Annotated in this window: 383 protein-coding genes, 8 tRNA genes, 6 pseudogenes and 2 riboswitches (1 of these 399 cut by a window edge); of the genes and pseudogenes, 96 read left to right on the forward strand and 301 right to left on the reverse strand. The window is 50.4% G+C overall.

The annotated features are described in order from the left end of the window. On the forward strand, positions 1-1035 hold the 3' portion of the coding sequence (locus AC0YNW_RS18650) for a hypothetical protein (protein ID WP_475833222.1). It extends 1101 nt beyond the left edge of the window; only the last 1035 of its 2136 coding nucleotides appear in the window; the start codon falls outside the window, past its left edge; it ends in the stop codon at positions 1033-1035. Positions 1036-1057: 22 nt separating this feature from the next. Here AC0YNW_RS18650 and AC0YNW_RS18655 read toward each other — a convergent pair whose 3' ends face one another. Then, positions 1058-1837: an alpha/beta hydrolase gene (locus AC0YNW_RS18655; RefSeq protein ID WP_475833223.1), complete on the reverse strand. Its 780-nt coding sequence runs from the start codon at positions 1835-1837 to the stop codon at positions 1058-1060. Between the two features lie 198 nt (positions 1838-2035). On the opposite strand from AC0YNW_RS18655, the gene AC0YNW_RS18660 reads away from it, so the two are divergent. After that, complete coding sequence (locus AC0YNW_RS18660; RefSeq protein ID WP_475833224.1) at positions 2036-2518, forward strand: C40 family peptidase; 483 nt, start codon at positions 2036-2038, stop codon at positions 2516-2518. Positions 2519-2612: 94 nt separating this feature from the next. Here the strand turns inward: AC0YNW_RS18660 and AC0YNW_RS18665 are convergent, their stop codons facing one another. After that, entirely contained in the window at positions 2613-3197 is a 585-nt protein-coding gene (locus AC0YNW_RS18665) for an ATP-dependent DNA ligase (protein ID WP_475833225.1), read from the reverse strand. Positions 3198-3368: 171 nt separating this feature from the next. Between AC0YNW_RS18665 and AC0YNW_RS18670 the strand changes: the two genes are divergently transcribed. The 3 genes from AC0YNW_RS18670 to AC0YNW_RS18680 all read left to right on the forward strand — a co-directional run bounded on the left by AC0YNW_RS18670 (position 3369) and on the right by AC0YNW_RS18680 (position 6047). After that, positions 3369-3584 carry an alpha/beta-type small acid-soluble spore protein gene (locus tag AC0YNW_RS18670; RefSeq protein ID WP_387476084.1) on the forward strand — a complete coding sequence of 72 codons (216 nt, stop codon included), beginning with the start codon at positions 3369-3371 and terminating at the stop codon, positions 3582-3584. Between the two features lie 245 nt (positions 3585-3829). Next, entirely contained in the window at positions 3830-5020 is a 1191-nt protein-coding gene (gene fabV / locus AC0YNW_RS18675; protein ID WP_387476082.1) for an enoyl-ACP reductase FabV, read from the forward strand. A gap of 88 nt (positions 5021-5108) precedes the next feature. After that, positions 5109-6047: a ribose-phosphate diphosphokinase gene (locus AC0YNW_RS18680; RefSeq protein ID WP_387476080.1), complete on the forward strand. Its 939-nt coding sequence runs from the start codon at positions 5109-5111 to the stop codon at positions 6045-6047. 73 nt (positions 6048-6120) lie between these two features. On the opposite strand, the gene AC0YNW_RS18685 is transcribed toward AC0YNW_RS18680, so the two are convergent. Continuing rightward, a complete protein-coding gene (locus tag AC0YNW_RS18685) occupies positions 6121-7071 on the reverse strand; it encodes an NAD-dependent epimerase/dehydratase family protein (protein WP_475833226.1) in 951 nt (316 codons plus the stop codon). Continuing rightward, the gene (locus AC0YNW_RS18690; RefSeq protein ID WP_475833227.1) at positions 7068-8351 is read right to left on the reverse strand and encodes a UDP-glucose dehydrogenase family protein; all 1284 of its coding nucleotides are present in this window, start codon (positions 8349-8351) and stop codon (positions 7068-7070) included. Before AC0YNW_RS18690 ends, AC0YNW_RS18685 begins: the two co-directional genes overlap by 4 nt. Before the next feature lie 410 nt (positions 8352-8761). Between AC0YNW_RS18690 and nagZ the strand changes: the two genes are divergently transcribed. Then, positions 8762-10060, forward strand: coding sequence for a beta-N-acetylhexosaminidase (gene nagZ, locus AC0YNW_RS18695; protein ID WP_475833228.1), 1299 nt, complete (start codon positions 8762-8764; stop codon positions 10058-10060). A gap of 914 nt (positions 10061-10974) precedes the next feature. Here nagZ and AC0YNW_RS18700 read toward each other — a convergent pair. The 3 genes from AC0YNW_RS18700 to AC0YNW_RS18710 form a co-directional block, all read right to left on the reverse strand. After that, positions 10975-11868, reverse strand: a complete 894-nt coding sequence (locus AC0YNW_RS18700; protein WP_475833229.1) for an IS1595 family transposase — start codon at positions 11866-11868, stop codon at positions 10975-10977. 241 nt (positions 11869-12109) lie between these two features. After that, on the reverse strand, positions 12110-12772 hold the full coding sequence (locus AC0YNW_RS18705; RefSeq protein ID WP_387476072.1) for a potassium channel family protein: 663 nt from the start codon (positions 12770-12772) through the stop codon (positions 12110-12112). A gap of 99 nt (positions 12773-12871) precedes the next feature. Further along, a riboswitch (cyclic di-AMP (ydaO/yuaA leader) is annotated at positions 12872-13017 on the reverse strand. Positions 13018-13221: 204 nt separating this feature from the next. Next, positions 13222-14106, reverse strand: coding sequence for a helix-turn-helix domain-containing protein (locus tag AC0YNW_RS18710; RefSeq protein ID WP_475833230.1), 885 nt, complete (start codon positions 14104-14106; stop codon positions 13222-13224). Positions 14107-14238: 132 nt separating this feature from the next. Here AC0YNW_RS18710 and AC0YNW_RS18715 point away from each other — a divergent pair, with 132 nt between their 5' ends. Further along, the gene (locus AC0YNW_RS18715; protein WP_475833231.1) at positions 14239-15225 is read left to right on the forward strand and encodes a Gfo/Idh/MocA family protein; all 987 of its coding nucleotides are present in this window, start codon (positions 14239-14241) and stop codon (positions 15223-15225) included. Continuing rightward, positions 15222-16214 (forward strand): Gfo/Idh/MocA family protein, encoded by a 993-nt coding sequence (locus AC0YNW_RS18720; protein WP_475833232.1) that lies wholly within the window; start codon positions 15222-15224, stop codon positions 16212-16214. Before AC0YNW_RS18715 ends, AC0YNW_RS18720 begins: the two co-directional genes overlap by 4 nt. Positions 16215-16372: 158 nt before the next feature. Here AC0YNW_RS18720 and AC0YNW_RS18725 read toward each other — a convergent pair whose 3' ends face one another. The 6 genes from AC0YNW_RS18725 to AC0YNW_RS18750 form a co-directional block, all read right to left on the reverse strand. Next, positions 16373-18391, reverse strand: coding sequence for a methyl-accepting chemotaxis protein (locus AC0YNW_RS18725; protein WP_475833233.1), 2019 nt, complete (start codon positions 18389-18391; stop codon positions 16373-16375). Between the two features lie 109 nt (positions 18392-18500). Next, positions 18501-19625: a Ger(x)C family spore germination protein gene (locus tag AC0YNW_RS18730; protein WP_475833234.1), complete on the reverse strand. Its 1125-nt coding sequence runs from the start codon at positions 19623-19625 to the stop codon at positions 18501-18503. Next, positions 19618-20697, reverse strand: a complete 1080-nt coding sequence (locus tag AC0YNW_RS18735; RefSeq protein ID WP_475833235.1) for a GerAB/ArcD/ProY family transporter — start codon at positions 20695-20697, stop codon at positions 19618-19620. The genes AC0YNW_RS18730 and AC0YNW_RS18735 overlap by 8 nt, the downstream gene beginning before the upstream one ends. A gap of 13 nt (positions 20698-20710) precedes the next feature. Then, positions 20711-22165 carry a spore germination protein gene (locus AC0YNW_RS18740; RefSeq protein WP_475833236.1) on the reverse strand — a complete coding sequence of 485 codons (1455 nt, stop codon included), beginning with the start codon at positions 22163-22165 and terminating at the stop codon, positions 20711-20713. A gap of 145 nt (positions 22166-22310) precedes the next feature. Next, positions 22311-23699 carry a (Fe-S)-binding protein gene (locus tag AC0YNW_RS18745; RefSeq protein ID WP_475833237.1) on the reverse strand — a complete coding sequence of 463 codons (1389 nt, stop codon included), beginning with the start codon at positions 23697-23699 and terminating at the stop codon, positions 22311-22313. Beyond that, the gene (locus AC0YNW_RS18750; protein WP_475833238.1) at positions 23692-25107 is read right to left on the reverse strand and encodes an FAD-binding oxidoreductase; all 1416 of its coding nucleotides are present in this window, start codon (positions 25105-25107) and stop codon (positions 23692-23694) included. The genes AC0YNW_RS18745 and AC0YNW_RS18750 overlap by 8 nt, the downstream gene beginning before the upstream one ends. Before the next feature lie 124 nt (positions 25108-25231). Between AC0YNW_RS18750 and AC0YNW_RS18755 the strand changes: the two genes are divergently transcribed. Continuing rightward, positions 25232-25954 (forward strand): FadR/GntR family transcriptional regulator, encoded by a 723-nt coding sequence (locus AC0YNW_RS18755; protein ID WP_475833239.1) that lies wholly within the window; start codon positions 25232-25234, stop codon positions 25952-25954. A 67-nt stretch (positions 25955-26021) separates the two neighbouring features. On the opposite strand, the gene AC0YNW_RS18760 is transcribed toward AC0YNW_RS18755, so the two are convergent. From AC0YNW_RS18760 to AC0YNW_RS18800, 9 genes are all read right to left on the reverse strand, one after another. Next, positions 26022-26444 (reverse strand): VOC family protein, encoded by a 423-nt coding sequence (locus AC0YNW_RS18760; protein ID WP_475833240.1) that lies wholly within the window; start codon positions 26442-26444, stop codon positions 26022-26024. Positions 26445-26548: 104 nt separating this feature from the next. Continuing rightward, entirely contained in the window at positions 26549-27139 is a 591-nt protein-coding gene (locus tag AC0YNW_RS18765) for a TetR family transcriptional regulator (RefSeq protein ID WP_475833241.1), read from the reverse strand. Positions 27140-27160: 21 nt separating this feature from the next. Beyond that, entirely contained in the window at positions 27161-27586 is a 426-nt protein-coding gene (locus AC0YNW_RS18770; RefSeq protein ID WP_475833242.1) for a VOC family protein, read from the reverse strand. Positions 27587-28578: 992 nt separating this feature from the next. Next, positions 28579-29799, reverse strand: a complete 1221-nt coding sequence (locus AC0YNW_RS18775) for an MFS transporter (RefSeq protein ID WP_475833243.1) — start codon at positions 29797-29799, stop codon at positions 28579-28581. A 42-nt stretch (positions 29800-29841) separates the two neighbouring features. Continuing rightward, positions 29842-30411 (reverse strand): MarR family winged helix-turn-helix transcriptional regulator, encoded by a 570-nt coding sequence (locus tag AC0YNW_RS18780; protein WP_475833244.1) that lies wholly within the window; start codon positions 30409-30411, stop codon positions 29842-29844. Positions 30412-30891: 480 nt separating this feature from the next. Further along, on the reverse strand, positions 30892-33387 hold the full coding sequence (uvrA, locus tag AC0YNW_RS18785; protein ID WP_475833245.1) for an excinuclease ABC subunit UvrA: 2496 nt from the start codon (positions 33385-33387) through the stop codon (positions 30892-30894). Between the two features lie 177 nt (positions 33388-33564). Then, a complete protein-coding gene (locus AC0YNW_RS18790; RefSeq protein WP_475833246.1) occupies positions 33565-36177 on the reverse strand; it encodes a winged helix-turn-helix domain-containing protein in 2613 nt (870 codons plus the stop codon). Between the two features lie 106 nt (positions 36178-36283). After that, positions 36284-37639, reverse strand: coding sequence for a sensor histidine kinase (locus tag AC0YNW_RS18795; RefSeq protein WP_475833247.1), 1356 nt, complete (start codon positions 37637-37639; stop codon positions 36284-36286). Continuing rightward, positions 37636-38349 carry a response regulator transcription factor gene (locus AC0YNW_RS18800; RefSeq protein ID WP_475833248.1) on the reverse strand — a complete coding sequence of 238 codons (714 nt, stop codon included), beginning with the start codon at positions 38347-38349 and terminating at the stop codon, positions 37636-37638. Before AC0YNW_RS18800 ends, AC0YNW_RS18795 begins: the two co-directional genes overlap by 4 nt. A gap of 160 nt (positions 38350-38509) precedes the next feature. On the opposite strand from AC0YNW_RS18800, the gene AC0YNW_RS18805 reads away from it, so the two are divergent. After that, positions 38510-39205: a hypothetical protein gene (locus AC0YNW_RS18805; protein ID WP_475833249.1), complete on the forward strand. Its 696-nt coding sequence runs from the start codon at positions 38510-38512 to the stop codon at positions 39203-39205. A 173-nt stretch (positions 39206-39378) separates the two neighbouring features. Here AC0YNW_RS18805 and bioB read toward each other — a convergent pair whose 3' ends face one another. Then, on the reverse strand, positions 39379-40371 hold the full coding sequence (bioB, locus tag AC0YNW_RS18810; RefSeq protein WP_475833250.1) for a biotin synthase BioB: 993 nt from the start codon (positions 40369-40371) through the stop codon (positions 39379-39381). A gap of 240 nt (positions 40372-40611) precedes the next feature. Here bioB and AC0YNW_RS18815 point away from each other — a divergent pair, with 240 nt between their 5' ends. The 4 genes from AC0YNW_RS18815 to AC0YNW_RS18830 all read left to right on the forward strand — a co-directional run bounded on the left by AC0YNW_RS18815 (position 40612) and on the right by AC0YNW_RS18830 (position 49545). Beyond that, positions 40612-41580 carry an iron-hydroxamate ABC transporter substrate-binding protein gene (locus AC0YNW_RS18815; RefSeq protein ID WP_475833251.1) on the forward strand — a complete coding sequence of 323 codons (969 nt, stop codon included), beginning with the start codon at positions 40612-40614 and terminating at the stop codon, positions 41578-41580. A 24-nt stretch (positions 41581-41604) separates the two neighbouring features. Continuing rightward, positions 41605-42609, forward strand: coding sequence for a FecCD family ABC transporter permease (locus AC0YNW_RS18820; RefSeq protein WP_387476026.1), 1005 nt, complete (start codon positions 41605-41607; stop codon positions 42607-42609). After that, positions 42606-43616, forward strand: a complete 1011-nt coding sequence (locus AC0YNW_RS18825; protein WP_475833252.1) for a FecCD family ABC transporter permease — start codon at positions 42606-42608, stop codon at positions 43614-43616. Before AC0YNW_RS18820 ends, AC0YNW_RS18825 begins: the two co-directional genes overlap by 4 nt. A gap of 421 nt (positions 43617-44037) precedes the next feature. Continuing rightward, positions 44038-49545, forward strand: a complete 5508-nt coding sequence (locus AC0YNW_RS18830; RefSeq protein WP_475833253.1) for a family 10 glycosylhydrolase — start codon at positions 44038-44040, stop codon at positions 49543-49545. Between the two features lie 58 nt (positions 49546-49603). On the opposite strand, the gene AC0YNW_RS18835 is transcribed toward AC0YNW_RS18830, so the two are convergent. The 4 genes from AC0YNW_RS18835 to AC0YNW_RS18850 all read right to left on the reverse strand — a co-directional run bounded on the left by AC0YNW_RS18835 (position 49604) and on the right by AC0YNW_RS18850 (position 53741). Then, on the reverse strand, positions 49604-50770 hold the full coding sequence (locus tag AC0YNW_RS18835; RefSeq protein WP_475833254.1) for a Ger(x)C family spore germination protein: 1167 nt from the start codon (positions 50768-50770) through the stop codon (positions 49604-49606). Then, complete coding sequence (locus AC0YNW_RS18840) at positions 50760-52247, reverse strand: spore germination protein (RefSeq protein ID WP_475833255.1); 1488 nt, start codon at positions 52245-52247, stop codon at positions 50760-50762. Before AC0YNW_RS18840 ends, AC0YNW_RS18835 begins: the two co-directional genes overlap by 11 nt. Then, positions 52244-53329, reverse strand: a complete 1086-nt coding sequence (locus tag AC0YNW_RS18845) for an endospore germination permease (protein WP_475833256.1) — start codon at positions 53327-53329, stop codon at positions 52244-52246. Before AC0YNW_RS18845 ends, AC0YNW_RS18840 begins: the two co-directional genes overlap by 4 nt. A gap of 76 nt (positions 53330-53405) precedes the next feature. Then, positions 53406-53741, reverse strand: a complete 336-nt coding sequence (locus tag AC0YNW_RS18850; RefSeq protein WP_475833257.1) for a winged helix-turn-helix transcriptional regulator — start codon at positions 53739-53741, stop codon at positions 53406-53408. Between the two features lie 136 nt (positions 53742-53877). On the opposite strand from AC0YNW_RS18850, the gene AC0YNW_RS18855 reads away from it, so the two are divergent. Both AC0YNW_RS18855 and AC0YNW_RS18860 read left to right on the forward strand, forming a co-directional pair. After that, entirely contained in the window at positions 53878-55056 is a 1179-nt protein-coding gene (locus AC0YNW_RS18855) for an MFS transporter (RefSeq protein WP_475833258.1), read from the forward strand. A 431-nt stretch (positions 55057-55487) separates the two neighbouring features. After that, a complete protein-coding gene (locus AC0YNW_RS18860) occupies positions 55488-56801 on the forward strand; it encodes a lytic polysaccharide monooxygenase (protein WP_475833548.1) in 1314 nt (437 codons plus the stop codon). Positions 56802-57087: 286 nt separating this feature from the next. Here the strand turns inward: AC0YNW_RS18860 and AC0YNW_RS18865 are convergent, their stop codons facing one another. The 6 genes from AC0YNW_RS18865 to AC0YNW_RS18890 form a co-directional block, all read right to left on the reverse strand. Further along, positions 57088-57546, reverse strand: a complete 459-nt coding sequence (locus tag AC0YNW_RS18865; protein WP_475833259.1) for a VOC family protein — start codon at positions 57544-57546, stop codon at positions 57088-57090. 105 nt (positions 57547-57651) lie between these two features. Beyond that, positions 57652-58257 (reverse strand): class I SAM-dependent methyltransferase, encoded by a 606-nt coding sequence (locus AC0YNW_RS18870; RefSeq protein ID WP_475833260.1) that lies wholly within the window; start codon positions 58255-58257, stop codon positions 57652-57654. A 29-nt stretch (positions 58258-58286) separates the two neighbouring features. Next, positions 58287-59333: an alpha/beta fold hydrolase gene (locus AC0YNW_RS18875; RefSeq protein WP_475833261.1), complete on the reverse strand. Its 1047-nt coding sequence runs from the start codon at positions 59331-59333 to the stop codon at positions 58287-58289. A 125-nt stretch (positions 59334-59458) separates the two neighbouring features. After that, entirely contained in the window at positions 59459-60856 is a 1398-nt protein-coding gene (locus AC0YNW_RS18880) for an MFS transporter (RefSeq protein WP_475833262.1), read from the reverse strand. An 88-nt stretch (positions 60857-60944) separates the two neighbouring features. Then, positions 60945-61568, reverse strand: a complete 624-nt coding sequence (locus tag AC0YNW_RS18885) for a TetR/AcrR family transcriptional regulator (RefSeq protein ID WP_475833263.1) — start codon at positions 61566-61568, stop codon at positions 60945-60947. Between the two features lie 60 nt (positions 61569-61628). Then, on the reverse strand, positions 61629-62303 hold the full coding sequence (locus AC0YNW_RS18890) for an O-methyltransferase (RefSeq protein ID WP_475833264.1): 675 nt from the start codon (positions 62301-62303) through the stop codon (positions 61629-61631). Positions 62304-62428: 125 nt separating this feature from the next. Here AC0YNW_RS18890 and AC0YNW_RS18895 point away from each other — a divergent pair, with 125 nt between their 5' ends. Together AC0YNW_RS18895 and shc are read left to right on the forward strand one after the other, a co-directional pair. After that, entirely contained in the window at positions 62429-63328 is a 900-nt protein-coding gene (locus AC0YNW_RS18895; RefSeq protein WP_475833265.1) for a LysR family transcriptional regulator, read from the forward strand. A gap of 162 nt (positions 63329-63490) precedes the next feature. Continuing rightward, a complete protein-coding gene (gene shc / locus AC0YNW_RS18900; RefSeq protein ID WP_475833266.1) occupies positions 63491-65377 on the forward strand; it encodes a squalene--hopene cyclase in 1887 nt (628 codons plus the stop codon). Here the strand turns inward: shc and AC0YNW_RS18905 are convergent. Next, complete coding sequence (locus tag AC0YNW_RS18905; protein ID WP_475833267.1) at positions 65374-65727, reverse strand: VOC family protein; 354 nt, start codon at positions 65725-65727, stop codon at positions 65374-65376. The two genes, shc and AC0YNW_RS18905, sit on opposite strands and share 4 nt — an antisense overlap. A gap of 42 nt (positions 65728-65769) precedes the next feature. Then, on the reverse strand, positions 65770-66162 hold the full coding sequence (locus tag AC0YNW_RS18910) for a MerR family transcriptional regulator (protein ID WP_387475993.1): 393 nt from the start codon (positions 66160-66162) through the stop codon (positions 65770-65772). A 166-nt stretch (positions 66163-66328) separates the two neighbouring features. Between AC0YNW_RS18910 and AC0YNW_RS18915 the strand changes: the two genes are divergently transcribed. After that, on the forward strand, positions 66329-67249 hold the full coding sequence (locus AC0YNW_RS18915) for an aldo/keto reductase (protein ID WP_387475991.1): 921 nt from the start codon (positions 66329-66331) through the stop codon (positions 67247-67249). Positions 67250-67268: 19 nt separating this feature from the next. Here AC0YNW_RS18915 and AC0YNW_RS18920 read toward each other — a convergent pair whose 3' ends face one another. Then, a complete protein-coding gene (locus tag AC0YNW_RS18920) occupies positions 67269-67682 on the reverse strand; it encodes a VOC family protein (RefSeq protein WP_475833268.1) in 414 nt (137 codons plus the stop codon). A gap of 35 nt (positions 67683-67717) precedes the next feature. Further along, positions 67718-68374 carry a TetR/AcrR family transcriptional regulator gene (locus AC0YNW_RS18925; RefSeq protein ID WP_475833269.1) on the reverse strand — a complete coding sequence of 219 codons (657 nt, stop codon included), beginning with the start codon at positions 68372-68374 and terminating at the stop codon, positions 67718-67720. 192 nt (positions 68375-68566) lie between these two features. Between AC0YNW_RS18925 and AC0YNW_RS18930 the strand changes: the two genes are divergently transcribed. After that, a complete protein-coding gene (locus tag AC0YNW_RS18930) occupies positions 68567-69319 on the forward strand; it encodes an SDR family NAD(P)-dependent oxidoreductase (protein WP_475833270.1) in 753 nt (250 codons plus the stop codon). 185 nt (positions 69320-69504) lie between these two features. Here the strand turns inward: AC0YNW_RS18930 and AC0YNW_RS18935 are convergent, their stop codons facing one another. Further along, positions 69505-70749 (reverse strand): MFS transporter, encoded by a 1245-nt coding sequence (locus AC0YNW_RS18935; protein ID WP_475833549.1) that lies wholly within the window; start codon positions 70747-70749, stop codon positions 69505-69507. A gap of 175 nt (positions 70750-70924) precedes the next feature. Between AC0YNW_RS18935 and AC0YNW_RS18940 the strand changes: the two genes are divergently transcribed. Then, on the forward strand, positions 70925-71377 hold the full coding sequence (locus tag AC0YNW_RS18940; RefSeq protein ID WP_475833271.1) for a MarR family winged helix-turn-helix transcriptional regulator: 453 nt from the start codon (positions 70925-70927) through the stop codon (positions 71375-71377). Positions 71378-71459: 82 nt separating this feature from the next. Here AC0YNW_RS18940 and AC0YNW_RS18945 read toward each other — a convergent pair whose 3' ends face one another. Further along, the gene (locus AC0YNW_RS18945; protein ID WP_475833272.1) at positions 71460-72599 is read right to left on the reverse strand and encodes a DUF4825 domain-containing protein; all 1140 of its coding nucleotides are present in this window, start codon (positions 72597-72599) and stop codon (positions 71460-71462) included. Positions 72600-72726: 127 nt separating this feature from the next. Here AC0YNW_RS18945 and AC0YNW_RS18950 point away from each other — a divergent pair, with 127 nt between their 5' ends. After that, the gene (locus AC0YNW_RS18950; RefSeq protein WP_475833273.1) at positions 72727-73257 is read left to right on the forward strand and encodes a hypothetical protein; all 531 of its coding nucleotides are present in this window, start codon (positions 72727-72729) and stop codon (positions 73255-73257) included. Positions 73258-73597: 340 nt separating this feature from the next. Beyond that, a complete protein-coding gene (locus AC0YNW_RS18955) occupies positions 73598-74146 on the forward strand; it encodes an HXXEE domain-containing protein (RefSeq protein ID WP_475833274.1) in 549 nt (182 codons plus the stop codon). A gap of 14 nt (positions 74147-74160) precedes the next feature. Here the strand turns inward: AC0YNW_RS18955 and AC0YNW_RS18960 are convergent, their stop codons facing one another. Continuing rightward, complete coding sequence (locus AC0YNW_RS18960) at positions 74161-75177, reverse strand: AraC family transcriptional regulator (RefSeq protein WP_475833275.1); 1017 nt, start codon at positions 75175-75177, stop codon at positions 74161-74163. Positions 75178-75300: 123 nt separating this feature from the next. Between AC0YNW_RS18960 and AC0YNW_RS18965 the strand changes: the two genes are divergently transcribed. Beyond that, positions 75301-75882, forward strand: coding sequence for an NAD(P)H-dependent oxidoreductase (locus AC0YNW_RS18965; RefSeq protein WP_475833276.1), 582 nt, complete (start codon positions 75301-75303; stop codon positions 75880-75882). An 89-nt stretch (positions 75883-75971) separates the two neighbouring features. Here the strand turns inward: AC0YNW_RS18965 and AC0YNW_RS18970 are convergent, their stop codons facing one another. The 5 genes and pseudogenes from AC0YNW_RS18970 to AC0YNW_RS18990 all read right to left on the reverse strand — a co-directional run bounded on the left by AC0YNW_RS18970 (position 75972) and on the right by AC0YNW_RS18990 (position 80670). Continuing rightward, positions 75972-76544, reverse strand: a complete 573-nt coding sequence (locus tag AC0YNW_RS18970; protein ID WP_475833277.1) for a DUF1697 domain-containing protein — start codon at positions 76542-76544, stop codon at positions 75972-75974. A gap of 57 nt (positions 76545-76601) precedes the next feature. Next, positions 76602-78551, reverse strand: a complete 1950-nt coding sequence (gene abc-f / locus AC0YNW_RS18975) for a ribosomal protection-like ABC-F family protein (protein ID WP_475833278.1) — start codon at positions 78549-78551, stop codon at positions 76602-76604. Positions 78552-78655: 104 nt separating this feature from the next. Then, on the reverse strand, positions 78656-78799 hold the full coding sequence (locus tag AC0YNW_RS18980; RefSeq protein ID WP_475833279.1) for an RAxF-45 family protein: 144 nt from the start codon (positions 78797-78799) through the stop codon (positions 78656-78658). A 70-nt stretch (positions 78800-78869) separates the two neighbouring features. Further along, positions 78870-79745 (reverse strand): AraC family transcriptional regulator, encoded by an 876-nt coding sequence (locus tag AC0YNW_RS18985; protein ID WP_475833280.1) that lies wholly within the window; start codon positions 79743-79745, stop codon positions 78870-78872. A gap of 161 nt (positions 79746-79906) precedes the next feature. Then, a pseudogene (locus AC0YNW_RS18990) lies at positions 79907-80670 on the reverse strand (SDR family oxidoreductase). A 168-nt stretch (positions 80671-80838) separates the two neighbouring features. Here AC0YNW_RS18990 and AC0YNW_RS18995 point away from each other — a divergent pair. From AC0YNW_RS18995 to AC0YNW_RS19015, 5 genes are all read left to right on the forward strand, one after another. Continuing rightward, entirely contained in the window at positions 80839-81312 is a 474-nt protein-coding gene (locus tag AC0YNW_RS18995; RefSeq protein WP_475833281.1) for a MarR family winged helix-turn-helix transcriptional regulator, read from the forward strand. A gap of 13 nt (positions 81313-81325) precedes the next feature. After that, positions 81326-83062: an ABC transporter ATP-binding protein gene (locus AC0YNW_RS19000; RefSeq protein WP_475833282.1), complete on the forward strand. Its 1737-nt coding sequence runs from the start codon at positions 81326-81328 to the stop codon at positions 83060-83062. Continuing rightward, complete coding sequence (locus tag AC0YNW_RS19005; RefSeq protein ID WP_475833283.1) at positions 83055-84899, forward strand: ABC transporter ATP-binding protein; 1845 nt, start codon at positions 83055-83057, stop codon at positions 84897-84899. The genes AC0YNW_RS19000 and AC0YNW_RS19005 overlap by 8 nt, the downstream gene beginning before the upstream one ends. A gap of 117 nt (positions 84900-85016) precedes the next feature. Continuing rightward, positions 85017-85229 carry a helix-hairpin-helix domain-containing protein gene (locus AC0YNW_RS19010; protein WP_475833284.1) on the forward strand — a complete coding sequence of 71 codons (213 nt, stop codon included), beginning with the start codon at positions 85017-85019 and terminating at the stop codon, positions 85227-85229. A 26-nt stretch (positions 85230-85255) separates the two neighbouring features. After that, on the forward strand, positions 85256-85900 hold the full coding sequence (locus AC0YNW_RS19015; protein ID WP_475833285.1) for a ThuA domain-containing protein: 645 nt from the start codon (positions 85256-85258) through the stop codon (positions 85898-85900). A 92-nt stretch (positions 85901-85992) separates the two neighbouring features. Here AC0YNW_RS19015 and AC0YNW_RS19020 read toward each other — a convergent pair whose 3' ends face one another. The 13 genes from AC0YNW_RS19020 to AC0YNW_RS19080 form a co-directional block, all read right to left on the reverse strand. Continuing rightward, a complete protein-coding gene (locus AC0YNW_RS19020) occupies positions 85993-86607 on the reverse strand; it encodes a TetR/AcrR family transcriptional regulator (RefSeq protein ID WP_475833286.1) in 615 nt (204 codons plus the stop codon). Then, the gene (locus AC0YNW_RS19025; RefSeq protein ID WP_475833287.1) at positions 86608-87957 is read right to left on the reverse strand and encodes an MATE family efflux transporter; all 1350 of its coding nucleotides are present in this window, start codon (positions 87955-87957) and stop codon (positions 86608-86610) included. It abuts the gene before it with no gap. A 240-nt stretch (positions 87958-88197) separates the two neighbouring features. After that, positions 88198-88965 carry an ABC transporter ATP-binding protein gene (locus AC0YNW_RS19030; RefSeq protein ID WP_475833288.1) on the reverse strand — a complete coding sequence of 256 codons (768 nt, stop codon included), beginning with the start codon at positions 88963-88965 and terminating at the stop codon, positions 88198-88200. A gap of 16 nt (positions 88966-88981) precedes the next feature. Beyond that, positions 88982-91321 carry an ABC transporter permease gene (locus AC0YNW_RS19035; protein WP_475833289.1) on the reverse strand — a complete coding sequence of 780 codons (2340 nt, stop codon included), beginning with the start codon at positions 91319-91321 and terminating at the stop codon, positions 88982-88984. A 43-nt stretch (positions 91322-91364) separates the two neighbouring features. Further along, positions 91365-92201: an ABC transporter permease gene (locus AC0YNW_RS19040; RefSeq protein ID WP_475833290.1), complete on the reverse strand. Its 837-nt coding sequence runs from the start codon at positions 92199-92201 to the stop codon at positions 91365-91367. A 4-nt stretch (positions 92202-92205) separates the two neighbouring features. Further along, positions 92206-93153: an ABC transporter ATP-binding protein gene (locus AC0YNW_RS19045; RefSeq protein ID WP_475833291.1), complete on the reverse strand. Its 948-nt coding sequence runs from the start codon at positions 93151-93153 to the stop codon at positions 92206-92208. Positions 93154-93179: 26 nt separating this feature from the next. Next, entirely contained in the window at positions 93180-93812 is a 633-nt protein-coding gene (locus AC0YNW_RS19050) for a TetR/AcrR family transcriptional regulator (RefSeq protein WP_475833292.1), read from the reverse strand. 170 nt (positions 93813-93982) lie between these two features. Next, positions 93983-94336 (reverse strand): VOC family protein, encoded by a 354-nt coding sequence (locus AC0YNW_RS19055; RefSeq protein WP_475833293.1) that lies wholly within the window; start codon positions 94334-94336, stop codon positions 93983-93985. A 13-nt stretch (positions 94337-94349) separates the two neighbouring features. Further along, positions 94350-94775 (reverse strand): hypothetical protein, encoded by a 426-nt coding sequence (locus AC0YNW_RS19060; protein WP_475833294.1) that lies wholly within the window; start codon positions 94773-94775, stop codon positions 94350-94352. A gap of 505 nt (positions 94776-95280) precedes the next feature. Then, on the reverse strand, positions 95281-95556 hold the full coding sequence (locus tag AC0YNW_RS19065; RefSeq protein WP_475833295.1) for a hypothetical protein: 276 nt from the start codon (positions 95554-95556) through the stop codon (positions 95281-95283). 33 nt (positions 95557-95589) lie between these two features. Beyond that, positions 95590-95859: a hypothetical protein gene (locus AC0YNW_RS19070; RefSeq protein WP_475833296.1), complete on the reverse strand. Its 270-nt coding sequence runs from the start codon at positions 95857-95859 to the stop codon at positions 95590-95592. Between the two features lie 219 nt (positions 95860-96078). Next, on the reverse strand, positions 96079-96540 hold the full coding sequence (locus tag AC0YNW_RS19075) for a RidA family protein (protein WP_475833297.1): 462 nt from the start codon (positions 96538-96540) through the stop codon (positions 96079-96081). Positions 96541-96577: 37 nt separating this feature from the next. Next, a complete protein-coding gene (locus AC0YNW_RS19080; RefSeq protein ID WP_475833298.1) occupies positions 96578-97861 on the reverse strand; it encodes an adenylosuccinate synthase in 1284 nt (427 codons plus the stop codon). Between the two features lie 111 nt (positions 97862-97972). On the opposite strand from AC0YNW_RS19080, the gene AC0YNW_RS19085 reads away from it, so the two are divergent. Next, positions 97973-98851: a LysR family transcriptional regulator gene (locus AC0YNW_RS19085; protein ID WP_475833299.1), complete on the forward strand. Its 879-nt coding sequence runs from the start codon at positions 97973-97975 to the stop codon at positions 98849-98851. Positions 98852-98866: 15 nt separating this feature from the next. Here the strand turns inward: AC0YNW_RS19085 and AC0YNW_RS19090 are convergent, their stop codons facing one another. Beyond that, positions 98867-100321, reverse strand: a complete 1455-nt coding sequence (locus AC0YNW_RS19090; RefSeq protein WP_475833300.1) for an aminotransferase-like domain-containing protein — start codon at positions 100319-100321, stop codon at positions 98867-98869. Between the two features lie 127 nt (positions 100322-100448). Between AC0YNW_RS19090 and AC0YNW_RS19095 the strand changes: the two genes are divergently transcribed. Beyond that, positions 100449-101072, forward strand: coding sequence for a LysE/ArgO family amino acid transporter (locus AC0YNW_RS19095; protein WP_475833301.1), 624 nt, complete (start codon positions 100449-100451; stop codon positions 101070-101072). A gap of 8 nt (positions 101073-101080) precedes the next feature. Here the strand turns inward: AC0YNW_RS19095 and AC0YNW_RS19100 are convergent, their stop codons facing one another. Then, on the reverse strand, positions 101081-102034 hold the full coding sequence (locus AC0YNW_RS19100; RefSeq protein WP_475833302.1) for an SDR family NAD(P)-dependent oxidoreductase: 954 nt from the start codon (positions 102032-102034) through the stop codon (positions 101081-101083). A 294-nt stretch (positions 102035-102328) separates the two neighbouring features. On the opposite strand from AC0YNW_RS19100, the gene AC0YNW_RS19105 reads away from it, so the two are divergent. Both AC0YNW_RS19105 and AC0YNW_RS19110 read left to right on the forward strand, forming a co-directional pair. Beyond that, entirely contained in the window at positions 102329-102853 is a 525-nt protein-coding gene (locus AC0YNW_RS19105) for an RNA polymerase sigma factor (RefSeq protein ID WP_475833303.1), read from the forward strand. Positions 102854-102960: 107 nt separating this feature from the next. Further along, positions 102961-103998: a hypothetical protein gene (locus AC0YNW_RS19110; protein ID WP_475833304.1), complete on the forward strand. Its 1038-nt coding sequence runs from the start codon at positions 102961-102963 to the stop codon at positions 103996-103998. 133 nt (positions 103999-104131) lie between these two features. Here AC0YNW_RS19110 and AC0YNW_RS19115 read toward each other — a convergent pair whose 3' ends face one another. The 5 genes from AC0YNW_RS19115 to AC0YNW_RS19135 all read right to left on the reverse strand — a co-directional run bounded on the left by AC0YNW_RS19115 (position 104132) and on the right by AC0YNW_RS19135 (position 110140). Next, on the reverse strand, positions 104132-105454 hold the full coding sequence (locus AC0YNW_RS19115) for an MATE family efflux transporter (protein ID WP_475833550.1): 1323 nt from the start codon (positions 105452-105454) through the stop codon (positions 104132-104134). A 276-nt stretch (positions 105455-105730) separates the two neighbouring features. Then, complete coding sequence (locus tag AC0YNW_RS19120; RefSeq protein ID WP_475833305.1) at positions 105731-108820, reverse strand: peptidase domain-containing ABC transporter; 3090 nt, start codon at positions 108818-108820, stop codon at positions 105731-105733. Between the two features lie 30 nt (positions 108821-108850). Next, positions 108851-109612: a peptidylprolyl isomerase gene (locus AC0YNW_RS19125; protein WP_475833306.1), complete on the reverse strand. Its 762-nt coding sequence runs from the start codon at positions 109610-109612 to the stop codon at positions 108851-108853. 94 nt (positions 109613-109706) lie between these two features. Beyond that, positions 109707-109925, reverse strand: a complete 219-nt coding sequence (locus AC0YNW_RS19130; RefSeq protein ID WP_475833307.1) for a hypothetical protein — start codon at positions 109923-109925, stop codon at positions 109707-109709. A 14-nt stretch (positions 109926-109939) separates the two neighbouring features. Further along, positions 109940-110140, reverse strand: coding sequence for a hypothetical protein (locus AC0YNW_RS19135; protein WP_475833308.1), 201 nt, complete (start codon positions 110138-110140; stop codon positions 109940-109942). A gap of 144 nt (positions 110141-110284) precedes the next feature. Between AC0YNW_RS19135 and AC0YNW_RS19140 the strand changes: the two genes are divergently transcribed. After that, positions 110285-110830, forward strand: coding sequence for a GNAT family N-acetyltransferase (locus tag AC0YNW_RS19140; RefSeq protein ID WP_475833309.1), 546 nt, complete (start codon positions 110285-110287; stop codon positions 110828-110830). A gap of 32 nt (positions 110831-110862) precedes the next feature. Here the strand turns inward: AC0YNW_RS19140 and AC0YNW_RS19145 are convergent, their stop codons facing one another. Beyond that, a complete protein-coding gene (locus AC0YNW_RS19145) occupies positions 110863-112401 on the reverse strand; it encodes an AMP-binding protein (protein WP_475833310.1) in 1539 nt (512 codons plus the stop codon). Further along, the gene (locus AC0YNW_RS19150) at positions 112388-113248 is read right to left on the reverse strand and encodes an SDR family NAD(P)-dependent oxidoreductase (protein ID WP_475833311.1); all 861 of its coding nucleotides are present in this window, start codon (positions 113246-113248) and stop codon (positions 112388-112390) included. Before AC0YNW_RS19150 ends, AC0YNW_RS19145 begins: the two co-directional genes overlap by 14 nt. Positions 113249-113599: 351 nt before the next feature. Here AC0YNW_RS19150 and AC0YNW_RS19155 point away from each other — a divergent pair, with 351 nt between their 5' ends. From AC0YNW_RS19155 to AC0YNW_RS19165, 3 genes are all read left to right on the forward strand, one after another. Next, the gene (locus tag AC0YNW_RS19155; RefSeq protein WP_475833312.1) at positions 113600-114394 is read left to right on the forward strand and encodes a hypothetical protein; all 795 of its coding nucleotides are present in this window, start codon (positions 113600-113602) and stop codon (positions 114392-114394) included. A gap of 5 nt (positions 114395-114399) precedes the next feature. Further along, entirely contained in the window at positions 114400-115101 is a 702-nt protein-coding gene (locus AC0YNW_RS19160) for a hypothetical protein (RefSeq protein ID WP_475833313.1), read from the forward strand. Between the two features lie 372 nt (positions 115102-115473). After that, on the forward strand, positions 115474-116652 hold the full coding sequence (locus AC0YNW_RS19165; RefSeq protein WP_475833314.1) for a WD40/YVTN/BNR-like repeat-containing protein: 1179 nt from the start codon (positions 115474-115476) through the stop codon (positions 116650-116652). A 115-nt stretch (positions 116653-116767) separates the two neighbouring features. Here AC0YNW_RS19165 and AC0YNW_RS19170 read toward each other — a convergent pair whose 3' ends face one another. From AC0YNW_RS19170 to AC0YNW_RS19225, 12 genes are all read right to left on the reverse strand, one after another. After that, positions 116768-118186 (reverse strand): glycosyltransferase family 2 protein, encoded by a 1419-nt coding sequence (locus AC0YNW_RS19170; protein WP_475833315.1) that lies wholly within the window; start codon positions 118184-118186, stop codon positions 116768-116770. A 68-nt stretch (positions 118187-118254) separates the two neighbouring features. After that, positions 118255-119382: a hypothetical protein gene (locus tag AC0YNW_RS19175; RefSeq protein WP_475833316.1), complete on the reverse strand. Its 1128-nt coding sequence runs from the start codon at positions 119380-119382 to the stop codon at positions 118255-118257. Positions 119383-119401: 19 nt separating this feature from the next. Continuing rightward, positions 119402-120544: a radical SAM protein gene (locus tag AC0YNW_RS19180; protein ID WP_387475897.1), complete on the reverse strand. Its 1143-nt coding sequence runs from the start codon at positions 120542-120544 to the stop codon at positions 119402-119404. Positions 120545-120568: 24 nt separating this feature from the next. Further along, positions 120569-120832, reverse strand: coding sequence for an acyl carrier protein (locus tag AC0YNW_RS19185; protein ID WP_387475894.1), 264 nt, complete (start codon positions 120830-120832; stop codon positions 120569-120571). 11 nt (positions 120833-120843) lie between these two features. After that, positions 120844-124251: a beta-ketoacyl synthase N-terminal-like domain-containing protein gene (locus AC0YNW_RS19190; RefSeq protein ID WP_475833317.1), complete on the reverse strand. Its 3408-nt coding sequence runs from the start codon at positions 124249-124251 to the stop codon at positions 120844-120846. Next, a complete protein-coding gene (locus AC0YNW_RS19195) occupies positions 124244-128143 on the reverse strand; it encodes an SDR family NAD(P)-dependent oxidoreductase (RefSeq protein ID WP_475833318.1) in 3900 nt (1299 codons plus the stop codon). The genes AC0YNW_RS19190 and AC0YNW_RS19195 overlap by 8 nt, the downstream gene beginning before the upstream one ends. A 37-nt stretch (positions 128144-128180) precedes the next feature. Next, a complete protein-coding gene (gene fabD, locus AC0YNW_RS19200; protein WP_475833319.1) occupies positions 128181-129455 on the reverse strand; it encodes an ACP S-malonyltransferase in 1275 nt (424 codons plus the stop codon). A gap of 15 nt (positions 129456-129470) precedes the next feature. Then, positions 129471-133211 (reverse strand): non-ribosomal peptide synthetase, encoded by a 3741-nt coding sequence (locus tag AC0YNW_RS19205; RefSeq protein WP_475833320.1) that lies wholly within the window; start codon positions 133209-133211, stop codon positions 129471-129473. Between the two features lie 38 nt (positions 133212-133249). Continuing rightward, complete coding sequence (locus tag AC0YNW_RS19210) at positions 133250-136348, reverse strand: cyclic peptide export ABC transporter (RefSeq protein WP_475833321.1); 3099 nt, start codon at positions 136346-136348, stop codon at positions 133250-133252. Beyond that, positions 136335-137585, reverse strand: coding sequence for a macrolide family glycosyltransferase (locus tag AC0YNW_RS19215; protein ID WP_475833322.1), 1251 nt, complete (start codon positions 137583-137585; stop codon positions 136335-136337). The genes AC0YNW_RS19210 and AC0YNW_RS19215 overlap by 14 nt, the downstream gene beginning before the upstream one ends. Before the next feature lie 27 nt (positions 137586-137612). Beyond that, positions 137613-142127: an amino acid adenylation domain-containing protein gene (locus AC0YNW_RS19220; protein WP_475833323.1), complete on the reverse strand. Its 4515-nt coding sequence runs from the start codon at positions 142125-142127 to the stop codon at positions 137613-137615. A 588-nt stretch (positions 142128-142715) separates the two neighbouring features. Beyond that, positions 142716-142934 (reverse strand): VOC family protein, encoded by a 219-nt coding sequence (locus AC0YNW_RS19225; RefSeq protein WP_475833551.1) that lies wholly within the window; start codon positions 142932-142934, stop codon positions 142716-142718. 62 nt (positions 142935-142996) lie between these two features. Here AC0YNW_RS19225 and AC0YNW_RS19230 point away from each other — a divergent pair, with 62 nt between their 5' ends. Continuing rightward, positions 142997-143896, forward strand: coding sequence for an SDR family oxidoreductase (locus tag AC0YNW_RS19230; protein ID WP_475833324.1), 900 nt, complete (start codon positions 142997-142999; stop codon positions 143894-143896). Positions 143897-144257: 361 nt separating this feature from the next. Continuing rightward, on the forward strand, positions 144258-144764 hold the full coding sequence (locus AC0YNW_RS19235; protein ID WP_387475872.1) for a metallophosphoesterase family protein: 507 nt from the start codon (positions 144258-144260) through the stop codon (positions 144762-144764). 79 nt (positions 144765-144843) lie between these two features. On the opposite strand, the gene AC0YNW_RS19240 is transcribed toward AC0YNW_RS19235, so the two are convergent. Continuing rightward, complete coding sequence (locus AC0YNW_RS19240) at positions 144844-145248, reverse strand: VOC family protein (RefSeq protein ID WP_387475869.1); 405 nt, start codon at positions 145246-145248, stop codon at positions 144844-144846. A gap of 69 nt (positions 145249-145317) precedes the next feature. Continuing rightward, complete coding sequence (locus AC0YNW_RS19245; protein WP_475833325.1) at positions 145318-146931, reverse strand: alkaline phosphatase family protein; 1614 nt, start codon at positions 146929-146931, stop codon at positions 145318-145320. A gap of 200 nt (positions 146932-147131) precedes the next feature. Between AC0YNW_RS19245 and AC0YNW_RS19250 the strand changes: the two genes are divergently transcribed. Continuing rightward, complete coding sequence (locus AC0YNW_RS19250) at positions 147132-148052, forward strand: ABC transporter ATP-binding protein (RefSeq protein ID WP_475833326.1); 921 nt, start codon at positions 147132-147134, stop codon at positions 148050-148052. Beyond that, positions 148045-148998 (forward strand): ABC transporter permease, encoded by a 954-nt coding sequence (locus AC0YNW_RS19255; protein WP_387475861.1) that lies wholly within the window; start codon positions 148045-148047, stop codon positions 148996-148998. The genes AC0YNW_RS19250 and AC0YNW_RS19255 overlap by 8 nt, the downstream gene beginning before the upstream one ends. Positions 148999-149109: 111 nt before the next feature. Here AC0YNW_RS19255 and AC0YNW_RS19260 read toward each other — a convergent pair whose 3' ends face one another. The 7 genes from AC0YNW_RS19260 to AC0YNW_RS19290 form a co-directional block, all read right to left on the reverse strand. Beyond that, a complete protein-coding gene (locus tag AC0YNW_RS19260) occupies positions 149110-152040 on the reverse strand; it encodes a GAP1-N2 domain-containing protein (RefSeq protein ID WP_475833327.1) in 2931 nt (976 codons plus the stop codon). After that, on the reverse strand, positions 152040-153299 hold the full coding sequence (locus AC0YNW_RS19265) for a TRAFAC clade GTPase domain-containing protein (RefSeq protein WP_387475856.1): 1260 nt from the start codon (positions 153297-153299) through the stop codon (positions 152040-152042). Before AC0YNW_RS19265 ends, AC0YNW_RS19260 begins: the two co-directional genes overlap by 1 nt. A gap of 110 nt (positions 153300-153409) precedes the next feature. Continuing rightward, the gene (locus AC0YNW_RS19270) at positions 153410-154051 is read right to left on the reverse strand and encodes a beta-mannanase (RefSeq protein ID WP_475833328.1); all 642 of its coding nucleotides are present in this window, start codon (positions 154049-154051) and stop codon (positions 153410-153412) included. 22 nt (positions 154052-154073) lie between these two features. After that, positions 154074-155333, reverse strand: coding sequence for a vWA domain-containing protein (locus AC0YNW_RS19275; protein WP_475833329.1), 1260 nt, complete (start codon positions 155331-155333; stop codon positions 154074-154076). Positions 155334-155382: 49 nt separating this feature from the next. Beyond that, positions 155383-157746: a transcription initiation factor TFIID gene (locus AC0YNW_RS19280; RefSeq protein WP_475833330.1), complete on the reverse strand. Its 2364-nt coding sequence runs from the start codon at positions 157744-157746 to the stop codon at positions 155383-155385. Between the two features lie 11 nt (positions 157747-157757). Further along, positions 157758-161147: a tubulin-like doman-containing protein gene (locus AC0YNW_RS19285; RefSeq protein ID WP_475833331.1), complete on the reverse strand. Its 3390-nt coding sequence runs from the start codon at positions 161145-161147 to the stop codon at positions 157758-157760. Positions 161148-161166: 19 nt separating this feature from the next. Continuing rightward, complete coding sequence (locus AC0YNW_RS19290; protein WP_475833332.1) at positions 161167-162954, reverse strand: vWA domain-containing protein; 1788 nt, start codon at positions 162952-162954, stop codon at positions 161167-161169. A 156-nt stretch (positions 162955-163110) separates the two neighbouring features. On the opposite strand from AC0YNW_RS19290, the gene AC0YNW_RS19295 reads away from it, so the two are divergent. Further along, the gene (locus AC0YNW_RS19295; RefSeq protein WP_475833333.1) at positions 163111-163263 is read left to right on the forward strand and encodes a hypothetical protein; all 153 of its coding nucleotides are present in this window, start codon (positions 163111-163113) and stop codon (positions 163261-163263) included. Next, entirely contained in the window at positions 163260-164189 is a 930-nt protein-coding gene (locus AC0YNW_RS19300) for a hypothetical protein (protein WP_475833334.1), read from the forward strand. The genes AC0YNW_RS19295 and AC0YNW_RS19300 overlap by 4 nt, the downstream gene beginning before the upstream one ends. Before the next feature lie 510 nt (positions 164190-164699). On the opposite strand, the gene AC0YNW_RS19305 is transcribed toward AC0YNW_RS19300, so the two are convergent. The 9 genes from AC0YNW_RS19305 to AC0YNW_RS19345 form a co-directional block, all read right to left on the reverse strand. Beyond that, positions 164700-166757 carry a S8 family serine peptidase gene (locus tag AC0YNW_RS19305; RefSeq protein WP_475833335.1) on the reverse strand — a complete coding sequence of 686 codons (2058 nt, stop codon included), beginning with the start codon at positions 166755-166757 and terminating at the stop codon, positions 164700-164702. Between the two features lie 241 nt (positions 166758-166998). Then, positions 166999-167349, reverse strand: coding sequence for a hypothetical protein (locus AC0YNW_RS19310; protein WP_475833336.1), 351 nt, complete (start codon positions 167347-167349; stop codon positions 166999-167001). 72 nt (positions 167350-167421) lie between these two features. Continuing rightward, positions 167422-168252 carry an alpha/beta fold hydrolase gene (locus AC0YNW_RS19315; protein WP_475833337.1) on the reverse strand — a complete coding sequence of 277 codons (831 nt, stop codon included), beginning with the start codon at positions 168250-168252 and terminating at the stop codon, positions 167422-167424. A gap of 102 nt (positions 168253-168354) precedes the next feature. Continuing rightward, on the reverse strand, positions 168355-168945 hold the full coding sequence (locus AC0YNW_RS19320) for a TetR/AcrR family transcriptional regulator (protein ID WP_475833338.1): 591 nt from the start codon (positions 168943-168945) through the stop codon (positions 168355-168357). Positions 168946-169099: 154 nt separating this feature from the next. Further along, the gene (locus tag AC0YNW_RS19325; RefSeq protein WP_475833339.1) at positions 169100-169927 is read right to left on the reverse strand and encodes a hypothetical protein; all 828 of its coding nucleotides are present in this window, start codon (positions 169925-169927) and stop codon (positions 169100-169102) included. Between the two features lie 721 nt (positions 169928-170648). Further along, entirely contained in the window at positions 170649-171296 is a 648-nt protein-coding gene (locus tag AC0YNW_RS19330) for a FusB/FusC family EF-G-binding protein (RefSeq protein WP_387475826.1), read from the reverse strand. 291 nt (positions 171297-171587) lie between these two features. Continuing rightward, the gene (locus AC0YNW_RS19335) at positions 171588-172499 is read right to left on the reverse strand and encodes an NAD(P)-dependent alcohol dehydrogenase (RefSeq protein ID WP_475833340.1); all 912 of its coding nucleotides are present in this window, start codon (positions 172497-172499) and stop codon (positions 171588-171590) included. A 117-nt stretch (positions 172500-172616) separates the two neighbouring features. Then, positions 172617-175349, reverse strand: coding sequence for a winged helix-turn-helix domain-containing protein (locus tag AC0YNW_RS19340; protein ID WP_475833341.1), 2733 nt, complete (start codon positions 175347-175349; stop codon positions 172617-172619). 25 nt (positions 175350-175374) lie between these two features. Next, a complete protein-coding gene (locus tag AC0YNW_RS19345) occupies positions 175375-175938 on the reverse strand; it encodes a DUF6022 family protein (protein ID WP_475833342.1) in 564 nt (187 codons plus the stop codon). Positions 175939-176250: 312 nt separating this feature from the next. Here AC0YNW_RS19345 and AC0YNW_RS19350 point away from each other — a divergent pair, with 312 nt between their 5' ends. Further along, positions 176251-176562: a YbjQ family protein gene (locus AC0YNW_RS19350; protein ID WP_387475814.1), complete on the forward strand. Its 312-nt coding sequence runs from the start codon at positions 176251-176253 to the stop codon at positions 176560-176562. Between the two features lie 180 nt (positions 176563-176742). On the opposite strand, the gene AC0YNW_RS19355 is transcribed toward AC0YNW_RS19350, so the two are convergent. From AC0YNW_RS19355 to AC0YNW_RS19380, 6 genes are all read right to left on the reverse strand, one after another. Next, complete coding sequence (locus tag AC0YNW_RS19355) at positions 176743-177123, reverse strand: VOC family protein (protein ID WP_475833343.1); 381 nt, start codon at positions 177121-177123, stop codon at positions 176743-176745. Position 177124: 1 nt separating this feature from the next. Continuing rightward, on the reverse strand, positions 177125-177724 hold the full coding sequence (locus tag AC0YNW_RS19360) for an SRPBCC family protein (protein ID WP_475833344.1): 600 nt from the start codon (positions 177722-177724) through the stop codon (positions 177125-177127). Positions 177725-177797: 73 nt separating this feature from the next. Continuing rightward, on the reverse strand, positions 177798-178772 hold the full coding sequence (locus AC0YNW_RS19365) for a helix-turn-helix transcriptional regulator (RefSeq protein ID WP_475833345.1): 975 nt from the start codon (positions 178770-178772) through the stop codon (positions 177798-177800). A 108-nt stretch (positions 178773-178880) separates the two neighbouring features. Next, the gene (locus AC0YNW_RS19370; protein ID WP_475833346.1) at positions 178881-179918 is read right to left on the reverse strand and encodes a FecCD family ABC transporter permease; all 1038 of its coding nucleotides are present in this window, start codon (positions 179916-179918) and stop codon (positions 178881-178883) included. Next, a complete protein-coding gene (locus tag AC0YNW_RS19375) occupies positions 179905-180921 on the reverse strand; it encodes a FecCD family ABC transporter permease (RefSeq protein ID WP_475833347.1) in 1017 nt (338 codons plus the stop codon). Before AC0YNW_RS19375 ends, AC0YNW_RS19370 begins: the two co-directional genes overlap by 14 nt. Positions 180922-180957: 36 nt before the next feature. Continuing rightward, on the reverse strand, positions 180958-181956 hold the full coding sequence (locus tag AC0YNW_RS19380; protein ID WP_475833348.1) for an ABC transporter substrate-binding protein: 999 nt from the start codon (positions 181954-181956) through the stop codon (positions 180958-180960). Between the two features lie 154 nt (positions 181957-182110). Between AC0YNW_RS19380 and AC0YNW_RS19385 the strand changes: the two genes are divergently transcribed. Then, positions 182111-182719, forward strand: coding sequence for a TetR/AcrR family transcriptional regulator (locus AC0YNW_RS19385; protein ID WP_475833349.1), 609 nt, complete (start codon positions 182111-182113; stop codon positions 182717-182719). Between the two features lie 20 nt (positions 182720-182739). Here AC0YNW_RS19385 and AC0YNW_RS19390 read toward each other — a convergent pair whose 3' ends face one another. The 3 genes from AC0YNW_RS19390 to AC0YNW_RS19400 all read right to left on the reverse strand — a co-directional run bounded on the left by AC0YNW_RS19390 (position 182740) and on the right by AC0YNW_RS19400 (position 185868). Further along, positions 182740-183555, reverse strand: a complete 816-nt coding sequence (locus tag AC0YNW_RS19390) for an ABC transporter permease (protein WP_475833350.1) — start codon at positions 183553-183555, stop codon at positions 182740-182742. Further along, positions 183552-184559, reverse strand: coding sequence for an ATP-binding cassette domain-containing protein (locus AC0YNW_RS19395; protein ID WP_475833351.1), 1008 nt, complete (start codon positions 184557-184559; stop codon positions 183552-183554). Before AC0YNW_RS19395 ends, AC0YNW_RS19390 begins: the two co-directional genes overlap by 4 nt. Positions 184560-184695: 136 nt before the next feature. Further along, positions 184696-185868 (reverse strand): MFS transporter, encoded by a 1173-nt coding sequence (locus AC0YNW_RS19400; protein WP_475833352.1) that lies wholly within the window; start codon positions 185866-185868, stop codon positions 184696-184698. A 116-nt stretch (positions 185869-185984) separates the two neighbouring features. Between AC0YNW_RS19400 and AC0YNW_RS19405 the strand changes: the two genes are divergently transcribed. Next, positions 185985-186872: a LysR family transcriptional regulator gene (locus AC0YNW_RS19405; RefSeq protein WP_475833353.1), complete on the forward strand. Its 888-nt coding sequence runs from the start codon at positions 185985-185987 to the stop codon at positions 186870-186872. 103 nt (positions 186873-186975) lie between these two features. On the opposite strand, the gene AC0YNW_RS19410 is transcribed toward AC0YNW_RS19405, so the two are convergent. The 3 genes from AC0YNW_RS19410 to AC0YNW_RS19420 are packed head-to-tail and all read right to left on the reverse strand — an operon-like array spanning position 186976 to position 189477. Then, complete coding sequence (locus AC0YNW_RS19410) at positions 186976-188010, reverse strand: stalk domain-containing protein (protein ID WP_475833354.1); 1035 nt, start codon at positions 188008-188010, stop codon at positions 186976-186978. Positions 188011-188024: 14 nt separating this feature from the next. Further along, positions 188025-188987, reverse strand: coding sequence for a hypothetical protein (locus AC0YNW_RS19415; RefSeq protein ID WP_475833355.1), 963 nt, complete (start codon positions 188985-188987; stop codon positions 188025-188027). After that, on the reverse strand, positions 188980-189477 hold the full coding sequence (locus tag AC0YNW_RS19420) for an RNA polymerase sigma factor (RefSeq protein ID WP_475833356.1): 498 nt from the start codon (positions 189475-189477) through the stop codon (positions 188980-188982). Before AC0YNW_RS19420 ends, AC0YNW_RS19415 begins: the two co-directional genes overlap by 8 nt. 259 nt (positions 189478-189736) lie before the next feature. Here AC0YNW_RS19420 and AC0YNW_RS19425 point away from each other — a divergent pair, with 259 nt between their 5' ends. Beyond that, on the forward strand, positions 189737-191191 hold the full coding sequence (locus AC0YNW_RS19425) for an MFS transporter (RefSeq protein WP_475833357.1): 1455 nt from the start codon (positions 189737-189739) through the stop codon (positions 191189-191191). A 70-nt stretch (positions 191192-191261) separates the two neighbouring features. Here AC0YNW_RS19425 and AC0YNW_RS19430 read toward each other — a convergent pair whose 3' ends face one another. The 5 genes from AC0YNW_RS19430 to secA2 form a co-directional block, all read right to left on the reverse strand. Next, positions 191262-192368, reverse strand: a complete 1107-nt coding sequence (locus AC0YNW_RS19430) for a BTAD domain-containing putative transcriptional regulator (protein ID WP_475833358.1) — start codon at positions 192366-192368, stop codon at positions 191262-191264. Next, positions 192361-195558 carry an ATP-binding protein gene (locus tag AC0YNW_RS19435; protein ID WP_475833359.1) on the reverse strand — a complete coding sequence of 1066 codons (3198 nt, stop codon included), beginning with the start codon at positions 195556-195558 and terminating at the stop codon, positions 192361-192363. Before AC0YNW_RS19435 ends, AC0YNW_RS19430 begins: the two co-directional genes overlap by 8 nt. Before the next feature lie 385 nt (positions 195559-195943). After that, positions 195944-197206, reverse strand: a complete 1263-nt coding sequence (tyrS, locus tag AC0YNW_RS19440; RefSeq protein WP_475833360.1) for a tyrosine--tRNA ligase — start codon at positions 197204-197206, stop codon at positions 195944-195946. A 407-nt stretch (positions 197207-197613) separates the two neighbouring features. Next, complete coding sequence (locus AC0YNW_RS19445) at positions 197614-198138, reverse strand: mycothiol transferase (RefSeq protein WP_475833361.1); 525 nt, start codon at positions 198136-198138, stop codon at positions 197614-197616. A 71-nt stretch (positions 198139-198209) separates the two neighbouring features. Further along, complete coding sequence (secA2, locus tag AC0YNW_RS19450) at positions 198210-200501, reverse strand: accessory Sec system translocase SecA2 (RefSeq protein WP_475833362.1); 2292 nt, start codon at positions 200499-200501, stop codon at positions 198210-198212. Between the two features lie 464 nt (positions 200502-200965). Between secA2 and AC0YNW_RS19455 the strand changes: the two genes are divergently transcribed. After that, positions 200966-201394 (forward strand): SRPBCC family protein, encoded by a 429-nt coding sequence (locus AC0YNW_RS19455; protein WP_475833363.1) that lies wholly within the window; start codon positions 200966-200968, stop codon positions 201392-201394. Between the two features lie 72 nt (positions 201395-201466). Here AC0YNW_RS19455 and ahpF read toward each other — a convergent pair whose 3' ends face one another. Further along, positions 201467-202996 carry an alkyl hydroperoxide reductase subunit F gene (gene ahpF / locus AC0YNW_RS19460; protein ID WP_475833364.1) on the reverse strand — a complete coding sequence of 510 codons (1530 nt, stop codon included), beginning with the start codon at positions 202994-202996 and terminating at the stop codon, positions 201467-201469. A 12-nt stretch (positions 202997-203008) separates the two neighbouring features. Beyond that, positions 203009-203572: an alkyl hydroperoxide reductase subunit C gene (gene ahpC / locus AC0YNW_RS19465; protein ID WP_119799024.1), complete on the reverse strand. Its 564-nt coding sequence runs from the start codon at positions 203570-203572 to the stop codon at positions 203009-203011. Positions 203573-203925: 353 nt separating this feature from the next. Between ahpC and AC0YNW_RS19470 the strand changes: the two genes are divergently transcribed. Continuing rightward, positions 203926-204288 (forward strand): c-type cytochrome, encoded by a 363-nt coding sequence (locus tag AC0YNW_RS19470; protein WP_475833365.1) that lies wholly within the window; start codon positions 203926-203928, stop codon positions 204286-204288. Between the two features lie 53 nt (positions 204289-204341). Here the strand turns inward: AC0YNW_RS19470 and AC0YNW_RS19475 are convergent, their stop codons facing one another. From AC0YNW_RS19475 to AC0YNW_RS19515, 9 genes are all read right to left on the reverse strand, one after another. Further along, positions 204342-204929: a LuxR C-terminal-related transcriptional regulator gene (locus AC0YNW_RS19475; RefSeq protein WP_475833366.1), complete on the reverse strand. Its 588-nt coding sequence runs from the start codon at positions 204927-204929 to the stop codon at positions 204342-204344. A gap of 31 nt (positions 204930-204960) precedes the next feature. After that, entirely contained in the window at positions 204961-205815 is an 855-nt protein-coding gene (locus tag AC0YNW_RS19480) for a sensor histidine kinase (protein WP_475833367.1), read from the reverse strand. A gap of 36 nt (positions 205816-205851) precedes the next feature. After that, on the reverse strand, positions 205852-206373 hold the full coding sequence (locus AC0YNW_RS19485; protein ID WP_475833368.1) for a redoxin domain-containing protein: 522 nt from the start codon (positions 206371-206373) through the stop codon (positions 205852-205854). Positions 206374-206375: 2 nt separating this feature from the next. After that, a complete protein-coding gene (locus tag AC0YNW_RS19490; protein ID WP_475833369.1) occupies positions 206376-207116 on the reverse strand; it encodes an ABC transporter ATP-binding protein in 741 nt (246 codons plus the stop codon). After that, on the reverse strand, positions 207109-207930 hold the full coding sequence (locus AC0YNW_RS19495; RefSeq protein ID WP_475833370.1) for an ABC transporter permease: 822 nt from the start codon (positions 207928-207930) through the stop codon (positions 207109-207111). Before AC0YNW_RS19495 ends, AC0YNW_RS19490 begins: the two co-directional genes overlap by 8 nt. Beyond that, a complete protein-coding gene (locus AC0YNW_RS19500) occupies positions 207927-208535 on the reverse strand; it encodes a nitrous oxide reductase accessory protein NosL (protein WP_475833371.1) in 609 nt (202 codons plus the stop codon). Before AC0YNW_RS19500 ends, AC0YNW_RS19495 begins: the two co-directional genes overlap by 4 nt. Next, entirely contained in the window at positions 208532-209848 is a 1317-nt protein-coding gene (locus AC0YNW_RS19505) for a right-handed parallel beta-helix repeat-containing protein (protein WP_475833372.1), read from the reverse strand. Before AC0YNW_RS19505 ends, AC0YNW_RS19500 begins: the two co-directional genes overlap by 4 nt. After that, positions 209845-210219 carry a hypothetical protein gene (locus AC0YNW_RS19510; protein ID WP_475833373.1) on the reverse strand — a complete coding sequence of 125 codons (375 nt, stop codon included), beginning with the start codon at positions 210217-210219 and terminating at the stop codon, positions 209845-209847. Before AC0YNW_RS19510 ends, AC0YNW_RS19505 begins: the two co-directional genes overlap by 4 nt. Positions 210220-210465: 246 nt before the next feature. Then, positions 210466-212862: a glycoside hydrolase family 9 protein gene (locus tag AC0YNW_RS19515; RefSeq protein ID WP_475833374.1), complete on the reverse strand. Its 2397-nt coding sequence runs from the start codon at positions 212860-212862 to the stop codon at positions 210466-210468. Positions 212863-213290: 428 nt separating this feature from the next. Here AC0YNW_RS19515 and AC0YNW_RS19520 point away from each other — a divergent pair, with 428 nt between their 5' ends. Together AC0YNW_RS19520 and AC0YNW_RS19525 are read left to right on the forward strand one after the other, a co-directional pair. Further along, positions 213291-213737, forward strand: a complete 447-nt coding sequence (locus tag AC0YNW_RS19520) for a MarR family winged helix-turn-helix transcriptional regulator (RefSeq protein WP_475833375.1) — start codon at positions 213291-213293, stop codon at positions 213735-213737. A 74-nt stretch (positions 213738-213811) separates the two neighbouring features. Beyond that, complete coding sequence (locus AC0YNW_RS19525; RefSeq protein WP_475833376.1) at positions 213812-214627, forward strand: SDR family oxidoreductase; 816 nt, start codon at positions 213812-213814, stop codon at positions 214625-214627. 4 nt (positions 214628-214631) lie between these two features. Here AC0YNW_RS19525 and AC0YNW_RS19530 read toward each other — a convergent pair whose 3' ends face one another. The 5 genes from AC0YNW_RS19530 to AC0YNW_RS19550 all read right to left on the reverse strand — a co-directional run bounded on the left by AC0YNW_RS19530 (position 214632) and on the right by AC0YNW_RS19550 (position 218144). Further along, positions 214632-214973 carry a DUF1801 domain-containing protein gene (locus AC0YNW_RS19530; RefSeq protein ID WP_475833377.1) on the reverse strand — a complete coding sequence of 114 codons (342 nt, stop codon included), beginning with the start codon at positions 214971-214973 and terminating at the stop codon, positions 214632-214634. A 17-nt stretch (positions 214974-214990) separates the two neighbouring features. Beyond that, positions 214991-215422: a YciI family protein gene (locus AC0YNW_RS19535; RefSeq protein ID WP_475833378.1), complete on the reverse strand. Its 432-nt coding sequence runs from the start codon at positions 215420-215422 to the stop codon at positions 214991-214993. Then, positions 215422-216708, reverse strand: coding sequence for an RNA polymerase sigma factor (locus tag AC0YNW_RS19540; RefSeq protein WP_475833379.1), 1287 nt, complete (start codon positions 216706-216708; stop codon positions 215422-215424). The genes AC0YNW_RS19535 and AC0YNW_RS19540 overlap by 1 nt, the downstream gene beginning before the upstream one ends. Next, positions 216705-217139, reverse strand: a complete 435-nt coding sequence (locus AC0YNW_RS19545) for a YciI family protein (RefSeq protein WP_475833380.1) — start codon at positions 217137-217139, stop codon at positions 216705-216707. The genes AC0YNW_RS19540 and AC0YNW_RS19545 overlap by 4 nt, the downstream gene beginning before the upstream one ends. 198 nt (positions 217140-217337) lie before the next feature. Next, a complete protein-coding gene (locus tag AC0YNW_RS19550) occupies positions 217338-218144 on the reverse strand; it encodes an alpha/beta fold hydrolase (protein WP_475833381.1) in 807 nt (268 codons plus the stop codon). 190 nt (positions 218145-218334) lie between these two features. On the opposite strand from AC0YNW_RS19550, the gene AC0YNW_RS19555 reads away from it, so the two are divergent. Both AC0YNW_RS19555 and AC0YNW_RS19560 read left to right on the forward strand, forming a co-directional pair. Further along, positions 218335-218490, forward strand: coding sequence for a transposase (locus AC0YNW_RS19555; RefSeq protein WP_475833382.1), 156 nt, complete (start codon positions 218335-218337; stop codon positions 218488-218490). Positions 218491-218533: 43 nt separating this feature from the next. After that, positions 218534-218638, forward strand: a pseudogene (locus AC0YNW_RS19560) (IS3 family transposase); the annotation flags it as partial. A 57-nt stretch (positions 218639-218695) separates the two neighbouring features. On the opposite strand, the gene AC0YNW_RS19565 reads toward AC0YNW_RS19560, so the two are convergent. The 22 genes and pseudogenes from AC0YNW_RS19565 to AC0YNW_RS19670 all read right to left on the reverse strand — a co-directional run bounded on the left by AC0YNW_RS19565 (position 218696) and on the right by AC0YNW_RS19670 (position 239552). Further along, on the reverse strand, positions 218696-219130 hold the full coding sequence (locus AC0YNW_RS19565; protein ID WP_475833383.1) for a GNAT family N-acetyltransferase: 435 nt from the start codon (positions 219128-219130) through the stop codon (positions 218696-218698). Positions 219131-219219: 89 nt separating this feature from the next. Then, a pseudogene (locus AC0YNW_RS19570) lies at positions 219220-220129 on the reverse strand (IS1595 family transposase); the annotation flags it as partial. Between the two features lie 212 nt (positions 220130-220341). Continuing rightward, positions 220342-221541, reverse strand: coding sequence for a staphylopine family metallophore export MFS transporter CntE (cntE, locus tag AC0YNW_RS19575; protein ID WP_475833384.1), 1200 nt, complete (start codon positions 221539-221541; stop codon positions 220342-220344). Positions 221542-221596: 55 nt separating this feature from the next. Then, entirely contained in the window at positions 221597-222322 is a 726-nt protein-coding gene (locus AC0YNW_RS19580; protein ID WP_475833385.1) for an ABC transporter ATP-binding protein, read from the reverse strand. Beyond that, entirely contained in the window at positions 222309-223136 is an 828-nt protein-coding gene (gene cntD / locus AC0YNW_RS19585) for a staphylopine uptake ABC transporter ATP-binding protein CntD (RefSeq protein ID WP_475833386.1), read from the reverse strand. Before cntD ends, AC0YNW_RS19580 begins: the two co-directional genes overlap by 14 nt. Position 223137: 1 nt before the next feature. Further along, positions 223138-224034: a staphylopine uptake ABC transporter permease subunit CntC gene (cntC, locus tag AC0YNW_RS19590; protein ID WP_475833387.1), complete on the reverse strand. Its 897-nt coding sequence runs from the start codon at positions 224032-224034 to the stop codon at positions 223138-223140. After that, a complete protein-coding gene (opp1B, locus tag AC0YNW_RS19595; protein WP_475833388.1) occupies positions 224031-224966 on the reverse strand; it encodes a nickel/cobalt ABC transporter permease in 936 nt (311 codons plus the stop codon). The genes cntC and opp1B overlap by 4 nt, the downstream gene beginning before the upstream one ends. Positions 224967-224984: 18 nt before the next feature. After that, positions 224985-226580 carry a staphylopine-dependent metal ABC transporter substrate-binding lipoprotein gene (cntA, locus tag AC0YNW_RS19600; RefSeq protein ID WP_475833389.1) on the reverse strand — a complete coding sequence of 532 codons (1596 nt, stop codon included), beginning with the start codon at positions 226578-226580 and terminating at the stop codon, positions 224985-224987. Between the two features lie 171 nt (positions 226581-226751). Next, positions 226752-226955 (reverse strand): hypothetical protein, encoded by a 204-nt coding sequence (locus AC0YNW_RS19605; protein ID WP_475833390.1) that lies wholly within the window; start codon positions 226953-226955, stop codon positions 226752-226754. 57 nt (positions 226956-227012) lie between these two features. Then, positions 227013-227153 (reverse strand): hypothetical protein, encoded by a 141-nt coding sequence (locus AC0YNW_RS19610; RefSeq protein WP_475833391.1) that lies wholly within the window; start codon positions 227151-227153, stop codon positions 227013-227015. Positions 227154-227187: 34 nt separating this feature from the next. Next, positions 227188-227622, reverse strand: coding sequence for a DUF1801 domain-containing protein (locus AC0YNW_RS19615; protein WP_475833392.1), 435 nt, complete (start codon positions 227620-227622; stop codon positions 227188-227190). Between the two features lie 52 nt (positions 227623-227674). Then, positions 227675-227875 (reverse strand): annotated as a pseudogene (locus AC0YNW_RS19620) (hypothetical protein); the annotation flags it as partial. Positions 227876-227994: 119 nt separating this feature from the next. Continuing rightward, positions 227995-228489, reverse strand: a complete 495-nt coding sequence (locus tag AC0YNW_RS19625; protein ID WP_475833393.1) for a P-loop NTPase family protein — start codon at positions 228487-228489, stop codon at positions 227995-227997. Positions 228490-228513: 24 nt separating this feature from the next. Beyond that, positions 228514-229155 (reverse strand): formylglycine-generating enzyme family protein, encoded by a 642-nt coding sequence (locus AC0YNW_RS19630; protein ID WP_475833552.1) that lies wholly within the window; start codon positions 229153-229155, stop codon positions 228514-228516. Between the two features lie 690 nt (positions 229156-229845). Beyond that, positions 229846-230460, reverse strand: a complete 615-nt coding sequence (locus AC0YNW_RS19635; RefSeq protein ID WP_475833394.1) for an RNA polymerase sigma factor — start codon at positions 230458-230460, stop codon at positions 229846-229848. Between the two features lie 15 nt (positions 230461-230475). Further along, positions 230476-231333 carry an ABC transporter ATP-binding protein gene (locus AC0YNW_RS19640; protein WP_475833395.1) on the reverse strand — a complete coding sequence of 286 codons (858 nt, stop codon included), beginning with the start codon at positions 231331-231333 and terminating at the stop codon, positions 230476-230478. Positions 231334-231340: 7 nt separating this feature from the next. Further along, positions 231341-234148, reverse strand: coding sequence for an ABC transporter permease (locus AC0YNW_RS19645; protein WP_475833396.1), 2808 nt, complete (start codon positions 234146-234148; stop codon positions 231341-231343). Then, positions 234145-235185, reverse strand: coding sequence for an efflux RND transporter periplasmic adaptor subunit (locus AC0YNW_RS19650; protein WP_475833397.1), 1041 nt, complete (start codon positions 235183-235185; stop codon positions 234145-234147). The genes AC0YNW_RS19645 and AC0YNW_RS19650 overlap by 4 nt, the downstream gene beginning before the upstream one ends. After that, a complete protein-coding gene (locus AC0YNW_RS19655; RefSeq protein ID WP_475833398.1) occupies positions 235151-235900 on the reverse strand; it encodes an ABC transporter ATP-binding protein in 750 nt (249 codons plus the stop codon). The genes AC0YNW_RS19650 and AC0YNW_RS19655 overlap by 35 nt, the downstream gene beginning before the upstream one ends. Then, entirely contained in the window at positions 235863-237317 is a 1455-nt protein-coding gene (locus tag AC0YNW_RS19660; protein ID WP_475833399.1) for an ABC transporter substrate-binding protein, read from the reverse strand. The genes AC0YNW_RS19655 and AC0YNW_RS19660 overlap by 38 nt, the downstream gene beginning before the upstream one ends. Before the next feature lie 248 nt (positions 237318-237565). Beyond that, positions 237566-238876: a sensor histidine kinase gene (locus AC0YNW_RS19665; RefSeq protein WP_475833400.1), complete on the reverse strand. Its 1311-nt coding sequence runs from the start codon at positions 238874-238876 to the stop codon at positions 237566-237568. Then, on the reverse strand, positions 238854-239552 hold the full coding sequence (locus AC0YNW_RS19670; protein WP_475833401.1) for a response regulator transcription factor: 699 nt from the start codon (positions 239550-239552) through the stop codon (positions 238854-238856). Before AC0YNW_RS19670 ends, AC0YNW_RS19665 begins: the two co-directional genes overlap by 23 nt. 212 nt (positions 239553-239764) lie before the next feature. Here AC0YNW_RS19670 and AC0YNW_RS19675 point away from each other — a divergent pair, with 212 nt between their 5' ends. Next, the gene (locus AC0YNW_RS19675) at positions 239765-240571 is read left to right on the forward strand and encodes an alpha/beta fold hydrolase (RefSeq protein ID WP_475833402.1); all 807 of its coding nucleotides are present in this window, start codon (positions 239765-239767) and stop codon (positions 240569-240571) included. Positions 240572-240599: 28 nt separating this feature from the next. Further along, a complete protein-coding gene (locus AC0YNW_RS19680) occupies positions 240600-241583 on the forward strand; it encodes a sensor domain-containing diguanylate cyclase (protein ID WP_475833403.1) in 984 nt (327 codons plus the stop codon). A 101-nt stretch (positions 241584-241684) separates the two neighbouring features. Here the strand turns inward: AC0YNW_RS19680 and AC0YNW_RS19685 are convergent, their stop codons facing one another. From AC0YNW_RS19685 to AC0YNW_RS19705, 5 genes are all read right to left on the reverse strand, one after another. Then, a complete protein-coding gene (locus AC0YNW_RS19685) occupies positions 241685-242896 on the reverse strand; it encodes an MFS transporter (RefSeq protein ID WP_475833404.1) in 1212 nt (403 codons plus the stop codon). A gap of 25 nt (positions 242897-242921) precedes the next feature. After that, positions 242922-243467 (reverse strand): NADPH-dependent FMN reductase, encoded by a 546-nt coding sequence (locus AC0YNW_RS19690; protein ID WP_475833405.1) that lies wholly within the window; start codon positions 243465-243467, stop codon positions 242922-242924. 16 nt (positions 243468-243483) lie between these two features. Continuing rightward, positions 243484-244305, reverse strand: a complete 822-nt coding sequence (locus AC0YNW_RS19695) for an NmrA family NAD(P)-binding protein (RefSeq protein WP_475833406.1) — start codon at positions 244303-244305, stop codon at positions 243484-243486. A 149-nt stretch (positions 244306-244454) separates the two neighbouring features. Further along, a complete protein-coding gene (locus tag AC0YNW_RS19700; RefSeq protein WP_475833407.1) occupies positions 244455-245096 on the reverse strand; it encodes a response regulator in 642 nt (213 codons plus the stop codon). 1 nt (position 245097) lies between these two features. Further along, positions 245098-246777 (reverse strand): GAF domain-containing sensor histidine kinase, encoded by a 1680-nt coding sequence (locus AC0YNW_RS19705; protein ID WP_475833408.1) that lies wholly within the window; start codon positions 246775-246777, stop codon positions 245098-245100. A gap of 199 nt (positions 246778-246976) precedes the next feature. Between AC0YNW_RS19705 and AC0YNW_RS19710 the strand changes: the two genes are divergently transcribed. Further along, complete coding sequence (locus tag AC0YNW_RS19710; RefSeq protein WP_475833409.1) at positions 246977-247552, forward strand: LysE family translocator; 576 nt, start codon at positions 246977-246979, stop codon at positions 247550-247552. Between the two features lie 33 nt (positions 247553-247585). Continuing rightward, positions 247586-248362: a helix-turn-helix domain-containing protein gene (locus AC0YNW_RS19715; protein WP_475833553.1), complete on the forward strand. Its 777-nt coding sequence runs from the start codon at positions 247586-247588 to the stop codon at positions 248360-248362. A 115-nt stretch (positions 248363-248477) separates the two neighbouring features. Here AC0YNW_RS19715 and AC0YNW_RS19720 read toward each other — a convergent pair whose 3' ends face one another. From AC0YNW_RS19720 to AC0YNW_RS19740, 5 genes are all read right to left on the reverse strand, one after another. Next, positions 248478-248870, reverse strand: a complete 393-nt coding sequence (locus tag AC0YNW_RS19720; protein ID WP_475833410.1) for a RidA family protein — start codon at positions 248868-248870, stop codon at positions 248478-248480. 314 nt (positions 248871-249184) lie between these two features. After that, positions 249185-250120 (reverse strand): alpha/beta hydrolase, encoded by a 936-nt coding sequence (locus AC0YNW_RS19725; RefSeq protein ID WP_475833411.1) that lies wholly within the window; start codon positions 250118-250120, stop codon positions 249185-249187. Positions 250121-250252: 132 nt separating this feature from the next. Continuing rightward, complete coding sequence (locus AC0YNW_RS19730; protein WP_475833412.1) at positions 250253-251608, reverse strand: sensor histidine kinase; 1356 nt, start codon at positions 251606-251608, stop codon at positions 250253-250255. Continuing rightward, positions 251605-252279 carry a response regulator transcription factor gene (locus AC0YNW_RS19735; RefSeq protein ID WP_475833413.1) on the reverse strand — a complete coding sequence of 225 codons (675 nt, stop codon included), beginning with the start codon at positions 252277-252279 and terminating at the stop codon, positions 251605-251607. The genes AC0YNW_RS19730 and AC0YNW_RS19735 overlap by 4 nt, the downstream gene beginning before the upstream one ends. A 133-nt stretch (positions 252280-252412) precedes the next feature. Then, entirely contained in the window at positions 252413-252640 is a 228-nt protein-coding gene (locus tag AC0YNW_RS19740; protein WP_475833414.1) for a helix-turn-helix domain-containing protein, read from the reverse strand. Between the two features lie 117 nt (positions 252641-252757). On the opposite strand from AC0YNW_RS19740, the gene AC0YNW_RS19745 reads away from it, so the two are divergent. After that, positions 252758-252892: a hypothetical protein gene (locus AC0YNW_RS19745; protein WP_475833415.1), complete on the forward strand. Its 135-nt coding sequence runs from the start codon at positions 252758-252760 to the stop codon at positions 252890-252892. A 96-nt stretch (positions 252893-252988) separates the two neighbouring features. On the opposite strand, the gene AC0YNW_RS19750 is transcribed toward AC0YNW_RS19745, so the two are convergent. From AC0YNW_RS19750 to AC0YNW_RS19765, 4 genes are all read right to left on the reverse strand, one after another. Beyond that, positions 252989-254335, reverse strand: a complete 1347-nt coding sequence (locus tag AC0YNW_RS19750) for an FAD-binding oxidoreductase (RefSeq protein ID WP_475833554.1) — start codon at positions 254333-254335, stop codon at positions 252989-252991. Between the two features lie 140 nt (positions 254336-254475). Continuing rightward, a complete protein-coding gene (locus tag AC0YNW_RS19755) occupies positions 254476-255213 on the reverse strand; it encodes a hypothetical protein (protein ID WP_475833416.1) in 738 nt (245 codons plus the stop codon). Next, on the reverse strand, positions 255125-255766 hold the full coding sequence (locus AC0YNW_RS19760; RefSeq protein ID WP_475833417.1) for a serine hydrolase domain-containing protein: 642 nt from the start codon (positions 255764-255766) through the stop codon (positions 255125-255127). The genes AC0YNW_RS19755 and AC0YNW_RS19760 overlap by 89 nt, the downstream gene beginning before the upstream one ends. Positions 255767-256044: 278 nt before the next feature. Next, positions 256045-256524: a nucleoside deaminase gene (locus AC0YNW_RS19765; protein WP_475833418.1), complete on the reverse strand. Its 480-nt coding sequence runs from the start codon at positions 256522-256524 to the stop codon at positions 256045-256047. Positions 256525-256639: 115 nt separating this feature from the next. Here AC0YNW_RS19765 and AC0YNW_RS19770 point away from each other — a divergent pair, with 115 nt between their 5' ends. From AC0YNW_RS19770 to AC0YNW_RS19785, 4 genes are all read left to right on the forward strand, one after another. Then, the gene (locus AC0YNW_RS19770) at positions 256640-257521 is read left to right on the forward strand and encodes a LysR family transcriptional regulator (RefSeq protein WP_475833555.1); all 882 of its coding nucleotides are present in this window, start codon (positions 256640-256642) and stop codon (positions 257519-257521) included. A 667-nt stretch (positions 257522-258188) separates the two neighbouring features. Then, a complete protein-coding gene (locus tag AC0YNW_RS19775; RefSeq protein ID WP_475833419.1) occupies positions 258189-258662 on the forward strand; it encodes a hypothetical protein in 474 nt (157 codons plus the stop codon). Continuing rightward, complete coding sequence (locus AC0YNW_RS19780; RefSeq protein WP_475833420.1) at positions 258652-260463, forward strand: ATP-binding cassette domain-containing protein; 1812 nt, start codon at positions 258652-258654, stop codon at positions 260461-260463. The genes AC0YNW_RS19775 and AC0YNW_RS19780 overlap by 11 nt, the downstream gene beginning before the upstream one ends. Continuing rightward, the gene (locus tag AC0YNW_RS19785) at positions 260411-260842 is read left to right on the forward strand and encodes a hypothetical protein (RefSeq protein WP_475833421.1); all 432 of its coding nucleotides are present in this window, start codon (positions 260411-260413) and stop codon (positions 260840-260842) included. Before AC0YNW_RS19780 ends, AC0YNW_RS19785 begins: the two co-directional genes overlap by 53 nt. Before the next feature lie 318 nt (positions 260843-261160). On the opposite strand, the gene AC0YNW_RS19790 is transcribed toward AC0YNW_RS19785, so the two are convergent. Beyond that, on the reverse strand, positions 261161-263557 hold the full coding sequence (locus AC0YNW_RS19790; protein ID WP_475833422.1) for an S-layer homology domain-containing protein: 2397 nt from the start codon (positions 263555-263557) through the stop codon (positions 261161-261163). Between the two features lie 394 nt (positions 263558-263951). Here AC0YNW_RS19790 and AC0YNW_RS19795 point away from each other — a divergent pair, with 394 nt between their 5' ends. Genes AC0YNW_RS19795 through AC0YNW_RS19805 form a run of 3 tightly spaced genes read left to right on the forward strand, consistent with a single transcriptional unit; the run spans position 263952 to position 265820 of the window. Continuing rightward, complete coding sequence (locus tag AC0YNW_RS19795) at positions 263952-264809, forward strand: ABC transporter ATP-binding protein (protein WP_475833423.1); 858 nt, start codon at positions 263952-263954, stop codon at positions 264807-264809. Then, positions 264802-265455, forward strand: a complete 654-nt coding sequence (locus tag AC0YNW_RS19800; RefSeq protein WP_475833424.1) for an ABC-2 transporter permease — start codon at positions 264802-264804, stop codon at positions 265453-265455. The genes AC0YNW_RS19795 and AC0YNW_RS19800 overlap by 8 nt, the downstream gene beginning before the upstream one ends. After that, entirely contained in the window at positions 265455-265820 is a 366-nt protein-coding gene (locus AC0YNW_RS19805) for a GntR family transcriptional regulator (RefSeq protein ID WP_387475646.1), read from the forward strand. Before AC0YNW_RS19800 ends, AC0YNW_RS19805 begins: the two co-directional genes overlap by 1 nt. Positions 265821-265860: 40 nt before the next feature. On the opposite strand, the gene AC0YNW_RS19810 is transcribed toward AC0YNW_RS19805, so the two are convergent. Beyond that, complete coding sequence (locus AC0YNW_RS19810; RefSeq protein ID WP_475833425.1) at positions 265861-267543, reverse strand: helix-turn-helix domain-containing protein; 1683 nt, start codon at positions 267541-267543, stop codon at positions 265861-265863. A gap of 196 nt (positions 267544-267739) precedes the next feature. Then, positions 267740-268750, reverse strand: coding sequence for an ABC transporter substrate-binding protein (locus AC0YNW_RS19815; RefSeq protein WP_475833426.1), 1011 nt, complete (start codon positions 268748-268750; stop codon positions 267740-267742). Positions 268751-269044: 294 nt separating this feature from the next. On the opposite strand from AC0YNW_RS19815, the gene AC0YNW_RS19820 reads away from it, so the two are divergent. Further along, positions 269045-269614 (forward strand): guanylate kinase, encoded by a 570-nt coding sequence (locus tag AC0YNW_RS19820; RefSeq protein WP_475833427.1) that lies wholly within the window; start codon positions 269045-269047, stop codon positions 269612-269614. A 152-nt stretch (positions 269615-269766) separates the two neighbouring features. Here AC0YNW_RS19820 and AC0YNW_RS19825 read toward each other — a convergent pair whose 3' ends face one another. After that, entirely contained in the window at positions 269767-270096 is a 330-nt protein-coding gene (locus tag AC0YNW_RS19825) for a winged helix-turn-helix transcriptional regulator (protein ID WP_475833428.1), read from the reverse strand. Between the two features lie 170 nt (positions 270097-270266). Between AC0YNW_RS19825 and AC0YNW_RS19830 the strand changes: the two genes are divergently transcribed. Then, positions 270267-270857, forward strand: coding sequence for an NAD(P)H oxidoreductase (locus tag AC0YNW_RS19830; protein ID WP_475833429.1), 591 nt, complete (start codon positions 270267-270269; stop codon positions 270855-270857). Between the two features lie 114 nt (positions 270858-270971). Here the strand turns inward: AC0YNW_RS19830 and AC0YNW_RS19835 are convergent, their stop codons facing one another. The 14 genes from AC0YNW_RS19835 to AC0YNW_RS19900 form a co-directional block, all read right to left on the reverse strand. Then, a complete protein-coding gene (locus AC0YNW_RS19835) occupies positions 270972-271565 on the reverse strand; it encodes a GNAT family N-acetyltransferase (RefSeq protein WP_475833430.1) in 594 nt (197 codons plus the stop codon). 6 nt (positions 271566-271571) lie between these two features. Continuing rightward, a complete protein-coding gene (locus AC0YNW_RS19840) occupies positions 271572-272180 on the reverse strand; it encodes a TetR/AcrR family transcriptional regulator (protein ID WP_475833431.1) in 609 nt (202 codons plus the stop codon). A 253-nt stretch (positions 272181-272433) separates the two neighbouring features. Further along, positions 272434-273051, reverse strand: coding sequence for an acetate uptake transporter (locus AC0YNW_RS19845; protein WP_475833432.1), 618 nt, complete (start codon positions 273049-273051; stop codon positions 272434-272436). 188 nt (positions 273052-273239) lie between these two features. Next, positions 273240-273833, reverse strand: coding sequence for a YdeI/OmpD-associated family protein (locus tag AC0YNW_RS19850; protein ID WP_475833433.1), 594 nt, complete (start codon positions 273831-273833; stop codon positions 273240-273242). 74 nt (positions 273834-273907) lie between these two features. Next, positions 273908-274327 (reverse strand): SRPBCC family protein, encoded by a 420-nt coding sequence (locus AC0YNW_RS19855; RefSeq protein ID WP_475833434.1) that lies wholly within the window; start codon positions 274325-274327, stop codon positions 273908-273910. Beyond that, a complete protein-coding gene (locus AC0YNW_RS19860) occupies positions 274324-274653 on the reverse strand; it encodes an ArsR/SmtB family transcription factor (protein ID WP_475833435.1) in 330 nt (109 codons plus the stop codon). The genes AC0YNW_RS19855 and AC0YNW_RS19860 overlap by 4 nt, the downstream gene beginning before the upstream one ends. Positions 274654-274704: 51 nt before the next feature. After that, positions 274705-275127, reverse strand: coding sequence for a DoxX family protein (locus AC0YNW_RS19865; protein ID WP_475833436.1), 423 nt, complete (start codon positions 275125-275127; stop codon positions 274705-274707). A gap of 307 nt (positions 275128-275434) precedes the next feature. Continuing rightward, entirely contained in the window at positions 275435-275701 is a 267-nt protein-coding gene (locus tag AC0YNW_RS19870; RefSeq protein WP_475833437.1) for a hypothetical protein, read from the reverse strand. Positions 275702-275712: 11 nt separating this feature from the next. Then, a complete protein-coding gene (locus AC0YNW_RS19875) occupies positions 275713-275949 on the reverse strand; it encodes an SRPBCC family protein (protein WP_475833556.1) in 237 nt (78 codons plus the stop codon). Between the two features lie 670 nt (positions 275950-276619). Next, a complete protein-coding gene (locus AC0YNW_RS19880; RefSeq protein WP_475833438.1) occupies positions 276620-277060 on the reverse strand; it encodes a hypothetical protein in 441 nt (146 codons plus the stop codon). A gap of 65 nt (positions 277061-277125) precedes the next feature. Next, positions 277126-277461: a hypothetical protein gene (locus tag AC0YNW_RS19885; RefSeq protein ID WP_475833439.1), complete on the reverse strand. Its 336-nt coding sequence runs from the start codon at positions 277459-277461 to the stop codon at positions 277126-277128. Positions 277462-278109: 648 nt separating this feature from the next. Next, on the reverse strand, positions 278110-278859 hold the full coding sequence (locus tag AC0YNW_RS19890; protein WP_475833440.1) for a metal-binding protein ZinT: 750 nt from the start codon (positions 278857-278859) through the stop codon (positions 278110-278112). Positions 278860-279131: 272 nt separating this feature from the next. Continuing rightward, on the reverse strand, positions 279132-281381 hold the full coding sequence (locus AC0YNW_RS19895; RefSeq protein ID WP_475833441.1) for a 5'-nucleotidase C-terminal domain-containing protein: 2250 nt from the start codon (positions 281379-281381) through the stop codon (positions 279132-279134). Positions 281382-281768: 387 nt separating this feature from the next. Beyond that, positions 281769-282776, reverse strand: coding sequence for an alpha/beta fold hydrolase (locus tag AC0YNW_RS19900; RefSeq protein WP_475833442.1), 1008 nt, complete (start codon positions 282774-282776; stop codon positions 281769-281771). 440 nt (positions 282777-283216) lie between these two features. On the opposite strand from AC0YNW_RS19900, the gene AC0YNW_RS19905 reads away from it, so the two are divergent. Beyond that, entirely contained in the window at positions 283217-283972 is a 756-nt protein-coding gene (locus AC0YNW_RS19905) for an SDR family oxidoreductase (RefSeq protein ID WP_475833443.1), read from the forward strand. A gap of 52 nt (positions 283973-284024) precedes the next feature. Here the strand turns inward: AC0YNW_RS19905 and AC0YNW_RS19910 are convergent, their stop codons facing one another. Further along, entirely contained in the window at positions 284025-284405 is a 381-nt protein-coding gene (locus tag AC0YNW_RS19910; RefSeq protein WP_387475600.1) for a MerR family transcriptional regulator, read from the reverse strand. An 89-nt stretch (positions 284406-284494) separates the two neighbouring features. Here AC0YNW_RS19910 and AC0YNW_RS19915 point away from each other — a divergent pair, with 89 nt between their 5' ends. Continuing rightward, the gene (locus AC0YNW_RS19915; protein WP_475833444.1) at positions 284495-285400 is read left to right on the forward strand and encodes an NAD(P)-dependent oxidoreductase; all 906 of its coding nucleotides are present in this window, start codon (positions 284495-284497) and stop codon (positions 285398-285400) included. A gap of 436 nt (positions 285401-285836) precedes the next feature. On the opposite strand, the gene AC0YNW_RS19920 is transcribed toward AC0YNW_RS19915, so the two are convergent. The 5 genes from AC0YNW_RS19920 to AC0YNW_RS19940 all read right to left on the reverse strand — a co-directional run bounded on the left by AC0YNW_RS19920 (position 285837) and on the right by AC0YNW_RS19940 (position 291966). Continuing rightward, entirely contained in the window at positions 285837-287753 is a 1917-nt protein-coding gene (locus AC0YNW_RS19920) for an LTA synthase family protein (protein WP_475833445.1), read from the reverse strand. A gap of 23 nt (positions 287754-287776) precedes the next feature. Then, complete coding sequence (locus AC0YNW_RS19925) at positions 287777-288646, reverse strand: polysaccharide deacetylase family protein (protein ID WP_475833446.1); 870 nt, start codon at positions 288644-288646, stop codon at positions 287777-287779. Between the two features lie 349 nt (positions 288647-288995). Then, complete coding sequence (locus tag AC0YNW_RS19930; RefSeq protein ID WP_475833447.1) at positions 288996-290186, reverse strand: ABC transporter substrate-binding protein; 1191 nt, start codon at positions 290184-290186, stop codon at positions 288996-288998. 322 nt (positions 290187-290508) lie between these two features. After that, positions 290509-291078 carry an SF0329 family protein gene (locus AC0YNW_RS19935; protein ID WP_475833448.1) on the reverse strand — a complete coding sequence of 190 codons (570 nt, stop codon included), beginning with the start codon at positions 291076-291078 and terminating at the stop codon, positions 290509-290511. A 33-nt stretch (positions 291079-291111) separates the two neighbouring features. After that, positions 291112-291966 (reverse strand): helix-turn-helix domain-containing protein, encoded by an 855-nt coding sequence (locus AC0YNW_RS19940; RefSeq protein WP_475833449.1) that lies wholly within the window; start codon positions 291964-291966, stop codon positions 291112-291114. 106 nt (positions 291967-292072) lie between these two features. Between AC0YNW_RS19940 and AC0YNW_RS19945 the strand changes: the two genes are divergently transcribed. Then, a complete protein-coding gene (locus tag AC0YNW_RS19945; protein ID WP_475833450.1) occupies positions 292073-293218 on the forward strand; it encodes an epoxide hydrolase family protein in 1146 nt (381 codons plus the stop codon). A 32-nt stretch (positions 293219-293250) separates the two neighbouring features. Here AC0YNW_RS19945 and AC0YNW_RS19950 read toward each other — a convergent pair whose 3' ends face one another. From AC0YNW_RS19950 to AC0YNW_RS19970, 5 genes are read right to left on the reverse strand one after another with little or no spacing between them, the layout of a single operon-like run. Next, complete coding sequence (locus tag AC0YNW_RS19950) at positions 293251-294021, reverse strand: ABC transporter permease (RefSeq protein WP_475833451.1); 771 nt, start codon at positions 294019-294021, stop codon at positions 293251-293253. A 12-nt stretch (positions 294022-294033) separates the two neighbouring features. Then, a complete protein-coding gene (locus AC0YNW_RS19955) occupies positions 294034-294780 on the reverse strand; it encodes an ABC transporter ATP-binding protein (RefSeq protein ID WP_475833452.1) in 747 nt (248 codons plus the stop codon). 11 nt (positions 294781-294791) lie between these two features. Continuing rightward, a complete protein-coding gene (locus AC0YNW_RS19960) occupies positions 294792-295142 on the reverse strand; it encodes a DUF1048 domain-containing protein (protein ID WP_387475584.1) in 351 nt (116 codons plus the stop codon). Between the two features lie 12 nt (positions 295143-295154). Further along, complete coding sequence (locus tag AC0YNW_RS19965) at positions 295155-295502, reverse strand: DUF1048 domain-containing protein (RefSeq protein ID WP_475833453.1); 348 nt, start codon at positions 295500-295502, stop codon at positions 295155-295157. After that, the gene (locus tag AC0YNW_RS19970; RefSeq protein WP_475833557.1) at positions 295499-295807 is read right to left on the reverse strand and encodes a PadR family transcriptional regulator; all 309 of its coding nucleotides are present in this window, start codon (positions 295805-295807) and stop codon (positions 295499-295501) included. Before AC0YNW_RS19970 ends, AC0YNW_RS19965 begins: the two co-directional genes overlap by 4 nt. 334 nt (positions 295808-296141) lie before the next feature. On the opposite strand from AC0YNW_RS19970, the gene AC0YNW_RS19975 reads away from it, so the two are divergent. Further along, positions 296142-297215, forward strand: coding sequence for a phosphotransferase enzyme family protein (locus tag AC0YNW_RS19975; RefSeq protein ID WP_475833558.1), 1074 nt, complete (start codon positions 296142-296144; stop codon positions 297213-297215). A gap of 96 nt (positions 297216-297311) precedes the next feature. Here AC0YNW_RS19975 and AC0YNW_RS19980 read toward each other — a convergent pair whose 3' ends face one another. Then, positions 297312-297779 carry a DinB family protein gene (locus AC0YNW_RS19980; RefSeq protein WP_475833454.1) on the reverse strand — a complete coding sequence of 156 codons (468 nt, stop codon included), beginning with the start codon at positions 297777-297779 and terminating at the stop codon, positions 297312-297314. A gap of 1 nt (position 297780) precedes the next feature. Next, complete coding sequence (locus AC0YNW_RS19985) at positions 297781-298080, reverse strand: hypothetical protein (RefSeq protein WP_475833455.1); 300 nt, start codon at positions 298078-298080, stop codon at positions 297781-297783. Positions 298081-298162: 82 nt separating this feature from the next. Here AC0YNW_RS19985 and AC0YNW_RS19990 point away from each other — a divergent pair, with 82 nt between their 5' ends. Further along, the gene (locus AC0YNW_RS19990; protein WP_475833456.1) at positions 298163-298642 is read left to right on the forward strand and encodes a winged helix-turn-helix transcriptional regulator; all 480 of its coding nucleotides are present in this window, start codon (positions 298163-298165) and stop codon (positions 298640-298642) included. 210 nt (positions 298643-298852) lie between these two features. On the opposite strand, the gene AC0YNW_RS19995 is transcribed toward AC0YNW_RS19990, so the two are convergent. The 25 genes and pseudogenes from AC0YNW_RS19995 to AC0YNW_RS20115 form a co-directional block, all read right to left on the reverse strand. Next, complete coding sequence (locus AC0YNW_RS19995) at positions 298853-299617, reverse strand: ABC transporter permease (RefSeq protein WP_475833457.1); 765 nt, start codon at positions 299615-299617, stop codon at positions 298853-298855. Then, on the reverse strand, positions 299614-300378 hold the full coding sequence (locus tag AC0YNW_RS20000) for an ABC transporter permease (protein WP_475833458.1): 765 nt from the start codon (positions 300376-300378) through the stop codon (positions 299614-299616). Before AC0YNW_RS20000 ends, AC0YNW_RS19995 begins: the two co-directional genes overlap by 4 nt. Further along, on the reverse strand, positions 300375-301091 hold the full coding sequence (locus tag AC0YNW_RS20005) for an ABC transporter ATP-binding protein (protein WP_475833459.1): 717 nt from the start codon (positions 301089-301091) through the stop codon (positions 300375-300377). The genes AC0YNW_RS20000 and AC0YNW_RS20005 overlap by 4 nt, the downstream gene beginning before the upstream one ends. 75 nt (positions 301092-301166) lie before the next feature. Beyond that, on the reverse strand, positions 301167-302162 hold the full coding sequence (locus AC0YNW_RS20010) for a sensor histidine kinase (RefSeq protein ID WP_475833460.1): 996 nt from the start codon (positions 302160-302162) through the stop codon (positions 301167-301169). Further along, on the reverse strand, positions 302159-302839 hold the full coding sequence (locus tag AC0YNW_RS20015; RefSeq protein ID WP_475833461.1) for a response regulator transcription factor: 681 nt from the start codon (positions 302837-302839) through the stop codon (positions 302159-302161). The genes AC0YNW_RS20010 and AC0YNW_RS20015 overlap by 4 nt, the downstream gene beginning before the upstream one ends. 258 nt (positions 302840-303097) lie before the next feature. Then, positions 303098-304026 (reverse strand): annotated as a pseudogene (locus AC0YNW_RS20020) (MFS transporter); the annotation flags it as partial. Positions 304027-304473: 447 nt separating this feature from the next. Next, complete coding sequence (locus AC0YNW_RS20025) at positions 304474-304743, reverse strand: DUF3732 domain-containing protein (RefSeq protein WP_475833559.1); 270 nt, start codon at positions 304741-304743, stop codon at positions 304474-304476. Further along, positions 304719-305338: pseudogene (locus tag AC0YNW_RS20030) on the reverse strand (transposase); the annotation flags it as partial. The pseudogene AC0YNW_RS20030 and the gene AC0YNW_RS20025, both read right to left, overlap by 25 nt. A gap of 195 nt (positions 305339-305533) precedes the next feature. Beyond that, entirely contained in the window at positions 305534-306298 is a 765-nt protein-coding gene (locus AC0YNW_RS20035) for an ABC transporter permease (RefSeq protein WP_475833462.1), read from the reverse strand. Further along, positions 306291-307217 carry an ABC transporter ATP-binding protein gene (locus AC0YNW_RS20040; protein WP_475833463.1) on the reverse strand — a complete coding sequence of 309 codons (927 nt, stop codon included), beginning with the start codon at positions 307215-307217 and terminating at the stop codon, positions 306291-306293. Before AC0YNW_RS20040 ends, AC0YNW_RS20035 begins: the two co-directional genes overlap by 8 nt. A gap of 79 nt (positions 307218-307296) precedes the next feature. Next, positions 307297-307986: a response regulator transcription factor gene (locus AC0YNW_RS20045; protein ID WP_475833464.1), complete on the reverse strand. Its 690-nt coding sequence runs from the start codon at positions 307984-307986 to the stop codon at positions 307297-307299. Then, a complete protein-coding gene (locus tag AC0YNW_RS20050; RefSeq protein ID WP_475833560.1) occupies positions 307946-308959 on the reverse strand; it encodes a sensor histidine kinase in 1014 nt (337 codons plus the stop codon). Before AC0YNW_RS20050 ends, AC0YNW_RS20045 begins: the two co-directional genes overlap by 41 nt. A 245-nt stretch (positions 308960-309204) precedes the next feature. After that, positions 309205-309897, reverse strand: coding sequence for a DUF4367 domain-containing protein (locus AC0YNW_RS20055; RefSeq protein ID WP_475833465.1), 693 nt, complete (start codon positions 309895-309897; stop codon positions 309205-309207). Continuing rightward, complete coding sequence (locus AC0YNW_RS20060; protein WP_475833466.1) at positions 309881-310441, reverse strand: RNA polymerase sigma factor; 561 nt, start codon at positions 310439-310441, stop codon at positions 309881-309883. The genes AC0YNW_RS20055 and AC0YNW_RS20060 overlap by 17 nt, the downstream gene beginning before the upstream one ends. Before the next feature lie 250 nt (positions 310442-310691). Continuing rightward, the gene (locus tag AC0YNW_RS20065; RefSeq protein WP_475833561.1) at positions 310692-311816 is read right to left on the reverse strand and encodes an NAD(P)/FAD-dependent oxidoreductase; all 1125 of its coding nucleotides are present in this window, start codon (positions 311814-311816) and stop codon (positions 310692-310694) included. Positions 311817-311994: 178 nt separating this feature from the next. Continuing rightward, positions 311995-312732 carry a MerR family transcriptional regulator gene (locus AC0YNW_RS20070; protein ID WP_475833467.1) on the reverse strand — a complete coding sequence of 246 codons (738 nt, stop codon included), beginning with the start codon at positions 312730-312732 and terminating at the stop codon, positions 311995-311997. 11 nt (positions 312733-312743) lie between these two features. After that, complete coding sequence (locus tag AC0YNW_RS20075) at positions 312744-313736, reverse strand: alpha/beta fold hydrolase (protein WP_475833468.1); 993 nt, start codon at positions 313734-313736, stop codon at positions 312744-312746. A 593-nt stretch (positions 313737-314329) separates the two neighbouring features. Beyond that, on the reverse strand, positions 314330-315688 hold the full coding sequence (gene glmM / locus AC0YNW_RS20080) for a phosphoglucosamine mutase (RefSeq protein WP_475833469.1): 1359 nt from the start codon (positions 315686-315688) through the stop codon (positions 314330-314332). Positions 315689-315704: 16 nt separating this feature from the next. After that, entirely contained in the window at positions 315705-316529 is an 825-nt protein-coding gene (locus AC0YNW_RS20085; RefSeq protein ID WP_475833470.1) for a hypothetical protein, read from the reverse strand. Positions 316530-316611: 82 nt separating this feature from the next. Further along, the gene (locus tag AC0YNW_RS20090; RefSeq protein ID WP_475833471.1) at positions 316612-317964 is read right to left on the reverse strand and encodes a nucleotide sugar dehydrogenase; all 1353 of its coding nucleotides are present in this window, start codon (positions 317962-317964) and stop codon (positions 316612-316614) included. A gap of 30 nt (positions 317965-317994) precedes the next feature. Next, complete coding sequence (locus AC0YNW_RS20095) at positions 317995-318798, reverse strand: response regulator (protein ID WP_475833472.1); 804 nt, start codon at positions 318796-318798, stop codon at positions 317995-317997. A gap of 32 nt (positions 318799-318830) precedes the next feature. Continuing rightward, positions 318831-320231 (reverse strand): glycosyltransferase family 2 protein, encoded by a 1401-nt coding sequence (locus tag AC0YNW_RS20100; protein WP_475833562.1) that lies wholly within the window; start codon positions 320229-320231, stop codon positions 318831-318833. A 68-nt stretch (positions 320232-320299) separates the two neighbouring features. Next, complete coding sequence (locus tag AC0YNW_RS20105) at positions 320300-321469, reverse strand: hypothetical protein (RefSeq protein WP_475833473.1); 1170 nt, start codon at positions 321467-321469, stop codon at positions 320300-320302. 16 nt (positions 321470-321485) lie between these two features. After that, positions 321486-323723, reverse strand: coding sequence for a hypothetical protein (locus AC0YNW_RS20110; protein WP_475833474.1), 2238 nt, complete (start codon positions 323721-323723; stop codon positions 321486-321488). Between the two features lie 439 nt (positions 323724-324162). After that, positions 324163-325137: a hypothetical protein gene (locus tag AC0YNW_RS20115; protein ID WP_475833475.1), complete on the reverse strand. Its 975-nt coding sequence runs from the start codon at positions 325135-325137 to the stop codon at positions 324163-324165. 596 nt (positions 325138-325733) lie between these two features. On the opposite strand from AC0YNW_RS20115, the gene AC0YNW_RS20120 reads away from it, so the two are divergent. Next, positions 325734-327488, forward strand: coding sequence for a WG repeat-containing protein (locus AC0YNW_RS20120; RefSeq protein ID WP_475833476.1), 1755 nt, complete (start codon positions 325734-325736; stop codon positions 327486-327488). A 423-nt stretch (positions 327489-327911) separates the two neighbouring features. Here the strand turns inward: AC0YNW_RS20120 and AC0YNW_RS20125 are convergent, their stop codons facing one another. From AC0YNW_RS20125 to nrdR, 3 genes are all read right to left on the reverse strand, one after another. After that, positions 327912-336533, reverse strand: coding sequence for a family 10 glycosylhydrolase (locus AC0YNW_RS20125; RefSeq protein WP_475833477.1), 8622 nt, complete (start codon positions 336531-336533; stop codon positions 327912-327914). Between the two features lie 768 nt (positions 336534-337301). Continuing rightward, positions 337302-337375, reverse strand: a tRNA-Ala gene (locus AC0YNW_RS20130). A gap of 282 nt (positions 337376-337657) precedes the next feature. Next, entirely contained in the window at positions 337658-338137 is a 480-nt protein-coding gene (gene nrdR / locus AC0YNW_RS20135; RefSeq protein ID WP_119802497.1) for a transcriptional regulator NrdR, read from the reverse strand. A 144-nt stretch (positions 338138-338281) separates the two neighbouring features. On the opposite strand from nrdR, the gene AC0YNW_RS20140 reads away from it, so the two are divergent. After that, the gene (locus AC0YNW_RS20140) at positions 338282-338497 is read left to right on the forward strand and encodes an alpha/beta-type small acid-soluble spore protein (protein ID WP_119802496.1); all 216 of its coding nucleotides are present in this window, start codon (positions 338282-338284) and stop codon (positions 338495-338497) included. 96 nt (positions 338498-338593) lie between these two features. Here the strand turns inward: AC0YNW_RS20140 and AC0YNW_RS20145 are convergent, their stop codons facing one another. From AC0YNW_RS20145 to AC0YNW_RS20195, 11 genes are all read right to left on the reverse strand, one after another. Beyond that, entirely contained in the window at positions 338594-339190 is a 597-nt protein-coding gene (locus tag AC0YNW_RS20145; RefSeq protein ID WP_475833478.1) for a lytic transglycosylase domain-containing protein, read from the reverse strand. Then, positions 339160-339762, reverse strand: a complete 603-nt coding sequence (gene coaE / locus AC0YNW_RS20150) for a dephospho-CoA kinase (protein WP_475833479.1) — start codon at positions 339760-339762, stop codon at positions 339160-339162. The genes AC0YNW_RS20145 and coaE overlap by 31 nt, the downstream gene beginning before the upstream one ends. A gap of 15 nt (positions 339763-339777) precedes the next feature. Continuing rightward, positions 339778-340473 carry a sporulation membrane protein YtaF gene (ytaF, locus tag AC0YNW_RS20155; RefSeq protein WP_475833480.1) on the reverse strand — a complete coding sequence of 232 codons (696 nt, stop codon included), beginning with the start codon at positions 340471-340473 and terminating at the stop codon, positions 339778-339780. A gap of 144 nt (positions 340474-340617) precedes the next feature. Continuing rightward, positions 340618-341469, reverse strand: a complete 852-nt coding sequence (gene mutM / locus AC0YNW_RS20160) for a DNA-formamidopyrimidine glycosylase (protein ID WP_475833481.1) — start codon at positions 341467-341469, stop codon at positions 340618-340620. 59 nt (positions 341470-341528) lie between these two features. Beyond that, positions 341529-344204, reverse strand: a complete 2676-nt coding sequence (gene polA, locus AC0YNW_RS20165) for a DNA polymerase I (protein ID WP_475833482.1) — start codon at positions 344202-344204, stop codon at positions 341529-341531. A gap of 114 nt (positions 344205-344318) precedes the next feature. Further along, positions 344319-345524, reverse strand: a complete 1206-nt coding sequence (locus AC0YNW_RS20170; protein WP_475833483.1) for an EAL domain-containing protein — start codon at positions 345522-345524, stop codon at positions 344319-344321. A 30-nt stretch (positions 345525-345554) separates the two neighbouring features. After that, positions 345555-347027 carry a GGDEF domain-containing protein gene (locus AC0YNW_RS20175; protein WP_475833484.1) on the reverse strand — a complete coding sequence of 491 codons (1473 nt, stop codon included), beginning with the start codon at positions 347025-347027 and terminating at the stop codon, positions 345555-345557. A 239-nt stretch (positions 347028-347266) separates the two neighbouring features. Then, positions 347267-348025 (reverse strand): phosphate ABC transporter ATP-binding protein PstB, encoded by a 759-nt coding sequence (gene pstB / locus AC0YNW_RS20180; RefSeq protein ID WP_387475510.1) that lies wholly within the window; start codon positions 348023-348025, stop codon positions 347267-347269. Positions 348026-348037: 12 nt separating this feature from the next. Continuing rightward, positions 348038-348925, reverse strand: coding sequence for a phosphate ABC transporter permease PstA (pstA, locus tag AC0YNW_RS20185; RefSeq protein WP_475833563.1), 888 nt, complete (start codon positions 348923-348925; stop codon positions 348038-348040). Further along, on the reverse strand, positions 348925-349833 hold the full coding sequence (gene pstC, locus AC0YNW_RS20190) for a phosphate ABC transporter permease subunit PstC (protein ID WP_387475508.1): 909 nt from the start codon (positions 349831-349833) through the stop codon (positions 348925-348927). Before pstC ends, pstA begins: the two co-directional genes overlap by 1 nt. Positions 349834-349908: 75 nt before the next feature. Continuing rightward, positions 349909-350865 carry a phosphate ABC transporter substrate-binding protein PstS family protein gene (locus AC0YNW_RS20195; RefSeq protein WP_475833485.1) on the reverse strand — a complete coding sequence of 319 codons (957 nt, stop codon included), beginning with the start codon at positions 350863-350865 and terminating at the stop codon, positions 349909-349911. Positions 350866-351035: 170 nt separating this feature from the next. Between AC0YNW_RS20195 and AC0YNW_RS20200 the strand changes: the two genes are divergently transcribed. From AC0YNW_RS20200 to AC0YNW_RS20210, 3 genes are all read left to right on the forward strand, one after another. Continuing rightward, positions 351036-351932, forward strand: a complete 897-nt coding sequence (locus AC0YNW_RS20200; RefSeq protein ID WP_475833486.1) for a LysR family transcriptional regulator — start codon at positions 351036-351038, stop codon at positions 351930-351932. A gap of 210 nt (positions 351933-352142) precedes the next feature. After that, positions 352143-352526: a hypothetical protein gene (locus AC0YNW_RS20205; protein WP_387475502.1), complete on the forward strand. Its 384-nt coding sequence runs from the start codon at positions 352143-352145 to the stop codon at positions 352524-352526. A 166-nt stretch (positions 352527-352692) separates the two neighbouring features. Then, complete coding sequence (locus tag AC0YNW_RS20210) at positions 352693-353058, forward strand: hypothetical protein (RefSeq protein ID WP_387475500.1); 366 nt, start codon at positions 352693-352695, stop codon at positions 353056-353058. A 254-nt stretch (positions 353059-353312) separates the two neighbouring features. Here the strand turns inward: AC0YNW_RS20210 and phoU are convergent, their stop codons facing one another. The 3 genes from phoU to AC0YNW_RS20225 form a co-directional block, all read right to left on the reverse strand. Next, on the reverse strand, positions 353313-353972 hold the full coding sequence (phoU, locus tag AC0YNW_RS20215; protein ID WP_119802681.1) for a phosphate signaling complex protein PhoU: 660 nt from the start codon (positions 353970-353972) through the stop codon (positions 353313-353315). A gap of 45 nt (positions 353973-354017) precedes the next feature. Continuing rightward, the gene (gene pstB, locus AC0YNW_RS20220; protein ID WP_475833487.1) at positions 354018-354773 is read right to left on the reverse strand and encodes a phosphate ABC transporter ATP-binding protein PstB; all 756 of its coding nucleotides are present in this window, start codon (positions 354771-354773) and stop codon (positions 354018-354020) included. 162 nt (positions 354774-354935) lie between these two features. Then, on the reverse strand, positions 354936-356183 hold the full coding sequence (locus AC0YNW_RS20225; RefSeq protein WP_475833488.1) for a methyl-accepting chemotaxis protein: 1248 nt from the start codon (positions 356181-356183) through the stop codon (positions 354936-354938). A gap of 201 nt (positions 356184-356384) precedes the next feature. Between AC0YNW_RS20225 and AC0YNW_RS20230 the strand changes: the two genes are divergently transcribed. The 4 genes from AC0YNW_RS20230 to AC0YNW_RS20245 are packed head-to-tail and all read left to right on the forward strand — an operon-like array spanning position 356385 to position 359752. Beyond that, entirely contained in the window at positions 356385-357560 is a 1176-nt protein-coding gene (locus AC0YNW_RS20230; protein ID WP_475833564.1) for a M20 family metallopeptidase, read from the forward strand. A 45-nt stretch (positions 357561-357605) separates the two neighbouring features. Next, the gene (locus AC0YNW_RS20235; protein WP_475833489.1) at positions 357606-358406 is read left to right on the forward strand and encodes a threonine/serine exporter family protein; all 801 of its coding nucleotides are present in this window, start codon (positions 357606-357608) and stop codon (positions 358404-358406) included. A gap of 31 nt (positions 358407-358437) precedes the next feature. Next, positions 358438-358869, forward strand: coding sequence for a threonine/serine exporter family protein (locus AC0YNW_RS20240; protein WP_387475494.1), 432 nt, complete (start codon positions 358438-358440; stop codon positions 358867-358869). A 16-nt stretch (positions 358870-358885) separates the two neighbouring features. Continuing rightward, entirely contained in the window at positions 358886-359752 is an 867-nt protein-coding gene (locus AC0YNW_RS20245) for an AraC family transcriptional regulator (protein ID WP_387475492.1), read from the forward strand. 33 nt (positions 359753-359785) lie between these two features. Here AC0YNW_RS20245 and AC0YNW_RS20250 read toward each other — a convergent pair whose 3' ends face one another. From AC0YNW_RS20250 to AC0YNW_RS20260, 3 genes are all read right to left on the reverse strand, one after another. Then, complete coding sequence (locus AC0YNW_RS20250) at positions 359786-360508, reverse strand: response regulator transcription factor (RefSeq protein WP_387475490.1); 723 nt, start codon at positions 360506-360508, stop codon at positions 359786-359788. Positions 360509-360611: 103 nt separating this feature from the next. Continuing rightward, positions 360612-362393 carry a two-component system histidine kinase PnpS gene (gene pnpS, locus AC0YNW_RS20255; RefSeq protein WP_387475488.1) on the reverse strand — a complete coding sequence of 594 codons (1782 nt, stop codon included), beginning with the start codon at positions 362391-362393 and terminating at the stop codon, positions 360612-360614. Positions 362394-362429: 36 nt separating this feature from the next. Continuing rightward, positions 362430-363407, reverse strand: coding sequence for a bile acid:sodium symporter family protein (locus AC0YNW_RS20260; protein ID WP_475833565.1), 978 nt, complete (start codon positions 363405-363407; stop codon positions 362430-362432). A 108-nt stretch (positions 363408-363515) separates the two neighbouring features. Between AC0YNW_RS20260 and AC0YNW_RS20265 the strand changes: the two genes are divergently transcribed. Beyond that, positions 363516-364655, forward strand: a complete 1140-nt coding sequence (locus AC0YNW_RS20265) for a YfbR-like 5'-deoxynucleotidase (RefSeq protein ID WP_475833490.1) — start codon at positions 363516-363518, stop codon at positions 364653-364655. Positions 364656-365321: 666 nt separating this feature from the next. Here AC0YNW_RS20265 and AC0YNW_RS20270 read toward each other — a convergent pair. The 9 genes from AC0YNW_RS20270 to AC0YNW_RS20310 all read right to left on the reverse strand — a co-directional run bounded on the left by AC0YNW_RS20270 (position 365322) and on the right by AC0YNW_RS20310 (position 379147). Beyond that, the gene (locus AC0YNW_RS20270) at positions 365322-366932 is read right to left on the reverse strand and encodes a glycoside hydrolase family 3 protein (protein WP_475833491.1); all 1611 of its coding nucleotides are present in this window, start codon (positions 366930-366932) and stop codon (positions 365322-365324) included. A 33-nt stretch (positions 366933-366965) separates the two neighbouring features. Beyond that, entirely contained in the window at positions 366966-368612 is a 1647-nt protein-coding gene (locus tag AC0YNW_RS20275) for a response regulator transcription factor (protein ID WP_387475480.1), read from the reverse strand. Beyond that, on the reverse strand, positions 368609-370420 hold the full coding sequence (locus AC0YNW_RS20280; protein WP_475833492.1) for a cache domain-containing sensor histidine kinase: 1812 nt from the start codon (positions 370418-370420) through the stop codon (positions 368609-368611). The genes AC0YNW_RS20275 and AC0YNW_RS20280 overlap by 4 nt, the downstream gene beginning before the upstream one ends. Positions 370421-370434: 14 nt before the next feature. Then, positions 370435-371799 carry an extracellular solute-binding protein gene (locus AC0YNW_RS20285; RefSeq protein WP_475833493.1) on the reverse strand — a complete coding sequence of 455 codons (1365 nt, stop codon included), beginning with the start codon at positions 371797-371799 and terminating at the stop codon, positions 370435-370437. A gap of 116 nt (positions 371800-371915) precedes the next feature. Then, a complete protein-coding gene (locus tag AC0YNW_RS20290) occupies positions 371916-372107 on the reverse strand; it encodes a hypothetical protein (RefSeq protein WP_475833494.1) in 192 nt (63 codons plus the stop codon). Positions 372108-372116: 9 nt separating this feature from the next. Further along, positions 372117-374996: a DEAD/DEAH box helicase gene (locus tag AC0YNW_RS20295; protein ID WP_475833495.1), complete on the reverse strand. Its 2880-nt coding sequence runs from the start codon at positions 374994-374996 to the stop codon at positions 372117-372119. Next, a complete protein-coding gene (locus AC0YNW_RS20300; RefSeq protein ID WP_475833496.1) occupies positions 374993-376582 on the reverse strand; it encodes an SWIM zinc finger family protein in 1590 nt (529 codons plus the stop codon). The genes AC0YNW_RS20295 and AC0YNW_RS20300 overlap by 4 nt, the downstream gene beginning before the upstream one ends. Positions 376583-376705: 123 nt before the next feature. Beyond that, positions 376706-378454 (reverse strand): sensor histidine kinase, encoded by a 1749-nt coding sequence (locus AC0YNW_RS20305; protein ID WP_475833497.1) that lies wholly within the window; start codon positions 378452-378454, stop codon positions 376706-376708. A 24-nt stretch (positions 378455-378478) separates the two neighbouring features. Continuing rightward, the gene (locus AC0YNW_RS20310; RefSeq protein WP_475833498.1) at positions 378479-379147 is read right to left on the reverse strand and encodes a tetratricopeptide repeat protein; all 669 of its coding nucleotides are present in this window, start codon (positions 379145-379147) and stop codon (positions 378479-378481) included. A 181-nt stretch (positions 379148-379328) separates the two neighbouring features. Between AC0YNW_RS20310 and AC0YNW_RS20315 the strand changes: the two genes are divergently transcribed. Further along, positions 379329-380942: a catalase gene (locus AC0YNW_RS20315; protein WP_475833499.1), complete on the forward strand. Its 1614-nt coding sequence runs from the start codon at positions 379329-379331 to the stop codon at positions 380940-380942. A 348-nt stretch (positions 380943-381290) separates the two neighbouring features. On the opposite strand, the gene AC0YNW_RS20320 is transcribed toward AC0YNW_RS20315, so the two are convergent. The 6 genes from AC0YNW_RS20320 to AC0YNW_RS20345 all read right to left on the reverse strand — a co-directional run bounded on the left by AC0YNW_RS20320 (position 381291) and on the right by AC0YNW_RS20345 (position 390200). Further along, positions 381291-383132 (reverse strand): sensor histidine kinase, encoded by a 1842-nt coding sequence (locus AC0YNW_RS20320; RefSeq protein WP_475833500.1) that lies wholly within the window; start codon positions 383130-383132, stop codon positions 381291-381293. A 15-nt stretch (positions 383133-383147) separates the two neighbouring features. Further along, positions 383148-384722, reverse strand: a complete 1575-nt coding sequence (locus AC0YNW_RS20325) for a response regulator (protein WP_475833501.1) — start codon at positions 384720-384722, stop codon at positions 383148-383150. Between the two features lie 42 nt (positions 384723-384764). After that, complete coding sequence (locus tag AC0YNW_RS20330) at positions 384765-386432, reverse strand: extracellular solute-binding protein (protein ID WP_475833502.1); 1668 nt, start codon at positions 386430-386432, stop codon at positions 384765-384767. A 163-nt stretch (positions 386433-386595) separates the two neighbouring features. Then, the gene (locus AC0YNW_RS20335) at positions 386596-388278 is read right to left on the reverse strand and encodes an extracellular solute-binding protein (RefSeq protein WP_475833503.1); all 1683 of its coding nucleotides are present in this window, start codon (positions 388276-388278) and stop codon (positions 386596-386598) included. A 76-nt stretch (positions 388279-388354) separates the two neighbouring features. Next, positions 388355-389251 (reverse strand): carbohydrate ABC transporter permease, encoded by an 897-nt coding sequence (locus tag AC0YNW_RS20340; protein WP_475833504.1) that lies wholly within the window; start codon positions 389249-389251, stop codon positions 388355-388357. A 34-nt stretch (positions 389252-389285) separates the two neighbouring features. Next, positions 389286-390200: an ABC transporter permease gene (locus AC0YNW_RS20345; RefSeq protein ID WP_475833566.1), complete on the reverse strand. Its 915-nt coding sequence runs from the start codon at positions 390198-390200 to the stop codon at positions 389286-389288. A gap of 450 nt (positions 390201-390650) precedes the next feature. Between AC0YNW_RS20345 and AC0YNW_RS20350 the strand changes: the two genes are divergently transcribed. Beyond that, positions 390651-390911, forward strand: a complete 261-nt coding sequence (locus tag AC0YNW_RS20350; protein WP_475833505.1) for a hypothetical protein — start codon at positions 390651-390653, stop codon at positions 390909-390911. Continuing rightward, positions 390908-391096 carry a hypothetical protein gene (locus AC0YNW_RS20355; protein WP_475833506.1) on the forward strand — a complete coding sequence of 63 codons (189 nt, stop codon included), beginning with the start codon at positions 390908-390910 and terminating at the stop codon, positions 391094-391096. Before AC0YNW_RS20350 ends, AC0YNW_RS20355 begins: the two co-directional genes overlap by 4 nt. 354 nt (positions 391097-391450) lie before the next feature. Here the strand turns inward: AC0YNW_RS20355 and AC0YNW_RS20360 are convergent, their stop codons facing one another. The 5 genes from AC0YNW_RS20360 to AC0YNW_RS20380 form a co-directional block, all read right to left on the reverse strand. Next, positions 391451-391675, reverse strand: a complete 225-nt coding sequence (locus AC0YNW_RS20360; RefSeq protein ID WP_006040330.1) for a helix-turn-helix domain-containing protein — start codon at positions 391673-391675, stop codon at positions 391451-391453. Between the two features lie 130 nt (positions 391676-391805). Next, positions 391806-392480 (reverse strand): class D sortase, encoded by a 675-nt coding sequence (locus tag AC0YNW_RS20365; RefSeq protein ID WP_475833507.1) that lies wholly within the window; start codon positions 392478-392480, stop codon positions 391806-391808. Further along, positions 392477-392929 carry a GtrA family protein gene (locus AC0YNW_RS20370; RefSeq protein WP_475833508.1) on the reverse strand — a complete coding sequence of 151 codons (453 nt, stop codon included), beginning with the start codon at positions 392927-392929 and terminating at the stop codon, positions 392477-392479. Before AC0YNW_RS20370 ends, AC0YNW_RS20365 begins: the two co-directional genes overlap by 4 nt. Beyond that, positions 392910-393908, reverse strand: a complete 999-nt coding sequence (locus AC0YNW_RS20375; RefSeq protein WP_475833509.1) for a glycosyltransferase family 2 protein — start codon at positions 393906-393908, stop codon at positions 392910-392912. Before AC0YNW_RS20375 ends, AC0YNW_RS20370 begins: the two co-directional genes overlap by 20 nt. A 27-nt stretch (positions 393909-393935) precedes the next feature. After that, the gene (locus tag AC0YNW_RS20380; protein ID WP_475833510.1) at positions 393936-397742 is read right to left on the reverse strand and encodes a glycosyltransferase family 39 protein; all 3807 of its coding nucleotides are present in this window, start codon (positions 397740-397742) and stop codon (positions 393936-393938) included. A 218-nt stretch (positions 397743-397960) separates the two neighbouring features. On the opposite strand from AC0YNW_RS20380, the gene AC0YNW_RS20385 reads away from it, so the two are divergent. Next, the gene (locus tag AC0YNW_RS20385; RefSeq protein WP_475833511.1) at positions 397961-398761 is read left to right on the forward strand and encodes an FkbM family methyltransferase; all 801 of its coding nucleotides are present in this window, start codon (positions 397961-397963) and stop codon (positions 398759-398761) included. 70 nt (positions 398762-398831) lie between these two features. On the opposite strand, the gene AC0YNW_RS20390 is transcribed toward AC0YNW_RS20385, so the two are convergent. From AC0YNW_RS20390 to AC0YNW_RS20430, 9 genes are all read right to left on the reverse strand, one after another. Further along, positions 398832-399761 carry a glycosyltransferase family protein gene (locus AC0YNW_RS20390; RefSeq protein ID WP_475833512.1) on the reverse strand — a complete coding sequence of 310 codons (930 nt, stop codon included), beginning with the start codon at positions 399759-399761 and terminating at the stop codon, positions 398832-398834. A 19-nt stretch (positions 399762-399780) separates the two neighbouring features. Further along, complete coding sequence (locus tag AC0YNW_RS20395) at positions 399781-400494, reverse strand: acyltransferase (RefSeq protein WP_475833513.1); 714 nt, start codon at positions 400492-400494, stop codon at positions 399781-399783. Between the two features lie 7 nt (positions 400495-400501). After that, entirely contained in the window at positions 400502-401605 is a 1104-nt protein-coding gene (locus AC0YNW_RS20400) for a DegT/DnrJ/EryC1/StrS family aminotransferase (protein WP_475833514.1), read from the reverse strand. After that, a complete protein-coding gene (locus tag AC0YNW_RS20405) occupies positions 401602-402678 on the reverse strand; it encodes a Gfo/Idh/MocA family protein (RefSeq protein ID WP_475833515.1) in 1077 nt (358 codons plus the stop codon). The genes AC0YNW_RS20400 and AC0YNW_RS20405 overlap by 4 nt, the downstream gene beginning before the upstream one ends. 105 nt (positions 402679-402783) lie before the next feature. Further along, positions 402784-403653 carry a dTDP-4-dehydrorhamnose reductase family protein gene (locus AC0YNW_RS20410; RefSeq protein ID WP_475833516.1) on the reverse strand — a complete coding sequence of 290 codons (870 nt, stop codon included), beginning with the start codon at positions 403651-403653 and terminating at the stop codon, positions 402784-402786. Between the two features lie 26 nt (positions 403654-403679). After that, positions 403680-404366 (reverse strand): glycosyltransferase, encoded by a 687-nt coding sequence (locus tag AC0YNW_RS20415; protein WP_475833517.1) that lies wholly within the window; start codon positions 404364-404366, stop codon positions 403680-403682. Between the two features lie 2 nt (positions 404367-404368). Then, entirely contained in the window at positions 404369-405352 is a 984-nt protein-coding gene (locus AC0YNW_RS20420; protein WP_475833518.1) for a polysaccharide biosynthesis protein, read from the reverse strand. A 54-nt stretch (positions 405353-405406) separates the two neighbouring features. Next, a complete protein-coding gene (locus AC0YNW_RS20425; RefSeq protein WP_475833519.1) occupies positions 405407-406717 on the reverse strand; it encodes a nucleotide sugar dehydrogenase in 1311 nt (436 codons plus the stop codon). A gap of 149 nt (positions 406718-406866) precedes the next feature. Continuing rightward, complete coding sequence (locus AC0YNW_RS20430; RefSeq protein WP_475833520.1) at positions 406867-407613, reverse strand: YhcN/YlaJ family sporulation lipoprotein; 747 nt, start codon at positions 407611-407613, stop codon at positions 406867-406869. A gap of 168 nt (positions 407614-407781) precedes the next feature. On the opposite strand from AC0YNW_RS20430, the gene AC0YNW_RS20435 reads away from it, so the two are divergent. Next, complete coding sequence (locus AC0YNW_RS20435) at positions 407782-408801, forward strand: beta-ketoacyl-ACP synthase 3 (RefSeq protein WP_475833521.1); 1020 nt, start codon at positions 407782-407784, stop codon at positions 408799-408801. A 48-nt stretch (positions 408802-408849) separates the two neighbouring features. On the opposite strand, the gene AC0YNW_RS20440 is transcribed toward AC0YNW_RS20435, so the two are convergent. The 11 genes from AC0YNW_RS20440 to moaA all read right to left on the reverse strand — a co-directional run bounded on the left by AC0YNW_RS20440 (position 408850) and on the right by moaA (position 421964). Further along, entirely contained in the window at positions 408850-409578 is a 729-nt protein-coding gene (locus AC0YNW_RS20440; protein ID WP_475833522.1) for a GT-D fold domain-containing glycosyltransferase, read from the reverse strand. A 115-nt stretch (positions 409579-409693) separates the two neighbouring features. Beyond that, positions 409694-410821: a glycine oxidase ThiO gene (gene thiO, locus AC0YNW_RS20445; protein WP_475833523.1), complete on the reverse strand. Its 1128-nt coding sequence runs from the start codon at positions 410819-410821 to the stop codon at positions 409694-409696. Further along, entirely contained in the window at positions 410821-411645 is an 825-nt protein-coding gene (locus AC0YNW_RS20450) for a thiazole synthase (RefSeq protein ID WP_475833524.1), read from the reverse strand. The genes thiO and AC0YNW_RS20450 overlap by 1 nt, the downstream gene beginning before the upstream one ends. 4 nt (positions 411646-411649) lie before the next feature. Then, complete coding sequence (thiE, locus tag AC0YNW_RS20455; RefSeq protein WP_475833525.1) at positions 411650-412501, reverse strand: thiamine phosphate synthase; 852 nt, start codon at positions 412499-412501, stop codon at positions 411650-411652. Continuing rightward, entirely contained in the window at positions 412498-413652 is a 1155-nt protein-coding gene (locus tag AC0YNW_RS20460) for a ThiF family adenylyltransferase (RefSeq protein ID WP_475833526.1), read from the reverse strand. The genes thiE and AC0YNW_RS20460 overlap by 4 nt, the downstream gene beginning before the upstream one ends. Beyond that, positions 413645-415402 carry a phosphomethylpyrimidine synthase ThiC gene (gene thiC / locus AC0YNW_RS20465; RefSeq protein WP_475833527.1) on the reverse strand — a complete coding sequence of 586 codons (1758 nt, stop codon included), beginning with the start codon at positions 415400-415402 and terminating at the stop codon, positions 413645-413647. Before thiC ends, AC0YNW_RS20460 begins: the two co-directional genes overlap by 8 nt. Before the next feature lie 191 nt (positions 415403-415593). Beyond that, positions 415594-415696: riboswitch (TPP riboswitch) on the reverse strand. Positions 415697-415741: 45 nt separating this feature from the next. After that, positions 415742-416773, reverse strand: coding sequence for a sporulation integral membrane protein YtvI (gene ytvI / locus AC0YNW_RS20470; protein WP_387475413.1), 1032 nt, complete (start codon positions 416771-416773; stop codon positions 415742-415744). Between the two features lie 25 nt (positions 416774-416798). Continuing rightward, a complete protein-coding gene (gene yfkAB, locus AC0YNW_RS20475; protein WP_475833528.1) occupies positions 416799-417956 on the reverse strand; it encodes a radical SAM/CxCxxxxC motif protein YfkAB in 1158 nt (385 codons plus the stop codon). A 203-nt stretch (positions 417957-418159) separates the two neighbouring features. Continuing rightward, entirely contained in the window at positions 418160-419278 is a 1119-nt protein-coding gene (locus tag AC0YNW_RS20480; RefSeq protein ID WP_475833529.1) for an HD-GYP domain-containing protein, read from the reverse strand. Between the two features lie 152 nt (positions 419279-419430). After that, a complete protein-coding gene (locus tag AC0YNW_RS20485) occupies positions 419431-420870 on the reverse strand; it encodes a bifunctional metallophosphatase/5'-nucleotidase (RefSeq protein ID WP_475833530.1) in 1440 nt (479 codons plus the stop codon). A gap of 95 nt (positions 420871-420965) precedes the next feature. After that, positions 420966-421964, reverse strand: a complete 999-nt coding sequence (gene moaA, locus AC0YNW_RS20490) for a GTP 3',8-cyclase MoaA (RefSeq protein WP_387475405.1) — start codon at positions 421962-421964, stop codon at positions 420966-420968. A gap of 102 nt (positions 421965-422066) precedes the next feature. Here moaA and AC0YNW_RS20495 point away from each other — a divergent pair, with 102 nt between their 5' ends. The 3 genes from AC0YNW_RS20495 (at position 422067) to AC0YNW_RS20505 (ending at position 425112) form a co-directional block, all read left to right on the forward strand. Next, entirely contained in the window at positions 422067-422804 is a 738-nt protein-coding gene (locus tag AC0YNW_RS20495) for a molybdenum cofactor biosynthesis protein (RefSeq protein WP_475833531.1), read from the forward strand. A gap of 12 nt (positions 422805-422816) precedes the next feature. Further along, positions 422817-423908, forward strand: coding sequence for a ThiF family adenylyltransferase (locus AC0YNW_RS20500; RefSeq protein WP_475833532.1), 1092 nt, complete (start codon positions 422817-422819; stop codon positions 423906-423908). A 121-nt stretch (positions 423909-424029) separates the two neighbouring features. After that, complete coding sequence (locus AC0YNW_RS20505) at positions 424030-425112, forward strand: HD-GYP domain-containing protein (RefSeq protein WP_475833533.1); 1083 nt, start codon at positions 424030-424032, stop codon at positions 425110-425112. Positions 425113-425222: 110 nt separating this feature from the next. Here the strand turns inward: AC0YNW_RS20505 and sufB are convergent, their stop codons facing one another. The 6 genes from sufB to AC0YNW_RS20535 form a co-directional block, all read right to left on the reverse strand. Beyond that, complete coding sequence (gene sufB, locus AC0YNW_RS20510; RefSeq protein ID WP_387475397.1) at positions 425223-426620, reverse strand: Fe-S cluster assembly protein SufB; 1398 nt, start codon at positions 426618-426620, stop codon at positions 425223-425225. Positions 426621-426625: 5 nt separating this feature from the next. Next, positions 426626-427054, reverse strand: a complete 429-nt coding sequence (gene sufU, locus AC0YNW_RS20515) for a Fe-S cluster assembly sulfur transfer protein SufU (protein WP_387475395.1) — start codon at positions 427052-427054, stop codon at positions 426626-426628. Then, complete coding sequence (locus AC0YNW_RS20520) at positions 427041-428267, reverse strand: cysteine desulfurase (RefSeq protein ID WP_475833534.1); 1227 nt, start codon at positions 428265-428267, stop codon at positions 427041-427043. The genes sufU and AC0YNW_RS20520 overlap by 14 nt, the downstream gene beginning before the upstream one ends. Further along, entirely contained in the window at positions 428264-429571 is a 1308-nt protein-coding gene (gene sufD / locus AC0YNW_RS20525) for a Fe-S cluster assembly protein SufD (RefSeq protein WP_387475391.1), read from the reverse strand. The genes AC0YNW_RS20520 and sufD overlap by 4 nt, the downstream gene beginning before the upstream one ends. A 27-nt stretch (positions 429572-429598) precedes the next feature. Then, positions 429599-430378, reverse strand: a complete 780-nt coding sequence (gene sufC, locus AC0YNW_RS20530; protein ID WP_387475389.1) for a Fe-S cluster assembly ATPase SufC — start codon at positions 430376-430378, stop codon at positions 429599-429601. Positions 430379-430522: 144 nt separating this feature from the next. After that, positions 430523-431107 (reverse strand): DUF1802 family protein, encoded by a 585-nt coding sequence (locus AC0YNW_RS20535; protein ID WP_475833535.1) that lies wholly within the window; start codon positions 431105-431107, stop codon positions 430523-430525. Between the two features lie 180 nt (positions 431108-431287). Between AC0YNW_RS20535 and mtnK the strand changes: the two genes are divergently transcribed. Together mtnK and mtnA are read left to right on the forward strand one after the other, a co-directional pair. Next, positions 431288-432499: an S-methyl-5-thioribose kinase gene (mtnK, locus tag AC0YNW_RS20540; protein WP_475833567.1), complete on the forward strand. Its 1212-nt coding sequence runs from the start codon at positions 431288-431290 to the stop codon at positions 432497-432499. Between the two features lie 41 nt (positions 432500-432540). Further along, positions 432541-433596, forward strand: a complete 1056-nt coding sequence (gene mtnA, locus AC0YNW_RS20545) for an S-methyl-5-thioribose-1-phosphate isomerase (RefSeq protein WP_475833536.1) — start codon at positions 432541-432543, stop codon at positions 433594-433596. Positions 433597-433647: 51 nt separating this feature from the next. On the opposite strand, the gene AC0YNW_RS20550 is transcribed toward mtnA, so the two are convergent. Continuing rightward, positions 433648-433953: a YunC family protein gene (locus AC0YNW_RS20550; protein WP_387475383.1), complete on the reverse strand. Its 306-nt coding sequence runs from the start codon at positions 433951-433953 to the stop codon at positions 433648-433650. A 165-nt stretch (positions 433954-434118) separates the two neighbouring features. Here AC0YNW_RS20550 and AC0YNW_RS20555 point away from each other — a divergent pair, with 165 nt between their 5' ends. Continuing rightward, positions 434119-434592, forward strand: a complete 474-nt coding sequence (locus AC0YNW_RS20555; protein ID WP_475833537.1) for a hypothetical protein — start codon at positions 434119-434121, stop codon at positions 434590-434592. Between the two features lie 149 nt (positions 434593-434741). On the opposite strand, the gene AC0YNW_RS20560 is transcribed toward AC0YNW_RS20555, so the two are convergent. Next, on the reverse strand, positions 434742-436640 hold the full coding sequence (locus AC0YNW_RS20560; protein ID WP_387475379.1) for a putative bifunctional diguanylate cyclase/phosphodiesterase: 1899 nt from the start codon (positions 436638-436640) through the stop codon (positions 434742-434744). A gap of 158 nt (positions 436641-436798) precedes the next feature. Next, positions 436799-437179, reverse strand: a complete 381-nt coding sequence (locus tag AC0YNW_RS20565; RefSeq protein ID WP_475833538.1) for a DUF423 domain-containing protein — start codon at positions 437177-437179, stop codon at positions 436799-436801. A 65-nt stretch (positions 437180-437244) separates the two neighbouring features. Here AC0YNW_RS20565 and AC0YNW_RS20570 point away from each other — a divergent pair, with 65 nt between their 5' ends. Beyond that, the gene (locus AC0YNW_RS20570) at positions 437245-437724 is read left to right on the forward strand and encodes a hypothetical protein (protein ID WP_475833539.1); all 480 of its coding nucleotides are present in this window, start codon (positions 437245-437247) and stop codon (positions 437722-437724) included. A gap of 71 nt (positions 437725-437795) precedes the next feature. Here the strand turns inward: AC0YNW_RS20570 and AC0YNW_RS20575 are convergent, their stop codons facing one another. Together AC0YNW_RS20575 and AC0YNW_RS20580 are read right to left on the reverse strand one after the other, a co-directional pair. Continuing rightward, positions 437796-440924 carry an AAA family ATPase gene (locus AC0YNW_RS20575; protein WP_475833540.1) on the reverse strand — a complete coding sequence of 1043 codons (3129 nt, stop codon included), beginning with the start codon at positions 440922-440924 and terminating at the stop codon, positions 437796-437798. Then, positions 440921-442096 (reverse strand): exonuclease SbcCD subunit D, encoded by a 1176-nt coding sequence (locus tag AC0YNW_RS20580; RefSeq protein WP_475833541.1) that lies wholly within the window; start codon positions 442094-442096, stop codon positions 440921-440923. Before AC0YNW_RS20580 ends, AC0YNW_RS20575 begins: the two co-directional genes overlap by 4 nt. A 206-nt stretch (positions 442097-442302) precedes the next feature. On the opposite strand from AC0YNW_RS20580, the gene yhbH reads away from it, so the two are divergent. Further along, positions 442303-443466 carry a sporulation protein YhbH gene (gene yhbH / locus AC0YNW_RS20585; protein WP_475833542.1) on the forward strand — a complete coding sequence of 388 codons (1164 nt, stop codon included), beginning with the start codon at positions 442303-442305 and terminating at the stop codon, positions 443464-443466. A gap of 77 nt (positions 443467-443543) precedes the next feature. Here the strand turns inward: yhbH and pdaA are convergent, their stop codons facing one another. After that, positions 443544-444362 carry a delta-lactam-biosynthetic de-N-acetylase gene (pdaA, locus tag AC0YNW_RS20590; protein WP_475833543.1) on the reverse strand — a complete coding sequence of 273 codons (819 nt, stop codon included), beginning with the start codon at positions 444360-444362 and terminating at the stop codon, positions 443544-443546. 272 nt (positions 444363-444634) lie between these two features. Here pdaA and AC0YNW_RS20595 point away from each other — a divergent pair, with 272 nt between their 5' ends. Beyond that, positions 444635-445096, forward strand: coding sequence for a GreA/GreB family elongation factor (locus AC0YNW_RS20595; RefSeq protein WP_475833544.1), 462 nt, complete (start codon positions 444635-444637; stop codon positions 445094-445096). Between the two features lie 256 nt (positions 445097-445352). On the opposite strand, the gene AC0YNW_RS20600 is transcribed toward AC0YNW_RS20595, so the two are convergent. From AC0YNW_RS20600 to AC0YNW_RS20630, 7 genes are all read right to left on the reverse strand, one after another. Next, a tRNA-Pro gene (locus tag AC0YNW_RS20600) sits at positions 445353-445429 on the reverse strand. Between the two features lie 6 nt (positions 445430-445435). Beyond that, positions 445436-445510 (reverse strand) — tRNA-Gly (locus AC0YNW_RS20605). Between the two features lie 7 nt (positions 445511-445517). Beyond that, positions 445518-445593: transfer RNA gene (locus AC0YNW_RS20610), tRNA-Thr, on the reverse strand. Positions 445594-445627: 34 nt separating this feature from the next. Further along, positions 445628-445704, reverse strand: a tRNA-Met gene (locus AC0YNW_RS20615). 14 nt (positions 445705-445718) lie between these two features. Further along, a tRNA-Glu gene (locus AC0YNW_RS20620) sits at positions 445719-445793 on the reverse strand. Positions 445794-445817: 24 nt separating this feature from the next. Beyond that, positions 445818-445905 (reverse strand) — tRNA-Ser (locus AC0YNW_RS20625). Positions 445906-445911: 6 nt separating this feature from the next. Further along, positions 445912-445987, reverse strand: a tRNA-Asn gene (locus tag AC0YNW_RS20630). Positions 445988-446178: the final 191 nt, after the last annotated feature.

A 446178-nucleotide genomic window follows, 5' to 3' on the forward strand; every position in this document is an offset into this window, starting at 1 on the left:
TCCCGCAACCGCATGCGCAAGGCGCTGGATTTGCTGGATGCGCTAGACCAGTATCTCATGCTGAATACACTTCCGATTGAAGAAGTTCAGCCCCTTCGGAATAAACAGACTGTCGAGCCAATCGTCTGCGAGGAGCTGGAACCAGAGGTGCAAGCGGAGGATTCCCATCCGCTGTTGCATGTGCAGCCTTCGCCGAACTCGTTGTACGGCACCTTCTTCCGCCGCGATCATGGCGGGTTTATTCGACTGGAAAGCGGCGAATCGTTCAACATTACGGAATCGCTTGTCCAGCAGCATGAGCTCCAGCACGAGGCCGAGATGCTGTGTACGCCGGTCAAGCAGGATGGCAAGTCGCTGTATTACGATTTGCAGCTGCTTTTTCAAGGAGACGATGCGTTCTCCCCCATCCATCAATTTGACGGCTATATCGAGACGGGCGAAGGCCATCTCTGGTTCTGCGTCGATATGAACGATCCGTCCAACCGCTATCAAATTCATTACAAAGATATCGAAATTCAGAAGCCTGCGCATGGCGATCCCTGCTCCTTCAACGTTGCTGAGGGCAGCCATATCGCGCGTTTGACTAAGCTTTACCGCCTGCAGGGCGAAGTCCTGACAGCCGACGCAGGCAAAACAAAGCCTGTGCACCCGGCACAGGCTGAGCAATCCGCATCGAAGAAAAACAAAGAAAAAAGAAAATCGCTTATGTCCAAGGAGCAGCCGACGCCTTTCCTGCAAGACTGCCTCATTACCATCGTCGGAGGCGTCCGCAAGTGGTTCGAGCATGTCGTTCACGAAAGCGGCGCCGAGCTGGCGCATGATACCGGCGACCATCCGGAGCGTGTCGCGGCAGAATTGCGCCGCTCGCAAGCGCTATTCCTGCTCATCACCTCCACATCCCATCGGGCGACGTGGGACGGTATCGACATTGCGAAGATGTATGGCATTCCACACTTTGTCATACAGGGCTCCAAGTCCAATCTGCGGTCCTTGCTATGGGACCATCGCGAGATGATCAGCAAAGCCAACCGCTAGGCATGTAGCCGCTTCCAGTAGGCTACATGCCTAGCGGAAGCCATTTCAGAAACTGCTGAATATGTTCGTCCCAATAGGCCCAGCTATGTCCGCCCGGCCCATCCTTGTAAGTCAGCTTGTAATCGGTCTTCTCGCATGCATCGCGGAAGGCCTTGTTGCCGTTGTATAAGAAATCCTCGGTGCCGCAGCATTGGTATAGAAGCGGATTTGGCCCATTCTGTCCGGAAGCAGACTGCCCCAGCAGCGCAAGCAAGTCATCATCCGTCCCCTGAACCTCCTTGTCACCGAAGATCAGCTTGAAGATGCGGTTAAAGTCCCCAACTTCCCTCACATGCGCCGCAATATCAAGCGCTCCGGAGAAGCTTCCCGCCGCAGCAAACCGGTCAGGATGGCGCAGCGCCCACTTGAATGCGCCGTAGCCGCCCATCGATAGACCCGCCACAAAGTTATCTTCCCTTGCTTCAGAGAGCGGAAAGAAGGAGCGCGCCACAGCCGGCAGTTCTTCCGTCAAGAATGTCCAGTAAGCCTCCCCATATTCCATATCCGTATAAAAGCTGCGATGCACATTAGGCATTACAACCGCTAGTCCATGCTCAGCCACATACCGTTCGATCGAAGTCCGTCTGACCCAGATGGAATCATCATCTGATAAGCCATGCAACAGAAACAATGTCTTGTGCTTCCCGGCAGCAGCGGTATTGTCCATTCCGATCTGCGACCTTGTAGCCTGGGGCAGAATAACAGTCATAGACGTGCTCATGCCTAGCGTTTCCGAATAAAATCGACAAGTAAGAAGAGCCATTTGTATCCCCCTCGAAAGTGTTATCAATGGAGCTAATCGTAATGTAGCATAAGATTAATAAATTTTCATGTTTTTCTCATAAACGCTCATAATCGCAGAATGACGCTGGATTATCATTCTCATACAGGAAAATAGGCCCTGTTTCACTATGCTATAGTGTGGATACATCACGAAACAAGAAGGGATTAACTGAACAACATGAGAAACAGCAATCTGCTTAAAACCATCGTAAAAATCGGAACATGCGGAGCCATCGCCTGGTCTGCTCTCACCTTTGGAACAGCTGGCGACAAAGCTCATGCAGCTACACCGACTTCGACCGAACTCATCGCATCGAGCAAGGAATTCATAGGTACCCCTTACAAATTCGGGGCAAAAGCCGGAAGCACCGCTTCCTTCGACTGCTCCTCCTTTACGCAATACATATTCAAGTCCTTTAAAGTGTGGCTGCCGCGCACATCCGCCGCACAAGCAAGCATGGGCACCAAAGTAGACAAAGCCTCCCTGAGCATGGGCGACCTTATCTTCTACAAGACAAACGGCAAATCCATCAGCCATGTCGCCATCTATGCGGGCAACAACAAAATCATTCATAGCTCCAGCAGCCAAGGTGTGACGATCACCAACATGAACTCCAGCTACTGGAAAGGCAAATATGTAACAGCAAGACGCGTGCTTTAATAGACCCATCACCTAAAAAAGCCTTCATCCCGCTAGCGCCAGCGGGTTGAAGGCTCTTTCTATAATTACACTAATGACGAATTATCACTGTCCATTACAGGCTGATGCGCAGCCAGCTGTCGCTTCTTCCCTCGACGTAGCGGCTGTACTTATGCTTGCCCGCGATCCCTTCCAGTCCCAGCTTCCCGGCAGCTTCGTATACGGCAAAGCCGTCCCGCTCCCAATGCCTCATTTTGACATAATAATGATTGTCCTCAAGCAGCGAATCCAGCAGATTCCTGCGGCTTATAAGCGGCAAGTTGCGCAGATCGACGCCATTGTACATGAGGATATCAAATACGAAATAAATAACCGGCAGCGTCTTACGGGCTTCCCTGATCCGGGGAATGCCCTTCATGCGAAATCTCTCTTGCAGCCGGGCAAAATCTGTGCGCCCTGTCTCCGGGTCCAGACAGGCGACTTCTCCGTCCAGCACGACGTCCGCAGGCCTGTTGAGCGGCACATTATGTAGCTCCGGATATTGAGCTGTTGTATCGTTGCCGTGCCGGGTCAACAGCGTTACTTTTCCTGCCGTCATATGAAGCTGCAGCCGCTGGCCGTCAACGATTGGCTCGAACCAGTAATGGCGATCCTCAAACGGCTCCATTTTCTCCGTCATCAACATCGGTTGTATGAACATAGCCTCTTCCTCCCGTATTCCCCATCTTATCATGAATCTATACGTGAATTCGTCGGTAAATACAGGTGGGATTAGCGAATAATCCTTTTTTGGATGCGCATAATAGCTTCAGAGCGAATGCTAGCAAAGAAGCTTAGTCTTCGCCACACGATTGAAGGAGGCTGAATTAAGATGGCAAACCAAAGCAGCAGCAACAACCTGGTCGTTCCCCAAGCGCGTGCCGCGCTGGAGCAAATGAAATATGAAGTAGCGCAAGAGCTGGGTATCCAGCTTCCGCAAGACGGCTACTATGGCAATATGACGACCCGCGACATGGGCTCCATCGGCGGTTACATCACACGACGTCTCGTGCAAATTGCCGAGCAACAGCTCGCAGGCCGCCGCTAGACCGGCAGCTCGATGCAATCGGCACGAACTGCTCACTGGCGGACATATCCGGCAGAGCGTCTACATATAAGACCAGTATCCGATCAACCGTATACTTGCTTATAGTTGCCTGGATCAGAGAGCGCCGCTGCGCTCTCTTTTTTCATTTCTCCTTTCCTTTGTGTGCAAAAATCGGTAAAATGGGATAGAGTTGTCCTTGCTACATACGAACCTTGTTATTTTATAAGAGAAAGGAATATCCCAATATGATCATTCAACCGAAAACGCGCGGCTTTATTTGCACAACAGCGCATCCGCAAGGCTGTGCTGCCCAAGTTCAGCGTCAAATCGATTACGTAAAGGGTAAACCAACTATTCAAGGCCCACGCAACGTTCTAGTCGTGGGCGCATCCACTGGCTATGGACTGGCTTCCCGTATCGTTGCAGCATTCGGCTCCGGCGCGAACACCGTTGGCGTATACTTTGACAAAGCGGCGGAAGGCGCGCGCACCGCTAGCGCAGGCTGGTACAATTCCGCAGCTTTCGAGGAAGCCGCAAGCGAGCAAGGAACGAAATCATACAGCATCGTAGGCGACGCATTCTCCGACGAGATTAAAGCCAAAACCATCGACCTGATCCGCACAGAGCTAGGCCAGATCGATCTGGTTGTGTACAGCGTTGCATCTCCGCGCCGCACGCATCCCAAGACAGGAGAAGTATTCTCCTCCGTCATCAAGCCGCTAGGCGAGACGTATACGAACAAAACCGTCAACTTCCACAGCGGCGAAGTGTCACAGGCGACGATTGAGCCGGCTACAGAAGATGAGCTTCGCCAGACGATTGCCGTTATGGGCGGCGAGGACTGGCAGATGTGGATCGACGAGCTTCAGGCTGCTGGCGTTCTGGCAGAAGACGCTACAACGGTCGCATATTCCTATATCGGACCTGAAATAACGCATGCCGTCTATCGCGAAGGAACCATTGGCGCAGCGAAAAACGACCTGGAAGCAACAGCACACAACCTGAACAAGCAGCTTGGCGAATCCGGCGGACGCGCATTCGTATCCGTGAACAAAGCGCTTGTCACGCAGTCCAGCTCCGCGATCCCTGTCGTGCCGTTGTACATCTCCGCATTGTACAAAGTCATGAAAGAAAAGGGACTGCATGAAGGCTGTATCGAGCAAATGTACCGTCTATTCTCCGAGCGGTTGTACGGCGAAGGCAAGACGCTTGTCGACGATAAAGGGCTAATCCGTGTTGACGACTGGGAGATGCGCCCGGAAATTCAACAGGAAGTGGCTAGACTATGGACCGATCTGACTACTGAGAATGTATATGATCTGTCTGATCTTAAAGGCTACCGCCGCGAATTCTTCCAGCTGTTCGGCTTCGAGACGGACGGCATCAACTACGAAGCGGACGCCAATCCTGATGTAGCCATTAAGAACTTGAAATAAAACACATAGACAGCGAAGGCGCTGAGAGCGGAACCTTGTGGTCCGCGCTCAGCGCTTTGATATGACTGATTAATTGGAGGACAGAACGTTGAAAAACATCAAAATTTTCTCAGGTTCATCGAACCCTGAGCTTGCACGCAAAGTATGCGAACAACTAGACCTGCCACTTGGCAAATCCGCCATCTCCCGGCTGCAAAGCGGAGAGATTCATGTATCCTATGAAGAGTCGCTGCGCAACCATCATGTATTCCTGATTCAATCGCTTTCGCATCCGGTCAACGAGAATCTCGTTGAACTGCTTGTTATGATTGACGCAGCCAAGCGCGCGTCGGCGAAATCAATCAATATCGTGATGCCGTACTACGGCTATGCGCGTCAGGAACGGAAATCCGCTCCACGTGAACCAATCTCGGCCAAAATGGTTGCCGATGTACTGACAACCGTTGGCGCTGACCGCATCATTACCGTAGATTTGCATGCCGATCCGATCCAAGGCTTCTTCAAGATTACGGTCGACCATCTGACCGCTCTGGATATGATCATCGATTACTTGCGTGAGAAATCGATCAAAAATCCCGTTGTCGTCTCCCCGGATGCCGGACGCGCGACAACAGCTGAGAAGCTGGCGGGCTTGCTCGATTGCCCATTTGCGATCATGATCAAAAACCGACCTGCGCACAACCAATCCGAAATTACCCATATTATCGGTGAAGTTGAAGGCATGACGCCGATCATTATCGAGGATTTGATCGATACCGGCAGCACGATCGTCAACGTTGTCGAGGCGCTCAAAAAACGCGGCGCCGAAGACGCGTTCATCTGCGCAACGCATGGCCTGTTCTCCGAAAATGCGGTCGATAAGCTCAGTCACCCGAACATTCAGGAAGTCGTCATTACCGATACGATCGCGCTGGAGCGTGAGCGTCCGGACAACTTTATCATCCTGCCGATGGCTCCATTGCTCGGCACCGCCATTCGAATCATTACAGAGGGCGGCTCCATCGCCACACTGTTCAAGTCCGAATAACCCAAAGAACCTTCGCGCCGAACGAAAGTTGCGGTACGAAGGTTCTTTTTATGAGCTGCGCCCGACTGTCCGCCTAATCTGACTGAAGATGCTTTTTCGCAAATGCGACTTCCCGGCGCAGTCCTTCCGCCAGCCCGATCTTCGGTGAATAGCCAAGCAGCCGCTCTGCTTTCGATATATCCGCCCACGTATGCAGTGGCTCCCCGACAAGCCCGCCCGCATGAATGATCTGCGTCGGCTTCCCTGTCATCCACTCCAGCATCTCGATAATTTCATTAATAGATGCCCGCTCTTTGCCTCCGATATTAATCGTCTCGCCGATCACACCGCCTGCTTCCGCAACGGCGGCAGTCGCTTCTGCACAATCACCCACATACGTGAAATCACGCGTTTGCGTCCCGTCTCCGTATAAAGTGATCGGCTGGTTGTTCAAGATCTGACGGATAAAGCGATGAAAGGCCATATCCGACCGCTGGCGAGGCCCATATACCGTAAAATAACGCAAAATTACAACCGGAACGCCTTCATTTCGCCAGTAAACCCGGCATAGGTGCTCGCCTGTCAGCTTGGAAACACCGTAAGGAGATAACGGCGAAGGCATGGCATCTTCGGATACCTTGCCCGTCACCTCCCCATAGACCGAAGAGGTAGAGATATAGACAAACTTTTTCAGCGGCTTTCCTTTGCAAGCTTCCAGCAGCCGCTGCGTCACATTAATATTGTTCGTCACATAATGTCCGAAATCCGCTCCCCAGCTATTGCGCACGCCAGGTATCCCTGCCAGATGGTAGACAATGTCCACATCTTTCAATACTTCATCCCAATCGATATCAAGAAGATTTTCCCCTCGGAAGGTAAACCTCGAATGATCTATAATCTCATCCAAATTCCGACTCCCAATCACCTTCAGCTCATCGCGCAGCAATGCGTCAATGCCGATAACCTCATGCTCTTCCCGCTCCAGCAGCTTCTCGCATAAATGAGACCCGACGAAGCCCGCCGCACCCGTAACTACAATTTTCATAGCCGTCCAACCCCCACATAGCGAAGTCCGGCCTCTTCAACTGCTTTTCTGTTTAGTACATTGCGCCCATCCAGCACCACAGATCCCCTCATTCGCTTCACGACTTGCTCCCAGTCCGCTCGAATGAATTCCTCCCAGCCAGTAGCAATAATGACCGCATCAGCGCCTTCAACCGCCGCCAAAGCGCTCTCCTTCCACTCGACGCCGGTTATAGGCGGTGCCGCAAGCGGATCATAGGCTGTCAGCACGCAGTCCTTCTTCGCCAAACCTTCCATCAAAGCTACCGCCCGAGAGTAACGCAAATCATCTGTGTTTTCTTTAAAAGTCGCGCCCCATACAGCAATATGCCTGGTCCCGTCTAATCCGCCCAGAATCTTCTCAAGCTTGCGTATATACACGTCCAGCTGCGTGTCATTCACTTCCGCGACAGCCCGCAGCAGCTTAAGCGGCTCGTTTTGGGAAGCTGCTGCCGCCATCAGCGCTTGCACATCCTTGGGCAGGCATGAGCCGCCGTAGCCAATGCCTGCCTGCAGGAACTTTTCCCCGATTCGGCTATCCTTGCCGATACCCTTTGCAACGTCCATAATATCCGCGCCAAATGCGTCGCACACTCGTGCCAGCTCATTAATAAAGGACAATTTTGTGGCCAGAAATGCATTGGAGCCGTACTTAATCAACTCGGCTTCCGTTCTGCCTGTAATGATCGTCTTTGCTTCAATTCCGCTATATAGCGACTGAACAATTCCCGCTGCCGCTTCATTTTGCGTTCCGATTACAATCCGATCGGGATGGAACGTATCGTAGATAGCCGTCCCCTCGCGCAAAAACTCCGGATTCGAGACTACTTCAAATTGCTCTCTAGATACGCCTTTTTCGATCAAGAATGACTCCGCCCACTCTCCCGTTCCAGGTGGAACTGTGCTTTTCATAATAATAATTTTAGGATCGCTGAGCGCGCCTGCAATATCGTTCAACACGCTTCTGACGAAGACGAGATCGGCTGAGCCATCCGTCGCGGATGGCGTCCCTACTGCAATCATAATGACTTCATTACGCCTCACCGTTTCCTCCACATCATCGCGGAAGAACAACCGATTGCCGGCTCGGTGACGATCCACCAATTCCTCCAGCCCTGGCTCGTAAATCGGAATGATGCCGTTATTCAGTCGTTCAACCTTCTCTTTGTCGCGATCCACGCAATAGACCACATGCCCAAGCTCCGCCAACACGGCTGCCGTCGTCAGCCCGACATAACCGGCGCCGATAATTCCAATGTTCATGAAGCTGCATCCTCTCTTCGCAACCTTAACTGTACAGTATCATGTGCATCAGAGAGTTCAAGTGAAACGGCGTTTAACAGGGCTGATTTACAAAACTTTTGGGAACATGCTTAAGAACAAGCTGCATCCATGTCCATATATGAATATATACAGCGCCAAAACAAGCTGCATCGGGGATCCATACAAATACAGCATTACCACGACAAAACTTCATCCAGAATGATGCATACCCTATTCATACATAGGGTTTCAATGAAGTTTCAATCGTCTATACGATTGTATATACTACGCAAGCAAAGTCGTATACATATTCTATACGGCAAGCATGCCGGAGAGTGTATGCCGTTTGACCTTCACCCTCTCCAGCACGTACAATAAGGGGTATTCCTGCAAAATGAGGTGTGTTACAAATGCGAAAATCAGCTTACAAATGGTTTGTTCTCATGTTGCTTCCAGCCTTGCTGCTAGCTGGCTGCGGTTCATCCAACCAGGGTTCGAACAGCATAGATCCTACCCCGGAGCAGACAAACTCAAGCTCGCCTATCCATACAGAAAGCCCAAAACCTGATCCTTCTAACGAGACGTCAGCAACACCTACTCCTGATCCGCAACTGGATATGATTCAGGAGCAGATGAAGCACATGAGCTTGGATGAAAAAATCGGACAGCTCGTCATCGTCGGCTTAGATGGAACCGAAATGAACGGCTTCACCCAAAAGATGATCCAGGACTATAAAGTCGGCGGATTCATCTTATTCAAAGACAACATCAAAAACGCACAGCAGACGCTGGCGCTTTTGAACGATTTGAAACAGACCAATACCAGCAACGACATTCCGCTATGGCTTAGCGTCGATCAGGAAGGCGGCAGAGTGAGCCGTATGTCTTCCGAATTCGTAAAAATCCCGGCTGCGGGCCATGTGGCGGCAGCCAACAACTTGCCGTATACGAACGGAATCGGAAAGGCGCTGGGCACCGAGCTAAAGGCGCTGGGCTTCAATCTAGATTTTGCTCCTGTCCTGGACATTAACAGCAACCCTAAAAACCCAGTCATCGGCGACCGCTCCTACGGCTCGACACCAGACAAAGTAACAGCACATGGCCTGGAAGCACTGGACGGCATCACATCGGAAGGCGTAGCTGCGGTCGTCAAGCATTTTCCGGGACATGGCGATACATCCGTAGACTCGCATTATGATTTGCCTCTCGTTCATAAGTCGCTCGAGGAGCTGGAGAAATTCGAGCTCATTCCTTTCAAAGAGGCCATTGAACAGGAGGTTGACGCCATCATGGTCGCGCATCTGCTCATGATGGATCTGGACACTAAACACCCTGCTTCTATATCCGAGGCTGTAATCAACGACTTGCTGCGTGAGAAGCTGGGATATGAGGGCGTCGTGATAACGGATGATATGACAATGGGCGGCTTGCTGAACGGCAACAAAATCGGGGACGCATCCGTAACCGCCGTCCAGGCGGGCGCAGACATCGTGCTCGTAAGCCATGAAGAGAAGCTGCGAATCGAAGCTCTGGATGCCCTTAGACAAGCTGTTCACTCCGGTGAGATAAGTGAGGAACGGCTGGACGAAAGCGTCTATCGTGTGCTTAGCCTGAAGCAAAAGTACAAGCTCTCCGACGAGTCAACTCCTGATATAGACGTCTCCGCTGTCAACGAAGTCATCAATAACGCACTACAAGCCCGGCCATAATGGCCCGGGCTTTTTTATTTCCTTTTCCTATCAATCGCAACAAACTATATTTCGAGTTCCTTCTAAACGAAATTCAAACCAAAGACCGACCTCTCAACAAAATAAAGATCTCTCCAAGACCCTTCACTTTCCCAAACCTGCTCACTATCCCATCAACTCAGGGCAAAAACAAAATAATTTAGAGAGTAAGATTGTAAGACTTATAAGGGCTACGGGTTATCGGTTATGGGTTATCAGTTATGGGTTATGGGTTATTGATTCGCGTGATGGATTACACGTTATGGGCTACGTGTTTTGGGTTATTGATTCACGGGATTGGATTCGCGAGATGAGTCATACACTACGTGTTAACCGTTAAGGAACTCGTATGATGGGATTCGCGTTAAAAGTTACACGTGATAGGCTACGTACGGGTTATGGGTTATTGATTCACGTGATGCGTTATGAGTCATACACTACGTATTAAGCGTTAAGGGGCTCGTATGATGGGATTCGCGTTAAAAGTTATGCGTGATAGGGCTCGCGTGATGGGTTACATGTTATGGGCTACATACGTATTATGGGTTATTGATTCACGGGATGAGGGATGAGGTACGCGTTACGAGACATACATTACGGGTTACGCATTAAGGGGCTCGCATGATGGGACTCGCGTTAAAAGTTACACGTGATGGGCTACGTGTTTTGGGTTATTGATTCACGGGATGGGGTACGTGTTATAGGGTTCGCGTGATGAGTAATACGATACGGGTTACGCATTATGGGGGTACACGGCTTTTACATGGGTTTAGACAAGTTCAAACACAGTTAGGCAAAGTCAAGCAAAGTTAGGCAAAGTCAAGCAGATATTGATACATACTCAAACTCAAATAGCTCATAGGTTTGAAAGCTAATGCGTCTTCGTTGCAGTACAATCAATGCTTCATTTGCAGTGATAGGCTTGCTGTGTGTTCAAATGCGCATTTAATAGCGCCAGTGGAGGCGTTCAGCCTTAAGCAATATTCGTCCATGTACTGCTGGGCATACTTATCCCCGATTCCGTGAAACTTGTCCTTCATCCAACTAAACGCATTACTGGCAATCACGGATAACGGGTGGCAAGTACGCTTGCCAGAATTGACTAAATCTCCTGCAGTATTTCGTTTTTGAAACTGCTGAAACCTCGGATTCATCTCCAGGCTGTCATGCCCGCCTAGGTTTAATCGAATTAATATCTCGGCTTGTTCGGAATGCTCGAGGTCTTCCCTAGCCTGCTTGCGCCTGCTCAATAATTGAAATGTAAAAAAGCTGCTACTGCAATTATTCTCGTCTCGTTTTACCGACTTAATGATTGCGACAGACCTCTCCTTCTGTAACCTGTCATCGGATAAAAGAGCCTGCTGATTAAAAATCTCATGTTTAACTTCTATATATTCGCCCCATATTTGCTGCGACTCCATGGACAATACGGAACGAATTTTATTCAACATGCGCCAAGCCGTCTTATAGGTAATGTCCAGAAGCGCAGATAATTGCACGGCATTAACGCTATGCTCGAACTTTCCAACTAAATACATAACAAACAACCACTTCCGTATAGAAGTGCGACTTTTATGTAAAATGGTATGGGAGGTTAGCGACTGCTGATATTTGCACTTCGTGCATTCATAAAGAGGCAGACTTCTCGTAACGATCTTATATGCAGAGCGATGTCCACAACAATAGCACTTAAAGCCTGATGGCCACTTCAAACGTTCAAGAAGAGGAAGAAAATCCTCATCCCTCCGATATTGTGCATTAAACTCTTGCCAAGCTAATAATATTCCCACATCACTCACCCCCCCCAAAAAAAGAACATATGTTCTGTTTTTAGTATAACAAAATACCCAACCTTTTACAAGAGTTGGATAGATGGTTTTATCTTATATACCTGTTCCTGAGCAGATGGGAGAGTGAGCCCTTTTCCAAAGAAGAACACCCTCAGAAAGGGGGTACTGAATGATTTCTGTATACGTACATGTTATCGGGCAAAAAGTATACTGTCCTTCTGCAAGCATCCAGACTTCACACTTAGTCTGCGAATGTCCGCTCGAACCTTGTAATATCGCTGTTTTTGCCGATGATAACTAACATGTCGCCTTCAAATATACGATCGTCCGCGTGCGGAGATACAACCAAGTCATTGTCTTTTCTGCGTATGGCCATGACGCTGCAGCCGAATTTGGCTCTGAAGTCCAATGTTTTTAATGTTTTGCCGCAGAAGATTGGCGGGGCAATCATTTCGACGAGACTATGTTGGGGGGATAACTCCAAGTATTCAATCATGTTTTTGGAGGTGACCTGATGGGCTACCCGCACTCCTGTATCGCGCTCCGGGTGAACGATATGGTCCGCACCGACGCCTTCAAGCACCCGCTGATGATAATCGCTTGTTGCCTTGGCTGTTACGAATTTGACGCCAATATCCTTCAGAATCAATGTAGTTAATATACTGGACTGAAGGTTTTCGCCTATGGCTACAATCGCATGATCCAGATTGCGCACACCGAGCTCCCGCATGACCTGATCATCAGTCGAATCTGCTTGATAGACATGGGACAAGATAGGCGCGTATTCCTGTACTCTCTTCTCATCCTTGTCGATTCCCATAACTTCGTAGCCAAGCGATAGCAATGTTCGCGTCACACTTCCCCCGAATCTCCCTAACCCAATGACTACAAATTGTTTTCCCATCTGACGAGCCTCTCTTCTACTATTCATTGTTGATTGGACACAGCAAAAACCACAGAGAAACAAGCTCTCTGTGGTCATGACGAACACAAGCGCGCGCACTTATCTCCCGAACAACGCTTACGAGGTTAGCTGACGGATTCGGAAGTCGAGAGCTCCCTACCATAACATGGATTCACCCCTGCGACCCATTACGATCGCTTTGGTTCCCCCGCTGGTCTTAACGGACCATTGAGCGTTACGCATATTCATTTATGAGCCTAATGCTACTCCTTTCCGAATGTTTTGTAAAAGCGCATTCCAGACATGTTTCGGCGGAAAAAGCTTAAAAATCCCGATAGAAGCGCTTACATGCATTGCGCTATCAGCCGATCGCGAATTATATGCGTTTATTGATGCTTTTCTCAACTAGACCATCTCCTCCTGCGCTAGTTGGAAATAAGGGGAAGAATCTATTCCGGTTCTGCTGACAACGTCATTTTCAGTTTAAACTGCTTTGGCGTACAGCCGTTGAAGCGTTTGAACAATTCATAAAAATGCGCCATATTCTCCAGTCCTACGGAATGTGCGATGTCCGTTATTTTTCGGTCGGTCAGGGCAAGCAGGCGCGTAGCCTTAGCAATACGTCGCCGATTGACATACTCGGTAAACGGCAGTCCCATATGCGTTTTGAAATACTTGGAAAAATAGACATAGCTCATTCCGGCTAAAGCGCTCAGTTCAGACATATGTATCTTTTCGCCCAGTCGCTCATCTATAAAGGCAATGACAGGCTTCAGTACGTGAGCGTCCAGCTTTCCGCCCGGTGATAATATGCCGTTTGCGTCATGCCTTAGCATGGCAAGCATCAGCGCTTTGATATGCATGCTGACCGCTACCTCGTAGCCATGACGTCTGGCCATGACTTCCTCATGAATGCTGAAGATCGCACGGCCCACCTCCTCCCTTGCATCTGGGTTGGACGCGAACAGATCATTCAGTCCGTCAAGCGGCTGAAGCACCTCCATGAAACAGCTTAAATAGTTAATCGTCGCCGGATCGAAGTACGGCTCCAGATCGACGTGAAGTACAATATATTCTACTTCGTGCCCTGCATGACCTACTGCTCGATGAAGCTGATTGGAGCCAATCACCATCACATCGCCCTGCTCCAGGCGATAGGTTCTGTCTAAGGTATGCATCTCATGAATTCCGTCTAATACGAGAATAAACTCTACTTCCTTATGATAGTGCCAGCTAGGCAGCTCTGCGCCAGCGAAGCCTTCAAGAAAAAATGTCCATACTTTCAGGCATAGCTGCTGATTCTGGTAATGTATAGGCTCTTTTATAATATCCAAGGCTATCTCTCTCCCGAATGTTAAAATGTTGAAAATGGATATAAAACCATTAAATTATTGCATATACGGCTGCAGCTACTCCCTTGTATGATTAGTACAAAGCTAACCACGAATAAAGGAAGGTGACCCTCTATGAAAGTGGCAGTCCTAGGTTGCGGAGGCATGGGTGCTATTCATGCCGGTATATACGCCAGTCTTGCAAACGTTCAATTAACAGGTGTTTGCGATGCAAATCGTCAATTGGCCGATACATTGGCTGGGCAGACAGGAGCAACCGCATATTACTCGTTCGACGACATGCTGGCAAATGCGGATTTTGAAGCGGTAAGCATCGCGCTGCCTACCTATTTACACAAAGAATATACGCTTAAAGCTGCGAAAGCAAGAAAGCATATTATTTGCGAAAAACCTATCGCCCTTTCACTGGAAGACGCACGGGAGATGATGACGGTCTGTGAAGAGAACGGCGTCCGTCTGTTTGTTGGACATGTTGTTCGCTTCTTCCCTGATTACAACAATCTCAAACAAACGCTGGACAGCGGAAAGCTGGGGCGTCCTGCGGTCGCTCATACCAGCCGGATCGGCGGGCATCCGGGCAACTGGTTTGCGGATGAAGGCTTAAGCGGGGGCGTCATCGTTGATCTGATGATCCATGATCTGGACTTCCTGCGCTCCTGCTTCGGCGAGGTCGAAAGCATATACGCCCTGAACGCGAAACAAGAGGGACTCGATTATGCTCTGGTCACTTTACGCTTCGAAAACGGTACGATTGCAAATGTGGAAGCCAATTGGGGTTATCCAGGGCCGTTCCATACGAAAGCTGAAATCGCCGGCAGCACCGGTATCGTTCGGGCCAATAGCCTGAAAAGCAGCTCCATCCAAATCGTCAAGCAGGGGACAAGCAGCGATACGACTGGAGCCGTCGTCATACCGGGCAGCCCAGGACACAGAAACCCGTATGAGCTGCAATTAGAGCACTTTATTCGCTGTATTGAAGATGGGAGCGAGTCGATCGTTACGGCAGCAGATGCCTACAAAGCGCTTGAGTTGGCCCTATACGCCAGAGAGAGCGCGGTTACTGGCAAAGCCGTTTATTTGAAAGGAGGCCACGCGAAATGAGCAACCTAAAGGTTGGTATGATCAGCTTTGCCCATGAGCATGCCTTTTCTTATCTGGATGCTTTGCTGTCCATCCAAGAAGTTGATATCGTTGGCATTGCGGATCCCGTAGCCGAAAGAGTGGCGGAGGCAACAGCCAAGCATAACATAACCTACTATAATGACTACCTTGCGCTGTTGGAGCAGCCGCTAGATGCAGTTGTCGTCTGCTCTGAAAACGCGCTGCATGCCGAGATTGTAATCGCTGCCGCGGGCAAAGGCGTCCATGTGCTGTGCGAGAAGCCGCTCGGCATATCAATCGATGAGATGAGTCAAATGCTTGAAGTCTGCAAGGACAACCATGTCCAGCTCATGACAGCATTTCCTTGTCGCTATCTTGCAGCGGTCGTAGAAGCCAAGCAGGCAGTAGAACGTGGCGAGATCGGAGAGATCGTGGCGATCAAAGGAACGAATCGCGGCACTGCTCCATCCGGCTGGTTCGTTGATCGCAGCTTGTCCGGGGGAGGCGCCCTGCTCGACCATACAGTGCATGTTATGGATCTCATGCGCTGGTTCACCGGCTCCGAACCAACTGAAGTGTACGCATATGCCGCCACTTTGTTCAATGAGCAGCTTGAGGTAGACGATGCCGGGATGATCCATGTGAAATTCGACAATGGCGCATTCGGAGTTGTCGATACAAGCTGGTCCCGCAAGCCTCCATTCCCGACATGGGGAGACGTCACCATGGAGATTATCGGTACTAAAGGGGTATTATCCGTTGATTCCTTGGCTCAAGTGAATGAAGTATACAGCCAGCAAGACGGACTTGGCCAATGGAATTATTGGGGGGATAATATGGATCTATATCTGATTCGTTCCTTCGTCGAAGCCATCCGCAGCGGTCAACAGGTTCCGATAACAGGAGTTGACGGCATGCGTTCCGCTGCTGTTGCTCTTGCAGGCTACCAATCGATTCAAGAAGGCCAGCCCGTTAAGCTGCACTCCTAAACCTATTACGGACCGTAACCATTACGTGTACGCTCCGAGCAGAAACATCCTCATATAAGTGCAAAAGGACCTCAAAGCCCACATGTCGGCGGGCTTGAGGTCCCTTTTTTCATAAGCACAACTAAGATATCTGTCGAAACTATACCAGCCTGATGATATTACTTCAATTTGAATAAAGCAACAAGCTCTTGGAGCTCAGTAGCCATTCGGCTAAGAGATTCCGATGACGCGGATATTTCCTTCATAGAATCACGCTGCCGATTCGTATCCTCCGAGATCCCGTCCAGCTCTTGTAGAGCATGTTCAGAAATGCCAACAATCTCCTGCATGGATGCGGACACTTCCTCCGTGCTGGCGGACAACTCCTCCGTCGCCGCGGATACCTCCTGGATTTGAGCGGAAACGCCATTCACTGTTGTCATAATACTTTCGAAGGCCTGCCCAACCTGATCGAATTGGTCCACGCTCTTATGAACCTCGCCGATGCCTTCTGCAATGGCGGTTGACGTTGATGCCGTCGACCTCTGAATCTCATGCAAGATTGAGCCGATGGATACTGTCGCCTCGGTCGTCTGTACAGCCAGCTTCTTCACTTCCCCGGCAACGACAGCAAATCCTCTGCCATGCTCGCCTGCGCGCGCAGCTTCGATTGAAGCATTAAGCGCGAGCAAATTCGTCTGACTCGCAATCTCCGAAATGTAGCCTACAATTCCGTTAATCTCCGCCGTCTTCGCTTCCAGCTCCCGCACCATCTCAGCCGATCGGCCAACAGCGCCGCTCGCCTGCTTAATTTGGCCGACAGCCAGTTGTACAACACGATCGCCAGCCATCACATCGTCATGCATCATCATGGCATGCTCGCTTACGACCCCGGAAGACTCGGCAATCTTCTGAATGCCGATTGCCATCTCTTCCATCGCTACGGCGGATTGCTCCGACCCATGATGCTGTGATTTGGCCCCTGTGGCAACCCGTTCGACTGCTACTGCCATCTGCTCTGCTGCTGTAGCCGAATCAACCGATATGGCTGTCAATTGCTCAGTCGAAACCGCAGTATGCTCTATAGCTTCCGTCAGCTTCACCAGCGTCATCTTGAAGGAATTCAGCATTTCGTTCATATTCGCCCTTAGCTGAGCGAGCTCGTCTTCACCATTAACCTGCAGCCTTTCGGTTAGATCACCCGCTGCTACTTTCGTCATCAGCTTGGACATCGCAAATATCGGACGCAGAATGAAGCCAGCTACGATATAGGAGATGACCGCTACAACCAGCGAGCAAATAATAATGACAATAATTCCTGTATTCATCGCCTCATTTACGCTGGTCAGAAGCTCCTCCTCATCACCCGATACGATGACTCGCCACCCCGTCATCTCAATCGCAGCATATGAAGCCAGCTTATTGAATCCGTCAAGCTCTGTATAGGAGACAGTACCGGTTGCCCGAGTAAGAACCTGTTCCGTGTAAATCTTGATTTTGGCCTCGTCAGCATGTTCCCTGAAATCCTTGCCAATTTTCTCTTCGGAAGGATGGGCCAAATAAGTGCCGTCCTTAGCCAGGACATACGAATAGCTGGAATCGCTCATTTTATTGCGGTTAAGGTTGTCCAGGATGTGGCTCGGATTGACGATCATTTGAACCAAACCGCGGAATTGCTGCTGATCGTCAATGATCGGCACGTCGATAATAATGATGTTTTCGTCGGTAATCCCGTCATGAATAATGTCCGAAATGCCTACATTCTTCTCTTCTTTTATCCGGATAAAGTTGTCAAACTTTGATAAATCCAATGCTTCCTTCTTATCGCTGATAGACATTCCCGACGCCGAAGCATACGAATAGGAACTAACGTCAGGATTCATCGCCTTCATGGACTGGAGCAAGGGAACTACGTTTCGTTCATCACCTTGTAGAAATTGCTCCTTATAGGCATCCACCATGCCTTCCACAGCTGATACATTACTCACCAGAAAATCGTTAAGCGCTGTCGCATTTGATGTAGCTACAATGATTTGCTGCTGCTTGAGATCCTTCTCTACGATGTCGGTAAACAAGCTTGTTAATATCCAGGCGACGATCAAAACCGGAATAACGGTTAAGCACAACAACAAAACAATAAATTTGAAACGAACCGAACCCCTCAAACTCTTCATCCATTTCCAATTAGAAATCTTCATTCAAGTCCCCCCAATGATGCCATTCATACTTCATTCATCGGAGAATTTCGACAAAATAATAAATAATTCGACACAAATTCATGAACATTTTCAAAGTGCCCTGAACCGATTATCTCTCGAACTTGCCGTAGTCTTTTATCGTAACTTCGACGGTCGGCCTGATTTGAACTTGAGGATATACAAGATCCCAGTCCAGCTTTGACCAATCCGCAAAACTCATGCTGTTGCGTACATGCTTGCCGATTCCAATGCTGTCCACATTATTTTTTTGCATTTTTTTGATGATCGCATCAAGCTTACGGCTAATGTGCTGTGATACCAGCTTTTCCAGCTTCCCTCTTTCATTCTGATCGCTGAGCTTAAAATCTCCGGTATATTCCAGAACCGAACCTCTAATTTGAACAGCTATCTCCACTTCATAAGTGTCCGAACTGCCCTGAGATACACTCACCTTTCTTTTGTTGCTCAAAGTGCTGAAGACATACTCTCCCCCTAATCCGACTTCCCCCAAATCAATGCTTATTTCTCCACGCTTAAAGGAGTCCCTTAGAAAGGCGAAGTAAATCGCTTGATCGGCATCCAGCTTGGTCTTGTACTGATCTCCGTCGAATAATGCAATGCCATCAATGGCAACATCCTCTCCCACATCCTTAATGACGGGAGCAATTGCATCAATTCCATCGTCAAAGTAATCCCTTGTAAATTCGTACAGAGTAATTTCCGGGACGTTATTGGAGCGCGCTTCCTTCTCAAGCATCCGATCGATATACTGACCCGTTGAGGGATGCGAAGGAAATTTCTTTTGCAATAGCTCGCTGGCGTTGCCGTTCACTACGGTGATCTTAATACGTTGAGAGATCGCAGGATCTCTTACCAACGTATCGATATAGCTCCACAGCCCTTTCCTCGACAAGCTTAATCCGTATAACGTACTGCGCATCTGTCCACTAACCAATCTCAATTCACTTTTCCTAGCGATCTTCATTTTAGCTTCCTTGCCTGTCTTTGCTACCGCGCTAAAAACTTCATATCTGACCTTCCTTAATTGAGCATCAATAATCGGATAAGTAACTGAAAACAGTAATTGATCCTTCGCATGCTCATTCTCCGCCGGGATCAAATCAAAGCTTGCTGTATGGAGAAAGCCAAGCCTCTCAATGATGCGTTGATCACCACAGCCGCTAAGCAAGACAGCCATGAATATGGCAGCGAGAACCATTATTAACTTATTCACGGTTCATCGCTCCCTTTTTCGCCAATAACACGACAATCAACAAAAGCGGCAAAACGAATGTAACCGATATTTCCACATAGCTGAGATATTGCAGCCATTGCTCCACTTCTCCAATAACATCCGGTATCCAGGACACGGCGTAAAGAAGTCCGAATATGACGACCGCATGCCATTTAGCGTTTACCTTTGGAACCATTCGTTTCGCAACCTCCACAGCTGCCCACATGTACATCACAATGGTGATTAAAGCAGGGAACAAAAAGAACCCAAACAACAAGTTTTCAATTCGTTCAACGAATGGCAACCGAATAAATGAAAGCAATTCCAGAAGCGGATACTTCATTTTCGTTAATTGTCCGAAGCTGTAAAAACCGAAACAAATGAAGGAGAAAAAAAGATAGGTCAATGATGTGATGATGTTTCCTGCATAAACGGCTTTCATGAACTTCCCTTTTTTCTCTACATACGGAAATAACAACAAGGCAAGCTCGAACCCCAAAAAAGCAGTGTAAATGTCAAGACTCCCCATGACCATGTCCGTATCGCCCCGAAAGAAAAAGGTGGTAAGCCTTGCCCACTCAAAATCCTCGAAGTAAAAAAACAACAGGAGCGTCATCCATATGATCATCCAAAAAAAGCTTGTTGAAGCTTTGGCAATCGTATATACGCCGCCAACCACTAATATGAAAGATAAAATATCAATCAAAGCTTTGAAAAACATGGGATGGGTCGAAGGAAAAGCAATCATTTGAAAAATAATGACATATTGCTTGGCGACCATACAGCCTAGAAGCGACCATAACGCTACCAGGAAGATATAGATTGGATACAGTATAAACTTGGGGATCGCTTGCTCGAGAATTTCAAATATGGATCTTCCTTGGCCCAAACGATATACTCGTGAAATGAGATAGATCGCAAATGAGGAAATACCTAAAAAAATGATGACAGAGGCCCAGCCATTGTAGCCAAAGCTCTGAGCCAGCAAGCGCGGAATGCTAAATATGACAACCCCGGATTGAATCATGTAGATTAGCAATGCGATATGAAAAGGAAACAGTTTCTCCTTCACTTTTTTCCCTCACTTACTTTCTGATTCTATTTTTCACCTTGTTTGGAGAAGCCGATTGCGAAGGTCGTTCCTTCAGCGCCCAGAATGGAGCGCGAATAAACACGTCACGCCAATCCTTCGGCTTAAACGGAGCAACCGGGGTAACATACGACGTATTGAGGCTTGTCAGTCCCGATAAATGAATGATGATCAGGGCAAACCCCATCATAAGCCCCAAATTCCCCATCATTCCCGCTAAAATAATTAATCCAAAGCGGATGAGACGAATCGATGCGCTCATCACATAACTCGGGATAACGAATGAAGCAATCGCGGAGGAAGCGACCGCAATAATTAAAATATTGCTGGTCAGGCCTGCCTGGACTGCTGCTTGCCCGATCACGATACCGCCTACGATACCAATGGTTTGCCCGATCTTCGTCGGCAGCCTGGCTCCCGCTTCCCTAAGCAGCTCGATCGTAACCTCCATGAGCAAAGCTTCGTACAGTGGCGGGAAGGGCACCCGCGCCCTGGATTCCGTAATCGTAATTAACAAATCCTCAGGGATCATCTCATAATGAAAAGTCGTTACTGATACATACATAGCGGTAAACGTAACCGTGATCAGAAAGGCAATGAGCCTTAAAATACGAATGGCAGAGCCCAGCGCCCAGCGCTGATAATAGTCGTCGGGAGACGAAAAAAATTCGAAGAAGGAAGCCGGCGCCGAGAAGACAGACGGACTTCCGTCCAGTACACCCAGTATTCTGCCGCCGACCAGCTTGGATACAGCGGCATCCGTACGTTCCGTTGTTGGGAATAGAGGAAAGATCGAATTGGGAAAATCGTCGATATATTGAATAAGCATATTGCCATCGTGTACAGCATCGATCTCGATGTTTTTTATGCGATGAACCAGCTCATTGACGTTTTCCATATTCGCTATGCCGTCAATATACAAGATATACACATCGGACTTGGTCACTTCACCGACCTGAAGCTTGATGACTTTCAAGTGCGAGCTTCTTACTCTTCTTCGGATGAGCGATAAATTTTGACTCGCCGATTCCACGAAGGAATCATGCGGGCCATTGATCACCGTTTCCGTCTCTGACTGGGATATCGACCTTGATTCAGGTCTGTACATATTAATCAGATATACATCGTCTTCATGAAAAAGAGAAACCTTCCCCTCCAATATCCCTTTTATTACGGTTTTGGAATCGGTGGTTAAATGAAACTGGGAGCGTTCAAATAGCGTCTTCACTTCATCAGAATTAACTTTGTTCAGTGGAATAATGACATCCCTGGTAAACTCCTCGCTGCCCAGCAAATACCCGAAATACACCAAATCTACACCGATCTCTGGAATGGTTCGATGAGTAAGATCGCAGCAATCCGAAAAGTTGTCCAATACATGCTGCAGGGTTGGGAGCGAGGAAGGCTCCGATTGATCCTGGTGCTGCTCATCAGATTCATTGCGCTTCATGATCTTCTCGCTCCTTCATCAGGGATGATCATACTATTCGCCATTTCAGCTCCATCCATACCAGCATTATCCTATTTAGAGAATTGGTTTTCGGCAATAAAAAGAAGCCGCCGTAATTAGGCGACTTCAGGAAAGAACATTATGATTATGACTTGTTGTGCACTCCAGCCTGAGCTGGAACTAATCTTTCATGCAAGTAATCTACAATATGCATCGCTTCCATCTTGAATGGAGGCTTATGCTTCTCGATGCCCAGCTTCATCTGCAGCAAGCAGCCCGGGTTGCTCGTCAGCATATAGCGCGCATTCGTAGTTACCGCATGCTCCATCTTATGCTCAAGCAGTTGACCAGCCATCTCTGGCTGCGTCACATTGTAGATGCCCGCTGATCCGCAGCAGCGGTCCGATTCCTTCATCTCGACGAAACACGCGCCTTCCACGCTGCGCATCAGCTGACGAGGCGCTCCGGAGCTCTTCATGACGTTGCGAAGATGACAGGAATCCTGGTACGTAACGGTTACTTGATTCTGTTCATTCAAATGCTCTGCAAACTTGGGAATTCTCCCCTTCTCAACGACAAGCTGGCTGATGTCAATAACACGCTCCGCAAACCACCTTGCGTCCTCGCGAACTTGAGAGTTGCTATCCTCGTGCATGAGGTGATCGTACTCGACAAGCAGCGCGCCGCAGCCACCGGCATTGGACACGATGTAGTCGATTCCCGCTTCCTTGAATACGGCAATATTGACTTTCGCCAGCGATCTCGCCTGATCCATCTCGCCGCTATGCGCATGCAGCGCGCCGCAGCAAACCTGTTCCTTCGGAATAACGACCTCGAAGCCGGCTTCCGACAAAAGCTCAACTGTGTTCACGTTAGTCCCGGCGAACATCACATCCATAATGCAGCCGCGGAATAAGGCGACGCGGGCAATCGGAATACCCTTGGCGGGATAGAACGTTCCGATCTGCTCAATGACGCCTTTTGAAGTCGAATCCGGCAGGATAGATTCCATCTCGCGGAGATGGTCCGGGAACATGCGCATAATCCCCGTTCCTCTAGCCAGCTTGCGAAGGCCCGACTTCTGATAGAAAGCAAGCGATCCGCCCAGCAGCTTCAAGCTGCCCCTATTTGGAAAGACGCCCTTGAACATCAGCTTCCGTAATCCTTTGACCGGAACGCTGTGCGAGGCATGATCCTCGATCGCATCTCGCGCCTGCTCGATTAATTGACCGTACTTCACGTCCGCCGGACAGACCGGCTCGCATGCTCTGCAGCCCAGACAATGATTCATTTGATCCTGAAACATCTGATCCGGATCCATAAGTCCGTCAGCGACCGCCTTCATCAGGGCGATTCGGCCGCGCGGCGACTCCGGCTCTACGCCCGTTTCCCGGAACGTGGGGCAAGCAGGCAGACAGAAGCCGCAGCGCATGCAATTGGTAAGCTGGTCATAATCCAGCTTGTTCAATAGTGTCTGCGCAAGCGGATTCGTATGCTTGATGTCTGGTTTCTTCATCACGTTAGTCTCACCCATGCTGCAGAACCACCCTTTTTCTTGATTCTTTGGCGAATACTTTGCCTGGATTGAGCAAGTTATGCGGATCGAAGGCTGCCTTAATGCCGCGCATCACTTCAATTCCCGGAGCGCCCACCTTCCATTCCAAATACGGCGCCTTGACCATGCCTACGCCATGTTCGCCCGTAATGGTACCGCCAAGCTCGATCGACGCCTCGAAAATTTCTGCGAACGCCTCTTCGACACGATGCACTTCTTCCTTGTCCCGGGCATCTGTCGTTGCGGTCGGATGCAAGTTCCCGTCTCCGGCATGTCCGAATGTTGCGATCGTGACGTTGTACTTCTTGGCGATTTCGTTAATGCGAAGCACCATATCGGCAATCTTCGAACGCGGCACCGTCGCGTCCTCCAGCATCGTAGTAGGACGCAGACGCGCAAGCGCCGTGAATGCGCTACGGCGCGCAGTAAGCAGCCGATCCGCTTCCTCCCGACTCTCCGCCACTTCCAGACGGTCGGCCTTCTCCAGCTCGCAAATTTCCCGGATGCGGGCAATATCGCGCTCCACTGTCTCGGGATCGCCATCCTGCTCAATCAGCAATACCGCTTCCATATCGAGCGGAAGCCCCAGCTTCGCAAAGTCGTCCACCACCCTGATGGTCGGGTTGTCCATAAATTCAAGCGTAGCCGGTATAATCTTCGACTCAATAATTTTGGATACCGTGCGCGCAGCTCCATATATATCCTTATACATCGCCAGCATTGTTTTCTTCGCCTTCGGCGGCGGAATCAGCTTCAAGATGGCTTCCGTAATAATCGCCAGCGTTCCCTCCGAGCCGACCAGCAGCTTGGTCAAATCATAACCCGCTACGTCCTTCATCAGCTTACCGCCCGTCCGAATAATGCTGCCATTCGCCAGTACGGCTTCCAGACCAATCACATAGTCTTTGGTCGTACCGTACTTGAGGCCGCGCAAGCCGCCGGAGCATTCGGCGATATTGCCGCCGATGGTGCTGATCTTCATGCTGCTCGGGTCCGGCGGATAGAATAAACCCAAGCTTTCAATATGGGCGATCATCTCCGCTGTAATAAGTCCCGGCTGGACGGTAGCGGTCAAGTTCTCCATATCTACCTCAAGGATGCGGTTCATTCTATGCATGACCATAACTATTCCGCCTTCGAAAGGAACCGTCCCTCCACAGAGGTTCGAGCCCGATCCTCTGCTCACAAGCGGAATTCGGTATTCGCTCAGCACTTTCATAATTTGAGACACTTCTTCAGTAGAAGCAGGGTAAATAACGCCGTCCGGCAGCGATTGCAGCATTGGCGTTCCGTCATAGGAATGGGCAACCAACGCCTCCTGATCATCGCGATAATGCTTCTCCCCTACGATGGCGCGAAGCTTAGCTGTAATTTCGGATTTTAGCATATGAACCTCCTGATTCATGGTCAATAAAATAATTGATCAGGTCATCTGATGACTTTTCTTTCATTATAGCTTATGCTTAGATAGAAATATAGTCAATTCGTAATATTTCATGGAGGATTCGGGAATGCGCAATATGAAGATTGAAACAGAGAAAGGGCATGAAATTGTCAGCCGTCTAATTCTAGAGAGAATTTCGAGCGGCGAGTGGGAGCCGGGGGCGAAGCTGCCTTCAGTCGTGGAGCTGTCGCAGCAGTTCGGCGTAGGACGCTCCACACTTCGCGAGGCGTTAAGCGCGCTCAAAGCAACAGGCTGGCTAGACATACGCCATGGTGGCGGAACGTTCGTGAAGAAAGTTTTGCCCAGTGACAATACGCAGGGTAGCACCCTATTCCAGGAAGCAAGCTCCATTCTGGAAATTCTCGAGGTGCGCAAGCTGCTGGAGGCCGGCACTTCCTCCTACGCGGCCGAACGCCGTACCGAAGAGGACTTGGCCAAGCTGCAAGCGATTCTGGACAAGATGGAGCATGCTCTTCTGCAAGGCGACACTGTTGAGGGCGAAAGAGCCGATGTAGAGTTTCATACCGCAATAGCAGCCGCTTCCCGCAACTCCCTGCTTATTCAGCTAATGGAATCGCTGACGCAGCGGCTGAGCGAGACGATCGGCAAAACACGAGAGCTCTGGTTTTACCAGGAGAAATCAACGGCTGAACGACTACTTGACGAGCACAGATCGATCTACGAAGCCATTAAATCCGGCGATGCACATTTGGCGAATCAACTAATCGGCGAACATTTGACGAAAGTAGAGACCGTACTGAAAGCAACAATTAAAAGCGCCAAACCCTAAAAGAACCGCTGTAAGAGTCAGTTTCCTGATCTCCTGCAGCGGCTCATATACCATTATACGCAATTCATTATTCAGCTGGCTCCTCCAAAACGGTCGGATCCATATAAATGATTTCCCACATATGCCCGTCTATGTCTTGGAAGCCCGCTTGGTACATAAAGCCGTGGTCCACCGGATCGATGCTAGGCTTTGCCCCCGCAGCAAAAGCCCGATCGACGATAGCCTGCACCTCTTCCTTGCTATCAGCCGATAATCCTACCAGCACCTCAGTCGTAGCAGACGTATTCGCAATGTCTTTAGTAGTGAGCCCTTTGAAAAACTCCTCTTGAAGCAGCATCACGAAGATGTTCTCCCCAACGATCATGCAAGCTGCCTTATCATCCGTAAAATTAAGATTAAATTCGAAACCGATCTTGCCAAAAAACGTTTTCGACGCTTCCAAATCCTTCACCGGTAAATTTACGAATATTTGCTTGGACACTAATGCCATATACAATCCCTCCGCCGTCTATAGGTTGCATTTCCAATAAGCTATGGTTATTATAACCTGAAAAATCGGTTTTTGTTTCTTATAGATTGCGAATCTCACTTATGTTACGACCGCTGATCCCAAGCACCCACCAAATAGGACAATAGCTTCATTGTTTGCTCCATCGCAGCAGATGTGTCCGGCAGCTCCGCCATTCGGAGTGCAGATTCGTTCAATCCGCCGGAGATGAAAGAAGCAAGCGCGTCTACGGATGCCTCTGCAAACATGCCTTGCACCTGCATCAGCGTCAACTGTTCGCGCAAGTGGCTCATCGAATTTTGCTCATCGAGCATTCGCCATGTATCCCAGCCCAGAACGGAAGGGCCGTCAATCAACATAATCCTCTTGTTCGCCGGCTCTACCGCCGCAGTCAAAAAGGCACGGCAGCCAAGCAGCAGCTGCTCCCTCAGATCGTCGCTGCGGGAAGCTTCTTGCTCTACCCGCTCCCCTACCTCATGCTGAACCGACTCCAGCACAGAGTGGAACAATCCGTGTTTATTGCGAAAGTGATGGTACAGCGCACCGCGGGTCACTTCCGCTTCAGCTGCGATGGCCTCCAATGCCGCACCTGCGTAACCATGCTCAGCAAAGTGTCTTTTCGCAACTCCGATCAGCCTCTGCAGCGTTTCGTTCGCGTCCTCCTTCGTCCTTCTCATAACCTGACCCATACCCTTTCCTTACCACACCTGCTCCTGATACAAACCGCTTTGCTCTTCAGAAGGCGGGATAATCTTAATCATATCTATTAGAATACCATTGGGATCGCTGATGATAAAATGCCTTTGTCCAAAATCCTCATCCCGCAGCTCTCGTTCAAGAGGCAGCTTACCCTGTACGATTAGACGCTCGTACTCACTGTCGACATCCTCTACTTCAAAATTCAAAATCATGCCGACAGCCGGACGCCGGAATCCTTCAGGAATAGTCTCATGCGAGTGATCCAGAAGCGCAAGCTCAAACGGCAAGCTGCCCTCCTCCAGCTTTAAGCTGGCGTACCAGTCCGATTCAAAAACGATTTGAAATCCAAAGTAGTCACGGTAAAAACGGATACTTTCCTGAAGCTTTTCTGTTTGAATAACGGCATACATACTGTTGACACGCATAATTGGCCACACTCCTTATTGGTTGTAGGTTGCTGTCTTCTTTCTGTAATTTAACATACATACAGTATGTATGTAAATGGGGTGGGCACAACTATTTTATTTGCGGATGGGCTCACTATCCCCTAAGCTCAGAATGAATGCAGCATTTTAGATCAACACAGACTTTGAATCTTCTCCAATTTTTAATCTTCTCAAACTTTGGGTGGGCGTTAATGGTCGCTATTTTTGAGTCGTAACAGACTTTGAATCACCACAAACTTCCAGCAGTTGCGGATCCTTAGTAGTAGCTGACTTTGAGCCGTAACAGACTTTGAATCTCCACAGACTACTAGCTGTTGCCCACCTTTAGAGATCGCTAACATTGAGACGTAACAGACTTTGAATCTTCACAGACCTCCAGCAGTTGCGGACCTGTAGGGAGCTCTAACATTGAGACGTAACAGACTTTGAACCACAACAAACCTCCAGCAGTTGCGGACCTGTAGGGAGCGCTAACTTTGAGCCGTATCGGACTTTAATCACTACAAACTTTCAGCAGTTGTTGACCTGTAGTGATCACTAGTTTTGAGCCGTATCTGACTTTGAATCACCACAGACCACTAGCAGTTGCGGATCTTTAGTGGTCGCTGACTTTTAGCCGTATCTGACTTTGAATCGCCACAGACCTCCAGCAGTTGCGGGCCTGTAGGGAGCGCTAACTTTGAGTCGTCTCAGGCATTAATCACCACAAACTTCCAGCAGTTGCGGACTTTTAGTGGTCTTTGGCTTTGAATTCCGCATCTATACTTCAATAAATACAAAAAGACTTATCTTCTCTATCGCTAGAGAAGGATAAGTCCGCACAGTTGATCTGATGTAATTGATGCAAATGAAGTATTTGAAGTATTTGAAGCATTTGAAGTTTTCAAAGTAATTGAAGCTTTTTAGTGCTACCAGAACTAAGCTCCTGAGCAAAGGGGATAGTGAACCCTTCGAGCAAACCCTGCTCATTCCTATGAAGAAGTCTGATTATTGCGCGGCATGGACGTTCGTGTACTCGCGTAAATGATTAAAAACAAAACAACGAATAAGACCATTACTCCCGCCGAATACCGGTACATAGATGCGTAATCGGTCATCGTAGCGATCGCTCCCAAGAGCAGAGCACCAACCGCAACCCCAAAGTCAGTCGAGTTGTAGAACATACTGTTCGCCGCGCCATATTGCTCTTTGGAAGAAGTGCGCAGCATCCAAGCCTGCAAAGTAGGCTGAATAGCCCCGAAGCCAAGCCCATACAGCAGCGCAGCTATAATAAGCATGCTCATAGTATGGGTATAAGACAACAGCAACATGCTGGCCGCGACGAACAGACCAGCCGGGATAAGCACTGTTGCCGGACCTTTGCGGTCGAATAGACGGCCCGATATTGGCCGAATAATTACAATTGTAATTGCGTTAAACAGGAAGAACATCCCCACCTGCTTCAAGCCTGCGAACTCTCCAAATAACACGATAAAGCTTAACAGACCACTGTAGGTTATAGATAACATCATGTTCAGCACAGCCGGCATCCAGAGCTTATGGTTAAAGCCCGTTTTGCCTGCGACACCGGATACAGCAGCCGCATTAAGAGATGTCTGGTGAGCGCCTCCCTTCATACGCACAATGCCAGAGAGCAGCAATATTGGAAGGATCAATAGTACAACTGCCGTCCCTACTGACGCCAGCGTACTAAAGCCAAAACCCGACATCACATTCATGCCAATCATAGGCCCTATGGACATAGCCAAGCTAGTCGATAAGCCGAAGTATCCAATCCCTTCCCCCATTCTGCGGGCAGGAATAAGCTGAGATACCAGGGTTGGCAATATTGTGCTCGCCATGCCGAAACCAACACCGTAGCCAATCCGCATGATCAATAACGAGCCAACCGTATGCGCAAATGGATACAGCAGTGTCGTAATGGCTGCAAGAAGCAAGCCTGCCATCAATAAATAATCTTTGGACACCCGCTTCATAAAAGCCGCGGTCATAAAACGCGCTGCGATCGCTGTCAAAGCAAATACGCTGGTTACTAGACTTACGGCGACATTGCCGGCATGAAGATCATTTTGCACATAGGCCGGAAACGAAGATAGCAGCATTTGCAAATTCAAAAACAATAAGAAGGAACAAACGGTAATTGACAAAAAGGACTTGGTCCATAACGGTTCTTGTTGCGATTCTTGCTGCATGTTAAAACTCCATTCCTTGTTTTTCAGCTGTTCATTGGCAACTTATTCACCGGATTCCTGTTCCAGCATATGGCTGGCATGCGCTTGAATCCGCAGCAGAATATCCATCACCTGGGCAAGCTCGGCTTCCGACACAACAGATTTTACGATGTCTGTCATCCCCGCTTCAATCGGGATCGTCTGCTCGATTACCTTACGCCCCTTCTCCGTACTGTATACGAGAAAAGAGCGCCGATCCTGCTTGCCGACTTGCTTGAAGATGAACCCTTTGCCTTCCAAATGATCGAGGATGCGCGTCGTAGCAGGCTTGTCCTTATGTGTCCGATCAGCAATCTCCTTCTGAATCAGCCCTTGCGAGCGAACAATCGTATATAATACTGACCATTGCTCAGGTGTTACTTCATATTCCTTCAATCGCTGCTGCAGCAGCGCAGTAAGCTTCCGGTATGTCACTCCCATTATGAACCCGATGGATCCGATAGGCATTTCCTGTTCCAGTTGTTGTTGGTGGTGCTGTTGTTGCTGTTGGGGCTGCTGTTGTTGGTCGTGCTGTTGCTGTTGCTGTGCCTGCTCCTTCTCTTTCTCTTTCTCTTTCTCTTTCTCTTGCTCCATACTGCTCACCTCCATTCGTTTATCGCTATCTTTATTCTTGCTCCGAATCAATTAGTTGCATAAACAATTATATATCAAACAACTATTAACCGGCAATGGAAATTCATCCATCATACTTACGAGCAGCCACAGCTTCCTAATTTGCCCAAACCTATTATGGTCGTTAATGATTCCGCCTATGTTACAAAACAAGGCCCCAAGCCTCTCAAGCACTATGGCATGGATTATGCCAAGCATGACTTGAAAGGTTGGGGCAGACATGTTGTAGCTTATTTCATTGGCGCCAGACTTCTCGCCGACGTATCTATATGATTAATGATGATGCGCAAACAGAAGCGCTAACTGGTGTCTTACAGCTTTGGGAGCTTATTCTTGAAATCAATCTGGTTCATACCCTTACCACTTTTATCTGGCCCAAACAAGCCCCTTCGGCGAAAAACGAGCGTGGTTGACCAAAGGTGAGCTCGTTACAGCAGCTCGTTACAGCAACTCCTTCAAGTACCGGCCGGTATGCGATCGGCTGCACGCTGCAACCTGCTCTGGTGTTCCTTCGGCAACCAGCTCTCCGCCGCCTTCGCCGCCTTCCGGCCCGATATCGATAATCCAGTCGGAATCGCTGATAAGCTCCAGATTATGCTCTACAACAATCACGGTATTGCCTGCATCCACCAGCTTGTTCAGCAGCACCTTCAGCTGCTCCACATCACCCGGATGCAATCCAGTGGACGGTTCATCAAGCAAGTAGACCGTATGCTGCGCTGTTTTTTTGCTCAGCTGCTTCGCCAGCTTGATTCGCTGTCCTTCACCCCCGGACAAGGTGCTGAGGGATTGGCCCCATTGCAAGTAGCCAAGGCCTACCTCCGACAGCAGCTGGAGCGTCTCTTTTATTTTTTTCTGACCGCCCAGCAGCGGCAGGCTCTCCTCAATCGACATATCCAGCAAGTCGGAGATGCTGTAGCCCTCATACGTGACCGCGAGCACCTCATCCTTGAATCGTCTGCCTCGGCATGACGGACAACGAACCTCGATTTCCGGCAGGAAGTGCATATGGATCGGTACAACGCCAAGTCCTTGGCATTCTTCGCAGCGGCCGCCGGCCGTATTGAAGGAGAAGTGTTTTGCCGTCAGTCCTGCAGCCTTCGCCTCAGGGAAGCTCGCATACCAATTTCGCAGATGCGTATACACGTCCGTATACGTTGCAATATTGGAACGCTGCATACGGGATAGCGGGGATTGATCAACCATAATGAGCGAACCCGCTTCTTCCCAGCCTGTAATCTGATCGCAGCCCTCCGGCGTCGGCTGATCCGGTCCCGAGGCGGCAAGCAAGTCGAACAACAGAGTGGATTTGCCGGAGCCGGAGACGCCCGTCACAGCTATGAGGCAACCCAGCGGGAACGCTGCGGTAAAACCTTTCAGGTTGCGCAAATGAGCATGATGAATCGTTAGATGGTGACCGTTGCCGCTGCGTCTTTTTGACCTCGTCTCTCGTTCGTTTCTTTCCCGGAAGATTGCTCCTGTCACGGAAGCCGGTTGGCCGATCAATTCCTCCAGGCTGCCTTGTCCGATCACCTGACCTCCTTGCGTCCCTGCACCGGGACCGATGTCGATAATATGGTCGGCAGCCTTCATCACATCCTCATCATGCTCGATGATCAGCACGGTATTGCCCAGATCGCGAAGCTGCTTCATGACTTCGATCAAGCCGCTAGTATCCCGGGCATGCAGACCAGCCGTAGGCTCGTCCAGGATATAGAGCACCCCAGTCAAGCCCGAGCCCAGGATGGAAGCGAGACGAAGCCGCTGCGCCTCTCCGCCGGACAACGTGACGATCGGACGATCCAGCGACATGTACGTAAGCCCTGTATCGATAATCCGTTTCAAACGGATGGACATATCGTAGACAAGCGGACCTACCAGCTGCTCTTCATCCTCCGACAGACCTGCCTTAACCGATTCAAGCCAGTCCAGCGTATCGCCAAGCGCCCGCGCAGACGCTTCGTGAATGGCCATTCCATTCACAGTTACTTGTCGGCTTTCCTTCTTCAGCTTCGCTCCGTGGCAGCTGCCGCAGCTATTTTGCCGGAATAAGGCCGCCTCTCCAGATTCGCCGCCCTTTTCGTTGTATCGTCTCCAGATGCCGGTTACAACGCCCTCGAATTTGCCTTGCGTGACAGACTTCGGCGGCTTCACATCCGGCATCCGGTTCGTGAAAGCCTCGCTTTCCGCGCCGTAGTAAAGTAGATCTAGCATGGCTGCATCATAGCTTGCAAGAGGGGCATTCTCATCGAATGGCAACCGGTAATGGGAGGCAGCGGCTTTCAGAATACTCAGGTTGTAATCAATATACATGCCCGACCAGAATCGAACCCCGCCGTCTCGTGCACTCTTTTCCAGATCGAATACGGCTCCCGTGTTCAACGTAGCGACATGACCGAGTCCGCTGCATTCCTCGCAAGCCCCTTCAGGTTTGTTGAAGGAGAAATGGGACATGGTCAGCTTATCCAGCTGATGTCCGCATGAAGGACAAGCAACCTTCTCGTTGTACCCGGTATCTTCTTCATCCGACACGAGCTTCGCAGGCTCATCTCCAGCGGTGTGACCTACTGTAGCACCGCATGCCGGGCAAGGCCGCTCGCCCAGCTTGGCGTACAGAATCCGCATTAATGTATAGATGTCGGTTACCGTTCCAATCGTAGAGCGCGGATTGCGGTTGGTCAGATGCTGACCTACACTAATGGAGGGAGACAATCCTTGAATGGAATCCACTTTGGGCTTGCTTACGCTATCCGATACCATCCCCATCGATTCCATGTATTGCCGTTGGCATTCCCGTTGCAGCGTATCCATCGCAAGCGTAGACTTACCTGAGCCTGACGGACCTGTGACTACAACCAGCTTATGCTTTGGAATGTCGAGCGAGATGTTCTTCAGATTGTTTTCCCTTGCGCCTCGAATTTGAATCGTTCCGTTCATTGTATTACCCCTCTCCGAACTTTCTTCTAGCTAATCCCCTCCATTCTACAACATTGATGCAAGTCTAAAGGTTGAATGAAATGATGCCGATCTTATCAGCATTAACCCTATCATGGTGCTTTAATCTTTCACACGAAACTCGCAAGTCCGGTTGAACGGTCCTCGTATATCTCAAATCTAGATCAAACGCTGTCCTTTTGCTTTCGTGATGGCCTGTACTCTGTTCTTCACATTCAGCTTCTGGTAGATATGATGGCTGTACCGCTTCACCGTACCCAGTGAAAGGAACAAATGTGAGGCTATCTCCGAATTACTGAGGCCATCTGCCATGCATTTCAGGATATCCAGTTCACGCGAGGTAAGCGAATCCACTTCAGCTCTTAAGTCAGCACGGCTTTCTGCCGCATGTGTGCCCAGCTCCGCTTCAAATACAGTCAGCAGCTTCCCCACATACTGGCGAATACCGCTTGCAAGGCCGGTCGCCAATCGATCCGTCAGCAGTCTGCGCACCCCTTGCCCCTCATCCAAAAAGAGACGGACATAACCTTCTGGCTCTGCAAGCCGCAATACCTGATCAAGCGCTTCGGTCGAACTGGACGGCTTACCCTGCAGGTCATAAGCGATTGCAAGCAGCAAGCCAATCTCAATTCGGCTTCCTAGCCGATCTGCACGGAATGCAGCCTTCTCCGCTTGTCTAAGCTTGCGGATCGCGATATCCGTCTTCCCTTGCATCAGCCAAATTCGGGCCAGCGTCACATGCGCGTATTCCCGATCGACCGACGCCGTTTCATGCGCTAGAACGGGATATCGGTCTGCCCAGCCAGTTCCTTCATCCGCCTTACTCTGAGACAGCTTCAGCCTAACCATCTGTGCCTCCAGCAACATGCGCCAATGAGAGACATGAAGCAGGTCCAGCTCCTTCATCGCATTTTGCAGGCTGTGCTCCGCTCCCTGCATATCCCCTCTGGCTGCAAGCAGCTTGGATTGCAGAATGATAGCTGGCACCCATACGCCAAGGCCGGACGGCGTCGCCTGCGCTGACAAGGCTATCTCAAGCAGCGGCGTCACCTTGTCCAGCGCGTTTCTTTCATAATACAGATCAGCCAAGAACACGAGGCCATGCCCCTGCAAGGCGTAATGAATCGCTTCTCTTCGCTCCTCTGAATCCGACACCTTGGCAGAGAGAGCGGCCATCTTGTTCAGCCTGCCTCCGAATCCGATCGGTCCGCGGTACAGCAGCGCTTCGCCCAGATTGACAACCTTCACAATCGAAGCAAACAATCTCAGCCCCTCGCGATGGCGGTCAAGCAGCTCTACAAAAGCGTCGATATCGCCTTTGTAGAAGGCTATGGACGCCCGGTACATCCCCATGCGCATCGTCATTTCTTGAGATGCTTCGACGGATAAGTCCCGCTGTTGTTCTCCCAGCGCAGCGAGCGCATCGTTCAGGAGAGAATCCGCCTCTTGCACCCGGCCTGTCAACGCCAGAGTCCCCGCCTGGTAGTAAAATAAATCAGGACGCGCAACAACATAGACTAGCGGAATTTGGGCCAGCCATGCCATCATTTCAGATTCATGTCCGTTCTTGACGAGCATGGGCAGATGCCGCTCTATACGTTCTGCCGCCCAATTAAAGTCCCCTGCTTGCAGCGCATGGCGAATCGCTTCTTCATACGCCTGATTCTGATCAAACCAGCGAGCAGCTCGGAGATGGAGCTCGCTTAGGGTCCCGGCATCTTTATTAACTTGCAAGCGGCTCCTTAATGCTTCCATAAATAAGTGATGGTATCTATACCATACGCGGCTATCGTCCAGCGGGATAAGAAAGAGATGGCTCTTCTCCAGTCTATCCAGCAGCGCATGCGCATCTTGATTCGCCGTAATTGCATTCGCCAGCTCGGCCGTGAATCGGTCAGCAATAGAAGTTAACAGCAGGAAATCAAGCAGCCTCTCATCCAGCCTGCCTAATACCTCATCAGCCAAGTAATCAAAGATGTACCGATGGCTGCCGGAGAATGCTTGTATATAAGCGGCAGCGTCCTGGCGGTGCTGCAGCGACATAAAAGCAAGAAAAAGTCCCGCAGCCCAGCCTTCCGTCTTCTCTCCAAGCAAAGCGAGCTCCTCCGCAGCAAGCGGATTCATAAGCGTTAATCGTTGAAGCTCCTCCGTTTCTTCTATGGTGAAGCGCAAGTCCTCGGTGTGAAATTGGGACAGCTGCTTGCTAACACGCAGCCGGGATAAAGGCAACGGCGGAATCGTACGGCTAATCAGAATGACGCGAACAGAAGAGGAAGCATGCTCCATGAAAGCAGACATGCTGTCATGAATAAGGGGATTGGCTACGAGGTGATAATCGTCCAGGACAAGCACACAGGGCTCGGATAGCATGGACACCAGCTCCAAGATTACGGAAATCAGAGTGTCAATATTGGATTCCCCTGGCGGCATGCGGTCTTGCATCGTCTTGCTTATAGCCGGATACTCCACAAGCAAAGCGGCTGCTACCATCGTCCAAAAGCGGCTGGCACTCCTATCGCCTGAATCCAGCGAAACCCATGCAGCCTTCGTGCTGCGTGTATGGACCCAGGTGCGTACCAGCGTGGACTTTCCATATCCTGCCGGAGCAGAAATAAGCGTCAGCTTGCGGCTAACGCTTTCATCCAATCGTCCAAGCAGCCGCTCCCTGATCGTATCGCCCGAGGATGCGGGCGGCACGACAATGCTCGTCTTCGAGACGAGAGAAGCGGCTTTTAAATGGTCTGTTTCGGTTTGGGTATATTTTCTCAGCATAGGATCACTTCTTATGTCGAATTTGTTACTTTCAACATAAGAATGATAGCGGCGTCTGTCAATACTTTAGCCCCATATTTCTTATATGTTTCACGTATCTTCCGATTTATGCCGCTGATGGCAGTTGGATCGAGATGACCGCCCCGCCTGTCTGGGCATTGCCTGCCGCGATCGAGCCGCCGCAGCGCTCCACTATTGCACGCGATATGGCAAGTCCAAGCCCCGTATCGCCATCCTTCCCTCTTACGAATCGATGGAAGAGCTGCGGAATCAAGGACTCCGCAATACCGCTGCCGTCATCCTCTATGCGGATGCTTATTCGCTCCTCTGCTACGGTTACTTTTATGCTTATGGTCGTCCGGGCATGCCGGGCCGCATTGGACACGACATTAAGCAGCGCCTGCAGCAGTTTATCCTTATCCGCTACCGTGCGCAGCCCGGTCATTTTATCCTCTGCATAATCAACCTTCAGCTTAATATCTCTGGCCAACAGCAGCGGGTTAATCCGCTCGACGGTCTCTGTCACAATTTCTTCCACGGTTACCGGCTCTGCCTTGAATATATCCTCTTCACTGTCGAGCTTAGCCAGCAAGGTCATCTCCGTCACGATTTTCGACAGCCTGCCGCTCTCGCTCATAATGACCTCAAGCCCCTTGCGCGCGCCTTCTCCTTCAAAAACGCCGTCCTTAATCCCTTCGGCGTAGCCCGCAATCGACATCAGCGGCGTTTTGAGCTCATGGGAGGCATTCTGGATAAATTGCTTTTGCACGCGGTTGTAACGGTCAAGCTCTACCGCAAGATCATGGACGGTCTCCGCCACGGCGCCGATTTCGCCTCCGGCTTTAATTCGCTTGACGTCGGAAAATTGGCGGCTTTTCACTTTTTTCAGCTCGCCTTTCAGCTTCATCAGCGGTTCGATCAGCTTCTTGGTAATGAACAGGCTTGCCGCATAGACCAATATGCCGGCAGCACACAGAACGAGGAGAAATCGCTCAAGCAGCGCGCGCTCGATCTCTTTGATTTGACTCATCGGAGTGATAAGCGTCAGCTTGCCTTGGGGTAGCGGCTGGATATCGACCAGGAATCTGCCGTCACTTTCATTCCATATTTCTTGCAGCGACGTTGCGCTCGTCATGCTTCCAACCTCCGTCAAAGCGCTTGAAGTCGTCGCGTAGCCCGTGCCGTAGCCCGGCAATACATTGCCTTCAGCATCGGAGATGAACGCTTCCACTCCGCTTACAGGGAGCGCTACGCCCGATGCGATAGCTACGCTGCTAGATAGCGTATAGGGGGGGGCGGCACTTATTGTATTCTGAATCGCAACACCCAATGCTTGCATATCATCCTTCTGCTTACCTACAAAATGATCCATCAACACATAATGAATGATTACACCGGTTAGCGACAGCACAATAACCAGCAGCGCGCCAAATGCCAGATTAATTTGGTGGATCAGCCTCATCCCCGCTCACCTCCCTCATGTCTAAGCCTGTAGCCATGGCCCCATACGGCTTCTATCGGTAGCTGCATTATTTTTTTGCGGACGCGCTTCACCAGATGGTCTACCGCCCTGTCGCTGCCGTAATAATCATCCCCCCATACGATCGCGAGCAGATCGTCACGAGAGAAAGCGCGGTTCGGATGCTGGGACAACGTATGAAGCAATGCAAACTCCTTCAGCGTCATCTCGACCTCCTCGCCATCCCAAAACACTCGCCTCTCATCCATAGACAGCCGCAGCTCTCCAATGACAATATCGCCGGAAGATTGAACGGATGCCGGTCCCTCCTCGCCCGGCCTTGCGGCATACCAGCGATGGAGCTGTCGCTTGACCCTCGCTACCAGCTCTCTGGGACTAAAAGGCTTGACCATATAATCGTCGCCGCCAAGCTCCAGCCCCATGATTTTATCCACTTCATTGTCGCGAGCGGAGATCATAATAATCGGCACCTCAGCCTCGCGCCGGATTGTACGGCAAAACTCATACCCGTCCATCCCGGGCAGCATTATATCGAGCACCCACATATCCGGGGGATCATTCCGCCATAGCTCCAGCGCTTCCTCGGCGCTCCCCAGTCCGATCGTTTCGAAATTTTCGCGTACCAGATATGCCTCAACCAGGTTTCTTATATGGAGATCGTCATCGACGACCGCAATTCGATATGAATTCATCTTTAATTGCCTCCCTGCCTTATCTTCCACCATTATAGCAAGGCTGCTATTCCGCTGGCGACTTGCCATCGTTTTTCCACAATTCCACCAATGAACTGCCACTTCTCGCCTATACACTTGGACATGTAAGACAAAACAAACAACCGAGGAGAGTGTAACCATGAACAAAATAAAACTATTCAAAAGCGTAGCAGCATCCACGCTGCTCCTATCCGCATTTGCCAGCACATCTGTATTTGCGAATCCGAAAACGGTTGATTTGCTGTCGACTGGAACTGCAGTCAAAGTAGAAGGCAAACTCATCAAGGGCGAGGAGCTTCCAGCGTTACAAGCTGTCATGCTTCCTGACCCGGTTGAACTTGCTCGCGAATATGCGCCGGATACGGCTGAGGACTGGGAAGCTACCTTGAAGCAGTACCATGAGCTGCTGAAAGATAAATTCAGTATTATGATTCTAAACGAGGATGGCGTTCATCTTCCGGAGGGAGAAGCGACCGTGATGGCACTTCAAGCAATTTCAGGGGAAAACGTTGACGCCTCCATGTTCATAAAAGACGAGGCTATCGAGCTGAAAGCAGCAGGCGCCCTTCAATTCAATGCCGCTACGACAAAGTCTGCCGCAACCGTAAGCGACACCGCTGCTGCGGACATCAAGTTCGATGTAGTGAAGGATCTTGATGCAAGCCAGTTTACTGCCACAGCTGTTGCAACTAAACCATCTCCGCTGTTCGAGACACACAGCAAGCTCGCCAAGGCAGCAGAAGATAAAGATGCAGCTGGCATTCGGGAAACGCTCTCCGATTTGCTGGCGGAGTATAAAGAAGAAATTCAACAATTGCAAGCTGAGGACAAGTAAATTCAAAAGCATTAGACAGAGAGAAATTCCAAACAGGTTAGAGACGGAACATAGAGAAAGCATGGCGGGCATCCGCCATGCTTTCTCTTGCCTTATACAATATCTCCGGCGACAAGCCGCTAAGCGATCCTGCGGCTTACGCCCCCCTTAATACTGTTCCGTTCAAGGGCGTCTTACACCGGAACCGCATACCGTTCAATCTCGAAGCCCAGATCCTCGATCATCCGATGATCGGCTGTCACATCCTGTCCTTCAGTCGTCAAGTAATCTCCGACGAACAAGGAGTTGACCGCATACAGCGCCAGCGGTTGCAGCGCGCGCAGCCGGATCTCGCGTCCTCCCGCCGCCCGCAACTCCTTCGAGGGACAGATCAGGCGAAATAAGGCAAGCGTCCTCAGCGCCCTAAGCGGAGCAATCGGCGCCGTATGCTCCAGCGGCGTGCCGGGTATCGCATTCAGAAAGTTGATCGGTATGGAATCCGCATCAAGTTCGCGAAGCGTCATAGCCATCTCTACAATATCCTCATCCGTTTCCCCCATCCCAATAATAACGCCCGAGCATGGAGACATGCCGCTTTGCTTAGCTTTTTGGACGGTGCCGATACGATCCTCGAAGGTATGTGTTTTGGTAATGGATGAATAATGGCTGCTGCTTGTATTCAAATTATGATTATATCGATGGACGCCAGCTTGCGCGAGACGCTCTGCCTGACGTTCCTTAAGCAAGCCAAGACAAGCGCAAATCTTGAGCGGCATTGTCGCTCGGATTTCCTCAACAGCTTCGATGACCTGCCCGAGCTCCCGTTCCGTCGGCCCCCGACCAGCCGCTACAATGCAATAAGTGCCGGCTTGACGGGCCAGCGCCTCGCGCGCACCCGCAACCAGTGTCTCCTTGTCCAGCATGACGTATTTTTCAATAGGTGCAGTCGATACAATAGATTGCGAGCAATACCCGCAATCCTCCGGGCACAGGCCGCTTTTGGCATTCATGATCATATTCAGCTTCACTTTTTTACCATAATAATGTCTTCTCACTTTGAAGGCAGCTTGCATCAGCGGCAGCAGCTCATCATCATCCGCACGCAGCACCGATAATGCCTCCTCCGTTGTCAGGCATTCTCCTACGAGCGCTTTGTCGGCCAGCTCGTCCCATTTCAATCTCCCCATAAGTATACCGGTCTCCTCATTATGTTATAAATAGTCATTCTTTATTGTTAACTATATAATATATAATTTAAGTTAACAATAGAGCTTTATTGTATCAAACGCGTACATCATTTTCCATATGCAAAGCAAATCGAACAGGATTGAAGAAATGGTTTGACAATCGTTATCACTTGCCATTAAAATGTGCAAGTGACGTTGATAATCATAATCATTATCGATTAGAAAAGGGAGAGAAGCACCATGAAAAAAACATTATTACCCCTCGCTATTATGATGATGCTGCTAGTCAGCGCTTGCGGAGGGAACAATAACGCACCTGGCAATTCAGGTAATGCCAGCTCGAAGCCTTCCTCGTCTCCTACCGCTGATGCAAGCGAAAATGAGGGCGGCGCAACAGGCACCATCAACTATCAATCCGAGAACGGTGAAGTGGAAGTACCGGCTAACCCGCAGCGCGTAATCGTTCTTTCTTCTTTTGCAGGCAACGTAATGGCGCTTGGCGTCAACCTGGTAGGCGTAGACTCCTGGTCGAAGCTGAACCCGCGTTACGACGAATACATCAAAGACGTTGCTGAAGTATCCGACGAAAGCCTGGAGAAAATTATCGAGCTTGAGCCAGACCTGATTATCGGCCTGTCCAATATCAAGAACGTCGACAAGCTGAAGGAAATCGCTCCAACCGTTACTTACACGTACGGCAAAGTAGACTACCTGACACAGCATTTGGAGATTGGCAAGCTGCTGAACAAAGAGAAAGAAGCTAAAGAATGGATCGACGGCTTCAAAGCTCGTGCAGGCCAAGCCGGCGTTGACATTAAAGCGAAGATCGGCGAAAATGCAACTGTATCCGTCGTCGAAAGCTTCGACAAGCAGCTGTATGTATACGGCGACAATTGGGGCCGCGGCACCGAGATTTTGTACCAGGAGATGAAGCTTGCGATGCCTGAGAAGGTTATACAAGACGCGCTGAAGGACGGCTACTATGCCATCTCCACCGAAGTATTGCCGGATTACATGGGCGACTACGTCATCTTCAGCAAATTCGCAGACGCAGACGTTTCGTTCCAGTCGACAGAATCGTACAAAAACATTCCAGCCGTCAAAAACAATCAAGTCTTCGAAGTCGACGGCAACCAATTCTACTTCAATGATCCGCTGACGCTTGAAGACCAGTTGACCTTCTTTAAACAAAAGTTCCTTGGCGAATAATCTAAGTATAGAGAGATCACAACCATGACCAAAAAAACAGCTATTCCAATGGTATATAAATGGATTGCCGGCATTGTTCTACTTGCCGGCATGTTTGTTCTTTCCATCACGCTCGGAGCAGCCAATATCAGCATCCTGGATGTATGGCGCGCCATTACCTTTACGGATCTGAACAAGGACATCCTGATCATCCAGGAAATCCGCTTGCCCAGAGAACTCGGAGCGGCGCTAGTTGGCGCCGCTTTCGGAGTATCCGGGGCCGTCATGCAAGGCGTGACTCGCAACCCGCTCGCCGATCCGGGACTGCTTGGCCTAACGTCAGGCGCGACGGCTGCGCTTGCCATTGCTCTTGCCTTCGTACCTAACCTGAACTACATTGGCATGATGATCGCCTGCTTTATCGGTGCCGCGTTCGGCTCGATTCTCGTCATCGTACTAAGCGCTTCCGGCAAAGGCAAGCTTTCACCGCTTCGCGTCGTACTTGCCGGCGCAGCAATATCAACCTTCCTGATCGCTTTGACTGAAGGTGTCGCTCTCACCTTCAAGCTTTCCAAAAACGTGTCCATGTGGACAGCCGGCGGCTTAATCGGCACGAACTGGAAACAGCTCGCATTAATCAGCCCCGTTGTTGGCCTCGGCGTCCTGATTGCCATTATTTTATCGAAGCAGCTCACCATTCTAAGCTTGAGCGAGGAAGTGGCTGTCGGTCTGGGCCAGAAGCTGACGCAAATTAGATTCCTCATGTTCTTTACCGTCATATTGCTTACAGGCGCTTCGGTCGCACTGGTCGGCAATCTGGCGTTCATTGGCCTTATGATTCCGCATATCGTCCGCCGGGTAGTCGGTACTGACTACCGTTATATCGTACCGATGTCTGCGATCTTCGGCGCTTCGTTCATGATGTTGGCTGACACGTTCGGACGGCTGATTAATGCTCCGTATGAGACGCCTGTCGTTGCCATCGTTGCCGTGCTTGGACTGCCCTTCTTCCTGTTCGTTGTACATAAAGGAGGGAGATCGATCTCATGATCCAGCAAGCTGTTATTCGCAAAACCATTATAATCATCGCTGTCACATTTGCGCTTATTCTGGTGACAGGTTTTATCGGACTGGGTCTCGGTTATTCCTCGGTCACCTACGATCGGATACTGCCTACATTGCTAGGCGACGGCTCGTTCAAAGAGAAATTCGTTCTGTTCGATATTCGAATGCCAAGAATAATCATTACGGTGCTTGCAGGCATGGCGCTAGCGCTGTCCGGCTCTATTCTGCAATCCATTACGAGAAACGATCTCGCCGATCCCGGTATTATCGGCATTAATTCCGGCGCAGGTGTAGCGGTAGCGCTATTCTTCCTGTTCGTCCCTATCGATCCAGGCAATTTCGTCTATATGCTGCCGATCGCAGCGTTCGTTGGTGCGCTCTTGACTGCTACGCTGATCTATCTGTTCTCCTTCCGCAAATCGGAAGGCCTCAACCCGATCCGGCTCATTCTCGTAGGCGTCGGCTTCTCGACGGCACTGTCGGGCGTGATGATCGTGCTGATCTCTTCCGCAGAACGCGAAAAGGTCGATTTCATCGCCAAGTGGATCGCGGGCAATATATGGGGCACCGACTGGCCGTTCATCTGGGCGCTTCTCCCTTGGCTGATTGTGCTCATACCCTTTACGCTATACAAAGCGTACCGGCTGAACCTGCTTAGCCTCAGCGAGCAAGTATCCATCGGCGTTGGACTCTCGGTAGAGAAGGAACGCATTATGCTGCTGCTTGCTGCCGTAGGGCTTGCGGCTTCCGCCGTCTCCGTGACGGGCGGCATCGCCTTCGTCGGGCTGATGGCTCCGCATATCGCAAAGGCGCTTGTCGGCCCGCGCAACCAATTATTTATTCCCATCTCCATCCTGATGGGCGGGCTGCTGCTTCTTATCGCAGATACGATAGGCCGTAATCTGATCGACCCGGACGGCATTCCGGCCGGTGTCGTCGTATCGCTGATCGGCGTACCGTATTTCGCCTATCTGCTGCTAAAGAAACCATGATTTTTTCCACAGCTAGCTAGCTGCGGTCCAGACCTTCAAAGCCACTGAACAAGTGAGCTTTGGAGGTTTTTTTCGTATCCGGCTATAAAATTCGCCTTGCCCCTTCATACTCCTCCTCCCTTCTAGTTCGAATCTCTCAGGTTTTATTGTTGGAATTTGTAGATTCGTTCTTACAGCTAAGCCCAAAGAACCTCGTTAAAACGGGCCTTTTTGCATGATGTACATTTATTTTCGGAAATTTTATACTAAAAATAAAATATATTTTGAAATTTTATTTCGAAAGATGTATTCTATTACCTAGAAAGGGGGCCCATGGTTCATCCTGGTTTTTGCTTGGATAAAAATATGAATCTAACGATTTATGTAAGTGGCTTCATGAACAGCTTGACGTTATCCACATTGAGAGAAAGGAAGTGTTGGCTTGTACCTTCACAGGAAAACCAACCGAAACGTAGCCATTCTGATTGTCATGATGATGCTTTGGGGAAGCTTGTTCTCCGGCATGGCTTATGCCGCCGAGGAGCAATCGCCTGCTGATCCGGACATCGCATCCGAAACCGCACCAGATGAAGGAGAAGAGGCTTCCGAGCCCGCAGCTGTACTTCCGCTAGCCGCAGCTGCTGCCGATCACATCGTGATTGAAGATTTTGAAGATATATCCGATTTGTATGTGGCCGAGGTGCGCACCATACCGGGTTCCACAAAGATTGAACAAAGCACCCGTCCAGGGCCCGTCATGTACGGCCAGGCTTCGGGTAAATTTGATTACGATTTCACAGGAAATGAAGGCACTTCAGCTGCCTACCTGCACTTTAACAAAAACGAGGACCGGGTGCTTGAAGGTTATCCGGTACGAATTGGCGCCTGGGTATACGGCGATGGAGGCAAGCATTGGCTCCGAGCGCAATTCGAGGATGCCAACGGCGTGAGACATACGTCAGACTTTACTTCGACCGGCGGTTTTAGCTGGACTGGGTGGCAATATGTAACCGCTTCCGTTCCGCAAGGGCTTCCGCAGCCAATCGAACTGCGGCAGATTTATATCGCGGAAACAAACAACCTGAACAAAAACAAAGGCACGGTCTACTTCGACCAAGTATCCGCTATCTATACCAGCGGCAATCCTGCCTTTATCGAGCTGTCGGGTCTAATCGAGATGAAGCCTGGCGATAGCATGCAGGCCTCCGTTCTTGCAACTTCCAACGGAAGCAGCACGCGTGCTGATGCAACAAACGGCTCGGCATTCAGCAGCAGCTCTCCTGAAGTAGCGACGGTTACGGCAGGCGGACTGGTTCAAGCCGTTGCCAATGGCACGACGACCATTACGGCAACGAACGGCTCGAACAAAGCTACATATGAGCTGATCGTATCGGATAGTGGCGCTGTACTCGCAGGCCTTGAGCTGGAAGGCCGCTCAGCTCTCAACACTGGCGAGACAGAGCAGCTTCGCGCATACGCATTCTATAGCGGCCAGACAGAACCTGTACGCCTATCTGAGCATGTAACGTACACAAGCAGCGATGAGGCGATTGCAGAAGTGTCCGCTACAGGATTGCTTACTGCCAAAAATGAAGGCGCTGTCACGATTACGGCAGAGCTTGAAGGACTTACTGTAATTATCGATGTCGTCATTACAAAACCGGTGCCTGCGCTCCAAATCATCCGCATTGCAGGACTCATTCCTCTTACCGAAGGCGACAAAGCACAAGCGAATGTACTGGCAACTTACACCCTACTGAATGAAGAGGTGAACGTAACGGATAACGCCGTCTTTACAAGCAGCGACCCTACCATTGCCGTTGTGGATGCGGACGGTGGGGTCACTGCCAAAAAAGCGGGAACGACCCGTATTCGCGCCACATTCGAAGATAAACTGACCGAACATCTGCTGATCGTCCACGCTCCGCAGCAATTGCAGAAGCGCGAGCTGCGCGCTGCCTGGATCGCATCTGTGGAGAACATCGACTGGCCAAGCAAGGGCGTAACGACGGAAGCGCAGCAGAAGAGCGACTTCATAGCGCTGCTGGATGAGCTTGCGGCGACCGGCATCAATGCCGTCATTGTACAGATTAAGCCGACAGCGGATGCCTTCTACCCTTCGAAGTACGCGCCTTGGTCCGAGTGGCTGACCGGCCAGCAAGGCAAAGACCCGGGCTATGACCCGCTCTCCTTCATGCTGGAGGAAGCGCATAAGCGGAACATGGAGTTCCATGCCTGGTTCAACCCTTACCGCATCAGCATGCACGATGATATCAACAAGCTGGTAGAGGATCATCCGGCGAAAAAAAATCCGGACTGGGTCGTATCGTACGGCGGCAAGCTGTACTTCAACCCGGGCGTGCCTGAAGCGAAGCAATTCGTCATCGACAGCGTCATGGAAGTCGTCGACAACTACGATATTGACGCCGTTCACTTCGACGATTACTTCTACCCGTACCCGGTTACAGGAGTCGACTTCCCGGATGCCGCCCAGTACGCAGCCTACGGCAAAGACTTCGCCGACAAAGCCGCATGGCGCAGAAACAATGTCGATACCCTGATCCAGGGCCTTGCCAACGCAATCAAAAGAAGCAAGCCTTATGTCCAATTCGGCATTAGCCCGTTCGGCATCTGGCGCAACAAATCGACTGACCCTGCCGGCTCCGATACGAACGGCCTGCAAAGCTATGACGCGCTTTATGCCGATACAAAGGGCTGGGTAGACAAAGGCTGGCTCGATTACATCGCGCCGCAGGATTACTGGCACTTCGGCAACGGACCTGCCGCTTATGAGAAAGTCGTAGAATGGTGGCGCGGCGTAACGGCTGATGCCGACGCTCATCTGTACATTGGCCACGCCATCTATCGCGTGCCGACTTGGGATGATCCGCTGGAAATGGTCAATCAAATCAAGTTCAACCGCAGCTTTGCGGAAGACATACAGGGCAGCATGTTCTTCAGCGCGAAGGATGTTATCGCCAACCATCTCGGCATGCAGGATACGATGATGAATGACCTGTACCGCTACCCTGCACTGGCGCCGACGATGCCTTGGCTGGATGACACCGCTCCGGCTGCACCGAAGCTGAATGCCGCCGAGCTGTCGGAGGAAGGCCTTGCCGAGCTTCGTTTCACGGATGCCGCAGGCAGCCAGGATACAACGTATTATGCGATCTACAGACAAGAGGGTACTGCCGCACCGGATATCCATGACCCGACCCAATTGATCGGAACATTCCGCAAGCAACCCGGGGCAGCCGAGCAATTGTATGTCGACGGCAACATGGATGAGTACAAAACCTATACGTACGCCATTACTGCACTGGACCGTCTGCATAATGAAAGTACAGGAAGCAACGCAGTGACATTGGCTTACGCGCCGGGCGACACGCTGAAAGAGAAAGTTATGGCCAAGGATTCGAAAAATGGCACGATTGAGCTGGAGCGCTCCGGCATACTGAAGCTTGCCGCCAATGTCATCATTGAACAGAAGTTCCCGGCACGCACCGTTACCCGCTTGCTGAGTGAGGTACTCGTCGGCGCCGAGAACGCAGTTTTCACCCTAAACGATAAGGGCGAAATCAGCAAAATCACATTGAACGGCGAGACGCCAAGAGATACGATGCGCGTCGGTATCCGTAACAGCATCGCCGATATTACGGATATGACGCAGTTGAATCATACCCGGATCGAAATGCTGGCGACAGCGTCCGTCTCCATCTCGGACAAAATTGGCGGAAATAGCGTAAAAGCGGAAGCAAACGCCCCGATCGTCTTCACGATCGCAGACGGTAAAACGGTTGTTGAGCAAAAGGGCAAAACTTTGTTGTCCACCGAGAACCGCATCTACATGTTGCCGCCAGCTGACGGCTCCCTGGTTGAGATCTCATCCTTGACGAGAGCACAGGGCAAGCCGAAATACCGCGGCGTACTGGAAGTATTCCAATCGCCTGAAGGCGACAAGCTGAGAATCGTCAACGAGCTGAACATGGAGCAATACCTGTATCAGGTCGTGCCAAGCGAGATGCCGGCATCGTTCGGCCTGGAGGCGCTGAAGGCGCAATCTATCGCTGCAAGAACTTACGCGCTGACGGACTACATGGTAAGCCGTTTTGCAGATCAAGGCTTCCATATCGACGACAGTACGCTGAGCCAAGTATTCAACAACAGCGCGGAGAACGAGCTGACTCGCCAAGCGGTTGACGCTACAGCAGGCTTGATCATGCTGAGCGACGGCATGCTGGTCGATGCCCGCTTCTACTCCACTTCCGGCGGATATGGCGCATCGAAGCATGAGGTTTGGGCGGATACCGGAACAAACAAGTTCCCTGGTACAGCCATTCCTTACCTCACTGCCAGAAGCTATACATTTGACCCGGACAGCGATAATATGCTGAACATCGATACATCGGACGAAGCAGCAGTCCATGCGTTCTACAAGGACCTGTCGCTTACCGGCTACGACTCGGAGTCGCTCTTCTTCCGATGGAAGGTAGCTCTGACAGCTGATGAGCTGGCCGCAACGATTAACAAGAACATCAAGCTTCGCCATGCGGCTGATCCGCTCTTCATCCTGACGAAGACGTCAAACGGCAGCTTCGCAAGCCTGCCGATCTCTGAAGACGGCATCGGAGAATTGCTGGGCATGTCCGTAGCAAAACGCGGCGCTGGCGGCAATATTACGGAACTGATCATTGAAGGCACAACTGGCACTTATAAGATTATTAAAGAATACAACATCCGCTTCACGATCCGACCGACCAAAGCCGATACAGGCAGCGCGGAAGACATTCTGGCCTACAGAGCCAAGGGCGGTTCGACAGATTATGATCCGGCGGGAACGGTCAAAAACCCTAGCATTCTGTATTCCGCTTTCTTCACCTTTGATATCAAAGCCGCAGAAAAAGGAGATATCGAAATCGTCACCTTCTACGGCGGCGGCAACGGACATGGCGTCGGCATGAGCCAATACGGCGCGCAAATGCTGGGCAAGGAAGGCTGGACGTATACGCAAATTTTGAATGCATATTATGCGAATATGAACATCGTCTCGCTGAACGATCCGCTTATCACTAGCCTGGAAGCTGTCCATCCGGCTAGACTGAGCATTGGCGCTACAGGCAAGCTGACGGTCAACGGACTGTTCAGCAACGGAGAGAAGTCAGCGCTGACAGCCGGCATTGACTATCAAAGCAGCGACAGCTCTATCGTATCGATAGATGCAAGCGGCAATCTGAAGGCGCTGAAGGCTGGCGAAGCAACCATTACAATTACGGTAGGCGCATTGTCGACCACTGCAAAGGTTCAGGCTTACCGAAGCTCGGTTGATCCGGGCAATCCAGGAGAGCCTGGCGGCGATGGCGACGGAGGCGGCACAGATCCGGAGCCGAAGCCGGAACCAAGCATCGACTTTAGCGATATTGGCAGCCACTGGGCTAAAGCTTCCATCGAAGAAGCGGTCAAACGCGGAATCGTCATGGGTTATGAGGACGGGACCTTCCGTCCGCAAGCGCAAGTAACCAGAGCGCAATTCATTACGCTTCTGATACGCGCATTTGACGGAGAAATCTCCGCCTCCGCTGCTCCGGCATTCAAGGACAGCAGCGACATTCCAGACTGGGCGATGGATTCCGTGAAGAAGGCAGTTGCCGCAGGCCTCATCACAGGCTATGACGACGGCACCTTCCGTCCTGGCAAAGCGATCTCCCGCTCCGAGATGACAGCATTGATCGTACGCATTGCGGGTCTTACGCCGATCGAAGACGCCAGCCTGTCCTTCTCCGACAGCGACAGCATCCAGGATTGGGCGCGCGGCTACATCGCAGCAGCGGTAGAAGCCGGCCTGATGCAGGGCAAAGGCAACAACCGCTTCGCCCCCAATGATATGACTACCCGTGCGGAGGCAGTTGTACTGCTTCTGGCATGGCTGAATGAAAACGATAGCGAATAGCAAAAACAACGCCCCGGCCCGCTTATTGCAGGCCGGGGCGTTGCTATTTCCCTGGCGTCTACTCTTTTCTCCGGTTTTTCACCGCGCTTGCATGCTTGATCGCAATATCGACATTAATCTGCCCGATCGCTTCTCCGTTCAACAATCTCGATTCCCAGTTATCCGCGGCGAGCCAATCTCCATAGTGATGTCGGAATAGCTGGTATTCCAAATTCATAATATCCAGCTTCCTCTTCACGCTTATTTCATAGAGATCCTGAATCTCCTTCCTGATGGCGCTCTCAGTAGCTTCGGTCAGTTGCGGATAGACGGTTAACGTATTGTCCACCCGGTTGACGACATAGCCCTTGCCGCGAACTGAAATATTGAATTTCGGATAAGCCCCGCCTTGCATCCGAGTAAGCTTGGACTTTGGATGATTGACTATTACTTGGACGGAAGGCTCCTTAGGACTCGGTACGGACACTCCCGCGCGAATCGTTTCCTTTTGCAACCAACGAAGGCCAGTCAAATCCTTAATCGGCACAAAACCCTTCAGCTCACCGTCCTTATAGAATTCCGCTCCGTCAATTATCAGCATATTCTTTTTCTGGTCATTCTGGGACCAATGTCGTTTATTCAAAGCTAATGTAGGAATACAGGATGTATACCCGGGCTCTCTAAGTTCCCTTACAAACCGGTGAAGCTTGATGGATTCAATAATGGATGTCTGGGAATAGATGCCTTCGGGCACATGCAGAATCGTATTGAGCGGAGACTGGTCATAGAACCCCTTTGTCTGCAATATCGCTTTTACAGACCCCCTTGTGCTGTACACCCATGGCGTATACCGAAACTCAGAATACCTCGTAATGCTGTCATACACCGCTTCAACCCCATGCTTTAACAGCGATTCACTGAACACTAATGCCGTCGTATGGCCCCAATATATTCTCTCCTGGGCACTTTGATAGATCTGGAACACCGCCTCTTCGAAATTGCGTCCAGATCCCTCTCCAATCCATACTCTCGCCCCCTCCTTCCTTCCTTCGGAGGTCTTCGCTTCGGACTGCATATCGATAAATTGAATATAAGTATAGATTTTCCCGTCCTGATAATCCACGCCAATCGCCGTTACATAATTTAAGTGCTCAATATTTTTTACGTCGGTATCACAGCCGGAGGCAAGCAGCAGCAACGCCAGCATGACTTTAACGAGCCAAGTTCGCCTCATGCTACTCTTCATCCTTCCTGATCTCCTTGAGCATGTCCGACGAGAAGTCGCGCCGTTTGAATGGATTGATCGTGAGCGCTGACAACCATTCCCGGAATCTAAGCGTCGCAATCGGCTCCATGAATGGAAGCCCGAACGACTCCAGCCTGCAGAAGTAGATGAAAATCGCAAAGATGGACAGAAAGAAGCCGTAAACGCCCAAATAAGCGGATACGAACAATATCCCTCCCCTGAACACACTGACGCTCCCCGACAGCGACTGGTTGACCAGCGAATAGGTTGCAACCGACGAAATGGCGATGACCACCAGCAGCGTAGGTGAAGCGAGTCCTGCCCGGATTAAGGAGTCCCCGATAATCAAACCCCCGACGATGCCGATCGTCTGTCCTACCGCCTTCGGCAGCCGGACTCCCGCTTCCCTGAGCAGCTCGAATAGAAACAGGAGCAGGAAGGTTTCCAAAAACATCGGCATCGGAACGCCTTCGCGGGAGGTCACTACGGTAGAAACGAGGGAAAACGGCATCTGATCCACATTGACCGAAGCAATCGCGATCCAGAAGCCGGGCAGGCATATGCTGAGCGCAATGCCGATAATGCGCAGGAAGCGTTGGACTACCACATTATAGAATGGAAAATGAACATCCTCCGGCGTCTTCAACAGCTCGAAAAAGTTGGCTGGACCAATCAGCACCATTGGAGATCCATCTACGATGATCGCAATCCGTCCTCTCAGCAATGCCTCGGTTACAAAATCAGGACGCCCGATGTAATCGATAAGCGGGACAAGAGAAAATGTCCGATCCGACAGCCACTGCTCCAATTGCCCGCTGCTGACAACGCTCTCCGTCCGGAACGTCTGAAGTCGCTTGCGCGCTTCGTCCACCACATTGCGGTTGGCCCTATGGTCCAAATAAATCAAGGCAACCCGCGTCTTGCTCAGACTGCCAATTACGAATTCCTCGGTAAATAGCAGACCGGTGTGCATCCGCTTGCGAATGAGCGATATATTGGTAAACAGCTCTTCTGTGAACGCGTCCTTCGGGCCTTTAATCGATATTTCGGTGTTGGATTCCTGAAGCTGGCGATGTGGCACGCTGGACAGGTGGACAAGCCAGAAATAGCGTTCTCCCTTTTTATAAATCACCAGGCTGCCCGAAAACAATCCTTCCACCATCATCGTCATCGACTGTTCCTTGTCCATCAGCGGTAATTCCCGAATGTCGCCATGATCCGCCAGATCCTCGATCGACCCCCGGCTCACAAAGTGGCACACACTCGAAAAGTATTGATTCAATTGATGTTTATCGGTCATTCCTTCGCAGTACAAGGCAACAATATCCGACTCTTCCCCAGCGCCGGGAATTTCGGGGTAATAGATGTCCATATATCGGGAGAACGCTTGCTTAAGTCCCTCCGCACTTAGCGTTCCTTGCTTGAGAGCGGCATCATATTCTGCAAACAGCTCCTTCTCCTTCCGTTCGCTGATCATGACGGCCGCCCTGCTTTCGTACGGGTGATATAAGTTAAGACGAACAGGATGAATGTAACCGCCATCCCCCAGATCAGAGCATAGTTGTAGAAGTAGTCGTGGATGACTTGCTGCATCCAAATGTCGCTGACTTGAAGCAGCGCCGGCAAGGACATAAGCAGCGCGCCGATGAACAGGATCATTTGGCGGGGCTTAGGCTTGCGGACCACCACCACTTCCGACAGCACATAGATACATACCCCCGCCCGGATAACACTGCCTGATAGCAATTGGAATGCAGCCAGAAAATCGACGTGTGAAATATATTCACCCAGCATGACGAGTCTCCATTGCTCAAAAGCCGGAAATCTCAAGTTGCTCGCCTCAATCGGACCGAAGGCCGTGATAGAGCCAATGGTTGGCCCCAGAATCAAGCCGATCAATAACGTAAGCAGAATGAAAATGGTCAAAAAGTTCAAAGGTTTATTCATTCTGTGCTGAAGCAGCAGCAGAATAATGAGGTCAAAACTGCCCCCGACGACAATCGCCCCGCCCCCGAGCTGGGCTGACAAGCCCTCCACCATAAACGGTTGCAAAATGCCGTAGTCCTTGCTGCTCATCGTCATCCAGGAGACGCCCATTCCAAGCAGCCATACAATAGGCAGCAGCATGGCGGACAGGTAGATCAGCGTTCTTAAGCCCGTTCTGGCGGCGCTGAAGGCAATGAAGATAAAGCAGACAATAATGACGATGCTTGGCGTGCTGGGCAAAAAATAAATGCTGACGTTTTTGGTCGTGTCATAAATAATCATCATGCCGGCAATGAGGAAATAAAGCAGCATGCTGCCGCCGATCAGCGCATAGCCGAACATGCCGATCTTCTTTTTCAGCCAAACGGAGAATGAATCTTGCCGCATTGACTTTAATATACGGTACAGCATGGCACTCCACGCGATCAGCACTCCATAGCCTATTGCAATGCTGACCCATGCGTCGCGCCCCGCCGTTTGAACCAGATGCGGAATAATGAGAACATGATTGGAGATGCCAACTGTCAATATCATCAAAAATACGATTTGCGTTCTTGAGAAGGAAAAGTCCATCACACATACCTCCGGCCATCATGAGTCGCACTTGGTATATTTTCCTAATCAAGTCTTTCTTATGCAGATGTTGGAATCAGTCCGCCTTCTTGTAATCCTGCCAGCGTTCTGCCCAGCGCTCCATCTCCTTCAACGCGTTCTGAAAGTCCCGCCCCTTCTCTGTTAAAGAATAATGGACCGATACCGGCACTGTCGGAATGACCTCGCGGTGCACAATTCCGCTTTGCTCCAGATGGCGAAGCACATTCGTCAACGATTGGGTCCGCACGACCGCTACCTCGCGGTGCAACTGCTGGAATCTCATTGTGCCTTTGGATAAAGCCGCAATGACGAGAAATGACCATTTTGCCCCCAGTATTTCGAGCACGGAGCAAATGCTGGGGTAGCTCTCCTCGCGCTTCGTTTCGTTCATATTCCGCGTATCCCTCACTTTACTTATGGTTAGTAAGTCTATTTCTTTGGATAATGTCCAATTCATTTGCGTACTTACATTTTTAAAGTTGACTTATTATACTACATTCAATGAGAGATGAAAGGATGAATATTCCATGAAAAAACAAACCCTTATCATTTATGTGCTTGCCCTTGGTGTGTTTCTGACCGCTACCTCCGAGCTTGTCATCTCCGGCATCTTGCCCCGAATCGCTCAAGATACACAAGTGTCTCTTGCTATAGCCGGACAGTTGATTACAGTCTACTCCTTCTCCTTCGCCATCAGCACGCCAATCCTGATCGCGCTTACGGCGCGCATGAATCGCAGAACCGTCATGGCTGGCTCGCTGGCAGCATTTGTTGCAGGCTCGCTCCTATCCGCTATGAGCTCAAGCATGATTGCAATTATGGCTGCACGCATTCTGCTTGGAGCAAGCTCGGGTGTCTATCTGGTATTAGCGCTTGGAGTCGTATCCAAGCTTGTTCCACCTGACCGGATCGGCCGTGCGGTCAGCACCATCATTCTCGGCTTCAGCAGCGCTCTTATCTTGGGCGTACCGATCGGCATTACGATTGCGGATTGGTGGAGCTGGCAAATGATATTTGTGCTGCTCGGCTTGGTCAGCCTCTTAGTTGGATTTGTTATCCTTCGACTGCTGCCCAATATCGAAGGGGATGACGCGATCCCGTTCAAGCAGCAGCTCAAGCTGCTGGGCAGCGCTGTAATTGCAACGGCCTTTCTAATCTCCTTGTTCCGTGAATTTGGCGGTTCGGTGTGGATGACTTATCTCACACCTTACCTCCAGGAACTAATGGGCCTTCGAATGGCGGATATCGCCATCGTCATGCTGGTGCTTGGAATTATAGGCGCTATCGGCTCGCGTCTCAGCGGAAGCGCCGTTGACCGATGGGGTACGAAAGCGGTTCTGAGGCTCGTTCTCGTGGCGAATGCAGCCGCACTTGCCTTGCTCCCGCTCGCTGTTTATCATCCCGTTCCCGCCTTCATGCTAATCGGAATCTTCATTATCACGCTGTTCGCCTCAGGTCCTGCTATCCAGAGTCATATGATTCAGCTCGCGCCGGGCTCCGCCAACTTGGTGCTTAGCCTGAATACTTCTATCGTACATCTCGGTCTGGCGGGCGGAGCAAGCGCCGGCGGCTTGCTGGCGAGCGAAGCAGCTACCTTCCGCTACCATCCCTGGCTCGCCTCCCTCCTCACCCTCCTCGGCCTTACAGCCGCGCTGATCAGCTTCGATTACAGCCGAAAAAAGGCCGTTCGAGCACTCACCGCCTAAGCCGGCGTTGGAGTTCGAAGCTGCAAACCGAGTTTCTCGGCTTGCAGCTTCAACTTCCGCTCGCGCACGCTCTCCAAGCCGAATTTCTCGGCTTAGAAATGTAGGCGCTGCGGGCTGCCGCTCATTCCATATCTGCACGATTCGCCCGACCCACAAAACTAACTATTAATTGTCATTTCATACATAATTAATAATTTTAGACAAATAAGAACCATTTCTGTGTGAATATTTAGTTATCATGCACATTTGTGACGGTTCCTTGCATTTTGGGTTCAAGCTTTTGACTTATTTATTCAAATGGCCCTCATATTCTTTAAAATTCCTCAATAGAATGATTCAGACGAAAGGAGGCCCTATCAAAAAGAAAGAAGCCCACCCATCTAAAGGAGGTAGTTCTATTGGTCAAAACCTTAAGATTGAACAGCTTCACTATGAAAGGCCTGATTTTGGCTGGCGGTATGATGCTGGCAGCGGTACTAAGCTTTCTCCTGTTTTCCCAGCAAGTATCCGCACACGGGTATATCGACGGGCCCGCAAGCCGCGGATATCTATGCAAAACCGGGCAGAACACAGACTGCGGCGCAATCGTGTACGAGCCGCAAAGCCTTGAAGCGCCAAAAGGCTTCCCGGCAGCCGGACCTGCAGACGGCAAAATAGCCAGTGCTGGCGGGGCTTTCCCTAAGCTTGATGAGCAATCTGCCACTCGTTGGTCGAAGGTCAACATGAATTCCGGCTCCGTCACCTTCCACTGGACGCTGACTGCCGCTCACTCGACTAGCAGCTGGAAATATTATATTACGAAAACAAACTGGAACCCGAACGCAGCATTGTCCCGCAACCAATTCGACCTGACTCCGTTCTGCTCGGTTCCTTACAGCGGTCAGCCGCCTTACTCGTATTCCAATACGTGCACCGTACCGCCTCGCACAGGTTACCATGTCATCCTGGCTGTATGGGAAGTTGCCGACACCGGTAATGCCTTCTACAACGTCATTGACGCCAACTTCGGCGGCAACCCAGGCGACACACAAGCGCCTACTGCGCCAGCCAACCTGGCTTCTCCATCCAAAACAGCAACAAGCGTGTCGCTATCCTGGAGCGCATCGACCGATAATGTCGGCGTAACAGGCTACCGCATCTACCGCGGCTCCACGCTGGCCGGCTCGGTATCCGGCTCGACCTTAAGCTACACCGCCACCGGCTTAACGGCCAATACGGCGTATACCTTCACCATTAAGGCAGTGGATGCCGCAGGCAATGAATCCGCTGCCAGCAATGCCGTCACCGTGACGACCAATACGAATACAGGTCCCGATACGCAGGCGCCGACAGCGCCGTCCGGGCTGCATGTCATGGGCAGTGCGACTTCCACGACCGTGCCTCTCATGTGGAGCGCCTCCACCGATAATGTCGGCGTAACGGGCTATCAAGTCTTCCGCGGCTCGACGCTGGTGACGACGGTGTCCGGCTCGACACTGGCCTACACGGTAACAGGCCTAAGCGCCAATACGGCTTACACCTTTACCGTCAAAGCCATCGACGGTGCCGGTAACGTCTCGGCTGCCAGCAATGCCGTATCCGTCACAACGCCGTCTGCTCCAACCACGTACCCGGCATGGAGCTCGACGGCCGTCTACTGGGGCGGAGACAAAGTAACGCATAACGGCGTCAACTACGAAGCCAAGTGGTGGACATTAGGCCAGACGCCAAGCGCAACTTCCGATGTCTGGAAGATCATTCCTTAAGCGGCTGCACTTATCACCCTAGAGCAATCCAATAAGAACAGCCCGCTCGGGCAACCCAAACAAAGACCAGCAGGGCGCTGCTTGCCCCTGCTGGTCTTTTTCAGCTTGTCTCCAAGCACACGTCATTCTCTTATCCCAAAGTTTCGCTTTATGTTGTGCTGCCATACGGCAGCTTCTCGCAGCATTCAGTTCTTTCTTTCGAGCCACGCTTTAAATCTTCATTATAATAATGCCACACACGCACTACCCGCAGCGCCCTTGCTGCATCTCGGCGCTATCCCATCCGTCAGCTTTCCCCGTCATATGCCCGCTTCAGATCTTCAATTATGATCCGGTTCATGTCAAGCATCGCATTCATTACCCGCTGCGCTCTGGCCGCATCTCCACCGCCATGCATCAGCTCGCCCAGCGACTTCGGAATGATCTGCCATGATAGTCCAAAGCGATCCTTCAGCCAGCCGCAGCGGGATTCCTCGCCGCCCTCGACCAGCTTGTCCCACAGCTCGTCAACCTCCTCCTGGGATTCACAGCTGACGAATAACGAGATAGCAGGCGTGAAGGAATAATGTGGACCTCCGTTCAAGGCCATGAACGACTGGCCTTCCAGCTGGAAGGTGCCGGTTACGACCTGATCCCCGTTGCGCACAAGCGACAGAATGGCTGAATTGGGGAATATCGATGTATAGAAGTTTATCGCTTCCTCCGCCTCTTGATTAAACCATAGAAAAGTCGTGATCTTTTGCACCAGAAACTCCTCCTCATTAATGAGCTGTAATCCATTACTTCCAAGTCTAGCACAACGGAAATTTCATGATTTCTTCTCTATTGCGAACATAAAATTATAACATAATTACCCAGATGGTTGCGCCCGTATGATATAGAGCATGCTCAGCCAATGTCTCTCCATATGTACGATCTGAAGGCCCGCTCCCTCCACCAGCTTCTCCATATTGCGTGTAAAATGACAGCCGTTCATCCGGTACAACAGCGGATTCAGTGTTTTCTGGAGCGCCGAGATGATGCCGTTGCTGCTGATGCCATGCTCCATAAGCAAAATTTGTCCGTCTCGCTTGCACCATCGCTTCATATTTTCAACAACCTGCTGAGGATTGTCATAGCTGCATAGAGACAATGTGGAGATGACCGTATCGAAGGCATGCTCTGGAAATTGAAGGCTCTCGATATCCGCTTGCAGAAAAGAAGCATCGACACGATAACGTCCCGCCGCTTCCTTCGCCTTCTCCAGCATCTTGCCGCTGAAGTCGGCAGCCGTCACCCGCACATGCGGAGGATAATAGGGAAAGTTCGCTCCCGCTCCGACCGCAAGCTCCAGCACGTCTCCCTTCGCCTGCCGAAGCAGCCCGCGCCGGAACCGCTCCTGGCTCGCATCCCCTCTTCTTCTGTCGTACATATCCGCCTGCTTGTCGAATATCCGAACGCGACGCTCCTTGTCCATTCCTCGTCATCCCCCGCCTCTTCATGCTCTTATAACTCTTCTATACGTTCCTTCTCCAAAAAAGTGTCCGCCATCCACTCTGCGAACCGCTCTTTCTCTTCGAATTGCGGATAATGGGCCGATTGTTCGAACACGATAAATTGTTTATTCGGAGCATCAAGAAGGTCGAAGTACGACTGAGCCGCATCCACGGAAGTCATATAATCATAAGCGCCCATTACAAAGTAACAAGGAATAGCAAGCTCACGCACAACTTCCGGCAAAGGATGAGCCGACTCTTCCGCCAACAGGCGGGACTGCGTCTCGGCAATACCTCTCACATAACGAAGCACATCCAGTCCGTTGTACTCCGGGTTCAGCAGAAAACCCTCGTAATAATCCCGATTGTCGTCGATCAGCCTTGCCGCTCCTCCGTACTTTCGGATCAAGCTGCGCGGCGTCATTTGCTCTCCACTCTCTATAAGCGGCCGGAGCTGCTCCAGCTTGCCGATTTCGGCTTCAGCATCAGCAGCCTTTGCCTGTTCCAGCACATAGGCGAAGCTGTCCAGCTCGCTGGCATGATGGTCTCCGACCTGGCCGATCCCGATGTAGGCGGAGAAGGACTCCGGCGATTTCGCAGCCGCCTTCATGCCAATATAAGTGCCGAAGGAATGTCCCGCCAAAATGACTCTCTCTTGGTTTAGCCGCGCCTTTACCTTCTCCGTCAGCGCAAGCAAGTCGTCCACAAGAAGATCCGTCTCCAGATCCGTAAAATCCTCAAAAAAACGATAAGACTTGCCGCTTCCACGCTGGTCATAATGGACAATGGTGAAATCCTTCTCCAGCATGTCCTGATATTTTCGCACATAGGGAATTTCCGAGCTGCCCGGACCGCCATGAACGAATATCAGAATGGGATTGTCGCGATTCTCGCCGCGAATCATGACCGTGTGCTCTGCCCCATTCACGACCATACGCTCCAGCACGCTAATGCTGTTATCGCCTTTCAATGAAGGCGTCCATGTAGGATGGAATAGGACGGCAGCAACCATGATGACCGCAATTGCCGCCCATAGCCATCGTTTCTTTAATTTCATGCTCTTCCCTGTCATCCTCAAATGCTCTCCCAGTCATGGTACAAGTGATCGTTATACTTTATTCCCCACGTTATACCAAGAGCACAGGAGCGTCAATGCAGATATGCTGCATTTTTACACTGCCCTTACGGTTTTGCACCGTTTCCCGGACTGGCCGCGATCGTCTGATGCTTGCGGCTTGATCCGAATTGAGCAAGGTAGAAGACGAGTACACCAATATGCAGCAAGGCCAATACCAAGTAGAGATTGCTGAACACCGCACTGCCGCTATCCTGATGAATGGGGTTGACCGAAGTCGTCGCCGTCCATTCCGCAATGATGCCGTACAGCCCGGAAGCCATGCCATGCGTAATGAAGCCGCACATGGAGAACAAGCCCATGCCGATCCCAGCCTGCTCCTTCGGCAGTGTGCGTGATACGGTGTTCGACATCGTAATCATCATAAAGGACTGTCCGACATTGCCCAATATAAGAATGGCAGCAATCCACCAGCCCGGAGCAGCCGCGAAGGACGACAATAAGAACAAGCAGATCATAATGAAACTGGAAGCTATCGCGTATAGAAACGCATTGCCCCTCCGGTCTGCGAGCTTGCCCGCCTTCCTGCCCAGAATGGCGGAGACGATTGCCGCAGGCACCATCACCATGCCGATCCAATAAGGAGGCAGCTCCTGAACGCGGGATAGCAGCACTGGCGTCAGGAAGTAGAACGACACGCCAATTCCGTTCACCATTACGGCCACGAGAATCATAAATGAATATTTGCGATTACGAAAAAGCTCCGGTCGGACGAACGGCTCTGCCGCGCTGCGGATTCGCCAGATGAACAGCGCGAGGAAGATAAGCCCCAGTCCAAGGAAGAACCAAGAGACATTCGTGAAACCAAATAATACAAGTCCGGCAGCCGCACCGAGCAATACGCCGCCAAGCCAGTCGAACGCCGATTTCGCACCGGTATCATCCGGCAGATAGGAACGATAAAACGGGATAAGGGCGAGCAGCGCGATCGGGAAGCTGAACAGCCATCTCCAATCCGCAAAGCTCGTCAGCAGTGCCGACAATACCGGTCCAAGCGCACTTCCCAGTGCCAGTCCCGCCGCCGCCATACCTAGAGCAGCGCCTCTTCTCTCTTGTGCAATATAGCGGATCGGGATGAGCATGGATACAGCGGGAATGGCCGCCGCGCCAACCGATTGCAGGCATCTGGCAAGCAGAGCCATGCCGAAGCTTTGAGACAGCAGGCCGATTATAGAGCCAACCGCAAATACGAGAAGCCCGAATGTGAGAATATTTTTCAGCTTGAACCTGTCCGCAAGCTTGCCATACGTTACGGTACCCACCGCATAGATCAACGAATAAGCGGCTGACATCCAGCTTACTTGCGCCAGACTCAGATTGAACTCCAGACTTAATTCAGGAAGCACGATATTGAACATCATTGCGCTCATAGACGACAGCATGAGCGTAACGAGCATCACTCGAAGCAGCTTTGCCGTATGTGCGGGGTTGATTGCAGAACTCATTGTACACCTCTCCTTAATCGAATCAGGATTTTAAACAAACTCAGCATATTGAATGCAAGTACTTACTTACATTACTTTCATAAAAAAACTAGGGAGTTAAAGCCCTAGTAAAGGTATTGACGCTTTCATCGATAAATGCATCCACTGATGACAAGCCTAGCGAGGAGCCGTCTCCTTGCAGCAAACTCATAAAAGCTCCGTGATTCATCCACATGAACGCTTTGGCCTGCAGCTCGGAATTGCAATCGGCCAGCTGACCTCGGCGCTTCATTTCATTGAAATAGTCGATTAGCAGCTCTTGCAGCTTCTGCGGGTGCTTATGCGTCGATTCCTGGAATTGCTTGATAATCGGCCTCTCCTTGAAGGCAATCTGCATCACCTTCCGATTGCGGATCATGAGCTCGTGGTATCTGCTGCTGATCGTCATTAGATCATCACGCAGACTGTACGTCAGCTTCTGCTGGAACAGCTTCTCCATCTCTTCCGCATAGTGATAATGATGGAACGCCTTCTCAAGCAAATTCAGCTTGCTGCCAAAGTGGCGGAACAGCGTCACTTCGTTCACGCCTGCGCATGCTGCGATTTCCTTGGTCGATACGCCGTTATAGCCTTGCTCCGCTACGAGGTCGATAACCGCCTTCATCAGCTTCTCTGCGGTGCTTAGTTTGCCATTAACGATAAGAACCCTCCTTCCTGCAAGAACGAAATGCAAGTGATCACTTTCATTTAACGTTATTCTACTTCCATATCCCATCATTTGCAAGCCTAAAAATCATTTGTCCACGATCCCGATCATAAAGCCGTCATAGCCTTTGCTGCCTACTGTCTGTATGGCGGTGCAAGTCATTCTCGGCTCTGACGCCAGCTTATCGAAAAACTGCCGTGTGCCGATAATCCTCGCATCCTCGTTATTCGCGTCAATCACATCGCCGTTCCGAATCACATTGTCGCCTATAATGACCGTTCCTGGACGGGAGAAGCGAAGCGCCCAATCCAGATAATGCGGGTTGTTCGGCTTATCCGCATCAATAAAGATCAGATCGAAGGGCTCCGCTTCTTCCTCCGCCAGCGCTCCCAGCTGGTCCAGCGCAAGTCCTACACGAATCTCCACGCGGTCCGCGAGTCCCGCACGCTCAATATTTCGCTTCGCTACGCTGGCATGGTGCGCTTCGTATTCCAGCGTAACCAGCTTGCCGCCTGCCGGCAGCGCTCCGGCCAGCCAGATCGTGCTGTACCCGCCAAGCGTCCCAATCTCCAGTATCCGCCTTGCTCTTTTCATTATCGCCAGCACTTGCAGCAGCTTCCCCTGCGCCGGCGATACATCGATTGCCGGCAATCCCGCTTCACGGTTGGCGGCAAGCGCTGTATCGAGCGCCTCGTCTGACGGAATCAGCTTCTCCTCCACATACTGATCGACCTTCGTCCATAACGCCTGATGATTGCTCATTCTCCCAGCTCCCTTTTACTTGAATGTCCTTCTGGCTTTATTGTAAAAGGTTTATTATCATAAATATAATATATGTTTCTGATATACTTATATATTTTGTATATGATTTTAAAGGAGAATAGCTTATGAACTTGCATGCGCTGCGCCTTTTTCACCTTATCGCCTCTACCGGGAGCGTAACCCGCGCCTCGGAGCAGCTTAGTATCAGCCAGCCCGCCATTACATCACAGGTGAAGAAGTTCGAGAAGGAGCTCTCGCTCCAGCTGCTAAGACCAGAAGGACGGGGCATCGCTTTGACCGAAGCCGGAGAGCAACTGTCCGTGCTGGCAAGCAGACTGTTTGCGGTGGAAACCCAAATCGAGCAATTCGCGCATGATTACCGCGAAGGCGCAATCGGAAGGATACGGGTTGCCGCTACCTATCTGCCCGCACACTTCCTGCTTCCAGCCTGGATCGCCAAGTACAAGCAGTCGTACGAAGGCGTCGAGATGACGATTCATACGACCGATTCCGGCGGGGCTCTCCACAGGCTGCAGCAGATGGAAGCCGATATTGCCATCTACGGCGGCATCCCGGAGGAATATCCCGATACGATTGCCACAGAGCAATTGTTCGAGGACGAGCTGTGGTTTGTAGTCGCTCCAGGGCATCGGTACGCGGAGCAGCATATCACATTAACGGAGATGATGAGAGAACCCTTCGTCATGCGCGAGACCGGGAGCTCTACACGGGAGAGACTGTTCGCTCTGTGCCGGACGCACAACGCGCCCTCGCCCAAAATCACACTGCAATTCAATGGACTTCATGAGGCGATTACAGCTGTACTTGCGGGCTATGGCGCGAACTTCGTATCCTCTCTCGTCGTTCGGGATAAGGTAGAGCGCGGGGAGCTGTGCCGGGTATATGTAGATGGCGTGCAGCCCATCAATTCCATTGCCGTATGCACCCGCCAAAACGAACCTTTATCAGCCGCAGCCTCCCGTTTTGTAGACTTGATTCGCAGCCACCCGATTCGCTCTCAGTAACACCGCTTCCGATACAGGCAACCGCTGGCTGTATCTATGCTGCGGTTTACGTCACTCCTCAGCCGCTGCCGCAAGAATAGATGAAGCAGATTACCTGCCTTTCCGCCACATTTCCGCCCTCCGCCGCTCATAGAATGATAAAAACAGCGGGAGGTACAGACTGTGAATGATCCGCGCAACAAAATCGAGCAAAGCATCGGCCAACTCGTTGATTGGCTGATTGAAGAGCAGAAGCCGGACGGTTCCTGGCGCTTCTGCTTCGAGAACGGCATTATTATGGATGCCTATGTCCTTATCCTCTTACGGCTGCTTGAATATGAAGACGAAGACTTGCTGCGCAAGCTGCATGACCGGATCGCCGGAAGCCAGCAGCCCGACGGCTGCTGGCGATTGTACCATGACGAAGAGGAAGGCAATCTCTCCGCTTCGGTCGAAGCTTATTATGCGATGCTCATATCCGGGCATAGCCATGCGAATGAGGAGCATATGCAGCGAGCCGAAGCTTATATTCTATCGCGCGGCGGCATCGGCATGGTCAAGAGCACACTCACAAAGGCCATTCTGGCGATGACGGGACAGCGGGAATGGCCGCTCTCCATCGCAACCATACCAATGGAGATCATGCTCGTCCCAAGCGAGCTGCCGCTTAGCCTCTTCTCCTTTTCCGGCTATGCCCGCGTCCACCTCGTTCCCATGCTCGTCATGGGCTCCCGGAAATTCTCGCTTCGCACCGATCGCACACCCGATTTATCGCCGCTCTATGCCCATCGAGATGCGCCGGATGAGGCTGATCTGCCCTCTCACATCGAGATGAGGAGTCAAATCCAGGCCGGCATGGGAAAGCTGATCGGGTCAGAGCGTTCCCTGCGCGATGCCGCAACCGACAAGGCGGAGGCGTTCATGCTGGAGCGGATCGAAGGCGACGGCACTCTATATAGCTACGCCACCAGCACAATTCTGATGATCTTCGCCCTGCTGGCATTGGGCTACAGCAAGGATCATCCCGTCGTAAGCAAGGCTTGCCGCGGCCTCGCCAACATGCGCTTCAATACAGAAGGCATCACAACCATTCAGAATTCTCCCTCTGAAATCTGGGACACCGCTCTGATCAGCTATGCGCTCCAGGAAGCAGGCGTCTCCCATCGTCACGATGCCATTCTGAACGCAAGCGCCTACCTGCTGTCGAAGCAGCATACGCGCAAAGGAGATTGGAGCAAGCGTAACCCGAACACGCCGCCCGGCGGCTGGGGCTTCTCCGAGACGAATACGATGAATCCGGATGTAGATGATACGACAGCTGTTCTGCGGGCCATCCAGCGGCTTGCAGTCGACGAACCCATATATGCCGAAGCGTGGCATCGCGGCTTGAAGTGGGTAACCTCCATGCAGAACAGGGATGGCGGGTGGCCCGCCTTCGAGAAGGAAACGAATAACCAGATGCTGACCTGGCTTGCTATCGAAGGGGCCAAGTCGGCGGCGATCGATCCGTCCGAAGCGGATCTGACAGGCAGGGCACTGGAATACTTAGGGAATTTTGCACAGTTTCACACGAATGAACGATGGATAAAGCGGGGGAAGGATTGGTTAATTCGGAATCAGGGGAGAAACGGCTCGTGGTACGGCAGATGGGGCGTTTGCTATCTCTACGGAACATGGTCGGCGCTCACAGGGCTGGCAGCTGCCGGTGTGCCGTCCAGCCATGAGGCCATAAAAAATGGAGCCGAGTGGCTCCTCCGCATGCAGCAATCCGATGGCGGCTGGGGCGAATCCTGCCGCAGCGACTCCAAGTCCCATTATGTCTCGATCGGCGCCAGCACCCCATCCCAGACCGCCTGGGCACTGGATGCGCTTATCGCCGTTTCGCCGGAAGCGACTCCCGCCATTAATCGCGGCATTGATCGGCTGATCGGCTTTTTGCATGAAAACAACTGGAAGACCCACTATCCGACCGGTGCCGCTTTGCCTGGCTATTTCTATGTGCGATACCATAGCTACCGGTACATCTGGCCGCTTGTTGCCCTGGCACATTATCGAAACAAATTCAGCTAATGGCCATGCGCCAGCACATTGACGAGCTTTCCGAAGGGATCGCGCACGTAGAACCGCCTGACACCCCAAGGCTCGTCAGCCGGACCGTATTCAACCGCATACCCGGCATGAACACAACGGGAATAGGCTTCGTCCACGTCATCCACTTCAATGGACAGATCAGGAACCGCCGTTCCGCTGCCTCCTTCGATGGCTACACTAATCTGAACTTGCATCTGATCTTCCGATCCATAGGTTGCAATCCACCCGTGGTCCATCAGCAGCTCAAGACCTAATACATCCCGATAGAAGCGCTGTCCGGCTTCCATTTCCGCCGTCGCTATATTCGCTACAATTCGTTTTACCTTCACATTAACACCTCAATTTTAGAAAGTACTGGTTCAGCACTCCGCTTAACCTTGCGGTTCCGCAGCCTCGGAAGAAAATTTCTCCTGGAACATCCGGGGCAAATGCTTAATTTTGTAATCGATTGTAGCCAGACTGCGCTGCATCTCCTTCAGCTGGGCTTCTACTTTGTGCCGATGCTGAACCAAGATGTCTACGCCCTTCTCCAGCACTGCGTCATTGTCCATGCAATGCTGGATGAGAGTGCGAATGTCCTTGATCGGCATGCCCGTATTTTTCAGGCAGCAGAGCAGATCAAGCCAGTCGATATCTTGTTCGTGGAACACCCGCGTGCCGTTCTGACGGTCCACGAAGGGCAGCAAGCCCTCTTTGTCGTAATAACGTATCGTGTGGATGGACAGATTGGTTTTCTGTGCGACTTGCGAGATGGTATAACTCATAGCCATCTTCTCCGTTTCGTTTAGTCATTGATGACATTATTGTTGATGCGCGGTTCCTTCGCCTTTATTTGAGACATCCTAATCGAAGGCTGTTGACATAGAGTCCACTCTAGCGTTTATCGTAGGGTTATATTCTATTATACTCAACTTTGGGAGGAATCAAGATATGAAGTACATAGACATCGCCGGAACGGATCTTCACGTATCCAACATCATTATGGGCAATATGCGGCTTAAGCAGCTTTCTGTGACAGAAGCGGAGAAGCTGATCCGCACTGCAATGGAGCAAGGAGTCAACCTGTTCGACCATGCCGATATCTACGGCGCCGGATCTTGCGAAGAGCATTTCTCCGAAGCTATCGGCATGAACGCTTCCCTGCGCGAGGGAATGGTGCTGCAGAGCAAATGCGGCATCCGCAAAGGCTTCTTCGACTTCTCCAAGGAACATATCATCGCTTCGACCGAAGGCATCTTGAAGCGGCTGAATACTGATTATCTGGACATTCTGCTGCTGCATCGTCCCGATACACTGGTCGAGCCTGAGGAAGTGGCAGAAGCATTCAACGAGCTTCACGCCAGCGGCAAGGTCCGTTACTTCGGCGTCTCCAACCATACGCCTATGCAAATTGAGCTGTTGCAGAAGCACCTGTCCCACAAGCTCATTGTGAATCAGATGCAGCTTAGCGCTACGCATACGCCGATGATTGACTCCGGCATTGCGCTGAACATGAATATCGACCAATCGGTCAACCGCGACAGCGGCGTACTGGATTATTGCCGTCTGAACGACATTACGATCCAGGCTTGGTCTCCATTCCAGAAAGCCTTCTTCGACGGCCCGTTCCTTGGCGACCTTGAGAACTATCCGGAGCTGAATCAATTGATTGATAGCCTGGCGGCCAAATACGGTGTATCCAGTACCGCCATTGCCGTCGCTTGGATCACCAGACATCCGGCCAACATTCAAGTCGTGCTGGGCACCACGAATGTTGACCGCCTGAAGGACGGCTGCCAAGGCTCCGACATTAAGCTGACCCGCGAGGAATGGTACGGCATCTATACCGCAGCTGGGCATATCCTGCCTTAATCAATACTCGATCTCTGCGCTATTCCCAGGCGGGATTCCATACCACTTCCCACAGATGGCCGTCCGGGTCCATGAAATGGCCGGAGTATCCGCCCCAGAAGGCATCATGAGCCGGGTCCGTAATCGCGGCCCCGGCATTCTCCGCTTGCTCCATGATGCGATCCACTTCTTCCCTGCTGTCTACATTATGTCCGATCGTAAGCTCGGTCGAGCTCGCTGGCGCGAGCGGCACCTTGGCTTCGTGTGCCAGCGACTTTCGCTCCCATATCGCCAGCCTTAGCCTGCCCTCCAATTCGAAAAACGCGACAGCGCCATGCTCAAATTCCGTTCCTATGATGCCTTCCGTCGGAAAGCCGAGCCCGTCTCTGTAGAATTCCAGCGAACGCTGCAAGTCATCCACACCTAATGTCAACACTGTAATCTTTGGCTTCATTCTTGACTCGACTCCTACGGGACATCTCCGTCCGCTTAAGATTTGGCCTTCATAAATTCCATCATCATCTCTTTCACCAGCAGAAGCTGCCGCTCCGGCTCAACATCCGAAGGCAGCATTAATACGTTCTTCTGATAGGCCAGCTTGCTCGCGAACAGTCCAAACGCATTCACCAGCGTAATCAGCATTTCTTCGGGAGGCAGATCGGAGCGAAGCGAGCCGTCCTGCCCGCCATCCTCGATCATCGCGGTGAAAATTGCAAAAATCTCCCTGCCCGCTATACCGTGTTTGCTGACATCGCCATACAACCCTCTTGCATGCGCCACACTCAGATGCAGATCCTCCAAAAACTTGATAAAGGAGCTTCTTCTTTCCTCCAACAGCGAAATAAAGTAGTCGAACAAGAGGCCGATTTTCTCCAGACACGTCACATCTTGCTCCGCAATACCGGCAAAGGTAATCCGAATCTCTTCCATAACGCCGTCCGCCAGAACAGTCACAAGCTGCTCCTTCGTCGGGAAATACCGGAACACCGTAGCGACGCCAATGCCCGCTTCCTTGGCGATATCGTTCATCGTAGCCCCTTCAATGCCTTTCCGAAAAAATACCGACTCCGCCGCTTGTACGATTTGCTGGTGACGGGCTTTTTTGCTTTCGTCCCTTTCTTGCTTATATCGATCCTGAGGCTTCATTGCACGTATGATCCCTTCTAACCTTGTATGTCAAAATTATAACCTCTGTGCGCCTGCGATCACAAGGAATGCAACGGGCGGCGGCGGGGAATTGTATAACGAAACGGAAAATGATATAATCGCTATCATGGTGATAGTTACTACTATCATCATTAAACTATTCTTTTGAACCATAGAGGAGGCAAACATAAAATGACTCGAATGAATGGAAAAGTAGCCATCGTAACCGGAGCAGGAAGCGGCATGGGACTGGAAGAAGCGCGCTTGCTCGCGCAAGAAGGCGCAAAGGTAGTCTTGACGGACATCAATTTTGACGCGGTACAAGCCGTGGCGAAGGGTATTCAAGAAGACGGCGGCGATGCGATTGCCATTAAGCATGATGTCGCATCAGAAGACAACTGGGTCGAAGTCGTCGCAGAGGCGGTCAGCAAGTACGGCAAAATCGATGTGCTTGTGAACAATGCAGGCATCTCCATGGCCGTCGGCCTGCTGGATACCTCCATGGATCAATGGAACAGAGTGATGAATATTAATGTGACAAGCGTATTTCTCGGCATGAAGCATGTCATTCCTCATATGATTTCAGTCGGAGGCGGTTCCATTATTAACATCTCCTCCATCGCAGGCTTGACCGGCAGCAGCGGCGCAGGGGCGTACACGGCATCCAAAGGCGCGGTGCGTATGCTGAGCAAAGCGGCGGCAGTCGATTACGGCAGCCAAAACATTCGCGTCAACTCGGTGCACCCTGGCTTTATTGCCACGCCAATGAGCAACCAATTCGTCGAAGATCCGCAAATGCTGCAATTTTTCCTGTCGCAGACAGCGCTGCCGCGTGTCGGGGAAGCTTCGGAAGTGGCGCGCGCCGTTCTCTTCCTGGCATCGAATGACGCTTCCTATGTGACAGGTGTAGAATTGCCTGTAGACGGCGGCGTAACGGCAAAGTAATTTAAGCAGACTGCCGGGCTCTTAGCCCTTGTTCATTCTAACCCTTACATCTTGCCGGCGTCAGTCTGGCTTGCAACACACAATCGCCCTCCTCTCGCATCATGCGAAAGGAGGGCGATTGTGCTGTCACGTTTATTATGTCTATGGCTATTCCGACTTTCGACGCAATCAAATGGTCAAGTCGCTTAATGGGCAGGCTTGGCCTGATCGATCCGTTTGAGATGCTTTCTGTTCAGCCCGATAAACAACACAGACAGCAGCACAAATCCGGCGCCTACAAAAAACGGAAGGCGTACGTTGAAATGCTCCGCGAGCTTGTTCGCCATGAAAGGCGATATGGCCGCTCCGATAAAACGCAAGAAGCTGTAGGCAGCCGATGAGGTGGATCGCGCTACGGGCGCGGCATCCATGACCGCTGTCGTAATGAGCGTATTGCTATTGCCCAGTATGGCTCCCGCAAAGATGACAGCCGCAATAACGACTTCCTTCGTTGAAGTATATAGTCCCATGACGGCAAGATCCAGTACAAACAGCAGCAGCATGAGGCTCATCGCTTTTATCGTACCGAGCCGTCTCTGCAGCTTGGGCGCCATGAATACGGACGTCAGGGCCAGCAGCACGCCCCAGCCCAAAAACACAAATCCCATCTCCTGCGGCTTCAACCCCATTACGAACGGCGCATATGCCATAATCGTGAAAAAGCCGACATTATAAAGAGCCGCCACAATGCCAAGCACAAGCAGCGAACGATGCTTCATCGCACGAAACGGCTCTAGCAGTGAAGCTGGCGCTGGCGGCGCTCCCGACGCAAGCGGCTTCGGCTTCGGCATCGAAGCCGTCAGCACGAGAAAGCCAAGCACCATAAGGATCGAGACACCGAAGAACGGCACTCTCCAGGAAATGGACCCAAGCGTCCCGCCCAGCAGCGGACCGACCGACAAGCCTATGCCGACTGCCGCCTCGTACAGAATGATCGCTTTGGCGGTTCCAGTGCTGGACAAGGATACCATCGCTGACAGCGCGGTAGCGACGAACAGCGCATTGCCAAGCCCCCATCCTGCGCGCAATCCGACCAGCGTCCATATATCGCCAGCGAATCCGCCCAGCACCGAGACCAAAGCGATGATCCCGATTCCCGCCAGCAGTGTCCGCTTCATGCCGAATCGTGTGGAAACGACGCCGGTAATGAGCATAGCCACAGCCATGACCGCATTGTAGCTGGTATACAGCAGGCTGACCTCGCTCGGTGAAGCCATTAGCTTCTCCGACAGCTCACGCAGAATCGGATTGACAAGACCCATCCCCATAAACGCAATAATGCTCGTAAAAAAAACAGCCCACACCGCTATCGGCTGGCCGAGAAAGCCGCTCTTCACCAAAGTGGCGTTCAGCTCCGCCGGAGCAGCTGATGATTTCGCTAATGATGACATCATTCTATCCCCTTCTAAATATAATCCGACTCATAAACTTGTATCATACAACTATTTGATTGTATAATACAATTATATGACTGTCAATGCTCGCAAGTAGCGATCCTCCCTGTTGACAATCCCCCCGTATCTATTATGATGTTCATGAACAGCAGGAAAAAGAAGGAGGCGATTTATGGTGAGCGACCGCTCATTGGAGACGATTGAATTCGAGCTGGCGGTGCTGATCCGCCGGGTCATGTCGATCAGCGCGAACAAAAAAGGAGCCAAGCTCGACAGGGCCGCCTACTTGCTTCTGCATCAAGTCTCGGCGCAAGGCTCAGCCGGCGTAAAGGCTTTGGGCGAAGAGCTTCAACTGGATATATCTACCGTCAGCCGGCAAGCCGCCGTGCTGGAGCAGAAGGGATATGTACGGAAAGTACCCGATGCACAGGACGGGAGAGCTTACTTTTATCAAATCACGGAGCTTGGCGAAGCGGATCTGCAAGACTATAGACAATCCAGACTGGCCAGCATTAACCGGCTGGTCGAGGGCTGGAATGAAGAGGAGCGGGAGCAATTCGGCCAGCTGCTCATGAAGTTCAACCAATCGCTGAAGCACCGCACCCGGCCGGATAACCATGCATAAATACGGCAAAGGCTTCCGAACTCACATTCGGAAGCCTATTTAGGTCTCTAGCTTATCCCCTAGAGGCGACTCTTGCTTATGCCTACGCCCCGAATTCTCTCAGGTTCAGCTCCACAATCTTTTGGTCCGACATGCTGTAGACGAGCTCTCCCGCGTACTCCGCAGATTCACCTTCCCACTGAATCCGCAAGCGCAGCCGATCCGAATCTACCCACTCCAATGCTTCCACATAAGAATCAGGACGCCTTCCGTCGACTGTTGTTTCTCCATCCCAAAATGCGCGAATCGCCTCTACATCCGGCACGGCAAGCTCGGCGACACGCTCAGTATCCACAACAACTGTGCCCCCACCGGTTCTCGCTTGGAAGGACACAGCGGCATATCGGTTATCCGGCGACCATAGAAAAGACTGCTGGTAATAGCCCGGGAAGAGCTGCCAAAGTACTTCACCATCTTCAGCCTTCAAAAGCCGGATGCCCTCCGCTGCCATCATGCCTCCCGACGTGACATGCTCTGCCTGGCCGTAGACCTCGAAGATATACTCCCCGTTCGGCGATTCAGACAGATAAGTAGCCGGATACGCTGCCTCTTGGAAAGCTGTTACGACGTTCGGCTCTGATTGCGCTTGCTCCAAATATCGGCCCAGCTGTTCCACATGATTTTGCTTATCCGCAAAATCGGCTTCAAAGGAGAAGTCGGAACGATTGTATTCAAGCAGAGGAACATAGTCGGACGGAATAAGCTCATCTGGCGCTCCCGTAGTGCGGTAAGCGAATGTCAGGCGGTCTACATTGCCGATCATCGCGAACAAGACAATGGCATTGCTCCGGCTTTGCTCCGCAAACTCCGCATCCCTCGCTGCATCCGGAAGCTCTCCATAGCCAGCCGGGTCAAGCGGTTCATAGAATAACGTTAATCCATAAGGTTGCTCTGAGCTTGCAATTGCCATATATCTTTGCATATAACGGGGATCGGGAGACGGAAGCCAGCTGGCAATTCCGGATACCTTCGAATTGTCGCCGACATACGGCGTCATATTCTCGGCGATCCGCTCCAGGTCATAACCCGCGTACAATACGGAAGCCTCGGTCGCTTGCGTCGCAGATTTGCCCAGCGGCTCGGCAGCCCATACGAACAATGCTCCCCATAGAAGCGCTGCCGCGCCTCCGAGAGCTGCGATCATTAACATTTTTTTAGGCGCATTATTTTTATTTATAATCATGAGTCCTTGCCCTCCGCATCTGCTGCATCAACATATTTCCAATTCATTATCGTACATTTCATCTTATCCATGATATAGTAAAATCGCATCTACTTCAAAAGTCAGGTTATGACATAGGAGGAGTTCCATGGACTACATACGGGATTATGCCATGTATGCGTCTATCTTCGGCATGTTCAGCTTTGTCTGGTTCGGCTGGGCGCAGGAGCGTCCGCGCAGCAGCTGGCGCCCCTATCTCGGCATTGCGTCCGGCATTGCGCTGCTGGTCTGCTTGTTCGGCGTATATTTGAGCATTAAGAATTGGAGCGAGCCGTCCGCCCTGAATGACGGCGCTACATTCACAACGTACCTGATCACCGTCTACATCGAGTTTTTCCTCGCGGGGCTTGGCGCTTTTCTGCTCATCCGCAAAAAACAAAGCGACTTCGTGGCGCCCTGGATCGCTTTTATCGTCGGCATTCATTTTGTCGGTCTCGTCAGCGTATTCGACGACCCCGCTTTGTATGTGTTGGCAGCGCTGCTGGTTGCGGCAGCAATCATAGCGGTGTATCTCGCACCGAGGCTGCAAGTCGCCCGAAGCGCCGTGACTGGCATCGGTTCCGGCACCATCTTGTTTTGCTTTGCGATTCTTGGCCTTATTCGATTCTTCTCGGTATAAAAGTTGTGAAGCAGCTTGTGGCATATATCAATCTTTTCAATAAAAGGAGACCATGTCTCCTTTTTTTTGTTGGTCATGCGGATTGACAATGCATCCCAGGTGAAGATGAAGCTTATATCCGCAAGGCTGTTCAATTGCTGCTTCACGGTTTGTTGAATGAGCAACTCACCTAACTTTCGCAGTGATTTGTTGTCAGCCAGACTGTAAGATGACACATGTATGCGCAGGTGTCAGATTACAGTCCTTTTTTCACCCTTATTTTGAGTGATCACTCAATCAACAACTATTGTTAACAATTTTAAGTTCGTATCCAAATTTATTGAAAGAGGAGGCTGTCCGTATGTGGCTGGACGCAACTGTTGATTTGGAGTTCCTGATGTGGCTTTTCGTTGTCGTATTCTTCCTTCACGACGGAGAAGAGATCGTGACGATGGAGAGATGGGTACGGAAGCATCACGAAAAAGCGAAGCTCGCATTCGATCTTCGCTTGGTTGATTTAAACAAAAATTTGACGGTGCAATTCGCTATAGGCGTGCTCACCATCGGAATTGCACTCGTGCTTACGACGTACGGGGCGGTGCCGCTTGCCGGGGGCAAGCATGTCATCTATGCGCTGTTCACCGGATTTGTAGCCGTCTTTCTGCTGGACGGGCTGAAGCATATCGGCATATCGCTTATGCTGAAGACGTATACGCCCGGCGTAGTGACAGCCGCTGTTCTTGAAGTTCCGTACGGCGCTTATACATTATACCGTCTGTTTAATAAAGGCATGCTGGATGCTATTACCTTGCTTAAGGGCACCGCAATGGCGTTGCCGCTTGTTCTGTTGCTGGTCGCAGCGGGACTCATGCTAGGAGGCCGGATTGCTCCCCGCAGCACTCGAAGCTGAAGGATAGGCGCGTCCTACGCATTCACTTGTTCGGGATTCGCCCGATATTGCCCGGGCGTCATACCCGTCCACTTCTTGAAGGCGCTCTGGAAAGCGCTTGGCTCAGAGAAGTGAAGGGCGTAAGCAATATCGCCGACAGAAGCGTTCCGATTGCGCAAATACCCCATTGCCAGCTCCTTTCGTACATGAACGGATAAACCATTAAAGGTCGTGTTTTCGGACTTTAGCTTATGCTGAAGCGTTCTGACGCTCATGCCGAACTGCTCGGCCGCCTGCTGCAAGGTGGGATAGCGGGTCGGAAGCGTCTTTTTGATCCAAAGCATCATTTGCTCCTGAAGTCCTGCGGCTTCCGCCATCCCATCCTTTGTTTCCTGGGCAATCGACTCGAAGAGAGACAGCAGCCTGGGATCGGAATAAATAACGGGATAATCCAGTGTTTCCTTGCTCATGCGCAGGCTGTTGGCCTTACAGCCAAAGGAAGGCGGCCGTCCGAATACAGACAGATACGGCCCCAGATCGGACGGCGCCTCATGCGAGAATTGAAGCTCATGCAGCGGGATGCTCCGATTGCTTAGCTTGCCGATCATGCGGTAGAGCGAGCTGGCCATATCCTCCATGCAGTGGCGCGAATCTCCGCTGCCCTCCTGCAGCCTCATCGTCAGCAGGAAGTCGTCGCCTTGCGTCTCCCATGCCAGAGTAAATCCGCTGCACAGAATCACATTGTACCGCTGGTACGCGGCTAAAGCATCGCCAATGGTACGGGAATGCATCATGACATAGCCGAGCAAGCCCATATCGGCGAATTCCATAATCAGCCCTTGATGCAAGCCAAAATGCTCGTCTCCGGTATAAGCCGCCGCCGCCATCATAAGCCGCTTCAGCTCCGAGCCCGGAATACGAGCCTCCACATCCTGCAGCAAAGCAGAGTCAAAGGACGCATATCGGCAAAATTCCTCCGCCTCGTATCCTTTATGCACAATCGTCTTCATGACGGGAAAAACCATCGAGATGGCTACGCTTGGATCGCTCATATCTTTCACCTCCTACTGCGCAAATCAGCACTTCCGATTGCGCATTCGATCATAGTGTTGCACATAGATTCCTTATATTCTTGTAATAGTCCTAAACCACTATCATATAGGAGGAACATCCCCATGAAAACGAATATTCTGGTTATAAACGGTCATCCCGATCCAAAAAGCTTCTGCTCCGCATTGTCTGAAGCTTATATTGCAGGCGCTGAAGGAAACGGGGCTCAGGTCCGTTATCTCGATTTGAGCAAGCTCAGCTTCAATCCGATACTTCAATACGGCTATCGCCAAAGAACGGAGCTGGAGCCGGAGCTTATCGAAGCGCAAGAGCTTATCCGCTGGGCGCATCACCTCGTGTTCGTCTATCCGACCTGGTGGGGCGCCATGCCAGCTCTGCTCAAAGGATTTATCGACCGCGTCTTCTTGCCCGGCTTCGCCTTCAAATACCGCCAAAACTCCCAGCTATGGGATAAGCTGCTGTCCGGACGCACAGCGCATCTGATCGTTACGATGGACACTCCGTCCTGGTATAACCGGTGGATCTATCGGCATGCCGGCCATAATGTCATGAAGCGCAACATCTTGGAGTTCTGCGGCATTAAGCCTGTGCGCATCACCGAGATAACGCCAATCAAGCCGTCCACTCCCGAACAGCGGGCGAAATGGCTGGATCAGGCGCAGCGGCTAGGAGCGAAGCGAGCATAATAGGCATGGGCAGCAGCATCCGGTGCAAGAGCGTTCTTCAGCCTGGGTTGAACCTCTGGTGAATGAAGCGCGCGAGACCGCACTCTGTTCTAAGAGAGCGCAGCGGCTTCCATCTCGCTGCCCAGCGCAATTAGCTTGTTGATCGTATTCCAGTTCCGTACGGTAGACGGCACGCCCAGCTTCTCCACTTGCGCGGACAGCTTGGAGTTGCGAACGCTAAGGCTGTACAGCAGGTACAGATTATTCCCGTCCAGCACATACCGGTCCTCTCCGGTGTCGATGCTCGCAAGCTTATCCAGCTTATCCGGCTGCGGCTGCTCCAGCAGCATCGACACATACAGTACTTCTCCTTCTGCGGAAGCTTTGGCTTGTGCAACTTGCGCTTCGGAGAATGGCAAATTCCGATGGATAATTCTCAGATCCTCAAGCGTCCGCATGACAACCTTGATCGCCAGTCCAAAGTCGGCTTCGATCTGCCGTTCAATGCGCTCCCGAAGCGGCAGCTCCTCTTCGGCAGATTCGAACAGGATGTTGCCGCTCTGGATATAAGTTTGCACGCGCTGCAAGCCGATTGAGCCAAGCGACTCCCGCAGCTCCGCCATCTTGATTTTATTTTTCCCGCCTACGTTAATGCCGCGAAGCAATGCGATATAGATGGTCATCGGACGGATCACCGCTTTCAATAAAATAGTCTATTGCTATAGTAGCGCACATTCCGGTTAACTGGAAACCTCCATCCACTCCTCCATCAGGTCGGACAGCTTCGCCTCCAGCGATTCGCGTTCTCTCCAGACCTGCGCAAGCAGCTCCGTATCGCCGCTATCGGACCGTTCCATCAGTTCGCTGTCCAGCACTTTCAGCTGCTGCTCCAGATCGGCAATCTCGCTCTCTAACTGCTCGCCGCTCTTGCTCCGTCCGTCTTGGCCGGATAGCTTCTGCGACTGCCTTTCCGCTGTCGATTGCGCCTCCGGTCCGTCCGGCTTTCGGGATAAAGCCATCCCTCCCGCTTTATCTCCAGACGACAGTTCAATCATCGTCCGTTCCATACGCTTCTCCTTGTAGCGATTGTAATCGCCAAGATAAGAGACGATCCTGCCTTGATCCATCTCCCAGATTCGCTTGGCAAGCCGGTTCATGAAGTAGCGGTCATGAGAAATAGCCAGAATAGTACCGGGGAATTCCTCTAATGCTTCCTCCAGCGCTTCGCGCGAATCGATATCAAGATGGTTGGTCGGTTCATCCAGCAGAAGAAGATTGGGCTTACGCCTTACGAGGAGCGCAAGTCTCAGCCGGGACCACTCTCCCCCGGACAGCGAAGCCAGCGGTTTGAATACATCAGTGCCATAGAACAGGTAATGGGCCAGCACATTACGGGCCTCCCCTTCCTCCAGGCCATCCTCGATGCGGAAGTAATCCAGCACCGTCTGCTTCGGATTTGCGATAGCCTCTTGTTGGGCCAAATAGCCGATATCCACACGGGAGCCAACTGCCATTTCGCCCGCATCCGGGCTTTCTGTGCCGAGCAGAAGCTTCAGCAGCGTCGTCTTCCCGGCGCCATTGTCGCCCAGAAGAGCGACCTTTTCTCCGTAGAGCAGGTTGCCTTCGGCCTCTCTTAAGATGACCCGATCGCCGTATTGCTTGCGCACACCGGAGAACTCCAGCACTCTGCGCGCGGAGCGATCCTGCGGAGAAAGCTCGAACTCAGCCGACTTCCGCTCCAGCACCGGACGCTTAATCTTCTCCATGCGTTCAAGCGCCTTGCGGATGGAAGCGGCTCGCTTGAAGAACTTCCCGTTATCGCCGATTCTGCCCCACTCCTCCAGCTGGCGAATCGTTTCTCTCATTTTTTTGATTACCTTCTGTTGCTCCTGGAATTGCGCAAATTGCTGAAGCAGCCGTGCTTCCTTCTCTTTCATATACCCGCTGTAGGAGGCCAAATATAACTGGGCTTCGCCGTCCTCCACCTCAATCGTCTCGGTCGTAACGGCATCCAGGAAGTAACGGTCATGAGATACGATCACGTACGCCCCTTCATACCGGTTAAGAAATTGCTCCAGCCACTCGACTCCTTTGAGGTCCAGATGATTCGTCGGTTCATCGAGCAGCAGCAAATCCGGTCTAACAACAAGCTGTGAGGCCAGCACAATACGCGTCTTCTCTCCGCCGGACAAACTGCCGAAGGTGCGAGCATCCTGGCTCCGGTCGATCTGTAAGCCGGCCGCGACCTGATCGATGTTCGTCTCCATCTCATAGCCGCCGCCCTGCTCGAATTTCTCCTGCAGCTTCGCATATGCCTCCAGCAGCCGCTCCAGCTTCCCGGGCTGCTCCTGCGCCTTGGGCGAGGACATCGCATTCTCCAGCTCCGCCATCTCTCCCCGAATGACCTGCAGCTCCCTGTAGCCGAAAGCCAGCACTTCATAAACCGTCAACTGCTCGAACTCCGCCGGAATTTGCGGCAGATAGCCGATCCGCAGGCCGCGTTTGATCGTCAATGTGCCTTCATCAGCCCCGTCATGACCGGCGATGAGGCGAAGTAGTGTCGATTTGCCGCTGCCATTGCGCCCGATCAGAGCAACTTTGCCGCCTTCTTTCAATTGTAAGGTTATATTCTCCAGCACCAGATTGGCGGCATGGTATTTTTTCACGTTCTGTACTTGTACAATAATCATATTAAGATCCTCCTATAGATGAAGACCCTGACCCGCGCGCACAAAAAAAGAGGGCCGCGGCAACAAGCCCGCGACCCTCCGGATGGTAGAACAATCCGTAGCGGTTATGGTAGGCGTCTTCTCGCGAATGGTATAATCGTATGGTTGAAATTGGACAGACTGCTCCCGTTAACGGATACAGCATGAACAATTCCAGACATTGCCACTGGCAGCTGGCTAATACGATTGTTCGCCATTTCGAGATTCACCTACCTCACCTCCTTCGTCATAATGAACTCACTATACCATAATCCAACTAGCATTGGCAATTGCGATCCGCTAGCCTCCCTGCCTCCGAATGACCGGAATCCAAATCTCGCTCCGGTAGGCGGGAGATGAGGTATCCTTCGATTCGTTCCATAGCAGCTCGGGACCTTCCGCAATCTCATAGCCGGAGGACGGGAACCACTCGGCATAAATTCTGCCCCAAACCTCCTGCAGCGCCGCTGGAAAGGCGCCTAACGCCTCGAATACCGCCCATGTCCCCGCCTGTACCTCCAGCTTCGCCAGATGCTCCGGTGCAGGCTCAGTTGTGGCAACACCGATATAATGATCCAGCGTTCCCTGCTCCTCCATTCTGCCCTCCGAGAAATGCGTTGAAGCGCTAATCATGCCTCTTGGCTCGATATTCGACAGACTCTTAAGCAAAGTGATCATGACCCCATCGAGACTCTTCCACATGTCGGCAATCTCCGGGTTGACCCCATGAAACTGGATGCTGACGGTTTTCATCAGCCCGACAATTTGGAACGCTTCTTTTTCAATGATTCGAAAGTTCATTTCCATGCCTCCTTGAATGGTTAGTCGGAAGGCCAAGCGCGGATAGGCTTTCAGCTGCTGGCCCGGAAGCCTCGCTTCCGTAGGCGTCACGCCATGAAGCTGCTGGAACGCTCTCGTGAAGGCATCCGGGGAGCTGTAGCCGTATTTCAGGGCAATATCGATGACGCGCTCTTCCGTGCCCTGCAGCTCCATGGCTGCCAGCGTCAGCCGCCTGCGCCGGACATACTCTGATAAAGTCACCCCTGCCAAAAACGAAAACATTCGTTTGAAATGATGCTCCGAGCATAAGGCAATCCGGGCAATCTCCTTCATGTCCAGCTCCTCGTCCAATTGCTCTTCCATATAAGCTATTGCGCGGTTCAGATGCTCCAGCATATCCGCTCACCGCCTCCTTTCATTCTCAGATTAGCATGCGCCGCCCCTGCCGGCCCGACGTTTCAGGGTCAGGTTCAGCAGGGTAGCCTCACACGGTATTTGTCTTTCCTTTATATTGGCCGGCTATCCTCATAACTCCTGCCCGCTCAGCCAACTTTCGCTTACAGGCGCGAACCTCCGCTGGCGTCCAGCAGCTGGCCGGTTACCCACCGGCTGTCCGGCGAAGCAAGGAATGCGGCCATAGCTGCAATCTCCTCCGGCTGGCCCCATCTTCCGAATGCAGATAAGCCCGCAGCGAATTCACGGCCTTCTGTTGTCCCAAGCGTATCGGCATTCATATCCGTTTCCACAATTCCGGGCAATAACGCTTTGGCCCTAATCCCACGAGCTCCCAAATGCTGAGCCAGCACCTGAGTCAATGTATTGACTGCGCCCATGGACACACTGTAGCCCAGCACATTCGGCAAGCGATTCGCGTAACCGCCGAGGAAAGGTTGATGATGCTCCCGCCTTCTCGAAGCCGGGGCAGTGCTTGCTGTATAATGAGAATCGGCGCTTTGACATGCAAGTCCAATACCTCGTCAAGCGACTCGGACGTAATATCCTCAATCGTTCGATATTGCCCTCTTCCCGCATTGTTGACCAATATATCCAATTGATCTCCACCGGTCCGAACCGTCAATGCGGCATCCATCCCTGAAAATAATTGATGGATGCCGTCCTGCTCCAGCAAGTCGGCGCCAACTGCAAAAGCGTCGCCGTCGCTGCGTCTGATCCCCTGCACGACCTCATCCGCCAGCTCCGCGTTGCTTGCGTAATGAACGGCAACCATTGCTCCTTCCTACGCCAATCGCAACGCGATGGCTCTGCCGATTCCTCTGCTCGCCCCCGTCACCAAGGCTATCTTTCCTGTCAGCTGTTTCATTGATGATCATCTCCTCTTCGTTTTCTCATGTCAGTTATAGCACGAGCCCGATATCGCAATGTTGCTCTCCTATTTTAAGTGCCGTCTCGCAACTATCTTTTGACAAGAAACGGATGCCCGGCTATGCTATTCATTAGCCGACTAACTAATTGATCGGAGGCGCTGTCATTGACTTCTCCCCATCGCAACAAACCGATTACGCGGATGATGTCCCATATCGTCAGGAGACATCACCACCACGTTCACATGGAACTGAACGAGTATGAGGTATATCCCGGGCAGCCTCCGCTTATGCTGGCGCTGGCCCGGGAAGGCGGACAAAGCCAGAACGAGCTTGCGCGCAAGCTGGAGATCAAGCCCGCAACGCTAACCGTCATGCTGAACCGCATGGAGAAGAACCGCTTGGTCCGGCGCGAAGCAGATCCTTACGACCTGCGGGTATCCCGTATTTATTTGACCGAAAAGGGCTTTGAGACGGTATCGCTCGTACGGGAGACGCTCGATCGGCTGGAGCATCAGGCGCTGCAGCAGTTTACCGCCGAGGAAGAAGTTTTATTCCGCAGCTTTCTGATGCGGGTGAGGGACAATATTGCCTCCCTGCCGCAGGATACTCCATTGAATTCAACAGATAAAGAAGACTGACAGAGGTGTCACCATGATTAAGTTATTTTCCTATTTGCGCGCGCACTGGATCTATGTCCTGCTGGCGCCGCTGCTGATGCTGCTTGAGGTATGTATGGACCTGCTGCAGCCGTTCCTGATGGCAAGCATTGTCGATAAAGGCGTGATGCAAGGCGATCTGAACCATATTCGCGATACCGGCCTCATTATGCTTGGCGCCGCTCTGGTTGGCCTTATCGGAGGCTTCGGCTGCACCGTATTCTCTTCGATTGCCGCGCAGCGCTTCGGGGCCGATCTGCGGCAGGATGTGTTCCGCAAGGTACAGACCTTCTCCTTCCGCAATCTGGACGAGCTTGGGACCGGATCGCTCATTACAAGGCTGACCGGGGATATCGTGCAGCTGCAGACGATGGTTCAGATGCTGCTGCGTATCTTTGTGCGCTCCCCGCTGCTGGCGATTGGCAGTATCGTAATGGCCGTCATGATCAGCCCGAAGCTGGCCCTTATATTAGCGATTGCCGTGCCACTTCTGTTCATCGTCATGTTCCTGCTGATCCGCGCGACGCTGCCGCTGTTCTCCAAGGTCCAACGGATGATGGACAAGCTCAATACGGTGCTGCAAGAGAACTTTGCCGGCATTCGGGTATCGAAGGCTTTTGTCCGCAAGGATTACGAGAACAAGCGCTTTGACCGGGCAAATGAGGATTACACGCAAGTCGGCATGAAAGCACAGCGGCTCGTTGCAGTCAACATGCCGATCCTGACCATGATTCTGAACGTATCCATCGTTGCCGTTCTTATGCTGGGCGGAAAGGATGTCATTGGCGGATCATTCGAGGTTGGCCAGCTTGTGGCGTTTATCAACTACGTCACCCAAGTGCTGTTCGCCGTCTCCTCCGTCGCGATGATGTTAGTCCGGTTCTCCAGCGCCAAAGTATCCGCCGATCGCATTCAAGAAGTTATGGCGACGGAATCGGATATTCGAAGCGCAGATCATCCCAAGGAGGCCCGAAGCTGGCGAGGCGAAGTCTTCTTCGATCGCGTCACATTTGCTTATGGGCAGGTACCCGGACAAGAGGTTCTTCGGGACATAAGCTTCACGGTCCGCCCGGGACAAAAGGTCGCCATCATTGGCGCGACCGGATCGGGCAAGTCATCGCTCGTCAACTTGATCCCTCGCCTGTACGATGCGACGCAAGGACGCGTGCTGGTCGATGGGACCGATGTGAGAGATTACGAGCTTGGTTCGCTCCGCCAGCGCATCGGTATCGTCCTGCAGGAATCCATCCTGTTCAGCGGCACAATTCGGGACAATATCCGCTTTGCCAAGCCGGACGCCTCTGACGAAGAAGTAATAGCTGCGGCTCAGGCGGCCCAGGCGCATGAATTTATCGCCGCCATGAAGGATGGCTACGATACGTTGCTGGGACAGCGCGGCATTAATCTGTCCGGCGGCCAGAAGCAGCGGCTGTCCATCGCGCGCGCCCTCATCCAGCAGCCTGGCATTCTTATCCTCGACGACAGCACCAGCGCCATTGATACGGGTACAGAATCACGCCTTCAAGCGGCACTGGCGCAGCTGATGAACGGACGTACGACGATGATGATCGCCCAGCGCATCTCCTCCGTCATGGATGCCGATAACATTCTTGTTATGGATGAAGGACGACTGATCGCCCAAGGCACCCATGAACAGCTGCTGGCGGACTGCGAGCTCTATCAGGATATTTACCGGTCGCAGCATGGAAAGGAGGAGCATGTCTATGGCTAACCCGAACGGCGGCGCCAAATCCACGAACGTAGAAGCGCCCGATCTCTCCATGCGAAGTGGCGGCGCGCGCGGAAGCATGCCTGCTCCGAAAGCAAGGCCGAAGCATGCCATGGAGACGATTCGCCGCATTTGGACTTATATTCGTGTCTATCGGCGTGGCCTTATCGCCGTACTGCTGCTCACATTCATCACAACACTATTGTCGTTAATCGCACCTTATTTGCTGGGACATGCCGTCGACGCTTATATCATTCCCGGCCACTATGACGGCCTGCTCCGTCTTGGCGCTGCGCTGCTAGCCATCTATGCTGGGGCTGTATTGTCCTCCTGGCTGCAGCAGCATGTGATGGTGAAAGTATCGCAGCAATCGGTTCAGGCGATGAGGCGCGATCTGTTCGCCCGGCTCCAGCTCCTGCCGCTCCGGTTTTTCGACGGGAAAACCCACGGCGAGCTGATGAGCCGAACGACCAATGATATCGAGAACGTATCCGGCACCTTGAACCAAAGCGTCACGCAGCTGATTGCAAGCGTCTTGTCGCTGATCGGATCGCTCGCCATTATGCTCTATCTGAATGTGTGGCTGACGCTGCTTGGCATGGTCACGATTCCGCTCGTGATTTTATTTACGAAAACGGTCGCTTCCCGCACAAGGAAACACTTCAGCAAGCAGCAAGCCAGCCTGGGCGAGCTGAACGGCTTTATCGAAGAGACGGTTTCCGGGCAAAAGGTCATCCAGATCTACCGCCGGGAACCATATGCCGAAGCGCAATTCGGAGCGATTAACCGCAAGCTGACATCAGCCAGCATACGGGCTCAGATCTATTCCGGTACGGTAGGCCCGGTCATGAACATGCTGAATAATACCAGCTTTGCGCTAATTGCGGCGGTAGGCGGCTGGATGGCGTTCCGCGACTGGACGACAGTCGGCGTCGTCGTGGCATTTTTGAACTATTCCAAGCAATTCCAGCGTCCGCTCAGCGATCTGGCCAACCAGTTCAATCTCGTCCAGTCAGCCGTAGCCGGTGCCGAACGCGTCTTCGAGACAATCGACACTGCCACCGAATATGAAGGAACGCCGTCATCGAAGTCATTGGGCGCACTAAAAGGCGAAGTCGTGTTCCATAACGTGGCGTTCAGCTATAAAGCAGACTCTCCTATTCTGAGCAATGTCTCCTTGACAGCAAAGCCGGGTGAGATGATTGCGCTAGTCGGTCCTACAGGTGCTGGCAAGACGACGATCATCAACCTGTTGACCCGCTTCTATGACATCGATTCGGGCCACATCACGATCGACGGTATCGATATTAACGAACTCGACAAGGACAACCTGCGCAGCAAGCTCGGAATTGTACTGCAAGACGCTTATGTGTTCTCCGATACGATTCGGGAGAATCTTCGCTACGGCAGGCTGGATGCGACCGATGCAGAGATTGAAGCGGCTGCAAGATTGGCCAATGCACACAGCTTCATCCGAAAGCTGCCGCAAGGCTACGATACGGTGCTGGCCTCCGGCGGAACCAATCTCAGTCAAGGACAGCGTCAGCTGCTTACGATCGCCCGCGCCGTGCTTGCCGATCCCGCCATTCTCATTCTGGATGAAGCGACGAGCAGCATCGATACGCGTACGGAGATGCATATTCAATCTGCCATGCGCAAGCTGATGGAGGGCAGAACCAGCTTTGTGATTGCGCACCGGCTCAGCACGATCCGGGAGGCGGATCGGATTCTCGTCATCCGCGACGGCGGCATTGCCGAGCATGGCTCGCATGACGAGCTGCTGGAGCACCAAGGCTACTATTATGAGCTGCATAACAGCCAGTTCAAACGCTCCGGCTAACGGCTAGATACAAAAAACACGCCAACCGGGCGTGTTTTTTGTATGTTCGGGAAGAACGCAGGCAGGTTATACTTAGAATGATTGTACATGGATCTATCGGAAGGAGGCGTTATGATCATGTCCGCGAATGCCAAACCTGAAAGCGAACTGCCCAAGATCAGCAAGCCCGCTAATCAAGCTCTTGATTTGGCCGGGTATTATAAGCTGGAGCAATTTACTAAGGTGACCGAAGCAGAATTACTAAAGCTGCATGGCATGGGACCCAAAGGCATTCGAATGCTGAAGGAAGCGCTGCAGGAGAGAGGATTGTCATTTGCCAAAAAATCATAAGCACGTATAAAAAAGGAGCTTTCCATATGACAACGCCATCCAAGCTATTGTTGATCGGAGACAATGTCCACAGCACTTGGCATCCGCTGGAGCCTGCGCGCCAGCAGCTTCAAGCCATTGCATCGGACGGAATCGAGCTGGTTTCAACTGAGGAGTACGATACGCTGGAGACCCTGGAGCAGGATGGATACGCGGCCGTTATCTCTTATACGGATTGCTGGAACAGGCCGCTTAATGCCAGGCAAGTTGCGGGTCTGCTCCGATTCGTTGCGGGCGGCGGCGGGCTCCTCGTCATCCATAACGGCATCTCGCTACAGGCGAGCCATGAGCTTGCGGGGCTGATCGGAGCGCGCTTTACGGGCCATCCTCCTTATCAGCCGCTAACCTACCTGCCCGTGCAAGAAGATCATCCTTTGCTTGAAGGCGTCCCCTCCTTCACGGTGAAGGAAGAACCCTATATGTTCAAATTCGATGCGTCTTCTCCTCGCAATGTATTCCTTGAGTATGAATTTGAGGGCAGCCGCTATCCCGCTGGCTGGGAGCATCGCTACGGCCTGGGCAAGCTGGTCTATTTGCAGCCGGGACATTGCGCACCATCCTTTTTACCGGACTCGTACCGGCAACTAATCTTGAACAGCATGAGGTGGGTGGCTAGGCCACAAGCGCTATAACACCAAGAAAAAGCACCTGCCGGAGAATTGCCCTTTTCTGTATACGCAAAAGGGCAGAATCGGTTATGTATAACCGTCTGCCCTTTCTCATTCTATGATCGCTTCTCGGAAGATCCGGCTGTCGTGCCATTCAGAAAAACGTTCATCGCGTTGCGATAAATATCGATTGTAGCCTCACGATCCGGCATCCGCTTGGACACTTCCGCCAGTCCCATAAACAGCGCCTCCAGGACGTATGCAATTGACTTTGCGTCGCCTTGCGCCAGCTCTCCCTTGTCCATGGCCTGTTGCAGCAGCTGCTGGTTGAATTCGACATGCTGGTTCATATGGCTGGACAGATCGTCCTGAACATCGCTCCGCTCCCACTCGCTCGTCAGAAATTCATCCATCGCCCTGGTGAGCGGATGATTCAGATCGTTGACGACAAGGTGCTCGGCAAGTCCATGCAGCTTGTCGTTGACCGTGGCATAGTCCCTCTCCAGCTCAGACCATTGATCCTTCCATTCATTATCCCACTCGCTAAGCAAATATTGGAACAAGCCCTCTTTGCTCTGAAAGTGGTAATAGATATTCCCTTTGCTGCTGCCCGTCGCGGCGACGATATCCTCAATCGAAGTCGCCTTATACCCCTTCTGAGCGAATAACGCCCGTGCCGCTTCGGCTACCTTCTTTTTGGTTTGTTCGCTTTGCAGCTTCTTTTTGTTCATTCAACCGGTCCCCTTATCACGGATTAATCCATACCTCTTATAATAGAAATAAATCGTAATGAGTACAATACATTCCGACAAAGGCACGGCCAGCCATACCCCTGCAATGCCGAGCAGCTTCGGCAGCACCGTAATAAAAATCAGCATCAATATAATTTCTCTGGCTGCAGTAATCCATGTCGCCAGCTTCAGCCGTCCGGTCGTCTGACTGAATGTCATCATGACAAAGTTGATGCCCATGAACAGATAAGCCAGGACAAACAGATGAAGGCCCTTCGTAGCAAGCTCTACAATCTCTGTTGAGAAGTCTCCAAAAATCCCGATAATGCCTGAAGTCATCCACAGCATAAGCAGCATGAGTACTGTACCTGCCCCAAGGGCTGTCCAGATTGCGATACGTACGGTCTGCCTTATTTTCTCAGCGTAGTTCCCTCCATAATAATAACTGATCATCGGTTGAATGGCCGCGCCTAACCCGAGGAACGTCAGCAATACAATGCTGTGAATATAGTTCAGGATGGAGAACGCCGCCACGCCGCTTGTTCCCGCCACTCCCTCCAGCACAACATTATGGGAGATCGTAAATACCGATAATCCTACTTCCGCCAAAAAGCTCGGGAAGCCGATGACGATTACGGAGAGGAGCGATGCCTTGTTCCAGCGGAATTTCCCCAGCTTCAGCCGATTGTCGGCCCTCAGGAAGTGCAAGAACAACACAAGCATGCCCAGAAACGCTGCAATAATCGAGCCGTAGGCGACAGCTTGAACACCTAGCTCCAGCACGTACAGAACCGTATAGTTGATCACGATATTCGATAGCGCAAATGTAATCTGCGCAGCCATCGACAAGTTCGGGTTACCGTCATTGCGGACGAAGATGCTAAGCGCGTTTTCCACTGTGAATACAAAGCCGAACAACAGCATCACGTTCAAATAATCCGAAGCATGCGGGTATGTCTCCGCATTTGCGCCAAGCGCATAAACAAGCGGCTCACGGAAGAAGAACGCCGTCACGCCGATCACCAATGTTGCGGCAGCAATAAGAACAACAGACTGCGTAAATATACGCTGCGCTTTGTCCGGCTCTCTCGCCCCCATGGCCTGGGAATACATCGTTGCGCCGCCAATGCCAATCCATAGCGACATCGCGACAAACAAGGTGTAGACGGGACTTGCGATACCTACGCCCGCCAGTGCTTCCGCCCCCAGCTTATTGCCAACCATCACTCCGTCTACGACAATATTGACTGCAACAAGCAGCATGCCGAGCAGAGATGGAATCAAATAACGAAAAAATGTGCGAACGACCGATTGGGACTCCAATAGCTGCAAATTTTGATGTTTACTCATAGATAGCGACCTGCCTTATTCTTTTTATACTGAACGTTCATTCTATATTATGGTTCGGATGATATTTATACTGAACGTTCGTTCTGTATCTTATCACATCCGGAATTTGCAATGCAATGCACCACAGTAAAGACCACCTCCGTTTATCGCCTCCAACTAAAAAACGGACCGGATGATGCCCTTCATAGCTGCCTTACGCAGCCCAGGCCCATCCGATCAGTCGATTGGAATTGCTCTATGCTAGAAGCCCAGGCCCGCAAGCCAGCTCGACAGCCTCTCTTCCCTTGCCTTAATATCTTCAAGCTCCTTACAGTATTTCCCCAGCTCTTTCTCTGCTACCAGACTTCCGTCCATCATGAATAAAATGCGGTCCGTCTTCGCCGCGACCTTCACATCATGCGTCACCAGCAGAATCGTCGTGCCTGAGCGGTTAATATCCGCGAGCAGCTCCATAATTTCGCCTGCCGACTTCGAGTTGAGCGCGCCCGTCGGCTCATCGCCGAAGATCATGTCGGGCTGATTAATGAGCGCCCTGCATATCGCGACGCGCTGCAGCTGTCCTCCCGACGCCTGGGTAATATCATGAGCCGCCAACTGGTCGATGCCGGACTTCTTCATTAACGACAATGCTCTGTCGTTCAGCTGCTTTCTGCCCTGTCTCTTGGCCATATAAGCGGTCAGTATAATGTTGTCCAATATCGTCAAATTTTTGAGCAAATGAATCTGTTGAAAGATAAATCCCATACGAGTGAGTCGGAGATCGGACAGCTCTTGCTCGGACATGCCCGTTAATTCCTTGCCGCCGAACGTAACGCTCCCTCCGCTCGCTTGGTCCATCCCGCTCATATTGTACAGGAGTGTAGACTTGCCCGATCCCGACGGTCCCATTACTGCCACGAATTCGCCTTTTCGAATTTGCAAATCGATATCCTTGAGCACTTGATGCTCCTGCGCATTCCCCGATGTGAAGATTTTATTAAGCGCTCTGGATTCCAATAAGACTTCCATGCAGATTCTCCCCTCTCTATCCCGCATTCCATTCCGTTATATTCGTCTTTTTAATTGAGGCGATGCTTAGCAGTGTCGTGATTGCTACAACTGCCATGAGAATGATCGGGAAGCCGGCATAGGCTTGCACCGGATTGATGACAAACTGAATACTCGAAGCTCCCATAAAGGACAAGATCACGCTTGCCAGACTTTGCCCTACCGTGTTGGACACGATCGTGCCGAGAATAATACCGATACCGAGTACGAGCAGCGCTCTCGTCAAGTATTGAATGCGAATGGCTGGCAGCGAGAAGCCGATGCTTCGCATAATAGCGATCTGAGCGGCGTCCTTGGCGACCGCCATATGGAGGAACAGCGCTGTAATCAAGATCGCGATCAGCATCGCGATTGTGACGGCAACAGCCGTCAGCAGCCCCAGTTGATCAATGGTATTGCCCAGCGTCTGAGACAGGTAACCCGCCAGATCGGTCACTTTTGCCGGGTAGAAGGACTTGGCGTATTGCTCCTGCTTGTCACTGACCGGGACGCCCTCCTTCAGGTCTACGCTCACCTCGTAGCGGATCACATCCTTCGGCAAGAACGGAAGTGCAGCTTTCGCTGTGCGACCGCCGTTGGTTACATCCTGATAGATGCCGCTGACAGTCATCTCTCTTTCTATTCCGTCTACGAATAATGGAATGCGGTCCCCTACTTTTTTGCCCAAATCCTTGCCGTTCAAATAGGATAGCGCAATCTCGTTCTCTCTAACCGGTGCGGCACCTTGCGCATATTCCAGCGGGAATATGGAGAAATCGCCGGTCTCGACCGTCATCTCCTCCAGTACGCCGTCGCTGTTGACATAGTGGAACGCGCTTACGAAGATCGGGGAGAATCGCGCCACATCAGCATCTTCTTTCAGAGCGTTCGATACCCGTCCGAACTCTTCAGCAATCCCGTCCGAATATTGCATGTCGATGCGCAGATCGCTGCGCTCGATGCCCATATACGTATTGAAGCTTGGCGATTTGAACGTATTAAGCAGATTGACCGGAATAATCATGATGCATGTACTGATGATGAAGACCGCGAGCAGCAGCCGGTACATCTTGAAGCGCGACAACACATCCCTCATACCGAGAAAGATCGGCACAGATAGCCATCTGTTGCGATGGAGCACTGGCGCCTTCCTATGATGGCGCGTTTCTCCGAGTGTCCCTGCTCTGAGCGCCTCTACAGCGCTAATCCGGTCAAAGGATCTCAGCGTCAGCTTGCAGCAGCCGATGACGATGGCGCAGATCAGCGCAGATGCGGCGAGCGGAACGGCATACAGCAGCAGAGACTTCGGCGCTGACCCGAGGTACAACGCAATATTGGAGGTGAAAAGCGCATTTACTCCCCATGATGCGACATAGCCGACTATCGTTGCCAAGACAGCCATTGCGGCATATTTCAGCATATACATCCTTTTAATTGCGCGAGAACGGATTCCGATTGCTTTCATAATGCCGATCTCCCGGTAGTCCTCCTCCATCGACGCAAGAAGGGTATATCGGAGACATAAGATCGCGACCAAGCTGAGCAGGAGGCTTACTAAAATAATGACCGCCGCCAAGATACCATCCGTTAGCGCGTTCAGCGTCTTGAACAGGGAATAGTCCACACTTGGACCTTTACTTGGCATCAAAGCCGCTTGATAGTCATTGCGGAACTGCTGCAGCATCCCCTGGTCTTTCAGCCGGAACTCGATCAAATATTCCATCTCCCCCGTGCGCTGTCCAAGCGCATCCCAATCCGACGGGTGCACGACAAAACGTTTGGAATGAACGATCGACGCATTCATTTGCGCATCACGGACAAAACCGGCAACGGTCCATTCCGTCTCATAGCCGCCATCGGATAGTTTGATTTTATCGCCGATGTTGACATCCCTTTGCTGCTTATAATAGACGGGCACGGCAATTTCGCCTTTTGCCACCTGAACGGGCTCGTTGTTGACATTCAGCAGCAGGTCGAACGACTGGTTCTGCTTGACGAAATAATGGTCCATGACGCTTTTTTCTTCCGAGCTCCCGCCATGATCGATGTAGAGATGGCTGCCGTCGACGTTTACCATCGCCGCGATCTGATGCTCCTCGACGAGGTCATTAGCGGATGCAAATCGATGAACCTCGGCTTCATCCAGGCTGCCTGCATGCATCTGGACAAAATGCGGAGCCTTCGATTGCTTGAATAGAGCGTTCAGCGATTGTGTCAATTCCATCAGCATATTGGAGCCGCTGGCGACCAGCAATGCGGAGATGGAGATAAAAATAAATAGCGCGATGGATATACTCTTTTTCCTGCGAAAATCTCTCCGCAGCATCTGGATCAGCATCTTTGGGTATAGCTCCTTTCGTTAGGACTGGCGCTCCGTTATCTTATTGCTGAAATACGTCCTTTTGCATGGCAGAACGGTTCATAGCAGAGAAGTCCGCTCTGGCAAAAGCAGCCGCCGACATCAGGACGCATACGATTCCGAAAGCGGCCAGAATGACGAGGCCGGTCACAGGCGTTATCAGCACATCATGAAATCGGAACGCAAGCTGCTCAGCGACTAGTTCATCGGCCGGCAGCGACAGCTTCTCCAGGCTAAGCGCCCGGAAGAAGGCTGCGGCATACGTCATCGGATTAAGCAAGGCGGCGATCTGCAAGCCTTCCGGCAGCAGGCTAAGCGGTACATATACGCCGCACAGGAACGTAATCGGCGTCGTGACCGCTACCGATACGATCTGGAACGTTTGCGAGTTTTTCACCGAAGCCGCCAGCCATAATCCGAAGGAAGAGAAGACGAGACCGACAAGCACAACAAACCCAATGATTGCAATTGGCGTCACAATGGACGTATAGGTCAATCCTAGCGCATAACCGACAGCGAGAATCATACACGCCTGGAAGACGGCAACGGTTGTCGAGGACAAGATCTGTCCGATCACGATCGCTATGCGGCGGACAGGGCTTACGAGCACTTCCTTCATATAGCCGGATACGATATCCTCAATGGTCGACGTTGCGATATTCAGCGAGGTCTGAAAAACAACGATAATAACAATCCCTGCGAGCACATACGGAATCGGCTGGCTGACGGAGGTGCTTTCGAAAATGGCGCTTAACAAATAGAGATAAAAAAACGGCATAATGAATAACAACAAAAGCTGAACGCGGTTCCGGGCAAATAATCGTACATTGCGTAGCCATAGCGCTCCAATTACGCGCATCGCCTTACCCCCTTATGTCCTTACCAGTTATTTCGAGGTACACGTCGTTCAGTGTCCCCCTGCTCACTTCCATCCGTTCGATCGAGGTCCGATGCTCGCTAATCAGCTCCATGAGGCTGGAGGCATCCGCTACTTGAATGAGGTAATCCTCCCCTGCTCGCGTATAATTCAACCCGTGCCGCTCCAGGAGCTTCTCCAGCGCATCCGGATTGCGGCTGGCAATTCTCGCTTTGTCCGTCACGTAAAGGTTTTTGAGCGAGGTTGGGCTGTCGATCGCAACAATCTTGCCCTTATCGATGATGGCAACCCGGTTGCATATCTCAGCCTCATCCATATAGTGGGTCGTTAGAAACACGGTAATGCCCCGCTCCCGCCGCAGCTTGTCGATGTATGACCACATGCCCGCCCTGGTGCGCGGATCTAGTCCAGTTGTAGGTTCATCCAGGAAGAGGACCTGAGGCATATGCAGCAAGCTTCTGGCAATCTCCACCCGCCGCTTCATTCCGCCAGACAGGCCGCCGGCCATCGCCTGCCTCCAATCGGTCATGTCTACAAGCTCCAGGACAAACCGTGTCCGCTCGCGAATCAAGCGTTTGGGCATGCCGTAAAAGCAGCCGTGCATATACAAGTTTTCCTCTACCGTCATCTTGGGATCGAGCGTGCATTCCTGGAATACGACGCCAATACGGCTCCTGGCTCTATTCTGATCCCGGCTGACGTCTATGCCGTCGATAAACAACGCACCTGACGTAAAGCCGCTAATCGTGCAAAGCGCATGGATAGTCGAGCTTTTGCCCGCTCCGTTCGGTCCCAGAAAGCCGAAAATGCTGCCGCGTTCCACTTCGAACGAGACTTGGTCCACCGCTGTAAACGTGCCGTACCGCTTCACCAAATCTTTGACGACAATAATGGGATCAGTCACCCCGGCCTCTCCGTTCCATTCGCTCTTCATGCAGATTCCCCCGCTTCTTCATCGGTTCAAGATCCTTGACCAATCACGCCAAGAATGTAGCTGAAGCTTCCTTCCTCGGCTCCCAGCGTCTTCTCCATAATGGATGTGAACGCAGCCGCCTTCCGCATCAATTCATGAGGCTCCCATTCAAAGATGCCCTCGTCGAACAGAAATTGGGAGGAAACTAGCAGAAACTCGATTGTCTCTCTCGGGTATGCCGTGTGGAATACCCCCTCCTCGATCCCCTGCTCGATCACTTCCGTCAGCACAGGCGTGAGCTGAAGGATCGTCTCAACAAGGCTCTTCTGGTGCATCTCGGCATTGTTGATCTGGTGCAGCTGGTCGATCATCTGCTCCTTGCGGTCTGTATCGGGCTTCTGCGCCATCAGAATGCCAAGCAGCTTCTCATGAGCCGTAAGCCCCGGCGCGGACACAACAGCCTTGGCGGCTTCTACTCCAGCCTCGATATAGCGGCCGACAATCGCATCCATCATTTCCTCTTTCGATTGAAAGTAGTAATAGAACGTTCCCTTGGCAATGCCTACTTCATTCAAAATGTCATTAATCGTCGTCTTGGCATACCCCTTGGTGCCAAAAAGCATCTCGGCTGCGTCCAATATTTCATTTTTTCGTTCATCCGGTTTTTTTGAGATTCTCATTTCGGTCACCCTCCATTATTATCGACCGACGGTCGGTCGATGAATGCATCGTAGCATTTTACCAATTGCACCGTCAACAGCTAATCGTGGACACAACAAAAAAACGCTTGGATGTCCAAGCGTTGAATACTGCGGCTTTTGCCTCTCCCGGGGAATGGGGCTTCCGCAGGTTATTGGCAAATCATCAGCACATTGCCGTCCGGGTCTCTAATATTGAACCAATGCCCGTTTTCGATATTCGTCAGGAGCTCCACATTATGCTCTTTCATATAGGCATAAGAGGCTTCAATATCCGCTGTCACAAGCTGGATGAACGGTACCTGAATCACTTTCTCCGGCGAATAGATCTTGCTGTCCAATACGATATTGGAAGGGCCTTGCATCGGCAAAATATACAAATGTCCATAAAGGATATCGCCATCAGTCGGCAAATCCAACAACTTGCAATACCAATCCCTTGCCTTCTCCAGATTGCTCACCGGAATAAAAACACAACCGAGTTTGTTCTGAACCGGATTTGTCATAGCTTGCACGCTCCTATTTAACAACAGTATTCTTCCAATATTCAACATCGCCAAACTCGTATAGTACTTCGCCTTCCGCATTCCTCGCCTGAATCGTAATCGGATCATGAATCATGGTATCGAGTGTCAAAAACCAAATTTTTGCGCCCGATCCTTCCACGATGGAAGCAGCCCTGCTTCCTTCGCTTATTACGATTACTTGCGTAACATCCGGACTGAGCACTGCACCGCCTAATAGATTAAACTCACCGTCAGGCGAGCCAAATCCGGACCATGTTATTGCACTTACTGGGTCGTGCAACCCCATTGAACCCCCGGATTTAATCAATTCCTTGCCGAAACCGAATCGGTTGTCACGGAACAACCCGTAATACATACGCTGATCCTTCGTCCGATAGAAGACTAGCAGTTGCTCCCCTACCAATTGGGTATAGACCATATCTTGAACATTCTCGTTATGATCCTTCAAAGCGTTTATTAATTGATCTTGAAAGCTCTTTTAGTTTGATAGAACGGTGAAAACACCCAAGATCAGAATTGATAATACGCACAATACAACTATCATTCTCTTCATTTCATAGACCCCTACGATAAATAGTGAAGTTTCTCTTCATTCCGCTTCCAACTGCTCATAGCAAATGTCAGGCCTAATAATAGATAACCTACGAACCAAATCATACACCTCATCCAAAAGTCGGACCAACGCCCGGCATACATGGCTTGTTGAAATTCTGACATGCTAATTTCAATCCAAGTTATGATAAACCATAAGCCAAATAGTAGTATAGTATAGCCAATCCCCCTAGTTGCTACATATTTGGATTTCCCCATTTGTCGAATAACCGTCCACTTGCTGAAGAATGCTTCTTCCTTTGCCGACCTTACGCCTTGTTGATCGATCGTCATCACTCCTTTTCGAATTTCATCTATTTGTGAATAGACTATTACTGTGACGTCTCTGCCTGATTCTTAACTTTCTTACGAAGAATATCGTCCAAAAAGCATCCCCACAATAACAAACATACTCCGGCAACCATCATGATGACCGAATACATCAATGGCGTTGTTCCGCCTGTTTGACTTAATGCGGTCCCCAGACGTCCTGGAGGTGTTGACCACCCGCCTAACTTGGAAGCTATTTGGGATGCCGGAATATAGACGCCCAAATAGAGAATGACTCCACAAAATAAAAAAATGCCTCCGGCTATTACTTTTTTCATCTGCTCAATCCTTTCTATGAGATCTATTCGCCACTATTCATCTATAGATTGGCGCAGCTTATTCATTTCGTAGCGCAAAAAAGAGACCTCATCAAGAAGCAACCCCACCAGCTTCATATTTAACGCCCCTACTATGATAAGTGTAATGCCGCTAATTGGAATTGCTACTCGCTTCGCTGTAAGACTCCAAAACTCGCTCTCCGATTCATAGGAAGTGGGCAGAAACAAAACGATGCCATATAGCAACAATATGATTCCGATTACGATGACAACGATCGACCAACGCCTTAATGTATCGTACATGTCGCACTCCTCTCTGACTGATTATTTGAAATGGATATGCTTATCAACCGTCAATCCCTTTGACCAATCCTTGCATCGGTTTCTATTTTACCCCAATTGATCCCTTCATTGAAGACCCTGATATTAAACTAAAAGAAAAAGACGGCAATCAGGACTGCTGCATCCTGTATTGCCGCCAACTTTGAATCTAGTAAATTCTCTTGGATAAGATGCGCATTCTTAATCTAGCTCAATCTCAAAAACAGAATCGATAATAACCGGCAAATTATCCCGAAGCGATGCGGCTCCGAGCACCGATCGCGCATGTAAGCCCTGCTCCCCGAATACATCCAGCATCAGATCTGAGCATCCATTCAATACTTTATGATGCTCTTCAAAATCCGGGCTGGCATTGACGAAGCCTTGAATCTTAACGACTCTCTTTACTCGATTCAGTGAACCTAGCGCTTCCGCCAACACTGCCAGCACTTCCACCCCGGCCAGACGAGCATAGCGGTACCCTTCCTCGGTCGTATAATCGATCCCCAGCTTGCCTTCAGGCTTGCCGGATGGGCCTTTGCCCGAGAGGAACAACAGACTTCCGGACAGAACATAGTTGGTATATCGAGCTGCCGGCTCGCTCGCTTCCGGCAACAAGATGCCAAGCGATTGCAATCGATCCATGGGTGTAACATTAGACATGAACATGAGCTCCCCTCATCGTTACGGACATTTGGTTTTATCCTAATCTCATAAGCTGCTCGCGCTTTGGTCCTATGGACAGATAAGAGATCTTCACTCCAATCTCTCCTTCCATAAATGACACATACTGCTGTGCTGCTGCCGGAAGCTCTTCGAATGACTTAGCTCCGGTTATATCGCACTTCCAGCCTGGAAGCTGTCTAAGGATCGGCTTCGCCCCATTCAGCTTGGCATTGACAGGAAACTGCTCCGTAACCGTCCCGTCCTCCAACTGGTAGCCGACGCATACCGGAATCGAATCCAGGTAACCGAGTACATCCAAATTCGTCAAAGCCACCTCCGTCGCCCCTTGCACCATGCAGCCGTATCTGGTCGCAACAGCGTCAAACCAGCCTACACGCCTCGGCCTGCCTGTCACCACTCCGAACTCGCCCGCATCGCCGCCGCGAATTCGCAGCTGCTCCGCTTCCGCGCCTGCAATCTCCGAGACGAACGGCCCCGCTCCCACACAGCTGGAATAGGCTTTCACCACAGCCATAATATCAGTCACTGCATAGGCAGGAAGACCTGCTCCGACGGGGGCATACCCCGCCAGTGTAGAAGAAGACGTCGAATACGGATAGATGCCGTGATCAGGATCGCGAAGCGCTCCAAGCTGTCCCTCCAGCAAGATCGGCCGCTGCTCCTTGTATGCTTGCTGAAGCATCACAGTCGTATCGCATACATATGGGAGCAGCCTTTCTCCCAGCCCCAGCAGCTCCTCCACAATCGGATTAGCTTCCAGAGGTTGATGTCCGTATAGATGGGTCAGCAGCACATTTTTGACTTCCAGCAGCTGCCCTACGCGCTCCAGCAATTGGTTCCGATCATATAAATCCGCTACCTGTACGCCGAGCTTGGCATATTTATCTGCATAAAAAGGGGCGATTCCGCGTTTGGTCGAGCCGTAGCTGCGCTTGCCCAACCGCTCTTCCTCCAGCGCGTCCAATAACTGATGAACAGGCAGCACCACCTGCGCCCGATTCGATACCTTCAGGCTCGGCTTGGGCACGCCTCTCGCCAGCAACTGCTCCCGTTCAGACAGGAGCGAATCACCGTCCAATGCTGTACCGGGACCAATCACATTCGTAACATCCGGATAAAATACGCCTGACGGAAGCATAGACAGCGCAAACTTCCCGTAATCGTTAATAATCGTGTGTCCTGCATTGCTTCCGCCTTGGAATCGAACAACAAAGGACGATTTGGCCGCCAGCACATCCGTCATCTTTCCTTTGCCTTCATCGCCCCAATTCGCTCCCACAATCGCTGTTACCGTCACTTATGAATCGCCTCCTGTACTTGTCATCACTTACAGGAATAATTATAATGTGCACATATCCATTAGTATAATTGATATTAATAATATTAGATATAAACAGGAGTAATGACTATGGAATTTAATATGGAATGGTATCGCGTCTTCTACTGGACGGCCAAGCTGGGAAGCTTGACCAAAGCGGCGGAGAAGCTGCATATTACGCAGCCCGCCATCAGCCATACGCTAAAGCAACTGGAGAGCGGACTTGGCGGTCAGCTGTTCTTCCGTACAGCACGAGGCGTGACCCTTACAGCCGAGGGAGAAGTGCTGCTTCAGCACGTCGAGCAAGCATTCAAGGCTATCGACAGCGGCGAGAAGAAAATTGCGGAAATGCACAGCTTGGAGTACGGGGAGATCAATATCGGAGCAAGCGATTCGTTATGCAAGCATTATCTGCTGCCATATCTGGAGTCGTTCCATATGCAATATCCGGGTATTCGCGTGCGCGTCACGAACCGGACTACACCGGAGACCATTGCGCTGCTGAAGGAAGGACGAATTGACTTTGGCATTCTCAATCTGCCCGCGGCCGACAAAAGCATAGAGGTTAGAAGGAGCTCCCCGCTACAGGATTGTCTCGTAGTAGGCCCGGCGTACGCATCCCTGGCTCAATCTCCCTTCGAGCTGACCAGCTTGCAGCAATATCCGTTGCTCCTCCTAGAGCCGGGCGGCAGTACGAGAGCTTATCTGGACCAATACGCGGCTGCTCATCACATCCGCTTGACGCCAGAGTTCGAGCTGGGAAGCCTAGACCTGCTTGTTCAATTCGCTCAACGAGGGTTTGGACTGACGTTTATCGTGCGGGAATACGTCAAGGAAGAACTCGCTGACGGACGATTAATCGAAATCCCGCTAACTCCGCGTATTCCTGAACGATCGATCGGCATTGCTACGCTGAAGGGCGTCCCCCTCTCAGCTGCTTCGAAAAGCTTTCTTCAATGCTTGCCCTAAAGCTGATCGAACGTCTTATTGTTGGCCGTTCAACTGAATCATGAGCGCCGCCAGACAACTAATCCCGTGCTCCATCTGCTCGAACGATGCGTAAGCATAGGATAAACGCAAATATGGCTCGTCGATCCCGGAATCGTATATGCTTCCGGGATGCAGCAGAATGCCTTCCTTTAGGGCAAGCTCAAATAGCCTTCGCACCGATAACGGTCGGCTGATTCGCAGCCAAATGTAGAATCCGCCGCTCGGCAAGCTCCACTCTGCAAGGCTACGCATATAACGCAGCAAGAGCATGTGCAAATGCTCTCTTCTGTGCCTCAGCCCCACTCGCAATCGGGCAAGATGCTCGTCATAAAGATCCGTCTCCAGCCACTGGGCGACGGCATGCTGCGATAGCGCGCTTGTCCCGTAATCGGTCTGCATCTTGATGTCGGACAGCCGATCAATTACCGGCTCAGGCGCAACTATCCATCCAAGCCTAAGTCCTGGACCGAGCGACTTGGACATGCTTCCGATATACAGAACCTGACCTTCCCGGTCCATTGATTTGAGCGGCGGAGGCGGAGGAGCATCCAGCCATAGATCGCCGTACACATCATCCTCCACGATTGGCAGCCTTTCATGCGTGCATATCCGCATCAGCTCTTCCCTTCGTGCAGTTGGCATTAAGCAGCCAGTAGGATTATGAAAGGTAGGGATTGTGTACAGCATTGCGGCATCAGTCTGACGCTTCATAGACCCGATTCGCCCCGCGATCAGCCCGTCCTTATCCATCGGTACGCCATAAGGGCGGATACCCGCAGATTGCACAACATGAATGGAGTTCAGATAACTCGGACTTTCCGTTAATATCGTAGAGCCACCGCGCAGCAGTCCAAGTGATATGAGCTGCAAGGCTTGCAGGCCCCCGGATACGATCATAATCGAAGACGGGGCCGCCTTAATTCCTTTCGCCAGCAAAGATCGGCTAATCGCCTCCCGCAATCGCAGACTTCCGCGCGGTTCGGAGTAGCTTAACGATAGCGAGCTGCCGCTTTCTTGCAGCGACTGCAGCATAGTCCGTGCAGGCAGAAGCTCAGGTGCAGGCTCGCCTGTGCCGAGTCGCAGGATAGCCGGATTCGCTTCCGCTTTATTAATGAGCTGGATCAATTGATGATTGGGCCGATGCGCCCCATCCACCACATAACGTCCCCAATCCGGCGCTCGGGTTGAAGCGATCACGTTCCATGTATTGTTGACAACCACCGTGCCTTGTCCAACCTTGGACTGAATAATCCCATCCGCCGTTAATTCATCCAGCGCATACACAACCGTGCTTCGATTGACCCCGAACCGCTCAGCCAGCTCTCGCTGCGTCGGGATCTTGGTTCCAACCGGCCATTCGCCGTTACGTATTTTCTCCACGATGCTATCGTTAATTTGCTGATACAGCGGGGTAGACGAGCTTCGGTCAAGCAGCCATTCTTCGGTCATAACATCCATCTTTCCTTCGTTAGGTTGTGCTTATTTTAGCAGATTGGTTGGGCTGCGGGACAGTCCTTTGGTTGTCGACTCCGACTCCTCCTCCCCCTAGAATGAGAAAAAAAGAGGAGGCTGCATCATGATAGGAGCTGCTATTCACGGCTTCATTCTGGCGCTGGGGCTTATTCTGCCGCTCGGCGCGCAAAACGCATTTGTTCTTACCCAAGGCACTGTCCACCGAAAATTTGCTAACGTTCTTCCGGTCGTCATCACCGCTTCTCTGTGTGATACCGCCCTGATTGCCTTTGCTGTCCTTGGCGTGTCCGTCATCGTGCTGGAGCATGACTGGATCAAAGCATTGCTTTATTTGCTGGGATGCGGCTTCTTAATCTTTACGGGCTGGACGACATGGAAAAACAGGCGTGATAGAGAAACACCTGAGCAACACAGCAGAGGCTACTCTGCCAACAAACAAATCGGCTTTGCGGTCACGGTGTCCTTGCTGAATCCCCATGCCATTCTGGATACGGTAGGCGTCATCGGCACCAGCTCCGTACAATACACCGGTCCAGACAAGCTCGTTTTTGCGATCGTATGCATGGCAACGTCATGGATTTGGTTCATCGGCCTGGGAGCCGCGGGCCGGTTAATCGGACAGCGGGCGCAGTCATCCCGCATCCTCTCCCTGATCCCGGCCTTATCTGCAATGATTATGTGGGGCACGGCCCTTTATCTGGGTTATCACTTTATCCTGCTTCTGTAAAGGCAAGCCTAGCCTTTGCTGGAATGGGCGGCGATCAACGCCTGTCCCATTCCCCAAACCTGATCCACACGGGCCTGATCAACTGCATACTTGGGATAATAAGCGGAACCGAATATATTTTTCAGCTGGTCGAACCCTTGCTCGCTCGCTGCCGGTTGTACGATCTCACGCTTATGGTTGATCAGCTGGCCGGTAACGTGACGGAATTGATTTGAAGTACATATGTAAAAATAATTGTCCGCCATGCCGGACGGAAGCGGATTAGTCAGATTTTGCGCCCAAGCCAGCGCCTTCCAGTACGAGCTCATCTTCGAGATCGTTTCCTTGGACAGCTTCACACGGTTTATTTGGATCGCATTGATGTTAATCCCCTGCTTTCTCCATTGCTCTGCCATCTTGAACGTCAGCATGAGGAAAGCCATCTTGGAATCGCCATACATTTTGTAGGAACTGTAACGCCTGGTTGCCCGGTGCTCGCCGCGCAGGTTATCAAATTCAATCGTCCTTTTGGGGTCGAAAAAGTTTTTAATATTCGTCGTGCAGGCGTTCAGCACCCTGGGGTCATGGGATTGCTCCAGCCAGTCGGCCAGCAGCTCGGTAATATAGAGAGGGCCAAACGCATTCGTAGCGAACGACAGCTCGACGCGTTCAGGGCTCAGCTTGTACTCCGTCTCACCATGGCTTAGGAAGGCTGCGTTATGAATCAAAATATCCAGTTTGTCATACCTGGCTTTAAATGCGGCGCAAAAGGTCCGTATCGAATCAAAGGAAGAGACGTCAAGCTCCAGCAGATCGATTGCCTGGCTGCCCGCGGACGCCATGATCTCCTGCTGGACAGGCTTGCTGATCGCGAGATTGCGGCAAGCCATCACAACCCGATATCCCTCCGCAGCGAATTTGTATGCCGCTGCTTTGCCTATTCCCGAATTAGCGCCTGTTATGACTGCGATTTTGTCTTTCATCTTCGTCACGCCCTCCAATTTGTCAGGATACCTGCCCCATTGCCGATACCGCATGATCCATACATTTTCAGTGAATTTTCCAATATCTCAAACGATCATATCATAAATGCCAGATTGAGATAGACTTCATTTCCGTGAATACGTATCAAATCATTCCTTCCCTGGCGCGCCATGTCAAAAAGGCCGCCCAGGATGATACAATTCGGTAAGCGTTAACAAGAATGGACAAAATGAACCAACCACTCAAGTTATGACAATAGATAGTTGAATGGCCATTCAGGAAGGAGAAGTCACTTGACTATTGAAGAGTTGATCGAGCTCGTGAAGCTGCATGGCAAGTCTATATACGGCTTCTGTTTCAATCTGACGGGGAACAAGGAAGATGCGGACGATCTGTATCAGGAAACGTTCCTTAAAACTGTAGAGCATAGACACAAGCTGGATGCGTCCCGTAATCCTAAAGCCTTTCTTATAGCCATTGCTGTACGGCTGCACCAAAACCACCGCCGTAAGCTGGCTTGGCGGCGAAGAATCGCTCCAACAGGCCAGCTGGACGAAACCGCCATTCAATTCCTGGCGGCTGCAAGCGAAGCCACCCCGGAGGACGCCTTGCTGTCGCTCGAGATTCGCGACATGATCCGGGACGCCGCCCGGCAGTTGAACGACAAGCTGAAGCTACCTCTCTTTATGCATTACACAGCGGACATGTCCGTCGAGGAGATCGCTGAAACGCTCCGAATCCCGCAGGGAACAGTGAAGAGCAGGCTGCATAAGGCCCGCACAACCATGAGACAAGTATTGGAGGTGGATTCCCCATGAACGACGCGGACTTAGAGCGAGCGCTTCGGCAATCATTGGCTTCCGAAGCAGAACCGGAGGAATCATTAAATCAAAGCATCATCCTTCAAATAAAGGAGCGCAATCCTATGAAGATAAAGTACCGCAAAAGATTATCTGCAGGATTATTGGCAGCAGTCTTGCTTCTTGTCCTGTCTGTATCCGCCTATGCTGCGGCCCATCTATTCAGCGCCAAGCAGGTTGTCGAGAAGCTTGGAGACCAGCTGTTAGCGGATGCATTTGAAAGCGCCGATGCCGTTCAGATCAATCAATCCAAGGCAGCCGGAGGCTATCGTTTTACCCTGCATGGGCTCGTATCGGGAGCAGGCTTGAGTCAATTCCAACATTCCGCTGAGGACATCTACCCGGACAGAACCTATGCGGTTGTATCGATAGCCAGAGAGGACGGAGGGACGATGCCGGCTACCGCAGACAATGAATATGGCAAGGAGCCGTTTTTCATCTCGCCGCTCATTAAGGGACTGAAGCCATGGCAGATCAACATCGCATCTATGAACGGAGCATACAGCGAGACTGTAATCGATGGCGTCATGTATAGATTGATTAAATGCGACCAGGTTGAACTATTCGCGGATCGAGGCGTCTATCTGGCAATTAGCAGCGGTTCCTCTTTTTATAGCACTGAAGCTTTTGAGTATGACGAAACATCAGGGGAAATACGGGTCAGAGAAGACTATGACGGCGCGTCTGTACTGTTCGATCTCCCTCTCGATATCGCCAAAGCGGATCATGAAAAAGCGGAGGCTTATGTGGAAACACTGCTGAATCCATCACCTTCCGCAGCTTCCAGCAACCCCGATCAAGAACGGGCCGAGTGGATTAACGAATTAAGGGTGAAATTACGCAGCGGTGAGTCGATCGGCGAGGTCATTCCGGAATCGGTAAAGGAAGTGACCTATGACGACTCGGGCAACTTTCATTATGAGCATGATGATTGGAGTGTAACGTCGTCTCCCGAAGACTTTTTCAGAGAAGGCCAGATTGGCGATTCGGACCGGTTTTCCGTCAGCGGGAAAGGTGATCTGTACTGGGCTCTGCAATTTCACAGGGACAAAGACGGTGTCATTACCGGCAGGATCATTGAACTCGTTCCCCAAAAGCAATAACTGCAGACTATTGCACTTAATAGGGCCCTATACGGATGGTTCTTGATAAACACCCTTTTACATCGCGGCATATTTTATACTAATAAATAAAGGCCGTCCTGTTGTCATTTAAGACTTCCAGGACGGCCTCTTTCTATATGAGCTTATGTCTGTACCACTTGTCGCCTCTGAACCGCCAAGCGAATATGATGCCGCGGACGCCCCACTCGGCGACCATCGCCACCCATACGCCCATCAGGCCAAAGCCCAGTGTAATGCCGAGAATATACCCCAGGATGATGCGGAACAGCCACATCGACAGCAGCGATGCGATCGACGTAAATTTGGAATCTCCCGCCGCGCGCAGGGCCGACGGCATAATGAAGCTGAACGACCATACAATCGGCTGCGCGATCGCAATCAGCAGGATCAGCGCAAAGATAGATGGCACAATCTCCTTCGGCGGTGCGTACAAGTTCACCAGCATAGGGAACATAAGCAGCAGGATGACGGTGATGACAATATAGAATATCGTCGATAGTCCGATAAAGGATTTGATAAATTTCCTCGCATCCTCAATATCTCTACGCCCGATACACTGCCCGACTACCGTAACAATCGCTACGCTAAGCGCCGTCCCGCCAATCTGGAACAGCATCGTCAGCGAGTTGCTGATCGCGTTGACTGTAATAGCCATCGTACCCAGATGGACAATAAACGTCTGGGTTAATAATTTGCCCCCGTTAAAGAACATTTGCTCCATGGCAAACGGGATGCCGATATACAAGATTTTTTTCAAGATAGACCAGTGAACAAGGAACGTATCCCTTAATTTAATCCGAATGGTTTGATTATATTTAAACAAGTAGATCATCGATACAATCATACCGAGTACACGTGCCACAATTAATGAGATCGACAAACCAACAACGCCCATATCGAACCCTTTAATCAACACAATGTTAAGCAGAAAATACGATACATTCAGAATGAGCGACAGCACGAGACACGCCTTCGTCTCCGCTACGCCTCTTAGCACGCCGGTGACGGCCTGATAGATCGCAATAAACGGATACGAGATGCAGCTGCCGATTAAAAATATTTTCGCATGATGCAGAACATCCGCATCCGCGTTTCCGAACAACGCATTTAAGGTGGATGCATGGAACACAATGATCAACGCCGCGATGACTACCGATACGATGGCAACGGATGATATCGCTTGTGAAGCCGACTTCGCCACCATCTCCCCGTTGCCGCTGCCCTTGTACTGGGCTACGATAACCGTGCCGCCCGTAGCAATCGCGACAAACAGGTTCACAAGAAACATATTGATTGAATCGACCATGCTGACTGCACTGACGGCCGCAACCCCAGAGGAGCTGACCATGGCGGTATTCATAATCGCCATCAATACAATAAACGCCGAATCTACGAAAATGGGAATAATGATTGCGAAAATTTGCTTGTAATCCATCGAGCTGCCCGTAAAATACTTCGTTAATAACGAATCGCTCTTCCGTTGAATGACGGATCGTATGCCACCGACCACAGCCTCATCACTTCTTTTCCTGTTGTTCTGACTTATTTCTCTGTCCATAAAGAAAGCCCGATCTATTCATCATGAATAGAATCGGACGCAACCTGTCATATAGCTTCTTCCCCCAGTATAACAAAAAAACGGCGGATGTGCCGTTTTTCCGAAATTTTATTTTAACTCCTCTTGCGAGGATTGGCATAAGTGTTCGAAGCTCTACGCCAATTGCTGATTGATCAAATAACAGTAAAGTCCCTTTGCCTCCATCAGCTCATCATGCGTTCCGCTTTCAACCACACAACCCTTATCCAGTACAATGATGCGGTCGGCATGCTTTACCGTGCTAAGCCGATGAGCGATAATGAGCGTCGTCCGGTTCTTTAGCATTTCCTTCATATTGTGCTGGATCAGCCTCTCCGATTCCGTATCGAGAGCGCTTGTCGCCTCGTCGAACAGCAACAGCGGCGGATCGCCGAGCAATGCTCTTGCAATGGCAATCCGCTGGCTTTGACCGCCAGACAACCTCATTCCTCCCTCGCCTATGATCGTTTCGTATCCTAAGGCAGTATTTCGGATAAAATCATGGGCGCCAGCCATAACAGCAGCCGCTTCGATATCCTGTTTGGACGCATCCGGTTGCCGGAATGCAATATTGTCTCGAATGGACCCCCGGAATATCGCCGTTTCCTGCTGGACCACTCCGATATGAGAACGTAAGGATTCCACATCGATGCTTTGCAGATCATGGCCATCCAGAGTAATCCGGCCGCTCGCGGGGAGATATAGCTTCGTGATCAGATTAGCCGTCGTCGACTTGCCGGAGCCGCTTCTGCCGACTAATGCGACCGTCTGTCCGGGCAGCATCTCGAAGGAAACGTTTTGCAGCGCATTGGCTCCGTCTTCCTCATAGCGGAACGTGACATTTTGCCAAACCAGATGACCCCTTACTCCGGCAAGCTTGCGGAGATGCTGATCTTCCTTCTGCTCGGGTGACGCCTGAAATACATCATCCAGCCTCTCCACCGAGATGCGCGCTTCCATAAGATCATCCAGCATCTGAATCAAATAAGTGAACGACTGCGTAACCGTCGCCAGCAGCACGGTGAAGGCGACCAGCTCGCCAGCCGTCATTTCATTAGCCAGTACATAGCGGGAGCCAAAAAACAGCACAATGATGGTTCCGAGCGTCCGAATCCACTCGCTGCCCGCTTCCGCCGATACCCACAATAATATGCCTTTGACCCGCAAATCCATTGCCTTCTTAAACTTAAGCTTGAGCTGGCCAAATACTTTTTGCTCAGCTGTCAAACTTTTCACTGCGGCTATATGCTGTACAGCCTCCACCAACGTCGAATCCGAATCAGCCTCCGCCAGAAATTGCTTCCGGCTATTCCGCCGCATGCGTGGACTGATGACATAAATCAATAAGGCGTACAGAGGAAAAATAACAGCAGCTAGCAAAAACAGCTTCGAATTGTAATACAGCATTAAAGAGCCGTACACGATGATCGTAACCAGATCCAAAATAAAGCTGGAAGCGCTGTTCGTCAGTATTTTGCGCAACTTCTCGTTTTCGTTCACCCGCGCCAGCATATCGCCAACCGTTCGTTCGTTGAAAAACGAAAGCGGAAGCCTCAGCACATGCAAATAGAAGGCATGAATCATATTCATATCGATTTGCAGCGCTGTCTTGGACGCTATCCATTGCCTTATAAAAATAAAGCCTGTATTCACAAGTGAAATCACCAACATAGCCAACAGCAGGATAAGGAGCAGCCCTACGTCCTTTTCGACCAGTACGGTATCAATGACCTTCTGGGTGAAGACAGGCAGAGATAGCGACAGCAACTGGATGACGACGGATAGCGCCAGCACGAAAGCCAGCATGCGACTATGCGGCTTCAGGAACGAGACGTATCTGCGCATTGTCGATCGATTGCCGCTGATTTCTTTCACTTCCTCTGTTGGCGCCAACTGAAGCAGCATACCGTTCCAGCCCTCGGCGAATTGCTCCAGTGTCAGCTTCTCAATCCCAATCGCCGGGTCGCCTACAATGACATGCTCATTCGTAATCGAATAGACGACAACATAGTGATTGCCTCTCCAATGGGCAATAGCGGGCAAATGAAGTTCAGCCAGCTCCGGCATACCGGTGCGATAGCCCTGTGCAACGAAACCAAGCGATTGCGCCGTCGTGCGCAATTGCTGAAGTGTCGTTCCCGATCGGGATGTCCGAGCGATTGCCCTAATTGTATGAATGGGCATTCTTATACCGTAATACTTGCCGATCATGCTGAGACAGGCCGGACCGCAGTCCATCTCGCTTTGCTGGAGCACAATAGGATAATTGCGCTTGAAACGCTTGCGCCTTTTTACCCCTATAGGAAGCGGCGAAGGCATGGCCATCATCGCATTGTCATCTAGCCCAGTTTCTGCCTCAAATTCATCCTTCCCGGCGAATGCTGTGTATTCCTCAGTCTCATCCTTCTCTGTAAAAGCTGAGCCCTGATTGACGACGCTGCATATACCATAAATTTGAGCGGCATTGCGGTCGATCTGCTCCCTCATATCCGGATACATGCGCGTCAACACGTCCATCACTTCTTTGGACAGTCGAAGAAGAGTCGATTCCTCCGTCATTCTGACCGTTCGATCCAGAGGAACGGCATCCAGCAGCGATAATCCGCCGAAATAATCGCCCTCCAGCAATTCACCATACCACTCGCCCGCGCTTTCCGACACGACCTCGGCACGTCCGGAGCGCAGGATATATAAGGAATCCCCGACCTCCCCCTCCGTGACTACGATCGTACCGGCTTCATAACGGCAAACGGCCATTTTATCAAGCAGAGAATGCAGCACACTCGTTTCTACCCGAGCAAATAAAGCGGATGTCTGCAAAAAGGTCAGCGTGGAATCCGAAGCAATGTACATGTTCAAGTAACCTTCAAGCTCCGGCTGCAGCTGAAGCAACTCAGCGAAGTCCTCCTTCGCCAGCTTCCAGAGCCACAGCTCGGTTGAAGCCCGAACCGTCATATCGGCGATTTCCCGGCCAAGCAGTCCGCTCTCGCCAAAATGCTCACCCGGCTGCAGGAGGCCCAAATTCATTTCGCTGCCGTCCGCCTGCACCTTGATACGTCGCGCTTGCCCGGTTGCAATAATATAGAAAGCATCAATCGGCTTGCCCGTCTGGATGATCGTTTGCCCCATCAGATATTGCTCAGGCACAAGCCTTTGCGATAAGAGAGCTCTCTCCTGTTCATTCATAACATCAAAGAGAGAAACCCGGTTTAACAGCGATTCCAACTTGCTTCACACCCATCGACGGTCTTGTTTTTATACCTGCCACAACGCATAGTGAATATCGACTTCTTGCATCTGCTCGCGCAGCCATTCCTCGAATAGAATAGTTCTTATTCGGCTTCTCATCGACTCATCGAGCCGCGCGCTCATGATTTCTTCTACTTTAATGATCAAATAACCTTGACCCGTCTTGATTGGCCCCAGCACTTCACCAGGCTGAGCGCCGAACACAGCGGCAGCTTCAGCCGGGGTTAGAGCATCGCGCCCCATCTCTCCAACGTATCCGCCCGCTCTTCTTGTCTCATCTTCCTCGGAATATTCGCGCGCCAGGCTATGGAAGTCGCAGCCTTCCTCCATACGGAACAGCAGCTCGCGTGCAGCTCCGTATTCCTTTATCACAATTCTGGAGATCGTCGCGGTATCGAATGCCAGGCGATTTTCGTAGTAATATTGTTCAACTTTTGGCTGGGAGAAGTGCTCGGCCGCTTTTGACTCCAATAGCTGATCCCGCACTCGCTCCCCCAAATCCTCTAAATTCATGCCGTGTCGATCAAGCCATTCCGAAGCCGAAGCGACCTTAAGCAGACCTCGCTCGCGGCGGAACGCATCAATGCCGCGCTGCAGTTCCTCATCCGAAACCGTTAGTCCCGCATGCTCCGCATACTGGTCAATTAGCATCTGTCTGGCCTTTTGCTGAAGAATCTCGGTAGCCTGATGATTGCGGACATAACGGAGCAAGTCCGCATACGTTACAGCCTGGCCTTTAACCGTCATCAAAACGTTATTTATTGACATACAAACTCCTCATCTAAGTTCATAAATAGGCTGAAAAGAAAGAATCACCCCAATATAGAGGTGATTAATCTTGATCAATCTTCTGCCGCCTATCCTAGCTCATATAAATCGTTCTGCCTGGCAATACGGCTTTATTGCCCTGCGATTGAGCCGAATTCGGAACGACGGGGCCACCAAAATATCTATTGGGTCCTGATCCGCCCGCAACTTGGTTCATCTCTTGTTCAGTCAGTGTTTTTCCTTCTTCCTTCAATTCTTCCAGACGAAGCTTGGGTGTAGACTCCGTCGATACTGGTTGACTGTTCTCTGCCATGTTCCCGCCACCTCTTAAAATTTTAGTTGTTTATTAGTAGGGATCGTTTTTCCGTTCATATTAATAGGGGTTGTTCCTTGAAGCTTCCCGGTTCCAGCACCGCCCGTAACTTGCTTCATTTCTTGTTCGGTGAGCGCTTTGCCTTCTTCCTTCAATTCTTCCAGATGAAACTTTGCTTTAAGCTCGGAAGATGCTTGTTGATGATTCTCTGCCATTTCTTATCACCTCTTCATCTAGTTTGGTATAGTTTACAGAAAACGATATGGTTCAAAAAGCAACTAAAGTTGTCATTTTAATAGGGGGATGATAGGATCGTATAACCGACTTTCTGTTTTTTCATAGGAATAGGAGAGTGCACGATGTTAGTGGAGCAGCAGTACTTCGAGGTGCGGGGTATGCGGTATACGATTAGATCTGCCAATGAAGAAGATGCAGCGGCATTATCGGAGTTGAGGGTGAAGATAGACGGAGAAACCGAACATATGGATCGGGAGGCAGGGGAGGCTTTCATCAGTACGGAAGGTTTCAAGACGCTTATTCGGAGGGATAGCGAGGGAGAGCGCAATCTATTTTTGGTCGTGGTTGCAGATAACCGTCTCGTCGGCTTTTCAAGATGCGAGGGCATCTATTTGAAGCGGTATGCCCATAAGGCTGAATTTGGTGTTTGTATTCTGGAGGAATTTTGGGGATATGGCATCGGGAAAGAACTGCTGAAGACTTCCTTGGCATGGGCAGACTCTACTGGTATAACCAAAATGACTTTGAATGTGCTGGAGACAAACAAGAATGCTATCTGGCTGTACGAACGTTTCGGATTTCAGATTGAAGGCGTCTTGCAGAATGACAAAGTGTTGTCCGACGGCCGGTATTACAACACCGTTGTCATGGGGCGCTTCCGCGGATAAGCGCCTCCATGGCAGCGTCATTCCTAGCAGGTTCAAAGAAGCTTCTTCTTATCCCTCTTACCTAGATGGGTATACGGAATCTCCTCCACCAGAACAATCTCCTTTGGCATCTGATATCGAGCCGCACGCACTCGCAACCACTCCATAAGCTGTTCAGCGTTCACTTCCGAATACGGGGTTGGCTGAACATAAGCCTTGAGCCGCTGTCCGAAGGTCTCATCGGGGATGCCAATTACGGCAACATCCTCGACCTGCGGATGATGAATCAGAATATGCTCCAGCTCAATGGGATACACATTTTCACCAGCTGATACTATCCGATCATCCGCTCTTCCACACAAGTAATAGAGGCCGTCGCTGCCCCGATAGCCCATATCGCCCGTCTCAATCCACCTCTTGCTTCGTTCTGCCCATGATAGATAATTTTGTACACAAAATTGCCCAACCACTCCCGGTTTTGCTTCATTCATATCCTCATCCAATACAAAGAGAGGCATACCGTCAATCTTCCGTCCCAGCGTATGAGCCGACTGCCTTAAATCCTCCGGCGTTGCGACAATATTCAGTCCCGACTCCGACGTTCCGTACAAATTGCACAACACATCCCCCAGCCTAGCGTAGACTTCGGCTACCAGCTTCGGATTAAGCTCGGCTCCTCCTGAAGCGATGCAGGCGAGCGAGCGCATATCCTCGGCATTATGCTTCAGCATCTTGTCCAGCATTAGCGGGACAACGGTCGCCACTTGCACCTGATGCTCCCTTACAAGCGCACATGCCTTGGACGCATCAAAGCCCAATGTCAGCACAATCTTTTTGCCGAGAGCAACGAATAACAGCAGGATGGCAATGCCATAACCGTGGTAGATCGGCGTTGCGATATAGCCGGTATGATAACGCACAAGATGAAGTCGATCTAGCAGCGTATAGAACGGGTTCAAATAGTGGAATAAGGAAGGCCTGTGCGGCACTTTCTTCGACTTGCCTGTCGTGCCTCCTGTTAGAAGCATAATCGTGCCCGATGACGTTCGATGCCAGCTGGGCCTGGCGTTGGAGATACCGTCTGTCTTCTGGTTATTGACAGCAGGTCTCACATCGTGATAGCTAAGCAGCTTCCCCTTGTTGTACGTGGACTGCTTGATGAAGGTGGTAAGCTCTTCATCATAGATCAGCAAGTCAAAGTCATAAGCAGTTATCAAGTCTTGCAGCTGGTCCTGGCTCATCTCCGCGTTCAACAAATAGAGATCGGCTCCGGCCCAGGACAAGGCAAATACCGATTTCACCAGCGAAGCATGATTGCGGCACAGGAGCGCTGCCTTGCTCCCAGGCCGAATACCATAGTTCTCTCGCAGCGATATGGACAATTCCTCGGATTGCACCAGCAGCTGGCGATAGGTTATCGTCTCGCTGTCGTCAGCAATGGCGACCGCTTCTCCATAGGTCCGCTCGGTTATTCTCAATAAAGCCATGACATTGATTCCGTAGCGGCAGATTGCGGCAATCAGACGAAAGAGGCCGAGCGGACTAAGCATCCCCATCTTCCGCATCACTTGCGCCAGTTTAAGCATCCCCATGCTTGTCCCTCCTCTTACTCAGCTTACGCGGCATCCGCCTCTCCCATAACCCTCTGAATAGAATGGAGGCAACCTGTCCCAAGAACAGCCACCAAGGATTCCAGGTCCTCCGCTTCGTGTACATCGACTTGGCGATAATGCGTGCGACATGCTCCGGGCTCATGGCGGGCATCTTCCGGTAAGCGGCGGTCGGTTCTATCATCGGGGTGCGGACCAGCGGCAAATAGATCGATGTCGTGAAGATCCCCGCAGCATTCAACTCGGGAGCAGCAGAACGAAACCAGGTATCGAATGCGGACTTGGAGGCTTGATAGGCGGACCACTTTGGGAGAGGGATCAGTGAAGTATTTATTGTAGAGACATTAATGACTTGCCCTTTTGCTCGTTCAAGCATAGGGATAAGCGACAACAGCATGCGTACAGGGGCGAAATAATTGATCGCTATCGTTCGAGAAAAATCATGAAAACGGTCCAACGAGTCCCAGATCGACCGTCCGATTGATAATCCTGCATTATTCACAACGATATCGATCCCGTTCGGAAGATCATGTAGTGATTCCAGAAAAGCCTCCATCTCCCGCACATCACGAAGATCCGCTTGGAAGATGCAGACTTCCGCTCCTTTTTGCTCCAGCTCCCACTTCAACTTCAGCAACCTCTCATATCTCCTGGCTACAAGAATTAACTGAAGGTCACAATCACCGAGCAAATGAGCAATCTGCTCTCCTATTCCCGAGCTTGCCCCGGTAATGAGCACCGTCTTTCCGCTTACTGCATTTCTAAGCTTCTCTAGATTGTAAGAGGAGGGCGGGAACAATAGCTTGTCCAGCCAATGATATCTACCCACAGCAACCATCACCCTTTAAGGATATTCACCTCTAATTTGATTTACCTAATTATACATACCAAAAAAGAAATTGAAAATTAGAGTTCTTCCAAAATCCGTGACCAAAGTCTTATGACAACACCCCAAAATTTCTTTATATTGGATTTAACAATCTTATTTTACATTTTTAATTATCAAATGGTATTTTACTAAATTCAAGGAGGAGTCAAAATGAAACGAGTAGTAAGTTGGAGATTTTTAGCATCTGTATTTACCATCTTTCTTTTAGTGACCACTATAGCCTATGCAAATCAAATGGATTCATTAAAGCCTTCTGAATAAAAAAACAAGGAACAGAAAGTAAAAATTAATTTGCCAAAACAACCGGAAATGTGGGAAATATATAAGTCACTAAAAAAAGAAGACTTTAAAAGTGATTTATTTGTGTCTAATCTGACAACTGCAGATGCTAAAGAAATAGAAGTAAAGGAGACGGATTATAGGACGTTTCCGGGCTTTCTCGGTACTCATGCCATTGATGAAATTGATGGGAGTTCTATTACATTATTAAAATCTACTCTACAGGAATTGGAAACCGAACATTGGGCAGTCGCCGGATTGGTTAGGAACGAGACTCTTTCTACAGTCAGTTCTATACAAATAGAAGCAGCCTTGTTATCGGATGATGGCAGCCTTCTTGAGAAAGTAAAAGGTGAAGCCCTTGTAAAAAACATTCGTCCTGGTGAACCAGCCCCATTCCAACTATTATCACAAATCGACAAGAGTTTAGTTAGCGAAATTATTTGGAATATGCAATTTAGTGAAGCAGATGAACAGGTTTCTCGAGATATTCATATCGATATCTCATATGAAATGTTGTTTGGTGATACTACGTATAATGGCCAGCCACGTCTAGATGAACCATACCCATTTGTACTTGCCACGACAATTCAAAATCTTGGAAAGCGTATCTATCAGGCAAATATTATTGCGGCATGGTTGAATCAAGAGGGGCAGGTTGCTTTTATTACTCAAACCGTTCCAGATGACTATGATTATATAGATTCTGATGTAGGCGCTGTCTTTAAAGATATCGTGATAAACGATCCAATAATTGGAGAAAAAGTGAACTCTTCTAGTATAATATTATGGGCGGTGGGAGAATGAAACCTATGAAACAATTAATCGTTGTTGCCTCATTAGTTATGGGACTTTTTCTTGTACCGACAGGCTCGTACGCAGCCAAATTTGGAGCGGAACCACTGGCTGACGTAAAGAATGAGGCAACGAATTCATTAAGCGCTGCTGGTCTCACTGTTCAAAATGAGCTCGCTGCCATTATACTGGCGCCAACTTGGTTAGAAACGATTGATAACAGCAACCCGTCTGGTCTGCTAGACAAAATTCCAGCACCCATGACAATTGGAAGATCTGATGTACGAGTCGATTGGGGACATGCTCTATGGGTTGATGGGAAAACGGGTTATGATAAATTTATCAATGGAGTGGATCATTACAAAAGAGTACACTGGAGTGTAGGCATTGGTTTGTGGCAATTAACCCAACATTCTTTTAAGTATCCTTTGAAAGACCTTGTATATACCGACACGTCTGCAAAATTGGCAGCAGCAAAAATGGCAGCCCTTTATAAGGGAAAGACGGGAACCGCTAAAGAAAAGCGCATCGCAGCCTGGGGACCATGGGGAGCTTGTGGAGCAACTGGAGTAAAAGATAAATGTGAAAGTATATTTAATAGTATATACGATGCTTCAAAGAAGGAGTTAAAAGTCACTGGCGATTCGACTGTGAAAAGGAGTGGCGGATTAGAAACGAAAACATGCACATACCCCTACCCGCCCTATAATCCTCAATAATATACTTGCTACAAATATGACTTGTCTAAAGTTCAAGGTGAGAAGGCCTGGTGGTATAACAGTAGCCCTAATGGATTATATACAACTGGAGTAAAAGCCACTCAAGAGCCTCTCCCATATACATTCTACTCCTATTCCATAACAAATGGACTCGGTGTAACTACTGAATACTGACATTGGCTAACCCAAGACCAGCCTGCAAATAATAAATATAGCCAAAGCAGATACGCAATATGGGACTCGTCTACCCATCCTTGGTCTTCGATCAATTGGAGCCAAGTCCCTTCCGAAATTACTGTAAACTAAACCATTGCACATGAAAACTGTAGGCAGCGGTATGTCATTCATACGAATGGAGTGAATCATTATTTTATGAAAAAACACCTTGCTTCTCGCTTACTGCTTGTCGTACTCCTATTCGTGACCTCGGGCTGTGCTTCGAGTATCGGGAAATCCCCGAAACCAAGCAATGACGGGAGCGGCGAGCTAGCTCCGCTTCCATTCACGGTCATTCGGATGTTCAGTAACAGTCATGGCTTTGCCTATGGTGCCGCCGACGGAAAGACCCAGCTTTATCGTACATCTAACGGGGGGGATTATTGGATCAATGTGACCCCTCGCTTGAAAGAGTCTCTAGGTATCCTGCGTCCCTCCTTTGTTTCGTCTGATGAAATATTTGTAACAAATGATGTAACATCCTTGCAGGACACTAGTGGGATTTACCCTGTCTATTATTCTCAAGATGCGGGAACCAGTTGGGAAAACCGTGAGGCTTTCACTTTGAATACCGAAGGAAACTCTTTAATAGGCTTTCAGTTTATTGATGCTTCAAATGGGTGGGTGGCCGGAATGCTTCAAGGAGGAGGCGCAGCAAATCGGCTCGAGATTCTAAGAACCTCTGATGGAGGAAAGCACTGGAATCAGCTTGTCAATGGCGATGATGAGAACAAATTGCCTATAAAGGGATATAAGACAGGCTTACAGTTCACATCTCCAACTCGCGGCTGGATCCCTGTCTCTTATATTGGTACGCCTATCTTATATGAGAGCCATGACAGCGGACAATTCTGGAAAGAAATAAATCTCACCTTGCCATGTGAACCCTGTGAGGGTGTTTCAGAGACGCTTGCCCCATTATTCCCTTCCGAACATATTGGCTTTCTCCCGGTACGTCATGACACAGGGGAATTCTATAATTACTATTTATTTGCAACCACTGATGGCGGAATCACTTGGGAGCGCCACTCGATCCAGAACATTCCCCTCGACATGCCTGCTATTCAATACGATTTTGTCGAGTCTAAGCAGGGATGGATCAGCTTCGACCAGAAAAGCTTATATGCTTCAATCAATGATTTGGAGCGATGGGAGCCTATTTTTCATGTTAAAGATATTATCGCAGATACGACAAAGCCTGCAGTCATACAATCATTCGATTTTATCGATTCGAGTCATGGATGGCTGCTGGTTGGATATGATGAATTCCATTATCTTTATTCTACCGATGATGGAGGAAAATCATGGAGGCCGATAGCTGCCGAGATAGAATAGTAGACATGCTCATCATTTCCTATGTATTTTTCAGCAAAGCTCCCTTTAATAGAAAACAAAATAACAATCGGACAGCCTTAACTGTCCGATTGTTTCGTTTCATCCAATGCCTTCACTAGCTTTTGACATACTCTAGATTCTCTTCTTTCCGAGCTGCCAGGGCAGCTTTTCCTACATTAAGCAGTAAAAACTCGCCAATTTTCGAAGAAACCGAATACGCAAGCTGCTTCTGGCTCAGAATCTGCTGCAGCTCGTCAAGGCTATGCCATGTCCATCCGGCAACGGTAGCCAGATAGGACACATACGTTTCATTATGGATGAATATGAGCTTTTTCGATATCCGATGAAGCTCCTTCAGCCATATGCCAGCGATCGGCTCACTGATCATCCGGTAGAAGTCGGTCACGACGAGTACATCAAAGTAACTCGACGCATAAGGCGTATCCGCTCCCAGCATATAAACGACTTCTTTATCCGCCAGCTTGCTTTTGAAATCCTGACAGATATGCTTGTTTTGCAAAAAGATGTGCGAGACGTCAAGCTCCTTCAGCAAAGCCAAGCTGTCAGCTCCTACGATAGCGGAGCGTTCCGTACCCGCCAAATAATCGTCATGCAGCCTCCCAATCAGCTCAGCAGGATAAAGCGGCGTAAAATACTTGATGACCAGGCGGTTGAACTTCGACATGATTCCGTCATAATGCATATCGGCGGAATACGGATACAGCTCTGTATCAAACGTATAATGCTTGAAATGCATTTTTTTGCGGTTCATGAAGCTTGTCTTGATTTTCATATCGATTTTGTCGTCAGCCGCATGCGGGAGATGCAATACGCATATTTCCTCCGTAGCGTACATAGCTGCGCCATGCAGATGCAAGTGGTACGAGAAGTCGGTATCCTCCGCTCCCCAGCCCTTGAACGACTCGTCGAAACCGCCGGATTTGACCACAATCTCCCTTGACGCGCTGACCGCGCCGCTCCAGCCCATCGTCCATGGCACATCCATCCGATTCAAATCGCCGCCAACCAGCTCGAAGTGCGCCGTCCGCATATCCTCCCAGCCGGGATGGGACTTCAAGCGCTCGCATGTGTCCGCCAGGTTCTGCGGCGTGATGCCTTCAATGACCGACATGTCCTCTGTGTCCGGGTCGGTGAAAGCTCCCAATATATAATGGTACAGCACCATATTCGTGCTGTTCCCGATTCGTCCAACGGATTGATGGATCATGGTATCCGGAATGATAATTCCGCTGTCCAGAAAGACCAATATACGCCCCTTGCTCTCCGCAATGCCGGTATTGCGTGCTCTGGAACGGCAGGAGTGCTTGTCTCTCGGGATAAAAATATAGTTCAGCGAAGGCAGCTTGTCCCGATACGAATCCACGACCTCGCGAACCGGCTCCGTAGAGCCGTCGTCTACAATGACCACTTCCATTCCAATATCATCCAAGTTCTTCTGACCGCTTATAAAGCTCAGTGTCTGCACTAATTGCTCGGGCTTGTTATGCACCGGAATAATAATTGAAATATCCATACGGTTCATTCCCTCCATCCACTGCCGATCTTAGGGAGAACTTCCGTTACGAAGTCCTCCCTCGATGATTAAACCTCTAGCTTCACTGCTTCTTCGAATTGATAAGGGATCAGATTGTTGCGTCTGCCCAGCTCTTCCACCAGCGCAGTCAGCACCTGCTCCTCTGCGGTCCTCATATGTCCCAGCCGATTCGCGATATCTCCGAGCGTCTGATTGTTACGAGAATAGAAATACTTCAGCAGCATATTGCGAAGCACCATCGCCTCGCCTTCCAAGCGCGTATAGCCTTCCAGAGCCGCGCTATCTTCACTAAGCGCCCCCTGTTCCTGCAAGTAACGAATACGGGCCGTCATCATTTTTTTGTGCTCCCACAAGATATGAAGCGGCCTGACGTCGAGATTAATGCTGCCCTCAGCCAGCAGCCGGAAGCATTCCTGCAGCCCCGTATAGATATCGAGACCATAGTACCCTTCAATGCTTTGAAAGTAGAATCTTAATCGCTTGGATGTATTGACACTATGCAAATAATCACTCATGCTGTCCAGCATCGTCTGCAGCTCCAGATCGAATTTTCCCAGCTGCGCTCCGTACCGCGAACCGCCATATTCACGCGGCTCTACCTTGCGGCACAGGCTGATTCCCTTCTGCCCCGTATCGTTGTGATAAGCGAGGCCAAAGTTCTCGAAGGTTACCTCCTGGAATGAAAACTGCCTGTTTTTATCAAAGATTGCAACATTGTATATTTGGCGGTTCAGATCGTAGCCGTACACCATCAAATCGTGACTGAAATGATGCACTTCGTTGCTGATCGAGTTCGGGATATAGTATTCATCCACATACGTCGAGCAATAAAATTTTTCATCAATATGCCGCTGTAAGAAGGCATGGATATCGACGCCAAGGTCGGCAAGCATATCTTTATTCGTCTGCCGATACTGAAGCCATGGCACATTGCTGAACAGAACCATGAGATTGGGATAAAAGTCGAGGCGGTACTCCCCGATCTCGACATAATCCTTGGAGATATAGAGCTGATTGTAATGGGTGTAAATCCATGGCTTGCACTCCTCATAGTTTTGAAGAATGCCCAGCACGTAAGCATGTCCCAGAAATCCGTATACGTCCGGAATAGTAAAAGGCAGCTTCCTCACGCCGTCGAACTCACTGGCCTCTCTACGCACAGCTTCGTTGCTCATCAATGGTCCCCTTCCTCTGTTAGAACGATTCTTTGTCGGCGAACATTCTCGTGCAGCGATTGCACATCATCAGATTGGTCGTTTTCAAATATTCCCGGAAGCTGGTCGCACGCTCGCCCTCCCACATCTCCTGGAACGTATTTTCATAGATATTGCCATACTTGTAGTCCGGCAAGTCAACGCAAGGATAGACTTCGCCTGTCCTGCGAATAACCATCTCATGCCATGGCGCTACGCACTTTGTACGCCCGAACACATTGTCGATATCGGTGAAATATTCATGGATATCCACGAAGCTGGATGTATCGACGCCCTCGGACTCCCAGATCTCCTCCAGATCCTTTTTGAGCGCTAATGTATCAATACCGATATCCTCTTCTACAAAGCCTTGCCATCCGGCAGACACATCGCAGTTCAGATGCTCCTTCATCTGCTCGGCGTACGCCAGTCCCCGCTCTTGCGTCGTGAACAACAGTGGCGCGAAGTTGACCGACAAGTCGCGGCGCTTCAGCCATGGGTTTTTGGAATCATGAAGCACGACATTCGCGTCCTTGAATCGCTCGCGCAGCGCGCCGAGAAAATCCTTGATGCTGTGATAGTTGTATTTGGAGAGAACCATCGTGATATTAATGAAAGGGAACATCTTTTTGCGTCTGCGCTTTTCTTCGATAAGAGCATCGATGTTTTCGCAGATCGTCTTGAAGCTGCCCTTGCCGCGGATGGAATCATGGAATTCCTCCGGCCCGTCAATCGATATGTTCATCGCCACAATATTCTCCATAATGAACTGAACCTGCTTCTTAATCAGTGAACCGTTCGTAAGCAAATAAATATTCGCCTTGCGGCTGCGCAAATACTCCACCAGCTCCGTGAAATGCTTGTACAGCATCGGCTCTCCGCCAGTCACAATAACGCTAAGGTTTTTGTTCGTCTCGGTTACATCATGAAGGAATTTCTTTAAGACCTCGATATCCAGCTGCTCGCGAATGGCCCGTTGGGGCTCCTTAAGCGCCCAGCCGGTCTCGCCCCAGATATGGCAGAAACTGCAACGGTAGTTGCACATTTCCGAAGGAAACAACGTAAGCTGTTTAATTTCCGGCTTCAAAGTTTGGACATGCTCGACTAGCGCTGTTCCACCAAGACTGCCTGCTTTCGTCAACATATAAGAAATCCCTCCTTGTATTGGCTATTCTTCACTCGACGTGGCGATATACTGCATAATGGCATTGATGCTGCTGAAATTGCGGAAATCCAGATCCTCATCCTTCCAGGCGACGCCAAACTCCATCTCGGTTGCGATAACCAGCTTAATGAACGTAAGCGAATTTATGCCAAGCGCAGACAGCTCATCATCCGGGCCGAGTTGATCCAATGCGGACGGATCATCCACGTTGTCTTTTAACAGATTGATTACCTTTTCTCTCAATTCTTCCTCTGTATTGATCACCATATCTGTTCCTCCTAAAAGTTGACTTTATCGAGCACCCTACTAAGCCTAGCGAACAAACGTAACTGGAAGTCCCGTTCACTGCGGGCAAGGTTGGTCAGCTTGTCCGCAATAGCCTGTGCGGCTGCAACCTCATACTTGCGCATGTACATATACCGGGCAGCGCTCTTGCGCACCGTCTCCCAACTGCTCACGATGCTCGTGAAAGCCTGAGACAGCTCATCGCTCTCGCCGAAGGTCTGAGTGAGCCGGTATCGCTCTACCTGCTTTGCGTTCATAACTTCATTCAACAGTTCGACCAGGCTTTCCGCTTCTCTATGAAATGACTCCTCAGTCGATACGATGTCCCCTGCCCATTCGACCATCTCTGCCAATACGCGCTGGCTATCCTCTAGCCGCTCGCGCCCTTCAAGCTGACTCCTTGCAAAAAAATTCTCGGACTCGGCGTCAACGAAGTCCGTTGAGCCAGCTGGCTGAACCCGGCCCAGCATGTAATGGCTAGGCCGATTGAGCCCGTCTCTGAAGTTCTCGGCAAAGCCCAGGGAAGAACGGACCAAATCCTCGTATCCAATTGTACGAGCTGCATAAGACAGATTTTCTTGCCGATCATGCTCGATGATATGGAACTGACGCAGCTCATCATCGAAGCCAAATATGAGCAGCGTATGATCGACATGCCGCTTCCCGTACGTATCCTTGCGAATCGGCTCGTAATAGCTGTCCACCCAGACAATAACCGGCTTCCCGGCCCGAAGGCTCTCTATCGTCTCGGAGAGGATGTACTGGTGGTCATGTTGCATGACCACGTGCAGACCTTGCAAGCGGAACAGCTCATCAAGAGGCAGGATGGATACATAATCGATCCCAAAAGGTCGTCTGCTGCTCCCCGGGCGGCTGAATACGATCAGATCATTCAACAGGAACGGCATGATGCTCCTGCCGAAATGCCGGACAGCCGGAAACAACGAATTGTAGAAGCAGTTTCGATAATACAGCTCATTGAACGGCTCCGTATGCGGCAGGATGATGCGCTCCCCGGAAGTCGTCCACAAGTCAGCGCTCGCTTGCTCCGCAGCACTGGCTACCGCCGACATGGCTTCGTCCTGTGGTTGTGCGCCAATGCTTAATGGCTGTGCGGTTCCCTGCTCCAGCCACTTGGCGGCCTGCCGAATCGTCGGGTAACGGTAAAGATCATCCGATTGAAGCGGAATTCCTGCCTTCTCCAGCTCCACTTCAAGCTGAATGGCCAGGATGGAGTTGCCGCCAAGCGCGAAGAACGTATCGTCGACATCCATCTCTTCGACTCCAAGCAGACTGCCCCAGGCTTGCGCCAGCTTGAGCTCCAGCTCTGTATATTCGCTTTCGGGTTTTCCCGACAGCCTTGCGGCAGCCGGTTGCTTCTGTAACGGCTCGGCCAGTGGCTTCTCCTGCGAGATCGCCAGCGCATCTTCAACTGCTTCCTGCGCAAGCGGTTCGACCCAGCACCTTGCCTCCTGGAAAGGATAGGTAGGCAGCCTGGCCTTCATCTGAATATCGCCGCGGTATACCCGGCTCCAGTCCACGTCAGCGCCATGGCAATAATATTCGCCTAGCCGCTTCAGCTCTTCGATGCCAGGCGATTGATGTTCAATCAACTGACTGACGTATTCCTCGGCTTCGCCAGACAAGCGCTGCAGCCCCTCAGCCGTCAATTCGCCTGCTGACCGCGCTGCACGGTGTCCGCTCGCAAGCCTGTGCTCACCATAATAAACACCGATCCGCTCATCACTTGCCAAGCCGTAATCGGCTAACCTGGCCAGTTTTTCCCGCAGCTCGGGCAGTCCCTGCGCGATAATCGCCAGCCGGGTATTGTAATGTCCTCTGCCTGTTGCAGCCGTATAGCATACATCGGCAAGACTTAGATGCTGCCCTTGCAGCGACGATGCATATGAAGCAGTCAATTGCTCCAGCGCATTCTTGTTCTTCGCCGACAGCACCAGCAGATAGGGCAAGCCGTTCTGATGCCCAGTGCTGCCTTCCGCTGACACAGCCGGCGCCTCCTCCAGCACGATATGGCAATTCGTGCCGCTGAAGCCGAAGGAACTAACGCCGCAGCGTCTCGGATCATTCTCCGGCTCCCACTCCTGCGCCCGATCGTTCACATAAAGCGGCGATTGGTGGAACGGAATATTGCGGTTCGGCTTTGCGAAGTGAAGTGTCGGCGGCAGCGTCTTATACTTCAAGGCCGCTATCGCCTTGGCCAACCCTGCAACCCCAGCCGCCGCGTCCAGATGGCCGACATTCGTCTTCACAGAGCCGATGGCGCAAAATTGGCTTTTGCCGGTGAAGATTCGGAAGGCGCGGCGGATGCCATCGGCTTCGATAGGGTCGCCCAGTCTGGTTCCCGTTCCATGCGCTTCAATGTACGCGATTGTCTCGGGATCAATATCCGCATCCCGCCAAGCCTGAATGAGCAGCCTCTCCTGCGCTGCCGCATTAGGTGCCGTAAGACCTGCCGATGCGCCATCCTGATTCATTGCACTTCCCTTAATGACGGCATGGATGGGATCACCGTCTTGTAGAGCTTTGGCAAGCGGCTTCAGCAGGAAGGCGACGGTTCCTTCGCCCCATACGGTACCGTCCGAGTCATCGTCGAAGGCGCTTGTCCGTCTTGCAGACGATTCGATGCCGATCTCGTACAAGCCCTCTACCGGCAGCAGGCAAACCTTCACGCCCCCGGCGATCGCCATCTCGCATTCCTCGGTGCGAAGCGCCGTGCAGGCCAGATGAACCGCAACAAGTGATGACGAGCACGCGGTATCCACCAGCAATGCCGGGCCCTTCAGATCCAGCATATGTGCGATCCTTCCAGCCATAATGGAGGGGGTATTTCCCGCGCTAGCGGTACCGATCTGAGATGGAAAGTTTTTGGATACATATTGTCCGTAGACAGGCCAGTCTGCGAATCCGATATAGATGCCGGTACGGCTGCCCCTAATCCGCTTGCCTCCATAGCCCGCATCCTCAATTGCTTCCCAAGCTGTCTGAAGGAACAATCGCTGATTGGGGTCCATTAGCGACGCTTCCTTAGGTGACAGATTGAAGAAACTGTAGTCAAAACCATCAATTCGATTCAGATAGCCGCCGTAGCTGTACCGGATGTCGTCCCTCCTTAAATGAGTGAACGTTCGGATGAAGCCTTCCGAATCGGACTGTCTGGCCGCCGGATACGGCTGAATCAAGTCTCTCCCTGCCACAATATGGTTCCAGTATTGCTCCAGGTTGTCCGCGCCGGGCATCTTCAGCGCCAGTCCGATGACCGCAATGTCCTTGGAGGGCTTCGGACGATGTTTCTTCACGGATTTGAGCAGCTCCAGACCGGTTGAGGCCTCTAGCTTACCCGCCCCGACACTTTCGAATATTGCGCGTATGACGTTATCCATTGGCCACCTCCAGCGAATGATACATGCTTACCGCGTCATCGATGGACAGCTCGCCTCGTTCAATCTGTTCAAACAAATGCATCATTTCCCGGTCAAATTGCTCTTCGCCGCTCGCCTCATTATCCAATCCGCATTCACTTGCCGCCATACCGCCCAAATAATCAGAGATTCGGGCAATGGTAGGATAAGAGAACATATCCGCGATGGTGGTCCGATTCGGATATTTCTCCTCGATCAACGCATGAATCTTCGTAATCAGAATGGAATCCCCGCCGATCTCGAAGAAGTTGGCGTGGACATCCAGCTCCTCATAGCCAAGCACTTGCTTCCAAGCCCCGGCAACATGCTGCTCAATCTCGCTGTAGCCGCCCGCCGACTTGCCCTTCAGGCGAATGGGAACAGCGCTAGCCGCTGACCTTCTTGGCGGTACAGGCTGGGTGGAGCCGACGGCTGGGCGGCTAGTCTCCATGCGGCGGAACGGAAGCAAGTCGCCTAATGCGAATATGTCGGATTGTTCATTCCATTCTCCTACATAGACTTGCCTGCACACTCGGGAGAGCAACTGTCCGAATACCTCTACTCCTTCATGCGGGGCAAGCAGACGGAACATCTCCTTGTTCTCGTCCGTCTCGGCGCCTGCGGCCATCCCGGTTCCATCCCAAGTTGGCCAGTTCAGAACCATCGTTCTGCCGTATGGGCTTCGATAAGCCGCATAGGCATCCAAGTAGGCATTGCCCGCCGTATAAGGCCCTGAGCCGACACCGCCTACCAGCGTAATGGCGGAGGAGAAGAGAACGAAGAAATCGGGAGCATCCTGCCTTGTCAGCCGGTCCAGCAGCCAAGTACCTTGAATTTTCGCAGCGGTAACCTGCTTGAATTCATCCAATGTGAGCTTGCCGATCAGATTCCCTGCCGAAATTCCTGCCGCATGGACGACACCTGCAATACGGCCATATTGTCCCCGCATGCTCTCTATTGCTGTCGCCAACTGATCATGATCTGCGACATCGGCTTCGATTGTAATCACTTGCGAGCCCGCCAGCTCAATCTCCCGGATGGTCTCAATGCATGCCGCAAGCTTGGCATTCGCCCTCTCCTGCAAAATCGCATCCCATTCCTCGCGTGGTGGCAAGACGCTGCGCCCGATCAGTCCGAGCCGTCCTGCTCCTTCGGCAGCGAGCTGCCTAGCGATCTGAAGACCGATACCACCCAAGCCCCCGGTGATCATACAAATGCCATCCTTCGATAGCTCAATGCCGGATGTGGGCAGCTCATTCAGTTCTAACGGATGAATGCGGTCCGTATACCGCACGCCATTCCGATAAGCTGCCGTATAGCTGTCGTTCCTTCGGAGGATCGTTTCATTCCATATCACCTTGACTGCATCCGATGCTGTATCCAGATCGATGCACCTCAGCCGTACTTGCCGGTTTTCCCAGACGGCTGCCTTCCCAAGTCCGATCATCGCCTGGGATGGGGGAAAAACAAGACCCTCCTCTTCGCGATAAACGGCATTGGCTTGCAGCGTGACCGCTATGACTTCAACAGGACCAACTAGCGTTTCACGAGCGAGTCCCTTCATGAGGAAGAACAAACCGTATACGCTCCGACTCAACTGGTTATCCAGCTCTGTCAGCGTCCCTGCCTCCGGGCACTCTCCAAACGAACGAAGATACAGAATCCGGTCAATCCGCTCTTCCCTCAGATCCTGGAATAGCCGGGCATGGTCAGCATCATCATCACGGATGAGGTAGGATGTGCCATTTATCTCTTCATAGCGCTCCTCTATTCCGACTTCAATGACGCGGCATCCGGCTGCTCTCCCAAGATCAGCGATTCGCTTGCCGGTATCGCCCTCATCCTTGAAGATCAAAATCGTTCGCGGCAAGAAGGTCTCATGGACTGCCGAGATCGCCGCCTCCACCCATACACGGTGATGGAACAGCTGCCGCTTGCCCGGATCTGCCGCTTGCTCCTTCGGCTCCGGTTCCGGAATATCGAGCCAGCAGCGCTCCCGGTCAAAGGCATAGGCCGGCAGATGGACACGCCTTCGCTTTTTCCCGGCATACAGCGACTCCCATGGAATGGAGGCTCCGCCGACATATGCCGCACCCAGCTCCCGAAGCAGGCTCTCGTCAGGCTGCCCAGCCGAGGAACGATACCGCTGCAGCAGTTCCTCCACTGATCCGGCGTTTACGCTTCTCTCTATCTCCGCTCCTGGCTTACCACTCCCAGCTGCTGACGAAAGCATATTTGTAGCCGATTCGCCTTGTTCATACAGCTGGTTCCATTCGACTCCGCGCAGAAGTCCAACTCCTTCTTCCAGGCTGGAAGCAAGTATGGCTATGCGGTGCTTGTAATGCGATCTTCCAACACTCAGCGTATAAGCGACATCCTCCACGTCCATCTGCCGATTGCGGTCAAAGCAGTCCAGAAAGCTGCTAATAAGCCCGTTCAAAGCAGTCTCCGTCTGGGCAGACCAGACGAGCAAGCATAGCGGACGGCTAGCGGGCGGTGTGAATGGAGGCATGCTAGTGTCCGGCGCCTCCTCCAATACGACATGGCAGTTGGTGCCGCTCATGCCGAAGGAGCTGACCCCGCATCTTCGCGGCGCGTCTTCACGCTCCCAATCGATCAAGCGATCATTAACATATACAGGCGATTGCGCAAAATCAATCTCGCTGTTCGGCCTCTCAAAATGAAGCGAGGGATAGATCCGCTTGTCGTGAAGCGACAGCGCCGCCTTGACGAGCCCTGCAATTCCTGCTGTATTGTCGAGATGTCCGACATTGCTCTTGACCGATGTCACGGCGCAAAATTGCCGCTTGTCGGTATATCTCCGGAACGCCCGCTGAATCGCTTCGATCTCGATAGGATCGCCTAGCTTCGTCCCGGTGCCGTGCGTCTCGATATAAGCAATTGTCGCGGGATCAATGCCCGCCTTCTTCCATGCCTCTACGATAACAGCCTCTTGCGCTTGAACATTAGGCGCTGTAATGCCTACCGAGCTGCCATCCTGATTCATGGCGCTGGATTTGATGACGGCATAGATCGCATCCCGATCCTCCTTCGCCTTCTCCAGCGATTTCAATACAATCGCCACAACCCCTTCGCCCGTCCCTGTCCCGTCGGAGCTGTCATCGAATGTTCTTGCGCGCGAGGTCGTCGATTCAATGCCGACCTCCGCCTCCCGCACCGGAATGAGATGAAGCTGAATGCCTCCGGCAATGACCATATCGCATTCTCCGTTGCGGATGGCCTGGCATGCCAGATGCACCGCGACCAGCGACGATGAGCAAGTCGTATCGACCAGCAGGCTCGGCCCTCTTAAATCAAGCAAATAAGACAAGCGGCTGGCGATAATGGATCGCACGTTGCCGGTCATCGCGAGCGACATATTTTCCGGCTCGACATCTTGAATTATTTTTTTGTAATCCGAATCGGAGCCATAGCCCACATAGACGCCGGTACGGCTTTCCTTCAGCTTTTCGCCACTGTAGCCCGCATCCTCAATCGCACTCCAGGCCGTCTGAAGAAACAGTCGCTGGTTAGGATCAAGCAAGCTGGCTTCCTTGGGCGACAGCTTGAAGAACCGGTAGTCGAACTTGTCCACCTCGTCCAAAAAAGCCGCTTCGCCGTAAGGCACCTCGTTCTCCGCTTTGCCAATCCAGCGGAAGTAGCGGTCCGTATCCTTGCGGCGCGAGGCGGGGATTGGCCGGACACAGTCAAGTCCCGCTCGAAGATTGGCCGCGAACTGTCCCGCCGTATCCGCCAGAGGGAGCTTCAGCGCAATACCGATGATCGCAATGTCCGATTGCGACACATCCTCAAAGGTGACATCGCCGGATGATTGCAAAGGGGTGTCGTTTAGCTTGATCGAACCAAAATCCATTTCCCTTCACCTCCGCATATTGTGGCTTTTCTATGCATTAGACGAATGCATATTGGGCAAAAAGCGTCTCCGTTCCCGACTTCTCCAGAATCGCTTGAAACCTCTCCCGCCGCTCAGCATCCGGTACCTGCTTCGTCTCCAGCATGCCTCTTAGCAGCGTCAAGGCCTCCTCTGATTGCTGCGGAGAAGGCATGGCGCCTTCTCCCTCTTCATCCAGCTGCTCCTGAAGCCGCTGCAGGCGCAGGTACGGTTCCATAAAGCCTTGCTCATATTCGGATAAGCTGTCATTGCGATTGCGAGTGCATACAGCCGCAGCCACGCACAGAGTCACCACATTATGTCTGGCGTTCGTACGCAGTTGCAGCGCAATCTCAGCTGTCAGCTGCTCCTGTACGGTACCGATATCGCCATCGTTATCGATCGTATAGCACGAGATCGTCGGCACATTAGGCTTCATGAGCCTTGTCAGCACATTTTTTGCGCCAAGCTCCACTGCCGCCGAGATGCCCATCCGGGACAAATACTGCATGGATTCCGCCCATCTCACCGGCGCTGTCAGTTGAGCCGACAGATGACCGGCAATCTCTTCAGTGGACTCATAGGACCTAGCTGTCACATTAGAGATGACCGGCCACTTGAAGCGGTTAAAGCGATAGGCACGCAGCTCCTCTTCGAATTGGACGGCGGCTGGCTTCATGAGCGCACTATGGAACGGCGCGCTTACGTTCAAATACGCGATTCTCCCGCCCTCCTGCTCCAATCGATTCGCAGCCCGTTCGACCGCTGAACGGTGTCCGGATATGACGATTTGCTCCGGCGAATTGAAATTGGAGATCGCTGCTCTCTCGTCCTTGCCCGCCTTCGCATCCAAGCATGCGGCTTCTACTGCCGCTGCGCTTAAGCCGATAATCGCGCACATCATACCCATACCCTCAGCAGCCGCCTCTTGCATGAGCTGGCCTCTCCGCCTCACAAGGCGAAGCGCATCGGCATAGGCTATCGCACCTGCGCATGTCAGCGCAGAGAACTCTCCCAAACTATGCCCAGCCGTATAGAGAGGTGTAACGCCGATTTCTTCCATATAGACCCGGAATGCCGCAACGCTTGTCGCAAGCAGCGCAGGCTGCGCATTTTCCGTACGGGTAAGCTCCTCGGGGTGGCCTTCGTGCATCAGCTTGCGCAAATCGAATCCCAGCACATCGCTGCCTTCCTCAATGGCCGCTCTGGCGGACGGATAACGGTCGAACAGCGATTTTCCCATGCCGACATATTGGGAGCCCTGTCCCGGAAAAACCAATGCTAGCTTCCTCATCCTCCATTCCTCCCTCTATGATAGAATGCGGCTTTCCGTCAATTGACGGAGTACATCCACGCTTTGGCTAGCCAATTCATGAACAGCTTCTTTCCTTAAGCGTCTATCATTAAATTTCATATGAACAGTCAGTTGGTTTGCAGCTTCTGCCTCTTCCAAGGCAATGATAAGCTCGTACGTATCCAGCAGTGCCGCATCCGCTTGGAGCTCTCCATAGCCGATTAGCGGCAGGATCTCCGCTTCACCCTTGGCAGCCTTAATCTCTCCCGCCCTGCTGAATGGATAGCGGACCGAATCGCCAGACGCTCTCAGCTTGCCGATAGCCGCGAACAAATCCGGGAAGCCCGATATGGCATCCAGTCGCACTTGCCACGGCGATACTTGCTCCGCCCCTTCCAGCAGTACTTGCAGGACAGCAACGCCACTGCCGCTTCTGACTGCGAACAGATAAGCGAATACAGACGCCATTACATCTCCCGCGTGAAGACTGTGCTCCCCGGCAATAGACCTCACATGGCTGTAGAGGTCACCCTGAATATGAAAGCGAACGGAGCCCAAGCCGCTCGCCTGCGGATTGCGGGCAAAGAAGCTCTCCGGCAGCGTCTGGTAGCCTCCCAACACCGATTCGTCATACGCGGTATTTCGGTTATCCATCCAATCGGCAAGCTTGTAAATGGTAGAGTAGGTGAATAAGTCAACGATGCTAAGTCCCCATCCGAACTCCTTCTCCAGCTTGCCATGCAGCTGCATGAGCAGAATCGAATTGCCGCCAAGGTCGAAGAAATGGTCATGCAATCCGACGTCCTCCAGCTTCAGCACCTCTTGCCAGACTCGGCGAATATTCCACTCCGTCCCGCTTAGCGGCACATCAGCCCGCGAGCGGCGATCCAGCGGCTGCGCAATGTCGGCCAGCGCCTTCTTGTCAGTCTTGCCGTTGGTCGTCCGAGGAACTTCCGGAATGATATAAAAGTACGACGGTACCATATAAGCAGGCAGCCTGGCCTCCAAATATTCGCGAAGCTCCTCGGCAAACAGCGCATCATCACAAGCCTTCTCGATATAAGCCGCTAGAGCCTTTTGGCCATATGCGTCATTTGCCGTCAATACAATGGCGTCCTCAATAGAAGGATGAGTCAGCAGATGATGCTCGACATCGCCGGGCTCTACGCGATAGCCTCGAATTTTGATTTGCTCGTCCGCTCTGCCGAGAAATTGGATGCTGCCGTCCGGGAGCCACTTGCCGACGTCGCCAGTCTTGTACAAGCGCCCTCCCGCAAGGTACGGATCATCCACGAAGCTTCCCGCAGTCAGCTCAGGCCGATTCAAGTATCCTCTGGCCACGCCTTCGCCGCCAATACAGATCTCCCCTGGAACGCCGACCGGCAGCAGCTTACCGGCCGCATTCAGCACATACACCCTGTAATTCCATATAGGTTTGCCGATCGGAACAGAGCCCTGCGTCTCTGGTGAGCAGCGATGGTATGTCGCGCATACGGTCGCCTCGGTCGGCCCATAAGTGTTGTACACGGCTGCACGCTTGATTAGATTGGCATAATATTCCGGCTTAAGCACGTCGCCGCCGCTAATAAAGATCCGGACGCCATCCCATCCGTCCTGTCTGTTCCATTCATTCAGCAGCAGCGGCGAGCAGGATACGACCGTTACGCCTCCATCTCGAAGAAGTCTCTCCAGTCTGGATGGGTCCAGCACATCCATCTTGTCCGCGATGACCAGCTTGCCACCTGCCAGCAAGATGGGGTACATCTCTTCGACGAATTGATCGAAGGAGCAGGACGCTTGCTGGAGAAAGCCGTCTTCTTCCGTCAGTTTGAATTCATGCTGGAAGGCTCGTACATACGCCAGCAGATTACCATGCTCGACCACAACGCCTTTCGGCCGGCCGGTCGAGCCGGATGTGTATAGAATATAAGCCGCGTCGTTTGAAGTATGTGCTGCATCTAACGGCTGGCTTTCTTTTTCGTAAAGAGATACCTCTATCGGATTCAAGCACTTTTCGCGATAACCATACCGCTCCGCAACATCAGGCGCAGCGAGCAGCAGCCCTGCATCGCAGTCCTGCAAGATTTGCGCGATACGATCCGGCGCATAAGAAGTATCTATCGGCACATAAGCCGCGCCGGATTTCAAAACGCCCAGCATCGCAGCGATCAGATGCTCGTCACGCTCCATAAGGATCGCTACACGCTCCCCGGAGACCGCGCCTCTTCGCTTCAATTCGGCGGCAACACGATTAACCCGGTCATTGAGCTCCCCATATGTCACTTCTCTTCCGCTGCTTATAATCGCTATCCGGGCGGGAGTCTCGCATGCTTGCTTTTCGAACAAGGATTGAACCGGTTCAGTTGATGCAGTGGTTATCTCTCGATTGAAATGATGCAAAATCTCATTCCGCTCGATCTCTGAGATCATATCGATCATGCCAATTGCTCGCTCCGGAACCGCCGTCATCCCCTTGATGAGCTGGCAATAATGGCCGGCCAGCCGTTCGATGAAAGCCTTGGTGTATCGACTCCCGTCATAGGCTATTTCCAGCTCTATGCCTTCGAAGGTCTGTATGCCGACCGTAATCCCGTAGTGGGTCGTCTCGGTCATCTCGTAATGCTCAATCTTAAGCAGCTCGTCCTGCATAAGCTTCATGTCCAGCGGATAATTCTCCAGAACAACAATGGTGTCGAACAGAGGCTCTCTCTGGTTAAGCCCGCTATAGGTGCCGATATCAACCAATGCCGTGTGCTCGTAATCCTCCCTGCGCTTCAGCCCTTCATTGACGAGCCGAATATACTGATCCACGGACATGTCCGTGCCGCATTGCACACGAAGCGGAATCGTATTGATGAACAACCCTACCATCTCTTCTATTCCATGAATATGGGGCACGCGCCCGGATACCGTCGTACCGAATACGACGTCATCCGTCCGGCTGTAGCGGGAGAGCAGCAATCCCCATGCACCGTACAGCAGCGCCGCAAGGGTAACCTCGCGACTTTGCGCAAACTGTACCATAGCTTCCGCCTCAGCTTGCGGCAGCTTCCTCCGGTACGGCTCCCCTCCTGCGCGTTCCCCGGCATGGGAAACCGGCTCCGCTACGACCGTTCGCTCCGTCCAATCCGCGAGCTCGCGCTGCCAATACATCCGCTGCGCATCGCGATCGCGGCTCTGATGCCATTTCACAAACTCCTTAAACCTCGTTTTGCCAGACGGCACTATCAAGCTGTCTCCCATAGACAACTTCCGATAGCCTTGCAAGAGCTCCTTCAGCAGTATGCCGTTGCTCCAGCCGTCGAACAGGATATGATGCCAGGTGACAATCATTTCGCCTTCGCCGTCCGCAAGCTTGCATAACGTCACACGCAGCGGCGCCGTCTCCAGATCCGGCACATGCCTCCGTTCGCGCTCGCGTTCTTCCTGAAGCCCTTGCGCTCTATCCGCTTGCGCCCTCTCGGACAAGTCCACTATCCGAATCGGTGTTTGCGCCTGCTTCAATACAATTTGCACCGGTCGCTCCAGCTTCTCGTACCGAAATACGGTGCGAAGCATTTCATTACGCCGAATTACCTCTTCCCAGGCAGCCTGCAGCCGGTCCATCCGGCATTCGCCGGTGAACCTGACCATAAGCTGCTGGACATAATCCTCTTGATGGCGGCCGCTTGCATAATGAAACAAAAGCCCTTCCTGTGCTGGCGTCAGCGCCAGCATATCCTCAACATTCGCCCGATCCAGCCGTTTCTCCGTCATGCTTCCCCACCCTCCCTGCTATAGCTAGAAACTTTCGTTCAGGATAAGACCGCATTGCTTGCGAGCTGCCGGGACTTCACCTCAACCACCTGTCCCATCTCCATCTTGATGGTCTGGTCCGCCAAGTCGAAGTAACGGTCATCATGTGTGATGGCAATGACGCATTTGCCCCGATTTTTCAGATCAGGCAGCAATTGATGATAGAAATAAGCACGATATTCCGGGTCTTGATCGGCCGCCCATTCGTCGAACAGGCAGAACGGACGGTCATCCAGGTAGCTGATTAATAGCGCAAGCCGTTTCCGCTGTCCGGTGGAAAGCTTGGTCGTATTAAAGGAACCATTTTCGATTTGTACCTTGTCAAACAATTGAAGCTCACGAAGATGCCGCTCAATCTCCAGCCCTTTGGTCGAATAATCGATGCCGTACATCTTCTGGAACAAATAGAAGTCGCTGAATATCGCGGAGAACTGCTCTCCGAGACTTTGGGAATCCGCATGCTCGCCGTCGAGCCGGACTTCACCCTCCGCTGGAATGTAGAGACCGGTAATCAGCTTCGCCAAGGTCGACTTCCCGCTTCCGTTGCCGCCTGTAATGAACGTAATCTCGCCCGGGCGGAAGTCGCAGTTGATCGGCCCGACCGAAAACGTCTCGCCTTCTTTGTTGCTATAGTGAAAAGCTACGGAGCGAAGCTCCAGCAACGCGGGAGCTAGCGGTTCTTCCGATCTCTTCTTCTCATTCTCCGCTTCGATCGTATCCAGCTCCGCCGATAATTGCTTGATGCGGTTCCAGCTGATGCGAATCTGGATGGCGTTCGGAATGGTATTCAATATGCCATGGATCGGACCTGTCATGTAAAGCAAAACAAAGACATAATTGCGAAGCGTATGCTCCTTCAGCTCGCTGAACAGCAGCGGGAACAGGAACACCACCGAACCAATGACAAACGTGAACAGCAGCTCGCCGATGACGTTGACATTGGCATATTGGAGATCGCCCTTAATGCGCTTATCCCGGTATGTATTGCAGCTGTCCTCCATATCGCTCTGGAAGCCAGCTCGTTTGCGCGCATTCAGGCTAAGCTCCTTGAAGCCATTCATCAAATCGTTAATGAAGCGGAAAAACACATTTTGAATATCGCGCGTCTCTCCCCAAATCTTGTTTGCCTTAATGCCCGTAACATAGTGCAGTCCAGCCGCCAATACGATAAAGACCATAGCGATAAGCAATCCCTGCAGACTGATAATGCCCATGTAGACAAAGCAGCAGATGAGCGTGACCAAGGCAGTAGCTCCTGTGATGACCACATTGGAGAAGCCGCTAATCCGTTCGGTATCATTGTTGAGCGAAGCTTGAATTTTCCCGTCCTCTACGTTTTCGATACGCTGGTAGGAGGTTTTCAGAATTTTTCCCAGCAGCTCCATGCGCGTCTCGTAGACCATATCATTGGCAATCTTCACGAGCCTCGTCCGCACCAGCTTCTGCCCTACAACGTAGACGCCAATGCCGAACGCAAAGTATAGGAACAGACCACCCTGGAAATCCTCAACGCCGCGGTTCAGCGTCTCATTCACGATAAAGATAATCATGGCGTTGCCGAAGCCGCTGGCGATGCTAAGCAGCACCAGAGCGAACATAGAGCGGTCGCCGGGCTTCGGGAACATGCTTGAAAACATCATGTACAAGCCGAACAGGACGACGGTCGCCAGCAGCATGATCACCGCATACAGAAGAGTGTCAGGCGCCCATACGAGAACGAAATCCCAATTCAATCCCCAGAACATAATGTCCGGAATGCGGTACAGACAATAAGCCATAACACCGATAAAGACCGTTAGCATCAGCAACTGCAAGACAGTCGATATCGGCTTGCCCTGGTATCGGCGTGTCCCGCGCGCCGCCTGCGCGACGACCGTACCTGTCTTCCATAACACCAGCAATGCTACCGGAATGAGAACGAACAGGATAAAGGTTGCCATATTGTCGATTCCCTTGTATGGGTCACTGACAGGATCAGGCGTCTCCTTGCCGACAATGAGATTCATAATGCCTTGGGCAATCGTTCCCGAATACGGCGAGTTCAGGTTCGCAAGCACGGCTACGCCAACACCATCCTCCGGACGAAATACAAAATAAGAGGAATAGTTCGGGTTGCCTCCGGCATGCGAGATTTCGCCTGATCCGTCCTGGTAGACGCTCCAGCCTGCCGCATAGGATGATCCGTCGCCTCCAGGCGGCACCGACCGGTCAGGGAGATGCGACTTCTCCAGCAGTCCGGCGAAGGGCTGTGCAGCCTCCTCCACGCCGAGCTGGATTTTAAGCCATTTGGCCATATCGGTCGCATTCGAAATGATATAGCCTGCCGGAGTATTGCCCCGATACATGGGCGCATCATATTCTGCCGTGCGCAGCATTTTGACTTTATACCCTTTGGAGAATTGATACTGCTCCGCTTCCTGCCGGAACATGAACGTCGATGTCAAGCCCATCGGGACTAATATCCGATCCTGCACGTATTGCTCATACGTCTGTCCGGACACATTCTGAATAATTAATCCAAGCACGTCATAGTTGATCGTTGCGTATTCATATTGCTCGCCGGGCTGACGATCAAGCTCAAGCCCAATTAGTGTTCGTACCGTCTGCTCAAGCGCCCCCTCATCATCCGCAACCGGGATATCGCCAATTGTCTCGAAGGGCACGCCGCTAGTATGATGGAGAAATTGTCTCAAAGTAACAGCAGCAGGCTGTTCTTTGTAAGTCAGCTCCAGCCAAGGAAGATATGCCGAGACATTCTCGTCCAGATTCAACTTCCCTTCTTCCTCCAGCTGCAGGACCGCCAGCGCCGTGAAAGCCTTGCTTGTCGAACCAAGCTCGAACAGCGTATCGGGCGTAACGGGCACGTCACGGCTTACGTCCGCATGACCGAATCCCTTCTGGTACACCGTCTGTCCACCGTTGACAATCACGACGGACATGCCCGGTATATTTGATTTGTCCCAGCTTTTCTCAATAAACTGCTCGATCTCCGCTTCCTTGCCGGACAAGTCTGCGGCGGAAGCTATTCCCGGCTGACTGACGGATAAGAGAATGACGAAACTGGCAACCAGCAACAACCAACGTCTAATAGGCATCATCGTACACCTTCTGCTTCGCAAATTTGATTATTTCATCTACAGCATGATCCAGGCCGCCCGTCCGCTCGAACGAATCGCGGACTTTTGTACAGCCTTCCTTGTATTCCGGCAAGGAGGCTGCCCGGTCTACCGCCTCTCTCAAGCTATCCGCATCCACTCTCGCATCGCGCAAATAGATTCCTGCTTCCGCCCGCTCGACCATCAGCGCCCCCATATACTCGTCGAAGACCTGCGGAAGAACAACCATCGGTACACCGCTGCATAACGATTCGTAGATGCTGTTGGCGCCTCCATGGGTAATAAAGACAGCTGCACGGCTCAATATGTCGAGTTGGGGCACATAAGAACGGACGATAAAGTTAGCCGGAATCTCCCCCCGCAGCCGGGCCAGATCGGTCTTGCCCACCGACATGACAACCTGATAGCGGCTGTCGCCAAGCGCGGAAAAACACGTCTCATAGGCATCATTCAAATCGCTTAGAATCGTGCCGAATGCAATATAGATCAGCGGCCTGCCGTCCAGCAGCTCGTAAGGAAAATCTACGGGCTCCAAGCGCGGATACAACGAGTAACCTGCGAACAGATGCGTGTCGTCAAAGACATCCTCATAAATTTGAAATTCCCTGGAAGTGAATAACAGATTAAGCGGCTGCTTGCTGCAAAACACATCATTAATCACATTCATAGGCGGCAGGTTGTACCTCCGCGCAATCATTCCGGAGAGACGGTCCAGCAGCTTCCGATAAACATCATGCTTGCCTCTATTCCGTTCATAGAGCGGGTCGCCTTGCGCCCGCAGAACATATTCCATAAAAAACTCGGGGTCGCGGTCCGCCATCTCGTCAATAAACGGGAAGTTGGCAAAAAAAGCAATGCCCGGTATATCCAGCTTTGCAGCTATTTCCTTCCCCCATAAACCGAAGGCGTCATGGATGACATAGTCAGGACTAAGCTGAGCGACTTCATCGTATAGCGCCGATGTCAGTATTCGGCTCCGGTCCATCAGAAAGTCGGCGAATACAAGGAAGGTATCAATCCCGCTCCCCTTGTGCGTGCTGAAGCCGAGCAACCCCCGATAGCTGCGGAAAGATGCGCCTGCCCGTTCGATCTTGTCGCGGAAGGCGTCGCTGCAGTAATACACAACCTCCTCCCCGCGCTCGATCAGCTTGGAGACCAGACCCAGCGTCGGGTTGACGTGTCCGTGCAGATCCACGCCGAATAACACGACTTTAGACATCAGATGCCTCCTTTACTCATTCGTTAGTTACATCAGAAGGCTGTCCAGCTCATCCTGCGACAGCTTGATCGTATCGAAGTCCGATGGCGTATATTCTGCCGCTTCCTTCTCGCAGCAATGGGCAACAACAGCTGCCAGCCTATTCCTGTAGGCTTGCATCCACGACTCTACGGTCGAACTCAAAAAGCGGTTAGCGCTATAGGTTGCCGATACCCGCAGCTTGCTGCGGACGACGATCGCATGAATATCGATGAGCGCCGTCAGGGCGTTGCGCCTGCCCGACTCCGCACCGCTGGACTCCTCGGCCAAGTGAAACCATTCATTGCGAAACTCGCTGTCAAAGTCGCCCATGAAATTAAACCGAACCAGCTTGTCTGCGCCATATTCGACAGGGATATCGCCCCGCTGCTGCAGCAAGCCAAAGCCGATTCCATTGCTGGGCACTTGCCTTAACTGCTCCTTCACCGCTTTGATCCATGCCGGCAGGCTGCTTAATGTATTCATCAGCTTTAACGGGTACAACGAAGTGAACCATCCTGCCGTTCGGGTAATATCAACGGAATCGCCAAGCGGCTCCCTCCCATGCCCCTCCAGCTCAATTCCGACTTGATCCTGCTTAAACTGTTCAAACAGCGATTGTCCAAGCGCCGCAATGAACACATCCATCGGTTTCGTACCGTATGCGGAATGGGCGTCCCGCAACAAGCGACCGGTCTCTTCCTCTGTTAATTCGAACGAGACTGTTCTAGCGCTTTCCATGTCATCACGGCCGTCTTCAATATCGGAAGGAATGGTCCGCAGTCCGCTGGCAACGGACCGCCAATACGAACGCTCTTCATCCGGAAGCCTGTACTGATGCAGCTGCTCGGACCAAGCTTGCACGGATGCGGTCTTATCCTGAAGCTTCACAGGCTTACCTGCGCGGAGCTGCTGCAAGCCTATAGCCAGATCCTCCAGCAGAATGCGCCATGTAACGCCGTCTACGGCGAGGTGGTGAGCAGCAAGCAGCAAGCGCTTGCCGCTCGCACCCAGATCGAACAGGCAACCCTGAAGCAGTCGTCCTTCCTGCAAGTCGAAGGCGCCCTTCACAGCCTCGGCGATCCGTGCCATGCCGACAGCTTGCTCTTCATCCGAGCAGTCCGTTAAAGAAAGAAAGCTGACCTGTACCTTGTGGTCAGGATCGTTGGCATAATGGAATGAATTGCGGTCAGGAACATAAGCGATTCTAAGCGAGTCGTGATGCTCGACCAGCTTCTGCAGCACATGCTCCAGCTCGGCTATTGTCGCTTCCTGCTTGAACGCAAGTAAGACGGATTGATGATAATGCCCCCGCTCCTGGAAGTTCTGGCGGAGAAACCAGGAAGCGATCGGCCATGGAGAAATCGAGCCCTCTGCCTGGGTCTGCGAATAACGCATTCCCTCGCTCAGAGGCTTCATGAATCCGGCCATTTCCTCTATAACAGGAGATCCCAATATCTCCTTGACTTTCATTCCGTAGCCCATCCCGTTCAGCCTTGAGGCGACTTGAATGGCCTTGATTGAATCGCCTCCGAGATGATAGAAATTGTCCCGGATTCCGATAGGACGGATACCAAGCAGCTCGCCCAGTACATGCAGCAGCGCATGTTCCGCGTCATTACGTCCCTCCTGGAGAGGTATATGGCTATTCGAAGCCGCCTCTGGCTCCGGCAACAGCTTGCGATTGACTTTCCCATTCACGCTGAGCGGTATCTCGTCCATCGGTACAAAATAGGATGGAACCATATACGACGGCAGCTGTGACGACAGGCTTTGCCGCAGCTCCGCATGTTCCAGCAGTCCGGTAGTAACGATATACGCGCACAGATACTTGCTCTGGTCAGGATGCTCGCGATCGATAACGACCGCATCGCGCACGCGAGTGTCCTGCAGCAGCGTCTTTTCAATTTCGGCTAATTCTATTCGATGCCCACGAATCTTGACTTGATGATCCGTGCGGCCAGCATATTCAATCTTGCCATTCCGAAGCCTCTTCGCAAGATCGCCTGTACGGTACATGCGCTTGCCCGGAAGGAATGGATTGTCTACAAACCGTTCATTCGTCAGGTCGGTCCGGTTCCGGTAGCCTCTTGCCACCCCGTCCCCTGAAATATACATCTCGCCCAGCGTGCCGTCTGGCACAGGATTCAAATACGGATCAAGCAAATAAATCATTACATTATGCGCAGGTATGCCGATTGGTACGGATGCCCGCAAATCTTCATTCGGATCAAAGCGATGGATCATGCATCCGACGACCGTCTCCGTCGGACCGTATTCATTCAAGACGTCAATTTGGCCTCCCCAATTGTCATAAATGTTGCGAGCCAGGCTCGTTTTAAGATCTTCACCTCCAACGATAAACCGCCTTACGGACGAATGGCGGTAGTCTATATTTTGCAGCAGGGATAAATGCGCGGGCGTCAGCTTGACCACCGTACACCGATTGTCTCTTAAGATGCGATAAACAATAAATTCTTCGCCCGTATCCCGGTATACCAGGATCATTCCCCCGCAAATAAGCGGCGTAAAAATGGATGTAACCGTCAAATCAAATGCCAGCGAGGAATAAAGCGGGAATACCGCAGGGTCTTCCTTCGCATACATGAGCTTCGCCCACCAAATGTAGTTGGTCAGCCCGCGATGCTCGATCATCGCTCCCTTCGGCTGGCCTGTTGAGCCGGAGGTATAGATGATATAGGCCAAATCGTTAGGATCTAGGCGAACTTCCGGGTTAAAACGCTCATCGTCATAGCTGGACGCAGCTCTTACATCCAGGAATGGTACCGGGAATTGTCCTTCAATCCCGTCTACATTAGTCAAGACAAGCTTGGCGCCGGAATCCTCCAGCATGTACCGAATCCGTTCCTCCGGATAAGCGGGATCGATCGGCACATATGCGCCGCCTGCCTTCAGCACACCCCATATCGCAATGACCGTCTCTGCGGAATGATGGGTCCATATGGCGACTGTCGTTTCTTTGCCGACACCGTTACGCAGCAGGCGATGGGACAGCCGATTGGCCGCTTCGTTCAACTCGCGATAAGTGAGTGCTCCGGCGTCATGCTGTGCGGCAATCCGTTCTGGCGTTAATCGTACCTGTTCCTCGAATAGCTGTACGACCGATTTGTCACGCGGATACTCGGCAGCCGTATCGTTCAGCTCCGTAAGCTGCCTATGCTTCTCTTGCTCCGACAACAGCGAGAGACTGCCGATGCTGGCATCCGGTGAAGCCAGCATCCCGTCCATTAATGCAAGCAATTCTTCTGCCATATCGTGAATCTTCTCTTCGGCATACACATCCATCCGATAATCCAGATCGAGCGTCAATGCGCCGGTATCGGACCAATCCTTAATGACCCACTGAAGCTCATAGGCTTGATGGCCGTTGTAAAACTCTACATTTTCGACAGGCGCGCCGTTCATGCTGGTGGTGAGCCTGGTATTGTAATAATTGACGCAAGCGTGATATAGCTGGTCATATCCCTTCTTCTTGAGGTCCAAATCCCTGACGAGCAGATCATAGGGATAGCGCTGATGGAAATAATTATCGATAAGCTCCCTTTGCAGCTGCACAAGCGATTCCGCCACCGACGTCTCCGGGTTCAAGAGGAACCGGAATGGCATCGTGCTGGTGAACATACCGAACATCGCTTTTTCCCTCTTGCCCGACCGGTTTAACACCGGGGTTCCTACAACAAGATCGTTCTGGTGCGTCCGCTTATACCTGTACGTAAAGTAAACCAGTATAAAAAACGTATTAAGCGACACGCCAGCCTGATCCGCCACTGCGCGAATGCGCAGGGACAGCTGCCGATCCAGCTCGATTGTCGTTCGCCGCCCTTCTGTCTGGAAGGAGTCAGTCGCAGCCAGTCCTTCCGGCAGCGCACTGAACTTACGAGACCAATAAAGTTTGTTTCTCTCGAATCGCTTGGATTGCAGATAAGTTTGCTCGTCGTTCAAATAGTGGAGATAGGACGGCAGCTGTTCAGTTCCTTCAGAAGCCATGCCGCCTTGCGCTAGTAACGTATAGTGATTCGCAATTTGCAAGGTCATAATCTGGGTGGACCAGCCGTCGCAAATGATATGGTGGCACTTGAACAGGTAGCCGCAGTCGTCCGCACTTATTCGGAACAGGGCAAAACAATAGAGCGGCGAATGCGTAAGCTTAAATGGAGCAGCAGCCTCTTGATTGATCCAGTCCCAAAACGCCGCTTCCGGGTCCGGCTCCAGCGAAAAGTCAAAAAGCTCCAGCGGCCGATGTGTATACTCCGCTACGTACTGCCTTGCTTCGCCATCGGACTCCTCAAGCTGCAGACGAATGCCATCATGGCTGGCAACAAAATGTCCGATTGCCTTCTCTAGCCATTGAAAGTTTACTTGACCCTTGATTCTTACAGGTCCGCCGATATTGGAAAGGGACGTGTCAGGGAAAATCTTCTCTAAATACCAGATTCGCTTCTGCGGATGAGAAAGCGGCAGAGCATCATAGACGTTACGGGAAACGTCTGGTCGCAAAGACATCCGAATCACCTCCGGGTTAATGTGTAACGGAACGTGAAAGCGGGCCGATTCATGTTGTCTAATTATAAGCTCGCATACGCCAAACGAATGGCGAATGAGATAACTTGTCCAAAGTGCGGGTACATATGACGTTGTCACGTTGCAAGCAGTTAAATGCTTGAAGGGCTGCGGGATCATTCTAGATGAATGCGGGTCAATTCCAGGTGGGTGCGGGTAATGGTCGTGATGGATTGTGGGTTCACTCTGGGTGTTGCAGGTAATTGTCGTGGTAGAATACGTGCTCCATCTCGGTGATGCGGGTAGTTGCCGTGGTGGTATGCGACAGGAATGTATGGCGGTAAGGATCAGTGCTTGTCCTGTTACAGGTTGCTCGTCATATTATGTGTTCATTCGACTTCACAGCGTCTAATAGATTCCGTAAAAAGTAAATTTAGTAGATTCATGCGAATTTAGAAATAATATAACAGAGTTCTTCTCCACGCGTCAACAAATGCGATACTTATATCGACAAGTTTACAATATTGCCATGAATCTTTCGAAAAATCTATAAACAAACATAACACCGGAACAGTCCGGTGTTATGCGGGGTTATAACAGAGACAGAAGATCCCCTTCCATCTTGCGTATCGCCGGTCTTGAACCGGCCTCCAGCGCATAGGTAAAGCCAGGTCTTGGGCTTGGCTCATCCTGATAATCCACTGTAAAACCGAGGCCGTTCGTGTAGAAAGAAATCGTGCGCTCCAAGTTTGAAACATTATACCAGATGATCAGTCCGACTTGTACATGATACCACTCGCTTTCAGGCAGATTACACCTTTATTCGAATAAGTGAATATCCTTGATAAGAACATGAAATGGAGGTTTATCCGTTGATTCCAAAATACCCGTACTTCGGTCACGAAACTCAGTGCAAGGAAGTGCCGATTACGTTTCCGCCCCAGCATCAAGAGAAGCAGCCCGGCATCGAGTCGCTCATGGTGCCAACGCCGATCTCCGACAATCCTGACTACAAAGGCAGCGGCAAGCTGGCAGGCAAGATTGCTGTCATTACAGGCGGGGACAGCGGAATCGGCCGGGCAGTGGCAATCGGCTTCACCAAGGAAGGCGCAGACCTTGCGATCGTCTATCTGTACGAGCGGGAAGATGCTGAAGCAACACGGCAAATGGCGGCTCGGTACGGAAGGCGCTGCCTGCTTATTGAAGGCGATCTTCGACAGCCCGCATTCTCCGCCGAGGTTATCCGGCTGACGCTGACACATTACGGGAGGCTCGACACGCTTGTGCTGAACCAGGCCGTCCAGTTCCCCCAGAAATCGATTGCAGATATTTCCCATGCGCAGCTGGAGGATACGTATCGCACGAATATATTCCCGCACTTCTATATGGTGCAAGCCGCGCTTCCCTATCTCGCGCCGGGCAGCACGATCATTAACACCGCTTCAGTAACAGCCTACGCAGGAGCACCGCTGCTCGTCGATTACTCCTCCACGAAAGGAGCGATGGTATCCTTTACTCGTTCCTTGGCGCTGCAGCTTGTAGAGAAAGGCATTCGGGTCAATGCCGTTGCACCTGGACCGATCTGGACGCCACTGATCGTCTCCAGCTATTCGGCAGATTATGTGAAAACCTTCGGACTGGAGACACCGATGAAACGGGCCGGACAACCGTTCGAGCTGGCGCCGGCATACATCTATCTGGCTTCGGATGATTCCTCGTTTGTCACCGGCCAAGTCCTTCATGTCAATGGCGGCATTATGACGGAAACTTAACGATAAGCCGGTCACCGCTATACTGGCTAACGGACAGGACGGGTATCGCATTCCTACTTAGTATGCCACGCCCGTCCTTGCTTTTCATCTGTCATATAAAGAAGCTCTTAATGATGCACGCTACTCCCCATTATTTTACGAGGCCACATTTTTCAGATTGCTGCGGCTTTGTTTGTTTACATACCGTTCACATCCATAATAAAAGGTTGCTTATATGCAAATATGCCTATTAGCTGTCTATCCCCAGACCTAAGGCTCAAGCGCTTGATCCATAGATAGCTGGTATCGGAATATCCAGCAGCGTCGTTTCTCCTTCATTGCTATAATAAATTGAAAACGCACTAGGAAAGGGCTGTTACGAATGAAAATTGTCGTCCTGGCCGATACGCATATGCCTAGAATGGCTAAAAAACTACCAGAGCGATTGCTGGCTGAGCTTGCGAATACGGAAGCGATTATTCATGCGGGAGACTGGTCCAGCATGGCTGTGTATGAGCAATTGGCAGCGTTCGCCCCCACCTACGGAGTAGCCGGCAATAATGACGGTGAAGTGCTTCAAGCCAAATTCGGCACAAGCCGCCTGCTTCAATTCGGACCTTGGCGGATCGGTCTTGTTCATGGACACGGAGCGTCCAAACGGGCTTCGACGGAATCCCACGCCATTGCGGCCTTTAAGGATACGCCCGTGCATATTCTCATCTACGGCCATTCCCACATTCCCGTACTGAAACAGGTCGACAACCTAATCATATTCAACCCCGGTTCGCCGACGGACAAACGAAGACAGCCGCTTTATTCCTTCGGGATCATCGACTTTGAAGACAGCGAGCAGCCGATCAGACATGTGTATTATGCCGATAAATCATAAGCGCAGGACGCCAAAACACCCCGGGCTGCACTTCAGCAGGCTGGGGTGTTCACGAATAACTGATTAACTTCGGCGGCTTCTAGCTTTCGTAATTGAACTGCCAGCCAATGCCGTATTTATCGGTCAAATAACCGTAGTAGGGACTCCAAGTTGTCTCTTGCAGCTCCAATTCGACCTTGCCGCCTTGCTTCAGCTTATCGAATGCATCTTTGATGGCTTCCTTGTCAGAGCTTACATAAGCGAGTGAGAAGTTGTTTCCCTGCTGGAACGGCCGTCCCGGGAAGTTGTCCGAGAACATAAGCGTGCTGCCCGCGATTTTCAATTGAGTATGCATTACCAGATTTTCCGTCCCTGGCGGAATGTTGGATTCCGGATTGGAACCAAATGTTAGAATAGTAGGTTCCTCCAGCCCGAATACGCTAGCATAAAACAGGGCAACCTCTCTCGTATTCCCGTCAAAATTCAGATAAGGATTCAATGACACCCTTTTCACCCCCTAACTGGTAATTTGATCAAATCAACCGCTAAACATACATCACATATAAGCTTTCTGCTATTGTGCCCCACGCTTCCCTTCATCCAAGGTTCGAGCCTGCTGCTTGGTTACCAGATCAAGCATATACGCTTTCATATCAACGATGCGCAGCTGCGGAGGTTTATGATCGGTTCCGCTAATAATAAGGGGAACCAGCGACTCCATCCGGCGCATCGCTCCATGCCCTCCCCCGCCCTTATGGGTAGGTGAGCTTCGATCGGCTAGCTCATAACCCGGCTTCGCCGTGACGACAACATAGCTGCCAGAATGCGAATGCAATGCGCCCGATAAACGCCTTAATCCGTCAGGGAATTGTCCGTAGGCTACAGTCAGCTTACCCTTATCGATGTGAAGATCGAGCACTGATTCGTCGTTTTGCACTTGCCAGCTCTGCTTGTAAGTGTCGGTCAGTCTGCCGCCAGCCCGATAATCAAGCTGCTTGCCAGTTGCCCCTTGAACGACATGAATCCACTCCCTCTCCTTCCAGGCTGCAAAATCAATGCGCGGATCAGCAGCGATACGGCGGGAGAGCGCTTCTGCCGATAGGTTGGCACTAACGGAATACACATATGCCATTGTTTCATTAACGGCCATGATAACCTCTGTATCATCGGAGAGCTCTTCTCCGGGCTTCATGACATTGAGATCCCCCAGAAGCGTCGACAGTTCGATTACCGGTTGGCGCTCGGCCTCATGGATAGGGGTCATGCCGCTATCCCCCATGATAATCATGACCGCTTCCTCCAATGCCTTCTCCGGCGATCCGAAAGCTTGCAGCAGTTCTCCCAGCTGTTGATCTGTCTTGATCACTCCCTTCGATTCGGCAGGACCGTTCCGATGCAGCTTCTGATCCAGATCAGGCAAATACACGTACAGAAAATCAGGCAATATTTTGGCGCGCACCAAATACTTGACCGTTTCAATGGCATATTCATTGTTTAGACCCAGGCGGCCCATTACGCCCTCTGGCAAATCCTTGGCATCCTTCAGGGGGTTGGACAGCACGCCGAGCGACATGAAAGGCGGACCCTTCACGCTTAACTCGGCTGGCAGCCAGGCAGCCGCTTGTATCCAAGCCGGAATGGACAACTGATGATCATGATTCCCCCGGTATATCAATCCGTTGACGGAGCCCGACTTATAGCCAAGCCGGTCCAATTCTTCATACACAGTTGTTATTTTGCGGCTCAAATGGTCGCTGTTCAGATGAATCAACGCATCAGCCAGCACCGGGTTGACGCCATGTCGCAGCACCTCCATCGGTCCCGTCCCGTAATTGATCAGCTTCCGCCCTTCGGAAGAATACCACACCAGACCAGGTACATGATGCTGATCAGGATAGGCTCCGGTCAGGAGCGAGCTATCTATCGTAACCGACATCGTAGGAAACGAGCTGACCATCCCGGGATAATATTGACCATGTTCAATAAGATATTGAAATGAAGGAAGCTGATTGGCCCGAATGCCGCGATCGATGCTCGCAGACATCAACGAGTCAACGACAAGCATAATGACTTTTTTTGCTTTCGTCCCGGAATCCGACTTCACATGCAGCAAATCCTGCTCCTTCGGCGCCTGGCTCTGGCATCCCAATAAAAGCATAATAACTGCAATAACCGCAATTGCTTTCATACCTGTGCCTCCGATATTCATTTCTTCGTAATGTCATTTTGTCACGGATTCCCAATCTGCATTCCGCACAAAAAATCCCAGCCCCATTATATGTACCCCGACCTAAGCAGGGGGAAAACCTAATCAAAGGTCTATTACATAAGAGGACCTACATCCGGTATAGTGAACTACGGAAGAACAATATTAGGGGGTTTACACGTATGTCTGAAGCCGTACTGCAGCTTCGCAATCTTACCAAAACAATCGGCATGCGAAAAATAGTCGATAATCTCACCTTCGATGTTCCCGCTGGGGAAATATTCGGATTTCTAGGGCCTAACGGCGCCGGCAAAACCACAACCATTCGTATGATTGTAGGGTTAATCTCGATGTCCAAGGGCGAAGCCATCATCAAAGGCGTATCCGTACGCTCACACTTCGAGCTCGCGATGACGCATGTTGGCGCGATTGTCGAGAACCCGGAAATGTATAAATTTCTGACGGGCTATCAAAACCTGGTTCACTACGCACGCCGCCATAATGGCATTACCAAAGAAAGAATCAATGAAGTCGTGACGCTGCTGGGACTGCAGAACCGGATTCATGAGAAAGTAAAACGCTACTCCCTTGGCATGCGCCAGCGGCTGGGCGTCGCCCAGGCTATCCTCCATCGCCCGTCCCTGCTTATTCTGGACGAGCCGACGAACGGTCTTGATCCCGCCGGCATCCGCGAGCTCCGCGATTATTTGCGCAAGCTGACGAAGGAAGAAGGCATCTCTGTCATCGTCTCCTCCCATCTCCTGGCCGAGATGGAGCTAATGTGCGACCGGGTCGCTATTATTCAGGGCGGTAAGCTGGTTGATATTCGTTCGCTTCAAGAAGCACGGAATCAGGCGCAGACGAAAATCGTCATTGAGGTTGGCGATCCGGCTGCTGCTCAGCAGCTGCTTGCAGCAGCCATGGATGGCTCCCGCTTAACCGTGTCCGGCAACCAATTGGAGTTGATCGGTGACAAATCCGCTATTCCGCATATTACAAAGCTGCTTGTAGCATCGGAAATTGAAGTGTTCGGCATTCATGCCGTACAGAAGTCGCTTGAAGATCAGTTCCTGGAAATTACGGGAGGTGAGATGATTGTCTAGCCTATCCAAGCTTGTTCGCAATGAAAACATGAAAATCTATCGCCGTTCCCGCACATGGATCATGATCGGATTCCTCCTGCTTGCCATCGCCCTGCTCAGCGGCATTATGAAATGGGATGAATCCCGAGTCGACCACTCCAACTGGGAGCAGCTGCTGGAACAACAAAATGCAGGTTTGCAGCAGCAACTGACCGAAAACGGGGAAATGGACAAGGAATATAACGCCTATCTGACCGAACAGATCAAGATGAACGAATATTATTTGGAGCATGACATCAATCCGCATCAGCTGTCCCTATGGAGCTATGTCAGCAGCTCCTCCAACCTGATCATGCTCGTTACGATTCTGACAGTCGTCATTGCAGCAGATATGATTGCCGCGGAATTCTCATGGGGCACCATCAAGCTGCTGCTCGTAGGTCCCGCTTCCCGTTCGAAAATCATGCTTAGCAAATATATCGCAACGCTCGGGTTTGCTCTGCTGCTGCTGATTCTGTGTTTTGCCGCTTCCTTCGGAGCGGGCGGATTACTGGCGGGCTTTGACGGAGTCAATCAACCGCTGCTAACGGTTCAAAACGGCATGGTCCACGAAGGCTCCATGATTATGGACACGCTTAAGACGTACGGATTCTCCGTTGTGTCGCTGATCATGTATGTGACGATGGCCTTTATGATCTCGTCCGCATTCCGCAGCTCGTCCATGGCCATTGCCTTCTCGCTGCTGTTCATGCTGCTTGGCAATACGCTGTCGGCTCTCTTAAGCGGCTACAGCTGGTCGAAGTATCTGCTCTTCTCCAACATCGATTTGACGCAATATCTCGATGGCGGAACCCCGCTTCGCCCGGAAATGACAATGGGCTTCTCTATTCTGATGCTCGCCGCCTACTATGTGGTGTTCCAAATCATCGCCTGGCTTCTGTTCACGAAGCGTGATGTAGCGGCTTAAACATTTCAAGACCAAAAAGGACCTCATTCCCGCATGCAGCGGGTTATGAGGTCCTTTCGCTTATTCAAGGCAGCCCTTATCTAGCAGCCCATAACATTCATAATAGAGATTCTACCTGTCCTTCACTACCAGCGCAACTTCAGAATCATCGACCCAAATCATACTATTGGCCGGAATATCGACTTGCTGCCCTAAGGATATAGCGACATGGTATGGATACGCATCGTCTGCCGAGCCAGCCGGTCCGCCCGTTGTCCCTCCGCCTTCGGAGGAAACTGCTGAATCGGGATTGGCGCTCGAAGTCGATTCATCTAATTCATTCGTATTAGCTGATACTTCATCCCCATTCGATGTCGAACCATCCGAAGAATCACTCGTATCCGGTGAAGAAGATGGAATGCTGGTGCAAGACGGGATCAGCTCCAGGTCAGAATAGGTGACAGCATCCTTCTGAGGCACTTGAATCTTCAAGGACTTCGGAGCGAACTTAGAGCAAGCTGCTGCATCCTTGAACAAAAATGCAACCGACGTTAACGCTGGCTTTCCCTCTTCTGCATCCAGCTGCTCAATAGAAACGATCAGCTCCGGTTCTTCCACAATGCCTGGCTCAATCGTCGCATCAGGCGTCGGCGTTGACGTAGCCCCTGGCACTTCCGCCTTTTCTGGATCCTCGCTTCCCTTTCCGCCCGAGGATAGCAGGATGCCTGATACGACAAGAACAATCCCCAGTCCAACGATGGACATGATCAGCGTTCCCTTCCGATTGCGGCGAAACAATCGCGCAAGCGGCGAAGACAGCTCAGACTGTGCTTGCTTCAGCACGGCTTGCAGCTTGTCCCCGCTCTGGTCGAAGAAATGCTTCCAATTCTCTCTCGACTTGAGCGCAGCGGGATCGTATTCCTTGAAGTAGCGTATAATGGCAGCTCGATAGGCGGCTGTAAGACCTCTTCCCCCATGAAAATACGGATTTGTCTCCGACCACAGGAAAAAACGGTAGATCGTTTCCTTCAGCGGACATTGATGATGCAAGAAATCAATCAATCCGTCATAGTCGACCATATCAAACTGGGAGCCGCGCAGAAAAGCTGTCACAAGCTCTGGAAAGTCGGTTTCCTTCAGCCCTTCCGCCAACATGCCGCGTCCGATTCCTTGCACCCGGATCAGCTCCTGAGCGGACAAGCTGTCCCATAGGTCCTCATTCGCATCCCTCATGATCAACCATTGAAAGAGAACATGCAGTATACGGGCCGTTGCGGACTGATTGGCATCGCTAAGCTCATGATTCCAACGCTGCATCTTCCGGGAATCGCTTAGAAACTTGGCTTGCAAGAGCTCCTCCCGGGTCATTCTCTCAGGCTCCATTCGCTTCAGCAGCGTCTGGTATACATCCCGCTCCAGCTCTCTGCCAAGGCTCTGTGCGTCATGTCCCGTCCGTTCATGCCCCACCGCTGCTGTCAATTGATTCGTTTGCTCGAATAGGGAGTTGACAGCTGCCAGGGAATAACGCTCTCTGGACAGCTTCTCATGAACAAGCTCAACTGCGATAGCGTACAGCTGCTCATAGTCATATACCTTCGGATAAGCGTCACCCCACACTACAATGGTCGGAACAATATTCCGAAGCGGCACCTTCTTTAAGGTAGATTGTAAGTAGGGGAAGAACAAGCCTTCCGCAAAACGAGGACCTGCTATAATTTTATGAAAAAAGGCTTTGCCGAGAGCTTCCTCTCGCTCAATTCCCTTATATAAGGAAGCCGCCGCTTCCTGATCCCCGTTTTTGTTGGCGTTGGAGATGGCATAGATCAGATAACCGACCAGCTTATTTTCGATCAGCTTGCCAACCAGTCTGTAATAATCCATGAAGAGTGATAAGATCGCTTCATCAGGGATTGCGCCTTGACTCACCTTATCGTACTCAAGATCGAATCTCGACAATAGCAAATCGCTGAGCTCCATCTTCGTATCCAGTGCGTCCGGTGTAGCCAAATACTGCAGTGCGCTGCTCAATACGGAAATTTGATGCTGCTCCAGCATAGCTTCATTGCCTTCAATCGCCTCATGCATGACCCATAATTCATGATAGCTCGCGACAGCAAGCGCTTTGCCTAGATCCATCCCCTCAAGCATCACGTCCGCAAACCGGAAAAACCGCTCCAGCGCCTCGCGATTGTCCAGATTGGTCCATGCCAAATTCAAATACGGCTGATCCAGCCCTTCCAAGTCTACGTTCATAATCCGCCCGTTCGGCAAATCGAAAACAAATTCCTTCTCGATCTCCCGGTCGCCCGCTCGCAGACTCCCAGACTCGACAAAGGTGATATGAATGCCTTTGCGGCTTAGAGGCTCCTTCGAATAGGTCAGAAATCCGAGTCTCTTGCGATAGGCGTAAGGCAAGCAGCTATAGAGCACACCAAGCAGCCCCTTGGCCCGCTCGGCAAGCTCGGCGATCGGTACGGGAAGCGCAATATATACTTTCTTCTTGCCGCTCAGGGATATCATAAGCGCATGCAGCAGCGCCTTAAATTCCTTCTCTCCCATCCCCAGCTCCGACAGAACCCCGCTTGCGGATAAAGTCCGTGCTGCAGGAGCTGCTAACGGAAGCCGTGACAGCTCGTTCAGTTCAGCCGCATTATCAAGCGGATAGCTATCCTCGAATAATGCGGACAGCCAGCTCCTGTAATCCTGCTCGGGATCGGCCTTATAACCGGCGGGAATGACGTAATGATGGGTGAAAAAGGTGCTCCTCAGCCCCGTGAAGTCGGCTTCACGGAACACGCTTCTGCCAAGGACGGTTTCTCCGTGCTCCAGATGCAGCAGATGCATCGCTTCAGGATAAGCATCGCTGTTCTTTTCGCCACTAGCGGTCAGCTCTGCGGGAGAGTCGTATACGCATAATGGATGCAGCGTTTTTTTCACAAAAGAAGGGTCTAGGCCACCAGACTTCGCGATCGTGTCATACCCCTCTGTCGTACGGAATATGCCGCGCCGCTCCCTGGTGTACATCTGCTGCTGTATCGATAAGCGGGGCGTCTGTTCAGTCACTATTCTCTTCTCCCCTCGATATAATTCAGCTTGTACAGCAGCCAGATGAACGGCTCGTCAACCCGGATGGGGCTTACAACCGTCTGCAGCTTCTGGTCGACCGGATTGCTGCCAAGCGCGGAGACGGCGTAATAGGCCGTTTCCTTGAAATACACGTCCATCGTGCCTTTGAACGGACGGTCTACCTTCTCGATAAAGCGGCGAATCTCGCCATCGATATTTTCGAATTCGGTCAGATTGAAATAATTGCGGTGCACCATGTTGTTGAAGATGTTGCTGTTCGTCTTGATATATTCGCCATCCTCGTCCTTCAACGAGTGGAGCATGTCGCTTTTGGTCAATACGACAGCTGTCGGAATGTCTGTCTTGCCGCTTTCTTGATACGCTATAAAATCGCCGAACATCGTCAGGACCACATCGCGCGGCTCGTCATATTGGGATACCCACTCACCCGGCTTGTCGCCGTGCTTGATGCGGATTTTCTCCCGAATAGAGCGGATTTGCAGCGGATCGACCATGAACAGGATGCCGGCTGAATTTTTGATATGCTGGCCATGCAAGCCCAAATAATCCTGCTCGACCATACCTTCGCCAGCTACATCGAAGAAAACAAGCGTGAGCGGCGGCTTCTCTTCATCCTTGAATACAAATTGGAAAATAAACGGCTCCTGCATCTTCTCCTTTTGGGTAGAAGCAAGCAGATCGCCGCGCTCGAACAGGGGCTCCTCGTAATTGGTGCGGAACTTGCGGCTAATCTCCGCATTCAGCGGCATGCACGCCGCATTGAAATGATCGGCCGTCGTGTGCTGAAGTGTATGGATAAGCGCCGTCATGTAGACCGACTTCCCGACTTGAGAAGCGCCAATAATCGATATGATGTTGCTTGGTACCTTGCCTGACGTTACTGGCAGCTCGTTATGGCACTTTGGACATAACCTTCTGCGCGTCAGCTCCCCGTACCGGTCATGCAGACCGATCAGAACATGATCGGAATAAACATGGGATTCGGCAGGCACATCCACCGGGTGGATTACCGCTTCGATATCGTAGACGGAGTCCAAGCCGAAGCGCTCCCGGTACTTGTTCAGCTCCTCGTCCTCCCCCAGCGCGTAGTCCTCGTCATCCTCACGGGAGTGAGTCGCGCGGAACACGACCTCATCCGGCGAAAACTTGCTGAAGCAATAAGGACATACAATGTCATAGAATAACGGCTTCGGCTTGCTTTCTGTTTTTTTCTTAAATAGATCCAATAAGCCCATGACGCTTCCCCTCCCCAAAGGTTTGCGGAGCAAACCTACTTCGTAAGCATAAGCTAAGGTTTGCAACGCAAACCTGCATCGTAAGCAATTGTTATGTGTTGTCCAGCTTATTATGTTGTGGCTATCAATTCGTACAAGTGGCCATGTCTTCGGATATCGGCCAGAAATAATCGAATATGATCCTGCTTGTCAACTTCGATCGGGGGCAATACGTTTCTTCCCCCAGAGAACGGCGCAACAAACGGATACATAAGTCCGTCCTCGCGATTGGCGGGAAATCCGCCATGCTTCTTCACATAGCACAGGACATTGCTGCCCAGCGCTACCTCCGTTCTCACTTCGATCTGGATGCTCTTGTGCTTGCGGAACAGGCCGGACTTCTCCGAAAGGGAATAATAGATCTTAGCCCTGTTCGCGCTAACTTCAATCCGGTTATCCCCATTCCGCTGCTGAAGCAGAACAGCCCCTTCTTCCCGCTCCATCAGAATGTAGACCGTAAATCGGTACATTCGGGCACGATCGAGCCGGCATACATAACCGTTATTAGCTTTATATTCCGATTTCGTATACAAGCGGAGGCTTCCGAGCTCGTCTTCCTCCGGAACATCCTCGTCATCCATCAGCCGCTGGCTGATATAGACCGCCCCTACCCCCGCCGGCCATATCCAGCGCAGTGTACAGCGGTCTTCCTCTATCATTCTCGCAAGTCCCGTGATGAGGGGCGAGCCTTCTTCTGCGACTTTATACTGCAATGTTCTCATCCCCTCGTTTCATTTAAAATCCGCTGCTGCGGTTATTCCGGCTTCTGCCGCTTCCCTCTTTAGGGTTTGCCGCCGCGCGTTCCCGGCCTCGGCGAGCATTCGTCTTCTCTCCGACTGGAATGACGAGCGTGAACAGGGCAATGACTGCGGCAAGCACAAGCATCGCGATGAATCGGAACAAACCGTCCGTAAAGGCATCCCCGGACAGCCCGGCATTCAAGATCAGACCTGATGCCAGACCGCCGACAACTCCGCCCGCTCCGAAGCTATACGCCAGGAAACGGTTGTCGAACATGATGCCAAGGGCGATGCCAAGCGCCAAGCCGATCAACACAAATGACAACAAGCGAATACCTTTGTAAATCGTCGGCTCCTCCGCCGCATTAGGATTAATCGAAAGCAGCGAGCGATTATCGATTGTCAAATAGATGGAACGGAACGCCGTCGACAACCCGTCAGACTGTTCTACGTCATAATAGGTGCCTCCGGTGGATTCCGCCATGTCTTTAAGCAGCAGCGTCCCCTGGTCGTAGCCAATCTTGAGGCCAATGGTATGAAGCGCGATGCCTTTGCTTTTGAGTTCATCTATTTGTTCCGTAATATTGGAATCACTAAAGCCGTCGGACATAAAGATAACCATCGTTCCCCGGTCGGCCTGAATGACCCGCAGCGCCTCTGTCAGCGCGCTGTAGAAATTCGTCCCATCCTCCGTCGGTTCGATCGCATCGATAACGTCGTAGACAGCCGTCTTCTGAGAGCTGGCCCCGACACTCACCATCGGCTGGATCAACTCGGCCGAATTGGCGAATGAGACAATCGCCACCCGTTTGTCTTTGTCCATCTCGGCAATGAGGCTTTTGGCAGCCTTATAACGATCGTTATTGGGATCGGTCTCCGTCATGCTGCCCGAATTATCAATGACCAGCACAATATCCCGAATTTTCTTGTTCCCGCCAAATTCAAGACCGTACACGAACTGAAGCGCTCCGCCGACCACGAATAAGAGCACAAGCGTCGCCGGAACAAGCAGCTTCCAGGATAAATCGGTATAACGCTGCCGCCAGGAATGCCCGTTCAAGCTAGGCGACATCAGCTCTGCAATGAGACAGAACAGACCGACGCTTAGAGCCAGAATACCGAAGTACAGGCCAATCACGACATAGCTTGGCCATGCCTCCGGCAATGCGCGCAGCACAACCTCGCCAATCGCAAAACCGACGGCCGCTCCTATCAAGCTGAACAGCAAAAGCAGCATATTTATTTTCCGTTGCATACGGACAGCACCCTCTCACCTTTACAATACAACTAGATTTCTTACCCGGTTAACGTAGCACGGGCAGCTCGGACTCTTCGATGGCATGGAACTTGTAGCCGTCCTTCACATATGCCTCATAGTACGCCTTCGCATTGCGGTAATACATCATATCCTCCATATGGAAGCCGCCCATCAAATGAAGCTTTTCTACGCTGCTGCTGCGATTCTCATGCAGACTGCCAAGCTTATGAATCCGTGACGATTCATCCATGCCGAAGGCGTACCGAATGAACTCGCTGTTCCGATCGCCGAAGAAGTACTTCTCCTCATAGCGATGCTTGTGCGTATAATCGAATAACCGAATATGGATCGCTGCATGCTCCTCCAGCATCCGGTACAGCTGCTCGAACAGCTCCTCCTTGGGCAAGGCTTGCCGGTTCGTGTAGGAGACCGATACGTTAGCACGGTGCAGTAATTCTTCCTCGAAGGACAACGCAAATCGGCTTGTGGTCAAAATATCTCTTCGACAAACAACAATGAGCCGCTCGATAAAGACCGACTCCTCCTGCTCCAGCAGCTCTGCCACATTGCCGATGTATCTCTCTTCGAACAGGATGGACTCCCCGCGCTTCTCCTCCAGCTCTCGCAGCGCATCAGCGGTAACTCGCTCATAATAATCAAATACATTTTGCCCGATATAATCATCACCGAGCGAGATGCTCTGCTTGGCTTTCGTTTTCAATTGTGCCCGCAGATCATGAAGCCGCTCGATCCGAACCCGGTACCATTGGTTCAGCTGCTCCAGCTCCGCCGCATAACGGCGGTAGATGACAAGCTCCGTCTCCAGCTTCAGCCGTTCGTACCTCAAGCCGTACACCTGATCCAGAAACGCGTGGATGAAAGACCGCACATTGCGTTTGTCCATGAATGGCACGCGCTGGAACTTCAAGTCCTCTACCCGGCTGTCATAGAGCTGCACGAGTTCCTCTTGCAAATCTTCGATTGCCCGGGTCAGCTCGCGAATCTTCTCTTGTACCGTACCCGTCACTTCGCCTCTGCTAACCCCCTCGTCCGTCCATTTATATAATTGGTAGAACGAGATTCGAGGCTCCTCAGCCATACTGCGGGCGAGCGTTCGCTTCAGCGCTCCGGCTACGTCCAGTCCTTCCAGCTGAAGCTTGGCGTTTTGTACAAAATGCTGGTTAAAGAAGGTTTCGCAGCTGCTGCCGTATAACGCATGCTCCGCTTGAGACAAGGTCATGCCGCGCAGCTCGTCATAGCGCACGCCGCTTGTAATGAGCCCTTTCATATCCGCTAGCCGGTCGGGCAGCGGAACTCTCTCTTTGCTACGAGCCGACAGCGTATGAGCATCTACTCCAAAAAATCGCAGCTTATCCGCCGTGCTCAGCTCCGGCCCGGACTGCAAGCGTACGATTACCTGGTCGAATAGATGGTACAGCACCGTCAGCGCGATCGCATAAGACGGACGCTGTACCTTCGCCAGGCCGGCCGAGACTAGCCCCAGCCTGCCTGATTCCGCGATGAGGCTATGCTTGAAGGATGTATTGTTGTAGCTTTCGCCGCTTACATGCATATCCGCTTGGCGCTGGCCCCGATTTTTGAGCAGCAGAATTCGGCATATGATCTCATAGTTTTGCTCCATCCCGTTATAGGGAGTCATGCCTTTTTCGTTCCGGTCCGACAACAGGTAGACCAGATCGAACAGCGGCGCCGACTGATGCTCGATTGGAATTGTCAGACCGTCGCCTGCCAGCAGAAGCGGTGCGCGATAGGAAAAGTCCGGGCTCTGGAACCGCTCGATCTCACGAAGGAAGCTGATGCCCGTCGCAGCGGCATAGCCGTACGAATCGGACTGCTCGCGCTCTTGAAGAAGAACGAACAAATCCATCTGGACGGACTTGAACAGCGTTCCGAAAATGGACTGAGCCAACAGCGCAATATCCGGCACCAGAATATTCATAGGATCATCGGCTCGTACAATGACCGCCAAGTGAAGACGATCGAACGACGCGTACATGCGTCCGTAATCGCCAATTGTATCATTCATTTGACGCAAGATGCGATTCAGCAGACCAAGCCCTTCCGCTGCTTGGTGAAAGCCGCTTCCGATTCCGGTCCGAATGGTTCGCTTCTCCTCTCTTTGCGGCGCAATCCCCGCCAGCGGGATGGTAAAGAGATTCGCAGCCTTGGCCTCACAGACGCTTGATCCGCTGGATACGTGGCCATACACCACGCCAGCATGGTTCGCCCATCTCAGCGCGTTGGACTTCATCATCGGTTCTATCGCTTGCTCTGTCTCATCCCCAATAAACAGGAATACGGTCGGGTAATGAATGCTGCTCTGGTCGTCTTCCGTCCCTTTCAAGCTCTGCTCGGCTGCCGAATAGTCGGCCGCAAATTGCTCTACCATTTCCCTCATCCTTACTTCAGCTTTCTGCGAATATCATGTAGTTTGGAAGCCATTCCTTTATAAAATTGATGCAGCTCCTCGCCGTTCGCCAGCTCAATCTTCTCGTATTCCAGTCGCTCGCGCGCATCCAGGAATATATTGAACAGCTCATCCAGCTTGGCGACCAACGCAGATGTATCTTCATTGGAAGTTACTTCAGATACCCGACGTCCTGCCTTACGCAGCAAGGTCGCGAGACTCTTCTCATCCAGACTGCGGAAGTGCTCGAATACCTCAAATTCGATATAGTTGCTGCCCTTCATCAGATTGGCGAATGGCGCCCATGCTTCTTCCTCTGCATCGCGGTCATAGACATACAGGGCGCCGCGCTTGCAGATCGTATCGGTATACAGCGCATCTATAAATTGCTGCAGCCACTTATCGTCGCTCTCCTGCTGGAGCAGCACCTCATCCAGCTTCTGAATGGCGGCCGCAATGGATTCCATCTTCGCCAGCTCCTCGCGCACACGGCGCAGCTGCAACGGCGAGCGAATCAAATTCTCTTGCGCAAGCTCTTCGGAGTAGCTGCCGAATATATCCTTTGCGGCTTCCAGCTCCAAGCCGCCTGCAAGCAGACGCTTCAGCTCTTGGGAAGCTCGCTTCACTTCGCCCATATTGGGCTTGGCGCTGTCGAGTTGCATCGCGAAGCCTTGCAGCGCGTCCGACACCTGGAACGGTTTCGTATAACGTACGCTGTACCGGTTGCTGAGCGGGTTGTCGATCCCCTTCTCCACGATGATGCCGAAACCAACCGCCTTGGCAAATTCCTCACGGATTCTAGCATTGTAGTCCTGCACCCGGCGATTGATATACGTCTCACCCCATGACTTTTCCGGAATCGGCGAAGGCAGGTAGGTCCAGTTCTCCTTGTCACTCTGCACTAGATGGCGCCCAATTCCCTCTTTGTCCAGGATGGTGCGCTCATAGCTTTCCTCGTATACCTTAAGCGGCGTATAGACGAACAGAGGCACGCCGTTGCGCGTATTCAGCCAGAAGATCCGGTTGCGCACTTCGCTTTCCTTAATCGTGAAGTGGGACTTGCCGATTGAGCTGTTCTGATAGTTGCGGATGCCGCGCAGAATGCTTGGCGCTTGAACAGGCACGGAGACAAAGCCCCATGATGGAACATGCAGATTGCCCGAGCTGTTGCTCAGATGGAACACCGGAATCGCTTCCTCGTCCAGCTTGCTGGCGATGTGGCGCTCTACAAACTTCTCGATCGCCTCGTCGTCGCCATATTTCATGACCAGGAACTCTTCCATCGACTTCGTAATCAGATCTCCGAACTTATCGGTCAGAAACTCCGAGATAGAGCCGACGATATCAATATCCTGCTCCTTCACCCACTGGTTCGAGGACTCCAGCAGCTCGCGCGTAAAGTCACGGATCAGATCGTCCCCGTCCTTGCTGTCCATGACGCGGCTAATGACGTGGGAGATATCCGGCACGCTGACGATGTTCCAATAGTAGGTTTTGTTGCCCTTGTGATCGCCTTGCTCATCACCGCTTGTCAGAATCTCGCCGTTTTTGGCAAAGATCGTATTGAGCACATTCAAGATTTCCGTATAAACGTTATAAATCCGGTTGTTCTCGGCATTCAGCAGCTCATGCAGGTCCTCGTAGAACTCGATCAACTGCTCCATCCGCTCGATATCCGCACGGAGCCAATATTCATTTATTTTAGCTTCAATATAATTGTTTTTCTTTTTGTCCTTCGATACGAAGGCGCTCTTGGCATCGCCCATTCGCTCGTCTGCCTGTTCCCGCGCAGCTTCGATCTCTCGAGGCAGCCGTTGCAGGTTCTCACGCAGCGATTCGATATAGGACAGCAGCATCTTCAGCAAGCAGAAGCCTTTGTCCGTATAGAGCAGACGCGACACATAGAACGGCCCTTGCTCCGGATGAAGGAAAATGCGGCGAATCTGCTCGTTGAAGTTACTCACAACCTCGCCGGGCATCTGCTTCTTCGCTTTAATATATTCCTCCCGCGCTCTGGCCAGGAAATTTTGCTCCAGCTCGGTATCCATATTGACGGCTTGCATCTTGATTACGTTGTTGTAGCTGAGCCGTTCGCTATGCTCGAAGCCCGGAAGCGGCTCAGGCACGCGGGAATCGAAGTTTCTCATCATGGAATCCAGGTCAATGCCGAGCTTATGCACGAACTTCTCGACATCTTCCTGGGACGGCGCCTTGCGGAACATGCCCTCCATCTTCTGGAACAGGCGGTACGCCAAGTAAGTCGTCATTTCCTCGATCGGCAGCACCGCCGAGGAAGCACCGATAATGTTGTAATCATAATTCGCCGGATAAATCTTGTTCATCTGTGCGATATTCGTCCGGATATTGCTGATATAGTCATGAATGGCGAATTCCTCGCCTGATTGCTTCTCTTCGCTAGAGATAAAGTTGGTGATGTTCTCCGCTGTCACGTTCATGCAATAGTCATACGCATTATCAAGCAGCTTGCCTTCTGTATTCGTAGCCGAGATCAAATGACATAGATTAAACGGCGGGAGCGGCGAATTAACGGATAAAATATTGCCATACTGCTGCTTGAAGCGCTCGCCTCTGGCATCCACATTCATCCAGTAGTCAAGTTCCTTCAGCGCGGCATAGCCGTTCTTCTTAATATATTCCCGCGTATGGTCGCTCAGGCTCTTATTCGCCAGATTAATATCCGGCGTGAACAAATAACCGAGCGTATTGACACGATCGATGCCTGCCGAGCCATGGTCGCGCTCGATAATTCCTCTTACGATATAGGAGATATCGAGGAAGGTCCCGCTGCCCGTACCGCCGGACAGGCCTGTCAACAGGAACACCATCAGTTTTTTGTTCGTGCCGACGGAGAGCGTCTTGATCTTCTTATCAATGCTTTGCACGACTTGATTGATCTTGGTGAACAACAGCAGTCGACCAGCCTGGCGCACGCCTGCCGCGCCGTTCATGCCGTCCGTAATGCTAAGCTCCGGCGACAGCCAATCTGTAATGTACGGTTCCAGTATGCTGCGGTTCTGCAACAGCCCGCCTACCTCGGCATTGGACAAAAGCACAAATTCGTTGATCGGATCCAGACCGATGCCTTTATACTTTTTGTTGCGGTCCTGTTCATTCGTCTCGAATGCGAGAAACTCCACATTATCCGGCTTGTCGCGCTTTCGCTTCGAAACTGGGTCTTCCGGAAGCTTGAAGCGCCGATTAATTTGATACTTCAGGCGAAGCAGCGCATCGATGCCCGTGCCGCCAAGACCGATAATGAGAATCGGGTTGTCGATCGTATCTACTCTGATCTTCTCGCTGACGATCCCTCCGCCGAGCGAAACGTCCAACTGCTGAATATGCTCTCTTACGATTGGTTTCATGGTGATCCTCCTCGATTGGTTATACGAGATATTCGATATAGATTGTTTTATCTACTTGTGTCAATGAGACGGTAATGCGGTCGCCGCTCTGCAGCTCCAGCTCTCGCCCATCCGCAACCGCCCGGCCGGACTTCTCTACTCTGCATAAGGAAGTGTTCAGCAGAACGACTCGGTCCTTATTCGCCGGCTTGAACACAATCTTTTCTGTCTCCTTCAGTTCCGGAGCCAGCTGCAGCAATTGATGCAGCTGCAATTTGCCTTTGAAATGGCTTAACCGCTTGTATTGCGGCGAGGATTTATCCCCTGTATTCTCATCCCGGATTTCAATAATCATCTGTCCTACAAATCCGCGGCTGCGCTCCTTCATCATCCCCCAGACCCAATATCCTACGCCAAGCAGCGCAAGAACCACGACCGCTGCGATGACAACCGTCCATATCGGGAACGGCTTGTCGTCCGCCTCTTCCGCCGGAGTTGTCGTTCCGCCAGACCCGCCAGATGATGCCGAGATCGTAATCGGCTCACTCTCACGGAAGAAGCTTTGCTCCTCAGCTTTCACGATAATCTCATAGTCCCGGGATTCCGGTATCTTGTATTCACCGGCAAAATGATCACCATCCAGCTTCATGGCGACCTCTTCCGTATTGCCGCTCGTTAAGTCTTTGACGAACATAACCGCGTTCATGTTGCGGTATTGCTCCGCATCGCTCAATCGCTGGCCCTTGCTGGCCAAAAACGCATTTAGCTTAACCTTATCGCCCTTGGAAAAGGACGTTGTCGCAAGCGCCTCCAGCTCTAGCGTCAAGTCATAGTTAAAAATGAGGTTAATATCGATTTTATCCTGATCCACGCCTTTGATCTTCAACGTCCAATCGCCTTGAACCGGCTTGATCAGCTTAAGTAAAGTGTAGCTCTTCGACGTAGCCAGTACAACCTTGTCTGACGGAATCGCAACGGCATTGCCCGATGGATCGACAAGCTTCGCCTCGACAGGCTTGGATGACATGATAGAGATATTCGCTTCAAGCACATTGCTGTTCGGTACGGTAATCTTCACATCCTGGAAGTCTCCGTTCGCGGTGAACGAATTGACCGGGACAATGTTCAGCTCCAGATGGCTGGCGAAAATTTCACTAAGAATTTGAGGCAGGTCATCGGCTGAATCGGTAACAAACGACTTGCCGCCCGTCTCCTTCGACAATTCCTCAAGGGCTGCTTTGTTCAGCTTTCCGTCCGCATTCAGACCGATCGTGTAGATCGGAATGCCGCTGTCATTCGCGGTGCGTACCGCCTGCTCCCTCTCTTCGTTCGACTGCGCTTCGGTACGGCCGGACTTCGGATCAAGCTCGTCGTTCCCGTCTGCAAGCAGAATAATAATCGGCTCGCGGTTGGCGCTGGCAGCCGCTCCATCCTTCAAGATCTGGACCGCTTCCTTCAGGCCAACGGATACGTCCGTATAGGAGCCGCGATTCAACTGGTCGATGAATGATTTCAGGTTTTGCTTATCTTCCGGGGAGCGAATCTCAAGCAGCGCCTTCTCGCGCTGTATCTTATCCGTATACGCCACGACTCCGACCCGGTCGCCCTTCTCGGACAACATGTCGATGAACATCTTCATCGCCTCATTGCCGATCTTCGCCCGGTCGCTGCTGTCCATCGAATAGCTCACATCGAGCACCAATACAGCATCGATCGGCGCAGCTCCTCCCGCGGCTGCTGTCGCGCCTGGCAGGCTAACACCCAGCAGAAGTGAAAGCAGCAAAGTTAGCATAATCGTATATTGAAGTCCTTTTTTTAGTAGATTCATGATAGTCCTCCTTGACCATATTGCCGAATAGGTTGTCTCAATTAGTTCAAAAGTCATCGTTAGTCACGAGCCCCGCTATGATGCTATACTAAAACCAAGTATAACTGAAGGACACCCATAAATCACTTTTTTTGTCATATACGGGAGGCGCTCTACATGGTTACATACGTTGTCATCGGACTGTTGGTTGTATTTGCTAGTATAAAAGCATTTCACTATCATTATCAAATGAAACAAGCCCCTTCGCCGAAGCAGCTAAGCAGGCTTGTGTTGTCTACACTAAGACGCGGGCAGAGTGATCACGAATGATAAAGAGAATAGCGGTAACTCTGAAGCCCTATAACCGCGTGCCGTTTGCCTATCAAAAGCTCAAAATATGTCGCAATTGCCGCCATTTCACCGTGCTTGGCGAGCAAGATTGTCTGTCCTGCGGGAAGGCTGGCGGCCTAAAGCCTGTGGAGAAGAAAGCCGCCGAAATTGTACGCAGAGACCAATGGCTCACTGGATTGATCATGCTGCCGCTCATCCTGGTTGGACTTATATTCAGCTCATCTGCTTTGCAAACGGTGCTGTTGATTGCGGCAGCAGTGGCAGCAGCCGCTTTATTATGGACGCTTTCCAAACGGTTTACCCCTGCACTTAGACGCATGCAACTGCAAAAAATGTTTCAGCAATACGCTTATGAGCTTGCATCCGGACTTGCGATAGACCATCAGGCGGCTATTCGCGTATTCCAGGAAGGCGACAAGCCGCGCACCTATGAGATGCTGCGGGAGATCGGCTCGCTGGTGCATAACGATCAGCTGAAGCTGGAGCAAATCATGCTGCTGCAAACATTCCAGCTGCGCAAGGATATGGATCTGATGATCGAGCCTCTGCTGATGGACAGCTTCAGTACTGATTTGGTCTCCTATATTGGTGAGATTGCCAAGATCAGACGCGAGCTGATCAAGGAAAATACATTCCGTTACGTGCTTCAGCATGAGATGCGCATTCTGAACATGCCTAGCGGCGAAGCGATACTGACAACTGTTGCCGGTGCAGCCGTTCGCAAAAGCCGGTATATGACGATGTATCCATATCTGCTCATCCGGTATGCGCGTCTGCTTCCGAAGGACCGTTTCCTCCGATTATTCAAATTCGCCAAGTCCGTGCGGTCGGGACCGCTATACGATGAGGTTATGCGTTTATACGAAGAAAAGTATAAATGGGACCCGGATTTTCAAAACGCCTGACCTTTCGCATCCGGTCGTTATTCATTCAGCATAGCGCAATGGAGCTAGATCGAAACCTAGCTGCAGTCGTAATCCGGGCAGGACTTAAGTCTAGCTTCTGCGGTAATATTTGTTAGGGAGATGGGCGAGGAAATGCCCTGCCAACGTTATACATCGGCACAAAAATGAATAGCGGTACAGGGATGTCCTCCCTGTACCGCCATTTCTGGCTTTGGTGCTATTAGTGGTGTGTGGCAATACTATTTCGCCTTCGAGGGCGCTTCCGAGCGTTTAGAGTTTCTCAGCAACACTATTTTCGCATTTTCACCCTTTTGGTGCGATTAGTGGTGCGTGGCAATACTATTTCGCTTTTTGGGGCGAGTTCGAGCATTTAGTGATTCTCAGCAACACTATTTAAACATTTTTACCCTTTGTGGGCGATTAATGGTGCGTGGCAATACTATTTCACCTTTTGGGACGAGTTCGAGCATATAACGGTTCTGAGTTACACTATTTTCGAATTACTACATCTTATAGATCGCCCCAGCGTGCTACAGTAACTTGCGTCAGCTGTGTGCCGCTTGTGACTGTATGAGCACGCGGCCCTACATACCCGCCGCCGCTAGATGTTTCCATTGAACCCCATGTACCTCTGGATAAGTTGAAGTGAAATGTAGTTCCAATCGGGACATTCAGCGTAATGCTGTAGGTTCCACTCGCATTTCTCGTCAATTTATAAGCAGAGTCGTTGACCGACCAGCTGTTGTTCAAGCCATGGACATACATGTAAATATCCGCGTTAAGAGGCGTATTGGCTGGTACCGTCACCTCGAAGGTCTGGCCTTGCAGAGGCGGCGCGGTCGTCGTCACCGCAAGCGCTGCGCTGGAAGAGGAGACATGGCCTGCCCCATCCCTGGCTTTGACCGTAAAGGAATAGGTGGTAGAAGCCGCTAATCCGCTAACGGTATACGTCGTGCCAGGTGTAACCGAGATCTTCACTCCGTCCTGATAGATATCATAGCCGGTAACGCCTACATTGTCTGTGGATGCCGACCAAGACAAGTCTACGCTGGAAGATGTAATATTCGCCGCTGCCAGCTGGACTGGAGCGCTAGGCGCTTCCGTATCGGATATAGCCGACGGCGCGGGCATGTTGTCGATCATATTTTTCAGATTTGGCAAATGCCCGATCTGGTCCACCGCAGGATTCGCCGAAGCCGTGTTGTATGCCGGATTTCTAAGCAGCTCGCGAACCTCATGAGGCGAGAAGGTCACGCCGTATTTCGCCTTCGCAATGCCTTGCAAAGAAATAACCGCAGCAGTAACAATAGGCGACGCCGAGGATGTGCCGCTGAAGGATGTCGTATAACCTGTAGTGGAGTTCAGGTCAATTGCGCTTAGCGTATGCACGTTATGCCCGAAGCCAAAGCTGTCGATGCGGCTGCCGTAGCTGGAGAAATACAGGCGGTCATGAGGCACTGACGACGATCCGGCACCAACTAGGATAGCACCAGAATCCTTGAAGTCCGGACTGTTCGTGTTCAATATATATTTGCCATTCCAATCCTGGTAGGTGTCCAGATTGACGGAGCCGTTAGCACCCGCTTCGACTACGACGATGCCCTGATCCGTCGCATAGCGAATGGCGTCAAACTCGGCAGGAAAGACCTCCATCGGCACATAAGCTCCATTGGACGTACTGGACGTAGATTGCACCTCTATCAAAATCACATCGCCCCGCTTCAGCGCCGGTACAGATGTGAGAATCGCCTCGGCGATATTGCTGGAGCCGTCGAGCCGTCTCCAAGAATTAATCAGCGGCTTCGCTTTGTTAGCTAATCCGACATGCCCGATCGTATTGTCTACCGCTGAGATGATGCCAAGTACAGCTGTGCCGTGAGCAGCAGAAGTCGGCATCAGAATGCCCGGAAGTGCCTGGATGTTGTGTGCCGCCAGGTCTTCATGATTAAGCGCCCAGCCCTGTTCGACATCCACGTACGAGATGCCTTTGCCGTCTCCGCCTTCTAACTGCCAGGCATATGGCGCATCAATGCCGAGCGGCGCGGCTTGTCCATGGGTCTGATTCGGATACAGCGGATCATCATTCGGCTGTACCGGCGTTGAGTTCGGCGCATACGGCAATGACGGGTCCGAAATGTTCGTTGGCGCCTCATAAGCCGCTTCCACAAGCGGGGACTTGTTCAGCTTCGCCAGAAGTGCCGTAACATCCGTTCCTTTCGGAACAGCCGCGGTAAAATATTGATGGAAGACTGAAGTCTGACTGCTGCTCGACAGCTGTGACTTTGCGTTAAGCGAAGTGAACAAACGGTTTAGCTCCAGACCGTTCAGATCGGCTAATATGCTGACATCAGTAGCATTTCTCGATGCCTTAAGCGCCTTCTCCGCTCCGTCTTGATAAGGAAGCTGCACCTCTTCCTTGAACTTGATTACAATTTCCCCTGATGGCTGCGCCGTCTTCCCGGTACTTACCGATTGTCCGTCCACCGCGTGGGCAGGAGTGAAACCTACTGCTAGAGTTAAAACTAAAATCGCGGATAATACCAAACTTACTATTTTTCTGCTAAACATGTTCATCTCTCCTACTCTCTATTTATCTGCTTGCTAGTAAAACCAAAAATAAAAGTCACACCTCCCCGGGAGAATCCTATCATTCTCAAAAATGGAAATATACCGCCAATAAAATATACATCCTGTCCCTTGTGAAGACTGTCGAAAAAAGATGAAAATTTCGTAAAAGTTAACCGATGCGTTTAATCGTCATAAAGTTGTCAAAACTAACCCTCCTTTTTCGCATAAAAAAAGAAGATTCTCACGCTGTCTCCATAACAAGCGGATCATCTTCTTCTGAAATTTCGTCCGTACCATCGCCGTACCAGTCTCGAAGCGACAGGATCGGCTTGATTCCTCCCGGAGTCATATAGAGCCAATCATAAGCTTGTTCCCGCTCGCCCACTCGGAGAATGACTCTGTTTTCAGCCACGGTTAAAGCAACGTCATGCTGGGGCAGTTCCACCAGCATCTTGCCGTCAGGAAGCAAATTTGAAAACGGCGTGTCCTCTGTCTGATCCTTTGCCTCACTTTTCTCCTCGGAGGAAGGAGTCGACGGGACAACCTCATCTCGTTCGCTACCGATTTCGCCACATTGGGCCGTGGAGGTCATGCAATTATTCCCTCGCTCACATGAACGCCCCTTTCCGTTCTCACCCCTTACAGAAAATAGAAATAAACCCAATTAAGTTGCGGCAATCTCCTGTTTGGACAAAAAAGCAAACAACCTGTCATACATGTATCCGGCTTCCTCGCCCAGCCAAATGAGATGTCCCCATGATTCCAGTTCACATACCTCAGCATGTTGAATCTTCCCTTTGACATGCCGCGCATGCTCAATCGACACGGTAGAATCATGACGGCTATGCAATACCATAGCTGGACAACAAATCCGAGCCAAATCCTCATCCTGATTTTTTTGAGTTTCCAACATATCCAGCTTAAAACCGTTCCCGGACCGTTGTTGTTTGATCATCTCGACAAAGAGAGAAACATCATTTTTCCCTGACCGTCTCAACACCTCATCAAACGGAAGATGGCTAAATGATGAAACCATGCTTTTGAACAGGACACGGGGAAGAACGTTGCCAAAGCCTCGTAATAGCGACCATATATATTTCTCCACAGCCGGGTTGAACATGATCTGTGCAACTTTGTGAGCCTTACTGTCTGTGTCCGGCCATTGTCGGGTAACAGCGGATTGTAATACAAGGCTTCTAGTCCGCTCCGGATAGCGTGCCGCAAACCTTATGCCGGTTGGTCCGCCCGCGGATACTGCCATGACGTGAGCTGACGCCAAACCCAATTCATCCATTAACTCCGCATACGCCTCGCATGCATGATCAAGCTCTCCGCCTAATTCTGCAGAGGTTGCTCCATAGCCGGGTCTTGAAGGTGTGATCAAGCGATACCCGTTCGCAACCAATTCTTGATAACCTAGCGATTCCCGGCAGCTTGAATGTCCTCCATGAAACACAAGAACCGAAGCCCCCGAGCCAACGATTGAAAATTCCAATGTATGACCTCCGCAAACTGTCAATTGACGAATGAGTCTATTCATATTTCTCCCCCTCAAAAGTGAATCATTATTTATTATTGGAGTATAAAAAGAAACGGGCTAAATAAAACTTTTTAACCCGGTATACCAAAACAACACATATTGTTGAACAATCGATCCTCTAGCCTCACCGTCGCAATTTTGACGCATGATTTCAAGAAAGCCTTCCAAAAATGCAACGGCAATTGGCCCCGCTGTGTCTTCGGAGAACTTAACTTCTTGCTTGAAGTCGTTGTAAACGTGTAGATGGCCAATAACATTGTCCCTCATCCACTCTCTCCAAATAAGATTGGCGTGCTCATGCTTGGTTCCCGCACTTCCGTCCATAAGGATCAGAAGCGGAATACGCACATCGTCTGCCGCAAGTTCATTTAGTGCCAGAACAATAGCTTTAAGCTTAAACTCTTCGTCAAGGATTGGCTCGTTCAGACGCTTCTGTGTCAGTTTCTCCAAATAAGGGTATACGCCGCTTACCATTTGATCGTACAATTTCTCCTTATTGTCGAAGTAACGGTACAAATTGCCCACTGATACGCCAACCTTGCCTGCAATCCGCTTTAGCGATGCTTTCGCAAAACCATGTTCCAAGAATTCATCCTTTGCATGCCGGATAATAGCTTGACGAATTTCTTCCTTTAAAGTTTGAACCATAAGTGAACCACCTTTCACTTTTGATAGTATACAAAGAATGCTGCTTGCTTGTAAAGATATGGATTGTCATTGTATTGCAGTAATGCCAAAGAGCCGTTTCTTCCGAAGAAGACACGGCCTTGGCCCACACGATTATTAAGATTGTGCTTACATATTAAGCGGAAGTATCCGCCGATTCAGTTGGAGTCGATGCGCTGCTGCCTTTCCGCTCTCCTTTGCCTCCAGGGAAGCCGCCTCTGCCGCCTTCCATTCCTTTATAGTCAAATAATTTTCCATTCACCAGCCGTTCCGCTTGCTCCTGGGCTTTTTCTTTTGCTTCCGCTGCTTTCTCAGCGGTCAGCTTGCCGTCTGCTGCTGCTTGGTCGATTTGTGCCGCTATCGCATCCTTGACCTTGGAGATGATGGTGTCCGTTGTGCTTCCTTTCTCCTTCGCAACGGAAGCAATGGTAGCACCATCTGCTTGCAGCGCTGTCTTAAGCGCATCCTCGGTCAAGCCCAGCGCTTCAGCTACAGCTTCCAGCCCAATTCCGCCACCTGAACGGATACCACCACCAAACTCTTGCTTCGTGCTAATCATCGTATCCAAATTGGACTCAAACTGCTGCTTCATCTCGGATTGCTGCTTTTCGAAGGCAGCGGTCAGCGCCGCTTTCAACTGTTCCTTCGACACGCCTTGGGCAGCCGAGATTTCCTCAAGCGTGCTTCCGGCCGCCAGCTTCTCCTGTAGCGCATCTCGCTCTAGGCTCAGCAGCGTCAGCACGTCCTCATTTACATAGGATGCGCCAAACCCATGGCCGCCACCAAACTTGCCGCCTCTGCTCTTCCCGAATTCCTTCGCAGAATCCGATGAGTCGGATTGGACGACTGCGCTTCCTGTTGTCGCTCCCGATTTCCCCGGAATCGCAGATGCGGCATAAGCACTCAGCGGAATCATCGCTGCCAGCGCCGCCGTAATACCTAATGTTTTCACATACCTGTTCATGTTATCTTCCTCCCTAACGGTTGATAGAGCCTTATCAGCTCCTCGTTCCCTGATCTTGCCAAGACCGGAACAATACCCATTATGGACAAGCCCGCTTAAGCGAACGTGAAGGGAATCTAAAAGGAAGCTTAGTCGCGCCTGAATGTTTGCTGAATGCAGGTACGGGGGGGGGGATCGACCAATTGGATCAGATGAGATGACTTTAACGGATTCAAGTCGATCCTATCGGCTTAATCGTGACGCATGAGTTAATTTCGAGGAATTAAGTCGACCGCAATTCGGTACAACCGACTTAATCGTGACGAATGATGCTCCTTCGTGGATCTAAGTCGGTCCAGCCGACTTGATGGTGACGGATGATGCTGCTTCGCGGATCTAAGTCGATTCAACCGACTTAACCGTGACAGATGATGCTGCTTCGCGGGTCTAAGTCGATTCAACCGACTTAACCCTGACAGATGAGGCTACTTCGCGGATCTAAGTCGGTTCAGCCGACTTAACCCGGACAGATGATGCTCCTTCGCGGATCTAAGTCGGTTCTACCGACTTCATCAGGGCGAATGTGGAGCGACACAGCTGTGTCATCATCCGCGAAAAACACCATATAGAAAGAGCTGTCCTTCAGTCATTTCAGACTGCTCGGACAGCTCTTCTTGCACAACTATAGAATTGTCATATTGAAGTATGGACAATTAAGCTGTCCAATAAGGCTGTCATTCGGTTAACCAAGCACCAAATGGAAGAAATTCTCCAGCGCGGCAACATCCTTAATGTGATGATTGCACGCCTCGCTGTCAGAACAAATATATTGGCCGAACGCTTTATAATAATCCGGTGACGCATTGGCCGGCTTCACTTTGGAGACGGCGCTGAACAACGCAAGTTCCTGATGCCGATTGCATAGGAAGCATACCCCCTTCCTAGCTTGCGTAAATCGGCCTTCAACCCCGGCGAGCTTGCCGTCCAGATCATAGACGAGGAACATTCGCCCCGTCCCGATATCGGTCCAGCCTGCATAGGTAAGAAAACGGCGGTCAATTGCCGCAAAATCCGGCGTTTTCAGCTTCTTCACCTTCGGGAACAATCGCGATGCATCCTTGGGTGAAAGCTGTGGAAATAGCTCCAAATAAGGCTCCAGCGACAGCAAATAGCCGTCGACTTCCTCCGTTGTCCGCAAGTCCGCAAGCTTGCCCAGCAGATCCAGCTGCTCCTTCGAAGCATCGGGAAAAGCTTCTGCAACCGCGGCGCATGCTCCAAGCCTGACCGACTCTGCCACTCTCCGGTCGGATACCGATGTGTTGGCATGCTGCACCATTCCGGCTTGTTTCTTAATCAAATTATACTGATGGTTTCTAATAAAGGGTTTCAAGGCTTTCAGCTCCTTATTTTTTGTAAAAAGAAAAAAATAAGCGCAAAGCCCTCTAAATTAGAAACGATAGGTTCTCATTCCAAGCGACCAAATATGGTTCGCCCATGCAAAGTATCGCCCCTAATTTGTGGCTTTGCATGAGCCGCTTCGAGTCCCGGCAAATTGATTTGCCATATGTGCCACCCCCCATAACGTCCTTATATTATACAGGATGAAGGATGGTGTGGCTATCGACTAAACGGATATACCTATTTTTTCACAACCCGTGATCGCGGGCTGGGGACTACGCGGTTACGGGATCGCAACCACCACATTGCCCTTCTTTCGGCCGCTCTCTACATAGCGATGCGCCTCCGCAATCTGCTCCATTCGATAGCGACGATCAATGACCGCCTTAAGTGAGCCGTTCTCCATAAGCTCCTTCAAGACATACATATCCTCACGGCGTTCAACGACCACACCTTGTCCTTCTACCGTCAAATAACGGCCCCCAGACGCCAGCGCCTTGGTGCAGGCGGATTTCGTGCTTTTGCCTACCGCATCAAATACGATGTCGTAACGCTCTCCCCGCTCCCAAAAGTTCTCTTTCGTATAATCAATGACATAATCGGCGCCCAGCGACTTCACCAGTTCGGCGTTCGCCGAGCTGCACACCGCAGTCACTTCCGCCCCGCTATGCTTGGCCAGTTGAATCGCGGATGTGCCTACGGCGCCCGATGCGCCATAGATGAGAACCTTTTGCCCGCGATGCATATTCCCTTTTCTGAAAAAATGCAAGGAGGTAGTCCCTCCGAAGGCTACAGCAGCCGCATCCTCATACGAAATATGAGCCGGTATCGGGGCAACCAGACTGTTCTCGGGAAGACACGCATATTCGGCATAACCGCCGAACCGCATGCCGGTCAGCGCAAACACGCGGTCGCCTTTCTTGAACTGGGTGACAGCCTGGCCTGCCAATTCAACCTCACCGGCTAGCTCGACGCCGAGAATCGGCTGTCTAGGTCTGCGAATGCCAAGAAATAATCGCATCGGAATCCAGAAAGAAAGCGGGCTATTGAAGGCTCGGACTCTGCAGTCGCCCGTCGTAACGGTCGTCGCATATACCTTGACCCGAATTTCGTTAGGCCTCGGGACCGGCTTCTCTACTTCGCTAATCTGCAACACATCAGGTGCACCGTACTTTGGGCATACGATCGCTTTCATCTGTACTTCCTCCTCATGACCTTTTGCCCATAAGTATAGCGCCCCCTGAGGAGGCGCTTATAGCTACTAAAGTATGGTTCTCATTAAACGGGACAATCCCCACGTCCAAAATAAATGCTACAGCAGCCCCAGCCCGCGTGCGCGCGCAACAGCTTCCGTCCTGCGGCTCACCTGCAGCTTATCGAAGATGATCCGGTTATGTCCCTTAACCGTGCTGAGCGCAAGAAACAGCCTTGACGCAATCTCAGTGTTCGACAAACCGTCAGCAATCAGCTCCAGCACCTCCAGTTCCCGGCTGCTTAGCGGTTCTACAAGCGGCGGCTTGCCAGAACCCCCGGATGGGAGGCGCTCTCGATGAGATTTCGCAAGCGGTGCCGTGCCTTTGAAATGCGCAAGCAGCTTGCCGATATAGTCAGTCATCTGCCTGCGCTTCGAAGCTTCAAGAAGAAGCCTCTCCATAGGCGGCCCTTCATCCAAAAACAACCGTGCAAAACCTTCGCCTTCCGCCTCGTCAAGCACTTCGAGCACAAGGTTAATCCCTTCATCCCTGCTGCCGCAAGTGTACAAAGCCACCGCTTGAATCGCTTTGACCTGGAGCAGCTCGTCCGCTCGGCCACACTCTTCCGCCGCATGGCGAAGCTGAGTCAGAACGCTAAGCGCATCCGCGACATTGCCATTGGCAAGCTGCACTTTGGCCATGCTGATCGTTGGCTCATCATCGTGGCGGAGTAAGCGGGCGGCCTCATCCAGACGCAGCTGACGAAGCAGCAAAGCGGTACGCACAGCTGCCAGCACCTTCATTTGATACGTAAAATGATAGTTCTTGGCAAGCTGATCAGCTTGCGACCATAGTGCCGAGGCTTCCTTTATCCTATTCCGGGCAAGCTTTACCCGGGCAAGGAGCAGCTTGCAAGCGACAATCCGATCCGTATGCTTAAGCAGCGGTGCCAGATGAAGAGACTCTGCCGCATGCTTCTCCGCAGCCTCCAGATCGTTCCATTCATAGTATATCGATGCCAAGCCTAGATGAGCCTCGCAAGCGGCTGGAATCGGCGGATCGCCAGCCAGCTCCAGAACCCTGCTGTACCAGTCCGAGGCTGCATGGAGCTGATTATCCGACTGGCGGATCGCCCCAAGTCCAAGCATGGACATCAATGTAATTACCCCATGCCCGATGGACTGGCTGACCGTCAATGCTTCCGAATAGGCCTTGCCTGCGGCAGCGCGTTCTCCCTGTAGCTGATAAGCATAGCCTAGCGTCCAGGTGGTCGCTGTTCGTACCGCCCGATTATCGGGATGCAAGTGCGCCAACGCCCGTCGGGATTCTGACATAATCATCTCCGCATCATGTCGGCTGACAGCGAGTGTCGCCCGGATCGATGCGGCATGGCCGATCGCATCCGATGTCCGTTCGTCTTTCGGCATGCTCTGCAGCGCTCTCTCGGCAGCCTCCAGATGACTCACAGCCTCTTGCAGCTCGCCCTTTATCAATTGTGCAGAAGCATACATCACCCATAGCGAGGGCCTTGTATCCAATTCACGCTTTGGCAGAGAGCCCAGCCATGCCAGCACAGGTGCAGCAGCTCCGCGAAAGAACAGAGGCATGTAGCCTCCCTCGGCGAGAAGCGCCGCCCGTTCTACATCGCCGGCTTGCGCCGCATGATGGAAGGCTTCAAGCTCAAAGCCATTCTCCTCATGCCAGCGGCTTGCACGCAGCTGCAACTCCGCCACCAGCTGTTCGCCCTCTTCCGCTTGCAGCCGTTTCCTGAGCAAGCCGACAAACAAATGATGATAACGGAACCAGCGCCTCTCAGCATCCAGAGGCACGATAAACAGATTGGATCGCTCAAGCCGCTCCAGCATTGCCTGACCAGATACGCCAAGCTCAGCTTCTCCTTCCCGCTGCAACAAAACATCGCATAGCGGTCCGCTCATCCGATCGAGAATAGAGGTGCGAAGCAGGAATGATCGAACGCCTGTATCTTGTCCATTCAGCGCTTCCTCGGCCAAATAGTCCAGCACAAAGGGATGGTTTTCATTAAAGGTCTGCATCGCCTGAAGAGCATCATGCTGTCCCTTTATCGACAGAGCGGCTAATTGCAGCCCCGCAATCCATCCTTCTGTCCGGGCTTCGAGCAGCTTCATTCCTTCCTGCCCCAGCTTAAGTCCCATGACTCGGCTTATGAACTCCGCTGCTTCATCGGAGCAAAAACGCAAATCCGCCGCGCGCACTTCTGTCAGCTGGTCTCTCGCACGCAGCCGGGACAAAGGAAGCTCAGGCTCCGTGCGAGTCGTAATGACCAGATGCAGACGATGCGGCAGCCGCTCCAGCAGAAATCCGACAGCGTCCAGTACCTGCCGTGAATCAATCACATGATAATCGTCCAGTACGAGTACACATTGCCCGGAGAAGATGTTATCCCATTCATTGAGAAGATGGGAGAGCACCCATTCGACTGGAGGCGTCTGCGGAGTTTGAAGCGCGCCAAGCACGCCTTCCCCAAGTTCCGGTGCCAGCGTGCGTAAAGCCGCGAGCAGATAGGAGAGAAAGCGTGCAGGGTCGTTATCCCCATCATCTAAAGACAGCCAGGCAGACGGAACTGGACTTCCAGCCAGCCATTCGCTGACCAGTGACGTCTTGCCATAGCCGGCAGGAGCCGAGATAAGGGACAGCTTCCGGTGAAGCCCTTGCTGAAGCTGCCCTGTCAGACGAAAGCGAGGGACATATCCGGGCCGAGGCTGTGGCATATATAACTTCGTGGATAGAATAGGCATGTTCATGTAGCCAGTATAATAAGGGGCTGTATCCTCCGTCAACCAAGAGCTAAGGCTGGTTTTGCCTACTCCCATAGGAGGGAGTGCCTCCGCGAAATGGCTAGTTCGCAGCTTTTTGCTCGTCGTTCAGGCTTTCCAGATAAAGCTTGTATTCCTCCGTAAATTCAAGCGCCTGCTTGAAAGAAGCAGAACGCTCAGATAATGCCTGTACGACCTCCTCCTTCGTCCCCTCCGTCAATACAAGCACGCCTGGCCTGCGCGGGAGACGGAACTGTGTATGATCATGATAGACCTGCACGACAATTGTACCGAGCGGCATTCCGTCCTTGTCATAGATTGTGCTCCACATCCAACGCTGCTGATCCGACTCGTCCTCGTTGCCCCATTCACGGGAAATATCGAACTCACCCGGTAATCGAGGCTCTGCACGCAGCCCGTTTTCCTTCATTTCTTTATGAACGTGGTTAAGCAACAGGTTCAAATACGTGCCATAAGCCATATCGCCCGCTACCTCGTAGGCGCGCTGAAGCTTATCAGCTTGCTGAGTCAGGATGTCCTGCCACTGTGATTCAATATGGGCATCGATGTACTTCCCAAGCGAGCCAATGACATTTTCCGTGCGTACAGCAAGCAAGCTTCCAAGCGACAATTCGTTATGATTCATTTTCCAACCACCCATTTCATTCGATTTTTGAAGCTTCCTCTCCAGTTTACTTCATTGATGCAAACGATAAAGTCTCACGGAATGAACTGAAGCCTAACCCTGCATTTGATTGCTAGAAGCGTCAAGTACTTTAAGGTTTTAATTGAATCCTACAATCGATTGGATGAAATAGCTTCGTCTCGACTTTCTTTCCCCATGCTGCTATGATTTCAATAGATTGAACGATCTAAAGGATGATTTTTTCGGAACCGCAAATGTCCATCCCTCGTAATAACGGTAAGCAATTGACTTGAATTCCAGGAGGAATTACGTATGATTTTGACCACAACATCCACAATTGAAGGCATGCCCGTAAGACAATATGTAGGCATTGTAACAGGAGAAGTTATTATGGGGGCGAACGTGTTCAGAGACTTTATGGCGTCCATAACCGATATTGTCGGGGGACGCTCTGGCGCCTATGAGAGCAAGCTTCAAGAAGCAAGAGACGCGGCGTTCGCCGAGATGTGCCAGAAGGCTTCGCGCATGGGCGCTAATGCCATCATTGGCGTCGATATCGACTATGAAGTCATTCGTGACGGGATGCTCATGGTAGCCGTCAGCGGAACAGCTGTCAACGTGTAACGCCTCTCCCGCGCCAGGTCTCCTCCTGCAATCCTTATGCATCAGATGCAAATCGATTACGATGGAGGAGGATAAAGCTGAACCGGATGAAGACAGCTTTTACTCATTTACGTACAACGTATAACAGGCATGACGCAAGAAAGCCGCTCGGACATCCGAACGGCTTTCTTGCTTGTTCCATTAATTCAATCGGTGCATCATCTCGTATTGGTTGCCGCAAGGATCTTCGAAATATACGGCATAATAGGTCGGACTGATCGGCAGCAATCCAGGTCCGCTAGTTATCGTTCCGCCCAGCCGCTTTACCGTCTCGGCAGTCCGATCAACCTCTACGCGATCAGCAGCCCAAAATCCAATCAAGTTGTTGTTCGGCTTATGATCAGCGTCTACTGTTATGGCGAAATAGGGAACGCTCGGCAGCTCGCCCTCAGCGGCGAATACATACCAGTCCCTGGAATGATAGGTGTGTACGAAGCCCAGCTCTGGCAGCAGCCCCTCATAGAATTCCCGCACCTGTTCCCAAGCGTTTACTCTCAGATCAATATGGCTGAATCTGTTCATCTCATAGCCCCCCTATTAATTCGACTAGCTTCTCCTCCCAGTAACGTTTCATGAGCTCCCTCATATAGACATCATCCAGCATCTCCTGATGGATGGAGATCGTTGTTTTGTCACCTTTCGCGGACAGTACATAGATTTGCAGACGAGAAGGGTTGTCCCATTCAGGTCGCTGCCAGGTGAGCCGAAGCTTATGGTAAGGCTTCACGACCGTCAGCTTGCCGAATATCCCTTCCTCGGATTGATAGATCTCTCCCTGATTCAGCTTGAATGACGGCACATTGCCGACCCACAGCTTCAAGCCTTCCTCCGATACAAGATAGTCCCACACCCGCTCCTTCGGTGCTGCTACCGTCTTTCTGACACCAATCTGCACGCCTGCATCCTTCGTTACGCCAACCGGTATCCGGCCCAGCACCTGCCCATACATGACGGCGAGCCACTCGCTCCATTCTTCCGAAGCCTCATATTGTTCGTTAATATGGGAGGCGATCCCTTCATGCGACCATTGAGGGTCCACGGACTGCTGCAGGCGGATGACCCACTCTTCCCATGTCTTTCCCGTAGCTTGCTTAACCTCTTGTCTGAAAATGGAGCCCGGCATCTTGCGCCCTCCTGACGATTAATATGCTTCATTATAAAACAGAAATACTGACAGGAACGGTCAGTATTTCTAGCTAAGATCGATAATATTTTTGCAAATCTTGGATGATATCAACCATGTGGCTTCTCAGTTCTTCGGGCTCGATGACACAAAGCTTCCCGCCGAAGGACAAGAGATAATACGCAATCTGTGTGTATAGCGACAGCTCGTCTACCCGGAATCGCGCTTCACTTGACGTATGCTCGACAAGCGCATGACCGAGCAGCCAATGCCCACATAGCTCTTGGATGGCTTGAGGCGACCCTTGAATGAGTACAGAGATCAAGGAGACATCAGAATCGTCGCCCTCACCCGGCTCGGACAGCAGGCTCCCCAGCAAATACTGCCGTGCGGAGAAAGCAGCAGGCCGTTCGAAGCGCTCAGGAGTATTTGCAATCCCGTCGATCCGATCTGCCCGGAAGCTTCTAAGCTCTTCGCGCAGATGGCAATACCCGACGACATACCATTTGCTTCTCCAATGGACTAGCCCGTAAGGGTCAATCCTGCGCTTCGTAGCGTCGGAATCATAACCGCTCGTATAGGCGATATCCAAGCTCACTCCCCCGTCTATGCCAGCCTCCAGCTCTGCAAGTATAGCCGTTAGAGCCGATGCCGCAGGCAGCTGGATGACTTCGATATGGGTCTCGCGCCGCTCCATCGACTCAAGCTGCTGCGGATTTGTATACCGCTTCATTTTCGCTATAGCCCGATTGAGCGCTTCTTCAGACGGATAACCCGATTCTCTGGCGAAGGCCGCCGCTTGCAGGAGCGCCTTCTGCTCCTCCTCGTCGAAGAATAGCGGCTCCAGCTTCAAGGAATCGGGAATGGTGTAGCCGCCATCCCGGCCGACTTCGGCTACGATGGGCACACCGGAAATGCATAAGGCATCGATACACCGATAGACCGTACGGATATGAATCTCCAGTTCATCCGACAGCTGCTTCGCCGTCATTCTTCGCCGCGACTTGAGCAGCCATAAGATGGCGAGCATATTGTCCGCTTTTGACATCGATGTTGCCTCCCTATCATCGCATGCTATTCGCTATCCTAATCTTACTATATATGGCTATCCGAGCAATAAAAAAGAAACGGTCAAAAAGCCGTTTCTTCTAAATTATTATCCATGATGGCGATGCCTGTACATTAAATAGATAAAGAAAGGCGCCCCCAATATGGCGGTGAATATCCCGGCCGGAATATCCAGCGGTACAAATACGGTGCGGCCGACGAGATCGGCGAGCAAAACGAACAACGCCCCCAGCAACGCAGATGCCGCCACAATAGCTCCATTATGATTGCCTACCAGCTTGCGGGCCATGTGAGGAGCCATCAGCCCCACGAAGCTGATTCCTCCCGCGATGCCAACCGCGGCGCTGGCTAGAATGACGGCCAGGATAATCAACAAAAATCTTTTCCGTTCCACCCGCATCCCGACGCCAATGGCAATTCGGTCGCCCAGCTCCAGCACATTCAGGCTTCTGGACTGCACAAGTGCGGCAATGCCGCCGACTACGACCCAAGGCGCCAAATATATCACATGGGTCCATGACGTGCCGTAGACCGTTCCCGCCATCCAGCCAAGCGCCTGCGAGACGAGGTATATCGGTCCTGCCAGCGTAAAATAAATCGTCAGCGCCCCCATCGCAGAGGATACCGATACGCCGATCATCGCCATCCGAAGCGGCGAGCTGCCCTTCCTCCAAGCCAGCGAATAGGTTATCGCAGAAGCGATACAGCCGCCAGCCATCGCAACGATTGGCATCCAGCCGACAGCCACCTGTCCGTTCATAATCGTAATAAAGGCTACGACCGCTGCCGTCGCCCCTGAAGTCGTCCCGAGCAAGTCGGGCGAAGCCAGCGGATTGCGAATCAGGGCTTGCAGAATTGTCCCTGAGATCGCCATCGCAGCGCCCACTAATACAGAAGCCGCAATACGCGGCATTCGCAGCTGGTATACTATCAGCTCGTACTTCTGCTCGCCGAGCCCAACCAGCGTACGCAGCACGTCAGATACAGGCACATGAAAGCTGCCGAGTCCGATGCTCAAGATGATAGCAATGAGCAATACAAGCGCCAACAGCAGCAGCCGGATCATGACAAGCGGCTTGCGATGCCGCTCCGTAAGCCTACAGTAAGATCGTCTAAATCTGCCCAAGCGCCTTCCTCCTTACGAGCGCCACCACAAACGGGACGCCTAGTACGGCTGTCATGACGCCCACCGGTACTTCTTTGCCATGGATCAAAAACCGCGACAGCACATCGGCGAGCAGCAAAAAACCAGCTCCCAGCACAGCGCTGTAAGGCAGCAGCCAACGATGATCGTTGCCTACCAGCCAGCGCGAGATATGAGGGATCATAATGCCGACAAAGCTGATTGGGCCTGCCAGTGCGACACTGCCGCCAGCGAGCAGCACGACTACGAGCAAAGTAAGGATTTTCACCCACACCATCCGTTGGCCGAGCCCTTTTGCCACATCATCTCCCATAGCCATCACGTTAAGAGACCGGGTCATGAGCATGGCAATAACCCAAGCAGCCGCCATATACGGCAACAATTGAACCGTATGATTCAGATTGCTGTTCGATAACGAGCCGGTCAGCCAATACAGCGCGCCTTCCAGCGTCTCGTTGCTGATCAGCATAAACAAAGAATTGATGGATGACGCGAAGGATGCCAGCGCCGATCCCGTCAAGATCAGCTTGATCGGCGTCATGCCCCCTCTGCCCGCTGTCGCAATCAGAAAGATCGCCCCGGCGGATAGGCCAGCCCCGATAAAGGCCACCCACATCAGATCGCCAAACGTAAACACCGCTCCATACCAATAGAGCATCGACACAATCGCCAGCGCTGCCCCCGCGTTAATGCCCAGTATTGAAGGCGAGGCAAGCGGATTGCGCGTCATCGCCTGCAGCAATACCCCGCTAACGGCAAGACTGCAGCCGATAACAGCGGCAGTCAAGGCGCGCGGCACACGGGAGGTGCGGATAATAAGCTGTTCGTCGCTTCCCGTATACGAGGTATATGCTTGGATGACAGTATCCAAATTAAAGCTTCTAAGCCCGAACAAAACGCTGGCAACCGCTGAGATGATCAGCAGCGCCAGCGCTCCGGCAAATCCGGCAGCTTTTCCTTTGTCGGTCGACAAAAGAGAGGTCATGTCCTTAATTCCCTTCTATACCGTTAACGCATGATGCTAACGTTGAATATTCGCAAAAACCTTCTCGATGTCGGCTACCAGCAGCTTCGCAGCGAGAATACCGCCCGCGGAGTTCCAGATCGCTTCGTCAACCTGATAAATTTGACCGTTCTGATTCACTTTCATATTCTGTGCGATCGGATCGGCCAGCCATTCCTTGGCAGTATCGGCAGCAGCCGTCTCGCCGTCTCGGTCCGATGCGAAGTAGAACAACGCGTCGCCATCGAGAACGCTAATTTGTTCCTTCGTAATTTCCTCGGCAAACTCCGCTTTGTTCTGCGCTTCCGTTCTCGCGATGCCCAGCTTGTCCAGAACCACGCCTGCGAAGTTCTGCTTGTAATACACTCTGGCTTTACCTGCTTGGAACCGGGCAAGCGATACTTCAGCCTGTGCCTTATCTCCCAGTCTAGCCGCCGTCTCATTCACCAGCTTCTCGAACTCGGCCAGCGCCTTTGCGCCTGCCTCTTCCTTGTTCAGCGCGCTTGCGAACAACGTGAAGTTTTCGATCATACTGTCGCCCAGGTTTTCGGTGAATACAGTAGGCGCAATCGCGCTAAGCTGGCTGTAGATTTTCTCTTGTCTAACCTTCGTGCCGAGAATGAGATCCGGCTCAAGGCTCGCGATCAGCTCCATATTCGGCTGCGTCTCGTCGCCGACAATCTCTACCCCATTCATTTGATCCGCTATATGGTCATACCAAGGATCGCCGATCCAGGACTGGACGGCTCCTACCGGTTTGATGCCGAGTTCCAATAAGGTTTCTGTTCCTTGCGTCGTCAGCACAACCACTCTTGCCGGAGTGCCTTTGATCAATGTATTGCCCATCGCATGGGCGATTGTTCTGCTCTCTTCGACTTCCGGCGCTTTCGTAGGTTCAATGGCTTTGCCGTCGTTCCCCGTGTTTGCATCCTTATTGTTACCGCATGCTGCAAGCATGGCCATAACGATAACTAACATAGCTGCTGTCATCATTTTCATCGTGGTATGTTTTTTCACTATTCCCGCTCCCGTAATTCAATAATGAGTATCATTATCATTTGATGATGAAAAAAAACACTTCTTTTGCAACCGATGCGCATGCGGTTCAGTAAATGTTACAATAACAACACTAATATAGTTGCTTGCCCATTTCAATAGATCGGGCTCCGAAATGGACAAAACAAAGGAAGTGTTACACATCAACAGCAATTTCATTGAAGGGCAGCAGCAATCGAAGGAATGGATCACGCTCTCTCTGCTCTATTTGATGGAGACGAGGGCTTATTCCGATATCAAAGTAACGGAGATTGCCAAAAAATCCGGCCTCGCAAGACAAACGATCTACCGAAACTATCGGGATAAAGACGATATCTTGTACGATTACCTCTGCCATCAATTCGACTTCTTTGACGACCGGATTAAAGAACTGCAGCTGGCTGGCGCAGCCGTGCTGATCGCTTTTTTTGAAATGTGGAAGGAATTCCTCCCTGGTTCCCTGCTGTACAACATTCAATTGTCCGATCGGAAGATCAGGCAAATCATATATCGAAGCTTGGAATATTACGTCCAGGAGAAATATTCCCCTACGTTCATGGCTCCGCAGACGTCGATCGGCGACATGCACTACTATGTTTTCCGTTCCCTGTCATCCGCCCTGCACGGCATCCTCATCGAATGGAGCCTGCAGCATTACGCGCAATCGCCAGAACAAATCGGCAAGCTGACGTATCAGCTTACCGATTCTATGCGCCAATATTGTATCCAGCATGCGACGCCATAAGCCACATGCCCGGGTCACTGCTAGGTCCGCCGCATATAAGCGCGAACCGTAATCGGTGCGAACACCGCTACAATAATCACTGCACCGATTAGCGAGATGGCTAAATCCCAGCCTACTGTGCCCGAATTGGTCATATCCCGCACAGCCGTGACGAGATGAGAGACGGGATTGATATTCACAAACCACTGCAGCCAGTTCGGCATCGTCTCCACAGGAACGAAGGCATTGGATAGGAACGTCAGCGGGAACAGCACGATCATCGAGATGCCCTGTACGCTGGAAGCGGTGCGGGCGATGACACCGAAGAAGGCGAATATCCAGCTAATTGCCCACGAGCAGAAGATAACAATGACCGCCGCTAGCGCTACGTACGCAAGCCCTCCTTCAGGACGATACCCCATCACATAACCCATTGCAAACGTAAGCACGGTCGCAATCGTATAACGTACCGTGTCGGCCAGCAGCGCCCCCGCCAGCGGGGCAATCCGCGCAATCGGCAGCGACTTGAACCGGTCGAATACGCCCTTGTCCATGTCCTCCCGCAGTTGGACGCCGGTTACGATCGATGTCGTTATGACCGTCTGTACGAGAATGCCCGGAATGATCACGGGCAGATAGCTTTGCACATCGCCAGAGATGGCACCCCCGAATATATAAGTGAACATTAACGTGAAAATAATGGGCTGAAGCGTCACGTCGAACAATTGCTCAGGCGTGCGGCGAAGCTTCAACAATCCTCTATAGGCCATCGTAAGGGAATGGCGCACAGACTGGAGAAAGCCGGTCCGGTTCTTCAATTGGCGATGCGCCGCTGAGTTCATCGTAGATTGGCTCATACGTTAGCCACCTCCGCTTTTTTAGTTTGATTTTGCGGCTGCGTCGCTGACGTGTTGGGAGAGCCGCTCCCCGTAATCGTCAGGAACACTTCATCCAGCGTTGGCTTCTGCACGCTCATCTCGGCAAGCGGAATGCCCGCCTCACGCAGCGCAATCAGCAGATCGGTCACCCCATCGGCGTTTGCCATCGGCGCTGTGATTTTGCCCGAATCATAGGCAACGCTCGCTGAGACATTCAGTACCCGCTCCACCATCTGGCGTGCGCGCTCGATTTGTCCTGATTGCTGGACGTTCAGATGCAGCGAAGAAGTTCCGACGGATGTCTTCAGTTCATCCACCGTTCCTTCCGCCACGACGCGCCCATGATCGATTACTGCGATCCGGTCCGCCAGTTGGTCGGCCTCGTCCAGGTATTGGGTCGTTAGAAGCACGGTCGAGCCCGTCTTCACGAGCCGCTGGATCGTCTCCCACATCTGGACGCGCGTGCGCGGATCAAGTCCTGTCGTCGGCTCATCCAGGAAGATAAGCGGCGGCTGGGCAATCAGGCTGGCTGCCAGATCGAGCCGACGCCTCATACCGCCAGAGAAGTTCTTCAGCGGGCGCTTCGCCGCTTCCGTCAAGCTGAATTCCTCCAGCAGCGATTCCGCCTTTCGTTTTGCTTCTGAGCGGCTAAGCCCAAGCAGCCGCGAGAATATAATGAGGTTCTCCATCGCGCTAAGCGATTCGTCGACCGAAGCGTATTGACCTGTTACGCCGATCAGCTGTCTCACCATTTGAGATTCCTTTGTCACATCATGTCCGAATATGCGAGCCGAACCCCCATCCGGTCTTAGCAAGGTTGCCAGCATGCGTATGGTCGTCGTTTTCCCGGCACCGTTCGGCCCAAGCACGCCATAGATCGTGCCGGCGCGTACGTTCAGATCCACCCCGTCCACCGCACGATGCTCTCCGAACACTTTCACAAGCCCTTGAGCCTCGACGGCCCATTCACTCCTATCCATCATTGCATTTCCTCCTCTATATCTGAGCTATAGCGATCTTAACGCCCTTATTTAAACGGAATTTAAACAAAGTGAAGAAACAATAAAAAAAGGCCAGCCCGCGGCTGACCTTTCCTGAAAAACGATAATGATTACTTGATTAAGCGCTTAGCCCCCTGCCTTCCGCCACCCGGACGCTGTCCGGACTTTTGGACAAGAGCAGCTGGACGACAATCATAGCCATAATAATGACAAGCATGGCGACAAGAGCAACCGTGAAGCTGCCGTAAAAATCATACAATCCGCCGATTAAGAGCGGCCCCATGGCCGCAATCAGATATCCGCCGCATTGGGACATGGCCGACCATGCTCCCGCTTCCTGCGCCGTATTCGTCTCCACAATCGGAAGCATAAGCGCCAGCGGGAACAGTCCGCCTGCTCCGAGGCCCAAGAAGATGGTGGCAGGCAGCATGGGCATATGGAGCAGCAGCATGATGATGCCGATTAGCTCAGATACACTGCATGCGACGAGGAAAAATCCGCGTTTGCCGTATTTGGCCACCAGACTCGGAAGTGTCATGGACACCGGAATTTGGATGATTGTAAATACGGTGAGCAGCATGGCTGCGCTTGCCTTGCTGTAGCCAAGGCTCTGCGCGATAGGCGAAAGCCAAGCCGTAAGCGAATAGAACATGCTAGACATCATGCCGAAAAACAGAGTCAGCAGAATGGCGCGCTTATTGGTCAGCGGCAGCCGGGAACGTACCGCGTTTGCGGCTTGATCCTTCTTCCCGATAAGCGGAAGCCACATCAGCAAGGCGAGGATGCCCAGAATAGCCCAGATCGCCAGTGTAAAGGATAAGCTTTGATCATGACGATTAAAAATCGGAATCGACAGTGCAGAAGCTGCGCTCGCGCCTACAGTCAAGGATACGGAATAAACACTGACAATACCGGGTTTGGTCGGGAAGTATTTCTTAATAAAACCGGATAGCAGCGGGCCAGCTAGACTGATGCCGATGCCCCCTACAATAGCCGTAATGACGAGGACGCCGACTGAACTGATCACGCCCCGAAACGCAGTAGCGCCCGTGATGAGTACTAACGCAATAAAGATGGTGCGCTCCAGTCCCCACCGATCCCGCAGCGCAGTAGCCGCAGGAGCGAAGATGCCCATGCACAATACCGGCAGCGTGGTGAGCAGACTGGCAGTCAATGCATTCATGCCGAGGCCCGATTGCATCGTGCCGAGCAGAGGCGCGACCGATGAAATGATCGGTCTTAAGTTAAGCGCGGCGAAAAAAATCGCCAGCAGCCAAAATAGTTTCTTCATATATGGTCTCTCCCTCTATATCTGTGTACACAAAGTATAGAGACTCCACATCCATTGATCAATCCTATAATTTCTATTATTATAATAGTAAAAAACTATCGTTCAAGGAGCAAGCGATGGACACTCGACATATCCAATATTTTATGGCAGTCTACGAGCATCTCCACTTTACGAAAGCAGCGGAAGCGCTGGGTATTTCCCAGCCTACCCTGAGCCAGCAGATTCGTGTGCTGGAGGCAGAGCTCGGCATGCCGCTTTTCGACCGGATCGGCAAGCAAGTTGTGACGACTGAAGCCGGCAAGCTGCTGCACTTCCATGGCGGACGAATGCTTCTGGCAGAGCAAGATGCCAAGATCGCGATAAGGGAGCTGATGTCTTCCGCTAGGGGCACCGTCCGTCTTGGTGTATTGCCTTCGGATTTAGACTTCCAACTGGTGCCGCTCTTTATCCACTTCCATTCCGAATACCCCGATATACAGTTGCAGGCCTTCTCGACCATTCAGATTTTGGAGGAAGTGCTCAGCAATCGGGTCGATATCGGCATAGCGCTTAGAACTCCCCTTGACAAGCGTCTGGTCCAAATCCCGCTGTGCTCGGAGCCTTACCATCTGCTCGTCCATTCCGGCAGCGAGCTTGCCAGCAGAGCATCCATTATGCTTCGCGAATTGGAGCAGCTGCCGATTGTCATGTATCCGCGCGGCTTCCTCGGCCGCGATCTGGTGGAGAAGGTATGCCGGGAGAAGGGCGGCTTCCAGCTCTCGACCGTGATGGAGACCAGTACAGCGACCTCTCTCCTGCAGCTGGTGCGAGCCGGCGTCGGCGCGACCATTCAGCCCGTGAGCCTGCTCAAGCAGGAATCCATGCGGAATGAGATTATCGCCATCCCGATCTCCGATCATGCGCCAATGCGCCATCTGGAGCTTATCTACGGCTCGGAGCGCTATATTAGCGAAGCCCATCGCCAGCTGGCCAAATGGCTGATCGATTTCTTCAGCAAATCATAAGTTGGTATATGGGCTCACCTATCAGAAAGAGCTGTCCTTAGTGCCCTATCGGCCACCAGAACAGCTCTTTGCTGTAAAGCTATATTAGCTTATGCTTCAAAAACTACTCAACCAGCTTCGCGCCGCTTAGCAGCAGCACGTCGTCTGCCGCCATGAACGTTACGCCGTTCTTCAAAGCAGCTGCTTCGATCAGCGTATGCGTATCTTCGCCTTTCACAACTTCAGTGCTGCGGGCAACAAAGCTGTACTGCTCCTGGTCGCCTTTCATCACCTTGATGCTGCTAGTCTCCGCATTCCATTCCAGCGTATAGCCGAGCGCCTCAACCACTTGGCGGAACGGAAGCATCAGACGGCCGTTCGCAACGTATGGCTGCTCGCTGGCCGCAAGCTCAAGCTTCTCATCATTTACGTACAAGTTCTCCAGGCCTGCTTGCACATAGCCGTTGTAGGAGTACGAGAATACCATCATTTTGGTCGTTTCCGCAGCTTCCTCGGCTCCTTCGCCTTGTACGATCTGCTTCCATACCAGCAGCTTCGTGCCTGGCTTCAGATTATGTTTGGTTACGATGTTTTTCGTCAGGTAGGGGAACAGCTCCGTGTCATCCGTTACGGTATACGTCGCATCCCGGTTGGTATGCACGATGACATTGCCGTTCTCTTCTTGCTTCACGTTATCGATCTCTTCGTAAGTTGGTACGGCAAAGTCAGCAGGAATCGACGTAAGCAACAGCTCAGCGCTTGTCATCGGAGGCAGGCTCATCGTCATAGCCGGTCCTACGTAAGCATAGATCATCTCGTTCTCGCGAATGTCCTTAATCGACTTCGGCAGGCCGCTAACCGCGTCCAGAATCAACGTGTCTTCGCTAACGTTCAGAATGATTTTGTCAAACTGCGCATTTTCATTGTTGTTCTCCAGCATGATGCGGCCGTCTTCCATAAGCGTAGCTGTACCGTAGACCACCATCGAATCCAGCCACTTCTGCTGCATGATCTCATAAGCCGGTGCGCTGATCGGCACAATCGGCGCGTTGATCGGTACGATCTGCTGCGGCACCTCGCTTGCGAATGCCGAAGCTCCTCCTGTCAGGCAAGCTACTGCTGTCAATGCACAAATGGTATGTTTCACATATCTCTTCATTACAATTCTCCCTTTCATGTTGGGTTATGGAATAAATCGGCGTAAGCTTCCTTGAACGATTCCGGCAAGACGTAACGATTGTCGCCGAGCGAGGCCATTCCCAGTTCCGGGACAACAAACAGGTCAATCGCCGTGCCATCCTTCAAGTGAAGCTTAGCCAGATAGGATTTCCCTTCGGACTGGGCTTTGGCCCACTGCTCATCAGCTTCTCTATCTCTATTAACCGCCGGTTCGCTTTGGCTAAACATCTCAATCCACTTCCGAACGTCCTTCTTCCGGTCGAGCGCATGCAGCTGAACACTGCCGATGTGATTCATGATGTCAATTTCTTTGGTCAGTCGTGCCAGCTCCGCAGCTTCCGCATATTCACGGGCCGGGATGATGCCGTTATCCGTTCTGCCGGACAACTGGGCAATATAATAGCGTCCCTCATGCCTCACAGCCAACCGGAAACCAGGTTCATACCCCGGAAGCGGATAGACCTCTCCGCCAAGCAGATAGGTTGTCGCGTAATCCAGCACGGCGTACCCGTCCTTGCCGCCATTCTCCATATCGGACTTCAAATCGTATATTAACGATCCCAGCTTGTCTTTCGCCTCCGGCATCCTGTCCGCCAGATCGTATGGAGCACCGTCATTCAGAAACGTATAACGGTACCCGTTATAGTTCATCATCTTCAGCGGACCAAGCGATACGGAAAGCGGCATATGCCGCGGCGTAACGGTAAATGGCGATGGCTGGGCTTGCTGAATCGCCGTAAGCGACGGAATAGCCGGGTCAGCCTTGAAGAAGACCGGAAAGACGAGCGCAAACGAGAGCACCGCGCAGCCTATGGCAGGAATGGCGATTTTGACACTTCGCCTCAAAGGGGGGTTCCTTCGTGCTTCCTCGCCGAGAATGCGGCTTAGCATGCGCTCCTTCTGCGTCTTGGTCGGGCCTAGCCTCGACATGCGGGCGATTAATTCCTTCTTATTCATATCGCTCACCACCTATCGACAGCTTCAGTAGTTTCCTGCCCGTATGTAGCCGCGTGCGAATGGTCGGTTCTTTTATAGAGAGCATATCTGCTATTTCCTTCGTGCTGTATCCCTCATAATAATGCAAGTAAATCGGCAAACGGTATTTCTCAGGAAGGGATAGCACTTCATCTAACAGATCGTCGTGCCTGATTTCTTCGGATAACTGCTTCTGATCGCTTTCTTCCAGTGTGACGCGCAGCCGTCTCCACCAATGTCTAAGCATATTTTTGCAATGATTGCGGGCAGTCACAATAAGCCAAGCCTTCTCATGCTCGGTGTCTTGGAACGTCTTGTCGGATCTCATCAGCTTTAAGAAGACAGTCTGTGTTGCTTCTTCCGCATCAACCACATTTTTTAACATCATGAAACAGACCTTGTATATCGTATCTGCATGACAATTGTAGATTTGAGCGATATCCTTGCCCGTACGCTGCAAGGCATCCTCCATGCTGCTGTCCCCCCTTTACTAGTAACACAATTGAGATAGGCAAAATGTTCGATTGATTTAAAAAAAATTTTCAGGTGTCGCATTTGTCCATTGTAAAACAACCCAAACGGCGATGCAGTGGTATGATTTGGCTGGGCGATTCCATCCTGCCGTCAATTCTACCGATTTGTTCATCTTTCCATGCAAACCTATCGTTATAAAGTGATAGAATAGAGTCAGCAATTATGGAAACCCATCATGATACTAGGAGCCTACCGAAGTGAAAGCACACCCAATACGTCTACTTCGCATTACCGGACTATTCGACGGCCTGTCGCTATTAGTCTTGCTTGGCATCGCGATGCCACTCAAATATATAGGGGGGATGGATAAGGCTGTCACGATCGTCGGCAGCATTCATGGGGGGATTTTCAGCCTATATGCGCTTGCCATCCTCTACGCTGCCCTGCGGGTCAGATGGAATCTGCTATGGTCCGCTGCAGCGCTCCTCGTCGCTTTTATTCCTTTCGGCAACTTTGTACTGGACTGGCAGCTTAAGAAGGCGCAAGTGAAATATGCGGTTAAACCTTTCAACTACGCCCTGCTCGTATACAGCATCGTCTTTTTCTCCTTCTTCGATCTGTTCGCGCAGCTGCCGGTCATGAGCACCTTCGCCGCCTCCATCGGCGCCAGCTCGTTTATCGTCGGATTCGTCATCGGACTTTATTCCCTGTCCAATACGTTAGGCAATATACTCTCTGGCATCATGACCGACAAGATCGGACCGTTCAAGCTTCTAATGGCCGGCCTTGTCTTATCGAGCGGCGCCTTGCTGCTGTATCACTTTGTCGAGCAGCCTGGCTGGCTTATCGTCGTCCGCATCATCCACGGCTTTGTCGCGGGCTTGATCGTGCCCGCCGCCTTCACGTTCTCAGCGAACACGACGGTTCAGAACGAGCAAGGGAAGAAGGTTGCCTTTACCGGCACATTCGTCGGACTTGCCGCGATTATCGGCCCAGCCTTCAGCGGCATTATGGCGAGCAAAACTTCCGTTCCGTTCGTCTTCACCTGCGTCGCGATGATGGGACTGGCTCTAGCCGTGTTGTCAGCTATCTTCCTTGGCAAGTACAAGATCGTGAAGAAAGAAAAGGACGAGTCCGCCGCAACAGGTCCGTTCCTGAATATCGCTGTGATGAAGGCATATGGCGGGGCTTTCTTTCTAATGTTCTCGCAAGGCGTTATTGCCTACCTGCTGCCGCTTCATGTGCAATCGTTAGGCTATGATTCCAGATTGAGCGGAACTTTGATGAGCGCCTTCGGCATCATAGCAGTTCTCATCTTCGTCCTCCCGACGAACCGCATATTCGACCGTGTCGCTCCGTCGATGACGATGGCGCTGGGCATCGGGCTGATGGGCGTCAGCCAGCTGCTGATCAGCCAATCTGACACGACTTGGGCGCTCTACGCCGTACTGGGCCTGTACGGGGTCGGCTTCGCCTTCCTGTTCCCGTCGATCAATACGATGCTTATCCGGGCGACACCGGCGGAGCTTCGGGGCAAAGCTTACGGCTACTTCTACGCCTTCTTCTCGCTTGGCGTGGTTGCCGGTTCTTCGCTGCTGGGCTGGCTGCCCTTCGACGAAAGCCAGGGCTTCCTCTTCACCGGTGCAGTGCTGCTGCTATTCGCTGTTGTCGTCCTCGTCAGCAGACGCAAAGAGCATGCGCTAAGCCAATAAGCGCCCTCTGCAAAGAAGACTCCCAAGCCGCTGTAACAGCAGCTTGGGAGTCTTCTTTATCTATACGCCTTCATCGGGTTCCGATACGGATCGCCTCTTCAATACGGGGATCGGGCTGTGTTCCCAGTTCCTGCTGAAGCAATTGCTCCAAATCATGATAATAGCGAATCGCCTCGTTCATTCTTCCGATTGCGATATACAGTCTGACTGCCTCCAGACTAATATCCTCACGCAGCGGATCAATCTGCAGAATGGCCTCAAAATAATGCAAAGCCGATTTCCGCTCCTCGCGCTCCAGATGAATTTTCCCCGCCAACTCCAACAACTGAATGAACTCGCGTTCGAGCTGCCTGCCGTAAGCGTCGGCCCACTCGTATCCTTTGCCGTTCAGGAATGGCCCTGTATATAACTCCTCCGCCTGCTCGATTAATCGAAGCACGCTTGCCTCTTGGCTCTGCCTGATTTGCTTGACCAGACGGTTAAACCTGTACAAGTCACATGTCATATGCTTCTCTTCAATCCAGATTTCTTTACGATAGGTTTTAATCGGATTGTCCAGTCGTGCTTCACTAATGGCCTTACGTATGTAATACAAGGTCGAATTGAGATTTTTATGCGCTTTCTCCGGCTCAAGCCCGCTCCACAACGTATCAATAATTTCTTCGCGGCTCACTTTCCCTCTATAGATGAGAAAGGCAAGCAGCTCTTCTGTTTTGGGGCTTCTCAGCTTTAGCAGAATTCGCTCTTCGTCCTGACGGAACAACCGTAAGCCGTCGAATACACGGACCGCAAAGAGCGGTTCGGGGAACGCCGCGACAGGCCTGCTCTGAATACGATCCAGCGTGCGCGCTACACGCTCTGCGGTTACTGGCTTCATCACATAATCAAGCGCGTTCAATTCAAAGGCTTGAACAGCATATTCATCGAAGCCGGTCACAAATACGATATGAATGGCCGGATGATGCTCCCTCAGTCTTTCGGATAAGGACATGCCGTCAATCTCGGGCATCGATATATCCAAAAAGGCGATATCGAGCGGATGCTCTCTGGCGAAATCGCAAGCATCCAGCGGGCTCAGAAATGTACCGTACACATCTACCGTTCCGCTCTCCGATAATATTCGGTTTAACCGTTTGACCGACAACGGCTCGTCATCCACTATAATCGCTCTAAGCATGCCTCATCTCTCCGATCTGCCTACGCAGCTTTGCCGGGATTTGGAACGCAACCGCCGTCCCGGTCCCTTGCTGGCTGCTAATTTCAATGCGCTGTCCATATATCAACTTAATGCGCCTGTCGATGTTCCACAATCCGACGCCTCTGCGTTCTCCGTCCGCCCTTAATGTCTCCTCAAGCTTATGCTCGCTCATCCCGCAGCCGTCGTCCTCCACCTGGAACCTGACCGTTCCATTCACTTCAGTAATCGTAATTACAACCTTGCCGCCCGCCAGATTGGACATCAGCCCGTGACGTATCGCGTTCTCCACCAGCGGTTGTAAGATAAGCGGCGGAATGAGAATCATCGTATTGGCTTTCACCTCATATACCACCTGCAGCCTGTCGCCGAATCGAGCTTGCTCGATATGAACATAGGCCTCAACCAGCTTCAGCTCGCTATCCAGCGTCGTTAACGAATCCAATTGCTTAAAGTCGAAGCTGCTTCGCAAATATTGTGAGAGATGAAGCGTCAGCTGCTCCGCCCGCTCAGGCTCGTCCACGCATAGCTCTGCAATGGCATTCAAGGCGTTGTATAGAAAATGCGGCTTGATCTGGGAGCGCAGGAAGGCCATTTCCGCATCCTTCGCATTTATCATCGACGCCTTCAATCGGGTCAAGCTTCTGACACGCGCCATCAGCTCCTCCGCTTCGAATGGTTTCCCGACAAAATCATTGGCGCCGTTCTCCATCGACACCTTCATTTCACTTACCCTGTTCTTGGCCGTTAGCATTAAGACCGGCAGCTCGAAGATGGAGAATCGTTCCCTGATTCGCTGAAGCACCTCATATCCCGTCATATCCGGCATAGAGATATCGAGCAGCACCAGGAAGAAGTCCCGCTTCGAAATTTCCTGAAGCGCCATTTCCCCTCGATTCACGACAACAAAGGAGTAGCCTTCCAGCTTCAAGAGATTGATCATAGATTGCAGATTGGCGAAATCATCATCTACCACGAGAATGGTCTCGTCGATTTCTCCCTCCACATACAGCGGATATTCCGGGTGTCGAATACCGGCTTCTGGTCTGGCTGCTGCCGCTTCCAATTGATTTCTGGCTGTTTTGGTGACAGTCAGCGGCAAAGTGAACGAGAATACGGAGCCGTGGTCCGGAACGGATTCGACGCGAATAGTACCGCCATGCAATTCGACCAGCTTCTTCGTAATACTTAATCCAAGGCCCGTTCCTGCTTCCGGAGAAGGGATCTGGTCGGAGGCTTGCTCGAACGCCTCAAATATTTTGCTCTGCATATGCTCCGCAATCCCGATGCCGGAGTCGCGCACCCGAACCTCGACCTGATTTCCGCTGACGACAGCGCTAATTTCCACATAACCTTGATTCGTAAACTTAATGGCGTTCCCGATCAAATTATGCAAGATTTGCTGAAGCCGGTTGCCGTCCGCATAGACGGACGCCATCGTTGCATCTACCGAATTGACCAGCGCAATCGTCTTTCCTGCCAGCAGAAAGGAGTGAATGCGAATGACCGAATCGACAGCCGCCGCCAGATCAATAGAACTGCGGTACAATACGATATCCCCATGCTTCAGCTTGGAGTAATCGAGTAGTTCGTTGACCAGCAAGGTTAATCTTCGGCCGCTGCCCATCACAATGGCGAGATTGCGGGCCTGCCCCTCGTTCATGGGTCCCTCCGCCCCTTTCAGCAGCGTATCCGTGATGCTAACGATCGCATTCAGCGGCGTCTTCAGCTCATGGGACGTATCGGATAGGAAGTCATCTTTGATTTTATCCAATTGCACCAATTGATTTTTCATGGCGTTAATCGTGTGATACGCCTCGAAGAACCGGAGTACAATGAGACCAATCATAATAAGATTAAAAAATACAATATAGAACTGACCAAGCCACAGATCTTCCTTCCAAGACACAGCTTGCAATATAATGTCCAACGAATAGAGGTTAATCGTCAATATCGCAACGTACCACAGCAAGGACTTGAGCCGCTCTCTTGGTTCGTTTCTAATGTACAGTCCCGCCACCTTGACCAGCATCCAGATCAGCATAAATTCATAGATCATGACGACATAGACCTGGATTGTCGTATAGGTGTGGATCGGCAATATCGCAATCAAGAGGATAAAACAGCCCAAAACAGCCGTGATCGCTTGTGTAAGCTTCAAGGAAGCGATGCTTTTCTGCAGTTGATAGAAGATGACAGCCAGTATGATAAAGCATGCGGTAGATATAATGTCCTTCGATTTATACATCACCTGAAACGGCAGATCCGGCAAAAATTGCAGGAGCGACCTCTCGCCGATCAAGCCGTGGTAGATGGCAAACAGCATGCAAATAAACGCGAAGGCCAGCAGGGAATAATCCCGTCTATGAAAGATAAATGCGGCGAAAAAGCAAATGAGATAGATGAGCGCAAGCGTGCCTAGTATGGCAAGAATGCTGAACTCCCGCATTAGCGTCTTCTCTTCATAAGCAACCATCGCTGTCTGCTCGCCGAAGTAGATCGAGAGCGGAATGCCTCCGTTAATATAATCATAGTTGGAGACCTGAACGATAATTTCAATTTCTCCTTGCTCTGCTGCAAATAGGCCAAACTTCGGGACATTGCCCGGCTTATAATCCACTTGCTTGCTTGCCGTGGCACCATCCTCCAACAGACGCTGCCCATTCACATAGATTTCGCTAGAGAACCGGATATTCGTCTTCTTGATCGCATAGATTCCGGCCTCAGGCACATTCCTCAGCACAGCCCGATAGGTAGCGGAGCCATATGCAGGCAGCGGGCTGCCTTGATAGTCGGTGCCGTTCCATGTGGACGGCACATTCATATAGATGCGATCCGATGGCAGCTCCGATATGGAAGACTGGAAGTCTGCTGGCGTCAGCAGCCGGTTCCAATAAAACTCCCATTCGCCATCCAGTTTGATTCTACCGTTGTCTTCATAGGACCAATCGGATAAATCCATTATACCTTGGCGAACCACCGGGCCGTCCGAGCGATTGCCGTTATCCATATATATCGATAGTGGAATTAATGAAATAGATACAATCCCAATGAAGCAAATCATTACTATTCTTCTCAACACCGCTGTTGCCCCTTTCGATGCCAGCTTCACCAGGTCTCGGCTTACGGCAAGTGCAGGTTTGGAGCAGTTCAGCTGTGTGTTTGCTTTCACTGCCACTATCGTAATTATATTAATCTAGGAATAGGAGTAAAGAAGTTTTTGCATGGCGCGAATTGTGCTTGTCCTTTTTCAACCGTCAATTGACAAAATCAGCCCGATCACATTTGGTGATCGAGCTGACCTTCCTCCATAGTAATTTACGATTAAATATGTCCGCAAGTCCGTATGTCTGAAGCAAATCATCTGCCGCTTGTACAGGCAGCCTATCCTTTTGTTCATCGACAAAAGCATACCAATTGCCAATAAACAAAAAGTAAACAAACAACAGCGCCTCTCTTCAAGCCATTCACATACAGATATGATAAGCGTGGTGAATCGATCGCACAAAAAAAGAAGCCGCCCTCCACAATGGAAGGGCAGCTTCTCGTTATAGGGTCTATTGAGATAACTTGACCAGGCTGTAGTTCTTTTTGCCTTTGCGGATAATGATGAACCGGCCGCCAATCGCTTGGCTTGCGGTTATTTCCAGCTCCAAGTCGCTTATTTTCTCTCCGTTCATGGAGATAGCGCCTTTCGTAATATCCTCACGCGCTTGCCGTCTGGAAGGCTCGATGCCCAGATCAACCAGCCACTCCACGATATTTTTGGACTCCGGCGAAGCCTCGTAGGTCGGCATATCCTTGAAGCCTTGCTCGATTTCGTCCGCCGTAAGTGACTTGATATCGCCGCTGAACAATGCGGCTGTAATCCGCTTAGCTTGCTCAAGCAGCTCCTCGCCATGAACGAATCTCGTCATTTCCTCGGCCAGCGTCTTTTGCGCTTCGCGCTTGTGAGGCTCCGATTCTACCTTTGCCGCCAGCGCGTCGATCTCTTCTTTGGACAAGAATGTGAAGTATTTCAAGTATTTGACGACGTCGCGGTCGTCGGTGTTGGTCCAGAACTGGTAGAATTCGAACGGCGTCGTCTTGTTCGGGTCCAGCCAGATCGCTCCGCCCGCTGTTTTGCCGAATTTCGTGCCGTCCGCCTTCAGCATCAGCGGAATCGTAAGTCCGAACGCTTTCGCCTCAGAGCCTTCTTTTCTGCGAATGAGATCAAGTCCGCTTGTAATGTTGCCCCACTGATCGGAGCCGCCGATTTGAAGCTGCACGTCTTCATTCTGGTACAGATGCAGGTAATCGATCGACTGCAGAATCTGGTAGGAGAACTCGGTAAAGGAGATGCCGCTGTCCAGCCTGCTTGACACAACATCCTTTGCCAGCATCGAATTGATGCTGAAGTTTTTACCGTAGTCGCGCAGGAACTCAATGATGTTGATTTTATGCGTCCAGTCGTAGTTGTTCACCATGCGAATCTGATTGTCGCCGTCTGTGATGAACAGTTTTTTCAACTGGGCGGACAGCGCCTCGACATTAGCCTGGACTTGCTCTAGCGTTTGCAGGGAGCGTTCTGTCTGGCGTCCGCTTGGATCGCCGATGGTGCCTGTTGCGCCGCCGATCAGAATAACCGGACGATGGCCTGCCAATTGGAATCTCTTAAGCACCATAAACGGAATCAAGTGGCCGATATGCATACTGTCCCCAGTCGGGTCCACGCCGCAATACAAGGAAACGGCCTTCTGGTTCGTCAATTCGCGGAGCCCTTCGGCATCCGTCTGCTGGTTAATGGCGTCGCGCCATTCGAGTTCGTCGATAATGTTCACAGCGATACACTCCTTCAATAATGGTTTATCCTAATACGATGCATGAATCCGCGTTGAAAAACAAAAAAATCGCCCCTTGTCTATTGTAGACATAGGGACGATTGAATAACCGTGTTACCACCCAGATTGCACCAATGGGTCAGTGCGCCTAGCGCACGCCATAGATACCGCTCTTGGCGAGTTATCGTTCGCCATACCGCTCGGCATTACCCGAGATACTCCAGAGTGTAATTCGCAAGGCTTCCTGTGTACCGGGTTCCATCACCCCCCGGCTTTCTAGAACAGGGAAGAAGCTGCTACTGGGCTCTTTCAACATATATCGCATATAAGATTAAGAGTTAGTATAGTGAAATCATGATGCAATGTCAACTACGGGTGAAAATGATTTTTACAGGGGCGGTCCAGCCTCACACTCGTCCGGCTTGATACCATTTTCTAAGCAGATTAATGTGAGCCTGATGATACCGGCTATGGTCGGCGATATGCCACAATCCCCAGCGGATAGTTGCGCGCTTTTCATTCTCATAGCCAAAGGGAACAACGCGATTCAGGTCTGAATCCTTCAAATGCCCACACACCTCATGCAGCAGATGCATGACATGATCGTACTCAGTTATCAAGGTATTCAGCGGAACGCCACAGATCATCGGAAGCCTGTTATTCGCGTCAATCATAGGTCCGTATTGATCCACTAATGTCTGCGGCAGCGGCTGCTCTTTGATCCGGTATACCCAGTTCAAATCCACATAGTGAAGATGCCGGATGAGCTGTGCGGTGCTGTTCGAGCTGCTGTCCGGTCCTCTGTAATCCGCTTCATCCTGCGACATGCCGTCCGTTATGCCTTTCAGCCGATCATGGTTTTCTCTGACTGCGGAGTAGAGCATCCCTACAATGGGCGACATGGTAGAGTCGCCTTGCAAATCACGAACCATTCGCGAAACCCTCCTTCTGCTTTCAACGTTTAAACTCACTCCACCACGATGCCTATTGCCTACCGCAAAAGTTACCACAAGCTGGCTCGGTTCGAGAAGAAGCTGTCATTCACCATATACGTCCAGGTCGCCGATGGCACCTTCATCTCATCACATTCTATATGGAGTTCGCTGCTCTCAAGATCTGCCTTCCTAAACACACCTGCAACCCCCTGGTTGATCCGCTCCTCTATCTCTTCAAAAGACTCAATAATCAGCTCATGATAGACGTCCAGCGGATTGCGATTGCCCAAGCTCTCCAGGTGGATGCTCTCTTTCAGATTCGTCACATATTCAAGATGATTCGACCAGTTGCGGTCCAATTGCACCAGCCAGGCCTTTTTCTCCGTCGCTTCTACTATACCTGGATTAAATCTGGCGCAGAGCTTCTCGTACAATAGCGGCTCCTTTGCCTTCAACACATGAGGCTGGCTGCGATTGAACAAAACATTCGCCCGCCCCGCATACAACTGGCTTCGCTGCTGCTCGATCATATCCGCATACTTGCTGAGCGTCTTGCGAAGTTCGTAATTTTGCCCCTCGACGACAAACTGAATATGCTCGATCAACCGTCGAAGCTTCCGCCCCAATAAAGGAGCGTCACCATTCCCGTCTACCTTCATATCGAGCAGCTTATCGCGCAGCCCATAGGTCACAAGCAGGTCATCCTCCAGGCTCACGATAAATTGAGATGAGCCGGGATCTCCTTGCCTTCCCGCCCGGCCTCGCAGTTGGTTGTCAATCCGCAAGCTCTCATGGAGGCTTGTCCCGATCACATACAGCCCGCCTAATCGGGCTACTTGCTTATACGCCTCTTCATCTCCGCGGCCAAGCACAATGTCGACGCCTCTTCCGGCCATATTCGTAGAGACTGTCACAGCTCCCAGTTCCCCAGCCTTGGCAATGATCTCTGCTTCGCTCCGGTCATGCTCCGCATTAAGCACCCGGCAAGGGATACCCCGGCTCTGCAGCTCCGTTCCCAAACGATTGGATTCCTCCACACTCGCCGTTCCCACTAGAACTGGACGCCCAATCTGATGCGAAGAGCTGATCTCATTCAGAATCGCTTTCCACTTGGCCTCTTTGGTGCAGTAGATCGCTGTAGGCTCATCCTGGCGGCGACATGGCTTGTTCGTAGGAATCGCTACGACCTCCAGACTGTAAAAGTCGCAAAACTCCTCCGAGGAGGACTCTGCAGTCGCCGTCATGCCGCTTATCCTCTCGTATATGCTTAAGTAATGCTGCAGGGTCATAGAAGCCAATATTCGGCCTGACGACTGATTGCACAAGCCCTCCTTAGCCTCCACTGCCGCTTGCAAGCCATCCGGCCATTGCCTGTTGTCTGCGATCCGTCCTGTAAACTCGTCAATGAGCTCAATCTTCCCATTCCGCACAAGATACTGAATACCCTTCTTTAACAACGCTTCTGCATGTAGACACTGATGGAGACACATCAATCGCTCAGCGTTCTCAAGATCATACAAATTGCCGCAACCAAGCAATTGCTCGGCTTTCGCCGCTCCCGCTTCCGTCAAATGCACGTTGCGCCTATACTCGTCCGTGCCATAATCGATGCCCTCTGCCAGCTGCCTGGCGATTCGAGGCATCTCGTCGCGCTTAAGCTCCGCTTCCTCCCTGGCTCCAGCAAGAACAAGCGGAATTCTCGCTTCGTCGATCAAGATCGAATCCGCTTCATCCACCAATACAACATGCTGGCTGCGCTGTACACGATGATTCACATCATAGACGAGCGAATCCTTCAAATAATCGAAGCAAGCTCCTCTGGCTGTCACATAGGTCACATCGGCTTCATACGCTCGCTTCCGCTCCTGCAAAGCTTGCCCCTCCTGAATGCAACCAACCGTAAAACCCAAAAAACGATACACCGGCCCCATCCATTCCATATCCCGCTTCGCCAAATAATCATTGAACGTAAAGATATGGACACCTCTGCCCGACAAAGCATGCATATAAGCAGGCAGGACCGCTGCCAATGTCTTGCCTTCACCGGTTTGCATCTGGGCCAGCTTGCCTTCTTGCAGCACCAGGCCGGCGACAAGCTGCGTGTCATACAACCTCACGCCTATCGTACGCGACACAGCCTCATTCACCAGCGCGCCCGCATCGACAAGCAGCTCTCGGAGCGGAGTCCCGCTGCTGACTTTCTCCTTTTGCAGCCGGGCATAATGGCGCAGCTCCTCATCGCTCCAGCGTCGCATATCGACCGACTTGATCTCTTTTACAATCTCCTTATAATTTCTAAGCCTTCGATCGTTAAATGGCTTGCTTAACCGTTCATAGATCTTCGTATGAAAAATATCCATACGCGCCTCCCTTCATGTGTGCACAAGCAGCGGGCTACAAGGAAGAAAAGGCGGCTTTATTCGGCTCCTTAAACGTTTGGAGTCTGGGCAATATCCGTTCGGTCTCACAGCTTAGCAAGGAATAGCTCTGAACATAATGATTGGCGACCAGCCGGGGCATGGTCCCGGTCCGTTGATGCGTTAGCTTTAATAGAAACCGACTGCCATGGTGGAATATCAAAATACAGAGGGGCGGCCGTTCAAGGTTTGTTAGAGCATCCAGCATGCCAAGACAAAACAAAAAGACCGCATACATCCCATAAGCCAATATGTTTCTCAGCTCCGCCCCTCCTGTCCGTACAAAAATAGAAGATTATCCAATTATATCATTTCGCCCCATGTTACGGATAGCAAGATGTAAGAAATGCAGAGCTTCTCTTGCTGCTATACTGTTTATAAGACCAGTTAAGAAGGGAATGGTAGAGATGGCTGATATCGAGCACCTGCAGATTGTCAAAGCATCCGCAGCAGACGTATACTTCGCGCTGACGACCGCGAGAGGTTTGTCCGAGGTGTGGACGAATGAACTAACGGTTCATGAGCAAATCGGAGCCGTTAACGAATTTCAATTCGGGTCCAATGATCTGACCAAAATGCAAATCGTCGAGCTGAATCCGGGAGAGCGGATCGAATGGCTATGCGTGGAATCGGACCCTCAGTGGGTAGGGACCTCCATAACGTTCGAGCTTGAAGAAAAGAAAGGAAAGACGACTGTTACCTTCCGTCATAAGGATTGGAAAGAAGTAACCAACTTCTACCGTTTCTGCAACTATAACTGGGCGATGTTCCTCTATAGCCTGAAGCTGTATTGCGAAGAAGGCCAAGGGATGCCTTATCAAAGACGCAAGTTTTAACGCGAAGTGCATTCCCATGAAAAAAAGCCGTCCGTCTGTCGATAGGACAGCTGGACGGCTCTATGATGACCGTTAATTGCGAATCAGATAATCAAACGCGCCCAAGGCAGCATTTGCGCCAGATCCCATGGAGATGATGATCTGCTTGTACGGACTGTTCGTGCAGTCGCCAGCAGCGAATACGCCCGGCAGGCTTGTCGCGCCGTGATTGTTCACGACAATCTCGCCCATGCGGGTACGCTCGACAGCGTCGCCCAGCCAATCCGTATTCGGCACAAGGCCGATCTGTACGAATACACCCTGCAGTTCAACATGCTTCTCCGCGCCTGTGTCGCGTTCAATATAAGTTACACCGTTCAACCTGTCGGTTCCGGTAAATTCCTTTGTTTGAACGTTCTTCAGGATCGTTACGTTAGGCAAGCTGTACAGACGATCTTGCAGCACGCCGTCCGCCTTCAGCTCCGCATTGAATTCCAGAACTGTCACATGACTGACGATACCAGCTAGATCAATTGCAGCTTCGATACCGGAGTTGCCGCCGCCGATCACCGCAACATGCTTGCCTGCGAACAGCGGGCCGTCGCAGTGCGGGCAATAAGCCACGCCTTTATTCTTGAACTCTTCCTCACCCGGCACGCCGACATTGCGCCAGCGAGCGCCTGTGGACAGGATAACGGTTTTGCTCTTCAGAACAGCCCCGTTTTCGAGTTCAAGCTCAATGTAGTCGCGCTTCTCCAGACGTTTGGCACGCTGCAGCTTCATGACGTCTACATTGTATTCTTTGACATGCTCTTCAAGGCTTGCCGCCAGCTTCGGTCCTTCGGTGTATTTCACGCTAATGAAGTTCTCGATGCCGACGGTATCCATCACTTGACCGCCGAAGCGCTCAGCTACGATACCTGTACGAATACCTTTGCGAGCGGCATAAATCGCCGCGCTTGCGCCAGCAGGGCCGCCGCCAACAACGAGCACATCGAAAGGCTCTTTGTTATCGAATTCGGATGCATCGGGAGCTTCCACAATTTTAGCCAGAATCTCCTCGATGGACATACGTCCGCTGCCGAAAAACTCGCCGTTCAGGAATACGGAAGGAACAGCCATGACATCTCTGCTCTCTGCCTCTTCCTTGAATACCGCGCCGTCAATCATCGTATGCGAGATGCCCGAATTAAGAATGCTCATCAGGTTAAGCGCCTGTACAACGTCAGGACAATTGTGACAGCTCAGGCTAATGAACGATTCAAACGTGTATTCGCCCTTAATGCCTTTGATTTGATCAATTACGCTTTGGTCGACCTTCGGGGCTCTGCCGCTTACTTGCAGCAAAGCCAGGACGAAGGAAGTGAATTCATGTCCCAGCGGGATACCAGCAAAAACGACACCTGTATCTTCACCAACACGGTTCACGCTGAAGCTAGGCGTTCTAGCCAGTTCAACCTTCTCGACCGTAATTCTGGATGTCATGCCGACGAGTTCATCCATAAGCTCCAGCATGTCCTTGGACACGGGATCGGATGCCGCGCTGACCTTGATCAGCACATCGCCTTCCATAAGCTGAAGGTATTGGTTTAATTGTGCCTTAATATCTCCGTCTAATACCATAGGAACAGCTCCTTAGATTTTGCCTACCAGGTCAAGGCTAGGCTTCAGCGTCGAACCGCCTTCTTGCCATTTTGCAGGGCATACTTCACCTGGGTTGTTGCGTACGTATTGAGCCGCTTTGATTTTGCTTACCAGCGTGCTTGCGTCACGGCCGATGCCGCCAGCGTTGATCTCAACCGTTTGGATAACGCCGTCTGGATCGATGATGAATGTACCGCGGTCAGCCAGACCGTCAGCTTCGATCAGAACGTCAAAGTTACGGGAGATCGTGTGCGACGGGTCGCCGATCATGATGTATGTGATTTTGCCGATTGTCTCGGAGCTGTCATGCCAAGCTTTATGAGTGAAGTGAGTATCTGTCGATACGGAGTACACTTCAACGCCAAGAGACTTCAATGTCTCGTATTGATCTTGAAGGTCGCCCAGCTCAGTCGGACATACAAATGTAAAATCAGCAGGGTAGAAGCATACTACGCTCCATTTGCCTTTGAAGTTAGCTTCGGATACATCGATGAATTGACCATTGTGGTATGCGGATGCTTTAAACGGTAGTACTTCTGTTCCAATAAGAGACATGTTATTTCCTCCTGAGAATGGTTTATTGTTTGTAATGATTATAAACTAATATTAATTACTAGCGGACAACTTGTCAAGTGTTTTGCAGTCTTCGACATAAAATGTTGATGAGACATTTTCTATCGTTTTTATTCCTATCCACCAAAAGTCTATCCTTACCAAAACTATCTACTATTATACACAATGATGAGAATGATTGCCTATGATGCCATCGTTCCGTGCTTCTTCGTTCATCTTATTGACATAATTGGATGCGAAGTTGCTACAATGCGCCTCACCCTAACTCTTTTGAGCTATGGAAAGGCTCTCTTCACACTTGCTAAGATAAATAAAAAAAGGCAAGGAGGATGAACATGTCTAAATGGATCATGGCCGGATTAACCGGAATTGCTGGGTTGTTAGCCATCCTGCTGCTTGCGACGCAATTGCCCGAAAAAACACATGAAGTGAGTAACAGCGCAGCTTTCACCGTTCCTGACAGATCTATTGACGCTGAAGCCGCTCAGCAAATTTACCAAAGCATGTGTATTTCATGTCATGGTACGGAGCTGCAAGGACAAATTGGACCAGCTCTTGCGCATGTTGGATCCAAGCTGAACAAAGAGCAATTGTACAAAATGATCGTTAGCGGACGCGGCGGTATGCCTGCATTCGAAGGGCGGCTGTCCGAGGATGAGATCATAACCATGACAACCTGGCTGGCGTCTCTTCAATAAATAAAAGGCTGTCCCATCGCCTGGACAGCCTAGTTTCTGTGTAGTCATGATAGCTACCGCCTTCCCATCCAGCCTTGCTCATAGGCATACCTCGCAAGCTGAACTCTGTTCTCCAGATGCAGCTTTTGCAAAATGTTTTTGAGATGATTTTTGACCGTGTGCTCCGAGATATCCAGTTGGACCGAAATGTCTTTATTACTCAGCCCTTTGGCCACCAATCCCAATATTTCCTGTTCACGGCTCGTTAAAGGACTGACATAATACTCGTCGACCCCGACAGGCGACATCTCCTTCAGTATTCTAAAGGCAAGCTCGCGTGTCATAGGCGCCTCGTCAACGGCAATGGCCTTCAAATATTCATGCCAAGCCTGCGGGTTCAAGTTTTTCAACAGATAACCCTGCGCCCCTTTCTTTAAAGCGTCAAACAAATGGACGATATCATCCGATACTGTCACCATGACGACCTTCAAATAAGGATAACGCTCTTTCAGCTGCTTAGTTGCTTCCAGTCCGCCCATTCCCGGCATCTGGATATCCATCAAGATCAAATCAGGCATCCATCTTTCACTTAGATCAAGCGCTTCCTCCCCGCTGCAGCCCTCTGCCACGATCTCAAAGGCGGGATCGCTCTCCAGGATCATGCGTATTCCTTCTCTGGCAACTGCACTGTCATCAATGACCATCACTTGGAACTTTTTTATGGCCGCCTCCCCCTTTCTGAATCACAACCGCCGTCTCCCCCGGGCAGCTGCTAATGTCCAGTTGCCATGCCATCGCCCTGGCACGATCACGCATCATTTTCAATCCGTATCGACCGGCTTTCTCCACATCCTCCGGGAGAAATCCCTTCCCGTCATCCGTTATTCCGCAGCGCCATCCTGTATCCGTCGGAATAGCCTTTATCTGCACTTGCGCCGCTCTTGCATGCTTGTGAATGTTAAGCAGCGCCTCCCGGAGGATAGCCAGCAGCTCCACCTTTTCTTTGGAGGTTAGCCCCTGTTCCGGTATGGACCAAGCGGTGTCGAACCGCAAATCAGTCTCGCGGCGCAGCTCATTCATGAGGCTGTCCACTGATTGCAGCCACGGAATCGCGTTCATGCTGGGTGCATGCCGCAAATTGGCTATAGCCTGCCTCACGTAATCATTGGTCCGATGCACGCTTTCTTTTAGCTTCTGCCAGGAGGGGCTTTCTGTTAGCTTCATCGTTTCCATCCTGCCCATCTGCGCATTCAAGAAAAACAGGGATTGCGCGATACCGTCATGCAGCTCGCGCGCAAGCTTCTCCCTCTCCTCCAACGCGGCTTGAACAGACTTGGCACGGTTCAGTTCCGCCTGGCTCTGCTCGATCATGCGAAACAATTGAGTCAAAAACAACAGCGAAACAAGCAATACCATTACAGGCGCAAGCCAGTTGCCCAGCTCCATCGAAATATAGGGCAGCAAAAATTCATGGCGCACGTACTCCCAGATGCCAATGGTCAAGGTGGGAATGGTCAGAATAAGCCATTTGATTCCTTTGTATGTCATGTCCAATTCTCATCTCCTTGAGCGCATGCTTCGCTCCTATCCTTCCTTAATCCGATTCATCAGCCCCATAATATCCGCCATATCCGTCAGCTCGCCTTGATGTCTCTCCAGCACGGTGCCGTCCGGTGCGATAAGTATCGTTAGCGGCAATCCGATAATTTTATAAGATGACTTAAGCTTCATCTCCGGATCCAGCGCAATAGGGAACTGGAGCTCATACCGCTCAACAAACTTCTGAGCGGCTGCCGCATCTTCTCCGACATTGACAGCCAGCATCTGAACGCCAGACAGCTTATAGGCCTCGTTCAACAGAGGCAGTTCATTCACACATGGGTTGCACCAAGACGCCCAAAAATTGATCATAATGCCTTGACCCTTGTAATCCGACAATTCTACCGTCTTGCCTTCCAGATTAACTAATTGGAACGCTGGCGCCTCGTGACCCGGCAAAGCAACTCCGGGAGTGTCTGACTTTACGGATACCCAAGCATATACCGCTCCTGCGGCTAATATAAGCAGCACGACATACTGAACCCATGCCCTGCGAAAAACGTTCATTACTACACCCCGCTTCCATGTGCAGAAGATAAGCCGAATAATTGCCCGAATGCCTCATGCAGGCCAGCTTCGCCATACGCGGCGCGAATATCCTCCCTGCGTCCGTCCAATAGGATATGTCCGTCCCGCAAAAACACAATCCGGTCCGCCAACGCCTCGGCAATCTGCAGCTGATGCGTCGAGAACAAGATCGTCTGACCGCGGGCTGACGCCTCCCGAACCAACCGGACGAACGACTCCATCCAGTATGGGTCAAGTCCGTTCGTCGGTTCATCCATCATCATAAGCGGAGGCTCAGCCAGCATGGCTTGGGCGAATAATACGCGTTGGCGCATGCCCTTGGAGAAAGAGGCGACCGGCTTGCTCCCCGTATCCGACAGACCGACCAAGTCCAGGGCATCCGCCGCGCTTTTCTTGCCCAGACCACGCAACTTGGCCCAGAATATCATCGTATCCATTGCAGTCAGCCCCGGAGTAAAGCGATAATCATCCGGCATAAAGCCAATCTGGCGGGCATACCGCCGTCTGTCGTCCCCCCAGCGTAAGCCATTCACGGTTATAGTCCCTGATGTAGGACGCATAATTCCTGCCAGCATGCGCAGCAGAGTGCTCTTGCCCGCACCATTGCCGCCGCACAAAGCGACCGATTCGCCGCGCGAGATGCTCAGTTGGAGCTCCTCTATGACAGTTTTGCCCTTAAAAGCCTTGTGCACCTTTTCCATATGAACAAAGGTCTCAGACACGCCCTCTCCTCCTTTCCCACACCACATACGCAGCCCCCAGCGTAATCCCGATCCAGGCAAAAGCGCCTGCCGCGAATACTGGCGTACCCCAGGAAGAGCCTATCCATGCCATCCAGTCGTAATACTCGGGACCGAGGGTGGAGCCTCCCCCCAGCTTCACAACGGTGAACAAACGGGTCAATTCCGCCGGATTCAAAAAAGTCAGGGCGACGACGGACGGTTTGATCCACATATATGGCATCATTCCCAGCGCCGCAATAAGGAGAGACGGCCAGGCGATGATGGCAAAAAACCAGACGCCCACCGAAATCGTAAGCGCCTGCCACCGATTGCGCGCTAACGTGCCGACCATCATGGAGATGCCGAGAAAAAACAGCGACAGCATAACCGAAAAAAAGAGCAGACGGACATACGTGAATGTATCCCACCCTCCGCCTAGCAGCCAGCCAGCGACACCCGAGATGCCAAAGCCCATCGCGACAACAGCCAGCATAACCGCAGCAAGCCCGATATACTTGCCGATCAGGAATGCTCCTGTCCCTAGCGGATAGGTCGACAATAGCTCCCAGTTGCCTTCCTCCTTCTCGCCCGTTAAGGAGAACGAACCAAGCATAAGCGCCATCAATGGCAACAGGTAGAGCGCCAAATTCAGCATCGTGCCGCTCATGCCGGAATAGCCTTTCACATATCCTTGCGAGTGAATCAATAGCAAGCTAAGCATAAATAGTGCAAAAAGGGCCGTAAAGGAATAGGCCCATGGATTGCGAAAACCGATTTTCATTTCTCTAGCTGCTACATAGGCCGTCTCCGTCACGACGCATGTCCTCCGTCCTCATGACCACTCTCGTTGGAAGTATGGCCGTCAGAACTATCCGTATGGCCATGTCCGCCTTCATGATCGGCGTCTTCCGCGCCGTCATGACCGTGACCATGCATATCTCCCATATCCATCATGTCGCGGTTAACCTCCCATGAATGACTGGACAGTTCTTCGGCTGTCATCAGCGTACCCGCCCCTTGCTCGGCGATGTAAGCTTCCGCATCCGCTTTCTTCTCAAAGGATACGACCCCGTATGCCATTGGCGTTTTGTAATTGGCGTCGTAAGCGTAATAAGCCTTTTCATAACGAAGCCATTGCTTGCTGTTATAATCGCGAACAAACTCTGCTCCGATCGTATCCGTGCCGTTTTCTGTCTTCCATTGATTCAGGCAGCCGATATCGTCAAACTTGAGTGATTGCCCATCCTTAGTTACGATTTGCGTAGCATATTGATCGTCCTTTATAGCCATCTTGCAAATGGCGCATACATCCGTTTCTTCATTAATCGCCTGAGGCTCATACTTCTCCCCGCCGCAAGCGGCAAGCAGCAAAAGCATGGCGGCCAAACCTACCAATAAAAATCCCATTCTCTTTTTCATACTTTTTGTCTCCTCATTCTATAAAATAGCGCACATGAACCGAGCAGCAGTCCTAATCCGATCATGCCGGAAGCCGGGCGGCCTGCGCTTTGCTCATCGATCCCAGAGGGCGGAACCATAAGCGGCGCACCATCATAGGACCAATTGGCCCGATTTGTCTGAAAAAGCTCCTCAAGGAATACCATGCCAGGCGACTGGAAAAACAGCTGAAATGGCGCTCGTTTTTGCGTTAAGCTCTGGAAAAAAGGATTGATCGCATAAGTCAGATCGCTATAACCGTCTCCATCCGCATCTACGCCTCGGAAGCTGTCCCAATAATTCCCCGTCAAGTCATTGTCATGGCTGTCCCGCGCTTGCGCGTCCGAGACGTTGCCCAGAAACATATGATTGGAGAAGGAATTTCCGGAAGAGCTGATTAATTGCAGGCCGATAAAGTTGTAGGACACCCGGTTCCGCTCCAGCCGATTGCCAGTCGATTGCTCCACATAAAAGCCTACCCGGTTGCCCTCCACGATATTGTCGGTAAACACAGAATCATGAGCATCGTAAAGTAAAATGCCCTGTGAATTCACATTTTCGCTTTGCTTGGAAAAACGGTTGTCGCGAACTTCAACCCGGCGGGCCGTCATCACCATTGCACCCGTTACATTCAGCTTGCCTTCATTGCGTTCAATCACGGTTCCCTCGGTATACATGCAGTGAACCCCGTACCGGGAACGCTCGATCAGGTTGCCGGATACAACGCCATCATCGCTGTTCTCCATATAAATTCCATCATGCACATCCGATATGCGGTTATCGGTCATCCTCCAGCGATGGGCATTGTACAGATCAATACCGTTGCCCTTGCTAGCCGTTCGCACTCCATCTACAGCCCATTCGATTGTCGTGCGGGCAATCTCCCCGTCGTCCGCATCACGCACCGCGATGCCGTCTGCTCCCGTTCGGATGTACAACCCATCAAGCTGGGTGCCGCTCCCTGCAACCCATATAGTCGGCTCTTGCTTGAGCGCTTCATCTTCGATGCGCAGCCCCTCGACTCTAACGCCGCTAGACTCGATGCGCAGTGCAGATTGCTCGGTGACATTGCGCAGTATAACCTCGCCTGCCTGTGCGGCCTTCACCGTAAGCGGCTTATTAATCGTAACAGCCCCTTCGTATATCCCCGGCTCGAGCTCAATCGTCTCGCCGGGATCAGCCGCGTCTACGATAGACTGCAAGTTCACGGCTTCGGCATGAACATTCCCGGGAAGCATCCACAGCGGGACAGCTGCCAGGATCAGAATGCTCCACCTGAAGAAAGACGGGATCATTTGACCTCCACCCATACCTTCTCTGTCAAATGAATATCATCGACATAAAGATGAATATATACCGTCTGAATGCCCTTCTTAGGGAAGGTGAACGAACCCGTAAATACGCCTCCGCCTTCATTAACAGCATCTACTAGTACAGGCTTCGCTTCCGTTCGGAAGTCAAACGTGACGTTTGCTTCATCCGATACCGTCATGCCCGTGAACGTGGCGCGAAGCGCTGCCGGGCTGCCAGCTGTGATCACCTCCGGCGTCGACGTCAGCTTGGCTTCAACATTCTCCAGATCGACAGGCTGCTCGCTTGAGCAACCGACGAGAGCTATAACAAAGACGCAAAAGATCATGATTAGCTTCAATTTCACTTTCCTCATACCCTCACCACCTTGGCCTATCTGTTGCAACAATCCGATTGTAGCAATAAGGGCCCTCCGCTTCCTATGACTCTTTCGAGTCATTCTTGGCTGGAAGTTCGACAGCTTTGTGACTCCTTGCATTGGCGCTAAGCTTGCGCATACAATCCCCATATAGAAAAAAGCCCCTGGACGGAATAGAACCTTCGCCCGCCGGGGCTTACATGATGATAGATACTTTTTATGGAGCAGCTTTAAGCCACTCCCTTACTTTTGCTTGTCATAGGCGTAGAGATCCGCCACAAGAGTCATCCACTTGCCCGCCAGTCCGACCCATACTTCCTTATAAGTCGCGCTGTTCATCTGCGGCCAATAAGGGACATCCTCATTCTCGAAGGTTTGAATGCCTACCGGAAGTTCGCCGACCATCTCGCCGCTCAAGACGGTATATTGCTGGGCAAAGTTATAGCCCTCTCCGTACATGAGCGATTGGTTGAACGGGTTTTTGCCCACGATCCAGTGCAATTGCTCCTCCGCAATCTGGATGAGCTTCTGATCATTCAACAGAAGACCCGCCAGCGCCGCAGCCTTCCCTGTGGATAATACGATCGCGTTGTTGCCCTTGAAGGAGAACCAGACAGGGAATCGCTTCAAGTAATACTCATCATTCAAGCGGACAGCCTGCTGAAGCTGCTCGCCATATTGCTCCTTGGCTTGGTCGCCGACAAGCAAGTGCTGGACGTCGAAGCTAGCTTGATCCTTATGCTCGTCGATATGATAGATGCCGCTTGCGATCATCGGATAAGGAGCTGTATAGGCTGTCAGGAACTTGATATAGGAGCCGTATCGCTCCACTGCGCCCATCCAGCTTGCAAGCTTCTCATGATCCGGCTGCGTGCCGATGATTTCACTCAAGGCCATTAAATAAAGATGCTCTCTCGCCTGGTGGTTAAAATGCATGGCTACTTTTTTCTCCGGATTGCGATAGAAGAAGCCCGACACAACCTCGCCCGCACCGGTACGGATACCTTCCGTCTCTTGGGATGCCATGACATCGTCCAGGTAACGCTCGGCCTTGCGGGCATACTCCTCTTCGCCAGTCAAGCTGAATAGCAAGGAGGCCGCCCATGAAGCGGTAGCCAGGAACAAGCTCTCTGATGTCATATAGGTATGCTCCCAGAAAATCGGGAGGCGGCAGAAGCCGTCCTTTTCGAACTCTTCGACGGCATAGTGGAAGTCCTGCACGGCAACCTGCGCCAGCTTATCCTTCAGAATATTGCCTTCCTCCATCAGCATGGAGATTTTCGCTTCGATACCGGCACAGATGAAGTTCTCATACGGGTTGTTGTGGACACGGGCATACATATCGTCCATGTTGCCGATTATACCGTCTGACCAGATGCGAATGCCGGCGCTTGTCGCGCGATAACCGTCGCCGAATCTGGTCTTCAGCAGGAAGTCAACGCCCCATTCCCCTTCTTCTACTAACCGCAAATAGAGAGGCAGGTTATGATCCTTCACCTGCTCCGCCATCTCGTAAAGCGACAACGCCACCTCAGCCGTCTGCACCAGCTGCTGGGAGACATCTCCGGCATCATGCCAGCCGCCGTTGAAGATGATCATTCCTCCGTTATGCGTCGCCGTAATATCTTCATGACAAGATCCGTGAATACCATGAATCGGGCAGCCGCAGCGCTCGCAATAGATGAAGTTGAGCGACTTCCAGATGGAATCCTCCCAACGATCCACGCTATAGCCGATTCGGAACGGCTTCGAGATCAAATCGCCAATCCGAAGGATATAGGTTCCCTCTTCCGCAAGCGGAGTAAAGTCGGCAATGGAGAAGGAGCCGATCGTCGTCTCTGTCCCCTGTACCTGACCGCTGAACTTCTCCTCACCCGTCTCCAGCAGCATGACGCTGAACGAAGCCTCGCGCTTGCCTGCGATCAAAACGGTCTTGGCATGCTCGGGATGATAGCCGTTATGCGAGAAGATGACATCCTTATGGCGCGGCTGCCAGCCCTTGGAGATGTTGGGATACTCCACCTTCTCCAGATAGACGTTTTTAATGGAATATTTTACGGCATCCCCGGTTGCCCGGTCTTTGCCGTACATATCGTATTTGAAGCTCAGCTCGGTAATTTCATCCCTTGGCAGGTCAGGAATTTCCATCGAGCACTGATTCCACTCTTTATTTTTCAAATTGATTACGTTAAAGCCTTCGCGGTAATACATATCCGGGATTTTGATCTTGCCGTCATTGCGAATGGCTACCTTGATATGTGGATTCGCCATGCCGCTGCAATCCGGGTAGATCTCGAAGGAGATGCGATTGTAGCCCTCCCAGTTCTCATGATCAAAGGAGCGGTATGTCGCTACTAGCCCATACGTGCTATAGTCGCCATCGCTAGGAGAGCCTTCCGGCCAATGATCCATCAGGTTCGCAGAGGTCAGCTCCAGCATGCCGCCTTCCACGAGACGGGATTCGCCGTCGCCTCTATGCTTCCACTGGTCGGCGCCATGCGCTGGGTCCAAGATGACGACGCGGTCCAGCACCTTCTTGTTCAGGCTGTCCGCTTCAAGCGATGCCCTCTCGTCAATCTTGAGCGGCTTATGAATGATATTCGATAATGCGATTTCCTTCTCCAGCTGTTTGGATGCCACTTTCCATTCCCCCTGACACTCGGATGTCTATTTGGTAACGTTACCAAATTTCAATGTTAGAACTGATGCCTACTTAATTGGAGCATAACAAACGCTTGTGTTTGTGTCAATGATAACAGCATATCGTCCCATAACATCTGGATTCTTTCGTGATAATTGGAAAAAACAGCCCTTGGTGATGTAATCACAGTACTTCCTAGTAGATTTTCACTTGTTTACGCAATCACGCATGAATGAATTCATTCAGATAGATATTTGGTACTGTTACCAAATTAAAAATAATGGCTCTCTCGTTCTATTATACAGCTTACTTTGACCATGAAGACCAACGTTTATTCTCCTTAATCCAGCATTGACAACAGGCTTCCTATCGCAGTACAGTAATGGTAGTTAAGCGCTTAACCAAAATGAAATGTGGAGGTCTTCGCTTGAAGGAGCTGCAGCAGTACGTCATCGATTTGCCTTTGCATAATCAAGTCTTCTTTGCGCTCGTGGAGGCAACGGCTCAACTTGTCGATGTATCCGAATCGTATTGGCAGGCACAAGGGGTAAACGGGGCCCGCATACGAATACTGGTGGAGCTGATGAAGGACGGAGGCACCTTGCTTCCTTCGAAGCTAGCCCAAAAAATCGGGGTGACGAAAGCCAATATCAGCTTGCTGCTCGGCCCACTCGAGAAGGATAAGCTGATTCGGCGTGAGCCGCATCCCAAGGATGGGCGCAAATCGGTCATATCAATTACAGAGCAGGGACAAAGCTTGTTGCTAAAGCATCTGCCCCACAATCGGGAGCGGATTGCCGATAGAATGAGCGTGCTGGATGAAACTGAATTAAGACAGCTGCACGCCTTGTTGCAAAAGCTGAAAAGAGCCTAGCTCTTTTTTGCTCATTTAGTTAAGCGATTAACTAATACGAAACCTATATTCCTATAAAGAAAGGTTGATTCCTAATGTCGATTGTGATCACCGGGGCGAGCGGGAAGCTCGGACGCCTTGTCATTCAGCAGCTGTTAAAGCACGTTCCCCCAGCGGAGCTAGTAGCTTGCATTCGCAACATGGAGCACAAACATGACTTCGAACGGCTGGGCGTTGCCGTCCGCTACTGCGACTATGATCAGCCTGATACACTAAAGCAAGCATTCCTCGGCTCCACACGCCTGCTGTTCATCTCCAGCCCGCATCATGATGATGACATACGTTTGCTCCAGCATACGAGGGTAATTGAAGCCGCACAGCAAGCTGGCGCAGGTCATCTGCTCTATACGAGCTTTGCTTTTCCCGAGGACGGCACCATTTCCTTGACCCGGCTGCATGCAGCCACAGAAAGGGCCTTGCGATCCTCCGGCATTCCGTATACGATATTCCGCCACGCGTTATATACCGATTTCGTTGAAATCCTTGATCTGCAATCGGCAATGGCGACAGGCGTGCTGCGGGTCCAACCCGGAGATTGGCGCTTTAACTCCGTCACTCGGCTTGACCTTTCAGCTGCAATTGCCATGACTCTGGCCAGTCCCGGCCACGAAAATCACACGTATGAATTGACTGCGCCGAAAGCATGGACCTTCGAGGAGCTGGCTGCCGCTCTGTCCGAGCTTGGGGGCAAGCAGGTCTCAGTCGTACAAGACGCTGAGCTGCAGCATTGGATGTTCAGCTTCCTCCGCAGCATCAACACATCCTCCACGACTGGAGATTTGGAGCAGCTGATGAATCGTCCTGCAACTACGCTGAAGGAAAGCATACGACAATTTGCCTTGCCATCCTAAATCGTTAGATGGACGAGGAAGCTTGCGCAAGCCATGCAGTGAGCTGGCTCGCTTCAATGGCATCCCCCTTGCGGAACTTTCGCGTCTTGCGCTCAGCAGGACCGTCCCACTCGCCTTCAGGAAGCTCAAGCCCGGTTGCATGGAAGATGGTGAAGCTGACAGCATCCTTGGATGTCGAGATCACGGCGGCGTACTTTCCGTTTTTCAGAAAATGCGGCTTCTTATACTGCAGACGCTCCTGCGCTTCCGGTATCGCTTGATAGACAACGCTGCGCAGCTCTACGCTCAGCTCCTGCTGCCATGCTTCTTTCAGTCCGTCGATAAAATCCTTGATCTCTTGATTCATAAATACTCTCTCCTTCGTTATGGATGTAATAGACTTAACTGATCTTGCAGATCGGCCTTCATAGCCTGTGCTCTCGCATCTAGCGCGCAAGCCGTTCTGGATGCCAGCCTGCGAACTTCAATCACCTGTTCACCTTGTCCCGGGGGGAGCGGCATGCGAAGCACCCACTTCAAAGCCTCTTCCTCTGTGTCCACGTCAATGACCGTATAACCTGCCATCCATTCCTGCTCCCGCGAAAAAGGGCCCGCTTGCATAGCCGGCGCTCCGCCGCCCGGCGGGAACACAACTCGCAATCCGCTTGAGCTTTGCAGAAGCTCTTCGGCAGACTGGAGAACGCCTGCATCCTGCAGGTTTTTCAAGAATGCGTCTTTCGCTGCGGAATGCTCCCTACCGTTCCGTATCCCCGCCTCAAAATAACCTGTTGCTTTGACCATGACCATAAATCGCATCAATCAACACCGCCTTTACTCCGTGCTTGGCATTTCTGCTTGCATTCAGCTGCCCGCTCCGACAGCAGCATCCGCTCCCGCTCGTTCCTCGTCATGCCCGCTGCGCGCTCAAATTCCACAATGGCTTCCTCATATCGTTCCAGCTTCATCAGTAAATCGCCGCGCACGCTTGGCAGCAGATGATACCCATTTAGCAGGGGTTCGTCATGCAGCGCATCGACGATCTGAAGTCCGAATGCAGGACCAAAAGCCATGGACACGGCAACCGCGCGATTCAACTCCACAATCGGCGAATACGAGATTCTCGACAGCGCTTCATACAGAGCCGCTATTCGGACCCAATTCGTATCCTCTACTGATGCTGCCTCTGCATGGCAGGCGGCAATCGCTGCCTGGAGGGAGTACGGCCCCAGCGTACGGCCGAGCCCCCGGCTGCGCTCCAGCGCCGCAAGCCCGCGGCGGATAAGCAGACGATCCCACAGGGAGCGATTCTGATCCTTGAGAAGCACAGGCTCTCCACCCTCGCCTACCCTTGTCTTCAAGCGTGAGGACTGGATCTCCATAAGTGCAACCAGCCCGTGCACCTCCGGCTCATCCTGGGCGATCGCGGCCAGGATGCGTCCCAGCCTTAACGCTTCCTGACAGAGAAGAGGCCGTATCCAATTCTCTCCCGAAGTAGCGGAATAACCTTCGTTGAACATGAGATAGATGACTTCCAGCACAGTGGAGAGCCGCTCCTTCAGCTCCTCTCCCTCAGGCACCTCGAACGGAACCCCCTTGGCGTTCAGCGTCCGCTTGGCTCGTACAATGCGCTGGGCGATAGTCGCTTCGGCAATCAGATAAGAACGGGCGATTTCATCCGTCGACAGCCCGCAAAGCAATCGAAGCGTCAGCGCGACACGAGCCTCCGGCGATAATACCGGATGGCAGGTGAGGAAGATCAGACGCAGGAGATCGTCGCCGATCTCCCCGTCTATCGCCCCGTTAATATCCGCCTCTGTGTACAAGCTTGCATGACGGGCAAGCTCCTCGTACTTCCGCGCGCCAACCTTGTTCCTGCGCAGCAAATCGATAGCGCGCCGCTTGGCTGTCGTCATCAGCCAGGCGCCCGGGCGATCCGGGATGCCGCTCTCCGGCCATCGTTCAAGCGCAATGACCAGAGCATCCTGCGCCAAGTCCTCCGCCAGTCCGACATCGCGCACCATGCGGGTAAGGCCTGCAATCAGCTTAGGCGATTCCATGCGCCAGATTGCGTCAATGGTGCGATGGGCTGATGCGCGGCTCACGCTTTCCTCTGCTGCTCCACTTGCTTCCGAAGCGCCGCTTCATTCGCCAATGTGCCAGGGTCCTCCATCAAGTCCTCGACATCGAATACTTGCCTCAGCTCAATCTCGCCTTGTCCGAATCCATGCGGGTCCGGCATCCGCAGTGCCCACTCGATCGCTTCTTCCCGCGACTTGACCTCGATGAGCGTGTACCCCGCAATTAATTCCTTCGCTTCGGTAAAAGGACCGTCAATCACCTTCGGCTTCCCGCCCGGTTCCGGGTAGGAGATCCGAATGCCGTTCGAACTAGGCTGCAAGCCGTCTGCCGCAAGCAGCACCCCCGCTTTGACCAATTCCTCGTTGTACTTCTGCATGGCGTCAATGAGCTCCTGGCTAGGCATTGCACCGGCTTCCGAATCCGAAGTGGCTTTTACAATCATCATAAATCTCATCTCTCTATTCCTCCCATAGGGTTGATCAGCATTGCGATTCCAGTCCATAGAGACCGTTATTTCTCAATGCTTCTATCTACACGACGAATCATGATCGGCTAAATCGACAAACTCGCAAACCTTTTTCTATATCAACTATGTTACTATTTTTTACAGCCGCTGTATGCAACCTTCTATACCGGATGATCAGCATATTACTTATGCTAGAAAAAAGGCCTCCAGCTCTGAAGCAATCATGGCTGCGTTCAGCTTTTTCGTATGGCCTAGCCCTTTCTTGCTGACAAGTCTCGCATTCGGGAGAACGGCGGCCGTCGCTTGAGCGCCGCGGCGCAGAGAAGCCGGGCTTTCCGTCCCCTCCAGCACCAGCGTTGGCATTGCAACCCCTTGCCACATCACAGGAGACAGCGACTTGCCCTCCATATGCCCATCCAGCAATGCCGCATCATACGGCAGCGTGTGGGCCAGTCCCGTTAGCGTTGACCATACGCCCGGCATCAAGCGCATCAGACCGACGACGAACGCAGGTGCTCCCATCCCTTTGGTCATAAAATAGCGGACCGCCTCCGCCTGCTTACCAGCGGCAACCAGCTCCGTCACCTGTCTGGAAAACCCCTCAGGAACGATCCTGTCGGACTTATCAACCACAAATGGCGGCTCGTGCAAAACCAGCTTCTTCATCTGCACGCCTCTGACAGCAGCCTGCATACAGAGAACAGCTCCGGAGGACAATCCCCACACATAGGCCGATCCGCCTGCCTCTTGAATCATAGCCTCCAAATCTTCGATTTCTCTCTCTATCGCATAGGGCTTCGCATCTCCGCTATCGCCTCGGCCCCTCCGATCAAAGTTGTATACGGTGAATTGCTCCGACAACAGAGCTGCAAGCTTCGCCACATCAGCGAACTTGCGATAGCCGAATGCTCCCGATACCAGAATGAGCGCAGGGCCCTTTCCTGTTTGGTCATAGGCGATTCTGGTTCCGTCCTTCGAAATTGCGTATTGCATGCGCATTCCTCCTGAATATAAACTGGCTTCTATGTACACGACGAATGAAAAACGAATAAATCGACACGATGATTTTATTTTATAGGCTATGTTAATTCTCAATGTTGATTTTTATCAAAAATATAACCGCTCCGTATGAACTGCACCCCAATTGTTAGACACCAACTAACGATTGGAGGTGCAGTTTTTTATGGCTAAATTTACACAGGAAGAAAAAGTTCAGGCTGTAAAAAGGTGTCTTGAAGGAAAAGAAAGTCAGAAAGCCATAGCCGAAAGCATTGGGGGATCAAAAGCCATACTTCAAACGTGGATACGCGTATCAGCATCACGGAGAAAGTTCCTTTAAAAAGGGCTATACAGCCTACTCTGCGGATTATAAACTGAAAGTGCTTCACTACTATAATCATAAACGGATTAAGTCCTAGCTAAAAAGCATGAGCCCGGTACAGTACCGAACACATGCCCTACAGGCTGCCTTAATAAATATGGTCTAATTTTTGGGGGGTCACTTCAGTAAAGGGCGGTTTATTAACCTATCATCACCCGTCAGCTTAGTCAACTCTTGATAAAGACTTTTTGAAATATACAGCGGATTCATCATAGCCAATAGCCTTATAGAAATCACTTGCTCTTCTTGTGGCAAGTGCAACAAGCTTTGAACCACGTTGAACTGCTTTTTCTTCAATAAGTACCATGAGATTCTTTCCAACGCTTTTACCCCTGTAATCTTCTAGTACGAATAATTCCTCAACCCAACTTATTAAACCATTTGCGTAAAAAGTGGAGTGATGGAAGGCTAGAACATAACCAATTATACCTGTTTCAATCTCTGCGACTAATAAATCTGCATCTTTGTTACTCAAAACATCAAGGAAGGTTCGTTTGAAATCCGTTTTATTCAACTTAAAACTTGTCGCAAGCTTAGCGGATAGTTCAAACAATTCCTCTTCATCTTTAGAAATTGCATTTCTATAATTAAACTTCATTGGACCAACCCCTTCGAACCATTAATAATTTGAGTTTACTTTTTTGGTAATTAAATTTCCACTATTTGTTAAGTTATTCTTCCGTTATATCAACAGTAAGCCATCTGTCGAAGTCTGGTATTCGTATCCTTCACAGAAAACAGGCATGAGGACACCAACATGTTTTTCTTATTTGACGCTGTGTTCTCATATTCCTTGCTGTCGAGATATCGGAACCACGCCAGGTAATGCTCCAAATTCTTGGTTGCTACTCCGTTGAAGCGGTCCATCCATCGTTTCATGCGGCTATGGTAGCTGTTGACGTTCAGGATATGGTAAACGCCTTTCACGCGATGTTTTCCATCGGACTTGAAACGGTAATGTGCCAATCCCTTTTGATTGGCATAGGTGCTAAACGCACGCCAGGAAACCGTGCAAAGCACGTTAGAGTTAGACAGGTGAGAGCCGCTTGCTTCATCCAGCTTCGTTGTACGGATACGCCCACGCCCAAGAACGCCTGAGAAGGTCATCTTCTAACGGTCTCGGGCGACCAGTACGCAGACTTGGTCGTTGCTTATGCCACGGTGCTTCGCTTTACCGCCGCGCTTACGTGGCTTACGTTCGGCAATATTCCGCCTTCCCTTTTCTGAGTACAGAAAGTAGGTCTCGTCCATTTCGACAATACCTTGGTATGCTTCGGTTGGAACCTGTTTAAGCGCAGCCAGAATCTTATGGCGCCAGTAAAACAGGGTCACGAATAAAATCTCTTCATACATTAGTTCGGCATTTGCGAAGCTAATATCCCTCAATCATGAGTTCGATAAATCGAATCCACAAGTGAGATCGCCGAGTACGTTGGAGAGGTGTGTTCGTTAGGTCATTGAACGTGTGAAGTCAAGACTTGCAACGATATCGCTGGCGTTTGACCTCTCCCGCGCGTGTTGTAATTGTGTATTTCCCGAAGCGCACGACGGTATGGCTGTGGCAATGCGGGCAAACCAATTCGTCTTTATGCTTTTGTCAGTTCTCTCAATTCCAAAGGGCATCAGCTCCAACAAATAATTACTCTTATTATAGAACGAATGTTCGTTAAATTTAAATATCAACATCAAAGATTAACATAGCCATTTTATAAGAAAAAAGTTTGCAATCGTACAATTCGAATAAAAACAGCCCGCTATTCAGAGAATAGCAGGCTCGTCCATCCTATTAAAATAGTTGTCCCCCCAGCGTTAATGTTCCTTCATCTTCAAAGGTTTAACGTTCTGGTTGAAAGCGACAATCGCCATCGCCGCGCTTAGAATCGCGCACATCATATACATGAAAGAATACGAGAACCAGTCCGATACCGTGCCCATTATGATGGCACCCAGCGATACGCCCATATCAGCCGTCGCGATAAACAAACCCATGAGAACATTGCGGTTCTCCTTGGGCAAGACAAAGCTGAGATAGGTTGTAAGGGCAGGATACAAGAGCGCCTGGGCGATACCCATGCTTATCGCTCCGGCATAGAAGGGCACCGCGCCTGACGATGCCGCCAGACTCACACTAAGCGAACCTGCGGCAACCAGCAGCATGGCCGTAATCATGAAAGAAGAATGCCACTTGCCGTCAGAAGGAATTTTTTTGCCGAATAGCAGCCGGACCGCCACGACTGCCGCCGCTTGAATCATCAGAAAGACCGCTGCGCTGCCATCTGGGACATGAACCACATACAAGGGCACGAAAACGGTCACCGCTCCGAATACCACAGAAGCGCTTAACATCAGCGAGCTGCTCTTGAACAAAGACGTATTTGTTACAAGCTGGCCAAACGAGGTCCACATGCCAAATCCCCGCTTCCGCTGCTCACGATCGCCAGCCGCTCGATCCCTCTGATGCTCTATGCGCACCGAGTAGCCTGCCGCTCCTGTCAGTACCGCAATCCCTATCATCACTGCCGAGAGTACGCTCATCTGCCCCGTCTGCCAGATGCCAATCGCTAGTAGAGGCCCGATAATTCCCGGCAAATAAGAGCATAACGAATACATGGATATGCCTTGCGAACGATCCTTGTCAGGTAGGGCGTCAATGAGACCCAATTGCAGCGCCATTGAGAAAAAAGCTGTGCATATCCCTTGCAGAACCCGTGCGGCAAAATATCCGCCAAGCCCGGAAAAGGCATATAGCACAAGCGCCACACCATTCAGGAGCAGAATTGCGCGCAGCACCTTCACTGGCCCGTGAAGCTGAATCAGATAACCGGCCCATGGGCGCAAAAACATCGTCGTGAACAGATAAGCGCCCATGATGATGCCGATTGTCAGATTTGACGCGCCTGCCGATTCACCTTTTAGAGGAATGATAACATTCATAATCGAATTGGCGCTAAAATAAAACAGCGTCAACGCATAGAGCCGGAGAAACGGCCAGGATAATGCGCCCTTCACAGCCTTTCCTCCTTTCCCCAGGCTCCAGACGGATGCAAACCACCCCATGCCCCCGTCATACCAGGACCTTGCGCAGCAGTTCTTGGGCGTAGCGAGATTTTACATGCTTCAGATCGGCGGCATCGACTATCTCCTCGATTCGCCCGTTCCGGATAATCATAATCCTGTCGCACAGATACGCCGCCGCCTGGATATCGTGAGTAATAAAGATGTAGCCCGTTCCATGATTCACTCTCCATCCTTTCAGCAATTCAAGCACTTGCATCTGAACGGACCCGTCCAGCGAGCTGATTGCTTCATCCAGCAAGATGCAAGGCGATCCCGTTGCAACAGCTCTGGCGATGCATACCCGCTGGGCCTCTCCGCCGGATAGCTCATGGGGATACTTCGGCAGATAGGAAGCATCCAGTCCCACCTGCAGCAGCCGCTCTTCAAGCTCATCGTCTGAGGCACGGGGCAGTACTTCAAGCATCGCTCGACGGACATGGAAAAACGGATTAATCGATGACGTATAGTCCTGGAATACAGCGCTTAAGCCAACTCTTCCCGACTTCCGGCCGGCAACCGGCTTGCCGCCGAATGAGATGATGCCGCTATCCGGCTTTTCGATTCCCAGCAGCAGACGCCCCAGCGTCGATTTCCCGCTGCCGCTTTCACCGATAATGCCGAGACATTCACCCCTTCTCCACTCGAAGCTGATATCGGTTAACACTTGATGACGCGAATGACCGAACCAGCCATCCTTGCGGTACGACTTGTATACACCCTCAACGTTCAGCAAATCCAGCGCCTCCCATCAGCATCATATAATGGCGGTGAAGCGGCAGCTTGGAGGCAGCCAGATGCCGAGTATATGGATGCTCCGCCCGGGTAAACAGCTCGCTCGGGGTTCCCTGCTCCACAATCTCCCCGTCCTTCATCACAATGACCTGATCCGCAATGCGCTTCACTGCGCCCAGATCATGGGATACGAACAGCATGCTGCTGCCTGTAAGAACGCGCAGCTGTACGAATTGCTCCATTACCTCGTATTGTGTAACAGCGTCCAGCGCCGTAGTCGGCTCGTCGGCAATGATTACATCGGGCTTAAGCGCAAGAGCGAGCGCAATCATCAGTCTTTGCAGCATGCCTCCGGACAGCTCATACGGATAACGACCCAAGACAACCACAGGATTATTCAGCCCGACACTCAGCAACGCTTCTTGCAGCAACTCTTCTATCTCCATGCTGTTCCAATCGCCATGTACCGACATCGTATCCCGCAAGTGAGCGCCTACCGGCCGGGAAGGATCGAAAGCGCGCATGCCGTTCTGCATAATCATGCACAACCGCTTGCCTCTGACGGCGCGCATCTCCTTCTCCGGGAGCTCTGCCAGAGAGTTTCCATTCAGGATAATGCCTCCCGACTGGCTTAATCCGCCTTGCAGAAGCCGAAGAATGGCCTTGCACGTAAGCGACTTGCCGCTGCCGCTCTCCCCGACAATGCCGAGGCATTCTCCCTTCGCCAGACGAAAGGAGCTATCAGGTACAAGCACCTTGCCGGTGCGGCTCTCCCATATTCTCAAATGCTCCACTTCCAGCACATTGACCGCCATGCTACACCGCCTCCTTCCGCGCAGCTTTGGCAAGCAAGGCAGCTCCGAAGCCCGTTTTCTTCTGCCGCCCGGCATGCATTAATTTGGGGTCCAGCAGCGTCTGCAGCGAATCGGACAGGAAGTTCACCGCCGACACAAGAATCATAATCGCCAGGCCAGGCGCCAGCATCAGCTCCGGTCTGGAGAACATGACCGTTCTGGCTTCATTCAGCATCATCCCCCACTCCGCATGCGGCGCCTCAATACCAAGGCCGAGAAACGACAAGCCGGAGACTTGCAAGATCATCGAACCGAACGAGCTGCTGGAGATGACGGCGATATCGGGAAGCGCAACCGGCATAATATGCTTCGTCATAATCTTGAGGTGGCTCGTACGAAGCGTCTTGGCGAACTGGACATAAGAAGCTTCCGCAACCTGCATAACGGCAGTACGGATCACCCGGGCGAACCAAGCCCATTTCATCAGCACAAAAGCAATCAGAATATGGGTTAACCCTGCTCCCAGCATCCCCACTACAGCAAGAGTCATCACATAACCCGGGAACGAAAGCATACAGTCGCAAATTCTCATCAGGACAGCGTCAACCCGCCCTCGAAAGTAACCGGCGGCAAAACCGGCTATCGCCCCGATGCCTACAGATGCTGCCAAAGCCGCAAGCACGCCCAGCACGCTCGGACGTATGCCATAGATGAGACGAGATAACACACAGCGCCCAAGATGGTCGTTGCCCAGCCAATATTGCCACGACATCCCTGCAAAACGCAGATCCATATGAACCTCGTTCGGCGGATGCGGCGCTATAAGCGGTGCGCACAGACCGATCAACAACGTCGCCGAGATGACGGCAAACGATACAGCCGACCATTTGTCCCTCATGATATGTACAAGCACCTTCATCTTAGTTCCTTCCTCATCTTAGGATTTAACAGGGCATTGATTACGTCTGAGGCTGTATTGAACAGGACAAAAGCGACAGCCAATATCAAGACATAGGCTTGGATCATCGGGAAATCCCGGCTCAGGATCGATTTGACCGTAAGCGTGCCGAGCCCAGGCCATGCAAACACGTTTTCCACCACAATCGTACTGCCCAATATAACGGGAATGGCCATTCCGAACACTGATATGGCGATCTGCATGGAATTCCGCAAGATGCTCATCGTTACTTGGCTCTCCGGCAAGCCGCAGGCTCTCCCGTACAAGACGTAATCCTCATTCATATTGCTTAGCATGGAGCTTCGGATCATTCGGAAATAAATGCCTGCATACCCCGCCACGATTACTGTTACCGGCAAAATGTAGCTGCTGATCCCGTTCATCCCGCTGGTCGGCAGCAGATCCAGCCGGACCGCGAGCAGCCAGACGAGCATAGCGGCAAGCCAGTAAGCAGGCATCGAGGTTAACAGGAACGACACGCTCCGGACGGACAGATCCAGCCATCTGCCGCTTCGCAAGGCGCAGACGATACCAAGTCCAATCGACATCAGCATAATCAATACCGAAGAAACCAGCGTCAGCTTAACCGTATTAAGAAAGGCGGGACCAAGCAGCGACCAGACCGGCATTCCCGTAACAAAGGAATGGCCGAAATCAAGCTGGAGGCTTGCAAGCAGCCAATCGGCGTATTGGATGAGCAAAGGCCGATCCATGCCGAGCTTAGCTCTCGTCTCGGCGATGAGTTCTTCCGTCAGAACCGGCACCCCTTGCGCATGGAGCACAACCTCGGCAGGGTCCATAGGAGAGAGATGGTTTAGCACAAAGGTCAAAAAGGATATGACCAGCAGCAGCGGCAGCGTCATAGCAATGCGCTTCACGATATAATGGCTCATCGTTTTGTCACCCCGGCACTATTCAAAAAACATGTTTTCGAACGGCAGTTCAAATTGCGTCTGCTTGAAAGACACGCCCTTCAGCGAAGACGGTGCGACAACCGTCACGCTGCCATTCGTAAGCGGGATGAACACCGCCTCGTCATGAACGATCTTCAGAATATCGGCATACAACGTCTTGCGTGCAGCTTCGTTCGTCGAGATCATGACTTCATCAATTTTCCGGTACAGCTCCTCCGCCCGGGGGATGCCGCTTGTCGTATGCCGATAGGACGACTCCGAAGCAAATGCCGCAATGGTGCTTTGAGGATCGTAGGCAAGGCCCCACGTTTGATTGAACATAAGATCGTAATCACCAGTTGATCTCCGCTTGGCAATAGAGGTGGAATCCTCGCCGATTAGCTCCAGCTTGATGCCGATTTTAAGCGTCTCGCTTTGAAGCAGCTCCGCTTGCGTCTTCTGCGAGGAGGAGTTGACGTCATAATACAGCTTCATCGTCAGCGGAAGTCCGCTCTTTGCCCGAATGTCACTGCCTTCCTCCTTTAGCCAACCCGCCTGCTCCAGCAGCCTAGCTGCCTCGGCCGGATCAAATGCTCTCTTTTGCAGCTCTACATCTGCATAATGGACGTTGGAGGAGAACAAGGTGTCCGCCGCCGTCTCTGTCCCGCTGAAGATGGTTCGGCTAATCGTCTCACGGTCGACTGTATGCCAGATCGCCTCGCGTACCGCCTTCTCGCTGACCGGACTATCCGATCTGCTGCTATTGGCAACAATCATCTTGGTGTTCATGGCTTCGCTGCGAACGATCTGATAATCTCCGGTTTGCGTCAGCCGCTCCATCGCCTCCACATCAATGCTGTCGGCGCCTCTGTCATCGGTGAAGACAAAGTTGACTTCTCCCTTCTGCAGAGCCAGCAAAGTCGTCTCGCCCGAAGGCAGCACCTTCGCTGTAATGGCCTTCACTTGCGGCGCCCCGCCCCAATACTGGTCGTTCGCAAGGAAACGAGCGTACTGATCCGTCACATGCTCAGCCAGTCGATAAGGTCCTGTGCCGTTGTAGCCCGATACGCCATCCTTCGTCTCACCGTTCACAAAGTCATTTGGGGATAGGAATACATAGGGTCGGGTCATAGAAAGCTCCAGAAGAGCGGGGTAGTACGGTTCATCCAAAGTCAGCCGAATCGAATGCTCATCAATGACATCGATGGCGGATAGCTTCGTGGATAGTTTGATCCAGGTATGCTTGCCAGCGTTGCGCTGTACGGCTTCGATGTTTTGCTTGACCGCTTCGGCGTTAAACGGTGCTCCGTCATGGAATGTAACGTTTTTTCTCAAATGAAAGGTATAAACTGTCCCGTCTTCAGACAAGTCCCATGATTCCGCTAGCAGGGGCTTAATGCCATCCTTTGTGTGCTCCACCAGCGATTCATAGACCATTCCTTGCGCAGCCATTGATCCCGTGTAGAGATGCGGATTCATGTCGTTAATATCTTTCGCCGTGGCATAGATGAGCTCGCTTGCCCCCTCCGTGCCGGATTTATTGCTGCTGCATCCAGCCAGCAAAGTCATGACCAATAATGCAGCCAACAGACCAAGTTTTTGTTGTTTGTTCATTGTTGGACTCTCTCCTTAATAGTAATTGTTACGAATATACTCCATTTTGATTGTAATGATTACTATTATCAATGTCAATTAGAATTTTCCTTCCGTCTCAATATCATCCGCATCATCGAATAGCTGAACACAAAAAAATCGACCCCCGATCATGGATCGATTTTTGCTGCTCTACGCCTTGATGTTGACATCAGTTGCGATCCACTTGCCACCCTTCCAGCGAACGCGCAGATGAACCTCCTCATTGAAGCCAAGCGAACCGTCATTGTAATAATTGCTCACCCTTACACTCGCTACACCAAAAAGATGGATGGGGAAACCGATGATACCATAATCATGGTGCTCCGGTTGATAGGAGGCGCTATAGTTCGTCATCCCTCTTGGCACTGGATGCAGCTGCTGATAAACTTCCTCCGTCATATAGTAGGCATATTACTGTTGCTGATCTGATAACTTCATTCCCATCTCGATGATCGCTTTGCTTTGTTCGCCTATTTGCCAACCGACTACCCCATATAAAATTGCGAATGCTAGAATTGCGCCAACGATGATTAACTTTAATTTTCTGCTCATTCATGTACCCTTCTTTCGGCATCCAAATCTATACCTACACATCCAGCCACTTGTGAATGACTTCGACTAGCTTCGTTTCCTTGGCACGGATATCCTCCATATTGTGCAGCGTGATCAGCGCCCGGTCGGGGGAAGCCCATTCCAGCAGCCCCGTCGTATCCTCCAGAAGCGACTGGCCTGCCGTTCTATCTTTTCCTTTCACTCCGGTATGGAAGACCAGCAGCAGGCAATCCTGCTTGCGCAGGTTGAAAGTAATCCGGTCCTCCCCTTCATTATGAAAGCTTGGCGCGTTCCATTTGATATGCTCCCCTATATCCGGACGCGCGCCCATTATAATGCTGCGAACCGCCTCAATCTCTGGCTTCAGAGGATGCTCCAGCCCTCTCATATAGGCTTCCACTTGCTCCGTACCGGATAACTTCGCTTTACTCCCGCTGGATGAAGCGGCTTCCTTCCGCTTAGCTGGCATGAATCAAACCTCCCTGCTTGCGCATGAATCTATCCATTTATTGTTCTACTGTCTAGTGTATCAGCTGGCCGTCCTTCACATCGCTGTCTCTCTGATGCGGCTCTAACGAGCGGGCCAGGAACTTCCCGGTAAGCGATCGCTCCACCCGTACTACCTCCTCAGGCGTGCCCGTTGCCACAACCTGGCCTCCATTGCTCCCCCCGTCAGGACCCATATCGATCACATAATCTGCTACCTTGATCAAATCCAGATGACCAGAACCGAATGTCCGGCAACTCTATCATTTCAACGACTGCTAATAATGTCCTCCCTTGTTTTGTCACTATCCTGCTTTACATTGTCGATCGCCATTATATAACAGCCGCTTCTTTATCACTTCAGTAGTACCTGCAAGTTTTTAGTATGGGACAACTTAATCAATTTGGATTGATAGCTTAGCAGCTTGGCTTCAAATTTCTCTCGATCCCTCTCGAAGTCACGGGTCCACACATACATCAGGTACAACATTCTCAAATCGGGATGATAGTGACAAGCCTCAATCCCAAGCTTCTGCTTTAAGAAGCGTGTAAATATTCTGACTCTCCGTTTCCATAACGGCGGATCAAGAAAGATAATGGTATCAGCCATCTCATACAGACATTGGTAGGAATCGCGATCCGTACCCTCGAATATCCAGGCTTCATTGCGATTAATCTCTTCAATTACCAAAAGCTGTTCATCTGCAGTGCGTTTAACCCGGCCTTCCGGCGTTTGATGGTATACCACACAATCCAGCTCATACCAGGGTATATTTATCATTTGCGACAATTGCTTGGCTAACGTCGTTTTGCCGCTGGCAACAATTCCAATGATGAGGATTTTCTTCATAGCATCTCCTTTATGCCTTTATGACTATAAAGATCTTGCAACACGAAATCCAAGATCATCGATGCGGAATGTCGGATGGCTGCGGCGGCGGCATGTCGCTCCGCAGCCTCTGGCTTCCTCCGCCCAGCTCCCGCCACGGAATACTCTATAGGAGCCGTACACGTTCTCATCGTATAGATCCCAGCACCACTCCCATACGTTGCCCAGCATATCATGGAGTCCCCATGCGTTAGGGTGCTTGCTGCCTGCCTCTTGCACTTTGCCCTTCGCATTGTCCCGGTACCATGCGATCGCATCAAGCTCGCCGTATCGATAACCGGTTGTACCAGCTTTGCACGCATACTGCCACTCTGCTTCCGTCGGAAGTCTATAGCCATTGGCTTCCAGGTTACAATCGATTCGCTCGCCGCCATTTATAGAGTAGTATTCTTGCAGACCTGAATATTGGGAAAACAAATTGCAAAAAAGAATGGCCTCATTCCATGACACTTCCACCACCGGGGCCTGAGGATGGGCATCCGGTCCAATAGACTGTTGCAAGATTGCATAATACAACTCATTCGTAACTGGAACCGGTGCGAGCATAAAGGAAGCCACCTGCTCCGTCCATTGCGTCTTCTTCCGATCGTCCCTCAAGGCTACCTCTCCTGCTCCAATCTTTATCATTGGATAATGAGCATAACCTCCATTTGACACTGACACCGTTCGTCCTCCCCTCCAACCAGACCCGCTTTTCTATTATGCGACTATAGACTTCACCAAGCGGCTAGCCGCTTCTTCAACTGGTTAATCTGTTGACGCATACACTCGCCGCCAATGCCAGTAATGCATAAAGAATACATAATTTTTACTTATGCTGTCAAAAAAAAAATCGCAGCCCATCGGGCTGCTGATTTCTCTGCTAATCATATGTATTGTAGAACAATCCTGATAAACCAGTCTTAATGATTATGGCTTGGATCGCAGCTTGCGTCTCTTCTGATTCCTGATCTTGATCCATACCTCCCGATCATCATCCCTAAACAAGCGGACACCTACAAATTTAAGTGGCGTCCAGATTTCAGTGAAATAATATTGGGGCATGCAGATCCTTCCTTTTCCTCAAAATCTAATGCAATTTTTTATACTTATGAAGCTCTACATGATAATAGATTTATTACCTCTTATTATAAGACTATTTTCCTAAAATAATAGTCCTTCTATCACGATTTTTTAGGCAAATAGTATTAAATAATTATAAAAAAGAGCCAACCAGTAGTACTGGTTGGACCCTTAACCAAAATTTTACATAAACAATTCAAGCAGCAAAGGCTGCAACTGCTTTGTCAGAGGGTAGTTTGTAGTTTCTCAACACCCTTACTCTATACGGATTTTCAATGCGCAACCTGATCGAAACAACGGCTCCGGATTGTCTCTGATTACGCAATATACCAATCTCTCGATCGGAAAGGAAAGCTCTTTCACAGATTTATGGTCTGCTGTGAATACGGCTTCGGGCTGAGCTGCGTGACATTCACGCAGCCTTAATCTTGCACGGAACAAGATGGAACGGACCGCTGACATGGTCGTGCATAGGCCGCTGGCGATTTCTTTCATGGTATAGCCGAAATAATCGGCCAAGAGCCATACAATGACTTGTCTGAGCGGCATACAGCGGGCTACCCACTCCATCCAGCCTCGCACTTCCGCATAATCAACATCCGTGACAGCGCCCGTCTCTGCCGTATCCAGCTCCTGATTCCCCGGCCCGCTCCGCCGGTATTCGTCATGCCACCGATTTTTGGCTACCCGGTACAAGAAAGGTCTAATCTCCTTTATGTCGCCTTTTCTAGAATAATAGCTGAATGACTTGACTAACGTCTCCTGATAGAGGTCCTCGCCATCCCATACGGAGCCTGACAAGTAGCGGCAGTACCTGCGCAATTCCGGCAAATGCGACTGTACGAGCGTTTCAAAATGGGAGGAGGACATACGCATGTCTCCTTTCTATTTCGTATGCGGCACTTCCAGCATTAACTTGGCATGTTCGACTGACAGCTTTACTCTGTTCTGAATGCCCAGCCTTTGCCTCATCTCTTCAGGAATCTGCAGCCTTCCGAATCGGTCCACGACGGCATACTCCTCGTGCTCCTCCTTCGTCCTCGCAGACAGTTCCGACTCAGACGCAGACCGCTTGATCATCTCCGAGCTTGTCATCCCGTCCCGGATCGCAACGACCCGGTCAACCTTGCGCGCCAGGGACAGATCATGGGTGACAATGACAATCGTCGCTCCAGTCTCCCGGTTCAAGCTGCGGAATATGTTCATGATCTGGTCGGATGTCTGAGCATCTACAGAGCCTGTTGGTTCATCTGCCAGCAGCAGGGACGGGCGATTGGCAAGCGAGATGGCAATCGCCGTTCGCTGCTGCTCCCCTCCGGATAGCTGGACCAGCTTATTGTTAATTCGATGAGATAAGCCTACCCACTCGACCAATTGCTTGGCGTATGCTGAATCGACCTTACCGGCCACCATCATCGCCGTCTCCACGTTCTCCAGCACGGTCAAATAAGGAAGCAGATTACGAGAATTGTTCTGCCATATAAACCCGACCGTATTTCGCTTGTAAGCGACCCGCTCTTTCTCATTAATCTGCAGCAAGTCCCACTCACCTACAACCGCTTTACCTGCGGAGGGGCGATCCAGACCGCCCAATATATTAAGCAGCGTCGACTTTCCGCTGCCGCTGTTGCCGATAATGGCCACCATCTCTTTATGTTCAACCTTCAAGTTCAGCCCTTGCAAGGCAACGACTTCTACATCGTCCGACTTATAGATTTTCACCAATCCTTCGCAGTCTATCATGCGATCCCTACCTTTCCTCACCCAGCTTCACGGCCTGATGAACACGAAGACGCCATATTTGAACGGTCAGTACGCAAGCTCCGATAGAGAGCATGGCAAGCACGATAGCAAGCAGCTGCACCGTGTCCCTCAGCTCGAATATGATCGTGAACGGCGGCACCTGAGCCCCTCCGCTAGTTTGCAGAAGCGGCAGAAACAGCTTGCTGACCAAGCGGCCGATCCCAAGCCCCAGCCCAATGGCGAGTCCCGTTGTAAGCAGCTGCTCTAGCAGCAGGATGAAGGTCAGCTGGCCGCGCGCCAAACCCGTAGCGCGCAATATACCCATCTGCACCGTTCTTCGCGCAAGGCTGTAGATCCAGAAGAGCAGGTAGCCGATGAAAGACACGGCGACGGATACGATAAAACCAAGCGTCAGAATGCCGTATGTTCCCTCTCTTGAAGGAAGCAGCTTCTGAAGAATCCGTTCATTGCGGGCATCCCTTAAGCTGGCAGTCTCAATGCCATGCTCGCGCAAATGCCCCACGACCGGCATCACTTTTGCTCCTTCCTCCATATCCAGCCAAAGCGCATACGGCGTAAGCGGAATATGGTCATACACATAATCGAGATTTGCAATGACAAAAGACTGTTGCGGGGACAACGATGGCCAATATTCCGTTATGCCCACAACGACAAATTCAATCGGAACCTTCTGTACGGTCATCTGAATCAGGTCGCCTTGCTTCAAGCCGTTCCGCTCGGCGAAGGATTGCGACACGATGACTCCTTGTTCATAGTTGCCCAGCCAACGCAACAGATGGAAGGGATGTGCCGCCTTATACAGATCATGCCGCCACCATGCGCTGTTTGCGAAGTCGACATTGTCGATGCCCATCAACATGCCTTTTCCAAGCGACTTGCCCGCGACGGTCAGATCCCCCTCGGCTTGAAGCACTCGTACATGCGACTCAACGCCCGGCATCTCCTCGAACGGAGCGGAAGGAGGCTCCGTATAGGTGATATCTCTGGGTTGATCCTCTGGTATATAGTTGCCGTCCTTATCATACAATTGGAGTTTCCCTTCCCAGACAGGCTGGAGCACGACATCTGTTCCATTGCTGTACATGATTCTCTCACCTTCATTCCTGTCAATCGTTCGCGCCGCCGAAGCATGATAGATGCCTAGTCCCATTGTCATAACGAGCAGCAGCATTAAGGGGAAATAGCTCCTTTGCGAACGGGACAGCTGAACGAGCGCAAGATGAAACGTAATCGGAAGCCATCTTCGAAGCATCCGGTGAAGCAGCTTCAGCAGCAACGGAAATAAACGAAGACTGACAAGTCCAGCCGAGAAGACAGCAACAGCCGGAACAAAGAAAAACGCCGGATGAATCTGCATACCTCCGGACTGGGATTGCTGTCCTGCATTCAACTGGCCGCTTTGAAAAAGATACCAGCCGGCGCCTGAAGCAAGCAGCAACACGACATCGATATACCAACGCTGCCACAACGGCATCCGGTCGGCTCTTGCCAGCTCCTGCTTGTGCCCGACGATCGACTGCCTGCCGTAACCCGCAACAGGCAGCAATCCGGCCAGAATGGCCACTGCAACGGCAGCGAGCCCATATAAGCCAGCAGAATGGCTCCACCCGATGGCAGCATCCTTGCCGACCGCGAATTGCATGAATCCATCCGTTGTCACCATAAGGCGTGCCATTCCTGCTGCGCCCAGCATCCCAAGAAGCCATGCTGCCGCACCCAGCATCGCTCCCTCAAGCAGAAAGATGGCATAGATGAGCCGCATCTCCGCCCCGCGGCTGCGCAGTACCGCAATATCATTGCGCTGCCGCTCTAGAGATTGTCTGGCATTGATATAGATAAAATAGAAGCATAGTGCAAGCATCGGCGCAGCCAGTGTAAATAAGGTCAATTGCACCTGCTGGCTTTCTTTCTTGAACGTCCGGATCAGATCCAGAAAGCTCAGATCGACCCGGCTATTGCGCAGCATCTGGTACATATCCGGCTCCAGCCTTTGCAGGAGCTTCTCCAGCCTGCTCAAATCACCGCTTTGGAGATTCTGCAGATCGTAAAGTCCATACCAGTTCACCGTGTTGACCGAGGCAGACAAGCTCGACACAAGCTCTTCCGCGAATACATCCGGGCTTATCATCAGTACGCCGGAGAAGACATCCAGCCCTTGATACCAATAAGCGGAATCCTCATCCTTCGGCTGGAATACCCCTACAATTTTAATACGCACAACCTTATTGCCTTTAGCTGTAGGAAGCGTGTATTGATACACGTCCCCTGCCTCCAGATAGTTCCGGCTCCGCGCATTCTCCCACACAACGGCTTCAATGATTCCATCGCTTCGGGGTGAATTCCCGTACATCGCTCCGCTGGTAATCTCTATTTGTTCAGCTAATCCCGATTGGGACATAAGCGACATTTGCCTTCTCCGATTATCCGTACTGCCACCTGCTGTATCTTGCCGAAGCTGCGATTGCGCAATGGAATAGGTGGCGATCGATTGCAGCAGCGGGTAGTCGATTTGCTCTGGAAGCTTGTTCATCATATAGTCGTGCAGCGATGCGAGTGCCTCCGGATCGGCAGGATCGTTGCGCGCCGGTTGATATCTGGTCAGAAGCGAACCCGGCGGTGCACCTGAGCCTTCTTCATGAAGCGTTGTGGAGATGATCCTGGACAAAGCGTGGTCCGTATAAAAGGGGATGCTGCTTGTAAACGAAACGGCAAGCAATAATCCGATAAAAGAGCTGATCGTCAGCGGGCGGTTGTTCCACATTTTACGCCGAAGAAATCGAAGCAGCGGCTTCATTGCCCAATCACCCTCTGACCCGGTTCAAGTCCCTTGAGGATTTCCACCTCTGTAGCTGTCGTTAGCCCCACTTCAACATCCACTTCACGCTTATTTCCGTCTTCATCCACAACTTGCACATAATTTCTGCCTGATGTCTTCTTCAGCGCGGAAGGCGGAATCAACACTGCATCTTGCTTGCGTTCCGTCACCACGGATGCGGTGAGCGGCGTACCGGCTTGTACATCCGCCGGGAATTGGTCCAGCTCGATCAGCACATACGCATCCAAAGAATCAGCTTTGCCGCCGGATTCGGTGGATAGCGGCATCCGTGAAACTTTGCCGGAATGGGTACCCGCTGTATTAATGTTCACGCTGGCCTCCATGCCTAATGCGATCTTCTCCAGATCAGAAGCCGAGAACTTGACGGCGACAGTGAGCGTGCTCATGTCCGATAACACGCCAACCGTCTCATAGGCTTTAATGGCATCGCCTATTTTCTTGTCGAAGGAAACAAGCGTACCGCTGAATGGCGCCGTCAACCGGGAGGCGTCCCGCTGCGCTTTCAACTCATCCATCTCGCTCTTCAGCAGCTCAAAGTTCAAGTCGTCAACCTCGGTATGGGTGTTGGCTCTGATCTTCTCGATCATGTTGAGCTCGGTTTGCCTGATCTCGATCTCCTTGCGTTTGATTTGATTCTCGAGAGTACCGGTGTCAATGACCGCAATCAGCTGCCCTGCCGCAATCTTCTCGCCGGGCTCTACCAGCACTTCGGCTATTTGTCCGCTATTTGAAAGGAAATGCAGGCTTTCCTGCCGCTTGGACATCAGCTTGCCCGTCGCATTCACTTTGATCTCTATCGTCGCCTTGGCTACTTTGTATTCCGGCTTTTTGGAAATGTTCGGAGGCTCGATCAGCTCAATCAGCTCTGCTTCATCCGACTGAGAAGTGAAACTGCAAGCGGACGTCGAGACGATAAGTCCCGCACAGCATACACCAATGAGCAAATTGCGGCCCTGGCGCTTAACCCAGTCTTCCATCCGCCATTTCGTAGACATGGTCTGCCACCTCCAGCATCGTTTGGTCATGTGTTGTCATGCATATCGTCATCCTCTCTTCCGAACGAAGCGTTTCGAACAGCAGCATAATCCGCTCAGACATACGGGTATCCAGCTCGGCTGTCGGCTCATCCGCCAGCAGCAGCTTGGGCCGGGGAGCGATTGCCTTGGCAATCGCTATCCGTTGCTGCTCCCCTCCCGACAGCTCATAGGGGCGATGCTGCGCCCTCTGCGTCATCCCAACCTGCTCCAAACAATAGGCGATCCTATCCGTCCATTGTGCGGAAGAAACGCCGGATAGCCGCAGTCCCAATTCAACATTCTCCCAAGCCGACAACAGGGGATGCAGCGCAAAGGCTTGAAAGATGAACCCGATTTCGTTTTTGCGGACACGGGTGCGCTCTTTATCTCCCATGCGATGGAAGTGATGTTCGCCAACCTGAACTTGGCCCTCTGTCGGCATATCCAGCCCGCCTATGATGTTCAACAACGTTGTTTTGCCTGAACCCGATCTTCCTTTCAATATGGCAAGCTGTCCGGTATCCATGCGGAGGTCGACCCCCTTTAACACCTGAATCTCGGTTGTACCCGTACGAAATGTCTTATAAATACCCGACAGGCTGACGATTGGCTGCGAACATGAATCAAGCTCGCCTGCCAGATGATTCCGATCTCGACTATCCTGCGAACATGAGGCTTGTTGCAAAACCGCCACCTCCGCCTCCGCCTTGCTCCTTCTCTCCGCTCAGATTGGCTTCAGCCAGCGCTTCTGCTCCTCTGCTTACAATAGCTTCAAACGCCTCATCTACCATCTTGCTGCCGCTTGACGCAGCGCTAATCTCTTCATTGGCAATCGTTGCGAAGCTGTTCCGGAAGCCCTTAGGATACCAACGAGTGGTCTCCATCGGGAGCGGCTTAAGCTTATAGAACGGCTCCAGGTTTACCCCATTGGAATTCGTCTCGTACCCTAGGCGTGATTGCAGATCCATCGCTGTGTTCGATCGGATCTTGGCGGCTTCGTCCCCATGAACATACTGGATAAATGCCCACGCTATATCAGTCTGGGACGATGCGGCGTTGATGGAGAATATTTGCGATACCGTATAAGTGCTTGTCATATCCGGCGTAGCGGCATCAACCGGTGCGGTTACGACGCCCATATTCACTTCCTCCGGCTGGCTGCCGGATGCATCAGAGTCGCCCGTCGCTCTGACCGAGCTTATGGCCATGCCTCCGCCGAAATTAATCATGCTGGAGTTGTCTACCACCATCGCCGCCCGTCCGTTGTTGAAGAGCATGCTGTCCATCGAGATCATCATCCCTCCGTCGCCTTGCTGAGGTGCCGGCTGATGAATCGTCTTGTTCTGGTAGCCCTCCACGACCTCACGGAAGATCTCCTTCCATTCCGGCTCCGACATCGTCAATTCTGTCGCGTCCGCGTTCAAATAGTTCAAGCCTTTGGCAGCCGCCATATCCTTAATGAGCTGGAACGGGTCCTGGGCAAACATGGAGCTTGCCAGACCGTAAATTCGTGTCTCAGCATCGCCGTCAGTCGGGAATCTCGCTGCCAGCTTGAGCACTTCCTCCCAGGTCATGAAATCCGTTGGTTCCGGAACGCCGTATTTGGCGAACAGATCTTTGTTGTAGTACAGCGCATTGGTGTTAAACGTAGGCGCAAGTCCATAGAGCTTGCCTCCGCCTGCATCGCGCAGCAATTGAACGACACCTTCCACCATTTGCTCCAATTCAAATCCGCTTTGCGTGATCATCGAGTCCAATTCATACAGCCTGCCATCCGCCGCCAGCGCTTCATATTGTGACTTGGTCAGCATCACGACATCCGGCTGGTTCGCGTCGATCAGATCGATCATCGCTTGCGTAGGATCTTTGCTCATAGCTGCATCCATGGTCGGGATGACCTCGAATTGCACATTCGGATACTTGGCGCTGAACACATTGCCATAGCTTTGATAGAACATCTGTTCATTCATAAACGCAACCTTTAAGGTTACCGGTTTGTCCGGATCGATGGCTTGAGTCTGGCTCCCTCCATTTTTCGAGCTGCAACCAGATAAGACGATCACTAGCAACAAGCAATAGATGAATCCTCTCCCTAGCGTCTGCTTCTTCATTGCTTTCTTTCCCCTTTCAAGCTTGTAATGGATATCTATTAGCCAGCATGAAGGAGTTCTCTTAGAATTGTCTTAGAGAACTTTAAAAGAAGCTTAAAGAATGATGGCAACTCTGTGTAATGGACAGACAGAAGCGTATCTAGGTTTCCTGGTTTTCAAGCTTAAGACAAACAAAAAACCTCCAATTAAGGAGGTTGAACGTCTTGCAATATGTACGGGCTTATATCCGGCGACTGGTGAATATAAAGCTACAGAGCCGGCAGCATAACCGTAACCTTCATTCCTTGATGCTGAATGCTTGCTGCCTCGATTTTCCCGTTGTGGCGCAATACGATCCATTTGGCAATGGAGAGTCCTAGGCCTGCCCCTCCTTCCAAGCGGGAGCGTCCCTTGTCTCCCCGGTAAAACCGGTCAAAGATATGCGGCAAATCTGCAGCGGCTACTCCAATTCCATTGTCCTGGACCGTCAAGATAACATGCCCCGAAGAGACCTTGCACGTCAGATGGACGATCCCGCTCCCCGGCGTATACTTGATCGCATTATCCAAGACGATCATCAGCAATTGCTGCAGCCGTTCCTCATCTCCATTTACTATAATATTAGGACTTACCTGCCAAGACAGGGCAATATCCTTCAGGGACGCAAGCGGCATAATATGCTTCAGCACCTGCTCCGCCAAACTCCCCAATGTGACCGGCTTCATGTGAAGCTCAAGCTTGTCCGCATCGGTCTGCGACAGTGTCAGCAATCCGTTAACGAGCTTCTTCATTCGCCGTATTTCATTCAGAATGGTTGAGATTTCACGGCTGTCCTGCTCGATTGTATGGTCCGGATGGCGAAGCAACAGCTCCGTATGCGTCTGCAGCACGGCTAGCGGAGTTCGCAGCTCATGTGACGCGTCTGCCACAAATTGCTGCTGCTTTTCCCAGGATGAACGAATGGGCACAAGCGCCCGATCAGCCAAATACAAACCGGCGAATACCGATACGCCCCCTCCGAACACAATGCCAATCATAATAAGACCCAGCACAACATTCAACATGCCGATTTCCGTGCTAATATCACTGATTAACTGGATGTAACCATCATTATCGGGCGCGTAAACATAATTCAGCCTCTTCGCATTGTCTGCGTTAATCTTGATATTGATGACCCGATACACCGACCCGTCATGCCGAACGTTGAACAACTCCGTCTCATGAAATGAATGCTTCAGCTTCTCCACAAGCGAATAGGGATATCTCTCCGGTATAAGCGTCGTTAAGGGATGAAGCTCATCATCCCAAATAATCAAATTAATGGTACGTTCAAAAGTACCGGCCGTCGTACTCCAAGTACCTAATGACGCAATTCGGGTCGCAATACCCCCGCTGTATGCAATTGCCATCTGCGGTTGCTGCATGGAATATTCCGCTGCCCGCGTCTGCATCGCATGATCGATTTTCCCAATAATAGCGGTGCGCAGATACACATACATACTCGTCCCTAGCACAGCGAGAATGAGGAACATGACGGACGCGTTCAGCAGCGTCAGCCTAGTTTTCGTTTTTCGGAACATCGGCTTTCCCCTTTACCATGTACCCTATGCCGCGAACCGTCTGGATCAGATCAGAGTAACCATGCGCGGTCAGCTTCTTCCTTAAATAATGAATATACAGATCCACGATGCCAGCCCCCGAATCTGTATCAAATCCCCATATTCGATCCAATATCTGTTCGCGCGTCAAGATCTGATTCCGGTTAATAAGCAGAAACTCAAGCAGCTCATATTCTTTGGCCGATAGCTTCAGGGGAACCTCGCTAATGAAGCCTTCCTGAATTCTAGGACGGAGGATCACGCCTCCCACCGTAATGTCTCCTGAATCGCCAAGCTTGCCGTGTCTGCGCAGAATCGCTCTTGTACGGGCCAACAATTCAGGAAAGGCAACCGGCTTGACTACATAATCATCCGCTCCCGCATCCAGCCCCTGGACTCTGCGCTCAATGGCATCCACCGCTGATAGCAACAGTATCGGCGTCATAATGCCTTGCGCTCTTAGATGGTGAATAAGCGCAATCCCGCTCATAACGGGCAGCATGACATCCAATATAATCAGATCGTAAATATCCTGTTCTGCCATAAACAAACCTTCGTCGCCGCTCATCGATTCATGGACAATGAAGCCTTCTTCCCGAAATACGCTGGAGACAGCATGCAATAATGAAACATCGTCTTCAACTACCAGAACCTGCATATGATTCAAACCTTCCCGAGCCTAAGAATGCATTCAGTATAAGCGAGGAAGCTTAAAATTAAATTAGAACGATATGGCAAAACAAAGGAAAAATCATGACCATCATGGCGAATTTTGTAATTTTTTGTCCTTCATTTCAATTCAATATTCGTTATAATAGGAATAAGCTTCTCCCTGTCAATGACAATCTACTACTCGGAGGGGATCTCCCTATGACAGTGAACGTTCTGAAACGCAATAATGTAAAGGTGCTGGGCTCCGGAAGCCAGACGATGGTACTGGCGCACGGCTTCGGCTGCGACCAAGATATGTGGCGCTATATCGTGCCCGGCTTTGCAGACCACTATCGCATTGTATTATTTGATTATGTAGGCTCGGGAAACTCTCAACTCGACTATTATGATCCGCACAAATATAATGATTTGCAAGGCTACGCGCAAGACATTCTGGATATCTTGGAGGCGCTTGATGTGAGGGATGCCGTATTCGTCGGCCACTCCGTCAGCAGCATGATCGGCATGCTGGCATCCATTCGCGCGCCTCATCATTTCAGCCGCATCATCATGCTGGGACCTTCCCCCTGTTACGTCAACGATCTGCCGAATTATTACGGCGGCTTCGAGAGGAACGATATTGACGAGCTGCTGCAAATGATGCAAATGAATTTTATCGGCTGGGCCAGCTATCTGGCTCCTATCGTTATGAATTCAGAACGGCGCGAGCTGACCGAAGAGCTGGAGCAGAGCTTTTGCTCCAGAGATCCGCATATCGCCAGACAATTCGCGGAAGTCACCTTCTATTCCGATTGCCGCATCGATCTGGAGGAAGCGTCGATTCCTACACTCATTCTTCAGTGCTCGGAAGACAGCATCGCTCCCGTCGAAGTCGGGCATTACCTGCATGCCCATCTGAAAAACAGCACGCTGCGGCAAATGACGGCCAAGGGGCATTATCCGCACTTAAGTCATCCTGAGGAAACAACGGAGCTGATCAGACATTATCTGGCGGCAAGCGGCTAACCATTAGGAGAAAGGCAGACGGTAGGAAATGGATATTCAATTAGATACGGCGCCGTGCGGCTACTTCTCCATCTCAAGCTCCGGCATGATACAGTCCGTGAACGGGACGTTTCTGAATATGCTGGGCTATGAACGTGAGGAATTGTTGGGAAAGCATCTGGAATCCACGATGTCCGTTACAAATAAGCTTTTTTTTCATACATACTTCTATCCCTACATTCAGTTGCACGGACATGTGAACGAGATGTATGTCTCCTTCCGGACCAGCACCGGGCAGGATGTACCTGTACTCTTGAACGGCATTCGCCAGCAGCGCGGCGGCGAGACCTTCATCGATTGCGTCGTGCTTGCGATGCGCAAGCGTATCGAGCATGAGAAGGATGTGCTCCAGACCAAGGCAAAGCTGGAGGAGCTATACCAGAAGACCAACGAAGCGAATCAAAAGCTGGAGCTGCTTCATGCGGAATATGAGGTCAAGCAGCAGGAGCTGCTGCGGATCAATCATCAGCTGGAGGCGATGGCCTGGACCGATCCTCTCACGGGGCTTGGGAATCGGCGTTTTTTTCAGGCGAAGCTGCTTGCAGCCCTTGCCTCCTATCATGAGAATGGCGCGCCGTTCTCTTTGTTCATCATCGATATTGATCATTTCAAGAAAATCAATGACACGTTCGGACATCCTGTCGGCGATCTGGTGCTGACCAACCTGGCCCGCTTGCTCCAATCGATGTCTCGGGAGAACGATATTGTCGCCCGCTACGGCGGCGAGGAGTTCGTGGCGATTCTGCCGGATACGGATCAAGAGACAGGGACGTCCATTGCAGACAGATACTGCTCTACCGCCGCGTCCACGCTCCTAGGCGAATACCAGATTACGATCAGCATTGGAATAGCAACTGCAGCTGGCGGAGATACGGATCAGTCTCTGCTTAATCAAGCCGATCTGGCTCTATATGCTTCGAAGAGTGGCGGCAGGAATAGAGTGACACATGCGGCCAATCTCGTAAAAAGCTAACCGTCTCCCATTTTACGAAACGCAGGACCCTGCGTATGAAAGAAACGAGCACCGGGAATCCCGGTGCTCGTCTTTATTAGGCATCTCAATAGGTTTTGCTCTTAATGCTCGCTGCTTGATGAACGAGGACTCCGTCTCGCATAGACAAGATTGGCGACATAAAGGAGGAGAAGCACGCCTAGAATACCGGCAGATAAGCCAAATATGGGAGCGTATTGACCATTCATTACCCCTATTCCAAGCAAAGCTGAGCCTGCCGCTATGCCGATGTCCATTCCGATCAGAAAAGTACTATTGGCTGCACCGCGTCTTTCTGGCAACGCCCGTTGAATCGTCCATGCCAGCATATAAGGCTGGACGGCTCCGAACGACAAGCCATAGACAAAGGCTGATAGCACGAATAGCGGGAAGCCTGTTGCTGCAGACAGCATGGATAAAGCAACAACGCCAAGCACGATGCCCGGCACAAGAACATACGCCGGCCCTCTCCTGTCGAATAGCTTTCCTGCGAGCGGCCTTACTAGAATCGAGGCGCCGCTAGACAGCAGGAAGAATATCCCGCCATTCGTGATGCCAAGCTGCTGCCCGTATAATACAACATAAGTCAAAATGCCTCCATAGCAGAATGTAAATAACATAAGCAGTGCAGCCGGAAGCAATGCGGAGCGCTCGAACATGCTGGCCAACAAAGCTTGTGAGCGGCGTGCAGACGGAATAATCTCTTGAGAGAGAGCCGTCCCTTCATTCCGTCCCCTTAAGGACAGCGCTAGGGGAAGCACGGCGACTGCAGAAGCCGCCATGAACAATGCCGATGCACCGAATTGTCCATATATCCATCCGCCTGCATACGGTCCGACCGCCATGCTGGCCAAGCCGAATAACATAAAGGTGCCGATGCCCGCTCCTTGTTGGCCTGGTGGAATCAGATCGGACACGAGTGTTGCGTAAGAGGCAGTCAAGATGCCCCAGCCGATGCCAAGTCCAATACTGCAGCCTATTATCCAGCCTATCGATGGCGATAGCATATAAGCAAGAGAGGCGAGCAGGAATGCCAGCAATCCCGCGATAACGATTCGTTTGCGATTCCAGTGATCCAGCGCATATCCCGTCCCTAATCGGATGAGGACTGCTGCAACCGTAATAATGGCAACAACAAGTCCTACGGCTGTCCGTTCTACACCGGTATCCGTCAGATAGACGGGAAGCGTAGGCAGCAGCATCTGAAAGGACAAGAAGACGAGCATATTGCACATACAGATTCTAAGATATGCTGCCGACCAATAACCGCCATTCCAATCACTATGCTTCATCATACTTTTTTCCCCTTGCTACTCGGAATTATCGCAATCCTTTTAATGCGCCGCTCCAGGCTGTCACTTGATCCAGCATATCTTGAACGGTTTTCAGATGCAGCTCGGCGGGTTTAAAGGTATGGAATTGTTCAAAATCCGTGAAAATGGACAAGGTAGGATGAACGCGTACATCCGCTACCAGCAATTCACCTAATATCCCCCGCAAATGCTCGGCTGCACGAGCTCCTCCGGTCGAGCCATAGCTCACTATTCCGGCTGCTTTGTTATTCCATTCATGATAGGCCGAATCGAGCGCATTTTTCAGAACCCCGGTTATGCTATGATTGTATTCCGCAACGATGAATATATATCCATCCATTTCATCGATTTTTTGCGCCCAGGACTTCACGCCCGCATCTTGCGGATCGCCTTCTCCCATAAAGGGGAGCTTATATTCGGCTATATCAATAATCTCATAGTGTCCATCCCTGCGCCCTTCGGCTATGCCTTTAATCCATTCGCCAACTTGAGGGCTCACCCGTCCTTGACGGGTACTTCCCAATATAATGCCGATCTTTAGCTGCTCGCTCATTTGCTTCATCTCCGTTTTATATAAATTGTTCTCTATTTTCTGTTAGCCATTGTGCGAACGTCCGCGCGGGACGACCTGTAATCTGTTCGACAGTCGGCAAGACCTGATAAGACTCCTTAGGCGGATTAGCGTGCCAGCCGACGACATAATCGATGACGTCTTCCTGAATGCCGGCCTCTCGCATCTTGGCTCGTTCTTCCTCTTCTGACAATTGAACAAACCCAATATTCCGGCCAATCTCGGCACTTATTAAACGCACCTTATCAGGTATGGATAACACTTCAGGCCCGGTTAACGTATAGCTCTTGAAGGCATGGCCATCCTCCATAAGCACCGTCGCAGCGACGCTGCCAATATCCGCCTCATGAATTGAAGCACTTAATACTTGATCGTTCAGCCCTCTGATCACACCTTCCGATCGAATGGATTCCGCCCACTCCCGTGCATTGGACATGAATTCAACTGGCGGCTGAAGATGGGTCCATTCCAGCCCGCTTGCTTCTACCGCCTCTTCTACCGGACCTCTCTCGCCGCTCCACAATAGCGACACTTTCCGTACACCAGCCTTTTCAGCCAGCGCTGCGATTTCAGCCCCGGTTTGCAGCGGAGCGGAGTCGGCACCGTTAAATGTAATCAAATGCATGGCAGTTACTCCATCCAGTGCCGGAACAAGGGTCTGAGGATCGGTTAACTCTCCGTATACGACCTCCACGGACTGTGGCAGATTGGCAGTTGCAGGGTTGCGTGTAAGGGCCCTGACGCGAGCACCCGAACGGACAAGCTGATCAATGACATGCCGTCCTACATTCCCGGTTGCGCCTGTTACTAGAATAGTCAAAAGTATACATCCTCCTTAGATCGCTTAATTAGATTCATGAACATCTCTAAATTTACATGAATTCCCACCCCGTTGCGTCCTGCGTACGTCTAATTAACACATAAGAAAAAGGTCTTATCCGAAGATAAGACCTTGGCTAAGACCTTCCATTAGCCGAACCAATTGTTTTTGGTCGCGAACAGTGCAGCTTGTGTACGATCCTGCATTTCAAGCTTGGCTAAAATATGCGTGATATGGGTTTTTACTGTTTTCTCCGAAATATGAAGCTCGGCCGCAATCTCCTTGTTGCTCTGACCAAGCGTAATATGCTGCAAGACTATGCGTTCCTTTGCGGTGAGAACATCAATTCGCTTCTCCTCTTCATTCTCCTTGACTACGTGGGACATCAGCTGATGTGTGGCTTCCGGGTGCAGCGTCTTTCTGCCATCCATCGCAGCCTGTATGGATTCGATTAATACTTCCGGTCTGACATCCTTTAATTGATAGCCGATGGCACCTGCCTTGATCGCTTGCAGCACGGACTCCCGGTCTGAGTAGCTTGACAGGATAATGACTTTCACCTTCGGATACTGCTCTGTTATAATCCTTGTGGCCTCAATCCCGCTCATTCCCGGCATCATTAAATCCATGAGCACAATATCGGGATTCAGCGCTTGCACCTGCTGGAGGGCCTCTTCCCCGTTCTGGGCCTGACCGACAATTTCAATAGCAGCCTGGGTTTGCAGGAAGAACCGCAGTCCTCTGAGTACAACCAAATGATCGTCTACGATCAGCACTTTTATGGTCTTCATGTCAGTTCTCCCTTGAACGCGGCACCGTAACGGTAACGATGGTTCCTTTGCCTGCTGTACTGTTGATTTTCAAGTTCCCATTGACTTGCGCCGCTCTTTCATTCATGCTGCTGATGCCAAGCGTCACGAGCTTCGTCTCTGCTTGCTCGGTCACGAACCCGCAGCCATAGTCGATGATACTCATTTGAATCTGGTCTTCAATAGACTGAATCTTGATCGTAGCGCGATTCGTCCGGGCATGCTTGCTCACATTATTGATTGCTTCTTGTCCGATCCGCCACAAGGTTTTTTCTACCTTCTCAGTGAATTGCACATCATCCTTCATCTGCAAGGTGACATGAATGCCGAGTTTTAAAGCATATTCCTTCAAAGAAGCAAGCATCCCTTTCTCTGCACTATACGGGCGAAGCTGCCAGATCAAGGTGCGCATCTCGGACAAAGTTTCTTGCGACAGCTTCTGAATATCGCTGATGCCGTCCACAACGAGCGGATTTTCGTCTTTCAGCAGCTCTTTGATGCCTTGCGCAGTCAGCGATAGGGAAAACAGCTTCTGATTAACAGAGTCGTGCAGATCAAGCGCGAGCCTGTTCCTCTCTTCCGATAACAGCAGATCCTGCCATTCGTCATACAAGCGGATTCTTTCCATCGCCAATGAAATATGATCCGCCAGCGTTGTTAAAATTTTGATCTCCAGTTCGCTGAATGTGGACAGCTCTCTGCCGATAAGAAGCACCCCTAGCGGTTCATTTCCGAGCAGCGGCTCTTGTTTTTGCAGAGGTATTGCGATCGAAAACCTATTTTGGCTAGGTTGCAGTGCGGCAAAGGAAAAGGGAGTATCCTTGCTCTGGCATACGGTCTGTTCAAGGAAAGCTTGATGAATAATATCCGAAGATTCTTCCTCTGCATGGAGACTGGATTCATTCAAGACTCTTGCACTCTCATTGTCATAGAGGGCGCGCAGCATTAGCCGATTGCCATGATGAGCGGCGATCGCTACCGTCGGCCAGTCGAAATACGTGCCAATATTCAGCACAACGGTGAGCAGCAGCTCCCTCAAGTTATTGATCGTCCAAATATGCCGTGTTACTTCATTGGTGCTGTTATAATAATCCACAATATAGCGCGCGATATTGTCAACGGCGAGCTTCTCCCTTTGCTCAAGCAGTCGAGTGCGCTCCACAGCTGTGCCGATCTGATAAGCCACCCCTTCAAGAAGGGCAAGCTCTTCGTCGCTGAAATGTTCTTTGCCAGGCGATCCCACATTCAGCAGGCCGAATCGCTCCCCGCATATCGTGAGCGGTACTGTGGCGTGATGGGTCAGATTATTCGTATCGCCAAGCGACAGTGTGCCGGAATTATGAAGACGCTCGCATTCAATGATGTTGACCGCTTGATTAAGCGAGTCTCTCCAATAGAGCTGGAGACAGAAGCAGGCTTCACCCCGCATAGACTCTTTGTCATTCCGGGCAAGCGCGGGAGGCAGATTATGATCCGCTACATGATGATAGATCGGCTCATCATCCGCCAGAAAGATCCAGCCCGTCTTCAGCCCGGTCAGTTCCAGCAGCTTCTCCAGCGTGCTTTGAAGCATGGGCTTCATGTCATGATTTTGGTTCAAGGTTTCCGCGATTGTTTTCAGAATAAGCAAGTCCTTATAATGCAACGTCCGTTCCTCGTACATCCAATTCACCACCATCTCATGCAATCCATCTGAATAGCTAGATCATACCTTATTTCTCCAAGAGTATAAATCATATTTCACTCCAAAAAAACCTGTTTCGAATCCAGGCATGCTGCTGATACCCTGCCTCCGCAATAATATACTATAGCTTCGTTTATGAAAGATGTAGGATATGAGCATACCAGAAAGAGGGGTTCTCATGGATGTTACATCTTTTTTTGTTTACTGTATAATTGCTACTATTACACCTGGCCCTACGAATATTGTCATCTTGTCGACCGTCCATCGACTCGGGACAAAAAAAGCAATGCAATATACGTTTGGAGCTACGATTGGTCTAGGCTTATTGCTCGGGATCTCCGCTTTGTTGAATACGATGCTACAGACATTCCTGCCTAAAATCATCTTGGTGATGCAACTGATCGGAAGCCTCTATATACTTTATCTCGCTTATTTGATCTATAAGATGGATGTATCCGATGCCGCTGCGAGACAAGCTTCCACCTTCTGGTCGGGTGTTGTGATGCAATTCCTTAACCCGAAAGTAGTCCTGTACTCACTGACGGTCATACCAGTCTTCATCTTGCCCAACTACAGCTCGGTCATAGCGAGGATATACGGCATTACGGCCATCGCGCTTATCGGTTTTTTTGCATTTCTGACATGGGTGCTGTTCGGAGCGATGTTCAAGGCATTTTTGCAGAAACATAAAAGGATTGTCAATATATGCATGTCGTTGTCGCTCGCCTATGCTGCGATCATGATCTGGCTGTAGGCAGGCTTGGAAAGAGGTGAAGAGATGGATGGAATGAACAGGTTCATCTATAAAAAATCAATCGGGATTACCGCGCTGACCGCAAGCATGACGGATTTCACCTACAAAAAGCACGCTCATCAGGAGTATGCCGTTGGCGTCACGTTGCGCGGGATTCAAAAATATAGCCTCGATGGCAGTCTGCAGTTGTCTTATCAGAATGGCGTGATGCTGTTCAATCCGGAGCAAGCGCATGACGGGATGGCTTATGACAAGTCTGGTCTGGACTACGTCATGCTCTATATTGAACCCCGGTTGTTGCTTGAAGCTATAGAGGAAAGAGAGGCTCCGCGCTTCTCAACACCTGTTGTATATGATGGACAGCTTGAACGGAGCATCATAAGTCTCTCTGACGCCATATTAAGGGGAAAGGACGAGGCGCTGTGCACTGAGTTGTATTTGTCCTTGGCGGATCATCTGGTTCAAACAAAGCTCTCGACGGATGACAAAAAGGAGCATGTGATGATTCGGAGAGCAAAGGATATGCTTCATGCGGGTTTGGACCATGTCCTGAAGCTGGACGAGATTAGCAGCGAGCTACAATTTTCGAAGTTTCAATTGATCCGGTTATTCAAAGCGCATACAGGGATTTCCCCGTATCAATATTTCCTTAACTGCAAAGTCGAACACGCGAAGCAATTAATCGAAAAAAATAAGGATGTCTATTCAGCCGTGGCAGATTGCGGCTTTGTGGATCTGGCCCATCTGAACAAGCATTTTAAAAGCGTATATGGCATTACAGCATTTGAATATTTGTCGCATATTCATTAAAACAGGGGCTGTCTCACATTTGAGACAACCCCTGTAGTTCTTCTATATAAAGTCTAACGTTTGCGGCATAAGAGACTGCATAGCAGCCATTAACATTACACTTGCAGAATTGACTCTAGCCGGCAGCCCACACATCGAGCTCAATCTTCAGTTCAGGCAAGCCAAGCGCTTGCACATAGGCAACTGTCATCGATGGAGGCGTGGCGCCGAACGCAGCTCCCCACACCCCGTAGAAGTGATCCCAGTCGATCTGTTCCGTGGCCCAAATATTGACCTTGACGACATGATCAGGCGTTAATTGCTGCGAAGCAAGCACCTTCACAATATTATCGAGGGTATGGGTGGCTTGTTGATTAAGATCAGGGGGTATGTTGCCGCTGGCGTCCGTTCCGATCTGCCCGGAAAAGACATACCATTCGGCATTCCGGCTAATCTTTGTAACATGGCTATATTGACCGACCGGCTGCGCGATCGTGTCCGGATTCGAGCGTTGAACGACATTATTCATTGTATATTCTCCTTTTCAATAGGTAAGCTATTATTGGAATGACCGTAAATGGACAGACGTATCCCGTCTGTGGTCATTCTAGAAGAAAACAGCTGTTGAATATCCAATGCCAGAAGACAAATTGCGCAAAGCCCTCTTTTTCATTGAATATCCCTCCCATCAAAAAGTGTAGTATAACCGGATTATTATAACATAGATGCCGCTCGGTTAGCCATCCAAGCTAATCTTCGTAAGTCAGAGGACAAAAACAAAGTGCATAGATGGCGTCTTGGCCATCCATGCACCCAGGTATGATTTCGGTTGCCGCTATTGACTTACTTCATGTCTGTCATGAACTGTCTGAAGTTCTCCACAATTTCCTTGTATTTCGTATGATGGACATAATGGCTATAATCGAAGACAACCATTTTGCCATTCTCTACGCTCGCCGCTTGCTCTTCATGAAGTGGAACCCATTCCTCTGAGAGATTTTGGCTTCCGACAAAAAGCAGCAGCGGAAGGTCAGCTGGGAACTTCATATGCTTGCCCTCTTTGAAATTCGAGGAGATGTGCACCATCTCATTCAAGATGGTAGGGTTGAACATCGTCTTGAGCTGGATCAACCTGAATTGTTCTCTAGTTTCATCATCATATGGCAGGCCTTCATAAGGATCGGGACTAAATTTCAACATCAATCTGGCAAAGCCTGAGTTTTTGAGCAGCTTAAATTTGCCAATTGGGAATTCGACATCCATGCCGCCCTGCGTAGGAACACTGGTATCAATTCCGATAAATGCAGAAACTTCATCCCTATACTTGCTTACATAATCAACACCGTATAGACCTGTAATCGAGTGTCCCATCAGGATATAGCGATCAATGTTAAGGCTTTGCAGCGCCTCATGGATTTCTTGAACGATATTTTCGGTGGTGCGGTCCTTGTCGGTCAAGTCGCTTAATCCGTATCCGAATGGCTCAATGGCGACTACTTTGTAATAAGGAGACAGCTCGTCTATGAGCGGCTTGAAGTCCAGGACAGGCGACGCTGTTCCATACCCTGGCAGAAGCACGACTGTCTCTTCGCCTTCCCCTTGAATGAGCACATTCATATTTTTGCCGTCTACAGGAACAAGCTGTCCATATGCCTGGATCTTCTTTTGATCCGTCTTGTTGCTGACCACATTCACGATATATACGATCGCGATAAAAGCTACAATCAATATTAGAATTACTGCTAACGTTTTGAGCAGAATCCTCAGCCACTTTTTCATCTTACCTACACCCTTCTTCACCAGATAATTCGGCTGCCCTAGCAAGCCGCTATACAAAGCTTAACTGATGAAGATGTACAGACAATGACGCGAATATGAACTGAATATGAACAGGCTCGTTAATATTGCGAACTACTCCGCCAATGACGCAAGCGGCAAGGTGACGATAAAAGCAGCGCCCCTTCCAAGCTCGCTCTCGACACGGATATGTCCCTGATGAAGCGATACGATCTGCTTCGCGATGGCAAGCCCCATGCCGCTTCCGTCATACTTGCGGCTGTGAGAACGGTCGGCTTTGAAGAATCGCTCGAAAATACGTTTCTGATCCTCCTGGGAGATGCCGATACCGGCGTCGGCTATGCGGACGGTCACAGTTTTGGCGTCTTGCTTCATGCTGACGTGAATGGTGCCGCCCTCTTCGGAGAACTTGATGCTGTTGCCTATAATGTTGGTCCATACCTGGTTAAGCTGGTCGTGATCTGCTGTGACGAGTATGGGCTTCAGATTGATTTCAAAGCTAATATGGCGTGCCGACCATTGCGGCTGAATCGCCACAATGACCCGCCTGATCTGCTCATCAACCCTTAGCTCGGTTACCCGCAGCTGCTGTGTGCTGGACTCCAGCAAGCTTAGCTTCAGCAGGCTGTCACTCATCTTGGACATGCGCTTCGCCTCCGAGATGATAATATCAAGGTAACGGTCTCGCTCACTCTCAGGTATGCCTGCTTGCTTGAGGGCTATGGCATAACCTGATATCGAGGTGAGCGGCGATTGCACTTCATGCGATACATTCGATACGAACTCCTTGCGCATCTGCTCCAGCTGCTTCAGATCCCGCATCATCTCTTCGAAGCTGCGGGCGAGCGTGCCCAGCTCACCTTTTTGCTTAATGTTCAGCTTAACGTTGAAGTCTCCCGCCGCAATCCGTTTGGTTGCTTCGGTCAGCTTCTTGATCGGCCTGACCAGGAACACAGCGGCTACAAGAATAAGCAAGCTTCCCGCTATTAAGCTATTGGTCAAAAACTTCACCAACAGGGATACGGAAGAAGCGGCAAGGGGCTCTACAAACATGGCTTTCGTTCCTGTCTCTGTACGAAGAGGCATGCCCAGCAGAACAGGCACTAATCCCTTTGAGCTGATCTGCAGCACTTCTCCACCCAGCACTCGACTGATTTGCTCCGGCGTTACTTCAGATACGCTCTGACCATTCAGCTCCCCGAACGACTGGATTTGCCCGCCTTCGTCGTACATGCGAATATAGTAAGAATGGAGCTGCTTCATGCCGCTGACATACGAATCCGCCTCAGCCGGCGGCAAGGCATCGTAGATCCGGGAGACGTCTTCGCCGAAGTGGAATACGTTGAGCATCAGGTTATCGTTCAGCTTCTCCTTATACAGCCACGATGTAGTAAATGTAGCAATAATCGTCCCCCCGATGACAGACACCAGAAAGGTCAATACGACACGGGTATATAAGGAACTAATCATGGAGTTGCCTCAAGCCGGTAACCGAGACCCCGCACGGTATCTATCCGAAAATCAGGCGTATCCGCGAACCGTTCGCGCAGCCGCTTGATATGAACATCGACCGTCCGTTCATCGCCAGCGTAATCCATCCCCCAAATCTGATCGATCAGCTGCTCGCGCGTATAAATTTGTCCGGGCTTGCCTGCCAGCTTGTACAATAATTCAAATTCCTTGAGCGGGAGCGCCAGCGATTCTGCCCCGATCGTTACCTTATAGGTCTGCCGGTCCAGCAGGATGCTGCCGATCTGGATGGTCTGCATCGAGCTGACTCCGTAACGCTTCAGCAGCGCCCTGACGCGAACGGTCAGCTCCAGCGGATCGAACGGCTTGGTCAAGTAATCATCCGTTCCAAGCTGGAATCCTTTCACCTTCTCCCATGTCTCGCCTCTTGCCGTCAGCATCAGCAACGGGAGATCGGGATTGGCTTTTCGAAGCTCCCTGCACAGCTCCCAGCCGTCCATTAACGGCATCATAATATCAAGCACGACAAGATCGACTCTCGTCGAGTTATATACGGCCAATGCTTCCTTGCCGTCAGCGGCTTCAACGGTCTCGAAGCCGTCATTTCGCAAAAACAAACAGACGAGTTCGCGAATGTTCACATCATCATCAGCAACTAATATCGTAGGCATCCGTTCCCTCTTTTCCCTGTATTACTTGGTAACCAGTATACTATAAAGCCAGTGTCGTGCATAAATCCGGGGATGTTCAACTGTTCAAATAGGAAGTTAAAAAAAGCAACTGCCATATCGCGGCGGTTGCTTTTTATGCCTTCTCATTATATTCGACCAGATCAATAATTTTCTTAATATCCGAGATATTAAGCGCTTCTGCAATTCGTTCAATGTGATTGAAGTTAATGTTTTCCCTTTTTCCGCTCGATAGTTCACTGAGCGCAGCATGCCTGACATCGGATATGCGAGACAGTTCCCTTAAAGTGATATTGTGCTCTTTGATGAGTTCAGGGATTTTGACAACAACCTTCTTCGGCATTCCATCACCAACTCTAGTTGAATTCGACCATTGACTATACGCAATAGCGTATCATATAATATGGACAATTCTGGTACGCATATACGTAACAAATAAGATCATGGAGCTGATACAAATATGGTTGAACTGATCGCGGTATATGAACGGCTGGTGGAGGAAGAGGATGAGCTGCTGAACAAGCTTGAAACGCTAAGAACATCTGAGGGATTAGTCCGCGCTATGCTCTCGCCTCAAGAACACTCCCATTTCTAAGCAAGCACTAATATGTAAGCTCCTCCGTTGTATGTTTAAAAACTGCAACAGAGAAGTTTTTGACTTGCTCTCCAACAAACAATTGCAGGATAAAGCCTACCTTCTACGAGCCGGAGTAATGCTTTGAGGATTACGGAACACATTTTTGGGATCGTACTTCGCTTTTACTTTCCGCAGCCTCGGATAGTTCGCCCCATAGTAGACCGGCCCTGAGTTTTTGATACCTTGGTCCGGAACGTTGATATAGGAGCCTACGATATAAGGCTGCAGCTTCCGGCGAGTCTGACGTACGATGGCTATATTTTTGGGAGCGTCGGATTGCTTGAGCCAGGAGCTGTTCCACTCTACATAGAACTTGGCCTTGCGCCAGTAAAACGCTGTAGAGGTAGGCGACTTGCGGCTTACTGCCCCGCCCCAGTTCAGGAAGAAGAAACCGGCGTCTGTCCCCTCTACATTCTCTAAAAATTGGCGCATAGACCGAATCGCTTTATCAGGAAACGGACGTCTGGCGAAGCCCGACGAGAACTGGTTGCTGTACCTCTGAGTAAGCACTGGATCGGGAGGCAATAAGAAGCTCACGGCTTCCGGGTAAGGCACCTGCCGAATGATTTTGGTCTTAGGCGTGCCGATGCTTGTTAGCGGCTGTAATAGACGAAGAGCTTCCGATCTAGGACCGAGGTACAGCCCTTCCATCGTAACACTGCCCCCTTTTTTCGGACCGATCGTTAGTTCGCTGCCCAGCTTGGTATTTACCGAAGGCGCCCATTTTTGCCATGCTTTGAGCACCCTCTCGAATTGATTCCACGGCCAAATAATGCGGTACACCGTTGCCTGAGCCGGAGCTCGCAGCACCTTTAATTTATACCGGGTATATACGCCAAAGTTACCTCCGCCTCCGCCGCGAGAAGCCCATAGAAGATCGGCATTACGATGTTTGTTGGCACGAATCACTTTTCCATTCGCGTCCACCATTTCGAGTTCCAGCAGATTATCGCTGATGAGGCCGATCGTCCGCTGAAGCGGCCCGATTCCGCCTCCGAGCGAAATTCCTCCGATCCCAACCGTAGGGCTGTCGCCAAAGGGCGCAATAAACCCTTGCCGCGCAAGCGTATGTGCGATTCTGCCGACTCGATTGCCCGTCTCCACGATTGCCGTTGCATTTTTTCTGTTCAGCTTGATCATCTTCATATCGCTGACGTCAATGACAAGTCCCCCGTTAACCTGCGAAAGATTAACTTCAAGCGAATGTCTGCCGCTCCTGGGACGAATCGGTACGTTATGTTTCCGCGCCCATTTGATGGCGTTCGCTACATCCTGTGTTTTTTGAGCAAATACAAACACTTTAGGGTATCTGTCCGTATGGGGGTCCCAATTTTTGCGCGCCGCTTCATAACCCGGATCTCCTCGAAAAATCACTCGTCCGGTTAGCCCCGCTCTTGATATCACTCATCCCACTCCCTTGGAGAAAATGATTGCACGTTAATCCAATACAGGAACCCTATATCGTATGAAGGACATTTGCGCAGGGAATGGGCCAATTTCCGAAAATAAATGGTATGCAATCGGCGCACATTACATCCGTTTTACCAGATGTTATAAAGGTTGAATGAGTACAAAAAGATAGCAATCAGCAACAGTGCAGCAGCGAGCATGATCGTCCATATTTTCAATAGCATCGTGTTGTTCGGCAATTTCCACTTGCGTACGAACCGGTACAACACTCCCAATGCAGTGATGCCGAGGAGCCAGAAGATGATCGAATGGATAGTTAACCTAGACAGCGGCAGTAACGGGTCGACCGCTAATCTGACGACTACAGCTGCAAGATTGACGAGATGAAGCATACCCAGAAGAGAAAGCCATAGCGCCGAGGAGTGCAAAGGTGCCTTGCCCCGCCGACCTCTCTGCAATGAGCGAATGAGAAGTCCAATTAAGCCGATTAACAGGCTTAATAGAAACGTAACCGCAGCTCCGCCAATGACAATCGTATGAAGCATCGGAGTACGCAGTGTCGACACAGGCTGTTCATCGGCAATAACGCCATACGACATGTGAGTCACTTCTCCGTTAGCGTTGGTTTTGAAATAGATCCGGCTTGTATCATGTCCTTCATCATCCATAGGCGTGTTGCCCGATCTTTGCCGCGCGTATACGTACGGCTCTATCTCCACATAAGTCGCTTCCATCCCGATTGAAGGTTTGGTCAACCGGATGGAACCATCACCATTCACGCTAACCAACGTATCCGTATCGGCAAGAATCGGAATCAGCTTGAAGGGCCCGGATTCGACGGCGCGCGCCGAACGGTAACGCCCTGCCACCTCGCCTGCTAGGTTGACGCCCCGCTCCGACGCGCTGCTCCAGCGACACCAAGTCGTCAGGGTCACGGACCATCAATTGTTCCAGGTATTCTTCGAAGCCTGCTGTATGGCTCATCAGGTGAAGAAGGGTAATCGGCTGGTCATAAGCCAACTCCAGAAACCGATCGGGCAAATATTCGCGAATATCCGTATCCAGCGCCAGCTTGCCTTGCTCGACGAGTTGCATGACCGCCGTCCATGTGAACACCTTGGATACGGAACCCGCTTCCATATAGGTAAGCTCCGGACTTATGGGCTGGCGCTCCTCCACATTAGCCAATCCGTAGCCCTTCAACAGAATGATCTTCCCATCCAACACCACCGACACGGCGGCGCCTGGCACATCCTTGCCGATGTACTTCGCCATCACACGGTCAACCTCTGCTTCCATTCGGGACTCGCTTATCCCGGAAGGTGTGACGGCAGCAGCCGATGCAATCCCTGGAAACCAGAGGGTCAATATCAACAGCATGGCCGCCAGCGGCAGAAACGCTTTTTTACATATACACATCATGCCAACATCCTTTCACTTCCAACTGTTAAACTTCCTTCATTTTACAGTCGGCTAATAAAAGCGATAACGGTCCTCGGAATGCTTCTTGTATAAGTCCGGGTGTGGGGATGAGAATGCGACGCTTGGCTGATAGACGATGCGACTTCCGCACGAGATGGCTGTGGCGCCATACTTGAAGTTTTATTTGCCACAGAATCTTCAAACGCTAAATTATGGGCAACCAGACACAAAAACGCAACCTTGATCAAGGTTGCGTTGTCCTTTTTTATCATCCAACTTTATCTCTTGGCATGCAGCCGAACATGAAGCTGCCGCACTTCCTCCGCCAGCTCAGGCACTGGTCCTTCAATGACAGTATCCCGAATGACCTCCTGGATCGAAAGATTGCGGACGCGCGACGGGGCAACCCCCAGCTCATTCAGCCACCCTGCCAATTGCTTCGAGGAGCTCGCATATACAATCCGTCCCAAGCCAGCCCAGCCGTGGGCTGCTGCACACATCGGGCAATGCTCGCCCGTCGTGTAGACGGTAGCCTTCTCCCTATCTTCAATCGTCATATTCTGTGCCGCCCAGCGCGCCAAAGCAAATTCCGGATGCTGGGTATGGTCGCCGCCAGCTACATGGTTATGGTCTTCCATCAGCACTTCCCCGGAAGCGGAGACGAGCATCGAGCCGAACGGCTCATCGCCCGCTTCCAGAGCGGCCTCTGCTAATTCCACGCAGCGTCGCAAATACTTCATGTCCGAATCATTAATCATCGTAATCCTCCTGTTCATCTATTTCTATAGAATCATGGTATCATAAGCATATCCATTCGAAAAATATAGATAACCTATTATTCACTAAGGTTTTTCATATACAAGGAGGAGCATGATGGATATCCGGCAGCTGCGCTATTTCATTGCGATTGTAGAGGAAGGGACTGTATCGGCCGCTGCGAAGCGGCTACATCTCTCCCAACCGCCGCTCAGTCAGCAATTGAAAGCGATGGAAGAAGAGCTGAGCACAGCATTAATGGAGCGAAGCGGCAAATATTTGAAGCTGACGGCAGCGGGAAAGAAGCTCTATGACTATGCTCTGCAAATGGTGGAGCTTATCGAGGAAGCCGCATCTGAGGTGAAAGAAGTCGGACAAGGCAGTAGCGGTACGTTAGCGATTGGCGTCAATACGCTTTCGGTTGCAGAACTGCCGGGCCTTCTCCATCGCTTTCGAGAAACTTACCCCAAGGCCGCCTACCACATCCAGCAAAGTGAGTCCGCCCGCCTCTGCCAATTAGTCAGAGAACGCGCGGTTGAGCTGGCATTTATTCGCTTGCCCCTTGATTTAGGCGATGATTTGGCTGTCCATCATCTATATAGCGAGCCGTTTTATGTGGTGACATCGGCAGAGGCTTCGCAGCCAGCTCCTCAGGATGCTGGCGTCTCGCTTGCCGAGCTGCAAGACATCCCGCTGATGCTCCCCAGCACACCGGGACTAGGCGTGCATTATTTGATTCGGCAGGCTTTCTCTGAGCTTCATCTACAACCGAATATTGTAGGCGACTGCTCCGACATCTCGCTGCTGATCCGGCTGGTAGAGTCCGGCTTTTGTTCGGCGATCGTACCTGAGACTCTGCTCAAGGTGCATGATCGTGCTGCTATTCAAGCCAATAAAATAACCAGCCCGTCCGAGATGACTTCTCCCGTCGGGCTGGTATGGCTTAAGAACCGCCGCTTGTCTGCATTGGCGGAGAACTTTATAGCTCACACCAAGTAGAAACTTCATACCGTCAATAGTATCGATAATCAATTTTTCTAATTCTTTTGACGCAAATCCAAGCATCCAATAACAACTGGCCTTCTGATTCCAATTCCTGAAGAACCTCATTCACCGACCGGTTATCTTCAATAATTTGACTGAAGGATTGACGAACCAATAGGAAATATTTATGAGTAAAATCAGAGATAACCTGGGTATGCACATTTACAAATGCAATATGATTCAACGCTTGCTCCACTTCTACGCCCTAGACTTGCCCAATGTGCTTCGTACGGGTTGAGATATATCCATCTGCATTCTGTTTTTGTGCAGCCAACTCGTCACCCGTAATATATTTGATGATTTGTTTTCCTAATGTACGTGCCAAAATACCCTTCGTTTGACGGGAAAAGCTTTGCCATTTCAATCATTTGCTTCAATGTAACTCCGCCAAAGGAATGGGTATATGATTCAAGTCAAATAAAATTTTGTTGTAATACTTAAGCAGCCCCCTATAAACAAAAAAAGACCTCTATCATCTATTATTTACTTTATCATCCATAAAAGATGGAATCAAATATTTTTTCCTTCAAACCCCAATTAGCTCTTGATTTATGTGAAAATGAATGATAGAATCCACTTAAATAATAATAATGTCTAATATTGGATTTATTAGGAGGTTACCATGGTTAATAGAACTTTTTCCCATTCGTCTAACGAAATGAAAAAGCTTCCAGTCAACTCCGAGATACCCGACATTACTCTAATAGAATCAGACTCACCGCTTACCCTCCGTCAGCTCATCACTGATCACCTACTGCTCTTGTTAATAAGTACAAGCTGCGACGTTTGTGCAGATGCGCTTGAAGCTCTGGATGATTACACCCATCAGAATCCCGCACTTAACGTAATTATATTAATAGATAGCACACAGGAGAATATAGAGATTATTCAACAAGCTTTTGAAGGACGAGCAAGCGTATTCAAGTATTCCATTCAAGATATGGTGAAGCATTTGCAGTCTTATTCCGTTCCATGGGGATATGCAATAGATGCATCCTGCAAGATTCTTTCCAGTCAAAATGTAGGTTCACCCAAGCTGCTAAGAGAGACCTGCCAACCGATCGTCCCGTATTTCAATGGTATCCATGAAGCTTAACCAAATTATTCGCAAGGCTATAACAGGCTCATATTGGACAATTGCAATATTAAGCTTGTTATCAGTCATACTAATAGGGATTGCAGCCTTTACCATTAAATTGACAGAGCAGTTTTTCGATGCATTAACAAATAGTAATCAGAATTACTCATTCATTATTCAATTAATTGTCATTATGCTTCTCCTCAAACTAACTCAGCTATGTATGGAGCAACTCCGCCAGTACTTAGAACAAAAAATGACGATTCAAATGAACCGTCTTCTTGAGTATCAATTAATTGATTTGATTAATCTAAAGACTGTGACAAAATTAGAAACGCCTCAGTACCAAAATGATTTTAACTTTCTTCGAAGCACTTTTTTTTCAATATCCAGCTTAATCATTACTTTCATTCATTTTGCTCATCAAATCATATTATTTATGACCTATAGCATCATACTAATAAACTATATATGGTATTTGCCTATAATTGTTACAATTTACTGCTTGCCACACTTCTTAAATGAAATCAAAATATCGAAACTGAATCATTCGTATACAGAAAACACAAGTCAATTGACTAGAGAAAAACTAATGATGTTCGAGACATTAGTAAGGCCAATCGCTCAGAAGGAGCTCTTAATCTTCCAAAGCAAATCGTTTTTTTTGAGAAAATGGGACAAAGTATCTTTGAAATCTATTAAATGGGAAATATCTCATCAGAAAAAAATCTATATCAAAAGATTCCTTTTTGCCATAATCGAACCTCTGGGTTTTGTCATTATCCAGATTCTCTTAGTACGAAGCCTTATCGCGAGCGAGTTAACTATAGGCCAATACATAGCTATTACTACCGCAGTGACTATGCTTCAATCATCATTGTTTGCCATTGGCCAATACTTTGGAAGAGTCAAACAAACATTTCTGACAAGTCGCCAACTTCAACAATTTATGGAAAAGTACTTTCCGCTTAACCTCACAGGACAAGATCATGACATGAAGCTAGCTTCACCTATTGAAGAAATTGTGATCAAAGATCTTACATTTCAATACCCAACGACGAATAGATGTGTGATTAAGCATATAAATCTAAACATCAAATCAGGAAATTGCATATCAATAGTGGGTGAAAATGGATCGGGTAAATCAACGTTAGGTAAAATTCTAATTGGGCTATACGATGTTGCACCCGGAGCCCTTTACATTAATGGCTCCGATATTAATGATATTAATCACCTGAGCCTAATTCGCCAGATGACTATGGTCTCACAGGATTTTGTCCGATATCCAATCTCGTTGGAGGAAAATATTATTTTGAATTCTCCGTCGGAAGAATCTGAAAAGAAACTATTGGAGTTGTCAGAACAGTATTCCGTGTTATTTCCTGAAGAAGTTTCAAAGGAAACAATATTAGGCTGGGAGTTCACTGGATCTCGACAGCTTTCTGGAGGCCAATGGCAGAAAATTGCTATTGCCAGAGCCTTATATAAAAATTCGCCTTTTCTGTTGCTAGATGAGGCTACCTCTGCGCTAGATCCAGAAACCGAACAATCTATTATGAATTCTATTACCAAAAATAGAAAACGGGCTGGCCAAACTACCCTTTTCATCACACATCGAATGCAAATCTGTCAGATGGCCGACTATATTATCGTCTTGCATAATGGGGAAATTGCAGAGATCGGAACACATCAAGAGCTTATTCAGGCTGAGGGAAGATATTATCGAATGTTCATGACTACACAAGATAACAATGAGGTGAATAACATTGGGAAAAATCAACTTCAAGGAACTATTTCAGCGCAATTCGCAGCTCAATGAAGAACATCAAATTGGGGATTATTTTCCAGAATCAATCGCATTGCTACGTCCCACTAATGAGAACCCGGTTTTGCTGGGATATATCTCATTAACCTGTAAATCCTGTGTTGATATGCTGCCAACTCTTATAACCGAATTCAAGCAGTTCCCTGGCGATGTGCAATTATATACGGATGGAAACCATGAAGAAAACGAAGAGCTTTCCCGGCACTTCAATCCGGGCTTTCCAATCCTGTCTTTATCCGCCAATGAACAAAGGGATATTCATAAGGTTTTCGCTACACCTTTCATATACAGGTTGGGCAGCAATCGCATTATTGAAAATTGCGGAGTTATTCATTCCATAAATGATTTAAACAGGATTATTAATCAGAACTGATATCATCTGTCCGAGTTAACATGAAAGGAGGTGAAAACGATGACTTGTCAGGATACACATACAAAGTGCTACGGTGAATGGGATTGTCAAGCTACTAGTACTTGTCTGTCAGGAAGAATCTCTTATCGTACTGTCTTCAGACGTTGCTTCGATACTTCTAGCGGCTCTACAACTTGCGAATACACACATACCGAGTATGGAAATTGCTGCGGCAACTAATTCCAGACCATGTACCGCAATCATTCATTAGAATGAACGAAACCCGTAAGCTCATCACTTTATGTGAGAGTCTTACGGGTTTTCTGGTATCAATATGCATTATTCAACCTTAAGATTATCCAATAGACGCAAGATAATGACAGTCGCTTCAGCACGAGTGACCTGACGGAATGGCTGTAATTCGGACTGATTGGTTCCAACTAGAATCTGCTCGTTGACAGCGGTAAGGAAAGATGGTCTGGCCCAGCTTGGAATGGCTTGCGCATCGGTGAATCCAGCGAGTCCATCTTCAACCGGTACGCCGGAATTTGACAGCATGCCTGCTGCGATAACTGCCAGTTGCGCGCGGGTTACCGCATCGTTTGGACGAAAGCTGCCGTCTTCATAGCCTTGCATCAATCCTCTTTCATTCGCCGCTGCAATGGCTTTACCAGCCCATGCTGCTACTTGATTCGCATCCTTGAAATCGGTTGGTTCTGCAGTTGCTGTCCATTGGAAAGCTCTGGCCAGCATCGTCACAAAAGCTTGACGGGTAATCTGATCGCCCGGACGGAAGCTGCCATCCTCATATCCTTGTACAATTCCTAAAGATATTGCCCTTTCAATGTCAGCTTTCGCCCAATGATCCGCTATATCGTTCAATACGATTCCGTTTTGATCGACTCCCGGTTGTTCCTCACTTTCAAGCTCCTGCACAGCCAGCAGCACAAATAGTGCGAGCTGCTTCACATCAGCGATAAATTTCCCATTCTCAATGCGGCCCGGAACCTCTGTCCAAGACTGCTTGGTTTGGTCATAGTGATATAAAGCCGGAATCTGCCCGTCAGTCAGCTTATCCTGATCAAATACAAAGCTTAAGGTGACCACAGTTGTGAACGGATTCTCAAATGTTTTGCTTAGTTCAAGTGCGTCGGACAACATCTGCGCATGTTGTGGAAGCTGCGTCCGTTGCGTCTGACTCAATTCCCGTTTGTTGACGGTTAATGTGAAGTTGCCATTGGCTGCATTCATTGGAACGTTGATCGACAAGCCATAATCCGATTGAATGACGCACCCATTCGGACCGCAATTCGTGCTCGGCATGACAGACGGTTCCGGTGCAGGCCCCGGTATGATTACACGCGGAGCTACCTTAATTTCAAGGTCTGCCTCCAAAGCGTTGCTGTTCATTATCCCATCCGGCAAGGTTAACGCACCTTGGAAACGATACGATCCCGCTTGATTCCCATTGTAAGCCGGAGTGCCTTGATTCCAAGTGACAGCGGCAGCCATCTTGGTGCTATCGCTCAGCGTCACTTCAACTTCTGTCGGCAGGTTCAGCCTCGATGCTGGAGTTCCGTATGATATCGTTTTGCCGCTTAACTTCTCAACGTCGGTTACATTAACTGCGACCTTTTCTGCGACAATGACATCCAGCTTCGCCTTATAGCTCTCTGGATTCTCTATGCCTGCTGGCAGTACCAAGGTACCTTCAAAGGTATACGATCCTGGTTGATTCGCATCATATGCCGGTGTTCCTTGATTCCAAGTTACCGCAGCCTTCAATGTCTTATCGTCGCTAAGCGTTACCTCGACCTCTATCGGCAGGCTCAACTCAGAGCGCGGAGTACCAAAACCCACAGTTAGGGGATTGAGTTCCTCAACACCGGTAACGGACACATTCGTTTTTTCCTCTACGATAACATCTATGCTGGCCTTGTAGCCTCCCGGATTCTCAATGCCCGTCGGCAATGTCAACGTACCTTGGAAGGTGTATGATCCCGGTTGATTCGCATCATATGCCGGTGTCCCTTGATCCCATGTCACAGCAGCTCTCCCGAATTGTTTGTTGTTCAGCATTACCTCCGCCTCTGTCGGCAGACTTAGCTCTGAACGCGGCGTACCATAAGCCACTCTGATCATGTCAAATGGCAATGTCCCCATCACATCTACTAAAAATTTTCCATCTGTCACAATCGTCAATTTGGCTTGATAACTCTGCGGATTGACGTCTCCAATTGCTAACGTCAAAGCTCCTGATATATGGAGTCCTCCTACGGCAGGATCATAGACCGGCAATCCTGGATCCAAGACTACATCAGCTTGAAGGTTCGAATTTCCAATTAGTTTAAGATCCGAGACTGCCGGCAGGTTGTAGTCAGATTGTGTTGCGCCCGCTGGCACATTTTTCTGATTCACCGAATTGGCGTCTACATCGATATGAATTCTAGCTTTGAATCTCTGCGGCCTTACATCCCCTATAGCTATCGTCAAAGCACCTGAAAATCTATGAATCCCAGGCTTGTCCGGATTCTGTGTTGGGGCTCCCTGATCCCATTCAACTGCGGCATTAACCTTCACACTGCTGCCTAGCGTAAAGCTTGCGCCTGTCGGCAGTTCCACATCAGGCAGTGTAGCCGCTTCTGCGGCTTGAACCGACATTCCCATTGCTGGTATCGCGAGCAGGATCGTCAAACATATGAGAACCAGTCGTTTGCATTGCTTCCAATTGATCATCTAGTAAATCCTCCAAGTCTATTAAACTGCTAAACTACCATTCCCACTAACGCTGCCATGACCATGCCTTCTTGAAAACCCCGTACAAAATCGGATCTCCATATGTTGAACTCCCAGGAAATATAGCCCAGCAAACTAATCCAGTATAATACAAAAGCACTAGAATGGCGATATGTGGAAAGTATGGGGATGCGACTATTGTAATACAATCATTACTATTCATAGATGTATATAGAACATTCAAGAATTTAGCATGGCGTCATTAGCAGGGGAACTTTCGTTAGCCTTTTTTGTATTTACTTAAAAAATAGATGAACAGGAATTGACAGCTGATTACAATCGATGATATATTGTGCATACACAACATACACAATTTTGGAGCGGAGGAAACGCTATGTTGGCTTTAGATCTTCGTAACGCAAGTAAAAAGTATGAGCATTTTCATCTGAAGAACGTATCTTTTCAACTGGAAAAAGGCTACATTATGGGATTTATCGGCTCGAATGGCGCTGGCAAAACAACCACGATCAAGTCGATTCTGAATCTGATTCGCCTGGATAGCGGTGAGATTCATATTATGGGCAAGAACATGGGTCAGCACGAGGTGGAATTGAAGCAGGAGATTGGCTCTGCTTTTGGCGACATTAACTTTTATACCCGCAGCAAAGTCAAGACATTAACAAATGTAATCAAACGGTTCTATAAGAACTGGGATGACGATACGTACCGCAAGTATTTGAAGAAGTTCAATTTAATCGAGGACAAAAAAATCTCCGAGTTATCAACCGGCATGAAGGTAAAATACAGCCTGGCCCTTGCTCTGTCGCATGGGGCGAAGCTGCTTATTCTGGATGAGCCTACTAGCGGACTCGATCCTGTCGCCCGGGATAATCTGCTGGATATCTTCCGAGAGCTGGTGCAGGACGGCGAGATCAGCATCCTCTTCTCCACCCACATCACATCCGATCTGGAGAAATGTGCAGATTACATCACCTTCATTCATAACGGAGAAATCATCAAGAGTGCGGAGAAGGAACAATTTGTAGATTCGTACCGTTTGCTTAATGGCAAGAAGGAGCAGCTGGATCTGATCAAGGACCAACTCATTTCTTACAAGGTCAATTCATTCGGCTTCACCGGCTTGATTCATACGAAGGAATTTGATTCGGCACTGGATATAAAATCGGCGATACCGAATCTGGAGGAGATTATGATTTATTGCTCTAGGAAGGAGGGTCTGCAGGATGTATAACTTGTTAATGAAAGAATTCAAGATAGGTGTAAGTCCTTTTTTCTACGTACTGCCGTTTTTAACTGGCGCATTGATGCTTATTCCGGGGTGGCTGTATTTCCTGGTAATCCTCTACTTCTGTTTCATTACGGTTCCGAATATGTTCGGCGGGTATAAGAGCCAAAACGATTTGATCTTCACAAGCATCATGCCGGTTACAAAAAGAGATATGGTGAAAGCAAGAGTCTCCTTTATCGTCATTCTGGAGCTGCTGCATATCGTAGTTGCCATGATCTATAGCGTGTTCACGCTGCGTTTGTATCCAGATATGGTGTACTTCTTCCTCAAGCCTTCCTTTGGCTTCTGGGGACTATGCTTCGTCATGCTGGCGATCTTCAACCTGATTTTTATCTCCATGTATTATAAGACGTCGTATAAATACGGCGCGGCAGCATTTACAGCGAATGCAGGTGCAATCTTGTTTGCCGGGGGCTTCGAATGGCTTGCCTTGCAAAACTCGCATGTGTCCGATCTGTTCAAAGGCGCTGGCAGTGACAATCTAGGCGCTCACCTCTTAATCTTGCTTGCAGGCATCGTGATATTTGCGCTATTTACATTTATCGCTTATCATATTGCCAACAAACGGTTTGAGAAAGTGGAAATGTAATGAACATCGCAATTTCGAACACATCTGAAAAACCTATCTATCAGCAGATTTTTGAACAGATCAGCGCGCAGATCCTCAAGGATGAGCTGGAGACCGGATATAGCCTGCCTCCCATACGGCAAGCGGCCACGGAGCTGGGCGTCAGCATCATCACGGTGAAGAAAGCCTGGGAAGAGCTGGAGCGTCTAGGGTTAATCTATACCGTTACGGGCAAAGGATGTTTTGTTACCGATCTCTCGCCAGAGGAGATGCTGCAAAAACGCAATGATATGATCCTGCAGCAGATGGCGATTGACGCCGACTATTACAAGTCCTTCGGACTTACGATAGAAGAAGTTTTTGAGCTTATGAAGAAGGTTTATTGATGGGGAACCACGTCCTGGGAGGGACGTGGTTTTTGTTTTCTCAGATGGCCAGCACCCGCATAATATCGTCAATTTTTTTGCTGTTCGAGATCACACCGTAATTCATCCAGGTTAAAAAGTCCATCTCGTAAGTCTGCCGCTTCTGTACAGCGGCAAGGCCTTGCCAATGCTGGCTGCTGAGCAGCATTCGCTCCTCGCCTGGCTGACCGCTATGCCATTTGTCGAACACCACAAACAGATGATCGGCGGACAGCCTCTCCAGTTGATCCATGGATAAAGCAATCATTGAACCGTCGCCAAAGCCAGAGCATGACTCTTCCGTCTCGGAAAGCCGATACGGCTGGAGACCCAGATCCTCGTACAGCACAGAAACGGCAAACCCTCCGCCGCAATCCGTATACATCAAAACATAGTCCGCCGATACGCGCAAAAACGCAACCGTCTCGCCGCGAAGCTTGCGGCGCAGCGCCACACGCGCAGCGTCCGCCTTCGCTTCATATTCTAGAAGAATGCGCTCCGCCAACTCCCCGCGGCCGAAAAAATCGCCAAAGCGGCGCAATACCACGCGCCATTCGTTCGTTGATTCAGGCAGCACGCAGGTATGGGAGATGCGGCGGCATTGCTTATACAGCGTATCATCGTAATGGTCCATAAGCAGGATTAGGTCGGGACGAGAATCAGCAATGGCGTGCAGGCTTGCCGTCGCCAGCTCCATCTCGTTAAACACGGGAGTTTGCGATAGCTGCAAATAATCCTGCTTGCCCCATTTGGCATGCCAATACTGGGCAACCGGCATAACTCCGAGCGCCACCAGAAAATCCTCCAAATAAGGCGCTACAATTCGCGGCTGCTCCCGATGATTCCGCCGGTATTGCCCAGGCGCGATGCCGATCGTCTGCTTAAAGCGGCGGCTGAAATAATATTCGTTCGCAAACCCGATCTGCTGCGCGATGCCCGACAGCTTGTCCTCCCCGGATACCAGCAATTGCTTCGCCTTGTCCATGCGCATATCGTTCAAATATTGAAGAGGCGACTTGCCTGTAACTTCCTTGAACAGACGCGGATACTTCCAAGGTTCGATCCATGCGATATCGGCCAGTTGCTCAACGGTGAGCGCATCGCTGTAATGCACGTTCATATATTGAATGGATCTGCCAATCCCCGCTGAAGCATCATCGGCCTCAGCGGCTGCCTGCCGTAATTGCTGCTCATGCCAACTGATGATCATAAGCAGCAGCTCCTGAAAACGCAAATAGCGGTAATAGAATTGTAGCGACGTGGCATCGAGACAAGACGGCTGCAGCAATTCCTCCACCAACTCGACGGCTTTCGCATAAGTCCGCAGCTCCAGCACTTGGCCATAGGGAACAGCGGCTTCCGGAAACTCAGGCTCCTCTATGAAGGGTCCTGTAATGACCTCAACCTGTTCGAATCTAAACTGAAAAGAAAAAACATCGTATTCGCAAACGGGTGAAAGCGCCATTAAGGAGATTTCCGCCGAATTCGCTCGCAGCCACACAAATTGCCCGGATTGGATGTCACCTCTACCTTTTTCACCGTCTCGTCCTTGCAGCCGCGCCGCTCCATTCCTGACGATGATAAGCAGATCGAATCGCGCATCCTGGCAAATCGCCGTTTCATGCTCCCGAATCCGGATATGCCGCGCTTCCCCCCATTCAAAACGGTAGCTTTCCTTTACGGCAATAAGACTATTTTCTCTCACCTTTCCCATACACTCCCGACCCTTATCTAGATACGGCGCCATATCAGCTCCGCAAACATTGATAATCGTTCTCATTAACATAATAAACAAAAAAGGACAGCTCTTCAACCTTTGTTGAAGCAACTCTCCTTTTTCGCCGGTGTGTCGTCTTCCCATTCGAGCGTTCATGCACTGGATTGGTTTAGCGAAACCGATACTACTTGATAAACAGCCCCTCCAAATCGTCCATCTTTTTCTGATCCCCGATAATCGCCGTCGTCTGCCAGTGCGAGCGCTCGACCTGGTAGACGTTGCCCTTCTGCACAGCGGGTACGGATTTCCAGATCGGACTGTTCATCATCTCCTCATAAGCTTGTGCTATGCCCTCATCCTCCCAAGTACCGTTGGACAGCAGCAAAATAATATGTTCGGCGTCGAGCTCGGGAACCGCCTCCATGGACAATACGCTATTTCCCTCGGTCAAGTTTTTGGCAAATTGCGGCGCTTGTATCCCCAGATCCTGATACAACAACTTGCCGATAAACATATTGTTGTAACTAAAAATATTAACCGACTTATCGGCGGAATTCATTCGCAACACAACGACTTTCTCATCCCCGACCGAAGCGGCCAGCTTGCCTTTCAATTCCTCCACCTGCTGATCGTATTTCTGCAAAACCTCCTCCGCCTTCTCCGGCATGCCGAGCAAATCGGCAATCACGTTCAACGTCTGGCGCGAATCCGTGAGCACGTCCTCTGGAATACGGTACGTCGGCGCAACTTTGCTGTACATTTCGTATTGGGCGTCATCTATGCCACCGGTAATAATCAAATCCGGTTCGGAAACAAGCAGCGCCTCCACACTTCCGGTAACGTCAAACAACGGCACTTCCAATCCCAAATAATCTTGCTTGCCCCACATCGGATTGAAATATTGCACGATCGGCGTCACACCAAGCGCCACCAAATAATCTTCGCGGTATAAAGCAGCTACGCGTTTGGGGTTTACCGGAATTTCCACTTCTCCGAACTCGTTTTTGACAATACGCGTTGCAGGTACGGCTTGATCCGCTTTATTGTCAGCATTTGTGCCCCCGGTAGGCTGGCCGGAAGCCGCTTCTCCGTTATTAATCCGATTACCGGCATCGCCGCACCCGGCCAACAGCCCGATACATACGGTGACGACAACAGCTGATTTCAAAAATGTTTTCCAAGCTTGCCTGATCATGATTTTACCCTCTCCCGATCTCTATTTAGTGATATTGATTATTATTATCAATAAAAACATTGTACGCTAGCCGCCCCGCTTCCTCAATACACATTTTTGTCAAAATCGTTTATAACAATTTAATCCTCCGAGGCAAAACAACAAATTTATATGCATTCATAGGCATATGCTCCCTAATCCTTCATCACAATAAGCCGCGTTAAAGCCGATAAATAGGATATAGACCTTCCTCTATCATTCTTCCATTCAGCTAATTAAATCAGCCTTTCCCAATGCCGAGAGGAGTGATCTCACATGAGCAAACCATATATCTATGTGTTCACTGGCACAAGCGGCTCCGGGCGAAAAACGACTGCGAGACTGGCGCTGAAGCATACCCGCATCACCCATCTTCCTTCCTACACGGACCGCCCGCCCAGAGACAAGGAGTATCCGCCTGCAGACTATCATTATTTGACGCCAGAGCATTTTGATGTGTTGAGCAAGCGTCACTATTTCTCTGAAGAAGTCAAAATCGACCGCTACCGCTACGGCGTTGCGAGCAGAGAACTGAATGACGCCTTGCGCGAGGGCCGAAGTGTCTATCTGATCCTGAATCGCGAGGGCGCGGATCGCATTCGCAGCCTGTATGGCGACAAAGTTGTTCGCATCTTTCTCTATGTTGAGAAGCGGCTTGTAAAGGAACGCCTTGAAGCGAAAGGCATGTCATATGAGATTATGAACAGCTATTTAAACCATTACACGGATGAGGTCACCTACCGCAAGGAATGCGAGCATGTCATTGAGAACGTCGATGCCGAACGTACCGCGGCATTCATTCGGGAAATTGTTGCGGGGTATGAGTCTAGAGATTTGGAGACATAAAGAAATGTCGATACCTTCTCAGCCCCATCAATTTTGATCCGCCAACCAAAATGGGGTTGTTCCGACAGTCGGCTCGAGCCCCATCCGAAGCCGATTTTGCGAGAGAAAGGCCCTCAAATGCCACTTTGTAGTGGCATTTGAGGGCCTTTCGTTTATTTGCGTACTTTTATATAATATTCGCCCCACTCTTCCAATTGATCCAATATTGATCTCAACGTTTTGCCGAACTCGCTCATTTCATAGACTACTTTCGGCGGCACCTGGTTATATACGGTTCGAGTGATGATGCCTGACTCCTCCAGCTCCCGAAGGGACTGCGTCAACACTTTTTGAGATAAATCCGGAATTTCCTTTCGGAACTCGCTTGTTCTCATGGGTCCACAATTAAGATAACATAAAATCAATAATTTCCACTTCCCCCCAATGACCTCCAACGTCGCTTCAGCGGGATTATTATATGTGTGGGTCGGTTGTTTTTCCAATGGTAAGCACTCCTTCAGAGCAAATATTAAAGGTTACCTCTCAGTTCCTATAGCACTTTATGGTTCTATAAGAACATAAAAGTGCGTTCTTCCTATCTTTTACAACATCCTGCATAATGCAATTGTAGCATAGACCATGTAAAAGAGTGGAGAAAGGAAGATGACGAATCATGAAAATACTGACTGTTGTATCACACCCGAGGGTGAATTCTTTAACCTTTTCCGTTGCGGATAGATTCACGCAGGGTCTTCTGAAGGCAGGTCACGAGACAGAGGTGCTGGATCTGCACCGCATCGGATTTGATCCAGTTCTATGGGAGGCTGATGAGCCAGATTGGTCCATAGATCGCAAGATTTATTCTCCTGAAGTGGAGAACGAAATCGAACGAATGAAGAAATTCGACGCTCTTGCCTATGTCTTCCCGGTATGGTGGTATAGCGTACCTGCTATGCTGAAAGGTTATATTGATCGGGTGTGGAATAGCGGCGTTGCATATGGCTCCAATAAGCTGGCTCATAAGCAAGTGCTGTGGCTTGCTCTCGCAGCGGAGTCGAAGGAAGGGATGGAGAAGAGGCAATTTGACCAAATGATGAATCATCAGTTGAATGTTGCGATAGCCGCATACTGTGGAATTGCCAATAGCCGTGTTGAGCTCCTGCACAACACGCTGGATTCCAACCCGGAAACACATGAAAGACTGCTGGCGCAAGCCTATCAGCTTGGATTAAATTATGACACAGTAAACGCTGCGTCCATATAAAACTAACTCATCGTCCATGCGGTAGAAACGCGGAATCGCAATTGTCCATTCAACTTGCGATTCCCTGATGCAATCCCCTCACTAGCCGCCCGGACGATGAGCTGCTATTGTGCCTCACTTTAAATATTTCATTGATATCAGGTGATTAATACCGTTTTGTTCGGCAAGCTTTTTCGGGAGCGCCTTTCTCTTGTATTCCTTGAACCCCAGCTTTTCATATAACCGGATAGCCGGAATATTCGTGTCAGCCACTTCCTCGATCAAGCACTCCTTGTATGACTTGCTCTCCAGGATATGAGCAATCAGCTGTGATGCCGCTCCTTGCCCTCGAAGTTCAAGCGCCGTACCGACGAACTCCAAGGAAATTTGATCTCCATTCGGGTTATGAAAAGGGACTTGAAATTCTCGCTTGAGAAACAGCGCTGCAAGTACTCCCTTGTACAAGCCCAGATGCTTGATCAATTGCTTCGCACTCAGCCTCACCGATAGCTCCGTTCCATCCGTACATGCCGCCATCGCCGCCACTTTATCACCCGACATGGCCAAGTAGAACTGACTCTCTACGAATATATGTGCAAAAGCTCTGGCAATCCGCCGCTTGTCTTTTGAAAAAAAACCAAGCCACTGTGTAAATCCGTCTGCGAATATATCAGCCATTTGCAATCTCACATCAACTTTTGCTTGATCCACTCTGATGATCATGAACATCTGTATTCAGCCCCCTTTTGTGAATAAAAAAGCTGTCAGGATGGAAGGTGACGGCATAACGAAGTCAGCCTTCATCTTCACTTTCATCTCAGCTAACCCCTGAATAAATCCAAAGAAGAACATAGCCATCTCATACGAATCACCATCGCCAAATTCACCTAACTCTTGCCCGCGCTTGATCAACTTGCTGGTAGCCATAATCAGGTTTTTGTTTACTGTAACCACATCATTCTGCCCATCATTAGTTTCGCCTATAGAATGAAACGACTGCGACATAAGAATCATCAGATTAGCCAGATCATCGCCGGATATCATGTCCTCATAAATTTCTTGGACAAAACCTCTCATCAACACAGAAGGCGATTCGTCTGATTCAAATCGTTCCGCAACCCGAGCGAGACCAGCTGCTGCAAATTCCGCCAGCTCATGAAATAACTCATCTTTTGTTTTGTAATGTCTGTACAATAGACCGATACTGATTCCGGCTTTGTCGGCAATCTCCTGCACATTCGTCATGCCGAATCCCTGCTGGGCGAATAGCTGCATCGCTGCGGATTGTATTTTAACCCGTGTCGCGTTGCGCATCTCTTCGAACTGCTCTTTTGTTCGCGGCATAAAGGCACCTGCTTTTTGAGTGAGTTTTTACTCATTATAAAATAAGGAGGCTGAATGTGCAATACTACAGCTTGTACAAATCTTTGTAGAAACATAAAAAACGCAACCTTTATTGGTTGCGCTCGCTCTTATCAGGCTTTCAGGGTGATAAAAATATACAGAAAGACCCGCAGGAGAACACTTGAAAGTATTCATCCTACGGGTCACCGTTCATCTGTTTATATGATAGCCCCTCTATTCAATAGTCGAGCTATTATTTTTTGAAGATTTTGAAGGGAGCACCCACCGGCAGAAACACTCGTCCAAAGTGTGTGTTCAGCACAGCAGCACCGCATCCATAGAAGGATACAATAGCAATGGCCAGTTCTGCATACGCTGCCAAGGAGTGAAAAGCTCCATTTCCTACCCCAAATGAATCCAAGCTTAATCCAATAAACAAGAGATCAATCCATACAAAGATGATAAACAGCACTTTGTTGGTTTCCATGGCTCCGATGGTCATAAAGAGCGTGAAAATCAGATAGCCAAGGAAGACAAAACCTAGCTGCCTCACATCAAGCCCGGATGCCAGCTCTGTCCCGAATACCCCCAGTTTAATCAGCCAGCTGGTTGCCATGCCAAACCAGAAGAACGCATAAGCGCCGAATGCCGTCATGCCGAATGTGTTGTTATGCTTGGCATCTTGAATGCAAGCGAACAGCTGAGCGAACGCACCGAGAAAAATAGCCCAAGGAATAACATAACCCAATCCAGAAGTGATGCCCAGCTTTTGCGATGAAGCAACCAGTGTGACGATGGCCAGACCGAATAATCCAATTGCACTGGGGTCTGCTGTTACGATTTTTACATGTTGTTGCGACTGTGATGTCATAAACTAAGATGCCTCCGATTTCTAATAAAACAATCAAGGACCTATTCTATCACATCACAATCAAACTGAATATATCCGTGTATAGATTGTCATATTTGAGCTCAGCCGAAAAAAAACGTCAGACCAGAACTTTAATAAAGTCCAGTCTGACTCTCTTTCCATTGCACCATCGTTACAAGGCAAAGGATTTAATCATCCAACCCTTTTCCATCCAAAATTTGCGGCAAATACTTCTCGATCCGTGCCTCCCGCGTCTTGGATTGTTTGGCTCCGGAGAAGTAGAAAAGGTACGCTCTTTGCCTTCCCGGCGTCAGGGCTTCAAATGCCTCTTTCAGCTCGGGAATCTCCACAAACTTATTTTCCAGTTCCTCAGGGACAGTATACTCTGTCGTCTTCTTGAATTCCACCTGCAAGCCGGCTTTCTCCACTTCAATCGCTTCATAAATATATTCTTTGATCATCAGCTGCATCTCTTCGATTTGCTCCACATTCGTGAACCGAATTTGGCGGGCCGCCTGTACGTTCTCCGTCTGCTGAATGAGGATTCCATGGGGATCTTTGAGCAAGGAGCCTTTATGGAACAGAAGCGCGCAATACTCCTTAAATCCGTGTATGATGACAACGTTTTTGTCCTCAAATGTGTAGCAAGGATGCATCCACTTGAAGTCTTCGGTCAGATCGCAATCGAGCACGATTTCCCGTAACGCTTCAAATTCTTCCTTCCAGCTCTTGGCCTTTCTCAAAAATCCGTCAACCTTGGCATTCAGCTTTGTTGTTGTCATACAGGAACACTCCTCATTCACTAGTAACAATTATGATCTTCAATAACATCCATTGTGCCTGTCGCTTTATTCAATTATACCAGCATCTTCTCAAGCTCGCCGCACCATTTGCTCCATCCGAACTTAGCTCCACCCAGTGCTTGCGAATTGGACAGTCCGGTTTGCTCCAGATGCAGATTCACCTCTCCGTTGCCTAGACCCTGCAGCGTCCATGTTACGGTATGCTTCTCTGCACCGCTGGACCAGGTGTAGGATACCCGGTTGGGCTCCTCGACGATCAGCACTTTACCGCTTATAACGCCATCCCACCATTCATTCGGCTGGGTGCGGAATTGGAACTGATGGCCTACGACGGGTTTAAAATCATTTTCCATCGGCTCCCCCGTATGAATATTGGCGATCCACTTCGACAGCTTCGTTGAATCGGTGATAGCCGACCACAGCCTCTCGATCGACGTCTTGTACTGATACTCCAGATTTAATGTTAAACTCATTCTTCTTCCTCCTCTAATAGTTGGTTCAAACGTTGCATATTCTTTGTCCAGAAATCGCTATAATAAGCCACCCAATCTTGCACTTCTTTAAGCGGTGTGGCATTTAGCCTGAATCGCGTTTCTCTGCCTACTTTCCTGTCGAGCACCAGCCCAGCTTCTTTCAGAATGGTCAAATGCTTGGATACCGCTGTTCGGCCTATCCCAAACTGTGCCGTTAAGTCATGAAGCGGAACCTCCTCTGCCTCTGCCAGCAAGCGGATCAAGCGGCGTCTGGTCGGATCGGCAATGGCATCAAATACATCCCTAAACTGGTTGTTTTCACTCATAACAGCCTCCCTCCATCATGTTCTGGAGAAGCTTTTACTATGGAATTGTCTCTAAAGCTTGCGGTTCTTCGGACGCAATGCCCAAGCAGCGATATTAAGGGCAGCATAAGCAAGCGGGAGGATAACATTGAAGCCGCTATCGCCATAATCGTTGGCGAACATATGAGACAAAGCCGCCCCCGTCATCAAAAAGAAGATGCCTGCATGTGCCCATTCTTTCAACCGAGGGAAGCCAGGTACGACGATCGCAATAGCTCCAAGCACCTTCCATATCCCCAGAATGGTCATGACGTATAATGGGAACCCGATGCTTGTCACTAGTTCGACGTTGCCCCCTGATTGCATAAGCTGCCCGATCCCGCTTAACATCATAGCTGCGGCGAGCAATAATACAGCGGTCCAATAAGCAATGATTTTGCTTCGGGACTGCGTTTCTGCTTTCGTGAACATTTCCGCGCCTATTATGTTGCTCATTTGCTTCCTCCTCGAAATTGCAGATTTTGATTGGACACCATTTGGTGTCTGTTTGATATTTTGATTTTAGGACACCTTTTGGTGTCATGTCAACATCATTTTTTATGCCCCTCGCAAAAAAGAAATCCACATGGAGTGGATTAACTCGCATGTGGATTTCTTCATCTCTTATAATGCATCTGTATCTTTTCTAACCCAAATATCTAATAACTCACTGTTCTCATTGAATCCATAAAATACAGTCACATCCGTTGCAAAGTATAGGCTCGAATAGATCCTGTACTCTCCAATATGCACCCGAATATGCTTAACTCCAATCATCTCCGCAGGTTTTTTTCTGGTGTGTAAATCCGCCATCGTTATCAATATATTCAATTCGCCAATCTTTTTTCGAATCAATATCTTGAATAACCTCCTCCATAGATGTGCCCGGCGGTGTCTGCTCTAGAAATCGGCTTCTTAGCTGGTCATCCGATGGAGTCAGCGGATTGCTTAACGTTCTTATCACTTCGAATAATCCAATGATGACTAGCACAATCAATACAGCTAACATCGCTTTTTTGACTGAAATCACCTCCGAAATCATCAATGCAAATAATCACACAAGCCGCCTTCTAAAGCATTCGTCCAATTATTATTGTGTCTATTCGTCACTTGCAACTTGGAGAACATGGAGTGTGTAATGATTAGTTCCGTCTTGCTTTCCTTCTGGACAAAATCAATCGTGACAAGCGTTTCCTCAGCGCCAGCTCCTTCATTAAGCCACTTCCAGGTGAACGAAAGTTTCCTATTCGGAACGATCTCCACATACCGGCCCGCCAGCGTATGAAGTTGTCATTGGGGGCTTGCATATGAAAGAGGAAGCTCCCTCCAACTGAAACCTCCATCTTTTCAATGGTCGTCGTAAAACCTGTCAGCCCCACCACTGCTCTAGCTGTTCTTTTTTCGTCCAAGCCTGGAACGCTCTATCTATGCTCGCGCTGTAAACGTGATGAAGCTTAAGGAGAAAATTCCCATCATGCATTGAAATCATGTATTGTGCCTCCCTTAGTCTTCTTTGGACTGCTTCCCCAAAAACTGTTCAAGGTTAAACACATGCTCCGTCCAGAACTTCCTTAAGTCCATTAACCAATCATGCAGGAGCTTGGCTTAAAATCCGTCGTACGTATGAAGAAATATCGTTCATTTAAAGGGAATTCAGGTAAAATTGCGCCGAACATACTGGAGAGGCATTTTCAAATGCGTCAGTATCAGCAAGCATTAAAGGAACATGGGGTCACACTGAATTAAAGGGCATGAGCCCGGTACAGAACCGAACTCATGCCCTAGAAGCAGCCTAATATACAGTGTCTAACTTTTTGGGGCCACATCAATACACACGCATGTGGTAAAAATTTTGATTTATCACTCAAGGCCATTCTTAGATAAACTAGAATACACCTTTATAAATACTCCTTCTAGCTAACGAACAATTTGATTTTTTTTAGCATAGTTACTTTTTTAATGGTTCACCATATTCAAATTTTTTCAATCTTATCTCATACTCAGTTAATAATTCTTGATCAGATAATGGTCTATGAGATGTCATTCTCCCTTCCTTTTTTATTACATTAGGAATTAAAGTGTCTTCGTTGCTTAATTTATCTTCCAAGCGATAATTTTCACTTCTAACCGTAAAGATTAGTGTTACTGACTCTTCTTCCTTAAATAATACAACTTCCTCATTCCCACTGGCCAAAGTTTGCCTCCACTTTATGTACTTATCGCCAGAGCCTTCACTCAATCCAAATCCATCATATTTAACAATTACGGTATCCTCTACAATCATTATTTGACCGTTAACTTCATACTCCAAGTAAAAAGGAAATTCTCCATACGTATAGGCAGGTTTGGGAGGATCTTCTCCTATTGAAAGACCGAAATATAACAACAATCATGGACCTGCAATAAAAGCGACAAGAAGAATAGCAGCTATTATTAGTATTATCATAAATTGCTTCAACCACGTCCCCCCTTAATTAATGCATTAATTACTGAGTCCATAGAATGATTGAGAATACCTTTTTTAACAGTAGTAATCCCCGATTCATACCATTTTATTTTGGCTTCTGTTGGAAGATACTTCACTTCCCCAACCATGGGAGTACCCAAAGTACTTGTTAGAATATCGCCAGTTACAATATAATGTGTCATTGTCTTTTTATAAAAAATTGCGTCCCAATATAATCCGTAGGTTGAAAGACTAGCTGGAGCTGGGTTGAAAGTGATTGCATTTGTTTTTGTTGCCACAGCATTAGCCGCTGCTTCTGCGCCACCTTTAGAATGACCTACCATAGTAATTTACTTATCAGCATACTTCTCCACAAACTTTTCCGCAAATTTAATTGAATCTCTCATGTCAGTAGAAAGACCAACTGGTTGTTGTATATTATTGACCCAATCTCCTCCAGTTGAAGTCCCTTTATTTACTAGCGCATATTCACGAACCCCTACGTCATTCTTGAATAAACCCCGATTTTTAGTCCTTCATCATTTGTATTTAATATCTTTAAGTATCCAACCACCTTCTAGAGCAGGCCCTCCTATATCTTTACTTGTTACAGTATATATTGCCTGTGCCATATAAGCAGCTTCAAGGGGAGAAGGAATATTCCCACTTGGATCGATAAATATTAACGGATTGTTATGCACGTACGTATAAAGATTCTGACTTAACGGATTCGCCTGTTCCCCTTCATACGTATCCTTAGTGATAAACCGCCAGCTTGAATCGTATATGCATAAGATCGACTACAAGATATGGTATTATAAAACGGCTATCGATCTCGGGACAGAGTCGGTCATCTCGCAAAGCAATTGTGTGTGGACATTTGATGAGTAAAGTTTGCGCCGACGTTTCCCACTGGTTCTGGTTTACCATAAATAAAAAACACGCCGAAGTTGGCGTGTTTTTAGGTTTGCAATCACTGAGCCGGGAAAAGACTAGTGCGCCATCATCTCATGCGCAATGCTGTGGCCATCCATGCTGGACGGATAATAAGTCGGCCAGTTGATCACTTCCTTCAGCAAAGCTTGGCGATCATCTCCCCAGTACAGATGGTAGTGGCCGGATTTGACCGGAGAAATACGGTGATCACTGAATTGTATGTAAGTAGGCAACCCATCGACAGCTTCAACCGATTTGAAAATAAACCGCACCCCGCGGTTTCCCGCTTCATATGTCAGTATCTCGTATCCGTCGGATTGGTATTTGCCTGAATACTCCTTGCCATTCTTGAAAAAGGTAACGGTATCGCCAGCGATAACAATGCGTTCCGTATCGGTTTTGTAGCCAACCTCGTAGTATTCCTTATACTCTGCTGCCGTCATTTTTGCGGTATCCGCAGCTTTGTGAGCGAACACTTCATCCAGCGTTCCATCCAGCAAATACGTATACACAGACTGCCAATCCCCTTCCCAATCCGCTAACGTGCGACCCTGAACCTGGCTGTCCTCGAAATATCCCTTGTATATCGCTGCTTCCTCTTCATCATGGTCGTGGCTATGCTCGTGGTCGTGATCATGGTCGTGATCGTGGTCGTGATCGTGGTCGTGCTTGTTGCTGCTTTCATGAATTTCAATTTCTGGCGCTGTTTCCTTCGATGGATTGCCGTTAGTGTTCGAGCTCTGGCAGCCTGCAAGCAATACCCCCAATGCCACTACAAAAATTCCTGTTCTAATTGTCTCTTTCATTTTTTCTCTCCTCCACTAATAGTAATGTTTACTATTAAGGATTATACGTAGGTTAGGGAGATCCGTCAATATAAATCGTAATGATTACTAACATATCACTTTACTCGCTTTAGGAATTTCACTTAACGGTACAATCACGATTGTCTTAGTGGAAACCTTATCCAAGATAACAACAATCGCTACACACACGACTCCTAGTATGACCAATACTGCTAATCCCAAAAGCAATTAAAAAGAAGCAACCAATTTCATCATTGGTTGCTTCTTCCTTATTACTTACCGTTAACTTTTACATATTTGCTATAAACGTAGGCCGTTTTGCCTTTATAAGAAATCTTATACCAGCCTTTTTCTTCGCCTAAAATCGTAATTTCAGTATTTTTTGAAATCGTTCCATATATTTTCGCTTTGCTCGATGGATTTGAACGAACGTTTAAGTGATAAGCTGTAACGACACCTTTCGTTAATTTCGGCAGAGTCACAGCAGGCTTTTCTGACTGTGGCTTTTCAGGTGTTGGTTTGCTTGGATTCGTTGGCTTCTCTGCAGGCTTTTCTGTTTCTTTTTCTTGCTCAGCTTTAGGAGCATTTAGTGCCTTTACTAGTTTCTGATAAAATTCTCCAGTTGTTTTTACACTTGCGAATTGGCTTGCATCTACGTTTGCTTTTGCTGCTAATTGTTCTTTTTCTTGCCCTGTAATTGAATCCTTCACATTAATGGATGCGATATTTGTATACTTTCCATCCTCTGATGCAGGAATTGCTAAAATACCTTTATTGATTAGCTCAACAACTGCTGCACGTGCAGGCGATTTTGTATCCACACCAATGATTTTCCAGTTATTTTTGATAATTGGCTCATAGACACCTTTCATTTCTTCCTTCAAGTATCGAATGGCCAGATTTCGGATTGTACCGCCTGTTTCTCCATAAGCACTTTCATCTTTTGAAGACCAAATCATATTAAATTTACGTCCTTCAAGTGCTTGACCTTTCGATAGAAGAAAGTCCATTCTATATGCATTCATACCAAGCTTTAAATGATCTGCCATCTTAATTGGCGTTCCATCTAATTTGCGAAGATTGTTTATTCTGTTGCCAGACTGCTCAGTTAAATCAATATCATATTTTACATTGCCAAAAAAGTCATTTGTACTATATTTAGATGCACGTCTAGTTTTGTCAAAGCTAACCGTCACATCTCCATCGCGTGTGCTATTAAAGTAACTGACAGCCCATTCCATATAATCCTTTAAATCTTTACCGGTTACTTCATAGACAGATACTTCTCCACCAGCAAATTGATAATTATATGCAATGTCCTTTTTCTTAATAGGCCCTACATTTAATGCAGCTTTGTCATTATCAATCTGATGTGCAACAACGTCTGCCTTACTATAATGCAGCATGACCTCATGGAAAAAGTCTGATAGAGGCGTTTCTTGAATTTGAACAGAAGGAATACCAATAATTTCGTTTTTCGGAACAAGATTTGTTCCCTTTAGCTGTGCTACTTCGATATTCGCATCCGCGCGTGCAAATTCATGATATGGCTTTAATGTTTCTTCTAATCCTTTGTCTGATTCAACAAATGACCCATCCTCGTTCTTCACAGGAATCGTTGATGCATCTTTTTCTTTTAATATTAATTGCTCACCCTGACGCGTAAATGTTAGATCGATTCGTGAAATATGCGTTCCGTATCGATTAGGCTCTGTAATCATAACTCCGTTAACTTCTTCTTTATTAATCAGCACATGATTATGACCCGCAAAAATAGCCGCTAGCTCTGGAACAGCATTAGCAATGTCCCTTACGCCCGTTCCTTTGACACCGTTTTCATTTTCCAAGCCCATATGAATAAGGCCAATCATAACATCTACTTTACCTTCTAATTCTTTAACTGCTATCTTCGTTTCCTCTACTGGATTTTTTACGACTAATCCTTTTAGATGGTCTGTGCCTTTCTCATATTCTGTAATCATTGGCGTTACCATCCCGATAACTCCAATTTTAACACCTTCACGTTCAATAATTGTATAGGCTGGTAAATAGCGTTCGCCATTTTCCTTATAAACATTTCCGGCAAGTCTTGCTCCATTGAATTGACTAGAAACCTTGTCCAGCACATCCAAGCCGAAATTAAATTCATGGTTCCCATACGTCCAAGCTTCATAGCCCATTTCATTTATAGCAACCATCATCGGAGATTGTGGTTGATCATTGAACAATTCAGCAGAATTATCCTGTATCAAATCACCGTTTTCCAACAAGATTGTATTTGGGTTCTCTTTACGAATATCTTTGATGATTGTATATAATTGTGTTAAGCTTCCAGTCAAATTCGGGCCATCTGTCGCGTAATCCCAAGGCATAGAGCGACCATGAATATCTGATGTAGCAAGAAGTGTAATATGTACGTCCTTCTCTTCTTGAGCATTTACAACTGCTTGCGGAATGAAAACGCTTGTAAAAATCAATACCGCAATACAAAGAGTTGCAATACCTTTATTAATTTTACTCATTCTAATTAGCCCCCTAATTAATCTGAATTTCAAGATTATCTTAGCATCTCGAATTACTTTTCACAACATAATTTTTAAAAACCCAGTATTTGGATTTAATTAATGATTTATTTCAATGTGAAGACCTCACTTCGTTTTAAAATTTCACTTAAAGCCCCTTCGTTATATATACAATTAAGGTAAATGTTACCTTGATATTAATTGAAATCGGATCACTCAAATGCCCTGTCGAATCAACATCAATCAAAGGAGAGCGAACCTGAAGTAACGTCCATGTCTTAATCAATCCGCTCAGATGTCCTGGGGAAGATCCTCAGAGTATGATCAGCGAAAAACAATCGGCATCCTATGCAAGAACTCTTGCATAGGATGCCGCAACAGCTTTCCTTATTTAATTTCTTCCATATACGCCCGGAACTTTTCTGCAATTTCTTTTGCATGGGTACGATACAAGTAATGATCCGCTTCAAAGGTGATTACTTTACCATAATCAGAATCTTTTGCTTGCTTTTCATGCTCTGGTAACCATCTGTCTGTTACAGGATGATTCGCTTGGATAAAGAAAACAACAGGAAGCTTATTGGGGAATGTTAACTGTTCAGCCCCTTTAAAATTAGAAGGCATCCATTTAATTTCATTTAGATTGTTTGGATTTGCCATGTTTTTGTGACCAAGCATTCTCATTTGTTCTTTTGTTTCCTCATCATAGGACAGCCCAGCATACGGGTCGTCACCTGATTTCACCAATAATCTGGTGAATCCTAATTTTTTGAGCAGGCTTAAAGCTCCAAGTGTTGAAGATCCAACCTCCTGTTCACTAAGCGTTGGAACACTGCTATCGAGCCCAACAAATGCACTCACTTCGTTTTCATATTTGTTCACATAATCTAATCCGTACAGACCTGAAATGGAATGAGCCATGAGAATGTAACGGTCAATTTGAAGATTCTGCAAGGCTTCGTGGATTTCACTTACGATATTTTCTGTCGTTCTTTCTTTGTCGGTTTTATCGCTTAATCCATAACCAAAAGGCTCAATCACGACCACTTTATAGAACGGCGTTAGTTCATCTATTAACGGTTTAAAATCAAGTGCTGGCGCCGCTGTTCCAAAGCCAGGTAAAATTACGATTGTTTCCTCCCCTGTTCCTTGAATCATAGCATTCATCTTTTTACCGTCTACTGGCACTAATTGACCATAAGATTGTATCTTTCCCTGCTCCGATTTACTGGAGACCTTATCCACGATAAAAACAATCGCTACAAATACAATTCCTAGTATGGCCAATACTGCTATAGCTTTTAGTAAAAATATAAGAATTTTTTTCACCATTGACGTTGGCTTCTTATCTGTAGCCGGATCGTTTTCCCCTTTTATGACCTCATTTTGTTTCACTCGTATCGACTCCTGACATTGTCTATTTATTAGCTGCAAGCCTTAAAGGAAATCTTACACGACGGATATGTACTCCCTATTACGACAATATGAACGGAATATGAACAGACTGAACAGATCGTGCTCATCCGCAATAATGTAAATTCGCAGTCATTTCACTTCATTACGTCCGCGAAAGCGAATGAATAGGTGGTTGTTCATCTCTCCTAGTCAATCAACCACCCAAATAAAAAACGCAACCCTTGTCAGGTTGCGTTAGATGTCCAGGATTAATTTCTGCTAAAACCTAAAGCAGTCACCCAGCGAAATAGCAGAGACTGTCACACAGAGGCATTCCATTAATCGCCGTAAATTTTGTATTGACCTTCACACTAGCGTGAACCTTTATACTGTCACTAGAACATCGAAAAAAAATACTTTACACGAGGAGAAACAAGATCATGAGAAAGTATGAAGGCATGAAAGCTGTAATAACGGGCGGTACGCACGGAATCGGAATGTCTGTGGCCAAATCATTGCTGGCACAGGGAGCAGAAGTTCTACTGACTGGACGCAGTCAGAAAAATGTAGAAATAGCGAGACGAGAACTCGGGGAACGGGCGCATGTTATTCAATCCGATGTGTCGCTCATGACGGATATTGATGCATTAGGTGCTTACATCGCCGAACAGTTCGGCGAGATCGACTTCGTCCACATCAATGCAGGAATCGCTCAGCTTGAACCTTTCACGGAAGTGACCGAAAGCTCGTACGATAAGACATTTGACATTAATACGAAGGGGGCATTCTTTACGGTTCAGCGTCTGGCTCCGTTCATTCGAGAAGGCGGTTCGATCCTATTCACCTCATCCGTAGCAGATGAAGGCGGAACCCCCGGGATGAGTGTTTACGGCGCTTCAAAAGCTGCGCTGCGTTCGCTTGCCTCAGGTTTTGCCGCTGAACTATTGCAGCAGGGTATTCGCGTCAACGTGGTCAGTCCCGGATTCATTGATACGCCGACCATGGGCGTAGCAGGCTTCTCGGAATCGGAGCGGGAAGCATTTGAGAGGCTTGGCGACCAGATTACGCCAATGAAACGTCACGGTACCCCGGACGAGGTGGCCAAGGCAGTGCTCTTTCTCGCGTTCGAAGCCACCTTCACAACAGGCGCAAAACTGACCGTAGACGGCGGTCTAGGTCAAGGTCTTTCTGTATAAAAAGCAACTTTGGCGCAGACGCTCGTCATGTCTATGACTTGAAAAGGTTGCGCTAGATGGATATCCGTAGTTCTTGCTTTTTGCTGGCAACGGTCAGCGCAATCTGCCGCTCCAGCAGCCGCTTCAATTGCAGCATTGAATCGATCTGGCTGTTCACCTTACGAAGTTTTTCCTCGTAGATTTCCTGCATTTCTTCACAGTATTCGTAATCATCCGGAGCCGCTGCATCGCACTGGAACAAGCTTCGTATTTCATCTGTCGTAAATCCCAGCTTCAAGTAGAGTTGAATCGATTGGACGCGTTCGACGGCAGTTTCGCTGAACTCACGGTAGTTGTTATCGAGTCTGTCTGCCGTAAGCAGACCTTTTTCTTCATAATGTCGTATTGCGCGCGAGCTGACATTTGTCAGGCGGGACAATTCTCTTATTTTCATTTTTTCGAGGCCTCCTCGCACGAGATTTATCCCAATTATATGTCGTTGTTATGCGGAAAGAAAGTACTCAATGGAAAGGGGAATAAAATATGGATAAGAATTCGTTAACCAAAGCTATTGTGAAAGAAATCGATCGAATTCCAGTTACCATCATTGGGCTTGGGAATATGGGACAGGCGCTGGCGGCTGCATTTCTGCGGACCAGCCATCCTGTAACCGTCTGGAATCGAACGGCAGACAAAGCCGACCTCCTCGTCAGCAACGGGGCGGTTCAAGCTAACTCGGCTAATGAGGCCGTTGCTGCAAGCAGAGTGATTGTGGTCTGCTTGTCGACATATGAAGTTGTAAGAAGCATGCTGATTCCTTTAGAAGCAGAATTGGGCGGCCGTGTCATCGTCAACTTGACCACCGGGACGCCAAATGAAGCGCGCCTCTTTGATACGTGGGCTAAGGAAAAACGCATCGAGTATTTAGACGGGGCGATCATGGCGGTTCCCCCGATGATCGGAACTCCTGACGCGCTTATCCTTTATGGTGGCAGGAAGGAACTCTTTAAAAAATATCAACCGTTGCTTCAAGTGATGGGAGGAGGTTCGACTTATCTGAGTGAAGATACGGGTGTTGCGCTGCTGTATGATTTGGCAATGCTTACGATGTTGTACGGCGCTTGGTATAGCTATTTTCACGCACATGCATTGCTGAGAACGGCCAATATTTCTGCAGAAGAGTTTTTGCCTTATACAAAAGATTGGCTGCAGCACTTGATTGTGCCTTCGCTGACAAGTTCGGACGCCGCTCGAAGACTGGATGAACGCCAGTATGACACCGACGTATCTAACATAACGGTCAACAAGCTATCATTAGATCATATTGTAAATAGCAGTCGGGAGTTGGGCGTGTCTGTCGATTGGCTGCTCCCCATCCAGACCGTCGTCGATGGGATGTTAGCCCAAGGTTTCGGATTGACGGCTTCGAGCGCGTCTTTGAATCGATGATCAACCGTTCTGTACCGACATCCCCCGATCAAAACAGATAATCTGAACTACAGCATATTCCGCATTCGCCTATATGGAGCCTAGAGGATTCATCTTCCAAACGCGTTTTCCCGTGAAAAGAAGCAACTCCTTATGAACAGACTGTAATAAACAAAATTCCGTAGACGGACACTTTGAAAAAAGTGACCCTTTACAGGTCATAGTTCGTAGCCCTGCTTTACAAGTTGCGTTAAATATACAAACTCAATAGCGTTGCATTAAATCTTGTGTCTCTTCTTATTACGCATGGATAAGGATACACTTCTTTCGTCATTTGATAAAAGGGTTGCGCCCCATGATTTCTCCCGTGTTCAGAGACGCGCAAGGCAATATACACATGAAAAAGGGCTCCTCTTACAGCATTTTCGATGCCATGAGGAGCCTCACTTTCGTATCCTTATTGTGCCGCTTCCGTAAACTCGATATTATAATTCTCCATAGCCAGCTTTGTTAAATACGATTGATCCATATAACGTGCCAAGTATCGCTTGCCGAACAACAAGTCGTACTGCAACTCCTCATAGCGGTCAACAAGGGGCTGCAGCGCCTCTGGTATCTCTTGCGACAGATCGCCTTCATTCGTCACCGTTAAACTACGCAGCAAGCCGGGCAGCTGTTTTCCCAACTCATAGGTATACGCATGCGGCGGAGGCAACTCCAATCCCAATAAGTCCAGCACACGTCCGCCCAGGAAGGATGCGCTGATCACAGGCCATTCTTGCTTAGGCAGAGGCAGATTGGACCATACTACGAGTGGTGTGCTATGCATGTTTCGCAATTCTTCCTGATTCCAGGAACGATCCCGTGGCACGAAGCCACCCTGCTTGTACACCTCGTAGTTCACCCCCAGCATCGGCAAATGGTCGCCATAAAACACAATGACGGTCGGCTCTCCGGCTTCTTCAAAATGGTCGATCAACATCTGCAGGCTGCGATCTGCATCACGCGCGCCTTGGGCGTACGTCTCCGCAATGCGCTTTGCTTGGTCGGTTAACGCCCCCTCCGCCTGGATCGCTGAGTCTCCATAGCGCCGATCGTCATAAGGTCCATGGTTCTGCATCGTTACGGCATAGATAAACATCGGGCGATCGGATTGCTTAGTGGCAGCAATAATTTGCCGTGATACTTCATCGTCCGAAATATAATGCCCTTTCCTTTCAGGATTGTTGAAATATTGTATGCTTTGGAAGCTTTCAAAACCTAGATGGCGATATACCTGATCCCGATTCCAAAACCATCCCTCATAAGAATGGATCGCCTGACTCTTGTAGCCCTGATCGCTGAAGTAGCTCGCTAAAGAAGGCAGCGCACGGCCGATGTACTGCTGGTAAGGTACAGCACCTTGTGCAAGGAAGCTCATTGACATCCCTGTGAGCACTTCAAACTCGACATTGCTCGTCCCTCCGCCGAATTGTGGCGAGAGCAGATAGCCGCTTGTCGATTCCTTCTGCAACCGATGCACCGTCGGGATCGGGTCCTCCGAGAAAGCTATGTTCGGCATTAGCGTAGGGTCCCAGAACGCTTCATTCATAATAAAAATGACGTTTGGCTGTTGTTCTAAGCTGTTGCCGCCATCTAAGCGGCCATCTCTCAGTTTGAGGATCGATTCGGAAAGGGCAGCCATTGCTGCTTCTCCATAGCCTTCCGGCTTGCTGACGATTGCATTTTTGACATTCCATGCAAAGGAAAACGCGAGCCCGTTATTTTTGTAGTTTTCCTTCTGGTTCCACGCGATTTGAGTTACGCCGGCTTTCGCGACCATATCGGCCGTCCAGGGCATCCTGACGCCAAACGAGTATAAAATAATAATCGCTCCGGCTCCGAGAACAATCCGCGGGATGATCGGCAACGAAAGGCGAAGTGTAAACATACGAACCAGAATACAGCCAAGCACCACAAACAGGATGAGTGCAATTCGCTTCAATGCGGGCGGGTCCGCAATAATTGGGGCAATATTAACCCCTTCTTTGTTCAACATGATGTCCCATGGAAAAAACGGCTCTCCCAATAGGTTAACCTTCAAAAAGCTAATAAAAGCGACCAGGAACAGCAGTAAAGACGTAACCGCAGCCGAAATAAACAAGCAACCGATTAAACTATAGATCGCTATAAACGCTGCAAAGATGATTACTGCATTCAAAAAGGCAATATCACTATTGTTTCCGATCCAATCCAGCGTCCCTTGTAATGAGCCGCGAGCAATTAATTCCATTCCGAACGCTATTGCGCTTCCGATCAGCAGAGAAAGCACCACAAGCGTACTGTATTTGCGCTTTGCGTTTTGCCCAATAAACAAAATGACTTTACTGCGCATTTTCCCAAGCCGGCCCTCTCTTATCATGAGACGGTTTGCTGTTGCATCATATTCATTAGCTGCTCGCTATCGACCCATGCCTGGCCTGCGTTTAGCCGCATTACAAGCTGATCATCGCGCTTTGTTAAACCCACGTCAGTCGTGAAAAAACGATTTATGTCAAGCTCTTTTCCGATGGCAAGCACAGTTTCATTATAAGCGCCATACGGAAAGCAGAGCAGTGCAGGCTGCTCGCCCAGATTTTGCTGCAATAATTGTTCATTTTGAAGCAAATCCTGCTTCACGCGCTCCCGGTACTCCGCGTCCGTTTCCGTACGTTTTTCCGCATTGATCCAGCTTCGGTGCGTCAGCACCGGATTATCTTGCCCGGAAGCGTCTTTGGTTTTTTGATGAAGATCATAGGTATGCGAGTAAAAACTCATTCCTGCTTGTTTCATTTCTTTCATTTGATCCCATGTCATATGTGCAGTGGTGTGAACGGACTTTCCAACATGCTTGCCGATAATGAAGTGCGTAGCGGAAAAGTTGTATTTTTGCAAAGTTGGAAAAGCATAAGTATAGAAAGATTCGTACCCATCATCAAAGGTAATGACAACCGCATTCGGCGGAATTGTGGCTTCTCCGTTTACAAATTTCAAGTAGCTGTCCATGGAAATCACATTATAAGGGCTTTTATCCAACTCGCGCATATGGGATTCAAATCGTTTGGGCGAAATCGTTATCCCTTCTTCCTTATCGTCAATGTGGTGATACATTAAAAATAGCACTTGATCGTGATAAAAGGTTTCTGTTCCCGCCTGGGATCCCCTTTCCTTATTAAAGCCTCCTAATATAAAGCAGAAAGCCAATAAAACTCCAGCCAGTACCATCATCATTATCATTCGTCTGAACATTATCATCCTCTTCTTCCTCTCTCTACTAGCTTGGCGATTGGGCTATCCCTATCGCGGCATCCTCCTCTTTTGCTTTACTAATCTTGGTGATCGGGTTCTCCCTGTCATCGTGTTGTTAAAAAAAGTATATAGTAGAGATGATAAGAACTCTTTTCCAATTACTTTCCAAATTCTTAATTAATTCTTAACAAAAATTAAGGCCCAAAAAAGAAAAAGATTACTACCGCTTACATTATTTCACCAAAAAATATGGCCGCTATAAGGCTGTCATTCTGGTAGGTTTAGCCTGTTAATATAAACAAAGTAAATAGCGTTGGTTATTGATACAAACTACTAACTATAACTGCTGCTACTCTTTTGTCTGTGCCAACAATTGCGTACCTATTAGCTCTAGATTTTGTAACGCTTGATCTATAGATACTTGTCCTTCATAAACCTTGGTTAATTCCTTTTCCCCCGCTTCGTTAAAAGCTGAATGAAAGGCTTGCGGCAAGCTCTGCAACCAACTCGAGTCGGCCTGCGCAATCGTTAAATCATAAAAAGCCGCGTAGTTATGCCCCTCTGCATCCTTTAGATATTCCATGCGTGAAGTGAGGTTGCTTTCCAATTGAGCCGTTGTAAAAATTTTTGCATATTCATCGCTATTCATGTATTTCATAAACTGCCAAGCCGCATTCAAATTAGTAGCCTTTGCATTGATGGCCACAACGTGTTGCAGCCAGATATAGCTAGAAATATTGATTGTCTGACGATCACTAGGGATTGTCACCATATCCCAGTTCAAATGATGTTCACTGTCCAACAATTGCAGCTGTTTAATGGTGTCTGCCAAATCATTTCCGCTAATCGCCATAGCTGTTTTACCAGAAATAAACGGATTTAAGCTTAGAACATCTTTGTAGCTCATCCCTGGTTGGGGAAAATGGTCATCACTTGACTCATAGATCGACTTGGATTGGAAGGACTGCATGACCATTTCGAATACATGCCTCCACTGCTCGCCGCTGATTGTGACTTGTTCTCCCTTGTTGTCCACATAACGCAAATTTTTGCTGAGTCCAACTTCAATCGCTAATTGAAAAGGAGTTGATGCTGTAAACAACCTTAATCCAGACGATCCGGTCTCCTCCTGGTTAAACAGCTGGGCCAACTGCAGGACCTCTTCCCAGCTCATTCCATCTCGGGGATAAGGCACGTTCGCACGGTCGAACAGGTCTTTATTGTAATACAGCGCCCGACTATAGAATCCATTGGCTAATCCGTATAATTTGCCGGAGCCGATGGAACGAAGATAGTCGGTGATCACGGGAACCATACCGGAGAGTATCCCATTATCCTTGTCTTGGTTAAGCAGAGTATCCAGATCCATAAGCATATTTTCCGAAGAAACTTCTTTAAATTGATGGTCGTAAAGAAATACTAGATCCGGTTGCTCAGATTCGATGAATTGAATCAATTTATTTTTTTGTTCTTGCGGGCTTTCTTCATATAAGGACGGCATCTGTATGATCTCGATATCCACGTTGGGATGCTTACTCATAAAAAGTGCTCCGTATGTGGAGTAAAATGCTTTCCCTCCTTCATATAGAATCTTTAATTGGACATTCTCCTCATTGGATATGGAAAGCGGATCTTTGGGCCGTGTACATCCCGCAGTTATGACGGTTAGTGAAATCAATATGATGAGTACAATTAATGATTTGAGTCTATGCTTGTGCAATTCGATACAACTCCCCTTTTCATATATGATTTATAAAGACTACATAACTATAACTAGCGATACACCTTATTTTGTGACAACAAAAAAACACGCCGAATACGACGTGTTCGATATACATCTATCTTTACTTTGAGAGCCCGGTTTAGACCGTGCCAAGCCTTAATTCATAAAAATACTGCACAGCCGGATGCTTTAGCTTAATTTTTTCGGACATGTTCAAAATCCGTTTTTTTCCGACTCGCCTGTCCACCAATGCCAAAATATTTAATAGTATATCCTTGCTTTCAATGCTTTCCTCAATAGACGTAGATAAAAATTGGTTAGCCACCGTTATAAAATTGGATTTACTGAGCGAAGCTTGTGCCGCCATAAGCTCTTTTGCCAATTCAGATATTTTTCTGCTTCGTGCAATGACGATTAGACGATCCTCCGGAATCTTGCCATCCGTATTCATTCTGACAGCTTCTAATTGTTCATGACTGATCGGAATATCGATCCCCGAGTCGCTTTTGATTTCCTGCTCCGATGTATACCATTTGATTAAGGTAGTCGCATCGTTCATGTTCAAAATATTCTTTTTATCAACCGTGATATAACAAATTCCTGCTTTATCGGGCAGATAACGATAGCCGGTTGCACGGTATTCCACTTTCCCTTGTAACGAAGGACTGAGAAAGCTCTCTAATTGCTGCTTCAATTTGCTCCAAGACATGATATTCTCCTATGTTTGATTTATTATGCGCTCTTACACATTAGTGGCGAGCTTTCGCGAGATCGTCCGGTAAGTTGTCGGTGACATGCCTTTTTTGGTTGTAAATTGCTTAATAAAGTAAGTGTCATACTGGAATCCAATCGCTCCAGCAATATCATTCAGACTCATATCTGTATGGGTCAGCAGATCGCAAGCCATCTTCAATCGATGTGAAAGCAAATAGCCGATCGCTGTATAGCCGCATCGTTCCTGAAATAATTGATTAAGCGTCACACGATTCATATGAGCGCACTTCGTCAGATCCTCTAATGAAATCTTTTGGGGATAATGGGTGTGAATATATTCTAACACGGCATCAACAGGCGAGTGCTGGCTAACTCGATTCAAATCCTCTAACAATGCCAATATTTGAATCAGATACTTTTTGATTCGGCATGCCCAGCGCTCATCACTTTGCGCCTGTACTTCTGTGCCCAGAACAAAAAACCATTGGAACAAATACGGATATGCTTTTTCGGTTATACGAGGAACTGCCCTATACGGATGTTCTCTTTGAAAGAATGAACGACCATTTTGAATCCTTGGAGCCGCCTGCGAATAATCCTGTGTCTCTACATGAACGGCGGATATGAGAAACTCGGGATGGAAATTAAACGATTGTGCAGCAAGTCCATGCTTCTCTGTAACTTGCCATTCATCATCTCCAGCTAAACAAAGTATACCAGGCGCATGAATAGATATAGGACGATCGTTTAATATCCCCTTCATACTGCCAGAAGTAATAAAAATCAGCGAATACCGGTCAGTGTAAGAGAGCAGACTGCAATCCTCAACTGCGTAAAACTCAATATTTACGGTTCGATTCTTGTACCGATCTACTTGAGGCATCGTAATCACCTATCAAATCGTATAGTTCATTGCTTCATATATAACAGTGTACCATACCCTATCAAAGGATATAATGAACATGCAAATAACAAAGGAGGAATTTATTATGGCTGTCGAACGTTTTCATATTCATGTCCCCGATGAGCTGCTTGATGATCTCCAATACCGACTGCAACATATTCGTTGGCCTGAGCAATTAGAGAACTCCGATTGGGAACGGGGAACTGAATTAGGTTATTTGCAATCTCTCGTTTCGTATTGGAGGGACCATTATGATTGGCGCGCACAAGAATCAAAGTTAAATGAATTTGCCCAATACACTTGCGATATTGATGATATAAAGGTGCATTTCATACATGAGCGCGGCAAAGGCCCCAATCCTCTGCCCATTATCCTGACCCACGGCTGGCCTGACAGTTACCTTCGTTACGAAAAGATTATACCTCTTCTGACTGATCCAGCTAGCTACGGCGGTAATCCTGAGGACTCGTTTGACGTCATCGTCCCTTCATTGCCCGGGTTTGGTTTCTCTAGTCAGCCTGCCTCCCCTGGCATTAATAATTTTCGTGTCGCCGAGCTGTGGACGAAACTCATGACAAAATTAGGCTACCCAAAATTCGCTGCCGGAGGCGGTGACATGGGCTCTGGTGTCACAAGATACCTGGCGGCCAACTATCCTGAGCGACTGATCGGCATCCATCTGACGGATGTCGGTATTATTCGAAATCTACTGAGCTCCGGTGATTCGGAAGAGCTTTCTGAAGAAGAGCGGCAATACAAAATAAAGGCTGCAACATGGATCGCTCAAGAGAGCGGGTATATGTCCATTCAGTCCACGAAACCGCAAACTCTGGCTTATGGACTTTCTGATTCGCCAGTAGGGCTGGCCAGCTGGATCATTGAGAAATTCCGTTCCTGGAGCGATTGTAAGGGAGACCTTAGTCAAGTCTTTAGCGAGGATGAGCTGCTCACTCATATTATGATCTATTGGGTTACCAACACCGCTGTTTCTTCAGCGCAAATGTATTATGAAAACTCTCACACTTTGCCTCCATTAGGCCGCATTGAAGTGCCGACTGGAATTGCCCTATTTCCAGCAGATGTCTTATTGCCTCCCAAGGCATGGGCCGAGCGCAACCTGAATGTAGCACGTTGGACTGTCATGCCTCGCGGCGGTCATTTTACGGCTATGGAAGAACCTAGGGCGATGGCCGATGATATTTGTACGTTTTATAGACCACTTAGAAAATAGGACTAACAATTATCATGTTAAGTTTGCAAACATTAAACGGCTTTGCGTTTGTAGGCGCGCATTGCAAAGAAATAGGCGACGATCAGTATCCCTAAGCACCATGCTAACGCAACCCAAATATCATGACCGACAGGCTGTTCGGCAAGCAATGCGCGGATGGCTGACACGATTGAGGTTACCGGCTGGTTTTCGGCAAAGACGCGGACGACCATCGGCATCGACTCCGTCGGCACAAACGCCGAGCTGATAAATGGCAGGAAGATGAGCGGGTAAGAAAATGCGCTTGCACCTTCCACGGTTTTTGCCGACAGTCCGGCAAGCGCCGCGATCCAGGTCAAAGCCAGCGTAAACAGCACGAGTATACCGGCTACAGCAAGCCAAGATAGTATCCCAGCCGATGAACGGAAGCCCATAAGGAGTGCTACTAGAATAATGACGATAACGGAAATGGCGTTGGATACGACAGAGGTCAGCACATGCCCCCACAGCACAGTGGAACGCGCGATCGGCATGGAGTGGAACCGTTCAATAATGCCCCGTTGCTTATCGAGGAACAGGCGGTAAGCCGTATAGGATATCCCGCTTGCAATCGCAATCAGCAGAATACCGGGCAGCAGGTAGTTCACATAGTTATCCGTACCGGTCTGAATTGCGCCTCCTAACACATAGACGAACAGCAGCAGCATCGCAATCGGAGTGATGCAGACCGTGATGATGGTATCCATACTGCGGAATACATGACGCATAGAACGTCCCAGCATCACACGCATATCGCTGAAAAAGTAGTTTTTGGTGGCCTCCATTAACTTCTCCTCCTATTTGCCGACGATGGCGAGGAATATTTCCTCTAAAGTCGGTTGTTTTTCCACATACTCCACCTTTGCGGGCGGGAACAGCTTTTTCAGTTCCGCAAGCGTGCCGCCAGCAATAATCCTGCCCTCATGAAGGATGGCAATCTGATCGGCAAGCTGCTCGGCTTCCTCCAGATACTGTGTGGTCAGGAATATCGTCGTGCCTCTGTCGGTAAGCTCCTTGACAATCTTCCAAACCTCGATGCGTGCCTCGGGGTCAAGCCCGGTCGTCGGTTCGTCGAGAAATATGATCTGCGGATTTCCTACAAGGCTCAAGGCAATGTCGAGCCTGCGGCGCATACCGCCCGAATACGTGGACGGCTTGCGGTCGGCGGCGTCTGTCAGTCCAAAGCGTTGCAGCATGTTATCCGCCACCTGACGCGGGTTATCGAGATGCCGCAGCCTCGCAATCATGATAAGATTTTCCCTCCCGGTCAATATCTCATCCACGGCGGCGAACTGGCCGGTCAGGCTGATCGACTGCCTTACATGGCTGGGCTTTGACGCGACGTCAAAGCCGTTAATGACGGCGGTACCTCCGTCCTGAGCAAGCAGTGTGGTAAGAATTTTAACAATCGTCGTCTTGCCAGCGCCATTGGAGCCGAGCAGAGCGAATATCTCACCTTGCTTCACTTCAAAATCGACGCCCTTCAGGACTTCTTTGTCCTTGAAAGACTTTCGCAGGCCTTTTACTTCAATTGCTTTTCCCATGTGAATCCCCCTTACTTTAATTTATCCGTCACCTTTTTCATGGCCTTGTTCACTTTTTGGTCAATCTCTTCTTGGTAGAGGTCAGCGTAAGTTTTGGAGTCTTTGATAAGATCGTCGCAGAAAGCCGCTACGTCCCTGCCCGTCACTTCGAGGACACCTTTTCCCGAGGCCGCACCCTCTTCAAATAAATCTACAATCCCCGAAAGCAATCCCGTCCCCTCGCTTAACTCAACAGGGCCAACCTTAATCAGATATTTTTGAATTTCCTTGTACACAATCCGATAATCTTGCGGGAGCGCTTTGACACGCGCCACATGCGCGCGCCACTCTTTTCTGCCTTGGATGATATCTTGAATGCTCATTATATTTTCCTCCTATTTTCCTAATTTTTTGGCGATATTATGGTTGAGCTGCGCGCGCCACTTGTCGCGGTAAGACTTTGCCCCTTCTTCGCCTACTAGCGCCGAACAGAAGCCTTTGATATCGTCGCCCAGAACCTCCCCGACACTCTGGCCGTCAGCAGCCGTTTCTTCGAGCAGGCCAAGCGCACCGTCAAGAATGGGCATAAGGTTGCGCCCGGTGAAATCGGAGTGCTGCCACAGATTCGTTTTGATTTTGTCCCATGCCGCTTGATAATCAGCCGGCAGCATTGCCGCTCGCGCTTCAAAAGCTTTAAACTCTTTAGTCATGTCGCTTCCAGTGATTTTCTCCCAAAAGTTCATTGTCTGTTCTCCTTTAACTCATTCATTTTTGAGGATACAAATCCCCATCTTTCCCAAAACTTCTGCAGCTCCTTGCGCCCCTCGTCGTTGAGCGAGAAGAACTTTCTCGGCGGTCCCATATCGGAAGGCTTCTTGGTGATCTTCACTAACTTGTTTTTTTCAAGACGGATCAGGATTGTGTACACCGTTCCCTCCACTACATCCTGGAAGCCAAGGGCGTTCAGCTGCCGCGTGATTTCATATCCGTAGGTTTCATTGCGGCTAATAATTTCAAGAACGCAGCCCTCCAGCACGCCTTTTAGCATTTCTGTTAAGTTTTCCAACCTCATCATTCCTTCGCTATTCTGTATGACTGGTATCAAGTATTACTTACTACCTCTACATAGTATTACGTAGTAGCTGAATTGTCAATACATGTTTTGCTAAAATTTTGAAACCTTGTCCCTAAACAAGAAAGCTGCTGGATGGTTCTTCGTGGCGCACTTCCGCAACAAAAAATCAATTATAAACAAAGTTTCCCTGGAATGCGGCTGGCATTTATAGGTAAAGTAAAAGACAACTGAAAGGAGTGAGTTATTCATGTCAAACAAGGTGGTTTACGGGAAGTCGTTGTAAAACATTTTGACTGGAGGAGATTGTATAAATCATAACGAGGTTGTTCAAATCAGTGATGCCTATTTGCTTCCATTAGTATTAGAACTGTATGGATTGGAAGGCTATGAATTCAAGCTGATTCCTGCGCATGACGGGGGTCGGAATGTCGTTTTTACCTGTGGGAAAGAAAGCGAAGACGCATTCATACTCAGAATTTCATTCTTGCCTGACAGGAGCCGGGAGGATTATCTGGCCGAGGTGGAGTATATCCGGTATTTATTTGAGCATGGCGGAAGCGTCTCGGATGTAGTCAACTCCCGGAACGGGAATCTGCTGGAAGAGATCGTCCTTCAGCATCATACCTTTGTTATCTGCCTATTTGTAAAGGCCAAAGGAAAAATGATGGTCGAAAACCACTATCAGTACCGGGAAGGCGTACCGCTTTCCGAGTATTTCTACAATTGCGGGAAGGTGCTGGGGAAGCTCCACCATATATCGAAGGGCTATACGCCCGTCCATCGACGGTATCGTTTTTTTGATAAATATAACACCCAATATATCGACAAGCTGATCCCCGACTCATTATATCTGCTTAAGGAGAAGATGTTAGAGCTCCTGAAGAGCTTAGAAGAGTTGGAAATGGACCGTGAGTCTTATGGGATGCTCCATTTTGATCTCAACGATGGGAATTATTCGATTGATTTCAGTAACGGGCAAATCACGGTATATGATTTCGATAATTCATGTTTTGGCTGGTATATGTATGACCTGACAGATCTATGGACCAACGGTGTGGGCTGGATACAATTCGAACCAGACGCCGGCAAACGCAAGAAGTTTATGGATGATTATTTTGAAACGGTCATCGAAGGATACAGATCCGAGACTGACATCGACAATTCGATGCTAGATAAGTTTCCTTTGTTTTTAAAAGCAACCCTTATGGAAGGGATTGTAGATTCATTCGAGGTCATGCGGAACAACGGCGAGGATCCAGAGTGTGACGAGGATTTGTCGTATCGCATCAAATGTCTGGAAGACGATATCCCGTATAGGGGATTTTTCGATGAAATTTATTCATGCGAAAATCCCTTTGAATATGTAAAACGTGATCTATAGTGCTTTTGTAATGCCTTGAGACGAAAGCGATGAGATTTATTTCTCATCGCTTTTTTGCATGACTGAACACAGATTGCCACAGCTAGCGTTATCCACTTATTCATGCTGCAATACCTTGTCCATCGCAATGATCATGCCTAGATGCGTACTTTCATGGGCGATTAGAACATGAAATAATTCGCCGATTACCCTTGCTTGAAGAAAGTTGTTCTCATCTGCTACAGGCTGCGCCAGCAGATCGTCATACTTCTTGGCTATTTCCACCATCTGATTCTCCAATTCTGTAAGAAGCGTGTCCATCCCTGGCGGTTGCTCCGGCCAGCTTGAGGGGTTTGTGCCTGAAGCAAAATAAGTTCTATAGTGCTGTGGAATCCTTGCCCCGACACCCGAAAACTCAAATATTAGATCATCCGTTATGGTCAACACATGTCCGACTTGCCAATGGAGATTGTTGTTGAAGCCTTTGGGAATGTTCTCCATTTGATCCTTTGACAGTCTTGTTATGACACTCAATATTTGTTGTCTGAGATCTGCGAACAAATTCAATATATACGTATCGGACATGTTAATCACCTATCGCTTCTACGATCTCAATCCTGCCCCCATATTGCAATTCCGGCCAATCTGAAGTCAGCGAGACCACTTCCTCCAAAGAACCAGCTTCGATAATGGAAACGCCGAATATGTCCCCGGAGTAATCATCAATCGAATCCTGCGAAATGATTTTACGACCGCTTCCCGCAAAACGAACCTTTTCGTACCCATTCTCCTTTAGATTGTCGAGCCATCCCCATAGTTCATTAATGTTCCGACCAAGTTGATCTTCCGGAACGGCACCGCCTCTATACACCAACATAAATTTCAATTGCATCCCCCTCCATTTCAGTTGCATTTTGAAACTGACTTTATTATAATTATAATCAATTCATGAAGTCAAGGGAGGCCCCATGCAAAATTCCAAACCACAAAGAAGATCGGATTGTCCGATCTCATTTTCTCTTGATCTATTAGGCGACTCCTGGTCACTGCTTATCATTAGGGATATCATATTTGCAGGAAAGAAAACGTTCGGAGAATTCCTTGCTTCGGATGAAGGGATTGCTAGAAATATACTGACGAATCGCTTGTCCCGTCTTGAAGCAATGGGACTGATTACCAAGAGCCCTCATCCCACTGACAAAAGAAAAGACCTGTACGCATTAACGGAGGCCGGGTTGGATTTATTACCAGTCCTGTGGGAGTTATCAGCCTGGGGAGCGAAGCATGAACCCGAAACCGCAGAAACCTTTGCTGGGTTAGCCGATATCCCGATGGACAAGGACAGTTTGATTCAACTTATACGGAAGACAGTTCAAAATGGCGGGTCTGTTTTTGCGGGTCCAGGGAGTGTAATCAATCAATTGGAGCAACGATGGCAGTCCCAGTGAACATACATGTATTTCGCGCGGGCAAACCTGTAGGAGGATATCTTCCCTTTGGTAATCACCAAATAATAAACGCAACCCTTATCAGGTTGCGTTAGATGCTTTTTTGGCAGAGCCAAGTTTCGATACAGCTTGTCTTTCTCACTGTCATCATGAGATGTCCGAATCCTGATTATAAGCTGACGATGTTCGCTCGCCTCCGCAAAAAATGATTCACACATCTCGCTTTCGGTATACAGTCGCAGCAATGATGCTTGCGGCAAATGTCCAAGCACCCAAAAGGATGCCGCCTTGCACTGGGGTGAGCGCGCTTGCATGATCGGGCTGCGGAAACCACATCACAATTCCTGCCGTATCCGGAAGATACATGGAAAAATCTGTTTGGTCCCGTATAAGCGGACCCGCTATGAAGTAATAGCCGAGCATGATAGCGAGCGCAGGAAGCGTCCGGCGCAGAACAACTCCGATTGCCGCACTGATCAGTGCAGTCAACGTGAGGTATGCGCTTACTCCCAGCAGGGCGGACACGAGCTCTACCCATACAATAGGAGCCCCGGCATCTCCAAAAATAATTTGAGTTAGCAGAACTCCAGAGGATGATACAACGAATGCAGCAGGGATGAGCACGACTGTCAGAGCGAACAACGCCGCGAAAATCTGGATGCCTCGCCGCGGCATTGCCGTCAGTGTTGTGCGAATCTGACCGCCGTTATATTCGGAGCAAACGGTCAGTATGCCAAAGATCATAAGTCCCGCTTGCGAATAGCTGACAGAAGCCAACCCGATTTCCAGTGTGCTCTGTATGGAGGTTAAGCCCTGCAGTCCGGCGTTTGAGAAAGCGTAAGCCAGAATAATATTGACGATAAAGGTACCGCCGAGGGTGAACCATGTAATCGGCAGCGAACATAGCTTTGACAACTCCGCTTTAATCGCCCGACACATTTCTTGACCATACGTCCGGGTGATCAACATACTCATACATCCCTCCGACAAAAGGTAATCGTTCCAATGAGCAACAACGCTGTCACCCAAGCCGCCATAACTGCACCGCCCTCAAGCGGTGTGAGTGTACTACCGGCATCTTTGATTTCATGAAACATGCGAATTCCGGCCATATCCGGCAGATAGTTCGCCAAAGGGGTGATGCGGGTCAGCAAATAAGTCACGGTCATGACGGAGCTATTCAGCATCAAAACGGCCAGCGGCAGAGCGGCGTGCTTTGTCAGGACCGTAAATCCTAAAGCCAAAAGTGCGGTAAGCACCCAATAGCATACAACGCCGATAAGCCGGGAAATATCGGTAATCCCAAGCGCAGGAGCATGCTCCACAAGGATGATCTGAACCACAATCATTGTGAGAATGATCGCGATGATGGCGAGAATGGCGCTAACCGTTGCAACGGCAGTCGCTTTCGACAGCAGAAAACGAATTCGTGATGGGTTGGCGGTCAAACTGGTTGTCATCTGGCGTCCGCCGCCGGATTCTTCACTCTCGGTGAAATACTCGCTACTGATTGCTATAACGCCAACAATAATAACACCCATAACACCGAACCCCAACTCTTCAAAACCGATAGGGTATTCGACCACTGTTTGAACGCCTTTTGCGATTTCGGAAAGCTCCTGAAAGGAGCGGATTACGGCGATTGCAGGCGCAACAAGTATTCCAACCGCAACTGCGATCCATATGGTGGGTAAGGAGAGAAGCTTTGAAAACTCTGCGGCAAGCGCTTTTTTCATGAGATGTCCCTCCTCGTGGTAAAAGCGAAGAAGGCATCTTCTAATGTCTTATGGGAACCCACGATCTCGGTAAGCGTACCGCTTGCCACAATGTGCCCCTTATTGAGAATAACAATGTCGTCTACCGTTTCGGCGGTTTCCCCCATCAGATGACTCGATAATAATACGGTACGCCCAGATGCCGCACGTTCACGGAGAAACGTCCTGATCCAACGGATTCCCTCGGGGTCAAGCCCATTCGTAGGTTCGTCCAATATCAAAATCTCTGGATCGCCAAGCAGCGCGGCAGCCAAGCCTAGTCGCCGCGCCATACCAAGAGAATAACTGCCAACCCTCTTCGAGGCAGCATGCGCAAGCCCTACAATTTCGAGGACTTCATTGATCCGAGAACGCGGAAGCCCTGCGGACCTGACAATCCAGTTCAAATGCGCTCGCCCTGTGCGCAACCGATGCGCTCCCGATCCGTCAAATACGGCCCCAACGGTCGTCAGAGGATCGGCAAGCTGGGCGTATGGCATACCATTGATCAGCGCAGTGCCAGATGTGGCTCGGTCAAGTCCCAATAGGATTCGCAGAGTAGAACTTTTCCCTGCGCCATTGGGACCGAGGAACCCGGTCACGCGACCGGGCTTAGCTTGAAAGCTAATGCCGTTTAGGATATTGTGCGATCCACGGCGCTTTGTTAACTGTTCGATAGTAAGCAAGCATAACACCTTCCTTGTCTTAGTTATGGTTCACATCATATCGAACCAAGTCTAAAATCAGGGAAGGTTATTTCTAAGTTTGGTCTAATTTTTTCCGATCCACACGGTTGTCCCCTCCGCATCGGAACTAAAATGGATTTGCAGTCTCATTTCATTTAGCATGTGCTTTGAAATCTTGAGTCCCCTGCCAGCGCCGCGATTGGCAGACAGGGCATCCATCCCCGGTCCATGATCTTGAATGATGAACCGCTCTTGCAAGGTATCCACAGCAATACCGATAAACCGTCCATCAACCGCATGGCGAAGGACATTTTGAAACAGGTTGCCAAGCACGCGCGTCATCCATTGCGGATCGATTTCCCATGAGAAGGTCGCATCGAACGGTACGTCCGCGTCTATATAGAAGCCTGCGTTCTCAAATGCCGGATACCACGATGCAACAGATGTTCTTAGAAATTGAACCATATCGGTGGGCTCGGGATGGTAAGGGTATTTACCCGATGTAAGCAATGTATAGGATAAAAGATCATCCATTAGCTCGCTTATATGCGTGATCGTGTGGTCAATCACTGTGAGCGAGGCCACCCCTTCCTGGCTGAGAGGTTCCCTTTGCAATCTGGAGGCATGACCGCGAAGAGCTGTCAGCGGCGTCCGTAAATCATGGGACAGATTGGCAATCAGTTGCTTTCTGAGCGATTCTTCTTCTTGCTCCCGCTGGTGGCTATCGCGAAGTTTTCGGATCATTTGATTAAACGAATCCCCCAACTGATCCACTTCATTCATTCCAGAATCACGTTCCGGGATCGGTTCTGGAATCCAGGAACCGTCGCCGGGAACAGTCATCGCCTTTTGCAAACGGATGAGCTGCTGCCGGAGGCGATAAAAAAACACCCCTGAAACTGAAATAAAGGTGATAATGATGAGGCCGATCAATCCGGATATGTTGCGTGTCGTATCCATGCTCGATGGGTCAGAAGACGGATTCACGCCAGCTACCATCATAAGGATCATTACGGGGAGCAAAACAAGGCTCAGGAAATGAACCACTAAGTACCGTCGAAAAAAAGAGCGCTGTTTCATATTTTCACCCGATATCCAATTCCGCGTACTGTCTGGATGATTTCCGGCGCATTAGGATCTTGTTCCAGCTTCTCTCGAAGATGGCGAATATGGACCGACAGAGCTTTGTCTCCATTTATGTATGCTTCTCCCCAGACAGCCACCCATATTTGCTCTTGCGTAAGAATCTGATTCGGATGGCGCAGGAAACACTCAAGAATTTGGTATTCCTTTCCGGTCAGGTTAACTTCTTCTCCAGTACGCTCGTTGATCACCGTACGTCCGGTTAGATCAACAAGGATGTGCTGTCCAAGCTTTATATGATCCGGGAGTCCCGCCCCACTGCGGCGGAGCAGCACTTCTATTCTGGCAGCTAGCTCATCAAGGTGAAAAGGCTTGGTGACATAATCGTCGGCAAACTGCAGCCCTTGCAGCTTATCATCGACAGCCGCCCGGGCGGACAGCAGCAAAATGGGGAGCGAAGGCGCTGCTTTCTTCAATCGCTGGCCGACCGTAAAACCGTCCAGCCCAGGCAGCATAATATCGAGAATAACGACATGACTTCCCTGTATTTCGTTTTCCACATTTTCACCGGATAACAGCCAGCGAACTGCATATCCCCGCTTTTCAAGTTCCTCTTGGACCCAGCGTCCGATATCTTGATTGTCTTCAATAAATAGAATACGTTTCGCTTTCATGACACCACTTCCCTTGCTGTTCTTCTCATGAGGCAAACCCTCTTGCGGGATGCCTGCTCCATTATCTTATAATAGAATTTTTCAGTTCATCGCCATCTACAACCCTTGTGGCATTTCGGATTCCATTGTTAAAACCAAACTTTGCCACTTATTCTATCTTACACTTCTTCCTATCGTTCTGGAAAGGAAAGAGAGATTTTAATAAGAAGCAATTCATCGCTCAGTCCGCACGAGTGAATTTATAGAGTATCCTCCCTAGACCACAATGGGCTGACTGCTGCCTATGCCAAGAAAGAAGGATGCCGAAGTGAAAGCAGCGAGGCTGATCAATACCACAAGCGAGGCATGCGATCAACCAACAGTCCGATTATCCAGATCCCAACAACCGATGTCATTCCGAAAATAAGCAGCATCAAATCAATGCGCCGGGCAAGCCCGGCCTGGGTAAGGAAAGGCGCGATATAAGTGTACAAAATGTTATGAGACAATACCCAGGTCAAAACAACAATCAATACGGGCCGTATCCCCGGCAAGATGAGGACTTTCTGGAGTGAGAGTCTCTTGGCAGCGGCCTGTCCGGGATAGTCCGGCATCTTCCAGAACACCCAAGCAATCAGCAGCACCGTTAGCAATGACATGATTCCAAAAACAGAGCGCCAGCCCGCAATAACGCCGAGGAATGCTCCCGCAGGGACACCAAGCGCCAGAGCGAGAGGCGTGCCGACCATTGCCACCGCCATGGCTTTTCCCTTGAGCGCATCAGGCACCATGCGTCAGGCATAACCTGCTGTCATTCCCCACAAGACACCTGCAGAGACACCCGCCAAGAAACGGGCAACCAGCGCCAGCGTGTAATTAGTGGAAAGAGCAGTCGCGCTATTGAACAAGAGAAAACCAATCATGCACATCAATAGCAGCGGCTTTCTCCTCCATCCTCGTGTTGCGGTAGTCAAAGGAATTGCGGCAAGCAGGGAGCCAAGAGCATATAAAGTGACGAGCTGACCGGCCAGTGCCTCTGAAACGCCAAGCCCCGTACCGATCTGGGGAAGCAAACCGGCTGGAACTGTCTCTGTGAGGATACAAATAAATCCCGCCATCGCAAGAGCTAGTAATCCGGCCCATGGAAGGCGTTCAGAAGACGCAGCGCTCGCGACTCTTTGCGTGGTTGAAGTAAAGTTTGGACTCAATTTCTAGCACCTCCTGGTTATCTTTTGTGTGGATTCATGATTCCACTGCCAAGCAAGCCAATCGCTCAACAGTGTAAAGTTTACAAAAATAATTTGTTATTTTACATACAACAATCAAGGTATATTAGCAGCCTCAGTCACTATAATAAATTTAAAAATCAATTTTATCCTTTAATTTATAATTTACTCTTTTTTAAAAGGATCTGCGTAAATCAAAAAGACCTTCCGCATTGGAAAGGTCTTCGTCTTGATATAGCTTCATATCAAGGGTTTTGGCGCATATTTCCCAACCGCTTAAGATCACAAGGAGATACAAAAATTTAACCAAATCCTTGACCAGTATTTTTGCGTCTCCATGATGGAAAATAGCCACGCCAAGTCATCTAAAAGGATAAAGAAAGTTTTGAAAAAACACACAGCATTAGAATGACTCGAATTAAATTAGCATCAAATCAGTTCATCTGGAATTAAGGCGTTCCCCTCTGTAAACTCATCATCCACTAGTATTACGTTTGTTAAATTCGCTTCTTCCCAAATTGTCTTTGGAATATGTTCCAAAATTATAATCTGAAAAGAAGGCTCATATTCTTGATTAATACGAGATATGAAATTGTTCAATAATGTTAGTGCAATTGTTATTTTCGTGCGGTCGTCTTGCGGAATTTGCGACCAAGACTTTTTGGGAGTGTCTTCCTTCTTATTGTAACCTGGCTTCAGTTGGCCATTACGCATATGATCTTCTTTCATTCGCATGAACGTCGCGTCATGATCGGTCTTGCTGAAGCTGTTTCGATCGTGGCGAACAACGTTTGTACTTTTTCCTGTAGTCTCGCCTTGTGCTTCACGACGGCCTTGCCCAGACGAATGTGTACCGATTCGCGTTCGCCTCAATCTTGGTGCCATCGACAAAGTAATGCTCGAGCTTGACATACTTCTCCTCGGCAAGAAATTGAAGCACACCTGTGAAGATGGTCTCCAAAACGTCTTTCATTCGCTCGGAATGAAAGCGATTAATGGTGCGGAAGTCTGGACGTTGTCTACCGGCAATCCACATAAACATGACGTTTTCCCGGACCGCCTTGGCGATCTGGCGAGAGGAGTAAATCCGCTGTGTGTAGGCGTAAATGATAACTTTGGTGAGCAATTTGGGATGGTAACTATCTCGTCCCCCGCCTGGGCAAGCGTCGCTGAAAATCTTGTCGTCCAAGCGATTGACCGCCTCGTTTACTACACGAACAAGATGATGAGGAGGAATGTCGTCCTCCAAGTTCATTGGCAGATGAAGTTGGTCCATGGTATATTGAATGTACAAAGAAACCGTTCCTTTCGTAAATGGTGGGTCGTACTTCCATTTTACCAAGAAACGGTTTCTTTTTGTTTTACAATTTAGAGAAGGGGCGTCCTTAGTCATCTAGCGATGACTTTTGGGACAGCCCCTTCCTTTTGTTATGGTACGGTTTTCCCGTCTTTAATAAATAAGACCTTCCAACTAGCACCGCCCCAACGATTATCTCAAGTCCTCTTTGATCTTATATCTGACAGCAATAAATGAAAATATAAGGATGAAGACAATCGCGACGCCAGCTACGTGAACAAGATCATTTATATGATGAAAATCCCTTGGGCTGACGATCGTATTGACTAATAAGAAGGGGGACAAATTAACCTGACCAATCAAGGACTCCAAAGCACTTATAACCATTCCCAAAACATTCAATGATAAAACAAATCCGACTACAATGCTGGCTATCAAGCTTTTACTAATGATGGAGATGCATAAGATTACAATTGAAAATGCCCAATGAAGTAAAAATTGTCCAATCAATAACTTCGTTAAATAACCCCCATCTCCAAGAGCAGCATGGTCAAAGAAAATTGATCTTCCGATCATATCCGCAACGAACATGACGATGAACATGAATAGCGTGAATAGACCTGTAATTAAAATTTTTGATAGTACGGAGTACATCCGGGCATTCTTCATAGCTATATAATTTTTATAGAACCCACAGCTATATTCGCTCATATAGAAGTAAACGCTGAATACCGCAATATAAACCAGCATCCACGATGGGGTTTGAGCCATTATGACTTGGATGAATTGACTCTCATTCATCGTGCTGATCAGCATGTCCCCGTTTCCTCCGGGCTGCTCATATTTCTTTAACATATAAATACCGAAAATTTGAAAAGCAAAAAAGATCAGCAGTAATATATAGATCATTTTATTTGTTTTAAAACGGTGAAAGTCCATTTTGAAAATATTAATCATGGCTATCACCTTCGCTTCCCGTCCGTGCCAAAAAATATTGTTCTAAGCTTTGCTTATGCTTGGTGATGGAATGAACAGTTACTCCGTTTTCTACTAAGATCTTAATGATTTGTTGGTTTTCAATATGGGAATCATATACATACACAACATGCTCACTGATCACTTTGTAATGATTAATGTTCAAACGTTGCTCTAAGATGGGAACAGCCCAGCTTGCTTTTTCCACTTCTATTTCAATACGGTCTTCACATTGAAGCAGCAATTGCTCCCTGGAATGGTGTTCAATAACCTCTCCTTGATGAAGGATGGCATATTGGGTCGCTACTTTCGATAGCTCTTCCAAAATGTGGCTTGAAATAATAATGGTCATCCCTGCTTTATTCAATTCCAAAATCATTCGTCTGATCTCGGAAATTCCTTGCGGGTCCAACCCGTTAATCGGTTCATCCAGTATCAAAACATCCGGGCTTCCAATTAATGCAGCAGCAATCCCTAACCTTTGCTTCATGCCCATTGAATAATTTTTCACCTTGGACTTGTTTGATACATCCAATCCGACAAGCTTCAGCAGCTTGTTAATATGGCTTTTCCGATTAGTCAATCCGTAGGAAATCGCTATTAAATCCAAGTTTTCATACGCATTATAATGAGGAAATAACCCTGCATTTTCAATGAGTATGCCTATTCGTTCAAAATAAGGATGACTATCCTTCACTGTACGATTAAATATTTTAATTTCCCCTGATGTCGGGTACATCAAACCTCCAATCATCTTTAGCAAGGTGGATTTCCCCGCTCCATTCTGGCCAATCAAGCCAAAAATTTCACCTTTGCCTATTTTGAAATCCGCCTTATTCACAGCTGTTTTCGATTTAAATTGCTTCGTTAATTGACTAACTTCAATAATGGCTTCAGACATATTCACACCCCCTTGCAATAAAATAACAAAAAGAAGCTAACATATCGTCAATAAATCATTAAGAAAGTTCAAAGAGCAATTATTTTTTTAACCTGAAACCAATTCCCCAAATCGTGTCGATATAAGTGTCCTCGTCATGCTTTTTTATTTTATTGCGAATATTGCTAATGTGAACGGTAATCGTTTTATCTTCACCTATGTATATATCTTCCCATGCAAGTTCATACAGGTCTTGCTTTGTAAACACCCGCTCAGGATTTTTTACCAGCAACTCAAGGATTTTGTATTCCTGTCTTGTGAGCTTCAAATCTGTATGATTGACTTTTACACTCATAGCTTCGCTATTTAAAACTAGATTTTTATGACGATATCGAGTGACGGATTCTATTCGAGATGTTCTTTTTAAATGTACATGGATTCGGGCAAGCAATTCCTCCACATCGAACGGTTTCGTGACATAATCAACAGCTCCGAGCTTAAACAAGTTTAACTTATGATCCAATTTGTCCTTCGCCGAAAGTATGATAACCGGTGTGTCGATGCTTAAGTTTATTCTTAATTGATGCATAAAATCTTCTCCCGACAAGCCAGGCAGCATAAGGTCCAAAATAATAAGCTGATACTCTTGGCGGGTAACGTTCATGATTCCCTCACTTCCGGAATACGCTTGCGTGCATATGAAATTTTCCCTTTGAAGCACATCAAAAATAATATTGTTGATATGCTCATCATCCTCGACTATTAAAATGTTGGGCTGGTTCGTGTCCATGTACACGTCGATTCTCCTTTGCGCTTTTCTTAAAAGCCACGCTTATGCAAAATTGGTCATCCTTCAGATCAACTTGCACATAACCATTCATTTTCTCCATTAGCGATTTTACGATAAAGAGTCCCAGTCCGGAAGATTGATTAGGACGCGACGGATCTTCTTTGTAAAAACGAGTGAATATTTTATCCAGATTAAGCGGTTGATTTCGCTTCTGCATATTGGAAAAATGAAACAAAACCTCGTTCTGCTTCTCTTCATAACGAATGCTTAGTTCGCCTGCACCATGCAAAAAGTAATTTTTTATAATATTCTCATACAATCTTTCCAGCGCATTTTCATTTCCTTCTATAAAAATCGGTGCTTCCACTATGGAGATGTTTGGTTCATAGCCAATTCGCGAAAAATCATCAATAAATGTAAACAGACGTTTATTTAATACTTTGATCACATCAACCGGTTCAAGCTCCAAATTGTAGTCTGGATTTTTCAGCTTCGTGTACAGGAACAGTTCGTCCATGAGTGTAATAATTTGCTTGATTCTGCTCAGAGCCATCAAGACATACTCTGTTTTTTCTTTGGAGCCTTGGGATCTTTCCGCCAATTGAAGATAACCGTCAAGTGAAGTCAGCGGGGTTCGTATGTCGTGAGACAAGCTCATAATTGTGGCGTTGATTTCTTCTTTTTGCTCAATAAAATTTTGGTTCAGCTTTCGTTGATCACGAAGCATAGCGTTACATAAATGGATTAACCGATTTATTTCCTTTGGTTTAATCTGCGTTTGAATCATTTTGAATGAATGATGCTCCGATATAAAAGATAATTGGTTGCCGATATCTTTAATTTGGTTTTTGTAATACACAAGGTAAATCGATTGAATGATTAAAACAACCGTTATTACAATTAAAACCATGTACAGCATAAGATCACTCCCCTTCTGACCTTGTTGCAAAATCAAAAATTCCAGCATCAACATTCTTTTCAAAGGGAAACCATCCCATTCGTAAATGGTTGAGCGGTACCTCTATTTTACCAAGAAACAGCTTCATTTTGCTTGACATTATGAGAAAAGGGGCATCGCCCAGTCATATAGCAAGTTTATTACAGCCGAATAAAAGAATAATTAATATAAATTCCCTGTACTAATGGTTACAAACGAAAAAAGCCCACCTCGACGGGTGGGCCTTATCATTAAACTCACGAAATATACATATCCACTTATTAAGGCTCGACCGATTCGGCGATCATCATTGCCTCGTCGCCAGAGATCGGGCCGGCCAAACTATACTGAATCCCGTCAACCACCCAGAACAGCTCCGTGAACTGGGCTTGCTCGAAAATATAACCGTCCACTCCGCCCACTTCCGTCCGTGTGAACAGGTCCGTCGGGAATGCCGCCTGCATGCGGCTCGCGCTGAACGTCACCGTCTTATCACCCGAGCCGTATGTGAAGTTCAAATCTCTGAGCGGCTCGTCCTTCATCCCCACGCCGACGATTTCTGTCAAATTGAAGCCTTCCGGGGCGACTCGAGGAGCAAGCACTCCAGGTCCGAATGCCGTTTTCGCTGCCTCCGCCGTTTCGAACGAAGTCGTAATCAATTGGGAAAGCTCAGAACCTGTGGCTCCTCCGTTTCCGGGCATCACGATTCCCGTCGAATTATCCGTTGGCGTCGGTACCGCGGCGGGCCCTTGCAGCATCGGCAATCCCGCTACGACGATTACAGCCACCGCGACCAGTCCAGCCGCTCCCGCAAGCCAGGCTTTTGGAATAACGAATCTGCGGCTTTTCTGCTCCGCTGCAGCTTCCTTCCTAATTTTCTGTTTAACGCTATCGCTCAATTCCATTCCTGAGAATAACATATCATCCGACTCCTTTCGCAATTGTTGACGCAATTTACTATCTATATCCTTCATTAGCTGTCTCCTCCTTGCGCAGTTCCCGAGCCAGCGCTTCGCGCGCCCGGTGCAGTCTATTTCTCACGGTACCCTCGGGCGACGACGTCGCTTCCGCTATTTCCCGTGTGCTCAGGTCCAGATAATAATATAGATACAAAACCTCCTGATACGGCAGAGACAGACACAGCAAATGCTGCAAAATCTCGCTTTTCTGCAATCTTCTAAGCACTTCTTCTTCCACGTTGAATGTACGTCCCCGCTCCATCTGGCTAGGATCGGTCGCCTGTTCCGCGAACATCCGCACACCCATCTTGTCCCTGCAAACGTTGATGGCGATCGTCGTCAACCAGGTTTTGACCGTGCTGTCTCCGCGGAACGAGTTCCAGTTGCGATAAGCGCGCAGGAATACCTCCTGGCTGATATCCTCGGCAAGATGCCGATCCCCGGTATAAAAATAAGCGGTGTACATGACCGTCGAGCCGAAACCTTCCATCAGCTGCTCTAGCGCTTGAGAGGGATCTTTCGAGAATTTTTCCTTGTTATTCAAGCCGGCCGGCTTCACTGAATCATCACCTCCACTTATTTAGACGGCCTGAGCGTATTTTTCGCTGCACTTTGTTTTAATCTAATGCGAATGAATTTCATACAATAAAAAGCCACATGAACAGTATGCCTGTTTCATGCGGCTTTTGTGCGGGCGAACCCCTGACCTCTTCGCTGTGGTGGTTTCTTGAAGGAACATAAAGAAAACTCGCCAATCTTAAGGCGAGTCTTGCTTCATATATGCCAAGCGAAAATCTAAGCAATTTCCGTTACTCACTTATGGCTTTCTCTACCGCATAGTCTTCAAGCGGAATATCTACCTGTTGATTCATCGCTAACTTGGCTAGCTGCTCTCCCAGAAAGGGTCCCATCGTTAATCCAGATGAACCGAGCCCATTAGCAACAATAAGTTTCTTCCATCCAGGAACCCTCCCTAGCACTGGAAGAAAATCCGCAGTAAATGGACGGAATCCTACTCTTATCTCATTTAGGCTACAAGCCGCAAGGCCGGCAGCTGTTTGAAGACCTTTGTTTAATAATTCTTGCATTCCACCTGCGGTTACAGAAGTATCGTATCCTACAACATCATTTTCATGAGTAGCGCCTATTACAATATTTTGATCAGCAAATGCAAGTAAATATTGATCTGTTGGCGGCATGACAACAGGCCATTGATCAGTATCGTCTGGACCGGTAAAATGCAAGTGCATAATCTGCGCCTTTTGATAACGCACATTGATCATTATCCCTAGCGGATGAAGCAGTGCATTGGACCAGGCACCTGCACACACCATCACCTCATCAGCCCAGAATGTCTGTTGTCCTACTCTAACACAACTAATTTCATGATGATCATGCTCCAGAATAGCATCTCCCTCTATCATTTGTGCTCCATTACGCTGTGCAGCTCTTAATAACGCTTCACGCAATTGGCGTCCATCCACTCTCGCTGCACCCGATACATGAAGTGCATGATAACCTTCCGACAATAATGGAAACTTCTCCTTCGCTTCACGATCCGTCAGCAGCGTAAGTTCGCCTATTTCAGGGGCATCCTCTCTGCGAAATTCCGCCCTTTCTTTTATCGCGAGCAGTTTTTTTAAATCATCATGAATACATATCGCTCCCACTTTTGCATAACCAGTCCCTGCATTTCCCGCATCCTCCAACTCTTGAATAAGCGATGGATAGAAGCTTGCTCCCGCTTTCGCAAGACGGTACCATGCTTTATTTCGGCGTTGTGACAACCACGGACAAATAATCCCTGCTGCTGCATCAGTTGCTTGTCCTGCATCTTTACGATCTATAATGATGACATCAGCACCCAGCTTACTTAGCTGATATGCCGCTGAAGCCCCTAAAATTCCTGCGCCAATTACAATAACCTTTTTCATTTCTGAAATCCTTTCTGCCGTGTATCGATCAAGTTTAAATTCACTTCCTGCACGCGGGCGAACCTTGAACACCAGCCTCCCCATACTGATCCTCCACGAGATTTGGTACGATTAGCTCTATTTCCACCATCACTATGCTCTCTAATCCTGAATTGAAGGAGAGCTTCGATTTGACTGTTCACGGAAAGTACATTTCAACGATTTTGGCCAAATAAGGCTCTCCTTCGTCAATCAAGTTCCTCTCCCCTTCGCTCCATTTATTGCGATTGTTGTCCACTCTCATAAAGGCGCCCATCACCCGAGGATCTTTCGACGTTACACGGCTTACCATCGCATTCCACTCCTGCCCAAGTTGCTTGGCCAACTCTGATTCCACGGGTACTTGCGAAGCATGATAGGCCGCAGCGTACAATACGATTCGTCTAAATTCGTTATAGAAATCAAGCATTTCGTCTTTCGTTCTGAATACATCCTGAAAGATATTAAAATCCTCTTCCGGGAAATCATAGTCACTCCAATGGTCAATTTGATCGGTCTCTAGCGTATTCATCAAATAAGCGAGAAGCTCCCAGGGAATTTCGTAGCCCGCCGACCTCAGCTTATTGGATACCTCTATACCATGTATTTTGGCTTTGATCCCCTCAAGCTGTCGATGGAGAAGTATACTTTGCGTCTTGAGCATCTCTCCGGTATCGTTCGACGTTTGCCTGATCTTATTGCGAATTTGTTCCAAAGAGAATCCCACGCTCTTATAGAAGTTGATTTGCATGAGTTGTCTCAGATGATGCTCATGATACATTCGATGCCCTTTCGAATTTTTATTAGCGGTCAGAAGCCCTTCATTATCATAATATTGAAGGGCTCTTCTGGAAACCCCGCTTAAACCCGCCAGCTCTTTAACGGAATAAGTTTTCATGGCGTTAACTCCTATTCCATAGACTTCATGAATTGTCGGATGACGTCCGCAAGCTCCTCCGGGTATTCCCCGTTAATCGCATGAGATGCATCGTCAAAAACGGCTACTTTACTGTTTTTATGCGTCAACGATTCTTCAGCAACGGCAGCAGCCTTTTCAGGATCATGCATCGTCGACTTTCCCGCTATAATGGCCAGTACGGGAATATTGATTCCTTTCAACTGTTCCTCTTTGATTTTCTGTGGCATCGGAAGTTTACTTTTATACGTTCTCATGCCTGTTTCAATCAATTTGGCTGTGGGTTCTTCCTCGTTAATTTCTGCCTCACCTGAGATGTAACTCAACATTCGATCTCTTATGGATTTGGGAATGATCGGGACCGAAGCGGGAATGGAGAGCAAGACCATCTTTAACGGAATGGTGTCAAAAACATAAACCGGATCCACCAGAATAAGCGATGCAATTTGCGGAACCTCCTCAAGAACCACCAGATTCACGGCACTCCATCCTCCAAAAGACAACCCTAGCACATGTATTTGGGGTTCGTCCAATGCGATGATCAGTTCCTTTAGCCATACAGCCTGATCCTGCACATTTTCAATTCTTGCCGTCTCCACACTCATCCCCGGTTCTCCAATCAGATCGATGGTGTATACGGGACGATCTTTAATCAAATCTTCCAGATTCACTTCCCACATTGGCGTGGAAGCCGCTTTCCCTGGCAGAAGCAACAGAGGCGCAAGATCTGTCCTGGATTCTCCCTCAAATTTGTAAACCTTGACTTCACCAAATGTTGTAGAGATCTGTTTTTCTTCCAAAGGCTTAGGCAAATGCGACATCGCCTCGTTATATACTTCGATAAATTCCGCTTTCCCTTTCTGATTCACGAAAGAAGAAAGAGATCCGTCATCATAAAATAATGTAAACCCGGCTGCCCCAACAAGAAGGATAAAGATCAACAGCCACCATCTTTTCTTTTTCATCATCCTCTTCATCTTCATCATATCGTCCTCCCCAACTAGATGTAAACTCAGTCTAATCTATTACGTAACGTAACACGCAAGGGGGGATTGTTGAAGACAACACAAAACGCCTTGCTCCTCTTAGAGGAGCCCATCAAGGGGGAGCCCCGAAGTTCAATCCACTTCCATTTTCATTACGGTACACATATCTCCGAGCCTCCAGCACGGTGCAGAACAGAAAAAAACACGCCATTACTTGGCGTGTTTAACATTGGTTTCGTCCGAATCCTGATTTTATGCTGACGAAGCTTATTCAATGAGGACTTTTAGCGGTAGAATCAGATGCCATGCTCGTCCATTTGAAGCATTTGCTTCGAAGCTCAATCATCCACTTCCTGCGCGCGAGCGAACTGCAGGGGTTCATCGCTGCCAGCGATGGAATGGTTGTCCGATGTAGTCCGATTAAAACCGCGGAAGCTTTGTTCTGACTGGGTTTCTGAGGATCGCATTCCGATTTATTCGGATGCTGTATGACGATTGGGGACAGCTCATCCCCAATTCGTCCCCATAAAATAATGTTCATGTTTCCGCATGGATGGTAAGGTCAACGTTTTCCGAAATTTTGCCCCATTCGATTAAACCAGATTGTATGCCAATTCTTCCTTAACGACATCGACAATAAGACCTACAAAGCTGGAAAGCTCTTGCTCATTCGGGCCCTCTGCCATAACTCGAACAATCGATTCTGTGCCTGAAGGGCGAACTAGCACTCTTCCGTTCCCGCCCATCTTATGCTCTACTGACTTGATGGCTTCTTCGATTTTCCGATTCCCTGCCAGCATCGACTTGTCCTCTACTTGAACATTCACCAGAAGCTGCGGGTACTTGGTCATGCACTCAGTAAGCCCGCTTAGAGACTCGGATTTAGACATCAGCACATCCATCAACTGGATCGCACACAACATGCCGTCTCCAGTCGTATTATAGTCCAGCATCACAATATGGCCCGACTGTTCCCCGCCCAGGTTATATCCGCCCTGTACCATTTCCTCCAATACATAGCGATCTCCGACTTTGGTTTGTTTGGCCTCTACTCCATTTCTCTCCAGCGCCTTATAGAAGCCCAGGTTGCTCATCACAGTAGAGACCACCGTATTGTTATTCAAACGATCTTGCTTCTTCATGAATCCGGCTAGGATGAAGAGGATGTGATCTCCGTCAACGATCGATCCCTTCTCATCGACGGCAATGAGCCGGTCCGCATCTCCATCAAAGGAAAGGCCCAAATCGGCCCGATGTTCCAAAACAGCCTGTTGTACCGCTTGAGGGTGCGTAGAGCCGCATTCTTTGTTAATATTCAGCCCGTCCGGTTGATGCGCCAGGACAACCGTGTCGGCACCCAAATCGCGGAAAAGCTGCGGCGCGAGCATCGAAGCCGCCCCATTGGCACAATCCAATACCACTTTAAGCCCTTCGAACCGATTTTTAACCGTGGACTTTAAATAAGAAATATAGGCTTGTCCGCCTTCGAGATCATCCTGCACCCTGCCCACATCGCCGCCAATTGGGCGTGGAATCCGATCTTCATCCGTATCAAGGAGCGCTTCAATCTCCGCTTCCATTTCATCCGACAGCTTAAATCCGTCTCCTCCAAAAAATTTAATCCCGTTATCCTCCACAGGGTTATGAGAAGCGGAAATCATCACCCCTGCATCCGCTCCCCTTGTTTTCGTCAAGTAGGCTACGCCTGGCGTAGAGATAATCCCTAAACGTACAACATCTGCACCGATTGACAACAAGCCTGCAATAAGAGCCGCTTCCAGCATTTCTCCTGAAATGCGGGTATCCCGTCCGATTACAATTTTAGGCCGCTTCCCTTGCTTGCTCCGAGTCAGCACATATCCGCCTGACCGGCCTAATTGAAATACCAACTCAGGAGTCAACTTACTATTCGCTACTCCTCGCACCCCATCTGTTCCAAAATATTTCCCCATTCGTATCGTCCTTCCCTTACGATTTCGCGGCTTCTCTCCAGCTTTTGTATTGATGGATGGCAAAGCCTTGATATCCGGTATGCCACCGCATCACAATATGGCTCAACTGCATTTGCCGATGCATGCTGGAGGTGCCCTTTTCGAAAAAAGAAATATGCTCCCCTTCATCCGAAGGAGCCATTTCCAGACCTATAATTACAGGTTTCCCTGCTCGAGTTCCTTCTTTAATCATCGGCAGAGCATTGGCAATAATGCCGTTCTCTCCGATCGCGAAATTCCGGTAATTCATGAGCACCACACCGTCGAGCTGCTCGATCATCCAAGAACCGACGCTCTCGCTATCGCGGGCAGGAATCTTGTGAATCCAAAAAGGAAGATCGGCCGATACCCGCAAGGACGCGCCTTGCTTGACTTTTTTGACCAAATACTCCACATTTTCCATCCATTGGCGTACGATATCGTCACGATCCTGCTCCCATTCCTTCAACAGATAAGGTTCAATGTCCACGTGGATGCCGTCAAATGCGGCTCGTTCACCTGCAGCAAGCTGATAGTCTTTAATCCATTCAATAAAGGATTCAATATCCTGTTGATATTCGGTTAATCCCCAGGCTGGATCTCCTCCTAACGCTTCGACTTCAATCCCTAATCCGTGAGCTTCCTCGATGAAGGCTCGATAAGGTTCAAAGTCTCTTGCTTTGCGGTCGACATGCAGGTAGATTACATTCACTCCTTGGTCTTCAGCAAAAGCGAGCATTTCCTTTTTGTCCTTCATCAAAGCCGTTGTATCCCATACCCAGGTTGCCTTAACAGGCGGCTTTTCGGATCCCCATTTCAGCATAAGAACCGCCCCGATCACCATGCAGGGTAGCAAGGTAATCAGGATAATTTTAAGTAATGGCATCTTTCTTCGAGTTACGAGCTTAAGCACCAACAGGAACTTTCGCAGCTTTTTGATTCATTCCGGTTCCCAGCTTATGAATGTTATCCGACTCAATATCAGCAAAGGCATTACGTGTATCAATGATCGGAACTCCAATTTCGGCTAACTCATGATAGCTGAAGCTTCGATGATTGGTGATCAACACCAAGCAATCGTATTGGGAAAATGCATCTGGGTCGTATTTTACCGTCTGAACGACGTGACCTTGCTCGTCTTTGAACGTAGTTGCATACGGATCGTAATACTCGACTTTCGCTCCGCTTTTCTTGAACAATTCATAGATTTCCAAGCCGGGAGATTCACGCAGATCGTCGATATCCGGCTTATAGGACATCCCTAATAGCAGCACTCTCGAGTTGCGGATTGATTTCGCATATACATTTAAGACTTGAGCCGTTTTGTTAAGCACATATTCCGGCATATTATCGTTAATAGATTGGGCCAATTCGATAAACTTGCTATAGAAACGGAATTCTTTTGCTTTCCAGGACAAATACATCGGATCCAGCGGAATGCAGTGACCGCCGATTCCCGGCCCCGGATAAAAGGACATGAATCCGAACGGCTTCGTAGAAGCAGCTCGAATAACTTCCCATACGTCGATGGCCATTCGATCGCACATCATGGCCAATTCGTTGACGAAAGCGATATTGACGCTGCGAAACGTATTTTCAAGCAGCTTTGACATCTCCGCTACTTTCGGAGAAGAAACCGGAACGACAGTTTTGACCACGTTGTTGTAAAGCATGATGCCTAGTTCTTTGCATTTCTCGGTAGTTCCGCCAATGACCTTGGGCGTATTGTACGTATTGTAATTGGGATTACCCGGGTCCACGCGTTCCGGCGAGAAGCATAGGAAGAAATCCCGGCCTGCCGTTAATCCCAGAGCCTCAAGCTCATATTCAATTAATTCTTCGGTCGTTCCGGGATATGTCGTGCTTTCAAGGACGATTAAGGCTCCTTTTTTAATATATTTCTTGATCTCATTCACAACGCTCACGATAAAGGAAGTGTCCGGATCTTGGTGTTCGCTGAGCGGAGTCGGCACGCAAATGCTGATCGTATCCAATTCCCGAATCGTTTCGAATCGGTTCGTTGGCACAAATTTCCCGCTGCCCACGGCATCGGCCACCATAGAATTTGGCACATCTTGAATATAGGACTCCCCATCAAGAAGGGACTCTACCTTACGGTTATCCAAATCAATGCCATAGACGGTAAAGCCTCCTTTCACCATTTCCATCGTTAATGGCAATCCTACATACCCTAGACCAATGACGCCTACCTTCGCCGTTTTACTTTGCAGTTTTTCTTTTAAATGGTTGTAAATCATATCGTATCCGCTCCTCTTGAATTCACAATTTTAATGGTTTTTAGTCAGTCTCTTAATTTTCCATTCTAATTCAGAGATCGAAAGAGGTTTTGTCACGTAGTCGGCAGCTCCTGACTCATAAGCACGACTCATGTTTTCCGTGAGCTGCTTGTCTGTCAGAACGATCACCTCGCCTTCATACGAGTTAGTAGCTTGAATCTTGCGGATGAGCTGATAGCCATCGATGATAGGCAAATTCAATTCGGTAATGACAAGGCGCGGCAATTCTCGAACGAATACATGGTAAGCTTCTTGTCCATCTTTGGCCTCATATACGCGATACCCCTTTAACTCCAGCCGGGTCTTGATAAATTCGCGCACAATATCGTCGGTATCGACAATAAGAACGGATGCTGCAGCATTGGCCCCCGTAAAGAAGTGAATGTTTCCTTCCTTCCCTTTGCTCCGAATCGCTTGTTGCATGAATTTCTCGATCGTAGACTTGGTCGGGTTCCCGCTCTCCGGAAAGCTGGATACAATCAATTGCCCTTGTAGCAGATGCTGATCTTGGAGAACATCTTTTAGCACCAGAGACGCGTAATGGGTATTGCCCATGGTTCCATTGTCCAAAACCGCACACAGCATCTGATTCGGATCGTCATAGAAAAATTGGATCGAAAGAGAGGCATCGTTGTTGCTCATAAGTAATTTTGCCTGTTCAAGCGTTTTTGGGTTCACATTCGCGCAAGGAGCCAAAATGACTCCGCACGAAGCGCTCTTCTTGGTTGCCAAATGAATGAATTGTAAAAGCTGCAGCGTAATTTCCTGAATGTTGTTTCGAATGACAATGGCCACATTCTCCACTCCTTTTATCTATATACTTGATATTATTTGTTGAAATTGGTTCTAACCATCGTTCCCCACGTATTATTGTTGCGGAAGAAGTCGATGTGTCCCATGAATCTCCATAGAACGCCAACTTGACGATAACCGAGAAACATAAGGAAAGAGTAAAGCATCATTTTATTGAGATCACTCAGTTTAGGATAACGGCTAAAAGCTTTTTCCTCGATAAATAAAGCGCCAAGGCTAAGAATGAAGCAGGAGAAAAAGTTCACCAGCATAAACACAACGACTGTTTTCCAATCCGCCATATTAAGCAGCCAATAACCGATCATGGCGATTAGCCCGCTCAGACGGATATAAGGATTTAAGGTTTCAAATAGGATGTTATAAGGAATGGTTAACCACCCGAACAATTTATAACGGGGGCGGAAGATCATATGGATTCCTTCCTCGATCATGTTTTTTAAGTTACCGCGCCCCCAGCGCATTCGCTGGCTGCTTAAAATCCGGTACGTATCCGGTGCTTGTGTCCAACAAACAGCATCCGGACAGAAACCGACTTGATAAGGTATATTGTTCTTCAAGCAATAACGATGCAGCTTGATGACGATGTTCATATCTTCCCCAGGGTAGCCGCCACGGTAGCCGCCTATGGCAATTACCTTATCCTTCTGAAAAACACCGAAGGCGCCGGATACAATGATCAATCCGTTAATGGAGCTCCAGCCGATCCGGCCGCCTAAGAACGCTTTGATATACTCAACGTTCTGGAGAGCAGGCCACATTTTTTTAGGAAATCTGATGTTTTTGACCATCCCGTCTTCTACCGTACAACTGTTAACGATTCGAACATTTCCGCCGACCGCTACCGTATCTTCGGGGTTTTCCATATACACTCTGGCGATTCTTGTCAGAGCATCTTTTTCCAAAAGTGAATCCGCATCAATCGTAGAAATCAAACCATAGTGAGAAAGGTTAATCCCTGCATTCAAGGAGTCCGCTTTCCCCCCATTTTCCTTATCGATGAAATACAAGTTTGGATATTCAGGATTGTGATAGTAACCTCTGACCATGTTGGTTTTTATATGCTTTGCAACAAAAGGCTTGATTTCTTTTAGTTGAAACTCTTCGATCATAATTTTGGCTGTATCGTCTTTTGAGCCGTCATTAACGACGATGACCTCATATTCCGGATAATTCAAAGCCAATAAATTTCGCACATTTTCTTTAATCATTAATTCTTCGTTATAGGCCGGAACTAATATGGACACCGGCGGTACGTGTTCAGAACCGGATAGCTTCCGTACGCGATTATATTTTATCCCTCTTTGCAGAGGGTACGTATGACGAATCGACAAACAGAAGATCAGGAAATATATGAACGTTATAATGAGTCCATAATACATGGCAAAGTAGCCGTATCCCAATAAAAAGTCGCGCAAGAAGTCCATTGCTTGTTGTAAATAATATTCCAGAAGCCTCATGCTTTGTTCCCTCCTAAACCTAAAAGCTATACAACACGATAGATTCGTTTGTTCTTGCCTAGCGTTTTTTCGTAATGGTAGGTGAGCGAATTATATCGTGTTACTTTATCAAGGTCATGGAGCTGTATCGAAAGAAATTTGAGTTCTTCCTCAATAAGCATCTGGAGGTATTCCCCTTGCTCTGACCCTCTTACTTCTGCAGTGACTCCGCATAATGTGGCTATGCCTTCATCTCCAAGAAGCAATAGCCCTTTCGCACTGGCAGCGGATACTCGCTTGCTTTCATCCAATAATGCGTTTTTCATGACATCGATATACGTAACCAGCTTCTGATCGGCGATCGCCCCAATCGTAAGGACACGCAGTTCATCCAGCGGATGCTGAAGCAGCTTTTGAACAACGTTTCTAGGTATAAAGTGAACGGATTTCAGATAGATTTCCACAGCCTTAGATTGAATCATTCTGTCCTCGGAATCGATGAGACGATAGACAGCCGATGCTACCGTCGGCTCGGTATAGTCTCTCAATCCGCACAGTCCAATTTGGATATACTCCTTGCTATCCCGTTGAATGAATTCAGCAAACAGCGCCCCATGGTCGATATCCGCTTCCTTAATCATGTCTACAAGCAAATCATAAAATCCTTTGTTATGGCTCAGAAGAAGCTTTACCATTTCCTTCACATCCTGTTCATTGCGAGCACATTTCGCAATTGACCGGGCGATGACAAAGAGGGAAGAATTCAGCTTATGCGTTGCGAGAAGCTGGAGTAAATCCGGAACAGCTTCCTGCACTCTCATACAGCCTAAGTGATACGCCGCATCGATTTTCACAGCATAGGAGCCTTTCTTCAAACGATCCAGATGATAGTGCACCAGTCCCAAGCGTTGGCACAGCTCCTTACATTTTTCGCGAGGTGTTCCGGTAAAATTTTCGATCATATCATTCAAGCGTTCCTGCAATATTTCTTGTTCTACTTTGTTCAAAGAAAACGGCGGTGCCTGCAGCGGTTCTTTTCCTTCAATATTGACCAGGACATAGGTAAGGTAATCTTTGATTTTGACCTCAAACCTGCGTTCTATTCTGGTTCTTCTCAGCCTTTTGATTTTTATGGCATAAACCGCGGCGACGAATACAACATTCAACATAATGAGAACATACAAAAATTTGAGCGCTACTTCGATGTTGATATACACAAATAAAATCCTTCCTTCATTTATGCTCGGATACCGGTTGATTCACTTCACGCATCGCTTTTTGCATAATCGAATAACTTTGTTTTGGGCGTTCCACATATTTGACGTCGATATCTTCCCACCTTTTCCAGGTGTAAAGCGGAAGTTTCGATATCGGATAGGGATTGTTGCCTTCGAGTCCGATGACTTCCTTCGAATCGTTGCGGACGATCCATGGAACAATGCGAACGCCCTCGACTTTCTCGGATTCGAATTGTTTCGTTCCCGTATCTTTGTAACTAATGGCGCTGAGTGAGCTTGGATCACTGAATCCTAGCAGCATCCATGGAATACGAATTTCCAATACATTGCCTTTTGCCTGCCACATGGCCTTCGAATTATAGTTCGGATCTTGCGGATCGCTAGTTCCTCTCAGCAAGTCTCCTACTTCGATATCGCCGAATGGATGATCGACACGGGAATCCGGATATTCGAGCAAATAATTGACGACCAATTTCCATGGGTTAAAGAGTCCGCTATCGTCCTCAAATTGTTTTGGATCGTAAGCTAATATTTTCGACAGCTTGCCATAGATTCGGGTATGGAAGTCATAATTGGAGGCTATCATCATTTGCCCTTTATCCTTGTTTCCAAGTTCAATTAAGGTTTCCAATCCTTCATCCAGCGTCTTTCCTTGGAGCTGCGGTGCATGGCGGTTGCCGCCCTTTAATGTATCGAATCCCAAATAGACGGAATTTTCTGTTAAATCCAAAGGTTCAGATAACTTGGCCAGGAGATATAAATATCCTTCATCATGCGTGGCCCATATTTCATTAAAACCTTTCATTTGCATATCTAGCTTAGTCTTATCCCCATCATCGAGCTTGTCCCAGTCTGATGGATCCCCGTCAATGTGAATCACATCATCTTTACTTGGATACATACCGAGTATCCCAAAATGGGATTCGTTCGTGAGCGTGTTATACCAATAAGCCCGCCGGTCAGGAATGTCGTAGTTTAACGTGTTCCAGGTTTTCTTAAACCACTCGTCCTGCCATGTAAACAAGATCGCGCCGGAGTATCCCTCCTGATGGATTTGCCGGAACATATCCGCATCCATTTCCCCTTGTGTTTTGTCGTCGTGTCCTCCCTGATTGCGCCCCAGCATGCCTGTATGGGCAATGCCTTGTGAGGCGGGAACGCCAAATTCGGTAATCATAACCGGCATATCGTTATGGTATTCCTTCAGCTTGTGAAGATAGGTTTTGTAGCTATCCACTTCACCTTTATCATTTTTCATCGTTTGAAACGATTTGTCGAAGGTAAAGAAATCAGGGTAATACGGGTAAACATGATAGGAGGCAAAATAACCGGCATCCCAATCTAAGGCTTCGATATGCGACGGATCGACACTGACCATGTCTTCAGTAATTAAAGGCTCACCTGGATGTTCAAGGGGGTCGGTAGTCACCCAATTCGAGAATGCAATCGGATGCTGCCATCCGTGCTTAGCTTCTGTTGCGGCTGTTATGTCGACCATCTCGGCCAACCATTTTTCAAAGGGACTAGCACCAGGTTTGCTTTGAAAATGTTCTCCCTTATAATCAGCTGCACCCGAATTGTTCTTATTCGTTTTATCCACCATCATAGGATCCCATTCGGTTCCGACGATCCATCCCATGAGATAGGGCCCTGCATTAAACACATAATTACCGCTGGCTTTTCCGGAATGCGCCTCAGCTTCGAGCTCGATATTTCCGTACACCGCTTCTACAGCCTCTCGAACCTCTTTTTCAAACTTCTGTTTTACTTTCGGGTCAAAGGCGTTTTGGCCTGCAATTAATTGTTCTTCTGGACTCCATACCCCTTGAATGAAAAAGAGCGGATTATCCTGATGCTTCTCATTGTATCTGACCAAAGCTTCGTAAAACTCCGGTTTTAGAATGGTGTACACGCGAATGACGTTGGCGCCCATATCTTGAATCATTTCAAACCATCTCAAATAGTCATCCCTCGAAATCTCAAGCTCTCCGGGGAAATGTCCTGGAACAGCTGCTCCCATATTGACCCCTTTGGCAAAATAGGGATTCCATGACTGGTTTTGAAATTGTTCCATTTGAGTTCCGTTCGTTTTAAATTTCACCTTATATCCTTTACCGATTTCGGTGCTTTCTACCTTTGCCACAGGCGGCATCAACCAATAAGCGACAGCTCCGCCCGCGATTATAAGAACAAGTCCTATTTTGAAAAAACCACTTTTGAATAACTTTTTCATTGCCCTCTTCCTCATGTTTGTATTCTAGTCATATGTTTCGCATGGATATATACGATCGGTCGGCTTGAGGCCGCTTGCTGCGCCCCAATACTGTAGCATAAGGCGACAAGCCCGTTCAATAAAACCTGGGCCTATACGACATTAATAAATTTTTAGAACTCTAATAATTATTAATGGCATAACAGAAAGAACAGCCTGCGAATGCAGGCTGTTCTTAGGTTTATGAAAGTCAGGATAACAGATATCAAATTTTCATAAATAGATCGTTTATCTGGGATTTATAGATGGGCACTGCCTAGGGTTTATGCCTTGGCAAATGTGGATCTAAATCAATGTTTTCCCAGCGTCACAGTAATCCACATGTAACGTGTAGATAGTGACAACAGAGACTTATTGGACAGTCCGCCCATTTTAGTAACGAAACAGCCTCCATAATCCCCTATTTCCTGTATTTTTCTAAATCTACATCCCATGCTTCTACGTCATAAGCATCTGCTTGAAACTTATCGTGATTCCCTTTGTATGCTAAATAATTCATTTTAGCAATCCAGTCATTATCATTTCTATGTATGATTTTAAAAGCAAATTTCGATTGAAGATAGCTCTCTCCCGATTTCTTTGCTTCCTTACCCTTATCATTTATTTCCATTACATAATGATATGCTTCATATCTTCCATATTTAGAAACTTCATGGAACGCTTCTTTGAAATCATAGTATTGATTAATAATATCATAGGGAATATAGTCACAAATCAATCGCATGACGTTATCAAGCTCAAGATCATGCTTTTTTTCATAATCAGAAAGATTTATCGTAACATTCGTAATGATACCATCATCGCTGTCTCCGGTAGTAACCAATAGCAAAGCATCTTCATATAAAGTTGTTCCACTCGCATTCACTACTATAGCCTTATCAAATTCCTTCCAGAAGCTCTTTGCGGCTTTATAATCTCCATAAAATTTAGGATGCTCTTTTAATGTCAATAGTTCCATATCAGGTAAACTCTGGATTATCGTATTCTTATGGCTTATCGTATTCTTATCAGAATTCGAAGAAAAAATTGCCCCAATAAATACAACAATAAACAATAGCGTTATCAGACTAGCAACTATTCCACTTTTCTTTTTTGGTATTTGCTGCACAGCAGTTGGATAAGGATTAACTTGAACTATTCGTCTATTTATCAAATCCGCTCTACAATCGGGACAGACTGGCTCAAACGAATTCTTACCGCAATTAAGGCATGTTCTGGGCTTATCGCCTATCGTAACATTACAATTAGGACATTTATTACCTAAAAAAGTCGTTTCACAGCTTATACATATATTTTTAAATTCTTTTGCCCCGCAACCAGCACATTGTACAACATCATCTGCAGCCTTTGATCCACAATATTCACATTTCTTCATTCTCTCATCTATCCCCCTACAGATTCACATAACCTATATTGTGAGTTAAAACTCAATTCATTAAGTCAACAGAATGAATCGGCTGATCTGCAATTTGAACTGGTTTAATCTATACAAACAGGTTAATGTAGCCTCCAAAAACAACTTTCGTTTGTTCGCAGGCCTTCCCTATTCCGATGACTTCACCATCTTATAGACCAATATTAGCATGTTCGTTGCCTTTGTTGGGAACATTTCTCAATCAAAACTTTATCTATTTTAAAATAATAAAGCCCGAGCGCAACTACGCCTGAGCTTCGTTGATGGGTAAATGTCCAACAAGCTATTTCCTGATAAGCAACACACAGCACTCCACATAAGGGAGTCAGGAATATCGATACAACAGATAGAGGGACCGCAACCAAGATTTCAGGAGGGGTTGTTGCAATAAGTTGACGAAAAATAATTGTGTATATATGTAATTATATGTAACTATACTAGATCTGTTGTAAAACTAGGGAAAAATGTGTCAAGTTATGTTGACGTTATTCTGTTAGGTTGTGTATGATTTTTGAGAAAAGTAGAAATGTGAATTTCGGATTGGGGGAATTAACAGGATGAAACGAGGGTTATCTTTTGGGCTTGTGCTTATGATGTGTTTTACGCTGTTTCCCATGACTCCAACAAAAGCGGCGGATGATGGGGTGATTTGGCTTGATAAGAAATATGATGTAGTAATGGACTTCAGTGAAGGTCTTGCGGCAGTTTATAGGGATGGCAAGTGGGGGTATATCGACAAAACAGGCAAAGTAGTTGTCCCAATCATCTATGATGAAGTATATGGCTTCAGCGAAGGCCTGTCGAAGGTGAAGAAAGGTTACGAGTATGGCTATATCGATAAAACGGGCAAAGTAGTTGTCCCGCTTATTTATTATATTAAAGATGATTTCAGCGAAGGACTAGTGAATGTTGAAAAAGGTTACAAGCACGGCTATGTCGACAAAAAAGGCAAAGTAGTTGTCCCGTTCATCTATGATTCCACGTTGGAATTCCACGAAGGACTAGCTGCTGTTGATAAAGGTCTCAAGAGGGGCTATATCGACAAAACAGGCAAAGTAGTTGTCCCGATCATCTATGATAGCGGAGGTTACTTCCATGAAGGGCTGGCAAGGGTTGGAAAAGAGGGGCAGCGAAGCTATATCGATAAAACAGGCAAAGTAGTAATCTCGCACAATTATTATGATGCAGGGGACTTCCACGAAGGAATGGCGTGGGTTGAAAAAAGCAAAGGTATTCTCGGCTATATCGATAAAAAAGGCAAAGTAGTTGTCCCGATAGTCTATTATGCCGGATTTGACTTTAGCGAAGGCCTGGCATGGGTTAGAAAGATACATGGCAAGTTTGGCTCTATCGACAAAACAGGGAAAGTAGTTATCCCGCTAATCTATGATACTGCATCGCCCTTCAGCGAAGGATTGGCGTGGGTTGAAAAAGATGGAAAGTATGGCTATATCGACAAAAAAGGGAAAGAAGTTGTACCGATCATCTATGATGTTGCAGGTAATTTCAGCGAAGGACTAGTGAAGGTTGAAAAAGATTACAAGCAGGGCTATGTCGACAAAACAGGCAAAGTAGTTGTACCGCTAATCTATGATTTTGCAAGTGACTTCAGCGAAGGCCTTGCGGCTGTTTATAAAGATGGCAAGAACGGCTATATCGACAAAACAGGCAAAGTAGTTGTACCGCTAATCTATGATAATACATCGCCCTTCAGCGGAGGAGTGGCGCGGGTTGAAAAAGATGGCAGGTACGGCATTATGTCAAACCCATTGACCAGGGCTTCCTCAGCAGTCGCTGAAAAACCCTCTGCATGGGCGGCAGAGCAAGTCCATGCGGCGATAGCGGCAAATCTCGTGCCCCAAGACTTTCAAACGAGGTATACGCAAGCAACAACACGTGCCGAGTTCGCTGCACTTATCGTTGCTTTGTATGAGAAAACGACTGGAGCAGAGATCACCAAGCGGACGAAGTTCACTGATACGACCGATAGTAGTATAGAAAAAGCAGCGGGGATCGGTGTTGTTTCGGGTGTTGGGGACAACAACTTTTCGCCAAATACAGAGCTTACACGTGAACAAGCGGCGACTATGCTCTCTAGGCTTGCGAATGTCATCGGGAAACCTCTGACCGAACAAGCGGTTACCTTTGCGGACAAGGTAAACATTTCCTCATGGGCGCTTGAAGCAGTGGGACAAATGCAGGTAACTGGCATCATGGGTGGTATCGGCGACAATACCTTTGCGCCGAAGAGTCCGTACACAAGAGAACAGAGCATTATTACCATCATGCGGTTGTACGATGCGGTGAAATAAACCATCCCTCGGCTTCTTCGTTTCGGAGTATTGAATTAAACACAAAGAAAACTGGGCTTTGCCAAGCCTTGGCGCAGGCGATTGCCTAGTTGCCCTTGTGCATGCAGGGGCAGTCCAATAAGCCCTAAAAAGGTAAAAGCAGATGGAGAAAACGAAAGTTTTAACTCCACCTGCATTTTTGATCTGGTGAGATATTACGGACTCGTGTGATTGATTGACAGACTAACTTACCATCTGCATTCAAGGTCGCTTTCCAATCACCAGTTAAATCATCCTTGGTAGCATATTTAGATAGGAAAGCTTCGTTGATGGCATCGGTTGAGTAGGATGTGCTTGGGTTCCAAGCTGTCTTTAATGCGGAACTTCATCACCAGGCCCCCGGCTCAATTGCCGGGGGCCTCGTTTTACTGATCGATTTCAGCTTTATTTACTTGCGAACTCTAGCGCTCTAAGCAGAACGACCACCGACTCGGCTCTTGTTGCCGTTTGATTCGGAGCGAACTTGTTGCCGCCAACGCCTTGAACGAGCCCGTTCTCAACAGCCGCTGCAACTGCCGCTCTAGCCCATGACGGGATCTCGGCGTCATCCGCAAATGCAGTTGTTGCCTTGGAGTTGTCGGCGAAACCAAGCGCATTCACGATCATCGTCACCATCTCGACGCGGCTGATCTTCGCGTTCGGTCTGAAGCTGCCATCGGAGTAGCCTTTCACGATTCCAGCTTGCACAGCTTGAGCGATGCCTTGTTCCGCCCACGAGCCGATGGCTGCCTTATCGTTAAACTCCAGCTCGGCTCCGTTTCCTTGCAAGTTCAGCATGCGAGCCAGCATGACTGCAAACTCGGCGCGGGTAACCTCGCTCTTCGGCTTGAATGTGCCGTCAGCATAGCCGCTGATAATGCCCTTAGCCGCTGCAAGTTTAATACTTGCTTCCGCCCAGTGGCCTAGAATGTCGCTAAATTTGACTTCAACGTTCTCTTCAGGCTTAGTTTCCTCTTCTTCTGTTGCCGGATCACTTACATTCACAATGCAAGTTGCAATCATATTTCCATCTGTTGTTGTTACTGTAATTATTGCTGTGCCGCTGCCTTTTGCTACAACTCTACCTGTACGATCAACAATTGCAACATTTTCGTTGCTGGATTTCCATGTCACCTCCATAAGGTCAGCATTACTTGGCCTAATAGCTGCTGTCAGCTGAGATTCATCGCCAATCTTCAGTTCCAATGTCTGCTTATCAAGACTTACACCTGTAACATGTATCGGAACATGTATCACTTTTGCTGGTATTTTTGCGGCAATAAATCTTGCTACAGCACTTTTTAAGTTTACAGTTGCGCTATCAATCTCTTCCTGGGTTTTTGCATCCGCTTTGGCAGTTAATGCAGCTGTTATTGCAGCTTCCAAGGCATCCTTTGCACTTTGCGGATACTGCCCGGGATTTGTACCGATTCCTGCCGTGTCTCTTAAATCTGTAGCTATTTTTATTTGATTATCCAATTCAGTTGTATCAATTGTCTCTGATGGCATGCTTACAGTTACAACAGAGGTTGCCGTTTTATTTCCATCCTCGGTTGTCACTGTGATAACAGCTACACCCTCTGCTATTGCCGTAACCTTGCCGGTGTTATCAACTGCTGCAATTCCATCATCACTCGATGTCCATGTTACATTCTTATTAGCTGCTCCTGATGGAGTGATAGTCGCCTTGAATTGGTAAACACCGCCAACGTTTAGTTGAAGCGTTTCTTTATCAAGGCTCACTTCCTCGACTTTAACATTCGGATCCGGTATTTGTGCAGCCATAAAGCTTTCTACTGCGGCTTTCAAGCCTTCCGCTGCACGATCAATCTCTTCCTGGGTCTTTGCACCCGCTTTGGCAGTTAATGCAGCTGTTATTGCAGCTTCCAAGGCATCTTTTGCACTTTGCGGATACTGCCCGGGATTTGTGCCGATTGCTGCCGTGTCTCTTAAATCTGTAGCTATTTGTATTTGATTATCCAATTCAGTTGTATCAATTGTCTCGGATGGCATGCTTACAGTTACAACAGAGGTTGCTGTTTTATTTCCATCCTCAGTTGTCACTGTGATAACAGCTATACCCTCTGCTATTGCTGTAACCTTACCGGTGTTATCAACTGCTGCAATTCCATCATCGCTTGATGTCCATGTTACATTCTTGTTAGCTGCTCCTGATGGAGTGATAATCGCGTTTAATTGGTAAACACCGCCAACGTTTAATTGAAGCGTTTCTTTATCAAGGCTCACTTTCTCGACTTTAACATTCGGATCCGGTATTTGTGCAGCCTTAAAGCTTTCTACTGCGACTTTCAAGCCTTCCACTGCATGATCAATGTCTTCCTGGGTCTTGGCATTATCCTTTATAGCCGATGCAATTGTTACTGCAGCAGTTAAGGCATCTATTGCCTCTTGTGGATACTGCCCCGCTTCTGTACCAACCTCAGCATGATCCAATAGTTCCACAGCTGCTGCTATATCGCTGTCCAATGCAGATGTATCAATTATTGGCAATTGAGTGCTTTCATTTGACGGAATACTTTCGTCGCTCAGCCTGTTTAATGCAGTCACAACATAATTACTTGTTGGTTTTCCTGTATGATCAATATAGCTTTGCAGACCTGTCTCACTCTTACGAACTTTAGCAATCAATTTAACAGGATTGTTAATGTTTACAGCCTCATTATCTTCAAATCGATAAACGGCATAGTATGCTGTATTTTCATCATTATCCTGCCAGCTGATTGTATGGCTCCCGTCTTCGAATGTTGCACTTACTAATACCGGAGCTTCAGGTGCAACTCCACCCTTCCACGGCATTGCCGGCATAAGGGCTTGGGTCGCCCATAAGTCATTCTTAATAAGTGATGCAGCAGAAATAGCGTTAGGAGAATTCACTTTAAATGAGTTATACGTAAAGATCATAGTTCCGTCTATATTGGGGTTTGCAGCATTAAACTTAAGCTGGCGTGCAATTTCCTGATCCCCGACACCCAGGGTATTCCAATATTTATCAGTAGTTCCTTCATCAGGATTTAGCCAGTACAAACCTACACCCATATATAGCTGTGTTTTTACATCAGGGTTGTTTTTAAGCAAATCAGACCACCATGATGAAACAACTCCATACCCTGCAGCTGAATTTGCAAATGTCCAGTACACCTGTGGGGTTATATAGTCGATGATTTCTTCTAAAACCCACTTCTTAGTATCTGCATAAGCACGGTCATAGTTTGGTATTCCGGCCGAAGTTTCAGAACCATCCGGATGTCCGTCTTTCATGTTGCCCCATACACCTGCCGGGCTAATCCCAAATTTAACCCACGGTTTTTCTGCGTTTATTCTATTATGCAGATTTTTAACCAGTGTATATGTGTTATTTCTGCGCCAATCCTCAATCTTCGGAAACTCCGTTTTGTCGGCATAGGTATCATATGTGCTCTGATCACTATAACCGGCATCAAAACCGCCATTGCTGCCAACATAGAAATAATCGTCAAAGTGTATTCCGTCAATATCGTAATTCTCAACTATTTCCATAACGGAGTCTTCAACATATTTCGCAGCTTCCGGAATTCCTGGGTCAAGGACAAAACGGCTTGTGCCAACCTTTACCCATTCCGGATGCTTGGCATAGATACTATCAGGCACCTTGCTGAGCATATCTCCTACTGCCTTTAAGTCCGATAAAGGCTTTCCTGATTCGTCCTTATACATGGCCGCCGGCATGGAAACGCGGTATGGGTTAGCCCACGCATGCAGTTCGAGATTTCTCTTGTGCGCTTCTTCAATTGCGAACTCCAGCGGGTCAAATCCCGGATCAACATCCTGTTTTCCTGTCAGCCAGTATGACCATGGTGCAAGCTCTGATTTATAAAATGCATCTGATGTCGGCCTTACTTGGAACATCACTGCATTGGCGCCTGTTTCTGCAAGATCATCAAGAATTTTTATAAGGTCTGCTTTTTGCACCGCCGCACGAGCTTGTGTGTCTTCAATCTTCCATGAATCTGTTGATGGCCAATCAATATTAACAACAGTGCTTATCCAGGCAGCACGCATCTCACGTTTGTTTACCGGTGTTTCCTCTGGAACATGATACTTATCCCATGGAGCTGCTATTCGTGCTGCAAGATATTTTGCTACTTCTGTCTTTAATGCGGCTACAGCCACATCGATAGCATCCTGGTCAGCATGAATATCGCCTAAAACTACTTGTGCTGCTGCAATTGCGGTTGTAACAGCCGTTTTTGCATTTTGCGGATACTGTCCGCCAAGTGTCCCTACTACGGTTGAATTAACCTTAGCCTGTGCATCTGCTATAGCCTCGATCAGTTCAGTTTTATCAACATCTAATGGAACCATTGCATCCTCAAAAGCCTTAATTGCAGCATTTAGATCGTTTAATATACGATCAATATCTGACTGAGTTTCTGCATCAGCTTTAGCAGTTGTTGCAGCTGTAATTGCCGATAACAAATCATCAATTGATTGTTGTGGATATTGTCCAGGCTCTGTTCCTGCAACTGCTCCATCATGCAGAGCTTTAGCCTTTGCTATCGCAGCATCTAAATCAATGGTCACTAAAGGCGAAACCACCATACCGTCAAAATCAGCAACAGCTTGTGCTAATGCAGTTTTTGCCGCCTCAACATCTCCTTGTGTTGCGCCTGCATCGTTATATACTGTGTTTGCTGCATCTATCGCAGCTTGCAGTGCTGCCTTGGCTCCGCTTTGATATTGTCCTGGCAGTGCTCCTTCAACTGCAAGATCATGCTTTGCCTTTGCGGCATCTATCGCAGCTTTTAAACCCTGAATATCAATTAGCGGAATTTGTGAAGTTTTAAAGATATTAACTGCAGCATTTAATGTTTCTGCTGCACGATCAATATCTGACTGTACAGTGCTGCTTACCAAAGTTTGTGCAGCAATAAGAGCATCATTCAAAATGGCTGTGGAGCCTATAGGGTACTGACCTCCCTGTGTCCCTTCCACTGCACCAAGAAGCAGGGATTTTGCAGTTGCAATCGCTCCTATCAGTCCTGTTTTATTTAATGTTGCAGCCGGAGTAACATTATAGATTGCAGTAAGGTCGTCAATGTAGATCGTACTGTTTACTCTGCCAGCAGCAGAGGTTTCAACTAATCCAGGCATAATATTTAGTAAAAGGCCCGTTGATGCATTAAAAGTTGCTTGTGGTACATCATAGGTTACAAAATTCCAGCCTGATTTCATCACTGAATTGGCTGGTAAGAAATTGGCAGTTGTGGCTGAAGAACCGTCTGCCTTTCTTATTTCTGCACGTAAGCTGAAAATCGTCTCATCATTACCATAAAGCCAAAAACCAATTTTGTTCGGTGTATTCTCTCCGGTGAATTTCAATTTTTGGTTAGGGTAGGAAGCGCCTTTTACATAAGCACTGGCTGTCCCGGTAGTTCCCGCAAAATTATAATCAATCTTAAATGATCGATTTCCATTTTTCACATAATTGGGATCATTATTATATGAAATAGTGGGCTTAGTGCTTCCTCCATCATTAATCCAGTCAACGATGCTCTTTCCGCTGCCATGGTCTTCATAGTCCTCTATGATTTGATGTCGTTCGCTTACAATCTGTGCAGCAATATATGCGTCTACTGCTGAGTTAAGCAAATCGGTAGCACTATAAAGATCTGCCATAACGGCTGCAGGATTGTTCATAACACTAGCTGCAGCATCAATAGCAGCATTAAGCCCCGTGCGCTCTGATAAAGGATACTGCCCGTTGCCTGTACCGGCAGTTGTGCTGTCATAAAGGCTTTGCGCAGCTGCAATTGCCCCGCTTATTTCTGCTGTATCCTTTGTTTCACTTCCATAAACAGCCACAAGATCATCGATATAAATGGTGCTGTCCACCTTATCATTGGATGATGTGGCAACGATACCGGGCAGAAGCGTTATAGTAAGGCCCGTAGTTTGATAGGACGGAGCCACCGTGTACTCCAGATACTTCCATCCAGTAAAATTCAGCGTATTAGAAATGTTTTGATTTGTATTAGTGGAACCAGCAGTAATTCCTGAACGGAACTCTGCCCTTAGAGCAAAAGTTGTAACATTATTTCCATATACCCAGAAGCCTATCTTTTGCGGTACTTCCCCGGGTTTAAACACAAGGCCCGTACCTTGGTTCGGTCGAACATAAGCGCTTGCAGTACCTGCAACCTTGGATAACTTATAGTCAACCTTCAAGGAACTATTTCCACTATGCTTTATAGCGGTATCATAGGACAAAGTTGGCGGTGTGCTGCTGGCACTGTCGCCTGTCCACTTAATCATGCTCTGGGCAGCACCGCTGTTAACAACCCCATTTTCAAAGTCGTCCAGCACTATGACTGCAGCAACTTCAACTGTAGCTGTAACATTAGTGGATGTACCATTTATTGTCCCTGTAACCGTAAATCTGTGTGTTGATAAGCAGTCAACAGCCGGATCCACACTTGGCCAAGTTACTAAAACAGTGTCCTTCGTGCCATCATCATAGGTTACCTTAACGGTATTTGGAAGTTTTGGCGCTACGCCGATACCTGTCTTCACATATACCGGATCCATGCTTACTATGTTTACAGCGCTTTCAACAGTTACCGCAGCTTCTACCTTCATTGCGGCACCTTCAACTGTTCCCTTTACGGTAAAGTCATTAATACTAGCGTAGTTTTCTGCCGGAATATCATCCCAGACTACTGCTACACTTGCGTTTGTACCGTCAGTGTATGTGGCATTAACGCTAGGGGGAAGTATTGGAGGTATTCCCACCCGAGTTGTAACAGCTATGGGCGCATATACGTTAACTGCCGGATATACGATATAGTTGCCTTCTGCTTTTAGATTTGTTCCATCAACTATTCCCTGTATACCTTTCACACTTGGATTTCTGTATTCATTGAAAGGTGCGGCGTTTTTGTAATCTTCAGGATCCGGTGTTTCCCATATAACAGGAAGTGACGAAACTGTATGGTCTGTATATATGACATCCACAGTAGCTGGAAATACCGGAGCAGTATTTTGTTCTGTTCTTACAATTACAGGATTAATATATTTTATAGCCGGTGCAACAACCGAAACATGTGCTGTTACAGTCATTTTTGCTTGTGTTCCGTTAGTATGAATAACTTTCCCGGTTACATCAAAGCTATTTCCGGCAGCGGAATAAAGATTAGGGTCAGTTATCTTATCCCACTTTACCATCATATTAGCCGGAGAACCTGATGTCCTATTAACCTTTACGGATACCGGAAGAACCGGGGCTGTACCGGCTGCAGTAGTAATGTCTGCATCGATTGCACTAACCGGTGTCGGTGCATTTGGCGAGCTCTCGTTCTGGAGGCGGTCAAGTGCAGTGACTACATACTGTACCTTGCTTGGATCTGATATAGCTGTATCGGTAAAACTTGTTATATCTTTACCGTCACTATCAATAGTCTTACCAACAACTGCAATTATTTTTGTTGAATCTGATGTATCAAGATTTTCATTCTGTGCAAATCTATAAATCGCATAATATGCTGTGCTGCCTGTTTCATCATTAGATGTCCATGTTACTTGTGTAACGCCATCTACAGCCTTGGCAGTAACGTTTGTGGGCATCGCTGGAGCAACGCTGCTCTTCCAGGTTGATTTTGGAGCTATAGCCTTATTCACCCAAGCAGTCCTTACTCCCTCTTCTACTGCTTCCTTTTTATAAATTCTTGAACCTGGAACAATATTGCTGCCCTGATATAGGAATGAACCATCGATCCCGCGGCCTGTAATATCACTCCTATAGTTTGTATTGAGTTGTATCTCCCTGATAATCTCCTCTTTGGCATAGGGATCCAAAAATCCTGTTTCAGTTGGATTGGTTGTATCATTTACCCTATACAATCCCATACCCATATAAAGCTTTGTATTGGGATTTGTAAGGTGATCCGCCCACCATGTTGCTATTACACCGTAGGGAGCCACATCACGGCCAAAGGGCCAGTAAACCTGTGGGGTCAGGTAGTCAATCAGCCCCTCGTTCCCCCATCTTAACGTATCTGCAAAGGCCCTATCGTAGTTTGGTCCGCCACCGGCAGTTGGAGAACCGTTAACATGCCCGTCTTTAATATTGCCCCACATACCAGCAGGGCTTATTCCAAACTGTACCCATGGTTTTGCTGAACGAATTTTTTGGGAAATATCGCTGATTAGCTTGTATGTATTATTTCTTCGCCAATCGCCTATGTCTGTAAAACCGCCCTTATACTTTTCAAATGTAGCTTTGTCATCATAATCATAGGCTTTACCCTCATGGTAGAAATAGTCATCGAAATGAACGCCGTCAATATCATACTTATTAACAACTTCCATAACGCTATCCGCTATCCATGTTTGTGCTTCAGGTATACCTGGATCTACTACATACACACCATCATAGGCTTTTTTAATCCAATCAAAATGAGTGTTGAAAATACTCTTTGGCAGTGCTTTGAGTTGAGCAACCATGGCATCATTTACCGCAGTTGCAGCACGATAAGGATTAAACCATGCGTGCAGCTCTATTCCGCGCTTGTGCGCTTCATCTATTGCATATTCAAGCGGGTCAAAGCCTGGATCACCGCCTGGCGTCCCTGTCATAACTGTAGACCAGGGAACTAGATCAGATTTATAAAGCGCATCGGAAGATGGGCGAACCTGAAACATTACTGCATTCAGATTGCTAGCAACTGCCGCATCCAAGATATTGCTTAGTTCTTGCTTTTGCTTTTCCACCCTTGCTGCAGTATCAGTGATAGCTAACGATGCTGAGGATGGCCAGTCTGAATTGTAAACGGTTACAATCCAGGTCGCACGCATATCTTCCTTCTTGGAAACATCCGAGTTTAAGAACTGTTGATAGGGTGTCCAAGCATCTGAATCTGGAGGAGTAACCCCCGCCGCTGAAACGTGAATAGCAGGTAACATGGATGTTAGCATTAATACTATAAGCATCCGGCTGCATATTGCTTTACAACGCACTAATAAACGATTCATTTTCACTGCTCCTTTTATTAATGTTGGTATTTCGCTCCAAGCCACTGAACAGATTCGCCTTATTTCTTTTCCCCATCCCTCCCTATAAGTAATTTTTCCCCCTGTTTTCTCTCGTGTCACATGATCTTAACTTCGACAGCTTAAAATCGCACAATGGATCCTATCTGAATATTATACAAATTCGAATGTTTCGTCAATAAATTTCATAAATACATTTTATTATGAAATTTTATTTCGACATTAAACTATAAGATGACTCGCTCTACTCTGCAGAACGCGGCATCCGTTGCGGCTGTGTTCCTGATAACCGAAGCGGTAATCGTAAACAAACTGGAAAAAGATAAAGGTCCTGTCTGCAGGCATGCCTGATTTGGGCAGCATGATGTAAAATAGGCTGCAAAGCCGTGCGGGGCAAAGGTTTCTCCTCGGAGAAACCCGGATTGCCTACATTTTGCATACCGTGCAAAATAAAGACCCCTAAGAGTGATAAAAATTACTCTCCGCATGAATTAAGACCATTCCAAATACGTGGAAAATGACGACGTAATGAAAAGTAAATTTTTTTTCTTTCACATTGGCTCTACAGGATCTCTGTATAAGAAAAGCCCAAGCGCTAACACGCTTAGGCTCAAATATAGAAGGCAAATGCGGCTCTGTTATATGACTTCCTTACGAGCGAAACACAGCACTCTACATGTCTGGAGTACTGCAACACAAATAAAAGGAATACAAAAAAAACGGCACCTCTGCCGTTTTTGATTTAAAGTATGGTGGAGCTAGGCGGAATCGAACCGCCGACTGATCGCTGCCAGCGACCTGTTTTCCCCCTAAACTATAGCCCCTTATTTAGTTTGTGACCCAATTCGACAACTTGAGTTAAGCCCCCAATTTATCTTATGCTCGTTTCCATCCCTTGGATTGTGTGAGCAATACAAGATGGATTCCCAGCTGAGCTATGGCCCCATAATAATTTAGCGACAAGATAGATCATACCATGGCAGGAAAGCGATGTCAATTGCCATTTGGCGGGCACCGAGCCATTCCACCACCTGATAGGCTTCAATAAGAGAAGCAGGGAGAAACCAACGCTCCCCCTGCCCTTCTCGCACAGAATCTCTCGCGCGCTAACCCTTATCCCCGCCATTAAGCGGATGCTTATGCAGCAAGCTGTTGAGCTCCTTCATAAACATGTCGATGTCCTTGAATTGGCGGTAAACGGATGCGAAGCGGACGTAGGCCACTTCGTCGACCGGGTAGAGCTGGCTCATGACGATGCCGCCGATCTCGCTGCTGTCGACCTCTGCGTGTGCTGTCGTGCGAAGCTCCTTCTCCACCTCGGAGACGATTACTTCCAGGCGCTCGACTGGCACTGGGCGCTTCTCGCATGCGCGGATGAGGCCGCGAAGAATTTTGTCGCGGCTGAACTCCTCGCGGCTGCCGTCTTTTTTGATGACGATTAGTGGCGTCTCTTCAATCATCTCGAACGTCGTGAAGCGGCGATTGCACTTCTCGCACTCCCTGCGGCGGCGGATGGACTTGTTTTCGTTGGCTGGACGAGAGTCCAATACCTTGGTTCCCGCATAGTCACAATACGGACATTTCATAGTGATATCCTCCCTTCAACTTACTGTTTCATCAGATTGTATCCTTACACGTTAACTCCATCCATGAAATCCCATTCGTTTCCTGTAATGAACTTTGGAATATCGCACATAATACAGTTACCAACCGCAAGGAGGTGAACAACAATGAGTCAATCCCGCAGCAGCAACCAATTGGTAGTGCCGCAAGCGACTGCAGCTCTGGACCAACTGAAATATGAAGTTGCACAAGAGCTGGGTATCGCGATCCCACAAGACGGCTACTATGGTAACATGGCAACGAGAGACGCAGGCTCCATCGGGGGTTCCATTACCCGTCGCCTGGTTCAAATTGCTGAACAATCCCTAGCCGGCACAAAATAATGATTCATCTGTATGAATAACGAAAGTCTTGGAGCAGCTTGTCCAGAAGAGACAAGCTCTCCAAGGCTTCCTTAACGTTCAATGGTCATATACGTCCTAGAAACGGGGATACAAATCTTTGTACTTATTATAATAGTAAAAGACCCGTTGTACATAATGCCGCGTCTCACCGAACGGGATATCTTTTACGCTATCCATGCTCCCGTCCCAGCTTCCAGCCTCCAGCCACTTGCGCACATTGCCAGGTCCGGCATTGTATGCAGCCACGGCGGCCACAGCATTTTGCTCGAATTGCACATGCAAGGAATTCAAATACCAAGCTCCAACCTCGATACTTACATCCGCCCGGTGACGCAATATGTCATCATCCACCTTGGCGAATCCCGCCTTCTCCACGACCCAATGCGCCGTGTCCGGCATAATTTGCATTAATCCCAAAGCGCCCTTCCTCGACTCGCGGCCCGTGACATAATTGGATTCCGCCCGTATAATCGCTGCGATCAGATGAGGCTCCAGATCGTAATTCGATGCGCTTGCCCGTATATCTTCCTTATAATAAACCGGATACATCCATGAGGCCAACCAATCTGATTTCAGAAAAAGAATGGCGAGCAGAGCTAGCACCAACACTAGAGCGTACCGTTTCTTCATCCGCAGTCTCTTCATCTGGAAGTCCTGACCAGACGATTCCATAACGCAACAACCTGCTCCTGCGTCTCCTCTGTCGTCCCGCTGTTGTCAATAATCCAATCCGCACGCTTTCGCTTCTCTTCGATATCCATCTGCAAGGAAACTCTGCGCCGCGCTTCCTCCTCATTCATCCCATTGCGCTTCATCAGCCGCTCAATCTGCAACTCTGGAGGTACGTAGACGACAAGTATGCCTTCGTATAGATCTGCTTGCTTCGTCTCGTACAGTAGCGGCACATCTCCAATGACCAATCCTTCAGGCTCTGCTTCCGCATACGTATGTATTTGCTCCCACATTCGCTTGCGCACAGCCGGATGCGTGATCGCCTCCAGCTTGGCTAACAAGTCCGGGTCCTTGAATACAATGTTGCCCAGAGCAGTGCGGTCCAGCGTGCCGTCAGGCTGCAAGACAGCTTGTCCGAAGAGAGAGGCGATCGCCTCTAGCGCCGGCTCTCCGGGCCGCACGATCTCGCGTGCGACCGCATCGGCATCCACAAGCCGAGCGCCAAGAGCGACGAGCATACGCCCGACTGTGCTCTTGCCGCTGGCGATTCCGCCGGTCAAACCAATGATCATTGCGACCACCTCCATTTATAACAGCTTCATAATGCCTATCATAATCAATAATATACCCGGCACATACGACAGCACATGCATGCCTTTCCTTGCCGCGAACCGCATGCCGATCCGTGTGCCTGCAACCAGGAACAATGCGCCCGCTGCCGCAATGACTAGCGGCGTGAGAAGCGGCGGAAGCCCCAGCAGCGCAGCACCGAGACCAGCGCCGAATGCATCCAGCGACAGAGCTACACCCAACATTACGGCTTCGGATGAAGAGATCGTACCCGACCGGTCGACATCCGCCGCCTGCGGCGTACGCAGAATCTGAATGACCAGTCCCAGCCGCTTCAGCTCCAGCTTCAGAACTTGTGCCATCTCTACAGCTGCGGCAATTCTGGCAGGCTCGTTCGCCGCTCCAACACTCTCAGCCACGGGTTCCGGATCATCATTGCTTTTGCCCCGCACCAGTTGAATCAATGCCCAGCAGCCGATCGCGATCAGTATGGTGGCGCCAATAAGCGAAGCGGCGGATTCCGAAATATACTTGCCTATCCACCCTCCGGCTTGCATGGAGAGCCCGATAATCAATCCGGAGCAGCATGCGATAATGAACACCGACAGGAAAGGGATACGGATTTTCCTGAGGCCATAGGTCACGCCGACGCCAAATCCATCCAAGCTAACGGCAAAAGCAAGCACGACCAGCGATATCAAATGTGCAATCAACGTAAAGCTCCTCCCCGCATGAGCAGATGACAGTTACATGATCAGGTCCAACGGGACAGACCAGCGACAGGGCATCCGCCTATCGTTCGTAACATCATCATATGCGGGGGTTCCGCTGCGGTGCACAGATAGCGGCAAATTGAACTATGACTTAACCGTCGTTGCTTCTTTCATCGGCTGACACTTCGTACAGATATGCGTGCCTCTGCCGCCCACGACAAACTTGTGCAGCGGCTTGCCGCAGCTATTGCAAGGTTCGTTCTTCCTGCCATAGACAAGGAATTGATGCTGGAACATCCCCATCTCGCCTTGTCCGTTCACATAGGATTTGATAGACGAGCCTCCTGCATCAATCGCCCGCGCAAGCGTAGAGCGAATCGCTTCATGCAATCTCTTCCATTCTGCCCCGGTCAGACTGCCCGGCGACCGCTCAGGATGGATGCGCGCCAGGAACAGCGATTCATCCACATAGATATTGCCGAGGCCGACAATCAGCTCCTGATTAAGCAGCAGGGGCTTGATCTTGGTCGTACGCTTCTCCAGCTTGCTCTTCAGCACATTCACTGTAAAAGCTTCGTCCAGCGGCTCGATGCCCAGCTTGTTCAGCGGCGGCAACGCAAGCTCCTCGCCCGTCTTAAAGATATGCATCGTGCCGAATTGCCGGACATCCTTGTAGCGGAGGTCCGTTCCGTCATCGAAGTGGAACATGACATGGGTATGCAGCTCTACCGGTTCATCGGACGGATAGACGCCGTAACGCCCTTCCATCCTAAGATGCGACACCAGCACCAGTCCGTCCAGCACGATCCGAAGGAACTTTCCTCTGCGTTCTACCGTTTGAATCGTATGGCCGACGAGGGCGTCCGCGAATTGCTGCGGTTCCTCCGGCCGTTGTATAATGCGTGGCAGCTTGACGGTGACGGATTTGATCCGTTTGCCCGCGACAAGCTCCATTAATGTTCGTCTAACCGTCTCTACCTCTGGCAGTTCAGGCATGTCTCCTCACCTCAACAACCATTATACTGCATTCAGGCCTCATTCGCCTTATATCAGCCCTACTTCGCCTCGTACCAATTATCTCCGAAGCTGACGTCCGCCTTCAGCGGCACGACCAGTTCAAGCGCATTCGACATCACTTCAGGCAGCAGCGTCTTCATCAGCTCCAGCTCATCCGGCGGTACCTCGAATACCAATTCGTCATGTACTTGAAGCAGCATGCGGCTCTTCAGGCCGCGCTCGCGCAGCGCTTCATCCATTTGCACCATCGCCAGCTTGATAATATCGGCGGCGGTACCTTGGATTGGTGTATTCATCGCCGTCCGCTCAGCGAACGAACGAAGATTGAAATTAGAAGCCTTGATCTCCGGCAAGTAGCGGCGGCGGTCCAGCAACGTCGTCACATAGCCATCGCGCTTCGCCTGGGCTTTGATATTGTCCATATAATCGCGGACACCCTTGAATACGCTGAAATACTGCTCGATAAACTGAGCCGCATCCTTGCGCGTAATGCCCAGATTCTGAGACAAGCCGAAGTCGCTGATGCCGTATACGATGCCGAAGTTGACGGCTTTGGCTGAGCGGCGCATATTACTGTCCACTTGTTCCGCCGTTACGCCGAACACATCCATCGCTGTCTTCGTATGAATGTCCATATCATGGATGAACGCTTCCTTCAGGTTCTCGTCATCGGAGATATGAGCGAGTACACGCAGCTCGATCTGCGAATAGTCGGCTGCCAGAATCGTCCAGCCCGGCTCGGACGGCACGAACGCCTTGCGGATTTGACGGCCTTCCTCCAGCCTGATCGGAATGTTCTGCAGGTTAGGGAACTGGCTGCTCAGGCGCCCAGTCGCCGCGATCGTCTGGCGGTAATACGTATGCACCTTGCCCGTTTCCTCGCGAACTTCCTTCAGCAAGCCTTCCACGTATGTGGATTGCAGCTTCGAGAGCTGGCGGAAATGCAGGATCAGCGGAATGATGTCATGGTACGGAGCAAGCTCCTCCAATACTTCCGCGTCGGTCGAGTAGCCCGTTTTCGTTTTCTTTTTCGCCGGCAGACCCAGCTTCTCGAACAGAATCTCGCCCAACTGCTTTGGCGAGTTGATATTGAACTCCGTACCCGCCAGCGTGTAGATTTCGCCCATGATACGGGATAGCTGCGACTCCAGATCCTTGCCCAGCTCCTCCAGCACACCCTTCTCTACCTTGATGCCTTGATGCTCCATGCCGGCAAGCACGCGGGAGAGCGGATGCTCCAGATCAAAGTACAGCTTGCTCATGCCTCTGTTCTTCAGCTCATCCGTCATAATCGGCACCAGCCTTCTGACCGCATCCGCCTTCAGCGCCAGATGGCGATGAAGCGTCTCAGCGTCAGGTACCTTAAACTTGGCGCCTTTGCCATAGACGGATTCGTCAGACGGCACACCGCTCAGTCCTTGGCGGTCATGGATTGCGCTTAGAGACAGCGCGCTATCCGTCGGATCGAGCAGGTACGCAGCGAGCTGGACGTCGAATGCCGCGCCGCCAAGCGCAAGGCCGCTCCAGCGCAGCGCCAGCTCCGCCTTATGCGTGTCGAAGCCATACTTCGGCTTGCCTTCGTCCGCCAGCCATTCGCGGAAGCCGTCTTCTCCCGAACCTTTGACCGTCTCCATAGACAGGACAAACACTTCATCCTCCGTTGCAACCGCTAAGCCGAGCAGGTTTGCGTGATGCGGATTCTCGCCAATCGCTTCGATATAGAGGCCATGCTTGTCCGACGCCAGCAGCACCTTCGTCAGCCGCTCCAGCTCACCGGAATCGCCCTCCGCCACAACGGTAATGTTCAGCTCCGCCAGCGCAGCCTTCGCCTCGGACTCCGTTGCGCCGCTGTCCGAGCTGAGGGACAGCTTCTCGATCAGCGACTTGAATTCCAGCTTGCGGAACGCTTCGCCAAGCTTCTCGTTTTCGTAGCCATTCCAGCGCAGCTCCTCTGTGCCTCGCTCCAGCGGTACCTCGCGGAAGATCGTCGCCAGCTTTTTGCTCATAATGGCATCGTCCTGGTGATTCTCCAGATTTTCCTTCAGCTTGCCCTTAAGCTTGTCCAGATTGCCGAGCACATTCTCTACCGAAGCATATTCATGCAGGAGCTTAAGCGCCGTCTTCTCGCCTACGCCCGGTACGCCGGGAATGTTGTCGGACGTATCGCCCATAAGCCCCTTCAGATCGATAATCTGGAGCGGCACGAGGCCGTATTTCTCTTGAATTGACTCCGGCGTATACAGCTCCACCTCGCTGACGCCCTTGCGCGTCACGGCCACGGTAACGCCGTCCGAGGACAGCTGCAGCATATCTTTGTCGCCAGTCACAACGATCGTCTTCACGCCGTTCTCATCCGCTTGCTTCGTCAGCGTGCCGATAATGTCGTCGGCCTCATAGCCGTTCAGCTCGAACTGAGCAATCCCGAAGGAAGTGATCAAGTCCTTCAATACCGGGAATTGCTCCGACAGCTCAGGCGGCGTCTTCTGACGGCCGCCTTTGTATTCGCTATAGCCTTCATGACGGAACGTCACCTTGCCTGCGTCGAATGCAACCAGCACATGCGTCGGCTTATGTTCCTCCAGCAGCTTCAGCAGCATCGTCGTAAAGCCAAAAATCGCGTTCGTATGCTGGCCGGCCGAGTTGGTCAGCGGCGGCATGGCAAAGAACGCGCGGTATGCAATACTATTCCCGTCAATCAACATCCATTTATCCATATAAAGAAGAAGCACCCCGTTTCATCAAAGCTAAATATCCTATTCCCTATCATACCACAAAATGGGCTCTTCCCAAGCATCGTCGACCTGACTTGCCTGGAAAAAGCCCTTCTTTTATGCCGGAAAAGGGCCTGGCCTGCCCAGATGATAGCCTTGCGCGTAAGGAATGCCCATTCGTGCCAAAGCTGCAAGCTCTTCCTCCTGTTCAATGCCTTCAGCAATAAGCGGCACGCCGAGCTTCGCGCCTACCTCCTGTAACGTATGTAGAATATGGGCCTTCACGTCATCCTGGTGGATGTGATGGATGATGGACCGGTCCACTTTCAAGTAATCGGGCCGCAGCTCTACAATCGACTGCAAGGAGGAATAACCCGCTCCCACATCATCAATGGCGATTTGATAGCCCTGATTGCGGTAATGCTGCAGCGCCTTCTTCACAGCGGGATAATCTTCAATCGAGCTTCGTTCTGTTATCTCGAATACGACCTGATTCGGCTGCAGATGCTGACGCTCCAGGAAGCTGAGTGTCCGTCCCGGCGAGAAGGAAGGATCCTCCATAATTTGCGCCATGACATTAATAAACAGCTTCTGATTAGGCGCAAGCTTCAGGCAGCCGTCTATCGCACGCTCCCTCGCGATCCGGTCCAGCGAATAGACCGCTCCTTCCTCCCCGGCAAAGCGGAACAGCTCCATCGGTCCGCGGAACACACTATTGTCGTGAAGCCGGGTCAAGGCCTCATAGCCGAAGATGTCCGCCCCCTCGGCAAGCGAGACAATCGGCTGATACACGGGATAGATCGCCTTCTCCGACACTATGCTTCGCAAGACTCTGCGCCTTGCATGCCGCTTCATATCGCCCTCTTGCTGCCCGTGCAGAATCGCACGCTTGGCCGCTTCGTACCAGATCGATCCTCCATCGCCTTGGGCGCCGCGACATTCCAGTACAGCGACACCGATATTCAGCTGGCTGGTTCCGCCATACTCCGCGCTCATCAATGGTTCCAGCTTGCAGACGGATGCGTGGGCAGTCTGCTCCAGCAGGCTCTCCCACCATAACCGCTCCATGCCTTGAAGCCATGCTCGCAGGAATAAATCATCATTTTGCCAGCACCATTCCACCTTTAGCGCCACATCACGCAATACGGACGGCATCTCTTGCTCCGCAACCGTTCTCCATTGCTCTCTTAGGCGGGCAACCTCATCTTGATACAACCCATCACCCGATCGTTGCCACGACAGATAGATCACGCCCGCATATTCGGAGCCTTCTGGAATAGACGAGCCTCTTGTTGCTCCAGTCTCATTCTGCTGTATGTTCACCGTCGATTCGTATCCTCTCTATGCTGCTGTTTACGTTAGATGCTCGATCATACATATACTGCCTTTCATCGACTTGGCGCTTTTTTTCAGCCTTGCAGCTTGCTTCGAGATCATGGCTGGGCTCACTTGTGCCTGCCCATCCCATACGAGTACCGACAGCGACAGGGATACGCCCGCCTGCTCGATTGTATGGCCGCTGCGGTCCGTAATTGCAGTCACTTCTTCACCGCCATAAAACTGGCGGACGCCTTGATCGAACAAGCCGATCAGCTCGCGGCAAGCCTTCTCGGCCAGGGCCGGATCACATAGAGCAATAAAATCGTCGCCGCCAATATGTCCGATGAATACGTCTGAACCGCCCATGGTGCGGAACACGCTCCGCATTAAGTCAGCCAAGTAGCGGATTAGCTCATCTCCCAGCCCGAATCCGAAGCAATCGTTGAACCATTTAAAAAAATCCATATCCCCATATACCATGGCAAAAGGCTTCTTCCCGCTAATTCGGCTGGCAAGCTCGGACTGGATGCCGCTATTGCCCGGCAATCCCGTAAGCGGGTTAGCCGACCTTGCCTCTTCGGTCCGAAGAGCCGTCATACATTCCAGAATCGCCCTGACGGAAGCTGCTCCCTTCAATTTGCCATTCATCGTAATGATGACGACATCATACAGCCGGAAGTCGCTCCGCTCCATGGCAAGCTGGGACACCCGCTCCACCGGCATCCCTTCATCCACAATAAGCGGCTTATTGTCCATAATGCGTTCGACAGACCGGTTCCAGTACAAGGGAAGTCCATACTGGCCTGCCAGCATCTGATGCAATTTCTCTCTCATCAGCAGTCCTACCGGCTCTCCGTCTCGTACCACGACGATACCAGGTACATGTGCGTCAGTATCAAATACATGGGATGCCTCGGATACATGCTCATAAAACGCAATAGCTGCAATAGGGGCCGCCAGCGTCCCGATAGTCTGTGCGCCGGGACGCGCAAGAGAAGCAGCTCCTTCCCGTACAGCTCTTCCAGAGTCCGAACGGGTCTGAACATCCCTGCCCAGCCCTTCACCAGACTCAGCGGCAGATCGCTCTCTCGCCACCTGCATGGCGCGAAAGACGGATGCCTCCGTCATCGCCTCTGGTGCAGGCGCCGCCACACACAGTCCGATCCGTATTTCGACAGAAGCGGCGACTGCTGCGCCGCCTCCGCGCATCCCCGCTTCAGCAGATAACCGCTCGCGCAGCGAGCTTGTCCATTGCCTCGCTATATGCGGACTCCATTCCTCATCAGGAGGAATACGCAGCATGTAATAATAATCATGCTCCAGCTGCTGCTTCCAGAACACCCGCTTCTCCTCGCCTTGCCCGTTGCCCATAATGGCGCGCAAATCCCTATCATACCCATGACTCCCCTGCAAATAAAGGACAGCTACGCCGCAGCCCGCGGCCCATTGCTTCCGAATGGACTGTATCATTCCTTGATGCAGCAATCCCAAGCCGATCTCGCCCATGCGAATCCCCTCGATGCCAGAAATGATGAATCGTAATGAATCCTTACCCCAACCATAACGAATAATTGTGAACATTGATCTATACAATTGTTAGAGCCGCGTAAAATTGCGCAAAAAACCGCGACTTTTCTCCTAGACATCGGTCCAACATCTGTTGCGAAGCCTAAAAAAAGACAACCTCCCGCCCGCTTGCCGCTGGCTGGAAATTGTCTTGAATAAATGGCCCATTACCGTCTTGCTTAACCGAATCGTCCCGAGATGTAGTCGCTTGTTTCCTTTTTCACCGGATTGGTGAACATCGTCTCCGTATTGTCGTACTCCACCAGCTCGCCTGAGAGGAAGAAGGCGGTCTTGGAGGATACGCGCGCCGCTTGATGCATATTATGCGTGACGATAACGATGCAATAGTCCTGCTTAAGCTCGGAGATCAGCTCCTCCACCTTGGAGGTCGATACCGGGTCGAGCGCCGATGCCGGCTCATCCATCAGAATAATATCGGGCTTCACCGCGATGGAACGCGCGATGCACAGACGCTGCTGCTGTCCGCCCGACAGCTTCAGCGCGGAAGTATGCAGTCTGTCCTTCGTTTCCTCCCACAAAGCTGCCTTGCGCAGCGACTCCTCCACGAGATCGTCCAGCTGACTCTTGTTCTTCAAGCCGTGATAACGTGGACCGAAGGCGATATTCTCATAGATCGACTTGTGGAACGGATTGGGGCGCTGCCAGACCATGCCGATCCGGCGGCGAAGCAGGACGACATCCGTCTTCGGATGGTTGATATCCTCATCGCCAATCCAAATCTCGCCCGTCATCCTTGCGTTCGGAATCAGATCGTTCATCCGGTTCAGCGTGCGAAGGAAGGTCGACTTCCCGCAGCCGGACGGTCCAATCAGCGCCGTGACGTCTTTGTTGTTGAAATCTATCGTGACATTCTTAACGGCTTTATTGTCGCCGTAATATACGCTCAAATCCTTTACGGATATCCCTTTTTCAGTCATATGCTGTGCCTCCTATTTCATAGCGGTAAACTTGCGGTACATGAATCGGCCAAGCCACCTTGCCAGAAGGTTGAACAGAAGCACGGTAATGACAAGCACGGCGGATGCGCCTGCAGCGATCTCCGTCGCATCGGGAGCAAGACCTTCGGAATTGATCTTCCAGATATGAACGGCCAGCGTCTCGGCAGGACGGAACGGATTCAGCGGAGACACCGGGCTAAGCGGGTTCCAATCCGAGAAGTCAAGCCGCGGCGAGCTCATGCCTGCCGTGAAGAGCAGCGCAGCCGCTTCGCCGAATACGCGGCCAGCTGCCAGGATCGTACCGGATACGATAATCGGCAGCGCGATCGGCAGCATGATCGACGTAATCGTCTTCCACTTGGTGAGGCCAAGCGCCAGCGCCGCTTCCTTCTGCTCGCGCGGTACGCTCTTCAGGCCCTGCTCCGTAATCCGCACCATCAGCGGCAGGTTGAAGATTGTCAGCGCCAAGGCGCCTGCGAATAGCGAGAAGCCGAGGCCGAAATAGTTAACCAGCATGAGCAGGCCGAACAAACCAACAACGATCGAAGGGAAAGAAGATAATACTTCCACGACGAGGCGGATAAAGTCTGTAATTTTGTTCGCTTTGGCATATTCGCTCATGTAGATGCCTGCGCCTATACCAAGCGGTACCGTAATAATCATGGTTAGTACAAGCAGGAACAGCGAGTTGAACAATTGGGGACCGATGCCCCCGCCTGCACGGATCGACTCCGGAGGCGACGTAAGAAAGTCAAAGCTGAGATGCCCGAGGCCGCGCACCATGATAAAGCCAAGCAAGCCGGCAAGTACAAGCACGATCAATCCCGCAACGCCGATAATGACGGCTGTGGCGATCTTGTCTACTGTTTTGGGTTTCATCATAATTTCGACCTCTTTTCCAGCCAGCGTACGATAAAGACGAAGACGAAGGTCATGACCATCAAGATGAGCGCCAAGGACCAAAGGGCATTGTTATGCGCCGAACCGCTGACCGTATTGCCCATGCTGAGCGTAATAGCGCTCGTTAGCGTCGAAGCGGATTCGAACAGTCCGCGCGGGATGAACGGCGCGTTGCCGATAACCATCTGAACGGCGAGCGCCTCGCCGAACGCTCTGGCCAAGCCAAGCACGACGCCAGTCATCAGCGATGGCAGTGTCGTCGGCAGCACAACCCGATATATCGTTTGCCAACGGGTAGCGCCAAGCGCGTACGAACCTTCCTTAAGGCCTGAAGGCAGCGACGCAAGGGCATCCGTAGCAACTGTAGTCATCGTTGGTAGAATCATTATGGACAGGACTAGAGCACCTGCGGCGATGCCGACACCCTGTCCAGGGAATACGTCCCTGAAGAAAGGTACGATTACACTAAGTCCGATAAAGCCGTATACAACGGATGGAATGCCCGCAAGCAATTCAATAACGGGCTGCAAGTATTTGCGCCCGAACTTCGGTGTAATCTCAATCATGAATACCGCTGCGCAGAAGCTGAGCGGCGCCGCAATCAGCGCGGCAAGCATAGACGTGCTGAAGGAACCGAAGATGAACGGCAAGGCTCCGAACAATGGAGGTTCGCCCTCTGGACTCCATTTCAGCCCGGTTAACAGATCAAGCACATTTACATCATTTTTAAAAAAGGTGCTGAGACCTCTGGATGCTACAAAGTACACCATCGCAACAATCGTTGTTACGAGAACCAGTACGCATAAGGTCGTATAAATGCGCCCGACCCATTCTTCTGCAAAATGATTGTTGGCTGATATTTTTTTATCGGTAGTAGTCTGGGCCATATGAATCTCCTCTACAGAGCTTGAAAGAGGCAGATCGGTTGTCCGCCTCTTTCGTGCTTAGGATGGGAATCTATCTTATTTTTTTGTGATGTTGCCTTCGATATCGCGTACAACTTGCATGTTTTTCGCTGGGATGTAGCCAAGCTCAACGACTGCGCCGTCTTGAACTTCGTCCGTCATCATGTAGTCCAGGAAAGCTTTCACTACTGCGCTAGGCTCGCCTTTCGTGTACATGTGCTCGTAAGCCCATACCGGATACGTGCCGTTCGCTACGTTCTCTTCGTTAGCTGCTACGCCTTCGTAAGCAATCGTTTTGATGGAATCATCCAGGTAAGACAGGGCAAGATATCCGATAGCGCCTGGTGTTTCGCCGATAATTTTACGAACAGTACCGGAGGAATCCTCTTGGATGGAGCCTTGCAGGTCGTCTGTTTTTGTGCCAAGTGCATATTTTTCAAAAGTAGCGCGAGTGCCGGAGCTTGCTGGACGGTTAACGATCACGATTTTTTGGTCATCGCCGCCAAGCTCTTTCCAGTTCGTTACTTTGCCTGTGAAGATGTCAATCAGTTGTTGTTTGGTCAGTGTATCGACGTTCACTTTAGGGTTTACCACAGCTGCCATTGCAACGACTGCAACTTGGTGGTCGATCAGCTCTGCAGATTTGTCAGCGTCAAGCTTCTCTTCTGCGTATACGTCAGAGTTGCCGATGTCCGCTTGGCCTTCGGATACTTGCGTCAGGCCTGTGCCGCTGCCCCCGCCTTGTACTTGGATCGTTACGCCGCTGTTCGCATCCATGAATGCTTTCGATGCTTGGTCTACCAGAGGCTGAAGAGCCGAGGAGCCTGTTGCTAGAATCGAACCTTCCAATTTGGTATCTGGAGTAGGTTCAGTGGATGGCTCAGTGGATGCATTGCCTGCGTTATTTGTCGCTGGAGGCGTGCTTGCATTTCCTCCATTGTTAGTGTTTTGTCCGCATGCTGCCAGTGTGAATGTCAATACCATTGCCATAATCAACATGACCGTCTTCTTCATTTCCTAGTTTCCCCTCTCACTACCTGTTTAGTTTTGTTTACAAGACTTATTGTAGAGCGGCGCTATTATCCTAATGTTTTCTGTTTGTAAAATTAACAATTAAATATTATAGAATCCATCTATGTCTATGGTTATAATATAGATAAAACTAATGATCTTGGAGGAAGCTTATGAGTTTGTTAAAAATGAAGTTAATCGTCTACATAGATCGGTACAAACAGATCACCGCTGTGGCCAATGCGCTGGAGCTCAAACAGCCTACCATCAGCTTTCATATGAAAAAAATGGAGGAGGAATGGGGCGTCAAGCTGTTCGAGTCCCGCACCGGCAAAGTGCTCCTGACACCAAGCGGCAAGATGCTGCTGAATTATGCCCTGCAAATAACGGCGTTGTACGATGAAGCCATGACCCGCCTGTCCGTCATGCACGAGAGCAAGCGCAAACGCTTCATCATCGGCTGCAGCAACAGCGCCGCTGCGTATATGGCTTATTCCTCGGCTTTGCGGCAGCTTCAGCCGCTGCGCGAAATCGCCAACATTTCCGTAGCCGTGCATGAGCGCGAGGAGCTGTTCGATAAGCTGGAGCAAGGGACGGTAGATCTTGTTTTATGCGGAGAAGATCGTATCCATGGAGATAGCGGCAATTACCGCCACCAAGCAATAAGCAGCGCGACCTTGAAGCTTGTCGGCGCAAGCGCGCATCCATTGATTGGGGCCGGAGGCGGCGTCTTGTCGTCGGACATGCTGAGCGATAAGGCAGAGACGGTTGAACTGGCTGACGTCTCCGTACAACAATGCATCGCCCAATGGAGCCAAAGCGAAAACCACTACTTCCATACCGGCATCTCTTACGGAAGCGTCGAGCTTATTTTGAATCATCTTGCCGATGCCGAGTCGCTCGCTCTCCTGCCCGAATGTCTCGTTCCCCTCGATGGCCGTTATGCCATATCGCCGCTATGGGGCGATGTTCCGTCCTGGAAACTGGTTGCGAGCTGGTCCCGTCACTACTGGGATCAGGAACTGATTGTCTCCATAACACGTTTGCTGTCACCGGAGCCTGTATCATAATCGGCCATTTTGCATGGCTCTCGCAATCTATCTCAACTTAGAAATTCGAAACATTTATTCTTTTCATATCCTATATTTACAAATTGTACTAATTCTCTTAAAATGGTTCTATGTAAGCGATTTATTTCTCGATAAAGGGGGGGGAATCGAGTACTAGAGAGGCTTGCATGCCCATACGATTCATACCATTTTAAGATGAAGGGTTGTGTAATGATGTTGAGATTGAGAAAAAAAGCAATAACCGTTATGATTTTCTCCGCTATATTGATGGCTTTGCTTCCTGTGCTTCAGGTTAATGCAGGAACGCGTTACCCGCTGACGCCGCCTGCCTATGGATTCTATGAACTCGTCACTGGCTCCGGCAAGCTCGTGGTCGGCGTTATAGGGGAAGCAAGCCATCCGCATCCGGAAGCTGTCGGTGTTCCGGCATGGTGGACGTTAACGGTTCAAGCTCCTAACGGAGATGTCCTGTACAGCCAGAATCAAGGTTCTTACGTTGTGCTGGACAATCTTCCATATGGAACGTACAAAATCACTTTCCAGGCAGGCAATGTGCATACGTACTGCTCCTATTTCTCGGCAGTATTCCAGTGACGAAGAATCGTTGCTATTCATGTTTTTGAATAAATGTCTTATTCTCCCAAGCAACCCCTAAGCTTTCAAATTCTGTGTAAGCGTTTTCTATAATGCGAGGCATCATGCAAAAATTGATTTCTCGCACGCTGCGATCAAAACCAATCTATTCGAAAGAGGTGCTTGCATGTTAAGGAAAAAAGCGATATCCATTATGGTCTTGTCCGCTTTATTAATGGCGCTGCTTCCTGTTCTTAGTGCATCCGCAGCGCGGATTCCGCTGCCGCCTCCTGCCTATGGCTTCTATGAGCTGGTGACCGGTTCCGGCACACTCGTGGTCAGCGCAGTAGGAACCGCAAGCTATCCGTTCCCGGAAGCCTATGTACCGGCATCTTGGTCCCTGTATATTCAAGCGCCTAACGGCGATATCTTGTATCATCAAAATAACGGCTCCTATGCCGTGCTGCATAATCTGCCGCAAGGGACGTACAAAGTGACCTTCCAGGCAGGCATATATACGTATGCCTCGCATTTCACGGCAGCCTTCCAGTAACAGTGTTGACGCTGCGGATGCCTTTGGGACCGGTTCTCCCCTGCTCTGTTACAGGTGATTCCGGCCCCGAGGGCCTTTTCTTCATTCGGCGCATAGCTTCCTTTTCTGATTAATACCGTCTCCCCTGAATTATCATAAAAAAAAGCCGGATATCCGGCTTCGAGATTTGCGTCAATTGAAAAATGGCCGTGAAGGAATCCATTCCTTGCACCGCCATCTTATCATCTAACCTTTATTCAGTTCGGATTGACAGATTATACATTCAGATCAGGTCGCGATCCGGTTACGAGGTAGACGACGCTTTCTCCGATGTTCGTCGCATGATCGCCGAATCTCTCCAGATAGCGCCCAACGAAGCTGAGCAGCGAGGACTGCGTAATGTTGCGCGGATTCTCCATCATGAGCGAGTACAGCTCGCGTGTGATTTGACCGTACAGCGCATCTACCTGGTCATCGTCCTTAGACATTTTATAAGCGAGATCCACATTCTCCTGAACGAAGGACTGGATCGATTCGTATGTCATTTGCTGTACGATCTCGGCCATGCGAGGCAGATCGATCAGCGGCTTGATCAACTCTTGGCCTTCCAGCCTGAGCACGACTTTGGCAACATCCACTGCCAGGTCGCCCATGCGCTCAAGGTCGCTCGCGATGCGGAATGCAGCCAGAATGCGGCGCAAGTCCTTGGCTACCGGCTGCTGGGTGGCAATCAGCTTGGAGCCGATCTCCATAATTTGATCCTCCATTTGATTAAGCGTTGGATCATTCGCAATCATTTCTTTCGCGCGAGCTACGTCGATCGTCTTCAGCGCTTCCATCGAATCCGCAAGAGCGCTCTCTACGAAGCTCCCCATCTCGATAATGAGTTGATGAAGCTTCTCCAGCCCCTGGTCGAATTCTTTTCTCATCGTCATCATAATCGTGCCTGCCTCCCCAATCGTCCATTGATGATTATTCCCTTAGCCGAACCGTCCCGTAATGTAGTCCTCGGTGCGCTGATCTGTCGGATTCGAGAACAGCTTCTCCGTCTCCGCATATTCCACGACCTCGCCATTCAAGAAAAATACCGTTTGATGCGATACCCTGGCCGCCTGATGCATGTTGTGCGTAACCATCACAATCGTATATTTGTCCTTCAGCTCCTGCGCCAGCTCCTCGATCTTCAGCGTCGAGATCGGGTCAAGCGCGGAAGTTGCTTCATCCATCAGCAGAATGTCGGGATTCACTGCAATGGCTCGAGCAATGCACAAGCGCTGCTGCTGGCCGCCCGACAACCCGAGTGCGGACCGCTTCAAGTTATCCTTCACTTCGTTCCAGAGCGCAGCCGACTTCAAGCTTGTCTCCACAATCTCATCCAGTTCCTTCTTGCTATGCTTGCCATGAAGCCGCGGACCGTAGGCGACGTTGTCATAGATCGACTTCGGGAACGGATTAGGCTGCTGAAACACCATGCCGATCTTTCTTCTCAACGTCTCCACTTCCACCTCGGATGAGTAGATGTTCTCTCCGTTAATGAGCAGCTCGCCCTCAATGCGCGTGCCCGGTATCATGTCATTCATCCGGTTCAGCGTACGAAGCAGTGTGGACTTCCCGCAGCCGGACGGTCCGATGAATGCCGTAATCGCCTTCTCCGGTATCGTAAGCGAGACATCCTTAAGCGCATGGAACTGGGTATAATATAAGTTGAGACGATTGATGTTAATTAATGTTTTCAAGCCGTAATCCCCCTTCGGTCGATTCGCAAGATGCCCCTGCATCTGCGAAGCAGCTGGCACATCAGATGCTGGCAAGCTTTATCGTTAACAGCCATTATGCGTATAAAAGCGATTCTAGTTCGCTCTCTATCATACTTTCGCAATGTAAATCGCGTGTTTCCTTTATGTTAACGTAGTGTTAAATGTCGACTTGCGCAATTGATCAAGCTCCTGCGATGCCTGCTCTGCCTGCCGATAAGCCTGTTCCGTCAAATATTCGATTTGCTTTGCGCTGTCCCGGTTTCTCGCCGCAACCTGGAACAAAGAACCGAACGCACCCTCCGCCGCCTTTACTTGCAGCTCGCTGCTTACCGTCTCATTGCGCCCCGCCTGGGCCAGACTCGCCGTATGGCCGATGGCGTCCAAGATCGTCTTGGTCAGCGTCGTAATGTCAAGCGCCGACTTCTTGGTCTGATTGGCCAGATTCATCACTTCCCCGGCCACTACCGCGAATCCCCGTCCGTGCTCTCCGGCTCTTGCCGCTTCAATAGATGCGTTCAGTGCCAGCAGATTGCTCTGATCCGCAAGCTCTTTGATTAGCCCTGAAACTTTGCTGATCGAGCCGGCTTCCGCCTGCAGCTCCTTCATCTTCTCCTCTTGCAGCCGCGAGGCGTCCGCCATGCTTCCGAATGTATGGGTAACGCTATCCAGCGCAGTCTTGCCGCTTAACGTCAAATCCACCATATCCGCGGAGAGCGATTCGCCCTGTGCCGTCGATTGGCGCACGCTTTGAATGGCAGCTTGTATGTCCTGCATGCGCCGCTCGACCGACTCGATCGTCCGAAGCTGGCTTTGGACCGACTGCTCCTGCAGCTTTCTGGACAAGCCGAGCAAATGGCCCACCGTCAAAATACCGGCAAATCGTCCGTTTCTCGATACAATGACGCAATCATACAATACGCTCTCATCGCGGCTTAGCGCCTGATCGATAATATGCTGAGGCGCACTGCTCGCCTCCACGACGAGCGGCGCAGAATCCATCAAGGCGACAATCGATTTCTCATAATACAAGTCTGCGCTGTACCGGCTCCCAAGCTTCAAGAAAAAGCGGTTCCTCATCATAAGCCCTTTTACACTCCAGTCCCTGCCGCAGATCACCACACATTCCGTAGCGGGATGCTGCTTGAAGATGCCCATGACCTCTCTGCATGTGTGTTCCTCGTAAGCCGTCGGCGCTTCTTGGAGAAAATCATCCAGCCGAACCTCAGCCATTGCCGCCGGCACAGACGCAGCCCGGGATGTTTTTGCGGAACGGTCCTCTTTCGGAGCCTTCATGGATTCCGTCTTTTGGATAGGGGTGGATGTTTTCTTGGCTTCTGCCGCAATAGCGCCAGCACCCTCAGCTCGTTGATCCAGTAATTCGATTGTCATGGATTCACTCTCCTGTCCTATCTTCTCTGGGTACACTATAGGACCTTAGCATCATCCCGGTTTAATGGAGATGTAAACGCAATGTTAAATGTCTTACTTTTCCGAAATAACTGCGAGCATATCGAATCCTTAGGCAATATGATAAACTAAGTATCGAGGAAATAGGCTTTAAGGAAAGACGCGACAATGGAGGAATACATGATGACGACCAAACAAACCGTAATGGACACGATAGAGCAGCACGCGGATACGTTCCGCGCCATTTCCCGTGCGATCGGCAGCCGGCCGGAGCTGGGGCATGAGGAGATATTTGCTTCCGGCTTATTAAGCGAGGAGCTGGAGCGGCAAGGCTTCAAGGTTGAGCGAGGCACGCTGGGCATCCCGACCGCCTTTATCGGGGAATACGATTCCGACAAGCAGGGGCCGACTATCGCTTTTCTTTGCGAATATGACGCCTTACCCGAGATCGGCCATGCCTGCGGGCATCATCTGATCTGCTCCATGAGCATGATTGCGGCTGTCGGCCTGAAATCCGTCATTGACGAGCTTGGCGGCAAGATTCGGGTATACGGAACACCAGCAGAAGAAACGAAAGGCGCTAAAGTACCGATGGCGGAGGCGGGTTTGTTCGACGATTGCGACATAGCCCTGATGGCGCATCCCTATCATTCCTACGAACGCTCCGGCGAATCGCTTGCGCTCGACGCCATCCAGTTCGAATATACAGGTGTAGCCGCTCACGCCGCAGCCAGCCCATATGAAGGCGTGAACGCCCTGGACGCCGTGCTGTCGCTGTTCCACAATGTGAATGCGCTTCGCCAGCAGACAAGGAGCCATGCGCGCATCCACGGCATTATCGACAATGGCGGCAAAGCGCCTAACATTATTCCGGATTACGCTTCGGCCAAGTTCTATGTGCGGTCAGCCAACCGCGACTATACGAATGAACTGACAGCCAAAGTGAGACGTATTGCCGAAGCGGCGGCGTTGGCAACAGGAACGACGCTTAAGATGAGCAATTATGAATACTCTTATGACGAGCTGCTCACGAATGAGACGCTGTCTAATCAATTCAATGCGAATCTCATCGAAGCCGGCCTTGCTCCGGAGGAGATCGAGTCCGGCAAGGACAACGGCTCCCTGGATCTCGGCAATGTATCTGTGCGTTGTCCCGCTATTCATCCATACGTGAAAGTGGTGGACGAGAGGTATCTGCTGCATACGGAAGCGTTCCGCGACGCCGCGATGACCGAGCGTGCGCTGGACGGCATGATCTTCGGCGCGAAGATGCTAGCGGGTACCGCTTATGATGTAGCGTCAAGTCCCGAGCTGCTAGAGCGCATCCGTACGGAATTCCGCACACAGACCTCCAAGTAAGAGCCGACTTGGACACCGAACACGATTAGAGGGAATGATCATACGATGTCGGACAATCCGATCCCAATCGAGAACGAAAGCTTGAATGCGGGGATACCCAAATCCCAAGTCGATCTCATTACCCAAACCTGTCTGCTTGCAGGCAAAATCATCCTTCAAAATGGAGGAGAAACTTATCGCGTTGAAGATACGATGGTCCGCATCGCAGCCGCGTACGGTATCGAAAGCTCGCATAGCTTCGTCACGCCGACAGGACTTATCTTCGCGATTGACGGAGCCTCACATGTTACACGGCTCTATCGGATCTCGGAACGCAACAACAATCTGCTCAAGGTATCGATGGTGAACGACATATCCAGACGGATCAGCGGCGGCAACCTTCCCGTGGAGGAAGCCTTCCGGCTGCTGGAGGATATCGACCGTACCCCGAATGCTTACCGGAATGTGTACAAGGTGCTGGCCGCATCGATCGCGAGCGGCTGCTTCCTGATCATGTTCCAGGGCAGCTGGACAGACTTCCTGCCGGTGGCGATGATCGGCGGCCTTGGGTATTTATTTTTTCTGATTATCCATCATTTCGTTCCGATCAAATTTTTTGCGGAATTTCTGACAGCGATTATGATCGGGGCATCAGCATCTCTGGCCGTCCACTTCGGCCTCGGAACAGATCTGGACAAAATCATCATCGGTTCCGTCATGCCGCTTGTCCCCGGCCTTCATATTACGAACGCCGTACGCGACCTGATGGCCGGACATCTGGTGTCAGGGTTATCGAAGGGAGCAGAGGCCTTTCTAACGGCTTTCGCCATCGGGGCCGGCATCGCAACCGTCTTAACGTTTAATTAAATGAGAACTCGCACAAGGGAGCTAAGCGCTCATGTACATCGTTGCCCAAATTATAACCAGCTTTATCGCATCGGCCGCCTTCGGCTTCGTATTCAATGTGCCGATGCGCTTGCTGCCCCATTGCGGCGCAGTGGGCATGGCCGGCTGGATCGTCTACGTGGTCGGAATCGAGCTGAATCTCGATGCGATACCCGCTACGCTGATTGCCGCTTTTCTAGTGACGGTGCTTAGCCAGTGGTTCTCCAAGCTGAACAAAACCCCGATCATTTTATTCAGCGTATCCGGCATTATCCCGCTTGTACCGGGCGGACTGGCTTACGACGCGATGCGCCATGTCGTCGAGGATCAATACGATACGGCCGTACAGCTAGCGGTGAAAGCCTTCATGATATCCGGCGCCATTGCGATCGGACTTGTATTCTCTGAAGTGATTAATCAAATTATTCGCAGATCAGAACGTTGAGGGAGGCGCCCAAAAAATGGAGGCAATCAACGAAAAAGTCGTATATGAGAATCCGCTGCTGTCCATTCGCATATTCCGAACGCTCAGAGATGAAGGCGGTTTTACGAATTGGCATTACCATAAGCAGCTTGAGCTGCTGCTCATTATGGAGGGTCAGCTAGACGTCTATCTGGAAGAGGACAGCTATCATCTGGAGCCGGGAGAAGTCGTCATTATCGGCGATTCAGAGCTTCATCGCGACCGAAGCAGCAAAGTGCTGGATTATATCGTCCTCCAGTTCGATCTGGAGCAGTTCTTCGATCATAGCTCCATTCCCTATATGCGATATTTCTCGGAGACGCACACGCCGCTTAGCAAAGCGAATTATATTTTCCGGGAAAATGAGGAGATTAAGAAGCAGACGTCAGCATGCATTGAGGGCATCCTGGAGGAAGTCAAGCGCAAGGACACCGGCTACGAGCTTGCCGTCAGCATTCTGATCAAGCAGATCCTGCTGCTGCTGCTGCGCGGCGATACGCGCAAGATGCTCGTCGAGCAGGACAACTTCGAGAAGATCCGGCTGAAGCCCGTGCTCGATTACGTCGAGAACCACCTGACCGACCGGATTCAGGTCGAAGAAGTATGCAAGATCGCCAACATGAGCTATTACTATTTCGTCAAATATTTTAAAAAAACAATCGGCCTCTCCTTCACCGAATACGTCAATTACCGGAAAGTAAAGTGGGCGGAGCGCATTCTGCTGACCAAGGATCTCAGCATTTCCGAAGTTGGCGAGAAGATTGGCATGCCGAATATGGCGCATTTCTACAAGATGTTCAAGAAATACAACGACTGCTCGCCCAAGCAATTCCAGCGGAAGATGCTTGCGTGGCAGCGGCCTTAAATCAACATGCAGGCATGAAAAAAGCTCGCATCCCTATCCTTTAGGGGTTGCGAGCTTTTTCGGCATCACCAGCTTATAGCCGACACCGCGTATCGATTCGATCTGTACAGATTGCTGTCCCAGCTCCAGCTTCTTCCTTAGTGAGCTGACATGAACGTCAACCGTACGCTGGCCGCCGATATAATCGAAGCCCCAGACGACATTCATCAGGTCGTCGCGGGTAATGACCATGCCCGGCCGCTGCACCAGATAGAGCAGCACCTCGAATTCCTTCGGTCTGAGCGGAATCGGCTCTCCGCCTACGATCACCTCGTACTTCTCCGGGTAAATCGACAGCTCTCCGACCGTAATCACTTTCTCGTTCGTCGCCACCGGCGGGGCGTCGTCTTGCTGTGTCCGTCTCAGGACGGCCGATACGCGCGCAAGCAGCTCTGCTACGCCGAACGGCTTCGTAATATAATCATCTGCTCCATGCTTCAGCCCTTGTACGACCTCTTCCTCCGCATTCCGCGCGGTAAGAATGATAACGGGCGTACGCACGCCATTCTGGCGAAGCCGGTTAAGCACTTCGAATCCGTTCAAGCCGGGCAGCATAATATCAAGAATAATAAGATCGAAGCTCCGCTGCAGCGCCGTCTGCAAGCCTTCGCCGCCATGGTCGATAACCGTCGTCTCGTACCCCTCTTGCGTCAAGTTGTACGACAACAGCCTTGCGAGCGTCGGTTCGTCTTCAATTACTAGCACTTTATGCGACATATTGACCTCCAACCTTGGGAATCGGACGCATGGTCCGTCTTCCTCACTTCAAGATGAATCATCCTTAGTTTACCATGGTTTTATGAAAAATAGGTAAACCTTTTTATTGAATCACTGGCAATTCTATCGTGAACGTCGTCCCCACCCCAACCGTACTCGTCACGGACAACGTACCTTTATGCAGCTCGACCAGATGCTTCACGATGGACAAGCCAAGACCGGTGCCGCCTGAGCTCCGCGACCTGGCCTTGTCGACACGGTAGAAGCGCTCGAATATGCGCGGCAGGTCCTTCTTCGGTATGCCGATGCCCGTATCTGTAATCTGAATGCGGATATGGTCCTGATCCGATGCAAGCACGGAGACGCTCACCCGCCCGCCGTCAGGCGTGTAGTTAATGCCGTTGGAGAGCAGGTTCATCATGATTTGACGGAGGCGATCCTCATCTGCTTCAACAAAGAGCCCCGTCTCAATGCTGTGGCTCAGCTGAATATTTTTGCGCCTTGCCTCAGGCTCCAGCAGCGTAAATGTCTTGGCAACAAAGCTCTCCATCTCGACCGGAGAGAAATACAGCGGCACGCGGCGCGATTCAATCTTGGACAGCTCCAGGATGTCCCCGATAAGCCGGTTCAGCCGCTCACTCTCGTCGAATATAATCTGCAGGAAGGACTTCGCCGTCTCCTCGTCCTTCACCGCGCCGCCAAGCAACGTCTCCGCAAAGCCCTTCACCGCCGCGATCGGCGTCTTCAGCTCATGAGATACGTTGGCGACAAACTCGCTTCTCATCCGCTCCAGCCGGCGAATGGCGGATACGTCCTGCAGCACAAGCAGCACCCCTCCGAATTCGCCGGGGCCGCTCTGGCTGATCGGCACCAGATTAAGCTCCAGCAGTCTCTCCTCCGGGAAGTAGAAGGTAATCTCCTCCCGCAGATGCCTGCGTGTATCCAGCGCCTCCTGTATAATCTGCGCCAGCTCGTACTGCTGCTTCGCTTCCGTGAAGTGCCTGCCTACCAGCTCCCTTGCCGAGAAGCCCAGCACTTCCTCCGCGCGGCGGTTCATCAGCAGAATCTGGCCCTTGGCATCGATCATCACGACGCCGTTAATCATGTTCGCGAGGACGCTCTCCAGTTGGCTTTCATTTTGCTTAATGCGCGTCATCTGCACTTGCAGGCTGTCCGCCATCGCATTAATGGCCGTCCCCAGCTCGCCGATCTCGTCATGCTTTCTGACTTTTACTCGCGCACGGTAATCCATATTCTTAATGCGCTTCGCAACCTTCGTAATTTGCTCCAGCGGTCCCGTCAGGCTCTGCGCAATCCGGTAGCTGATCAACGCCGCGATGACGAACAGGATAAGCAGTCCGCCGATCAGCACCATCGTCAGTCTGCCGATGCTTTGATCGACCTCTTGCAGGCTCATGGCAAGCCGCAATACGTAAGGCTCCTGGCCTGTCTTGATCTCCACCGGAATGGCGACATAGATCATATTCTGGTTCATGGTCTCGCTGGGACGAACCGCGCGGCCCGTTCCTTTCTTATAGGCGTCGATGACCTCTTCCCGATCCAGATGGTTGTCCATCTTCGAGGCATCGTAATCCGAATCGCCTACGACAACGCCATCACTGCGAATGAAGGTGACCCTTGCGTCCGTATACGTCTTCAGTTCCTTCGCTTCCGACGTATAATAGGAGGTCATGGATCCCAGGTCGTCGCCTTTATGCCAATCCATCTTGGCGGCGATCACCTTCATCTGCCGCACCATGTTGTCTTCCAGCGCATTTATATGATTTTCTTTGAACGTCTTCATCATAAGCATGCCCGCCGCAAAGACGGATATGGCAATCATCGATATCATAATGAACGTAAGTCTCGTACGAAAGCTGTTCATCCCGTTTTTGCTCCTTCACATTCAACTATCCATCGTTTATCCTACATGCGCGCTGCCGCTTACGCCAGTCTTATCTTTATTAAGTTTTTGTAAAACATAATGATGTACGGTAGCCAGCGGCTGCTGCACAAGAATGGACAGAACGACCGGCACGGCGGCCAGCGGGCTGAAGTAACCCAGCGCGAGTACAATGCCAAGCGAAATATTGCGCATGCCTGTCGCATAGGAGACCGTGATCTGCAGCTTGCTGTCGCGCAGAAAAGCCGTACCCATAAACCCAAATGCATAACAGAGTCCGACAAGCGCGATGACGGCCGGCACCAGCACGAGCATATCCTGCTTTAGCTGATCGACATACGGCGAGATTGCCGCCGCATTCAAGGATACGACACCTACGAAGCAGAGCTTCGATAGAGGCGCCGTATACGGCTTCGTCTGCCCCTGCATCTTGCCTTTGGACCATTCGTTCAGCGCGACCCCGATCACCGTCGGCACCACAATCAGGACGACGAGGTCCAGCATAATCGGACCGGCGTCTATATGTGCCGACGTTCCGAAGAAAAGATGAATTGCGGCAGGCACCACAAGCGGGCTAAGCAGCGAATCCAGCACGACAAGCGCCAGCACAAGCGGCACGCTGCCGCCGGACATGCTGACCCACAACACGGTTGATACGCCAAGCGGAATAATGGTGAAGAGCACAAGCCCGACCACGTAAGGCGAATCAGCACCGAACAAAGCCGAGCCGCCCAGATAAGCCGCTACAGGCGATACCAAATGGGCAAGGATCAAAGTCAGCCCCATAATGCCAGGCCTCTTCAGCACACCGCCAAGCTCGCCCAGACCGCAGCCAAGCGCCATCGTTAGCGTCACGAATGCAAATAAATACGGCACAGCGTGAACCATCGGGCTGAGCATATCGGCAAATAGAAATCCAAGTACAAGCGACCCTGGAATAATCAGAAACATCCACTTTTCAAAATAACGGTTAAACGCTAGTCCCCACTCTCGCATGCCCATCCCTCGATCTTCTCTCTAGTCTCTCTATACGTTTAAGCTTTATAATAGCATAGACAGTATGGGGTTCATACACTTCAAATGATGAATAACGAGGGGTGCGCCATGAACAATAGCCGTTTCGTCAGCGCCATAATTGGCATGCAATATGTATCCAGATGGAAGGAGTTTTCTCCACGCTACAAGGACAATGCCGCCAGCCATAGCTTCCGCTGCGCATCTATCGCTGTGCTTGTCGGCATCGCCGAGGAGCAGCTCTTCGGCCATTCCGTCAACAAGCTGCAGCTGGTCGCCAGAGCGCTGCTGCATGATCTCAATGAGACGGTTACCGGCTCGATCAAATACGTCACCAAAAAAGACAAGCATGTCGCCGGACACATCCTGACGCTAGAGGGCGAAGTGAGCAAGGATATCGTCTCCCGGCTGTCCAAGTCGCTTCAGCCCCGCTTCTACGACTACATCGTAGACGCCGAAGATGATACCTATATCGGGCAACTGGTGCGCGGCATCGATACATTCGACGCGATGCTCTTCTGCAAGCGGGAGTATGAACGCGACTCCAGCACTCTGTTCAAAGAAAAGTACGAGGAGCTGCGAGGGGAGCTGCTGCACTCCCCCTGCCAATCGATTCCGTGGCTGCTAGAGCAATCGGAGCAGGATGAAGGCATCCGGCAGTTCCTACACCATATTCTGAACCTCGATCTGATCGAGCGCTGGGGCGGCAGCTTCAACCTTGTTCCCGACAATGACGCGACACATTCGTTCCGCGTTGCAGCCATGTCGTTGTTCAACGGATTGCTTGAAGCAGAGCGGTTCGGCCGCAAGGATATTGATCTATACCGACTGCTCGGCAAGTCGCTGCTGCATGATGTCGTAGAAGGTGTCAGCGGCGATGTGGCCTCTCCAATCAAGAAATCATCGCCAGCTATTCGCCAGGCATTCGAACAATATGAGCGGGAGGTCGCGAAGGAGATGGTGGGGCAGCTCCCTGCCTTCCTCCACCAAGAGCTGACGGACTTCCTCGTCGATGCGAAGGACGACACCTACGAGGGAGAGCTCGTGGACATTGCAGACAAGATCGACGCACTGATCAAGAGCAATCTGGAGATGCGCAATAATCCCCATTATGGCGACAAGTATTATCAGCAGCTCATTCATATCCAGCATCATTACGAGAATCCATGCGTTATCTTTTTCCTCGCGTATATCTTGCATGATTTGACCTATGATCATTTTGTCCGGTAAGAGAGGACCTATAGAGAAAAAAGGAGCTATCTTATTGAAGCAGGTAGTTCGAAGACAGCTTACTTTGATGAATGAACCGGCGAAAATAAGAGATGGCGGTGCCAGGGTTTTATCCCTGCACCGCCATCTTTAGCTTTTGGTTTATCTTACATTTCAAGAGGAGCTATCTAGCAATTAATCTAGACAACTCCTCCCTTTTGTTGCGATTAGCGGTGTGTCACACAACTTCTTCGCTTTTTGGGGTGATTCCATACATTTAACGTTGTTTGCAACGCTATTTACGTGATGGCACACTTTTCACGTGATTAGTTGTGTGTCACACAACTATTTCGCTTTTTGGGGTGATTCCATGCATTTAGCGTTGCTCTGCAACGCTATTTACGTGATTCCGCCCTTTTGTCGCGATTAGCAGTGTGTGGCACAACTATTTCGCTTTTCGAGGTAATTTCATGCATTTAACGTTGCTCTGTAACGCTATTTACGTGACCCCACCCTTTTGTCGCGATTAGCGGTGTGTGACAACTATTTCGCTTTTTGGGGTGATTCCATACATTTAACGTTGTTTGCAACGCTATTTGCGTGATTCCGCCCTGTTATCGCGATTAGTGGTGTGTGACACAACTATTTCGCTATTTTTAGGACAGTCCTTCTTGTATTAATAATGTATTATTGCTGAGCGCTCCAGCCGAACGGATAAGCTGGCGAAATTTCCAGTGGCAATGTGCCTGCTGCCTTCAGATCGCCAAGCAGCACCTTCGCTGCGGAAGACAATGCCAGCGGTCTGCACTCGTATACTGCCAGGTAGCTCTTCACTTCCGGATACAGCAGCAAGTCAAGCGGATTGCGCACCGATACCGCAACAACGCGGTCGCCGGCCAATTTGACCGCTTCACGGGCAACATCCTTCTCCAGCGGATGCTTCGATGCATCGTAGGTGACAACAACGATTTGCTCGAATTCATCCAAGCCTTGCAGCGCGTCTTCGCTGTTCATCTTGCGCTCTACCACATTAGCGCCGTAATGCTTCAGGAAGTCGCCCAGCGTACCGTCGCCAGACAACATCTCGTCGGCTACCGATACCGGCACGATATCCGGCCACAGCACCAGCGTCTGCACATCGCGCTTCAGCGGAAGCGATGCGCCTTCGTTCTTCACCAGCGTAACGGAAGCTTCGCTCCACTTGGCAGCAACAGCCTTGTTCGACGTTGTGCCGATGGCATCCTTCACGTTATCCCACGGCTCGATCGGCTGCTCCAGCTGGCGCTTCTCTTTCAGCTTCAGCACGCGAGCAACGGCTTCGTCGATACGCTCGATGGAGAGCTCTCCGCTCTCGACAGCCGCAGCCACCGCTTCCAATGCTGCAACCTGCTTCTCGATACGGTGGGAGACCAGAACCATGTCAGCACCCGCTTTGATCGCTTTCACAGCGCCTTGTGCCGGACCGTAGAACTCGTCGATTGCACTCATCTCCAGACAGTCGGTTACGACTACGCCGTCATAGCCCAGCTCCTTGCGAAGCAGGCCTGTCAGCACGTTCTCCGACAGCGTCGAAGGCACGCCGCTCGGCTCCAGAGCCGGCAAGCATACATGCGCGGTCATGATGCAGTCTGTGCCCGCTTCAATCGCCGCCTGGAATGGCAGCAGCTCGATCGCGTCCAGACGCTCGCGGCTATGCGGCAATACTGGCAACGCATGGTGAGAATCGACAGAAGTGTCGCCATGACCAGGGAAATGCTTTACCGTAGCAGCTACGCCTGCGGCTTGATAACCTTGCACTGCGGCAACGCCTAGTCTGGAGACAACGTCCGAACGGTCGCTGTACGATCTAACATTAATAACCGGATTGTCCGGATTGTTGTTCACGTCGATACAAGGGGCATAGTTCATCGTAATGCCAAGCAGTCTGAGCTCTTCGCCACAGATACGAGCAGTCTCTTCTGCCGCTTCCGATTGACCTGTAGCGCCAAGCGCCATATTACCTGGCATAAGCGTTACTCCGTCGACCAGACGGGCTACCATGCCGCCTTCTTGGTCAATTGCGATAAAGATCGGCGGTTTGCCTGCGTCCTTCGCAATCTTTTGCAGCTTCACAGACAAGCCATGTACTTGCTGCGCGCTCTCAACGTTGCGCGTGAAGTAGATCGTGCCGCCGATGCCGTAAGACTCGATCAGACCTTTAATTTCTTCCGTAGGCTCGAATCCGTTAAAGCCGAATACGAACAGCTGCCCGATCTTTTGTTTCAGGTCCCAGTTTTTCCAATCCTCATAAAGTGCCATTCCATTCACCCTCCTACAATTTCCATCCGTTTTTTAACTGCTTTCTTCCTCAGCTTCCGCCTCGAATTCCTTTCCCTGCGACTGAAATTTACTCCGGTAATCGGTCGGATTGTCTCCGGTATACTTCATGAACACTTTGGTGAAGTACCGGCGCTCCGCATAGCCGACCTCCTTCGCAATTTGTGCGACGCTCTTCTGGGATTCGGCAAGCAAGCTCTTGGCGCGCTCCATACGTTGTCTGGTCACATATTCAATGAAAGTCTCCCCGTAGGTCTGCTTGAACAGCAGGCTAAAGTAAGACGTACTTAGACCAACATGAGTAGCGGCTTCTTCTACGCTGATATCCCGGTACAGGTTTCGGTCCAAAAAGATTTTGGCTTCCGACATGGAGTTTTCGGACTGCTTCTTCTTATCCATAGAGCGCTCGGATACCGCGCTTGTTACCTGCTGGATGAAAGTAAGCAGATCCTTAATTCCGAACCGAAGATCCAGCCTGCGCCAGAGCAGCTCTTCCTGCTCGCGGGTGAAGACGGCCATCTCTTTCATTTCCCTCATCAAATGAAGGACAAAAAAATGAAGCAACGGCTTGACTCTGGAGCTGTTGCTCTCATTCAAGAGCTGAAGCTGCTGCGAGATGTTCTCTGTCTCCGCGCCGACCGACGCAACATCGCCCCGCTTCACGGCGCTGATCAGCTTCTCGGCGGTTACCCAGAATGCCTGGTCGGCTCCTGCGGAGCGTTCCTGCTCTAATGGATAATACGTAATCGTATTGGTGGCAGGCGTAAGCTGCATCCCCATCTGGACGAGCTTGAATGCATCCGACAGCTCCTCAACTCGCACAAACTGCCGGTAGATGCCTGCGTTAAGCGACAGCTTGATATGATTGCGCACCGCGGTGAGCAGCATCTCCGCCCATACACGAATGACCGCCATATCGAATGCCATCGACTTATCGGTCTCAATCAACACGCACCATTCGCCGTCCCTCGTCTGAATGACGGCATGATGAAGCCCATTGCTCTGCAGCTTCTCCCGCAGCACATTGCACACGGCAAAGTTCCACAGCTTGCGCTCCTTATCAGACCAGTCGCGCCAGTCCTTCGTTTTCTCGGAGCTGACGTCCAGGTCGAGCACAATCATCACAAATTGCTGCAATCGAAGCTGCTGCTCATCGCCGGAGAATAGCCAGTGGCTGCCCGAGAAGTCGGTATAGTCCATTATAATATCATATAAAATCTTCTCGCTGGCAAGGTCTATCATGCGGCCAATCTTCTGCTGCTCCTCAAAAAGCTGCTTTTGCTTGTTCCGTTGATTAGACATAACGCGTGCGATTACGCCGGTTAATTCATCATACGGGATCGGCTTCAGCACATAATCATTCACGCCATACTGGATTGCAGCCCGCGTGTAAGCGAAGTCCTGATAACCGGACAGCATAATGATGTCGCATGGAATCTCGCGTTCACGGATTTGCCGCACAAGCTCGAGGCCGTCCATAACAGGCATCCGAATGTCGCATAGAAGCAGATTGATGGACTCTTGCTCCATCAGCTGCAGCGCCTCAACGCCATTCTTCGCTACGCCCGCCACGGTCAGGCCAAGCATCTCCCATGGTATGACTTTCTCCAAATTTCTTGTAATATGCGCTTCGTCATCGACTAGGAGCACTTTGCCTATCATAGTCCCTCACCTCTGCTCTTGGGAATAATAATCCGGATCGTCGTGCCGTAACCTTCGGAGCTGCAAATCATCATGCCATAGCCAGCGCCGTAATGAATGCGCAGCCGATCCGCGACATTGCGGATGCCCAATCCTCTGCGCTCGCCCATCTCCGCTTCGTCATGCGACTTGCGCGAAGGGCTGTAGCCGTCTAACAGCTTATAGAGCACATCATGATTCATGCCGATGCCATTGTCGCTGACTATGATGACCAGATGCTGCGGCTCCACCGTTACATCAATCGAGATAAGCCCCTGCCCGTCCTCGTATCCGTCGAATCCATGCTGAATGCTGTTCTCGACAAGCGGCTGCAGCGTCAGCTTCAGAATCGTATATTCGAAGGCTTCCTCCGGTACGTCAAGCTCATAAGAGAACAGCTCCTCGAACCGGTATTTCTGAATTTCCAGATAACTGCGGACATGCTCTACCTCTTGCTTGATGCCGATTTCCTCCGAATGATGCATGCTTGTCCGCAGCAGATTGCTCAGCCGCCGGACCATCAGCATAATTTTGCCGCCTTCATTCTGCGCGGCCAGCGCGTTGATCGATTCCAGTGTATTGAACAGGAAGTGCGGCTTGATCTGCGCCTGCATCAGCATCATCTCCGCATGCTGCTTGCGCTCCTGCTCTCTTCTAACCTCACTGAGCAAATCGCCGATCCGCTCTACCATGCTGTTGAAGCTGTTCGCCAGCAGCACCGTCTCGTCCTTGCCTTGCGCGGAGACGCGAATATCCAGCAAGCCTTGCTCGACGAGTCTCATTTTGCGGACAACCTTAATAATGGATTTGGCGACCCGGTTCACGAAAAACACGTTGAACAATACTGCCGACAGAAGCCCGATGACGGTAATCATGCCAATCCACTGCACGAACCGGACATTCTCATTCGTCAGAGAATTCCATGGCTGAACCGATAGCAGAACCCACCCATTCCGATCGAGCTGATAGGAGGACACCAGACTGTCTACGCCGTCGAACTTCATCCGTGAGCTCTCGTACGTCTCGGTCAGTTGCGGCATAGAGTTCGTATAATTGTCGATGCTGTGCCCGTCATAACGATTATTGCTGTCCAGCATGACAAGCCCGCGGCTATTCAGGATGAAGTAGCGTGCTCCGGGCGAATCGGCATCCGGATTCTGGAACGCCTTCAGCATGCTGATGACTTCCTCCGTCTTAAACTGCGTAACCATAATGCCCAGATCATTGAACGATTCCAGATCTTTGACAACTCTCATCATCGTGAAGAGCGGAGGATTGACCCCGGTCAAGTCGCGCTGCTCATGGGGACCGATCCAGAGCGGCTTGCCCCCTAAGCGAATTACGTCGTCGTAGAGCGAATGCCGCTGCAGCTCGCTGAAGGATATCGGCTTGAACGTCATGGGATCATTGCGGTAGGAGCGGAACATCATCCCGTTCTTCGCATAGAGCACAACGTAGCTGACGGCCGGATGCTGGAACAGAATCCGGCTCATCTCCTTCTCTGCCTGAGTGAAGCGAATAAGCGTGCTGGGATCATCCATCGGAAGCTCGCTCAGCCTCAGCGGATCCTGCACTTCGGAGCTGATCACGTTGCCGTTGGACAACTGGTCCAGCTCCCGGAAGAAGTACAATATATTGCCCCCGATCGCCTTCAGGGTTATCTCGGATTGCTCGCTGTATTTCTTCTCCAGCAGCGACTCCGAATTTACGAAAGAAAAGATGCCAAGACCGATCATCGGAATAATGATGAGCGATATAAAGGCAAGCATCAGCTTTGGTCTAAGATTCATCTAAGCTTTGCCCCCTATTTGCTTTCCCACGCCGGGGGAGTGCCGAGTCCGGCCGACTTCACTTGCGCGGCATTCGCCTTTTCTTGGGCGGCTTGAATATTGGCGGCCACTTCCATAGGGGTGCTAAGCCCGCCAAGAAGCTCTTGCAGCCGGATACCGATTTCGGCGGTTACGACAGGCTGCACGATCGCGTCGAACGCCGGCCACGAGCTGGAGGCGTTGTTCATGACGGTCAGCACTTCATTCATCAAAGGATCGATATCGGAAAGGTCGGATATTTTCATCGAAGGCAGCAGCTTGTCTTCCTTCAATGCCCGTTTCTGCACCTCTTCGTTGAAGAAGTTGGCGATAAATTTTTTGACGATCTCCATCTGATCCTTCGACAGTGTCGACGAAAAACCGAACCCATTGGAATAAGAAGCATTGATGGAATGTTGATCGCCCAGTCCCTCCGGAATCTCAGGGAAAGAGAAGAAGCCTAGCTGTCCCTGCAATCCTCCAGCATCCTGGCTCGTGAATTGGATGGCATCCCATGTGCCTGTGAAGACCATGGCCGCCTGACCCTTCAGCAGCTGCGAGCCTTGCGCCGGCGTCAGAAGTCCAAGCGCGCCTCGTGTGAAGTAGTCCTTGTTCACGATTTCAGCATAAGCTTCGAAGCCTTTCACGAACTGCGGGTCCGTCCATTTGGTCTCGCCCGTAACCAGCTTGTTGAACGCGTCGATGCCAACGTACCTCTCCATGATGGTATTCCACATCATGCCGGTCATCCAGGCGTCCTTGGCAGCCAGACCGAACGGCACATAGCCCGCTTCTTTGATCGTCTCCGCCGTCTCCATCAGCTCATCCCACGTTTTCGGAATGTCCAGATGCAGGCTGTTGAATATTTTTTTATTGTAGAACAGCCCTTCGCTATAGCCGCCATAAGGCACGCCGTATACCTTGCCGTCTATGGTGAATTCATCAAGGCTCTGGAACTTGTCCATCAGATCCAGCTCCTTCAGAATCGGCGTCAAATCCAGCATCCGGTTCGCCTTAACATACAGATTCAGATCAGCGCCGCCGAACACCTCGAAGATATCGGGCGGATTGCCGGCAGCCATCTCCTGCTTCAGCTTCGTATCGCGATTGACGATTTCCTCGATGCCCTCCATCTTGAAGGTAACGCCCTTATTCTCTGCCATCGTCTTGGCAACGACATCCTCCAGCAATCTGAGGCGGGTCTTGCTCGTCTCCTTAATCTGCGTATGCCGCAGCGACAGCGTCACTTCTCGGTAAGCGTCTTCCTGATCATGGGAATCCTTGGGCTTGTTCACGCCGCAGGATGCAGCGTTCGTCATGAATGCAAGAAGAACAGCAATTAGAATATAGCTTTTCTTCAACGTAGGAAATCCTCCTCGCAGAGATACATGTTCCCTGATCGTACTTCTATTATAGCCTTACTCGCAAAGCAGGAACGAGGCTAAAAAATACGACAATAAGGGATATAATTCTATTGTTACCGACGAAGTCCTTCCATGATCTCCCTAACCCGAGCATAGAATGCCCGCCAATGCTCATTCGCATGGACGGGCCCCGGATCGGCGGGCTGCAGGGAGTCACCATGGCTCCCGGCCGAATCACCTTGATCCGCTCTCTTGCCCTCCAGATTAAGACGATTGATGCGATCCTGCAATCCTTCTCCTGCCATTAGACGCTATCATCCTTTCAGCCAGCCCTCGCGAAGTGCGAATAGCTCTCTCAGCTCATCCGTGCTGAGCTCAGTAATCCAGTTCTCCGAACCGCTTACGACCTGTTCACTCAGCGATTGCTTGCTATCGATCATCTCGTCAATCTTCTCTTCCAGCGTGCCGAGCGTAATGAATTTATGTACTTGCACCTGCTTGGTCTGCCCGATACGGAATGCACGGTCCGTCGCCTGATTCTCGACTGCCGGATTCCACCAGCGGTCGAAGTGGAATACATGATTGGCCGCCGTCAAGTTCAGCCCTGTCCCGCCGGCTTTGAGCGATAGCACAAATGCGCAGCGCGGCTCGTCTTCCGATTGGAATGCGGTGATCATTTCATCCCGCTTCGCTTTCGGCACGCCTCCGTGCAGATAAGGAACGGGAACGCCAAGCCCATCTTCCAGCATGCTCTTGATGCGCTCGCCCATCTCGACGTATTGGGTGAATATCAAGCAGCGCTCCCCTTCAGCCGCGATTTCCTCGCACATCTCCAGCAGACGAGCCATCTTGCCTGAACGCTCGATTTCCCAAGCGGTGCCGCCCGTCTCCTTAAGCAGGAGCGAGGGGTGATCGCATAACTGCTTCAGCTTGGTGAGACTGGATAAGATCAGACCGCGGCGCTGCATGGCATCCAGCTTATCCAGCTTCTCCATCAGGTCAGATACGATATTTTCATACATTGTCCCCTGTTCGGTCGTCAACGTCATATAGCTCTTCGATTCAATCTTATCCGGCAGATCCAGCTGAATAAGCGGGTCTTTTTTGACGCGCCGGAGCATGAACGGCTTCACCCACCGCTGCAAGCCTTCAATCATCTCTTTGTCTCTGGACCGCTCGATTGGCGCGACTACCGCCCTGCGGAAATCATGCAGACTGCCGAGATAACCCGGATTGACGAAGTCGTAGATCGACCAGAGCTCGGTGAGGCGATTCTCCATCGGCGTGCCTGTCAACGCAATCCTGTGGCGGGATTCCAGCCTTCTGATCGCTCCCGACTGCTTCGTGTAGACATTTTTGATGTTCTGCGCTTCATCCAGACATAGTGCGTTCCAATGCACGCGCGCCAGCTCCTCCTCGTCCAGCTGCGCCAGTGAGTAAGAGGTTATGACGAGATCCGCATCGCGCACGGACTCCTCCAGTTCCTCTCCCTTGGGGCGCTTGCTTCCATAGTGGAGCACCATTCGCAGACTGGGAGCGAACCGGGCGATTTCCTTCTCCCAGTTGCCTATAACGGAGGTAGGACAGATGAGGAGCGACGGACCGTTGGCCCCATCCTCGCGCTCCTTCACCGTCGCCAAATAAGCCATGAACTGAATCGTCTTGCCAAGACCCATATCGTCAGCCAATATGCCGCCAAAGCCGAACCTGCGCAGGAATAGCAGCCACGATACGCCCTGCTGCTGATACGGACGCAGCTCCCCCCTGAACCAGGTCGGAGGATCGGCCACAGGCAGCTTATTCACATGCTGAAGCTGTTCCAGCCATTCTGCCAAATGCTCGTTCAGCTCCACCTCGGCCCGCAGATCATGCGAATCCTCGTCTCCGATATCAAGGTCCGCGCCTCCGCGCAAATGCATCTCCAGCACATCGCGGAAGGTCAATCCGTTGCGCTTGCCGACACGCTTCATCCACTGGCGAATTTCCGCGACATCTTGCGGGTCCAGATGCACCCACTCATTGCCTACCTGGAACAGCCGCTTATTCTCTTCCGCCATGCGGAGAAATTCGCCTTCTGTCAATTGAACGTCGCCAAGCGCCAGCTTCCAGTCAAATTGTACGATCTGGTCCAGTCCGAACAATGATTGGGTGGAAGAACCGACAGAAGACTTCATCTTGGCCTTCAGCCTGAGCTTTCTGGAACGTACCGCTTCCCACCATGCAGGCAGAAGTACGGGTATGCCCGCTTCCAGCAGCGCGATGCTGTCATGCTCCAGGAACGTCCATGCCTCTTGCTCAGTAAGCGTCTTCCTGATCTCTCCGGCCTTCTCTTCCAGATGAGCCAGGACGCCTGCCCACTTTACTTCCTCCTTCTCCAGCTTCGCAGCCAGAAAGGGCTTCCACTCCTCCGGCAGTTCGGGAGCTGTCCGGTTACCCGGGGCATCGGATTCAAGCGGCAGCCATTCTCCGCCATCGCGATTCTGCAGCGCAGGGGTAAACCGCCAGCTTCTTCCTTCCGCCGGCTCCGCCAACTGCAGCGCCACGCGGAATGGAAGCATATCCTTCTGGTAGCCGATCGCAACAAGCCATTCCGACTCGTCGGCACCCTTGCGTCTCAAGACGCCTTCGCCCGCAGTTGCTGCAATGGAACGCCAGAGCGCACCGGCTTCCTGATCGCCCTCTAGAATCTCTTCCAACGCTTCGCCAAGCCATCGATGAATCTCGACATCACCGAACCCGGCTGCTTGCTGAAGCGACTGCTCCCACAGCTCTCTGAGCTCGATGCGCTCATCGGGTATGGCTACAGACCATGCTCTGTGCTCCTCCGACCAATTATTCCAGTCCGGCTCATACCAGCCGTTCAGCAGCGCTTCTCTGACTATATTTGCGATTTGCATAATAACGGTCATTCGCGGGGACCAGGAGATACGCAGCAAACGAACGGGCGCAGGCGCAGACAAATAATCGATAGCCAAGAGAGGGGAAAGCTTCAGATACAGCTGAGCGCCGATGCGGTGTTCCTCGATCTTAGCCCCGTACCACGATGCCTTGTGCCACCCGAATAAGAGCGTTCTCTGCTTCCCTTCGGGTATATCCTTCCGTTCCATGCCCGTCAAGAAAATCCCGCTCTCGCCTCGCTCTCCGTTCCACAAACCGTCAATTGTCCATTCTCTCGAGCTGGTCATCGTTCTCATGTGATGATCTTTCCTTTCCACAGCTCTTCCTGCAACGCCCGCAGCCGTTGATTTTTTGTAACCAGCTCTGTCAGGTAGGCGTCCCACTTCGCCGTTTCCTTGATCGATTTGTACAGCTTCTCCAGCTTCTTGAGCTGCTTGACTGCGAGCCGGTAGCCTTGCCTGTTCCGAGAAGCGATCGCGCTGTCTACAGATTGATGATAGAGCGGCAGAAGCACATGCGGCGCCGCCTTCGCAACCTCTCTCATGGCAGCCGCGTCTATCTCCTCAGCCTTCACGCCAAGGAACATTTGCAGATCCGTCCAATCCTCATACCGCTGCAAGCTCAGCCAATGCTCCGACAGCTCCGAATACGAATAGGGAAGCAGATCCGTCATATAGCCGTTCCATTCCGGAAGCTCCGGACGATCCTCGTCCGCCCGGCGGCATAGCGCCATGAAAGGACCGATGTTGCGGGCGTTGCGATTCTGGTATACACGCTCATTGAGGAAGCTCATCCAGCGCTCGACCAAGTCCCATTGTCCCGCTTCCATCCGCTGGGCGACACAAGGATAGATCAGCTTCTGAATGCGCTCAAAAGCTCCTTGAGCAAAATAATGAATCGATTGCTCATCCTCGCCTCTCAAGAAATACAGCATGCCGACAGCGGCATGCAGGAACGAATCATTGCGTTCGCTTGGGGATGGCATGCCTAGCTCTGACAACAACGAATCCAGCTCCCGCTTATGCCAGGCCAGATCGGCTGATAACTTCTCGCAGAAGGCCAAATACATATGCCCCCACTCGAACAACTGGCGATCCGTCATGAGCGCCCGTGCTTTCATGCGCCCTATCAGCTCGTCGCACCACGCTTGTTCTGCATCACTCATCGATGCAGGCTGCAGCTCTCCCGAAAGTGTATGTAGATGCTCGATCCACGGCTCTGCCATTCTCAGGAACGACATCTCATGATAATACCGGCTGAAGCTGTCTACGGTATTGATGGCGCGCTCTGCCTGCTCCAGCACGAACAGAATGGCCGTCGACCAGTGCAGTCGCCTGCGTGATGGTTCCCAATCCTTAGACAATCCCTTCAATCCGGAGAGGACAGGCTGCAGCGCATGGAGCGAGTGACGGCATTTTTTCCATGTGTCCCCGTATTCAGCCTCCATCCAGGCATACCATTCCATCGCCGTTCCATATTCGCCTGGATGACTGTACGAATCTTCCTGAAGCTGGTCGGGGTTGCCCCGCTTAGCCAGTACGCTTGCCGGAACCAATCCAAGCAAGCGGAAATAAGACTGCTCCGCAGCCGAATCGCCTCCAAGGGCTTCTGCGCAATATTGAAAATACACAGCAACCATATGCTTGCAATAACCATTAAATGGACAAGTACACGTACTGTAGCCAAAATGCTCCGCATCCATAACGACAGCATAAAGATCGCTACCCCGTACAATTCCTGTAAGCGTGTCGTGAACGGTTTCCTTTGCGTTCTGGACATGTCCGTCCTTATAGTAACTCCAGCCCCGCTTGATTATTGTGCCGGATACATGGTTGCCAAGCTGCTGCTCGAAGGCAGCGTGCAGCTTCTCATCGAGGCGCATAGGAGTTCTTCACCCGCTTTCTTTCCCGTACAATGCATTCTTACCATTATAACAGAAAAAACGCCATGGCGACGAATGTGTTCCGCCCTATGACGCTTATTCCAAGTACCGTGTGTCCATCTGTTATAACGGCAAACGAACGATTATGGTGAGCTGGTCATGCCCTTCGGCGACAACCGTGGCCTCCCCTTTGTACCGTTCTACAATTCCTTTTACAATGGCCAGTCCCAGCCCCTGGTGCTGATTTTGTTTGGTGGAATAACCCGCCTCGAACAATGGTTTTGCGGCTTGCACCTGGGCTTGATGACAGACGTTCGTCACCATAAATTCAAGCGAATGCTCCGTTTGGTTTCCTACCAGCAGAACATTCCTTTCATCCTCGTCATACTTCAGCACCTCATCAAACGCATTGTCGATCAGATTGCCCAGGATTCGGTTAATGTCTAGCGTCTTGCCGCCCATCCCTTGCAGCCTGAGGCCGTTGAACCGGCATTGGAAGTGGATTCTGTGTCCCTCCGCCTGCGAGATTTTGGAACGGATAAGAGCCGCAATTGCTGGATTGCCGATATTGATAATATCGTTCATGACCTTAATTTCACCGGTCAGCTCTTTCGTATACGCCACTAATTCCTTATGCTTGTTCAGCTCGGCCAGCGAATGAATGGTTTGCACATGATTGATGAAATCATGCCGCTGTGCGCGTATGGAGTGGAACAGGCTGTTAATCTCTTCAGCGTACGTCTCCTGCGTGACAGCAACCGCTTTATCCCGGGATTGCTTGGCATATCTCATGGCAATGATGGCAATAATCAGGCTTGCCAATGTCAATAGCGTAATAATAAGTCCCAGATTCAAAAACTGCTTGTTCAGCTTTTCCTGAATAATGCCATAATCCGAAATGATCGTAAGAACATAGTTATTAAGCGGATTGCCCAGCTCATCCACGACGCTCCTGTCACTGTCGCTTATGGATACGGGAATAAACATTTTAAAAATTTGGCGTCCATCCACCTTGTCCATATCCGTCACGATTGTATTGGAATGATGCGCCTGCTGGACAGACAACACATCGCCGCCGGATTTTATCCCGTATTTGCCGAACAGGAGCGAACGCTGAACGATATGCTCCTTCGTATCGCCTTCCTTATCCGTGGATTGAATGCCCTCCGGGAAAGTTCGAGGATTGAACACCGCAATCTCCAGAAGCGATTCATCCTTGTCCACCAAATCCATCAGCAGCCGCTCCACACCGGCGATCTGCATATAGGTTTCCTGGCTGCTCTTGAAGTCGACGTAAGGATCGATCATATAGTTCGTCGTCCCGTCGTAATAGTAGCCCCACTTGTAAATTTTCTCCTTATCCGTTGAGGAGGTTTCGAACGGACCGCTCCAAAAATTCGTCATTTTCTGGCCCAGCCAATTGCTCGACAATTCTTCCCGTTCGAACAGCTGCTGGAAAATCTCATGCCATGGCTTCCACTGCTTTGTGCTTGTTCCCGGCTGCGTAGGGTCAGAAGATTGATACAGTACAATGTCGTCTTCGGTTCGCTTAAGCAAACTGATATGAGCGATATCGAGCTTCTCGCTTAGCTCCTCAAGCTGGTCGCTTGTCACTTTCTCGATATCCGGATCAAGCGCATATTGTGCAGCTATGGAAGCCGTCCTTAGCTCTCTGCCGATTTGTTCTTCATAGAACTCCGCGCCTTTGCGTGTTTGTTCCACAGATAGCTCGATTTGCTTCGCGAGCCGGAGCATCTCTTGCTTATGGCCGTCTTCCAGCGTTTTTTTCGTCAAGAAGTAATAGACCGTATTGTTTATCAGGATCAACGCGGCGATCACGCTGATTGCCATAAGCCATACATTGCGCTGCATCTGTCCACTCTTGCCCCTTTATGATCATTTTTTGAGCAGCAATCGAACCGCCCACTTGCGCTCCGATCGCTTCCTGTATCGCGGCAAGGCTTTATACAAGCGAAGTCCATCCTGAGCAGCCAGCTTGGAATCCTGGGTCCGGCCCATTTCCTTATAGATCGTCGCCAGTTTGTCGTACGCTTCGCATGAAGATGAATGAATGCTCTGAAAGTCTACCAGATCCTTTAAGGCTTGTTCCGGATTATGCTTCATCCGCGAAGCCGCCAGCCGTAAATAAGGTGCTCCGTACTTAACCTTCGGGTTGATCTTCAACGCTTGTTCGGTATAGGCTTCACCCTTCTCTATGTCTCCTTGATTCAGATAAGAATGTCCCAAGTCATCCCAGTATTCAGCCGATTCCGCCAGCGTTCCTTGAAGCGGCTCAAGCACCGTGGCTGCCTCCCTGAACTTCTTGCTCTCGATAAGCAAGCGTGCCAGCTCATGCTTGGAGGAGACATCGCTTGGGGACGAGGCAATATGCTGCCTCAGCTTGGAGATGCGGCTTCTCCGCTTGAATGGCTTCCACAGGCTTGGCGTAAGGCCAACGAATCTGCGATCCAGCGCATACAGAATAAGGAGCAGTACAATCACTGCTATTATCGGATTTCCCAATAGCCAGCTTAGCCAAAGGAATAGAAATGTAAATTTAATCATGCCATCCTCCACAATACCCAATATTTATGAAATGGTATATAGTCCAATCATATCACAAACGAAGTTCCGATGAGTCCTATGATATGAATTTCTCCCCTTAAACTCCGCATAAAAAAAGCACCCCCTACCCATAATACGCTGAAACGATTTCCAAATTAAAGCGAAGGTGGAAGGACATCCTATGATAGCGCATAACGATGGAAAGCCGGCTTCCGGTGCTGCCAGCAGCGAGCTGGCGCCCGGCGAGACTAAGGAAACGTTAACGAACCGGCAAGGCCATCTCATTACAGACAATCAAAATATCCGCACCGTCGGCAACCGCGGTCCGTCCACTCTGGAAAACTACCATTTCATTGAAAAAATATCGCATTTCGACCGCGAGCGGATTCCGGAGCGTGTCGTGCACGGACGCGGTGCTGGCGCGCACGGTTACTTCGAAGCCTATGGGAAGCTGGGAGACGAGCCGATCTCCAAATATACCCGTGCCAAGCTGTTCCAGGATGCCGGTAAGCGTACACCGGTATTCGTACGGTTCTCGACCGTTATTCATGGCGGGCATTCGCCCGAGACGCTTCGTGATCCGCGAGGCTTTGCCACGAAGTTTTACACCGAAGACGGCAATTGGGATCTCGTCGGCAACAATCTGAAAATCTTTTTTATCCGCGATGCGATGAAATTCCCCGATATGGTGCATGCCTTCAAGCCAGACCCGGTTACGAACGTGCAGAGTATGCAGCGCTTCTTCGACTTCGTGTCGCAATCGCCTGAAGCGACCCATATGATTACCTTCCTGTTCTCTCCATGGGGTATTCCGGCGAACTACCGCCAAATGCAGGGCTCCGGGGTCAATACCTATAAGTGGGTCAACGCTGATGGAAAAGCTGTTATTGTGAAGTATCATTGGGAGCCGCTGCAGGGCATCCGCAATTTGACGCAGAAGGAAGCCGAAGAACTGCAGGCCAAAAACTTTAATCATGCAACTCAGGACCTGTACGAAGCAATTGAACGCGGAGAATATCCTGAATGGGAGCTTCAAGTGCAATGGATGAGCGATGACGAGCACCCGGAGCTGGACTACGATCCTCTGGATGACACCAAGCTATGGGATCCCAAGCAATTCCCGATGCTTCCCGTCGGCAAGATGGTGCTGAACCGCAATCCGGAGAATTACTTCGCCGAGGTGGAACAAGCCGCTTTCGGTACAGGCGTGCTTGTGGACGGCCTGGACTTCTCAGATGATAAGATGCTGCAAGGCCGCACCTTCTCTTATTCGGATACGCAGCGCTACCGGGTAGGCAGCAACTACTTGCAGCTTCCGATCAACGCTCCTAAGAAGCGTGTAGCGACCAATCAGCGCGACGGTCAGATGGCCTTCTATGTCGATGTGGCGCCTGGGCAAAACCCTCATGTCAACTACGAGCCATCTTCGCTTGGCGGACTGGTGGAGGCTGATCGTCCGGGGGCTCCGCATGAACCGGAATATAACGACAAGCTAACCCGCGAACCAATCGACCGGCAAAATAACTTCAAGCAGGCAGGCGACACCTATCGCAGCTTGGAGACGTGGGAGCAGGATGAGCTTATCTCTAACCTGGTGGATGCGCTCAGCACCTGTACGGACCATATTCAGGAGACTATGATCCGTCACTTCACGGAAGCGGATGCCGATTACGGCAAAAGGGTAGCCGACGGATTGAAGTCGGCTAACGGACCCGAAGGCCACATCGGTACTCATCCAGCTAACGAGGGCATGGAATTGTCCGAGGAGCTGGGGCATTCGACTGACGGGTATTGAGGAGAAAAAGATCATTCCATGGCGAGACACACAACTGCGCAAGGAATATTCTTCCGACCGCTGTTGTATCCATATTCCCTGAACAATATTGTAAAGGTTGGAATCCGGATACAAAGGCGTACGCTACCGCTTCTCCAGAACATTCCTTGCTTCGTTCGTTTCGACCCATGAAACAAGATTATCGATCAAAAAAATGAAACCGTTTCTTAGTAAAATGGAAGTCTGATTCCCATTTACGAAAAGAACGGTTTCTTTGTACATTCAACATTCGATGAAGCAACTGGGAGAACATGATCCTCCATTACTTTCACCATGCCAAACCTTCTGAACTGATTGGATCTCCCGGCCCTATCCATCGCCGGTTGAAGAATCGTCTTCGTCCTTCAGGAACAGCTTGCGCTTCCGGGCCGGGATACGGACATTGACGGAGGTCCCTGCACCTCTCACGCTGAATATCGATACACCGTATTGCTCGCCGTATTGCAGCTGAACGCGCTGGTGAATATTGCGAATACCAAAACCCGTCTCGCTTTCATTCGAAACGCTCATAATCTCCGCAATTCGCTCCTGTCTCACGCCCATCCCGTCATCGATCACCCGATAGAGAATGTCGCCGCCATCCAGCTTGGCAACGATGCGGATATGAATCCGGTCACCGCTCCATGCGTGCTTAAGCACATTCTCTACGAATGGCTGCAGAATCAGCTTGATCGTCTCGTATTGCCATACGTTGACGTCCACGTCGAACGTGACCTCAAGCCGGCGCCCATACTTCACCTTCTGGATATCCAGATAAGCGTTCACCTGCTCGACTTCGGATGATACAGGGATAAGCGTTCTGCCGGAATTAAGTGTCAGCCGGTAAAACTTCGCCAGCTCCACAACCATCTTCTGCAGCTTCTCATTCTCACCGAACTTGGCCAGCCGGTTGATAGACGACAACGTGTTGTATAGAAAATGCGGATTGATCTGCGTCTGCAGCATCTCAAGCTCCGCTTCTTTCTTTTGCAATTGGGTCAAATAAACTTTGTTAATGAGCGCTTCGACATCCTCGCCCATTCCGTTAAGCGCCGTGGCGATTTGCGAGAATTCATCCTTCCCCCGATAAGAGATCCGCTTGTGCAAGTCGCCTTCGCGGAACGCATTCAGGACGGAGACAAACTTCGTAATCCGCTTGGAGAAGTAACGCGACATAAAGATGCCCGTGAATGTAAACAAGATAAAGCACAGAATGCATATGATGAGGATGAAAGTTCGAACCCGCTCAGCTTCCTGCTTAATAATCGTCAGCGGTACATAAGCCACGATCGTCCAATCCTGCAAGGGCATATGCTCTTCCAATGTCAAGAACTCACCTGGAGGATGAGACTCCGCCATCGAAGCGAGTGTAATCGGAGCGCGATTACTCGCCTCCTTCGCAACGTGCAGTTGTTCGTCGGAAGCATAAATGATTTTTCCTGCCCTGTCCTTAACAAGCAAGACGGCCCCGTCGCCAAGATTCCGGAAGTAAACGCTTTCGAACAGCTCATCGATGAGCACGCTGAACCTCATAATTCCGATTTCCTTTACGTCTGTTGGAATAGTCAAATCAACGATCCGGCGAATCATCGAGATGCGATTGTGTTTTTCGTCATCTTCGACCTGCTTCCACAACATCGTGACGCCATATTCCTCTTTGGGAAGCTGATAATACCAAGGTTGGCGCTGAACACGGTCAATCTGGAAAATATTGATTGAATTTTCATTTGCAAATGAATCTTGCTGGCCGTAATTAAAATACCGTTCATCTATCGTATTGTTTTTCATATAAATAAAAAGTCTCAGGTTGATACCGATAGACTTCGCAGCGCTATCTAATTTGGGCAATAGTGTAAGTTCCATTCGCGAGTGTTTTTCTCTGCTATCCGTCAAATCCAACATAAGATTCTCGACGAACTTATCATCGTCGTACAGAGTTGAGGAGATGCGAATAATATCATCCGTTTTATACGTGACATTATCCCGGATTTGAATCAATGTATTTTTTATATTCGTACTGGTCTGCTTTCGCATAGAGGAATCATACATAGAGTGGGAGACGTAACCGTTCACCGTGATGAGAATAATAATAAATATAAGGTAAGAGAGCATGAGCTTATAGCCGATTGGCATATATCCCAGGCGTTTTCGTTTCTCCCAGACCGATTTCATCTTTCCCTCCATAAGCTACTGCTCTCTTTTGCGATACTCAAGCGGTGTCATGCCAAACTTCTCTTTGAATTGCCTGCTGAAATACGGTAGATAGCGATAGCCTACCTGATCCGCAATTTCGTAGATTTTCATACCCGGCGTCTTGAGCAGCTCACAAGCCCGCTCCATACGCAGTTGAACCAGTAGCTCATTGAAGGTATGCCCTGACTTTTCTTTTATGAGAAAGCCCAGATAGCTTGGCGAGAATGAGAAATGCTGTGCGATGTCCTTCAGCGTAATGTTCTCGCTCATCCTGTCCTTGATCGTCTTCATGACGTTGCGGATAAACTTGCTGTCCTTCGTACTGTTCTTGTGATGCAGCTTCTCCGATATCTCAAATACGCGGTAAAGCAGCCATCTGCGAATATCATTAACCGTCTCGAATTGAAGCAAAATATCCAGATTGCGGATATCGATGCCGAGCAGCTCGAACAAATCCTCGTTCATGGCGCTGAGATGCTGATCCAGCTTCCATATAATATAATTGGTCAGGTTATGAACCGTAAATTTGGAGCGCAAGCTCGTCAATGATCGGAACAAGCCTTCGAACTCATCATAGATATGGACAAGCTCGTAATCTTTAACCGCTTTCATCAAAGCGTTCATATGAGCGTCCAGCATGCGGGAATCGAGCATACCCGGCTCTGCACTTACTTCCTCGTAATTAATAATGCCGCCTTTTCCGAGGAACATCTTGCCTTCGACGGCCTGAATTGCTTGAGCATACGATTCGTGAAGCCTTTCCGGCGCATGTACCGGAGCGCCAAGACCGGTCGTCACGGTAATGTTCAATCGGCGCTGGGCCGTATTGAGCAACTTGGCAATTCTGGCCTCGATCCCATCAGCCTCCAGCAGCAAAGCGATCCGCTGGGAATTCAGCTTGCAGTACGGAATAATCCCTCCTGCGCTTACCACTTCATGAAGCTGCTTCATGAACACTTTGGACACTTCCAGGCGGGAATGAGCATTATCCTCTGTTCTGGAGAGCAGATCCAGCTCCATCACCGCCACTCGAACCGGCCATTTCAAGCGGTGCAGCTCATGCGTCTTCGTCAATTTAGTCATAAACTCGCGATCCGATGTATCCTCCCCTTCGAAAAGGCGCAGTAGCAGCTCGCTTTTGGCTATCGGGATCATATTCTGGTACGCTTCTTCGACCTCGCGATGCTTCAGCTCCTCATCCAGGTCGCGCTTCACCTTCATTAGCGATGCAATCAGCTCGTTGTCGTCCATCGGTTTCAGCACATAATTGTAAGCCTTGAGAGACAGGGCTTGCTGCACATAGCTGAATTCCTGAAATCCGCTCACAAAGATGATCCGAATGTTAGGCTTCCGCTGCAGCGCGATGCGGGCCAGCTCGAGTCCAGACATATACGGCATATTCACATCACTTACGAGTATATCAATGACATGCTGATCCAGCACCTCGCAGGCGGACAGCGCATTGTTGACTGAGCCCTTGACCTCCATGCCCAGCTCCGTCCAAGGAATAAATTGCTTCATTCCTTCCAAATCCAGTTCTTCATCATCTACCAACAGCACATTGTACATCGTCTCTTCCCCCCATGAAGCATCAATGCTGAATGTAAGTTGCTATTCGTTATTCAGAACTTTCACATTTTCTTGCCATCTCCTCGTAATGTAATTCAAATATTGCTGGAATCCTGCGTCCATGGAAGCACGATGCGCATCGTCCAGTATGGACAGCACTTCCTCGTCGGTTTTGCCAAATAACGCATCCTTGCGCGCGTCAAGCCATATATCTTTGAGCTTGTTCATCGTTTTGCCTTCATCCGAATTTGGAGCCGGCTGTACATTAATAAATTCCGTCGCGTCTCCTTGCGATTTCCAGGTTATTTTCCGCTGCCAATACGTCGACCAGTTCTGCTGCTCCTCTGGCAACGTCTGCTCATATTCACTTTTTGTTTTATCCAAATAAACGGTATTGCCAACCCATATCATGTCACCAGAAATCGCCTGTATTTCCGCGAGCTCCTTCGGATCGGTTCCGTAGCGGGCTGTAAAGTTAGGCGTGATGCCATCTTCTCTAAAGCCATTCCAATAGCCGCCTGGTCCCGGTGGTCCCCACATTTGGACAGCCGAGCCTTCCGGACTCGTCATCCAGTCCAACATGGCGAAGATCCCTTCCGGGTTTCTGGCGGCCGTCGTAATCGTTGCGACGTTCCAGCCCAGGAGGTTGTACGTGCCTGGGTAGATCTTGGAGCGGTCCAGTCCCTGCTTGTAGATCGGCTCGATGAACATATATCCGTCATCGGGGTTGATCTTGCGCAGCTCCGCGTCCCCTACCATCCCATTAATCATCGGATTTGCGCTGGCATAGACAGCCACTCTGCCCTGCATCAGCTTCTCGTTCACCTGATCCTCCGTCTGGGTCATCGCATCGGCAGGAATCAGGCCTTCTCGCATCAGCCTCGCCACATACACAGCCGATTCGCGGAACGCCGTGTCCTTATAGATAGACGTCATCCGGTCGCCTTCCGTTACAGCGTACAGCCTTGTAAAACCTAAATTATTTTCCTTGAAGGCTGAAAAAAGCTGGTCAATGCCATGCCCTTCCATGGTCTGCCCCGTCTCGAACGGAACGATGTTCGGATAATGTTCCTTCACCAAAAGCAAATACTGATACAAATCTTCCGTCGTATCTAATGGCGGGAATCCCAACTCGCGATGTATTTTTTTATTGATCACGTATCCTGCATTGCCGTAAGGCTGGCTTGTATAGTAGTTCGGAAAATAATAAATTTTGTCGTCCGGCGAACGAAGCATATCCAATACTTTTTCTCCGGCCCAGCGCTTCAAGTTCGGATACTTGTCGATATACGCATCCAGCGGCACAAGCAAGCCCGCTTCTCTCATCTGCTCCAGATCGTAATCCCGGTCGCCCCATACAATATCCGGCAAGTTGTTGCCGGCAATCATTTTCTGAAGCTTCTGCTTTGCCTTTCCGTCCGAACTGATTGGCGCAATATGAATATTGAATTGATCCCTAATCCACTTGGATGCGGGATCGGCTCCCCATACGGGCATGGAATAATAGCTGTAGTGGCCGTAGAACGTAATATCCAGCCTCTCCTTGCCCAAGACGTACAAGCCGTTGACATACAGCCCGCTATTATCCATTGGCGTATGATCGACCTTATCTGATTCTTTCACCGTCCCTGCATTGCTGCAGCCCCAGATCAAACTTAAAGCCAAAGCTGTAAGCAGAAGTCGCATGAACATTTCTCTCTTCTTGTTCACTGACCATGTGCCCCCTTGAAAGAATGGTAATTTCGACTGTTAATAGTCTAATGATACCAAAAACACCACTAACAATATATAGAAAAGATGATTATAAATGAATGCAGAGACATCCCAACGGGTTCACTGAACCTGTTGGGATGCTTCGTCTTGCTTTGCGGGATTAGTTAAGTCCCAGAATCTTACGTTTTTCTTGCCATTGGCCTGAGCGCCATTCCAGCAATTTGCCGTATCCAATCGCTTGCGCATCAGCTTCAGCCTTGTCAAGAATACGGTCGACTTCTTCTGCACTCTTCGCTTGCGAAGAATCAGCAAGTACTTGCAGGAACATATCGGCTACCAGCTGTTGGATGTCGGCTTCTTCAGTCTCGGCAGCAGGAGTCAAGTTTTTAAACTCTGTTGTATCGATTCCCGTCGGCCAGGTCACTTCGCGTTGGTAGCGTGCTTGCCAGTTTTGTTTTTCTGTTGGCTGGGACAACTCATATTTATTTTTCGCAGGGTCGATGTAAGCCGAGTTGCCAACGATCATCATAGGGAGATTGTCTGTTTGGATTTGAGCAACTTCGTTTTTGTCGTACTCGGCTGTGAAGTTCGGCAGTCCTTCGCCGTCAAATCCATTCCAGTTCTTTCCTTCAGGTCCAAAGTATTGAAGGTTCATACCTTCAGGACCAGTATACCAATCCAGGAATGCGAAGATTTTTTCCGGGTCTTTTGCATTCTTTGTAATAACAACTACGTTCCAGCCAAGCTTGTCATAACCGCCTGGATGAATTTTGTTTTTGTCCAGACCATCTTTGTGGAATGGCCAGGTTACGAAGTATCCATCCTCTGGATTTGTGCTCGTAATGTGAAGATTAGCTTGGTTTGCAAAGTTCGTTACGTCCGCGCTGGCATAGACAGCTACGCGGTTATTCATCAACTTCTCTTTAATGTTATCGTCGGTTTGAGTGAAAGCATCTTGTGTGATCAATTTTTCAGTATATAATTTAGAAACAAACTTTTGCGATTCGCGGAAAGCAGGCTCCGTGAAGATCGATGTCAGCTTGTCACCGTTAGGCACAGCAAGAAGCTGGCTGCCTAATGAATCGTATAATGCGCCTTCTTTAAATGCCGTATACAATAGGGCTACGCCTTGACCGTCTTGTGCACGGCCTGTTTCAAATGGAATAACTTCGGAGCCATATTTCTCTTTAACTTTGACGAGATAGTTATACAAATCATCTGTTGTTTCCAGCTTCGGCTCGCCAAGCTCTCTGTAGATTTTCTTGTTGATGGCATAGCCCGCCGTATTGGTCGATTGGTTCGTATACCAGTTCGGGAACTTATACAGCTTGCCGTCCTTGGAACGAAGAAGCTCGATTCTCTCATCACCAAGCCATTTTTTCAAATTCGGATACTTATCCAAATAGTCGTCGAATGCAACCAGCTGTCCGTTTTGTTCCATACGGTCCATATCCGCATGGAAGCGATCCATCCAGATGACATCAGGAAGATTGCCGCCCGTCATCATCGTAGTCATCATTTCATTATTGCTGCCATTCGCTTGAATCGCTTTGATGTTCAGTTGTTTGTTTTCTTTCAACCATTTTGTTACCGGATATTCGTCCATACCCAGGTAGTTGGCCCAGCCGTAGTGAAAGAACAATGAAAATTCGAGCGGTTCAGAACCGAACTCCCAAGCGCCATTAGCGACTGGAGTGTCCGTTTCGCCACCAGTTCCATTTGTGGCTGCAGGTGATGGCGAAGGTTTCGTATTGCCAGGTTCAGACTTGCTGCAAGCTGCCAGTATCGTCGTCAGCAGCAGAACAGCTGACACAACGAGCAGCAGCGACTTGCTTCTCTTCATAGATATTCCCCTCTCAATTTGTAGTGTATATGTCCAAAGCGAAAATCGCCTTAAACCGAAAGTAACTAGCTGATTGCTACTCCTTCAAGGAACCTACCAATACACCTTTCACGAAATACTTTTGTACGAAAGGATAAACAATGATGATAGGAAGTGTTACAACCATCATCGTTGCGCTAGTAAGCGACTTGGGCGTAAATGTTCTGACACTATTGATTTTTGAAATAACATCATTCGGCAATCCGGACAATTCAATGATGTTGGAATTGAGCAATCTGCGAAGTATCGTCTGTACAGGCAATAAGTCCGGATTCGTTATATAGATACTAGGCACGAACCAGTCGTTCCAATGTGCGATAGCCGTGAATAAGCCAAGCGTTGCAATAACGGGTCCCGATAACGGTAAAATGATTTTGAAGAAAATCCCCCACATGCTGCATCCGTCAACTTGCGCTGATTCCTCAAGACCAACCGGTAAACCTTTGAAAAAAGTTCTAAAAATAATCATGTTCCATACGCTGATCAAACCTGGAATGATGAATACCAGGAAATTGTCCATCAACCCAAGAGAACGAATCAGCAAAAAGTTTGGGATCAATCCGCCGCCAAAGTACATCGTGAAGACAAAAAATACCATATAGAACTTTCGGCCCATCAAATAAGATCTGGTCATGCCATAGGCAAGGAGCGCTGTCAAGAACGTAGCGGATATAGTCCCTACGATGGTCCGATAGAAGGAAATGAGGAATCCATTTATGATCTTGTTATCTTTAAAGACAACATCGTAATTGTCCCACGTGAAACTCCTTGGCCAAAAGGTTACTCCGCCTCTCGAAGTATCCATCCCTTCGTTGAAAGATATAACAAGCGCGTTCCAGAACGGATACAAGGCTGAAAATGTAAGCAGTGCAAGGAAAATATAAATAACGTATAGTAATATCCGGTCGCCAAAACTGACTCGTTTTAATCGCATGGCTTGTCGACCCCCCGATAATCTGATAAGTGAATTACCATAGGCTGTTTCCTGCTCTTCTTGCCAGGTAATTAGCCATAGTCAGCAAGCCGATACTAATGACCGCCTTGAACAACCCGATGGCGACAGCAAAAGAATACCGTTGATTCTGTAATCCAATCCGGAATACGTATACATCAAGTACATCGGATACAGGTCTAAGTATCGGGTTGGAAGCAAGAATGAGAATATCCTCGAAGCCCGCATTCAACAGACTGCCCATTGCCAAAATCATAAAGATGATAATAACTGGCATAATGCTTGGAATCGTAATATGGAAGATTTGCTTCAGCTTGCTTGCTCCGTCAATTTCTGCTGCCTCATACATATGGGGATCGACTCCGGCAATTGCCGCAAGATATACAATGGATGCAAAACCGATTTCCTTCCATACATTGGTGGAAATTAGAATGGTCCAGAAATATTCTTTCATCGAAAGGAAGTTTATCGGCTCATCGATGGCGCCAATGCCTTTCAAGAGAATATTGATACTGCCATTATCCGTAGATAACAGCGACATCACTAGACCGCCTACGATAACCCACGACATGAAGTGCGGCAAATACGTAATGGTTTGCACGATCCGCTTAAACGCCATATGACGAACCTCGTTCAACATAAGCGCTAAAATGATCGGTGCCGGAAAGCCGATAAAAAATTTCAATAAGCTGATCACAATCGTATTTCGCATAATCTGCGCAAAATTAGGTGCATTGAAAAATGCTTCAAAATGCTTTAAACCGACCCAAGGGTTCTCGAATATCCGATGCGCAGTGAACACGTTATAATCCATGAATGCAGTCAGAACGCCATACATCGGTATATAGGAGAATACGAAAACTAATAAAATCCCCGGGATAACCATCAACTGAACGTCGATCTGCTTCCAAAAGCGGCGTAAAGGATTCATCTTTTTTGCCGGTCTCAGCCCTGGCGAAGACGAAGGGTATGGCTTGTTCGTCGTTGTCTCCGACATAATATCCTCCTCTGGAATGTAGTGGTGGAAGGCGATTGCTTCCTTCCGGCTTATGTACATTCTACCGCCGGCCCGAGAGAGAAACGATATAAGAGGAGCGCGATTTTTTGCACTACAGAAGTTACTTTTTTTTCGAAAAATGATAGAAAAACAAGGTCGGCTAGTGTAAGTAGTGGAAATTGTTAAAAAGGCGAGTTCAGGTGGGATGGCTTGTTATCAAAGTCGTGAATTCGATTAAATTCGAGCTAAAATGCATAAAAAAAGACAGCATATCGCTATGCTGTCAACAATCCTGTAAAACTAGTACTAGCCGTAATCGCATTCCCTTCTGCTAACGACGTTTATGTTATAATAAATATAGTACAAGCTAGCGAGGTGAAGCCGATGAAATGGGGAGATATTACCGAATTGCATCCCCGTCGTTTTGTCTTGGTGGAGGCGATTAAAGCGAGCTCCACTAATCGTGTGCGTCATTTAGAGGATATGGCTGTTATACAAGAATACGACAATCCGCAAGAGGCATGGGATGGGTATAAGCAATTGCACAAGCTTCATCCGACACGCGAACTTTACGTATTCCACACTAGCAGAAACGACGTAGAGGTTGTAGAAGAATTCTTCTCGGGCGTAAGGCAGCGCACATGAAGATTGAACTCCAACACGGCCTGCCCCTTATCTCCTTAACTTTAACTTACAACAGCCAATCCATTATTCTGCCTAACGTCTTATTTGATACGGGATGTGCCGCAACCGTTTTTGACACCGATTCGCTTGCCGATATTGGTATATTGATTTTATCAATGGCAGAGCCAAGCGAATGTATGGTGTAGGCGGAACAAGCGAAATTTGCTATGAACAGAGCATCCCTAATCTTCAAATTGAGCACTTTACTTTAAATGATTTTCCTGTCCAACTCGGATCCATACAGGAGCCCTATGGTTTTGACGGCATATTAGGCATAGATTTTATGGTCCAGACCAAATGTAAAGTCGACTTCGATACCATGAAAATTCACTTTCCTCATTCATTTTGAACTCCTCCAGCAACCGCATGACCAACCTGATATGTTCTCAAGCACGCAAAAAAAGACAGCATATCGCTATGCTGTCTCCAATACAATCCTATAGTTAGCATGTAGAAAGGGCATATGCCCTGACAAACGAGAATGGAGAGACCTTAATATGTTAAATTTGTAACTCCCCAAGCTTAATCAGCTCGACAACCGCTTGCGAACGACCTTTGACATTCAATTTTTGCATAACATTCGAAATATGGTTGCGAACGGTTTTCTCGCTGATGAATAATTGCTGCGCGATATCTCTTGTCGTTTTGTCCTGCACCAACAGCTCGAATACCTCTCGTTCACGATGTGTCAATAAAAACTTGCTCTTATGGTCGCTTCCCTTCAAGATTTGTCACCCCTCCTTGCTCGGGTTTTTATGGGTATAACAAGGGCAAGGGATACAGTCAACTTATCATATGAAGGGGGTGTAGCGATGGTGCTGTATATGAGCAAAATGGGCGCAATAGAACTCCGGATTACGCCATCTCGGCGTGAACGATCAGCCGGTGCGTCGGATCAACGACAGGATCACATGTAATCAACGTCAATCTGCGGTCCTTCTTATTATAATTGAGGACGGATACATCCGTCGGCTCCACGATCGAGGTACCAGTCACCACATACGTATAGGTCTCGCCTTTGGTCTCTACAACAATCTTGTCGCCTTTCTTCACCTCGTTAAGACGGTTGAACAGCTTGCCCTTCGCTCTCATGCGATGCGCGGCAATTGCTGCATTGCCGACCTCGCCGATCGGGGCCGTCTCCTTCAGATGCGCGGCGGCGTATTTCATATTTTTTTGCGTGGCACCCTCCAGCACCGGAAGGTTCACCTTAATGCTAGGTATCCGAATAGTGGCGATGGCATTAAGCTTCGGAGGCTCCTGGGAAGGGGCTGTCGTATCCGACGGTTCCGCTGTTTCATCAGCATCGGAGGTTGCACCAGCCGACACAGACTCCGCCTCGGCGAACAAGGTCGAAAGCCGGTCATACTGATTCAGAGCTTCCTGCTGCGCCTGCTCGTCATCCACGCTTACTTCCCACTGCGCCATCAGCTTCTCCTGCTGCCTGTCATCGAGCCATGCGCTGGCCCGGGGATATACAATAATAAGCAGACCGATGATAATAAGTCCGTATGATAGCAGTCGCTTCATGACATGCCTCCCGTCTCCACCGGCTTATGCCCGGCAAATACCCACCTCTTGCTTCCGTAGAAGTTCAGCGCTACAACCAGCACCGTTACAATTACTTTGCCGATCAGCTCATGCAGGCCGATCCATTCCGTCGCGACCACAAGCAGCAGCAGGGAAGCTCCCAGCATACAGAGATTCCATAGAAGGAACCGCATGATCCGTCTCGCCCCGCCTTGCTTTCCGTTAGCCGCTGCCTCATCTCGGAATGTAAAAACGCTGTTCATTACATAACTATTCAGCATACCTGCTGCATAAGCCGCAATCTGTGCGATCGAATAATGCGTCTGTACAACAATCAGCAGTGTGAACACACCCATATCAATAAGCGTATTCAAACCGCCGATTACGCTGAACGTAAGAAATTGCTTGATGGAACGCTTTCTGGCCTGATCAGACATACTGCTTGGCACGCTCCGCATCGCCTTTGACGCTCATTTCTTCCGCCGTTTGCTCCGGGTAGCCCTGCACTTCCCTTACGATATAAAGCGGGCGGTTTTTGGACTCGTCATAGATACGACCGATATACTCCCCGATTACACCCAGCAGGAGCAGAATGATGCCATTGAAGAGCAGATTCAGCGCTACAATCGTCGTCCATCCCGTCTCTGTCGTTTCCGTGAACAGACGCTGATATAAGACAACTAGCAAATAGAAGAAGCTGCCAATCGACAGGAAAAATCCTAGATAAGTAGCAATCTTAAGCGGCTTGTAAGAGAAGCTCGTAATACCGTCGAGCGCAAAGCTGATCATTTTTTTCAGCGGATACTTCGTTTCTCCCGCGAACCGCTCCTCGCGCACATACTCGACGCTCGTCTGCTTGAAGCCAATCCAGCTGATCAAACCCCGGACAAAGCGATTTTTCTCCTTCAAGCCGCGCAGCACATCGCATACTTTGCGATCGATGAGTCTGAAGTCGCCTGTATCAAGCGGAATGTCGACATTCGTCATGCTGCGCAGGAGCCTGTAGAAGCCAAGCGCGGTCAGCTTCTTGAACAGCGTCTCCCCCTTGCGCTTCAGCCTGCGGCCGTACACCACCTCGTAGCCTTCCTTCCACTTCACGATCATGTCCAGAATTACTTCAGGCGGGTCCTGCAAGTCCGCATCGATGACAACAATCGCATCGCCCTTCGCATAATCCATGCCGGCCGTAATCGCGATTTGATGCCCGAAGTTTCGAGAGAAGTCAATCAGCCTTACGTTCTGGTCGTTCGCACTGAACGATTTCACCAGCTCGACAGAACGATCTTTGCTGCCGTCATTGACGAAGATCAGCTCGTATCTGCCGTCCGCCCGGTCCATTACTTCCTTCAACCTGCCATACGTATGCTCGATTACTTCTTCCTCGTTGTACATTGGCACAATAACGCTATACCTGACCTTGTTTTCCATGACGATGCTCCTCATCTATTCTCCATATTAAAATACCCAGCTAGGGAACCAGCGCAGCAGATCAATGTACCATTTCGGCACAGTCAAGCCAGACAACGCGGGGTAATATATTACAAACAAGATTGCCGCGGCAATCGCAAATCCGTTGCGAATCTTCCTGACCTTCGGATTCCGCTCCTCCGCCAATTGAAACAAGTAAACAATGCTCAAGATCACGAACGGCACCATCGCGAAGTAATGATACAGGAACGTCTCGCGCGGTACGAGCATCCACGGCACATATTGCGCCAAGAAGGCGATCCACAGCATATAGACATGCTTGTCGCGCCGTTTGATGCTGATCCACATCGTCGCCAGCATCGCCGCAATGCCTGTCCACCAGATGAGCGGATTGCCCATTGCGACAATCGTCGACTTCATCCCCGCTGCCAGCTCGCCCCCGGAATAATACCAGACCGGACGCTTCATGAACGGCCACTCCCACCAGGAGGAGGAGAAGGGATGAGACGATACGAGATGGCTATGGTAGCTGTACATATGCACTTGATAATCAATGAGCGACTTCAGCGTATAGCCTTCGCTCATCACGGTTAGTATCGGAATGTAAGAGAGCGCATAGATACCGGCTGGTATCGCGATATAGAAGACCAGGCAAGCAGCCAGCGTCAGCACTGTATAGGACGGAAATACCGATACTATTCGCCGGAGTGCATACGAATCAAACGCTGCCGCAGCATCATCCTGCCGCCGAAGCATACGCTTCGCCGCCGCATATTCCTTATACCGTTCCCATAGCGATATGCCGAGCATAACAGCCAGGCCTGCACCGCCGTATAGAACGATCCACTTCGATGCAACGCCGAGCCCGAAGAACAATCCGGCCAGACCCAGCGGCACCAGCGTCGCAAGCAGCTTCGTGCGATAGAAGCTGAGCGCCAAATATTTGTTCATAAAGTGGAACATCAACATAATGAAGAACACACCGTATACATCGATCGTCGCAATTCTCGTCTGCGTGAAATGCATGAAGTCCGCAGCCAGCAGGCCAGCCGCAAGCGCAGCATAAGCCGTACGGCCGAACAATCGCTTGGCTGTCATATAGATAATAGGAACCATCGCGATCCCGATTAGCGTTCCTGCGATCCGCCATCCGAACGGATTAAGGCCGAACAGCTTGATGCCAAGCGCAATGATGATTTTGCCCAGCGGCGGATGGGTATTCTCGTAAGCGACGATGCCTTCAAGATTCTCATATGCCGTTCTGGCATGGTAGATCTCGTCGAAATAGCTGCCCTTCATATAATTATGCCCATATATCATCAAGTCTTGCTCGTCGAATAGCTGATCTACGCTGCCTCGCCTTGGCTCCCCTGCCTTCTCATCATGAATGGCGGCAATCGGAAGCGGTTCTTTGCTTCCCGCTTCATAGATTCCCATCTCATGCAAGGAGAAGCCAGGCGTTGTAACGGTCAGCTTCACATAACGGGCGTTCAGATCCACCGTCTGGCTGCGCCATGCGAATACCGCTACGTGATTGTTGTCCACTTCAACCGGATTCGTCCACTCCTCCGGCTGGAGGCCGAACTCCAGACGGAACTTGCCTGTGCCGACCCCGCCGAACGTTGTAACCCGCTCCAGATGCTTCTCTTCACCCAAATCAATATAGAAGCTTTGCGTCGTGCTTGACGGCTGCCAAGGCGTCTCCGGCCCCTTCAAGGAGCCGAGTCCGATGAGCGCGACTAGCGCGTAGACGGCCGTCAGGCCGCCCATCCAAATCCAGTCCTTGCGCGTCAGGAGCCGCTTAGTCCTGTCACCCGGCACCGTATCTTGTGTCACACTCGACAGTAGATGCTGATCCGCTTCCTTCTTGTCGTTCAACGTCACCGGCACGATCCCAAGCGTGCGTCCGCGCTTGTAATGATCATAGCCCGCATACAGCATATAAAGCAGCAAGCCGATATTGCTAATCGCAACCAGCAGGACAACACCATCCATGACGACATTGGTGGTCGTCTTGCTGTATTCCAGCACATAGCTCATATTGAAGAAATTCGTAATCGTAAATCCGTAGAATACATGCAGCATTCTCCGGTCCCGCATTTGAATAAAGGCAAACAAGCTCAGCAGCAGAATCGGGAACATATATCGCTCATGCATCTTCGTTACAAGAATGAACACAACGGCGATCAATGCCATCGCGATAAAGAAGCTGCGATCCTCTCCCTCTCGCCGCTTGCCTGTCAGACTGAACCAGACGGCCAGCCCCACCGCAACGAGAATAAAGAAATTACCCCAATGCTGATAGCTTAGGAACAGCCAGTTCTCCGTAAGCGGCTTCCAGTTCGCTCCGAACAATGCATATAGATTAAAGGCATTCAACGTCGCGTACGGATAGGAGGACAACGTGCCCCTGTACAACTCATACAAAGCTTTAAGCCCGCCGCTCGACCAGAAGAATGGCAAAGCAAGCAGAATAAATGTGCCAAACCCGTAATAAGCGGTGACCGCAACGTTCTTCCATTTCTTCCGCGCCACCAGAGCAAGCAGCAGCACCGGCATAAAGATGAAAGCCTGCGGCTTGATCAGCGCAGCGATTGCATACCAGACAGCAGCTTTGCCGAACCGGTTCTCCGAGATGCCTAGCAGCGATAGAGAAAGCACCAGCGCAAATACCGAATCCACTTGCCCCCATGCGGCTGAATCCAGAATGACCGCCGGATTGAACAGCCACAGCATGGATAGACCCAGTGCGACTGGCGCGCCCAGCTTCTTCGCTGCTAACCGGAAGATAACAGCCGCCGCGCCCAGATCCGCTGCAATGGCGGGAAGCTTGTACAGCAGCATTGCCGCTGATTCGCCCGTAATGCCAAGCCAGCTCTTGATATGACCCAGTGCAAACAACACATAGATGTAGCCTGGCGGATAATCGACGAACATCTCCGTATGATAGAAGCCCGCCAGCCCTTCGCGAACCGCCTGGTCAGACCAGAACATGAACAGGGCGATATCGTTGGCGTATCCTTCGTGGCTTACAGCCAGTACGATACGCAGTGCCAATGCCGCGGCGAAGGATACCGCCAGCAGAACAGACACGCTGCTCCGGCGCTGCTCCAGCCACTGCCGGTCGCGGAACAGCTTCACGGTCACGAATGCGAGCAGCAGAGCAAATAATGCAGAATAGATCATCGTGCCCAGAATAGATACTTTCTGCGGCGCCTCCGTCTCCCCGGCTACCGAAGAAGTCTGCTCCAGCGAGAAGACCTCCGCGCCATCCGGCGCTCCCGATACCTTCTCGACCTTGAGCTGGTCAAACCAGACTTTGCCTGAATTAATGCTCCCATATCCCCCGAGGCTTCCTCCGACAAGTATCTCCTTTTGGTTCTTGGCCGTCTTGCCGTAAAACTCCAAGTAAGCCCATGTCTCGTTCGTATCGCGGAATTCGGGATAATGCACCGCAACGCCCTCGACATACAGATGGGCACCCGCACCTTGGCTGCCGATCCCTTCCGTCCTCACATAACCGGAAATCCGGTATGTGGCATTGGACTTAACCTTTACCAGCTGCAGCAGACGCGCATGATTATCCCCGCTGCTATGTATATAGGCAGACTGTTTCCCTGAATATGACATATTCCGATCGACCCCGTACTGCGTAACTCCACTGTCGTCGATCCATGCTTCAGTCATCCATCCATCCGGCATGTCGCTGGCTGCCGCTTCAAAATCGCCATTCATTAGCAAGTTGCCTTCTGCGTTCGCCGCAATGCCGGGTATCAGCATGAAGAGCAGGAGCATGATAGCGATTATTCGGGAAAAGCCATTGCTCATCTTCATCACGATTCCTTTCCTCAACCATACGTTACCTAATAATTATACAAACACATAACCACTTTATCGAATGCATCTTGCGAGGTCAATGAAAATAGCAAAAAATACGTGGTTTTGGTTGCGACTGGATGCCAATCTAGTACAGGTTGCGAGAAAGTTGAATATGGTAATAGAAGCGCTGCACGAAATAGGTGCAGAATTTGCCGTACAGGAGGAGAATGTTTGTGCATAAACTCATTATACCGGGAACCAATCATCCCATTTATGTCAATCCGAGAGACTTGAAGGGTGCAAGCCTTATGCGCTACAAGGGCATGACGCAGCCGCGCATTGTCCATTGGTGGAGAACGATGACGCAGAAGTTTGGTCCTAGTCTCGTCATTGACGCTGGTGTCAATTACGGAGAGATTGTCCTCTCGACCGCTTACGACAGCCAAGCATCCGTTACCGTCATTGATGCCAACGAAGTGCTTCGCCCTTACCTTACGAGATCCATTGAGGAGCATCCGAACGGGAGCCAGTTCCGCATCGTCAACGCCATTGCATCCGACCAGCTTCAGTCCTCCGTCACGTTCTACGTCGACAAGGTGCGCTCCGGCAATTCATCGGCCTTCCATCTGGGCGAGCGGGCTTTCCGCGAAATTACCATTCCCAGCGTAACCGTCGACAGCCTGTTCGATGATCGGACCATACAGGACGACACGCTCCTGTTCAAGCTTGATGTAGAAGGCTACGAATGGAACGTCCTGCGCGGCATGAGCCGTATCCTCAAGGAAACCAAAGAAGTTGCGGGCATCATTGAATTCAACATGAGTTATATGGAGAAAAAAGGCGTCGACCTGCGCTCGTTCGTATCTTTCCTATCTGAGAACTTCCTGCTCTTCGCGCCTGGCAACCGAGGCGCGCTAACGGAAATTAAAGCGCCCTATTATGAATCAGCGCTTCAATACTTCGCGCGAGACAAAGACTGCAATGACTTGATCCTCCTGACCAACTTAGACCAGCTTGCCAAGCTGAAGAGCTGACAAGTTGACGTATAGGCAAAGGGCCGCTCCTCCCTGGCAGATTACTGCCGGAGAAGCGGCCCTCTTCCCGTTACAACATCGCTTTGATCATGCTGACGAACTCCTCCGCACGCCTATCATTCGTATGGTTCTCATGAATAAAAGAATAACCCGCATCCGTCAGACGCTGCCTCTCCTCCGTCTCGCTCGCATAATGGAGCGCCTTGCCCAGCAAATTGCCTCTGTCACAGGCGATGTAATTGGCTCCGTCCCGGAAGCCGAGCTCTTCAATATCAGGATTAGGCTCCGCCAGCATAAGCGAACGGCAGCCCGGAATTTCAAAAAACTTGGCGACCGGAATTTGCAGCACGCTGCCGCATGTGAAAGACATGAGAGAGCGGTTCAGCGCGGCGGCATACGCCTCCTTCACGAACAAGCCTGGCCGGTCTGGCGTCCGGTGCCCGGGATGCTTGAAATGCTTAAACCCTTCTATTCCGTTCATCTTCTTCAAGACGGCATGACGGAACGGATACTTGTTGTCCATCAGTCCCATCAAGGAATATTTGATATCCTTCTCCAGCCCGTAATCCCGGATCAGCTCCGGGTTGACGCCGAACGGAAGCCAGCGGAACCGTGGAGCGCACTCCGGGAATGCCTTCAGGAAGGGATATTTGCTAGCGGAGAAAATCAGATCGGGACGAGCGGTTTCGTGGAAATAGTTATTCCGTTTTTCTGGCTCGAAGTGAACGTCGAGCACGTAGCAGCCCTTCAAGATGTTGACTTTATCCAGATTCGTAATATGAGGCGCGAACGCATTGCGCCATTCAAAATCATAGTGGAAAATAAAATCCGGCTCAAAATCGATTTTGGCGAGAATGTCGAGAATATTCCCGTCCTTCGTCCAATACCGAACCTCGGCGACCCTTTCGATTGCCGATAACATATCAAATTTATGCTGATGCTTGGGCATGGCTTCCGCAAACCGCTTGACCAGCATTAATATTTTCAACGGCCTCTCCACGGATCAGCCTCCTTGTCGACTATTGATTCTCAAGCCATTGCTCTGGAGGCACATCCCGCAATCTGCGTGCCGGCACTCCCGCCACGATGGTCCGCGGCGGAACATCCCGAGTCACGACGCTTCCCGCTGCCGCGACGCCCTCTTCATGGATCGTCCTGCCCGGCAGTATGGTGGCATTCGCCCCGACCCGGCCTCCTCGCTTGATGATGACGCCCCGAAATTGACCGAAGCGCTGCTGCGAACGGGCGAGATAATTATCATTCGTCGTCGTCACGAACGGAGCAATAAAAACATCATCCTCCAGCACGGAAAATGCGCATAAATAGCTGTTCGTCTCCAGCTTGCAATTGGCGCCGATGCTGCAGTCATTCTCAATCGCGGCACCACGGCCGATGATTGTAGCTGCCCCGACCGCCACGCGCTCCCGGACAGTCGCGTAATCCGCAACGAACACATCACTCCCTAGCCGCGCTCCTCGGTATATAACCGCTCCTGTGCCGATCGTACAGCCCTCTTCGATGACAGCTGGCGCAAGCGTTACAGCGGTTGATGTGGTCGCAGAGTTTTTGGCTTTCATGGGCAGCTTGCCGATAACAGCATGATCATGAATCCGGACATTCGAACCGATCACGCTTCCGTCATGAACAACAGCATGATGGCCGATGACCACGTTCTTCCCGAACGTCACTCCTTCGCCGATAACCACATGCATGCCTAGCGTAACAGCGTCCATTCCGTCCTCACCCCTTTGCGTAGCGCTTCAATTTGTCGATTATATAGCGCTGCTGCTCTCTCGTCAGATGAGGCGAGATCGGCAGTGCAAAGGACTGTTCGCAGACAGCCTCTGTCACCGGCAAGTCACCGCGCTTATACCCCAGATGCCTCAGCGCCTGCTGCAGATGCTGCGGACACGGATAATAATGGCCCGTCGAGATGCCGTGTCGTTTCAATTCCATCGTGAGCCGCTCCCGATCCTTGTATAGCGTCACGTACAAATGAAAGACATGGCTGCTGTCACCGGAAGCGTAAGGAAGCGCGAGCGGAAGTCCTTGCAAATGCTCGTTGTAGTAATCCGCTGCGGCTCTCCTTCTATCGTTCCATTCCTTCAGCTTTGCCAGCTTCACGCGTATCGACGCCGCTTGCAGCGGATCGAGGCGGCTGTTGTAGCCGGCAATTTCATGAAAATACTTGCGACGGCTGCCATGATGGCATAACAGCCGGATATGGTCCGCTACACCCTCATTATTGGTCACGACAATGCCGCCGTCGCCGTAGCCCCCCAGGTTTTTGGTGGGAAAAAAAGAAATGCAGCCGATATCTCCGATCGAACCGATTGCTCTTCCCTTGTAAGAGGACCCTATCGCCTGACAAGCGTCTTCAATGATAAGCAGATTATGCCGCTCTGCAATATCCTGCAAGGCGTCCATATCGGCAGGCTGGCCAAAAATATGGACCGGCATGATCGCCTTGGTCCTCGTCGTCACCTTGGCCTCCACCGCTTCCGGACTAATATTGAATGTGCGCGGGTCGATATCCGCGAATACCGGTACCGCCCCTTGGCGAACAATCGCCTCCGCCGTCGCAAAAAACGTAAATGAAGTCGTAATGACTTCGTCACCCGGACCGATTCCCGCCGCTTCCAAGGCAAGCGTCAGCGCATCCGTTCCGTTCGCCACAGAGATCGCAAATCGCACTCCCGTGAACGCAGCAATCTCGCGCTCCAGCGCCTCTACCTCAGGGCCTCCGATGTAGATGCCGCTGTCGAGCACGCTTCGCATAGCCGCTTCGAGTTCATCCTTCACTTCTATATATTGCGCCCGCAAGTCGATTAATGGAATAATCATAGGCCGCTCTCCTGATCCTGCCGCTGAGACTGGCCGCCGCTTGTCTCCGTCGGCAGTTGCACAACTTCGCTTGCAGTTAAAGAGCTATAGATCGCCAGCACCACTTCCAACGCATGCATCGTCTGCTCCGCCGAGACGGACGGCTGTCTCTTCTCCCTCATGCTTTCGAGTATTTCCCGATATAGCGGGGTGTGGGATATGCCATGATCCGTCATGATCGTAGCCTCCGTTAGCGCATCATCTCCATAAAAAGACCATACTTTCCGCTGATTCAAATTCGCGCCTTCGATCACCGCACTCCCCTTATCGCCGAATAGGCTGATCGAGGTGCCCAGCGTTCGCGGAGCGATAATCGTCGAAGCTTCAATCAAGCCGATGGCCCCGCTTCGGAACCTCAGCACGACGGCTCCCGCATTTTCCACCCCAATAGGATCGCCATAGGTGCCTGCTTGCGCGTATACGGACTTCACCGGACCCATTAGCCAGAGAAGAAGATCAATATAGTGAATGCATTGATTCATGAACAATCCCCCGCCAAGCTCTTGCGATTCGCGCCAAGGGCTGCTGCGGTAATAGCCTGGATCCCGCTTCCAACGCATGGAGACAACGCCGTGACTCAGCTTGCCGAATTTCCCCATGCGCTCGGCGTGCTTCATCTCTTCCATCAGGGGCAAATACCTTGCCTGGAAGCAGACAGCCGCCACAAGCTTCCGTTGTCTCGCCGCATCGGCAATCGCCGAAGCTTCCTCTAGCGACAGAGCCAGCGGCTTTTCAACCAATACATGCTTGCCGGCTTTCAGAGCCGCCATGGCCAGCCTTCCATGGGAATCACTGCTTGTGGCAATGACGACAAGATCGATAGTTTCAAGCTCCAGCACTTCGCTTACCGAAGTATATGCTGCGACTGCCGGAAATAGGGGCCGGACGATATCATTTGCGAAACGCTCTACTCTCTCTTGCTGCAGATCGCATACGACGACAAGCTCCGCTTCACCGCCCAGCTCGGCGATCGACGCGACATGCTTCTCCGCAATGCCCCCGCAGCCTATGATCGCGATTCGCCATACTTCCATACGGATTCTCCTTCCGCTTTCCTTGCTGCCAGTTCTCTCTCATCTTTACTTAGCAGTATATGATTGCCTTGCGAGAATGATATGGACGCTTGCGATCGTTATTTCTCAAGACTTGCGGTTCGGCAGATCATAGTGAGGATACAGATGGCGATGCTCCCCCATCCAGTGCGCAAGCTCCTCCAGCATTGCGGGATAGTCCGCAGCCGCATAGACGAAGTCCTCTCTTGTGTTCAACAGGCTTTTGTCATAATGCAGCTTGCTGCAAGGAGTAATCGATATTCCTCTGCGGAACACGGCGTTCATGATCTGCAGCAGCCTGTGCTTCGACAGCTTTTTATGACCGGTCAAATGCACAAGTCCGTCTAGCGGCTGATTCAAGGTCCAGCCAATAAACTTCGCCAATTCCAGCGTGGTCACGCCGTTCCAGAATACACGGCTATACCCTTGCACCGGGCCGTTCTCCCGAAGAAACCAATGCATCAGCCCGATTCCATCTGCCTTCAATTCCGGACCGATAATGGATGTTCGAATCGTCAAATGATTCGGCCGGATCACTTCCCCCAAGCTTTTGCTCTTGGCATAAGCTGTCGCTCCATCCGCCGTCCTGGATTCCTCATAGGGTCCCGATATGCCGGAAAATACGCAATCCGTACTAATATGGAACAGCCGAAAACCTAACTCGTCCCCATAATCGGCAAGCCTGTGCGGGAGCAGGCTGTTGATTTCAACCGCTTCCCGCAGCCGAAGCTTCGCATCTTCATTCAGCAAGCCGGCCGCATTAATGACCGCATCCGGCTTATGCTGCTTCAGCATAAGTCCCAGACGCTTCTCATCCCTGAGATCGAGGCGCGTATAAGGCGCGGGCGCAGCTCCTGTCCGCTGGGTTGCGATGACCTCGCAGCCGTTGCGGGACAACCATAGCGTCAGCAGATGCCCCGCCATGCCTTTGCCACCGAGTACTACGATTTTTTTCACGTTTCGCTCCCCCTCGCTTATTGGAATCATACCTTGAACAGACTGAGCAATGCGTCGACCTGCGAAGGCTCGATCAGCTCCGATGACTTGACCTTGAAGCGGAGCAGCTCATTGGACTGATGAATGACCACCACGTAGTTACGGCCGCCCAGCAGCTCATACTTATAGTTGATGGCGTCGTTATGCGTCTTTACGGCATATCGTTTCCCTGCCAAATAATCCTGTGTGTTGTAAAGGAAGGCAAAGAAAGAAGGAGATCGATACGTTACCGTAGCCATGCGGTGCGATGTGCAGTCATACAAGTAGCCGTGCTGAGTAATAATGACTTCTGTCGTGCTCTTGGCTGCATAAGCCCTCAGCCGCTCTACATAATCCAGGCTGAACATATTGTCGGAGTCAGTGCGGGCGACGTAAGCACGCTCCGAGCCCTGGATGGCTTCGCCTACACGGGCATCCCGCTCGGAGATAGGCACAAATTGAATGTGGGAAGGCAGCGGCGGGTAAGGCTGCAGCGCTTTGTGGATCAGAGCCTCCGTCCCGTCCATAAAATAAATAAAGGCATGAAAGCTGGTATCCGATTGGCCAATAAAGCTTCTGGCGGTGTAGTCCATCGTAAGCTTCATCCGATAATCAATCCAATCCTGCTTGTAGATGTTGTCGCTAAAATATATGCTGTTGAAGTGTACTTCGATAACAATAGCTGGATGATTCAATGCTAATATCCTCCCTTTTGCAGCAATTGAATGATTTCCTGCTTGGACATTAAAGAGTCATTAGAGCTGTAACCGCGGAATCCGACCTTCGGCAGAGCACGGTACTTGTCCATTAGACGGCGGGAAGGATGGGGAGGCAGGATGACATAATATTGCCGGTCAAAGCGATACGCGCTTTCGGATTCGTAAGGAGATACCAGCTCCTCATGCAGCTTCTCACCCGGGCGGATGCCAACCTCCTTCATGCCCAGATGCGGCACGCCATGCTTCTCCTGCAAGGCACTCGCCAAATCAGTGATCCGGCAGGCATTCATCTTCATGACATAGATTTCGCCGCCAACCGCTTCCGTCGCCGCCTTGATCAGCAGCTCGATCGCATCGGACACCGTGAGCAGGAAGCGGGTCATCAAGACGGAGGTGATCGGAAACGTTCGCTGCTGCTTGATCATATCGAGGAAGAAGGGCACGACGCTGCCGCGCGTCCCAAGCACATTCCCCCCTCTGACGCACGCATACCTCGTCGTTTCACTGCGGGTGTCCGCATTCAAGATCAGCCGCTCGCCCAGCAGCTTCGTCATGCCGTAGAAGTTGACGGGATTGACCGCCTTATCCGTTGATACATCGATGACTTTCTTCACGCCCGTCTCTTGACTGGCGCGTATGACATTCTCCGTGCCTTTGACATTCGTGTTCAGCGCTTCCTCCGGCTGATTCTCGCAGATCGTCACATGCTTCAAGGCAGCGAGATGGAAGATGTAATCCACATTGGCACATGCGCTTCGCACCGCCTCATAATCTCTCACATCCCCAATTCGAAAGGTAACCTCTGGCGCATGCTCAAACTCTCTCGCCATTAGCACCTGATTGAATTCACCTCTGGAGAATATGCGGATTTCCTTGGGTTGCAGAGCAAGCAGCCGCTTCGTCAGCTCCCTGCCCCACGAGCCCGTTCCCCCTGTTATCAAAATGATCGAATTATTGAACATATCGCCGCCCTCCTTATTCACATCGATGTACGCATCACCCAGAGAGCAAGCAGCTTAGCCTTTTCCGACCCCTAACCGCAGTACTTTAGCTTTGCCGCTTTTCCCTTGGGTTGAATTGCGTGTATCGTAAATCAAGTTGGCATGCTCCAGCATAAGATCAATCGGCATGCCGCTATGGTTAGTCGCAATGACGACGGCATCCATATTCGCAAGCAGTTGCTGATCCAGCTTGACGCTTGTCAGAACGCCATCTCCCAGAGATAGCTTAGAAATATATGGATCATGGTAATAGACCTTCGCGCCTTCCAGACGAAGCAGCTTTATCAAATCGATGGAAGCCGATTCCCGGTAATCCGCGATATCCGGTTTGTATGCCGCGCCATAGACGAGGATGCTGGAGCCTGGCAGCGACCTCGGCGACAGGACGCTCTTGAGCTGCTGCGTCACGTAGAGAGGCATTTTATGATTGATTGCGTTGGACATGCTGATGAACTCGGAGTTCATATCATATTGCTTCACTTTCCACAACAAGTAGGATGGGTCAACCGGGATACAATGTCCGCCGATGCCCGGCCCCGGATAGAATGGCGTAAAGCCGAAGGGCTTCGTTCCCGCCGCGTCAATCACCTCCCAGATGTCCAGATTCAATCTGTCGCATATCATAGCCATTTCATTCATGAAGGAGATATTGACAAGCCGGTACGCATTCTCCAAAATCTTGGCCATTTCCGCTGCATCCGTCGTGGAGACCGGGTGAACCTTCGGAAATATTCCGCTGTACAATTCTTTGACCTTCGCCAGGCAAAGAGGTGTCGTACCGCTGACGATCTTCGGGATACGTTCCAGCGGGAATTGCTTATTGCCCGGATCGACGCGCTCAGGCGAATAGGCGATGAAAAAATCCTCCCCCGCCTTGAGGCCCGACTTGCCGAGCAGCGGAAGCAATACTTCCCTTGTCGTGCCGGGGTACGTAGAGCTTTCCAGTACAACAAGCTGCCCCTTCTTCAGCCGGAGGCCAATCTGGGTCGCCGCTTCCGTCAGATAGCTCAAATCCGGTGTTCCGTATTCGGTAAGCGGCGTCGGCACACAGACAATAATCGCCTCGGCCGCTTGTATCGCGCTATGCTGGCTCGTTGCCAGGAATCGCTGGGTTTTCACCGCAGACTGAATGCTCTCGTCAGGAATTTCATGAATATAGCTTTTTCCTTTGTGCAGCAACTCAATTTTATGGGCATCCAGGTCGATGCCCAGCACACGGAATCCCTTCTTTACAAAGAGCAGCGCCAACGGAAGCCCCACGTAGCCAAGTCCGATAATCGCCACCGTTTTTTGGTCGTTACCTTCTGCCCATTGCTGTTCCATCATTCCTTCTCTCGCCTTCTTTCCAGCCGTTGTCAAATCGCTAGATTACTATATGACGAGATGCACACGCTGGAATGGACGATTGTTTCCCCACGCGCAAAAAGGCCGACCTGCCTATTCGGCGGGTCAGCCTTTTCTCCCTGCTGTCTTTCTTAATCAAGGAGTCTGTATTTTCTTGATACGCTTGTTGTTTTCAAGATGCCGCGATCTGTCGTTAGCGGCTTGACGACCGGGAATACACGCTCCACAAGTCCATTGAACTCCATAATATAGTTTTGTACCGGATAGCCCGTCTCATCGTCTTTCCGATAAGCAGCCATTCTACCTACAAATTCAGGGTTGGCGGATACATAGACGTGTACGATGGTTGGTCTCAGTTCCTTTACGATACTGGCGATTTGAGCCTTCAGCTCTTCTGTAAGCTTATCTTCCCCGGTAGACAGGCTGCTCATACGCTTGCCTGCTTGCGCACCGTCCTTGCTGAACAAACCGATGTGCGTCCGGCCGAGGTCTTGGCTTTGCGATTGCATGGTCAAGCCGCCGCCATCCAGCGATACAGCAACATACGCATTATCATCTGCCAGCATGACGGAGGATGATTGGACCGCGTCGATTTCGGTTAACTTATCAGCGATGGCCCGGCTCATTTCGATGCGGTAATTTTTATGAGAACCGACGAGATTATTGCTTCTTAACTGTCTTCCGTTCACCCGGTTGCGCTCATTCATGCCATCATCGGCAAAGCGCTTGTCTTTGAGCAAAGAACCGCTTGAATCGTATCGGATCGAATTCTGCCGGATGTTTTTGTTGCCCAAGTCGCCTTGAAACTCCATTCCGCAGCCGCCAAGCATAGCGCTAAGCACAACGCCAGCCGTCAGCGTCATCATTTTTTTTCGCATTGGCCAACCTCCCGTTCCTTTAAATCCATTAGCCTTATTCAGACTTGGCTATAGCGTTTGTCAATCCGCCTGCGGCTATACGCCCGTTGACAATTGGCAACAGAGCGACTATATTGTTAGTATCAAGTATTAGTATCTGGTACTAATTTTGGCGAAAGAGGTGTTCATATGTCTTCCTTTTCACACCATAACGATCAACCCTTTGTGTCCAACAGCGTTATTACCGCGATTGGCACTTATGTACCCGAGCGCAAGCTGACGAATAACGATCTTGCCGCTATGGTCGACACGAACGACGAATGGATCGTGCAGCGGACCGGCATTAAGGAACGGCGCATTGCCGAGGAGAACGAGTTTACTTCTGACCTCATTGCCAGAGCTATCGACAATATGGTGGAGCGATACGGCTCTGATCTGAGTGACGTTGACTATATTATTGCGGCGACTTCCACGCCTGACACGATCTTCCCGAGCATGGCGGCATCGATACAAGCCAAATATCATATCCGGCAAAGCGGCTCCATCGATATTCAAGCCGCTTGCGCAGGCTTCACGGCTGCCTTGCAACTCGCAAACGGACTGCTGCTGTCAGGTCTGTACCGGAAGGTGCTTGTCCTTGCCGCGGATGCTTTGACGAAAATTACGGACTACACCGACCGTACCACATGCATCTTGTTCGGCGACGGCGCTGGCGCGGTCCTGATGGAGCGCGCGAAGGACGGCAATGGGGCTTTGCTGGGTGCATACTCTGACACGGAGGGAGACGGCGGTAAGCATGTGTATTTGAGCAACCTGTCTCCTTCCATCGGCGACTTTCCCATTCAGACTCAGGGGAAGCTTGTTCAGAACGGCAGGGAAGTCTATCGCTGGGCAGTAAGCCGCGTATCCGAAGGGGTCCGCGCATTGCTGCAGCAATGCGGCCTGCAGCCGGGAGACATCGACTGGTTCGTGCCGCATAATGCCAATCAGCGGATCATTGACGCTTTATGCGAGAGAGTCGGATTTCGCGAAGAACAGGCTTTGTCCAGCATCGCCAAGTATGGCAATACATCGGCGGCTTCTATCCCGCTCGCTCTTGATGATGCGGTGCGGGACGGCAGAGTGAAAGCCGGACACACGCTCCTGCTTCACGGCTTCGGTGGCGGTCTCACGCAGGCCGGCGTCGTGCTTCGCTGGCAGTTGCCGTAATCAAATAGAGGATGGCTCGCTAGCTTGAAGCGCGGGCCATCCTCTTCGCTATATTTTGACAGATGAAATGATTTGCGAACCGATACCGAAATCCACGCCAATCTTGCCGATCCGTTTCTTGATCTGATGGGCCAGTATGACGGCATTAATGCCGCAAGAGCATAATACGATATCGTATTCATCCTTACGCTGCTCCAAGATATCTAGCGTGTCTGCCATCATTTCGTTGCGCTCAAACGGTAGCGTGAAGGGCACTTGCAAATGATAGGGCGGGCGTATAAGCCGCTGCTTCGTCCCTCCGGCCCATCTGGACACGAGCGCAACCCGGCTGTTCTGCTCATGCAGCATTTCCCAGAACGGCTTATGGTAGATCAGCTCTCTGTTCACGATTGCATTGCAGACCGCCTGCGGCATAAGCTCAAAGTGATTGAAAATCCGGTTCGTGAGCACTCGCTTATGATTGGGATGGGCACGGATCACCTTGTCGTTTTTGGCAAGAATGCCGACGATATCCGCTTCCCGTATCGCTTCCACCAGCTGGTCCCGAACTGGAATATTGGGGAAGCGCACACCCTTCCTTCCTTTATTCGCCTCTTTCACCCAAAGCTGGCCAAGGGTCTGCTCCATCGTATACACAGAGTCCTGCGACAACACAAAGTTTTCTCCATCCCCAATGCGAACGAGACAATACGGGGTTTTATCTATCAATGCCGTCTTCAGGCGCTCCACGATTTCATCTTTGCTCAGAAGATCCTCATCTGGAATATCGGAAATCATATCATACCTCCACGATCCATAAGTTAAAGACTCTCATCCCCTAGTATATGGTTCTTCCTCGCGAAGGTTTGGACATCCGTCCTGTACATGCAAAGATAAAACATCCTGGCAAGCGTTATACGGCTCGCAGGGCTGTGAATCGATTCGGCGAAAACGGCGCGACCAGCGATGTATCTCCCCTTCCGTCCAGCAGATCGCAAGCAAGCATAGCTGTCACTGGGCTGAGCAGAATGCCATTGCGATAGTGGCCTGCTGCCATAATGGCGGAAGGTTTACCCTCGACGCTGCCGATCAGCGGCATTCCATCCATCGTTGCAGGCCGGAGACCAGCCCAACGATGCGCCGTTTCTTTGTCTGCCAGTCTAGGCAGCCAGCGCTCGCTTGCCCTAATCAGTCTCTGGATGCCTCTATCCGTAACTGACGAATTGAATCCGGCTACATCCTCAGAAGCGCCGCAAACGATCCGGCCCATCGGCTTGTTCACCCAATAAGCTTGGCTGGAGAAGATCATATGGCGCAAATCATCGGACACACTCTCATAGGAGCAGATTTGCCCGCGAATGGGATGAATCGGAATAGAGATGTCCAGCCAGCGCGCAAGCGCGCCTGACCAGGCTCCGGTGCAGATGACGATCCGATCGGCGCTTATCTGGGGTAAGCCGGTCAGCCTCACCGTTACACCGGATTCATGGAACGCTAATTCGGTCAGCTCTCCCGCTTGATCCCACAGCTTCACGCCAAGCTTGCGGCATGCCGTCTCCAGCGCCGCTACGAGACTGGGCGCGTAGATGTGGCTCTCTTCCGGACAATAGAGGGCAGCCGCAATATCATGCGACAGCCCCGGTTCCAGATTCCGCAGCGCCTCTCCCTCGACCAGCTCCGCCTTTGCTCCCCACTCATTATGCCAGCGTATTCGGGATTGCAGAGGAAGCAGATCCGCTTCATGGCGGTAGACGTTCAAGCTGCCGCTTCTGATCCAATCGGTTGTCATGCCGGAGTGTTCTTCTACCTTCTTAACCCAAGGCTCATATAGGTTCAAGCTCTGGAGGCATAACCGGAAGAAGGCATCCGGCTGGTCCGTATTCTCCGAATAGGGAGCCAGCATGCCAGCCGCTGCTCCTGACGCTTGGCCTCCGAATGTCCCGCATTCCACAACACTGACCTCGTAGCCTCTAAGTGCCGCTTCCAATGCGCAAGACAAGCCGATTATTCCGCCGCCAAGCATCATAACTGATTGCGGCATTAATAGCTCTCCCCCTTATGACTCCATGGAGAATGCTGAAATAGCGTACCGGCAGGATCACTGCTTGCCGATGCATATTTCTTCTTCGGTATTCTGCCCGCTTCGTTGGCCAGCCTCCCCGCCTCAATCGCCATAGCGAAGGCCTGCGCCATCTTGACCGGGTCCTTCGCTTTGGCAACAGGCGTGTTCGCCAGTATAGCCGAAGCGCCCAGCTCCATCGCTTCCGCCGCATCCTTGGGCGATCCGATGCCTGCGTCTACTATAATCGGCACCTTTGCATTTTCAATAATCAATTCCAGGTTATACGGATTAAGCAAGCCAAGTCCTGTGCCAATAGGCGAAGCACCCGGCATCACCGCCGCAGCCCCCGCCTCTTCAAGCCGCTTGCATAGGATGGGATCATCCGACGTATAGGGCAGGACAACAAATCCTTCATTAGCTAATATATCCGTGGCTTTCAGCGTCTCGATCGGATCAGGCAGCAGGGTCACCGGACTGCCGCTAATCTCGATTTTGATCCAATTGCCAAGACCTGCAGCGCGTGCCAGCCTCGCTATTCGTACCGCTTCCTCCGCCGTGCTCGCGCCGGATGTATTAGGCAAATAGTGAAGCCCTCTCTCCCCCAGATGCTGAAGGATCGAGTCATCCTCATAGCTGTCCAGATCTACCCGCCGCACCGCAAACGTGATTACTTCCGCTCCTGATGCTTCCAAAGCCTGCTGCATGACAGCCGGACTCGGGAATCGGCCTGTACCGAGGAAAAAACGTGAACGAAGCTCCTTTCCTCCAAGACGGAAGACAGCCGTATCGTAACCTGCCAACATAACGTTAGCCCCCTCCAACAAACTGTATCAATTCTATGTCCGCTCCCGCTTCAAGCGCAGTAGCTCCCCACATGCTCTTGGAGACGATAATGCCGTTCAGCTCAGCAACAATCCGTTTATGACTCTGACCAAGCTCCCTCACCAGCTCTTCCAGATCCCTTGCCGAAGTACGACGCGTCTCTCCGTTCAGTCTGATCGTTACCTGTTGTCTCTCTAGTGTCTTGTAACGGCTAATCTTCTCCAGGAAGGAGCGGCAGGTCGCAGCCGGATCCTCACTGCCGACAATGGCGGATACGGCGCATAGGCGGCGCGCCCCCGCTTCCAATACCAGATCTGCATTATCCAGCGTAATGCCGCCAATCGCTACGAACGGAATGCTGATATGTGCGGCTGCCTCCGCTACATAAGAGGTCGATACCGCAGCTCGCCCAGGCTTCGTATTCGTCCGATACACAGGGCCGACGCCGATATAATCCGCTCCGTCCCTCTCCGCCTTCAGCGCTTGCTCCAGGCTATGCGTCGATACGCCGATCAGCTTGCCAGGGCCCAGCAACTGGCGAGCCTCCTGAATCGGCATATCCTCTTGCCCGATATGAACGCCATCCGCATCGACCTGAATGGCTATATCAACGTAATCATTCACGATGAACGGAACGTTGTATGTTCTTGTCAGTTGCCGGAGCGTCAAGGCTTCACGAAGCACTTCCTCACGTGAGCCCGTCTTATTGCGGAGCTGCAGCATGCCCGCCCCACCAAGCAAAGTCTGCTCCATCACCTCTATCAATTCCCTTCCGGGATGATTGGCTGTGGCCGTAATGACGTACAGCTCAAAATCGCTCCAATTTCTCTTTATCACGCTTTTGCCTCCTCTTCTGCCCTCGCTTCGGGATTGGCCAAGTAAGATGCGCATAGCTGAAGCGCTCTAGCCGGATCGGTAACGCCCTGCACCAGTACTCGCCCATCCGGGAACAGCACCAATCTCTCACCCTCCGGCAGCAGGACCTTAAGCAAATAGCGATTGGCTTTGTAGGCATATCCCATTCGATCGAATGCATCTCTCCACTGATCCAATTGCAACGACGCCTGAAGCGTTACTTGTACAGAATCTCTGCCGCAAAGCGATACAGCTGCAGAATATCCCCAAGAGGATGAATAAGTGGCGGTATCGCTTTCCCTTTCCGTCTCCCCATAAGCCTCATCTCGAGAGCGTGTGTCTGTCCAATGCGCAGCCGCTCCGACAGCAGCCCCGCCGCAAATACGGCATACCGGCGAGCAACAGGGCAATGCGAATTCACGAACGGAAAAGCTCCATAGATCTGCTGTGATCCAGCTTTTGCGAACAGCGGCTCGATTGCCGCTTAGCCATTTGATCGCTTCGACCGCTTGCAGCGAGGCAACAAATTCAACAGCGGCGGACAAAACTCCCGCGGTATCACAGTTCTGGCCTTCATCCGCATCCGCATCATCTCCGATCAAGCAGCCCAAGCATGACGTCTCTCCCGGAACAAACACGGCGCTCATCCCCTCAGCTCCAGCTATGCCGCCATAGACGAACGGAATGTTGCGCGCATAACACGCATCACTCAGCAGGAGCCTCGTTGCAGTGTTGTCCGTACCGTCCAGCACGATATCCACACCATCCATAGCGATCGCTATATTGCTGCTGTTCACATCCATCACAAGCGCTTCTATCTCGATGCTTCCGTTAATGGCACGCAGCTTCTCCGCCGCAGCCACCGCCTTGGGGAGCGCCGCCAGCGCATCCGCTTCATGGAAGAGCACCTGCCGCTGCAGATTGCTGGGCTCCACATAGTCGCGATCGGCGATTCGCACCTTGCCGACACCAGCTCTGGTCAGATGCTGGGCCAGCGAAGCGCCAAGCGCTCCGCAGCCAATGACAAGCGCCTGTGCCTTCGCCAGACACGCCTGGCCCTTCGTACCAATCGGAGCGAACCGAATTTGCCTGTCATACCGGTCCGCCCATATCTCATTGGCTTGCTTATGCATAAATCGAGCTTCCTGCTGCCTTGAACGCCTCCGACTTCTCCTTCATCCCGGCTTCAATCGCCTCGGTCGTCTCCATCCCGTTCTGAGCGGCAAATTCCCGGATATCCTGCGTAATGCGCATGCTGCAAAACTTCGGTCCGCACATGGAGCAGAAGTGTGCCGACTTGGCAGCTTCCGCTGGCAGCGTCTCATCATGGTAGGCCATTGCTCGCTCCGGATCGAGCGACAGGTGGAACTGGTCACGCCAGCGGAATTCGAAGCGAGCTTTGGACAAGGCATCATCCCGCAGCTTCGCGCGCGGATGGCCTTTAGCCAGATCAGCCGCATGTGCCGCGATTTTGTACGTGATAACCCCTTCCTTGACATCCTCCTTGTTCGGCAGTCCCAAATGCTCCTTCGGCGTGACATAACAGAGCATCGCGGTTCCGAACCAACCAATCATGGCCGCCCCGATGGCGGATGTGATGTGGTCATAACCAGGAGCGATATCCGTCGTCAGCGGGCCTAGCGTATAGAAAGGCGCTTCGTCGCAAACCTCAAGCTGCCTGGTCATATTCTCCTTGATAAGATGCATCGGCACATGGCCAGGGCCCTCGATCATGACCTGCACATCATGCTTCCAAGCGATCTTCGTCAGCTCGCCAAGCGTATCCAGCTCTGCGAACTGCGCTTCATCGTTGGCATCCGCAATTGAGCCGGGACGCAGACCGTCGCCCAGAGAGAAGGACACATCGTATTGCTTCATGATCTGGCAAATTTCCTCGAAGTGCGTGTACAGGAAGTTTTCCTTGTGATGCGCCAGGCACCAAGCGGCCATAATCGAGCCGCCGCGCGATACAATGCCGGTTACCCGCTTCGCTGTCAGCGGGATATAACGCAGCAGCACGCCCGCATGAATCGTAAAGTAGTCCACGCCTTGCTCCGCCTGCTCAATCAGCGTATCGCGGAATACTTCCCAGCTAAGCTCCTCCGCATTGCCGTTTACTTTCTCCAGAGCCTGATAGATCGGCACCGTTCCGACCGGTACAGGAGAGTTGCGAACGATCCATTCCCTCGTTGTATGTATGTTTTTGCCGGTGGACAGATCCATGATGGTATCGGCGCCCCAGCGGGTTGCCCAGGTCATCTTCTCTACTTCTTCCTCAATCGAGGAGGCGACAGCGGAATTGCCGATATTCGCGTTAATCTTGACATGGAAGCCTCTGCCGATAATCATCGGCTCACTCTCCGGATGATTGATATTGGCCGGAATGATGGCGCGGCCTGCCGCTACCTCATCTCTGACGAAAGCCGGGGACATTCCCTCCCGGATCGCGATGTATTCCATCTCCGGCGTTATAATTCCCTGACGAGCATAATGCAGCTGCGTAACGTTGCGTCCTTCTTTGGCTCGCAGAGGCCGATGCGACAAATTCGGGAACAGCTCCGCTCCCTTCTCGCGTACCCTCTCCTCCGACGCAAACCCGTTATCCTCCGGCCGCACTTCCCGTCCATCGTAGCGCTCAACATCCAGGCGCCCCGTAATCCATGACTCGCGCAGCTTCGGCAAGCCTGCCCGCACATCCGCCTCGTAAGTAGTATCAGTATAAGGGCCGCTTGCATCATAGACGCGGACAGGCTCGTTCGGCAGTTCTTCTCCATTCCGCCCTTGGCTTGGCGTCAGCGCAATCTCCCGCATCGGCACATGAATCGTCGGATTGGAACCTTGCACATAGACTTTCCGGCTTCCCGGCAGTGGTGTAGTCAACATAACAAAAAACCTCCTAAATGGAATAATGGAATTCCACCTGGAGGCATACGCAGACATATAAGAAAGTTAGTGGACGCTGCAGCGGACACGGCCTATGAATGATCACTGGCTCAGCCGATAAAGGCGTGAAGCGCAGTTCAAGGCTTATCCATACATGATACTGCTCGCGTTAAATTCGGCAGACTTAAGCATTGCCGATTGTCCCACTTTCCTACGCTGGCATGACCCAGATCAGGTTCAAAGGGACCAAAGCAAATGCTTTATCTCAGCCTTACGGCGCCCCTAGTGGATTTCCTTGTTAGACTATAACGCTGAATGACAACGGGTGTCAACCTTTGATTACAGTTTGATTTTTTGCTGGAACAGGCCAGCCTGCCTTGCCGCCATATAGATAATGACGACCAAAGGACCGATGAAGACGCCGATTACACCCACTAGCTTGAAGCCGACATACAGGCTAATCAACGCAGACAAAGCGCCGATTCCGATGGAATCGCCCAATATTTTGGGCTCAATAATGCGGCGGAACACGGTAATGAACAGGAACAGCACGATTAGACCGATACCTGTGTACAGATCGCCCGTCAAAATGAGATACGACGCCCATGGAACAAGGACGGAGCCCGTTCCCAAGATTGGCAAAATATCGACGACAATGATAAGCAGCGCGATCGCCATCGGATATTTAATATCCAGGATCAGCAGTCCTGCAAGTGAAATGATGTACGTCAAGCCGCTCAAAATAATTTGCGAGCGAAGAAAACCGAAGATCGATTTTCTCAGATTGTTCAGCACCTGATCTACTTGCGAACGTGAAGACTCGTCGAAGATCGACAGCACCGATGCCTTCAATGTATTCAGGCTGAAGCTGAACATGTAGACCGCCACGAAGAAGACGATGAAGAAAATAAACATGCCAGGAAGCGTGGACGCAAACGCAACAACCGTTGTCGACAGCTTGCCAACCATAGATGTAATGGTGTCCGTCAGCTTCAGCAAGTAATTCTCCAGTGTAGCTACCGCATCCGGAGGCAGGTTCTGATACAAGCCCCTTGCATCGACCAGAAGCTGGTCGACAAATTCATTCGCATTCTCGAAGTAATGCGGCACTTTCTCAAGGAAAGCGATCAGCTCTGCAATAATCTTGATACCTAGCAGGACGATGAGTCCGATCAAGATGACCGTGAACAACGTGCAGGATATGATAGCTGCGACAAGCCGGTTCACTTTTAGCCGCTTCATGAAGAATCCGTTCAGCGGCTCAAGGAAGATCGCCACGACGAGCGCCAGCAGGAACGGAGCCCCTACGGTAAACATCAAATAGATCAGGAACAGACCGACCGCAATCAGTACTATCGATCGAATGGACATACCGTATGCCTCCTTTCTTTAAGTTCTATTCAAGTATGGCACTCCTCATGTGAAAATTAACATCCTTGTAATACATATCTTTGACAAGCAGATTCGGTCCGCAGCATGATGCAGCCGGACAATGGCAATTAACCCCTTGTGCCAGCGGATGCTGCAGCCATCTGCCGAACAAATCGTCAAGTCTTGAATCGGCAATATTGCCGAAGGAAGGCACGTCAGAAAAATCAGTTACGAAGACATCACCGGTGAACAAATTGACGTTCAGACGGTTGCGCCCGTCAGGATCGTTGCGAACCGTTACGTTCGGCTCATTAGCCAGACGGGTCAGCAGCTCACGCTCTCCCTTATCGTCGCTGCAATGATAGAAGGGCAGCGTCCCGAACAGCATCCACACATTGGGGTCCCGGTTTTCGAGAAGACGCTCAATCGAACGGCGCATCTGCTCTCTCGTGATGACGGGCAGATCCTTGGCGAAGGAGCTGGGATACATCGGATGGACTTCATGACGCTGACAGCCCATCTCCACGATCAATTGATGAATTTGATCTATTTTGTCATGCGTGCGGTAATTGATCATCGATTCGGCTGATACAAGAACACCTGCTTCGCTCAATCGACGCGCATTGTCAATCATTCTGTCATATAGCTTTGCTGCTGCATCGCGCGACACGCTATGTCCCGCCTTGGCGAAGCCGATCTGATGGAAGTCATCCGCATTCGTGTAATTGAACGAGATGTGCATCACGTCGAGATAGGGAGCAAGCTGCTCATAACGGCTGTACGGCAGTGTCACATTGGAGTTGATTTGAGAGCGAACGCCTCGGCTCCTGGCGTATTTCAAGAGCGGAACCATATAGTCTTGCACAGTGCGATTCGAGAATGTCGGCTCGCCGCCTGTAATACTGATCGTCTCCAGATGCTCCACTTCCTCCAGCCGACGAATCATATCTTGAATCGGGATTTTATCCGGCTCCGCCATAACAAGCGTATCGCCCACGGCGCAGTGCTCGCATCTCATATTGCACAGATTCGTAACGGTCATCTCCACGCTGGTCAGTCGATGGCTTCCGTACTGATGGAGAGAGCGGATCGGGTCCCACGGATCGTTCTTGGGGGTTAACGGGGCAAGCTGACGGACAGCAGGGCCTCGGTATTGGTCGTTTTCTGTATGTAGCATGTTCATCTTGTTCAACACCTGACTTCTTAATCTCGTAATAACGCATCTTTACCATTGTAATGTCAGACGGTAAAGGAAGCAAATAAGAATACCTCTGCCCGAAGCCTTTCAAATCGAATTTATATGTCCGATACCCTCCGAAAACTTATAACTCATTATGATAAAGAAAAAGGAGCCTTGCGGCCCCTTCCAAATCCTATCCAATTGTGTCAAATGCCAGATACAAGCGGCACGGTCTGATCCTCATCATTCACACCGGTTATCATAACGGTCAGCTGCTTCGAGAGATCCACCTCGTAAGGGACCTTCAGCTCCTCGCCGGCTTCATTATACAAGACGCGTACGATTGGCCGGTGCGGATAGCTATTGTTCAAGTCCACGACTACGCCTCTCTCGCCCGTATGCAGCTTAACGGAAATCCCAATGGGATAGATTGCTACCTTATCGCGGAACAGCTGGAGCATTCGCTGCTCGTACAGCGTTCCTGTGCCGGCATACAGCCTCTCCATCGCGTCGTGAGGGAGCATCGGCGCACGGTAGACTCGATTGGTCGTCATCGCGTCATAGGAGTCGACAAGGCCGATCCACTTCGCGTAATCATGAATTTCATTGCCCTTGATGCCTCTCGGATACCCGCTTCCATCAAGCCGTTCATGATGCTGGAATGCGCAGTGCGCAACCAGCAGCGGCAGATTCGGTTCATCCTTGAGCAGCTCATAGCCGAGCTGCGCATGCCGCTTCATCATCTCGAACTCGTCTCCGCTGAGGGTACCCGGCTTTGTGAGCACATTCGTCGAAATTTGTGTCTTGCCGATATCATGGAGCAGCGCTCCCATGCCGAGCGTCATTACTTCGTCCCGTGAATACCCGTTCGACAGGCCAAGCAGCGTTGTATAGACGCATACATTCAGCGAATGCTGGAACAAATAGTGGTCCACTGTCCCCATATTCATCAACATGATCATGGCGTCTTTATGATTGGACAAATCGTCCATAATGGAATTCATCAAGTTCTTGAACGGCTGGGCGATGTAGGGATAAGTCACGCCTTTCCGGCGTTTGGGTCGATCCATCATCTCGCGGAAATTCGTGCGGATTTCCTTAATGGCCATCCGGAACGTATCCTCGCTAATAATAGGCGCCACCATAACATCTGCTGTCCTTGGATCTTCAATGTATACATATTGAACGCCACATTGCTCGAGCCGGGCAATAAGACGTGTCGTTAACTCCATATGATTGCTAAGAAGGACGATACCGTCTTCGGAAAAAATCTTCTTGGCCAGTTTCATCCCAGGCGCACATTGCGAAATCGGTAGCAAACGCATTTTCTCGGTCCTTCCCCTTTATGTCGTCAATACAATATTTATCGGAGTAAACCGCTTTTAATGTTAATTTACGTGAAAATGCGCAATTTTTCAACCATTTTATCCTAATTTTTCGACAGAAAACGCCAATATATCGTTTTGTTGCAACATTTTCACCCGATTGACCGCCATCTAAGCTGATTGCAGCAAGCCAGGGCGCTCTCGGATAATAGCTCGCCAGCTATCACATCCCGGATAAACTCGGGCAAAAAGAAGCTGTAGCTCTCTCCGTTAGCCAGCGATTCATAACCCGCCCGGAAGCTGAACATGTCGATGGAACCAACCGAATAGACCCGCTCATCCTGGAACGGCTCACCGCCCACTTCCATATGCAGAATTCGATGCATAGGCGGAAGATTCGAATCGTAAGTGACCGACAGCCCGTCTATGGCAAGCATGCCCAGCACCTCGCCCCTGAATCCGAAACCTCGGATCGGCTTGAATACGAACTCGTCCAGGAGCGACTGCTCTAGCGCTTCGCGGAGATGCATCCCAGCAATCATCATCCGGCACGGATTAATGGGAGACGGACATAGCCCGTGAAGCTCACCGGCCGATACATCGCCAATCGCCAGCCCGCCAAGCAACTGCCCGGCATTCACTATGCCAATCTCCGCCTCAGCCAATCGGCGCAGTCCTGCCGCCAGCAGATTGGGAAGCGCCGATTCCCGGTCCACGCGCGCAGGGAGCGGATGGTCGAGCGTGGCGAGCACCCTGCCAAGCCGAAGCTTGGCTTCTTCCCCATATGCGCGAATAATCGCTTCCGCTTCCGGCCGCTCCGCATAGGCTCCCGTCGGAAGGCAGCAGGCGCTAAAGACCGGCTTGCCCGTTGCGGAGTCTATCCGTATCTCCACCCGCCCGACATAATCCCCGAACTTGCCAGCAGCACATATGGTCGTCTCGCCCATCACAATCGGCTCCTCAAGCAGATGATGGGTATGCGCTCCCAGAATCAGGTCGATGCCCGGAACCTCTTCCGCCATCTGCCGGTCAAGCGGCAAGCCAAGATGAGACATCACGACCATGACGTCGCAGCGGCTTCGCAGCAGGCTTACCTGCTCCCGAATCGCTTCAAGCGGTGCAGTCGTCGTCCAACCAAGCAGCTTGTAGAACGGATAAAAATTCGCCGTAGCTCCGACCAGGCCGATACTCAGGCCGTTCTTCTCCAGAATGATGCCGGGCTGCATCCACTCTGGCCGCTCTCCCGTGTCCTCCAGCGTCATATTGGCGCACACGACCGCAAATCGTGACGGAGAGCTGTACAATTCATGAAGGGCTGCGCTTGTATAGGTCAGCCCTTCGTTATTGCCCAGCGTAATCGCTTCATAGCCGGCCTCCTGAAGCAGCGCCAGATTCACTCTGCCTTCGCTGCCCTCCGTCTCCATCCTCATACGATCCATATGATCGCCAATATCAACGGCGAGTACGCGGTCAGCCCCCATTACTCTGCGCTCGTCGGCAATAATGGCGGCGATGCGGGCGGCGTTCTCCAACCGGCTATGAATATCATTGCTGTGCAGAAGCACCACTTGTGCTTGCATGGCTTCCGTCAACTTCAACCAGCCTCCCTATCGCAACCCTAATGATCCCGCTTCTACATTCATAAATTCCCGCGATACCGCCCTTTACCCGATTGCAGCAGTAGCCGTCAGCCCCCGATTTGCGACATGCGCCGCTCCGTTGGAACATGCGACAGCGCCGTATCCGCCAGCTTGGCCGCCATCTCATGATTTTCCGGCTTAATGTCCATGGCCTTGGCGAATATCTCCCTCATTGCCGCAGAGTCGCCCAAAGCGCCCTTCACATTAAGCTCATCCATCCAATACAGGCAAGGCTTCAAGCTGCCGTCAGCCGTCAATCGCAGCCGATTGCAACTCTTGCAGAAATGATCGGAGATGGGATGAATCAGTCCGAAGGAGCCGACGCCGCCTTCGATTTCCCAATCCTCCGACGGCCCGTTCCCTCTCACATCTTCGCGCCTTGCGATGGTATATCGTTCATTCGCGATTTCCAGTACACGGGACAACGGCAAGTAGTGGGCTCTCCAGTTATCATCCGCATGGCCTATCGGCATATATTCAATAAACCGGACATGAAGCGGCTTTTCATACGCCATCCTCAAAAATTCCGCAATTTCGTCCTCATTCACATTTTTCAGCAGCACACAGTTCAGCTTGATGGGATGAAAGCCTGCCTCTGCCGCTGCTTCTATGCCTTCCAATACCCTCCGCAGCTCGCCGCGTCTCGCGATGAAGGCGAATCTGGTCGGGTCGAGAGTGTCGAGACTAATATTGACACGGGTCAGCCCCGCTTCCTTCAACGCCTGCGCCTGCTTCGCCAAGAATACTCCATTGGTCGTGAGCGCAATATCTTCAATGCCTGGAATACCCGACAGTCTGGCTATCAGCTTATGCAAGTCCGGCCTGACAAGCGGCTCGCCCCCTGTAATCCGAAGCTTCGTAATTCCAAGCGATGCTCCAACTTCCACGACTTCAGCGATCTGATCGTACGTAAGCAGATGGGACGCTTCCGTGAATGCCACGCCTTCCTCCGGCATGCAGTAGACGCAGCGAAGATTGCAGCGATCCGTTACCGAGATCCGCAAATAATTGTGCGTTCGACCAAAGCGGTCCTTAAGTGCTTCCATGCTGCTCGCTCCCTTCTATCGTACCTATAAGCATAACATTTTTTTTCGTTCTATGGTATTCTAGAGACAACTGAACGTCATACATTCGAGAGGTTTACATACATGGAATTTCATTGGAATATCAAGCTTTTTGCCGGTTTGCAGGAGCGTCTTGCAGCCACCCGGCTGACGCTGGTTTTACCAGAGGAACAGCTGACTGTCAGAGAGCTGAAAGACCGTCTGGCAAGCGTTCATCCCGACCACGCCGCCATCCTCTCCATCTCATTCGTCGCCCGCAACCATGCCTACGCTGCGGATGAGACCATTGTGCGTGCAGATGACGAGCTCGCTCTCCTTCCGCCTGTCTCTGGAGGCGAAGAGTCGGTGCAGAATCGCACTCAAATTGGAGACATAGAGCTGTATGTTGTGACAGCAGAGCCGCTTCATTCGGAAGAGGTGCTGCGCAAAGTCATTACGAAGGACCATGGCGCTTCCATCGTATTCGTTGGTACGACCAGAGAGTGGACGCAAGACCAGCAGACCGTCCGTCTGGAATACGAAGCCTATGAGCCTATGGCTGTCATTATGATGCGCCAGATCGGCGATGAGATTAGCGCTCGCTGGCCCGGAGCACTATGCGCCATCAGCCATCGTACTGGCGTTGTTGAACTGGCCGAGATTAGCGTCATTATCGCAGTCTCAGCGCCTCACAGAGAGAGCTGCTATGAAGCTAGCCGTTATGCGATCGAACGTCTGAAACAGATCGTTCCCATTTGGAAAAAAGAAATTTGGGCTGATGGCTCCGAATGGAAGGGTCATCAGCAAGGGCCTTGGAATCCGACCGTTCCTTTGCCGGAATAGCAGGAGGAAATCATGACAGACCATTCACAGCACTCTGATACCATCGCCCGGCAACCAGCTGACGCACGTTCCTCGATTCAGGATCGATACTCGAGACAGATTCGGTACGGCCGGATCGGACCGGAGGGACAGAACCGTCTTCAAAGCGCCCGAATCGCCATCGTTGGCATGGGAGCGCTTGGCTCCGTGCTGGCCCAGCACCTGGTGCGGTCAGGCGTCGGCTATACCCGCCTTATTGATCGCGATATCGTGGAGTGGAGCAACCTGCAGCGGCAGATGCTCTATACCGAGCAGGATGCAGAGGGACTGCTTCCGAAGGCAGCCGCAGCTGCTGCTCATCTGAGAGCTATTAACAGCTCTGTCATCGTAGAGCCGGTCATGGCTGATTTGAATTCGGCCAACGCGTCCCAATGGCTTGGAGATGTCGATCTGATTCTGGACGGCTCGGACAACTTCTCCGTCCGCTACTTAATTAACGATTACAGCCTGAAGTCGAACACCCCTTGGATATACGGCGGAGCAGTAGGCGCAACGGGCATGACCCTGTCGGTTATTCCGCAGGAGACGCCCTGCTACCGCTGCTTATTTCCCGAGCCGCCCGCCCCGGGTACGACAGATACCTGTGAGACAGCAGGCGTTATATCGCCGATTGTGGACATTATCGCCTCGATTCAGGCAACAGAAGCGATCAAGCTATTGTCAGGCAATCGGGAAGCTCTCCATGGCACGCTTTTTCAAGTAGATCTTTGGAATCATGCTTGGCTTCCGGTCAATATTAGCCAAGCGCGGAAGGATGACTGTCCAGCATGCCGTAATCAGCGGTATGAGTTTCTGGAGGAGCAGCGCCGCGAGACGGTCGCCACCGCTCTGTGCGGCCGTCAATCTGTGCAGCTATTGCCTGGCCAATCGGCTCGTCTAGACCTTGATGCTATGGCTCGGCAACTATCTGCCATTGGGCAAGTCTATCAAAATCCCTATCTTCTACGGCTGCAATTATCTGGCGGCATGACCTTTGTTTTATTCCCCGACGGACGCGCTATCGTCCAAGGGACCGAAGATTTGGCAAGAGCAAGGTCGATTTACGCCGAATTATTAGGTATTTAGTTGCATTTGTCAGTCCCTCATATTGCCATTGCGTGAATAGATTGCTACTATTAAAGTGAATTATGATGCATAGGGCTTACATACTATTGTTTAATTGATAATAATTATTAGAGGTGTCTCTATGAGGATTCATGTAACAGATTTGGTAGACGGAGACCAACTTAGCCGCGATATCTTTAATAATTACGGGCTGCATGTGCTCTCCAAGGGAACATTAGTGACAAAAGCGGAAATTTCACGCCTGCTGCAGCACCAAATCGATTATGTCGATGTAGAAGAGCGCACCACACCGGTCCAGACCAATAAGCGATCCGGACGAACAATTGAGTCAACGGTTAATCCCAAGTGGCTTCCTAAAGTGCAGCCCATCTATGAAAACGCAGTCAAAAGCTTCGAGAGGTTTTTCTCCTCCGCCGTGGAATCCGGCAAGGTAGATGACGAAGATGTATCCGCCGTCCTGCAGCCGCTCCTGAATAACCTGCAATTGGAACGGGATGTCGTGTCTATGCTGCTGCTGCTCAATACGTCGGATAATTATACGTATCAGCACTCCGTGCAAGTCGGCATGCTCTCTTATTATCTGTCCTCCTGGCTCGGATATTCGGCAGTCGAAGCCGCAATAATCGGCAAGGCTGGATTCCTGCATGACATTGGCAAGTGCAAGATTGACGAGGAAATCCTGAACAAACCAGGCAAGCTATCCGCCGAAGAATTCGATGAAGTGAAGCGTCATACCGTATACGGTCATGACATTATCCTTCAATCCTTTGGAGACTCCATGCTGGCTATAGGTGCTCTGCAGCATCATGAGCGGATGGACGGAAGCGGTTACCCGAACGGGCTTAAGGGAGAAGAGATCCATCCGGTATCGAAGATTATCGCGGTTGTCGATATTTACAGCGCCATGATTTCCGCAAGAGTCTACCAGAAGGAACGCGATCTTCTCTATGTGCTGAGAGAACTTCATAGACTGAGCTTCTCGCAGCTCGATCCGGTGACGACACACACCTTTATCAAGCATATGATTCCGAATTTCATCGGCAAGCATGTTCAGCTAAGCAACGAAGAGACGGGCTATGACGAACTGGGCATTATCGTCATGACGCACCCCACGGAATTCTTCCGTCCGCTGGTTCAGATCGGTGATCAATTCCTGGATCTCACGATCGAGCGCGACTACGAGATCAAGCACGTCTATATTTAATACCGCTACATTTATGAAGCCCTGCTACCCTTACAAGGGAGCAGGGCTTTTTGAGTTGACGCAAAAATACGTGCCCGGTATCCCGGACACGTATTTTTCGATTATATCGATTAGCCGATGGAGCCTTCCATCTCGAATTTAATGAGACGGTTCATCTCTACGGCATATTCCATTGGCAATTCTTTTGTGAATGGCTCGATAAAGCCCATAACGATCATTTGAGTCGCTTCGTCCTCCGACAAGCCGCGGCTCATCAGGTAGAACAATTGGTCCTCGGACACTTTCGATACAGTAGCTTCATGCTCCAGCGTAATGTTGTCGTTCAGAATCTCGTTGTACGGAATAGTATCCGAAGTGGATTCATTATCCAGAATAAGCGTATCGCACTTGATGTTCGCTTTCGCCCCATCAGAGTTGCGTCCGAACGATGCAAGGCCGCGATACGTTACTTTGCCGCCATGCTTACTGATCGACTTGGACACGATCGTGGAGCTTGTGTCAGGCGCCAGATGCGTCATTTTCGCGCCTGCGTCCTGATGCTGGCCTTTGCCCGCAACGGCGATCGACAGAACCATGCCTTTTGCGCCGCGTCCACGCAGTACAACAGCCGGGTATTTCATCGTCAGCTTGGAGCCGATGTTGCCGTCGATCCATTCCATTTGCGCATTCTCATCCGCAACTGCACGTTTGGTAACGAGGTTGTAGATGTTCGGCGCCCAGTTCTGAATTGTCGTATAGCGCACGCGGGAATCCTTTTTGCAAAGAATCTCTACGACTGCGCTATGCAGCGAGTTCGTGCTGTAGATTGGAGCTGTACAGCCCTCTACGTAGTGAACAGAGCTGCCTTCGTCCGCGATGATCAGCGTACGCTCGAACTGACCCATGTTCTCGGAGTTGATACGGAAGTAAGCTTGCAGCGGGATATCACACTGTACGCCCTTCGGCACGTAGATGAAGCTTCCTCCCGACCATACGGCACTGTTCAATGCAGCGAACTTGTTGTCATTCGGAGGAATGATGGTACCGAAATATTCTTTCATCAGTTCAGGATATTCGCGAAGCGCCGTGTCTGTATCCGTAAAGATAACACCTTGCTTCTCCAGGTCCTCCTGCATGCTATGATAGACAACCTCGGACTCGTATTGAGCCGATACGCCGGCCAGGAACTTTTGCTCCGCTTCAGGAATACCCAGCTTGTCGAAGGTCTCCTTAATTTCTTGTGGAACCTCTTCCCATGTCTTGCCTTGTTTCTCGGACGGTTTGACATAATACTGGATATCGTTAAAATCCAGATCGTCCAAATCCCCGCCCCAACGCGGCATAGCCATTTTGTAGAATTGCTCAAGCGACTTCAGACGGAATTCAAGCATCCATTCCGGCTCGTTCTTCATCTCGGAGATCGTACGGACGATTTCCGGAGTCAGACCTTTACCCGATTGGAAAATCGCCTTATGCTCGTCGCGAAAACCGTATTTATATTCTTCCATTTCCGGCATCGATTTAGCCATTCATATCACTCCTTGTTTTGATTTTCGATTCCTTTGCGCAATGCGTTCCACGCAAGCGTCGCACATTTGATACGCGCAGGAAATTTATTTACGCCAGACAGCGCCTCAATATCCTCGTTCTCTTCGAATTCGACCGGCTCGCCCTTCATAAGCGCGGAGAATTTCTCCGCCATCTGAATAGCTGACTCGAATGACTGTCCCTTCACGGCTTCCGTCATCATCGATGCGGAGCTCATGCTGATGGAGCAGCCTTCGCCCGTGAACTTGGCGTCCACGACCTTGCCGTCCACAACCTGAAGCTGCAGGGAGATGCGATCTCCGCAGGTCGGGTTGTTCAGGTTAATCGTAACCGCCTCATCCGCAAGCGTTCCGCGATTGCGAGGATTTTTGTAATGGTCCATAATCACTCTGCGATACAAATCATCCAATTGCATGACCGAAGAACTCCTTTGTTTGAATTAGGCCGTCGGTTAACCGATCAATGTCCTCTTCGGTATTGTATAGATAAAAGCTTGCTCTAGCCGTAGCCGATACATTCAGCCAGCGCATCAGCGGCTGGCAGCAATGATGGCCCGCTCTGACGGCAATACCCTTCGAATCCAGCACGGTTGCGACATCATGCGGATGTACATCATCCAGATTGAATGTGACAAGCCCGACACGATTCTCCTTCGGCCCGTAGATGGTCAACCCGTCAATCGTCGACAGCTTATCGTAAGCATATGCCGCAAGCTGCTTCTCATGACGGTCAATCTCATCCATCCCGATGCTCTCCAGGAAGTCGATCGCGGCCCCCAGCCCTACCGCGCCGGCAATCATCGGCGTTCCGCCTTCGAAGCGATAAGGGATTTCCTTCCACGTGGATTCGTACAGCTCTACGAAATCAATCATTTCTCCGCCGAACTCAATGGGCTCCATCCCGTTCAGAAGGTCCTTCTTGCCGTATAGAGCGCCAATACCGGTCGGACCGCACATCTTGTGGCCTGAGAATGCATAGAAGTCTACGCCCAGCTCCTGCACGTCCACCCGCTTATGCGGCGTGCTTTGCGCGCCGTCTACGACCATAATCGCGCCGTTACGATGGGTAATGGCTGCAATTTCCTTGATCGGGTTCACGACACCTAGCACGTTCGATACGTAAGTGACCGATACGACCTTCGTATTCGGCGTAATCGTGTTCTCCACATCCGCAAGCGAGATCGTGCCGTCCGGCTGAAGCGGAATATATTTGAGCGTTGCACCTGTCGCTTTGGCAGCCTGCTGCCATGGAATCAGGTTGCTGTGATGTTCCATCGGCGTAATGACGATTTCGTCGCCTTCTCCGCAGACTGTCCTAGCATAACCCGAAGCGACGAGATTAAGTGCAGTTGTCGTACCTCTGGTGAATATGATTTGCTCCGGAGTCTCCGCGTTCAAAAATGCGGCAACCTTCGCACGGGCGCCTTCATAAGCGTCCGTCGCCCTGGAGCCAAGCGTATGAACGCCGCGATGGACGTTCGCATTATCCAGCTCGTAGTAATGTTTGACCGCATCAATGACGGAACGCGGCTTCTGAGAAGACGCCGCGCTATCCAGATAAACGAGCGGATGCCCGTTTATTTCTTGATGCAATATCGGGAATTGTTCCCGTATCGCATGTATATTCATCCCTCTAGCTTCCTTTCGAGCAAGCGCTGGAGCTGCGTCCGTACCGCTTCGACCGAAATCTCGGATACGACCGGAGCCAGGAATCCGTAAATAATTAACCGCTCAGCGTCTTGCCTGCTTATTCCTCTGGACATCAGGTAGTAGACTTGCTCAGGGTTGACTTGGCCTACGCTTGCCGCGTGGCCCGCTGTTACGTCGTCCTCGTCGATCAACAGAATCGGATTCGCGTCACCGCGCGCTTTAGGGCTAAGCATCAGAACCTTTTCAGTCTGTACGCCGTTCGCTTTGGTTGCGCCATGCTCGATTTTCGTAATGCCGTTGATGATTGCCGACGCGGAATCCTTCATAACCGCACGTGTAATCATGTTGCTGTCGGAGCTCTTGCCGAAGTGTACCGCTTGCGTCGTCAAGCTCATTTGCTGGGCGTTCTTGCCCACGCTGATGACCTTCACATCGGAAGTGGAGCCTTGGCCCTGCATAATCGACTTCGTGTCGGACAGCGTGTGGCCGTCGTTAAGGTCGCCGATTACCCATTCCACGCGTCCGTCGTTCTCCACCACAGCACGGCGCAATGTCATGTCTACGCCGCCTTCGCCAAGGGAATGAACCGAACCAAAGCGCACCAGTGCGCCCGGCTTAACGAACACTTCAACGATCGACGGATGCACGAACTCGCCTTTGATCGAGCCCTTATCGGATACGACCGTGTCTACATAGGACACACGGCTGTTCGCGTCAGCTACGATCAGAACATGCGGAGCGAATGTCGCTTCCGCCTTGTCATTGAACAAGATCGCTTGAAGCGGAAGTTCCACTTCTACGTTCTTCGGCACGTATACGAATACGCCGCCGTTCCATAGCGCTGCGTGAAGAGCAGTCAGCTTATCTTCATCCTTCTTCACAGCCTGGAACAAATATTGTTGAACGAGATCGCCATGCTCCTTGCATGCCGTCTCCAAATCTGTGAAAATAACGCCTTTGGCAGCCAGTTCAGCCGACAATTGCTTCCATACAGCACTGGAATTGTGCTGCACGATCAGATTCTCCGTACCTTCCGAGATCAGCTCCTGCACATTGGCAGGCAGATCAGCTAGCGATGAAGCCGGTGCAGACGCTTCGTACGCGCCGACAGCTGTCAGGTTCCAGCGCTCAATGCGGACCTTCTCAGGCTTCGGCCAAGGAAGCGTGCCGGCAAGCTCGGCTGCTTCGCCACGAAGCGCCACCAGCCATTCCGGCTCGCCCTTGCCGCGAGCAAGCATCTCAGCAGAACCGCGATCAGTCGGAGTGGTTAGTTGTGTACTCATATTGTATATCCCCCTTCTCCGATTAAATTAAGCCTGGCCTACGGTTTCGTCTGTAATGCCTAGTTCTTCCTTCACCCAATCATAACCTTCGTTCTCCAGGCGCTGAGCAAGCTCAGGACCGCCGGATTTCACGATGCGCCCTTGCATCATCACGTGAACGAAGTCCGGTGTAATATAGTTAAGCAAACGCTGGTAGTGCGTAATGATCAGGAAGCCGCGCTCTTCGGAACGCATCGCGTTCACGCCGTTCGCAACGATGCGGAGCGCATCGATGTCAAGACCGGAGTCGATCTCGTCAAGCACGACGATTTTCGGATCAAGCAGCATCATTTGAAGAATTTCGTTACGCTTCTTCTCGCCGCCGGAGAAACCTTCGTTCAGATAACGGTGCGCGAACTCAGGATTCATCTCCAACTCTTTCATTTTGCCTTCCATTTGGCGAATGAATTTGATCAGGGAGATTTCATTGCCTTCCTCGCGGCGGGCATTAATTGCGCTGCGCAGGAAGTCGGAGTTTGTTACGCCAGGAATTTCACTTGGATACTGCATAGCCAGGAACAGGCCTGCGCGTGCTCTCTCGTCTACTTCCATCTCCAGCAGGTCTTCGCCGTCAATGGATGCGCTTCCTGCCGTCACTTCATATTTCGGATGACCCATCAGAGCCGAAGCCAGCGTACTTTTACCCGTACCGTTCGGTCCCATGATGGCATGAATTTCTCCGCCTTTGATCTCAAGGTTGATGCCCTTCAAAATCTCTTTTCCTTCGATCTCGGCTTTGAGGCCGTCGATGACAAATTGTGTTGCCATATTATACTGATCCCTCCAAGGTTAGTTATCGTAGATTAGGTGTTTTGATTCTCACTGATTCTCAATAATCATTTTAATATAACTTTAGTTATAAATCAACGTACGAGTTGACAAGCTGCCTTCTTCCGCCCTAGAAATTCGCCCTTAAATTCCGAGTGCAGACAGGATTCGATCGGTTTCCTTGTCGAACTGCGCTTGCGTCAGAACAGGATTCATCCCCGGCTGCTTCATCTCATCTTCTATTCTTACCCAAGATTTACATCCTGAATAAGCAGGCCTCATTGGCGCATAGACCGGTTCTTCGAGCTTGTACACTCGCAACAGCAGCAGGTGAAGCGGATTTTTCTTCTTCCACTTGAGGCGCTCCTCGGCGAACGTATCGGTCCAAATATGCCTATCGCGCAGCTTGTCCAGTGTCTCCTGATCGGTAATCTCAATGTCCCGCTCCACGACCGCATAGGCGGACAGCTTGATGGTGTCGGCTTCCGGCGACCATTCCCGCAGCGTCTCGTCCATCCCGCCTTGGTAATCCTCCTTCAGCAGCTCCTTCCGCTGATGCTCATAAGCAGGCATTAAGTAGAAGCTTTGACTCAGAAGTTGAAAATCCCGTGTTTCTTCGATGATGCCGCCCTTGCGCATCACGATAATTTGTTCCCCGTCATGAAGCGCCTTTACGGAAACGGCCCATTCCTTCAGCGCGATTGCCTGGCGCGTCAAATCTTCTGTCATCCCAGCTCCCCCATCCATTTGGCGGTTCTTTCCTGAAGCCCGCCTTCCTCTCCCTCTATTTTGAAAAAAACAGCCCGCGAAGTCAATCATTGGCGCCTAAAGGTATTCCATGGCGAAATAATATCCATTATACTATTAGGCATGGTATTGGAACGAATAGAGAAATCGGAGGTGGACGAGCTGACCACGTATCATGCCTTAAATGAACAAGAAGCAATTGAAATCGCGAGCGGAATCGACGGGTTTTTCCCTGAGGGCGCTCATTTGGCTTGCCGGGAAATCGGGGACGGCAATCTGAATCTCGTCTTTCATATAACGGATAGCGCGAGCGGCAAGAGCCTGATTATGAAGCAGGCGCTGCCATACGCCAAGGTTGTAGGCGAGTCCTGGCCTCTGACGCTCGACCGCGCGCGCATAGAGAGCGAGAAGCTGATTCTGGAAGGAAAGCTGGCTCCAGGTCTGGTACCGGTCGTGTACAAATACGATCCGGAGCTGTCACTCACCGTCATGGAGGATCTAAGCGATCATATCATTATGAGGCAAGGCCTGATTAACGGCACGAAGTATCCGCTCTTCGCGGATCATATCTCGACGTTCATGGCCAACACCCTGTTCTATACATCCGATCTCGGCATGAACCAGCAGGACAAGAAGCTGCGCGTCAAGGACTTCATTAATCCCGATCTGTGCAAAATTACAGAGGATCTGATCTTCGACGATCCTTATACCGTGTCGCCCAATAATAATATACCGTCAGCGATTGAAGATGCTGCGGAAGCGCTTCGCAATGACAGCGCGCTGCATCTCGAAATAGCCATATTGCGGGACAAGTTCTTGACGAACGCTCAAGCGCTGCTGCATGGCGACTTGCATACGGGCAGCATCTTCGCTACGCCAGCCTCCACGAAGGTAATCGACCCCGAGTTCGCTTATTTCGGACCGATGGGCTTCGATGTCGGAGCAATCTTCGCGAATCTGATACTGAATTATGCCGGACAACAATATTGGACAAGCGACGATGAAGCCCGCAAGGACTTCCGTCGTTACCTGCTGGATACGATTGAAGATGTATGGACTCAATTCGACCGGAAATTCCGCGCCCTCTGGAATGAGCATGGCATCGATCGCCTGGCTAATTCCACAGCGGGCTATCAAGACTACTACATGCAGCGATTGCTTCAGGATACCATCGGATTCGCCGGATGCAAGATCGTGCGCCGGATTGTCGGACTTGCCCACGTCGCAGATATCGACAAGATTCCAAGCGATGAGATTCGTGAGCAGGCACAGAGAGGCGCCCTTGCGATCGGTACGGAGCTGATCCGCCGCCATCGCAGTGCACAATCCATACAAGAACTGATTGATATAACAGAAACAGCAATGCAAGGTTAGCCTATTGGCTCTTGCAATTGACGCAGGGAGGAACTAACATCATGACTGAAAATTACGCAGGCTTGCAGTCCGTTATCTGGACAGGCGACCAACTTGATTTGCTCGACCAACGGCTGCTGCCGGAAGAAATCGTTTATTTGCCGCTTACCACATCCGAGGATGTCTGGGAAGCGATTAGACATCTTAAAGTACGAGGCGCTCCGGCTATCGGCATTGCAGCCGCTTATGGCGTCGTTCTAGGCAGCCGCGATGCGGCAACCGCCGAAGAATGGATGGCTGGTGTGAAGACGCACGCCGAATATTTGGCTACCTCCAGACCGACAGCCGTCAATCTCTTCTGGGCACTGGATCGGATGAAGGCTGCGGCAGACCGGTTCGCAGGCGAGGGTCTATCCCTTGACCAGCTTAAGACAGCATTGACGAACGAGGCAATCGCCATTCAGAGCGAGGACGAAGAAACCAATCGCTTGATCGGCGAGCATGCGCTCGGATTGTTCAAGGATGACATGGGCGTCTTGACACACTGCAACGCCGGTGGACTTGCCACTGCGAAATACGGCACCGCGCTTGCTCCCTTCTATCTCGCAAAGGAGCAAGGCATGAATATTCGCGTATTCGCGGATGAGACTCGCCCTGTACTGCAAGGCGCCCGCCTAACAGCGTTCGAGCTTCAGCAAGCCGGAGTCGATGTCACGCTCATCTGTGACAACATGGCCGGTATGGTGATGTCCAAGGGCTGGATAGACGCGGTTATCGTCGGAACAGACCGCGTAGCGGCTAACGGCGATGTGGCGAACAAAATCGGCACCTACAGCGTAGCCGTTCTTGCCAAAGCGCACGGCATTCCATTCTATGTGGCTTGTCCGCTCTCCACAATCGATCTCTCTACGCCTACGGGAGCGGAGATTCCGATTGAAGAACGGAATGCTGAAGAGATTACGGAAGGCTTCGGGAAGCGTACCGCTCCGCAAGGAGTTAAGGTATATAACCCTGCCTTCGACGTGACGCCACATGAATACGTGACAGCTATCATTACGGAGAAGGGCATCGTAACAGCGCCTTTCGAAGAGAACCTGCGCAAGCTGTTCCACAATTAATATTCGAAGCCCCAAGCTGCCGCAGCTTGGGGCTTTATTCATTCTTAACGTCTATAGCATCAGACGAAGAGCGTCCGCACCCTTCATACCGGCAACGATGCCAAGCGATTCCGCTTTATGCGTAACCGATTCCAAAGGCGCTCCGATCAATTCCTCCAACGTTCTTACACCGACGGCGCGGCCTGCTATAATTTCGCGGTCTCGCAGCTTATCATTCAGCAGCGACACGTCCAATGCTCCGCACATAATATAACCCCGGTCTGTCGATAGGGAGAGGAGAGTTGTTTTCGGCAGTTTCACCTCCACTCCAAGAACGGTCTCTCCGCTTTCGAGCACGAATGGAACCATTCTGATCAACTCGCATCCACCTCCTTTATCCCCCAAATTATGCGACTTTTCTGCCGCATAACCAGTATATGCAGGGAATCTTACCCAGTGTGGTCAAACGTCAGATATAGGTCTATATCACTACTCAAAATAATGGTATAGTTAGACTATCACCACAAGTGCGGAGGCAAGCAAATGACAAAAAAGCAATTAAACAAGCAGCAACAAACCTTCATCTTCAATGTTGAAATTATGGTGGAGGATGGACACCACGCCGACGCACTGGAGAAGCTGATTCAAGGCTTGAATCGATCCGAATGGGCGGATTACCGTATCACCTCCGGCATTCAATTAGGAAGCCTGATCGACCAGAGGCTTGCGGAAGCATCCGGATCAACCCCGGTTCCCCTTCCCCCCCAAGAGCCTGATACTAAGGAATCAACAGTCCCTATTTCGGCTGAATCTGACGGTTTTGGACCCATTCGCACGTTTATGAAATCGAACACTCTGATCCGCTTAATTGTCAATAGAGGTCTTGGAATCAAGCTGAACATTCCATGCCGGATCATTAATATCGATGAGCGGGAAAATTTGATCACGGTGTACCATGTCGACGAGAAACAAGTCTATACGTTCAGAATGACTGAAATTGAAGATTTCATAGCCTGATCATCAAAAAAAACCGCTGCCTTGGGAGGATGACCCGTCATCTCCCCGGTAAGCGGGTTTGCTGCTTTTTATAGCCAATTAGCGTGGCAACTGTCCGACAATAAAGAAACTGCCCGCCGGCAGCGCTCTGCCAGCGAAACAGTTCTCGATTACCCTGCTTTAAGCATTTCTTCGATATTATCACTGGAGACCGGAGGGCTCCAATAGAATCCCTGCATTTCATCACATTGATGCCTCTTCAGAAATTCCATCTGCTCCTCTGTCTCCACGCCTTCCGCTATAACTTGAATGTTCAAGTTATGCGCCATCGCGATGATAGCGGCCACAATCTCCGCATCGCTAGGATCTTGCTGAATGTCTCTGACGAAGGAGCGGTCGATCTTCAGACGGTCAATCGGGAAGTTCTTCAAGTAGTGGAACGAGCTGTAGCCCGTCCCGAAGTCGTCTACGCTAATGCCTACGCCGAGGTCCGTAATGGCGAGCAAGCAGCGTGACACCAGTCCAACATCGATCGTCATCGACTCTGTAATTTCCAGGTCCAGATACTTCGGTTCAAGTCCTGTCTTCTCCAGCACTTCCGCAATGCGGCTTGCCAGATCATGCTGCAGGAATTGACGAATGGACAGATTGACCGCAACCGGCATTGGCTGCAATCCCGCATCCTGCCACGCTTTGTTCTGGCGGCAAGCTTCCTCCAGCACCCAATCGCCGATCTGGACGATCATACCGCTTTCTTCCGCAAGCGGAATGAAGGTCCCGGGCGAAAGCAGTCCTCGGACGGGATGCTTCCAACGAACCAGCGCCTCGACGCCAACCATGCGCCCGCTGGTCAAATCATATTGCGGCTGATAATGAAGCACGAATTCACTTCGCTGAATGGCACGATACATCTCATGCTGCAGCTTGAGACGCTCGAAGGAGGAATTGCTCCAGCTGTCGGAATAGAGCAGGCAATCGTTTTTGCCGCTCTCCTTCGCTTTGACGAGCGCCATATCCGCTTTCTTGAACAGCGTATACCCGTCATCCTGATTGTTCAGGCTTGTAACCAGGCCGATGCTGGCCGTAATATGTAGGGGGAAGCCCTTTAGCTCATAAGGCTCCTCAATCGATTTCAATATGTGTTTGGAATACTCCAACAGCTCATCCTCGGACTGAATGGAAGTAATAAGCAAGGCGAATTCGTCGCCTTCCATTCTGGCTACGAAGTCTTGCTCCGACAATCCTCTGTTCAGCCGCTCGGCGACTTGCATTAGCAGCATATCTCCGAATTCCCGACCGAAAGACGCATTCACAAGCTTAAAGCGGTCAAGATCCAAATAGCAGATTCCAACAATCCGTTCGTCTTCCTTGGCTCTGGACAAGCTCTCTGTCAGCTTCATCTGGAACAGCGTACGATTAGGTAAACCCGTCATATCGTCATAATACGCCATGTAACGAATACGCTCGACGTTGCGCTTCCGGTCACTTAAATCCTGGCTGATCATTACGGTCCCGATTACTTCACCCTCCTGCAGCATTGGTGCGTAGACCACCTGCAGTTCAAGCGGAAAACCCGAACGATGCGTAATATGGATATTGTTTTGGTTCGTCTCTCCGTTAAGCGCCCTGTCAATCGATTCTTGAAGCAATACTCTGCTGGCTGGATCGACCATACGTATCATGGGCTCCCCGATCATCTCGGAACGTTGGTAGCCCAGCATGCGGCTTGAAGCTTCATTCATCTCCACCAGCTCGCCCGCGCGATTCAAAACAGCGAGAGGAACGGCCTCGGAACGAAGAAGCGTCTCAACAATGGCGGTATGGTATTTATGGAAGTTGCCCATGGAATTGCGTTTGAAGAAGACGATAACAGCTGTGGCCAGCAGTGAGACCGCTACAGCAAGTGAAGCCCATCTGTACATTGCATTGGAAATAACCAGAAAGGATACTATAATCCATATCGCTGCGATGGCCGCTATCCATGAGCTTATCGCCCATGATTCGCTCAGCATCAGCAGCGTGCGCGGCTGCTTCTTCGTTTCAGCCCAATCTTCCATTTGTTTCGCCACACACAAACTTCCTTCCTCTTAAGTCGGTCAAGTGATAGCTAGGTACATTATAAACGAAATGGACGAATTGGCATAGAAATATTTGCTAACATTTTATAAAAAATATCCAAAAATGATCGGTTTCTGTCGAAAACTGTTCGATTATAAGACAATAATCCTCACTTCGAAGCTTGTTTGGCTGCTCCTGCGATTACAAAGACCCATCCCGCAATCATGGCAACTCCGCCAATAGGCGTAATCATGCCCAGCTTCGAGAAGCCCGTCAATGTCAAAATATAAAGGCTGCCGCTAAAAATAACCGTGCCTGCAAAGATCAGCCTTCCTCCTATCAGCACTTTGCGGCTGCCGCCAAGCGCCTTGTCAAGCAGAGCGATCAGCATAAGGCCAAGCGCGCTGTACATATGGTATCTCACGCCAGTTTCGAATACATCCAGATAATGATCGGTTACCTTGCCTTCCAATCCATGTGCGCCAAAAGCGCCAAGCGCAATAGCAAGCGCCGCATTCACAGCGCCGATTATAAAATATTTTTGGAACATCGGTTTTCAATCCTCTCTTTATTGTGTATAATTTTACCAAACTACTGGAAGGGGACTACATAAGCATGAACGACAATCCAAACCAGCACAATCAGCAGCAGGGGCAGCAACCAGATCAGGGCCAGCCTTTCACCGGGTTTTCGCCGGCAGGCGGACCTCCTTACGGACAAGGGCCTATCGTCAAGAAGCATTCCGGACTTGGCATCTCGTCCTTTGTATTAGCTTTGGTTGCGCTGCTTACTTTTATATTAGCTATTATCCTGATCGCATCCAGCTTGCCTGAATTTATGAACATGACTTCGCAAGAAGAGCTTCAACAACGGATTATGGACAGCAACGGAGAAGGCTTCGAAGGCTTGGTTTTCGGCAGCCTTGTCATATTTCTAGCTATCGGCATTGCCTTTATCGGATTAGTGCTTGGCATTATCGGCGCTTGCATGAGAAACCGCAAGAAGGTATTCAGCATCATCGGTATCGTGCTGAACGGCCTGATCACTTTCGGCTCTGGCTTTATGCTCATTCTCGGCGTAGCGAATGCCGTTTAATCACGATCCCGCATGATAGACCCGCTTTACCTTGCCAGAGGGCAGGTAAGGCGGGTCTTTTCTATTCTCGCTTAATGCTTCAGCAAGATTGAAGTGCGGCTGTAGCCTTCCCTTGACTTGCTTACTTCCAGGCATGCGGGGAACGCTTCTTTTAATTCCGCGACGTGGGAGATCACACCGATCATCCGGCCTGCCTTCTGCAGATCGACTAGCGCCGACACCGCCTTGTGCAGCGACTCTTCGTCAAGTGAACCAAAGCCCTCGTCAATCAGCATCATCTCGATGGAGATGCCTCCCTGATGCGCCTGAATGACATCCGTCATGCCAAGCGCAAGGCATAAGGACGCATTGAACTTCTCGCCGCCCGACAATGACTTCACATCGCGGAGCTGGCCCGTATACGCATCGTAGACATCCAGGCCCAGTCCGCTCTGCTTGCCCCTTGTCTCCAGCCTGTCGCTGCGCTGAAGCTCATACTGTCCACCCGACAGCTCCTTCAGCCGCACATTCGCCATATTCAGAATCTGATCCAGATATTCGATCAGAATGTAGCGCTCAAAGGACATTTTCAGCGCATTGTCCCCCTTCAGCATGGAATAGAGGTCCAGAACGCCTTCCATCTCCTGTTCAAGCCCTGCCATCTGCTCGCCTGCACGCCGGATCGACTCGGCAAGCCGGATCGCCTCTTCTTCATACCGACGGGAGCGGCTCTCTTGTCCAACGGAGGCTTCGTAACTTTCCTTAGTGGCTGCAATGGCGGACAAGAGCTCATTTGTATCGTGTCTTGGCTGGCTCACAAGCTCTTGCTCCAGCGTCAGCAGCCGCTCTCTCACCGCTGCAATTGCAGAACGATAGGCTTCGATTGCTTCCCGGACGCGTCTGCTCTCTGCATCATTCATGAGCGCCGAGCGATACGCATCGTGCGAGGAGAAGCCTGCTTCCTGCCATTCCTGCTCTAGCCGCTTGGCGGCGCTGGCACCCCGCTCCACCGCTTCCGCCAGCGCGCTTGCAGCCTGTTCGGCATGTGCCTTGCACTCCGATACGCTGGAGGCTGCCCGCTGAAGCCGAGCCTGGACAGTCGCCCAGGCTTGCTCCATCCCGCGGAACAGAGCATTCTGTTCCATTGTCCGGACTTCCAGCGCTTCCGGGCTTCTCAGACTGTCCGGAATTCGCTCCAGTTCCTTCGCTAGGGAAGCCTGCCCTGCAGACCGCTCCACAGCAAGCCGCTGCAGCTCCGTTTGCAATCCCTCCCGCTCCGGCTCAAGGCGGGCCAGCTCCTCTTCTGCTTTCCCCAGTGAAGCTCGCCATTCCTCGGCCCGCTTAGCGTCTGCTTGAAGCTGATCCGCTGCATCCTTATACTGGCGCCACAAAACCCGCAGTTCACCTTGGCGTTCACGCAAGACGTCCAGCAACCGCTCGGCGGAGCTCTCTTTTTCCAGATCGATGCCCAGCTCTTCCAGCTCCTCAAGCAAGGCCGAATGGGATGCAGCTGCTGAGGCAGCCTGAGCTTTCGCTGAGATCAGCTCATTCTGAATCGCGTTTAATGTATCTTTGGTATGCTGCAGCTTTTCCTTCGAAGGAAGCTCGCCGCCTTCTGCATGGGCTTTGGAAGGATGCTCCGTGCTTCCGCATACCGGACATGGCGCACCTGTCGTTAAATGTATGGCCAATAAGCTTGCTTGCCCCTCCAGCCACAGCTGCTCCGCCCGTTCATGCTCGGCTGCCGCAAGCTCCAGCGCACGCATGCCTTCTTGCTCTAGCTGAACCCAGCGCACGCGCTCTTCAGTCACATCCATCAGGCGTTTGACCGCTTTCCCCTGCTGTTCCACCGTTCTCAGCTTCTCCAGCTCGCCCGGAAGCTTGACGGCAGATACATCCGTCGCCTTAAGCTCCGACTGCATGTGTGCTCTCTGTTCACGCAGCTTCACCATGGATTGTTCGTTAAGGGTTAACTTCTCTCTCGCTTGCGTCTCCAGCCGGGTCAATTCGCCGACTCGTTTCTGTTGCTCGCTTAAAGAAGCTACAATAGGCTTAAGCTCCTGCAATTGTACAAGCTCGCGCTCGGTGCTTCTGCGCAGAGGCTCTCTGTCCGCTTCCTCGCGATGAGCCGCTTGCGAACCCGCCCACTCGGCTTCGGCGGTGCGCAGCGCAGCTTCTCGGCTCTCTAACGCCTCTTGCTTGCTCCGCTTAGCCTGCAACGCCTGATCGGCTTGCTCCTGGTAAGGAAGCAGCGACGCCGCTTTCTTTGCGAGCTCCAGTCTTTGCTCTTGCTGCTTGAACGCCGGCTCCTGCTCCACAAACCCGGCCAATTGCGAACGCTTCGCCCCCAGCTCGTCATGCTTGGCGTTGATGTCTTGAGCTCTCCTCAGCTCCTCTTGCTTCGCGTCCATCTCTGCCGACAGCTTCAGCTTGCTCTCGCGGGCTTGCTCGGCCTGGTCCCGGTAATAGCCGGCCTCGCTGGTCAAACCTTCCCATACTTGCGCTGTGCTGTATATCTCCTGTGAGAACGTATCTGCAAGCTTGCTGCCCTCCCGGGCCGGGAACGTCTCCTGCGCTTGCCGCATCATCGCGGAAGACGCGGACCGCGCCTCCTTCAACCGGTCTTGCAGCTCGCGGTTGCGCTGCTGGAATCTGGCCTCCAGCTTCTCATACAATTCCGTTCGAAATATTCGGCGCAATATCTCTTCCTTATTGTCCGTATCGGACGTAAGCAGCTTGCGGAATTCGCCTTGCGGCAGCATGACGATCTGGCTGAACTGATCCTTGGTCAAGCCGACGATCGCAAGCAGCCTCGCGTTCACTTCCGTTGTGATGAACCGGTCGACCGCAGGAATGGCAGTGCCATCCTTCAGCTCGTAGAGCTCGGTCTTCTCGCCCGTCTCGCTCCGGTTGCCGCCTTTACGATGCTTCATTTGACGATGAACGCGATATTGTTTGGCGCCTGCTGAAAAGTCCAGCTCAACAGCCGTGTGCGTCTCATCATCGGCGAAGTGGCTGCGCAACATACGGGGATCAGATCTGTCCTCGCCGCTGGCCGTCCCGTACAAGGCAAAGCATATCGCATCAAAGATTGAGGTTTTCCCCGCTCCTGTATTACCCGAGATGACAAACAGCCTGCGATCGCCAAGCTTCGTAAAGTCGATTATCTCCTCGTCCCGATAAGGGCCAAAAGCTCTCATCATTAAGCGCAGCGGTCTCATGCTTCACCTCCGATCGCTTGCTGAAGCGCGCCGAATTCCCGCTCAAACAGCATCCGTTTCTCTTTTGTCAGCGGAATGCCCTTCACTTCTTCATAAAAAGCGGCAAACAGCTCTGCCGGATCGCTCTCGCTGCGCCTGGGCGCAGCATCCGAACCGGCCGACCCCGATGCGGATAGTTCCACAGCCGCCGTCCTTGTTCTTCTCTCCACATGCATCGCATTCGGGTAGACGGCTCTCACCTTCTCCATCGGGAACAGGACAGGATGATCGCTTAGCAGCGTGACAAAGACGTAATCGTCACATACCTCATGCTGCTCCAGCTCCTCCAAGGTTGCCTCCACCCGTCTCATATCGCGCAGGGGACGCAGCTCTCTCTTCTCCACCGTCGCTTGTCCGTCCTTGTCCAGCTTCACCATGAGATAACCCTTGTTATGCTTCTCTTCCGAAATCGAATATTTCAGCGGGGAACCCGCATAACGTATATGTTCATGCCGCACATAGTGCGCCTGATGAAGATGGCCTAACGCCACATAGTGGAATGGGCGAAAATGAGCTGCGCTCACATGCTCCGCCCCGCCAATCGCCAGCGGTCGTTCCGATTCACTCGTATTGTCGGCGGATTCGCCGGAAGGCGTAATGAACGCATGTCCAATCAGCACATGTCTTGCCGAAGGGTCCATCTTCTGCTCCAGCCGACTCACGATCGCGCGCATGGCGTCATCATGCGACCGAATCGATTCATCGCCAAGGCGATGCCTGATCTGCGCAGGGTCCGCATAAGGGACTAGATGAAAGTGAACCTCGCCATACTCATCGCGAAGCACGACAGGCTGCCCGTCTTCCCGCAGCTGGCCCGCCAAGTACAATCCGCGGCTTTCCATCATGCTTGTGCCGAAGCTGATCCGGTCAGGGCTGTCGTGATTGCCCGAGATAGCCAGCACTGGCGTCTCCAGATCAATCACAATCCTCCGAAGCGCGTCATCCAGCAGTTCGACCGCCTCCGTGGGCGGCACAGCTCTATCGTACAGATCGCCGGCGATGATCACCGCATCCGGCTTCTCGATCCGAATCGCATCCATCATTTGCTCCAGCACATGCCTCTGGTCCTCCGTTATATAAACACCGTGGATCAGCTTGCCCAGATGCCAATCCGCCGTATGTAACAGCTTCATTCCTTCACTTCCTCTCCCGCGGCATGCCGCCGCAGTCCTTCCTATTATTCTATCACCACGGCGCGTTGCGTAGCTAGGTTTTCGCGGCAGCAGTCCCGGCTTGTCTAACAGATTAATAGAATTGGACTCAATTCGTTCACATAACCGCTCGCCACTTGAATATATTGATTAACAACAAAGAAATAAGCAGGGGAGGTGCTCCGAAAATGAGTCCAGCTGACAACGGCATGTTCATTGTTTCGCACGAGGATTGGTCGCTGCACCGCAAGGGGTATCAGGACCAAGCCCGCCATCAGCAAAAAGTACGCGAGGCTATCAAGCAAAACTTGCCCGATCTCGTATCTGAAGAAAGCATTGTCATGTCTGACGGCAAGCAAGTAATTAAGGTGCCGATTCGGAGCCTGGATGAATACCGCTTTGTTTATAATTACAATAAAAACAAGCATGTCGGCCAAGGCGACGGAGACAGCCAGGTAGGCGATGTACTCGGAGTAGATCCGCAGGCGGCCAAAAAGGGCGGCAAAGGGGAAGGCGCCGGGGACCAGCCTGGCGAAGATGTCATTGAGGCGGAGATTTCCTTGGCAGAGCTGGAGACGATGCTCTTCGAGGAATTGGAGCTCCCGTTCCTGAAACAGAAGGACAAGGATCAGCTCGAAACGAAAGAAATCCGGTTCAACGATATCCGCAAGAAAGGCATTATGTCCAATATCGACAAGAAGCGGACCATAATTGAAAATTTGCGGCGCAATGCCACATCAGGGCAGCCCGGCATCCATGGCATCAGCCCGGATGATCTGCGCTACAAGACATGGGAGGAAATCGTCAAACCGCAATCCAATGCCGTCATTCTGGCTATGATGGACACATCGGGGTCGATGGGCTCGTTCGAGAAGTATGTAGCCCGCAGCTTCTTCTTCTGGATGACGCGCTTTCTACGCCACCAATACGAGAAAGTGGATATTGTGTTCATTGCACACCACACAGAGGCGAAGGAAGTGAGCGAGGAAGAATTTTTCACAAGAGGCGAGAGCGGCGGCACGATCTGCTCCTCGGCGTATATGAAAGCGCTGGAGATCATCGACAGCCGATTCAGTCCGAGCCTATACAATATTTACCCCTTCCACTTCTCCGACGGCGACAATCTGACCAGCGACAACGAGCGCTGCGTCAAGCTGATCGGGGAGCTGCTCAAGCGATCGAATTTGTTCGGCTATGGCGAGGTCAATCAGTACAATCGCTCCAGTACGCTCATGTCCGCGTACAAACATATTAATCTTCAGCATTTTATGTATTATGTCATTAAAGAAAAAAGCGAGGTGTACAACGCGCTGAAGTCATTTTTCCGCAAGCGCGAAGGCATTCCGGGTTAATAAGCGAACGTGCGGCGTCCATATACAACCAAACCCCCGGTACCGTTAGGACCGGGGGCTTGAGGCTTTCTATCGAGCTATGGTGCAGTCTGAGGGGCTGGTGAAGGTGCCGGCTCGGCAGCCTGCGTCAGCTCGGGCAAGCTTTTAAACTCATAGCCTTGCCGTCTCGCTTCGTCAATGATACTCCCAAGCGCATCCGCATTATCCTGCGATACAGAATGCAGCAGCAGGATTGCGCCCGGGTGCAGCTGCTTTGTCACTTGCTGGAAGGCGTATGACGCGCCCTTCTGCGCTCTGACATCCCAGTCCTTGTAGGCGATCGACCAGAAGACGCTGGTATAGCCTGAGCTTTTGCTCGCAGACAGCACTCTTTCGTTAAAAATGCCTCTCGGCGGTCTCAAATAAGTCATCTCCTGCTGTCCGGTCACTGCGCGAACCTGTTCCTTCACCTTCTCCAGCTCGGTACGAATCGCTTCTTCTGACAGCTGGGACATATCGGGATGACTCCAGGAATGGTTGCCGATAATATGCCCCTCTTCCGCCATACGTTTCAGAAGTTCCGGCTGGTCCTTAATGTAATGTCCGGTAACAAAAAACGTAGCCGGTACCTGTTTGTCCTTCAGAACATCCAGGATTTTGGCGGTTAGTCCGTTTTCGTAGCCGTTATCGAACGTCAGGAACAGTTCTTTGCGCGTTGTATCCCCCAGAAATAACGCTCCATGCTTCGTAATAATGGGCTTGAAGCCTTCCTCGTCAATGGAAGGCAGCCTGCCGTCTACGCTCTTTTTGAATCCGAAATGGAAGACTCCAGGTTGTGCCTGTACAGCGATAGGGCCTCCAACAACAGCTGCGATCAGCAGAGTCGCTGCGATAAGTTTCTTGATCTTTCTGTACAAAATGTACTCTCCTCTCATATCCTATTTTCACGTTAGACAATCGGTTTTTGCGGTTCAATCGACATGCGTTTACTATTTCCTTTATTCCCCTGCGCTATTCCGAAGGATTCGGCCGGAAGGGTTGTATTCCTGTGCTAATTTGCTACACTGGTTACAAGGCCTCTGCCCTCGCAGGTGGCCTTTATTACTATCCAAGGAGGAATTGGACATGAGAAAGATAAATCGCTTGACCTTCCATGCACGTGCCAAACATATAGGAGGTGATATCTACTATGAACCATAGGCCTGAATATATAGCGCTGAAGGAGACGTACCTTCGACAGCTTATTTCGCTGCGCGATGAGAAGGATCTTTTTCTAGGCGCGTATTTCCCCGAATTTGGAAGCAGAAGAACCCAAGTGGAGAAGCTGCTCTCTTCCTATACCAGCATGCTGGAGAAGCTGCTGGAGCGCCCGACTGACGAATGGCGCGATATTGTGCTGATCGGATGCGGGGTGACAGTCACGTATATGGATGACGGCATGACCGAATCCTTTACGATCGTATTTCCTGAAGAAGCACAGCCCGACAGTAACCGCATTTCTTTCTATTCGCCAATTGCGGAACAACTGCTCATGCGCTCATGCGGCGATCTCGTATCGATGAATACGAGCATGGACACGTACCAGGTACGGATCGACCGTATATGGTCCGGCGTAGATAGCATAGAGGAAGAAAGGCGAGCTGCTCCTTGAATCTTAGAAAAAGCGAATTGCCCGGCATTGGCGTCAAATATATGTTAGGCACGGCAGCAGCTCGTTCCGAAGGCAAATAGACAAACGCAGTCAGTCTCGAGCCAGTTGACCATTATCAATCCAATTATCTACAAATGAAAAAACACGCAGGAGTTTGGCTGACCGCCACTATTCTGCGTGTTTCCTTTTATAGATTTCATGAGACAACAAAAAAACCGACACTCAGATGGAGTTCGGTTTACTTTAATTATAAAGATGGTCGGGATGACACGATTTGAACATGCGACCCCCTGGTCCCAAACCAGGTGCTCTACCAAGCTGAGCTACATCCCGTGATAATGGAGCGGAAGACGGGAATCGAACCCGCGACCCTCGCCTTGGCAAGGCGATGCTCTACCGCTGAGCCACTTCCGCAAAAAAATGGTGCCGTCGAGAGGACTTGAACCCCCAACCTACTGATTACAAGTCAGTTGCTCTACCAGTTGAGCTACAACGGCACGTAGGTTTACATAATATCCATCAAATATGGATTGGTTGCGGGGGCAGGATTTGAACCTGCGGCCTTCGGGTTATGAGCCCGACGAGCTACCGGGCTGCTCCACCCCGCGTCGTTAAAAGAAAATGGTGACCCGTAGGGGATTCGAACCCCTGTTACCTCCGTGAAAGGGAGGTGTCTTAACCCCTTGACCAACGGGCCTTACTTATGTAGAAAAAGTTCGTACGGAGAAGGAGGGATTCGAACCCTCGCACCACTTACGCAGTCTAACCCCTTAGCAGAGGGTCCCCTTGAGCCACTTGGGTACTTCTCCAAGAAATGGCTCCCCGAACAGGACTCGAACCTGTGACAACTCGATTAACAGTCGAGTGCTCTACCAACTGAGCTATCAGGGAATATAGCGTTCTTCGCTGGGTACGCTTCCTGAATCGCTTCAGTAAAGACGCAACCATGCATTTCAAGACGTTTTGCACCTTGAAAACTGGATACGAAAGTAACTGTTGAATCATCCTTAGCAGTAGGATAAGCCCTCGACCGATTAGTATTCGTCAGCTCCACACATTGCTGTGCTTCCACCCCGAACCTA

It is taken from the genome of Paenibacillus sp. J31R120, assembly GCF_056269225.1.

Coding starts and splice junctions, on each gene's coding strand:
- AC0YNW_RS18770 (WP_475833242.1), bottom strand. CDS start 27,586: ATGCGTGTCAACAGTATGTATGCCGTTATTCAAACAGAAAAGCTTCAG.
- AC0YNW_RS20315 (WP_475833499.1), top strand. CDS start 379,329: ATGATAGCGCATAACGATGGAAAGCCGGCTTCCGGTGCTGCCAGCAGC.
- bioB (WP_475833250.1), bottom strand. CDS start 40,371: ATGGGGAGATTGAAATGGGACGAGCTGGCCGACAAAGCGCTCGTAGGA.
- AC0YNW_RS19090 (WP_475833300.1), bottom strand. CDS start 100,321: ATGACCGAAGAATGGCTGCTTGACCGAAGCTCGTCTACCCCGCTGTAT.
- AC0YNW_RS20140 (WP_119802496.1), top strand. CDS start 338,282: ATGAGTCAATCCCGCAGCAGCAACCAATTGGTAGTGCCGCAAGCGACT.
- AC0YNW_RS18930 (WP_475833270.1), top strand. CDS start 68,567: ATGACTCGAATGAATGGAAAAGTAGCCATCGTAACCGGAGCAGGAAGC.
- AC0YNW_RS18820 (WP_387476026.1), top strand. CDS start 41,605: ATGACCAAAAAAACAGCTATTCCAATGGTATATAAATGGATTGCCGGC.
- AC0YNW_RS19670 (WP_475833401.1), bottom strand. CDS start 239,552: ATGCAGGTTCTGGTAGTTGAAGACGATGTTTCATTATTGCATGCTGTC.
- coaE (WP_475833479.1), bottom strand. CDS start 339,762: ATGATCATTGGTTTGACCGGCGGAATCGCCAGCGGCAAGAGCACAGTC.
- AC0YNW_RS20270 (WP_475833491.1), bottom strand. CDS start 366,932: ATGGCACTTTATGAGGATTGGAAAAACTGGGACCTGAAACAAAAGATC.
- AC0YNW_RS20225 (WP_475833488.1), bottom strand. CDS start 356,183: ATGACAATCGAATTACTGGATCAACGAGCTGAGGGTGCTGGCGCTATT.
- AC0YNW_RS19010 (WP_475833284.1), top strand. CDS start 85,017: ATGTCCGCGAATGCCAAACCTGAAAGCGAACTGCCCAAGATCAGCAAG.
- AC0YNW_RS18965 (WP_475833276.1), top strand. CDS start 75,301: ATGAAAACGAATATTCTGGTTATAAACGGTCATCCCGATCCAAAAAGC.
- AC0YNW_RS19630 (WP_475833552.1), bottom strand. CDS start 229,155: ATGATAAAGATTGGAGCAGGAGAGGTAGCCTTGAGGGACGATCGGAAG.
- pstB (WP_387475510.1), bottom strand. CDS start 348,025: ATGACTGAAAAAGGGATATCCGTAAAGGATTTGAGCGTATATTACGGC.
- AC0YNW_RS19935 (WP_475833448.1), bottom strand. CDS start 291,078: ATGTCTTGGAGCAAATTGAAGCAGCAATTAGAGAGCTTTCTCAGTCCT.
- ahpC (WP_119799024.1), bottom strand. CDS start 203,572: ATGTCTCTTATTGGAACAGAAGTACTACCGTTTAAAGCATCCGCATAC.
- AC0YNW_RS19730 (WP_475833412.1), bottom strand. CDS start 251,608: ATGATTAGTTCCTTATATACCCGTGTCGTATTGACCTTTCTGGTGTCT.
- AC0YNW_RS18890 (WP_475833264.1), bottom strand. CDS start 62,303: ATGAGCAATCATCAGGCGTTATGGACGAAGGTCGATCAGTATGTGGAG.
- AC0YNW_RS20015 (WP_475833461.1), bottom strand. CDS start 302,839: ATGAAAGCGAAACGTATTCTATTTATTGAAGACAATCAAGATATCGGA.
- AC0YNW_RS19320 (WP_475833338.1), bottom strand. CDS start 168,945: ATGGTTCAAACTTTAAAGGAAGAAATTCGTCAAGCTATTATCCGGCAT.
- AC0YNW_RS19305 (WP_475833335.1), bottom strand. CDS start 166,757: ATGTTTAGCAGAAAAATAGTAAGTTTGGTATTATCCGCGATTTTAGTT.
- AC0YNW_RS19895 (WP_475833441.1), bottom strand. CDS start 281,381: ATGAGTAAAATTAATAAAGGTATTGCAACTCTTTGTATTGCGGTATTG.
- AC0YNW_RS19885 (WP_475833439.1), bottom strand. CDS start 277,461: ATGGTAGGTCATTCTAAAGGTGGCGCAGAAGCAGCGGCTAATGCTGTG.
- AC0YNW_RS19325 (WP_475833339.1), bottom strand. CDS start 169,927: ATGAACAGGTATGTGAAAACATTAGGTATTACGGCGGCGCTGGCAGCG.
- AC0YNW_RS20570 (WP_475833539.1), top strand. CDS start 437,245: ATGAACGACAATCCAAACCAGCACAATCAGCAGCAGGGGCAGCAACCA.
- AC0YNW_RS19350 (WP_387475814.1), top strand. CDS start 176,251: ATGATTTTGACCACAACATCCACAATTGAAGGCATGCCCGTAAGACAA.
- AC0YNW_RS19375 (WP_475833347.1), bottom strand. CDS start 180,921: ATGACCTCTCTTTTGTCGACCGACAAAGGAAAAGCTGCCGGATTTGCC.
- AC0YNW_RS19990 (WP_475833456.1), top strand. CDS start 298,163: ATGCAAAATTCCAAACCACAAAGAAGATCGGATTGTCCGATCTCATTT.
- AC0YNW_RS20075 (WP_475833468.1), bottom strand. CDS start 313,736: ATGATGAAGATGAAGAGGATGATGAAAAAGAAAAGATGGTGGCTGTTG.
- AC0YNW_RS19735 (WP_475833413.1), bottom strand. CDS start 252,279: ATGCCTACGATATTAGTTGCTGATGATGATGTGAACATTCGCGAACTC.
- AC0YNW_RS19235 (WP_387475872.1), top strand. CDS start 144,258: ATGAAAATTGTCGTCCTGGCCGATACGCATATGCCTAGAATGGCTAAA.
- AC0YNW_RS19705 (WP_475833408.1), bottom strand. CDS start 246,777: ATGTACGAGGAACGGACGTTGCATTATAAGGACTTGCTTATTCTGAAA.
- AC0YNW_RS20065 (WP_475833561.1), bottom strand. CDS start 311,816: ATGAAAAAGGTTATTGTAATTGGCGCAGGAATTTTAGGGGCTTCAGCG.
- AC0YNW_RS18835 (WP_475833254.1), bottom strand. CDS start 50,770: ATGAAGAGTAGCATGAGGCGAACTTGGCTCGTTAAAGTCATGCTGGCG.
- AC0YNW_RS20400 (WP_475833514.1), bottom strand. CDS start 401,605: ATGATTATTCCATTAATCGACTTGCGGGCGCAATATATAGAAGTGAAG.
- sufB (WP_387475397.1), bottom strand. CDS start 426,620: ATGGCTAAATCGATGCCGGAAATGGAAGAATATAAATACGGTTTTCGC.
- AC0YNW_RS19005 (WP_475833283.1), top strand. CDS start 83,055: ATGGCTAACCCGAACGGCGGCGCCAAATCCACGAACGTAGAAGCGCCC.
- AC0YNW_RS20355 (WP_475833506.1), top strand. CDS start 390,908: ATGAAGATTGAACTCCAACACGGCCTGCCCCTTATCTCCTTAACTTTA.
- secA2 (WP_475833362.1), bottom strand. CDS start 200,501: ATGGATATTTTTCATACGAAGATCTATGAACGGTTAAGCAAGCCATTT.
- cntC (WP_475833387.1), bottom strand. CDS start 224,034: ATGAAGGTGCTTGTACATATCATGAGGGACAAATGGTCGGCTGTATCG.
- AC0YNW_RS20010 (WP_475833460.1), bottom strand. CDS start 302,162: ATGAAACAGCGCTCTTTTTTTCGACGGTACTTAGTGGTTCATTTCCTG.
- AC0YNW_RS20260 (WP_475833565.1), bottom strand. CDS start 363,407: ATGCGAGAGTGGGGACTAGCGTTTAACCGTTATTTTGAAAAGTGGATG.
- AC0YNW_RS20565 (WP_475833538.1), bottom strand. CDS start 437,179: ATGTTCCAAAAATATTTTATAATCGGCGCTGTGAATGCGGCGCTTGCT.
- AC0YNW_RS19835 (WP_475833430.1), bottom strand. CDS start 271,565: ATGTTCATGATCATCAGAGTGGATCAAGCAAAAGTTGATGTGAGATTG.
- AC0YNW_RS19100 (WP_475833302.1), bottom strand. CDS start 102,034: ATGAAAGACAAAATCGCAGTCATAACAGGCGCTAATTCGGGAATAGGC.
- AC0YNW_RS18935 (WP_475833549.1), bottom strand. CDS start 70,749: ATGTCATCATTAGCGAAATCATCAGCTGCTCCGGCGGAGCTGAACGCC.
- AC0YNW_RS19280 (WP_475833330.1), bottom strand. CDS start 157,746: ATGGTAGAGCAATTTGCGGCCGACTATTCGGCAGCCGAGCAGAGCTTG.
- AC0YNW_RS19725 (WP_475833411.1), bottom strand. CDS start 250,120: ATGAAAAAGTGGCTGAGGATTCTGCTCAAAACGTTAGCAGTAATTCTA.
- AC0YNW_RS18795 (WP_475833247.1), bottom strand. CDS start 37,639: ATGAGGCTGATCCACCAAATTAATCTGGCATTTGGCGCGCTGCTGGTT.
- AC0YNW_RS19920 (WP_475833445.1), bottom strand. CDS start 287,753: ATGCGCAGTAAAGTCATTTTGTTTATTGGGCAAAACGCAAAGCGCAAA.
- AC0YNW_RS19505 (WP_475833372.1), bottom strand. CDS start 209,848: ATGATCCCGTCTTTCTTCAGGTGGAGCATTCTGATCCTGGCAGCTGTC.
- AC0YNW_RS18780 (WP_475833244.1), bottom strand. CDS start 30,411: ATGGAGCAAGAGAAAGAGAAAGAGAAAGAGAAAGAGAAGGAGCAGGCA.
- AC0YNW_RS19510 (WP_475833373.1), bottom strand. CDS start 210,219: ATGAGGAAAGTGAAATTGAAGCTAATCATGATCTTTTGCGTCTTTGTT.
- AC0YNW_RS19035 (WP_475833289.1), bottom strand. CDS start 91,321: ATGCTGATCCAGATGCTGCGGAGAGATTTTCGCAGGAAAAAGAGTATA.
- AC0YNW_RS18720 (WP_475833232.1), top strand. CDS start 15,222: ATGAGCAACCTAAAGGTTGGTATGATCAGCTTTGCCCATGAGCATGCC.
- AC0YNW_RS19820 (WP_475833427.1), top strand. CDS start 269,045: ATGAGCAAACCATATATCTATGTGTTCACTGGCACAAGCGGCTCCGGG.
- AC0YNW_RS20450 (WP_475833524.1), bottom strand. CDS start 411,645: ATGTTGGCAGGTTACGATACGGCTGTCTTCCGTCTTGGAGGAAAGGAG.
- AC0YNW_RS20045 (WP_475833464.1), bottom strand. CDS start 307,986: ATGGACACGAACCAGCCCAACATTTTAATAGTCGAGGATGATGAGCAT.
- AC0YNW_RS19930 (WP_475833447.1), bottom strand. CDS start 290,186: ATGAGTAAGCATCCCAACGTGGATATCGAGATCATACAGATGCCGTCC.
- glmM (WP_475833469.1), bottom strand. CDS start 315,688: ATGGGGAAATATTTTGGAACAGATGGGGTGCGAGGAGTAGCGAATAGT.
- uvrA (WP_475833245.1), bottom strand. CDS start 33,387: ATGAACGGAACGATTCAAATTCGAGGCGCAAGGGAAAACAATCTGAAG.
- AC0YNW_RS18850 (WP_475833257.1), bottom strand. CDS start 53,741: ATGAACGAAACGAAGCGCGAGGAGAGCTACCCCAGCATTTGCTCCGTG.
- AC0YNW_RS19605 (WP_475833390.1), bottom strand. CDS start 226,955: ATGACGAACTATAGCGCCTCCTATCAACCGGAGCACCATGATTATGGT.
- AC0YNW_RS19180 (WP_387475897.1), bottom strand. CDS start 120,544: ATGTTGACGAAAGCAGGCAGTCTTGGTGGAACAGCGCTAGTCGAGCAT.
- AC0YNW_RS19075 (WP_475833297.1), bottom strand. CDS start 96,540: ATGTCTAATGTTACACCCATGGATCGATTGCAATCGCTTGGCATCTTG.
- AC0YNW_RS19550 (WP_475833381.1), bottom strand. CDS start 218,144: ATGCAATACGCAATTTCGAAGGACGGAACCAGAATCGCCTATGACCAA.
- AC0YNW_RS20290 (WP_475833494.1), bottom strand. CDS start 372,107: ATGGCAGGAGAAGGATTGCAGGATCGCATCAATCGTCTTAATCTGGAG.
- thiO (WP_475833523.1), bottom strand. CDS start 410,821: ATGCCGCAATCAGTTATGATGCTTGGCGGCGGAATAATCGGCTTGTCT.
- AC0YNW_RS20555 (WP_475833537.1), top strand. CDS start 434,119: ATGACAAAAAAGCAATTAAACAAGCAGCAACAAACCTTCATCTTCAAT.
- AC0YNW_RS19365 (WP_475833345.1), bottom strand. CDS start 178,772: ATGTCAAAAGCGGACAATATGCTCGCCATCTTATGGCTGCTCAAGTCG.
- yfkAB (WP_475833528.1), bottom strand. CDS start 417,956: ATGAACATGCTACATACAGAAAACGACCAATACCGAGGCCCTGCTGTC.
- AC0YNW_RS20420 (WP_475833518.1), bottom strand. CDS start 405,352: ATGTTCAATAATTCGATCATTTTGATAACAGGGGGAACGGGCTCGTGG.
- pstC (WP_387475508.1), bottom strand. CDS start 349,833: ATGGCCCAGACTACTACCGATAAAAAAATATCAGCCAACAATCATTTT.
- AC0YNW_RS20280 (WP_475833492.1), bottom strand. CDS start 370,420: ATGAATCTTAGACCAAAGCTGATGCTTGCCTTTATATCGCTCATCATT.
- pstA (WP_475833563.1), bottom strand. CDS start 348,925: ATGAAACCCAAAACAGTAGACAAGATCGCCACAGCCGTCATTATCGGC.
- AC0YNW_RS19485 (WP_475833368.1), bottom strand. CDS start 206,373: ATGAACGTTTTTCGCAGGGCATGGGTTCAGTATGTCGTGCTGCTTATA.
- AC0YNW_RS18790 (WP_475833246.1), bottom strand. CDS start 36,177: ATGCTGAGAAAATATACCCAAACCGAAACAGACCATTTAAAAGCCGCT.
- AC0YNW_RS19060 (WP_475833294.1), bottom strand. CDS start 94,775: ATGGTCTATACCCAATTGGTAGGGGAGCAACTGCTAGTCTTCTATCGG.
- AC0YNW_RS19110 (WP_475833304.1), top strand. CDS start 102,961: ATGAAGATAAAGTACCGCAAAAGATTATCTGCAGGATTATTGGCAGCA.
- AC0YNW_RS19420 (WP_475833356.1), bottom strand. CDS start 189,477: ATGGAGGATGCCTTGCAGCGTACGGGCAAGGATATCGCTCAAATCTAC.
- AC0YNW_RS19685 (WP_475833404.1), bottom strand. CDS start 242,896: ATGATGAAGCATAGTGATTGGAATGGCGGTTATTGGTCGGCAGCATAT.
- AC0YNW_RS18960 (WP_475833275.1), bottom strand. CDS start 75,177: ATGAGCGATCCAAGCGTAGCCATCTCGATGGTTTTTCCCGTCATGAAG.
- polA (WP_475833482.1), bottom strand. CDS start 344,204: ATGGATAAATGGATGTTGATTGACGGGAATAGTATTGCATACCGCGCG.
- AC0YNW_RS19665 (WP_475833400.1), bottom strand. CDS start 238,876: ATGTTCCGAAAAACGAAAACTAGGCTGACGCTGCTGAACGCGTCCGTC.
- AC0YNW_RS20295 (WP_475833495.1), bottom strand. CDS start 374,996: ATGAGAACGATGACCAGCTCGAGAGAATGGACAATTGACGGTTTGTGG.
- AC0YNW_RS20300 (WP_475833496.1), bottom strand. CDS start 376,582: ATGCGCCTCGATGAGAAGCTGCACGCTGCCTTCGAGCAGCAGCTTGGC.
- AC0YNW_RS19145 (WP_475833310.1), bottom strand. CDS start 112,401: ATGGGGATGCTTAAACTGGCGCAAGTGATGCGGAAGATGGGGATGCTT.
- AC0YNW_RS19160 (WP_475833313.1), top strand. CDS start 114,400: ATGAAACAATTAATCGTTGTTGCCTCATTAGTTATGGGACTTTTTCTT.
- AC0YNW_RS20520 (WP_475833534.1), bottom strand. CDS start 428,267: ATGAATATACATGCGATACGGGAACAATTCCCGATATTGCATCAAGAA.
- pnpS (WP_387475488.1), bottom strand. CDS start 362,393: ATGAACAGCTTTCGTACGAGACTTACGTTCATTATGATATCGATGATT.
- AC0YNW_RS18925 (WP_475833269.1), bottom strand. CDS start 68,374: ATGAAGCCTCAGGATCGATATAAGCAAGAAAGGGACGAAAGCAAAAAA.
- AC0YNW_RS19275 (WP_475833329.1), bottom strand. CDS start 155,333: ATGCAACGGAAAATAAATATGCTGCTTTTGCTGTTCAGCTTGATAGGA.
- AC0YNW_RS19790 (WP_475833422.1), bottom strand. CDS start 263,557: ATGATCAATTGGAAGCAATGCAAACGACTGGTTCTCATATGTTTGACG.
- AC0YNW_RS20000 (WP_475833458.1), bottom strand. CDS start 300,378: ATGAAAAAAGCGCTTGCCGCAGAGTTTTCAAAGCTTCTCTCCTTACCC.
- AC0YNW_RS19140 (WP_475833309.1), top strand. CDS start 110,285: ATGTTAGTGGAGCAGCAGTACTTCGAGGTGCGGGGTATGCGGTATACG.
- AC0YNW_RS18920 (WP_475833268.1), bottom strand. CDS start 67,682: ATGAAGCCAAAGATTACAGTGTTGACATTAGGTGTGGATGACTTGCAG.
- AC0YNW_RS18860 (WP_475833548.1), top strand. CDS start 55,488: ATGAAAGGCCTGATTTTGGCTGGCGGTATGATGCTGGCAGCGGTACTA.
- AC0YNW_RS20580 (WP_475833541.1), bottom strand. CDS start 442,096: ATGAAGCTGTTACATACGGCGGATTGGCATCTGGGCAAGCTGATCCAC.
- AC0YNW_RS19335 (WP_475833340.1), bottom strand. CDS start 172,499: ATGAAAGCGATCGTATGCCCAAAGTACGGTGCACCTGATGTGTTGCAG.
- AC0YNW_RS18655 (WP_475833223.1), bottom strand. CDS start 1,837: ATGGCTCTTCTTACTTGTCGATTTTATTCGGAAACGCTAGGCATGAGC.
- AC0YNW_RS19190 (WP_475833317.1), bottom strand. CDS start 124,251: ATGGATAACGTCATACGCGCAATATTCGAAAGTGTCGGGGCGGGTAAG.
- AC0YNW_RS20240 (WP_387475494.1), top strand. CDS start 358,438: ATGTACATCGTTGCCCAAATTATAACCAGCTTTATCGCATCGGCCGCC.
- AC0YNW_RS19890 (WP_475833440.1), bottom strand. CDS start 278,859: ATGAAAGAGACAATTAGAACAGGAATTTTTGTAGTGGCATTGGGGGTA.
- AC0YNW_RS19850 (WP_475833433.1), bottom strand. CDS start 273,833: ATGACAACAACAAAGCTGAATGCCAAGGTTGACGGATTTTTGAGAAAG.
- AC0YNW_RS18665 (WP_475833225.1), bottom strand. CDS start 3,197: ATGTTCATACAACCGATGTTGATGACGGAGAAAATGGAGCCGTTTGAG.
- AC0YNW_RS19170 (WP_475833315.1), bottom strand. CDS start 118,186: ATGGATATTTCAATTATTATTCCGGTGCATAACAAGCCCGAGCAATTA.
- AC0YNW_RS19290 (WP_475833332.1), bottom strand. CDS start 162,954: ATGAATCTACTAAAAAAAGGACTTCAATATACGATTATGCTAACTTTG.
- AC0YNW_RS18815 (WP_475833251.1), top strand. CDS start 40,612: ATGAAAAAAACATTATTACCCCTCGCTATTATGATGATGCTGCTAGTC.
- AC0YNW_RS20310 (WP_475833498.1), bottom strand. CDS start 379,147: ATGATTAAATTTACATTTCTATTCCTTTGGCTAAGCTGGCTATTGGGA.
- AC0YNW_RS20275 (WP_387475480.1), bottom strand. CDS start 368,612: ATGATAGGCAAAGTGCTCCTAGTCGATGACGAAGCGCATATTACAAGA.
- AC0YNW_RS18670 (WP_387476084.1), top strand. CDS start 3,369: ATGGCAAACCAAAGCAGCAGCAACAACCTGGTCGTTCCCCAAGCGCGT.
- AC0YNW_RS19805 (WP_387475646.1), top strand. CDS start 265,455: ATGAACATCGCAATTTCGAACACATCTGAAAAACCTATCTATCAGCAG.
- AC0YNW_RS19455 (WP_475833363.1), top strand. CDS start 200,966: ATGGCTGATATCGAGCACCTGCAGATTGTCAAAGCATCCGCAGCAGAC.
- AC0YNW_RS19745 (WP_475833415.1), top strand. CDS start 252,758: ATGGTTGAACTGATCGCGGTATATGAACGGCTGGTGGAGGAAGAGGAT.
- AC0YNW_RS19470 (WP_475833365.1), top strand. CDS start 203,926: ATGTCTAAATGGATCATGGCCGGATTAACCGGAATTGCTGGGTTGTTA.
- AC0YNW_RS19680 (WP_475833403.1), top strand. CDS start 240,600: ATGGATATTCAATTAGATACGGCGCCGTGCGGCTACTTCTCCATCTCA.
- AC0YNW_RS19265 (WP_387475856.1), bottom strand. CDS start 153,299: ATGGGCTTATTGGATCTATTTAAGAAAAAAACAGAAAGCAAGCCGAAG.
- thiC (WP_475833527.1), bottom strand. CDS start 415,402: ATGTTGACTACACCACTGCCGGGAAGCCGGAAAGTCTATGTGCAAGGT.
- nagZ (WP_475833228.1), top strand. CDS start 8,762: ATGCGAAAATCAGCTTACAAATGGTTTGTTCTCATGTTGCTTCCAGCC.
- AC0YNW_RS19430 (WP_475833358.1), bottom strand. CDS start 192,368: ATGCTTAGAGCGATTATAGTGGATGACGAGCCGTTGTCGGTCAAACGG.
- AC0YNW_RS19535 (WP_475833378.1), bottom strand. CDS start 215,422: ATGCGATTTATGGTCATGGTCAAAGCAACAGGTTATTTTGAGGCGGGG.
- AC0YNW_RS19760 (WP_475833417.1), bottom strand. CDS start 255,766: ATGATGTGTATATGTAAAAAAGCGTTTCTGCCGCTGGCGGCCATGCTG.
- AC0YNW_RS19020 (WP_475833286.1), bottom strand. CDS start 86,607: ATGAACAAAAAGAAGCTGCAAAGCGAACAAACCAAAAAGAAGGTAGCC.
- AC0YNW_RS18940 (WP_475833271.1), top strand. CDS start 70,925: ATGGTGAGCGACCGCTCATTGGAGACGATTGAATTCGAGCTGGCGGTG.
- AC0YNW_RS19660 (WP_475833399.1), bottom strand. CDS start 237,317: ATGAAGAAGCAGACGCTAGGGAGAGGATTCATCTATTGCTTGTTGCTA.
- AC0YNW_RS19955 (WP_475833452.1), bottom strand. CDS start 294,780: ATGGGAAAAGCAATTGAAGTAAAAGGCCTGCGAAAGTCTTTCAAGGAC.
- AC0YNW_RS19030 (WP_475833288.1), bottom strand. CDS start 88,965: ATGGAAGTCTTATTGGAATCCAGAGCGCTTAATAAAATCTTCACATCG.
- AC0YNW_RS19125 (WP_475833306.1), bottom strand. CDS start 109,612: ATGTCAATAAATAACGTTTTGATGACGGTTAAAGGCCAGGCTGTAACG.
- AC0YNW_RS18740 (WP_475833236.1), bottom strand. CDS start 22,165: ATGAAGCGCAATGAATCTGATGAGCAGCACCAGGATCAATCGGAGCCT.
- AC0YNW_RS20175 (WP_475833484.1), bottom strand. CDS start 347,027: ATGGGCGAGATCGGCTTGGGATTGCTGCATCAAGGAATGATACAGTCC.
- AC0YNW_RS19645 (WP_475833396.1), bottom strand. CDS start 234,148: ATGAAGCCGCTGCTTCGATTTCTTCGGCGTAAAATGTGGAACAACCGC.
- cntA (WP_475833389.1), bottom strand. CDS start 226,580: ATGAACAAACAACAAAAACTTGGTCTGTTGGCTGCATTATTGGTCATG.
- AC0YNW_RS19995 (WP_475833457.1), bottom strand. CDS start 299,617: ATGAGTATGTTGATCACCCGGACGTATGGTCAAGAAATGTGTCGGGCG.
- AC0YNW_RS18800 (WP_475833248.1), bottom strand. CDS start 38,349: ATGAATTCATATCGAATTGCGGTCGTCGATGACGATCTCCATATAAGA.
- AC0YNW_RS19980 (WP_475833454.1), bottom strand. CDS start 297,779: ATGTCCGATACGTATATATTGAATTTGTTCGCAGATCTCAGACAACAA.
- AC0YNW_RS20345 (WP_475833566.1), bottom strand. CDS start 390,200: ATGAATCCTTTACGCCGCTTTTGGAAGCAGATCGACGTTCAGTTGATG.
- AC0YNW_RS19300 (WP_475833334.1), top strand. CDS start 163,260: ATGATAAAGAGAATAGCGGTAACTCTGAAGCCCTATAACCGCGTGCCG.
- AC0YNW_RS18685 (WP_475833226.1), bottom strand. CDS start 7,071: ATGAAAATTGTAGTTACGGGTGCGGCGGGCTTCGTCGGGTCTCATTTA.
- AC0YNW_RS20195 (WP_475833485.1), bottom strand. CDS start 350,865: ATGAAGAAGACGGTCATGTTGATTATGGCAATGGTATTGACATTCACA.
- AC0YNW_RS18690 (WP_475833227.1), bottom strand. CDS start 8,351: ATGAACATTGGAATTATCGGCGCCGGTTATGTCGGGCTGACGACGGCA.
- AC0YNW_RS20325 (WP_475833501.1), bottom strand. CDS start 384,722: ATGTACAATGTGCTGTTGGTAGATGATGAAGAACTGGATTTGGAAGGA.
- AC0YNW_RS19945 (WP_475833450.1), top strand. CDS start 292,073: ATGGCTGTCGAACGTTTTCATATTCATGTCCCCGATGAGCTGCTTGAT.
- AC0YNW_RS20305 (WP_475833497.1), bottom strand. CDS start 378,454: ATGCAGCGCAATGTATGGCTTATGGCAATCAGCGTGATCGCCGCGTTG.
- AC0YNW_RS19070 (WP_475833296.1), bottom strand. CDS start 95,859: ATGTACGATACATTAAGGCGTTGGTCGATCGTTGTCATCGTAATCGGA.
- AC0YNW_RS20460 (WP_475833526.1), bottom strand. CDS start 413,652: ATGCATAAGCAAGCCAATGAGATATGGGCGGACCGGTATGACAGGCAA.
- AC0YNW_RS18845 (WP_475833256.1), bottom strand. CDS start 53,329: ATGGACTTTTCCTTCTCAAGAACGCAAATCGTATTTTTGATGATATTG.
- mtnA (WP_475833536.1), top strand. CDS start 432,541: ATGACTGAAAATTACGCAGGCTTGCAGTCCGTTATCTGGACAGGCGAC.
- nrdR (WP_119802497.1), bottom strand. CDS start 338,137: ATGAAATGTCCGTATTGTGACTATGCGGGAACCAAGGTATTGGACTCT.
- mutM (WP_475833481.1), bottom strand. CDS start 341,469: ATGCCTGAACTGCCAGAGGTAGAGACGGTTAGACGAACATTAATGGAG.
- AC0YNW_RS20320 (WP_475833500.1), bottom strand. CDS start 383,132: ATGAAATCGGTCTGGGAGAAACGAAAACGCCTGGGATATATGCCAATC.
- AC0YNW_RS20505 (WP_475833533.1), top strand. CDS start 424,030: ATGAGGATTCATGTAACAGATTTGGTAGACGGAGACCAACTTAGCCGC.
- AC0YNW_RS20425 (WP_475833519.1), bottom strand. CDS start 406,717: ATGATGGAACAGCAATGGGCAGAAGGTAACGACCAAAAAACGGTGGCG.
- AC0YNW_RS19830 (WP_475833429.1), top strand. CDS start 270,267: ATGAAAATACTGACTGTTGTATCACACCCGAGGGTGAATTCTTTAACC.
- AC0YNW_RS19970 (WP_475833557.1), bottom strand. CDS start 295,807: ATGCTAAAAGGCGTGCTGGAGGGCTGCGTTCTTGAAATTATTAGCCGC.
- AC0YNW_RS19250 (WP_475833326.1), top strand. CDS start 147,132: ATGTCTGAAGCCGTACTGCAGCTTCGCAATCTTACCAAAACAATCGGC.
- AC0YNW_RS19795 (WP_475833423.1), top strand. CDS start 263,952: ATGTTGGCTTTAGATCTTCGTAACGCAAGTAAAAAGTATGAGCATTTT.
- AC0YNW_RS20495 (WP_475833531.1), top strand. CDS start 422,067: ATGGAATTTCATTGGAATATCAAGCTTTTTGCCGGTTTGCAGGAGCGT.
- AC0YNW_RS19710 (WP_475833409.1), top strand. CDS start 246,977: ATGGATGTTACATCTTTTTTTGTTTACTGTATAATTGCTACTATTACA.
- AC0YNW_RS20350 (WP_475833505.1), top strand. CDS start 390,651: ATGAAATGGGGAGATATTACCGAATTGCATCCCCGTCGTTTTGTCTTG.
- AC0YNW_RS19395 (WP_475833351.1), bottom strand. CDS start 184,559: ATGATGGATAGGAGTGAATGGGCCGTCGAGGCTCAAGGGCTTGTGAAA.
- AC0YNW_RS19480 (WP_475833367.1), bottom strand. CDS start 205,815: ATGACATACAAAGGAATCAAATGGCTTATTCTGACCATTCCCACCTTG.
- AC0YNW_RS20205 (WP_387475502.1), top strand. CDS start 352,143: ATGATGTTGAGATTGAGAAAAAAAGCAATAACCGTTATGATTTTCTCC.
- AC0YNW_RS19865 (WP_475833436.1), bottom strand. CDS start 275,127: ATGAGCAACATAATAGGCGCGGAAATGTTCACGAAAGCAGAAACGCAG.
- AC0YNW_RS19720 (WP_475833410.1), bottom strand. CDS start 248,870: ATGAATAATGTCGTTCAACGCTCGAATCCGGACACGATCGCGCAGCCG.
- AC0YNW_RS19475 (WP_475833366.1), bottom strand. CDS start 204,929: ATGATCCTGGAGAGCGATCCCGCCTTTGAGATCGTGGCAGAGGGCTGC.
- AC0YNW_RS19065 (WP_475833295.1), bottom strand. CDS start 95,556: ATGAAAAAAGTAATAGCCGGAGGCATTTTTTTATTTTGTGGAGTCATT.
- AC0YNW_RS19500 (WP_475833371.1), bottom strand. CDS start 208,535: ATGAAAAAGAGAATGGGATTTTTATTGGTAGGTTTGGCCGCCATGCTT.
- sufU (WP_387475395.1), bottom strand. CDS start 427,054: ATGCAATTGGATGATTTGTATCGCAGAGTGATTATGGACCATTACAAA.
- AC0YNW_RS19640 (WP_475833395.1), bottom strand. CDS start 231,333: ATGATAGACTGCGAAGGATTGGTGAAAATCTATAAGTCGGACGATGTA.
- AC0YNW_RS19635 (WP_475833394.1), bottom strand. CDS start 230,460: ATGTCCTCCTCCCATTTTGAAACGCTCGTACAGTCGCATTTGCCGGAA.
- AC0YNW_RS18915 (WP_387475991.1), top strand. CDS start 66,329: ATGAAGTACATAGACATCGCCGGAACGGATCTTCACGTATCCAACATC.
- AC0YNW_RS19840 (WP_475833431.1), bottom strand. CDS start 272,180: ATGCCGCGAACAAAAGAGCAGTTCGAAGAGATGCGCAACGCGACACGG.
- AC0YNW_RS20035 (WP_475833462.1), bottom strand. CDS start 306,298: ATGATTAATATTTTCAAAATGGACTTTCACCGTTTTAAAACAAATAAA.
- AC0YNW_RS20070 (WP_475833467.1), bottom strand. CDS start 312,732: ATGAAAACTTATTCCGTTAAAGAGCTGGCGGGTTTAAGCGGGGTTTCC.
- AC0YNW_RS19055 (WP_475833293.1), bottom strand. CDS start 94,336: ATGACAAATCCGGTTCAGAACAAACTCGGTTGTGTTTTTATTCCGGTG.
- AC0YNW_RS19910 (WP_387475600.1), bottom strand. CDS start 284,405: ATGAAAATAAGAGAATTGTCCCGCCTGACAAATGTCAGCTCGCGCGCA.
- AC0YNW_RS19220 (WP_475833323.1), bottom strand. CDS start 142,127: ATGTCTTTGCGACCAGACGTTTCCCGTAACGTCTATGATGCTCTGCCG.
- sufD (WP_387475391.1), bottom strand. CDS start 429,571: ATGAGTACACAACTAACCACTCCGACTGATCGCGGTTCTGCTGAGATG.
- AC0YNW_RS19690 (WP_475833405.1), bottom strand. CDS start 243,467: ATGAGCGAGCAGCTAAAGATCGGCATTATATTGGGAAGTACCCGTCAA.
- AC0YNW_RS19565 (WP_475833383.1), bottom strand. CDS start 219,130: ATGAAGTTTAATTATAGAAATGCAATTTCTAAAGATGAAGAGGAATTG.
- AC0YNW_RS19175 (WP_475833316.1), bottom strand. CDS start 119,382: ATGAGCAACGAAGCTGTGCGTAGAGAGGCCAGTGAGTTCGACGGCGTG.
- AC0YNW_RS19050 (WP_475833292.1), bottom strand. CDS start 93,812: ATGAGAATCTCAAAAAAACCGGATGAACGAAAAAATGAAATATTGGAC.
- AC0YNW_RS20230 (WP_475833564.1), top strand. CDS start 356,385: ATGACGACCAAACAAACCGTAATGGACACGATAGAGCAGCACGCGGAT.
- AC0YNW_RS19215 (WP_475833322.1), bottom strand. CDS start 137,585: ATGTCTAAAGTCGTGTTATTCGGCGTGGATCTGCACGGACACGTCAAC.
- AC0YNW_RS19610 (WP_475833391.1), bottom strand. CDS start 227,153: ATGAGCAGAAAATTAAAGTTAATCATCGTTGGCGCAATTCTAGCATTC.
- AC0YNW_RS20210 (WP_387475500.1), top strand. CDS start 352,693: ATGTTAAGGAAAAAAGCGATATCCATTATGGTCTTGTCCGCTTTATTA.
- AC0YNW_RS20040 (WP_475833463.1), bottom strand. CDS start 307,217: ATGTCTGAAGCCATTATTGAAGTTAGTCAATTAACGAAGCAATTTAAA.
- AC0YNW_RS20380 (WP_475833510.1), bottom strand. CDS start 397,742: ATGAAGATGAGCAATGGCTTTTCCCGAATAATCGCTATCATGCTCCTG.
- AC0YNW_RS19415 (WP_475833355.1), bottom strand. CDS start 188,987: ATGAATAAGAAGGAATTAATCGCCCGCATGTCGAGGCTAGGCCCGACC.
- AC0YNW_RS18875 (WP_475833261.1), bottom strand. CDS start 59,333: ATGAAATTAAAGAAACGATGGCTATGGGCGGCAATTGCGGTCATCATG.
- AC0YNW_RS19210 (WP_475833321.1), bottom strand. CDS start 136,348: ATGATGCCTATTAGACGTTGGTTGTTGCTGGTTGCCAGTTTCGTCATT.
- AC0YNW_RS19135 (WP_475833308.1), bottom strand. CDS start 110,140: ATGGCAGAGAATCATCAACAAGCATCTTCCGAGCTTAAAGCAAAGTTT.
- AC0YNW_RS19770 (WP_475833555.1), top strand. CDS start 256,640: ATGGATATCCGGCAGCTGCGCTATTTCATTGCGATTGTAGAGGAAGGG.
- AC0YNW_RS19525 (WP_475833376.1), top strand. CDS start 213,812: ATGTCGATTGTGATCACCGGGGCGAGCGGGAAGCTCGGACGCCTTGTC.
- AC0YNW_RS20265 (WP_475833490.1), top strand. CDS start 363,516: ATGAACAATAGCCGTTTCGTCAGCGCCATAATTGGCATGCAATATGTA.
- AC0YNW_RS18755 (WP_475833239.1), top strand. CDS start 25,232: ATGCGCAATATGAAGATTGAAACAGAGAAAGGGCATGAAATTGTCAGC.
- AC0YNW_RS19285 (WP_475833331.1), bottom strand. CDS start 161,147: ATGAAACCAATCGTAAGAGAGCATATTCAGCAGTTGGACGTTTCGCTC.
- AC0YNW_RS19860 (WP_475833435.1), bottom strand. CDS start 274,653: ATGAGTGAAAACAACCAGTTTAGGGATGTATTTGATGCCATTGCCGAT.
- AC0YNW_RS20340 (WP_475833504.1), bottom strand. CDS start 389,251: ATGCGATTAAAACGAGTCAGTTTTGGCGACCGGATATTACTATACGTT.
- AC0YNW_RS20335 (WP_475833503.1), bottom strand. CDS start 388,278: ATGAAGAGAAGCAAGTCGCTGCTGCTCGTTGTGTCAGCTGTTCTGCTG.
- AC0YNW_RS19775 (WP_475833419.1), top strand. CDS start 258,189: ATGGTTAATAGAACTTTTTCCCATTCGTCTAACGAAATGAAAAAGCTT.
- AC0YNW_RS19115 (WP_475833550.1), bottom strand. CDS start 105,454: ATGGATTACAAGCAAATTTTCGCAATCATTATTCCCATTTTCGTAGAT.
- AC0YNW_RS20375 (WP_475833509.1), bottom strand. CDS start 393,908: ATGGAAAACAAGGTCAGGTATAGCGTTATTGTGCCAATGTACAACGAG.
- AC0YNW_RS18805 (WP_475833249.1), top strand. CDS start 38,510: ATGAACAAAATAAAACTATTCAAAAGCGTAGCAGCATCCACGCTGCTC.
- AC0YNW_RS20235 (WP_475833489.1), top strand. CDS start 357,606: ATGTCGGACAATCCGATCCCAATCGAGAACGAAAGCTTGAATGCGGGG.
- AC0YNW_RS18855 (WP_475833258.1), top strand. CDS start 53,878: ATGAAAAAACAAACCCTTATCATTTATGTGCTTGCCCTTGGTGTGTTT.
- AC0YNW_RS20595 (WP_475833544.1), top strand. CDS start 444,635: ATGAACCATAGGCCTGAATATATAGCGCTGAAGGAGACGTACCTTCGA.
- AC0YNW_RS19130 (WP_475833307.1), bottom strand. CDS start 109,925: ATGGCAGAGAACAGTCAACCAGTATCGACGGAGTCTACACCCAAGCTT.
- AC0YNW_RS19025 (WP_475833287.1), bottom strand. CDS start 87,957: ATGAGTAAACATCAAAATTTGCAGCTATTGGAGTCCCAATCGGTCGTT.
- AC0YNW_RS20120 (WP_475833476.1), top strand. CDS start 325,734: ATGAAACGAGGGTTATCTTTTGGGCTTGTGCTTATGATGTGTTTTACG.
- AC0YNW_RS19040 (WP_475833290.1), bottom strand. CDS start 92,201: ATGCGCGTAATTGGAGCGCTATGGCTACGCAATGTACGATTATTTGCC.
- fabV (WP_387476082.1), top strand. CDS start 3,830: ATGATCATTCAACCGAAAACGCGCGGCTTTATTTGCACAACAGCGCAT.
- AC0YNW_RS19800 (WP_475833424.1), top strand. CDS start 264,802: ATGTATAACTTGTTAATGAAAGAATTCAAGATAGGTGTAAGTCCTTTT.
- moaA (WP_387475405.1), bottom strand. CDS start 421,964: ATGGAAGCACTTAAGGACCGCTTTGGTCGAACGCACAATTATTTGCGG.
- AC0YNW_RS19015 (WP_475833285.1), top strand. CDS start 85,256: ATGACAACGCCATCCAAGCTATTGTTGATCGGAGACAATGTCCACAGC.
- phoU (WP_119802681.1), bottom strand. CDS start 353,972: ATGACGATGAGAAAAGAATTCGACCAGGGGCTGGAGAAGCTTCATCAA.
- AC0YNW_RS19925 (WP_475833446.1), bottom strand. CDS start 288,646: ATGTTCAGACGAATGATAATGATGATGGTACTGGCTGGAGTTTTATTG.
- AC0YNW_RS20110 (WP_475833474.1), bottom strand. CDS start 323,723: ATGAAAAAGTTATTCAAAAGTGGTTTTTTCAAAATAGGACTTGTTCTT.
- AC0YNW_RS19410 (WP_475833354.1), bottom strand. CDS start 188,010: ATGAAGAGATATGTGAAACATACCATTTGTGCATTGACAGCAGTAGCT.
- AC0YNW_RS19205 (WP_475833320.1), bottom strand. CDS start 133,211: ATGACGGAGAAACGGCTGGATCGGGCGAATGTTGAGGATATGCTGGCG.
- AC0YNW_RS20050 (WP_475833560.1), bottom strand. CDS start 308,959: ATGTTGATGCTGGAATTTTTGATTTTGCAACAAGGTCAGAAGGGGAGT.
- AC0YNW_RS19400 (WP_475833352.1), bottom strand. CDS start 185,868: ATGAAGAAACTATTTTGGCTGCTGGCGATTTTTTTCGCCGCGCTTAAC.
- AC0YNW_RS18870 (WP_475833260.1), bottom strand. CDS start 58,257: ATGGACAAGGAGCGTCGCGTTCGGATATTCGACAAGCAGGCGGATATG.
- AC0YNW_RS19445 (WP_475833361.1), bottom strand. CDS start 198,138: ATGGTTCGTGATTTGCAAGGCGACTCTACCATGTCGCCCATTGTAGGG.
- AC0YNW_RS18725 (WP_475833233.1), bottom strand. CDS start 18,391: ATGAAGATTTCTAATTGGAAATGGATGAAGAGTTTGAGGGGTTCGGTT.
- AC0YNW_RS20145 (WP_475833478.1), bottom strand. CDS start 339,190: ATGGAATCGTCTGGTCAGGACTTCCAGATGAAGAGACTGCGGATGAAG.
- sufC (WP_387475389.1), bottom strand. CDS start 430,378: ATGGCAACACAATTTGTCATCGACGGCCTCAAAGCCGAGATCGAAGGA.
- AC0YNW_RS20405 (WP_475833515.1), bottom strand. CDS start 402,678: ATGGAAGTATGGCGAATCGCGATCATAGGCTGCGGGGGCATTGCGGAG.
- AC0YNW_RS19340 (WP_475833341.1), bottom strand. CDS start 175,349: ATGGGAGTAGGCAAAACCAGCCTTAGCTCTTGGTTGACGGAGGATACA.
- ahpF (WP_475833364.1), bottom strand. CDS start 202,996: ATGGTATTAGACGGAGATATTAAGGCACAATTAAACCAATACCTTCAG.
- AC0YNW_RS19345 (WP_475833342.1), bottom strand. CDS start 175,938: ATGAATCATAACGAATTGTCGCTTGGAAGCTTGCTTGCTGTACGCACG.
- AC0YNW_RS19940 (WP_475833449.1), bottom strand. CDS start 291,966: ATGCCTCAAGTAGATCGGTACAAGAATCGAACCGTAAATATTGAGTTT.
- AC0YNW_RS20440 (WP_475833522.1), bottom strand. CDS start 409,578: ATGATTTCCGATATTCCAGATGAGGATCTTCTGAGCAAAGATGAAATC.
- AC0YNW_RS18765 (WP_475833241.1), bottom strand. CDS start 27,139: ATGAGAAGGACGAAGGAGGACGCGAACGAAACGCTGCAGAGGCTGATC.
- AC0YNW_RS20365 (WP_475833507.1), bottom strand. CDS start 392,480: ATGAAGCGACTGCTATCATACGGACTTATTATCATCGGTCTGCTTATT.
- AC0YNW_RS19310 (WP_475833336.1), bottom strand. CDS start 167,349: ATGACCTCCACGGCCCAATGTGGCGAAATCGGTAGCGAACGAGATGAG.
- AC0YNW_RS19905 (WP_475833443.1), top strand. CDS start 283,217: ATGAGAAAGTATGAAGGCATGAAAGCTGTAATAACGGGCGGTACGCAC.
- AC0YNW_RS19530 (WP_475833377.1), bottom strand. CDS start 214,973: ATGAATCAAGAGATCAAGGATTTTATCGACGGACTGAAAGAAGCATGG.
- AC0YNW_RS20430 (WP_475833520.1), bottom strand. CDS start 407,613: ATGCGAAAAAAAATGATGACGCTGACGGCTGGCGTTGTGCTTAGCGCT.
- AC0YNW_RS19965 (WP_475833453.1), bottom strand. CDS start 295,502: ATGAACTTTTGGGAGAAAATCACTGGAAGCGACATGACTAAAGAGTTT.
- yhbH (WP_475833542.1), top strand. CDS start 442,303: ATGAGTCCAGCTGACAACGGCATGTTCATTGTTTCGCACGAGGATTGG.
- AC0YNW_RS19855 (WP_475833434.1), bottom strand. CDS start 274,327: ATGAGTTTAACATTAAATCTGGAGTATCAGTACAAGACGTCGATCGAG.
- AC0YNW_RS20115 (WP_475833475.1), bottom strand. CDS start 325,137: ATGAAGAAATGTGAATATTGTGGATCAAAGGCTGCAGATGATGTTGTA.
- AC0YNW_RS19000 (WP_475833282.1), top strand. CDS start 81,326: ATGATTAAGTTATTTTCCTATTTGCGCGCGCACTGGATCTATGTCCTG.
- ytvI (WP_387475413.1), bottom strand. CDS start 416,773: ATGTCCATTCGATCGATAGTACTGATTGCGGTCGGTCTGTTCCTGATC.
- AC0YNW_RS18840 (WP_475833255.1), bottom strand. CDS start 52,247: ATGATCAGCGAACGGAAGGAGAAGGAGCTGTTTGCAGAATATGATGCC.
- AC0YNW_RS18950 (WP_475833273.1), top strand. CDS start 72,727: ATGGACTACATACGGGATTATGCCATGTATGCGTCTATCTTCGGCATG.
- AC0YNW_RS18945 (WP_475833272.1), bottom strand. CDS start 72,599: ATGATTATAAATAAAAATAATGCGCCTAAAAAAATGTTAATGATCGCA.
- cntD (WP_475833386.1), bottom strand. CDS start 223,136: ATGGCGGTCAATGTGCTGGAAGTGGAGCATTTGAGAATATGGGAGAGC.
- AC0YNW_RS20125 (WP_475833477.1), bottom strand. CDS start 336,533: ATGAATCGTTTATTAGTGCGTTGTAAAGCAATATGCAGCCGGATGCTT.
- AC0YNW_RS20085 (WP_475833470.1), bottom strand. CDS start 316,529: ATGCTGAAATGGGGATCCGAAAAGCCGCCTGTTAAGGCAACCTGGGTA.
- AC0YNW_RS18880 (WP_475833262.1), bottom strand. CDS start 60,856: ATGAGTTCTGCAATCAACCCCGCACATACGGCAAAGCTGCTTCGAGTG.
- AC0YNW_RS19095 (WP_475833301.1), top strand. CDS start 100,449: ATGATAGGAGCTGCTATTCACGGCTTCATTCTGGCGCTGGGGCTTATT.
- AC0YNW_RS18705 (WP_387476072.1), bottom strand. CDS start 12,772: ATGGGAAAACAATTTGTAGTCATTGGGTTAGGGAGATTCGGGGGAAGT.
- AC0YNW_RS20055 (WP_475833465.1), bottom strand. CDS start 309,897: ATGAAGGATATAGATAGTAAATTGCGTCAACAATTGCGAAAGGAGTCG.
- AC0YNW_RS19625 (WP_475833393.1), bottom strand. CDS start 228,489: ATGAAGAAAATCCTCATCATTGGAATTGTTGCCAGCGGCAAAACGACG.
- AC0YNW_RS18985 (WP_475833280.1), bottom strand. CDS start 79,745: ATGCTGGAGCATCTGAACCGCGCAATAGCTTATATGGAAGAGCAATTG.
- fabD (WP_475833319.1), bottom strand. CDS start 129,455: ATGAGGAAGCTAGCATTGGTTTTTCCGGGACAGGGCTCCCAATATGTC.
- AC0YNW_RS18745 (WP_475833237.1), bottom strand. CDS start 23,699: ATGGGTGAGACTAACGTGATGAAGAAACCAGACATCAAGCATACGAAT.
- AC0YNW_RS19780 (WP_475833420.1), top strand. CDS start 258,652: ATGAAGCTTAACCAAATTATTCGCAAGGCTATAACAGGCTCATATTGG.
- AC0YNW_RS19700 (WP_475833407.1), bottom strand. CDS start 245,096: ATGAAGACCATAAAAGTGCTGATCGTAGACGATCATTTGGTTGTACTC.
- AC0YNW_RS19295 (WP_475833333.1), top strand. CDS start 163,111: ATGGTTACATACGTTGTCATCGGACTGTTGGTTGTATTTGCTAGTATA.
- AC0YNW_RS20500 (WP_475833532.1), top strand. CDS start 422,817: ATGACAGACCATTCACAGCACTCTGATACCATCGCCCGGCAACCAGCT.
- AC0YNW_RS19405 (WP_475833353.1), top strand. CDS start 185,985: ATGGACACTCGACATATCCAATATTTTATGGCAGTCTACGAGCATCTC.
- AC0YNW_RS18715 (WP_475833231.1), top strand. CDS start 14,239: ATGAAAGTGGCAGTCCTAGGTTGCGGAGGCATGGGTGCTATTCATGCC.
- AC0YNW_RS19195 (WP_475833318.1), bottom strand. CDS start 128,143: ATGGATTTTGGTTCGATCAAGCTAAACGACACCCCTTTGCAATCATCC.
- AC0YNW_RS19765 (WP_475833418.1), bottom strand. CDS start 256,524: ATGATTAATGATTCGGACATGAAGTATTTGCGACGCTGCGTGGAATTA.
- AC0YNW_RS19045 (WP_475833291.1), bottom strand. CDS start 93,153: ATGAAGAGCGAATGGAACGGAGAGGCCGGGGTGACTGATCCCATTATT.
- AC0YNW_RS19715 (WP_475833553.1), top strand. CDS start 247,586: ATGAACAGGTTCATCTATAAAAAATCAATCGGGATTACCGCGCTGACC.
- abc-f (WP_475833278.1), bottom strand. CDS start 78,551: ATGATTATTGTACAAGTACAGAACGTGAAAAAATACCATGCCGCCAAT.
- AC0YNW_RS19545 (WP_475833380.1), bottom strand. CDS start 217,139: ATGAGATTTATGATGATTGTAAAAGCCACTTCGGATTCGGAAGCCGGT.
- AC0YNW_RS19355 (WP_475833343.1), bottom strand. CDS start 177,123: ATGAACAGATTCAGCCATATTGATCTGAGAGTAAACGCTTGGGAACAG.
- AC0YNW_RS19650 (WP_475833397.1), bottom strand. CDS start 235,185: ATGTCTACGAAATGGCGGATGGAAGACTGGGTTAAGCGCCAGGGCCGC.
- opp1B (WP_475833388.1), bottom strand. CDS start 224,966: ATGAGCCATTATATCGTGAAGCGCATTGCTATGACGCTGCCGCTGCTG.
- AC0YNW_RS19385 (WP_475833349.1), top strand. CDS start 182,111: ATGGACAAAACAAAGGAAGTGTTACACATCAACAGCAATTTCATTGAA.
- AC0YNW_RS19165 (WP_475833314.1), top strand. CDS start 115,474: ATGAAAAAACACCTTGCTTCTCGCTTACTGCTTGTCGTACTCCTATTC.
- AC0YNW_RS20480 (WP_475833529.1), bottom strand. CDS start 419,278: ATGCGTTTGCTACCGATTTCGCAATGTGCGCCTGGGATGAAACTGGCC.
- AC0YNW_RS18760 (WP_475833240.1), bottom strand. CDS start 26,444: ATGGCATTAGTGTCCAAGCAAATATTCGTAAATTTACCGGTGAAGGAT.
- AC0YNW_RS20250 (WP_387475490.1), bottom strand. CDS start 360,508: ATGTCGCATAAAGTGCTAGTAATTGAAGACGAACCGACGCTCGCAAGG.
- AC0YNW_RS19615 (WP_475833392.1), bottom strand. CDS start 227,622: ATGCCAGCTAAGCGGAAGGAAGCCGCTTCATCCAGCGGGAGTAAAGCG.
- AC0YNW_RS19845 (WP_475833432.1), bottom strand. CDS start 273,051: ATGACATCACAGTCGCAACAACATGTAAAAATCGTAACAGCAGACCCC.
- AC0YNW_RS19740 (WP_475833414.1), bottom strand. CDS start 252,640: ATGCCGAAGAAGGTTGTTGTCAAAATCCCTGAACTCATCAAAGAGCAC.
- AC0YNW_RS20395 (WP_475833513.1), bottom strand. CDS start 400,494: ATGGACGCTGTTACGCTAGGCATGCATGTGGTTATCGGCGAAGGAGTG.
- AC0YNW_RS19950 (WP_475833451.1), bottom strand. CDS start 294,021: ATGGAGGCCACCAAAAACTACTTTTTCAGCGATATGCGTGTGATGCTG.
- AC0YNW_RS18895 (WP_475833265.1), top strand. CDS start 62,429: ATGAACTTGCATGCGCTGCGCCTTTTTCACCTTATCGCCTCTACCGGG.
- AC0YNW_RS19085 (WP_475833299.1), top strand. CDS start 97,973: ATGGAATTTAATATGGAATGGTATCGCGTCTTCTACTGGACGGCCAAG.
- AC0YNW_RS18750 (WP_475833238.1), bottom strand. CDS start 25,107: ATGCTAAAATCCGAAATTACAGCTAAGCTTCGCGCCATCGTAGGGGAG.
- AC0YNW_RS18970 (WP_475833277.1), bottom strand. CDS start 76,544: ATGACCATCTATATCGCATTGCTTCGCGGCATTAACGTAGGCGGGAAA.
- AC0YNW_RS20535 (WP_475833535.1), bottom strand. CDS start 431,107: ATGACAGAAGATTTGACGCGCCAGGCAATCGCGCTGAAGGAATGGGCC.
- AC0YNW_RS19675 (WP_475833402.1), top strand. CDS start 239,765: ATGACAGTGAACGTTCTGAAACGCAATAATGTAAAGGTGCTGGGCTCC.
- AC0YNW_RS20245 (WP_387475492.1), top strand. CDS start 358,886: ATGGAGGCAATCAACGAAAAAGTCGTATATGAGAATCCGCTGCTGTCC.
- AC0YNW_RS18955 (WP_475833274.1), top strand. CDS start 73,598: ATGTGGCTGGACGCAACTGTTGATTTGGAGTTCCTGATGTGGCTTTTC.
- AC0YNW_RS19245 (WP_475833325.1), bottom strand. CDS start 146,931: ATGAAAGCAATTGCGGTTATTGCAGTTATTATGCTTTTATTGGGATGC.
- AC0YNW_RS19960 (WP_387475584.1), bottom strand. CDS start 295,142: ATGAGCATTCAAGATATCATCCAAGGCAGAAAAGAGTGGCGCGCGCAT.
- AC0YNW_RS20435 (WP_475833521.1), top strand. CDS start 407,782: ATGTCTTCCTTTTCACACCATAACGATCAACCCTTTGTGTCCAACAGC.
- AC0YNW_RS19185 (WP_387475894.1), bottom strand. CDS start 120,832: ATGGTGATCAATACAGAGGAAGAATTGAGAGAAAAGGTAATCAATCTG.
- AC0YNW_RS20200 (WP_475833486.1), top strand. CDS start 351,036: ATGAGTTTGTTAAAAATGAAGTTAATCGTCTACATAGATCGGTACAAA.
- AC0YNW_RS18775 (WP_475833243.1), bottom strand. CDS start 29,799: ATGCAGCAAGAATCGCAACAAGAACCGTTATGGACCAAGTCCTTTTTG.
- AC0YNW_RS19390 (WP_475833350.1), bottom strand. CDS start 183,555: ATGAGCCAATCTACGATGAACTCAGCGGCGCATCGCCAATTGAAGAAC.
- AC0YNW_RS19360 (WP_475833344.1), bottom strand. CDS start 177,724: ATGCCGGGCTCCATTTTCAGACAAGAGGTTAAGCAAGCTACGGGAAAG.
- AC0YNW_RS19915 (WP_475833444.1), top strand. CDS start 284,495: ATGGATAAGAATTCGTTAACCAAAGCTATTGTGAAAGAAATCGATCGA.
- AC0YNW_RS19555 (WP_475833382.1), top strand. CDS start 218,335: ATGGCTAAATTTACACAGGAAGAAAAAGTTCAGGCTGTAAAAAGGTGT.
- AC0YNW_RS18660 (WP_475833224.1), top strand. CDS start 2,036: ATGAGAAACAGCAATCTGCTTAAAACCATCGTAAAAATCGGAACATGC.
- AC0YNW_RS20090 (WP_475833471.1), bottom strand. CDS start 317,964: ATGATTTACAACCATTTAAAAGAAAAACTGCAAAGTAAAACGGCGAAG.
- AC0YNW_RS18910 (WP_387475993.1), bottom strand. CDS start 66,162: ATGAGTTATACCATCTCGCAAGTCGCACAGAAAACCAATCTGTCCATC.
- AC0YNW_RS18825 (WP_475833252.1), top strand. CDS start 42,606: ATGATCCAGCAAGCTGTTATTCGCAAAACCATTATAATCATCGCTGTC.
- AC0YNW_RS19815 (WP_475833426.1), bottom strand. CDS start 268,750: ATGATCAGGCAAGCTTGGAAAACATTTTTGAAATCAGCTGTTGTCGTC.
- AC0YNW_RS20575 (WP_475833540.1), bottom strand. CDS start 440,924: ATGAGACCGCTGCGCTTAATGATGAGAGCTTTTGGCCCTTATCGGGAC.